Here is a 461,373-nt window from a genome sequence, read left to right as displayed (position 1 = left end):
GTCATGATGCTGCACAACCGCATTCATGACGTGCAGGTGGGCGAAGTGCTGCGAGTAATCGCAACCGACCCGTCAACCACCCGGGATATCCCTCGTTTCTGCCAGTTCCTGGGCCATGAGCTGCTTAGTCAGCAAGAGCTCGATGGCGAATACCATTATCTGATCCGTCGTTGTGAAAGCTAAACATGAAGCTCAGCTTTCCTGAGCGACCTTGCCGAGATGATCCAGAAACTGGCGCCGGTTCATTTCACCCAGAACTCTGGCCTCCTTAAGCTCTGCACCGTTATCCCGATAAAACAGAATGGCAGGCGGTCCGAACAATCCCAGATCATTCAAAAGCGCCTGCTGTGCCGGTGTGTTGTCGGTCATATCTATTTGCAGGAGAGTGTAGGGCCCAAGAGCTTGAATTACGTCCTGGTCGCTGAATACATTTCGCTCCATGATTTTACAGGAAATACACCAGTCTGCGTAGAAGTCGAGCATTACCGGCTGCTGACTGGCCTTAGCCTGAGCCAGCATGGCGCGAATCTGCTCGGGGTCTTTCACTTTCTGAAAATCTGCGTGGGCGGGGGCGCCGCCCTGTGTTGAGCTGGCCGAGGCAATAAAGGGTGCCAGCGGGCGCAGCGGATCGTTGGCACCACTGACGGCGCCGGCCAAAAGCGCCAGACCATAGGCGAACATTACCAGGCCCAGCCCCTTACGGGTTCGTTGCCAGCCGGCTTTGGCAACGTCAAACGCTCCGAGCTGAACACCGGCAATGGCGATCAGAAGCCCCCATAGGGTCAGCGCGACCCAGACCGGAATGATCCGCTCGAGTAGCCAGATAGCCACGGCTAGCAGCATCACCCCGTAGAAGTGTTTGACGGTGGTCATCCAGTGCCCTGAGGTCGGTAACAGTTTGCGGCCGCCCACGGCAACCAGCATCAACGGAACCCCCATGCCCAGACCCAGCGCCAGCAGGGCGACCCCGCCAATCACGGCATCCTGGGTGGTGGAAATGTACAGTAGGCTGCCTGCCAGAGGCGCCGACACGCACGGGGACACAATTAGCGCAGACAACGAGCCAATGCCGAAAATGCTGACAACACGGGTACCGGTCAGCTTCTGGCTGGCATCATTGAGGGATTCGCGGATGAACCGCGGCAACTGGATCTCGAACAGATCAAACATGGACAACGCGAACAGTACGAACAGGGTGGCGAAGACGCCCAGCACCCAGGGCGACTGAAGTTGCGCCTGAAGGTTGAAGCTAGCCCCAAGCAGGCCGGTCAGCACGCCCGCGGCGGCGTAGGTGAGCGCCATCCCCAGCACGTAGCTCCCGGAAAGTAGCAGTGCGTGCCCGGTAGAACGGGTGTTATGGCCGGATACCATGGTGGAAATGATCGGCACCATCGGTAACACGCAGGGGGTGAATGTCAATCCCAGGCCGAGCAGAAAGAACAGGCCAGCAATCATCCAGATCGATTGGCTGGACAGGAAGCCGGCCAATCCTGTGGCGGTCGACGTATTGGTTGACGACGCCGGTGTGCTGGCGCTTGTATTGCCGCTTTCCGTTGCGGGTGGTGAGGCGCTCTGACCCTGACCCTGACCGGGGTAATACAGTACGTTCTGGGTCTGGGGTGGGTAGCACAGGCCGGCGTTTGCGCAGCCCTGATAGCTGACTTGCAATTCCGCTTCCCGAACACCGTCGGGCAGATTGACGGCGACTCGGGCTTCGACGGGTTCAAAAAACACCATCATTTCACCGAAGAATTCGTCTTCGGTCAGCGTGCCCGGCAATGAGAACTCAGGGTCTCCGAGAGTAACGCCCTCGGTCACTGCAGAGACCTGTATCCGGCTTTTATAAAGATAGTGTTCTGGCGCAATATCCCAGGACAACACTACGGCACCGTTGTCTTCTGTGCGGTGGCTGAACGGCAGCGCTTCATCAACGGGCAGAAAATCGCTGTTCCCACTTCCGAAAAATGAGCTTCCAGAGCTGCCAAAAGCGGAGGCAGGGGCAGGTGTCATGGCAATCAGCAGCGCCATGAAGACCAGAGTATTGATGAACAGTCGACGGAATAAAACGGGGAAGTCCGGGAAAGCTGTCATGAATCCTTCGTTATCCTGAGTTGCAGAATTAAGACGGAGTCTCTGGTTAACTCCTGAGTGACTACGCTGCCTGTGGACACAGAAGCCGCAGCAAAGTTCCCTCTGGTATTGCCAGCCTTAAAGTCGCACAATAGCCAACCGATGAATCACAATCCAGACGATCTTATCATGCTGTTCAATGACCTGTTCCGGGAATCGTTTCGGACAATCCTGGTCAGGGGCAATAGCGAACCGGAATATCTGCCTGTCAGCGAGCCCGATGGCGTCGCCAAGATTGTTTTTGCCCACGGATTCTATGCCAGCGCCCTCCATGAAATAGCCCACTGGTGCATAGCGGGTGAGCAGCGGCGCACACTGCACGACTACGGATACTGGTATTGTCCGGATGGCCGAAGCCTTGAACAGCAGCACGCTTTTGAGCAAGTGGAAGTCAAACCTCAGGCGATTGAATGGCTTTTTTCCCTTGCCGCAGGCTCACGATTTCACATCAGTGTGGACAATCTCGCGGGCAGTGGGGCGGCCGATGAAGAGTCTTTCCGTCGCCAGGTTTGCGATCTGAGTGCCCGTTTTCTGGCCATAGGCCTGCCGCCCAGGGCCCAGCAATTTTTCGATTTACTGACAACTTTCTACGGAACCGCCGATCGCATTCGGGATGTCTGGTATCAAGACCGGACACGTGTATTGCAGGCGGATCCCGAATATGACCAATCAAGGATAACTGAACCTCTATGACATCTGACCCAAAGCACGCCGGCGATTTACGATTCAGTGATCTCAATCTGGACCAACGCCTGCTGGATGCCATCTCCAAAATCGGATTTGAATACTGTACGCCCATTCAGGCAGAAACTTTGCCCTGGACTCTGGCCTGCGAAGACCTGATCGGTCAGGCACAGACTGGTACGGGCAAAACTGCCGCCTTCCTGATCACGGCTATCCAGACATTACTGGAGACGCCAATCGATGAGAAAGATCGGTTTGCCTCCGAGCCCCGTGTACTGGCCCTGGCGCCGACCCGCGAGCTGGCCATGCAGATCGCCAAAGACGCGGAACAGCTTTGCCAATACACTGGCCATAACGTAGTGACGGTGGTGGGCGGTATGAATTACGACCAGCAGCGTGAGCAACTCCAGAACGAGGTTGTCGACATCCTGGTAGCAACGCCGGGCCGTCTGATTGATTTTCTGGGATCTCAGGACGTGTTCCTGGATCAGATCGACATCCTGATTCTTGATGAAGCTGATCGCATGCTCGACATGGGTTTCATTCCGGACGTCAAACGCATCATCCGCAAATGTACAGTGAAAGAAGAGCGCCAGACTCTGCTGTTCAGCGCCACTTTCAATCAGGACGTGCTGAATCTGGCGTCCATGTGGACCTGTAACGCCGAGTTTGTGGAAATTGAACCAGAGCAGAAAACCGCGGAGCGAGTCGAGCAAACCGTGTACCTGGTGTCAGACGATGCCAAGCTGCCGGTGCTGGTCAATTACCTCAAGCGCCCTGAGGTGGAAAAGGCGATTGTGTTTGCCAACCGGCGGGACCAATGCCGGGATCTGGAAGAAGATTTGAAAAACCAGGGCGTGAAAGTGTCTCTGATGTCTGGCGAAATCGCGCAGAACAAGCGTCTGAAAACTCTGGATCAATTCAAGAAAGGTGAGATTCAGGTGCTGGTGGCAACCGACGTCGCCGGTCGGGGTATCCACGTCAACGGTGTTACCCACGTGTTCAACTACAATTTGCCCGAGAACGCAGAAGACTACGTGCACCGGATCGGTCGAACCGGTCGGGCGGGCGAGACTGGCGTGTCGGTAAGCTTTGCCGGTGAGGACGATTCCTTTTTGTTGCCGGCAATCGAATCCTATATCAGCCAAAAGCTCAAGACGGGAATCCCGGAAGAAGAGCTGATGGCTCCGATGGATAATGCACCGATTACCCGCAAGCGCGGTGGTCGCCGGCCGCAAAGTGGCCGCAGCCCGGCTGGCCGTGGTCAACGCCCTAGGCGCAATTGATAGAGCGGCTGGAGAGCAGGTTATGTTGATCGTTGCAGATGAGAATATTCCCTTATTGGATGCCTTCTTCGGGGAGGTTGGCGAAATCCGTCGTGTCACCGGCAGAACGCTCACCCGTGAGCAGGTGGCCGATGCGGATATTCTGTTGGTTCGCTCGGTTACCCGGGTTAACCGTGAACTGCTTGAAGGTAGCCGTGTCCGTTTTGTCGGGACAGCGACCATCGGTACGGATCATATCGATCTTGCTTGGCTCAAGGCTCAGGGCATTCGCTTTGCCGCCGCGCCAGGCTGCAATGCCAGCAGCGTGACCGAATATGTGTTGTCGGTGATTTCGTTATTTGCCGAGCGCCGAGGCCTCGATGACTGGACGGCCCTGAGCGTTGGCATTGTCGGCGTTGGCAATGTCGGCGGCGAACTGGCCCAGGTGCTTGATCGTCTCGGCTTTAAAGTGCACCTGTGCGATCCGCCGCGGGAAGAGCGTGAGGCTGATCTGGATCAGACCTTTGTCAGCCTGGAAGATGCTCTGGACTGTGATGTGGTCACGTTGCACACGCCACTCACTCGGAATCAGCCCCACGCCACCCATCACCTGTTGTCAGAGCAACATCTGGCGACGATAGGCGCCGATCAGCTGTTGATCAATTCGGGTCGGGGTGAAGTAATTGATTCGACCGCGTTGCTGCACCGCCTGGAGCAGCCGGATGCGCCGCTGGTCGCGTTGGACGTTTGGGAGCAGGAGCCCGCTATCAATCCGGGACTGGTCGAGAAAACGTGGCTGGCGACACCGCACATTGCCGGGTATAGCCTGGAAGGCAAGATGCAGGGCACTGAGATGGTCTATCAGGCCATGTGTCAGTTTATGGGGCTGCCGGTGCGCAAGAAAGCCGGGCAGTTCCTGCCAGAGCCGGCGTTGAGTAAAATCTCCTTCACCAGCGCTGCCGAAGAAGATGTGGCAGTTCGTACCGCACTCCTTGCCTGCTACGATCCCAGGCGAGACGATGCACGGCTCCGGTTGACCCTGCAAGGTAACTCCACTGAGCGGGCGGCAGAATTCGATAGGCTTCGGCGTGATTACCCGGTGCGTAGAGAGTGTTCCAGCTTGAAGATTCAGCTCAAAGGCACCAGTAAGTCGCTTCAGGACAGCTTCCGGGCCATGGGCTTCAAGTTGAAGATCTGAGTGGGGCCGGGTTTTAAAACGAGAAAAGGGGCGCTGCGTGCGCCCCTTTTCAGTATTTGAACGTGATGAGTCGCGGCATCAGACCCTGGCGTTCTGCAAGGCTGCGATCCGGTCTTCCAGTGGCGGATGGGTCATAAACAATGCTGACAGACCCGAGCGGGCGCCGCGGTTGATGCCAAACGCCTGAAGCGTGTCAGGCATCTGGTCGGGCACCTCGCTTTCCTGCTTCAGACGCGCCAGAGCACTGATCATGGCGCCGGTACCCGCCAGCTGGGCGCCAGCAATGTCGGCCCGGAATTCACGGCGCCGAGAGAACCAGAACACAATAGTGCTGGCCAGAATGCCGAGCACTATTTCAGCGACGATACTGACCACGAAAAAAGCGATACCGTGGCCGCTTTCATTCTTGAATACCACCCGATCCACGAACGAGCCGATCACCCGTGATGCGAAAATCACAAAGGTGTTCACCACGCCCTGAATCAGCGCCAGAGTGATCATGTCGCCGTTTGCCACGTGGCCGATCTCGTGGCCGAGTACTGCCTTGATCTCATCCTTGTTGAAGCGGTGCAGCAGCCCCTCACTGACCGCAACCAGCGAGTTGTTCTTGTTCCAGCCGGTGGCAAACGCGTTGGACTGGGAGGCGGGAAAGATGGCCACTTCCGGCATACCGATCCCGGCCTGCTTTGCCAGTACGGCAACGGTATCAACCAGCCAGCGTTCGGCGGGCGTTCTTGGCGAATCAATTACTCGGGCTTTGGTGCTCCACTTGGCCATGGGTTTGGAGATCAGTAGAGAGATAATCGCGCCAGCAAAGCCAAACACCGCGGCGAAGGCGAGTAGCGACCCATAGTTAATGCCCTGTTGGGCCAAATAGCTATCGACGCCGAGCAAGCGCAAAGTAAAACTTGCGACCAGAATAACGGCCAGGTTGGTGGCCAGAAACAACAATATCCGCATAGTTTATTCCCGAGTTAACGTTCGCTTTTCAGACCGATAATGGTGGTGCGGGTTCACCGCTTCAAGAGATTTACTTTGATTTAATGAACGCTGCCAAAGCCGGTATCGGTGAAGAACGTGGACTGCACCGCAAGGCTGATTCTGCTCGAGCTGCCGCTCCTGAGAGCCGATCGTAGAAGATAGACGTAGGTGGACAGATCGTTCTGTACCGACAGCGGCAGGCCCGGCTCGGACAGCGGTTCACTCAACTCTCTGACCAGTGCCATCGGTGCGGGCGCGCTGAGCCGGACAAAGGCATCACGGGTCAGTACGGCCTGATCCAGCGCTTCCTGGCGGATGGTGTCGACATGACGCAGCAGACCTTCTTCGGACAGCCACAGCAGGGTGCCAAAACACGCCATGTGGCGCTTGCTGTGCAGGCCGAATTCGTCAGTCTCATCCGGCCCGGCTATGTCTTCGACAAACAGGTTGATCCGTCTCGGGAAGGCGGAATACAGCTGAATTAGTGCGATCGCAACGTCCTTGTAAAACTCTTCGACGTGGATATCGGCCATATCTGCTCCGGTTACTGGCGGTAATGCTCGAGGAAGTTGCCGAGACGGGTCATGGCGTCGGCGAGGGTATCTTCCCGGGGCAGGAACACCACCCGAAGATGCTGTTTGTCGTCAATGTTAAAGGCGGAACCCTGTACCAGCAGGATTTTTTCCTGCAACAACAGGTCCAGCACCAGTTTTTCGTCGTTGACCACGGGAAAGTGTTTCGGGTCGAGCCTTGGGAACAGATACAGGGCGCCCTGAGGTTTTACGCAACTGACCCCGGGAATGTCGTTGAGCATCCGCCAGGCGGTTTCTCGCTGCTCGAACAAACGGCCACCGGGCGCCACGAGGTCGTTAATGGACTGATAGCCACCAAGTGATGTCTGAATCGCCAGTTGCGCTGGTACGTTGGCGCACAGGCGCATGTTGGAGAGCATCTCGATGCCTTCGATCAGGTCTCTGGCACGGTGCTTGGCGCCACTGATAATCATCCAGCCTGAACGATAACCCGCCGCCCGGTAGTTTTTGGACAAGCCGTTGTAGGTAAAAAATAATACGTCATCAGCGAGCGAGGCCGTGGAGGTGTGCTGGGTGCCGTCGTACAGAATCTTGTCGTAGATTTCATCCGACAGGATCATCAGGTTATGTTGCCTGGCCAGCTCGATAACCTGGTGTAGAAGCTCTACTGAATAGACCGCCCCGGTCGGGTTGTTGGGGTTGATCAGTACAATGGCCCGGGTGCGACCGGTGATCTTCTTTTTGATGTCGTCGATGTCCGGGAACCAGTTCTGCTGCTCATCGCAGCGGTAATGCACCGGTTTACCGCTCGACAAGGTGACGGCAGCTGTCCACAGCGGGTAATCCGGCGCTGGAATGAGCACTTCGTCACCGGTGTTCAGCATCGCCTGCATAGACATCACGATCAGTTCGCTGACACCGTTGCCAAGGAAAATGTCGTCAATGTCGACTTTAGCGATGCCGCGTTGCTGGCAATAGTGCATCACTGCCTTACGGGCCGAGAACAGTCCCTTGGATTCAACGTAGCCCTGGGCCTGATGCATGTTATAGATGACGTCTTGCTGAATTTCCTCCGGAACGTCCAGTTCAAAGGCCGCCGGATTGCCGATGTTCAGTTTCAATACCCGATGGCCTTCTTCTTCCAGGCGACGGGCCTCACGCAGAACCACGCCACGAATTTCATAACATACGTTGTCGAGCTTGGCGGATTTGAAGTAGTTCTGCATGGGTTACTGGCGTCCTTAACAAACGGTCGGAAACGGGTTCCGGTGATCGGAAGCGTTCTATTCTAGCGGAGGGATGGCCCGGGGCAACAGGGGCAAATGTGTGGAATTGTGGCCAAAACCGGATAGTTTGCGGAGGTTTTTTGAAGTGAACTCTCGAGACTGGCCGGAAATGCGCCACAGACAGTCTGGTTTTGAGCAATTTAATTGTGCACAATGTGAATCCATTGATGAACATGAGAGGGAGTCTGTGTATGTCAGGTGAATCAATTTATGAATTCAGTGCCCGCGATATCAAGGGTAATGACACGCCTATGGCGGAGTATCAGGGCAAAGTCTTGTTGATCGTCAATACTGCGTCAAAATGCGGTTTCACACCCCAGTTTGAAGGTTTGCAGGCGCTTCGCGACCAGCTGGGCGACAAAGGTTTTGAGGTGCTGGGTTTTCCCTGCAACCAATTCATGAATCAGGACCCGGGTAACGACGATGCCATCAGTCAGTTCTGTTCACTCAACTACGGCGTCAACTTTCCGATGTTCGCCAAGGTTGAGGTTAACGGTGACGGCACTCATCCGTTATTTCGTTTCCTGAAAAAAGAAGCGAAAGGATTGATGGGGTCAGAGAAAGTGAAGTGGAATTTTACCAAGTTTCTGGTCAACCGTGATGGCCAGGTCGTTCGTCGTTACGCGCCAACGGCCAAACCAGCAGATATTCGCGCAGACATAGAGAAACTGCTCTGAGATGGTTCAGCAAGATCCTGCACTGGCCCTGGATAACCAGATCTGTTTTGCACTTTATGCGCTGAACCGGGCAGTCACCGCTCGCTATCGTCCTTTGCTGGCGGAACTGGAGCTGACTTACCCGCAGTACCTGGTCATGCTGGTGCTCTGGGAACACGGCGGTGATGGCGAGCCGGCCCGGGTATCGGATGTTGGTGCTCGTTTACGGCTGGATAGCGGCACTCTGACACCTCTATTGAAACGCCTGCAAGCACGAGGCTTGCTGACCCGGCAGCGGCAGGCCAATGATGAGAGAGTCGTGCGCCTGGTGTTGACCGAGGCGGGCTGGCAATTACGCACGTTGGCCCGTCAGGTGCCCGGTCGTCTGATCTGCGGCCTGGACGTGGAGCCGCAACGACTGATTGCCCTCAAGCAGGAGCTCAGGAGTTTGCTGGTGACTCTGGAGAACTCGGAGCCCAGCGCCTGATCACTGCCTTGAGCTCATCGCGTTTGTAGGGCTTGGTGATGTAATCGTTCATGCCCGAAGCCAGACAATCCTCACGATCTCCCTGCATGACGTTGGCGGTGACAGCAATCACCGGAATGTTTTGCCACTCTGGATTGAGCCGTATGGCCCGGGTCGCCTCGTAGCCGTCCATGACCGGCATCTGGCAGTCCATGAGAACCAGATCGTAGTGGCGCTTTTGCAGGGCTTCGAGAGCACGCTGACCGTTTTCGGCATGATCCACCCGGTGGCCCAGTTTTTTCAGCAGACTGCTGGCAACCAGTTGGTTGACCTGGTTGTCCTCTACCAGTAGGAGAGACAGCGGCTGAGGAGCGTCGGAGACGTCAACCGACTGATCCGGCAGCGCGATGTTGTCGTTGGTTTGCAATCCTGCCGCGGAGCATAGGCATTGGTACAGATCTGTTTGTCTGAGCGGCAGCGGCAAGACATATTGCCCGGGTTGATTGCTGGTGACGGTTGCCGAGGTGTCAGCCAGTACCACCCCCAGACCACTCCAGCCATCGGCAAAGGCTCTGGATTCAACGTCTCCCGGTTCGGCCGCCATTAGCAAAATGCCCTCTGGGTGTCGGCTGGCACTTCGTACCGGAATCGCCCAGGCCCGGAGTTGTGACTCCAGGGCCAGGCGGTGGGGGTGCTGCGCAGGTATCGCCATGGCCACGCCGGCCTTACGCAGTTTGGTGGCAGTTTTCTCTGGAAGCGCCGGGTTGGCGGGCTCCTTGACCGGAAGCGGCAAGGTAACAGTGAAGTGGGTACCTGAGCCTTCGCTGGAATCCACCAGGATCTGCCCGTGCATCCGCTCCACCAACTGACGGCAAAGCGTCAGCCCCAGGCCAGTACCGCCATAAAGCCGGGTGGTATCGGAATCGGCCTGGGAGAACGGGGAGAAAATCCGATGCAGGCCATTCTGCGACATGCCAATACCGGTATCGATGACCTCCAGGCGCAGGCTGCCGCCTGAGTAAGACGTGCGCACCAGAACACTGCCGTCATCGGTAAATTTGATGGCGTTGCTGAGCAGGTTGTTCAGAATCTGCCGGGTGCGTGTTGGGTCTCCGAGAAATTGCTCTGGCAACATCGGGTCGGTTTCATTAACCAGATGAATATGTTTGCGCCGAGCCTGCTGGGCATGAAGTGTGGCGCACACTTCAACCAGGCTGCGCATGCTGAATGGAATGTTCTCCAGGCTCAGCTTGCCTGCCTCGACTTTGGAGATGTCAAGAATGTCATTCAGCAGCTCCAGCAGGCTTTCACCGGCGTTCAGGGCAATCTCCAACTGATTTCGCTGAACAGCGTCGCGCTCGCTCTCAAGCGCCAGGCCCAGCATCCCCAGTACGCCATTAAGAGGGGTGCGGATTTCGTGGCTCATGCTGGCCAGGAAGTTTGCTCTGGCCCGGGCTCGGCGCACAGCATCTTCTTTGGCCCGCACCAGCGCCCGATTACCCCGTTGCAGCGCCAGGTTTTTATCGGAAATCTCCCGGGTCCGGTCTTCGACTTCCTGTTCCAGCTGGCCGGAATAGTTTTTCATGGCACTTTCGGCAGCTCTCAGCTGGGCCACGCTGCCTTCCATGCTTTCCAGGTGCTGGTTGATGATGCCTACCATGGTGCCGATCTCATCAAAGCGATGATTGGGCGGCACTGGCAGGCGTATCTTTTCAGGGGTGCTGGCCCTGACTTTGCTCAAGGCCTCGATGACATTAAGCATCGGACGGGTCAGCACAAAGTAGAAGATTGTCAGCAAAGCGACAGATAGAACCAGACTTTTGAGCAGTCCGATCAGGAGGGTGTTGGCGGCGCGCTGAATGAATTGCCAGCCGTAATGCCAGGTGTCTATGGTCACCACAAGCTGCCCCAGTGGCAGCTCCTGCAGTTGCGGTACCCGGAGTTCTGAGCTGAACACGCGGCTGGCGCCGAACAGCAGATCGCTGGTCCAGCGGTATGAAGAGATTGGGCTGCTCTCGCTGGCGGCCGACATGGTCTGGCCATCACTGTCCAGAATCCTGGCATCGACGGTAGCTGGGTGTTTGAGCAGGCCATCCAGCAGCTCATCCGCAAGTCGCACATCGATGTTGTAAGCGATCTGGGACGCCGGGCTGTTACTGATTTCAATCAACGCCAGAATGTCGCGCTCCATGGCGTTTCTGGCGGAAAAATAGTCGAGGGTAATCTGGATCATGTTCAAAGCCAGGCCAAGGACCATTGCCACCAGCACGGTATCGCGGGTCAGGCGGTAAGACAGTCGTTTGCCGAAACTCTTAAACACGGTGCATGGTCATCCCTGTGCCCGATTAGTTGGTAAAGGTGTGAACCTCAATCGTCGTAATCAGCTTTCTTCTTCCAGGAACCATCATCTTGCAGGAAGTTGTCCCACTCCCGGTCCAGTGTTTCGTGGCTTTCGGGATCGGTTTTGCCCTCGACAATGCTCGCTTCAAGCTCCTTGATGCGGGTCCGGAAGCTTTTGACCGCTTTCATGGCTAATGGATTGTCTTTCGACTTGCCCAGCTCCATGCTGGCCAGGTGGTAGGCATGGATGGCTTTGCGGATCTGGTTCTGTCGGATATGGTCGCGAGCTTGAAATACGTGCAGGTCGGCGTGGGTTTTATGGACCAGAAACAGCACGTATTTGAGGTTTTTCTTGGCAGTGTTCGTGTCAATTCGGCCGGCCTTGTGCAATGCCTCAATCATTTTGAACAGGTTTTGCAGCAGCTCTTTGATGTAGGTTGCTTTCTCGGGAGAGTCAATCTTGACCGGGGGGCGGTGGTCGGTATTGTCCAGCACCTGCTTTTTGGTCTGTTTGACCGCCTCGAGCCATTTGCTGACCGGTTGATCTGATTTCAGCATGATGAGCTCGTTGCAGGTGTCTTCCATGCGTTTGAGCAGCAACAACTTGAGGTCAGCGGTCAGGTACTGCCCGGGGATTTCCGTCAGCAGCCGATAGGCCCGGTTGTAGAGATCTTCCCGGGCGGTCATTTTGCGAACCCGTTCGATCCGGGCTTTTTCGCGCATCTGGCTGATAACAATGATGATCAGCGAGATGGTGACGATCGCCGCAAGCAGCAGCACGATGGTGGTTGCGTCCATGGTGTCGGTATTGGCTCCGGAATTCAGTGAACGGACGGCCTGCAGGCCCGTCTCGCATTGTTGATGTTAGGTGGTAACGCGCTGAAAGCCTAGCAGAATTCTGGCCATTCGTCCGTTTCTGCTTGTAAGTTGAACAAACAGGGCATTTATTTAATGAATTATCGGTTTGCTGTATATTATGGCAATGAATGAGTTGGTCGGGTAGCCCGTGGCCAAGTAACGATTTGAACGGAGCACCAAATGGATATTTCCCGGGTTGATCTCAATTTGCTGGTGTATCTTGACGTCTTGTTACGCGAGCGAAATGTGACCAAAGCGGCAAATCATCTCGGCATCACCCAGCCGGCTATGAGTAACGGTTTGCGCCGGTTACGGGATCTATTTGGTGACCCGATACTGGTGCGCACCAGTGAGGGTATGACCGCGACTGAACGAGCCCGTGAGCTGCAACCGTTGGTGCGAGGCATTCTCTCCGATATTGAACAGGCGGTGCAGGAAAAGACGCCGTTCGCAGCGCAGGAAAGCCAACGAGTGTTTCGTATCATGGCCAGCGATTATGCCGAATCTTGTCTGATGCCGCGGGTGCTCCGTCGTATTCGTCAGGAGGCGCCCCATGTCACGCTTGATGTGCTTACCCCCAGTGATGTGAGCTTTCTGGACGTGGAGCAGGGCAGGCTGGACATGGCCATCAACCGGTTTGACAAGATCCCACAGTCGTTCCATCAGAAAACCCTGTGGACCGAGTACTTCGCCTGCCTGATGAATGCCCGCAATCCTGTCCTGAGCGAGCCGTTTACTCTGGATACTTATCTGGATGCCAGTCATATCTGGGTCAGCAAAACCGGCTTTGGTGTGGGCGTGGGGGTGAATCCCAAGGATGTGCAGCGCCTGGGTTGGGTCGATGAGGCATTGGGTCGCATGGGTCGTAAACGCCAGATTTCCGTGTTTACCCGGCATTATCAGGTGGCCATGTTGTTGGCCGAACAGCATGACCTGATTGCCACCTTGCCCTCGAGAGCGGCCTGGCTTCAGAAGGAAAACGCCAATCTGGTGGTGAAAGTGCCGCCCTTTGAAATTCCGCCGTTTGAACTGAAAATGGCCTGGAGTCCCCTGTTACAACATAACTCGGACCATCAGTGGTTGAGGAAACTGATTGCGGAAGTGGCGGAAGAAGTCGATGAAGAATTTGCGCCCTTCGGCGCCCAGTTTGAATCACCCCAAGTGTCTCTGGGCCAGCAGTCAGATCGGTAGTTCCCGTAGTTCCAGTGAGGGCCGGGCAGCGTCCCACATACGCTGGAACGCTTCCGCCTTGACCCTTACTCGCCCGCCTGCCGAAAAATTGGCGAAGCCTTCGGGCTTGCTGAAATCGTGCCGACAGAGAATACCTTCCCGGTCTGTCAGCAAAAACGGCTGATCTTCTATCGGGTAGTCCCGGTTTACCAGCCTCAGTTCAATGCGACTGGTCAGCCGGCGCATCAGTTCAACCAGCTGGTGTCGTCTCTGCACCAGCGGCTTGTCATCGTGGATCAGCAATCTTACATCACTTAACCGGTGCCGGCGGGCCACTGCTGAAATCAGTTCTCGCAGTTGGTGGCGGTCATAGAGGTCATGATCTAAAAACCGGTCATACAGCCAGAGCCGCTGCCCGGCCTGGCCGACCAGTGAGTCCATCAGGCCGAGCATGGGTGCCTCGTGATCAAACAGCCAGCTTTCAGTGTCTGCACCAAGAATCAGTGGTTGTGACCGCTTGATGGTAGCCTGATTGGCCAATGCCGGTGCCAGACAGCGCATGTCCAGGTGAGGAATGCCGGCATCGTTGTAGGGGGCTGAACAGATGTGGAAACCGCAGCGTTGGTAGAAGCCTGTAGCGTGTTTCTGGGCCGATAGCCGTAGCTCCTGAAAACGCCCGGCGGATTCGGTCAGCAGGTGACGCAACAGTGCTTCGCCAATACCTTTGCCCCGGTACTCGGGAAGTACGGCCATCCGGCCGATGTAACCGGTTTCCTCCAGAGTTGAGAACAGGCGGGCGGTGGCAACGGGCGCATTGTGACGATCGACCACCAGGTAGTGGTCAGCGATTTCATCGGTATCATCCCACTCCAGTTCTGGCGGCACTTTCTGTTCATCAACGAACACCCGTTGGCGGATGTTACGGATCGAGTCGGGTGCCAGTTGCCAGCTGTATTTGCGGAATCTTGGTGTCATGGCTTACTCGAAGTAGACCGAGCCCTGGTTGTAAAAGGTGGTCAGCAGGCCGAGCAGGGCGCCATCACCGGCGAATTCGGCCAATGCTGCCATATCAATGCGGGCGCCGGCACACAGCAAGGGGGCCAGCGGTTGCGCATCGCCTTTGAGCAAATATTGCTCGCCGTCGACAAACAGGGCGGTTTCATTGTCCAGTTCGTGATAGGCAAAACGGGAGCCTTCATTCCAGCGCAGCTGCTCACCGGCACGGATGGCTTCGGCAAGATCTGCGGCCGCGGCCGGCTCATCGGCGGGTACCACGATGTCCAGACTCTTGGGCGCCGTCGCGAACTGGCCAAACCACAGGGCCAGGTTGCGGCGGTCGCCGAGTTGTTCTCGAATCACACTGTCGAGGCGATCAATCACGTGCGGTGCGATGGTGCCGGGATTGTCCTGAACTTTCAGGTCCGGGTCGTTCAAATGCTCGGCGGCTGTCGCCTGATGGCTCAGATAATCGGTGAAGCCGGTCAGCAGGTCATCCAGAGTGGGTGCCCGGAAGCCGACGGAGAGCGTGATGCAGTCATCTTCGGCAATGCCGTGGTGACCAATACCCGGGGGCAGGTACAACATGTCGCCAGGCGCCAGGGTTACGGTTTCTTCGCCGTCCCAGCTGCTGAGGATACGCAGGGGTGTGCCGTCTACCCGAGGCGAGGTGTGGTCACAATGGCCGCCGAAGGTCCAGCGCCGGTGGCCCTGGGCCTGCAGCAGAAAGACATCGTACATGTCGTAATGGGGGCCAACGCTGCCGCCTTTGGGCGCGTAACTGGCCATGATGTCGTCAAGGCGCCAGTTCGGGATAAAGCGGAATTGCTCCAGCAGGTCGGCAATTTCGGGTACCCAGTGGTCCAGGCCCTGCACCAGCAGGGTCCAGTCCTGTTCCGGCAGTTCGCTGAAGCGCTCCGGGGTAAACGGCCCATTGTGCAACTGCCAGGGTTTGCCGGCGTCATCTTCAATGACGATGCGGGATTCCACCGCTTCTTCGCAGGCCAGGCCTGCCAGTTCGTCCGGACTGACCGGGCATTGAAAGCCCGGAAATGCCTGGCGGATGACCAGAGGTTTCTTCTGCCAGTAGTCGCGCAGAAATTCAGACGCTGTCAGCCCGCCCAGCATATCCATGGTGTTGCTCCGGTTCAGATGTTGCCGGCCTGTTCGACGGCGTTGCCAATGTAGGTGTCTGGCGTCAGAGCACGCAGTTCGGCTTTTGCGTGTTCCGGAATCTCCAGAGTTTCCACGAAATTCTTGATGACTTCGGGTGTCATTGCCTTGCCGCGGGTCAAGTCCTTGAGTTTTTCATAGGGCTTTTCGATGTTGTAACGGCGCATCACGGTCTGGATTGGCTCGGCCAGTACTTCCCAGGCGTTGTTCAGGTCGTCATTCAGACGTGCCGGATTGATTTCCAGCTTGCTCAGACCTTTCAGGGTGGCCTCGTAGGCGATCAGGCTGTGGGCAAAGCCGACCCCGAGGTTGCGCAGTACGGTGGAGTCGGTCAGGTCACGTTGCCAGCGGGAGATCGGCAGCTTGGCAGACAGGTGGCCGAAGATGGCGTTGGCGATGCCCAGGTTGCCTTCGGAGTTTTCGAAGTCGATGGGATTGACCTTGTGGGGCATGGTGGAGGAGCCGATCTCGCCCGCCACGGTTTTCTGTTTGAAGTAGCCCAGTGAGATGTAGCCCCAGATATCCCGGTCAAGATCGATCAGGATGGTGTTGAAACGGGCCACGGCGTCGTACAGCTCGGCGATGTAGTCGTGCGGCTCAATCTGGGTGGTGTACGGGTTACAGTCCAGGCCCAGGCTTTCGATGAACTCTTTGGCGTTGAGCGCCCAATCGATCTGCGGGTAAGCCGACAGGTGGGCATTGTAGTTGCCAACCGCGCCGTTGATCTTGCCCATCAGCTCAACCGCTTTGATCTGCTTGATCTGGCGGCGCAGGCGGTAAACCACATTGGCCAGCTCTTTGCCCACGGTGGTCGGGGAGGCGGTCTGGCCGTGGGTGCGCGAGAGCATGGGTTGTTCGGCGTGGGTTTTGGCCAGCTCGGCCAGTTTGTCCACCACCTTGTCCATCCCCGGCAGCAGGCCGTGGTCCAGGCCTTCGCGAAGCATCAGGGCGTGGGACAGGTTGTTGATGTCTTCAGAGGTGCAGGCGAAGTGCACGAATTCGGTGACGGCGTGCAATTCCGGCACCTGGGCGATCTTCTCTTTGATCAGGTACTCAACCGCTTTGACGTCGTGGTTGGTGGTGCGTTCGATTTCTTTGATGCGCTCGGCGTCGGCCAGGCTGAACTCGCTGACCATCTTGTCGAGAAAGCCATTGGCTTCGGCGGAAAACGCCGGCACTTCGGAAATGGCCGGGTGCTGGGCCAGCTTCTGCAACCAGCGCACTTCGACGGTTACCCGATTACGGATCAGGCCATATTCACTGAAGATACTGCGAAATACGCTGACTTTGCTGCCGTAGCGTCCATCGACCGGGGAAATAGCGGTCAGGGCGGTGAGTTCCATCGAAAACCTCTCAGTTCATCAAAGAATCGGACAAAAATTAGGGGCTGTATGATACACCAGCGCGCTGTCTGAATCAGCGCAACAGCTCGCGGGCGTGGTGAATCACTTTCTTGCGGGAGAAAATCAGCTGCCAGCGGTGGCCGCCACTTTGTCGCCAGAGCACCGCCGAACGTATGCCGGCAAGCAGCAAAGCGCGGACTTTTGCGGCGTTTTCTTCCTGTTGCAGCACCTGCGGATTGCCACTGACCTGAATGCGCAGACGAAAGGTGCTGATGGTGTCGCCGTAGATCGACGCCAGATTGCTGATCAGATTACTGTGGATATAGCCAAAATGGCTGGCGGTGTGACGGGCCTGGTCGATGCGGCTGCCGATCACCTCCAGCATGTCCGAGTTGCGCTTGAGCTTGGATTCCAGTTGAATCAGGTTCAGCACGTAGCGCAGTATTTCGACGTCCTGGGGCCGGCTTTGTTGTGCCAGTGAGGTTGACAGGGCGTCCAGACCTTCCCGGATATCGGAAAGCTCACCACCGTAGACATCGAGCGTTGACGCCGGGTCGGTGGCGAATAGTGAGCGGATGCAGGTTTCCAGGCTTTCTTCGTTGCACGAGCCGTTATGGGCAATCTGTCGAACCAGGGACGCGGCCTGGAACAGGCCGGCCAGAGCGATGGTCTGGTCATGCAGTGAGCGGCTCATAACTCGGTTCCTGCGGTGTCGGGCTGGCAGAGACGCTCAGGCAGGGTCTCATCATCGCGCCAGGTCTGTTCTATGACGCCACCGCCGAGGCACACCTCGCCGGTGTAAAACACCACAGACTGGCCAGGTGTCACCGCCCGTTGAGCCTCGTCGAACACGACTTTCACGCCGCCATTAATGACGGTGACCTGGCAATCCTGGTCCGGCTGACGGTAGCGGGTTTTCGCTTTGCAGGGGAACTGTTGCGCCGGTGGCTCACCGGCAATCCAGTCGATGGGGCCAGACACCAGACCACGGGAGAGTAGCAACGGGTGATGCTTGCCCTGTACCGCAATCAATACGTTGCGGCTCAGGTCTTTCTCGGCCACGTACCAAGGCTCATCGCCAAATTCTGCGAGACCACCAATGCCTAGACCCTGGCGCTGGCCAATGGTGTGGTACATCAGGCCCTGATGTTTACCGATCACTTTGCCATCCGGGGTTTCAATGTTGCCGGGCTGGGCTGGCAGGTACTGTTTCAGAAAGTCGGTAAACTTGCGCTCGCCGATGAAACAGATGCCGGTGGAATCTTTTTTGTCGTGGGTAATGAAACCCTGGGCCTCGGCAATGCGACGCACCTCGGGTTTTTCCAATTCACCAACCGGAAACAAGGTGCGGGCGATGCGGTCACCGGAGACGGCGTGCAGGAAGTAGCTTTGATCCTTGTTTGGGTCTAGCCCTTTCAGCAGCTCGGCCTTGCCACTGCCGTCATTCAGCGGGCGCTGGCGGGTGTAGTGGCCGGTGGCGATGTAATCAGCGCCTAACGTAACGGCGTAATCCAGAAAGGCCCGGAACTTCACTTCCTTGTTGCACAAAATGTCTGGGTTGGGGGTGCGCCCGGCGCTGTACTCCGACAGAAAGTGCTCGAACACCCGGTCCCAGTACTCGGCGGCAAAGCTGGCGGTGTGCAGCCTGATGCCGATGGCATCGGCCACAGCCTGGGCATCGGCCAGGTCGGTCATGGCGGTGCAGTATTCGGTGCCGTCGTCCTCATCCCAGTTCTTCATGAACAGGCCTTCCACCTGGTAGCCCTGGTCTTTGAGCAACCAGGCGGCAACCGAGGAGTCCACACCGCCGGACATACCAACGATGACATGGGTGTTCTGATTAGCTTTTGTGTCAGGATTCTGGGTCATGTGCCTTCTGGTAACCGGTTAAAAACGGCGATTTTATCACCTTGCGCTGGTTACGTCTGTCCATCGATCACAACATCCAGAGGGAATTGCCGACCACTTCGGTAATCCTCGATACATTGCAGTACCAAGGGGCTGCGCAGTTTGCTGCCAAGATCGCGCACTTCATCCAGGGTCAGCCAGTGTGGGGCGATGATGCCAATATCCAGCTTTGAGGTAACTTGGCGCAGGGGTATGGCGGCGTAGCAGAAACGGTAATAGGTGGCACCGTTGGCAGGTGCCTGGTAGGTGTAGACGCCCAGAAAATAGGAAGGCTCTACTTCCCAGCCGGTTTCCTCCAGGGTTTCACGACGCACGGCATCGAGAATGGCTTCGTCTTCTTCGATGTGCCCGGCCGGTTGGTTGAACACCACCTTGCCATTACTGATTTCCTCCACCAGCAGGAACCGGCCCTGATCATCTTCGGCGATAACCGCCACAGTGGCGTGAGGTTTCCAGGTCATGGTTGCTTGGGTCTCCTGTTGGCTTTTCGGGAGTGGGTTTTGGTGCGACCGGACCTTGCAACCCCGGGTTGCGGACTGTCGGGCAGGTTCACCTGATTGAGCGTGAACTCACCAGGCAGGAGATTGTCCAGCGTCCAGCCGCCGACCCGGTAACGTATCAGTCTCAGGGTAGGGTAGCCCATGGCGGCTGTCATTCTGCGCACCTGACGATTACGGCCTTCGGTGATGGTGAGTTCCAGCCAGCTGGTGGGTATCGATTCCCGGTACCGCACTGGCGGGGTGCGTGGCCAGACGGTCGGCTGAGCCATTCGGTGCGCTTTGGCCGGTCGGGTGAGGCCGTCTTTCAGCTTCACGCCGTTGCAGAGTTGTTCGATAGCAGAGTCAGGAATCTCACCCTCAACCTGAACCCAGTAAGTTTTGGGTATTTTGTTTTGAGGTGAGGCAATTCTGTGTTGCAGAGACCCGCAATCCGTCAGCAGCAGCAACCCTTCCGAATCGTAATCCAGCCGTCCGGCCGGATAAAAACCAGGCTTGTTGATCCATTCGGCCAGGGTCACCCGGCGATTCTGGGGTCGGTCGTCAGTGAATTGGCTCAAAACCTGAAACGGTTTGTTGAAAAGTATCAGTTCCGCCATTCACGGGGTCCTGTCTGACGAGTTCTCGGGAGAAGCAAGCCTAGCGGATTCGATTCCGTGAAAAAAGCACAATAGAGCTGAATCTGCCGGCAGAGCCGGCAGAAAAGCCTGAGTTGTCAAAGCTATGTGTCAGCCGCTAACTGCCCGTGGCGGATAACCGTCGCGACAGGGCCTCTCTTCGTCGGCGTCTTTAGTAGTTCGCTGCGCGCCGATTTCTGAGGTCGGTTTTGTCACCGACTCGTCCGGGACGATGTTGACGGCGTGAACGCCTTTATCGCCGGGTTTTTTCTCAAAGGTGACTGCTTGGCCAGCCTTCAGTGTCTTGTAGCCTTCCATTTGCACCGAAGAAAAATGGGCAAACAGGTCATCACTGCAGCCTTCCTCGATGATGAAGCCGTATCCCTTGGCGTTATTGAACCACTTGACCTTGCCTTTTGGCATGATGAACTCCCCTGTTCCTTGTGTGTCACGCTTATTATTTGAGTCGCTACGTCCGGTCGCGGTTGTTTCGTGCCGGGCCCGGTGCGTCACGGCATGTAAATTTGTCGCTTTGCGTTACATACCGGTTGCATGGATTTACATTATTTTACAATGCCTGTTAACTGTCGACCAAACATGGGCTTGAGTCAAGAGTTACGGGTGGTCGAATGAGTGGTTCAACAAGGTCTGGAAGCGGTATCATGGTCGTATTGTTAAATAAAGCACGCTCGATTCGGTCTTTCTCTTGAAAACCGGGTGTCGGGCAACCACATTTAGTCAGGAAACCGAATAAAGCGGTAAACAGAATCATGCGGACAATTGAGAATTCTCTACTAGTATTCAATCAGGGGGAGGACGAACAGCCCGGGCGCCAGGACGGTGTCAGTGTTGCGCCCGAGAAGCCAGCTCTGCAGCGCCCGGCCCGATACCGGGTTGTGCTCCTGAATGACGATTACACCCCCATGGATTTCGTGGTGGATGTGTTGATGACGTTCTTCGCTATGAACGAAGAGAAGGCGACGCAGGTGATGCTGCTCGTCCATACGCAAGGAAAAGCCGTATGTGGGGTATATACCCGTGACATCGCGGAAACAAAGGCAGCCCAGGTGAATCAGTATTCTTCGGAATGTGAACACCCGCTCCTTTGCGAGATTGAACGTGCGGACTGATAGAAGGCGGGGTAGCCCATGCTGAGCAAAGATCTTGAAATTACGTTGAATACGGCCTTCAAAAATGCCCGGGACAAGCGTCATGAATTCATGACCGTTGAGCATTTATTGCTGGCTCTTCTCGACAACGAATCGGCAGTGGGCGTCCTGAAAGCCTGTGGCGCAGACCTGAAGCGGCTCGAAGATGAGCTGGTTGAGTTTGTGGATTCCACCACACCCTTGATCCCCAGTACCGACAGTGAACGTGAGACCCAGCCAACTCTGGGATTTCAACGTGTATTGCAGCGCGCTGTGTTTCACGTGCAATCCTCTGGCAAAAAAGAGGTGACCGGTGCCAATGTGCTGGTAGCCATTTTCAGCGAGCAGGAAAGCCAAGCGGTTTACGTTCTGAAAAAACAGAGCATTGCCCGGATCGACGTGGTCAACTTTGTCTCTCACGGCATCTCCCGTGTGCAGGGTGTTGAAGACCAGGACGGTGCTGATCACGCGGCTCATGAAGAAGCCGGTGAGGAGGGTTCTCCCTCTCGCCCACTGGAAAGCTATGCGACTAATCTCAACGAGCAGGCCCGGCAGGGCAGGATCGATCCGCTGATTGGTCGTGAACTCGAAGTGGAGCGCGTGGTGCAGATCCTGGTTCGCCGGCGCAAGAACAATCCGCTTCTGGTTGGTGAAGCCGGCGTGGGTAAAACCGCGATTGCCGAAGGTCTGGCCAAGCGTATCGTCGATGGCGTGGTGCCTGACATTATCTCGGATGCTGTGGTGTATTCGCTGGACATGGGTGCCTTGCTTGCTGGCACCAAGTACCGGGGGGACTTCGAGAAGCGGCTGAAAGGCCTGCTCAGTGATCTGAAAAAGCAGGATCATGCCATTCTGTTTATTGACGAGATTCACACCATTATCGGTGCCGGCTCGGCTTCCGGCGGAGTCATGGACGCCTCGAACCTGCTGAAGCCGATGCTGAGTTCCGGTGAGCTAAGGTGCATTGGCTCGACAACGTTCCAGGAATTCCGGGGCATTTTCGAAAAGGACAGCGCGCTGGCACGACGTTTCCAGAAGATTGATGTGAATGAGCCAAGCGTTGAGGACACCTATCAGATTCTGAAAGGTCTCAAACCGAGCTTCGAAAAACATCATGATCTGAAGTACACCGACCAGGCTTTGCGGGTGGCTGCCGAACTGGCGGACCGTTACATTACCGATCGGCACCTGCCGGACAAAGCAATTGATGTCATTGACGAAGCTGGCGCAAGGCAGCGTCTGCAGCCGGAAGACAAACGCAAGAAGATGGTCGACGTGACTGACATCGAAGATATTGTGGCCAGTATCGCCCGGATTCCGCCGAAAAACGTCTCCACCAGTGACAAAGATCTGCTTCGCAACCTGGAGCGGGACCTCAAGATGGTGGTGTTTGGCCAGGATCCGGCCATCGAGTCTTTGGCGACGGCCATCAAGCTGGCCCGAGCCGGCCTGAAAGCGCCAGAGAAGCCCGAAGGTGCCTTCCTGTTTGCCGGTCCTACCGGTGTCGGTAAAACCGAAGTGACCAAGCAGCTGGCGAAGGTGCTGGGCATAGAGTTGGTGCGCTTCGACATGTCAGAATACATGGAGCGACACACGGTATCCCGTCTGATTGGTGCGCCCCCGGGGTATGTGGGGTATGACCAGGGCGGTCTGCTGACCGAGTCCGTCAACAAGCATCCGCATTGCGTGTTGCTGCTGGACGAGATCGAGAAGGCGCATCCGGAAGTCTTTAACCTGCTGTTGCAGGTGATGGACCACGGAACCCTGACCGACAACAACGGCCGCAAGGCGGACTTCCGTCACGTGATCCTGGTGATGACTACCAACGCGGGTGCCGAGAGCATGGCGCGCCGGTCGATCGGTTTCAGTGAACAGGATCATAGCAGTGACGGCATGGAGGTGATCAGCAAAACCTTCACGCCGGAGTTCCGTAACCGTATCGATGGCATCATTCAGTTCGCTGATTTGCAGAAGTCCACCATTACCCACGTGGTGGACAAGTTCCTGACCGAACTGCAGGCGCAACTGGACGAGAAACATGTGGTACTGCACGTGGACGAGGCGGCGAAATCCTGGCTGGCCGAGAAGGGCTATGATGTGACCATGGGTGCCAGGCCGATGGCACGTCTGATTCAGGACAAGATCAAGCGGCCATTGGCTGAGCAAATTCTGTTCGGCAGGCTGGCAGAGAAAGGTGGTGATGTCTTTATCCAGCTGAAAGACGACGAGCTGGTGTTTGACTATGAGGACGAGCCCGCCGAAGCGGTGTGATCTGGCCGCTTGCCCGTGCTTCACAAAACCGCTGTCGGTCCCGACAGCGGTTTTTTTTGGCCTGTTGGCCGAATTTGGCTTGCCAATCAGGCCGCAGCGTCAATCCAATTCAGGAGTACTTCTGTCAGTTTTAGGCACTAAGTTCGCGGTGGTTGTCCGCGCTCGCCAAGAATAATGATAAGGAAGCAAACCTGATGAAGACGTTCGGTCAAATCCCGCTCACGCTAATATTTATTACAGGCCTGTTTTTTCTGACGTTGCGTCCAGCCCTGGCGGCGCCAGAGAGAAAACAGTTCTGTGTTTTTGATGTGGCCGGTGCCAATGGATTTGTCTATCAGTTGCTCCGGGATTATCAGCGCGGTGCGATCGGCGCGGGCGTGTCACTGGCGATGCAGCCATACAGTGATGAGGATCTGGCGGTCCGCGATTTCCGGCAGGGGCGTTGTGATCTGGTGGCATTGACCGATATGGGGGTGAGAAACTTCAATGATTTTACCGGCTCTATCAGTGCCATCGGGGCGGTGCCGTATTACGAAGATCTCCGGGTGTTGCTGTACGGTTTGGCAAGCCCCCGAATTGCGAGGCACCTGAGCCAGGATGGTTATGAGGTGCTTGGCGTTGCGCCCATGGGTGCAGCCTACCTGTTTGTGAATGACCGTGACATTAACCATGTTGCTGCACTCACAGATAAACGGATCACGGTTTTTGAGGGACACCACGATGCTCGTCACATGGTGGAGTTTGTCGGTGCTAAACCGGTGGCGGCAACCATTTCGAGCTTTGCCCGTCTGTTTAACTCAGGACAGGCGGATATCAGCTACGCGCCTGCCGCCGCCTGGGAAGTGCTTGAAATGTTTCGGGGTGCAGGTGATCGGGGCGGCATTATAAGGTACCCGGTTGGGCAGGTGACGGTTCAGTTGGTGGCACGGGAAGGAGAATTCAGCCCGGAATTTGTGCGCGATTCCCGAAAGCTGATGGCCCGGTTGTACCCGGATGCGATAAGGGTCATTCGGCAATTTGAGGATCGTATCCCCGCAGAGCGTTGGGTCGACATTGCGCCAGAGGCTATGCGGGAATATCAGGAGATGCTGAGGCAGGTACGCATTGATCTGCTGTCTGACAAAGGCCAGGAAACCCCGCTGGCGGCGGCGGTCTATCACGAAGACATGATGACCATATTGCGCAAGATCCGTTGCTACACCAACCCGGGTGCCGAAGAGTGTTCCGATCAGAACCGGGAGTGAGTCAAGGCGAAACAAAAAAGCCCTGCGATATGCAGGGCTTTTCAGATGTCACTTGGCATTAACGGGCGCGATAAACGATGCGGCCCTTGCTCAGGTCGTAAGGCGTCAATTCTACCTTGACCTTGTCGCCGGTCAGGATGCGGATGTAATTCTTACGCATTTTTCCTGAGATGTGCGCGGTCACAACGTGGCCGTTGGACAGCTCAACACGGAACATAGTGTTTGGAAGGGTGTCTAGAATAACGCCTTCCATTTCAATGACATCTGATTTCGCCATTCAGTAAAAACCTCGTTCGGAATACTTTTCGGTGATTTTAAATTGCGCAATTCTGCCTGATTTCTTAACGTTTGGCAAAATTCAGTCGATTTATAGCTCTCGCCAATGGCCGTCCCGCAATGCTTCGATGGGTTTGAATCGGGTTTTATAGTTCATTTTACGGCATTCCTTGATCCAGTAGCCCAGATAAAGATGGGGTAATTCCCGCCGCTTCGCTTCCTCAATTTGCCAGAGCACCGCGAAGGTGCCCAGGCTCCGGAGTTCAAGCTCCGGGGCAAAAATGGTGTAGATCGCAGATAAGCCGTCGTCCAGAAAATCCACTGCCGCCAGGGCCACCAGCTCGTCGTTCAGCGACATTTCCAGAAACCAGGACTCGGTTGAGCCCTCGACCAGAAACGACATGAACTGCTCCTTCGAGGGCGGATACATATCACCATCCTGGTGCCGCTCCTCGATATAGTGCGCATACAGTCGATAATAACGCTCACTGAACGACGCCGGCACCAGTTTACAGGTAATGTCCTCATTCTTGCGCAACACTCTGCGCTGGTTACGGTCCGGCTGAAACTGGTCCACTTTCAGCCGGACCGGAATGCAGGCATCGCATTGTTCGCAATGAGGGCGGTAATAGTGTGACCCGCTGCGGCGAAAGCCCAATGCTGTTAACTGGCTGTAGAGCTTTTTGTCGATGTGAGCCCTGGGATCCACAAACATGGTCGTCGCTTCCTGCTCTGGCAGATAGCTGCAGTCATGGGGAGGCGTGGCAAAGAAAACGAGTGTTCTGAGATTGCTCATTTACGCCTCCGGCCTGGGCCATTGCCAGGTGAATGTCCAGTCTGGCTGATCCGCCTTACGATCCACACATGCTCTGAGTATAGATAAAAATTCTGCGCGTGGAATTGTCCGGGCGCCCATGCTCATCAGATGACTGCTTTCCACCTGACAATCCATCAACTGGTAGCCCCAGTCGGCCAATTGGCGGGCCAGGTGTACCATCAAAACTTTGGATGCGTTGGTCTCCAGGGAAAACATGGATTCGCCAAAAAAACATCGCCCCAGCGCGACTCCGTACATGCCGCCGGCCAGTTCACCCTGCCGGTTCCAGACTTCGATAGAGTGAGCGTCAACCTGGCGATGCAGCCGGGTGTAGGCGGCCATCATCTCGTCGGTAATCCAGGTGCCCTCGGCCCGGGTGGTGGCGCACAGGCGGATGATCCGGCTGAAGCACTGATCGGCCGTGACCTGAAAACGTTGTTGATTCAGGGTGCGCCGAAGGCTGCGGGAGATGTGAATGTCGTCCGGCAACAGCACGCACCTGGGGTCGGGAGACCACCAAAGGATCGGCTGATCATCGCTGAACCAGGGGAAGATGCCGTTACGGTAAGCCAGCCGTAGGCGTTCTGACGACAAATCGCCACCCACGGCCAAAAGACCGTCCGGGTCCTCCAAAGCTTCGTCGGCAGGCGGGAACCAGAGCTGGTCCGGGTCCAGCCAGGGTAGCGAGGTCATTGTGCTCCTGTCCGGGTCAGTCTTGCTGATCCAGGAACTTTTCAGCGTCCAGGGCTGCCATGCAGCCAAAGCCGGCAGAGGTGACTGCCTGGCGATAGACGTGGTCGGCAACATCACCGGCGGCAAAGACGCCCGGAATGCTGGTTTGTGTGGCCATGCCCGTAAGGCCGGACTGAATGCGAATGTAGCCGTTGTCCATGTCGAGCTGGCCTTCAAACAGGCTGGTGTTTGGTTTATGGCCAATGGCGATGAACACGCCGGCGAGATTCATATCCCGGGTGCTGCCGTCTTCCGTGCTCTTGATGCGCATGCCGGTGACACCGGTGCCATCACCCAGAACCTCGTCCAGAGTGTGATTCCAGATAATGTTGACGTTGCCGTTCTTGGCTTTTTCGAACAGTTTGTCCTGCAGGATTTTTTCAGAGCGCAGTTTGTCGCGACGGTGAACCAGCGTTACTTCGTCGGCAATGTTAGACAGGTACAGCGCTTCCTCAACAGCGGTATTACCGCCACCAATCACCGCAACTTTCTGTTTACGGTAGAAGAAACCGTCACAGGTGGCACAGGCGGAGACGCCCTGGCCCTTGAACTTCTCTTCCGAGTCCAGCCCCAGATACATGGCCGAGGCACCGGTCGCGATGATCAGGGCATCGCAGGTGTACTCGCCGCTGTCACCCTTGAGACGGAACGGGCGGCTGCTCAGGTCAGTTTCGTTAATGGTGTCGTAAACAATCGAGGTCTCAAAGCGTTCCGCGTGCTTCTGCATACGCTGCATCAGTTCAGGGCCCTGAACGCCGTCGTTGTCACCTGGCCAGTTATCGACGTCGGTCGTGGTCGTGAGCTGTCCGCCGACCTCAATTCCGGTAATCAGTGTCGGGTTCAGGTTGGCGCGGGCTGCATACACCGCAGCAGTATAGCCAGCCGGGCCGGAGCCAAGAATGATCAGTCGGGAGTGTCGGGTTTCGCTCATGGAGTTCTCGCTGGTGTTTGAAAGATCTGGTGAGTTAAATGAGGCCGCCGCTGGATTATTCAAGTACCGAGACGGTGGCTAGCAGCTGTCGCACCCGTTCCTTGCTCTTGCCGGATTCACCCTGTTCCAGCCGGTGCTCGGCGACGGAGGGGAAAACTGCTTGTATGTCGTCTGGCAGTACGTGGTTGCGCCCGGCCATCAGCGCCCAGGCTTTTGAGGCCCTGAGCAGGCCAATACCGGCTCGAGGTGACAGGCCATAAAGCAGTCCGGGCATACGCCGGCTCTGCTCAAGCAGTCGTTGCAGATAATCCAGCAGGGCAGGGCTGGCGGAAATGTCGTCGACAGCGGCTTGCAGGGCGACCAGTTGGTCGTGAGGCAGAATAGCCTGCAGCCGATCCGTTAACGCCCGTCGGTCTTCGCCTTCGAGCAGTTCCCGCTCCGCTTTCGGGTCCGGATAGCCCAGGCGCAGGCGCATTAGAAACCGGTCGAGCTGGGATTCGGGCAGCGGAAAGGTGCCGCCCTGTTCGATCGGGTTCTGGGTGGCAATCACAAAGAACGGTGAGGGCAGTGGCCGGGTTTCGCCCTCAATGGACACCTGACGCTCTTCCATGGCCTCAAGCAGCGCACTTTGGGTGCGTGGTGAGGCGCGATTGATCTCGTCGGCCAGCACCACCTGAGCGAAGATTGGGCCCGGGTGAAATACCAGGCTGCCGGCCTGTTTATCGTACATGGAGTAGCCCAGGACGTCGGCCGGCAACAGATCGTTGGTAAATTGGATACGCTGATAGCTCAGACCCATAATCTTGGCAAGGGCGTGGGACAGGGTGGTTTTGCCCATGCCGGGGATGTCTTCAATCAGCAAGTGGCCACGAGCAAGCAGTCCACACAGCGCCAGTCGTACCTGGGTATCCTTGCCGAGCAAAATTTTATTGAGCTCGGTAACAACGCTGTCCATTTTCTGTTTCATACAGGCCTCAGTCCCGTACCCGTTTCAGGATGTCACCGTAAGCATCAATGCGGCGATCCCGGAGATACGGCCAGATGCGGCGAACGGATTCAGTACGGTTGCGGTCGAGCGTTGCGGTGAGGATGCATTCGCTGTGATCATCGGCTCGGGCCAGGAATTCACCTTGAGGGCCGCAGATGAAGCTGTTGCCCCAAAACCGAATGCCGTCGCTGTGGCCAGACGGGTCTGGCTCTGAGCCCACCCGGTTGGGTGCGATCACCGGCAAATTGTTGGCAATGGCATGGCCCCGCTGCACTGTTACCCAAGCTTCAAGCTGGCGGGCCTGCTCTTCAGGCTCATCGGTGATGTCCCAGCCGATGGCCGTAGGGTAGATCAGCAGTTCGGCTCCGGCTAAAGCCATCAGGCGAGCGGCTTCCGGATACCATTGGTCCCAGCAGACCAGCACGCCAAGCTTGCCGATGGACGTGTTGATGGGGGTAAAGCCGCTACGGCCATCGTTGAATCGGGCATCGCCGGGCGTAAAATAGAATTTTTCGTAAAAGCCGGGGTCATCCGGAATGTGCATCTTGCGGTAGATGCCGGCCAGGCTGCCGTCGCTGTCAAACACCACCGACGTGTTGTGATACACACCGTTCATCCGGCGCTCGAAAATCGAACCGACCAGCACAATGTTCAGTTCGTTCGCCAGTGCCGACAAGCGGTTACTGGTCGGGCCAGGGATGGGTTCGGCCAACTCGAACACGGCAGTATCTTCGGTCTGGCAGAAATACAGGGTGGCGTGTAACTCCTGGAGAACAATCAGCTGAGCGCCACCGGTTGCGGCTTCGCGAATGAGCATTTCCGAGGCGGCCAGACTGGCGGATTTATCTGCGCTGCATTTTTGCTGAATCGCGGCGATGTTGATCTGATGGGTTCGCGGTTTCTTGCTCATAGAGTGACGACTCCTGCGGGAATCTGCATGGTGACGCAATGGAGGCTGCCGTGCTGGTAGATCAGCGGCCGGCAGTTGATCGGTACGATTTCCCGGTCCGGGAAAATGTCAGCCATGATCCGAATGGCGTCCTGATCCTGTGGCACGTTGTACACAGGTAACAAAACGGCGCCGTTAATGATCAGAAAGTTGGCATAGGTGGCGGGCAGCCGTTCGCCGTCTTCATCGTAAATGGCGTCTGGCCACGGCAGGGCCGTGAGCTTGTAAGGGTTGCCGTTTTTCTGGCGGAATTCCTGAAGCTCCTCTTCCATGGCCGCCAGGGCGCTGTAATGTTCATCGGCAACCTCCGGGCAGGTGACGTAGCAGATGTGGTCATGGGCGCAGAATCGGGCCAGGGTGTCGATATGGCTGTCGGTGTCATCGCCGGCCAGGTAACCGTGGTTCAGCCAGAGAATGCGATCGGCACCGAGAATTTCCGAGAGCAGTTGTTCTATGGCAGCACGGTCGATGGAGGGATTGCGAGAGGGGGTCAGCATGCACTCGCTGGTGGTCAGGACGGTGCCGGCACCGTCAGACTCTATGGAGCCGCCCTCAAGCACGAAGTCGATTGATTGCAACGGGTGTTTACCGAATACCCCGGCGTTAGCCAAATGCTGATTCAGGGCGTTGTCCTTTTCCCAGGGAAACTTGCCGCCCCAGGCGTTGAAGCTGAAATCCAGCACGGCAAGGCCGTCATCGGTGTTCACCGTGATTGGGCCATGATCCCGTGCCCAGGTGTCGTTGGCCGGCGCCGGAACCGTGACGACCCGGCCCGGCAGGCCATTGGCCTCGGCGTAGTCATTCAACTCCCGCCCCAGATCCTGCAGACGGGCGACAAACTCACAGCTGATCAGCAGGTGCTCGAACCGAAGCACATGCCGGGCAATGGTCATAAACACCGGCTCGACATCGGCCATGATCCGGGCCCAGTCGGTACCGGGGTGTGGCCAGGTCAACATTACTGCGCTCTGGGGTGCCCACTCCGCAGGCAACACTCGCTTGGAAGTCACTGTATTCGTCACCTTAGTTCGCAAAAGTCGCCATTCTATCTGACCATTGCGATAACGTCAGGCCATGAATAGAGAAAATTGAGCCCTCCAAAGGGCTGTCAGCGGTTTCGTCTGACCACGGAGTGCAGTACCCGGTTGTGTTCGAAATAAACGATAAAGTCCGGATAGTGCCACTGGCTGATCGGCGGCTCACCAATCGGCCCTTTCATGTCTTGTGGCGCACCCCAGCGATTACGAACCGATTCCTGGGTCATGCCGGTGGCCGGCAGGCTGATCTGGCTGCGATCAGCCTGGGTGCCGACCGGAACCGTCAGCTGTTCAGCTTGAGCGTGGCTTATCACGCCGGCGGAAATCAGGGATGTCAGGGCAATCGCGGCGAGCAGTGTTCGCTTGTTCTTCATTGGGTTCTCCATTAATGCTGGTTCCCCGCGAGACGGCTCGCAGGATATGGATAAAACGTAATATCCCGAAAAAACGAGTAAAAGTCAGTGCTTTTTGCAAGTTTACTCTTTTTGTCGTTGCCGAATTTGCCAGCGCATCACATGGCGGGCTATTTGTTGGCGATCGTTGTTTTCCAGCTTCACAAACGCGGAGTGAACCCGCGCTCCGCCCCATTCGTCAGGCTCTGTGCCGAGGACTTCGGCAATCGCTTGTGGCTGGTAGAGTTCAGGTGGTAGTGTCATCCGCACCGCGATCCGGTCGCCTTTACGCCAGGCTGGAGTGTTACTGGTAAAAGACAGTCCGCCCTCGCTCAGGGTCACATCCTGCCAGTCTTCCGGTTGCAACGGATTTTGCTCAAAGGCGATAATGCGCGCCAGCGTGTCGAGCTTGCTGTTCATCGATTTGAACAGTCCGGTCAACAATCGGTCGCGTTCAGCAAGGCTGGCAAGGTGCGCTTTGACGTCCTGATCGAACCGGCGAAATTCGGCCTTGAGGCTTTCCAGCGGAGTACCATTGAATGGATCCTGATGGCCGTCTTCAGAATCTTGAGAGAGCCGGCGGATTTCAAGGCCAATATGGTCCTCAATCCGAAAATATTCTCTACGGTCGGCTTTGGATTCCGTGTTCGGGGGCATAGTGCGCGAGCCTGGCATTCTGTCTCCGCTGGGCTGAATTTTTATTGATAGTGAACAGTTTAGCAGTTTCCCGGGGGCGAGTAAGTGGCCCGGGGTATCAAACCACGACAGACCCGAAGGTAGCGACAGGCACCTCCTCATGTTCAGACCCTTATCGTTCTATATTGGCTTGCGATACACCGCAGCCAAGCGGCGTAATCACTTTATATCCTTTATATCCCTGACCTCCATGCTCGGGCTGATGCTCGGGGTGGCTGTGCTGATCATCGTGCTGTCGGTGATGAATGGTTTTGACCGGGAGTTGAAGCAGCGCATCCTCGGTATGGTGCCGCACGCCACCATTCAGAGTGCATCCGGTCCGCTGGAAGACTGGCAAGAAGTGGACCGCCGTGTGCAGGAGCATCCTCGTGTTCTGGCGGCGGCACCGTTTATTCAGGGTCAGGGCATGGTGACCGGCGGCGGCGATGTCCGGGGTGTGATGCTCAGTGGCATCCTTCCGGAGGAGGAAGCCACCGTGTCAATCATCGATAACCATTTTATCGAAGGCGGTCTCGATCAGCTGAAATCCGGTGAATTCGGCATCATTATTGGCCGGTTGATGGCGTCCAGTCTGCGTTTGCAGGTAGGGGACAAGCTGACCGTGGTCTTGCCGGAAGCCTCGGTGACCCCGGCGGGCGTGTTGCCCAGACTCAAGCGATTTACGGTAAAAGGCATCTTCAGTGTCGGCGCCGAACTGGACGGTAACTATGCCTTGATTCATATGGACGACGCCGCACGGCTGATGCGCACCGGTGGTAAGGCTGAAGGTGTCCGCCTGCTGGTGGATGACCTGTTTGCCGCACCCCGGGTGGTCAACCAGGTGGCGCAGGAACTGGGTGGGCGGTTTTATGTTTCTGACTGGACGCGTACCCACGGCAACCTGTTCCAGGCAATACGCATGGAGAAAACCATGATCGGGCTGCTACTGATGTTCATCGTGGCAGTGGCGGCGTTCAATATCGTATCCACTCTGGTGATGGTAGTGACTGATAAAACAGCAGACATTGCGATTCTCCGCACCATGGGCGCCACGCCGGGCCGGGTCATGCGAATTTTCATCATCCAGGGCGCGGTAATCGGGGTATTTGGTACCTTGATGGGAACAGCGTTGGGTATTCTCGGCGCGTTGAACATCAGCGCCTTCATCGCCTGGCTTGAGAATCTGATGGGGCATCAGTTCCTGAGTGCGGATGTCTATTTTATCAGCTACCTGCCGTCCCAGCTGCAATGGAGTGATGTGGCGGTGATCAGCAGTGCCGGACTGGTCCTGAGCTTGCTGGCGACCATCTACCCGGCGTGGCGGGCGTCAAGAATCGAACCGGCGGAGGCATTGCGTTATGAGTAACACAGAACTGAGCGCGGGCAAGCCACTGGTGATCGACTGCCGTCAGGTTACCCGAACCTATTCCGAAGGGCCGGAAGTCCTGACCATTTTCTCCGACATTTCCCTGGAAGTGACTGCCGGCGAAACCGTGGCCATTGTGGGTAGCAGTGGTGCAGGCAAGACTACGCTGCTGAATCTGTTGGGCGGTCTGGATCGACCGTCTTCTGGTCTGATCCACATTTGTGGCGAGGATATCCACCGGTTATCAGAGGCCGGTCGTGCCCGATTCCGTAACGGACACCTTGGATTCGTGTACCAGTTCCATCATCTTCTGCCGGAATTTTCAGCTCTTGAGAATGTGATGATGCCCTGTGCACTGGGTGGCCAGCCTCTGGCGATCGCCAAGGCCAAAGCTGAGTCGCTACTGGTGCGGGTCGGCCTTGGTGAACGTTTAAGGCACAAACCGTCGGAGCTGTCGGGCGGTGAGCGCCAGCGAGTCGCTATAGCCCGGGCCCTGGTTAACGAGCCCGATTGCGTGTTGATGGACGAACCCACTGGCAATCTGGATGAACACACGGGTGAGGGTATCAGGGCGCTGATCGAGGAACTCCGAGACCAGTCGGGCATTGCCTTTGTGATGGTTACCCACGATATGAAAATGGCCCGTAGCCTGGGCAGAGTACTTCGGCTTGAGCAGGGGCGGCTGGTTCAGGAAGCCTGATTGCGGGCTTGTCTGCGCGCTTTCTTGAGGGCCTTTCTGGCATGACGGCGAACTTGCCAGTCGGTGCGGATTTTGCGCCGCCAGAGAAACTGAATCACCAGGTAGGCGGTGCAGCCAGCCATGGTAGCGACCACGAGTGAACCAACGTAAAGCGGCACGCCAATGTCCACCAGGCGACCGCTCAACCAGGACCAGGATAACTGAAACTCAAAGGCCAGCACCGGCCGGTCGAGTATCCAGGCACCTACTTTATAGTTGAAATAAAACATCGGTGGCATGGTCAGCGGATTGCTGATCCAGACCAGAGCTACGGACAGTGGCAGGTTGGCATTGATCCAGATTGCCATGAAGGCCGCAGCGGCCATCTGGAACGGCATGGGAACAAAGCCGAGGAAAATGCCAATCAGGAAGGCGCGAGACACGCTGTGACGATTGATGTGCCAGAGGTTCGGTTCATGAAGGATATCGCCCAGAAAGTGCAACGATTCAATCGATCGCACTTTTTCCGGGGTTGGCAGATAACGCTTCATGAACTTCTTGGGCATCGGAAGTTCGGCCTGTTGCTTCGCAATGAATATTATCCGGCACAATAACGGTGCCAGGCTAACGCACTGGAGGACAAGGATTGTCCGATCTGCTTTGCAATGATCAAACGCCTGAAACTGGCGAGCGTGGCATTCCTTGCGTTATCGCGTTCTCGTGCGGCGTTATCTTACTGTATCAGCTAACAGTTTTACCACCGCATCCGTGGCTGTTTCTGGCGATGTTTGTGCTTGCCGGGACTGCAGTACTTCACAAGGTAACAATCTTAAGACGGCTATGCCAATGGGTGGCATTACTTATCCTGGGGTTGGCCTGGGCCAGCTGGCATGCAGATGCCAGGCTCTCTGAGCGCTTGCCGGGTGAGTTGGAAGGCGCGCGGCTGGTGGTGTCCGGCTATGTCTGTGATTTGCCCCAGACCGGCAGCTTTGACAGCCTGCGTTTCAGTTTCTGCGTGTCCCGCTGGCATGATCGCGATGAGCGAGCAAATGTCCAAAGCCTTCCTCGCAAAATCCGGCTGTCCTGGTATGGCCGCGATGGCAAAACCCTTCCTGGTCCTCTGCTTAAACTCGATGTGGTGCTGAAAAGGCCGCACGGAACCCTGAATAGCGAGGGCTTCCGCTATGAAAACTGGCTGTTTCGGCATGGCTACCGCGCAACAGGCACGGTTAGAGCGGTAACAAAAGATGCGACTGTCAATTGCGGATGGCATTGCCGTTACCATCGATGGCACCAGTGGGTGGCGGCGACTGCCCATCAGCGGTTCTCGCAAGCCCGACAATACCCTTTGATTGCCTCGCTATTGATAGGCAATCGTGGCGATTTGACGGACCAACACTGGCAGACGCTCAGAGCAACCGGAACCATTCATCTGGTCGCTATTTCCGGACTTCACCTTGGCCTGGTGGCCATCGGGGCAGGATTGATTGCACGCAGGCTGGCCTTGGCCGCCCCTGCCCGCTGGGGCGGGGAGAGGGCAAGACGCAGGGCAGGGTTTGTTCTGGTGTTGGCTGCCTGCCTGTTCTATGCCCTGGTCGCCGGATTTTCTGTGCCCACTCAGCGTGCTCTGATCATGGTGGTAGTCGGCGGCTGGTACCTCCTGCTGGCTCAAGAGGTAAGTGTCTGGCGTCCTTATGCTGTGGCTCTTTTTCTGGTGCTGGTACTGGACCCCTTTGCACCGCTGGACCAGGGGTTCTGGTTGTCTTTCGGTGCAGTAGCTGTGCTGATCATGGTCTTTTCCGGCCGGATGGGCAGTCCGGGTTGGCTGAAAGGACTGGTGCTTGCTCAATTGGCTGTGTTTGCCGGCCTATGGCCGTTGCTGGCAGGCTTGGGGCAATCGCAGCCGGTGGCTGGTTTGTTGGCCAACCTGCTCGCGATCCCTTGGGTATCATTTGTCTGCATGCCGGTGTTGTTTGTCGGTGCCTTTCTGGTGCTGCTTTCTGGCGGTGCGTTTACCGGTTGGGTGATCAGTGTTTTTGATTTGGTGCTAGGCCTGCTGATGGACTGGCTGGTATGGGTCGAGACGTTGGCAACCCCTGTTGCGGCATTGACTCCGACGGCTTCACCGGCCCTGTTGGCGATGTTGGCGGGCGTGGTTTTACTGTTGCTTCGCTACCCTGACCGACACTTTCGGTTGATGGCCGCAGGGTTGATCGGGGTGTGGATGCTGGTGTCAACAGGGGCTGACCAGTCACCGTCAAACCCGACGATTGATCGGCCTGAAATCCGGCTCTGGGATGTCGGGCAAGGACTGTCTGTTCTGGTGCGGGTTGGCAACAAGGTGCTGGTTTACGATACCGGCCCGGAACTACGAGGTGTATTTTCTGCGGTCGAATCCACGCTGATTCCCAATTTGCGGGCCTTGGCGGTGCGAAAAATTGACCATCTGGTACTCAGTCATGGCGATAGCGATCATGCCGGAGGGCTTGAGCAACTGACGACGACTCTTGCTGTCGGTTTGATCAGCGGTGGCGAGCCGGAGGTGGTTGCCGACAAGTTGGGTGGCAATTCAGTGTTTGGGGTTGCGGCGTGTCCCACTGAGAACGTCCGCTGGCAGGGTCTGTCTTTCGAATTCTGGCACTCGAATTCCGAGCAGTCAGGCAACGATGCGTCATGCGTGCTGCGTATCCATCACGCGGAGTCATCAACCGATGTATGGTTAACCGGGGATATCAGCCGCCGGGTCGAAGCCGAAATGCTCGGGTCGGGAGGGGTAGCCTGGTTCGATCAGGTCGTTGAGAATCGGGTGGTTTTGGCACCCCATCACGGCAGCAAAACGTCGTCATCTGCGGCTTGGGTGAACGCATTAAACGCCGATCGGGTGATTTACACCGCCGGTTACCGTCATCGTTTCGGACACCCGCATCCAGATGTTGTGGATCGTTACCGGGCTGCGGGGGTGCCGACACTGAATACCGCCTGCTCTGGCGAGATCGTCATTACTCTGGGCAGAGATGGTCCGGAAATCAGTGAACTACGGCATTCTGCGCCATTCTGGATAGGTGGCCGTGGGCTCACTCGTGACCAATGTAATAGTCCGTGACATTCCAGGTGTGGCCTGAACCGGCAGCTATGCTAAAGTAGCGCCGCTTGTAACTAATCAGGGAGATCAAGCGTGTTCGAGCTGTTGAAAGCCGGTGGCATCCTGATGGTGCCGATTGTTGCCTGTTCCATCCTGGCGCTTGCCATCGTTCTGGAGCGATTCTGGACTCTGCGGCCCTCCAGGGTAGCGCCAGTCCAGACGATCAACGAACTCTGGCGCTGGATCAAGAAAAAAGAACTCAATGGGCGCAAGCTCAAGGCGCTTCAGGGGTCTTCTCCTCTCGGGCGTATTCTCGCCGGCGGGCTGATTAACGCCAAGCATGGCCGGGATATCATGAAAGAAAGTATCGAGCATGAGGCCAGTCAGGTTATTCATGAGCTCGAACGCTTTCTGAATCCTTTGGGCACGATTGCCACGATTACGCCCTTGCTGGGCTTGCTTGGCACCGTAATTGGCATGATCAAAGTCTTCGCCGAAATCCAGTTGGCTGGAGTCGGCAATGCCGGCAACCTGGCTGGCGGTATTTCCGAAGCTCTGATCACTACGGCCTCGGGCTTGAGCGTTGCTATCCCGGCACTGATCTGCCATCGCTATTTCATCCGTCGCGTCGATGAACTGGTGGTCAACATGGAGCAGGAAGCCATCAAGCTGGTGGAAGTGGTTCATGGCGACCGTGAAATCGACGTGGAAGGAGCCTGAACACCGTGAAGTTCAAGCGCCAGAGAAGCCAGGAAGTTGGGGTCGACCTGACGCCACTGATCGATGTGGTGTTCCTGCTGCTGATTTTCTTTATGGTGTCCACTACCTTCACCCGGGAAAGTCACCTGCAGGTGGATCTGCCTGAGGCGAGTGGAGAGCCGGCGTCGCCGTCAGAGCTGCGCCAGATTGACGTCGTCATCAACGCCGAGGGCCAGTACATTCTTAATGAACGAACGCTGGTCAACAATCGTCGTGAAACCCTCGAGCGGGGTGTCAGGGAATTGGCTGAGGGAGACAGCAGCCTGCCGTTTATCATTACGGCAGATGCGCGAACCCCTCATGAGTTTGTTGTGCGTGCCATGGATGTGGCCGGCCGCCTGGGTTTTGCCAAACTGAGCATAACCACAGAGCGGGAGGCTGAGAATCCGTGATTGATCCAAATCCGGAGCCGCTCCAGGTACCACCAACCGGCAGCTGGGCCACCTACAAACGCCTGCTTGGCTATGTGAAACCGTTCTGGTTTGCATTTTCCCTCGCCGTGTTTGGCAACGTCATCTATGCCGCCGCGTCCACCGGGATGGCGGCTGCCATGGAGTACGTGATCACCGCCATTGAAAACCCGACCGACCAGAACCGTCTGATGCTGACCGGTTTGATCGTGGGTATTTTCGCGCTGCGTGGTGTGGGTACGTTCTTCAGCCAATACTTCATCAGCTACGTTGGCCGCCAGGTTATCAACGCGCTTCGGAACGACGTGTTTGACCGTCTGATGACGCTGCCGTCCCGTTATTTCGACGACAACGCTGCCGGGCGCCTGGTGTCCAAGCTCACCTTCAACGTAGAGCAGGTGGCCGAAGCGGCAACCAATGCCATTACCATCACCCTGCGAGAAGGCCTTACCATTCTCGGCCTGCTGGGTTTCATGCTCTACACCAACTGGAAGCTCACACTGGTCTTCCTGACCGTGGGCCCGGTTATCGGGCTGGTGGTGAATTACGCCAGCAAACGCTTTCGCAAGATTAGTCAACGGATTCAGGGCTCCATGGGCGACATTACCCACGTCGCCTCGGAGTCGATCTCCGGCTATCGAGTGGTCCGGACTTTTGGCGGTGAAGACTATGAGCGCGAGCGGTTTCGCGACGTCAGCAACCGGAACCTCAAACAGAGTCTGAAGATGGCCTCCACCCAGGCGATCAGCGTGCCGGTCATCCAGGTGCTGGTGGCCATTGCCATCGCGGCACTGGTCTGGACTATGCTGTCACCGGAAATCCGGGGTGAAATGAGCACCGGTCAATTGATTGCCTTTATTACCGCAGCAACCACCATGGCCAAGCCCATTCGCCAGGTGACCTCGGTGCATGCCAAGATTCAAAAAGGTGTCGCCGCCGCTTACGACGTTTTCGAGACAATGGACGAGCAACCAGAGGAAGACGTCGGCCAGTACTCGCCTGAGCGGGTGAACGGCGACATCGAGTTTGACCAGGTGTGCTTCCGCTATCGTGACCAGCTGGATAATGTGCTGGATGGTATATCGGTTAGCATTCCAGCCGGCCAGAGTGTCGCTCTGGTGGGTCGCTCCGGCAGCGGCAAGTCGTCCATGGTCAGTCTTTTGCCCCGGTTTTATGAGTATACCGGCGGTGATATCCGTATTGACGGGCACTCTCTGAAAGAGTTTTCCCTAAAGGGTCTGCGCTCCCAGATTGCCCTGGTCAACCAGAATGTGGTGCTGTTCAATGACACCGTTGCTGCCAACATTGCCTACGGCGCCTTGCGCCACTGTACCCGTGACGAAATCCGGGAAGCCGCAGCAAAAGCCCATGCTCTGGAGTTTATTGATCGCATGCCGGAAGGCCTTGATACGGTGATTGGCGACAACGGCGTGATGTTGTCTGGCGGCCAGCGTCAGCGACTGGCCATTGCTCGTGCGCTTTTGAAAAACGCGCCTGTTCTGATTCTGGATGAGGCCACCTCAGCCCTCGATACTGAATCCGAACGGCACATTCAGGAAGCCCTTGAAACAGTGATGGCGGGTCGGACCACGTTGGTCATCGCGCACCGGCTGTCCACGATAGAGAAGGCGGATCGGATTCTGGTGATGGACAAAGGCCACATTGTCGAGTCTGGCACCCATGAGGAGCTGTTGGCCACCGATGGTGCTTACGCCAAATTGCACCAGATCCAGTTCAGCGAGCATGCATGAGCGGCAGCCTGATTGACCGCTTTTGGTATGGTCAGGGCAAGCCTCTGGCGGTGCTGGCGCCGCTGGCTTGGCTGTACCGCACGATTGCGCAATCCAGGCGCCGCAAAGCCTTGCGCGCTCGCCATGAGGCCTTGCCGGTACCTGTGGTGGTGGTGGGCAATATTACCGCCGGTGGCACAGGCAAATCGCCGCTGACCGCGCGTCTGGTGCAGCGCATGCAGCAGGAGGGCTGGAGCCCGGTCATTCTCAGCCGTGGCTATGGTGGCAAAAGTGACCACTACCCCTTATTGGTACAAGACAGCACTCCGGCCTCGGTCTGCGGTGATGAGCCACTGATGCTGACCATTGCCACCGGTTGCCCGGTGGTGGTTGATCCCGATCGGTGCCGGGGGGCACATTGGGCCCTGCAGCAGAAGCTCGGTAATGTCCTGATCTGCGACGATGGCCTTCAGCATTATCGATTGCCCCGAGACATTGAGCTGGCGGTGTTTGATGCCCGGCGTGGTATTGGCAATGGCGCGCTGATACCGGTGGGACCACTGCGTGAGCCCACTTCGCGCCTGGCGAGCGTCGATTTTGTGATTTTGAACGGGGCAGAGTTTCCACAGCCCGGCCAGCAGATTGAGGAATTTGCCAACACCGAGCATCCGGACATTCACGCCATGACTCTGCAGCCATCCGCTCTGGTCAACCTGAATTCGGGCGAGATACTCGCTCCTCACTCGCTCAAAGGCCAGTCGGTGCGGGCCGTCGCCGGTATTGGTAATCCCGCGCGGTATTTTGACACGCTCAGGGCACTGGGGGCCCGGGTCCAAGAGGCGGCTTTTGCCGATCATCATCGTTTTCGCCCTGAAGATCTTGGCTCCAGTGCTGGCGAGTGGCTGGTGATGACGGCAAAAGATGCGGTCAAGTGCCGGGGCTTTGCGCCGGATAACGCCTGGGTATTGACGGTGGATGCCTGTTTGTCGGAACCTTTCGAACAACGTTTTTTGCAACGGCTCGGGGAATGTGCCGGGCTGTCGCATCAACAAAACACTGAGAGAACACACCATGGATAAGAAATTGTTGGCCATGCTGGCCTGCCCGGTTTGCAAGGGCGAACTCAAGCTCAATAACGATCGCAGCGAGCTGATTTGCTACCAGGATGCCATGGCCTTTCCGGTCCGCGAGGGCATTCCGGTAATGCTGGCGGTTGAGGCCCGCACTCTGAGTACCGACGAGCGGCTCGATAAACACTGATCAACCTGCCAGCAGGACGCACCCGCATGTCATTTACCGTTGTCATTCCCGCCCGCTACGCCTCCAGTCGATTGCCAGGTAAACCTCTGGCCATGATTGCCGGCAAGCCGATGATTCAGCATGTGTGTGAACGTGCCAGGGAAAGCCGGGCCAGCAGGGTCGTCGTGGCCACCGATGACGCGCGCATTCACGAAGCTTGCCAGAGCTTTGGTGCAGAAGTGGTCATGACGTCAGCTCATCACGCCAGTGGCACCGACCGGCTGGAAGAGGTGGCCAGAAAGCTGGGCCTGGATCCGGATCACCGGGTGGTTAACGTGCAGGGCGATGAGCCACTAATTCCCCCGGCGTTGATCAATCAGGTAGCGGAGAATCTCGATCACTACCCTGAGGCAGCCATTTCGACCCTCTGCGAGCGTCTTCACGATGCCCGACAGGTGTTTAATCCGAACGTGGTAAAAGTGGTGTTTGATGGGCGCGGGATGGCCCATTACTTCAGCCGTGCACCGATTCCCTGGGCTCGGGACTATTGGCCGGCCAACGCCTCGGTGGCCGATGTCGATCTGCCTGACGGTATTGGTTATTTCCGGCACATTGGCATCTATGGTTACCGCGCCAGTGTGCTTGGCCAGTTTGTCACTTGGGCGCCGGCACCAACCGAGCAGATAGAAGCGTTGGAGCAGTTGCGGGCTCTGTACAACGGCGCCTGCATTCATGTCGACATCGCCGATCGACCGCCCGCTCCGGGCGTGGATACCGAGGAAGATCTGGCCCGGGTCAGAGCTCTGTTAGAAGCGGGAGGACGTTATGCCTGAGCAAGTCAGCGTGTTGTTCGTGTGTCTGGGAAATATCTGCCGTTCACCAACGGCTGAAGGTGTATTCCAGCAACTGGCCAGCCAGCAAGGGATCGCCGATAACCTGCGCATTGATTCCTGTGGCACCGGTAACTGGCACATTGGCAAAGCGCCGGATGCCCGGTCTACGGAAGCGGCCGGGCGCAGAGGCATCGATATCAGTGGCCTCCGGGCACGACAAATCAACGTGGACGATCTCGACCGGTTTGATTATGTGCTGGTGATGGATCGCGAAAACCTGGCCGATGTCAGAGATCTGTGGCACCAGAACGGGGGTACCGAGCCCCGCCTGTTTCTGGAGTTTGGCGACTCCGGGCAGGCCGAAGTGCCTGACCCATACTATGGCGGTGAAGACGGCTTCGAGCGGGTCTTGGACCTGATCCACGATGCCAGTACAGGCTTGCTGGATGACATCCGGAGGCGACTGGCTTGAGCTCAGGCCTTGAGATCACAGAGCACGCCAGCCTGCGCGATCTGAACACCCTGGCAGTCGTCGCCAGCGCCCGCTATCTGGTGGCGGTGGGCGGTATCACGCAGTTGCGGGAAGCGCTGGGTTGGGCCGCGCAGCACAAGCTGGACACGCTGGTGCTCGGGGGTGGCAGCAACCTGGTGTTCGCGGGTGACTATGACGGCCTGGTGCTGCACATGGCCATCCGGGGGCGTCGCTGGGAGCAGGTCAATGGCGATGCCGCCGTGCTGGTATTGGGCGCGGGTGAAAACTGGCATGACGCGGTGCTGTACGCCGCCCGATCAGGCTATCGCGGCATTGAAAACCTGGCGCTTATTCCCGGTACCGCTGGCGCGGCCCCGGTACAAAATATTGGCGCTTATGGTGTTGAACTGGGTGATACGCTGAAGAGTGTTATGGCTCTCGATTGCACCACCATGGACGTTGTTACTCTGACCGCAGCGGATTGCGAATTCGGCTATCGGGACAGTCTGTTCAAGCGTTACCCCGGACGTTACATTATTCTGGAAATCAGGCTGGGATTATCCCGGTCACAGCCGCTCAAGCTCGGTTATCGTGACCTTCAGGAGTACCTGGGGAATACCAATGTCGCTTCACTGACGCCGTTGGAGGTCGCAGAAGCCGTTATGGCCGTGCGCCGGCGCAAGCTGCCGGACCCCTCTGTACTGCCCAACGTGGGCAGTTTTTTCAAGAATCCGGTGGTTGATGCAGCCCGCTTCGAGCAGTTGCAGCAACAGTTTCCCGGGGTGGTATCCTATCCGGCAGACAACGGTGTCAAGCTGGCGGCCGCCTGGCTGATTGATCAGGCCGGCTGGAAAGGCTTTCGTAATGCCCAGGTCGGCATCCACAACCGGCAAGCGCTGGTGTTGATTAATCACTCGGGTGGTTCTGGTGAGGATGTTCTGGGACTGGCAGAGGAGGTTCTCCAGTCTGTGCAGGCCAGGTTCGGGGTCGAGCTGGAGATGGAACCTGGCGTGGTAGGGCGCCGATAGCCCTGGTTCAGCCGCTCCGGGTGGTCGATGATTTCGACCACCCGGAGCGGCTGACAGGATCTTACAAGCCGCCTTTCGGAGACATTTTCACCAGAAACGGCAGGCTATCTTCCACTGCGATATCCTGTTTGTCTTCATCGCGACGGCCCTTGTATTCCAGGGTGCCGGCAGTGAGGCCGCGCTCGGAAACCACAAACCGGTGCGGAATACCGATCAGCTCCATATCGGCAAACTTCACGCCCGGGCGCTCGTTCCGGTCGTCCAGCAGCACGTCATAACCCGCCTGGCGCAGTTGCTCGTAGAGCTTCTCGCCGGCTTCTGCCACCACCGGTGATTTATGCGCGTTCAGGGTCACAATGGCGACCTCGAACGGGGCAATGGCGTCTGGCCAGATGATGCCCTTGTCGTCATGGTTCTGCTCGATGGAGGCAGCGACAATGCGAGATACGCCGATGCCGTAGCAGCCCATTTCCATGATCACGGTTTTGCCGTTTTCGTCCAGTACGGTCGCGTTCATCGCTGAACTATATTTATTGCCCAGCTTGAAAATGTGGCCCACTTCAATGCCACGACGAATTTCCAGGATACCCTTGCCATCCGGGCTGAGGTCACCTTCAACTACGTTGCGCAAGTCTTCAACGCGGCCCATCGGCACATCTCGTTGCCAGTTCACACCGGTCAGGTGGTAGTCGTCCTTGTTGGCACCGCACACAAAATCGGCCAGGTGGGCGGCGCTGCGATCGACAATCACTGGTATCGGCAGGTTTACCGGCCCAATAGAGCCGGGCTTGCAGCCGATGGCTTTTTCGATCTCTTCATCCGTCGCCATGGTCAGCGGCTCGGCAACGCCCGGCAAATTCTCAGCCTTGATCTCGTTCAGGTTATGGTCGCCACGCAGAATCAGCGCCACCAGACCCGAGTTGCCGTTTTCATCGGCTTCGCCTTTCACCAACAGTGTTTTCACGCTGCGCTCAGCCGGCAGATCCAGAAACTGAGACACAGCCTCAATGGTCTTCTGGCCCGGGGTGTGCACTTCGGCCAGGGGTTCGGTGGCCGCCGGGCGCTCACCTGCGGGGGCAACCGCTTCAGCTTTTTCCATGTTGGCGGCGTAGTCGCTCTCGGTGCTGAACACGATCGCATCTTCACCCGAGGACGCCAGTACGTGGAACTCATGGGAGGCACTGCCGCCGATGGCCCCGGAATCGGCCTGTACCGGACGGTAATCCAGGCCAAGGCGATCGAAGATGTTGCAGTAGGTCTGGTGCATGATCTGGTAAGTGTCGTCCAGGGATTGGGCGTTCACGTGGAAGGAATAGGCATCCTTCATGATGAATTCTCGCGCCCGCATGACCCCGAAGCGCGGGCGGCGCTCGTCGCGGAATTTGGTCTGGATCTGATAGAAATTGGACGGCAGCTCTTTGTAGCTTTTCAGTTCGTTGCGGATCAGATCGGTGATGACTTCCTCATGGGTGGGGCCAAAACAGAAGTCGCGGCCATGACGATCATGCATGCGCAGCAATTCGCCACCGTATTGCTCCCAGCGTCCGGACTCGTGCCAGAGCTCTGCCGGTTGAACCGCCGGCATCAGCACTTCCTGGGCGCCGCTTTTGTCCATCTCTTCACGAACAATCCGCTCTACCTTGCGTAAGGTGCGCAAGCCCATCGGCAGCCAGGTGTACAGGCCGGCGGCCAGTTTGCGGATCATTCCCGCACGCAGCATCAGCTGATGACTGATTATTTCGGCATCAGCAGGAGTCTCTTTTTGGGTGGCAATCAGATAACGGCTTGCTCGCATCGTGTCTTCCGCTTATATCAAACGTGGGAATGTAGACTGAATGGCAGTAGGGCTGGCCCGGGTCTGCCTGTCATTGTCGTAAAGTAACCATTATTGTACGGAGCCTGCTGCGCAAGGTACAGATGAGGGCGGATGAATCTGCTGACCCACGACCCCGTCAGGACAGGTAGCCCAGGGGCAGGGCGGTGCTGTCAATCACCCGCCGCAGCACGAAACTGGAATGCACACCGCTGACACCCTGAATACGGGTGATGCGATTGAGCAGGAAGTGGTGATAGTGGTCCATGTCGGGCACCACCACTTTCAGCATGTAATCGGCGCTCTGGCCGGTGATCAGGTAGCACTCCTGAACCTCCGGAAAGGCGGCGACCTGTTCCTCGAACGCGGCAAAGCGTTCAGGGGTGTGACGGTCCATGCCGATCAGAATGATCGCCGTCAGCGCCAGCCCCAGTTTTTTATGATCCAGAATCGTCACTGTCCGGACAATAACGCCGGCGTCTTCAAGTGCGCGCACCCTTCGCAGGCAGGGCGAGGCCGACAGGCCAACCTTTTCCGCCAGCTGCTGATTGGTCAGTGAGCCATCTTTCTGCAGTTGTTCGAGGATTTTCCGGTCGGTATTGTCGATTCTGACCAGGGTTTTATCATTTTCCGCAATCATGTTTCGAATCTCCGACAATTAAGGCAACTATATTGCCATAAATATCGTTTGGGCGCGCAAATAGCAACCAAATAGCGCTCGGCTGAGGTTACACTGGTATCCATTGTCACGATCAGCAGAAGGAACGTTCCGTTATGGCCTTTGATCATCGAAAATACTCCGCCTTCAAACCGGTAGCGAAGAAAGACCGTCGCTGGCCGGATCAGGTCATTGAAAAAGCGCCCACCTGGTGTGCGGTAGACCTGCGCGATGGCAACCAGGCTCTGGTCAAGCCCATGTCCGTCGCCCAGAAGCAGCGGCTGTTCGATCTGTTGGTCAAGCTTGGCTTCAAGGAAATCGAGATCGGGTTTCCTGCCGCCAGTCAGCCGGACTTTGATTTTTGTCGCAAGCTGATCGAAGAAAACCGAATTCCCGATGATGTGAAGATTCAAGTGCTCACCCAGGCAAGGCCAGAGCTTATTGAGCGCACCTACCAGGCACTGGAAGGTGCACAGAAGGCCGTTGTGCATGTGTACAACTCTACCTCTACCGTACAGCGTGAGCAGGTGTTTGGTCTGGACCAGGCAGGCATCCGTGCTATCGCCGTCAGGGGCGCCACCGTGGTCAAGGAGATCGCAAGTCGTTACCCGGATACCGACTGGACCTTTCAATATTCGCCGGAAAGCTTTACCGGCACCGAACTGGATTACGCGGCAGAAGTCATTAATGCGGTGACTGAGGTCTGGCGCCCGGACCAGGGCCAGCCGGTGATCATCAACCTGCCCGCCACGGTCGAGATGGCCACCCCCAATGTGTTTGCTGATCAGGTGGAGTGGATCTGTGAAAACATCCGTTACCGTGAGCACCTTAGTATCAGTGTGCATACCCACAACGACCGGGGCTGCGCGGTAGCGGCGGCCGAACTGGCGGTGATGGCGGGTGCAGACCGGGTTGAGGGTACCCTGATGGGTAACGGTGAGCGAACCGGTAACATGGACCTGGTCACCATGGCCATGAACCTCTATTCCCAGGGCATTGATCCGACGCTTGATCTTTCCGGCATGGCTGAGATTACCGATGTGGTTGAAGCCTGCACCGAAATCTCGACCCACCCACGCCATCCCTACGCCGGTGAACTGGTGTTTACTGCGTTTTCTGGCAGCCACCAGGACGCTATTCGCAAGTGCCTGTCGCTGCGCCAGGAAGGGCAGGCGTGGAATGTCGCCTATCTGCCGATTGATCCGTTTGATCTGGGCCGGCGCTATGAAGAGGTGGTGCGCATCAACAGTCAGTCTGGCAAAGGCGGAGTGGCTTATGTGCTGGAGCGTGACTACAAGATCAGTCTGCCGCGCTGGTTGCAGATCGAGTTCAGCAAGGTGGTACAGCAGGAGGCCGAAACCAACGGCGGTGAAATCGATTCCCTCACCATTCACCGGTTGTTTGATGATCGGTATCTGAAGGTCCATGCCGACTGGGCGTTGCGTTCTTATGATCTGCATCGCGACCAGGATGGCGTTCGGGCCGAGGTCGTGATGGGCCGGGATGTGTCCCCGGTGATGCTGGAGGGCCGTGGTCTGGGTGCGGTCGAGGCGGTGTCTGATGCGCTGGCAAAACGCTTCGGGGTGACGGTTGCGGTCGAGGCTTACGACGAGTTTGCGTTAGGTGAGGGTACCAACGCCAACGCGCTGGCCTGTATCCGCCTGACCGCCAATGGTCAGCACTGCAGCGCTGCTGCGCTGGCGGAAGACACAACCTCGGCTACCTTGCAGGCGTTGTTCTCGGCGGTAGCGCAGGCGGTGGCTGGTGAGGCTATGAGTACAGAGGCTGCGGGTGCAGTAGAGGCGGCTCAGGCCTGATGGCCTGGCCAAAACAGCCGCTCAGATCAAAACAGCAGATCAAAACAGCAGATCAAAACAACAACGGCCAGCAATATTGCTGGCCGTTGTTAATCCGTCTGCCCGTGAGGGGCATCCGGCAGTTAACATAACCGATTACATCGGGGTTACGTTTTCCGCCTGTGGGCCTTTCGGACCCTGAGTAACGGTGAACTGTACCTGCTGGCCTTCAGCCAGAGTACGGAATCCACCTGCATTGATTGCACTGTAGTGAACGAAAACGTCAGTGCCGCCTTCCTGAGCAATGAAGCCAAAGCCCTTGGATTCGTTGAACCACTTTACGTGGCCAGTCTTGGTATCGGACATCGATCTTTCCTGTCTTACTGAAATTTTGCCCTCACGGACGTTCTTTTCCGACACAAACTGAATGCCTGTGCGGACGAGGCTTCTGCCAGGGCGGAAGCCGTCGCTGGAAAATCCGGAGCGTACTGAGGAAGTGCAACGAAAAGCCTTGGGCAGGACGTTGAAACGCATTCGCCAAATACCGCTGCAGAGGATCACAGCAATTTTTAGTATAGACTGAGTTCAGGGGGCGTCAATTATTTTTTTAATGATTCATCTTAGGCATTAAGTGCTTAAAAAACAGATGGTTGTCATCATAATGAAACACAGCTCCGCCCAGGTTCAAGACGGAGTTGTGTTGATTTGTCGACGGTCAGTTCAGCGCCCGAACTTCTCGCTTATTTCTTCCAGGATTGCCGGGTCGTCAATGGTACTGGGAACGTTGTACGTCTCGCCGTCGGCAATCTGCCGAATGATCCGACGCAAAATCTTGCCGGAACGCGTTTTCGGCAGCCGGTCCACCACAATGGCGCGCCGGAAGCAGGCAATCGCACCAATCTTCTCCCGAACCATGTCGACCAGCTCTTCTTCAAGCTCGTCCTGGTCAATGGTGGCGCCGTCTTTGATTAATACCAGGCCAATGGGAATCTGGCCTTTCATATCGTCGTGAGCGCCGACCACGCAACACTCGGCGATGGCCGGGTGTGAGGCGACCACTTCTTCCATCTCGCCAGTGGACAGGCGGTGGCCGGCAACGTTGATCACGTCGTCCGTGCGACCCATGATAAAGACGTAGCCGTCGTCATCGATATAGCCGCCATCACCGGAGCTGTAAAAGCCGGGAATCGGATCCAGGTAGCTGCTCTGGAAGCGCTTGTCGTCGCCCCAAACGGTCATCAGGCAGCCGGGAGGGAGAGGAAGTTTGACCGCTATCTGGCCTTGCTCACCGGCCGGTATCTGACTGCCTGCCATATCGACGACCTGAACATTGAAGCCCGGCGAGGGTACTGTTGCCGAACCCGGCTTGGTGGCCATCATCTCGATGCCAACCGGGTTGCAGCAGATGGCCCAGCCGGTCTCGGTCTGCCACCAGTGGTCAAGAATCGGCAGGCCAGTATGCTCTTTTAGCCACTCGTAAGTGGGTGGATCCAGCCGTTCACCGGCCAGGAAAATACGTTTGAGCGACGACACGTCGTAGCGGTTCAGTTGATCCGCTTCCGGATCTTCCTTGCGAACCGCCCGGAACGCGGTCGGTGCAGTGAACAGCATGTTCACCTTGTGATCCTGAACCACCCGCCAAAAGGCGCCGGCGTCTGGTGTTCTTACCGGCTTGCCTTCATAGAGAATGGTGGTGCAGCCGCTAAACAGGGGCGCGTAAACGATGTAGCTGTGGCCAACTACCCAGCCGACGTCTGAGGCAGCCCAGAACACATCACCGGGCGTGGCGTCGTAAACCAGCTTCATGCTGTACTTGAGGGCCACTGCATGGCCGCCATTGTCGCGCACCACGCCTTTGGGTTTACCGGTGGTGCCGGAGGTGTACAAAACGTAGAGCGGGTCGGTTGATTTGACAGGTACCGGCTCCGCCGGCTCCGCGTTGGCGGTGATGGCATCCCAGTCATAGTCACGGCCATCCTGCAGGGTTGCCGTAACCTGTGGTCGTTGATAGACCACGCACAGCTCGGGCTTGTGGCTGGACTGTTCAATGGCTTTGTCTACCAGAGGCTTGTATTCAATGACCTTGGCCACTTCGATACCGCAGGACGCGGTAATCACCGCTTTCGGCTGGGCATCTTCGATTCGCACGGCCAACTCGTGTGCGGCAAAGCCTCCGAACACTACCGAGTGAACGGCGCCCAGGCGTGCGCAGGCCAGCATGGCAATGGCTGCCTGCGGGATCATCGGCATATAGAGAATAACCCGGTCGCCTTTTTCTACGCCGCGGGCGCGCAACGCACCGGCAAACCGGGCCACTTCATCGCGCAATTCGGTGTAGGTGAAGCGTTGCTGGGTATCGGTAACCGGAGAGTCGTAAATCAGCGCTGTCTGCTGACCGCGACCGGCACGAATATTGGCATCTAGCGCAACATCACTGGTGTTGAGCGTGCCGTCAGGGAACCACTGGCCATGACCGTTGTCGAGTGCCTGCCAGATGGTTTTCGGGAATTCGATCCAGTCGATATCCTGAGCTTGTTCGCGCCAGAAGTCATCCCGTTGATCGATCGACCGGCGGAACTCGGAGTGGTAGTTCATGCTTGCCACCTCAGTTGTGCTGTTTTTGTTCTGTGATTGATATGCACAACTGTAGGACCTTTAAAAACCGTGACTACTAGACCATAGGCGAAGTTACCTAGTATTGGCCGGTCAATCGGTATCTGAGTTGACCTCTGTCACCTGTGCCCGAACGGTGCCCCGGCCAAGCCGGGCGGTGATGGACTTGTCGGTACTGAGTTGGCTGGCGTCTCGAACGATCTGATTCTGGTCGTCCCTTACAATCGCGTAACCTCGTCCCAGGGTGGCCAGCGGACTGACAACATTCAGGGTCTGGGCCGTGTGCTGCAGGTATTCCTGCTGCTGCCTGAGCTGGTACTGAATGGCGGTTTCCAGTCGTTCATTGAGCCGGGTTATTTGCTCACGGGCCGTGATCAGGTTTTTGCGTGGCGATTGGGTGGCCAGTCGCTGGCTGAGGTGGTTGGTCTTGAGTTGAATCTGGGCGAGTTGTTGGCCGATGGCTTTGTTCAGGCGCACGTCCAGTTCGTCCATACGCTGAGCCTTATCCTGTAACTCCCTGCGCGGATCCCTCAGGCGCGCGGCAAGGTGGCCGAGCTGGGAGTCCAGGCGCTGGAACAATCGGCGCGCAGACTGACCAAGTCGTATTTCCTGTTCGCGAAGCCGGCGTAGCCACTGCAGCTGATCCGGAGAGATTTTTTCAGCCGCTGCAGAAGGCGTCGGTGCTCTGAGGTCTGCAACAAAATCGGCAATGGTCACGTCCACTTCATGGCCGACGGCACTGACGGTGGCAATTGAGCAGCTGGCGATCGCTCTGGCGACCGACTCTTCATTGAAACACCAGAGATCTTCCAGTGAGCCGCCACCGCGACCAATGATCAGAACGTCTGCGACACCATGACGCTGCGCCTGTTCGATGGCGCGGACAATGTTGGCAGTCGCTGGCTGGCCCTGAACGGCGGTGGGGTAAAGCGTCACCGGAATCGCGGGGCAGCGCCGGGCCAGCACGGTCAGAATGTCGTGTATGGCGGCCCCGGTAGGCGAAGTCACCACGCCAATATGGCGGGGTGTTGGCGGAATCGGTTTTTTCCGGGCGGGATCGAACAGTCCTTCGGATTGCAAATTCAGCTTCAGAGCTTCGAACGCCTGTTGCAAGGCGCCTAACCCGGCCGGCTCCATGTGCTCGACGATAATTTGAAAATCGCCGCGGTTTTCATAGAGCGTCACCTTGCCGCGAATCCGGATCTGGTCGCCTTCACGGGGCAGGGGGCGGATACGCTGGTTTGCGCCCCGGAACATGGCGCAGCGAATCTGGCATTTCTGGTCTTTTAAAGAAAAGTACCAGTGCCCGGACGACGGTTTGGAAAACCCGGACAGCTCACCTTCAACCCAAACCTGCATAAAACTGGATTCCAGCAAATGCCTGGCCTGATGATTCAGTTCGCTGACGGTGAGGGCTCTTGGGCGAGTATCCGGGTAAGGTTCAGTCAAAGAAAATACTCCGAGGTCATTCATACGCAATAGCCGAGAGGCTGGTAAAAATAACGGAAATTCAAAAAGATGCAATCAGTTGGCAAAAACCTCGCGGTTTACTGTCCGCAGCCACCACTTTATAATAGATCGATTAAGGATTTTGCTTTGTTGCACCGCCGCGGGTGCAGCGAAGAAACTCCCAACTTAGCATGTTCAAAAGGCGGATCCCAATGCTGCGTATTGCCGAAGAAGCCCTCACGTTTGACGACGTTCTGCTTGTGCCCGGATATTCCGAAGTTCTTCCCCATCAGGTCAATCTTCAAACCCGGCTGACCAAAGGCATCACCCTGAACATTCCGTTGGTGTCGTCGGCGATGGATACGGTCACTGAAGCCGACCTGGCCATCGCGATGGCCCAGGAAGGCGGCATCGGTATTATGCACAAGAATATGTCGGCAGAGCAGCAGGCTGCTGCTGTGCGTAAGGTCAAAAAATACGAGAGTGGTGTGGTGAAAGACCCCATCACGGTGACGCCAGACACTACCGTGCGTGAGCTGGTGGACATCACCATGGCTAACAACATTTCGGGCTTGCCCGTGGTCGATGGCCGCGATCTGGTCGGTATTGTGACCGGCCGTGATATCCGCTTTGAAAGCCGCATGGACACCCTGGTTCGGGATATCATGACCAAGAAGGACAGTCTGGTCACCGTCAAAGAAGGCGCCAGCCTGGAAGATGTAAAAGAGTTGCTGCACCGGCACCGAATCGAGAAAGTGCTGGTGGTTAACGATGACTTTGAGCTGCGCGGTCTGATTACCGTTAAAGATATTCAGAAAGCCAAGGATTACCCGTTGGCCTGTAAAGATGAGCAAGGTCGCTTGCGTGTGGGTGCTGCGGTCGGTACTGGTGGCGACACTGAAGCCCGTGTGGCGGCCTTGGCAGAGGCCGGCGTCGACGTCATCGTGGTTGATACTGCCCACGGCCATTCGAAAGGCGTTATCGATCGCGTTCGCTGGGTGAAAGAAAACTACCCGGATGTGCAGGTGATCGGCGGTAACATCGCCACCTCTGCGGCTGCCATTGCCCTGGCCGATGCCGGTGCAGACGCGGTAAAAGTAGGTATTGGCCCCGGGTCTATCTGCACCACCCGTATTGTGGCTGGTATCGGTGTACCCCAGATTTCAGCGGTTTCCAATGTGGCCGCTGCGCTGAATGATCGTGGTGTGCCGGTTATTGCCGATGGTGGCGTCCGCTTCTCTGGTGACATTGCCAAGGCCATCGCCGCCGGGGCTCACAGTGTAATGATCGGCAGCCTGCTGGCGGGTTCCGACGAGGCACCGGGGGAGATTGAGTTGTTCCAGGGCCGAAGCTATAAAGCATACCGTGGTATGGGATCAATCGGCGCCATGGGGCAAGGTTCCAGCGATCGTTACTTCCAGGATGCCAGTAAGGGTATTGAGAAACTGGTTCCGGAAGGTATCGAAGGCCGAGTGGCCTGCAAAGGTCCGATGCGCAACATCGTTCACCAGCTGATGGGTGGTCTGCGGGCCTCCATGGGTTACACCGGTAGCGCAACCATGGAAGAAATGCGCACCAAACCGGAATTTGTCCGGATTACCAATGCCGGTATGCGTGAGAGCCACGTCCACGACGTGACTATCACCAAAGAAGCTCCCAACTACCGAATCGGTTAATCTTTGCCTGAACTGACACGGCCCGGTTTCCGGGCCGTGTTGTTTCTTAACAGCCCGAGGACTCCATGGCTCAGAACATTCACGACCACCGTATCCTGATTCTCGATTTCGGTTCCCAGTACACTCAGCTGATTGCTCGCCGCGTGCGCGAAATTGGCGTGTATTGTGAAATCAAGGCCTTTGATATCACCGACGACGAACTGAAAGCGTTCAACCCCAAGGGCATTATTCTTGCCGGCGGCCCGGAATCGGTTACACAACTGGGTGGCCCGCGAGCTCCGGAAGGCTTGTTCGACAAGGGAATTCCGGTGCTGGGTATCTGCTACGGCATGCAGACCATGGCAGAACAGCTTGGTGGCCGGGTGGCCAGTTCCGACAAGCGTGAGTTCGGTTATGCTCAGGTCAAGGTGCGGGCCAAAGGGCCGCTGTTGCAGGACATTACCGATCACCTGACACCTGCGGGCGAATCTTTGCTGGATGTCTGGATGAGCCATGGTGACAAGGTCGTGGTGATGCCCGAGGGTTTCGAGCTGCTGGCCTCTACCGAAAGCGCACCAATTGCGGCAATGCAGGATCTCAGCCGAAACCTCTATGGCGTACAGTTCCATCCGGAAGTGACTCACACTCTGCAGGGTAAGCGGCTTCTTGAGCACTTCATCCTGAATATCAGTGGTTGTGAAGCGCTCTGGACTCCAGCCAAGATAGTCGATGATGCCGTTCGCCAGATTCGCGAGCAAGTGGGCAGCGACAAGGTGCTGCTGGGCCTGTCCGGGGGTGTTGACTCCTCGGTTACCGCGGCGCTGCTACACAAGGCTATCGGCGACCAGCTGACCTGTGTGTTCGTTGATAACGGCCTGTTGCGCCTGCACGAAGGCGATCAGGTCATGGATATGTTCGCCAGTAACATGGGCGTGAAAGTGATCCGGGCCGATGCTGAAGAGCTGTTCCTGTCCAAGCTCAAGGGTGTGAATGACCCGGAGCAGAAGCGGAAAGTGATCGGCAATACCTTTATTGATGTGTTTGATGAGCACGCTACCCAAATCCAGGATGTGAACTGGCTGGCCCAGGGCACCATTTATCCGGACGTGATCGAATCCGCGGCCTCCAAAACCGGTAAAGCGCATGTCATCAAGTCGCACCACAATGTGGGTGGCTTGCCGGAAACCATGAAGCTGAAGCTGGTTGAGCCGCTGCGCGAACTGTTTAAAGACGAAGTGCGCAAGATTGGCCTGGAGCTGGGGCTGCCGTACGATATGGTTTATCGTCATCCGTTCCCGGGCCCGGGTTTGGGCGTACGGATTCTGGGTGAGGTCAAGAAGGAGTACGCGGAGATCCTGCGCCGTGCCGACGCCATCTTCCTGGAGGAGCTGCACCGCGCCGATCTCTACCATAAGACCAGCCAGGCGTTTGCCGTGTTCCTGCCGGTCAAGTCGGTGGGTGTGGTGGGTGACGCCCGTCGTTACGAGTATGTGATTGCTATCCGCGCGGTGGAAACGGTGGACTTCATGACCGCACGCTGGGCGCGCCTGCCGTACGATCTGCTGGAGACCGTATCCAACCGGATTATCAACGAAATTTCGGGCGTGTCCCGAGTAACCTACGATATTTCGTCCAAGCCGCCCGCCACCATTGAGTGGGAATAAGCGGCCGGTAAGGTACCGGAGATAAGTGATTGTGAGCAGGGCCGCCGACGATCAGCACTGGATGGAGCGCGCGCTGGAACTGGCCAGCCAGGCCGCAAGGCTTGGCGAAGTGCCGGTAGGAGCGGTGGTGGTTCTTGACGGCAAGGAAATCGGCACAGGATTTAATGCCCCAATTTCTGGCTGCGATCCGACTGCCCATGCTGAGGTTCTTGCCATCCGGGACGCTTCGGCCCGGGTTGGCAACTACCGGCTGGCGGGCGCAACCTTGTACGTCACGCTTGAGCCCTGCACCATGTGTGTGGGGGCTATTGTTCACGGCCGTATCAGTCGGTTGGTTTACGGGGCTGCTGAGCCGAAAGCGGGTGCAGTAGAGTCCGCCCGCAGAACGCTGGAAGAGCCGCACCTGAACTGGCGGGTAGAGGTGGCATACGGTGTAATGGCCGAGCAATGCGGACAGGTTATATCCGAATTCTTCAGCCGGCGCCGTCGGGAAATCCGGGAGCGCCGCCAACAAAACTCAGGGAAGGGAAGCAATTGCCTATGAAAGTTCTCGTTACCGGCGGTGCCGGTTACATCGGTAGCCACGTTGTACGCCAGTTGGCACAGGCAGGCCACGATATCGTGGTGTTCGACAACCTCTCCACCGGCTATCGATGGGCTGTGACCGCCGGTGAGCTGGTGGTGGGTGATCTTGCGGATGAGGCCGCTCTCGAAGCCGTCTTTGCTGGCCATCAGTTCGAGGCGGTTCTGCATTTTGCCGCCAACATTGTGGTGCCCGAGTCCGTCGCCAACCCTCTCAAGTACTACAGCAACAACACTCGCAACACCCTGAACCTGCTCAAAGCCGTGGAGCGCCACAAGATACCGTCGATGGTGTTCTCCTCAACGGCGGCGGTGTACGGCATGCCCGAGCAGACCGTGTTGACCGAAGATTTGCCGTTGGCGCCGATCAATCCCTACGGCGCCTCGAAGATGATGAGCGAGCGCATGATCATGGATCTGGCGGCCGCATCAGACCTCAATTACGTTATCCTGCGCTACTTCAATGTCGCCGGGGCTAACCCGGAAGGGCTGTTGGGGCAGGCGACGCCGGAAGCCACCCATCTGATCAAGGTCGCGTGCGAATGCGTCACCGGCCAGCGTGAGGGTATGAGCGTGTTCGGGACGGATTACGACACCCGCGACGGCACCTGCATTCGCGACTACATCCATGTTGAAGACTTGGCCAAGGCGCACGTGATGGCCCTCGATTACATGGCCGGTGGCGGAGAGTCTCAGGTGTTGAACTGCGGCTACGGCCTTGGTTTTACCGTGCAGGAAGTCATTGACGTGGTGAAAACCGAATCGGGCGTGTCATTCCCGGTCGAGCAAACCGGCCGTCGGGCCGGAGACCCCGCCGCTTTGATGGCAGACAACACTCGGATCAAAGACGTTCTGGGCTGGCAGCCGGATTACGATGACCTCAACACCATCGTGCGTACCGCGCTTGCCTGGGAAACCATCTGGCAGAAGAAAAAGACTTCCCGGTAAGACTATTAACCAGCGAATTTCAGGAAGAATTTGATGAAGATTACGATTTTCGGAACCGGATACGTAGGCCTGGTCACCGGTGCCTGCCTGGCAGACGTGGGCCATAACGTGCTGTGCATGGACGTGGACCATGGCAAGATTGATAAGCTGAAAAATGGCCAGATTCCGATATATGAGCCCGGGCTCGATACCATTGTAAAACACACGGTTGAAGCTGGCCGTCTGTCGTTTACCACGGATGCCGAAGAAGCCGTCAGGCATGGCACCCTTCAGTTCATCGCGGTTGGCACGCCGCCCGATGAAGACGGCTCTGCTGACCTGCAATACGTGCTGGCGGTCGCCAAGTCCATTGGTCAATACATGGACGACTACAAGGTGGTGGTCGACAAGTCCACGGTGCCCGTGGGCACCGGCGACAAAGTCAAGGCAGCGGTCAGGGCGCAACTGGACCATCGCAGCCTGGAGCTGGATTTTGATGTGGTCTCCAATCCGGAATTTCTGAAGGAAGGGGCGGCGATCAACGACTTCATGAAGCCGGACCGTATCGTGATCGGGACTGATAGCGAGCAGGCGGCAGACGTGTTGAAGGAGGTTTACTACCCATTCAACCGCAACCACGACCGCATGATCTTCATGGACATTCGTTCGGCCGAGCTAACGAAATACGCGGCCAACTCCATGCTGGCCACGAAAATCAGTTTCATGAACGAAATGTCCAACCTGGCCGAGCGTCTGGGTGCCGATATCGAGGCGGTTCGTCGTGGCATTGGCTCCGACCCGCGCATTGGCTACCATTTTATTTACCCCGGCTGTGGTTACGGCGGCTCCTGCTTCCCGAAAGACGTCCAGGCCCTGGCCCGGACTGCCCGTGACTGTGGCTACGATGCCAAATTGCTGACCGCCGTAGAAGCGGTGAACTACGACCAGAAGCACGTGCTGTTTGATAAAATCAGCCATTACTTCCAGGGCGATCTGAACGGCAAAGTGGTTGCGCTATGGGGCTTGTCATTCAAGCCGAGCACCGATGACATGCGAGAGGCATCCTCCAGAACTCTGATGGAAGATCTCTGGAAAGCCGGAGCCACTGTACAGGCCTTTGATCCGGAAGCCATGGAAGAAACCCAGCGCATCTACGGCGATCACGATGGCCTGACTCTGTGTGGCACCAAAGAGCAAGCCCTGAAAGGCGCTGACGTACTGGCGATCTGCACCGAATGGAAAGAATTCCGCTCACCAGACTTCGACATGATTGCAGGCACATTGAAGCAGCCTGCGGTGTTTGATGGTCGTAACCTGTACGAGCCGGAAATGCTTGAGCGCTATGGTCTGATTTACTACGCCATCGGCCGGGGCCGTAACCAGTTCCACTCAGCAGGTTAACCGCACGGGGGCCAGGTGATGTTTCAGCTACACGAAAGGCTGGCAGAGGATACACATAGCTTGGGCTATTCCCGATTGTGTGAAATACGCCTGATGAACGACAGCACCTGGCCCTGGCTTATCCTGGTGCCGGCGGTGCCCGACATCCGGGAAATCTACCAGTTGGAGCATGGGCAACAGCTAAGGTTGATTGAGGAATCCTCGGCCCTGAGTAAGGGTATGATGGAGTTGTTCCGTGGCGACAAAATGAACGTGGCGGCCTTGGGCAACATGGTGCCGCAGCTGCACCTGCACCACATCGTTCGTTTTGACGATGATCCCGCCTGGCCCGGCCCGGTCTGGGGTAAGCAGGCACCGGTACCCTACAGTGAGCAGGAGCTGGCGGAGGTTATCGCCAGCCTCCATCCGGTATTGCACAAGCTGGCCTGACTCGCCGATTAATTACTCCCGGCCCTGCTGCCACTGCGCCAGGGTCTGGGAGCCTACCAGAATCATCCGCAATTCGGTTTTCAGTTTGGCTTTCAACTCTTCCCGTTCTTTGGGTGTCGCATCCAATGCTTCGGCGCCCTGGTTAAACACCAGTGTTACCATCGCCTCAGCAACGATACGGGCATCGGCTATGGGCTTGCTCTGCTCATCGGCAAACCGGTGCAGATCATCGGCCAGCTCGGTAACAAAATGATCAATCTCGGCTTTGACGGCAGTACGGAACGGCTTGGACACCCCGGTGCGTTCCCGCAGCATCAACCGGAACAGGTTCGAGTTGTTGCCCAGATACTCCATGAAGGTGTCAATCGACGTCGCAATGGCGCTGCCGTCCCGCGCAATCCGCTTGCGGGCCTGGCGCATCAGTTGACGCAGCGCCACGCCGCCTTCGTCTACCAGCGCGAGGCCCAGCTCATCCAGCTCCGAAAAGTGCCGGTAAAACGACGTCGGGGCAATGCCAGCTTCCCGGGCCACCTCCCGCAAACTCAGGCTGCCAAAGCCCCGGTCCGCGCTCAATTGCGCCAGGGCGGCATCCATCAGCGCCCGCCGGGTTTTCAGTTTCTGCTCTGCTCTGGTGGCCAATTGTTTTGCTCCGTTTACTGCTGAAACCCTGCATTCTAGCCGTCAGCTATCAAGGAGTCATCCGCACGTCTCAAATGCATCGGGTTACGCCTGATTTTCAGTGGCATTATGTTTATAATGGGCGGCTTTTCCGCGATGGGCGCAACACTTTTTTTGAGCGGCGATGAATAATGTAGCGCCGGGTGGGGCCGGCCCCACCTGGTGCGGTAGGTAACGCACAAATTTTGAATACATCAAACGTAACGGGAACCGATATGCGCAGTCATTATTGCGGTGGGATCAACGAATCTCACATTGATCAGGAAGTAACACTCTGTGGATGGGTACACCGCCGCCGTGACCATGGTGGGGTTATATTCCTGGATCTGCGGGATCGGGATGGCATCTCTCAGGTGGTTATTGACCCAGACACCCCAGAGAGCTTTAGTCTGGCCGAAAAAGTCCGTAGCGAATTTGTGGTCAAAATCACCGGTCGCGTGCGTCGTCGCCCCGCCGGTACTGAAAACAACAGCATGCCGACCGGCCAGGTAGAACTGCTGGGTAAAGAACTGGTTATCCTGAACGCTGCCGCCACCCCGCCGTTCCCGCTCGACGAACACGTAGATGTAGGTGAAGATGTTCGCCTGCGCTACCGCTTTATCGACCTGCGTCGCCCGGAAATGATCAACCGCCTGCGCTTCCGCTCCCGGGTAACCAGCTACATCCGTAACTTCCTGGACAGCCGCGGTTTCATGGATGTGGAAACTCCCATCCTGACCCGGGCCACGCCAGAAGGCGCCCGCGATTACCTGGTGCCGAGCCGGACCCACGAAGGCTCGTTCTTCGCGCTACCGCAGTCGCCGCAGCTGTTCAAGCAGATGCTGATGGTGTCTGGCGTTGACCGTTACTACCAGATCGCCAAATGTTTCCGCGACGAAGACCTGCGGGCAGACCGTCAGCCAGAGTTTACCCAGGTCGACATCGAGGCCTCCTTCATTGACGAAGAGACCCTGATGAGTTTGAACGAAGACATGATTCGTTCGCTGTTCAAAGACGTGCTGGATGTCGAGCTGCCGGACTTCCCGCGCATGCCGTATGCCGAAGCTATGCAGCGCTACGGCAGCGACAAGCCAGACCTGCGTATCCCGCTGGAACTGCTGGACGTCGGTGACCTGGTTGAGAGCGTAGACTTCAAAGTCTTCGCCGGTCCCGCCAAAGACCCGAAAGGCCGCGTTGCAGCCCTGCGCGTGCCCAAGGGTGGCGTGCTCAGTCGCAAGCAGATTGATGATTACACCAAGTTTGTCGGCATTTATGGCGCCAAAGGCCTGGCTTACATCAAGGTCAACGAACTGGCCAAAGGTGCCGAAGGCCTGCAGTCTCCCATTGTGAAGTTCCTGGGCAATGACGTTGCCCTGGCCATCATCGAACGCGTGGGAGCCGAAGATGGCGACATCGTGTTCTTCGGTGCCGATAAGGCTACCGTGGTGAACGAAGCGCTGGGCGCACTGCGCATCCGGGTAGGCCACGATCTGGACATGCTGACCTGCGAGTGGGCACCAATGTGGGTTGTCGATTTCCCGATGTTCGAGGAAACCTCCGACGGCGGCCTGACCGCGATTCACCACCCGTTCACCGCACCCTCGTGCAGCCCGGAACAATTGTCGGCAGACCCGGCCAACGCCCTGTCCCGCGCCTACGACATGGTGCTGAACGGCACCGAACTTGGCGGCGGCTCCATCCGTATCCATGATGGCAACATGCAGGAAACCGTCTTCCGCATTCTGGGCATTGAAGAAGACGAGGCCCGCGCCAAGTTTGGCTTCCTGCTGGACGCGCTCAAGTTCGGTTGCCCGCCGCACGGTGGTCTGGCCTTTGGTCTGGACCGTCTGGTGATGCTGATGACCGGTTCGTCGTCTATTCGTGACGTGATTGCCTTCCCGAAAACCCAGAGTGCCACCTGTCTGATGACCCAGGCGCCGGGTGCAGTGGACGAAAAACAGTTGAAAGAGCTGCACATTCGTCTGCGTCGTTCCGCCAAGCCTGTCGAAGGCAACAAGGCAGAAGACACCGAGTAAGTGCTCAAGGCCGGGAGTGGTGCATCTGCTCCCGGCCGAACGTACAGGTTTGACGAGTGCACCTCTGAGGGAAGACGGATGGCAATCATCCTGGGCGTAGATCCTGGTTCCCGAATCACCGGCTACGGCATCATCCGTATCGACGGCCGCCATATCGAATATATCGACAGCGGCTGCATTCGGGTGGGTGAGAAACCCATGGCCGAGCGCCTGCAAACCATTTTCCACAGTCTGGCCGTGCTGATCGGCGAATACCGCCCGGAAGAGTTTGCCATTGAGCAGGTGTTCATGGCGCGCAATCCGGATTCTGCACTCAAATTGGGGCAGGCTCGGGGCGCCGCCATTGTCGCGGCTGCCAATAGTGGGCTTGCGGTACATGAATACTCAGCCCGACAGGTCAAACAGGCAGTTGTCGGTACCGGTGGTGCTGATAAAGCCCAGGTTCAGCATATGGTGCAGACCCTGCTGGCCCTTTCACGAAAGCCTCAGGCGGACGCTGCCGATGCCTTGGCTATCGCTTTGTGCCACGCCCACATGAATCAGAGCATGCTCAAACTGGCCGGCGTCGGTGCCAAAGCCAGGGGCGGGCGTGTTCGGCGACAATAACTGGTTCACGACAGCCACAGGAGACCTGCTTTGATTGGTCGTATCCGAGGATTGCTTTTAGAAAAAACTCCGGGCCATGCACTGGTTGAGTGTGCCGGGCTGGGTTACGAAATTGATATTCCTTACACCACCTTCTTTCACTTGCCTGAAACCGGGCAGGAAGTCACCCTGCACACTCATTTTGCCGTCCGGGAAGATGCCCAGAGCCTGTTTGGCTTCGCTTCTCGTCTGGATCGGGACCTGTTTCGTCTGTTGATCAAGGTCAACGGTGTGGGGCCAAAGTTAGCGGTCGGGATTCTTTCAGGCCTCGACGCGCAACAGTTCATCCGGTGTGTCGAGGCTCGCGATATCAACTCGCTGGTCAAGCTGCCGGGCGTTGGCAAGAAAACCGCAGAGCGCCTGCTGATTGAAATGGCCGACCGGATTGGTCAGCTGGAAGGTCAGTTTATCCCCTCAGTGCCCGGAGTGACGGCATCTGGCACTCCTCAGGTTGTGCCGGTGGCGGGCCATGATCCGAGAGAAGAGGCCGAATCAGCGCTGATTTCACTCGGCTATAAGCCTCAGGAGGCGGCCAGAGCAATCGCCAAAGTGGCTGAGCCCGACATGACCAGCGAGGCGCTGATCCGTCTTGCCTTGCGCAATATGATACCGGTCGGGTAGTTTTTCACATTCCCGGCTTTTTCTGTCGCCTCATGACACCAATGTGTAGAGAGCGTAACGTGACTCCCACAATGCCCTTTGTACAATTGGTGCATCCCGAGCGTCAGGCTGAACAGGTGGGCACGTTGTTTATTCCCAGCAAGCGGATAATGCCATGATTGAATCCGACCGACTGATATCAGCAAAGAGCGGCGACTACGAAGAAGTGTACGACCGGGCCATTCGCCCCACCTTGCTGTCTGAGTATGTTGGTCAGCCAACGGTCCGGGAGCAGATGGAAATCTTTATTTCCGCTGCGCGCGCGCGGCAGGAAGCGCTGGATCATGTCCTGATTTTTGGCCCGCCGGGTCTTGGCAAAACCACGCTGGCGAATATCATTGCCAATGAGATGGGGGTGGCGATCAAAACCACCTCCGGGCCGGTACTCGAAAAAGCCGGTGATCTGGCCGCGATGCTGACCAACCTCGAGGAAGGCGATGTCCTGTTCATTGATGAAATTCATCGCCTGAGCGCCGCCGTTGAGGAAGTGCTGTATCCGGCCATGGAAGACTACCAGCTGGATATCATGATCGGCGAGGGTCCGGCCGCCCGCTCGATCAAGCTGGATCTGCCACCGTTTACGCTGGTTGGTGCGACCACTCGCGCCGGGCTGCTGACCTCTCCCTTGCGCGATCGCTTCGGCATTGTTCAACGGCTCGAGTTTTACAATACTGAGGATTTGACCCACATCATCACCCGTTCTGCGCGTTTGTCGTCAGTATCCATTGATAATGCCGGGGCCTTTGAGATTGCCCGTCGGTCTCGTGGCACGCCGCGGATCGCCAATCGCCTTCTCCGGCGGGTGAGGGATTACGCAGAAGTGCGGGCGGATGGCCGGATCACGGCCGACATTGCCGATCAGGCTCTGAACATGCTGAAAGTCGACAGCCAGGGCTTTGATCACATGGACCGACGGCTTTTGCTGGCGATGATCGAGAAATTTGACGGTGGCCCGGTTGGGGTCGAAAGCCTGGCTGCCGCCATCAGTGAGGAACGGGGCACCATCGAGGATGTTCTGGAGCCGTTTCTGATCCAGCAAGGCTATATGTTACGGACACCAAGAGGGCGGATGGTGACGTCCAGCGCCTATCAGCATTTTGGCGTGGTACCGCCAAAGACGGGCAGGGAGGAAAGCTCTTTTGACTGAAGGCGGGTCCAAAGATGTTTTTGAGCTGCCTATCCGGGTCTATATTGAAGATACCGACGCCGGTGGTATCGTCTTCCACGCCAAGTATCTTCATTACATGGAGCGGGCGCGGACCGAATGGGTACGAAGTCAGGGTGTTGGCTTGCGGGCCGGTTTGGAAGATAACATCAGTTATGTGGTGCAACGCATGAGTCTGCACTATCTGGTGCCGGCCAGGCTGGATGACCAGGTGTTGGTCAGCGCGCAGCCGATTGCGTCGTCGCGGGTGTGGATGAGTTTTCGGCAGCAGGTGTTCAGGGCGACTGACCGCCAGCTTTTGTGTGAGGCCGAGGTGCGGGTTGCCTGCATCGCCCTGGACACCGGGCGGCCACGGCGATTGCCTGAAAATATGCACAGCATTCTTAAGAATTCAATATAATTTATTGAAAAGCATACAAACTTAGTTGGGAGTACACAGTGGAAGCGGAACTTTCAGTCTGGTATCTGATTGCCAATGCCGGGATTCTGGTGCAATTGGTCATGCTGTTGCTGGCGCTGGCATCGGTGGTGTCCTGGGCGTTGATTTTTCAGCGTGTTCAGGTGTTCCGGAAGGCAAAGCAGTCGCAGTTGGCGTTTGAGGAGCGGTTCTGGTCCGGCATGGATTTGGGCCAGCTTTATAAAGAGGTCAATGCAGATCCCACGCCCTTTTCCGGTATGGAATCGGTGTTCCGTGCCGGTTTCAAGGAATTCTCCCGTTTGCGCCAGCAAAGCCGGGATGCCGATGCCGTTATGGAAGGCACTCAGCGGGCCATGCGGGTTGCGTTTTCACGCGAGCAGGAGCGGCTGGAAATGCATCTGCCGTTCCTGGCAACGGTGGGTTCAACCAGTCCCTACGTGGGCTTGTTTGGTACCGTCTGGGGCATCATGAACTCGTTTCGTGGTCTTGCTCAGGTCCAGCAGGCAACCCTGGCAACCGTGGCGCCCGGTATTTCGGAGGCCTTGATCGCTACCGCCATGGGTCTGTTTGCAGCGATTCCAGCTGTTATTGCCTATAACCGCTTTTCGGCGATGTCGGATGCCCTGTTGAAGAACTACGAAACCTTTGCCGAGGAGTTTTCCAGCATTCTGCACCGGCGTGTGCACAACAACGATCAGGCTGCCTGATGGCACTGATCGGTAGCGGGAGGTTAACGGAATGAGCGGCATGAAAGGCATGATGTCCCAGGACCGGCGCAAGCCGATGTCAGAGATCAACGTAGTGCCTTATATCGACGTTATGCTGGTGCTGTTGGTGATCTTTATGGTGACCGCGCCTATGCTGACCCAGGGCGTGAAAGTCGACTTGCCCCAGACCACATCGGATCCGATTCAGCAGGACAAGGATGTGGAATCCATTACGGTGTCGGTGGACAGCAATGGCGCTTATTACCTGGAGGTGGGTGATCGAAGTGGCGACCCTATGTCACTGGCGGAGGTCAGAGAGCAGGTTGCCAAGATCCTGTCGCAGCGCACCAATGGCGAAGTGCTGGTTCGGGGTGACGAATTCGTGGAGTACGGCGTTGTCGTCAGGCTGATGGCGGAACTCCAGGCCGCGGGCGCAACCGGTGTTGGTTTGATTACCGACACGCCCCGGGAACGGCCGTAACAGGGTGGCATTATTTTTGTGAAGGGTCATAAGCGGGAAATTATCAGTACCGAACCAGCACCGCTGAAATCACCGGTGGTGATGTCGGTTGCCTTGCACCTGTTGATTATGGGGGTAGCCCTTGCAGGCTGGTCCTGGACGTCGCCGGTGTCTGAACCCGAACCCACGTTGATTTCCGCGCGCTTGGTCAGCCCGGAACCGCGGCCCAGCCCGGTGGTGGACGAGCAGGATCAACGCGATCTTGAGCAGGAGCGGCGCCAGCAACAGGAGAGAGAGCGTCAGCAGGAAGAGGCCGAGCGCAGGCGTCGGGAAGAGCAAGCGCGCCTGGAAGCAGAGCGGCAAGCGCAAGCGGCATCTCAGGCCCAGGCGAAGCAGCGCGAAGAAGAACAGAAGCGGCAGGAAGCTCGGGCTCGTGAGCGTGCTGAACAGCAATCCCGGGAGCAGGAAGCGGCCCGGCAGCGGGCCGAAGCTGAGGCCAAGGAACGCGAGCGTCAGCGGGCAGAAGAAGAGCGCCGCCGCCAGGAAGAAGCACAGCGTAAGGCCGAAGCAGAGCAGCGGCGCCAGGAAGAACGGCGTAAGCAGGAAGAGGCAGAACGCAAGCGTCAGGAAGAAGTTGCCCGGCAAGAGGCGGAACGAAAGCGCCAGGAAGCCGAACGCCGTTTGAGAGAACAGCAGCTCGAGGCCCTGGCGGACGAGTCACAACGTACCCGTGAAGCGGAGGCGCGCCGTCAACAGGAGGCTGCCGCAGCTCGTGCCCGTGACGCGCAGATGCTTTCAGAAAGCGAAAAATATCAGTCGCTTATTCGGGAACGGCTGAGTCAGGCCTGGTACCCGCCGTCCTCCGCCACCGAGGATATGACGGCGCGAATCCAGATAACTCTGCTGCCGACCGGGGAACTGGTCAGCGCGAGGCTGGTCAGCACTAGCGGAAATACCGCGTTTGATAACTCGGCGCTGGGTGCAGTCCGATCATTGAGCCGGTATCCGGTGTCCTCAGACCGCAACACGTTTGAGCGCTACTTCCGCCAGTTCACCATTGAATTTAACCCGCAACGGTTGCGGTGAGGCCTATGACTTTGAATACACATAACGCTTATCGCCAGGGATTTCCTCTCGCCACTGCGCTGACGGCACTGGTCCTGTTCATGCTGGTTGCGGGCAGCGCAAGAGCAGAATTGCTGATCCGTATTACCGAAGGTGCCGACTCCGCCATTCCAATTGCGGTAGTGCCCTTCGCTGAGAGCGGGGCCATGCCTGCTGGTGATAAGGTCAGCAGTATTGTTCAGGCAAATCTCACCATGAGTGGCGAATTCCGCCCACTTGAGCCGTCCAGAATGCTCAGCTTGCCTGCGCAGCGTTCGGAGGTGTATTTCCGTGACTGGCGCATGCTCGGGCAACGCTATGTTCTGGTGGGCCAGTTGAACCGGTCAGGTGATCGCATTGAGGCGAGGTACGAGTTGTTCGACGTTAACCGGGAGCAGCGCATTCTTGGCGAAACCGCCGGCGCTTCGGTCAATAGCGTACGAACTCTGGCTCACCACATCAGTGACCGGGTATACGAAGCAATCACCGGCGATCCGGGCGTGTTTTCGACCAAGCTGGCTTACATCACCCTCAACAGAACCGGTAATGACACCCGCTACCGCCTGCAGGTGAGTGATCTGGACGGAAAACGTGCCAGGGTCCGCCTGGAAAGCCAGGAGCCGATTCTCTCTCCGGCCTGGTCGCCAGATGGCAAGCAATTGGCCTATGTCTCGTTCGAAACAGGTAAGCCAGTGGTGTTCACCCATGAACTGGCCACCGGTGAGCGTAAGAAAGCAGCAGATTTCCCCGGGCTGAATTCGGCACCCGCCTGGTCTCCGGATGGTAAGTCCCTGTTGTTGACTCTGTCGAAAGATGGCAACGCCGAGATTTATCGATTGGACATCGCGTCGGGCAATCTGACCCGGCTGACCAATCATTGGGCGATTGATACAGAAGGCGCCTGGGACCATACCGGCAAGGGTATCTTCTTTACCTCTGATCGTTCCGGTGGGCCGCAGATCTACCACATGGAGCGCCTGGGTGCTGAGCCAAAACGCATAACCTTCGGCAGTCGCTACAACGCCCGCGCCCGCCCGGATGCCAAAGGCGAGTACGTCTACTACGTTCATCAAAGAAACCGGGCGTTCCACATTGCCCGAATCAATCTGAAAAGCGGTGAGGAGTCGGTCATAACCCGAACCGAATCGGATGAGTCACCAAGCGTTTCGCCAAACGGACGCATGTTGATTTACGCCACCCAGCGAAACGGTACCAGCGTGCTTACCGTGGTGTCAGCGAACGGCGGAGCGGCATACAGCCTGCCAGCGGCAGACGGCGATGTGCGTGAGCCGGCCTGGGGTCCTATCGTTCGTTGATCCTGTTGTTGTTTAATAAATCCAAGTTGAAAAAAGGAAGTGCATACATGAAATTTTCAGTACAGTCCAAAGCGTTTGCAATGTTGTTGTCTGTTGGTCTGGTAGCCGGCTGTAGCTCTACAGGGGATACCATGGAGGACGGAACCTACGGTTCTGATGTTGCTGCCATTGATCAGGAAGGCGGTTCTACCGTTTATGGCGGCATGGATGGCGAGGGCGTTTCGTCTTCCGACCTGTCTGATGATCAGCGCCAGGCGGCTCAGCAGGAAGCCGAACAGGTGGCTCTGCGTAACATCACCGTCTTCTACTTCGATTTCGATACTTCAGAAATCAAACAGGAAGCTCGGGATGTGCTGATCGCTCACGCTCGTTTCCTGGCCGACAACCCGCGTCAAAACGTGCGCCTTGAAGGTCATACCGATGAGCGCGGCACCAAAGAATACAACCTGGCCCTGGGCGAGCGTCGCGCCAGTGCCATTCAGCGTTTCCTGATCGTAAACGGTGCTTCCCGCGGCCAGCTTGAAACCGTAAGCTATGGTGAAGAAAAGCCCGCGGTGCATGGCTCATCTGAAAGCGCATGGGCACAGAACCGTCGCGTAGAGCTGGTGTTCCAGTAATCGAAGATAACTACCGGAAGGTCCCATGAGAAAACTGCTCATGGCGACAGTGCTGTTCCCGCTGGGCCTTGGCCTGGCGGGAGTCAGTCTGGCACAGTCGTCCACACCCGCGTTCCAGAACAACAGCTCCGAGGCCCAGCGCAAGTCGGGTAATAACCAGGCCACGGCAGAATTGTTTTACATGATTCAACAACTCCAGGCTAATGTGCGCAGGTTGCAGGGCCAGGTGGAGGAGCAGCAGCATCAGATCGGCCAGTTGCAGCAGCAAAGTCGTGACCGATACGTGGATCTTGATCAGCGGATTCTGGAGCTCTCGAAAACCGTTGAAAGCAAACCTGCTGGTGGCTCAGCCACAACAGCGGAATCTGGTCAGTCCGCCGAAAGCGGGCGTTCAGCGCCGGCCAGAGTCTATCGTTCTCCGGGCGCGGAGGAACGGGAATCCTATAACGCCATTATCGATCTGATCCGCAACAAGAAAGAGTTCGATACCGCGATCAGCCAATTGTATGAATTCATCGACCAGTACCCCGAAGGTGACTTGACCGTTAACGCCTATTACTGGCTTGGTGAAGTGTATCTGGCAGAGCCCAAGCTGGAGCAGGCAAAGCAGGCATTTACCATTGTCGCGACCCGTTTCAATGATCATCGCAAAGCAGCAGACGCCGTTTATAAGCTGGGCGTAACGCTGGACCGGCTTGGTGAGAAAGAAGAAGCAAAGCGCAGGATGCAAAGTGTTGTCGATCGTTACCCGAATACCGGTGCCGCGGATCTTGCCCGCAAGTTTCTGGCGTCTGCCTGAATTTGGTCACCGATTGATCCAGTTGATGGTATCTTGATCAGATCCTTAAAAAAGTTAGTGAATCCCCAAGAAAGGGGTTGATCAGCGCCGAAATATCAGTACTATATGCGCCTCGTTTGGGTCGTTAGCTCAGTTGGTAGAGCAGTTGGCTTTTAACCAATTGGTCGAAGGTTCGAATCCTTCACGACCCACCAAACGCAGAATATCGGTCATATGTACCTCGGTTATATGTACCGTTGTTCGCCGGAAGCAAGGCCGGCATCCAGCTATGGGTCGTTAGCTCAGTTGGTAGAGCAGTTGGCTTTTAACCAATTGGTCGAAGGTTCGAATCCTTCACGACCCACCAATAAGTGAACCCGTTTTACGGGTCTGCGGAAAAAAGAGCCTCAGGGCTCTTTTTTTTTGGCTGTAAGAACCCATCGTAGCCATGAGGGCCTTGAAACTAAGTCGTGAACTAACACAGATATGTTTCATGGCCATGAATTCAGGTTGGTAAATGGTATACTTTCACGGTAAATGCAACTCAGAGATCCAGAGATGACACGAGCGCAAGACCGTATCCTTGTTCAGGAACATCTGGCCCACCAGGCAGAGCCCAAGGCTCTTAGTGCCAGCGAGAAATCTGAACTTGAGGCGCGCATCAAGGCTGCCCTCAAGGCCAAGAATGCCGTGCTCGTAGCCCACTATTACACCGATCCTGATATCCAACGCCTGGCCGAAGAAACCGGCGGCTGTGTATCGGATTCGCTTGAAATGGCGCGTTTTGGCAATCAGCATCCGGCCACAACTGTTGTTGTCGCGGGCGTCCGTTTTATGGGCGAAACCGCCAAAATCCTGAATCCCGAGAAGCGGGTGTTGATGCCGACACTTGAGGCAACCTGCTCTCTGGACGTCGGCTGCCCGGCCGATGAGTTCTCCGAGTTTTGTGACCAGCATCCGGATCGGACGGTGGTGGTGTACGCCAACACGTCGGCCGCTGTGAAGGCGAGGGCAGACTGGGTGGTAACGTCGAGCTGTGCTCAGGCCATTGTTGAGTATCTGGATGCGAAAGGTGAAAAGATCCTGTGGGCACCGGACAAGCACCTTGGCCATTACGTGCAGAAGACCACCGGCGCTGACGTGTTGCTGTGGGATGGCTCCTGCATCGTGCACGAGGAGTTCAAATACCGTGGGCTTGAAGATCTCAAGGCGCTGTATCCGGATGCGGCCGTTCTGGTCCACCCCGAGTCCCCTGATGAAGTGGTGCAGATGGCAGACGTGGTGGGTTCCACCTCGCAACTGATCCATGCGGTACAGACGTTGCCCAATCAGGAATTCATTGTGGCGACGGACAACGGCATCTTTTACAAGATGCAGCAGCTGGCCCCGGGCAAAACATTGATTGAAGCGCCCACCGCCGGGAATGGTGCAACCTGCCGCAGTTGTGCCCATTGCCCGTGGATGGCGATGAACGGCCTGGAGAATCTGTTGCATGTGCTGGAACATGGCGATCAGGAAGTGTTGGTGAGTGACGAGCTGCGTGAGGACGCGTTGAAGCCTTTACGCAGGATGCTCGACTTCACCGCCAACATGAATCTACAGGCCGCCGGCAACGCCTGACCGGCTGTGTCAGCCCCGGCGAGCCTGCAGGCGGTCGGCAATATCGTTCAGGCGTTCGTTGACCACCTGTCGTTCGGCCGAGCCGGCCGGCAGCTTTTCCTGAGCCTGGCGCAGTTGGCGCTGGGCTGACTGAAGATCTCCCACCATGGCGTAATATTCGGCCCGCGCCCGGTGCACGCCGACAATATTCCTTGCCATGCCTTCCGCCTCGGCCAGGCGTAACCAGATCTGTTCACGATCGGGCAGGCGACGCGCCAGATCTCTTAACAGACCGGCCGCGCTGGCACCGTTGCCGTCGGCGATTTCGATTTTCGCGAGAGTCCAGCTGATCGGGTAGTTTCCGGGATTCCTGGCAAGTGCCCGCTTCATCAGAGCTCTGGCTTCCTCATGGCGTTCCTGGTCAAGCAGCACGTCGGCCAGAGTCACCTGGTAGGTGATTCTGCCGGGGTTATTGTCCAGTAGCGTGCTGAGGATGCTCTCGGCTTTGTCGTATTGGCGGTTGTCTTGATAGGCAATGGCCAGGCCGTAGCGAATGGCATCGTTGCGTTTGGCGTCATCTCGGCTGAGGTAGTCCTCAAAGGTCTGCACGGCCAGCTCTGGCGACTGGGCGTAGCGCACCTGCAGGCGGCTGCGCACCAGATGATATTCCTGGCCATCCGGAATCCGCTCGTCAGGATATTGCTCGGCCCGGTTGCGGCTGTCTGCTACGCGGTTCTGGGTCAAGGGGTGGGTAGACAGGTACTCGGGCAGCTGATTGCCTTGCAGCCGGTTCTGTCTCATCATGATTTCGAACATTTCCGGCATGCCCCTGGGGTCCAGGCCGGCATTGGCGAGAATTTCCATGCCTACCCGGTCCGCTTCCTGCTCATGGGAGCGGCTGTAAGCCAGCATGTTCTGGATGGCCATTGCCTGAGTGCCGGCAATGGCGGCGATGCCGATGTCGGATTGGGTGACGGCTGACAACACGATCCCGGCGATCATTCCGGCCAGCGTTAACGGCGCACTGGTTTCCTGTTGTTCCATGCGTCGGGCAAAGTGGCGCTGACTGAGATGCGCCAGTTCGTGGGCCATAACAGAGGCGAACTGTTGTTCGGTTGCGGCATTCAGGAACAGGCCGCCGTTCACGCCGACAACGCCCCCGGGCACCGCAAACGCGTTCAGGGCCGGGCTATCGATCAGAACCAGCTTGAGGTCGCGGTTATCCAGCGGTGCTGAGGGTACCAGTCGGTAGGTGATGGTCTGCAGGTAGTCGTAAACCAATGGGTCCTGAATCTGCGGCGCAGAGCGGCGGATGGATGCCATTACCTGTTGGCCGATTTCGGCTTCCTGCTGGCCGGAGATCAGGCCGCCGCTGCCGCCGATGCTGGGCAAGCTGGCTTCCTGAGCGAAGGCGTGCCCAGCCGGTAAGAGCAGGGTGGCAGCCAGGCTCATGGTGGTCAGGATTCGGATAAGAAGGTTCTGGCGGTCAGTTCGGTTCATGGATATAGGTTGCGCCCGGTATCAGATGGCATTTTTGACAACAGCATAGCCAAGAAAGTTCTGGTCAGGATTACGAAGACATGAGATGCAATAGGGTAACACCCCCGGCATAATGCCCGCTCGTTTATTGGATAATAGTAATGGTGCTCGTTAACAATGACTGATCGATTTCTGGACGCGTCCGGGCTGCGTTGCCCAATGCCACTGCTAAAAACCAAACTTGAATTGAACTCCATGACCGAGGGGCAGGAACTGGAGGTTGTGGCTACCGATGCGGGTTCTGCCCGGGATATTCCGGCTTACCTCGGTATGTCTTCCCATTGTCTTATTAGCCAGTCTGAGCATCACGGTGAATATCGATTCGTGATAAAGTGCGGCGGTTAACCTCCCGGAGTTGTTCATGGTCAGGATTTTACGCGGTTTAGCCCATAAGTATTTTTCGGATGAAGAAGCGGTGATCCTCTTTCTGCTTCTCCTTACCGGTATCGTTTTTATTATCCTGTTTGGGGCCATGCTGGCGCCGGCGATCGCGTCTCTTATTATTGCTTTTATCCTTCAGGGCCTGGTTGCCAAGCTTCATAAAATGGGCGTGCCTGAGCTGGTGGCGATTCTGGGTGTGTTTGTGGTGTTCCTGGGGGTGTTGGTCGGGGTAATCTTCGGTCTGTTGCCGCTGATCTGGACCCAGGTCAGCAACCTTGCTGGCGAGACGCCACGGATCATTCGTGAGCTGCAGTCCTATCTGGAATTGTTACCTGATGAGTATCCACATCTGATCTCCGTTGAGGCGGTAGACGCCGTGTACCAACAAGTATCGAACGAAGTGGCACACATGACGCAGTGGCTGGTGTCATTTTCACTGTCCAGTATTCCAGATGTGGTGGCGCTCCTGATCTATATGGTGCTGGTGCCGATACTGGTGTTCTTCTTTTTGAAGGATCGCAAGGTACTGGTGAGATCTGTTGGCCGGATGCTGCCTCCCCAGCGCCCGATGATGATTCGCATCTGGCAAGAGGTGAACATGCAATGTGCCAACTACGTTCGGGGCAAGGCGGTTGAGATTCTTATCGTTGGCGGCGTCACCTATGTAGCATTCAAGTTCCTGGGTATGCCATACGCGGCACTGTTGTCGTTGCTGGTGGGCCTGAGCGTGGTGATTCCCTACATTGGTGCCGCGGTTGTCACCATTCCAGTGGCGATCATTGCGTTGTTTGCGTTTGGTTGGGGATCTCAGTTTATCTGGGTGATGGTGGCTTACGGTATTATCCAGGGCTTGGATGGTAACGTTCTGGTGCCCATCCTGTTCTCGGAAGTGAATAACCTGCACCCGGTAGCCATAATTGTTGCGGTGCTTTTCTTCGGCGGTATCTGGGGCTTGTGGGGTGTGTTCTTTGCGATCCCCTTGGCCACTGTGCTCAAGGCGATCTTTTCGGCCTGGCCGGTGAAGGAATCGCAGCCCGCACCGGCCGCCACGGAGTAGGTCAGAGGGCTTTGACTGCCTCCAGCACCTCAGCAACGTGGCCGGGTACTTTAACGCCGCGCCACTCCTGACGCAGAATACCGTCTTTGTCGATCAGGAAGGTGCTGCGCTCGATGCCCAGGTGCTCCTTGCCGTAGAGCTTTTTCAGTTTGATGACGTCGAACAGTTTGCACAGGGTTTCGTCTTTATCCGAGATCAGGTGAAACGGAAACTCATATTTGGCCCGGAAGTTGGCGTGTGCCTTCAGGCCATCGCGGGACACCCCGAAAATTTCCGTATCCAGCTCACTGAACTGAGCCATTCGGTCCCGAAAATCCTGGCCTTCAGTGGTGCAGCCGGGCGTGTTGTCTTTTGGGTAGAAGTAGATAACAACGTTTTTGCCCTTCAGGTCGGTCAGTTTGACGGTCTGATCGCCGGTAGCCTCGGCCTGAAAGTCGGGTACTGGTTGTCTCAATGCTACGGATGACATGACATCTCCTTTAATTTCCTTGTGTCAGTTCGAGCCCAACATTACCATAACGGTTTTATTCGGACGGAGTTTTTATGATTACGGGTAGCCTCGTCGCACTGGTCACGCCCATGCTTCCAAACGGTGATATTCACTGGGAAGATCTGGACAAACTGGTGGACTTTCATCTTGAAAACGGCACCCACGGCATTGTTGCTGTGGGCACCACCGGCGAATCCGCAACGCTGGACCCGAAGGAGCATTGTCGGGTTATCGGCCATATCATAAAACGGGTTGCCGGCCGGATTCCCGTGATCGCCGGCACCGGTGGTAACAGCACGCGCGAAGCCATCGAGCTGACCACCGAGGCCCATAAACTCGGTGCCGATGCCTGCCTTCTTGTTGTGCCTTACTACAACAAGCCGACCCAAGAGGGTCTTTACCAGCACTTCAAGGCCATTGCCGAGGCGGTGCCCGGCATGAGCCAGATTCTCTACAACGTGCCGGGCAGAACCGCCTGTGACATGTTAAATGAGACCGTCGAGCGACTGGCCGACATCCCCAATATCATTGGCATTAAAGATGCGACCGGCAACATCCCCCGTGGCACCGAACTGATCGCAGCTGTCAAAGGCCGTTTGACGGTGTACTCCGGTGATGATGCTACCGCCGCCGATCTGATGCTGGCGGGCGCCAAGGGTAACGTATCAGTTACCGCCAACGTGGCGCCAAAGGCCATGGCACAGCTTTGCGAAGCGGCGATTGCCAGTGACGAAGCTGAAACCCGCCGTTTGAACGAGCTGCTGATGCCGCTCAATCGCAAGCTGTTTCTTGAAGCCAACCCGATCCCGGTTAAATGGGCTCTGCATCGGATGGGAATGATCGGAGAAGGCATTCGTCTGCCGCTCACGCTGCTTAGTGAGAAGTTCCACGGCGAGGTGGAAGAAGCACTCAAGGCCTCAGGCGTACTCTGAGGCCAACCGATTCCCGTTTTACCGGAGTAACCCGATGCAGGTTCCTGGAAGAGCCCGTTGTACCAAGTCACCTCTGTTACGGCCATTGGCCGGATTCCTGTTAGCAGGTACCCTGGCCGGCTGCGGTGTCCTGGAAGATCGTTCCCAGCGCTACGTTGACGCTCCTGAGGGGCAGCCTATTCAGGCACCGGAAGGCGCGGATAGCTCACGTTTTAATGAAATCATGCCGATCCGCAGCATCAATGCGGATGATTCCCGGCGGATGTATCCGTCCTCGATTCCCCAGCCACCGGATATGACCTCTGAGATCCTTGATCAGAATTATGTGGTTGAAGAGTTTGATGGCCGGTTGTGGCTGCTGGTGAACGAAGTGCCTGGCAGGCTTTGGCCAGTGGCAGGCGCGTGGATGAACGCCACCGGTCTGGGGGTTGCCCATGACAGCCCGCAGTTGGGCATTCTGCAAAGTGAGCTGGCCAATTTCAGCAAGCGTAGCCGCGAACTGTTGGGTCTGGCGGACGAACCCACCGGCAGCGAAGCGCGCGTGGTGTTGCAGGCCCGCCTGGCGCCAGGAATCCGGCGCCGAACCACCGAAATTCAGGTGCGAATTGTTGAGTCGGATGAAACCCCGGAAGGCCTGATGGCCTGGGATGCTGAAGCCGAAGCAGGCAGCAGCGCTCGGGACAGACAACAATCTCTGTTGACCGATCTTGGCGAATTCATGAAACAGCGTGAGGACAACAAGTCGTTCTCCCGCGCAGCGTCCGGAATGGTCGCCCAGCCGCTGGTCCGGCTGATGTCTGAAGGAGAACAGGCGGTTGCGGTAAAGGTTGAGTTGGACTTTGGTCGGACCTGGGCAGAGGTGAATCGCTCCCTGGAAGATATTGACGCTCGAATTCAGGATCTTAACCGAAGCGAACGCTGGTTTCATGTTGATTTCCGTAGCGAAGACGAACGCACACCGGGCTGGTTCTCCTGGTTCAGCAGTAAAGATGAGCCTCGCCACACGCACACCGTCAATATTGAGCAACGCGAAGGCGCCATGTTCGTGACGGCAGAGACAGTGCAAAACTACACTGGTGAGTACAGCTCGGCGGACCTGCTCACTCAATTATTCGAACACCTGTATTAAGGCCGGGCGGTCAGCAAAGCCGCCTGCCGTTCTGGAGATTTCAATGGAAAAGCGCGAAGAGCTATACGCCGGCAAAGCCAAATCTGTTTACCGCACGGATGACCCCAACCGTTTTGTGTTGGAATTCCGGGATGACACCTCAGCCTTTGACGGCGAGAAGAAAGAACAGCTGAACCGGAAGGGCATGGTGAACAACAAGTTTAATGCCTTCATCATGGACAAGCTGGAGGCCGCTGGTGTCCCGACGCATTTTGAAGCCTTGTTGTCCGGCACAGAGTCTCTGGTCAAAAAACTGGATATGATTCCGGTGGAATGCGTGGTGCGTAACATCTCCGCTGGCAGTCTCTGTCGCCGGATTGGGGTAGAGGAAGGCCTGACGCTGAACCCGCCCACGTTTGAGCTGTTTCTGAAAAACGATGCCCTGCATGATCCGATGGTCAACGAATCTTTGGCGGTCAGCTTTGGCTGGGCGACAGAGCAGGAGCTGGCTCGGATGAAAGAGCTCACCTACCAGGTCAACGATGTGCTCAAGGCGCTGTTCGACGCCGCCGGCATGTTGTTGGTGGATTACAAACTGGAGTTTGGCCGTAGCGAAGGCGACATTGTTCTGGGTGACGAATTCAGCCCCGATGGCTGTCGCATCTGGGATAAGGAAACCCGTAAGAAAATGGACAAAGACCGCTTCCGCCAGGGCCTTGGCGATGTGATTGAAACCTACGAAGAAGTAGGTCAACGGCTGGGTATCCAGTTCGACTGAACATAACAACCGACAACAAACGGGTGTGATATGCGTAAACTGATGATGGCAATGGGCGCTTCCATGCTGGCGGCTGCTCCGGTGGTTTCTGCTGATATTCTTGGCGTGGGCGCCACCTTTGGCTACTGGGATGCCGATTATTCCGGTAGTGCATCCAAGGGCAATGACCGGGTGGATCTGGAACAGGATCTGAACCTGAGCAGCGACTCCAATGCCAACCTCACCGCTTACTTTGAGCACCCGGTGCCGGTGTTGCCGAACGTCCGGCTGGCCTATACCCGGACCAAGCAGAGTGGCAATGGTCAGTTGGACTCTGGTTACGATCTGCTTGTTCCCGGCTCTGTGAGATCAGAACTGGAGCTCGAGCAACTGGATTTAACGCTGTACTACGAGCTGCTGGATAACTGGGTTAACCTGGACCTGGGCTTGACGGTAAGGGATTTTTCAGGTGATCTGGTGATCATCGATACCTTGGGCCGTTCCAACCAGACCAAAGCCGACGCCGTGCTGCCATTGCTGTACCTAGCCGCGCGGTTTGACCTGCCGCTTACCGGTGTTTCTGTCGGCGGTGACGCCAACGCCGTCAGCTTCGACGGCGACTCGGTCTATGATTTCAATGTCTACGGCCAGTACGAGTTGTCATTGCTTCAGCTGCGGGCAGGCTATCGCCAGATCTCTCTGGATTACGACGATGGCGATGATAATCTGGACATCGAACTCAGCGGCCCGTTTGTCAGTGCCGGTTTGAGATTCTGAATAGCACGCCATTGAACGGGGAGACGGACTCTTGAAAATCCTGGTTACCGGTACCGCCGGTTTTATCGGTTCACACCTGGCTCACCGCCTGCTCGACCGTGGTGACGAAGTTATCGGTGTCGACAACGTTAACGACTACTACGACGTTAACCTGAAAGAGGCACGCCTGGCCCGGTTGTTGAGCAAGCCCGGCTTTACCGAAGTACGCAAGGATGTGGCCGACCGGGAGGTGATGGAGGCGCTGTTCCGCGAGCACAAGCCGGAGCGGGTGGTGCATCTGGCCGCGCAGGCCGGTGTCCGTTATTCCCTGGAAAACCCGCACGCCTACGTGGACGCCAACCTGGTCGGCTTCATGAACATTCTTGAGGGCTGCAGACACAACGACGTCAAACACCTGGTATACGCCTCCAGCAGCTCAGTATATGGCGCCAACGAATCCATGCCGTTCTCGGTGCATGACAACGTGGACCACCCTCTGAGCTTGTATGCGGCCTCCAAGAAAGCCAACGAGCTGATGGCGCACACCTACAGCCATCTGTACAACCTGCCAACCACCGGCTTGCGGTTTTTCACCGTGTATGGCCCCTGGGGTCGGCCGGATATGGCGCTGTTTATCTTCACCAAGAAGATTCTCGCGGGTGAGCCGATTGATGTGTTCAACCACGGCCATCACAAACGGGATTTCACCTACGTTGACGACATCGTAGAGGGCGTTATTCGCACCCTGGACAACGTGGCTCAGCCCAATGCGGACTGGAGCGGCGCTCAGCCAGACCCCAGTACCAGCAAAGGACCATACCGGCTCTACAACATCGGCAGTAACAATCCGGTGGAGTTGTCCCGCTTTATCGAGATTATCGAAGAGCGAGTGGGTAAAAAAGCGGAGAAAAACCTGCTGCCGCTCCAGCCCGGCGACGTGCCAGCGACCTACGCCAATGTCGATGATCTGATCAGCGATGTCGGCTACAAACCGTCTACGCCAGTAGAAGAAGGCATTGCCCGGTTTGTGGACTGGTATCGGGATTTCTACAACGTGTAATCAACGTGTGGATACGTGAATGAAAAAGGCCAGCTTGAAAGCTGGCCTTTTTGCTGGGGGCAGCCAAACGTCATTTCAGAGCGAATGACTGGGGGGTTTGGCTCAGGGGGCATGTGAACTCAAGCAGAACGGCCTCAAGCTGAAGTCCATCCGGATGACCGGAGCCATAAAGCCGGTCACCAACAATCGCATGGCCAATGCCGGCAAGATGACGCCGGATCTGATGCTTGCGCCCGGTTTCGATGACCACCTTTACCTGCGTCGTATTTGTGTCCTCGTTCAGTGTCAGGGTCGTTACCCTGCTGACCGATTCCTTACCATCCAGCGGCGCATCAATCACCCGGTCTGTTGCCTCCAGCTTACCGGTGACCGTCGCCTGATAGATCTTGGTTACTGTTCGGCCCGAAAACAGCTGAGACAGGGCGCCCGCTGCCTTGGCATCATGAGCGATCAGCATTAGCCCCGCCGCATCGGCGTCCAGACGGTGCACCAGAAAGCAGGGCGTGTTGAGCGCCACTTCCGCCAGCCTCAGCAAACTGCAGTGATCCCCCCACTGCGACCCCTGCGCCAGCAAGCCGTGCGGCTTGAACCACACGCTGTAGCGGCCGTTGTTGTTCAGCAGTGAGGGTTGCTCCGGTGTGCGAGAGAGCACCTGGTCGTCGTAGAACAGCTGAATCCGGCTGCCCGCCCTGAGTTCCCGTTTGGCCTTGCGCAACCGTACCACCTTACCTTTTTGGGTCCACCAGCAGGCGCCCTTGGCCATCGCATCCTTGATCCGTTGTTTGGGCAGGTCAGAAGCCTGTGCCAATGCATCCACGGCAGTTTGAGTTGAAGCAACGGTGATATCAATCTGTGTGCGCATCGGTGTCCTGGCTGGGAAGTAATCATCGGGCTTATCAAGGCGTGGGGCAATGGTACGAAGCAGCGAAGCCCGGGACAAGCCATTTCGACCGAGGTAGGGGAAAGGGCCACCGGCAGGAGTTGCCCGGTGGCCCCGAAACGGACAGCGCTGATCAGAAACTCAGGGTAGCCGACAGCCAGTAGTTTCTGGCTTTTGCTTTGACGTTGTAGTCGTCAATGTAATTCGGCTCGTAAGTCACGCCACCGTCTTCGGTGGTGTAGACGGTTTCATAGCTGGTGAAATCTTCATCCAGCAGGTTGTTTACCCTGGCTGTCAGCGTCAGGAACTCATTGACGGCATACTGCGCGCCCAAGTGCAGGATGGTGTAGTCCTTGTAGAATTCCGGGTAGTCAATGCTGTTGTCCCAGCCCCGGGGCGTGCTGGTGTTGCGTTTTGAGCGGAATTCGGAGGTCAGATAGGTATTGAAGGCCGGTGTTACCTGCCAATCCAGGGTGGCGTTGGCCATGTGTTTGGCGGTGCCAGCCAATGGTGCGCCTTTGTTGTCGCCACTTTTTATCTCGGCATCGGTGTAGGTGTAGTTGGCCCGGATAGAAAGTGAGTCGAGTATCCAGTACCGGCCGGCGAATTCCAGGCCATTGATCTCCGCTTTGTCGACATTGACCAGCTGGCTGAAGGTTTGGCCATCGCCCAGCAGCTGGTTCCATTCCGGCGCCAGGTTGGCGCAGTCGCCCGGTGTTGCGTTGGCATCGTCACAATGCAGAATGCTTCCGCCGCTTTCTATTTTGTCTCTGAACTGATTTGAGAACACCGTCAGGTTGGCGTTGTGCCCTTCGGGGTGACGATAGTAAACCGCGATTTCACTGTTTACGCTGGTTTCGGGTTCAAGATCCGGCGTACCCACAAATGGCAATGTGCCCTGGCGGCCAAATCCTGTAATGCCCGGGTAGAGGTCGCTGGCTTTGGGGGCTTTGTAGCCAGTGCTTACACCACCCTTAACCGACCATTCCGGGGTCACGTCCCAGTTACCGTAGAGTCTCGGGCTGACATGGCCATCGAAGATGTTGTGGTGGTCGTAACGAACGCCGCCGGTCAGCGTGAACTGCCGGGTGATTTCCCAGTTATCTTCCATGAACGCTGCCCACTGCCGGTGCGGTTGGGTCTTGCCATCACTGAAGCCGCTGCCGGTCATGCCGAACGCGCCGTCTTCCATCTCGGCATCGACATATTCGGCACCGTACACCAGAAGATGGTCACCGACGAGGGAGTCGAACTTGGCGTTCAGCGTGGTCTGGCGGGTTTCCAGTACGCGTTCAGGTCGGGGCAGGAACGCCGCTTCGATATCTGCATCGCTGGCGCCGTCATTATCTAGCTGCTGGTACTGCAGGCGCTCAAGTGCGGTCAGTGGCAGCGTGCGGCCGTCGTTGCTGGTGGTGATGTGATGCAGGAAAATATCGCTATTGGCGAAGCCCCACTGGCCGTGGTGGCGAATTGACGCCTGCTTTCGGGTGAACTCCTGTTCAAGCGCATAGCCGGCGTACGGCAGTCGACTGACACTGTCGGTCGTGCCGAGAGGGTTGTTGCCGTCGGCGGGTTCGTTGTCATAGGTTTGTCTGGAGGTCTCGTAATCCAGCGTCAGATCCTGATTATCGGTCATGCGATAGTCGAGTTTAATGCCAAGATTGACGTTTTCGTTATCGACCGTCCGGCCTCCGCTGCCGAAACCAAGCTCCCGCGGAACCGGGTTGCCATTGGGATCAATACCCGGTTCGTACTGTGGCTGGGAGGCATCGCGATTATACAGGCTGCCGCGCACGCCAAGGCCTAGGCGGTTTTTGATCAACGGACCGGTTACCGTGAACTCGGTGGTGTCATCGTTGCCGAAGTCGTCATTGGATTCGTGAGTGCGGCTGTGAGACAACGACCCGGCCCAGGTGTCACCGATTTTTTTGGTGATGATGTTGATGACACCACCCAGTGCGTCGGCCCCGTAAAGGGTAGATGCAGGGCCCCGGATGATTTCGATGCGCTCAATCATCTCCTTTGGCGGGATGTGGTTGAACTGGTTGCCGCCGAAGTTGTTCGGATAGATATCGCCAATGTTGTTTTGGCGCTTGCCATCAATCAGAATCAGCGTGTAGTCCGCACCCATACCGCGAATACTGATTCCGCCCTGGCCAGTTTTGTCAGTGGTTTCGCCAACATCCACACCCTCAACATCCCGAACCGCGTCGAGCAGGGTGGCATAGGGCTTCTTGTCCAGATCCTCTTTGCGGATGACCGTAATGGACGCTGGCGCATCGGTCAGCTTTTGCTCCACCCCGGACGCACTGACAACGAGTTCCTCAAGTTCATGCACGGTCTGCGCCTGGCCAGATAGCGCAAAGCCTGAAAGCGCCAGGACGAGTGAGGTTTTTGAAAGTCTGGTCACGTAGTTCTTCCTTTTGAAACATGGGTCTTTGTGTATTTCCTGCAGGTTGGGCGGTCAAAGCCTAAGTGAAATTAACGTAATACACAACAAGAATGATTCGCATTCGCTATGAAAAGTGTAAGTAACTGCAATTGAAGGAGGGCTTGTTTATGGCTAGTCTTGCCCAGCTCAACGATTTGAAAGCTGAGCAACCATCGGCCATGCCGGATAGCTTTCGAAGCTGGCTGGCGCTGGAACGCGGGGTGTACCACGGCGCCGGCGGCGGCGAAGTAGAGTGGAGTGAGGCGGAACTTTATGTGGCGTTGCCCAGGCCATGCGGAAAGGCCTGGTGTTCTGCCTGACCGGGCTGATCCGGCCAGCGTGAGTTACTGGTATCGGCAACTGGGTGTACACTGAAACTGCACTCAGAAAAGGAGCCTCGATATGCCGTTAATTGGATGGCTGTTTATTTTTGCCGCGTTTGCCCTGGTGATTGGCAGTCTCTTGTTTCTGAGAGACAGCGCCGATATGAAAATTCCCAAAGACAAGCTGGAAAAGATCCGGAAACGAAAGGCCGAGCTTGAGAAAGAAGAGAAAGAAAACAAAGAAGATTGGTAGCCAGCACAGCGGATTTTTGGGCGCAAGAAAGTATCGAGGCATAAAAAAAGCCAGTCTTACGCATGCTGTAAGTAACTGACTTTCTTTACGAGAGTGGTAGGACCAGGCAGATTTGAACTGCCGACCTCTGCCATGTCAAAGTAGAAAAATGCCTTTTCGTATGTACCTGAAAGTAATGGCAAATACCGCTTAAACCACTGTTTTAATGTACTTTTACCCCTTGCCTGTTCGTTTCAGTCTGTCCTTTACGTTCCAGCTTATTTCCGTATACTTGCTGTAAATGCGTGCTGTAAATGCGTGCTGTAAATTTGATTCGCCTGCTGTAAATCGACTTTCAGCCTGCTGTAAATTTGAAATAGGGAGTCTTGAGCATGGCCGGGAAAATAACCCAAACGTCGATTACTGACGCGCGCATGAAATCGCATTTAACGGATGATCGCGTGCCGCTCCGATCGGAGTTGTCGTGCGAAAAAATACACGGCCTGTTTCTGATGAAGGGTAAAACCGGCGGGACCTGGTATTTCCGATACTGGGATTCCAGCGGTAAAAAGCAGGTCTATAAGATCGGCAATATCAAAACGGCCAAGCTGTCGCAGGCTGGTGACGATCCGCGCAATTTAGCCAGACTCGAAGCTGTCAGTCGTGCCATAAAAATTCGCGCGCAGATTGAAGATGGAATTTATCCGCACACAGTCAAAGAGGAAAAGAAGCAGGCGGCCAGACGCAAGGATGAAGAATTAAAGCAGTCTGCCGAGTCTACTCTCGGCAAGTATCTGGACGGTCCATTTACAGCCGCTCAGAAGCGCAAGAAAGGCGAGGGTAGAGGAACCATAAACATCATACGCTCTAACTTTGAAAAGCTACTGGATCGCCCTCTGGACAGCATAAAGGCGGGTGACATTCGAGAGTGGCAGAACAGCCGTGAAGAAGAGGGCCGCGCGTATTCGACCATAAAACGAGCCTTTGGCGCGCTCCGCACTTTGATGAACTGTGCAGTGGCCGATGGTGTGATTGATGCGCCGCCTTTTGATGCCAAGGCACTGCAACACCAGCGCGCAGAGGACAAGGCCGCAGAGATTGCGCGTCGAGACGAGGATGCCAGGAAAAAGCGCCGTATGCTTACAGAGGGCGAAACCGAAGCCCTATGGCGCGGGCTGACCATGTATGACAAGGACCGCCGCATAAAACGAGAGAACAGCCGCAATCATGGCAAGGGCTATTTATCCACCTTCGACGGTGTGCGGTTTGTAGACTGGTTTGAGCCTGCTGTCCTGCTGGCGTACTACACCGGCATGAGGCCAGGTGATCTATATGCACTCCGGTGGCCAAACGTGATTTTTGCGGACGTTGGTGATTCACGGCTCCGGTTTTTGCCAGAAAAAACCCAGCACCACCCCGACCCGGCACAAGTTGATATCATGCTGCACCCCGACGCAGAGGAAACCTTGCGCGCATGGTGGGAGCAACAGGGCAAGCCAGACTCCGGTTATGTGTTTACAGAAAGGGCAGGGCAGCGGCTCGGCAGACAGGCCCATGACGGGAAGTGGACAAAGGTTAAGACGTTTGGCGGTATGCCGGACGAGCTAGAGTTTTACTGTTTTCGGCACAACTTTATCAGCACACTGTTAGACCGTGGGCAGTCTATGAAATTGATCGCTGAGGCCGTTGGTCATAAGTCGACCGCTATGATTGAGCGCAACTATGGCCACGTTCTGCCCGCGCGAAAAGACGAAGCGATTATGCTGATGGGTAGCAGGAAAAAATCAGTAGAAAAAGATAGCGATAGAAAATCACTATAACTAGAGTCGCAGTGATAAATTTAAAGTTATGATCCGGGCCTGAGGCTCTATGTAACCCTGCGGTATACTAACGTTGTTCCTGAAATGAATAAGGAATAGCACCGGGCGACAAGGTGTACCACCACCCTGAAACCCGGATTTTTTAGACTACGCCGGGGCTAACCGTACATAGACTGTTGCAGGTTCCATGTTACGGATAGCGGATGAGAAACTGAAAGAATTTCGAGTTATGAAAAATCAGTTTCTTATAGCCAACCCGGCGACACTCTTTGGAGTTATCGCCATGACCGCACAAACCGCAACGGCTAAGAGCCGCCCTGTAGTTCAATCTGATCTAGTGACCCGCAAAGTTGGGGCTGAATACTTGGGCGTATCAGAGACAACCTTCTGGCGTCTTGCTGAGTTCGACCCTACTTTCCCACCGAAGATACGCCTATCTCCGCGCCGTGTCGCGTGGCGCCTAAAAAATCTGGAAAGTTGGCTCTCCAGCAGGGAGGGCGCATAACATGAACCGCACTCCCGGAAACTTCAACGACCATAGCACCGGACGCGCGTATATCGCCCTATCCGAAGCCGCCCGCCGCCTAGACCGGCACCACTTGAGCCTGTACGACGAGATAAAACTCTGCGGAATACCCTTAATCACTATATCCGGCTGCCAATGTATTGCCGTTGATGATCTGCTCAGGCTGAAAAGCGAGGTGGCACAATGAAAGATGCCCCGACCGTTTCCAGCCAGAGCACAAAAAATAATCAACTTGAGCAAGTGCATTATAACACCGAAGGCACCAACGTGTTGCCCTTATCCGCAGCCGCGCAACGCGCCCGGATTCTGGATTACCTGCAAAACCATCGTGCGCTGACAACGTTGCAAGCGCGTCACTTGCTGAATGTTATGCACCCTGCCGCCCGTGTCATGGAACTGCGTGATGGTGGGTACAAGATCATCACCAAGTGGCGCAAAGATGCCGACTCAGAGGGCCGGTTACATCGTGTCGCTGAATACGTGCTGTTTGCAGGGGGTGAGGTATGACCCAGGCATTCAATGCAGATATTGAACTGGCGGAACACTTCTTGACTCTGTTGGATGAGGAAGCGGAAGCCTTCACGTTCCAGACTTTTGCCGATAGCCCAGAAGCCAAAGAGAATCAGGGCAACTACGCCCGCGTTTTTAACGGCACCCTAGAGGCTCATGCTGATGAGCTGGCGCGCCTGAATGCCATGGGCGCGGGTGTGTTCGTGACGATCAACAGAACGGATCTGAAAGGCCGCAAGGAGGGCAACATTCAGGCCGTGCGGTCTGTGTTTGCAGATACCGATGGTGCGCCACTTGATCCTATAACTAAGTGCGTACTTGAGCCGCACTTTATTGTGGAAAGCAGCCCCGGCAACTGGCACACGTACTGGCTGACCGATGACCTGCCCCTGATGGATTTTGAAGGCGTGCAGCGCCGGATAGCGGACAACTTCAACACCGATGGCAGTGTTAACGATCTGTCCCGCGTGTTGCGCCTGCCTGGTTTCTATCATCGGAAAGCAGAGCCGTTCATGGTGAAAATTATCCACGAGAACGGCGGTTTGCCATACTCGGCTGAAAAGATCGTCAACACCTTTCCGCCCTTGGTTAAGGAAGGCACCAACCGCAGTCAACGCCAGCTCGAAATTGCCAGAGATGACAAGATCCTGACGGCGCTTAACGAGGTCAAGTTGATACGCAGCAAGCGCCAGGACGGCGGCTTTAATATCGCCTGCCCGTTTGAGGACGAGCACACCGGCGGCTCCAACGAAACCGAAGCAGTTTATTGGCCTGCCTTCACCGGCGGATTCAAAACGCCTTCAATCAAGTGTATGCACTCGCATTGTGCCGACCGGCGGTTAGTCGATTACGTGGAAAAGCTGGATCTGTGCTCGGATATTGCACCACTGACGTTTGACGATTTGTTGCAGAGCGCCCGCGAGATGACCCCAGAGACGCCACCGGATCAAATAGAGTCATTGGCACGGCAGACCGCCCCGCTCGGAAATATCGAGTGTGAGAAGGTTCTGAAAGCCTTGCGAAAGAGCACCGACACTAACATTACGAACCTTCGGGATCTGGTCAAACAGGAGAACCGCCAAAAACGAAAGCAGATGGTAATTGGATCATCCACCGGCCCGCAGCCGATGATGCCAGAGCTGTTCCCTGACATTGCCTTCAATGACGAAACCGGCGCTTTGAAGGTGGTGGCCACCCTGCCTAATATCGCGGCCCTGCTGGATCACTACGGGATCAAGGTTAGCTACGACGTTATCAGCAAGAAAACGCAGGTGGTCGTGCCTGGCATGAAAGGATCACCCGATAATGCCGACAATTCAGCTCTTACACGGGCAATCAGCCTGGCCAAGCTGAACGAGATCCCTTCTGAGATGGTGCCCGCCTATGTGGAAGCCATAGCCGATGAGCGGCAGGTAAACCCCGTGGCGGATTGGATATTCAGCCGCCCGTGGGATGGCGTAGACCGCCTGCCTGCACTGTGCCAGACCCTTGAGCTTGCGCCGGACTACCCCGAACAGCTCAGGGACACCCTTGTAACCCGGTGGCTGATTAGCGCCGTGGCTGCTGCTCTCAAGCCTATTGGCTTCAAGGCCCGTGGCGTATTGACGATGCAAGGCCCGCAGTCCATCGGCAAAACAAGTTGGTTGCAGTCGTTAGTGCCTGATCTGCACTTGCGGGAACGCTTGGTTAAAACGGATCACCTGCTAGACCCCAACAACAAGGACAGTGTATTGGGCGCGGTATCGCACTGGCTGGTGGAGCTGGGAGAGCTTGACGGCAGTTTCCGAAAGGCTGACGTATCGCGGATAAAGGGCTTTATCACGGCGGATATGGACAAGATCAGACGACCATACGCCCGCCTTGAGGCTGAATATCAGCGCCGCACAGTGTTTTTTGCCAGCGTGAACGATGCGCAGTTTTTGGTGGATGAAACCGGCAACACTCGGTTCTGGACTGTGGCGGTTAAGCGCGTCAACTACAGTCACAACATTGATATGCAACAGCTATGGGCACAACTAGCCGTCGCTTATCAGACTGGTGAACAGTGGTGGCTGACCCCAGACGAGGAAGCCCAGGTTGAACGGATCAACAAAGGGCATCGTGTGGCCAGTCCGGTCAGGGAGTTGATCGTTACGCGCCTTAACTTTGAGGCACCTCAACAGCGGTGGCAGAAGATGAGCGCCACGGATCTGCTGATTTCCCTTGGCTTTGATCGACCAACGCAAGCGCAAACGAGGGAGGCGGGAGGTGCATTACGGGATCTGTTCGGGGAACCGGTTAGCAGACCCAAAAACGTAAGACACTGGTTAGTGCCCCCTAAAACGATGTTAGGTGAAGGCTGTGATGATGGCGAGGGTTATGCAGTGGACTGGGTAACCCCGTAACTAACCCGTTGGGTAACCCGTGCTCAGGCCATGGGGCGCAAGGGATTGCGCTTAATGGGTTACCATGGGTTACCCTATTTCTACACAAAAAGGAAAGGGTATAAATGTATGGTTAAGAGATGAAGCCTTTACGTGTATATGTTTTTACGCGGGGGGTATATGTTCGAAAACTGGGTAACCCTGGGTAACCTACTAACCCTTTTCGCTGCTTCCGCCCACCTCAACGGCTAAAACCATTCTCCTTACATGCACCTCGACAGATAGCCGCGAATCCCTGCACTCAAAACCCCAGTACCCTCTGAAAGCACGCCAGAACTAAAGCGATCTACCCTAACAGGGCAGAACTAGCGGCCTGTAAGCCAATGTTTTTTAGGGTTTGCGTTTCAGGCCGTTGCTGTAGATTGCCAATTTTACAGCAATAACCCGTAAAATAGAGGCCATATACAAGCCAGTTACAGGCCATATATGCGCATCTCTGACCATAAATATCTAGCTCCCATATCGTGTGTAAGATTCCGAGCTTTTTCAGCCTGACCCGGCCAGCAAATAACCGCCATAAATGCGCCATGAACAACCCTGCTGGCGTCCTGACAAAATTTCCCGTCTATAAAACTGAAAAGAGGCAAACAGACCATGACCGAACTTGAAAAACTGAAAGCAGAGATTGGGCAGTTATCGCCCATGAGCGACGAGGCGATTCAGGAGCTTGTCGACAATGGCGAAGATGCCGAGCGGCTAATTGAAAAGGAAGAGCAAAACGCCGCCCGTCGCCGCGTTCTGCAATTCAAGGCAAACGCGCTTGAGAAAAAACTGGCGGAAGAAAACCGGAAAGCCGCCGGTAAAGAGCTAAAGGCCATTGATGCAAAGCTGGACGCCACAACAGACGAAGCCCGCGCCGCAATGGCGGATGCTTGGCAGGCTGTGAAAGCTTTTCAGGGAGCTATGCAGCGTTTTCAGACATTGGGCGACACCTACACCGCACACGCCAACGAGGCCGCCTTAATGGGGCAACAGGCAGGGATAGCGAGGGGCGATAGCCCGCGTGGTTTGTTCGCTTCCGTGAACAGCATGGAGCGTTCGATAGTCGAAAGCCTGGAAGCCTACAGGCGCCCAAAACCATTTAACCATCTGATGATCGAAAGCGAGGAATAAGCAATGAAACAGAATCTTCAGGAGTTCGTCAGGCAAGTCGTGGAGCCGTTGACAGGGCGGGATCAGGCCAAGCGGCAAAGAGAGGAACACGAGGAAGAAATCAGGAAGGCCAAGGAAGCGGCAGACAAATCAGACCCCGCTCAGGCGTAACCATTTCGCACCCTTGGGGCGGTTGTCAGATCAACCGGCTGCCCCTTGTGGGGCGGATCTATTCGCGGGGGATTGGATGGAAGCAGACCAGCTAGACGCCATTGAATACGGCAGTGATGCAGGACTGGCAGAGCGCCGCCTATGGGGGGCTGTTTTGGCTCTTTTGATTCAAGACGGCCAACGCTATTGGCAAGGCAAGCAACAAGACACCGAAGCGGAACAGGCTTTTGATGACATTTGCCGATGCGGGCCAATGCTTAGGCACTGCTGCCGGTGGCTGGACACTGACCCGGAGATTTTGAGTAGAGGCTTTATTCGGTGGTGCGAGGATATGGCCTGAACCTGGCGGACTCTTATGACTTTCAGTTGCCGCCCGGAACGTAGCAAAGAGCAAAGTATATATTGTTCGCTTTTGCTTTCACCCGCCATGTTGGCACGCGTTCAAGAAGGACGTGATTGGTGCTGGCAATGATTTGTGACGAGTGGTCGTAATAGTCACAGTTCACCCAGTATTTAAGGGGGACACTATTGTGAACTCGAAGTGTAACGTAAGTGTCTCGTTTATTGCTGGCCGCTTCCACACGGATGATGTCAGTAGATCGAATTTTGTGCATCGAATCACCAGCGAGGGCATTACCACCAGCGCCGCAGATCGCAAGAAATCCAATAATAAACCAACGACTCATCCCGTTTTCCCTTTCGCATTAGTTTCAGAAAGAATAGCACCTATCTAGGCTGGCTACATTCCGATCAATCTATCGAGGCGGGGGGAGGGTCTCGGCTGATGTGGTGTCAGTCTCTCCTGACAGTCCCACCATTTCCGGCAGGTGGCGCAACCGCTTGGCAGTCCTTGCGAGCGGCTCTGACTGCTGTAAACCTGCTGTAAAATCTTCAATTCTATTTTCGGGCATAAAAAAAGCCACTTGCGAGGCCGCTAAGTGACTGTTTTGGTTGCAAAAATGGTAGGACCAGGCAGATTTGAACTGCCGACCTCTGCCATGTCAAGGCAGCGCTCTAACCAACTGAGCTATGGTCCTGTCTCGCAACGGGGTCGAAATATACGGATTTCAGCCCCGGCGGTCAACCTCTTTCAAACAGATTTTCTCGTTTTCATAAAGCCTTTGATGGCGCGGGTCAGCGCGTTCCAGCGGTTAACCAGCAGTGCAGTGAAAATCAGGCCGCAACCGGCCAGCTGCAGGGCCGACATGGTTTCGCCAAACCAACCGACAGCAAACAGCGCCACCCAGACCGGCTCAAGCACCAGAATCACCACGCCATGGCTTTGCGCCGACAGACTCTGGGCGTAGGTCTGCAACAGAAATCGCCCGGCGGTGCCGATTACGGCGCTGGCCAGAATCCACACGAACAGGATGGGTGGTGGATTACTGAGTGTCTGGGCCCAGGATTCACTGATTGCGGATTCGGCCAGTGTCACCATGCCAACGGTAAGCAAGGCAAGCGCTGTCAGTGGCAAGGCCGGTACCTTCTTTTTCTCAAAGATTTCCCCCTGTTTACTGGTCACAGTCCGTTGATTGGCGGCCCGGGTGTTCAGGGTGAAGTACAGGGCAAAAATAAAGGCGGCAGCGACAAAGTAGAGTTGCCCCGGGTCTGGACGAAAGCCGTTTTCCAGTGATAGCAAGGCAAGACCCGCCACCGCAATGGGGATCGCCAGCCAGGTACTTAGTGGCTGAGCTTCACCAAACACCAGCCGGGCAATAATGGGTACGATGACGACACCCAGGCTGGTCAGAAAAGCACCTTCGCCCATGCTGTCACCGTGGTACAACCCTAGTATCCAGCAGCTCATGGCAATGCCGAACACCAGGCCGACACCGACACTTCTTTTGATCTGGTCACGATTCAACCGGCGCAGTGCGGGCAGGGCAATCAGTGCCAGTAAGCCCCCGGCAACCAGGAACCGCGCGGCCATGAACATCAGCGGCGGCATCAACAGCACGGCTTCTTTTGAGAACATCCAACTGATGGCGGCCAGCAAGGTAACCACCACAAGCAGCAGATCGGATTTATGAGCGTCAGACATCAGTGAACCGGCCCCGGTAAGGCAGAGTGATTGGCAATGATGGGTCAATCTATAGTTTGCGAACTAAAAAAGAAAGCAGCGAAAACCGAGAGGACAAGGCAAGAGCTGAAAGCAGTGGTGGGCTCATCCCTGAGCCAGTCAAATAACCGGACTCAGTTGTTGAACGTGGTGTAGATAAGGTTTGACATGCTGGTCTGGTTAGATCCAGGCACCTCGACATACTGGGCACCAGAACCCCACAGCTGCCACCAGGCCCGCTGATTGTAGGTGCGGCTGGCAAAGTTGACTTGAAGCCCGTTGAGTACGGTGTTGTTCACCACAGGCACGGACGTGTTGCCGGTCTGGGTATCTTTGACGGCAAAGTGGTTGGCGCCTTCACTCATCAGCACCGGGTAGTGGTTGTAGTAGAGGCCGGAAGGACCGCTCTGACCGGTGACTTTACCGTCCAGGCCGATGGTGCCTGAGCAGGAGTCGATGCCATTGGCGGTGGTTGCGCCACAGGCTGAGTGCGTAGGCACAACACCGTCATCGGTGCCGGCAATGAATGGCTTGGTAATGCCACCGAAGGAGGAGCCGCCACCAACAAAGCGCAGCCGCGGGACCGCGTTCGGGCCAGTGGACAGGTTCCGCGCATTATTGGTTTGCAGGTCGTTGACCACGCCCAGATTGTCTGGCTGCGGATCAATACCGGTGAAGGCACGAACCGCCTGTTTGACAGGCCAGTTATACCAGCTGTTGTTGTAGGCAATACTGACTGCCAGGTTGGCCAGTTCAGTACCGCCGCCAGCACCGGCCAGGTCCATGACCGCCAGGATTTTCAGCGGTTGCAGACCTTCAGACTGCAGCCAGCGGGCCTGGTTTTCAAGCAGGTGCCGAGTGACCAGGTCACCGGTTGAGTGAGCGACCACGATACAGTAATCGTTACACAGGCCTTGCTGGCTGATTTGCCGTACTTGTTGGTACGCCTGCTGGGCAATCTGGCCTTCAACGCGGCCGTCGCTGCCCCAATCTATGCGCGCTTCGGCCCGATTCAGCCAGTAGTCACGCCAGTAATCCTCACCAGCCTGCTTGACTGCCTGCAGGTTGGCGGGGGCTTCTGACAGGTTTTCCATCATAAACCCGTGCACCAGTATCACGTTGTGTCCGGCCAGCTGCGCTTGCGCGCTTGTGGCGAAAAAGCTTCCGGCCAGCGCTAGTGAGAGTGCCGTTCTATTCAGGCTTCTCTTGTTATTGTTGATCATCGTTTGCTCCGTTCTTCTGATTTTATTGTTGTCTATCAGAACTTGTCAGCCAGGCGCCGTAACAGCACTGCCCGTTGCTCTGATTCTGGATTCACGGCCGGCTCATCACGGAGTCTGTCGAGGCTCGGCGGTGAAAATTCATAGCCCTCTTCAGGGCCGAAAGCGTAGTAAGTGCGGTCACCCGGACCGGCAGGCATCTGGCGAATCTGCAGATGCCTCAGTTGCAACTGGCCTTCAATGTTGCGATTGGCCAGCACGCTGCCGTGAGCGCGGAGTTGCAATGTGCCGCTGCTGCCACTGAGGGATGCTTCGGCGCTCAGTTGAGCTATGGCTTGTTGGCCGTTGTACAGCTGGGCGGTTAACGCGTAATAGCCGGCATTCTCCGGATCAAATTTCACCGGAATTACCAGGTCATTACCGGAAAGATAAGGTGAATCAATGCCGCTGAAATCGCCAAGATCCGGCTCGATGGACAGGGACGACACATGCCGAACCGGCTGGCCATCCACCCGTGCCTCGACAATCAGCCGGTATTCTCCTGGTTCATGATCAGAGCTCAGGCTGCCTTGGTAATAACCTGTGTCTTCAGTGGCATCCAGCTGTGCTGAATCCGTCTGATCTCGTTCAGTCGCGGTTTCGAGGGTTGCCGACAGGGAGTCACCAAATACCTGGCGACCGCTGAGCGAGGCCACCACCAGAATGGGCTCGCCCTGGGTGAAACGGAATTTGTCGAGGGTGACCACAAAGTTGCCGTTATCACCCAGCGGCAGTTCAACGGGATGATAAAGGTTGCCCTGATAGGCTTGTGCCTGGGCGGCTGACAGCGGCACGGAGTAATCGGGGTAGCGGATGGACTGCTGGTATTCGTCGGCGACGCTGGCCAGCATGAACCCGAGCGCATCATCCGAGGGCTCTGAAGGTGTCTCTTCGTCGTCATTCGACCCGGGGGCGCGTGGGTCACTGATCATGCCGCTCACCGGTTGCTGAGGTGACGGGCCAGCTGGCACGAACCAGTCAAACTGGCCCTTATTGTCTGCAGATAGAAACCAGGTCGTGCCTGAAACACCGGCCATCAGTGCCGCTGTCGCCAACAGTGCCTTGTAAGGCATTCTGTATCACCCTGTTCTTGTTGTTGGGTTGTTTTTGGTTAATGAACAACCATAGCCGGAATTTGTCTAAACCGGCAAAATAGTTGTCCAACAATGCACCAGTTGTCTGCATTCGTGTGACTCGCGTCACACTTCTAGAGCCAGCCGGTGTCCTTGATGGCCTCAAAGCCGAAACGCAGTTTAACCTCGTCACCGACCAGATTCTGATCCAGTCCGTAGGTCATGCCCCAGTCACTGCGATTGATCACGGCAGACGCGCTGATGCCCAGAGTGTAGTTCTTATGGCCGATCGGGTAGTCTGCCGCCTTGTTGAGTACGACATCCACGTCGACGGGGTTAGTCTGCCCGAGCAGGGTCAGGTCACCGGTCACAATGCCAGTGTTATCGCCTGTGCGTTCAAAGCCGGTGACTACGAAGGTAATGTCTTTGTACTTGCCAGTGTCGAGGAAGTCCTTGTTTCTGAGGTGATCGTCTCGCTTATCGTGATTGCTGAATATGCTGTTGGCTTTGAACGCCAGCTGGCCGGCCGACAGGGCTCCGGTCTCTTCGTCATAGACGAATTCACCTTCAACTTCACGGAACATGCCCATCACCGGCGCGTAGCCAATGTGCATGATCTCAAAGCTCATGGAAAAGTGCTCATCGTCCACCTCAAAGGTGGCGGGTTCGGCCAGTAGCAACGGCGAGGTCGCGAGCAACATGGCGGCGGCCGTGGTCTTGATGAAATCAGTGTTCATGATGCATTCTCCTAATGAAGAGCCAGCGGACATCCAGATGAAATGACCAGGCCAGAAGCAGCAGCGCAATGGCCAGAGTAACGCTGGCAAAAACGGGGGGGATCGGGGGCACAACGGCCACCATCAGGGTAACCACCTGCCACACGCAAACGGTCTTGCGCCGGAAACTCTCTGGCAGTGCCTGGTTAAGCCATTCGAAATAGCAGCTGGCGGCCACATACAGATAACGCATCAGCCCCAGCACCAGCACCCACACACCGGCCTTGTCGAGCGCAAACACCGCCAGGCAAAGGCCGAGAATAAACAGTGCGTCCAGTTCCATATCGAAACGGGCACCAAAATCACTGTGGCTGTTGGTGGCTCGGGCTACCTTGCCATCGGCTCCGTCGAGGATCAGTGCGAGCAGGCAGGCGACTGCGTAGAACCACAAGCCAGCGGGGCCTGACAACGACAGAAAAGGCGCCCAGGCCACCAGAGGAAGAACCAATACCGAACGCAGAAGCGTGGTGCGATTGGCCCAGCCAAAGGACTGCTTTGCAGGCCATCGCGCCAGGATGAAGCCACTCTGAAGCAGAAACAGTAACCCGGTTGCGATCAGAAAAGTGCCCGGCAGATTGAACCAGTGATCCATGGTCAGCAGGGTGAAAGCCAGCAAGATTCCGGCCCAGCCAAGCTCCTTGGCGGTTGAGGGAATCTGATTTGAAGCCGGCTGAATCGAATCCATATCTTAGCGCTTCCGTATAGCCTGTTTGATGCGTCATTGTTGCCCCATTATGCAACTATAGTTTGGGGAAAGTGTTTTTGCTTACGGAGCCAATCAGCGAATGGACTGTTTATGACTTTATCAGCCAATCGGGCATTCTGGATGACCGGCCCCGGCCAGTGCGAACTCAGGCCTGCGACCTTGGGCACGGACATGGATGGGCCAACGGTCACGGTGCGCTCTTTGTATTCCGGTGTCAGCCGCGGTACCGAGTCACTGGTGTTTAATAACCGGGTGCCGCCCGGCGAATTTCAACGCATGCGGGCACCCTGGCAGGAAGGCAGCTTTCCGTATCCGGTCAAGTACGGTTACGCCAACGTTGGCGAGGTAACCGATGGCCCCGGGCATTTGCTGGGGCAACGGGTGTTCTGCCTGTATCCCCATCAGCAGCAGTATCGGGTACCCGCCGGCGCGGTGACGGTGTTGCCAGAGCTGGTGCCGCCTGAGCGTGCCATTCTTGCGGCCAATATGGAAACTGCGATTAACGGGTTGTGGGATGCTCAGCCGGCGATCGGGGACCGTGTTGCCGTCGTCGGTCTGGGGGTGGTCGGACTTCTGGTTGCCTGGCTGGTGCGCCAGATTCCGGGTGTGGAATTGCGGGCGATTGATACCAACCCGGCCCGGCAACCGGTCGCCGAATCGTTGGGATTGGCGTTTTCGACAGAGGCGGATGCCAAAGACTGTGACCTGGTGATTCATGCCTCTGGCCACAGCGATGGCCTCGCATCTGCCCTGGCCATGGCCGGGCAGGAAGCCCGCATCGTTGAGCTCAGCTGGTATGGAGACACCCCCGTGAGTGTGCCGTTGGGACACGCTTTCCACCCCAATCGCCTCGAGCTGAAATCCAGCCAGGTGGGGCAGATCCCCCCGGCCAGGCAGCCGCGTTGGAGCTACCAAAGGCGTCTGGCTCTGGCGTTGTCGTTATTGAGCGCTCCGGAACTTGATGGGTTGATCAGCGGTGAATGCCGGTTCGACCAGCTCCCGGAATATGCCAGCGGCTTGTTTTCACCGGGTGCCGACGCGCTCTGCCACCGAATCATTTACTGACAAAGGAACACCTATGTACAGCCTGACCGTTCGTGATCACATGATGATTGCCCACAGCTTCAACGGCGAACTTTTTGGCCCGGCTCAAGGGCTCCACGGGGCCACCTATGTGGTGGATGTGACCTTCGAGCGTCCTGTTCTTGATGCTGACGATCTGATTGTCGATATCGGCCTGGCCTCTGACGTGCTCAAAGCCGTGCTGGCCGAATTCAATATGAAAAACCTGGACGATCTGCCCCAGTTCAAGGGCCACAACACCACCACCGAATTCATGGCCAAGGCGGTTTTCGATCGTATGGCTGCGGCGGTTAAGGACGGCCGCCTGGGTGAAGAGGGTAGAGGTATCGCCAGCCTGAAAGTAACCTTGGGCGAATCGCATGTGGCCTGGGCCAGTTACCATGCCGGAATCTGAACTCTGGTTTGCGGTGCCCGGTGATCCGGAGCAGAACACCGGTGGCTATCGCTACGTTCGCCGCTTGGTGCAGGCCCTGAGGAACATCGGGGTTGAGGCCCGGGTTGAGGGGCTGGCCGGGCGCTACCCCAGGCCTGACCGGGCGGCCGAAAACGCCATGCACGGCTTTCTTGCCGGCTTGCCGGATGGCGCGCCTGTTATTCTGGATGGGCTGGCGATGGGCGCAATGCCAGAAGTGTTGCAGCGCCATCGGAAGCGCCTGCAGTTGATGGCGCTGGTGCACCACCCACTGGCCGATGAGAGCGGGTTGGATGAAGGTCAGCAAGCCTGGTTCAGACAAACCGAAACCCGGGCTCTTGCCCAGGTGGGCCAGGTGTTCACCACCAGTGCCTACACTGCAGCTCGCGTTCAGCAGCTTTATAACGTGTCGGCCTCCCGAATTGTGACGGCGGAACCGGCCGTGGATGACGTGTTCTTCTCGGCAAGCCAAGCGGCCCTTGTTGAGGATGACCGGCAGCCGCCAAAGCTGTTGTGTGTAGGCCATCTATCCGCTCGCAAGGCCCAGCATCAGTTGGTAGAGGCTTTGCAGACGCTGGCGGACCTGCCTTGGCAGTGCACGTTGGTGGGCTCATGCGATCGCGACCCGGGGTATGCTGAAACGGTGAGCAAAGCAATCTCGGAAAGGGGACTGGCAGAGCGGATTGAGTTGCGCGGCGAGCTTGATGAACAGAGCCTCGCGGTGGCCTACGGCAATGCCGATCTGTTTGTGTTTCCCTCCCTCTATGAAGGTTACGGCATGGTGATTGACGAGTCGCTGGCAGCGGGTTTGCCGGTACTGTCGTCAGATGGCGGGGCGCTGGCACTTACTACTCGAAAGCCGGGGGCTTGCACGTACCGGGCCGGGCAGGTTCCCGAACTGGCTGACCGACTTCGGTCACTTCTGACCAATGCTGAAGAGCTGGGACGGTTGACGGGGCAAGCCAGAGACTCCCGGAATGCTATTCGTAGATGGTCCGACACAGCCCGGGATTTTCTGAAGGGCCTGGCGCGAGACGATCATAACGATCCTGCCCGCTTTTCTGGGCAATGGCTTGAGGCCCGGGAGCCGGCTGACCATGTCGCCAGAAGCGAAGCGCTGACCGACGCACTTGCACAGTGGCTGATGAGCCGGTATGACAACAGGTCTTTAAAGGAGGGCTCTGCGCCGCCCATGCAGCTTGTCGATATCGGTACGGGCCGTGGGTCGAATCCGGCGTTTCTGGTTCCGCGTTTGCCGGTGCCTCAGCAATGGACGCTGGTGGAGCCGGATCAGGGGCTTTTAAAGGCGGCCGTTGGCCGGGTAGAAGCGCTGGATGCGCCCGCAGAGTCATTTGATATTGAGCTGACGGAGGGCAATCTTGATTCGGTGCTGCCGGTCAATGCCGACCTGGTGACCGCCTCTGCGCTGATTGACCTGGTCTCCGAGCCCTGGCTGACGGCATTTGCTTCGGCCGTTGCCCGCCGGCGCGCAGCGGTATTAATAGTTCTCAGCTACAGCGGCCGGTTTGAGCTTACGCCGCGACACCCTTTGGATGCGCGGGTGCAGGCTCTGGTAAACCGACATCAACATGGCGATAAAGGCAGCGGCAGCGCCCTGGGGCCGGAGGCGACCGGGTTGCTGGGGCAGCGTCTGCAAGCGGCCGGGTATCAGGTCCAGCTGGCGAACAGCCCCTGGCGCCTCGGCGAAGACAGCCGAGATGCCGTATTGATCAATAGTTTGATGGCTGGCTGGGCACAAGCCGCCAGCGAGCAGGATGCCAGTGCCGCTGAGTTGATTGATTGCTGGCTGCAAGACAGGCAAGCTCAGCTGGCCAGGCAGGAGCTGACGGTTAAGGTGAATCATCTGGACCTGCTGGCACTGCCTGCAGCAGAGCGCAATTGATCATCCATCACCGGGCCTGGCCAAAGCTGCTGCTGCGTTGGCTGGCGACTTTTATCGTTCTGGGGTTGGTGTTCGCGTTTATCGATCTTTCCGCATTGGTGTCCAGGCTGGCCATCGTGCCGGTGTACTTCGTGGTGTTGGCGCTGGGCATCACGGTTGTGCAGGTCATTTTATCGGCCTGGCGCTGGCGATATACCGCCAGCCGACTGGGGGTCGGGATACCAATGCCGTTTGCGATTCGGGAATACTATCTGGCCAGCTTCCTGAACCAGGTGTTGCCCGGCGGGGTGATGGGCGATGTGAACCGCGCCTGGCGCCACAGCAAGATTCACACTGCGGGCAAGTCAGAACCCTCGGCGCGTCTGGCGGCGATTCATGCGGTGGCGCTCGAGCGATTGTCCGGGCAGCTGGTGCTCATTCTGGTGGTGTTGCTGGTGATGGCAGGCCTTTGGACAAGCGGCCAGTTTAACGTCCATGGCATGCCAGCGGAGCTTTCTCTCAGCGCCGGATACTGGCTGCTGGCGCCCTTGTTGTTGGGAAGTATCGGGTGGCTGCTGTTTGTTCGTGGCAAAGTTGCAACCATGGTGCGTTATGTCCGTCACTTGAGGGCGGACCTGTATCGGGCCTTTGCCGGCTGGAAGATTGCCGGGGTGCAGCTGGCAACGTCGCTTTCGGTTCTTGTCAGCTATCTATTTGTGTTCATGGTGATTGCTGCCGGTATGGGTTTGGCTGTGGATGTTGTATCGCTGGCACTGATCACGGCTCTGTGCCTGGTGCTGCTGCTGGCCATGGTGGTGCCCGTTACGGTGTCTGGCTGGGGGGTTCGCGAAGGGACAGCCGCGCTGCTGTGGCCGGCCGCCGGGTTACCGGCGGAGCAGGGCGTTGCCCTTAGTATCGGCTACGGCGCGCTGATTTTCCTGGGGAGTTTGCCCGGCGCGCTAATGTTGCTCCGAAAGTCCTGACCCCGGCACGGTTTCGTCGAATGCCAGATCAAACAGCATGTCACTGCCCAGGTTAATCAGTTGGGCGCGGGGGCGAAGGGCTTCGTCCAGTTGATCAATCTCAGGCAGTGAAAAGGCCGGGCGGCCACTGCCGATGATTATCGGCGCGACCATCACATGCAGGCGGTCCAGCAAACCGGCGTTCAGGAAGGACGACACAGTGACCCCGCCGCCTTCAATGAAAATCTTGTGTAGGCCGGCATCCCGTAACACTTGCAGAATAAGCTCTGGAGGCACTGGGGTGGGGCTGTCCGCCGCATCGCCAAGGCAGGGGATGATCGTGACCAGTCCGCGTTGCTCAGGCTTGTGTGCCGGATCATAGTCTCCGGCAACGAGGTGTATGGTTCTTGCCTCACCGTCGGTAAATAAATGATGGCTGGGGGGTACCCGCTGTTTGCGGTCGATCACTACCCGCACCGGATTGGCACCACTGGCCCGGCGCACCGTCAGGCGCGGGTTATCCGTTACTGCGGTACCTGCACCGACGACCACGGCATCACACAGAGCGCGAATGCGATGCAGGTGAGTAATGCCGTCGTCGCCATTGATAAAGCGGGAGCAGCCGGTAACGGTCGCAATCCGGCCATCAAGACTTTGACCAAGTTGGCCGATCACCCGGGTGCCAGAGGCGTTCTGAACGGGCTGACAAAGTGGCAGAAACAGCGAGAGCAAATTCCTGACCTCATCGGTTGCCTGATCAACCAGTTCCCAGCTTTGCCCATTGAGCCGGAGTGCAGGGTGGTCGCTGCCGGGCACCGGCAGCGTCACATTGCTTTGATTGATGGCACTGAGGATCAGTTGCCAGGTGTTGTCTGCGTTCAGAGTGGCCATAGCGGTCCTTAACCCTTACTTACCTTTCTTGTAGACATTCTCGTAAACGTAGTTGGTGGCTTCCACAAAGCCATCGATGCTGCCGCAATCAAAACGCCGGCCCTTGAATTTGTAAGCCAGTACGCACCCGTTCTTCGCCTGTTCCAGCAGCGCATCGGTAATCTGCACTTCGCCGTTCTTGCCAGGAGGCGTGCGCTCGATGATGTCGAAAATGTCTGGCGTCAGGATGTAACGGCCGATGATGGCCAGGTTGCTGGGCGCATCTTCCGGAGCCGGTTTTTCCACCATGTCGGTAATTCGGTAGAGGCCGTCTTTCATGGATTCACCCGCAATCACACCGTACTTGTGGGTCTCATCCTGGGGTACTTCTTCAATCGCTACAATCGAGCAGCGGAACTGGTTGTACAGCTTCACCATCTGGGCGAGCACCCCGTCGCCATCTTCCGGCCCAACGCAGAAGTCGTCCGCCAGTACCACCGCAAACGGGTTGTCACCCACCAGGTTGCGGCCGGTCAGGATGGCGTGGCCCAGGCCTTTCATTTCGTTTTGACGGGTAAAGGCAAAGGTATTGTTCATGATCAGATCACGAATAGACGTCAGCAGCCCTTCTTTTCCCGTGCCGGCAATCTGGTGCTCCAGTTCATAGCTGATGTCAAAGTGATCCTCGATCGCCCGCTTGCCCCGGCCCGTTACGAAACCGAATTCGTGAATGCCGGCATCGGCGGCTTCCTCGACACCGTACTGAACCAGTGGTTTGTTAACGATCGGCAAAATTTCTTTGGGCATGGCCTTGGTGGCCGGGAGAAAACGGGTGCCGTAGCCGGCAACAGGGAAGAGGCATTTCTTGATCATAACGCTTGTCCTTATATTCGCTTTGGCCACGGCCTGTTGTAAATCAGTCATCCTTGAGGGCTGACTCACGAAATATGCCAAGTGTAACCAAGTTGTTGGTCTAAATGGAGGCCTCGGTACTGAAATGTAGAGATTGGTAAAACACGGAACTATGTCACCTGCAACGTGGCCCGTTGATTTTTATCGAAAAAGCATTCAAACAGCTACTTAATCTATTGTAAAATATGTACATTCTGTATGTAACATTTGGCAACGACCACTGGATTTCTCGGTCCCGGTGCAATACATTCCTATCCTGTGAAATTTTCTTAAGAAACACCGGTTCTCTGTTCGCTTTGTTGCCGGCTTTAGCCTGTAGGACCCTGACCATTGAAATCGCCATTGTTTATCGCACTGTTGTTGTGCACGGCCAGTCAGCTGCTTTATGCCGGAGAGAATGGCTCATGGCTGCGCAATGGCTGGCAACCTTATTCCGACAGTGTTGCCGGCACTGCAGACTCGTTCAAAGAAGAGCGTGAACACTGGTTGCGCTCACGGCTGAAATTCTCCGGGAAAACGGCACAGAATAGCGACGGTCTTGATGGCGCCGTCGGTGTCGCTACCGACAAACTGGTTAGCCAGAGCGACGCCATTGGGTTTGACTACCGCGATGCCCAGTCTTACAAGAACGATACCAGCTCTAATAACCTCTCCTTGCGCTATCGTTTCCCGGCCGGCGCCAATCGGTTGCGGATTGAGGCAGCAAGATCCCGTTACAACCGAGCCGTAAGCGATGGCACCCGCCGCTATGAAGCCAGTGGTGAGGCCCGCGAACTGAACCTGGAGGCAAACCGGCCGTTGTTCTCCAGATTCGGGATGGCTTTCGGTGGTATTGCCCGGCACCGGGGACGAGACAGTGCATCTTTCAAGGAAGACAGCCTGATATCAGAATCGCGTTATCAGGTTTCGTCCCTTGGCCTGGAGGCTCGCGGAGGGCATGAACTGCCAGCCGGCCTGATTGCCAATACCTGGATCCAGGCGCTGAGTGGCCGGGAATTCCATTCAACCGACTACCCGTTGCAGGACGGCATGGTCGATGAACGGGGATTCTATAAGGTGGCCGTGTCTGCCTCGATTGAACAGGAGGTGTTCCGGTGGAACTGGCGGATGAATGGCCGCTATCAGTTTGCCGATGAAGATCTCCCGTCATCGGAATACCTGATGGTTGCCGGGCCGTCTATGCTCGCCGGCTTCAATGGTCAGTCGGTTGCCGTGGTCAGGGGTGGCTGGCTTCGGGTGGGTACGGCCAGCCCCACCTGGCACATGCCGTTCGTCCGTGGCGTATTGTCCAGCATTAACTTAGCCGTGTTGCACGGCTGGGCTCCCGATGTCGGGGCCCAGGCGAACCGTCATGGCAAGGCCAGCGCCGGCCAGGTTGCGTTAAAAATGCAGGGCCGGGCGTTCACCGCCAACGTCAGCCTGGGCAGGATGATCAGTGCCTCCACCGCCGCCCTGACCATGCCCGACCATCCGGACGTGCGCTTCTCGCTGTTCATGGATATCTGACCCGCACCCTTACAAAGTTGTCATCTGGGTAATTCTTGATCACAGCTGCTACATTAATACTCTCAGAGATACATTGAGGGTCAGGGAATGATGCGCTCAGGGATACGACTGCTCACGCTGCTTCTGTTGCAGTGCTTTCTATACACTGCTCCGGTTCAGGCTTTTGAGTTTCAGGAGGTAGTCGATAGGGCCAGGGTCCTGGCCGGCGGGAAATACGAACCGCCGCCAGAGGTGCCGGGTTTTCTCAAGGATCTGGGTTACCAGGATTATCAGGCTATTCGATTTAATCCCGAGGCCAGCCTCTGGCGGGAAGGTGGTTCCCGTTTTCAGGTCATGATGGTGCCACCCGGAAATTTCCATACCCACACCGTGCAACTCAATGAGATTGACGCCAGCGGCGTGCGCCCCATACCTTTTGACAAGTCTGCCTTCAGTTTTCCCAACAGTGAGCTTGCCAAACGAATTCCCGCCAATCTCGGTCATGCCGGCTTTAAACTGACCTATCCGCTGGGTGAGGGAACGGAACAGAATCAGTTTCTGGTATTTGCAGGGGCCAGTTATTTCCGTGGAGTAGCCGAGGGCAACCGGTTCGGGCTTTCGGCAAGAGGCATTGCCATCAACACGGGCCTGCCCTCTGGTGAAGAGTTTCCCTCCTTCGTTGAATTCTGGCTTGAGCGGCCCGGCGCGGGCAGCGATCAGATGAGCGTTTTCGGGTTGTTGGGCGGGCCCAGTGTGTCTGGCGCCTACCGTTTTGATATACAACCCGGACCCACGACTCGTATTGACGTTACCGCTGAGCTATTTTTCCGAACGACAGTTCAACAGCCGGGAATTGCGCCACTAACCTCCATGTTCTATTACGGTGAGAACACCAGGCGCCCGGTCGGAGAATGGCGCCCCCAGGTTCATGACTCCGATGGATTGCTGATCCACGATCAGGGCACCGGTGAATGGTTATGGCGCCCACTGGTTAATCCCTCCCGCCTCAGCCTCAGCTATCTGCAAGTGAATCGCCTGGGTGGATTTGGTCTCATCCAGAGAGATACGGCTTTTCACGAGTTCGAGGATGCCGAGGCCCGCTATGAACTGCGCCCGAGCGTCTGGATATCACCTCAACAGGGTTGGTCTGAGGGTGAGGTCGTGCTGGTGGAGATACCGACGAACTCTGAAACCAACGACAACATTGTCGCTTTCTGGCAGCCAGGAGAGGGCTCGAGTGCCGGGGCTCACCACCAATTTGCCTACACGCTCAGCATTGGTGGTCGTGACGTGGCTGATCAGCCGCTCGGGCGGACGGTGAAAACGTTCGTGGGCGATGGCGACCGTATAGGCGGAGGCGATGCAGAAAACGCCTACCGAATCATAGTTGATTTTGCCGGCGGCCCGCTGGACAGCCTGAAACCGGATGCCGCGGTGATCAGCAACCTCACTGAAGGTAGCGGTAGCAGCGGCGTTGAGATCATCTCGCATTATGTCGAATTCATTGAGGCGGGCAATAAGTGGCGTCTGTCGACGCTGGTTCGCCCGGGCAAAGGAGAGAATCCGGTACTTCGGGGCCAGTTGCTGCTGGATGACGAGCCCCTCACGGAAGTCTGGACCTATCCGTCGTCCGAAGCTGCCAGGGCCGCGCAAAATTGATCACGAAGGGAGTTCTGGTCATGCCGGAAATACCTTGTCAGCAGGCGCTGGAGCGTGTGCTGACCTACCTGGGTGACGAGGGCACCGTGCTGACAGCAGACATCTGCAGGCAGGCTCTTCGCCTCGTGGAAGCCTCCATAGCTGAGGGCGCCGGCCAGGATCTGCCCGCCCGCTGTGTCGCAAAAATCCCCGATTATTTTGAGCGCCCTGATGAAAGCATTCCGGATTGCAACCCACCGCTGAAACGTGGATGCATCGGATATGACTGACATCGATGTGGCAGCCGATACACTGGCCCGGAGACGATCCGGCAGCTGGCGCAGAGTCGCAACGTTCAGGCGCCTGCTCCTGACTGTCTTCGTGGTTGGGCAAACCCTGGTAGCCTGCTACTTCCTGCTCTGGGTGTTGCCTTATCACGGTGGTACCCTGGTCGAGCTGGGGCTGTTGGCGCTGTTTGCGCTGCTGTACCTGTGGATTGCGGTTGGCTTCTGGACGGCCCTGTTCGGTTTTGTGCTCAGGCTGGTGGGTGGAGATCGCCACAGCCCTCTGAAGCGTCATGCCGGGGCGGCACTGGAGGTAACACCACTGGCCAGAACCGCGATCATCATGCCGGTCTATCACGAGCCGGTGCACTGGACCCTCAGTGGGCTCAAGGCGGTGTATCAGGACCTGGAACGCTCCGGCCACCTCGATCAGTTTGAGTTCTATATTCTCTCCGACAGCCGGGACCCGAACATCTGGCTCGAAGAGCAGGTCGTCTGGTACCGGCTGTGCCTGGAGCTTGGCGCCGAAGGGCGGCTGTTCTATCGTCGCCGGAAGGTGAACCTCAATTTTAAGAGCGGCAATGTGGCGGATTTCCTGCGCCGCTGGGGTCGCCGTTATCGCTACATGGTCGTGCTCGATGCCGACAGTCTGCTCAGTGCCGACACCATCGTGCGCATGGTCCAGCTGATGGAACGAGAGCCAAAGGTTGGCATATTGCAGACGGCGCCGTCCATCATCAACGGCGAATCGCTGTTTGCCAGGGTGCAGCAGTTTTCCAACCGTCTCTATTCAACCCTGTTTGCCACTGGCCTGGCCGCCATCCAGATGGGCGACGCCGCGTTCTGGGGGCACAATGCGATTATCCGGATCAAACCGTTTATGGACCACTGCGGCTTGCGCAAGTTGCGAGGATTCGGCTTGTTCCGGGGGCCGATCATGAGCCATGACTTTGTGGAGGCCGCCTATATGGGCCGGGCCGGTTATGAAGTCTGGCTGGAACCTGGCCTTGGCAACAGTTTTGAGGAGTCGCCGCCAACGTTGTCAGACGAACTGTCTCGAGACAACCGCTGGTCTCGCGGCAACCTCCAGCATCTATCGATCCTGCTGTTTGGTCGCAGGCTTCGTCTGGCGCACCGGATGGCGTTGTTGAACGGGGTCATGGCTTATCTGGCGTCGCCTCTCTGGCTGGGATTTCTGATACTGACTACGGTGGCGGCGGTACAGATGACCGACGCCAGAATTGACTATTTCCCGGAGGGGCATCAGGGCTTGTTCCCTCTGTGGCCGGAATGGCGACCGGAATGGGCGCTGGGCCTTGCCTTAAGCACCCTTTCACTGCTGTTTATACCGAAATTTCTGGCCATCCTGGACGCGGTTATTCACCGCACAGCCAGGCAATTTGGCGGCGTATTGCGGCTGTTTGTCAGTGTGTTGGTCGAGATTGTGGCTTCCGTATTGCTGGCTCCGATCAGGATGATGGCTCACAGCCGTTATGTGCTTGGCGCGTTGTTGAACCTGTCGCTGACCTGGGCCGGGCAGAACCGCACCCAGGAGACCTCCTGGCGGGACGCCTTTTTGACTCAGCTTCCCGGCATGGTGATCGCGGTGGGCTGGTCTGCCTTTGCCTGGAGTCTGGACCCTCTGTTCTTCCTCTGGTCACTGCCGGTCGCGCTGCCACTGGTGCTGGCGGCCCCTACTTCGGTTTGGCTGAGCAAGGTCGGCGCAGGCCAGACCCTGCGTAAATGGGGCATGCTGGTGATTCCGGAGGAGCGAGTACCCGTGCAGGTGCTGGAAAGCGCCCGTGCAGCCAGGCTCGACAGCGGGCACGATTCCGGGCTGACCGCGGTGGAAGAAGCCGTGATCCGGCCAAGTCTTAACCGGCTTCATCAGGCACTGGCTCGAAACCTCCGGCTGGCCAAGAGGGAAGAGCTGCTGGAGCCACTGGTGGAACGCTGCGGCTCAGAGGGGCCTGGCTCATTGTCCCGCAACGAGCTCAGCCAGATATTTCGTGATCAACAGGCGCTGGTGGAGCTGCACCAGCTTGCCTGGCAGGCACCGCTCGACAGTTTCTGGGGCCGGCGCATCAGCATGCTAAGCAGAAAAGGCAGAAAACGGAGCGCATCATGGACAGACGCCAACTGATCAGGGCCTTCATCGCCCTTGCAGGTATCCAGGCACTGCCCCTGTCTACCCTGATGTTCAGCCGGCAGGCGCAGGCAGAAACGCTCGGTGTCACCGGTGCACATACACGAGGTGGAGAACGGGCAGGCCCCGGGCCGTCATCAACTGGTGGTGTACGCATTACTGGTTTTCCCCAGCACCACGGGCGCGTATGCCTTCACCATGATCCCCGGAACGAACATGGTGATCACCGCCAGCCGAGGCCGGGTGGAAATCACCTCAGCTCGTCCCCTGGCGTCTATCGACGGTTACCGGGCCATGTTTGATCTGGTACCCAATGACGCCCTGGAACCCATCGACCTCCGGCTGCAATTGAGGCTTGGCGACCAGATACTGACGGAAACCTGGCTGTACCAGTACACACCACCACCACCGCAGCAAGAAAGAGCGTAGCTATGGATAAGCGGGAATTAGAGCCAGAGGGTGTGTCTGAACGCAGCCTGATACAGAGGGTGGATGTTCGCAATACCGCAATGATCGTGCTCACCTCGGTCGCGGCGCTGTATTTCATTTCCTGGGCGCAGGCCGTATTGGTGCCCCTGGTCGGAGCCATTCTCATCAGTTACGCCCTGGACCCAATGGTGTCCGGGATGGAGCGATTCCGGATTCCCCGCCCCCTTGGCGCCGCGTTGATGCTGATCATTATGGTGGCCACCATTGTCGGCGCGAGTATCCCGCTGAAGCGGGAAACCATAGCCATACTGGATAAGGCGCCCTGGGCAATCGAGCAGTTCCAGCGTGCCGAAGCGCGCTCGATACCAGACGAAGCAGGTGTCGTAGAAAAGGCTCAGGATGTGGCCAAGAAAATCGAAGACAGTGCGGAGGATGAAGAGGAGGCCGTGGAGTCTGACGTGATGCGAGTCAGGGTGGTCAGCGAGAAATTCAATATCTGGAAATACCTGATGGAAGGGTCATCAACGATCCTGGTGCTGGTGTCCCAGGTATTTTCCGCACTGTTGCTGGTGTATTTCATGCTGGCAGCGGGAAGGCTCTATAAACGCAAAGTCGTCAGATTGTCCGGCCCCTCATTTCAAAGCATGCGCAAGGCTACGCGGATCATGAATGAATTCCATAGCCAGGTGCGTCGCTTCCTGTTTGTCATGCTGCTGGGCGCGCTGTTTGTGGGTTTTTTCACCTGGCTGGCGTTTTTTCTCCTGGGAATGGAACAGGCCGTTTTCTGGGGCGTGGTCGCGGGAGTGGCAAGTGTCGCGCCGTATCTGGGGCCCTTCCTGGTCATGGTAGGTGCCGGTGTGGCTGCATTTATTCAGTTTGGCACCATCGATATGGGCATACTCGTCGCCATAGTGTCGCTTGTAATAACGAGCATTCAGGGTAACTTGCTGCTCCCAATGCTCACCAGCCGCGTCTCCAGCCTTAACGAAATTGCTATTTTCATTGGCCTGTTGTTCTGGGGTTGGCTCTGGGGGCCGGTGGGGCTCATCATAGCCACGCCAGTGCTGATGATCATCAAAACCCTGTGTGACCATGTCAGCAATTTACGCGCACTGGGGGAGTTGTTAGGGAAGTGAGGGTGTGATGTCAACAATTGAATAATCTTTAGTCTATAGATTGTTGACAATGCACGTGCTTGGGCGTAAATTTTGAGCCATTCCAGTCACTATTGTTGACAAAAATATGTCCGAAGCCGCAATTCAGACCTACACTCGCGCCGATGAAGCCTTTGATTGTCTGCAAACGGCGATCGTGAAAGGCGATCTGGTTCCCGGCGAGAAAATCGGTGAAGTGGAACTTTGCTCCCGCTTTAATCTTACCCGCGGCCCCCTGAGAGAGGCCCTCGGCCGCCTCGAATCCCGCGGACTACTGGTTCGCCGGCCCCATGCCGGAGTGAAAGTGGTGTCTGTGAGTGCCGAGGAACTCCTCGAGCTTTACCGCATTCGCGAGACTATGGAAGGGCTGGCCGCGAGACAGGCCGCCGAGCGCATGACAGACCACGAAATTGCCGACCTCCAGGCCACCCTCGATACCCACGAAAAGATGATCGAGCAGGCCCAGGGCCAGGCGTATTATCAGGCGGAAGGCGATTACGACTTTCATCACCGCATCGCGACCGGCAGCCGCAACGCAAAACTCGCGCAAATGCTGCTGGGTGATCTTTACTATATGGTCCGGATGTACCGTTATCGCTTGAGCACCTCTTCCGGCCGGCCCCACCTGGCCCTGGGAGAGCACCGAAGAATTGCAGAAGCCATCGCCCAGCGCGATGGCGAGCTTGCTGAATTTCTTATGAAAAGACACATCAATGCCGCACGCCGGAATATTGAACAAAAGATCCAGGAAGGCGTGTTAACAATCTGATCAGAGAGGTAATCGACCATGGCTAACAAGCTCTCCCCCGGCGCCCGTTTTCGCAAGGCCCTGAAAGAAAACCAGCCGCTGCAAATCGTTGGCACTATCAATGCCTACACCGCCATGATGGCGGAGCGGGTAGGGCACCAGGCCATTTACCTGTCTGGTGGTGGCGTGGCTAACGCGTCTTACGGCCTGCCGGATCTGGGCATGACCACCATGAACGACGTGGTCGAAGATGTGCGTCGTATCACCGCCGCGACCGATGTGCCGCTGCTGGTCGACATCGACACCGGCTGGGGCGGCGCCTTCAACATTGGCCGCACCATTCGCGAGATGGAACGTGCCGGCGCTGCAGCGGTCCACATCGAAGACCAGATCGCCCAGAAGCGCTGCGGCCACCGCCCGAACAAAGAAATCGTGTCCAAAGAAGAAATGGTTGATCGCATCAAGGCCGCTGTCGATGCCCGCGAGAACGACGACTTCTTCATCATGGCCCGCACCGATGCGTTCCAGAAAGAAGGCCTCGAAGCCGCCATCGATCGTGCCAAAGCCTGCATCGAAGCCGGCGCTGATGCCATCTTCGCCGAAGCCGTACACGAACTGTCTGACTACAAAGCCTTCGCGGACGCCATCGATGCGCCGATCCTGGCCAACATCACCGAGTTTGGCGCCACACCGTTGTATAACCGCTCCGAACTGGCCGACGCCGGGGCCGCCATGGTGTTGTACCCCTTAAGCGCCTTCCGCGCCATGAACAAAGCCGCGCTGGCGGTTTACCAGAACATCCTGGACAAAGGCGACCAGAAAGACGTGGTAGATATCATGCAGACCCGCATGGAGCTGTACGATTTCCTGAACTACCACGACTTCGAACAAAAGCTGGACCAGCTGTTCGTTCAGAAAAAAGACTAATCGACGGCAAGATCGGTTGCCAGGGGGTCTGACCCCGAACGGGATCAGACCCCCTCATTGATCACCAAAATTTGAACATCAAAAAAACAGAAAATCATGGGAGACCAACATGGCTGAAGCAAAGAAACTAGGCGGAGCAGGCCTGCGCGGCCAGGTAGCTGGTGAAACAGCGCTGTGCACCGTTGGCAAAACCGGCGCCGGCCTGACCTACCGCGGCTACGACGTCACCGACCTGGCCGACAACGCCCAGTTCGAAGAAGTCGCCTACCTGCTGCTGCGCGGCAAGCTGCCCAACCAGCAAGAGCTGGACGCCTACAAAACCAAGCTGAAAAGCCTGCGCAACTTACCAGACGCCTTGAAACTGGTGCTGGAACAGATCCCAAGCAACGCCCACCCGATGGACGTCATGCGCACTGGCTGCTCCATGTTGGGTAACCTGGAAACCGAAAACGATTTCACCGAGCAGGACGATAAGATCGACCGCATGCTGGCCACCTTTCCGGCCATCATCACTTACTGGTACCGCTTTGCCCACGAAGGCGTGCGCATCGACACCGCTGACAGCGAGAGCGACTCCATAGGCGGCCTGTTTCTGGAGCTGTTGCACGGCAAGAAACCAAGCGAGCTGCACGAACGTGTGATGAACGTATCGCTGATCCTGTACGCCGAGCACGAGTTCAATGCCTCCACCTTTACTGCCCGCGTGTGCGCCTCCACGTTGTCTGATATCCACAGCTGCGTCACCGGCGCCATCGGTACCCTGCGTGGGCCGCTGCACGGCGGTGCCAACGAAGCCGCCATGGAACTGATCCAGCGCTTCCAGACCCCGGAAGAAGCCGAAACCGGCCTGATGGGTATGCTCGAGCGCAAAGAAAAAATCATGGGCTTCGGACACGCCATCTACAAAGACTCCGACCCGCGCAACGGCATCATCAAGCAGTGGTCAGAAAAACTGGCGCAGGAAGTGGGCGACACCGTGTTGTACCCGGTCTCCGTGCGCTGTGAAGAGGTTATGTGGCGCGAAAAGAAACTGTTTTGCAACGCCGACTTCTTCCACGCGTCCGCCTACCACTTCATGGGCATCCCGACCGAGCTGTTCACCCCCATCTTCGTGATGTCCCGGGTATCCGGCTGGACCGCCCACGTAAAAGAACAACGCGCCAACAACAGAATCATCCGCCCCAGCGCGGACTACACCGGCCCAGAACACCAGGAGTGGCTGCCGATAGAGAAGCGCAGCTAACGGCAAGTTTTGACCACGGGAAAGCCTCTAATCCCCGCAGGGGTCTGACCCCTCGGGGTCAGACCCCAACCCTCTTGCCGAGCCAATCTCCAAAGACCGAGAGAATAGAGCCATGAACACCCAATACAGAAAACCTCTGCCAGGCACCAGCCTGGAATACTACGACACCCGCCAGGCCATCGAAGCCATCCAGCCCGGCGCTTACGCGAAACTCCCGTACACCTCCAAGATCCTGGCCGAACAACTGGTCCGCCGCTGCGACCCCGAATCCCTCACCGATTCCCTCAAGCAGCTGATCGAACGCAAAAGCGACCTGGATTTTCCCTGGTACCCGGCCCGGGTCGTCTGCCACGACATTCTCGGCCAAACCGCCCTGGTCGACCTGGCCGGCCTGCGCGATGCCATCGCCGAGAAGGGCGGTGACCCCGCCAAAGTAAACCCGGTGGTCCCGACCCAGCTGATCGTCGATCACTCCCTGTCGGTCGAATCCGCAGGTTTTGACCCAGACGCCTTCGACAAGAACCGCGCCATCGAAGACCGCCGCAATGAAGACCGGTTCCACTTCATCAACTGGACCCGTACCGCGTTCCGTAACGTCGACGTGATTCCGGCCGGTAACGGCATCATGCACCAGATCAACCTGGAGAAAATGTCTCCGGTGATCCAGAACCGTGCCGATGAAGACGGTCGCCAGATTGCCTACCCGGACACCTGCGTGGGCACCGATAGCCACACCCCACACATTGATGCCCTGGGGGTTATTGCCGTCGGCGTGGGCGGCCTCGAAGCCGAAACCGTCATGCTTGGCCAGCCGTCCATGATGCGGCTGCCGGATATCGTGGGTGTGAAGCTCACCGGCAAGCGCCAGCCCGGCATCACCGCCACCGACATCGTCCTGGCCATCACCGAATTCCTGCGTAAGGAACGGGTGGTAGGCGCGTACCTGGAATTCTTTGGTGAAGGCGCTTCCAGCCTGACCATCGGCGACCGCGCTACGATATCTAACATGACCCCGGAATACGGTGCCACCGCCGCGATGTTCTACATCGACGAGCAAACCATCGAATACCTGACGCTGACCGGCCGTGAGCCGGAGCAGGTCAAGCTGGTTGAGACCTTCGCCAAGGAAACCGGCCTCTGGGCTACCGAAATGGCTGATGTCCAGTACGAACGGGTACTGGAATTTGATCTGTCGACCGTGGTCCGCAACGTCGCTGGCCCGTCCAATCCGCATCGCCGCGTTGCCACGGCCGACCTGCACGAGCGCGGCATTGCCGTGAACCTGGACAAGGCGCTGGAAGAAGAGAAGAAAGGCCTGATGCCGGATGGTGCCGTGATCATTGCGGCGATTACCTCCTGCACCAACACCTCCAACCCCCGCAACGTGGTGGCGGCTGGCCTGGTGGCCAAGAAAGCGAACGAGCTCGGCCTGGTTCGCAAGCCGTGGGTAAAATCTTCCTTCGCACCGGGCTCCAAAGTGGCCCGCCTGTATCTGGAAGAAGCCGGCCTGTTGTCGGAAATGGAAAAGCTCGGCTTCGGCATCGTGGCCTATGCCTGCACCACCTGTAACGGCATGTCGGGCGCACTGGACCCGAAAATCCAGAAAGAAATCATCGATCGCGACCTGTATTCAACGGCCGTGCTGTCAGGCAACCGTAACTTTGATGGCCGGATTCACCCTTACGCCAAGCAGGCTTTCCTGGCCTCGCCGCCGTTGGTCGTAGCCTACGCCATTGCCGGTACCGTGCGTTTTGATATTGAAAGAGACGCCCTGGGCTATGATAAGGACGGCAAGCCCGTCACCTTGAAAGACCTGTGGCCGGCGGATGAAGAAATAGATCGCATCGTCGGTGAATGCGTCAAGCCTGAGCAGTTCCGGGAGGTGTACATACCCATGTTCAACCTGGATGCTGTCGAGCAGGCAAAGAGCCCGCTGTATGACTGGCGCCCGAAGTCTACCTACATTCGTCGCCCGCCTTACTGGGAAGGTGCCCTGGCCGCAGAACGCACCATGACCGGTATGCGCCCGCTGGCGGTGCTGGGTGACAACATCACCACCGACCACCTGTCGCCGTCCAACGCCATCATGATGGACTCGGCCGCCGGTGAATACCTGCACAAAATGGGTGTGCCGGAAGAAGACTTCAACTCCTACGCGACTCACCGTGGCGATCACCTGACCGCTCTGCGCGCGACCTTCGCCAATCCGAAGCTGCTCAACGAAATGGTCCGGGACGAGAAAGGCGAAGTGAAGCAGGGCTCTCTGGCCCGTATCGAGCCGGAAGGCCAGGTCACCCGCATGTGGGAAGCCATCGAAGCCTACATGGAACGTAAACAGCCGCTGATCATCGTGGCCGGTGCCGACTATGGTCAGGGTTCCTCCCGCGACTGGGCCGCCAAAGGCGTGCGCCTGGCCGGTGTTGAAGCCATCGTTGCCGAAGGCTTTGAGCGCATCCACCGCACCAACCTGGTCGGCATGGGCGTACTGCCCCTGCAGTTCCGCGAAGGCGACACCCGCCACACCTACAACATCGACGGCACCGAAACCTTCGACGTTAAAGGCGACATCGCCCCAGGCGCGGAACTCACCCTGGTGATTAACCGCAAAAACGGCGAAACCGTAGACGTCCCGGTCAAATGCCGCCTGGACACCGCCGCAGAGCTGAGAATCTACACCGCCGGTGGTGTACTCCAGCGCTTCGCCCAAGACTTCCTGGCCGCCGAAGGCGCCGCTTAACTCAAACGGCCCCGCAAGGGGTCTGACCCCCTGGGGTCAGACCCCAACCTTCTCAATCGGCCCATCTCCATAGCGAGGCGCAGTGATGAACCACCCCCCCCAAATCAGAGTCCCCGCCACCTACATGCGTGGCGGCACCAGCAAAGGCGCGTTCTTCCGCCTGCAAGACCTGCCAGAACGCTGCCAGGTCCCCGGCGCAGCCCGCGACAAACTCCTGCTACGAGTCATCGGCAGCCCAGACCCCTACGAAAAACAGATCGACGGCCTCGGCAACGCCACCTCCAGCACCAGCAAAACCGTCATCCTGGCCGCACCGACGCAGCCAGACCATGACGTCGACTATCTCTTCGGCCAGGTCTCCATCGACAAGCCCTTCGTGGACTGGAGCGGCAACTGCGGCAACCTCACCGCCGCCGTCGGTGCCTTCGCCATCAACGGTGGTTTTGTCGCCAAAGACCGCGTCCCCGAAAACGGCACCTGCGTGGTCCGGATCTGGCAGGCCAATATCCAGAAAACCATCGTCGCCCACGTACCTATCACCCACGGTGAAGTGCAGGAAACCGGCGATTTTGAACTGGATGGTGTTACCTTCCCGGCCGCCGAAGTAAAGGTCGAATTCATGGACCCCGCCGACGGTGAAGGCTCTATGTTCCCGACCGGCAATCTGGTCGACGACCTGGAAGTGCCGGGTGTAGGCACCCTGAAAGCCACCATGATCAATGCCGGCATTCCCACCATCTTCATCAACGCCGAAGACATCGGGTATCAAGGCACCGAACTGCAGAACGACATCAACAGCGACCCCAAAGCGCTGGCCATGTTCGAAACCATCCGCGCGCACGGTGCCGTGAAAATGGGACTGATCAAGGATCTGAGCGAAGCCGCCAGTCGCCAGCACACCCCGAAAGTGGCGTTTGTGGCCAAGCCGGTGGGTTACGTGTCATCCAGTGGCAAACAAATCAATGCAGCCGATATCGACGTACTGGTGCGCGCGCTGTCCATGGGCAAGCTGCACCACGCTATGATGGGTACCGCCGCTGTTGCCATCGCCACGGCCTCTGCCATTCCCGGAACCCTGGTAAACCTGGCTGTCGGCGGCGGAGACCGTACTGAAGTCACCTTCGGCCATCCCTCCGGAACGCTGCGCGTTGGCGCGGAAGCCAAAGAAGTGCAAGGCCAGTGGACAGCCACCAAAGCCATCATGAGCCGAAGTGCGAGGATTATTATGGAAGGTTGGGTGAGGGTGCCCGGGGATTGTTTCTAACCCGGCCTGACCAAAACAGGAGCGTCGAATGGCTTTACACTATCCTGAGACGCTCCATGTTTTCAATCCATTGTTCTTCGTTATCTCCCTGATATTTATAACTATAAATATAATTGGATAGCAATTTGCTTTTTGCTCGACTTGGTCAAGAAACCAGGCCAAGTGAGATAATTACTATCTAAAGGGAGATTAGACATTGAATAACACATCAGGATCACTGCGAAAGCCGGCTTTGTGGGCAGGTTGTGCCGCGTTGGCGGTTGCCATCTCAGCCCCGGCCATGGCAGCACCGATCATCATGGAAGGTGACTTCGTTCGCACGGCCATCAGCGATGACGGCACTCTGGGTTTCGGCGGCACAACCTCTCCGGGCCTCCTGCACGACCCCAGCGGCACCAGAACCTGGGGCCTGGAAGATTACCTGACGCCGGGCAGCCCTTGGGAAATGTTCGGTGTTAAAGCCGATCAATTCGGTAATGTGAGCAACAACAATAGCAATGTGGGATCGTCCAGCATCATGGCAACCAGTGGCCTGAGCGATCTCAGCGCGGGTTCTGCGTTCGATAACCACGTGCTCTGGGGCGGCACCTACGGCGGTCTGTTCAATATCACCCACGAATATATCTTCAACGACTCCTACGAACGCATTGATATCCTGACGTCTATCGAAGCGCTGACCGATCTTACCGGTCTGAAATTTCTGCGCGCGATTGACCCGGATCCAGACGTAAATACCTTTGGAAGCTTCGATACCATCAATACCCGGGGCGGCGCAGGCATTGCGGAAGAGGATTTCGTTAACTCGCAGGGCGCACAAACCGGCCTGACGCTGGGCTTGTATACAAATTCCGCGATCGAGCACAACACGGGCATTACTTCTTCCTGGAGCAACGATCCCGATACCTATCTGGCTGGCTGGAATGACGGTAACGGCGACAACGTTATCGGTCTGGCTTTCAACATCGGCGACCTGTTCCAGGGTGAGCTGGTAAAACTGAGCTACTCCTACGTCATGGGCGAAACGCTGGAGAACGTCGACATTCCTGACGATCCCGTTACCAGTGTGCCTGAGCCTGGCACTCTGACTCTGTTTGGTCTTGGCCTTGCCGGACTGGTCGGTCTCCGACGTCGGACCAAGTAAAGACGTTAATCAGAGCTCCCGGTTGGGGGCTCTGATTTTGTAAAGTTGCCTTCGCGTCTCCCTGTCAGCATTTGTCACTTGCGTGTCAGTTGGCAAGCCTTAGAATTGTAAGGTTTGTGAAGCTCTTCTTACACAACCTGACAAGGAGCGAGTTGGGAATGATTCCCCCACTCATACAGATTTACGACGTGTTCAATGGCGACGCTGATGGCATCTGCGCGCTGATCCAATTACGCTTGGCGGAGCCTTGTGACTCCACTCTCATAACCGGTGTAAAACGCGACATCACCCTCGCGCAACAAGTGCCGCTTGGGACACCTGCTCACGTAAACATTCTCGACATCAGTCTTGATAAAAACCGTGCGGCAGTTGATAAGCTGCTAGCCGCGGGCTGTTCGGTATTTTATGTGGATCACCACTTCCCCGGGGAAACCCTTCCGGATGCGCCGGGCTTTACCGCGTTGATTGATACCCAGCCCACCACCTGTACCAGCTTGTTGGTGGATCAGTATTTGGCTGGCCGTTTTCATAACTGGGCCATTGCCGCGGCATTTGGCGATAACCTGAATGCAGTGGGTGAAGCGCTGGCTGAGAAGGCCGGCCTGAGCGCAGAGCAAACCCAGGCGCTGAAAATGCTGGGTGTGTGCATTAACTACAACGGCTATGGTTCCGAACTGGAAGATTTGCACTTCCACCCGACCGATCTGTACCGGGAGTTTGTGAATTTTGCAGACCCGTTGGATTTGATTGCCTCGGAACCTGCCGCGTGGCAGCATTTGAGGGATGGTTACGAAGCGGATATGGCTTATGGGCTGACGGCGCCGGTGTTGGCCGAAACCGGAAAATCCTTAGTGGTAAAGCTGCCACATGAAGCTTGGGCACGCCGGGTGAGTGGTGTGCTGGGCAATGAGCTGGCTAACCGGCACCCGGACAAAGCCTGTGCGATTGTGACGGAGACGGCAGGTGACAGTTACCTGGTCAGCATCCGTGCGCCTTTGAATAATCGTACTGGGGCCGATGAGGTGGCTCGGCGGTTTCCCAGCGGTGGTGGGCGTAAAGCCGCCGCGGGGATTAACGATTTGCCGGCGGAGCATCTGGAAGAATTTATTGGCGTGATGTCGGAGTATTGGCGATAGGCGCGAGAGAAGGGTGGGGTCTGATCCGTAGGGTCAGACCCCTTTGTAGCCTTTGAGAATTTGACTCATTGAACGGATGCAGAAATGACGTTAACCCCTCCCAAGAAAACCCACCTCAAGCAGCTGGAAGCGGAATCCATCCACATCATCCGCGAAGTGGCCGCCGAGTTCGACAACCCGGTAATGCTCTACTCCATCGGCAAAGACTCCGCGGTCATGTTGCACCTGGCCATGAAGGCCTTTGCCCCGGGCAAGCCGCCGTTCCCTTTGATGCACATAGATACCACCTGGAAGTTCCGGGAGATGATCACGTTTCGGGACGCGATGGCGGAAAGGGTGGGCATGAAGCTACTGGTGCATACCAATCAGGAAGGCGTGGCGCAGGGCATTGGCCCGTTCACTCACGGCAGCGCCAAACACACCGATGTGATGAAAACCCAGGCGCTCAAGCAGGCGCTGGATCAGTACGGCTTTGATGCCGCCTTCGGCGGTGCCCGTCGGGATGAGGAAAAATCCCGGGCCAAGGAGCGGGTGTATTCCTTCCGTGACAAGTTCCACCGCTGGGACCCGAAAAACCAGCGCCCGGAGTTGTGGAACCTCTATAACGGCAAGGTCAACAAGGGCGAGAGTATTCGCGTGTTCCCGCTGTCTAACTGGACCGAGCTGGATATCTGGCAATACATCTATCTGGAAAACATCGACATCGTGCCGCTGTACTACGCCGCCGAGCGCCCGGTGGTGGAGCGCGACGGTACGCTGATTATGGTAGACGACGACCGTATGCCGATGGAGCCGGGAGAGACGCCGGAACTGAAAATGGTGCGTTTTCGAACCCTGGGTTGCTATCCGCTGACCGGCGCGGTGGAATCGACCGCGACCACGCTGCCGGAGATTATCCAGGAAATGCTGCTCACCAAGACCTCTGAGCGCCAGGGCCGGGTGATTGACCACGATGGCGCGGCGTCTATGGAACAGAAAAAACGTGAGGGGTATTTTTAATGTCACACGCATCGGTTTTGATTGAAGACGATATCCTCGCGTATCTGGACCAGCACGAGAACAAAGACCTGCTGCGCTTTCTGACCTGCGGCAGCGTCGACGACGGCAAATCGACCCTGATTGGCCGGCTGCTGTTCGACTCCAAGCTGATTTTTGAAGACCATCTGGCGACCCTGCACAAGGACAACGAGCGCCAGGGCAACGCCGGTGAGTCGTTGGATCTGGCGTTGCTGGTCGACGGCCTGGCTTCCGAGCGGGAGCAGGGCATTACGATTGATGTGGCTTATCGTTACTTCAGCACCGACAAGCGCAAATTCATCATCGCTGACTGCCCGGGCCACGAGCAGTACACCCGCAACATGGCCACCGGGGCTTCGACCTGTGACCTGGCGGTGGTGATGATCGACGCCCGTAAAGGCGTGCTCACCCAATCCCGCCGGCACAGCTTTATTGTCAGCCTGCTGGGCCTGAAGCACATCGTGGTGGCCATCAACAAGATGGATCTGGTGGAATTCAGTGAAGCGCGCTTCAACGAGATTCGCACGGAATACGAAAAGCTGGCGGCGCAGCTGGGGCTGAAGGATGTGTATTACGTGCCCATCTCGGCCCTGAACGGCGATAACGTGGTCAACCGCAGCGAAAGCATGCCCTGGTACCACGGCGAAACCTTGATGACCATTCTGGAGCAGGTGGAGCTGCGGGACGACCAGAACGTCACCGACTTGCGCTTCCCGGTGCAGTATGTGAATCGTCCGAATCTGGATTTCCGCGGTTATTGCGGCACCGTGGCCAGCGGTGTGGTGCACAAGGGCGACGAACTGGCGGCGATGCCGTCGGGCAAGGTGTCGAAAGTGAAGGGCATTCACACCTACGAGGGCGAAATCGACCGCGCCTGGCCGGGGGATGCGGTCACCATCACCCTGGAAGACGAAATCGATGTGTCCCGGGGTGATTTGCTGGTGCACGCCAACCAGCAGCCCGAGATGGGCCAGCGTTTCGCCGCCCATCTGGTGTGGATGAGCGAAAAGCCATTGGTGCCGGGCCGGGAATACGGCATCAAAATGGGCACCAAGGTGACCAGCTGCTTTGTGAACCAGGTGCTGGAAGAAATCGACGTCAACAGCCTGGAGCGCACCACCCAGACCGCCAGCGGCCTGGAGCTGAATGCCATTGGCCTGTGCGATGTGGAGTTGTCGGAAGCCGTGGTTTTGGAAAGCTACCAGAGCCACCCCGGAACGGGGGCGTTTATTCTGATTGACCGCCTGACCAACGTAACCGTGGCGGCGGGAATGGTGGCGCGCTCTTTGGATGATTCTGGGGAGCTGCCTGGGCGGGAGTACTCCGAGGCAGAGCGGAATTTAAACAAGTTTATCCGCGAAAATTATCCGGAGTGGGGCTGTAAAACAATCTAACAGGCTACAAAGGGGTCTGACCCCTTGGGGTCAGACCCCACCCTTCTGCCAGCGGCAAACACCAAAGTTAAAGGAATCCGAAGTTGAACAACATCGTCTGGCACGACCACAAAATCACCCGCGCTGAGCGCTCCAGCAACAAAAACCAGAAGCCCTGCTTACTCTGGTTCACTGGCCTGAGCGGCAGCGGCAAATCCACCATCGCCAACGCCCTGGACGTCGCCCTGCACGAGCGGGGCTACCACACCTTCCTGCTGGACGGCGACAACGTGCGCCACGGCCTTTGTAACGACCTGGGTTTTTCTGACAACGACCGGGTAGAAAACATCCGCCGGGTAGGCGAAGTGTGCAAACTGTTCGCCGACGCCGGTCTCATCGTAATGAGCGCCTTCATATCGCCGTTTACCAGCGACCGGCGCATGGTTCGCAAGCTGTTCCCGGCCGGTGAATTCATAGAAGTGTTTATGGACGCCCCCCTGGAAACCTGTGAATCCCGAGACCCCAAAGGCCTCTACAAAAAAGCCCGCGCCGGCGAAATCAAACACTTCACCGGCATAGACTCACCCTACGAAGTTCCCTCCCACCCCGAGATCCGTCTGGATACCTCCCAGAACACGGTGGAGGAGTGCATTGACTCCCTGATCGCCTACTTGATAGACCGTAAACTGATCGCAAGCAAATAATGGGGTCAGACCCCCGGACATTTGATACCTCGAAATGTCTTGGGGTCTGACCCCAATTTGGAGTTGTTGAACGCATGGAATGGCAGGCTGTTTTTACCCTGATGACGCTGGCCGGGGTGCTGGGCACTTTGGCGATGACGCGGATTTCCGCGGATCTGGTGCTGATGGCGGCGCTGGCGTTGTTATTGGTGTTTGGCGTGCTAGGGCCGGTGGATGCGCTGTCGGGCTTTGCAAACCCCGGGGTGATTACTATCGCCACACTCTACGTAGTGGCTGCCGGGCTGAAAGAAACCGGGGCGGTGCAGTGGATAGCCCGGTTGCTGTTGGGCCATCCAAAGACTCAGCAAGGCGCGCAGCTGCGGATGATTGTGCCGACCGGTGTGTTAAGTGGCTTTATGAATAACACAGCCGTGGTGGCCATGTTCATTCCCGCCATTCAGGGGTGGGCGCAACGTTTGGGCATTCCAGCCTCTAAGCTACTTTTGCCACTGAGTTACGCCGCCATTCTGGGCGGTACCTGCACGCTGATTGGCACCAGCACCAACCTGGTGGTGGATGGAATGCTCCAAAGCCGGCTGGGTATTAATCTTGGGCTGTTTGAATTGGCCTGGGTAGGCGTTCCACTGTTAGTGATTGGCGGTGCATTTCTGGTTTTGCTTGGCCATCGGCTGCTGCCCGACCGTGGCAGCTTGAGTGAAGAGTTGGATCTGGTTCGGGAATACGGCGTAGAGGTAGAAGTGGAGAGCTCCGGCCCTTTGGTGGGCAAAACCATTGCCCAGGCCGGACTACGCGCGTTGACCTACGGCTATCTGACCGAGATTGATCGTGACGGCCGCCTGATTACGGCGGTAGAGCCGGACCGCACGTTGCAGGCTGGTGACAAACTCTACTTTGTCGGCGCGCCGGAATGTGCCAGTGAGCTACGCCGCATTCAGGGGTTGAAACCGGCCAATGGCAGTGTGCATAAACTTGAAGTGGAGAACCATCAGCGCTGTCTGGTTGAAGTGGTTCTGGGCCCGGAATTCCCCGCGTTGAATAAAACCATCCGGGACAGCCGCTTTCGCACCCGCTTTAATGCGGTGATTTTGTCGGTCTCACGTGAGGGTAAGCGGGTGCCGGGCAAACTCGGTGACATTACCTTCCGCATGGGTGACACCCTTCTGCTCGAAGCCAGCCACCAGTTTGTTGAGCAGTACCGGTTTCGGCGGGACTTTTTGTTGGTCAGTGCGCTCAACGATTCGACGCCGCCAGATTTCCGCAAGGCGCCGCGGGCCCTGGCGATTCTGGCAGTGATGGTGCTGATGAGTGCCTCCGGCCTGCTGTCGATCCTGGAAGCGGCCTTTCTGGCCTCTGGCGCGATGATTGTTTCTGGCTGTCTCACCGCCAGCCGCGCCCGCCGCAGTGTGGACTTGCCGGTGCTGGTGGTGATTGCTTCGTCGTTTGCGCTAGGCAATGCCATGACAGAAACTGGCGCTGCGCAATGGGTGTCGGGTGGTTTGTTGGGTTTGGGACCATTAACACCCTGGCTGGCTTTGGCGATGGTGTATGTATTGACGGCCGTGTTTACTGAGGTGATTACCAATAACGCGGCGGCGGTCTTGATGTTCCCGATTGCTTTGGCTGTGTCTGAACAGCTGGGGGTGAACTTTTTGCCGTTTGCTATTGCGGTGATGTTTGCTGCTTCTGCCTCCTTCATTACGCCACTTGGCTATCAGACCAACCTGATGGTCTACGGCCCCGGCCGCTACCGCTTCACCGATTACGTGCGCATAGGCGCACCCCTGAGCTTGCTGGTGGGTAGTGTGGCTATTGGATTGATTCCGTTAGTATGGGAATTTTAGTCTTTAAAGTGCTTCGCCAAGTCCTATTTCTTATAAAGGGGGCGAAGCGCGTTCGGTAGTCGTTTCAGCATTACCTCTCCCTGTCAGCATATTTTACGTATCTTAAAGTCGATCTCCTGTCTTTGATTCAAATAGCATGTGGTTTTTAATTCCTGAAAAAGTCTAAGTGGAAAAGGTTAAATGTATTTTATTGTTTTTGTATTTAAATACATCGTAAAAAAACATATAGCGTATAAGGCGATGTATTTTTTAAATTCCAATGTCGATATTGCTTACACTTGAACTTATGGGGAAATTTTAAATGCGTTTTAGTCTGTTGAAAAATAATAATTTTATATATTTGGTACGGATGGTGCAGCATAGTTGATTACCGCTGACGTGTTTTACTTGGATTCAAGAGGCCAGCGTCCATAATCAAGGAGGAATACACTATGAACACTGCATTCAAAAAAACACTTTTAGCTTCTCTTGTTGTACCTTTTGCACTCGGCGTGTCATCTGCCAGCGCGGCGATGATTACCGAATGGGGCTTTGATGTCACCAGCGAGTTTAGCAATGCGCAAGAAACCTTTGGGGAAATACCCACCCTTCAACAGCCTGACGCCCGCACCTTGGAGTGGGGCCTTAGTAGCAACAAGTCATCCCTCACTATTACAGATGTGAATAGTGCAGGAGGCGGTCTTTTTACTAACGTCAATATTGTTGATGGTGGGGTTTTTACCCATAACAACTTTACTCAGCCCGCGTCAGGCGCTGCGCTCGAAAGTTTCGACCTGAAGTCTTCACTGACCCTATACCAGATTGCTCCAACCGGCGACGCAGAGCAAACAGTAAGCCGTACCATTTCGTCCTTCTTCGATGAAACGCTGGATGCAGGGGTGTGTTTCCCGGAATCATCAGTGCCAAAATGCGATGACATTTTCACCATTGGCAACATCGATGATATCGGTTTTACGGATCTTGGTGGTGGAGTCTACCGGCTCGTTTCAGATGCCTTCATCATTGATGATTACAGCTACACGGTGTTCCTTGAGTTGGAGGGCCTTGGTCTCCTGAGTAACGAGGCTTGTGGGTTAGCCGGGGCTGTAAACGGATGTGTTGGTCTCGTTACAGCAGAGAATAAGTCTAGTGAGTTTAAAACCCGCTTTAGCATCAACGCTGTAGAAGTGCCTGAACCCGGCACTCTGGCACTTCTGGGCATGGGGCTTGCCGGACTTGGCCTGTCACGCAGGAAAAAAGCAGCGAAGGCATAACGTTAGTTCAGTTATAACGTCTAATCTTTGATGCGTATTGAAGAAGCCTCCGCCAAACGGCGGAGGCTTCTTTGTTTTCATAATGACCTTGCTTTGGGCTCAGGCAACTTCTCTTTCGTTTACCTCGTAGCCGATATCCGGTTTCGCCGGCAAGTATCGCCCAGCGTCCGTAATCAGCGACCAGACATCCGGACGACGCTTTCTTATGCCTTCAATCAGTGACGCAGCCTCGGTGAAAGCAGGGCGGCGACGACCGTGATACTCCATCACGGGCCCGACATGATCAAATTCCACACCAAACCGCTTTAACAGGCGCAGCTGTGCAGGCTCCATGACCGCCATCCAGTGGGTTATGCCGTGTCTGACTGACATCTGGAGAATAGCGGAGAACAGTCCCAGGCTAATGTAGGGCATGGCGCGTTTGCCATTTTCCGAGTCGCTGTAGCAGACAAAGTCACTGGAACCAGAAGACGATTGGTCCTCGTTGAGACGTCGCCGGAACTCCCGGCTGACTGCCATCCGGGATATTTCCGCCACCTGCTCGCGGCGTGCAGCTGCAAATGCGCTCTGTGCCCGTTGATCCATTCGATGTATGCAGGGGCCTTCCATGGGAAACTCGGCCTGCTCAGGGTGATCGCCCGCCATAACGAGACGAACAGCAGCGACGCTGTCTCTCGTTATTCGGTGTCGAATCAGAGCGTGGGCGGATCGCGGGTCGAACGCATCGTGCTCGCGTTTATCAACGAAGCAATCCGGGTCTTCGAAAGGCCGGTCGATGCAATACACTTGATACCGAACCTCAAAGACCTCGTTAATCGCCTCTGGTGATGTCGCTAACTCGACATTGAACACCGAGTTAAAAATGATGCTGACGTCTTCGTGAATTGGCTGGCTATTTCCGTGTTCTGTCTTGTCCTGAAGTGCAAACCCTGTGTTCATTTTTTAGGCCCTCATTTTCCCGTTCAGGAAGCTGATATAGCGATAGTCGCAGTGAGAAAAAGCGCCGTACTGAATCCATTTGACGGCGTACTACGGGTGTATCGAGGTTACAGCTCGTCAGGCCTCGTAACGCTCAATCCTGGGCACGTAACGTCCCGGCGCCAGGATATAATTAGGATCGACCGCTGCTTTTAATTGACTGGCCAGTCTTGTAAAAGCAGAGTCGCCGCTGTTCAGAATGCCCATTGCGTCGACGTTCAGGCGGTAAGGCAGAAAGCCCTCTTTTCGCCCTGCGTCGCACAGTGCGCGATAACAGTCGTTGGCCCGCGCTGTCGCATCGGTGTCTCTGCGATCAAAGAGCAGAGGAACGGTGGAGTCGAAGCAGCGATCGTTTATCGTCGTAAGGGTAATAAGTGGATTGACGCCGTACTGCGGGCAAATCCGCTCGATCATATTGATATAGCGGCGTACGTCTTTTCCCCGTATCGGAACCAGCGGCGCGAACCAGATCAGTCCACAGCCGTCTCGTGCGGGGTTTTTCGGTTGTCCGGCTGCGGGCAGGGTGCCTGAGCGCCAGTAGGCCAGCGCCAACGCGACATCATTCGGGGTGCCATGCATGATATCCAGCGCGCCGGAAAGCGTATCCGCCATCCCCAAGACCTTCGTCGCGAATCTGCCAGGCAGAACACGCGCAATAGTTCGGGCTGTATTGATTCTTCGCCGATTGATAAAGACAAGACGGTCGGTGACCGGGCCGAGAAGCCGCCGCAGTGTGCGCCTGGCCGCTTGGGCGACTTCCTTTGAAGCGTAAATTGCGCCAACCCCACTCCAGGCCGGAACGCCATGGCTGTTGGCAAGACGTTCAACCTCGTGAGCCGGTAGCACGCCGTCTACAGCCTTGTCTTCGGGAAAGGGCGTCATCATTGAGAGCATGCGCTGATTGTTGAGCAGGTTAATCGCCACAACCGGGCCGCCGAGTGTCCGCAACACAGCCCTGACCGCAGGCACCAGGGCTTCCAGTCTGGCGTCGTCTTTTGTGGAAAAGAAAAAGGCAGTCACGGTGTCGGGAACTGGTGCAAGCGCGATGGTAATGCTCACAACCACGCCGAAATTCCCCTGGCTGAAAAGCCCATCGAGATAGGGGCCAATACCCCATTTGAACAGCCCGTCGACTTCCTCACCGCCAAGTTCGCTAAGTGGTGTCCGGTAAACGGAGCCGTCGGGCAGAATCGCTTCTATTTTTGTCACCGCCGAAAAATGGTCAGTAATCGGCGTTATGCCGTAACCTCGCTCAAGCGCGTTTCCAAGAATGCTGCAGGTGGGGCCCGCGCCGGTCACAGGAACGAGGTAATTGCCCTCATGGTTATCAAGGAAGTGTCTCAGAGCGCCTTGGGTGACGCCGGGTTCAACGGTGACAACTCCCAATTCGGGATCAAAATCTCTGATGCGGTCAAGCCGGCTGAGATCAAGAATAACGCAGCCGTCTTCCACCGGATTGGCACTGCCGTAGCCCCAGTTATTACCCGTGCTTACGGGGTATATGGCGACCTGCCAACGTTGCGCAACCTGCAGAATCGCTGATACCTGTTCCTGGTTTTCCGGGCGGAGCACCGCCGGTATAGAGCGCCGGGCTCCTATTGTCGAGGCGCCAAAATCTTCTGCGCTAGCCGCCACGACTCCCGGTTCACCCAGGATGGTGACCCACTCGGCAATTGCAGATTCGATACAGGTGCTGTTCAATGTTGATTTCACGGTCGATCGCCGACTTATATAAATGATTGATTGATGTTCGCTAACAGACTGTTCTTCGTTAGCGGAACGAGTATAAGGGAGATGAGACTGGCAAAACTATATTGTGGCATTACGGCTTTGAAAACGGTTCATGCTAAAGATCTGAATTACAAACAAACAGTTGAAGTGAAATAAGAGGAATGTAATCGCCGAATTTTATTAAAAATATTTTAAACTTTTTTTGTTATAAGTTGTCAGCGAAAGTAATGAAGTGGTTTTCATTCACAGTATCATTATTTAAGCTCATGAAAAGTATAGGTTTGCTATTTAACGCATTGTTTTTTGATGTAAGTATTTCCGACATATATATAAATGCGATAGCATTGATTTGTGTCCATACATATTGTTTGGCACGGGACTAAGGAGAACCGTTCGATGTCTGCAACATTCGATCTCAATGAACGCCCCGACTACGACGATCTCATTCAAACAATTGCCGATTACACTCTAAGCTATCGAATTAAAAACAAAGAAGCCTGGAGCACGGCCCGCAATTGCCTGATGGATACCTTAGGCTGCGGCCTGCTGGCCCTGCGATTTCCGGAATGCACAAAGCACCTGGGCCCGATCGTTGAAGGCACAGTCGTGCCCCACGGCGCCCGTGTTCCTGGTACCTCATTCCGCCTGGACCCGGTAAAAGCCGCTTGGGACATCGGCTGCATCATCCGCTGGCTGGACTACAACGACACTTGGTTGGCTGCAGAGTGGGGCCATCCGTCCGACAACCTGGGAGGCATTTTGGCGGTGGCTGACCATCTGTCCCAAAAGCGACTCGCGGATGGTAAGGCGCCGCTGACCATGAAAGATGTGCTGGAAGCCATGATCATGGCCCATGAAATCCAGGGTGTGCTGGCACTGGAAAACTCTTTTAACCGGGTTGGGTTGGACCATGTGGTGCTGGTCAAGGTGGCATCCACAGCGGTTACCGCAAAACTGATGGGAGCCAATCGCGAGCAACTTTTGTCGGCCTTGTCTCACGCCTGGGTAGATGGCCAGTCTTTACGCACCTACCGCCACGCGCCTAACGCAGGCTCACGCAAGTCCTGGGCTGCTGGCGATGCAACATCTCGCGCCGTACGCCTGGCAGATATCGCCATGAGAGGGGAAATGGGCGTTCCGAGCGCGCTGACAGCGCCCCAGTGGGGCTTTTACGACGTGCTGTTCAGCAAAACCAATAAAGACCAGAAACTCAAGCCGGAGGGGAAGCGTCAGTTTTCTTTACCACAGGCATTCGGCTCCTACGTGATTGAAAACACTCTGTTTAAAATCTCCTTCCCGGCGGAGTTTCATGCCCAGACCGCGGCGGAAGCGGCGGTAACCCTGCACCCGCTGATCAAAGATCGGCTCGACGAAATTGATCGCATTGTCATCACCACCCATGAGTCCGCCATCCGTATCATCTCCAAACAGGGCAAGCTGGCCAACGCCGCGGACAGGGACCACTGCCTGCAATACATGGTGGCCGTACCGTTGATTTTCGGCAACCTGACGGCTGAGCACTATGAAGACAGCTTCCACCAAGCCAACCCGATCATCGACAGGATCCGTGAAAAAATGGACGTGGTGGAGGATGAAAGCTACACCCGCGAATATCTGGAGGAAGACAAGCGCTCTATTGCCAATGCCATCCAGGTGTTCTTCAAAGATGGTAGCAGTACAAACAAAGTCGCCGTTGAGTACCCCATCGGGCACCGGCGCCGCAGAAAAGAGGGGATCCCGCTGTTGGAAGACAAATTCCGTAACAATCTTGCCACCCGGTTCCCGGGCCAACGTTGCGATCAGATTTTTGAGCTCTGCACAGACCAGAAAACGCTGGAAGGCACATCGGTGAATGAGTTCGTTGCTCTGTTCGTCATTTGAATGTAACAGGTGCAGGTTACAGATGTGTCAATTTAATCTACTCTCAAAATGATCGGTTTCTTCGCTGGCGATTGCAGTTACATAAAATTACAGTACACTGCTACTCGTACAACGCCGTATGTAAACGCACTGGATGCGTTGTTTCTTTGTTGTAAGCAGCAAAAGGAGTTGGCGTGGCCCACGTCAGATTGTTCAGACACTACATCCATCTTCCGTATGTCATCCTCGGCCTGATTGATTTTTTGGTGCTGGCGTTTGCCTTCGCCTTAGCCGTATTTTTTCGCTTTTTCGGTGATCTTTCCTTCTTCCTTGAAAACCTCAACTTCCTGTTGCCGTCAGCGGTGTTGTTTTCGGCCACAAACTTGTTGGTGATGGTGGCGATCGGCGTTCACCAGTCGCACCTGGAAGAAGGCATGTCCGGGATGATGCTCCGCACCATCATGGCGCTGTTTGTCAGCGTTCCGTTGTGCGGTTTTGCCTACCTGCTGGCAAACGAATGGCTGTGGTATCTGGGCGCCAGCAGTGTGCTGACCACCGGGTCCGTGTTTGGTTTTTTCCTGCTTGGCATCGTTCGCTTGCTCTTTTTCGCCACGGTTGGTAAGGAAACCTTTAAACGAAAAGTCCTGGTGTTGGGGGCCGGTTTTCGTGCCAGGCAAATTCATGAGGATCTCAGAACACCGTTCAACCGGAAGGGCTTTATATTGACTGGTTTCGTGCCCCTGCCGGACGAGCCCGTTGAAATCAGTGAACAGTACCTGCTGAATATCCCGACCACCTTGCAACAGTACATTGTCGAGCACCCGGTCAATGAAATCGTGGTTGCCGTGGACGACCGCCGCAAGGGAATGCCCATGGAAGATCTTCTGGAATGTAAAATGGAAGGTATCCGGATTGTCGACGGCGCTACCTTCTACGAAAGAGAATCCAGGAAAGTGGCGCTGGAAATGGTTACCCGCGGCTGGCTGGTATTTTCCGATGGGTTTACCGTTTCCTCCGTGTTCGGTTTCGGCAAACGCTCCCTGGACATACTCTCAGCCACCACCTTGCTGCTGGCAGGCCTGCCGTTAATGCTGCTGACTGCCATCGCCATCAAGATCGAGGATGGCCTGAAGGCACCGGTGTTCTACAGTCAGGAACGGGTGGGGCTGAATGGCAGCGTATTTCAGGTGCACAAGTTTCGCTCAATGATTACAGACGCTGAGAAAAACGGTGCGGTTTGGGCCAGTAAGAACGACGCAAGGGTTACCCGGGTCGGAGAATTTATCCGCAAAGTGCGGATTGACGAATTGCCGCAAATCTTCAATGTACTGAACGGCACCATGGCCTTTGTGGGCCCGCGCCCGGAACGTCCGGTGTTCGTGGAAAAGCTGTCAGAATCGATACCGTTTTACAGCGAGCGCCACCGCGTCAAGCCGGGTTTGACCGGCTGGGCCCAGCTCTGCTTTGCTTATGCGGATAATGAAGAGGACACCCGGGAAAAACTCCGTTACGACCTTTACTACATCAAAAATCAAAGTCTGTTGCTCGATCTGTTGATTATAATTCAGACAGTAGAAGTGGTATTGTTCAAAAAAGGATCAAGGTAGTTTCGGGACCAGCTCTCCCCGAGACATGGAATCAGAAACGGAACCAGAGAGGAATCATAATGTCATCGAAGTATTCATTGCAGGGGCTGCTGATGTCCTTGTCCGCAGTAGTGTTTGTTGCCGGCTGTGCCGGGGGGCCCGGCGCCTCATCACCGGAGCAGATCCAGAAAGCTTTAGCCGTTGATACAACCAACAGTGTAGATCAGTACATTCTGGGTGCGACTGACGTCGTTCGGGTGTCAGTCTGGCGCAACGACGACCTCAGTATTTCCGTACCGGTCAGGCCAGATGGAAAGATTTCCGTCCCCCTTGCTGGTGACGTTCAGGCCAGTGGCAAAGCCCCCGAAGCCCTGGCAGCCGACATCGAGCACCGCCTCGCGTCGTTTATTCGCGAACCACAAGTCAGTGTGGTGGTCACCAGTATGGGGAGCCACGAATTCAGTGATCGTGTCCGGGTGACCGGTGCCGTTCGGCAACCAACCTCCGTTCCACACCGTTCAGGTATGACCGTGCTGGATATGGTGTTGACCTCCGGTGGCCTGTCACCTTTTGCAGCTGCAAACAACTCAATGCTGTACCGCATGATTGGCGAAGAGATTGTAGCTATCCCGATCAAACTGGATGAAATACTGACCCGAGGTGATATTTCAACCAATTACCGGCTGCGCCCGGGAGACATTCTGACGGTACCAGAGAGGCGTATTTGATGAATTCAGGAATGAAGCAATAGATGGCGTCTTCAGGTAACAGGTAATAACCATGGCACTTCCATTAAGTCGGTTACCGACAGAAATCTTACGCGAGATACGGACCCGCAAATGGCTTGCGTTGTTTGTGTTCGCTGCTGTCAGTTTTATTGTGCTGGCCGTCGGATTTTTGTGGCCCTATAAGTACCAATCTCAGGTTATTATTTTTGTCGACGATAGGAATATCATCCAGCCGTTAATGGAAGGGCGGGCCGTCACAACCAAGATTAGCGAAAAGGCGTCTGCGGCGAGGGAGCTGCTTTGGTCCCGTACTGTGATGGAGAAAATTGCAAAGGATACTGATGTTTTTGGTGATAATGCCGAAAACCTCAGCCAGGAAGCGCTGGCAGGTCGCGTCAGCGGTATCCGGAGTGGTATGTCGGTGGCTACAAGAGGCGACAATTACTTCAGCATCGGCTTTTCGGCGTCTTCGCCACTCAGAGCCTTTCAGGTTGCGCAAAAACTGGGCCAGTCGTTTATCGAAGAAAACAGTAATCGCAAAAGGGCTGAAAGTCGTTCGGCTTATGAGTTTATCGATAAACAAGTCAAAAGTTATGAGCGCCAGATTGCCGGTGTAGAGGCACGCCTGCAGCAGTTCCTGTCAGAGAATGTTGAAGGAACCGAAGCCAATGCCAATGCCCGGATGGCTAACCTTCAAAGTCGTCTCGAACTGGCTGAGCTTGAGAGGGAAGAGCTTCAAACCCGGGCCAATGCGCTTGACCGACAAATGGCTGAAATCGATCCGAGAATCAGGCAAGGGCAGACCTTGGATGCGTATCAGGTGCGTATCAACTCCATGGAAGAGCAGTTGGACGCATTGCGTTTGCGCTATCATGACACCTACCCCGACATAATCATTCTCCGGGAGCAGATTGCAGAACTTCGCAATCAGCAGCAAAGAGCTCTTGCGACCCAAGAGGAATCTCCCAGATCGTTTGGTGATATGAACATTGCCAATCCGGTCTATCAGGACATTCGCTCGACCCTGGTAACCACAAATACAGATATTGAAACCGTGGAAACACGCATTCAGTCAATCCAAAGGCTGATTGCCGAACAGACAATGCGCATGGAGCGTATTCAGGAAAACAAAACCCAATACTCGGACCTGACCCGAGACCTCGAAGTTAACCGGGAAATCTATGACGATCTTCTGAAGCGACGGGAAAAAGCGAGGGTTTCCATGCACCTCGATATTGAGGGGCAGGGGCTCAATTACAGGATCAATGAAACGGCACAGTATCCCAACAACCCGTCCGGGCCGAAGTTTTCAATGTTTGCTCTTGCGGGGCTATTTGTCGGTTTTGTCGCGCCTTTTGGTGCGGTTGCGGCTTTGTTGCAGGTAGACCCAAGGATACGCTCTCGGGAACAGATTGAGGATGTGCTTGAATTGTCGATACTGGAGCAGCTTCCCGAGGTACGAACGCCCTTTGAAAAACGACGGGACCGCAGGATCACGCTGGCAGTTTCAATAATGGCGGTCGTCGTTGCCGGAGCCTATATCGCCGTCGCTCTGGCCGCAGTTTTGGGAGTATTTTGATGAATGATTCCAGAACCGACCAGGAAAACGAAATCCTGGATAAGAAGAAATTAAACGTTGAGCAAAACAGCTCAGAGGGTAGTGGCGATTACCAGCTTGGTTCCGGAGGTCGAGGTAACGGTAACGGCGGAGAGCTCACAGGCGGTGTACCTTTCTCCGACTCGGATGATTCACGAATGTTGGTGCCCAGCTCTCTTGAGCTGGGCCCTGGAACCCTGGACAGGTACGTTATAAGCAAACAGATTGTCCGCATGCAAGAGCCACGCAGGCTGACACCGGACGATCTGGATGAACGGCGCATCATTTATCCTGAATCCAGAAACAGAAAGCTGGTTAACCACTTCAGGAACCTTCGAACCAAATTATTGGAGAAATCCGGAGGTAACAATTTCACCCTGGTTGTGAGTGGCGCCAGTTCTGGTGCCGGGGCCTCATTTGTAGCGCTGAATCTGGCTGCGGCTTTTGCATTCGACCAGTCTAAGACAGCTTTGATTATTGATTGTAATCTGCGAGAACCCGCACTGCATTCGACTCTGGATATTATTCCCGACGCCGGGCTAACGGATTTTCTGGACGATTCGGACTTCGACATTGGAAGAATACTCTATCCCACCGGCATCCCGCGGTTGCGTCTGATCCCGGCAGGCAGTCGGCGTGAAAATCCGGCAGAATTTTTTACCTCGTTTCGCATGAAGCAGTTTCTGCAGGCAGTTCGCAGGCGCTATCCCGACCGTTTTATCGTGCTGGATACGGCGCCAATCTCGGAATCACCTGACGCCCGCATTCTCGCTGACCTGTGCGACTATGCAATGCTGGTTGTTCCTCATGGCCGCATAACGGTCAGTGGGGTTGAACAAGCAGCTTCTGCATTCAACACGGAAAAATTCGTTGGAGCTGTCATAAATGGCTAAATCAAGCGGTTCACGGAAGAGCCCGGAGTATCTCAGGTTTTTCGTTATTTTCGCTGCCCTGGGGCCGATGAGTGTTGTGCAAGCCGAGCCACTGACCTTGTCAGGTGGATTGACCAGTCGGTTCAGCGACAACGCAGCACGCACTTCGGTGAACGAAACCAGTGATACAGAAACAAGAATCAACCTGACGCTGGCGCATCAGACTGACCCCGGAAAATGTCAGGCGCGCACTGCAGCTGATGTTGGTTACGGGGTCTGGCGCAACGATACCTTTGAACCCAAGAATTACGTAGGTCTGGATTTTGTCGGGAATTGCGAACTGGTGAGGGGGCTTTCCTGGCAGGTGTCAGACAACCTGCGCGACGTTACACAGAACCCAAGAGCCAGCGACACGCCCGACAACCGCACACGCAAGAACGTCTTCCGCACCGGGCCGGTTTACTCCCTGATGCTGGGCAAGCTGGACGTATTAACCTTTTCCGCACAATACGAGAACACTGAGTACAGCGAGCCGGAAAACACTGACAGCGAACGCTACATCGGCACAGCCAGCTGGAACCACACCCTCAGCGAGACCTTATCAGGTGGTCTTCGGTTCAGTAGCAATCAGGCGGAACTGGATAGCGGTGCAGAGATAGACACCGATGTGGCCAGCGTAATGTTTGCAAAGTCCTGGCAGGCGACAAAACTCTCGGGAAGTATCGGTGTCAGTGAAATAGAGAGCCGCTTCGGAGGCAACACCCAGTCGAGCGAAGCTGTGGTGTGGGATGCTTCCCTGGAGCGAGAGGTTAACCCGGTAACCGAATTCTATATCAGAGCCAGTCGGGAGCTGACGGACCAGACATCGGATTTCGACATCAGATTTGGCGAAGTCGTCTTCAACCTACGTGAAACCAGTGCAGTAGAAGTATCCGCGCTGGATGCGGGTCTGGTCAGACAATTCAGTGATGCGTCCCGGGTTTCTGTCGGCGTATTCGCCAACCGTGCAGATTACACCAGAACAGATGAAGTAGAGGACAGGGTCGGTTTATCGGTCAACTTCAGCCGTTCCATCGCAACACGGCTTTCCTTGCAGACGCAGGCCAGATATCAGTATCGAACCTTTGATGTGGACAATTTGAATGACAGCACCTATGGCGCAGACATCGGCCTGAGTTACCAACTAACCCAGAATCTAGATATCAAAGGCCGCGTGGGCCATGCAGCCAGGGACAGTGATCTGAATTCCAGCGACTACCGTGAGAACTGGATATCACTGGCCCTTGACTACCAGTTTTTCTGATTCGTAGTAGAAGCAGAACGTCTATTTTTCCGGAGCAAAGTCGAAGTGACGAAGAACGCGCTGACCGTTGATGTTGAAGATTACTTCCAGGTAGCAGCACTTGCGGAAGCTGTGGACCGCAAAGACTGGCACTCCATGGAGTATCGGGTCGAGGCGAATACTGACCGGCTACTGGAGCTGTTCTCGCAAAAGGCTGTTAAAGCAACGTTCTTTACGCTCGGCTGGGTTGCGGAGCGATCCCCCGAGCTGGTTCGGCGTATCCAGAAGGCCGGGCATGAGATTGCGAGCCACGGTTACAGCCATCAGCTGGTCTACAATCAGGCGCCAGATGTGTTCCGGGATGAAACCAGAAAGTCAAAACAGATACTGGAAGACATTACCGGAGAGCCCATTACCGGTTACAGGGCCGCCAGTTACTCAATAACCGCACAGTCTCGCTGGGCTCTGGATATCCTCTGCGAGGAAGGGTTTACCTGGGACTCATCCATTTTTCCCGTACATCATGACCGCTACGGAATGCCAGGAACGCCCCACGAGCCCTATCGCCTGGAAGCGCCCGGCGGTGGCACCCTGATTGAATTCCCACTCTCCACCTGCCCGTTGGGAAGCTACCGGCTACCGATAGCGGGAGGGGGATACTTCCGCCTGTATCCGTATTGGCTGAGCCGGTGGGGGCTAGGGAAAATCAACAGGGCAGGGCAGCCCTTTATCTTCTATCTTCACCCGTGGGAGATTGATACCGGGCAGCCCCGGTTAGACGTCAAAGCACTTTCGCGATTCAGGCACTATAACAACCTGAACAAGTGTATGGGCCGGCTGGAGCGATTGCTCGGGGACTTCCGTTTCGGCTCGGTTTCGGATGTACTGTCGGAGACAAAGATACCCGCTGGTGCTGTTGTCGTCTAAGAGCTTTTTAAGGATAGCGCAATGGGAATGGAGATACCTGAGCCCCGGCTTGGCGCATCAAAAGAGCGCCTTGATGAACTTAAAAACACCAAAGGCCGCCTAAGTCGCCTGATAGGCGAGGCCCGGCAATCCGGGCACAATGCCGACGAGCTGATCGAAGAGCTCAAACAGGTTTCCTGTGAGACCAAGCAGCTTCAAAAGCAACTCAAACAGAACCTCAATGATGCCCACCACGTAAAAAAATGGTCGCCGGGTATTATCGACATACCCCCGGCTATTGCCCAAAAACCTTCCTGTGGTGCGATCCGGATTGAGCGATGCGTCAGTGACAACCTTTCCGCGGTCGAAGCCTACCTGGCCGAGCATCCGGCAGCATCAATATGGCACCGCCCGGCGGTTTCCAACTTTATCGAACACACCTATGGACATAACACCAGATATCTCTGTGCACTCGATACCGGCAGAAACGTGGTTGGGGTCTTGCCACTGGTCCAACTCAACAGTCGTCTGTTCGGCAACTTTCTGGTAGCCATGCCCTATTTCAACTACGGCGGTGTATTGGCGGATAACCGGGAAATTGCACTGAACCTGATAGCTCAGGCAGGTCAGTGGCGGCAGGAGATTAGGGCTAAACATCTGGAGCTCCGCTTTTGCCAGGATAACGAACTGGGCCTGCCCCAAAAGACAGATAAAGTGGGCTTCTGGCTGTCTTTGCCAGATAAAATCGACGATCTTTGGCACAGTTTTCAGCCCAAAGTCCGCGCTCAGATACGTCGGGGCCAGCGGGAAATGACCGAGCTCACAATTGGTGGGCCGGAATTGCTTGACGAGTTTTATCGGGTTTTCTCGGTAAACATGCGCGACCTGGGCACCCCTGTCTACGGTAAGGACTTCTTTTCTAACCTGTTAAAAGCACTCGAAGGTCAGGCCTGGCTGGTGGTGGCACGGATAGATGGGCGCGCCGTTGGCTGCGCTTTTCTTACGGGTTATTGCGAAAGAATGGAGATTCCCTGGGCGTCGACTCTGCGCAAGTTTAACCACACCAGTATCAACATGAGTATGTATTGGAAGATTCTGGAGTTTGCCGTTGCTCAACGCTATTCAGTATTCGATTTTGGCCGTTGCAGCCTTGACGCCGGTACTTACCGTTTTAAACAGCAGTGGGGAGCACAGCCGGTAAAACTGTATTGGGATTACGTGCTGCCAAAAGGTAGCAAGCTCCCGGCTCTCAATCCTGACAATCCGAAATTCCGGCTCATGATCGCCATATGGCAACGATTGCCGGTAAGACTAACAAATCTACTGGGGCCTCATATTGTCAAGGGGCTACCGTAATGAGCTTGTTTCAGACCAAAGCCTGGCAAAGTGCCTGGTGGGAAACCTGGGGCAGCCAAAAAGGCTTCAGACTGGTCAGACCGTGGGATGGTCAGGTTTCCGGGTTGTATGAGTCCAAATACCGGCTTAAGGGTGTGCTTCCGGTACGCTCGTTCCAGTTTGTTGGCACAAGTTATCGGGAGTTGAGAACACCGAGAACAGAATACAACCAGTTTTGCGACGATAACCTGAGTGGGCAGTTATTACTGCGGGGCATGGAGGAGATTCTTCAGGGCCAGCCGTGGACAGAGGCCGTTTTTAACGATTTGCGGACGGGATCTGAAGAGTTGTCTGCACTGGTCACCATCGCGGCTACCCATAACTGGGCCTTCAGGATTACCGCTTCAGACAACGGTTACGCCGTTTCAACGACTGGCCGGTTCGATGAGTATATTGCTGCCCTTGGCGCTAACAGCCGCTTACGCCTCTATAACCGCAGGAAAATACTGGAGTCACTGGGCAGTATTTACGAAGAAAACCTCTGGCCATCCAGGGTTGATGACTTCTTTCAGCACCTTAACCGCTTCCACCTGGCAAGGTGGAAGAAAAACTGTGTAACGCCCACCAGCCTGGAGTTTCACAAAAAATTCCTGTCCAGAGTGGAGGAAGAAGGCGGTAGGCCTTTGCTGTCTGCCCTGTATTGTGACGGCAACGTGGTTTCAGTGCTGTATAACGTATGGTACCAAGGCGTTGTCTACAACATTCAGGCGGGATTTGACGAGCACTTCCACGTAAAATTATCCCTTGGTTCACTTCATCTGGGGTATGCCATCGAAAACGCGTTTAACGCAGTGAACACTCATCGGTTTGACATGCTGGCGGGCCAAGGTAAACATGAAGATTACAAGTCCCGCTTTGCAACTGACCGTTATCAGTTTATATCCATTATGCTTGTGAAAAGCGTTATGTTTCGCGCCCTCTATTGGATGAGGGGGTAAAACAGCACCATGGCAGGGAGCCCGATGACTACCATTCTGCACCTCATAGATACAACCGGCCCCGGCGGCGCCGAGACGGTCTTCACCAACCTGCTGAAAGAACTTGAGCAGACAGAATTCCGTAACGTTGTGGTACTGCGTGGCGAGGGATGGGTGGCGGAAAAGGTTCGCAGCCTTGGCATCACCCCACACATGATCGATTCGAAGGGGAGCTTCAATCTTGGCTACGTCAAGGCGCTGCGACAGCTGATCATCGGTGAGAGGGTGGACCTGATTCACGCTCATCTGCTTGGCTCAAACGTTTATGGTGCGCTTTTGGCTCTAATTTGCGGAAAACCAATGATCGCAACTTTTCATGGTGCGGTGGATGTTGCCTCAGGGGAGCGATTTTTAAGAGCGAAGTTTTTCCTCATAGGCCGCGGTGCTTCCACAATTGTGTGTGTTTCAAAGCGCCTGCAACAAGAGCTGGCCGAACGCAGCCCTTTACCGGCTCATAAGCTGCAACTGATCTATAACGGAGTCGATCCGGAGGCTTTCAGTGGCGCTCGCGCTTCTGGACTCAAAGAAGAGCTGGGGTTGCCGCAAGATGCGACTGTGGTGATCTCCATAGGCAACATACGTCCGGCGAAAGGGTATGAGTATCTTGTCGACGCCGCGGTCACCATGGCCGCCCAAGACCCGAAAGTTCACTTTGTGGTGGTGGGGCACCAAAAAGCACAACTCTTCAACAAACTGATGGATCAGATCGCCCGGGCCACGACGCAGCCCAATATTCACTGGCTGGGGTTTCGGCAGGACGTTGCCAGTATCCTCCGGCAGGCGGATATTTTCCTGCTACCATCCGTGTCTGAAGGGTTTTCCATTTCGACGGTGGAAGCCATGATGGCGGGGGTACCGATTATTGCCACCCGAAGCGGCGGGCCTGAAGAAATCATTATTGATGGCGCGTCAGGTAGATTAGTACCAGTCAGGGACGCTGAAGCAATCGTAACGGCCATTTCTGGCATGATGGAGCCGGAGATGCGCAAAGGAATGATCGTTGAGGCCGAGCGAACGGCCAAAGATCGCTTCTCGCTGCAATCGATGTTAGCGAATTATAAAGAGATCTATTGCCAGTTGGTCAATTAGAAAAGGGAAGGGATAAAGGATGTCCAAATTCCTGATTTATGTGAGTAAAGACAAGGATGCGACTCGTGTGGGCGGCACCGATTCGGTGCGGGCTGCCATGCAAGAGTCGGCGCCGCTTGAGATGGGGATGAAGACGTTTTCATACGACGGCATACAGGTTGCCTGCTCAGGCAAGGTGAGCGTTCATCTGGATGAGTCTCAGGGCCTGTTATTTATCCTGACCGGCTACTTCCGTCGCGCGGGTGCATCGGTGACCTATTCCGACGACGCAAAAAACTTACAACCACTGTTCGACGAGCTCAACGAACCGTTGAAAAGCGATTTTGAGGGTTGTTTTTCTCTGGTCGTTTGTCACCTGCCTTCTCTGACGGTCTCCTTGGTGACAGACAGGTTTGGAACTCACCCACTTTATTACAGCCTTGACCAACGGCATGTTGCGGTCTCATCTGGAAAATATCTTCTCTTCCCCTGGCTGGACGAGCTCTCGGTTCCGTCAAGGGCATTGACTGACACCTTCTGGCTTGGCTTTACTCGCGCACCCGAAAGCATGATTTCGGGGATCGCAAAAGTGAAGGACAATTGCCTCCTAAAAATAACGGGAGACGGCGCTGAGGAAACCTGCCTGAAGCGCTGTCCTCTGGTGATGAAACCCGAAGAAGACCTGGATTTTGATTCGACCGTCAGCAGCATTGAGGCGGCGCTTGAAGATGAATTTGTCACCCTCGGTAAGAAGGTCGAGAGAGTTGCCGTGCTGCTCAGCGGTGGTGTGGATTCGTCGATATTGGCAGCCTACGCTAGTAAACATTTTGCTGACTGTGTGGCATTTTCCTGCGAAATAGAGGGCTTTGATAACCCCGAACTGAAAAGGGCTCAATACGTCGCAGAAAAGTTGGGTCTGAAACATCATGTTGTGAGACTAAACCTTGATGACCTGGGGGGGATTTTTTCCGAGGTCGTTGTAATGCTTGAAGGCCCTTCACGACACATTAACAATATCGTTGTACGCAGGATTTTTCAGGAAATCAGAGGCTTTGACGCAATCATTGGCGGTGACGGCGCCGATGCGTTGTTCGGAACAAGAACCAACAGAACCATCGTTAATATTGAGAAAAAAATAAAACGGATTGACCGGATCCCGGCCTTGTTAAAGTCCTGTATTGCTATGCTTCTCAGAGGCGTTGGTTTTCGAAAGCATAAACACCTTGAAAAAATACTGACCAACGACATCGAATATCTGATCTCCAATCTGTTTACCATCGACTACACAGAGCAGGAAATCGCTGTCGCGAGGAAGCTGGGCGCATCAACGTTTTCTGACATTCCATTGGGTACTTACCAATCTTCCGGCCTGGTGGGCAAAAGCATCGAAGCAAATTTTTCGTTGTTCTTGAGGGCCATGTTGGAGCGCAACACCAGGCTGTCTTATGACACTGATATACCGATTTATTATCCTTTCCTGACGGAAAGTATGTTCGAGGTATCAAGGCGACTCCCGTATACACATCGCTTTGACAAAGCCGAAAATGCCAAGCCGGCGTTGCGGGAGATTTGCCGTCGGATGATCGATTCTTCCGTTATTGAATGGCCCAAAATTGGTTTTGAAACGCCCGAAAAAACGTGGATGACTCATCAACTCAAATCCTATCTGGATAGGGTTCTCATGAACGAGGGAGAAATTGCCAAGGTTCTGGATTGCCAGCTGAGTAGCGACGATGTTGCTGTTGTTGAAGCTTCAAACCGCATAATCTGGTGGCTGATAACACTGGATGCAAGTTTGCGTGACGCGGTGACTCAGGCGGGCAAATGGAAACACCACCGAGCGCTGGCAGGGTCTGGTAAAGGCCAACGATTGCAGGAGCAAATTGTTGAGTAATTGGGCGATTAAATGTGCAAACCTCGTCGGCGAGACGGGCCTTTACCGGCTGCTGTGTCCCGGTTGCTTGCCCGTGTTTATGATTCACCGAATAAAGGAGGTTGATCAACCTCGAGAGGGCGTAACCGCAATCCAATTGCGTTGTTACCTTCAATACCTGGCCAAGCAGGGGTTCAAAGTTCTCTCGATGGATGAGCTTTGGCAGCACCTCAGTGAAGGGCGGAAGATCCCGTCAAAAGCCGTAATGTTCACAATTGATGACGGTTTTTTTCACTATCAGAATGTGGCGGCCAGGATTTTTGATGAGTTCGGCTTTCCGCTTAACTTTTTCGTGATTACCGGCATGCTGGACCAGAAAATCTGGCCCTGGGACCACCAGGTTACTTATGCATTCGAGCACTCTGCGGCCTCGCATGCCGAAATTCACTTTCCATCGGGAGTTGTTTATTCGGTCAACCTGGACAAACGGGACGCGGTAACAACTATGCGGGCCGTTCGAAGTGCGCTTAAAACCGAGCCTCAGGGGGGTATATACGGGTGGATGAAGGCGGAGCTCTACCCAAAGCTTGAGGTGGATTTCCCATCTGATATCCCCGAGGAATATCGCCCCATGTCTTGGGACGATGCTAGATCCTTGCGTACCCGGGGCCATGGGGTTTATCCGCACACCCAGTCACATAGAATCCTCTCCATGTTGAGCCTTGCAGAAAAACGGGAGGAAATCAGGGGTTCCCTCAAGCGAGTTGTGGACGAATTAGCGTACATACCACAAGTCTTTGCTTATCCCACCGGTCGCCTTGGGGATTACGATGGTCGTGACATTGAAGAGCTCAAGCAGACCGGGTTCAGCATGGCCTTTAACACAGTTGCGGCCTATGTGATGCAGGGGCAGGATCACTACCAGCTCCCGCGGTTTTCGTTGCCTGAAGATTCAGAGGACTTCCTGCAGATAATTAACCGGTTTGAGGCGCTGAAACAAACGCTACGACGCTAGGCGGATTTGCCGAAAAGCCTCCGTTTTACCCGTGTAAAAATATCCTTAACCGACGCACGGGAGTACACAAACGCGGGATGAGGGTCTTTCCAGTAAAACAGTGCCGCTACCTGGCGGTAGCGAAGCAGCCCGATGTAACGATATAGCACCGCGCATACATTCTCGCGGTCTTCCAGCCGGGCCACCAGATCCCCGAAGAAATTCCAGTACACACGGTTATTTTTCTGGGGCGCAAAGGCTACCGTGTTGCCATAAGCTACCTGGGTGCAGGCGAGGATATTATTAATCCCGCAACGGGTATCAAACCAGTTGCACATGCCGAGGCGTGGATTGGTCTCTATATAGTAGTAAATCCCGGTGTTCTGATCTTTCTTGAATTCGATCATCGCTGGCCCGGAATAATTCAGGGCCATGCCAATTTTTGCGCATTCATCACGCAGTACCTGGTTTTGCCGACTGATGGCCAGTGACGTTACCCCATAGTGGGAGGGCATGGTGCCCAGGCGGTTGAACACGAAGCAGGCAACCAGCTCTCTATTCAGACCGAAGGTAACGTTACACACCCATAGGTTGTCGTCATCACCCTCAATCACCTCCTGAGCAATAAAGCAGTCCAGTTGGCCATGGAAACGTTCGCAAAACTCATCCAGTTCCTCCCGGGCGTTCACAATGACATTTTTTGCACCCAACACCGAATACTCACGGAATGTTCTGGGTTTGATAATCAGTGGGAACGACTCGGGTACATTGTTGCCTAAATCGTAGTAGGTTTTGGGGAGAGTGATGCCGCCTTCCTCCATGGACAGGCATTCCAGTTTTTTGTCATTGAGGAGCTCCGTTGTCTCAGAGGAGGGGACGATCAAGTGGTGATTGGAATACCCCTCTGTCTTCAGCCTGCCAAGCAGTTCGGCGGAGAGATCCGAACAGGCAATTAATACGCCCGGCCCATTCTCATTATGGTATAGATGGTCCAGAACCGGTTTTATATCGTGCAACCCCGGATTCTCAGGCAACAGAAAACGGTACTGGCCATATCGGCTGTAGGCACTCAGGTCAGTCTGGCTTGTTAGTAAAGTGTAGGTGCGCAAGCCCGCCTGTGCGGCTGAGCGCACTGCACCGAGCCCGTTAAGGCCGTTAGCGAGAATGATGACGTAGGGTTGGTTCATCAACATCGTTAACCTTTGAGTGCACGTAGATATTGTTTCACCTCGAACCAGAAGGGGCGAAGATCTTGCCAGCGGTTAACCTCGTGCCGGGTTCGCAATCCTGGCTTAATAAACCGCAAAATTTCTATTAGTTTCTGGCCGAACGAGTAGGTGTCAGGGGAGGATTTCAACACCAGGTAAAGCCGGTCAAGGTCTCCCAGTAGCCATCTTACCCGCCGTCGTTGCCAGCCTGCCTGAGGTACGGTTTGCCCGGTGCTGGCTAGATACAGCCACCAGGGAAAATCAATGCCGGAATCTACGGCTAGCTGCAGCGACCCCCAGAACCGGGGGTTAACTTCCATCAGGTAACCGGTGCCATCCTCGGCGACCCGGAATTCCACCATGGCAACGCCATGCCAGCCAGCCTTACGAAGCAGTTTTTCGGCATGGCTTTTAAGCTGGTCGTTCACCGGGGCGGACTCACAAAGAACGCTGACCCCCCCGCCCGGTGGTTTTTCCCGAAGCCTGCGATGGGCGAAAAAACACACCGGTTCGCCATGATCAAACAGGGCAAAGATGCCCTGGCCGGAACCCTTGACGAAAGATTGGAGGGTGAACGGGAAACGGAAAAACTCATGGTTGCGCAACGCCTCTGACGCTTCTTGAGTCGAGTGCGCAATAACAACCTGTGTCGAAACAATGGACGCAGGCTGAAGAATCTTTGACTTGAACGGCTTCAGCACCACCGGAAAGTGTTCGATGGTCTCCAGAGCCTTGAGGCCCTCATCCGCATTTTCACAGAAGAGTGTATCCGGCACCGGCACGCCGAGCTGCAGTGCGAGTTGGAACAGGTTATTTTTATTGGCAAGCCGCTCAACCGACTCCGTTTCGGGGAAGGGAAGTGTCACTCGCGCAGGCAGCTCATCCCGGTAGGCGAGAATAACGTAAGTGCTGGCTTCTGTGATGGGGAGCAGAAATGTAATGTTCAGCTCATCAATTTGATTAAGGAGGTCTTCAAAAAACTGCCGGGGCGAGGTAAAAGGATCAGCATAGGTGATGCTGCGGCGACAATACCGCGAAACGCCTGTCATGGACGGAGAGCAACTTTCACCGACCGCCACCCATAACCCTTTTGCGCCCAGTGAGCGCACGGCTGCAAGTGCTGCCCGCTGATTTCCGTCCAGCACCAGAATTCTGGCTTCCATAGGTAGCAACGTCCTGTGTTTTTACCAAGTATTCAACTGTTGGCCGATTATCCTGCATAATGAGGCTGATTTCTATCGAAGCCACACAGAACGGTAGGAAAAGCCCGAGGTGGGTGCCAGTGGCAACCTGACTTGTGGCATGATGGGCAGCAAAAGGGAAGTCAGTCAGCGTTCGGGTTGAACTATAGGGAGATTATGCATTGAGCCGGTGGATGTACGAGCGGTATGGCTCGAAAAAAGGATTTCTCAGATTCTATTATCACCGGGTTCTGGCGCTTGCTGGCGTATATCGGAGGTATTCCCGGAACGCTGACTTCCCGGCCACTCGACGGGTAGTTTTCATCTGTAGCGGAAACATTTGCCGCAGCCCGCTGGCCGAGGTGTATGCTCGCAGTCTCGGAATGGAAGCGGCTTCCTGCGGCCTGAACTGTGGTGACGATTATCCCGCAGACCCCCGGGCGCGGGAATTTGCCAGGGAGCAAGGGCTAAGCCTTGAGCACCATAAGACGGTCAATGTCCGGGATTTCAGGTTTGAGGACTCGGATCTTGTTGTCGTTATGGAGCCTTCCCACCTAGGCCAGTTCGAAAAGAAGGTAGGCAGGAACTACACATTGGTACTCGCAGGAAATTACTGCGAAAAGCCCACACCCTACATCCACGACCCCTTCAATTGTTGCCCGGCGTTCTTCACGCGGTGCGAAGCAACCGTCATGGAATCGGTGCGGGGTCTCTATGCGTAAGAAGGTCGCAGAAATTACCGATGAGGATTTCTACTCTCTCAAAGCAGGTGTGATCTGGCGATATTTCAAAGGCGAAAGCTTTGCTTTCTGGATGATATGCGCCTATCTGTTTTTTGAGTACGTGCGGCCTCAATCTATCTTCCCCATGATAGATTTTCTTCCTTGGACAAAGTTAGTTGTCATCGGTGCTATCTTGGGGTGCTTTGCTGACAGAACAGTCCGGTGGGTGTCCTCATCTATAAACGTTTTGCTGATACTGTTTCTCATCTTAATTCTCTTGTCCAGTGTCTTTGCCTACTTTCCGTCGGTTTCTTATGCAAAACTGGACAGCTATTACCTTTGGGTAATCATCTATTTTCTTATTATCAATATCGTAAATACCAGGAAACGATTCTTTATTTTTCTGTGTATCTTTCTGGTGGCGTCCTTCAAAATTTCATTTTCCCTTGCCATCACTTGGGCAAAGCGGGGTTTTGCCTTCACCGACTGGGGTTTAATGGGGCCGCCTGGATTTTTCCAGAACTCAGGTGAACTGGCCATCCAGATGCTGGTGTTCTGGCCCATTGCCTGGGCTTTTGCCCACTCTGTGAAGCCTTACGTAAGCAAAAACTGGTACTGGTTGCTGATGCTGATGCCTATTACAGCGATCATGGTGATTCTTGGTGCCAGCTCTCGTGGGGGACAGCTTGCGTTGGTGGTGCAACTTGTTGTGATGAATTACAGAACTGTTTTCAAACCCAAAGTGCTTATCTCTTGTGGTGTGGCGTTTTTCCTGCTGTGGACATTTTTGCCGGAGGCGCAAAAGGAGCGTTTTCAATCGATGGGGGAGGATAAAACGTCTCAACAACGTATTTTGTACTTTGAAAACGGTATTGAAATGATAAAGGATAACCCCTTGCTCGGGGTCGGCTACTTTAATTTTCCTTCCTATTTTGCAAGATATTATCCAGATGATGTGCTCCTCGGTAGAGCGGAACTCCCACACAACATCTTTATTCAGATAGGAACGGACGTAGGCCTGTTAGGGTTAGCGGTATTTTCAGGGTTTTTGTTGGTTTCCTACCGGATTGGTAGGCGCTTTAAGGTCGAGGGCTGTGAAGATCGGCAAGCATTAATTGGCCGCTGCGCCAATTTATCCCTACTTGGCTTTGTGGTTGCAGGCCAGTTTGTCACCGTCGCGTATTACCCATTCCTCTGGATTCATCTTGCGCTCGCAGTGGCGATGAACAACAGCTTCACAGTCAGCAGAAAGAAAAACCAAGGACGATCATGAAGTTACTCTGGGTGTCTCATCTCATACCGTATCCTCCCAAAGGAGGAGTGCTGCAACGAACCTACAATATGATCAGGGAGGTCAGTAAGTATCACGAAATTACTCTCGTTGCTTTCAACCAGGCAAGCTTTCTTTCAGCGAGCCTCCCTGATCAGGAAGATCCGCTCGAATTTGCCAAGCGGGAACTGCTCAAAAGTATTGAATCCATACACGTACTTACAATCCCGGAGGATGCTATTCCCGGGGGGCGATATTCAACGGCATTGAAGGCATTGGTTAGTGGGCGAGCCTACAATATGGAATGGCTTAGATCAGCAGAGGCCAGGAAAGTGATCCTTAACCTGATCTCCGAAAAGTCCTTTGATGCGGTGCATCTCGATACCGTCAGTCTCTGCGTCTATTCTGATCTTTTTGAGGGGCTACCCGTTGTTCTCAACCACCATAATTTCGAATCCGCCATGCTCAAATCACGTTCAAAAACCGAACGCAATCTGATCAAAGGCTTCTACTACAGATTCGAGGCGGCGCGGCTATTGAAAAGTGAGATCCAGCATTGCCGTGCATCACACCTCAATATTACTTGTTCTGACGAAGACGCGGATGCAATGGCTGCTGTCATTGGTGGCGGCAAATTCACGTCAGTTCCAAACGGAGTTGATGTTTCCTATTTTTACCCTAACCCTTCAATCGCGGTGAAAGAGAAAAGTATTGTGATCGTGGGGGGGCTTTCCTGGTACCCGAACCGGGAGGCGGTAGAGTATTTTATCCGAGAAATATGGCCTTTGATCAAAATGCGGATTCCGGATATGAGCGTAGATATCATTGGCCGTGGGCCAACTCAGGAGATGTTGAAGGTTGCCGAAAACGATGAATCGTTCCGTGTTCACGGCTTTGTCGATGATGTGCGAGACTACCTCTGGCGCGCCCAGTTCTATCTTTGTCCGATTCGTACCGGGGGGGGGACAAAACTCAAGATACTCGATGCATTAGCGAGTGGTTGTTGCATCATCGCTGACCCATTTGCTTGCAAGGGCATCAAGGTAAAGGGCGGGGTCGATGTGGTATATGCGGAAAAACCCGAAAGGTACGTGGAGGCGATGCTGGAAATTCTGGATCACCCCGAGCGAGAGGCGCGACTGCGTGAATCAGGTCCCGAGTTGATCCAGACTCGATATAGTTATACCAGCATAGGGAAAAACTACGCGGAAGCATTAGAGGAACTTGTGATGCAATCTGGTCTTCGGGATAGGAGTGCCTGATAAATCATCAGAATGGGCTCTACAGAAATGGGTCGAACAGGTACAGTTTGAGAGCGCTCAATGAAATGCTCAGGAAAGAGAAAAATTATACGATTTAGTAATCTACAGGCGAAGACAAGGAAATAGTTATGGCTGTATTTACCATTGAAGATGTTTCCGAAACCGTAACTAAGGTGGCGGCAGAATGCGCGGAGCGCACGCACTTTACGGTCAACTCGCAGTGGGGCATTCGTTTCGAAGGCACTATGGCAACACGCACAGATCTGGAGAAATGGATTTTCATCTGGTACGGAGAGTCAAATGTCGAGCCCGATTTCAAGCGCGTAGTGGATTTGATCGAATCGGGGCACTTCGCTGAGTTGTGGGGCTTCCGCGGGGTGCTGATCGCCATCAGTAAGGTTGATGGCTGTATCTATGTATTCAATGATGCCTACGGCTCGTTTCCGGTATACGTGAATAGCTCACGCCGGGAAGGAGAGCCGATCGTTTCAGACTCCATGCGTTGTTTTGCCGGTCATAATGTTGACTGGGTGTCGTTTTACCAGTTTCTCAGCCTCGGATATATTTTTGGTGGCAATTCCCTATTTGATGGCGTCTCACGCTTAAAAGCCAATTGCGGTCTTAAACTTGCCTATGTAAATGAAAAGCCTGTGATTTCACGGTTCCCGCTGAAAAATTTCTGGAATGGCTCTGGTACAGCGAGCACTGATGACCTCATTGATATCTTCCGCGCAGAGGCGGAGGGCTTCGAAGATACACAGATCATGATGTCGGGCGGTTGGGACTCAAGGTTGCTTCTAACCGTCTTAGAGCATAAGAAACCTTTGCTGTACACCCATGGCAATCTTCAGAGCCGGGAGACCGCGATAGTCAGGGATATCGCTTCAGTCTGCGGCTTACCCCTTGTGGAGCGTGGCTTCGACCCGGTTGATTTTGGCGTAGAGATTTTTTCTAGTTACCTACGCAAAAATGAGTCGGCGATGTTTACCCATTGGAATCCCGCCGGCTTACAAGCTGCGCAAAAGAAATTGCTGATGACGGCTGGCACCTTTGGTGAGGTCCTCGGAGGGCATTATGGCACTCTGAATACACTCCCTGGAAAGAAGAAATATGCGTCTCTATTGATGCATATGGTTGGTGCCGGAGCGCTCCTAGACAGCGTTCTTCACCTGCATGACCGGCAAACAATTTTGAGTTATCTCAGGATGTCCAATTACCGGGTGTTGTGGTTTGTCGAAAGTCAGCTAGCTGAAAACCTCCGCTCCCGAGATCTCGTTGAGCAATCGAATCAGCGCGTGAGAGCATTGTTTGAGTCGTACGAGGAGCAAGGGATGGAGGATGCCCAAGCGATGTTCGAAAGATTCTATACTGAACATCGGGGAGGGCAATATATTAATCGGCAGCTGACAAATGCCGCGCAAGGTAACCGATTCCGTAATATTTTTACGAATAGGGAGTTGCTGGCAGCCGCTTCCTCGATACCTTTCTCACAACGCGCGCATAACAAGATCAATAAGGAAATAATTAAAAAGCTGAATCCGAAGTTGCTCGATTTTCCGCTTGCAGCAACCTTGGCCAATGCCCGTAGGCCGTTATTAGTGCAGGAAAGCTCCAGGGCTTTCAGAAAACTAGTTGAGAAAAATACGGTTATGCTACCTCTGTACCAAAAATTTTCGCGTTATGGTGATCGAAGTTTTGGCTGGAATAGCTTTCGTGACATTGTTAGTCAAGAATTAATGGAAAAGGTTTCTCCCTTACTGTCAGATAAGATTTGGAACCACCAAAAACTTAACGAGGCAGTTAAGTCAGATAACTCATCAAACATGTACCCACTTTTCGATATGATATCGAAGGCAATTACTATTGATTATATTATTCGAGAATAATCCCGCCGTTTTGACGGGATTCGAAAGCAGGGCCATCATGGTTGTTAATGAATGATCAGGCTAATACGGAAAAGCCGGGCGCTTAAAGCTAAAATTCCGGATCCCGGCTCCCAACTAGTTTGCTATGGTCAGGACGGGAGGTTTCGGTGCATTTCCCGATGCCTCTACCTTAAGGCCGGTTGAATCCAGGAGCGATTCTTCAGAAATCGTTATATGATCTATCAGCCATTCGGTATCTTGTGAATATGGGCCGTTGGCCCAACCCATGAAATATCCTTCTTTCCAGCCCTGTATTCCTGAGCTGGGCTTTGAAAGCAATGCATCAGTAATTTTATGGAATTGCTTTCTTTCGCTTGCGGGTTCGTTTTCCCATCGATGCCACATCTCTATCACGCCGTCACGTGTGTCGTTATTTGAAGAGGCCTTGAGGTGTATGGTTATTTCCATCCATCTCCCTTGGTCTGCAGGAGAAACGAAAGCATGATGTTGCTGGTGCCCCTTTGATACTCCTGCGGCCCCCTCGTTGTAGTGCACTGCAAGTCGACTTGAACCATCGGAACTGCCCCAGAATTCCCAAATAACAGTAGCGCCCTCACCATTCTGAGAGTACCCATCCATCCATATTGAGAGGAATTTATGATTATTGGGAAACTTTTGCCCATGATAATAGTTGATTGGAACTTTAACCCAGTATTGCATCCACAGCTCTTCATGTGCAGTTCCTAGGTCAAATCTTTGTTCCGATAAGCTTTGGCCTGCAGGATAACGGAAGCGTAAACTGTGGTCTTCATGCTTGGCGCCCCAATCTCGACCACTCGGAATAGCAATGTTTCTCTCGCCATTGTTATAGACAACAGCATCAGACGTGACAATAGAAGTTCTATTGTTTCGAGCCCAGCTAAAGCCATTATCGTTTGTGGCTGACATGTCTCCGGATTCGAAGGAGTCTACGATTAGAGGCTCTCCATTGGCTGCGCCAGCCAAAAGTGAAAAAAGGGCCAATGCTGTGAGGTGCTTGAGCTGTCTGGGACGTGCCATTTGGATTCTACTCCCGTGCTAATTTGTTTTGCGACTATAACGCATTTTACAAAATTTTGCGTTTTATAAGGTTGTCATTCGGTTACTGCCTGTGAACATTGGAGGTGCGATTCGCGCGACCTGCCGCATGTTTTTCTACTGGTTTCAAACCCTAGAAAACGCTGGTTAAGGTTGAATGCCGAGGCTTTTACGGTATTATTCTCCGCGCAAGCGAACGAAAAGGATTTCAAATGACACTGAATGTCGAAAACAAGCAGAACGTTCTCATTTTCAGGGCGAAGCGACGAGGGCGGCATTACTTGAAGCTGCTTCGCCAGCGTCTCACCCCTTCCCGCGAAACTCGGCCTGTATTCATTTTGGGCAGTGGTCGGTCTGGTACCGATATTGTGTCTCATTGCCTCAGCAAAGCCTGGGACGTGGAGCTCATAAACGAAGATAATCCAACAGCCTTTGAAAATTGGCGTCTGAAAAGCCTTGATGTTGTCGCAAGCGCGGTCGACGCAAGCAAGGCGAGTCTGGTGTTGTTCAAGCCCATTGTCGAAACGCTCAGGGCAAATGAATTTCTGGCAGAGTTCCAGTCAGCCACGGTCGTCTATGTTGTCCGAAATCCCGACGATGCGATTAACTCAATGGCACGCTTTTTTGGCGAGGCTCAGGTTCGGGCGGTAAAGAGCTGGGTTGAGACAGACTTTGACCGGCAGCCGCTTGCGCCCCCTGAGATCAGGGAGTTCATTGCAAGCCACTGTCATGCTGACCTTTCGGTAGCGGATGCCGCGGGCCTGTACTGGCTCCTGTATAACAGCGCTTATCTATTTCTTGGCCTGCAATCGAACGCCCGAGTCACCATGATCCGGTATGAGGACCTGGTCCAGAAGCCTGAAGAGACGATGCGGGAGATCTGTGACTTTCTTGGCATAAAATGGTCCCCCTCCATGACGGATGAAGTTTACGCGGGTTCCGTTGGCAAGAACCGAAAACCCGATTTGTCGCCCGCTATCGAGACGGAGTGTCTTGACGTCTGGGGCCGGTTAATCGGAGAGCAGCGCCAGAACAACACCTCCGGATCAGTTAATAAATCGCTTTAAGGTACCAATCATGTCATCGCTAAAGATCGGGCACGCCGGCAGGCAGTATCCTGAAGTGCGTAATATCATCGGCTGTGTCGAGGGCGCCAATTATCAACTCTGTCGGGATTACTACTCCCTGTTACGAAGATTCGGGCCGCTACTGGGCGCGGACCCGTCGTCAAATCGATTTTTTGACCAGCAGTTCCGGTTCCGTGATTTTGGCTTCAACAGAGTAGACTGCTTGCACCTTTTCAATGGCATCAACTATTCCCGAACACCGTGGGTAACGACATACGAGACGCTGATCCCTCGTTTTCGTCACGTGTTGACGAATCATACAACTGATACCGAGCGTGTTCGTTCATCTGAAAAAGCAAAGCGTGCACTGTCATTACTCGCTTCTGAGCAGTGTAGGGGATTGATTGCGCTGTCGGGCAGTGCAAGGCAGATCCAGGGCCAGTTTCTTGGCCATTTTCCTGAATTTAAAGATCAGATAGAGAACAAGACCGTCGTGCTGCATCCGCCCCAGAAGCCGTTAGCTGATCCCGAGATGGAGTTGACCTTTCCCTATGAGAACAGTGGAATAGTGAGTTTCATGCTTGTTGGCCATCACTTTTTCCGAAAGGGGGGAGAAGAGGTTATTGAGGCGCTGGCAGAGTTTCGGCGGCGAGGTGATACCGATTTCCGGCTGGTAATTGTGAGCCGCCTTCAGACAGACTCCTACGCGTCCTCGGCAGATGCTGACGATGTAATACGTGTCAGGGCTCTGATTAACGAAAATAGCGAGTGGATAGAGCATTATGAAGCGCTCAGCCCGGAAGATGTTCTAGAGAAAATGCGATTGTGCGATATCGGCTTGCTACCCTCTTACGCCGAAACCTATGGCTATTCAGTTCTGGAATTCCAAGCGTGTGGCAGGCCGGTAATTACAACCAATGTTCGAGCTTTTCCGGAAATTAACAGTGATGATCGGGGCTGGCTTATTCCCGTTAGCAAGCGGGAGATTGGCGGAGAGGCCTACTTTAAGACTGACCAGGATCGAGCAGCCCTTTCTAATGCGATCAAGACAGGATTGACTGGGGTGGTTGAGGGTATCCTGGCAAACCCACAACAGATCAGGACCAAAGGGACTCTCGCCCTGGCCCACATTCTGTCAAACCATAATCACAAGAGTTTTGGTCAATCACTCGAGGCTTTGTATCGCCGGGCCTAGTCGTCTGGTTAATTAATCTCGCGCCACAGGAAGTGCATTATGTCGTTTAAACTGGCTGTTGTTGTCAATAAGGATGGAAGCGAGTTCGGCCCGTCGGAAACCTTTCTTCACGCCCATATCAACGGCATGCCTTGTTCCGTCATGTCTCTGGTCGGGAATCCTGGCTACCGGATGTTGCGCACGGGCAGTTCTGGCCCCGGGGCCTATCTGGCGTCCCGGTCGGTCCTTCCACTGGGACTGCGCTGGCTGCAACGGAAAATGTCGGGCTGTACCGTCGCCACCCAGGATACCGCAGCATTGAAGCGTTTTCTGGTAAGCAATGGGATCAGCGCGGTGCTGGCGGAATACGGGCCAACAGCGGTATCGGTGATGGAGGCCTGCAAGCAGGCAAAGGTGCCCCTGGTGGCTCAGTTTCATGGCTATGACGCGTATCGGGAGTCCTTGCTGACGGAGCTGGAGGGCTCATACCGGCAGCTTTTTGAAAACGCTACGGCCATTGTTGGTGTATCAACCCACATGTGTGAACAGTTATCAAAACTGGGCGCGCCTGCAGATAAACTGTTCCACAACGCCTGTGGTGCAGAAGTGTCTGCCGAAGCAGCAGAGTTGCCAGAGCAAGCGCCGACATTCCTGATGGTGGGCCGCCTGGTTGAGAAAAAGGCACCTTTCGTCTCGATACTGGCGTTCGCGGATCTCTTGAAGCATGTTCCCGATGCGCGTCTTGAGGTGATCGGTGACGGGCCGCTGAAGTCGCCTTGCCTTCAAATGGCAAAGGCCTTGTCTGTGGACGACCGCATCACATTTTCAGGTGCCCAGCCCCATGACTATGTGCTTAAGGCCATGAAACAGGCTAGCGGGTTTATTCAGCACTCCGTGCGCGCCCCTGACGGCGATATGGAGGGAACCCCGGTGGGTGTACTGGAAGCTATGGGTATGGGCCTTCCAGTTGTCTCCACCCGTCATGGTGGTATTCGCGATATTATCGATGAGGGCGAGACCGGATTGCTGGTTGACGAATACGATGCGAACGGAATGGCGGCGGCATTGATTCAGGTGGCGACCAAGCCGGATGTCGCAAAACGGATGGGGGAACAGGCGCGCGCCAAAGTTCTGGAAAACTGGACGTCCGAAAAGAGCGTTGAACGGCTCTGGCAGATAATTCAGAACAGCGTCTGACAGGCTCTTCGAAACTCTTGGGCGCAGTTTTCCAGGCTATATTGTGAGTTGGCTTTCGTCTTGGCGGCTAGCCCCATTGCTTGCCGTCGGTTCTCATCGTTGAGAAGGGCGGCAATGTACGACGCGGCGCTGACAACATTGTTTTTCTCATAGACAAAGCCATTGTCCTCATGATCAATCGCCTGTTTTACTGAGGCGATATCGGGCACGAGCACCGGTAGACCCGCGCTCATATATTCCGCAATGGAAAGCGAAAACCCCTCGCCAAGAGCCGCATGCATGGCCATGTCGGCGGCGCTCAGGAACTCTTTAGCATCGGTTCGGAATCCGGGCAGGCGCACGTGCTCCTGAAGATTCAGCGTATGGACCAGCTGTTGCAAACGGTTAAAGTCAGGGCCATCGCCAATGAGTACGAACACAAGGTTGTTATCCGGCAGGATCTTTTGAAGCTCTGCGGCGGTGTTGATAATAAAATCAAAACGCTTGTAGGGATGCGCCCGACCGGTGGTGATACAGACGCGTCGATCGCCAGGAATGTCCAGGCTCTTCAGCAGCAACTCTCGCGAAGCCGTGGCCGGTGGCACTGGCGGTATACCATTCTGCACGACGTGACAGTGTTGGCTGGGGATCCGGCCATTGGAAATACTTCGTTGGCGCATCAGCGGTGAAACACAGAGCTGACTGTCTGCGCAGACAAGCGGCAGTCGGTGGCGTATGGCCTTTATCAGTCCCTTTAGTCCGCCAATAGCGGGCCGGTCGCCGGGCGTGTGATCATGCACGACGATGTTACGCACACCTGCTCGACGTAACGCCGCATAGATGGGGTTGAACCAGGCGCGATCTGTGAGATATATGTGGCGGATATTGTTGGTCTTGATGAAGGTTTTGAGCTCCGATGTCAACGTACCGGATTTCGGGATATCAAGCTCGACGGGGGTAATGCAGCTGTCTTTTATCGTGTCTGGAAGCTGGGTGATGCTCGGGTAGGCAAGGAATGCTTTTGCTCCTCGAGACGTGAAGTCGTTCGCCAGGAGAACCCAGAACTGTTCCATCAGCCACCAAGCGTACCCCACATCGGATGGATAGTTGGAGACCAGCAATATATTTCCATTATCGTGCTGCTTCATTGAAGATTCCGTTCAAATTTCGCGTATCCGGGGTTGCAGACAAGAGCACCTTTCGGTGGTAGCATCCCTGCGTTAATTGGCGTCGTAATGATGCCAGAAAGCGCAGTTCCCGACCAGACTGCTGCGCTTGTACCAGTGATAAGGAGATTGCCGGGTGAAAATTGGTTATATGTACAAGATGCACGCCTACCCCCCCAAAGGTGGCAACCATGTCCATGCATTGGAGTTGGTGCAGGGATTTCTTAAAGCAGGCCATCAAGTCTGTGTTCTCGACGACCCCACCATGCCGGGTGCAAGCAACTTTTCCGGTAATTCGACCGACGATCTCCAGGCCTTCATCGCCAACATCGACGTTCTTTATATTAGAATTGATGCCCGTTATCTTGGGGAATGGTCGGAGGTTGGCGCCTGCATGGAAATGGCGGGTAATCGGCCGATAGTATGGGAGATCAATGCACCTGCCAACGAAACCCTTGCCTTCTCCTGGCTCGGTGGTCGCCGACTTAACGTATCAGAGTCCTGGCTCAAGCGCCTGAAACGCTGGGTTCACGCAACTCGAAAAATGCCCGGTATAAAAAAAGAAGAATCGTTACGGCGAAATCTTGCGAAACGAGTTGATTCAGCGATCTGTGTCTCTACAGCGCTCAAAGAGTATGCCGTTAATACCCTTGGAATCGCGAATGCGACTGTTTTGCCGAACGGTGGCCCGCTGATTTCCGAAGAAGAAATAAATCTTCGCCGACAGAAGCGGACCAACGATCGCTTCACCGTGTTTTACAGCGGCAGTGCGATTTACCCGTGGCAAGGCCTTGATTACCTCTCTGCTGCAATTCGCCTGGCTGAGGATCAAGCCCCTGACATCAGGTTTTTGTTGGCCGTAAATCAGCATTCCGACTCTGTTCCAACTGGGCGTAACGTAAAAGTTGTTCAGGGACTGAACAGAGAACAGATTCTGGATGCCATCTGTTCGGCAGATGCCTGTGTTGCCCTTCATCCGGAATACTTCTGGTCTCCCTACCGTTTTCACGGCTCTCCAATGAAGTTGTTTGAGTACACGGCCTGTGGGACGGCGATAGTGACATCGGACCGGGGCCAAATGGCGGAACTGATCGAGCATGGCACTAACGGGCTTCTTTGCACTGATGCGCCCGAGAATATCCTGGCCCAATTAATGACTCTTCGGGACGACCCGGAACTTGCGCGTAGGCTTGGGTTTGCTGGGTGGCAGATGATTCAGAACGGCCGAAGCTGGGCAGACAACGTATCCACAACACTTGATACTTTCACACGTCTGCTTGAAGCGAAGGAGCGATAAAGCCGATGGCATTGACCAACCTGAGAAGTCGTCTGGCGGGCGCCCTGCCCATGAACAAGGGCAAAGGTAAAGTAATTGTTGCCGGAATGCCCAAGTCCGGCACAACTGCGATTGCCAGCTTGCTGGCTGAAGCCGCCGGTGTTGAGGTTTGTAGTGATCCTTTTCATCAGCTGGATTCGAAAGGGGTCTGCTTCAGGGACGCTCTGTTTTCAGGTGCATTGTCGTTAGAAAGCCTGTGGCGCCAGCACCGAAGCGTGTTTAGTGGGACGGTTGTAAAGGATCCCAACTTCCCGCTTTTTTTAGGTGAGCTAAAACAGCTTTTGCCTGACGCACACATCGTCTTTATTGTGCGTGAGCCGAGGGACAATATACGCAGTATTCTCAGTCGATTGAATATTCCGGGTAACCCGACGGATGGAAAACTGCTTTTGACTAGTGTGAAGGGGACGTGGGGCAGGGTGCTTAATGGCACGTCGCCTGAAATGCCGGGTAGTGACTATCTTGAAAAATTGGCCTGGCGTTGGCGTATTTCCGCAGAGCGTTACCTTGAAAGCCAGGAGCGAATCCATCTGATTCGCTATGAAGATTTCCGTAAGGACAAGAAGGTCCAGATCGACAAAATGGCTGGCGAACTTGGGTTTTCGGACCTGAAAGACATCTCTTCGCTTGTTGATATTCAGTTCCAGCCAAAAGGGACAAGGCCTGCAAGCCTGGAGGATTACTTTGGTAAAGAGAACCTGAAGAGAATAAACGCAATTGTTGGCCCAGTGGCCAAGAGATTTGGTTATGAATAAGCCCTGCGGGCCAAAGCAGATAGTTATTACAAACATTGTTTCTCTTAACACTGGTGATGCCGCAATCCTGTGGGGTATGTTTCAGATTTTGCGTGCCCGGTATGGTGAAGATACCCGCTTCATCGTGTTTGACAAGTCTGCAAAAGCGGCAGGCAAATACTATCCGTGGGCAACTTTCCGCCAGTCGTTGTTTGGCAATCGTCCGCGCACAGGTCTTGCCAGAAAACTCGAAGTTAAGGGCTATGGCCATTGGAATGAGCGATTTCGCTTCATGTCACTGTCGCTTGTCGCGCGGTTGTGCCGATGGAAGCTGGGTGCTCTGGGGCAATTGTTTGCCAGCCGAGAGGATTGCCAATCGGTCGCTGAATATGTAAACGCAGATCTTGTGGTAAGCACCGGTGGCACCTACCTGACTGAAAACTATGGTTTGTGGACCAATATCCGAGACTACCGGTTAACCTTGGCGACGGGCTCTCCACTGGTGTTTTTTACTCAGACGCTTGGGCCTTTTACCCGCCCAGAGTATCGAAAGGCATTTACAGAAATCTTCAATAAGGCATCTTTAATCTGCCTGCGCGATGAGCGATCGCGCCAGCATGTTCTGGAGCTCGGCGTTCAGGCAGAAAAAATCGTTTTGGGAAAGGATCCCGCGTTTGTGATTGCGGCGGAACCGGCGGGTTCGCCGCCTGGCCCGTTACGAATTGCCGTCTCCGTCAGGACTATGCACTTCTTCAACGACGGTGATCGTTCCCTCGCAGAGCAGTATCAAGCTTCCATGGCAGCGATGGTTACCCGTGCGGTGCGGGATCATGGTGCGGAAGTGGTGTTTCTCTCGACCTGCCAGGGTATTCCAGAATACTGGACCGACGATACCAGGCTGGCAGATGAGATTGTGTCCGCCCTGCCACAAGACGTCGTACGGAGCGTCACCATCGACCGCCAGTTCCGACAACCTACAGAGATCGTGAGTGCCTACCAGAGTTTTCACCTGGTCATCGCCACGCGGATGCACGCCGCCATTCTCAGTCTGGTGGCCGGTACACCGGTATTGGGCATCGCATACGAATTCAAACTGGAGGAATTGTTTCATCAGCTGGGGATGGATGAGGCAAGGTTGTCGACAAAGGATATGAGCGTTTCAGGTTCTGAAATTGCACTCGGGTATATGCTCGATAACCTTGAACTCTGGCGAGAAAAGGTACTAGCAGTGCAAGCTGAGTGCAGCCGGCAAGCGGCATCGGTGATGGATAAACTGCCGGATGTCTGAGTTCCAGTCCAGAGTTGTTAAAGCCCTCAGCTGGACGGCCGGCGGAAGGATTGTCAGTCAGGTCATTTCGATGGGCTTCGGCATTGCCCTTGCAAGAATGCTGACACCGGATGACTTTGGACTGATTGCCATGATGATGGTGTTTACTGGCTTTGCGGGGCTATTGACGGATGTGGGCCTGGGGTCTGCCCTGGTTCAACGAAAAGATATTACCGAGCTGCACTACAACACGGTTTTCTGGACAAACCTGGGGTTAGGCGCAGGCCTGACAGGCCTGATTCTGTTTTTTTCCCCTTCAATCGCCGCATTTTATGGGAGGGAAGAGCTTGCTGTCGTTGGGTACATTCTGTCGATAAATTTTTTACTGGGTGCAGCGGCCTTGGTGCCTCGGCAACGGTTGGTGAAAGACCTTACCTTCAAAGTCATCGCATTAGCGGATCTTTTAGGGATGATTGTTGCCGGCATATCCGCGATCGTGATGGTAAAAGCCGGTTACGGGTTCTGGGCATTGGCATGGCAAGCGGTGATTCTAAGGGCGGTCGCAACCCTTTATATCTGGGGTGTTGCGCGTTGGGTTCCGGCGCTGGTGTTCAGTAAGCGAGCACTCGGCGAACTTTTTGGCTTCAGCTTCTACGTGTTTGCAACTCGAATGATCCGGTACGCCACACAGCGTGCCGACAAATTGCTGGCAGGTCGGTTTTTGGGTGGGGATGCCGTGGGCCTTCTTGATAAGGCTCAGTCAATGATGTTGTTTCCCCTACAGAACGTGTCGCATGTTATGGGAAGCGTGATGTTTCCCGCGTTGAGCCTTATCCAGAATGACAGGGATCACGTTCGAAGTGTCTACATGAGATGTACGCAGGCCATTGCATTGCTGACTTTCCCCATGATGGCTGGAATGTTTGCCGTCGCTGAGAGTTTTGTATTTGGAGTTCTGGGGGATCAATGGGGCGATTTGGTCGGCGTGCTCCGAATATTGTGTATTGCAGGGATAGCAACCTCTATCGTTACAGTGACGGGCTCTGTCTACCTGTCTCAGGGAAAGGCCAAGCTGCAATTCAAGGTCAACCTGCTGACCCGCCCGATTGCTCTCCTGGGAGTAGCAGCTGGTATTCCATGGGGAATTGAGGGCATTGCAGTCGGTGCCACCGCTGCGACCCTTATTAATAGTGCGATAACACTGTCGGTGGCAGGAAGCCTCATCGGGTTGCCATTAAGAGACCTGTTGGGTTCGTTGGTTAAAACTCTGGTCGCCGCTCTTCTCATGGGCTTTGTTATTGTTGCTACCGAGCCAATGTTGTCAGATTTGCACGCTCTGTTACGTTTTTTTGTGCAGATATTTGAGGGCGTGCTTGTGTATATCATACTCGCTGTTGTACTCAGAATTCGTGCTATGAAGGACGTATGGCAGTTGCTCAAAGACAGGCGAGCAGCGGCGTAAGGTTCTTCCATCTTTGTCGTTACTCAGGAAGCCGACGTATTGTCCGTACTCGATTGGCAGTCTGGTGAGTTGGCATTTAGATCGGGCCGCGTATTTCGTCCGTTAGGTTAAGGTATATATCACTATAACGTTTGGTGTTCTTGTCGATATTGAATTTTCTGAATAGTACGTCATGTGGATTGGAGCTAGTTTGATCGGCGAGTAATCTGGAAGACTCTGAACATCGCGTGATGCTCTCAGCATAACCTCGAGGAGTGTGGTCCGTTACCAGAATTCCGGCTGCTCCACTATCCAGAACTTCGGGGATGCCACCAACGTGATGCGCGATGATTTTGATGCCCAACGACATGGCTTCAAGCAGGGTCATGGGCAAGCCTTCATGGTCTGACGTCATCAGCAGGATATCCAGCTTTCTCAATTCCTCCAGGGAGGGGTCCACAAACCCTTTAAATTCTATGTGGTTCCTTATATTAAGGTCGTCTGCAAGTTCTTTAAGTTCTTTGTCTAATGGGCCTGAGCCAATCACCACTCCGGTGCATTCAAATCCCTGCTGGTTGAGCAGTGCGATCGTTTGAATGAAGATGTCGACCCGCTTTACGGGCACAAGTCGACCTACTATCCCTATTAGTGGTTTCTCGAGAGGATCGCGAGCTTTGACGGGCCATTGCCGCCTAATCTCCTCGACATCCACGAAGTTGAATATTTTGTGCACTTGTCCGGGAAACATCCGGTTCAAACTTTCTTGTAGTTGCGTAGAGACCGCGATAACCGCTTGCTGGCGAGTGCGACCGAGGAATGTATCCATTTTTTCGATCAACCATTTATGTGGTCGTCTGATCGAAAAGACGTTTTCCGGGTTGCCGTGCACTGTGCGAACGGAGATTTTCACCCCAGCAAACTCCTTGCCCAGTACGCCTAGTACGTTTTCCTTGAATCCGTGAGTGTGGACGATTTTGCTGCCTTGTTCCCGGCAGTGGGCTGCAATCGACCGGGCTATCGCGAGTGGCCCCAGTTTCTTTTCATCCGCCAGTGAGACCGGAATAGCCAGTTCTTTGAGTTTGTTGTAAAGAATACCTTCATTGAACGTGACGACTGTCGGTGCAACCTGATCAGAGGCTTTCAGGGCCCGGCAAAGGTTATAAACCTGAACCTCGGCGCCTGCCCACAAGTCACCAGAAATAACATGTGTCACTACTAACGTTTTGCTATCTGCCGTCATAGCAGGCCGCGCCCTAAGGTTGCCAGCAGGGTTCGACTGCTGTAACTGTTGCCATCATGAAGGTTGAATCGGTGCAGGTCATAGGGGTCACAGCCCGCAAGGTTCCAGCCTGTTTTGGTGGTGCAGGCGGCCTGATAATGTTCTGATACCAGCGTTTCCCCTTTGTCTGTTATATCTCCGTTGGGATAGCAAAAAATAGGCACGCTGTTGATCTCCATTTCCTCAAGGTCTACCTGGCAACCGGCGATTTGTTCCTCCAGCGAATCTACTCTGTTCAGTCGGTTAAGGCGGAAGTGGTTTTTGGTGTGAGCGCCATATTTGATCAGGTTGGCCCCAGACATTTCCTTTAGCTCCCGGGCTTGCAGTATTGCTGGCGCCTGCTCAACCGAGAAAATTACAGTGGTGAGCCGCGAAGTGGTGTCTTTTAAGTGCTGGATGATAGTTGCATCATCCAGGGATTTGAGGCGATTGATTACTTCATCCGCTTCCAGGAGAGAGAGTGGCTTGGAACTGTTTCTGAGACTACCGAGGTAAGGCTCAATCCAGTCGAGCGCTGGATCGTTTAACTGGATACCCGGCCTACGAAGCAATTCTATGACTTGCTCAGGCCAGAAGGTTTCAGCTTTACCGATCATGCCGGTGACCAGAAATATAGTTGCAGGTATCTGTTGTTGGCGGAGCACGGGATAGGCATGGAGATAATTGTCCCTCCAGCCGTCATCAAAGGTGAAAGCTACTGATAGCGCCGGCAGGGGCTCGCCGGTCTCGTTCTTAAGGAGCCATTCATCAAGATGGACAGGGACTGCACCCAATGATCGAATAAATTCTATGTGGTGCTGTAAGTTCCTGGGTGAAATAATCATACCGGGTTGTTCCTGCTCCCGCTCGACGGAACATTCCGGTAGGACCCGGTGGTAGGTGAGGATGATCAGTGCAGGGCTGCGGTTCAGCTTCAGGCGTAGCCACCCGTAGACAGCAAATGTGCTGAGGGCACAAAATTTGATAACAGATCGAATGGTAGTCACACCCAGTGCCTCCTTCAGCCAAGCCAGTGGTTTTGGCCAAAACGTCCATGTATAGTCTGACAGCGGTCAGAGTGTGCCATTCACCGACCGAAAAGTCATCCGGAAGTCAAGCACAGGGAAGGATAGGCGCGTGCATAAGAATTTGTCCAAATTGTTATTCTATTACCCTGCGACAATGCTAAAAGGAGAGCCGATTGCTTTCCTTTTGAATGACTACAGGCGTAATCAGTGGGTGGGGCAGGAGGAGCTAGGTAAACTGCAGTTATCCCGGTTTAAGGCGATACTGTCATACGCCTATAGATACTCTGACTTTTACCGAAAGTTGTATGATGGTGCCGGTATTGTGCCGGAAGCTATAAAAAGCCTTGACGATCTGCGGAATATTCCAACGGTTTCGAAACTTGATCTCATAAACAGCTTAGGTGAAATGTCCGTCGATCGTGGTCGCTTTATTCGGTCGAGCAAAACAACCGGCGGATCCACGGGGCAACCTGTAACGCTTTATAAAAACCCTATGGCCCTTGCTCGCGAAAGGTGCGCTACGGCCCGAGCGTATGAATGGGCTGGGCTAAGTGTAGGTGAGCCGCAATTGAGATTCTGGGGTGTGCCTCATTCAGTCTCGGGTAAAGCGAGTGCTTCGATCACTGACTTAATTGCAAACAGAAAGCGAGTCTCAGCATTTGACCTGACACCCGAGTCACTGAATCAGTATTACCATGAGGCTCTATTGTTTAAGCCTGGTTTCATATATGGGTACGTCAGTGTTATTGAGATATTCGCACGGCATATTTTAGATAATGGCCTGCCGCCAATTTCGTCAGTTAAATCTGTAATTACTACTTCTGAAATTCTAACTAACAAGTCAAGAAAAGTGATATCCAAGGCTTTTGGTGTTTCCGTTTATAATGAATATGGCTGTGGTGAAGTAGGTTCCATCGCACATGAATGTGAACAGGGTGGGATGCATGTGATGTCTGACAACGTACTCCTTGAGATTGAAAAAGATGATTCTGGTGCCGGTGAAATTATCGTTACCGATTTCTACAATCATTCAACGCCTTTGATTCGATATCGGTTGGGTGACTATGCCTCGCTATCAGATGCCCGCTGCGGTTGTGGTAGAGGTTTTCCACTCTTGGAATCTATTCACGGACGAGCATATGATGTTCTCCAGATGCCTTCAGGGAAGCGTGTACACCCAGAAGCTGTTATCTATGTTTTTGAAGGCATTCAATCAAAGACTAGCGCCTTTGAGCAATTTCAAGTGGTTCAGAAGTCTCAGGATCAAATATTGGTAAGGATTATTCCTAATAAAAATTGGTCTGAGGATATACTTGATATGCTGATTTTAGGGTTAAAAAGAGATTTATCGAGTGATATAAGTTACAAGGTTGATATTGTGGATGAGATATATAGAGAGAAGTCAGGAAAGCTCCGACTTGTGAAATGTGAAATGTGAAATGTGAAATGTGAAATGTGAAATGTGAGCTTTTTCTGTTTAACGGCTTGATAGCAAGCGAATAGGGATGTGGGGTTATGCTGAAGCTGATTTTCTGGTTTTCTATTACAGGTACGTTGTTTAGTTATTTTATTTATCCCGTATTGCTTAAATTTCTTCCTCGTCGTCCGGGCGCACAGCGCCAACACATTTGCTCTCAGGCCGAACCAAATGTTTCGTTGATCGTCACAGCCCATAATGAAGCCGGTCGTATTCTAGAAAAGCTTGAGAACTGTTTGAAGCTGTCCTATCCCAATCTTGAGGTCATTGTCGCTTCTGATGCATCCACTGACGAAACGGATCAGGTGGTGGCAGAGTTTTCCGGCCAGGGGGTACGTCTTGTTAGAGCGAATGAGCGTAAGGGTAAGGAATATGCTCAGTTAAAGGCGATTAAGGCATCCAGTGGGGAGATTCTTGTTTTCTCGGATGTGGCAACCTCCATCCCGGAGGGCGCGATTGAGCGGATGATTCGGTACTTTGATGATCCTTCAGTTGGTGCGGTGTCCAGCGAGGATCGATTTGTTAGCCGTGATGGCTCAGTGGCTGGGGAAGGTGCGTATGTTCGTTATGAAATGTGGCTGAGGGGGCTGGAGTCCCAAAGGGCTGGCCTGGTGGGGCTTAGCGGGTCTTTCTTTGCCGCCCGGCGTGAAGTTTGTGATGAAAATTGGGATATTAACTCCCCAAGTGATTTCAATACCGCCCTTAATTGCGCCCGTCAGGGCCTGGTGGCCGTAACGGCACCTGATGTACTTGGCTACTATCAGGACGTAGCGGATGCATCGAAGGAGTATCAACGCAAAATCCGCACGATTATCCGGGGCCTTACAGCGCTTAGTCGCCATATGGAAGTTCTCAACCCGTTCCGGTTTGGCTGGTTTGCCTTTCAGGTATTCGGTCATAAACTGATGCGTTGGGCGGTGCCCTGGTTTCAGGTGTTGTTGTTCATCACCTCGGTATTATTAGCGGGCAGGGGCGGTATCTATGCACTCGCCCTGCTTGTCCAGCTCTTGTTCTACGGTGTCGTGATGGCCGGACATATCAAGCCAGAGTTTCGGGAGCGCACGGTCGTCAAGATTCCTTACTTTTTTGTTCAGGTAAACCTGGCCATCGCCCGTGCCACCGTCGAGTTTCTCAAAGGCCGGCGCATGACCGTCTGGACGCCGTCCAAGCGATGAAGGGGATGTTGAGACCTGTCGGAAGCCGCGTGCCTGCCCCTGATTCAGGAACAGGAGTGAGTTTGCCCTGGGATACCAACTACCACACGTGGACTATGGGCTCTGGCACACAAGCGCTATCGGCAGCGGTGCTGTTGGCGATCAGCCGGTCCAAGGTGAAGAATTCAACGCCAGAGGTCGTTCTGCCTGCCTACGGCTGCCCTGACCTCGTGACGGCAGTAGTGGCGCAGGGCGCAAGACCGGTGCTGGTAGATCTTCTACCCGACTCGCCTTTCATGAGTTATGAATTATTGTCTCGGGCCTTGTCTGACGCCACCGTCGCGGTCATCGCCGCGGGCTTTCTGGGTATGCCTGAGCAGCTTTCCTTGTTGGCGAGCCTGTGCCGGGAGCGTGATGTCTGGCTGATCGAGGATGCCGCACAGTGTTTCCCGCCGGATTGTGCCCGTGAGCCAATCGCGGATTGCGCCGTGCTGAGTTTCGGCCGTGGTAAGCCGATCAACCTGATGGGTGGTGGGGCACTGTTGGTTCGCGCTGACCATAGTGCGAGCGCGGCTGACGTACTGTTCGGTCTGCCAGAAGAGACGTTGAATATTGGCTGGAAATGGAAGGCCAAGCGTTTGGTTTTCAATTTTCTTCTTGGGAGATTCGGCTATGGTCTCCTGAGGAGGCTTCCGTTTCTCGGGCTCGGTACTACGGTTTATAAGCCTCTTCTTGACCTGCACCGGTTACAACTGCCGGGGGGGCTTCTGTTGGCGGGTATTCGAGGCGCCAGTGAACGCTCTGACATTGCTGCAGATTACGTCAGGGAGCTTGGGTTTCTTGCACAGCGCGGCTGGAGGGCGTTCATGGCGGAAGAGCTTTCCGGTGGCAGAAGGGCAGGGCAGGTGACCTTACGGTATGCCTTGTTGGCACCAGACCGGGGGATCAGAGACAAAGCCGTTGACGCGCTGAATGATGTGAGTATTGGTGCCAATGCTTTCTATGGCGCCCCCTTGCCTGAGATAGAGGGGGTATTCGACATTCTGGCCGGCTCAGCCGGGGAGTGTCCGAATGCAAAATCCTTTGCTGATCGACTGGTCACCCTGCCAAGTCATGAAGACGTTACCGGTGCGGACGCCTCCTTGATCGCAGCAACGCTTGACAAGATTACCGTTCAGCATAAAAAATGACCACTGCTGGCTGGCGATAGACATGCCAACCAGTCCTTCCCGCTGTTTTAGTCTTTTTTTTCGTGCTGTATTGACTTCAGGAAGAGGTTTTCGCCGTTTGGTCCGGCGGTTCCGTTACCTATGGATAGGGATGTGCGGTATGAAACATTTAATCTTAGCTGTGTTTTTGCTTTCGGTGGCGTGTGGCGTACACGCGAAACCTTTCTATTCCTATGATTTGCATGGAATGGTTACCGGGGATATCGGCGGTGTTGCCTCCCTATCAGGTGTGCATATGGGAGATGAGTTTACTATCCGCTTGAATATTTGGACGCATAATTCGGGGCAGCACAAGGTTTCTTTTCAGGGGGTAATCGGCGATTGGGCTTTTCTCGAGCAACAGACGGTGGCTAGTTACCATTGGGGTGACTGGTCGCCGGAGCGTTTCTACACATTCGGTAGTTATTCGCCGTTAACCCCCCCTGAAGGAAACGGCTCGACGGTTTATCCATACGCTCTATATCTGGGGTTTCTGGGTTTGGAGCAAACCGGAACAGTCACGATTCCCGAAGAAAACCGACTAATCCGGGACACGGGTGAAATCAACCTGAATCAGTTTCACTCGGGGGGCTTTCACTTCTGGTTCTTCAATCAGGAAATTGGCAGCCCCTTTGGTACTGAAGAGGATCTCTATGGCTCGATAACTCGCATCGTTGCGGTTCCGGAGCCTAGTACACTGCTGCTGTCGGCGCTTTGGTTTGCTTTTTTGTGTATTAAAAGACATCTACGATAAAAAACAGGGCTATATCGCAAAACGAACTATAGCTGAACCTGTGCGTGCCTGAATATGTGCCATCCTCCTTGTAGTGATACGTGCAACAGCGGAGGGGTGGTGATGAGCAAGGCAAATATACTGGTTTTGGTGGTTGCCTCGGGAAGCGTGGTGACAGGTTGTAGCAGCTTTAAACCGAAGTTTGATTTTGACGAGCTACCAGCACCCGGAGCTGGCATTGAGGCCGAGTACATTATTGATAACACCAACTCCGGATTTTATACCGACGGCGAATGGACTGAATCCAGTTCTGTAAGAGGTTACATTGGGGAAGGTTACCTGGCTGTTGCGGCTGGCACCGGCGAAAAGTCCGCTACCTGGAACCTGAACGTCGTGAAACGGCTTGATGTATATTCGAGGTGGACAGCTCATGGAAACCGCGGCTCCAATGTGAAGTATGTTGTGCATCACCTGAACGATCAGGATCTTCTGACCACTACGACGATTGAGGTTGATCAACGTGATTTCGGTGGCGAATGGTTCAAACTGGGCACCTTCCGCATGTCAACGCTTACCGGCCGGGTTACCGTTTCCAACGATTCAGACGGCTACGTCATTGCCGATGCGATACTTTTTAAAGAGGCGGCCGAACTGACTTCTTTGGATGCTGACAATGACGGTATGCCGGATTCCTGGGAGCTTGAGCATGGGCTGGACCCCACCAATCCATTGGATGCTGACGAAGACCCTGATGGCGATGGGTTGACGAATCTAGAGGAGTTTCTGGGGATGACCGACCCGTTTAACGCCGACACCGATGGCGATGGCATGCCCGATGGCTATGAAACTTTTACAGGCTTAGATCCGACAGTGGCAGATGGTCATCTGAACAGAGACGGCGATGGTTATACTAATTACGAGGAATATCTGGCGGGCACAGACCCAAATGATCCCACAAGCGTATTAGCGGCGAATGCGGTGTTGCTCACCTGGGAAGCGCCGGTCGCACGAACTGACGGCAGTGCTCTTTCTCCTGAGGAAATTGATTATTATGAGTTGAAATACACCATTGCAAATGATTCCGCTAAGGTAATTGTTGTGGATAATGGGCAAAGCGGTTTCGTCGCGTATGGGCCTGACGTGAGTAGGTCGACTTCTACTGCCGGTTTTATTGGGGAGGATTACGTGGCGATGCCTGCTGGAACAGGAGAGAACAGTGCAACCTGGTCGTTTTATGATCTTTCTCCGGGAATTGAGCACAGGTTATCAGCGAACTGGACTTCCCATCCTAACCGAGCCACCAATGCTATCTATTTCATTCGATATCAAACTCAAGATGGCAAGTCCGACGAGAAACGGTATACCGTGGATCAGACATCAGGAGGTGGGGAGTGGCAGGAGTTAGGGGTTTTTACACCCGGCTCCAGTCAATTAACTGTTTCATTGTTAAACGAAGCCAATGGTTACGTTATTGCGGACGCTTTAAAGATAGAAGGGGCTTCAGAGAGGGTCGATATAGTTAAAATCGAATCTGACCAAAATCGCTCTTATGTTATTCGCGATCTTGCGCCTGGATCATGGCAGTTTCAAGTCAGAGCTGTGGATACTGCTGGGCAGCCGAGCGATTATTCCGAAGTACAAAGTACATTGATCGAAAATTTTTGATTTTACTTTAACCCCAACACATATGTTGGATGATTTAATTTATGATTGTTCCAGGTTAATATATGGCTATTTATTTCCACCAATCCTATAGCAAGAATCGTGGGATAAGGAATTTCGGGGATGATATCAATCCATGCTTGCTCGGTAAGATATTTCACAAATCTATTATTGAAAGTGATGAAATATGCTTAATTGGTATAGGTACTATACTTAACGACCGCGAACTAACTCGTGTCGACCACTATAAGAAAAAGATTGTTTTTTCTAGCGGTGTGGGATACGGAAGTCTAAATCTGTCCCGATTTGACTCCAGTTGGGACTTTGCATGTGTTCGGGGGCCTCGCTCCGCGACTGCCCTGAACCTCGAGCCCGAGAAAGCAATTGCAGATGGCGCAATTTTATTGTCAGATTTTCAAAGTAACTCTGCAGGCGGACCTGAAAAGAAGTATGCCACTACGTTTATTCCACACGTAGAATCTGATCTCGCGTCAGGATTTGGCCTGAAAAAACTTTGTGATGAACTAGGCATTCATTATTTAAGCCCAAGTGTAGGTTCGCGAGCCTTTATGCTTGATGTGGAAAGGTCTGAAAAGGTGTTAACTGAAGCGATGCATGGCGCTATTGTGGCTGATGCTTTACGGGTTCCCTGGGTACCAATGAAGTTTCATGTTCATGAGCGTTTCAAATGGGAAGATTGGTGTGAGTCGATGAATCTCCCATACTCATTAGCCGAGCTTGGCCCGGCGTTCTGGGATACGAAACAAGGCTCGTTTTCTCGTATCAAGCAGGGCTGGCAGTTCTTAAAGGCGCGAAAATGCAAAAAAAATCTGCGCCGGATTCTATTCTCATGTGCCCCAATGTTAAGCGAAAGCGCGATATTTGAAGATCGAAAAAAAGCCCTGCTAACCCGCGTTCAAAACATAAATGACCGGTACGCCGGTCAAAAAAAATAGTGAAGGAGGCTGTCGGATAACTTTACACCTTTTCATTTAATCTACTCTTAACGTACAGCAAGCGGCTGAAAAATAAGATCTAAATCTTCATGGCATGGATTTGGCTTACATAGTGCTGAGTTTCGAAGTAATCATTGGACGAGAAGGATCTACCATGAACAAGATGTTGGTTTTAGGTGGCGTACTCGCCGCTTCGTTGTCAGCACCATTGTTAGCAATGCCGGTTATTTCTGTTGATAGTGTGTCTGGCGTCTGGTCAGATGCCATTGGAGGCAGTCAGGTTGTCTACAGTGTAGACGGCCACGAAGTACGTTGGGGTGGTGGCCAGCCAACAAAAAGCGGCTATCGTTTTGATGGCTCTGCACCCTCTGCGTTTCCGGTGAATATAAACGAAGAATTTGATCTGGGTGATTTTACCCATTTCAACTTCCAGATTGACCCAAACACCGGCGTAGACAGTGTTTTGCTGAGCATTTCAATGTCTATCTCCGTTGAAGGAGCTCCATACGCGACGCCTCTGTCTTTCCGGTTCCTGCACGAAGAAACCCGTAACACGGGCAACGGTTGCTGTGATGACATCGTGTCTTTTGAGAGTTTAGCCTCTTCCGATTCGTTCGAAATTGATGGAGCACTGTATACGCTCGACCTGAGAGGGTTCAGTCAGGATGGTGGGCCGACGATGGAAGAGTTGATCACGACTGAACAATTCGCCAACGTAGCACAACTCAGAGGTGTGTTCACCAAGGTTCCTGAGCCAGGCACTCTTGCGCTGCTGGGTCTTGGCCTTGCCGGCCTGGGGCTTTCGCGTCGCCGCAAGTCCTGATTCGGATAAAGCCTGTCTACAAAGACGGTAGCGGTCTTTAAAAAGAAAACCCGGTACTCGCCTGAGTGCCGGGTTTTTTGTTGATGGGTTTGAACGTCAACCCTGAATGCCCTGCAGAAACCGGTCGAATGTGGCCCTCTGATCCGAACAGTCAGGTTTCTTTACGCCTTCGCTTTCTGCGGCTTCACACCGCCCCGCAAGAGCCCATAGCGCACCGCGGGCATCGCCTTGGAGCTTGTTAAAAGCCCCTTTGATCTTCACCTCGATTCTGGAGCTGGTGCGCTGGTCGCCTACCTGGTACCAGGACCACAAGATAACGTAGGATCCATCCGCGTTATTCTGAATGACCGTCTCGTTGACGGTGGGCGCGCTTACTGTCTGGTTGCTCTCCGGTGTTCGGGAGGTTGTGGACACGAGCTTCCATTGCTTGCGATCGAATAGCCGGTTGGCGTAGGCGATCAGTTCTCTGTTCTGGGCTTGTCGGCGATACCCGGTCAGCTGCAATTGCACCTGCTTCAGGTCGTCGGAGACGTACATTCCGCCGAGATCGATGTCTGGTTTTACGTAATCGGGCTGCCAGAGGTTGGCGTGGCGAAGAGGCCCGCTCCAGTCAGCGCCAGGCAGAGGCAGTTCCGGCGTCCATGCGCCAGCCATGCGCTCTGTTCTGGCGTCAAGCGCCGCCGATACCATGGCTGGAGATAAGATAAGCAGAGAGGCAATCAGTAGCCATTTGGGTGACAGGTGCTTGGCCCGATCTTGATCAGTCATGTGGTCAGGATCGGGGAGTATGTCGTCATTGCCGGACGTCGAAGGTTCCAGCTTGCCTGAAATAAAGAAAAGCGGCACCAGTGTCAGAATAATGAAAACAACCCATCCAAACAGCTCATGATCTTCGATAAGGGAGGTTTCCATATCGGTGTAGTGGCCCGCTGCGATAATGCCAAAGACCCGTATCCAGTTTGCCAGCATGGATAACAGGCCGGCAATGACGATTAGGAGTGCAATGCGAGTGGTTGAACGGTAGTAAAGCTGGCCGTAAAAGGCCGCCAGAAAAAGCGCGACCATCAGGTAACGTACACCGCTGCAGCCATCCTCCACCAGGAAGGTGCCAACCTCGAGGATAATGAAAAATTCGTGGATGGTGGCCGGGATATCCGCCGTCTGCAGCAAGATGGTGTTGAAGAATACGGTGATGTGCTGAAGAAGAGGGGAGAAGTCGTCCCAGACGGGTACCGCAAAAACCAGCAGCAGGATTGGCCCCCCGGCGGCAGTGACAAATGGCTTTCCCCATATCGACCAGCCCCAGAACAGGATAATCAGAGGTGCCAGTATCAGGCGGAAGAGCCTAATATCCGCGGCCTGGGACAGGATCAGTGCAGCAACCGATCCGGTGAGTAGAAACAACCCCAGTGCAGAGCCGTTCACTGAAAGTGCTCTGAGAGCCTGCCTTCTCTGGTACAGAAGAAAGAAGATGCCACCTAGTACCAGAAACCCGTGGTTGTATATGATTGAGCCGTACCACAGGTGGAAAAAAGACAGCCATTCAGGCCAGAGCGCCACCGCCAGCAGCGGAATGGAGGCCAGCCAGAGATACCGTGATTTCAATGCTTGATCCATCAGCCTTGATCACCGAATTTTTCCAGAATTCGTTGGGCCTCTGCGTTTTTACCAACAGCTCGGTAAGCCTCGGCCAGATGCAGGGCGATTTCCTGAGACTCGGGTTGCAGCTCGTGGGCCTTTTCAAGGATAGGCAGGCTTTCCTCAAGGTTGCCGGCTTTCAGCAGGATCCAGCCATAAGTGTCTACGACAGCTGCGTTCTCTGGGGCAAGATCGTAGGCTTTACGGGCCAGGGGCACGGCCCGTTCATCGCCGGTTTCAAAATAAAGCCAGGCCAGATTGTTCAGTACCATCGGGTTCTCGGGCATGGAGTTCAATATTTTCTCGTAATTGCCTTTGGCCTTCTCATTGTCTCCTTCAGACTGCTGCAGCAGAGCAAGCCTCAGTCGTAACGCTAAGTTGTCACGAAAGGTGTCCATGCCGGATTCGAGGAGTGACAGAGCTTCGTCTTCACGACCAGCAGCCTGTAAGGCTCCAGCGTGGGCATTCATGACACTTGCAGCGGGCTGTTTGTCCATCGCCAGTTGATAGAATTCGGCCGCTTGTTGGTGTTCTTGCTGGCTTTCAAAATAACGCGCTTCGAGCAGGTAAGGCCTGGGGGAATCCGGGTGTTGTTTTTTCGCGTCTTGAAGGATGCTTCGGGCCTGGTCGTTGTTTCCGGCTATAAAGGCTTGTTGGGCGGCCTGGAGTGCAATTTCCTCATGGTCAGGGAAAAGTACTCTGGCCCGGTTGAGGACAGCCGAAGCGCGGTCAGTCTCTCCGCTTGCTCTGAGCCTCGTCGCTACATTGTGGTAAATGTTGGCGACAAGAGGTGCTGCCCGTGACGGGGTGCTTTCCTCGTCTCGTTCGAGCAACGCAGCGGTCAGGTCGTCGGCTTCCTGGGTGTTTTCCTCTCGTAACGCCAGCTCCAGGAGTATGAGGCGTGGGCCAGTTGTGTCTGGATTATTCTCAAGAACATCGCGCATGAAACGTTCGGTTTCGTCTGGATCCAGTACGGAGGTCAGTCCCTGTAGCGCCTGACGGCTGTCCGGGGCGAGTTCGACGGCCCTGCGGAACTGTTTTTGTGCCTCGGCCTGGTTGTTCTGGCTCAGCGCCAGGCTGCCCAGTGCGATAACGGGCCCCAGGGCATTGGCATCTTTATTAAGCGCTTGTGTAAAGTATCCTTTCGCTTCCTCGGGTTTATCTTCGCTTGCTGACAGGTTTCCGCGAATAATCAGCGCGCCGACGTTGTCTGGTTCATCCTTGATCCACTCTGACGCGGTTTTAATGGCGGCGGCCCGATCACCGGAGCTTGCCTGAGCCTGAATCAGGAGGCTTCGGGCCGGATCCATGTCAGGTGCCTTGTTTAGCACCTGGGTAATCTGATCGATTGCTCGTGCATGGGAGCCCTGCTGATTCAGGTAGTTGGCATACCGCAAGCGTAACTGATGATTATCGGGTCGGAGTTCCAGAGCCTTTTCCATAAGCGCCTCACCGGTCTCGGTATCGCCACTGGCAAGCGATGCTATTGCCACCAAAGCCAGCGTTTCGGGATCGGAGTCTTTATTTTCCAGCGTGTTGAGTATGTCTTGGGCGCCCTGGGGGTTTCTCATGTGCAGCCGTGTGGCGGCCAGCAATTTGCTGGCACTTTCGGAGTCGCCAAGAGCTGCCACAGGGGCGAGCAGCTTCTCGGCTTCTTCAACGCGGCCTTGTCTGAAGCGAACAAGGCCAAGCATCAAGGCAGTTTGCTCATGGTTTGGAGCTTGTTTGAGCACTTCTTCCAGATAGCGACCAGCGTCGTTCAGGTTGCCTTGTTCCAGTGCATCCTGTGCCGCAGTCAGGTTGCTCTTTATCGTGCCGGGTGCAGACTTGGCAAGTATTTCCTCATAGACGAACGCTTCGGCCTGTTTTCCTTGTGCTCGTAACACGCGGATAAGAGCAGAAATGGTGGCGTATTTTCGCTGAGTCATGACGTCATACTGGCCAATGTCCTCAAGAGCTCTGATGTAGGCGTCTTCCGCTTCCGACCACTGTTCGGCCGAGTGCGCCATTTGAGCTTTCCAGAGCCACAGCTCGGTATTCTCTCCGTCAATCTGTTCTGCTTCTGTTACTAATTCACGCGCCCTATCTACGTCGCTGCTGACGAATGCCGTTTTTGATAGGCCAATAACCGGCTCGATCGCCCCTGAATCTATGCCTCCGGCTTTTTCGAATGCGGCTTTGGCTTGATCAAGGCGATCTGAAGCCAGGAAGATCTCGCCTTCGAGGAGTGCAGCCTTGGTTTCTACTGATCGATCGGGTGAAGTAATGTTGTTCAGTGCGGCCAGTGCCAGTTCATATTGCCTCTGCATCAGATTCGCTTCTGCAAAAATGAGGCTGGCACGATTTTTTACCGCGCTGCTGATTTCCTCTTCCGGGATCAGACCCATGACCAGGCTGAGCTGCCTTTCGGCGTTGGTCGCATCGCCAGCTTTTATAAGGTTGTCGATGATCAGGAAGTAAGGTTCGATTTTCTCCGGCTGCATTTCAATCGCACTGCGTGCCTCCAGCGTACTGGCCTTGAGCTCACCCTGGCGCTGGAAAAAGCGCGACTGGTCCAGGTGGCTGAGATACTGGATGTCCTCCTGGCTCATTTCTTCATTATTGTCGCCGGTGCAACCGGCAAGGGTAAGCGAAATGGCAATTGAAAGAAGGGTCGCTCGCACGGCTCGTACTGGTTTCATGGCCCTGTTCCTTTCCTTTTTGGATGTTGTTATGGATTCCCTGCCTGCTACTCAGGCACTCGGCGATTCAGCGGATGTTTCTATCCGGTACTTGTCGGTCAGGTTGTAAAGCGTTGGCCGGGTGATGCCCAGCAGTCGCGAGGCCTGTGCCATATTGAAGCTGCAGGACTGCAGTGCCTGTAAAATGACCGCCCGTTCTGCATTTTCACGCACCTGGCGCAGGTTCAGCTGGCTCTCGGGGCCCGCCATATCGCAGTTCAGTTCCAGGTCAGCCGCGGTAACGCGTTTGCCATCTGCCATGATGGTGGCCCGCTTCACCTTGTTGATCATTTCCCGGACGTTGCCGGGCCAGGGGTGGTTCTTGATGGCTTTGATGGCATCTTCGGTAAAGGTGAGGTTGGGGCGGTCCATCTGTTTGCCGAGTGATTGCAGCAACGATTGCGCCACTACCAGGGCATCTCCGTCCCGGTCGCGCAGCGCGGGCACATCCAGGGTAATTTCACTGATGCGGTAATAGAGGTCTTCGCGGAAGGTGCCCTGGGTGATGAGTTCCTGGACGTCACGGTGGGTTGCACACACCACGCGTACGTCTACGGGTACAGGTTTCACCGAACCTACCCGATCGACCACTCGTTCCTGCAGGAACCGCAGCAGCTTGGCCTGGAGCGCCATGGGCATGTCGCCGATTTCGTCCAGGAACAGGGTGCCGCCGTTGGCGTTTTCGATCTTGCCTTTTTTGCTCTGGGTGGCGCCGGTGAAGGAGCCTTTCTCGAACCCAAACAGTTCGCTTTCTAGCAGGTTCTCAGGGATGGCGGCACAGTTAATGGCGGCAAAAGGTTTGTCGGCCCGGGAGCTCAGATCATGCAGGGCGCGGGCAAGCAATTCTTTGCCGGTGCCGGTTTCGCCGGTGATCAGGGTGGTTACATCTGTGGGTGCGACTTTTTCGATGGTCCGGCAGATGGCGAGCATTTCCGGGCTGGCAGCGACGATACCTTTGATTCTGGTGCCGTTGCTTTGGCTGGCCAGCTCCCGGTTTTCCAGTTCCAGTTCAGCCAGGCGAAAGGCCCGGTTGACCACAAAGGTCAGGATGTCCGCATCCAGCGGCTTCTGATAGAAGTCCGAAGCGCCCATGCCGATGGCCTTGACGGCGTTTTCTTTATCTTCCCGGCCGGTAACCACGATGACTTTCGTCATGGGTGCCAGGCGCAGAATATCTTCGAGCAGAGCAAAGCCCTCGGATGCGCCGCCAGGGTCTGGTGGCAACCCGAGGTCCAGAGTCACTACCTGGGGCTCCATCCGCCGCAGCGCGGTCAGGGCAGACTCACGGTCGGATGCGACTGAGACTTCAATGGCGTCTGTGAAGCACCATCTCATCTGGCTTTGAAGGCCCGGGTCATCCTCTACAATCAGTAATTGCTTCACAACAAAAATCAGTCCTTTGGTCCGCATGCTACTCGGTTGCCGGATTGGCTGAACCGGCATTTCCATAGTTACGATTCTTAACTTAACATTGGCACTTTGCAATGCCGAATCAAACAAATTCCTTTGGCCGACGGTTAATTGACGGATTTCTCCGTCGGGGCTATCTCGCTGATTGGCATTAACGGGCTAGTGACCGGTTTGTCATCGCTGGCCTTGTACATCGGAATTCTCACTGAAAAGCAGGAGCCGACGCCGGGTTCGCTGGTCACGTCGATGCTGCCATCGAGTTCCCGGATGTATTCCCGGGCCTGATAGGCGCCTATGCCCATGCCGGTGAGCCCTTTGGTGCTTTCAAAAGGCTTGAATAACTGGCTGCGGATGAAGTCTTCGGTCATGCCGGTGCCGGTGTCCTGGATGAAAATCACCACATTACCTTTCGCGGTTTTCAGGTTGATGGATATTTCACCATTTGCCGGTGTGGCGTCCTGGGCGTTCTGGATCAAATGGCCCAGAACGCTGCGCAGCTGTTCTTTATCGGCGCATACGTCAATCTCGTCAGGTTCTCCTTTCAACAGCGGGGCCGGATGTCGGTGGCCGTGGTGATCAATCAGTTCACGAACCACTTGGGTAAGGTTTACCGGGCTTCGATGTTCCTCCGCCGGGCTGGAGGGTTTGCGGATATGATCCATCAGGTTGGCCATTTTACGGACGGCGTGATCGGTGGTGGCAATCATGTCGTCGATAAAGGCGGGATTAGCGCGATGTTTGGGGGCGTTTTTGACCAGCAGAGAGAGTTGGGCAATCAACGTTTTCAGGTCATGAACCATGAAGGCGGAGGCCTTGCTTACGGCCTCGAATTGCATGGCGCGAGATAGCCGGTTCTGGGCGTCGGTCTGGGCCAGCAGGTTACAGGTTTGGCGCGCAACAACTTTGATCAGGTCGAAGTTTTCCCAGTTAAGGTCTACCCGGGAGTAGGGCGCGCCCACCATGGCAATGCCGTACAGTTCGTTGCCAAGATACAGGGGGATGATCAGCCAGGCGTCTGGCGTGTCGGTGATCGGGTCTGGAATCTCCAGCAGGTTGTAGCGGACGGGGTCTGAGCGATATTCGTTTAAATCGATGATCCATTCCCGGTCCTGGAAGAATCGAACAATTTCGGCATCGCCATCGATGACGGTATATTTTGGTATCGCCACGTTAACGCTGGCTTTCAGCAGGTAGTCCTTTTGTTCGCCCTGAAGCCAAATGGCGCCGGTGTTGCTCTCCACCAGGCCGGCGAGAATGCGCACAACCCGCTCTGGCAAGGGTGGATCGTCGCTCAGGTTGGCCAGCTCCCGGGTCATTTTCAGCCACTCTTCGCGGTAATCGTATTTGTAATCGAAGAAGTTCTGGCTGATGAACACCATCAGCTTTCCCCGGATACGCCTGGACAGGAGCAGAGCGACGAGAAATGCCAGCGAGATGGAGATGAATAGAACTTGCAGTGCCTCGCCCCAGGCCCCACCTAAACCCCGAACGTAGTAACCGCCAATGGCCAGGAACAGCAAGTAGGCACCGGCAAACAAAAAGGTGCCTACATGAAAGACAGCTGATCGCGAGAGCTGGAAATCCACCGGTTGTTTGCGGGTGTTGATGACGTTAATGGCAAACAGTGGCATTAGTGCCGCATTGACGAATCCCCGGGCATTCCAGAAGGAATCCGCTACCTGGCCGAACAACAGTGCGTCTGCATACATGAAAAAATCAAACATGAAGATGGTGGCGATGCCAATGCACAGGTATTTCATTGAGGAGCGGCCAAACCCGGGCGCGTTTCGCCAGATTTGCTCAATCAACGACAGCCCGAGCAATGCCAGGGCAATCTGGCCGATGACTTTGGTTTTGCCATCCAGCAGGTTCAGGCCGAAGATGAACTCCAGGCTGCCGAGTGTCAGCAGCACGATCACCAGTCCAAATATGGAGATACCGAGGATTTTTTTGAGTTGGTTGGTCAGCTTGCCCTGGCGGAACGAGTCCCGAAGCATGGCGAACAGCAGCAGGATCCAGGCGGTGTCTCGCAGCAGTTCCAGCAAATAGCGAACAAAGAACCCGGGTTGTCCCCAGATGCTCTGGGCCACCAGGGTGGCCGCCCACAGGGTAGTGACGACAGAGGCCAGGAACAGGGCGCGATCAATATCCCGCCGCAGATAACGTGTGGCGATAAGTACAGACAACACGGCAAACATGGCCGCTGCTGCGCTGTGGCTGATCACGCTGAGATCCCAGAGCATTCGGTCTTTCCTTAAACCTTAATCCTGTATTAATTTTGTACAGGGTAGCTGTGAATTACCGACGGCGTCTATTGGTATCGGCAAATGGTATCGGCAATTTCCGGGCGCCGATCACACCGGCTTTTTGTTGTTCTTGTAATAGTAAAAGATCTCTTTCAGCGGACGCTTTGGCATGAACTCGAATTCATTGGCAAAGGCTCGGCCATCTATGATCACCGGGTACTTGAAGAAACCCAGTAAGTAGGGTGGAAAGCTGCGAAGGTTTAATACCCTGGAGATCATTTTTGGAACCACTGGCGGTATCGACGGTAGCGGGATTCGTTTGCAGCCACATAGCTTCAAGGCATGCTGATAGGCTACCCAATCCTGGGGTGCTACGTTGAACACGCCTTTTGTGGGTTTGTGCCAGGCCAGAACGATGGCGTCTGCCATGTCGTCGATGTGGATAAACTGCATCATTGGCGAGAAGCCGGCCAGCACGGGAGCCCGTTCACTGCCCAGCAGCGAACTCATGGAGTTGCGAACGCCCGGGCCAACGATGTTGCAGGGCCGCAGGATGGTGATGTTGAGTTCCGGATAGCGCCATAGATAGATATTGGCGAGGTTCTCGAGTTCTACCGAATCCACCAGGTCAGCACTTAGCCCGACGCTTTTGAGCGGGGCCGATTCGTCGATCAGTGCGGGGTTGTAGGCCACGGCTCCGTATACGTGGTAGGTGGAGAGCACAATGATTCTGCGGATGCCATATTTCTGGGACAGGTCGAGGAGTTTCTGGGTGCCCAGCACATTGGCGTTATAGCGCCGCATGCGGGTGAGCTGGCTCGACAGGATCCGGCCCAGGTGAATCACGCCGTCAAACTCATAGCGCCGGAACAGGTCTTCGAAAACCCGTTTGTTGAAATCGATGCAGTAGCTCGGGATGTCGTCGCCCAGGTACACCTGCTCCCGGAAATCCACGGCGACCAGGTCACAGGTTTTTCTGAGGCGATTGATCACTTGTTGGGCCAGAGCGCCAGCCGCGCCGGTGACCAGAATATGCGGTCTGCGTTTGGTGGTCATCAGAACAGTCTTTTCCTTTCGCTGAGTCCTTTGTCGATCAGCCGGCTGATCTCTGCTTTTACCGCTTCCACGCGTTCGGTCACGCGTTCTTCCGGTATTTCGGTGTTGTCAAAGTGCATAGGTGGGCCAAAGTTCAGGTGCACTTTGGCCGGGAAAATAACGGGTAATGCGACGGGTACGTAGGGTACACCCAGAACGTTGGCCAGTGGTTTGATGTTGGCGATGGCGGGAATGGTCTCCTCGCAGCCGACCACGCCCACCGGCACAATGGTCGCGTTGTACTGCATGGCCAGGTGCATGAAGCCGTTGCCGAATCGTTTTAACTGGTAGCGATCCCGGTACAGTTTGCCGGAGCCCCGAATGCCTTCCGGAAAGACGATCACGGCTTCGTCGTTTTCCAGCATCTTGGCACAATTGACGGGGTCGCCCAGCACCGCGCCCATTTCATTGAGCAGGTTGCCCAGCCAGGGCACGGTCGGGAAAAAACGCTCAATCATGGCCCGTGGCATGCGTGGCTTGTCTTTGCGGGAGGCCAGCGCGTAGCCGATCAGCAGCCCGTCCAACGGTAATTGCCCGGAGTGGTTGGCGATGATCAGCACCGGGCCTTCTGCAGGAACGTTGTCTACGCCATCAGCCTGCACACGAAAGTATTTTTCATAGATCTGGCGGGTGAACGAGAAACCGTACTTGACGGCTTCGTTGTTGTATCCCCAGGGGTCGTAGCCGAGGCTGCCGATGGGCTTGCGAATTCGGTCTATCTGGGCAGCCAGCTCTGCCGGTACCAGTCTGGATTTAAGCAATGATGCCAGGCTCATGCCCGCTCCCTGAGTCAATGGTTAATTAGGTGGCTGCTATGCCCGGCCGATAAAGACACCCATGGTGTGGCTCTGGCCTTCATTTAAAACCCGGTAATCGGCGGCTGCATTGGCTGTTTCGACGCACAGCATTTTTTGCCAGGCGTTGTCGGGAAAATCCGAAAGCCGTTTGGCTTTCTCAGGCCCTGGATTCCAGACCACGGTGGAATCGCTGCCCACTGCGGTGAGTTTGCACTTGCCTGTGGGGGTGACCATGGTCAGCGGTTCGCCGGATTCATAAATTCGATCGATTTCGCCGTCAATGTAGATAGGGCCTTCCTGGCTGAAATAATCCCAATTTTTCAAGGTATCCACGTATTGGCTGTTGCCCAGCCCAAGTAACCGGGTGCGGCTGATATCGGTGGTTGGCAGGTAGGTGTGCAGGGCCTGGCTGAACGCCAGTGGTTGTCTGGACAGGTTGGTGGTGGTCAGGGCGATCTGACAACCACGCACCGAGAAGCTGAACGTGATCAATGCCAGCGCATGGCCATCCCACTGCTCGGCAAAATCTTCGTTGGCTTTGAGTGACAGGCTGATCTCCACCTCGTGGGCGCTTTCCCGGACATCTTCGAAGTGCCATACGGCGGTTCGGGCAAAGCCGTGCGCGCAGGGGCTCAGAGTGCGTTTGCGAATCTCTGGCGGATTTTTGGCCGGGTCGCCAAACCAGGGCCAGCACACAGGGACGCCCCCTCTGATCGCGCGGCCCGGTTGAAATTTGGCCAGCTCGCTTAACCAGAGCCAGTTGTTCTGGTCTCTCGGGGAGAAGTGGCTCAGGTGCGCGCCTTGCAGGAAGACGGTGGCCTGGAACAAAGGGTGATATACCTCCAGTGCTTCAAGCTGCCCCACGGTTCGCCAACGGGTGAAAGACCATTGCCCGGGGGTTACGGAAACCGGAGGTTTGTTCCTGCTTTCAGACATGGTGAGGTACGTCTTCCTTAAGTGTATCTGCTTAGCCAGAGAGTAAATTAAAACCGCGCTGTCGGCGAGTTTGATCATACAATAGCCGAAAACTTGAGGGGCGCGTTGATGGAGTTTCAAAACCGTGGAGCGGTGATCATTCCGATGCCAGAGACGCTTTTGGCGCGTGCTGATGGCATTATCAATTCGGCTGTCGGCGATGCGCTGGTTACCGGCTTTGACCTGAGCGAGAAGGTACACCCGGTTGATGAGCAATGGCTTGATGAGCTGGCAAAGGGTTTGGCTGAGCAAGCCTGGCTGTCGCTGGATCTGTCGGCCCGATTGCCGGCGGGCTTGTTGGCGGCTTTGCGCAATGAAGTGACCATATTGCACAAATCTGAAGCGATGAGCCGGGCCGGTATCGGCCGGGGGGCGGATTTGGTGAAAGACTCCAGCGTACGCCGCGATAAGATTGCCTGGCTGGAAGGGTTCAGTGAACCCCAGGCGTGCTTGTTCAGTTTTTTGGACCAGCTCAGGAAAGGCTTGAATCAACGACTGTTTCTGGGCTTGAAACGATTTGAGGCCCACTACGCAACCTATCAGAGTGGCGATTTTTACAGACGCCACGTCGACAGTTTTCGGGGCCGGGCCTCACGCATGATCAGTCTGGTGCTGTACCTGAATGAGGACTGGGGTCTGGAAGACGGTGGCGAGTTGCAGCTGTTCAGTTCAGGCAATGAGTGTTCGCCGGCAGGTCTGGTGCGCCCGGAGGCAGGTCGCGCGGTGCTGTTCCTGAGTGAGGAAGTGCCCCATGAGGTATTGCCTGCCAACCGCACCCGCTACAGTATTGCCTGCTGGTTTCGGCAGGACGAAGTGCCCTTACCGTTATAGGGCGTTGTAGTCGGTAAACCCTTCTGCTACTATTCGCGCCGCTTTCGGGTAAACGTCCCGAAACGCCGTTATGGTGGCCCCATTGGTGCCTCCGCAACACGATACCGTCAACCCGGTCAGGCCCGGAAGGGAGCAGCCGAAGCGGTGGATGTGTGTGCCGGAGGATCGCTGATGGGGTCACCCCCAGATTTTCCCCTCGCGTTCGTCTTTTCCTGAAACAGCTTTGCTTCTTCTGAATGCCGGTCCATGCTATTGTTAGCCCCGGATTTTTCATCAGTTGACGGATCATGAGCTACCAGGTTTTAGCCCGAAAATGGCGCCCCCGTACCTTCCAGGACATGGTAGGGCAAGAGCATGTGTTGCAGGCGTTGATACACGCACTGGAACACCAGCGTTTGCACCATGCCTATCTGTTTACCGGCACTCGCGGAGTGGGCAAGACCACCATCGGGCGATTGCTGGCCCGCTGTCTCAACTGTGAAACCGGTATTACGCCCAATCCCTGTGGCGAATGTGACAGCTGCAAGGAAATACTCGACGGCCGCTTTGTTGACTTGATCGAAATTGATGCGGCCTCCCGCACCGGTGTCGACGACATGCGTGAGCTGACTGACAACGTGCAGTACTCGCCCAGCCGTGGCCGCTTCAAGGTGTACCTCATCGACGAGGTGCATATGCTGACCAATCAGTCGTTCAACGCTTTCCTGAAAACCCTCGAAGAGCCGCCTGAGCACGTCAAATTCCTGCTGGCCACCACCGATCCCCAGAAGTTGCCGGTTACGGTATTGTCCCGTTGTTTGCAGTTCAATCTGAAACGGATGACGCCCGAACACATTGTCGGCCACCTGAAACATGTACTGACCGAAGAGCAGATCCCGTTTGAAGACCCGGCCTTGTGGCTGCTGGCCCGGGCCGCAGACGGCAGTATGCGAGACGCCCTGAGCCTGACCGATCAGGCCATTTCCTTCGGCAATCAGAATCTGGCCGCCAGCGATGTCAGCACCATGCTTGGCACCATTGACCAGCGTGATATCGAACGCATTGTTGCCACTCTGGTTGAGCGGGACGGCCCGGGCCTGCTGGCGGAAATCAGCCGTATCGCGGATTTTGCGCCGGATTACGCGGTGATTCTTGCCGATCTGCTCTCCCTGTTTCATCGGGTTACTATGGAACAGGTGGTGCCGGGCAGTGCCGATAATGCTCTGGGCGACGCTGCCCAGGTGCAGGCTCTGGCCCGCAAGCTGAGCGCAGAAGATGCCCAGTTGTTCTACCAGACCGCTCTGATGGGCCGAAAAGATCTGGCTGTTACGCCAGATGCCCGCATGGGCTTTGAGATGACCCTGTTAAGAATGCTGGCGTTCCGGCCGGGTGCGGATCGCCGGGAACCACCGGCGGTTTCTTCAGGCACCGGCGACAGCGCAGGGCATGCTGAACCAGAACCCGAGCCTGCGGCGCCCCAACAAGCGCCAACTCCGGCCTCTGCACCAGCTGAGCCCGCACCTGCGCCAGCAACTGTCCCTCATTCCAGGGCTGCAGAGCCCTTGGGGCAGATGCCAGAGCCGCCCGCCATGGATGCTCCGCCATGGGAGCCAGAACCGGGCGACCAGCCGGTCGAAACAGGCACTGCGCCTGCCGAACCGGCGCCACTGCCGGTTGAAGACGCGCCGGCCACGATGGATGGGTTTGTTTGGGAGCGAGATTTCCGACAGCTGGATATTAACGGCATGCCGGGCAACCTGGCCAGTTACAGCGCCATGGTGATGGATAACCAGACCGTGGTGCTGACCCTGGACGAAGGCCATTCAAGGCTATTGAATGCGCGCCACGAAGAAAAGATTCTGGCGGCCTTGAGATCCCGCTTTGGCGACGCCACTGAGTTAAGAATAGTGCAGGGCGAGCCGGGCCCTCATACCCCGGCCGCCTGGGAAGAGCGCCAGCGAGTCGCCAGGCAGCAGTTTGCGGAAACCTCGATACGGCAAGATCCGTTGGTGAAAAGTATTGTTGAACGATTTGAAGGGCGGGTGGTTGAAGAAAGTATCCGCCCCATCGAAACAGGCAGGAGATAGACGCATGATGAACAATATGGGCGATCTGATGAAAAAGGCCCAGCAGATGCAAGAGCAGATGCAAAAGGCCCAGGAAGAAGCCGCCAAAGCCGAAGTGACTGGCGAGTCCGGTGCTGGCCTGGTCAAGGTGACCATGAATGGTCGCCACGACGTACGTAAGGTTGAGATTGATCCTTCATTGCTGTCGGAAGAGAAGGAAATTCTTGAAGACTTGATGGCGGCCGCCGTTAACGATGCGGTGCGTCGGGTTGAGGCAAACCAGAAAGACCAAATGTCTGGCATGATGTCTGGTATGGGCATGCCGCCCGGCTTCAAGATGCCGTTCTAGATTCTAGCCGTCGTCTGCCATAGTCTTTGAGGAGTGTTCATGGCATTCAGCCCCCTGGTTGATGAATTGGTTGAGTCCCTCCGGTGTTTGCCGGGGGTCGGCCAGAAAACCGCACAGCGCATGGCGTTTCATCTGCTGGAGCGTGGCCGTTCCGGTGGCACCCGGCTGTCGTCGGCGCTGAGCCAGGCGATGGACGGCGTGCGCCGTTGCGACAGTTGCCAGAACTTCTCCGACACTGAAATCTGCCAGATCTGCGACAAGCCCGCGCGCCGCACCGGCACCTTGTGCGTGGTCGAAAGCCCGTCTGACCTGTTGGCCATCGAACAGGCCGGTGATTACCGGGGCAGCTACTTTGTGTTGATGGGCCATCTTTCGCCCATCGATGGCGTCGGTCCTCAAGAAATCGGCATTGAGCGCTTGCTCCGGCGGGTTCGCGAAGAGGGCGTGACCGAGCTGATACTGGCGACCAACCCGACCGTAGAGGGTGAGGCAACGGCCCACTACATTGCAGATCGTCTGGATGGTCAGAACATTCTGATCACGCGCCTGGCTCACGGTATTCCGGTGGGTGGTGAGCTTGGCTATGTTGACGGCTTCACCCTTACCCACGCATTCCGGGGCCGCAAGCCCTTGTCTGACTAACGTTTCAGGTTTCCCCATGACTCATACCGCATCGGCCGTTACCGTTCCTCCGGCCCCGGATACTGTTCGCTGGATTCGCGAACCAGAAGCCCTGGATCAGTGGCTGAACGGCTTGCCTGCCGGCGCACCCGTGGTGCTGGATACCGAGTTTGAGCGAGTGTCGACCTTCTATCCGATTCCAGGACTAGTGCAGTTGGGCGCCGAAGGTGACTTCTGGCTGCTGGACCCGGAGGTTGCGGAAGCCTCCGAACAATTCCGGCAGATGCTGGCCGACCCGGAACGCCCTAAACTGCTGTATGCCATGAGCGAGGACTTGGAGCTGTTCCGACACTGGCTGGGTGTGGCACCGCAGGGCTTGCTGGACTTGCAGATTGGCGCGGCGTTGGCAGGTGCCGGCTTCTCGGTTGGCTACGCTCGGCTGGTCGAATCGTTGTTTGGTGAAACGCTGGACAAGTCAGTTACCCGATCTGACTGGCTGGCACGGCCGTTGAGCCCAGAGCAAGAACGCTACGCTATTGATGATATCCGGTTTCTGCAGCCACTCCACACCTGGGTGTGTGAACAGCTTCGGGCGCGGGGCCTGGAGCAGGCGATGGCGGATGAATCCCGTCGCTTTGCGGACGAGGCAGCCCAGCAGGAAGAACCGGAACAGCATTATTTGAAGCTGCGCGGTGGCTGGGTTCTGACACCCGCCCAGCAAGCGATTCTCCAGGCGCTGGTTATCTGGCGCGAGGCCGAATGCCGACGCCTGGACCGGCCCCGCAACCGGGTGCTGAACGACGCGCTGTTGATTGCCATCGCCGAACGTTGCCCGAATTCTCTCCGGGAGCTTAACGATGTCCAGGGCGTGCCGGGTGGTATCGTAAAGCGTTACGGCGAGCACTTGCTGGAACTTATCCGTAACGCCAAAGAGGCGGACCATTCTGGCCTGGAACTGATACCAAGGCCACTGACCCGGGATGAGCAGGCGTTCTATAAGCAGGTCAAGCGATGCTTTAAGAAAGTTTCAGAAGATACTGATATACCAATTGAATTGCTTGCACCGAGAAAGCGTTTAGAAACCGTGGTTCAGGGTCGAACCCTGACTGGTAACCGATTTTTTGAGGGCTGGCGAAAAGACGTCATTGCGCCGGCTCTACCCGAACTCGAGGAATTACTCAGACAATGAAAGACCGTGAATTTGTGTCGGTATTTCGCAGCAGTAAAAAAAGCGACACCTATCTGTATGTTCGCCGGGGCCAGAAGTGGGAAGATTTGCCTGAGGCATTGCGTTCCATTTTTGGTAAGCCGGTCCATGCCATGGACCTGCTGTTGAGCCCGGATAAACAACTGGCCAGAACGTCCGGGCAAGAAGTACTGGCAGCGCTGGCAGATAAAGATTTCTTTCTGCAAATGCCTGAAGAAACCGAAACCTACATCGTTGATTTCCGTCATAAAGCTGAGCAGCGTAGCGAATGATTGCACAGATTCCCTTCTGGCAGCGCAAACGCCTGCATGAGATGACGCAGCCGGAGTGGGAATCGCTGTGTGATGGTTGTGGGCAGTGTTGTCTGCAAAAGCTTGAAGATGAGGATACCGGCGAGGTTTACCATACTGAGCTGGTGTGCCGGTACATGGACAGCCAGACCTGCCGTTGTACGGTCTATGCCGAACGGCTGACGAAGGTACCCGGCTGCACGGTGCTGACACCAGATTCGGTAAGTCAGTACCATTGGCTACCGTATACCTGTGCCTATCGCACACTGGCGGAAGGGCGGCCGCTGGCAGACTGGCACCCGCTGCGCACCGGCGACCCGCAATCCGTACACCGGGAGGGCGCGTCTGTGCAGGGAAAAGTGATGTCTGAAGACCGCGTTCCGGAAGAAGACTGGGAAGACCACATAATTCACTGGGTTCTGTAATGATTGATACTGATGCTTCGTTAGCTTACGGAATATTCTGGGCGGCCTATGCGCTGGCCTTTGTTGTGTTCTTTTACATGATGAAATCGCTGTTCCGGCTTCTGCCTTTTTACGGACTGCGCACCTTGTTGCTGTCGGCGTTGGTGGTGTTGCTGCTGACCCCGGTGGAATCCGCTGAAATTGCTGACTGGTGGATACCGGCCTGGCTGTTTGCCGGTTATGAGCTGATTCTGGGTGAAGCCGATGCTGCGGGCAGGGCGATCTTCAACTTCACCCTTGCGGCGGTCGCTATGTTGCTGGTGTGGATTCTGGATCTCGTGCGGTACCGTCTGGTGCGGAAATAATCAGATATTCCAAAACAATAAATAGGCAACAGTGGCTATGAAGCGAATTCAGGAAATCCTGCTGGTAGTGATGTTCATTCTGCTACCAGTACAGGTGACAGCACAGGACCCCGCACTGACGCTGCCGCAAAAGGCTGATGTGCGCATTATTGTCGACATGTCCGGGTCGATGAGAGAAACCGACCCGGAAAATCTGCGCCGGCCCGCAGTGCGGTTACTGGCCCGTATGCTTCCGGCTGGCTCTGAAGCCGGGCTCTGGACCTTCGGGCAGTACGTCAACATGCTGGTGCCTCATGGTCCTGTTGACGACGCCTGGCGCGATACCATGGTTGAGCGCTCTGCCCGGATCAATTCCGTGGCCCTGTATACCAACCTCGGGCTGGCCCTGGAAAAAGCGAGTGACGACTGGCTCTCCGACGGCACCCTCGAAAACACCCATATCATTCTGTTGAGCGACGGCAAGGTCGATGTGCCCGGAGGTGATGCCGCCAGCCGGGTGGAGGAACAGCGCATTCTCGGGGCGCTGTTACCGTCGCTGATCGCCAAAGGCGCAACCATTCATACCGTCGGCTTGTCTGAACGGGCAGACATCACCTTCCTGCGTCGGTTGGCCAGGGAAACTGACGGCAGTTTCCGGCTCGCACAGACCGCGGAGGCGCTCAATCTGGCCTTTGCCGATGCACTGAACACCGCCGTGCCTCAGGAACAGATTCCAATCGAGGGCGATGGCTTTGCGGTGGACGAGGGCGTTAACGAATTTACCGCCCTGATCTTTTCCGGTCGGGCGTCGGGAGAAACCCGTGAACTGGCGCTGGCAGCACCGGATGGCGAACCCTTCACCGTGGAGAGCGTTCCGGGCAACGTGCGCTGGGCCGCGGAGCCGGGCTACGACCTGATTACGGTCACTGAACCGGCGCCGGGCCGCTGGCGTATTGTTGGTGATCTTGGTCAGGGCAGTCGGGTAACCGTGGTCAGTGACCTGCGCATGGCCGTGAGCCAGATACCGCCGGAGTTTTCTGAGGAAAGCCCGTTCAACCTTGAAGTTGCCTTCTTTGAAGAATCGGAGCCACTTAAGAACGCGGATTTTCTGGGTGTGATGCAGGTAAGCCTGTCGATCACCGCCAATGACGGTCGCCAGGGCACCAAGGTGCTGTCTGGTGAACAACCGCCGGAAGACGGCGTCTATCGGGATAGTGTGACCCGACTGCCGGCACCGGGCCGATACCAGATTGATGTTGTTGCCGATGGTGGCACTTTTTCTCGGAAATTCAGTGCTATGACGACCTTTACTGTGCCTGGCGAAGAGCCGGCGCTGGAAGTGGTGTCGGAGCCGATGGTGCCGGATCTCAGCGAGCAGGTGGAGTTGCCGATGCAACCGGAGCCAGCCCCTGAACCCGCGACTGAGCCTGAGGTAACAGCGCCGGAGCCGGATGTTGTGCCGACGGAGCCTGAACCGGAAGCAGAGCCGGTTATTGATACCGACAGCATTCAGGAGCCTGAAAAGGGCATGCTGTGGGGCATTCCGGTTTGGCTATGGGGTACCGTGGCAGCGCTAGTGGTTGCGCTGATCGGTTTCGGCCTGTTTGCCTATCGGCAGAAGAAGGCCCGAATCGAAGCAGAGCAAGCCGCTGCTGCCAGCCGAGAGACCCTGGATGATCTTCTCGAGGATGAGTCGGTGCCGGTTGTGGCAGCTGCGGTTACGGAAGAAGAACTGGAACCTGAAGCCGAGCCGGAAATTGAAGACGAGCCGGAAATTGAAGACGAGCCGGAGATTCCGGAGGTTACCGAGGCGGTTGAGCCGGAGGACACGGACGCGTTGAAAACAGAGCCGGAAGATGACGATATCCCGGTCGCTGACGATGCGGTGTTTGATGAGCCTGAGGACGAAGCTGTTCCAGAGCCAGAGCCAGAGCCAGAGCCAGAGCCAGAGCCAGAAGATGACGAAGACGAGTTCGGGCTGGAAGATTTCGATCTGTCCGAATTCGACGATCTGCCGGATTTTGAAGACGAGGACAACAAGTCGGAGGCCGATGATTCGGTGCCTGACAAGTCTGAGGCTGACAAATCCGACAAAGACGACAAAGATCAGAAAAAGTAACCAACAGGAAACAGACACATGAAGTTTACCGGTACCGAAAGATACGTAGCCACCGATGACCTGCAGATGGCGGTTAACGCCGCGATTGCACTCCAGCGCCCGTTACTGATCAAAGGCGAGCCCGGCACCGGAAAAACCCTGCTGGCGGAAGAAATGGCTGAATCGCTGGGCCTGCGATTGATCCCCTGGCATATCAAGTCCACCACCAAGGCTCAGCAGGGCTTGTACGAGTACGATGCGGTCTCGCGGCTGCGGGATTCGCAGTTGGGGGATGAAAAGGTCAACGATATTCGCAATTACATCGTCAAGGGCAAACTCTGGGAGGCCTTCGATGCGGACGACCAGGTGGTGTTGTTGATTGATGAAATCGACAAGGCCGACATCGAGTTTCCGAACGATCTCCTGCTGGAACTGGATCGCATGGAGTTCTATGTATACGAGACTCAGGAGTTCGTCAAAGCCCGTAAGCGGCCGATTGTGGTGATCACCAGTAACAATGAGAAAGAATTGCCGGATGCCTTCCTGCGTCGCTGTTTTTTCCATTACATCAGTTTCCCTGACCGCGATACCATGAAAGAGATCGTGGATGTGCATTTCCCGGGCCTGCAGCAACAGGTGGTTCGCGATGCCCTGGAAGTGTTCTTTGATGTGCGCAAGGTGCCGGGGCTGAAAAAGAAGCCTTCAACTTCCGAGCTGATCGACTGGCTGAAGCTGCTGATGGCTGATGAGCTGTCTGCCAAGGCCCTGCAGGAAAAAGACAGCAGTTCGGCGCTGCCGCCGCTGTACGGTGCGCTGGTGAAGAACGAACAGGATGTTCATCTGCTGCAGAAGCTGGCGTTTATGGCACGTCGCCGCAACTGATCACTGGCAAGAGTTCTGCAATATGTTGATCGATTTTTTCCTCGAAGTGCGCCGGGCCAGGGTTCCGGCCAGCCTGCGAGAGTTTCTGGACCTGCTGGAAGCAATCCAGCAGCGCCTGGCCTTTGCGGATATGGAAGAGTTCTATTACCTGGCACGTGTGTGCCTGGTGAAAGACGAACGGCACTTCGACAAGTTTGACCGGGCCTTTCAGGCGTATTTTGAAGGCATCGAGAACCTCGACGATCTGCTGGAAGCATTGATTCCGGACGACTGGCTGCGGGCCGAGTTCGAGAAGCATCTGTCGGATGAAGAGAAGGCCAAGATCGAGTCGCTTGGTGGCCTCGAAGAGCTGATCGACACCTTCAAAAAACGCATGGAAGAGCAGAACGAGCGCCATGCCGGTGGTAATAAATGGATTGGTACCGGCGGCACCTCACCGTTTGGCGCCAACGGCTACAATCCGGAAGGTTTTCGCATCGGCCAGAAAAATGGCCGCCACGGCCGGGCAGTCAAGGTCTGGGAAAAGCGCGAATTCAAGGATCTGGACGACAGCATCACGCTGGGGCTGCGGAACACCAAGGTAGCCCTGCGGCGATTACGTAAATTTGCCCGCCAGGGCGCAGCCGACCAATTGGACATGGACGACACCATTCGTTCAACCGCCCGTAACGCCGGCTACCTGGACCTGAAAATGGTGCCGGAGCGGCACAACGCGGTAAAGGTGCTCATTTTTTTCGACGTGGGCGGCTCGATGGACCCCCACGTGCGGGTGTGCGAGGAGCTGTTTTCGGCGGCCCGGCTGGAGTTCAAGCACATGGAATATTTCTACTTCCATAACTTTGTCTATGAAAGCCTCTGGAAGAACAATATCCGCCGCATGAATGAAACCATGAGCACCTGGGACATCCTGCACAAGTATTCACCCGACTATAAGGTGATCTTTGTCGGCGACGCCACCATGGCGCCCTACGAGATCACCCATCCGGGCGGATCGATTGAGCACTGGAACGATGAGGCGGGCGCCACTTGGTTTCAGCGGATCTCAGAGCACTTCCGTAAGGTGGTCTGGCTGAATCCGTTGCCAGAGAGTTACTGGGGTACCGGTGGCTCACTGGGCATAACCAAACAGTTGGTCAATAATCATATGTATCCCCTCACCATCGAGGGGCTCGAATCCGCCATGAAGCAGCTGAGCAAATAGCCCGGCTGCCGGGTGATCCGTCAAAAAAAAGCCGACGCGGTTGAGGGCATCGGCAAAGCTCGGCATTTCAAGCGGGGGTTGCCCAAAAGGCGCTCCCGCCGCTTTCTTTTTAGCAAGCCTCAGGCCATCGTAATTTAATGGCTATCTATCAACGACATGGCTTCAATTTCCGGCCTCGTTTCCTGCTTATTCCTGAACTTCACGCCCTTTTTGTTAAATAACTCGACGCTTTTTCTGCCTCAACGATCGTGAAATCCCCATTTGGTGAAATGGATACCGTTCTTGGCTGTTAACGGGTGTTACTCTTTATTTCGAATTGTTACGGCGAGTTATTTCGAATGGTTACTGCGCGTCGTGAATTCTATGCACGCGCTCGCACGGCAGGAAAATTATGTTCGGCACACAAAAATCAAAACACTGCCGGATTTCCCCATGGAACAGGGGCATTCAGGTATCCGGAATGGTTGCAGCGTTGGTCGTCACTTCGGCGGCCGGGGCATCACTCGATGAAGAAATCGACCGTCTTACGGCGGAAGTCAGTCGCCACTCGGCATCGGTCCACTCGCTGGAACAACAGCTGTTGCACCCCGTGAATACTCGCGTTGCGGTGTTTCTGACACTGCAAAATCACCAGGCTCTTGATCTCGACTCCGTTGAACTGTTCGTTAATGATCAGCCGGTGGCATCCCATCTCTACAGTGCCACCGAGCGCGCCTCGCTGGAGCAGGGTGGGGTGCAACAACTGTTTGTCGGCAACATGGCCGATGGCAGCCACCAGTTAAAAACCGTGATCAATGCGCGCGCCGCTAACAGACGGTTTGTCCGACGGGAACTGGTCCACCGGTTCCAGAAACGCCCCGGTACCCTGCGCTTGCAGATGACTCTGGATGCCCGGGCGCCGGACTACGAGCCGGAAGTGACCTTCGTGGAATGGAACTAGCCAGGCATGAACCGTTCAAGTCGGCAAATCACCCGGTCGCTTTTCGCTCTGTTGATGGCAATGCCTTCAGGTTTTTTGCCTGTCCATGCCAGCGAATTGGTGCCGACAGAGCTTGCCACAGGGGTCACTCGTTTTGCCCTGGACACCGGCAGTCTGGCACCGATTATCGATCTGGTGCCCCAGCTCAAAGGCGATTCGGCCGACTATCTCAGAGCGCGGACTCTGCTGAGCATTGGCCAGCGCCAGAAAGCCAAGGCCCTGTTTGAGAGAGTGTTTGCCGGCGAGGTTCATCGGGCTGAGGCGGCACTTGAGCTGGCTCGGTTAGCCGAGGCCAGCGATGAACGGAAATCCGCCGTGGATTGGTATCAGGAAGCCAGTCGCGTCGGCTTCGGTGAGCTTCGCCAGCAAGCCATGCTTGGCCTTGCCGACCTGGAGCGTGAGCAAAGTAGAGCTGACCGTGCCGGTCAGTATCTGGCCAGCATGGAGGACGGTTACTGGGCGGCGGTAGGGTACATGAACCTGGCCGCCAATTTTGCCAGCGAAGACCTCAATCCGTCTCGAGCCTTGGTGGCTCTAAGAGTTGCCATGGCCATGGCGGGGCAAGATCAGGACCAAAGCCGCAGTCGCGATCTGCTTGACCAACTCTATCTGCGTGCGGGCTATCTTTCGGTGCGTAACGAGGAGTACGACAAGGCGATCGACTTCCTCGAAAAAGTCTCTCTGGAAAGCTATTACACCCCCCAGGCGCTCTATCTTCATGGCCTGGCCCTGGCTGAAAAAGGCAATCACCGGGCCGCCATGCAAAGCTGGCATCGGGCCAAGAAATTCCCCCTGGCATTTCCGGGGGTAACCGATGCCTGGCTGGGTATGGGCCGTGGTTATGACCTTGCCGGCTATCCCGGTCAGGCCGGTGAGGCCTGGCTGGCGGCCAACGCAGCCTACGAAGGCGAGCGGGTTACCCTGGACAAGCTGGCGCAAAGAGTTCACCAGGAAGGTGCCTATAAGGCGCTGGTTGAGGATGCACGCGGAGCTGATACCCAATGGTTTCTGGCCGACAGTCGAACGCTGACACAGCCACGCCTGGCCTATCTGCTGCGGTTTCTCGAGGGCGCCGGCGCTCAGCTCGCCGTGCGTCGGGTGGCGCGGCTCGATGATCTCACCCGCACCCTCAGCGCCCACCAGCACGATCTGGACGTGTTCATTCAGGCGCTGTCAGCGAATTTGGCATCCGCTGGCCAGGCAGGTGGCCCGGGCCCGGGGGCACTGGCTGATCAGCACAGTCAGCTGAAGAGCGCGCTGGCTCAACTAAGAAGTCAGGTCGCGAGCCCGGAACAGGCGGGCAAGCTCGGCAATCTTGAACAGTTGCTTCAGGCAAGTAATAAAAGACTCACCTCATTGGACCAAAAGGTTGCTGCCCTGCCTGACGTTCTTAATGCGCAGCTGGCTGAAGCCCGGGAGCTGCGGGCGGGCGTTGCCCGCTTGCAAACGCAGGTCAGCCAGGCCCGTGTCTTAGCGTCTACGATGCTTGATAAGCAGGTGTTGGCGTTTGTTGTGACGGAGCAGCAGCGCATGGTGCATGCTCTCGACAAAACCGAACAGCAGATTGCACACCTGTATGAGTATCTGGCCCTCGAAACCATCGGGGAGGGTGCGCGATGAGAGGGCTGGCCATTTCCAGAAAATTTGCTGGCTCGGTGATGATCTCGGCGATTCTGGTCGGCAACGCCTTCGCCCAGGAGTCGTTCCGGGTTGAACTGGGCCAGGATGGCGAAACCCTGGGCGATATGCGCCCGGTGTTCCTCAAGTTCGAGAGCCGCCCGCTACCGGCCATCTCGCCGGAAGAGGTGGCGCGCCGATATCAGAAGCTGTTTGAGCACTCCGATGAGCCAGAGGTGCGCATTGATGCGCTGAACCGGTTGAACAATATCCGGAATCAGTCCGGTAGCGACATCGGCTTTTCATACGAGGAGCAAGCGGTCGTCTATGAAGAGGTTCTCGGGAGCTACGAGGACATTCTGGCTCGGGGCTCGTTTTCTGGTCGGTTGGATGAGTTGCTGTATCAGATGGCAAAAGCCCACGCTCACACCGGGCAGCATGAAGAGTCGATCCAGCGTCTTAAGCAGCTTGTGGGCCTGTACCCGCGCTCGGCGCTTGTGCCGGAGGCCCGCTTCCGGATTGCCGAGGCCGCTTATGCCAGCGGTGATTATCCGTCGGCAGAAACCGGATATCGACAGCTGATCGACAGCAATGTCAGCCAGGAATTGTCGACGAAAGCGCGGTACATGCTGGGTTGGAGTCAGTTCAAGCAGGGCGCCCAGGCATGGCCGCGGGCCGCTGACACCTTCATGACGCTGCTTGACCAGCAACTGCCAGACCAGGCTCGGCTGGCGAACCCGCCGGTATCCGGCCTCGACATGATTGAGGACAGCTTTCGGGTGATGGCGCTGATGGCATCCAGATCCGGTGATGCCCGTACATTGGTGTCCTGGTTTTCGGGCCGGAGCGATGCCGCCTGGCATCACCTGGTGTATGACCGGCTGGCGGACTTGCATGCGCTGGAGGGGCATTACGCCCGAGCAGTCGCTATTAATGCGGCGTTTGCGACGCGGTACCCGGATCATCCGGCCAGCGCCGAATTTCTGGCCCAGAGCGTCGCCTTCTGGCAGAAGGCCGGTGACGGCGAGCGCGCCCGGGAAGCAAGGGCCGGCTATGTTGCTCGTTACGACTCTGAGTCTGAATATCGAGCCCTGGATCTACCCCAGCAAGCGACCTGGCGGGACTACGCCCGGTTCCTGGGTGATTACTATTACGCGACTGCGACCGAGCTGTATGCCGCCGGCCGTTCGGCAAACGCGGCGGACGCCTGGAGCAACGCCGCGGGCTACTACGAAGTGCTTGCGGATCATTCAGGTTCCGCTGGTGAGTTGTTGCATCTGGCCGGCGACGCTCGTCTGCAGGCGGGAAACCCGGCCCAAGCGATCTTGAATTTTCGCCGCGCCGCTTATGGTGCTGACTATGAGCGGGCGGCCGACGCGGGTTGGGCGGCCGTGAGAGTGCTGGAATCAAGGCTTGATCCGCAGGCAGAGCGCTCAGCACTGACGGCGCTCAGCGAAGAAGAGCGGCGGTTTGGCGCGGCTTTTTCCGGGGATGAACGCCTCGCTGGCTTGCGGGCCGATCTGGCGAATCGGTGGTATGAGCTTGGTGATTACGATCAGGCACTGAATTACGCCAGAGCGACTCTGACGCTGGAGGGGGCGGCGCCAGACCAGCGCTATGCCGCCTGGCTGGTGACCGCGCGGGTCCGGCAGCGCAGTGGTGAATTCGGCCTTGAGGAACGAGCCTGGCGCCAGGCACTGACTCTGGTCGAACAGGTGCCGTCCCTTGAGGGCGCACCAGGCGAATCTGAACGTATCAGGGGGCAGCTGGCAACAGCTATCTATCGGCAGGGCGAAAAAGCTGCAGCCAATGGCGATGCCACGGTCGCGGTTGCTCACTTCCAGCGCGTGAGCTCGGTACTGCCGGGTTCGGAGGTGGCCATCAAGGCGCGCTTTGACGCCGCCAATACTCTGCTTAAAGCTGCCCAGTGGCAGACGGCGATCAACGAGCTGACCCGGTTCAGAACCGATTTTCCGGACGAGCCACTTGCCCGGGAGGTCAGTGAAAAGCTGGTGTACGCCTACCGGGAGTCCCGGCAACCGCTGAGAGCTGCGGATGAGCTGTTGCGCGGGGCAGAACAGGCGCCAGATCCCTGGTCACTGAAGTTGCGCGCGGCCGAGCTCTATCACCAGGCCGGGGCGACGCAAGACCGAAATGCCCTTTACCGGGGCTGGCTGGCCATCGCGCCTGGCCCGCAGAACGGGGCCGATCATCTGCAACAACAAACCCTGCGTCAGCGCCTGATTGAGTCAGAGTCAGGCCCAGACCTGGGCCAGCTTCGCCAGGCCCTGGTGGCCCGAGAGGCTGACAGCCGCTGGCACTCGGATCAGACCTTGCTCTGGGCCGGCGAAGCGGCGCTGGTACTGGGTGCCGAAGCGGCCGAGAGCTTTGCCCGGATTGCCCTGGTGCATCCGCTGGCAACGTCCCTGACCCGCAAGCAGCGCGCACTGGAGCAGGCTCAGGGCTATTTTCTCGAGGCGGAATCGTTCGCCGGGGAGGCGGTGCAGTCCGAGGTGTTGTACCGCCGCGCCGAGCTCTACCGCATCCTCGCCAAAGATCTGATGGCGTCGGAAGTTCCGCAGGAGCTCAATGAACTGGAAACCATGCAATACCAGATGTTGCTGGAAGAAGAAGCCTATCCCCTGGAGGAGCGGGCCATGGAATTGCATTCCCGCAACCACGGACGAATCGCCAGTCACGGTTTTGATGCCTGGATCGAGCGCAGTCTGGAGGCTCTGGCCGATATGCACCCGGGTCGTTACGACCGGGAACTGCGCTGGATGAGCTGGAACATGGAGGGTAGCGATGATGTTTAAACCATTAATGCATCACCTGCGCTGCACACTGCTGGTGGCTGCCTTGGCCGGCCTGACGGCCTGCGCCTCGGCGCCGTCCGGGCCGACACTTGCCGAGAAATCGTTGCAACCGGTGTACGCCCCCGAACAGGCGCGGGCATGGTGGCAAACCGGCCTGCAGGCGCATCAGCAAGGGGATGTGCACGCCGCCATTAAGGCCTGGCAACGGTCGGTGGCGCTGGACCCGACCCACGCCACCACCGTTAACAATCTTGCCCTGTTGCTGAAAAAGCAGAATCGCTTTGTTGAAGCGGCCAGCCTGTTAGAGCAGGGCCTGGACGCTGCGCCGGCCGTCGCGGAACTGCATTACAACCTGGCGGTGATTTCGGAGCTGTACCTGCTCGATCTCGAAAAAGCGCTCACCCACTACCAACACTATCGGGCTCTGGCAGGCGAAGACGACAAACTGGTCGCCGGCTGGATTGCCGATCTTGAGCGGAGATTGCAATGAACTACGTTCGCTTATCCATCGGGTTACTGGGCCTGTTTTGCTTGCTGTGCCAGCCGGTAATGGCTGACCAGGCTGAAACTGACGAATCATCCCGTCCTTCGCTGCACGTAGCAGGCATTTCCGCCAGTGTCGGCGAAGATGATCCGCGGGTGCTGTACATCTTGCCCTGGCAAAACCCAAGCCTGCCAAGGCGGCCCAGGGCCGAGCTCAATCAACAGGCGGCCAACCTTGTTCAACCTTCTTCGCCCCGGGTACTGGAGAGCCATCGCCAGTTCCGGGATTCCCTGAACCCACTGGTACTGGCGCCAACACCGATTGGCGCCAACCGGGGCCAACCGTGACCCAGCAGTAGACGGAGACAAGCACATGCTCGATACCACCATTCGTTTTTTTCAGGAAGGCGGCCCCTTCATGTATCCCATTGCTCTGGTACTGGCCCTGGGCCTGGCCATCACCCTGGAACGTTTTCTATACCTGGGAACGGTGCGCCGGCGCAACCGGTTGGCGTTTGAGCGGGGCATTCTTCCGGCTCTGCAAAAGCGGGATTATCAGCGCGCGATGAAAGCCGCCGCCAGTTCCGACAGTGCCATTGCCTCGGTACTGGGCGCCGGCATTTCGCGCCTGCTCAATAACAGTGGTCGCGAAGACATCGAATACGCCATGGAAGAGGGTTTGATGGAAGTGCTGCCCCGGCTCGAAAAACGCACACAGTACCTGGCGACGCTGGCCAATGTGGCAACTCTGCTGGGGCTGCTCGGAACAATTATTGGCCTGATTGCTGCCTTTACTGCGGTCGCTGCAGCCGATCCCGCACAAAAGGCGACTCTGTTGTCTGAGAGTATTTCGGTGGCGATGAACACCACGGCGTTTGGCCTGATGTCGGCCATTCCGTTGTTGCTGTTTCATGCCCTGTTGCAGACCCGTACCAATGAAATTGTCGACAGCTTTGAAATGGCCGGCGTCAAACTCCTGAACATGGTGTCGGATCCAGACGCCGCTAAGGTGGCCGCCTGATGACCTCCGTCTTCCAGCCAGCGTAAACAGGAGTGTGGCGATATGAGACGCAGACATCGCAGGTTGACCACTCAGGCCGACCTGGACATCACCGCGTTCCTGAACCTGATGATTGTTCTGGTGCCGGTGCTGTTGCTGGGCATGGTGTTCAGCCAGATTCGTATGATCGAGTTGAATTTCCCCGGGATGGAAGCCGGGCAGGCCCCGGATGCCGAGAACTTTCGGCTGGTGGTTACGGTGATTCCCGGAGGGCTGGAGATTGCAGACAGCGAACGGGGCCTGATTGAGGTGTTACCGGTAAAAGAGGGGATTCAGGATTATCAAGGCCTGAGCGCAGTGCTTCAGCAAATCAAGGCCCGTATGCCGGACAAGACGGATGTGACACTCGAAGTGGGCCCTGATGTGGATTATCAGACACTGGTGTCGGTGATGGATGCGGTGCGCGCCTATCCGGCGGTGGTGGCCGCCAGTGTGGTGAGCGCGGAACTGTTCCCGGATGTATCTCTGATGGATGCGGATGAAGACCGGGTGCTTGCGGAGCGGGCGCAATCGGGCAAAGGGGAGGGCGCATGAAAACATCACGCCGGGCCCGTTTGCGCCTGCGTCATTATGGCCGCATGCACAAGGCCGGGGGCCTTAATCTGGTTTCATTGATGGATATCTTCACCATTCTGGTGTTCTTTCTGATGGTGAATTCCTCCGACGTCAAAGTGATGCAGAATACCGCCGATGTGCCCTTGCCAACCTCGACCGCAGAGAAAGATGCGATCGAAAACCTGACGGTTCAGGTCAGTGGTCAGTCCATTCTGGTGCAGGGCCGGGAGGTGGCGCGGCTGGACGGCATCGAAGCCACCGACACCCACATCGCAGGCTTGTCGGAAGAGCTGGCCTATCGCCGCAGCTGGTGGAGCGAAGTGCCGGATCAGGGCCTGGAAGTGACCATCATGGCGGGCAAAGATACCGACTACCGCCTGCTGCGTAAAATCATGCAAATCTGCGTCGATGAACAGTTCAGGCAGGTTCGCCTGGCGGTTGAGACGGAGGTGCGCAGTGGTTGAACGTACGGCGCGCTCTATTGGCTCTATCAACTCGCGGCTGCCCTGGAGTAAGGACGGGGCAGAGCGTATTCGTTTCGGAGCGATACTGGCGCTGGTGCTGGCGGTGTTCCTGGTGCCGGCCATTGTCATTCCGTACTTGCAGGTCGCCGAACCGGATCGGGCCGAAGTTGAACGCATGCCGCCCAGGCTGGCGCAACTGGTTGAAGCTCCGAAGCCCGTTGAAATCGAACAACCGGAAGCGCAGCCGGAACCGGAACCAGAACCGGAACCAGAACCAGCAGTCTCTGAGCCAACACCGATCGTGGCTGAGCCCGAACCTCGGCCCGTCCCGGAGCCTGCCGCTGCCGAGACCCGCGAACAAACCACCGAACAGGCTCGTGAGACCGCTGCCCGCTCCGGCCTGTTTGCCATGAAGGATCAGTTGGCGGCATTGCGGGCGCCAGAATCAGTGGCCCGGCCGGACAATCGATCGGCAAACATCAGTCATGGACGTGTTGATTCCGAGGCGGATTTCGCCGATCGAACGCTGGCGGGCAGCGGTGGTGTTCAAACTCGGGAAGGGCCGGTCCGAGCGGTTGAGCTGGCGCAGCATGACGTCAGCAGGGTGTCTGCACCTCAGGAAGCTGAGCCTGCGGTTGCGCAAAGCGCGCCGGCTCGACCTTCCCTCGGTGAAAGGGCGATGAGCAATATCCGGCAGGTATTTGACGGTCAGAAGAGCGTGCTTTATGCCTTATATCAGCGTGAGCTGCGCCAGGATCCGACACTGGAGGGCAAGGTCACTCTGGAGCTGGTGATTGAACCCGACGGGTCGGTGTCGGCCTGTCAGGTGGTCAGTTCCGAGCTTGGCAATCCGGCCCTGGAGCAGCGGATTGCCATGCGAGTACAGATGTTCAACTTTGGTGCGGCCAGCGTGGAAGCCCGGAGGGTGCGATTCCCAATCGATTTTCTTCCGGGGTGATTGGTGGGCCTGGCTCAGCTCTCGATGGTGATTTTGGGCAGGCGTGGCTTCTTAAGCGAGACCTTTTCAGTGGGAGCAATCACCTTGGCCTCGCCAGTCACGACTTTTTCATCGTTCTGGTTGCGGACATCACAATCAAAGACCACCCGGTTCTTTGGCTCTTTTCGCAGCACTTTCAATGTAACTGTCAGGGCGTCATCCAGCCGGACCGGGCGCTTGAAGGCCAGGCTCTGTTCCAGGTAGATGGTTCCGGGGCCAGGCATAACCGTTGCCAGCGCCGCTGAAATCAGCGAACCGCTCCACATGCCATGGGCGATACGCTCCTTGAACATGGATTCTGCGGCAAATTCCGAGTCGAGATGCACCGGATTTACGTCGCCGGATACCGCGGCAAACAGGACCAGCTCGTCTTCAGTAAGCGTTCGGGTGAAAGTGGCGGAGTCGCCCTCGTTCAGTTCTTCGTAGGTGATATTTTCCAGGGTGTCCAGGGTATCGCTCATCACGGGCTCCGGTGTATGAAGGGAAGGTACAGTTGTACCGTTCAATGCTTTGAAAACTACCTCATCGTTAACAAAACTGCTATTCTCTCCCGACTTTTTTAAGGCTGAGACTTTAGTCGGGTTGATTTTATGACCAGATCAGCCTTGGCAAAACATTACAATCAGGGAGCTTCTGAACCCCATCCGGTTGCTCCCAATAGCGCCAATCAGACAGGAGATGGTGATGGATTTTGAGCAGTTCTATCAAGACAAATACCCCGCTGGTATTCCACGTGAGGTAGATCTCAAGAAATACAAAAGCATGGTGGATGTTTTTGAACAGGCGGTGAAGAAATACGCAGACAAACCTGCCTTCTCCGCCGTTGGCGCAACCCTCACATACCGGGATCTTGATACTCTGAGCCGCAATTTTGCGGCCTGGCTGCAGAACAAAACCGACCTGAAACCGGGTGATCGCATTGCGGTGCAGATGCCCAACGTCGCCCAGTATCCGGTGATTGTCTTCGGTGCCATGCGCGCCGGTATGATTGTGGTGAATACCAACCCGCTGTACACCACCCGCGAGATGGAACACCAGTTCAATGACTCCGGCGCCAAGGCGCTGGTGGTTCTGGCGAACATGGCCGATAACGCTGAAAAAGTGCTGCCGAATACCAGCATTGAGCACGTGATCGTAACTGAAATCGCCGACATGCATTCAACCCTTAAGCGCACATTGATGAACGCGGTGGTTAAGCACGTCAAAAAGATGGTGCCGGCGTTCAACATTCCGGGTGCCCACAAACTGCCCGCGGTTCTCAGCGCCGGTGCCCGTGAGAAATTTACGCCGGTTGAAACCAACCTGGACGATCTGGCGGTACTTCAGTACACCGGGGGCACCACAGGCGTTGCCAAGGGCGCGATGCTGACTCACGCTAACCTGGTGGCCAACCTGACTCAGGTGCGCCCGATGATGGAAGACCAGGTGGAAGAGGGTAAGGAAGTGGTGATTGCACCGCTGCCGCTTTACCACATTTACTCTTTCACCCTGAACTGCGGCATCATGCTTGAAGCTGGCGCCCACAACGTTCTGATCCCTAACCCGCGGGATATCCCGGGCTTTGTGAAGGAAATGCAGAAGCAGAAGTTTTCAGCATTTATTGGTCTGAACACTCTGTTTGTGGCGCTGTGCAACAACGAAGAATTCCAGGACCTGGATTTCTCCGGTCTCAAACTGACCGCCTCCGGTGGTATGGCGTTGACGTCGGATACCGCCAAAATGTGGGAGCGGGTTACCGGCTGCGAGATCAGCGAAGGTTATGGCATGACCGAAACCTCTCCGGTGGTCACCTTCAACCCGCGCAGCGCTATTCAGATTGGCACCATCGGTTTGCCGATCCCGTCCACCATCATTAAAACCATTGATGATGACGGCCATGAAACGCCGGTTGGTGAGCCTGGCGAGTTGTGCGTAAAAGGGCCCCAGGTAATGCGTGGCTACTGGCAACGTCCGGAAGATACCCAGAAGTCTTTTACTGACGATGGTTACCTGAAGACCGGTGACGTGGCGTTGATCCAGGAAGATGGCTACATCCGGATTGTTGACCGCAAAAAAGACATGATCATCGTCTCCGGCTTTAACGTGTTCCCGAATGAAATCGAAGAAGTGATCACCAGCCATCCGAAAGTGGTTGAATGCGCTGCCGTTGGCATTCCGGACGCCAAGAGTGGCGAAGCTGTGAAAGTCTACGTGGTCGCCACTAAAGAAGGCGTGACCGCCAACGAGATCAAGGAATTCTGCCGCGAACGCCTGACTGCGTACAAAGTGCCCAAGCATTTCGAGTTCCGGGATGACCTGCCCAAGAGTAACGTGGGCAAGATTCTTCGTCGTGAACTGCGGGACGAAGCCAACGCCAAGTAACCGGCTCTGGTGCAACCTCCAGGTTGCCTCGTACCATCACAAAGACCCTGCTCCGGCGGGGTCTTTGTGTTTCTACCGCTTCGTTTTCCCGCTAGACTGTGGCGCCTTACGATGTACCGATCAATCAATGGACTCATTGCCGTTCAATGCCTGAAAAAACACCGATTAATACGCCTGAACACCAGGACGCCGATCCCCGGGCCGCTGTGAAAGCGTTTATGAGCCAGCTGGATGCCTGTAACCAGCAGGAGGCGGCGCGCATCATCCGCCGGGTCAGCCAGACCAAAGGCAAGCCAGGCCAGAAAGATCTGGAAAATATGGCGTCCTGGCTCGACCGTGGGTTGGAGAAGGTGCGGTTACGCCAGGCCTCGCACAAGCCTGCGCTTTTTCCGGACGGATTGCCGGTCAGTGCCCGGGTTGATGACATCAGCAAGGCCATTGAACAACATCAGGTGGTGATCGTTGCAGGTGAAACCGGCTCCGGGAAAACCACCCAGATTCCCAAGATCTGCTTGAATCTGGGTCGGGGCGTTCGCGGCCTGATTGGCCATACCCAGCCCCGCCGCATCGCTGCCCGCAGTGTAGCCGGCCGGATTGCGGAGGAGTTGGGCGAACAGGTGGGGCAGCAGATTGGCTATCAGGTGCGCTTTACCGACAACACGTCGGAGGCGTCGCGGGTCAAGGTAATGACCGACGGTATCTTGCTGGCGGAAGTTCAGCACGACCGGTTTCTGGATCGTTACGACACTCTGATTATCGATGAAGCCCATGAGCGCAGCCTGAACATCGATTTCCTGCTGGGTTATCTGCGGCAACTGTTGCCGAAGCGGCCGGACCTGAAAGTGATCATCACCTCGGCCACCATTGAGGTGGATCGGTTCAGTGAGTTTTTTGATCAGGCCCCGGTGATTGAAGTGAGTGGCCGGACCTTCCCGGTGGATGTCCGATACCGGCCCCTGACCGGTGATGAAGATGACCGCGACCAGGGCTGGACCGACGGTGTGCTGTCGGCACTGGATGAAATTGAGCAACACGAACGCAAAGAAAAGCAGCCGCCTGGCGATGTGCTGGTGTTCCTGCCCGGCGAGCGGGAAATCCGCGCCTTGAGCAAGGTTCTGCGCCACGCCGAGCTGCGCCACACCGAGGTCTTGCCGCTGTATTCCCGGCTTAGCAATCAAGAGCAGAACCGGGTATTTCAGGCTCATAAAGGTCGGCGCCTGGTGTTGTCGACCAACGTGGCGGAAACCTCGCTGACGGTGCCGGGCATTCGCTACGTCATCGACACCGGTGTGGCGCGCCTCAGCCGTTACAGCGTTCGTTCCAAAATTCAGCGCCTGCCCATCGAGCCCATCTCCCAGGCCAGTGCCAACCAGCGGGCCGGCCGTTGTGGGCGAGTGGCGCCGGGTATCTGCTTCCGGCTTTACGATGAAACCGACTTCATCAATCGGCCGGAATATACCGATCCAGAAGTGCTGCGCACCAATCTGGCCTCGGTCATTCTGCAGATGTCGACTTCGGGTCTGGGTGAGATCCAGAATTTCCCGTTTCTGGAAGCCCCGGACAGCCGACAGATCAATGATGGCTATAAACTGCTGGAAGAACTCAGCGCCGTTGATGGTAAACGCCGGGTGACCAAGCTTGGCCGTATCATGGCGCGCCTGCCGCTGGACCCGAGGCTTGCCAGAATGCTGGTAACTGCGGCTGATCACGGCAGCCTGGCCGAAGTACTGGTGGTGATTGCCGGGCTCAGTGTGCAGGATCCACGGGAGCGCCCACAGGATAAACAGCAGGCAGCCGATCAGGCCCACGCGCCGTTCAATGACAAAGAGTCGGATTTCGCGACGCTGCTCAATATCTGGAACTGGTTTGAGGAGCAACGCCAGGAGCTATCCCAGAATCAGCTCAAGAAGGTGTGCCAGAAGTCTTTTTTAAGCTGGATGCGGATGCGCGAATGGCGGGATATCCACCGGCAACTGACGTTGATCTGTCGCGAACAAAAACTGGCCCCTAATAAACAGGTGGCAAACTACGACGCCATTCACAAGGCGATCCTGGCCGGCCTGCTGGGTCATGTCGCGGTGAAAGTCGAGAACCGTGAGTACCTGGCGACCCGAAATCGCAAGGTACTGATTTTCCCGGGCTCGAAAGTGGCAAAGGCCGGTCCCAAGTGGATTGTGGCGGCTGAGATTGTCGAAACCAGCAAGGTCTTTGCTCGTATGGTGGCGGCCATTCAGCCGGAGTGGGTGGAGCCATTGGCCAGTCATGTGGTGAAGCATCATTTCTTTGAGCCGCACTGGGAGCAAAAGCGGGCCCAGGTGATGGGCTACGAGAACGTGACCTTGTATGGACTGGATGTTGTGTCCAAACGGCGTATTCCCTATGCCAAGGTTGATCCGCAGGAGTGCCGGAACCTGTTTATCCGGCGCGCCCTGGTGGAAGGCGACTTCCACTCGAAAGCCCCTTTTATCGCCCGCAACCGGGACATGCTGGACACCGTCGAGAACCTGGAAAAGAAAACCCGCCGCCGGGATCTGCTGGTGGATGACGAAGTGTTGGTTGCCTTTTATGACCAACGCCTGCCCAAAGAGATTGTCAGCGGGCAACACTTTGAGACTTGGTGGAAAGGCCTGTCAGCCGAGGCGTTGCAGGCGCTGGAGCTGACCGAAGCGGATGTGTTGCAGCGCCCGCTGGACCAGGGGGCGGCTGCGCAATACCCGGATTTTCTGGAGTGGGAGGGTGTGAAGTACCCCCTCAGCTACGAGTTCGAGCCCACCAGTGAGCGCGACGGCGTCACCCTGAATGTGCCGTTGATGGCGCTTAAACAGATACCAGCCCGCAGGTTGGAATGGCTGGTGCCTGGGTTGCTCCGGGAAAAGTGCATTGCGTTGGTCAAAGGCCTGCCGAAATCCCTACGCCGGAACTTTGTGCCGGTACCGACCTTTATCGATGCTGCCCTTGAGAACCTGCAGCCAAGTAACGAGCCTCTGGCACTGAAGCTGGGGGAGCAATTACGCCGGATGACCGGCGTTCAGATTGATCCGGAAGCCTGGCCTCAAGATGAGTTGCCCAGACATCTGCGGATGAATCTGCGGGTAACCGGCGATAAAGGCAAAGTCGTTGCCGAAAGCCGGGATACCAACGATCTTCAGGGAACGCTGCAGGGCCGGGCAGAAGAGGCACTGGCCTCCGTCACCAGGAATGACGACAGTCAGCAGGCGGCTGGCGAGTATACGGATTGGCAGTTTGGTGACTTGCCGGAGCAGGTACAGACCGAGAAAGGCGGCATGCAAGTCACGGTATATCCGGCCCTGGAAGATCTCGGCAAGCAGGTGCGGACCATCCGCTGCCTGGATCGCCTGACCGCGGAAAACAGTCTGCGCCGCGGCATTGCCCGGCTGATCATCAACCGGTTCGGCAACACGCTGACGGACCTTGAGCGCAAGCTGCCAAAATTCAAGCAGTCCGCGTTGATGTTTGCGCCAGTCGGGCAGGCCAGGGTGCTACTGGACGACCTGTTGTTATCGGCGGTGATGCAGCATTTCCTTTCCGGTCGTTTGCCCAGAGACGCTGACCAGTTTGTGGCCGTGTACGATCACCATCGTGGCGACTTTATTTCAGCGCTTGAGCAGGCCGATGAGCGCCTGTTTCAGGCCATGACCGGCTATCAAAAAGTGGCCAAACAGCTCAAAGGCAAGATCAATCTTGCCCAGGCCAACAGTATGGCCGACCTGAAGTTTCAGCTTCAACATCTTGTCTATCCGGGGTTTTTGGTTGATACGCCATCGCAATGGCTGGAACGTTTTGGGGTCTATTTTGAAGCAGCACTGATCAGGCTTGAAAAAATGCCCCGAGAGATGGGCCGGGAACGAGAATTCCTGCACACCATTGATGCTCTCTGGGCCCGTTATGCGACCAAGCAGGCGCAGCAAACGCGCCAGGGTGTTCGCGACCCTGAGCTGGAGCTATACCGCTGGATGCTGGAGGAGTACCGGGTGTCATTTTTTGCCCAGCAATTGGGCACGAGCATGACGGTATCGATTAAACGCCTGGACAAACAGTGGCAGAGCACCCGGGTGTAACGGGCCAGCCTGGCCTGGTGTAGCCACAACGTGATGCACCAGGCTGGTGCCACTGGACTTTCGTCAGGCGGGCAATTCCCGCTGTGTGTGTTAGTATTTCTGACAACATCGTGTCTTATTACAACCATGACGTGGGGTAATTGTGATTAAAGCCGTCATCAGCGGAACCGGCCTGTATACGCCGCCCGCCATCATTGAAAACGATCAACTGGTTGAAGCGTTCAATCAGTACGTTGAGCTGCACAACAACGAACACGCGGAAGAGATAGCCCGCGGTGAGTTGACAGCTCTGCAACCCTCGTCTTCGGCTTTCATCGAGAAAGCCTCAGGAATCAAGCGCCGGCATGTGATTGACCGGGACGGGATTCTGGATCCGACGCGGATGGCGCCTTATATTCCCGAGCGCGACAACGAAGCCCCGTCGGTGCAGTGCGACATGGCTGTGGTGGCCTGCAAGGAAGCGCTGGCGCAGGCGGGTAAGACCGCCGCGGATGTGGATGCGGTCATTGTTGCGTGTTCCAACCTGCAGCGGGCCTATCCGGCAGTTTCCATTGAAGTGCAGGAGGCCATGGGCATTGACGGCTTCGCCTACGACATGAACGTGGCCTGCAGTTCGGCCACCTTTGGTCTGCAGGCCGCGGTCAACTCAGTCGAGAATGGCGCTGCCAGAGCGGTGCTGGTGGTCAGCCCGGAGATTTGCTCCGGCCATCTGAATTTCCGTGACCGGGACAGCCACTTTATTTTTGGTGATGCCTGCACGGCGATTCTGGTCGAGCGCGAGCAAGATACCAAGCCAGGCCAAGGCTTTGAGATTCTGGGCACTCGTCTGAAAACCAAGTTCTCCAACAATATCCGGAACAACTTCGGCTTTCTGAATCGGGCAGATGAAGCGGGGATTGGTGCGCCAGACAAGCTGTTCATTCAGCAGGGGCGCAAAGTCTTCAAAGAGGTATCACCGCTGGTCGCTGAGACTATTCAGAGTCATCTCGAATCGCTCGGGCTGGCGCCGGACAACCTCACCAGGATGTGGTTGCACCAGGCCAACCTGAACATGAACCAACTGATAGCTCGCAAGGTTCTGGGCCGGGATGCAACGGTCGAGGAAGCGCCAGTGATTCTCGATGAGTATGCCAACACCAGTTCTGCCGGCTCCATCATTGCGTTTCATATGCACAAAGATGATCTGAAAACCGGCGACCTGGGCGTGATCTGCTCATTTGGTGCCGGCTATTCCATCGGCAGTGTGATTGTACGCCACCGTTGAGTCCGCTCAGCTTGCTGCCAGCACCCTCAGGGTGTCTGGCAGTGAGGTAGACTTCCGGGTTGCCCGGTTCATCCAGACGATCTTCGCGTAACCTTCCGCATACACCGCCCCGGTTTCTGAATCCTTGAGCAAGTGGTAAGTTTCCAGACTGGTATTTCCTGCTTTGTCCGCGTATGTTTCAACCACAACATTGGCGGGGTGGGTTAGTTCTTTCAGGAAAGTGGCACTGGTCTTTATAATGACGGGGCCGGTCGGTTCGTCGGTGCCGCCAAGTTCTAGCGATGCGAGCCAGATAATCCGCGCCTCTTCAAAGAAACGAAAGTAAACCGTGTTATTGGCGTGGCCGTAGGCGTCCATATCGCCCCATCGCAGGGCCATTGTCAGAGAATTGACGAGATTACCCGGTACTGACATCTGATTTCCTCCGGAAGACGGTTATAAAAATAACAAAGCGCCGGTATTGTCGACGAACTGAAACAGGTTAAACAACCCAAGAGCGCAAAATGAAAAACCTATTATCCCGGCGCCGGTCCATGCTGGCCACATCATTTTTGCTGGTGCTGACGTTCGCTGGCGCGCAGGTTCATGCGCAGACCGTGCAAGAGCCAAGTCCGGATAGCTCAACGCCGGTGAATACCAGCGATCCCTATGAGAGCTGGAACCGTAGAGTATTCTCTTTCAATGACGCTATCGACCGTTGGTTTCTGCGCCCGGTAGCGCAAGCTTATCGCACGGTCACGCCGGATATTGTCGACCGCGGTGTCACCAATTTCTTTAATAATCTGACCGAAATCCGTAACTTCAGCAACAGTTTGCTGCAGTTGAAAGGCGAGTCGGCCGTGGTGGCTGCCGGTCGCTTCACCTATAACACGGTGTTCGGGCTTGGCGGCATCTTTGATGTCGCAACCGCCTTTGAGCTGCCCGAACGCCCGGAAGATTTTGGTCAGACCCTCGGGTATTGGGGGCTCGGCTCTGGTCCCTACCTGATGTTGCCTTTACTGGGCCCGGCAACGCCCCGTTACGTTACCGGCATGGCCACCGACGGTTTCTTGCTGCCGTCTGCCTGGGACGAAGTCGACAGCCCGGAAACCTATTATCTGCGCGGTCTCCAGCTTGTCGACAGGCGAGCGGACTTTATTCCCGCAGAGCAGTTTATTTCTGGCGACCGGTATACGTTTGTGCGTAATGCGTTCCTTCAGCGCCGTGAATTTCTGATTAACGATGGTAAGATCATGAAAGATCCATTCGCTGATGACGACGATTTCATGCTCGACGATTTCTGAGCAGTCACGCCGGGAGGCCGCAGGTGATCAAGGACCCCAGGATAGCCCGATTCCGCAAGTTGCTGGCGGAAGCTCCCAATTACGAACAGTGGAAAGCGGCTGCTCTGGAGCTCGATTTTCTGGAGGGCAATGCCGAATGGAAAGAGGATTTTGCTTCCGATCTCTACCATTATGAGCTGATCTATGATCGGCTCAGTAATCTCAAGCAATACCGACAGCAGAACGATGTTGAGCGCCTCAAGCGGGCGCTCAGAGAGGGCTTGCATCATGATCTGGGCAATATGGGCAGCCCGGCGTTGTACACTCGCTCCCGCGTGGGCACCAAGCACCTGATTGAGGAATATATTACCCAGGTCTGCGAGTCTCTTGATTACTTGTGTGACCATCCGGTGCCCGGGTTCCCGGTACATGACAAGTTCCAGTTTTTCCGCGATACCCTCACCAGTTTTGGCCGCCCGTCGCTGCTGCTCAGCGGTGGAGCCAGTTTGGGCATGTTCCATTTTGGCGTGATCAAGGCGCTCTGGGAGAAGGGCCTGTTGCCCCAGGTGATCGCCGGTTCCAGTATCGGTGCCGTTATTGCCGGGATACTTGGGGTGCATACCGATGCCGAGGTGCCGGAAATGCTGGTGCCCGAGAATCATAACCTGAAGGCGTGGAAGTGGCGGGGCCTATTGAGCGCAATGCGCGGTGACGGGTTGATGGACCAGGAAACTCTGAAGAATTGTCTCCGCGCCAACATCGGTGACGATACTTTTGAAGAGGCTTATCAGCGTACCGGTCGTAGTATTAATATCAGCGTATCGCCGATACAGGCGCACCAGAAAGCACGGCTGCTGTGTGGTTACACATCTCCCTATATTCAGGTGTGGAGCGCCGCGCTGGCCAGTGCTGCGGTACCCGGTATTTTCCCGCCGGTGACGCTGATGAAAAAGGATCTTTACGGCAACTCGTTACCCTATATGCCCCGCCTGAAGTTTGTGGATGGCTCGGTGGTCAGCGACCTGCCGATTGAACGACTGATGCATCTTTATGATGTGAATTTCACCATTGTCAGTCAGACCAACCCCCATGTGGTACCCTTCCTGAATCAACGTGGGCAAGACGAGAAGCTGTCACTGGCAAACCTTCCCCTGCATCTGATGAAAGCGGAAATGCAGTTCCACGGTCAGGGCGTGTTTGATTATCTGAGAAAGCGGGTTCGACCGGAGCTGTTACGGCAGGTCGCCGGGCAGATGCACACGATCATGGCCCAGCGCTATTCCGGTGATGTGACCATCGCTCCTACCTATTCATTCCGCGACTTCCGTCGTATGCTGTCGAACCCCAGCCCGGAATACGTGCGGGAAATGATTCTGGCGGGTGAACGGGCAACCTGGTCAAAAATCTCGATGATTCGCTCTCACGCAAGGATCTCGAAAACCCTTGAGCGTTGCGTTCGTCGCCTGAAACAACAGAATCGCAAGGCCGCTGAGTTACGACTGGTCAGCGGTGCGGACAAGGCTACACCCTGATCCTGAGGAACCATGTACTACGATTTTTTCGGCTTTAGGGAACCGCCATTTTCCATTGCACCGGACCCCCGCTACCTGTACCTGAGTGACCGCCACAAAGAAGCCTTGGCGCACCTGATGTATGGCGTGCAGGGGCAGGGTGGCTTTATTGTTATCACCGGCGAGGTCGGCACCGGCAAAACTACCGTGTGCCGGTGTTTTATCGAGAATGCGCCCGAGCATGTCGATATTGCCCTGATTCTGAACCCGCGCTTGTCTGCCCGCGAGCTGCTGTCGTCTATTTGCGACGAGCTGGAAATCGCCCATGCGCCAGAGGCGACCATCAAGCAACTGGTAGATGGTATCAATCAAGATCTGCTCAAGGCCCATGGCGCGGGCCGTCATAAAGTCCTGATTATCGACGAGGCCCAGAACCTCTCTGCAGAGGTTCTGGAGCAATTGCGGTTGCTGACCAACCTGGAAACCGCTGAGAAGAAACTGCTACAGATCGTACTGCTGGGCCAACCTGAGCTGCAGGATATGCTGGCGTTGCCCGAGTTACGCCAGTTGAACCAGCGCGTGACGGCTCGTTACCACCTGGATGCCATCGACGATTCAGACTTGCCGGCCTACCTCCGTTACCGGTTGAGCGTGGCCGGCTTGCGCGGTGATATTTTTACCCCTGGCGCGATTCGCAAGTTGTACAAGGCAAGCCATGGCATTCCGCGCCTGATCAATCTGATCAGCGATCGTGCCTTGCTGGGCGCCTACGCTGAGGGCGAACACCAGATAACCTCTGCGCACATACGCCAGGCTGCCCGGGAGGTTCACGGTAATCGACGCCCGGCGAAAGCCGGCGGAGGGCGTAATGCTTCCCGTGCCGGCCATATCGCGCTGCTGGCGGTATCGGTTCTGATCGCCGTTACCGGAGCTCTCTGGTTGTTCTATATGCCCACCAACGATCCGTTGTTGGCGGATGAAGGTGATTGGCCTGTGGTGTCTGGTGTGATCGAACGGGTGGCTGGTGCCCATGATGAAGATCCGGCTGAGCCTGAGCTGCCGGCGACTTCACCTGATGACACTGGCACCGAACCTGAAGCTCCGTCCTTTGATTTCCAGCAGCACGTAATGGCTTTGCCTGATGCCTTCGGAGAGCTGTTCGATATCTGGGGCGAAGTTTATAACCCGAGTCAGTTCCCTGTGGCTTGTGAATTTGCCAGAACGGCTGGGCTCGGGTGCCTGGCGCGACAAGGCAGTCGCCGAAGTCTGGAATTTGTGAACCGTCCGGCGATCTTGCAGCTCCGTAACCCACAAGGCGACACCGGCTATGTGGTCATACGTTCGCTGAGTGATGACAAGGTGGTGATCGAGTTGTCCGGAGAAACCCGCGAAATGCCGTTCGGACAGTTAGAGCCGTATTGGTTCGGTGAGTTTCGGGTACTCTGGCGCACTCCCGAATACACAACGGGCGATGGTTTTTTTGCCGGGTCCTCTGGCGAGCAGCTATGGATGGATGCACGCATGATGCAGCTGGCTGACCGGATGGCGGAATCCGCGGCAGAGAGTGCCCGGGTAAAGCGGCTGACGACTACAGAGCAGGTGCGCTGGTATCAGGAAGTCCGCGGCCTGACCGTCGATGGCATTGCCGGGCCCATGACCATCATTCAGATCAATAACGACCTGGGTACCGATGTTCCCCGGCTGGTAGCGGCCCGCGAGGCCAGTAACGGGTAAGTTATGTCCTATATTCTTGATGCTTTGAGAAGATCAGAAACTGAGCGCCGGCAGGGAAAGGCGCCAGATCTCGGCCAACAGGTTCAGATGGTTTGGCGCCCCAAGAAAAAGCCGGTGTTGCCAGTGGTATGGCTGGTTATCGCTTTGTTGGTGAACGCCGGTGTGATGGCCTATTTGTTCTGGCCTGTGTCATTCAGTGAACCCCCGGTGCCAGAGCTTGCGCCGGGTGCCGTGTCTGAGCCGGTCGTCAGTCCACCGCCGGTAGTGGTGATAGAAGAGCCGACGCCGACAATTGATGATGAGTCGTTTGATCAGCCGTTGGCGGCGACGGGCAATGAAGCTCCTCTGGTGATCGTGCCGGATCAGTCGGTGCGGGAAACCCTGTTGACGCCAGCCGATTCTCAGGGCAGGGTGCCACACCTTGTGGAGTTACCGCTTTCGTTTCAAAAGAGTGTTCCCGATTTGACCTTCAACAGCCATATCTACTCGTCTGATCCTACGGCCAGCCGCGTCATGATCAATAATCACTATCTTCGCCCGGGTGATGCTTTCGGCGACCTGACCGTTGAGCGCGTCACCGACGACGGCGTGATAATGAGCCGCGGCAGTCAGCGCTTCCGGGTCGGAACGGTGCGTGACTGGGTGAGCCCACGATAATGGCGCTGACAGACGAGGTTAAACAGCAGATTCAGCAAGGCTATCGTGATGTGCTGGCGGGTAAAGACATTCGGGCCCGCTATGGTCAGCGCCTGATGATTGCGGAAATTGCCCGCTACATGGCGGACATTACCGACAATGACGGTCAGCGTACCTCGCCGCCGGCCACGTGCGTGGTGGAAGCGGGTACCGGTACCGGTAAAACGCTGGCTTACCTGATTGCGGCGATTCCGGTAGCGAAAGCGCTAGGCAAAACCCTGGTCATTTCGACCGCGACCGTGGCGCTGCAGGATCAGATTGTCCTCAAAGACCTGCCCGATCTGCGCAAACACAGCAAGTTGGACTTCAGCTGGACGCTGGCCAAAGGCCGCGGTCGATACCTGTGTATGTCGCGCCTGGAATCCAAATTGCATGACGAAGGTCACGGCGACAACGAAAGCATGTCGCTGTTCTTGCTCGATCAACCCGTGGATGACGAAGCTGCCAGCCGGGTGACGTTCGAGAAAATGCTGGCCACCTATGGCTCCCGGGAGTGGGATGGTGATCGTGATCACTGGCCAGAGCAGATTCCTGATGATATCTGGCGCCAGGTCACCACCGATCACCGTCAGTGCACCAATCGCCACTGCGCCTACTTTGACAGCTGCGCGTTCTTTGATGCCCGCAAGGATCTGGACGAGGCCGATGTGGTGGTGGCAAATCACGATCTGGTGCTGGCCGACCTGGCGTTGGGGGGCGGGGCGATTCTGCCCGAGCCGGAAAACGCATTGTTCATCTTTGATGAAGCCCACCACTTACCGGAGAAAGCACTTAATCATTTCGCCGCTTCTGTGCCATTGAATTCTACCCGTCAATGGCTGAAACAGCTGTCTCAGGCACTGGTAAAGATGCAGCCCTGGTTACCGGGTGGTTCCCAGGCAGTAAAAGCGGTCGAAAAAATCAGTACCTCTGGCCGGGATCTGGATATTGCACTGGGCAGAGTGTACGAAGAAGTCGAGCAAAACACTGGCTGGGACTTCAATGAGGAACGCCGCAGCGCCCAGTGGCGTTACCCGGATGGCGAGTTACCCGATGCGCTGGCGGAACTGGCGGCGGAAACGCGCATTGTGACCGCCGGTTTGGTCAGGCACCTGGGTACGCTGGCGGACGAACTGCAAAGTGCCTTTGACGAACGCAAAGACCCCGAGCTGGACCGCGATACAGCAGACGCCTGGTACCCGGTAATTGGTTCTTTCCACAGTCGTGCAGAGGAGCAGTTACGGCTCTGGGCAGCCTGGTGTGAACCGTCGGCGGCGACCCCTGCCGATACCGAGAAAAAAGCCGCGCCGGCGGTCCGCAAAGGCCCGCCTCCGGCGCGCTGGGCCGTGCGTCAGCGTTGGGATCATGCCGAAGACATTGCCTTGTTCAGCTCGCCGGTACTGGCCGACAACCTTTTGTATTCCCGGCTCTGGTCTCGCGCCTATGGCGCGGTGCTGACCAGTGCCACGCTGACGGCGTTAGGGCGTTTTGATCGGTTGCGCTCCCGGGCCGGACTGCCGGAGGCCAGCCGCTATCTGGTGGTGCCCAGTTCTTTCCGTTACGCCGAAATGGCCACGGTGGAAGTGCCCGCGATGCCGGCCTTGCCCACTGATGATGGCTTTGGTGAGGCGCTGATCAAACGCTTGCCGGACTTGTGGGCCGGTGAGAAGGCCACCCTGGTGCTGTTCACCTCCCGCCGCCAGATGCAGCTGGTCAGGGATGCCTTGGCGCCGGATTATCCGGAGCTGATCCTGACCCAGGACGACATGGCCAAAAACGAAGTGTTGCGCCAGCACTGTAGCCGCGTTGACGCAGGCAAGCCCAGCGTATTGTTCGGCGTAGCCAGCTTTGCCGAGGGCATCGATCTGCCCGGCAAATATCTTCATCACGTGGTGATCACCCGCCTGCCGTTCTCGGTGCCGGACGATCCCATCGAAGCCAGTCTGGCCGAGTGGGTCACCCAGCGCGGCGGCAACCCGTTTATGGAAATCACCGTGCCCGATGCCTCGATCAAGTTGGTGCAGGCCGTGGGCCGTTTGTTGCGCACCGAGCAGGATACCGGGCGGGTAACCATTCTTGATCGCCGCATTGTGGCCCGTCGTTACGGTCAGTTGCTGCTGGATGCGCTGCCACCGTTTCGCCGAATTATTGAATACTGACCGGATTGTTTTCAGGCCATAAAAAAAGAGCCAGCCCCGGAGGGTTGGCTCTTGTCGAAGGGGTTCTGAACGAACCCGGGCGTCGAAACAACGCGGAACAAGAAGTCTGAAGGCCTGAAGTTCAGAATTCCCGGTAAGGGGTTAACCTCACCATGGTTAAATCATAGGGCTTAAGGGGGCGTAAGCGGATCGTCCAAAGGGCGTAGTGGTAAGGCTTAATTGAGGCGAAGTGTGCGGCGCATCACAGTTTCGGTCAGTCTTCCAGCAACCCGAGTTCTCTGGCCTTGGCCAGCGCTTCTGTGCGGCGACTGGCGCCAAGCTTGCCATAGAGGTTCCGGATATGAGCCTTTACGGTGGCAGGGGCCACGTTGATGTTGGCGGCAATGTCCTTGTTGGCGAGCCCCTGGTTGATTAGCCCCAGTACTTCCTGCTCCCTCTGGCTGAGAGGCTCTGCGAGGACCCCGCCGGCGGCGTTAGCTGACGAGTTTAACTGCAGGGGCCGCGGCTGTGCCGATTTGCGGATCTGCTGATCTTTCAGCATGGACAGCAGTTCCCGGTTCCAGCGACCCGGCGTTCGTAATCTTGGGCAATCCAGCAGCAACTGCCGCAAAGTCGGGCTTTCTTCAGAAAACAACCTCAAAAATCCCGAGTTTTCGGCTCGATCCAGGGCAGCTTCAAGCTTGTCACTGGCTTCTTCGGCCCGGTGTTCCTGGGCCAGGGCATCCGCGTAAACCAGAAGGATTTCCACAAGATGGCGGTTATGGGCATTGCGTTCGGCCACGGGAATCAGGGCTGAAAGGGTTTCCTGGGCCTGTTGAAGATCGCCCTGAGCAACCTGGACCCGCGCCAGAGCAATCTGATTCTGCTCCCGGTTCAAGGGATTGGTTGCCGGTGTCTTCAGCGTCGCTTGCAGGCTGCTCATGGCCTTTTCCGGGTGGCCGGCGGCCAGATAGCAGCGGGCCAGCAGAGCCGACGCGGCGGGTGGTTCAAACAGAATGTGTTCGCGGCGCTTGTTGCCTATGACGACGGCGTCTTCGAGTAACTCGATGGCTAGCTCGATCTGACCTTCGCTGAACGCCAGGTGGCCCCGAACGTACTGGATGACCACGTGCTGACCCGGCTCGGTGCCTTTTTCGACATGCTCAAGTAGAGGCGACAGATAGCTGGCCGCCAGCTCCGGTTCATTGCGCTCACGGTAGATTTCCGTCAGGGCACTGTTTTGCCAGCAGGAAATCAGCCGGGGCTGGGCCGGGTCGGCGTAGTGTTCATCTACCCAGTTGCGCACACGGCTGGTGGTGGTCAGGGCCAGGTCGGTATCGCCGCGGTGGTATTGGATCCACGCCAACAGCCCGCCAGATGACAGCACCGTGCTGGCTTTGCGCTCAATCTGACCGTAATGCACGGCCGATGCCAGAGCCTCTTCGGCGTCGTTCAGTTCGCCCTGGCCAAAGTAATCCAGGCCAAGGCCGTAGTAGGTCACGGATTTGAGCGGAATCTGGATCTGATCGATGTCTTTGAGCACCTGGCGGGTGAGGTCAGAGGCATTTTTCTCGTCATTACGGCTGCGGGCCAGATACGAGCGCACTAATGAAATTTCGCTGTGAATCGCCAGCGCGCCTTCCGCATCCGGATGCGAATCGGCGACGCGCCGGTCCAGCAGGTCTTCGACTTCGGTCAGCAACGGCTCCAGCCCCTCGACCCGATTCGCAAAAAACAGACTCCAGATTCGCAGCATCTGCAACTGCGGGCTATCGATCAGCTGGCTGTAAGGGATGGCGTCAAGCCACTGCAGGACAGGCAGATGATAGCCACCATGGATCAGGTTGTTGCCATGCTCGGCCAGCACCCGGGCCAGGCGTTCGGTATCTTTTCGGCTGACGATCTGGGCGATCGCATCCTGCACATGACCATGGTCCAGTAACCAGTCAATGGTCAGGGCTTGCAGTTTCGATGCCCGGCCCGGATCGATCTGCTGAAGTCGTTGCAACAAGGCTTCCCGGAACAGGTCGTGATAACGAAACCATTCGTTATGGTTATCCAGCGGGATCAGGAACAGGTTCTGTGTGAGCAAACGGTGCAGCATGGCCTGGCTGTCGTCGCGATCCCGCAGGGCGTTGCACAATGAGCTGCAAAGACGAGGACAACAGGCGGTATCCAGCAAAAAACCGGTGACATCATCCGGGAGCTGTTGGAGTACTTCCGTCAGCACGTAATCACTGATCAGCTTGCCATCCGGGGCCACGATCCGGGCGTGTTGCGATTGACCCGGCAGCAGGGCGGCGGCTCTCCCCGACAGGGCCGAAAGCTGCATGGCCGCAACCCAACCTTCGGTGCGGCGGCAGATGGTGCGGATTTCCTGCTCCGACAGCGTCATCGCCATGGTGTCCTGGAAAAACGCGCGGCATTCGTCTTCGGAGAACGCCATCAATCCTGGATGAACATCCTGCACCTGGCGCCTGACCCGCCACCTGGCCAGTGGCAGAGGGGGTTCTGTGCGCGACGCAAGGGTAATCAGAATGCCCGGCGGCAGATAATCGGTGAACCAGGCCAGTTGCCGGTGAATGGCGTCTGTGCCAATCACGTGGTAGTCGTCCAGCACCAGGTGCCAGGGGTTGCGATCCTCACTGAGGGCATTGATCAGGCCAGTGATGGCTGCTGTCAGGTCGCCATCCTGTTGCCGTGCCAGGTGTTTCTCAGTGTTTTCAAGCCCCATCAGTCCCGCGTGTTTGAAGGCGCCGATAAGGTACTGCCAGAACTGCCCGGGCTGGTCATCAAATTCATCCAGTGACAGCCAGGCGGTGCTTGTGCTGTTGCGGGTACACCATTGGCTGACCAGGGTGGTTTTGCCAAATCCGGCAGGTGCCACAATAAGATTCAAGCGCTTGCCTTGCCCGGGTTCCAGCAGGGCATCCAGGCGGTGTCTGCGCACGGCTCGCGGATCCGGTGTTGGCCTGAGAAATTTCGTGGTAAGCAGCATGGTTTCCTGAGTTCAGGGCAGTGTTTGTACTGGATTGTGTGCTTTGTCACACGCAAGTCAAGGGCTGCACTGACGCAAGGCGTTGGCAAAGCAGCGAAACCCGGGATTTGGTCTACACTGAATACAGATTGAATTGTATATCCAAAAAGAATGAAAAAAACCTTTCTTATGCGTACTATCTGGTAAAAGACTTATCCAGGGAGCGACAGTCTCAATGAAATTACAACAGCTGCGTTATATCTGGGAAGTGGCACATCACGATCTTAATGTGTCTGCCACTGCTCAGGCGCTTTTCACTTCTCAGCCGGGGATTTCCAAGCAGATTCGCTTGCTGGAAGATGAACTGGGCCTGGAAGTTTTTGCCAGAAGCGGTAAGCACCTCACCCGTATTACCCCGGGTGGTGAGATTATTATTCGCGAGGCCGGCGAGATTCTGCGCCGGGTCGAGGGTATCAAGAAGATTGCCCAAGAATTCAGTAATCAGCGCAGAGGCGACCTGAGCATTGCGACCACTCATACCCAGGCTCGTTACGCACTGCCTCCGGTGATCGGTGGTTTTATCGAAGAGTATCCGGATGTCTCCCTGCATATGCATCAGGGAACGCCGATGCAGATTTCCGAAATGGCAGCCAATGGCGCGGTGGATTTTGCCATCGCCACCGAGGGCATGGATCTGTTCAATGACCTGATCATGATGCCGTGCTACAAGTGGAACCGATGCGTAATCGTACCCAGGGATCATCCGTTGGCTAAGGGCCAGGAATTGACGCTCGAAGAGCTGGCCGAGTATTCGCTGGTTACCTATGTGTTCGGCTTTACCGGCCGATCAAAACTGGACGAAGCCTTCCAGTCCCGTGGGTTGACGCCGAAGGTGGTGTTTACCGCAGCCGATGCTGACGTGATTAAAACTTACGTGCGACTGGGCCTCGGCGTCGGGATTATCGCCAGTATGGCGTTTGATCCGAAGGTGGATACCGATCTGGTCGCCCTGGATGCCAGCAAGCTGTTCCGGGCCTCGATTACCCGCCTCGGCTTCCGGAAGGGCACTTTCCTGCGCGGCTACATGTATGACTTCATGCAGAGATTTGCACCGCATCTGACCAAGGAGATGGTCGACCGAGTGGTGGCTCATCAGGGCAGCCGCACGGAAATCCAGGATCTGTTCAAGGATATCGAACTGCCGACGTATTGAGCGCCTAGCCATAAGAAAGCCCGCCGTCAGTGCTGACGAGCGGGCTTTTTTGTGGCGAAGGACGCGCTGAACAGGGTCAGTCGGATTTGCCAATCAAATTGCCGGCGTGCAAACCGCACTCTTTATGGGTGGCTTCTTCCCACCACCAGCGGCCTTCACGCTCGTGCTGACCCGGCAAGACGGGGCGCGTGCAGGGTTGGCAACCAATGCTGATAAACCCCCTCTCATGCAGCGTGTTGTAGGGGGCTTCTGACATGCGGATATAGTCCCAGACCTCTTTCGAGCTCCAGTTCGCCAGCGGATTGAATTTCACCAGGGTGTTGCCGTCGCTGGAGAAAGCGTCGTCGACCTGGACCACCGGCACGTCATTGCGAGTGCCCGGGCTCTGGTCCCTGCGCTGGCCGGTGATCCAGGCGTCGACCGTGGCAAGTTTGCGTCGCAATGGCTGCACCTTACGAATGCCGCAGCACTCGGAGTGACCATCCTCGAAGAAGCTGAACAGGCCTTTACGGTTGACCAGGTTCTGCACCTTGGTTGCGTCCGGGAACAGCACTTCAATGTCGATGCCGTAGTGTTTACGTACCCGCTCAATGAATTCGTAGGTTTCCGGGTGTAGCCGACCGGTATCCAGAGTGAAGACCTTGAGGTTATCGGTCAGCTTGTGGGCCATTTCAATCAGCACCACGTCTTCGGCGCCGCTGAACGAGATGGCGATATTGTCGAAGCGAGCCAGGGCCGCTTTCAGAATGGCCCGGGGGCTTTGGCCGTCCAGCTCAGCGCGTAGGGATTCGAGATCAGTCATATGGCTCCGGAGTTGTTTTCCTCTGATCGCGCAAGGCTACCACCAAACCCCTGATAGCTTGAAGGAATGAGCGTCTATATCTATATGCCCCGGGAAATCACGATGCATTCCGGCCGACTTTTTCATATCATAGCCCTCAGACCATTCGGGCGGCGATGCTGCCCGGCCACTTTTCATTTGTTCAGGAGACCGTTGTGGAACTCGCATGTCTTGACCTTGAGGGCGTACTGATCCCGGAAATCTGGATCGCATTTGCAGAAAAAACCGGTATTGAAGAGCTCAAGGCAACCACCCGGGATATTCCTGACTACGACGTGTTGATGAGGCAGCGTCTGCGCATTCTGGATGAGCACGGCTACGGTCTGCCGGAGATTCAGGAAGTGATCGGCACACTGGACCCGCTGCCCGGTGCCCGTGAATTTCTGGACTGGCTGCGCGAGCGTTTCCAGGTGGTGATCTTGTCTGACACCTTCTACGAATTCGCCATGCCGCTGATGAAGAAGCTGGGCTACCCGGCACTGCTGTGTCACAAGCTGGAAGTCGCCGATAATGGCCAGATCACCAACTACCTGCTGCGCCAGCGCGACCCCAAGCGCCAGTCGGTGCGTGCCTTCCAGCTGCTGAACTACCGGGTGATCGCCGCCGGTGATTCCTACAACGACACCACCATGCTGGGCCAGGCGGAAGCAGGCATTCTGTTCCACGCGCCGCAGAACGTTATTGATGAGTTCCCGCAGTTCCCCGCGGTTCATGAGTTTGAAGATCTGAAGCAGCAGTTCCTGCAAGCCAGCGCGGTTCATAGCGCCTGATGGCTTAACGTTCCGGCCGGTGCTGCCCATCGTTGGCAGCACCGGTCAGATCTTAAAGTCTTCCAGAAACCGCATCAGCGGTTGCACCTTGGCCAGGGTTTCCTGGTACTCCGCCTCCGGATCGGAATCCGCTACGATTCCACCGCCCCCCCAGCATCGTATGGCTCCGTCGGCCTCGCACAGCAAAGTGCGAATGGCAATGCTGCTGTCCAACCGGCCGTCCAGCCCGTAATAGAACACCGACCCGCAGTAAGGCCCGCGCCAATGAGGCTCCAGCTGGCGAATGATTTCCATGGCCCGGATTTTCGGTGCCCCGGTGATGGAGCCGCCTGGAAAAGCATCGAATAGCGCTTGTACCGGGCTGACACCCGGTTTCAGGGTGGCTCGGATGTGGCTCACCAGATGATGCACGTTGCGGTAGGACTCCAGCGCAAACAGCTTGTCGACTTTGACAGAGCCCGGTGTGGCGTTGACGCTGAGATCGTTGCGCAGTAAATCCACAATCATCAGATTCTCGGCCCGGTCCTTCTCGGAGGCCAGCAGCTCCTGAGCCAATGCGTCATCCTGTTGCGGCGTCTTACCTCTGGCGCGGGTGCCCTTGATGGGACTGGTTTCGATCACATGATCCTGGATCGCTAAAAAGCGTTCAGGGGATACCGATACCAACGCGGTGCCCTGGTGGCGGATAAACGCGGCGTACGGGGTTGGGTTGGCGTGGCTGAGCGCGGAAAAGGCGGCCCAGGGATCGCCCTGAAAGCGCCCTTCAAAGGATTGGGACAGGTTGGCCTGATAGCAATCGCCGGCCTGAATGTATTCGCGTACCCGTCCCACACGCTCTCGAAAGGCGTCCGGGTTTTGTGTGGGTTGAAAATCCTGGGTGATGGCCCAGCCGCTGCCTGCTGGCTGTTTCGCATCCGGGGACTGCAGCCAGTCGGTGAGTTGAACCTGTTGCGCTGCAGGTAATTGCGGGTGAACCCAGAGGTAGTGTTGTCCGTCCTCAAGATCCTCGCTGGCGACCCACAGGTACAGCCCGGCAAAAAACAGCGGGAAGCGTTGTTCTGACATCAGCGGGTTCAGCCGCGGCTCCCGTGCATAGCCGAACTCATAAGCAATGTTGCCGAGCCAGCCGCCAATCAAAGGGCAGGGCGATGGCTCGGTGTGGGTAGGCTCCAACCGGTAGGGATCCGCCAGTATTTCCATTTTCCGGGCCAGCGCGACGGTATCGACAAAGGTTTCCGGAGCGCTCTCCACAATAATCTGCTCAACCGCCTGGCAGCTGAAACCCCTGGCAGCGCCGCGGCCACCGGTGGCGGCCTGACTGCCGAGATACACGAAGTCCGATTGAGCCGAGGCATGCTGGCACAGTTGCTTGTATTGATCTCGGGTGATGGGCTGGCAGAGGGGAAAGGCCAAGCTAACTCCGTTAAAAATTGGAAGAATGATACGCGATGCACAAAACGGCCGTTGTCCGATCGGGACGGCCGCTGATCTAATAGTACGATCAGGTAAACAGGCTGAATGGTATTTTACCGATTTTTTTAGCCTGTGGACTGAAAATCCATAAAACAAGAATGGAAGTTGCTTTATGAGCAGATTCAGAAAACTCGCCCTTGCCACATCCTTTACGGTTATGGCCGTTGGCGCCCCGATGGCACAGGCACAGGAAAGCGCTGGTAAAGAAACGCTCACGGAAGAGGATGTCGCGATGATTATTGTGGGGGCTCAGCAGCAGTTGATTCGCTTGTCAGAGCAGGCGACCGAGGAATACCAGGATACACTGCGGGCAGACAGTCCAAGCATGCCGGCAGCCTGGATGATGATGAAGGATGGAGAAACCGTTAAGCGTCTTAATATTTCCGGACAGGCGGACAATATGCCTGCGGCGGCAAAAATAAAAATGTATCGGGCTGCCATTAAATCCATTGCCCAGCGTGGGCAGATTAACGCTGCGGCCATTCTCTATACTGGCCGGGTGAATGAGCAAAGTAGCGAACAGGTGATGGTTATCGAGCATGAGCACCGGCTTGGCGTTTCTTCTAACAAGGTGATTGGCTATCGCTTGCAGGATGGCAAGGTGTCCTGGGCAGAGCCAGTGACTCAGGAAAAGCCCTTCGAATGGTTTTACGACGGCAGTAAGGAAGATTCCTGAGCGTAATGTGAACTCTCCGATATTTGTTTCTGATTGTACGAAGAACGTAAAAGAGTGTGAATGGAGTCACGGACTCGGACTGTAAAACAATCTTAAATGAGCTCGTGGGGTAAGAGACCCCACGTTAAAAACTCACATAAGAACAAAACGAGTTTCTCAAGGAGAATATAATGAAAGGCCTGAAGAAAATTGCTCTGGCAACTGTCATTGCCGCTGCTCCGTTCGCTTCCCACGCTGGCATGAAAGCCCTTGACGATACCTCAATGGGTAACGTTACCGGACAGGCAGGTGTGACCATCGAACTGGAAACCCAGGTTAGCATCGGTACCTTCACCTACACCGACGAAGGCTCATTCAATGTGAATGACATCGTGCTTGGTGGTTCTGGTGTTGCTGGTGGTCCTGGTACCAACCTGTTGGATGATCTGTACATCGACATCGACGTAGAGGCCGATGGTGATGCGTTCATCTCAGTCCACTCAATCTCTGGTCAGCCGATCGACTGGGGTATGACTGCAAGCTCCATGGAGCTGGTGGCCGCTGATGGCAGCGAAAGCACCACGCTGATCTCTGGCCTGAGTGGTTGGGGTCAACTGGCTCAGCTGGACATCCGTGTTGATACCGCGACCGACGAGCTGCAGCTGGACGTTCTGTTCAGCGTGAATGACATGAACTTCGACGTTGAGTTCCTGGGTGTTGGCATCCGTAACATGGCCATCCACGGCGCTGGTTATATCGGTGATCCGAATCCGGGCAATGCCTTTGCCTACGCTGACGTTCACGTCTACAAAGGCAACGGTCTGGGCGACTCTACCGCAACCGACGTGCTGCGTGTTGACATCAATGACATCAGCATGGACGTGTCCATCGGTGCCATCGAGATCGGCGGTACTTCTATCGGTTCTATCGCCATGCAGAACCTGACTATCTCCGACACCAAGCTGGCTGTTTACGGTCACTAACCTGACCTGAACACCCAAGTTGGAGAGGCGCCCCGCACTGCGGGGCGTTTTTTTATGGGTCAGAAATTACCAAACCAGACAAAAAACGGCGACCTTTCAAAGTCGCCGTTTTGCGTTAATAAAAGAGGCGTGGTTTATCGGTCAGGCACCTGAATGGACAGGTCAAAACCGCCGCCGGGTCTTGGGGTCAGGCTGATCGGGCCTTCGTTGATGGCCTGTGGAATGTTGATGCGGTCAATGCCGGGCGGATTGCCGATGGTAAAGTTCAGGTTCTGGCCGTCAAAACCGATGCCAAGCTGATCGTTCAGGAAGGTCTGGGTGAACGGCTCATCCGGTATTTGCGGTTGCTGGCCGAAAATCAGCTGGGGAAGCCTGGGGGTAAAGTCTGCCGGCGGTTGCGCGCGGGCGAGTTCGTCTGTGGGTAGCAGCAGGGCCCGGCGCAGGAATTCGTCCTCGGCGTTGGCCAGGGCTTCGGATTTACCTTCGTCCGAATAGCGCTGCAAGGCCTCACGGTAGGCTTCTTCCTCGGCTTCGCTCAGTACCGGCTCACCGGGCGATATGGTCAGTGCCCGTAAGATGCGCTGGCGGTCGGCTTCGGATTTCTGCTGGTCTCTGGGTACCACGATAACCGCCGAATCCTGGACGTAGGTATCGACCATCTCATCCGATGTCATGGTCTGCACACCGGCAGTGACCGGGCCAGAAAGGATGACGGCGATGGCTGTTGCAAGCAATGTAGGGCGTGTCATGGTAAAGCCTCTTGCGCTACCGGTTCGGTTCAGACGCGCGGCTGAAACTGCAAAAATCAGACGGTACGCTTCCTGTTAGCAGTATTCGGTTTGTCAGACAGTTTTTCAACCGGAAAGTGCCGGGTCTGTGATCAGAATCCGCCGTTCGGCAGTAAAGCTTTATGGGCAACCGAAGAGTGTGTTTTGATGCGTTTCGGTAACCGATGAACTTTTCAGGGGAAAGTTGGCCTGATGGGCATGATCAAGAAAATTGTAAAACGTCGTTGGCACCGCTGGATTGGTCGCCGTATTCCAAGAGCGGACATGCAGGCGTTCAGTCAGAAGAACATCTTTATTTTGCCCACCGGGGCGGGAGTGGTGTTCGGCGTGCTGTTGTTGATCATGCTGATTACTGGGATTAACTACCAGAACAGTCTCATTTATCTGCTCACGTTTGCTCTCGGCGCTTTGTTTGTGGGTGCCATGCACCAGACCCACCGCAACCTGTCTGGCCTTACCTTGTCATTGGTGCGGGCTGGTGAAAGTGAGGCCGGAGATGATGTGCCTTTCAGTTTGCGGGTCAGTGCCGGTAAGGATGCTGGTCTGGCGATGATCCTGTCCGTGGAAGACTCCAGACTTGAGGGCGTGCACGTGCCATCCGGGCAATCTCTGGATGTGGTATTGCCGGTGCCTTCTGCCCATCGAGGCTATCTTCGCCCGGACCGGATCCGGATTGAAACCCGTTTTCCGTTTGGTTTGCTCAAGGCGTGGTCCTGGTTGCGTCCGGTCTCGGCTGGAATTGCTTACCCTCGGCCCGTGCCAGCACCGGACGTGCTCAGCCAGGTCGATGACGGCAGTGAGGCCAAATCTGAGGCTAAGGTGATGGGTCAGGATAATGCGGATCTGCGGCCGTGGCGTGAGGGTGATATGAGTCAGCGGGTAATGTGGAAGCGGTTTGCTCGCTCCGGCCAGATGGTGGTGGCTGATTGGGAAGGTGAGCAGGGCAGTCCTCACTGGCTGGATTTCAGCGCCTTCCCGGGTGCGGATACCGAACTCCGGCTCAGCTATCTGGCCTGGCTGATTGCAGATCGTGTTCAGCAAGGTGTCCGTTTCGGCTTGAATCTGCCGGGTGAAGTCATCGAGCCAGACACCGGGCCGGTTCACGGCGAACGTTGTCTCAGGGCGCTGGCAGTCTGGGGTGAGAAACCGCCAAGAGAGCAGGATGCGTTGGCCTTTGGCACCCGTAAGGCCGTTGATGGCGCCCCTGCGGGAGGTTCAGCGTGAGCCGAATGGCGGGCATTTTCAGAGGCCGGACCCCAGCCGGTGCTGCCTCGACCGATTCGATTCCTGGTGCAGCCTTGCTCTGGTTGATCGGTAGTTTTGGGCTGTTACTGTTGCCGCAGTGGAACCGGCTGCCCTGGTGGCTGATCGCGGCCTGTGTGGTGCTGGCGGGCTGGCGCTGGCTGGCTCAGACCGGACGAGTGCGCCTGCCGGGCCGCTGGCTGCGAACCGGTATTATGCTGGTGCTGACCGGGGTTTATATAGGCACGGTTGAAGGCCGGTTCACCGTGGATACCGCGGCTTCATTCTTTGTGCTGGCGGTTGGTCTCAAATGGCTGGAAACCCGCTCGGCCCGGGATTTCTATGTGTTATTTTTTATTCTGGTGTACCTGTCTGCTGTCAACTTCCTGTTCAAGCAGGATATATTCTGGGCATTGCTAACCTTCGGAGCTATCGGTTGCCTGTTGATCGGCTTGCAAATTCTGAATGCGCCGGATCTCCCAGGCTCCCTGAAGTCGGGTTGGAAACGACTCGGGTTACTACTGGTGAAGACTTTGCCAGTGGTGCTACTGCTGTTCATGTTCTTTCCACGCATGGCACCGTTATGGAGTGTGCCCCTGGTCTCGGGGGAGGCCCGCAGTGGTATTTCCGACAGCATGCGCCCGGGCGATATCTCGAATCTTGCCCAGAGCAGTGAGCGCGCCTTTCGGGTGACCTTTGGCGGCCCGGCACCAGAGTATCGTGACCGCTACTGGCGAGGCTTGATCCTCGACTATCTGGATGGAGAAACCTGGCGTCAGCGGGATGCCGAACCTTTTCAGCGGCCCGGACGGGTTGCCGTAGACGGTGGCGTTGGGCCTTTAGCCAGCAATCAATACGATGTGTTGATGGAGCCCACAGATCAGCGCTGGGCGTTTTCTCTGGAAAATTCCGTCGCGGCCTCTGACAACGTCTTTGATGCCGGTGAAGACCTGTTCCGCTTTCGGCGGCCAGCCGACAGCGCGGTGCGCTACCGCCTGGCGTTAGAGCCCGGGCCGGTTCAGGCCCGTCAGGAACTGTCGCCGGCGATGCGCCAGCGCTATCTGCAATTGCCTGGCGAAGCCAATCCCCAAGCGCGGGCACTGGCCAGTGAGCTGGCTGGGGCTCACGCTCCCGTTCAGCTGGTTAATGCTCTGATGACCCGCTTCCGGGAGCAGGAGTACTACTACACGCTTCGGCCACCGGTGATGCCCCGGGATGGTATTGATGCCTTGCTGTTTGATGAAAAGCGAGGATTCTGTGCTCACTACGCCGGCGCTGCGACCTTTGTGTTTCGGGCGGCCGGAATTCCGTCCCGGGTGGTGATTGGCTATCAGGGTGGCGATGCCGGTGCCGGCGATGACTATCTGATCGTACGCCAATATGATGCCCACGCCTGGGTTGAGGTCTGGCTGGATGGCCGGGGTTGGGTGCGGGTAGATCCCACCGCCGCCATTGCCCCTAGCCGGATTGAATTCGGGCTGCGGGAGGCAATGGAGGAGGAAGGGTCGTTCCTGGAAAACAACCTGACGTCGCCCCAAAGGTATGGCGATTTTGCGATGCTGCAATGGGCCTCGCTGCAGATGGACCGGATCAATTATCACTGGCAGCGCTGGGTAGTGGGTTATCAGGGGCAGAGTCAGATGGATCTGATGTCCCGGTTGCCCGGCGGCATCGGTTTGCGGGAGTTAGGCTATATCACAGCCGGGCTGGTCGGTTTTGCCTTGCTGGTGGCTGGCCTGGTTTCAGCCCTTTCAATGCGCAGGGGAACTCGTCAGGATGGCTTCCGGCAGGTGGTGGGGGCCTGGCACCGATTGTGTGAGCAGGTCGGTGTGCCTGTGCGCAACGGCGAAACCCCTGGAGCCCTGGCGGAGCGCATGGCGCGGGCACGGCCGGCCATCTCCGAAACTGTGCGTATTTTTGCCCGCACGGTGAACAGCCATTACTATAGTGCACCAACCGCAACTCAGGCTGATGAAGATGCTCAGCGGCTCAGGAGACTACTGAAGACGATGAAGCGCCAGTTGCGGCGTGGCCATGAAACTGAATCCGCTCCACGGACACCACAACATGACTGATATCGCACAACAAATGCCCTGGTTGGCCGGCGCCTGGTCCGCTGTACAACAGCGTCTGGCTCAGGATCGTTTGCCCCATGCGTTATTGATTGTTGGTGAACGCGGTGTCGGTAAGCGTGACTGGGCTCAGGCGGTGGCCGGGCTACTGCTTTGTGCATCGCCAGTTCATCGCGAGACCGGGGTCAGGGTTGCCTGTGGCCACTGCAAGCAGTGCGAGTTGGTGGCCGCCGATAGTCATCCGGATTTGAGAGTGTATGCACCGGTAAAATCGCGGATGGTCAAGGTGGATCAGATTCGTGCGCTGTCGTCGTTTGCGGTTGCCTCGCCTCAGGTTGCCCATCATAAAGTGATCATTGTTGATCGGGCCGACCAGCTCAATATCAATGCCGCCAATGCTTTGTTGAAAACCCTCGAAGAGCCGCTGGCGGATGTTACCTTATTGTTGCTGCAGGAGAGCGGGCGCCCAGTGTTGCCGACCATTCGCTCACGGTGCCAGGCATTGACCATTGCTTTGCCCTCGGCGGAACAGGCCGAGCAATGGCTGGCGACCCGGGTGTCGGAGCTGGAAGAGGGCAGCCAGCCGGGCACGGATGTGCTGGTGAAAAGTCTGATGCTTGCCGGTAATGCACCAAGACTGGCACTGGATTACGCGTTGGGTGATTTTCTGGCGCAGCGTAATAGCGCGTTTGATGCCTTTCGACAGTTTATGAAGGGGCAGATCCCGGTAGGCGAGGCTGCCAAAGCGTTCAAGGCGTTGGGCCTGGAAGATACGCTCTGGTTGTTTGAGAGTTGGGCTGCCGACCTGGCGCGAGTCAGTGCCGGTGGCGAGGCTTCGGATCCGGATGCGGCCGACATGCTCGGGTATCTTGCCCGGACCAATCCTCCGTGGCGGGCCCACGAATTGCTGGAGCGGGTAAAAGAAAGCCGAAGTGCCTCGGTCTACAACGCCAGCCCCGAACTGGAGGCCAGCCAGCTTTTGATTGCCTGGCGTGATTTGATGCCCCGGAAGCGGCACGCAAGCTGAGCTTTCTTCAAATTCAGCTGCTATGATTGTGAAATGTCAGGACATTCCTGAAACATCGCGGCATTCGTTAACGACACAAGAACTCTTAGCGTAAAAGGTGTGTGATATGGGCCCCGGATTCGGCGCGCGCAGCGGCATTCTAACCCTGACCATCAAAGACAAAGCGGTGCTCTATGCTGCCTACATGCCGTACATTCGGCAGGGTGGTATGTTTATTCCCACTCAAAAGCAGTACCAGCTTGGCGATGAGGTGTTTTTGTTGCTCAACCTGATGGATGAGCCGGAAAAGATACCGGTGGCCGGCAAAGTGGTCTGGATCACTCCGAAAGGTGCCCAGGGAAACCGGGCGGCAGGCATCGGGGTTCAATTCAACGGCGATGATGAAAACGCCCGCACCAAAATTGAGTCTTATCTGGCTGGTTCCCTGAGCTCTGATCGCCCCACTCACACCATGTAGGATCTGACTTGCATGACTGACACTGTGTTACCCGGTAGTGGGCACGATATTCCGGCCGGCTGCCGGGAAGCGCATTGGCCCCTCGAACACATCACACTGGCTGGCTTGAGCTGGCATACCCCTGTAGAAAATGAAGTCCGCCCCCCGGTTCTGATGATCCATGGCTGGCTTGATAACGCCATGAGCTTCACAAAACTGGCACCGGAACTGGCACAACATGCTGGCGTATACGCGATTGATATGGCCGGTCATGGCCATTCCGGGCATCGCCCTTCCGGTTACGGGTATTGGCTGATGGACTATGTGGCGGATCTCAGTGAGCTGATCGACCACCATTTTCCCGAAAGTGAGCGTTTCCCGCTGGACCTGGTGGGTCATTCCCTCGGTGGCATCGTATGTGCCCTGTATGCGGCAGCGTTTCCCGAACGGGTACGTCGTCTGGTGATGATCGACAGCCTGGGAGCCCTTAGCCGGTCAGCGAAAGAAACCATTCCGCAACTTCGACGGGCATTACAGAAAAAAAGGAACGGATCGGCACCTGCGGCGGTCTATCCCGACGTTGATGCCGCGGCGAAGATCCGTGAGGGTGGGCTTAGCCCCCTGAGTTCAGAGGCGGCCGGTTTGTTGGTGCCCAGAAACATGCGCAGTGCCGGTGCTGGTTTTGTCTGGCGGACAGATGCCCGGCTCAGGCACCCGACGTCGCTGATGATGACGGAAGAGCAGGTGCAGGCTTCTCTTGAGGCCATTCAAACCCCCACCTTGTTTGTGAGGGCTGCGCAGGGGTTGCTGGCCAACCATAAGGGCCTGGATACACGGGCTGAGCTGATTCCGGGTCTCACTACGGTGGACGTGCCCGGTGGGCACCATTGTCATCTCGACGGCGATACTGCGCCGATAGCCAAAGCCATAAAAAGGTTTCTGTTCAATGATTGATCGTGTGCTTTTTATTAATTTAAGGTTTCTGACCGCGCTGGCACTGTTTGCCGTTGCGCCACTGTCGATGGCGTCCGAGTTGGCGGAGCCGCTCAGTGCATTTCCTCAATCCAGACTTCAGTCGACGGAATCCGTCCGGTCGTCCGGGCATTTGGTGCTGTTCAGCCCGGTCCGGGAAATACGCGGTGAAATCCGCTCGGAAACCATGGCTCGGCTGCCGGTTTCGGGACAGGGGCAGCTGTTCGAAATCAATCGTGATGCCAGTCGTGAGGCGGCGCGTGAACATTACCGCCGGGAGTTGCAGGCAAGAGGCGGACAGCTGTTGTTTGAGTGTTCGGGGATGTCGTGTGGCCGCAGTAACGTCTGGGCTAATCAGATTCTGCAGCAATCCGGATTACTAGGCCGGGATACCTCACAGGACTATTTCGTGGGTGCCACGGCAGATGATGAGGGTCGGCGCTGGCTGACGCTGGTTTACACGGTGACGCGCGGCAACATGCGGGAGTATGTATGGGTCGAGCATCTGGAAGTCGAAGTGGGTGCAGACATTCCGGGCTTTCAGTTGGTGGCAGCGCGGGTGCTGGGCCCCGTTGTGGTGCCCTGGCAGGGCGGTGTGACCTTTCGTTTTGACCTGTCTACTGCTGACCGCCGTGGTCTGGTCGACTGGGCTTCCGAGGAAGGCTCGGAAGTGGTGTTGGCGGCTTTCTCTGTGTTGGGCACTGATGAAAGTCTGGATGCGGCCATTGACCGGGCAGTCAAGGCTGCAGATTCGCTAACGGAGGTGTTGAGCAAGTCCGGGATTTCCCGCAGTCAGATTCGCACCCTGGCCATCGGGCCTGGTGTTCAGGTGACAGGCCCGAACCGCCGGGGCGATCGCATTGAAGTACTGGTAATCAAGAGGTAGGTGCTATGGCGGGTAACGATAAGCCGCAGGGCGACGGAACCGAACTGAACCCTCCCAGCGATGGCGCCAGTGCCGTTGTTCAGAGTTCGCAAATATCGCCGGCCAGTGCTCATCAGAGTATCGAAAAGAACATGGCACAAACCGGAAAGGGCAAAACTGTTGCCCTGACGCTGGGCAGTGGCGGTGCACGGGGCTATGCCCATATCGGTGCCATTGAGGTGTTGCAGGAGCGTGGTTACAACATTATAGCGATTTCCGGGTGCTCCATGGGGGCGCTGATCGGCGGTATGTTTGCGGCCGGCAAAATGCAGGACTACAAAGACTGGGTCACCGGCCTGGGTCAGTTTGATGTGCTCAAGTTGCTCGATGTGACCTTTACCTCGGTCGGTGCCATTCGTGGTGAGAAGGTGTTTTCGATTGTTCGGGAAATTCTTGGCGACACTCGTATTGAGGATTTGCCGATCGCCTATACGGCCGTTGCTACCGATTTGCTGGCACACAAGGAAATCTGGTTTCAGGAGGGCCCTCTTGATCGCGCGATCCGCGCATCCATTGCCATTCCCAGTGTGGTTACGCCATTGGTGCTGGATGGTCGGGTGCTGGTCGACGGCGCATTGCTCAACCCGCTGCCTATTATTCCCACCATTTCGGCGCATGCCGATCTGGTTGTGGCGGTCAACCTCAGCGGTGAGGATGAGCAGCGACGGCGCATTCCGGACGCGGCATTTGCCCCGGATGATGTCGTTGCCAGTGATATGGATGAGTGGGTAGACGCTATTCGCGATAAGGCTTCTCGCTGGTTTGACTGGGATACGCTGAAGTCGTTGACGTCGCGTAAGATAGATAGCAACGAGTCTCCGGAAGAAAAAATCAACCGGGAAATGACCAAGAAGGCCCAGGAAAAAGAAAAGAAGGCCAAGCGGGATGAGGCGGTCAGAGTTGAACAAGAAAGCCGGGCCAGCAAAAAAGACGATCACGAAACCATCGACTGGGACAAGCTGGGTATTGGCAAGTTCGATGTGATGAACCTGACCATTGAAACCATGCAGAGCGCGCTGGTGCAGTACAAGATTGCCGGTTATCCGCCCGACCTGCTGGTAAATATCCCTAAAAACGCGTCCCGCAGTTACGATTACCACAAGGCGCCCGAGCTTATCCAAATGGGCCGGCAGCGAATGGCGGCTGCGCTGGATCGGTTTGAGGCCAGTCGCAGCAGTTCCGGGCCGTTAGCGCTTTAATCAGCGCACAGGCTGCAGCCCCGGGCCTAATAGGCGTATAATGCCGGTCTTCTTTATCCTGATCAGGGAAACGTTTTTGTGACCAGTCCAGTTGACGATTTGCACACCATCCGCGATTTTCTGAGATATACCTCTTCCCGGTTCGCGGCGTCGCCTCTGTATTTCGGCCACGGCACCGACAATGTCTGGGACGAGGCCGTGCAGCTGGTGTTGCGAAGTGTTCATCTGCCGCTGGAGAACAACAATGTGTTCCTGGATGCCCGGCTGATACGGTCAGAGCGGGAACTGATTATTGAGCGTATCGATCGCCGGATTTCCGAACGTGTGCCGATTGCTTACTTGCTGGGTGAAGGCTGGTTCATGGGGATGCCGTTCAACATCGACGAGCGGGTACTGGTACCCCGGTCACCGATTGGCGAGCTGCTGGAGAACGGCCTACAGCCGTGGCTGGGTATGCAGCCGGTTCAAAGGATACTTGACCTGTGCACCGGCAGCGGCTGCATCGGTATCGGCGCTGCCAGCGTATTTGACGAAGCCGAGGTCGATCTCTCGGATATCTCGGAAGACGCCCTGGAAGTGGCGGAGTCCAACATTGAATTACACGGATTGGAGGGGCGAGTCCGAACCGTCCGGTCCGATGTGTTTGCCAATATTGAGGGGCAGTATGATGTCATCCTCAGTAACCCTCCGTATGTGGATACTGAAGACCTGGCAGACATGCCAGCAGAGTTCCATCACGAACCGGCGCTGGGATTGGCGGCTGGTGACGATGGCCTGGATATTGCCCACCGGATCATTGCTGGAGCTGCCGGGCATCTGACCGAAAACGGTCTGCTGATTGTGGAAGTGGGCAATTCCTGGGGTGCGATGGACGACGCCTACCCGGATTTGCCGCTGACCTGGCTGGAATTCGAAAACGGCGGCGACGGCGTTTTCCTGGTGACAGCCCGCGATCTGCGTGCATGGCAGGCCAGCAAGCGCTAATTCTGTTTATTATAAAACCTTTACAAAGTGCTGAAATATGTCGGGAAATACATTTGGAAAACTGTTCACGGTAACCTCGTTTGGTGAAAGCCACGGGGCTGCATTAGGGTGCATCATTGACGGCTGCCCTCCCGGTCTTGAATTGTCGGAAGCCGACATGCAGAAAGATCTGGACCGGCGCAAGCCCGGAACCTCACGGCATACCACGCAGCGGCGCGAAGCGGATGAAGTGCGTATCCTTTCGGGTGTGTTTGAAGGCAAAACCACGGGCACGCCCATTGGTCTGATCATCGAGAACACCGACCAGCGATCCAAAGACTACTCCAAAATCTCGGAACAGTTCCGGCCTGCGCACGCAGATTACACTTATACCCACAAGTACGGGGTGCGCGATTACCGGGGCGGCGGTCGTTCTTCTGCCCGCGAAACCGCCATGCGCGTCGCGGCAGGGGCGGTAGCCCGCAAATTCCTTGAGCAGCGCCTGGGCATCCGTATTCGCGGGTATCTGTCGCAGCTCGGGCCGATCAAGGCCGAGAAGCTGGACTGGGATCAGGTACACCAGAATCCGTTTTTCTGTCCGGATGCCGACAAGGTGCCCGAGATGGAAGCCTACATGGACGCCCTGCGCAAAGAGGGTGACTCCATCGGCGCCCGTATCAACGTGGTCGCGGACGGCGTACCACCGGGGCTGGGCGAACCGATTTTTGATCGTCTGGATGCGGATCTGGCCCATGCCCTGATGAGCATCAACGCGGTCAAGGGTGTGGAAATTGGTGCCGGTTTTGGCTGTATCGATCAAAAGGGTACCGAGCACCGTGATGAAATGACCCCTGAAGGCTTCCTGTCCAATCACGCCGGCGGGGTGTTAGGTGGCATCTCCTCGGGTCAGCCGATTGTCGCCAGCCTGGCACTGAAACCGACCTCGAGCCTGCGCCTTCCCGGTCGCAGCATTGACGTCAACGGTAATCCGGTTGAGGTCATCACCACCGGTCGCCACGACCCCTGTGTCGGCATTCGTGCCACGCCGATCGCCGAAGCCATGATGGCGATTGTGTTGATGGATCATTACCTGCGCCACCGTGGTCAGAACGGTGATGTGGAGGTAACGACGCCGATCCTCGGCCAGCTTTGATCAAGGGAGGGGGTCACCATCTACTGGCGGCTGTCTAACCTTTACTTCTGGTTCTTCGCCCTCCTTGGAGGGCTGTTGCCTTACTGGTCTCTCTATCTGGAGGGACAGGGCTTTTCCTATCTGCAAATTGCCACCCTGATGGCAACCATTCAGCTCACCAAAGTGGTCGCGCCCAGCGTCTGGGGATGGCTTGGTGATCGTTCCGGCCAGCGGGTGCGGCTGGTTCGCTTCGGCGCTATCACCGGATCGCTCTTTTTTGCCGGCGTGTTTGTGGAGCCAGGCTTCTGGGGCTTGTTGCTGGTGATGCTGGCCTTCACGTTTTTCTGGAACGCGATCCTGCCGTTGTACGAGGTAATCACTCTCAGAGCCCTGGGCGCAAAAAAAGAACACTACGGCAAGATTCGTCTATGGGGTTCGGTCGGTTTTATTGGTGCGGTCGCGGCAGTGGGCGGCATTCTGGAATGGGTGCCGGTTGATCGCTTGCCGTGGCTGTTGCTGCCGGTGTTCGTCGGCATCGTGGTGTCGGCGTTTCTGGTGCCGGCAGAGCGAGGGGAGCGAAAACCATCCGCCCCCAAAGGCAGCCTTAAAGCCATCATGACCCACCCGGCGGTGATCACCTTTTTCCTGATGAATTTCCTGCTTCAGGTTTCCCACGGTGCCTATTACACCTTTTTCAGTATTCACCTGGCTCAACACGGTTACGGCAAGCTGTCCATCGGTTTGCTGTGGTCGCTGGGCGTGCTCGCGGAGATTGGCCTGTTCCTGGTGATGCACCGATTAACGCTGAGGTTCAGCGTGCGCCAGATCGTGATCGGCGCGCTGTTGCTGACCATGATCCGCTGGATGCTGATTGCCGAACTTACCACGGTTGTGCCAGTACTGATCTTTGCGCAGTTGTTGCACGCGGCCTCTTACGGCGCACTGCACGCCATTTCTGTACAGTACATTCAGGGCTTCTTTGGCAAGCATCATCATGGCCAGGGGCAGGCGCTCTACAGCGGTCTGACCTTCGGCGCCGGCGGCGCGATCGGTGCCTGGATGTCCGGCTTCCTGGTTGAGGGTATCAGTACGTCTGCGGCGTTCTGGGGTGGAGCCGTTGCCATGGCGGTGGCCATTGTGATCAGCTGGCGCGGCCTGCAACCCTTGCCGGCTGATGACCACACCGCCGAGCACTGATCAGGCCTCGGTTTCCTCGGTTTCAACAATCTTAAGCAGCGCTTTGGCGCCGTTGCTGAGCTGGCGTCCTGACAGCGCAACGGCGCCCAGCACCCGAGTGAGCGAATAACCAACCTCAAGCACCCGCAAGCTGCTGTCCAGCATGCTCACCGGCAGCACGCTCCATCCCAGCCCGACGCTGGTCATCATCTTAATGGTTTCCAGGTAGTTGGTCGGCATCAGGGGATTCAGGGGCAGGTTGGCTTCGAGAAACAGTCGGCTGACCACGCGGTAGGTGGCGGTGCTGGTATCCGGCAGCAGGGCAGGGTGTTGGGCCAGATCCTGCAGGGTCGGGGTGCTCAGTTGCGCGAGCGGGTGATCGGCGCCGATCACAAAGGCCATGGGGTCTGGCCATTGCACCAGTATCCGGAACTGCGGGTTCATGCTGTCGCTGAGGGTGACGAAGGCGAGTTCGGCGTTACGCTTGTTCATCTGATGGTAGGCGGCATCGGATTCCATGAACTGCAGATCGAGGGTGACCTGGGGATATTCCTTGCGGAACCGTCTGAGCCAGTTGGGCAGGTGGTGCAGGCCGATGTGGTGGCTGGCGATGACTTGCAGTTCGCCCTCGATGGTGTCGGCGTCTGGCGACAGCGCCAGTCTGGCGTTGTGGATTTCGTCGAGTATCTTGCGGGCATGGGGCAGTAGTCGGGCGCCGGCTTCGGTGACGCGGATGTCGCGGTTGCTACGGTCAATTAGTCGGGTACCGAGCTGGGTTTCCAGGGCGGCCAGGCGTTTGCTGATCGCCGGCTGTGTCAGATGCAGCGTTTCGGCGGCTTCTGAAAAGGAGCCCTGGTCGACTATGGTCAGGAAGGCTTTCAGTGCGTTTGAGTCCATGATTTGTGTTCGCCGTCATTCTTGCTGCTGAGTTCGGTGCAAGGCGCCGCTTCACTGACCCCCTCCCAAAAAACGCTACGAGCACATCCATGTGCGCTTCGCTCCGGCCATCCATGGCCTCCGAGATTTTTGGGAGGGGGTCAGTGAAGCAGCTCCGCTCACATTGGAGTGTGCCGTCTGGAAAACGCCTTGCTGAATCCCCGGCCAATGTCCGGGCGTGCTTGGCACTGATGATGAAGCCTGCACCCATAACAACGATCTTAGATGGATAACCAATAGGAATGCAACGAATGCCAAACATGAATTGAGGTTATTCGTGGCAACGGAGTAAGATGATGCTACTGAGAGCACTAACAGAAACCCCCGGAGTGAGAGAGCAACCATGGCGGGCAAGACTTTATACGACAAATTGTGGGACGACCATTTGGTCAAACAGCGGGACGATGGTTCGGCGTTGATCTACATTGATCGTCAATTGCTGCACGAAGTGACATCGCCCCAGGCCTTTGAAGGTCTGCGGCTGGCGAATCGTAAGCCGTGGCGCATTGATGCCAATGTTGCCACGCCGGATCATAACGTACCGACGACTGATCGCGCTAAAGGCATCGATGGCATTGTTGATCCGGTGTCCCGGATCCAGGTTGAGACGCTCGACAATAACTGCGATGAGTTTGGCATTCTTGAGTTCAAGATCAAGGATCAGCGCCAGGGTATTGTGCATGTGATCGGGCCTGAGCAGGGCGTCACTTTGCCGGGTATGAGTATTGTTTGTGGTGACTCCCACACCTCGACCCACGGCGCGTTTGGATGTCTGGCGCACGGTATTGGCACTTCCGAGGTTGAACACGTGCTGGCGACCCAGTGCCTGGTGCAGAAGAAGATGAAGAACATGCTGGTCAGAGTTGACGGCAAGCTGGGTGCGGGCGTGACCGGCAAAGACGTGGTGCTGGCCATCATTGGCAAGATAGGCACCGCGGGCGGCACCGGCTACGCCATCGAGTTTGGTGGTGACGCCATTCGTGGTCTAAGCATGGAAGGCCGGATGACCATCTGTAATATGGCCATCGAGGGCGGCGCCCGAGTCGGTATGGTGGCGGTGGATGACACCACCATCGATTACGTCAAAGGTCGCCCGTTCTCTCCGACAGGCGAAACCTGGGGCAAGGCCGTTGCCTACTGGCGCACCTTGCGCAGTGACGACGATGCGGTGTTCGACAAGGTGGTGGAGCTGGACGGTTCGGCCATTCAGCCGCAGGTCAGCTGGGGTACGTCGCCGGAGATGGTCACCGGTGTTGAGGGCAGTGTGCCGGACCCGGCCAAAGAACAAGACCCCATCAAGCGCGAAGGCATCGAGCGGGCGTTGAAGTACATGGGGCTCGCCGCGAACCAGAAGATTACCGATATCCAGCTGGACCGGGTGTTTATTGGCTCCTGCACCAACAGTCGCATCGAAGATCTGCGCGAGGCGGCGGCCGTGGTTAAAGGCCGTAAGGTGGCGTTGAGCCTGAAGCAGGCGATGGTGGTGCCGGGCTCTGGCCTGGTGAAAGCTCAGGCCGAGCAGGAAGGTCTGGACAAGATCTTTATTGAAGCCGGTCTGGAATGGCGAGATCCGGGATGTTCCATGTGTCTGGCCATGAACGCCGACAAGCTGGGGCAGGGTGAGCATTGCGCGTCGACCTCGAACCGCAACTTTGAGGGTCGTCAGGGCTTTGGTGGGCGTACCCATCTGGTGAGCCCGGCCATGGCGGCGGCTGCGGCCGTCACCGGCCATTTTGTTGATGTCCGTGAGCTGATGAACTGATCCACAGGAGAGAGACCATGCGCGCATTTACGCAACACCAGGGCCTTGTTGCCCCCATGGACCGTGCCAATGTGGATACGGACATGATTATTCCCAAGCAATTTCTGAAGTCGATCAAACGCACCGGCTTTGGTCCGAATCTGTTTGATGAACTGCGTTATCTTGACGAAGGCCAGCCCGATCAGGATTCCTCAAAGCGTTCGTTGAATCCGGATTTCGTGCTGAACCAGGCGCGTTACAAAAACGCCAGTGTTCTGCTGGCTCGCCGGAACTTCGGTTGTGGCTCCAGCCGTGAACACGCGCCCTGGGCGCTGGACGATTTCGGCTTCCGGGTTATTATTGCTCCGAGTTTTGCTGATATCTTCTACAATAATTGCTTTAAGAACGGCTTATTGCCCATTGTTCTTGATGAAAAAATTGTTGATAGGCTTTTTCAGGAATCTGAGGGGACCGAAGGCTATCAACTGATGGTCGACCTGACCGCGCAGACGGTGACTACGCCGTCCGGCGAGTCTTATAGCTTCGACGTGGATAACTTCCGTCGTCATTGCTTGCTCAATGGTTTGGATGATATTGGCGTTACGCTGGAAGACGCGGAGGCGATTCGTGTCTATGAAGATGCTCGCCGCCAGACTGCCCCATGGCTGTTCAACGCTGGAAACTGATTAACAAGGAAATTGATATGTCCCGTAGTGTTTTGCTGTTGCCGGGTGACGGCATTGGCCCCGAGATCGTGGCCGAGGCAGAAAAGGTTCTGCACAAGATTAATGACAAGTTCAGCCTGGATCTGACCTTCGACTCGGCGCTGGTCGGTGGTGCTGCCATTGATGAGACCGACGTGCCGTTGCCGGATGAAACCCTGGAAAAGGCCCGCAAGGCAGACGCTATTCTGCTTGGTGCTGTGGGCGGTCCTCAATGGGACAGCTTGCCGATGGCCGTGCGTCCGGAGAAGGGGCTGCTCGGCCTGCGTTCCAATCTGGAGTTGTTTGCCAACTTGCGGCCGGCGATTCTGTACCCGCAACTGGCGTCGGCATCTTCGCTCAAGCCAGAGGTGGTCTCCGGTCTGGATATCCTGATTGTGCGTGAGCTGACCGGCGGCATCTATTTCGGCCAGCCGCGCGGCGTGCGTCAGCTGGAAAGCGGTGAGCGCCAGGGCTATAACACTTACGCCTACACTGAATCCGAAATTCGTCGAATAGGCCGGGTCGCCTTTGAAGCGGCGCAGCAGCGGGGCAAGAAACTGTGTTCGGTCGACAAGGCCAACGTGCTGGAAGTGACTGTGCTCTGGCGTGAAGTGATGGAAGATCTGAAGCGTGAATATCCAGACGTCGAACTGTCACACATGTACGTGGATAATGCCGCCATGCAGCTGGTTCGGGCACCCAAGCAGTTTGACGTGATTGTGACTGGCAACATGTTTGGTGATATTCTTTCCGACGAAGCGGCGATGCTTACGGGCTCCATCGGCATGTTACCGTCGGCGTCACTGAACTCGGAAAAGCAGGGTATGTACGAGCCTTGTCACGGTTCAGCACCCGACATTGCCGGCCAGGGCATCGCCAATCCGCTGGCTACCATCCTCAGCGTGGCGATGATGCTGCGTTACAGTCTGAACGAGGATGCCGCCGCAGACGCGATTGAAGCGGCAGTCAGCAAGGTGCTGGATCAGGGCCTGCGTACGGGCGATATTATGTCCGAAGGCGCCCGGAAGGTGTCCACCCGCGAAATGGGTGAGGCGGTTCTGAACGCGCTCTAAACGCATACTGATCTGATTTACACAGACCCGACGGCGGCGCGATGCTGTCGCCGCGGGATCATCCATCCTGTCCCTGTCAGCGATAACGGCAGTGGACGGGCACAAAGCGAGGTTCAAAGGTCGCACATGAAGCGAGTTGGACTTATAGGTTGGCGTGGCATGGTGGGCTCGGTCCTCATGCAACGCATGCGTGAAGAAAACGATTTTGCAGAGATCGATCCGGTGTTTTTTACCACTTCCCAGGCAGGAAAGCCGGCCCCGGACGTTGGTAAAGAGGGCGTTCCGCCACTGCAAGATGCGTTTGATATCGACATTCTGAAAACCCTGGACGTGGTTTTGACCTGCCAGGGTGGCGATTACACCACGGAGGTTTACCAGAAACTGCGTGATGCAGGCTGGCAAGGCTACTGGATTGATGCGGCGTCGACGCTGCGGATGGTTGATCATTCCGTCATCGTGCTGGACCCGGTCAACCGCAACGTGATCGATGCGGCACTGGACAGTGGAGTCAAGGACTACGTTGGCGGTAACTGCACCGTCAGCCTTATGATGTTGGCGCTGGGTGGCCTGCTGGAGCAAGACCTGATCGAATGGGTATCTCCGATGACTTACCAGGCGGCCTCCGGTTCCGGCGCCCAGAATATGCGTGAACTGCTGAGTCAGATGGGTGCGCTGAACAACAGCGTTAAATCCGAGCTGGAAGATCCGTCGTCCGCCATTCTGGAAATTGACCGCAAGGTCACCGAAACCATGCGTTCCGGGGAATTTCCCACCGAGCATTTTGGTGTGCCTTTGGCGGGCAGCCTGATTCCGTTTATCGACAAACAGCTCGATAACGGGATGAGTAAGGAAGAATGGAAGGCCGGTGTTGAGACCAACAAGATTTTGGGTCGCAGCGACAATCCTATTCCCATTGATGGCCTTTGTGTCCGGATCGGGGCCATGCGTTCTCACAGTCAGGCACTGACCATCAAACTGAAGAAAGATCTGTCGGTTGCCGAGATCGAAGGCATCCTGGCCAAGGCCAATGACTGGGTTAAAGTGATTCCGAACGATCGCGATGCCACCATGCAGGAACTCACACCGGCAAAAGTGACCGGTACCCTGAGCATTCCGATTGGTCGTATTCGTAAACTGGCCATGGGTCCGGAGTATATCTCTGCGTTTACTGTGGGCGATCAGCTGCTCTGGGGTGCGGCCGAACCGCTTCGTCGCATGCTGCGTATCCTGCAGGAACGTTAAGAAATGTTACACAGGGGTAATTAATGCCAACTGTGTCCGGTTTTTGGTAAACCGGTCAGGGGCGGAGGCTGATTTCAGCGTCCGCCCCTGTTATTTTCAAGGGCACTAAGGAGTTCCGCCCGATTGATCAAAAAACGGTGCAGGGATTGCAGCTGATTGATTGATAAAAGAGGCTTTATCAACAATACTTGCGAAGCCGAACGGTATAATTGCGATATAACAACGAGAACTATAAAGACGTAAGTCATCCAACCTCGTCCGATTCTGTTGAAATACAGCAGTAAAGAATAACGGAGACTGGAAAGGAATAAGCATGAAGGTACGCAAGCTTGCGGTTGCCATGGCGCTGGCGGGAGGGCTCGGTTCAGGCGTTGCTCAGGCCCTGGGCCTGGGTGAAATTGAACTACAGTCCTGGCTGAATGAGCCTCTGGATGCGGAAATATCTCTCCGTGAAAGTCGTGGTGTAGATCCCGGTGATGTATTTGTTAATGTTGCACCGGAAGCTGCCTACGAACGGGTTGGTATTAATCGCCACCAGTTTCTCAGCAGACTGAGGTTTGAGGTTGTTACCGGTACAGACGGAAACCTCGTTGTTAATGTGTCTTCCCGGGAGCCACTCCGGGAGCCCTATCTTAACTTCCTGTTGGAGTTGACTTGGCCGAGCGGTCGCTTGATGCGGGAATACGCTGTGCTTGTCGATCCTCCGGTTTATGCTGAGGACTCGGGTGTCAGGGAGCCGGTCAGTGCACCTTCCGCTGCCGCGACAGCAAGCCCACGGCAGGCTGCTACCCGCAGTCAGGAATCGGTTCGCCGCCAGATCCAGGCCGAGGGCTCACTTGCCCGCAGTTATCAGGGTGGCAGCTTTGGTCCCACCGGACCTTCCGACACTCTCTGGACGATTGCCCAGCAGGTCCGCCCGGATGACTCTCTCTCTACACAACAAGTCATGTTGGCCCTGCAGGACCTGAATCCGAACGCATTTATCGGCGGTAACATCAATCGCCTGAAGCGCGGTGAAGTGTTGCGTGTTCCGACCCTGGGCCAGATTCAAAGCCGGACCCGGGCGCAAGCCAATAGTGCCGTCGCTCAACAAAATCAGGAGTTCCAGTCTCGTACCGTTGATGCTACCCGCACGGCGGAAGCAGATGCCGCGCGGGCGCCTGCTCAGCCGGCTGCAGGGAGTGATGAATTGCGTTTGCTGGTCGCTGATGGCGAGAGCCGGGATACCGAACAAGGCGGGTCTGCAGGCGGTGATGGCGATCTTCCTGGCGGCACCGATGCCGGCTCTGCGGTCGCGATGGAAGAACTTGAAGCAACGCGACGCGAAAATGAAGAGCTGAACAGCCGATTGTCGGATCTCCAGGATCAGGTATCCACGCTCCAGCGCCTGATTGAGCTGAAGAATACCCAGCTTGCCGATATGCAGGGTATGACCTCTGAAGAGGTAACCGCGGCTGACGAGAGTGCTGAGCTGGCAGAATCGATGCCGGAACCGGACGAGGTTTCTGCCGATCAAGTTGCCGAGCGTGATCAAGGTGCTGAGAGTGATCAAGGTGTTGAGAGTGATCAGGCCGCAGATGAAGCGCTGCTGGCTGATTCCGCTGCCACGCAAGAGGAAGAAGATGAGCCTGCCGATGAAACAACGGCGGACGCTGCTGAAGAAGTAAGTGCAACTGATCAGACCGAGCAGGGCGCAGAAGATGCTGAAGTGGCTGTTGCACCACCGCCGGCAGCAGAGCAACCAAGAGAGCGGCCACAGCCGGTTGCACCACCGGTGGCTGACAAAGGGTTCCCGGCTAACGTCATTCAGGCAATAACCAACAACCCGATGTATCAGATTGCTCTGGGTGGCGGGCTGGTGCTGCTGTTGCTGCTGCTGTTGCTGGTGGCGCGTCGCAACGCCAACCGCGAAAAAGCTTTCTACGACCAGCTGAACAGTGAAGAAGGTGATGCAAACGATTCCTTCGATCTGAACCTGGAAGAAGAGTTTGTGGGCCATGAAGAAACCGGTGATGCGCTGGCAGAGGCCGACACCTACATTGCCTATGGTCGTCATGACCAGGCGGCACAGGCACTCGAAACCGCGATCTCTCGAGAGCCAAGTCGTGCGGACCTCCGCCTGAAACTCCTGGCCGTCTATGCAGACAGTCAGGACCGTGACTCGTTCGAAAAGCAGTTCGGTGAGATTCAGGCGCTGGACGATGACGTCGCCCTTGCCGAAGCCAATGCCCTTCGCGAGCGACTGGCAGAAGCGGAATCCATGCCAAGCATCGATGATCTCGAAACGCAGCTACGCTCGGACTCGTTTAGCAGTCGTGACAACGTGGAAGAGAGTTCGCTCGAGGATGACTGGGAATTATCGGATGGCATGAAGTCTGACAAGTTTGAGGCCAGCGCAGAGCCGGAAATCGAGAACGAATTCGGTGAGTTGGAATCGGACGTGGCGGAAGAAACAGACTCGGCTGACGACTTGATCGAGTACGATCTCTCCGGGTTGGAAAAAGCTGATGACCTTGAGTCTGACGAAACGAAAAGATCTGAAGACACCGATTTCTCTTCCCTTGAAATCGATCTTGAGGATTCGAAGCCTGCTGAGCCGGATGAAGATGATTTCAGTTTTGATTTCGAGACGATTCTTGAAGACGATGAGTCAACCCCGCCGGCTGAAACCAAGGTCGATGCCGAGGGTGTGACAGGCGTTGAAGCGGGCGCTGACATTGAAACTGAATCTGATGACGTTCTCGATGAGTCGTTCCTTGATGAGCTTGACGCAGAACTGGACAAAGTGGCCGGTGAAGACGATGGCCCAGAGGAACTGGATCTCAGCGAATCGACTCTGGACGATCTGGAACTGGACGTTTCCGATGAAGACCTCGCGTTGATGGAAGAGTTTTCGGAGAACGAGTTGCCTTCTGACCTTGAGCGGAATGAAACGGCTCTTGATGAGGAGCTCGGGCTCGAGGACACTCTGAGCGAGGCGGTTCAGGATGATGCCGATCGTCCCGGTCAGGACAGCCCGGAAGATCTGGTGTCCAGGTCTGAAGTAGAGCCGGTGGCCGATGTCGATGAAGATGACTCGTTTGTACCACTGGCATCTGAAGCACTCGATAAAAAGCCTGAGCAGGGCTCAGCGTTTGATATCGACGAGGACGACCTGGGCGAGGAAGACGATTTCGACTTCCTTGCGGGTACCGATGAAGCTTCGACCAAGCTGGATCTAGCGCGAGCCTACATTGAGATGGGGGACAGTGATGGCGCTCGGGATATTCTCGAGGAGGTCGCACTGGAAGGAGACGATGAGCAAAAAACAGAAGCGCAGGAGCTCCTTAAAAATCTCTCCTGATTCGTTATAATCTTGTGATAACGGCAACAGCGCCGGCCATCAGGTCGGCGCTTTGTTTTTAAGTGGACACCTTCAGCGGATTGACTCTTGTTTCTCAACCCTCAGCCTTTAACCACAGATAATGCGATCGGCAATGGTCGGGTCGTGATCATTTTTGAATACGACGGTCGTCGCTTTCACGGTTGGCAGTATCAGAAGAGTGGAGTTCGCTCTGTACAGGGTGAGTTAACCAACGCGGTGGCGAAAGTGGCGGACCACCCGGTCGATCTTGTTTGTGCTGGCCGAACCGACGCCGGAGTGCATGCCAGTTTTCAGATTGCTCATTTTGATACCTCTTCCGTGAGAAATCTGCGTTCATGGGTGATGGGCATCAATACGGCGCTTCCAGACGACATTGCTGTGCACTGGGCAGGTAATGGTGTCGGCGATTTTCATGCTCGCTTCTCCGCCGTTTACCGTCGATATCGCTATGTCATCTATAATAAGCCGGTCAGGCCCGGAATCCAGCGCGGACAGGTAAGCTGGACGTATCGACCGCTTGATGTGGATAAGATGGACGCCGCCGCCCAAGTGTTGGTTGGAGAGCACGATTTCTCGTCCTTCAGGGCCGCAGGTTGTCAATCCAGAACACCGATTCGTTTTCTCGAGCGGATTACGGTAACCCGTTGTGGTGACTTTGTCGTATTAGATGTGCAGGCGAACGCGTTTCTGCATCATATGGTGCGGAACATAGCCGGTGCGCTGATGACAGTGGGTAGCGGAAAGGAGTCCGGGGACTGGGTTGCTGAGGTGCTGGCACGTAAGGACCGTAAACTCGCTGGCGCTACGGCACCGCCTCATGGGCTTTATCTGGTCGATGTCGGGTATCCTGAACGTTACGGAGTTCCTCAGGCCCTGTGTGGACCAGGGTTCGTCAGCCCCTGGTTTGAAAGGAATGGCAATCTTCCCATCGAACCATCACACATCCACCCCAAACAACCGGCGACGAAATGATAAGCACCCGCGTCAAAATTTGTGGTCTTACCCGGCCCGAAGACATCGATGCGGCGGTGGCGTCTGGAACGGATGCCATTGGCCTAGTCTTTTACGAGCCCAGCCCGAGGTCTGTGTCGCTTGCTCAGGCAAAAGCACTGGCCTCAAGAATACCGGCCTTCGTGACCGTCACCGGCCTGTTCGTGAATCCTGAACCCAGCTTTGTTGAGAGCGTTCTGCGAACCGTACCCTTGGATCTGCTGCAGTTTCATGGCGATGAAACGCCTGAATTCTGTGATGCCTTCCATCGTCGTTGGATCAAAGCCGTGAGGGTCCGCGAGCCCGGTCAGATTGAGCAGGCGTTCAAGGATTATCACGCCGCCGTCGGCCTGCTGGTCGATGCCTGGGATCCCAAACGCTATGGCGGAACTGGTCAGTCTTTTAACTGGTCTTTGATTCCGAGCGATCGGCCATTGCCGCTTATATTGGCCGGCGGGTTGTCTTCTGCTAACGTAGCCCGCGCCATTGAAGAAGTCAGGCCCTGGGCTGTAGACGTAAGCGGAGGGGTGGAGCAGAGTAAGGGCAAGAAAGACGCCACCAAACTATCCGACTTTATGAAAGAGGTTCACCGTGTCTGTAAAACTGACTGAAGAAATGTTGAAGGCGCTTCCGGATGCGAGGGGTCACTTCGGTGCCTTCGGTGGCCGATTTGTATCGGAAACGCTGATGGACTCCCTGATGACCCTGGAAAGGGAATACCTTCGGCTAAAAGACGATGCCGAATTCCAGGCCACATTCGACAAAGATCTGGCGGATTACGTCGGCCGGCCGAGCCCGCTGTATTTTGCTGAGCGGTTAACCAAGAAAGCCGGTGGCGCGCAGATCTGGCTCAAGCGCGAAGACCTCAACCACACCGGCGCTCACAAGGTGAACAACACCATCGGTCAGGCTCTACTGGCCAGCTTTCTGGGCAAAAAACGTATTATTGCCGAAACCGGAGCCGGTCAGCATGGTGTTGCCACAGCCACGGTGTGCGCGCGTCTGGGTCTTGAATGCCATGTCTTTATGGGTGCTGAGGACGTCAAGCGACAGTCCCTGAACGTGTATCGGATGAAGTTGCTGGGTGCCACTGTGCATGCCGTACAGAGTGGCACCAAAACACTCAAAGACGCCATGAACGATGCCATGCGGGACTGGGTAGCCAATGTTGACGATACTTTCTACATAATCGGCACGGTGGCAGGTCCGCATCCGTATCCGTTGTTGGTGAGGGATTTCCAGTCAGTGATTGGTCGTGAAACTCGTCGTCAGGCGCTGGCGCAGGCTGGCAAGTTACCCGATGCACTGGTTGCCTGCGTTGGCGGTGGATCTAATGCCATTGGCATGTTCCATCCGTTCCTGGCCGATGAGACGGTTGAGATGTATGGCGTTGAAGCGGGCGGTCTCGGCATCGAAACCGGTCAGCATGCGGCGCCACTTTGTGCGGGTCGCCCTGGCGTATTGCATGGTAACCGAACTTACCTGATGGAAGACGAGAACGGCCAGATTGCTGCAACGCATTCGGTCAGCGCCGGCCTAGATTACCCTGGCGTGGGCCCGGAGCACTCCTGGTTGAAAGACATTGGTCGCGCCCACTATGTGTCCGTCACCGATGACGAAGCACTGGACGGATTCCGCATGTTAACGCAGATAGAAGGTATCATGCCGGCGCTGGAGACGGCCCATGCGGTTGCCTATGCCGTCAAACTGGCCGCAACCATGGATAAAGACAAGATGATTGTTATCAATATATCCGGTCGCGGTGACAAGGATATCCATACCATTGCCCAGCTCGATGGCATTGAAATCTGAAGGTAGCAGGACTAGGCATGAGCCGAATTGAAGGTGTAATGAAAACGTTGAAAGATCAGGGCCGTAAAGCCCTGATTCCCTATATTACCGCGGGGGATCCTCATCCTGATCAGAGTGTTGGCCTTATGCATACACTGGTCAAGGCGGGTGCCGATATTATTGAGCTTGGTGTGCCTTTCTCAGACCCCATGGCTGATGGCCCGGTTATCCAGCTTGCCTGTGAGCGGGCATTGGTCCACGGCACCACGCTGCGCCAGGTGATTGCCATGGTCAAAGAATTCCGTAAGACGGACGACACAACACCCATCGTATTGATGGGCTACCTAAACCCGATGGTTGCTATGGGTTACGAGGCCTTTGCCGATGCAGCAGCCGATGCGGGTGTGGATGGTGTACTGACCGTTGATTTGCCACATGAAGAAGCGGACGAAGTAGCACCTCTGTTTGCTGCGAGGAATCTGGATCCGATTTTTTTGATGGCACCTACGACAACGGATGAGCGCATTAAAGCGATCAGCGAACACTCTTCCGGTTATGTGTACTATGTTTCTATCAAGGGTGTGACCGGTTCGGCAACGATCAACGTGGATGAAGTGGCTGAAAAAGTAGCTCATATCCGCGAGATTATGGCGTTGCCGGTGGGTGTTGGCTTTGGTATTCGGGATGCGGACACCGCCGCTGCGATTAGCAGAGTATCCGATGGTGTAATTGTTGGAAGTGTACTGGTCGATACAATAGCCCGACATCAAGCAGATCCCGATGCCCTGAACAAGGCGCTAACGGATCTGTTGCACCCGATGCGTGTAGCCATGGATAGCCCGGCGTCCTGAGCGGCGCGCATCCAGGTATCAAAGGACAGGATAAGAGCATGAGTAACTGGCTGGATAAGATCATGCCGAGCAAGATTCGCTCGGAATCACGGCAACGTACCGGTGTACCGGAAGGGTTGTGGAAGAAATGTCCGAAGTGTGGGGCGTTTCTTTATAAGCCGGAGCTTGAGAAAAACCTGGATGTCTGCCCGAAGTGTAACCATCATCTTCGGGTGAATGCCCGTCGTCGCCTGGATATCTTTCTCGACAAGGACGGCCGGGAAGAGATAGCCGCTGAGCTGGAGCCTTGGGATCGACTCAAGTTCAAAGACAGCAAACGCTACAAGGACAGGCTTGCTGCTGCCCAGAAAGCCACCGGTGAGAAAGACGCGTTGGTTGTCATGAAAGGCACCACCATGGGTGTGCCACTGGTCGCGTGCGCCTTTGAATTCAATTTCCTGGGTGGCTCTATGGGGCAGGTCGTGGGCGAGAAATTCGTTCAGGCGGCCAATGTCTCGCTGGAGCACCGTATTCCGTTGGTATGCTTTTCTGCCAGCGGCGGTGCGCGCATGCAGGAGGCCATTCTGTCGCTGATGCAGATGGCCAAAACAGCGGCTGTGTTGGAGCGGCTGAAGCAGGAAGGTATTCCGTATATCTCCATTATGACGGACCCGGTTTTCGGTGGCGTATCGGCCAGCTTGGCCATGCTTGGCGATCTGAATATTGCCGAACCTTATGCCTTGATCGGTTTTGCCGGCCCCCGCGTTATCGAGCAGACCGTACGTGAAAAGCTTCCTGAAGGCTTCCAGCGCAGTGAATTCCTGCTGGAGCACGGTGCTATTGATATGATTCTGCACCGGCATCAGATGCGTGAGCGAGTGGCTCATGTACTGGCCAAATTTACCGGTCAGGAGAAGCCCGGTACTGAGGCGCCCATTGAGTTTGAAATCACGGAAAAGCCTGATATTGATGAAGCCCCCCAGCACTGAGAATAAACCGGCCTCTCCGGAGGCCGGAGCTTCTGTCGATCAGTGGCTTCAGTGGCTTGAAGCCATCCATCCCACCGAAATTGACCTTGGCCTTGACCGTGTCCTGGTTGTGTTGCGGCGCCTGTTTCCCCGAAAGCCGGCGGCTCGGATCATCACGATTGCAGGTACCAATGGCAAAGGCACCGCGGTCGCAACCGTTGACAGGCTACTGAGAACCGCCGGGCGCAGTACCGGCGCTTATACGTCACCGCATTTGCAGCGTTACAATGAACGGGTCCGGGTGAACGGACAAGAGATCACGGATGCAGCTCTGGTTTCCGCTTTTGAGCAAGTGGAAGCCGCCCGGGGCAAGGTGTCGTTGACCTATTTCGAGTTTGGAACCTTGGCCGCGTTTGTCGCCTTTGCTCACGCAGGGGTGGAAGACTGGATTCTTGAAGTCGGGTTGGGCGGGCGCCTCGATGCGGTCAACGTTCTGGATGCCGACTTCGCCGTGATTACCTCCATTGATATCGACCATGTCGGATTCCTCGGTGACAATCGAGAAGTCATTGGCTTTGAGAAAGCCGGTATCCTGAGACGCGGCATTTTCGCCGTTTGTGCCGATCCGGAACCACCGTCTTCGGTGTTGCAGCAAGCTGCAGCGCAGAAGGTGGACCTGAAAGTGACCGGCAGGGACTATCAGATAGTACCCGGCATGGCGGGTTCATCGACGGTGGATTTGATTCTCGAAAGCGAACAAATATCGTTGCCCGCCGGGCCACTGCCGATTGAGAGTGTTGCTGCGGGTGTTGTCCTTGCCCGGGTTTTGGAGCCGCAACTGTCTGCGGATCGTGTCAGTGATGCAGTCAGGTTGCTCACCGTGCCGGGACGTTTCGAACAGCTGCGCAGCGATCCCGATGTGATCCTGGATGTCGGGCATAACCCGCACGCCGCTCGCTGGCTTGCAGCCAAATTGACAGCGCGAACGTCATCGTCGGGGCGCATCTTTGGTGTTTACGCCGCGCTGGCCGACAAAGACATTGTCGGCGTGTTGTCGGCTATGGTGCCGGTGGTGGATCAATGGTGGTTTGCCGGGCTCGACGTCCATCGCGGATTGGATTCAGGTGCTCTGGTTGAGCACGCGCGAGCATGTGGAATTGATCGATACCTTACGTTCGCCTCGGTCAACGAAGCGCTCCTGGCGGCTATGGCAGAGGCCAATAGCACAGACACCATCGCGGTGTTCGGATCTTTCTATACCGTGGCTCAGGCCCGCGAACTGTTGCAAGGCGAGGTCTCTTAAACTTTGTCCATGGCGCGCGACCGGGCTTTGTGTTCATGGGGGCGGGCGGTTAGTATCGAGGTCAAATTGACGTTAATAGGGAGCCGTTGCTCGTGAATGGATTGAAACAAAGGATCATTGGCGCACTGGTTCTGGTCTCGCTGGCTGTGATCTTTGTACCGATGATATTTGATGAGCCGCACTCCGAGCGGGAGTCACGGCCGGTGACCATTCCTGAAGAACCCCCATTTCCTGAAGTGGATGTGCCCGCAGAGCCGGCATCGGATGTTCCGGATTACGGGATCGCAGCGGAGCCTGAACCTGCTGTTTCGTCCGAACCCGCGCCAGGTTTCCGGCTGATCGAAGGCGCCGATCGTGACGTTTCGCCTGAGCCCGATGTTCAGCAGGCCGAGCCGCGAATATCAGAGCCTCAACCTGTTCAGAAAGCTGAGCCTGAGCCCGTCGAAGAAACGGCTGAGTACACTCGTTCGCTTGAAGGTGCCTGGGTCGTCCAGTTGGGCAGTTTTGGTAATGCCGACAATGCCCGACGACTGCGTGACAATGCACGGGATATGGGTTTCGGGGCGCATCTTCAGCAAGTTGAACGTGGCGACACGACCCTTACGCGGGTGTTTAGTGGCCCGTTTGCCAACAAATCAGATGCTGAAGCTGCTAAAAGGGCGCTGGATCAGGCGTTCTCGCTCAACAGTCTGGTTACGTCAGGCGGAAAGTAAGCTGACGTTGGAATTTATGACTGTCTGGCGGTTTGGTGGCGCCGGGTTTCCTGTTAGAATTCGCGCTTCCTTTTCTCCATCGGGTTTTACATGGAAGCGCTGATCTGGATCGACTGGGTCATCATTGCCCTGATAGCCGTATCCACGCTTATCAGTCTCAAGCGAGGCTTTGTCCGCGAAGCACTGTCCCTGGTAACCTGGGTTGGTGCTTTTATTATTGCGCGCACCTTTCACCCGCAAATGCAATCGCTGCTGGAATCCACTGTTGAAACACCGCTGGTGCGGTTGATCGCGGCCTTCGCGATTCTGTTCTTCGGCACCCTTATTGTTGGTGCCATTATAAATAATATGATCGGTCATCTAGTACGTGCCACCGGGTTATCCGCTACCGATCGGGTTCTGGGTATGGGCTTCGGGCTGCTGCGCGGCGTGGTGGTGGTGATTGTTGGCATCGCCTTCACCCGATACACGCCTCTGGCCGAGGACACCTGGTGGAAGGAATCCGTTATGATCGACCGCCTTGCGGTGGTCGAAGACTGGTCCCGCCGAACGTTCGGCGACGAATTTGCCCGTTTTTTGGGCCCCTCTGAAGGCGCCGGAACAAGCCCCGGCGGATTAGACGAGCAGGAAGGCGTGGATCCCGCGTCTGCATCCCGTTAACATTCAGATCTAACACTCGGAGAATTTTCCAGCCATGTGCGGCATTGTCGGTATTGTCAGTACTTCTAACGTCAATCAGCTTCTTTATGATGCACTGACCGTTCTTCAGCACCGTGGCCAGGATGCGGCGGGTATTGTGACCTTTCAGGATGACCGGTTCTTTCTCCGCAAGGACAATGGGCTGGTCAGGGACGTATTTCACACCCGACATATGCGCAGGCTAGTGGGTAATGTCGGTATCGGTCATGTCCGTTACCCGACCGCCGGCAGTTCCAGCTCTGCAGAGGCGCAGCCGTTTTATGTGAACAGTCCTTACGGCATCACATTGGCTCACAACGGTAACCTGACCAACGCTGACGACCTCAGCAGCGATCTGTTCCGGACAGACCTTCGTCATATCAATACGAATTCAGATTCCGAAGTCTTGCTGAATGTGTTTGCCCACGAGCTTCAGAAACTTGGCAAGCTGAACCCCAGCAAAGATGAAATCTTTTCGGCGGTTCGGGCTGTTCACAAACGCTGTCGCGGTGCCTATGCCGTCATTGCCATGATTACCGGTTACGGCATCGTCGGTTTTCGGGACCCCAACGGCATTCGTCCGGTCTGTTATGGTGTTCGCGAGAGCGAGAGTGGCCAGAAGGAATACATGATTGCTTCGGAGAGTGTCGCTCTCGATGCCGGTGGTTTCAGTATCGTGCGGGACATTGCCCCCGGAGAAGCGGTCTATATCGAAACCGATGGCACACTCTATACCGAGCAGTGCGCAGAATCACCGAAACTGTATCCGTGTATCTTCGAGCATGTGTATTTTGCTCGCCCGGATTCGATTATGGATCGGGTGTCGGTCTACAAAGCGCGTCTGCGCATGGGTGAGACTCTGGCTGATAAAGTACTGAAGGAGCGCCCGGAGCACGATATTGATGTAGTGATTCCCATTCCAGACACCAGCCGAACCTCTGCCATGCAGATGGCATTTCAGTTGGGGGTGAAGTATCGGGAAGGGTTTATCAAGAACCGCTACATCGGCCGTACCTTCATCATGCCCGGGCAAAAGATGCGCAAGAAATCTGTGCGCCAGAAGTTGAATCCGATCGATCTGGAGTTTCGGGGCAAGAACGTCATGCTGGTGGATGACTCCATTGTTCGGGGCACAACCTGCAAAGAAATTGTCCAGATGGCCAGAGACGCCGGCGCCCGTAAAGTTTACTTTGCCTCGGCGGCGCCCCCGGTTCGTTACCCGAACGTGTATGGCATCGATATGCCCTCCGCCAGTGAGTTGATTGCGCACGAGTGCACGGTGGAAGAAATCAGAGACCAGATTGGTGCCGACTGGCTGGTTTACCAGGATCTTGAAGATCTGATTGCCTCCGTCAGTGACGTTAACGACAACATCGACGGTTGGGAATGTTCCGTGTTTACCGGTAATTACGTGACGGGTGATGTCGACGAAGCGTATTTGAACCGTCTGGACAGCCTGCGTAAAGACGAGAGTCGTTCCGGTGAGATGATCACCGATGACGATAACGCCATCATCGATCTGCATAATGACGAAGACTGACCCTCAGACGCCAACGCCAGGAGAGCACCATGACATTCGGCCGTGAAGAACATCTCTGGATCCCGGAATCGGATCTGGACGGTATGTCGGTTGATACCCTGGCGGTAAGGGCAGGGCAGATCCGGACCGGACAACTGGAACACAGCGACGCGATCTTCCCGACCTCGAGCTTTGTTTATGGCAGTGCCGCTCAGGCGGCTGCCCGGTTTGGTGGTGAAGAACCTGGCAATATCTATTCCCGGTTTACCAACCCGACAGTACAAGCGTTTGAAGCGAGAATAGCGGCTATGGAAGGCGGCGAGAAAGCCGTCGCCACCGCATCTGGCATGGCCGCGATTCTGAGCACTTGTATGGCGCTGTTGCAGTCTGGTGATCATGTGATCTGCTCTCGGGGCGTGTTCGGCACCACCAACGTGCTGTTCCAGAAGTACATGGCGAGATTCGGGGTTGAAACGTCTTTCGTGAGCCTGACCGATCTGGGCGCCTGGGGCGCAGCGGTGCGGCCACAAACGCGGATGATGTTTATCGAAACGCCGTCCAATCCGCTTTGTGAGGTGGCGGATCTTGCGGCGCTGTCATCTCTTGCCAAGGCCAACGACGCGTTGTTTGTGGTCGACAACTGCTTCTGTACTCCGGTCCTGCAAAGGCCACTCGAGCAAGGTGCGGATCTGATCATCCACTCCGCCACCAAGTACCTGGATGGTCAGGGCCGATGCGTGGGCGGCGTCGTGGTAGGCCCTGCGAAGTATCTTGACGAAATTTATGGTTTCTTGCGTTCAGCTGGACCAACCATGAGTCCTTTCAATGCCTGGGTGTTCCAGAAGGGCCTCGAAACCTTACCGATTCGTATGCGAGCCCACTGTGACAATGCGTTAGAGTTGGCAACGTGGCTGGAAGGCCAGCCAGCGGTGTCCAAAGTATTCTACGCCGGCCTTGAAAGTCATCCGCAGCATGAGCTTGCGAAAAAGCAACAAGATGGCTTCGGCGGGGTTCTGTCTTTTCAGGTCAAAGGCGAACGCGAAGAGGCCTGGCGCTTCATTGACGCCACCCGGATGATTTCCATTACCGCCAACCTGGGGGATGTGAAAACAACGATCACCCATCCGGCCACGACCACCCATGGTCGCTTGTCACCGGAAGACAAAGAAAGGGCAGGTATCACTGAGAACCTGATCCGGCTGTCTGTTGGTATTGAAGCCATTAATGACCTGAAAACCGATCTGACACGGGGTTTTCAGGCACTGAAAGACTAAACTCACTGACGGTTTGAGTATTCATGGCGGAATCCGCTAAAGCGAAGAAAGCAGCACCCACGGAATTGACGAAAAAACAACAACGCTTTCGCCGCCTGGTGGCCCAAGGGGCAAGAGAAGGCGCGGTCATTGGCATGATTGTGCTGTGCATCTATCTTGTCATGGCCCTGTTCACCTTCGGTGCTTCTGATCCCGGTTGGGCGAGCATCGGCCATGATACCCGGGTGGATAATGCCGCAGGCCGTTCCGGTGCCTGGCTTGCCAGTTTGCTGGTGGATTTTTTCGGTCACGTCTCCTGGCTGTTCCCGGCCATGATTGCCGGCTACGCCGTTATGCTCATTCGGCTTCGTCACGAGTCTCTCGACCTGCACTGGCCCTTGTTTATGGTGCGCTTCGGCGGATTCTTGCTGATCTTGTTGTCAGCCACCAGCCTGCTGTCACTGTATTCGGTGTTCGGTCTGGGTGCGTCTTCCGGTGGCGTGCTCGGTGTAGCCGTTTCCGAAGCGATGATTCGTTTCTTCAACCTGCCTGCCACCACGCTGCTGTTGATTGCCATTTTCCTGTTTGCGCTGACGGTAACCATCGGGCTGTCCTGGTTCCGGTTAATGGACCACCTGGGCGGATTGACCCTTAAAATCGCTCAATGGGTTTCCTCTTTGTTCAAGTCTGACGGCAAGACGGTCAAACGGGTTCCCGAGCCCCGGCCAGTCGCTGAACCGCCGGTCGTCAAGGATCGGGTGGCCCGGGCTGAAGCGAAAGCCAAAACTGAATCTGGCCAAAAGAAAATGCCTTGGTGGCGCCGGTTGGTCACTCGCAAGGCCAAACCAGCCAGTCAGGGTAGTGAGTCAGCCAGGGCGCCGGCTCGCAAAGAGCCTGCTTTTGAGGGATTGGCAGCGGCCGAACAGGAACCTGCACTGCTGGAGAGTTTCAGTTCCAGAGACGGTGAGGCTGAACAGGATCGGCAGCCGGTGCAGAAGCCCGGCGCGGACAAGCCAATAAACCGTGCTCTTAAAATTGCCCCGTTCAAAAAAGATACTCAGGAAACCGCGGGCAAAACACTGACGAGTAAACAGGGTTCTTTGCTGGAGGATGTTGAAAGTCCGATCCCGCCTATCTCGCTTCTCGACCCACCTGAGGAGCACAAGGAAAAGGGTTACTCGGAAGAAGCCCTGGAACACATGTCACGCCTGCTCGAGGAAAAACTGGCCGACTTTGGCGTGACCGCTGAAGTGGTAGAGGTCAACCCCGGTCCGGTCATTACCCGTTTTGAAATCAAGCCGGCAGCCGGCGTAAAAGTCAGCAAGATTTCCAATCTGGCCAAGGACCTGGCGAGGTCCTTGGCGGTGTTGAGTGTGCGAGTGGTTGAGGTAATTCCCGGAAAATCGGTGGTTGGTATCGAGATCCCCAACGAACAAAGGGAAATTGTTCGCCTGAGTGAGGTACTGAGCGCGAGGGTCTTTACTGAGTCTACCTCCGCGTTGACGCTGGCGCTGGGCAACGACATTGGTGGTAACCCGATGGTGGCCAACCTGGCCAAGATGCCCCACTTGCTGGTGGCCGGTACCACCGGTTCGGGTAAATCGGTGGGTGTTAACGCGATGTTGCTGAGCATGCTGCTCAAGGCAACGCCGGAGGAAGTCCGCTTTATCATGGTTGACCCGAAGATGCTGGAACTGAGCATCTACGACGGCATTCCCCATTTGCTGGCACCGGTGGTCACCGATATGAAAGAGGCGGCCAATGCGCTGCGCTGGTGTGTCGCCGAGATGGAGCGGCGTTATCGGCTGATGGCGAGCCTTGGGGTACGAAATATTGCTGGTTATAACAAGAAGGTGAAGGATGCCAGGGCAGCCGGCGAGCCCTTGATGGATCCGTTCTGGAAACCTGACGACTACCTGGCAAACGATGAGCAGGAACGCCCGGAGCTGGAAACCTTACCGTTTATTGTGGTGGTGATCGACGAATTTGCTGACATGATGATGATTGTCGGCAAGAAAGTGGAAGAGCTGATTGCCCGAATTGCCCAGAAAGCCCGTGCCGCGGGTATTCACTTGATTCTGGCTACTCAGCGGCCGTCGGTGGATGTGATCACCGGTCTGATCAAGGCCAACATTCCGACCCGGATGTCGTTCCAGGTGTCATCCAAAATTGACTCTCGTACGGTACTGGATCAGGGCGGTGCCGAGCAGCTGCTGGGCCATGGTGACATGCTGTACCTGCCCCCAGGTTCAGGCTTGCCGGTGCGGGTGCACGGCGCCTTTGTCGATGATGATGAAGTGCATCGTGTGGTCAGCGCCTGGAAGGCCCGTGGCGAGCCGAAATACATTGACGATGTGCTGAATGGCGCGGAAGGCGAGCATTTGCCGGGCGTGCCGAGCCTGAGTGAAGGCGGCGGCGGTGAAGACGGTGATGCGCTTTTTGACGAAGCCGTCGCGTTTGTTACTGAAAACCGTCGGGTGTCGATCTCCTCGGTGCAACGTAAATTCAAGATTGGTTACAACCGTGCTGCCAACCTGGTGGACGCTATGGAAGCCTCGGGGGTAGTCAGTTCGGCGGGTCACAACGGTGCCAGGGAAGTGCTGGCGCCCCCGCCTCCAAGAGACTAGGAGCAGTTCAGTTATGATCAGATCAGCCTTTACAACCATCATGTGTATGCTAATGCTATCAGCCACCGGTGCTGTCTGGGCTGGCCAGGAGGCGGAGTCTCGCAAAGCCGCAAAGGAACTGGCGTCGGTATTGCGCAGCTATGAAACCTATCAGGCCAGCTTTATTCAGATTGTAGTGAATGGTAACGGTAGCCGGGTTCAGGAAACCCGAGGCGTATTGAAGGCCAAGCGCCCGGGATTGTTTTATTGGGAAACGGCTGCGCCGCTGTCCCAGTTCATTGTAAGTGATGGCAATACCGTTGAAGTGTATGACCCGGATCTGGAGCAGGTCACCATTCACACTCTGGACGATCGGGTGCAGAGTACGCCCGCGCTGTTGCTCAGTGGTGAGGTGGGCAACCTGGACGAATCCTACGAAGTCAGTGGGCGCCAGATTGGTGACGACACCCGTGAGTACACCTTGATTCCCCGGGGTTCGGACTCACTCTTTACTTCCTTGCGCCTGAGCTTTTATCGCGGTGAACTGCAGGAAATGCGTATGGAAGATTCTTTGTCCCAGCTGAGCATTCTGAGCTTTGACAAGGTGACGCTGAACCAGAATATTGAAAGCAGCGCTTTCCGCCTTGAGTACCCGGAGGAGGTGGACGTCATTCGGGACGGTGCCTGATGCAGGACAACCTGTTTCAGCCTGAAACCGGTTTTCAGCCTTTGGCTGCCCGGATGCGGCCAGTTACTTTGCAAGACTACGTCGGTCAGGCTCATCTGGTTGGCTCGGGCAAACCCCTTCGGCGGGCGGTAGAGCAGGGTCAGCTGCACTCCATGATTCTCTGGGGTCCACCGGGAGTAGGCAAGACCACGTTTGCCCGGTTGCTGGCCAACGTCGGTGACCTGTCCTTTGAAACCCTTTCAGCGGTACTGAGCGGTGTTAAAGAGATCCGCGAAGTCGTTGAACGTGCTCGCAATCGCAAGCAGTCCCAAGGGCGCGACACGCTGCTGTTTGTGGACGAAGTCCACCGGTTTAATAAAAGCCAGCAAGATGCGTTTCTCCCGCATATTGAAGACGGCACATTCATCTTCGTTGGCGCCACCACGGAAAACCCCTCGTTTGAGCTGAACAGTGCCTTGCTGTCGCGAACCCGGGTCTACGTGCTGAAAAATCTCGAGAATGAAGACATTCTTCGGCTGCTGAACCGTGCGCTGTCCAGTGAATCAGGCTTTGCCGGCAGGCTTCAGGTTGCCCCGGAAGTGCTGGCCACCATGGCGGATGCCTGTGGTGGCGATGCCCGGCGGGCCCTGAACATTCTGGAAGTGGCCGCCGATCTGGCGGAGCCGGATGACAAGGGTGATAACCGGATCAGTTCGCAGACCCTGGAACAGGTGCTGCAAACCAGCTTGCGGCGATTTGATAAGGGCGGAGATGTGTTTTATGACCAGATCTCGGCACTGCACAAATCAGTGCGTGGCTCCAGTCCGGATGGCTCATTGTACTGGCTGTGCCGTATGTTGGACGGTGGCTGTGATCCTCTCTACGTTGCCCGCCGCCTGGTCCGCATTGCCAGTGAGGACATCGGCAATGCGGATCCCAGAGCGCTCCAGCTCACCTTGCAGGCCTGGGATGCCCAGGAGCGTCTCGGCTCTCCCGAAGGCGAACTGGCATTGGCCCAAGCGGTGACCTATCTGGCGCTGGCGCCCAAAAGTAATGCGGTTTACAAAGCGTTCAACGAGTGCATGGCGGACATCCGCAAAGATCCGGATTACCAGGTGCCCGTCCACTTGCGCAATGCCCCCACCAAACTGCTGAAAACCATGGGTCACGGCGCCGAATACCGTTACGCCCATGACGAGCCGGATGGCTACGCCGCGGGTGAATGCTACCTTCCCGAAGCCATCCATCAACGGCGCTACTACCAGCCGGTCATGCGTGGCCTTGAAATCAAGTTGGCCGAAAAGCGTCAACGACTGGATACGCTGGATGCCGACAGCCCTGCCAAACGCTATTGATGCGACCGGTGTACTGATTTTAGCCGGTACCGTGTGGGGCAGATGGTGGTCAGCAGGTTTACGGCAGGTATAATGCCGTCATATTCATTCATTCGTTAACCGGAAAATTCAGGAAGATCATGCTCGATCCGAAACGTGTCCGTACTCAGACTGAAGATATTGCCCGCCGGCTGGCCATTAAAAACTATGAGTTTGACGTAGCCGCCTTTGAGCAGTTAGAGGAGCGCCGCCGAGCCATTCAGGTTCGTACGGAAACACTGCAGGGCGAGCAGAACAAGCGGTCGAAATCCATTGGTAAGGCCAAGGCGGCCGGAGAAGACATCAAGCCGCTGCTGGATGAAGTGGATAATCTCAAACAGCAAAAGGCAGAGGCCGAGGACGAACTGCGTTCTGTGCAGGAATCCCTGAATGCGTTTCTCGCCGGTATTCCCAATCTGCCCGATGACGATGTGCCGCCCGGCGCGAATGAAGATGACAATGTGGAAACCCGGGTATGGGGTACGCCGCGAACGTTTGGTTTTGAGCCTAAGGATCACGTTGCTCTGGGCGAGGACATGAAAGGCCTGGATTTCGAGACCGCCACCCGCCTTGCCCATTCCCGCTTTGCGGTGATGCGGGGCCACCTGGCCAGACTGCATCGAGCCCTCGCTCAGTTCATGCTTGATCTGCATACCGAGCAACATGGCTACACTGAGGCTTACGTGCCGTATCTGGTCAACGCCAATGCGCTGTTCGGTACGGGTCAGTTGCCGAAGTTCGAGGAAGATCTGTTCCGGACCGTGGGCGATAACCCTCTGTACCTGATTCCCACCGCAGAAGTGCCGGCTACTAACCTGGTCTCCGACACCATTCTTGACGCGACTGAAATGCCGGTGCGTCTGGTTTGTCATACCCCCTGTTTCCGCAGTGAGGCAGGATCCTACGGGCGTGATGTCCGGGGCATGATCAGGCAGCACCAGTTCGACAAGGTAGAGTTGGTGCAGATTGTGCGCCCGGAAGACTCGACCGAGGCGTTGGAGCAGTTGACCGGCCATGCCGAAAAGGTACTTCAGTTGCTGGAATTGCCGTATCGGGTCGTGACTCTGTGTGGAGGTGATATGGGCTTCGCGGCGGCGAAAACCTACGATCTGGAGGTGTGGTTACCCGGGCAGGGCAAATACCGCGAGATTTCCTCTTGTTCCAATACCCGTGATTTTCAGGCACGGCGTATGCAGGCACGTTGGCGCAACCCGGAAACCGGAAAGCCCGAGCCTGTGCATACCCTCAATGGTTCAGGCCTGGCAGTTGGCCGAGCGATGATCGCGGTGATGGAGAACTACCAGCAGGAAGACGGCAGTATTCTGGTTCCGGAGGTTCTCAAACCCTACATGAGAGGCATTGATCGCATCCAATGACCAAGCAACAGTACGATGCACCAGGGCAGGGCATCAAGGCGGGGTCTGCACCGATTCGGTATAGGCCCAACCCCATTACTGATAATCCGAACAATTCCTCGGGCGAAGTGGCGCTGGTGGGTGCCGGGCCTGGTGACCCTGAATTGCTCACCCTCAAAGCATGGCGTCTGATCAATTCCGCTGAGGTAGTGCTGTACGACCGCCTGGTGTCACCGGAAATCCTTGCACTTATTCCAGAATCCGCGGAACGGATTCATGTGGGCAAGCAGCGCTCCAATCACTCGCTGCCTCAGGAACAGATCAATCAGCGCCTGGTGGATCTGGCCCGGGAAGGTCATAAAGTGGTTCGACTGAAGGGTGGCGACCCGTTCATTTTTGGTCGTGGCGGCGAGGAAATTGAAACCCTGGCAGCGGCCGGCGTGCGCTTTCAGGTGGTTCCCGGCATCACGGCCGCTTCAGGCTGTGCGGCTTACGCCGGAATACCGCTGACACATCGCGATTACGCCCAGTCGGTCCGGTTTGTTACCGGGCACCTCAAGAACGATACCTGCAATTTACCTTGGTCGGATTTTGTTCAGAATAACCAGACGTTGGTGTTCTATATGGGCCTGGTTGGCCTGCCGATCATCTGTCGAGAGCTGATTGCCCATGGCATGAAGCGCGATATGTCGGTGGCCCTGGTGTCCAGAGGCACCACCCCGGATCAGCGTGTGATTGTGGGCAACCTTACCAGTATCGTCGACATGGTGGAGAGCAGCGGAGTTCAACCCCCGACGCTGGTGATAGTGGGGGACGTAGTGAGTCTTCGAAGCCGGCTGGACTGGCTAGGTGCAGTAACAGAGATTTGAGAGATTGTGCCTGGGGAGACCAGGAGGAGGGTGGCACCAGTTTATGGCAGATGCCGCCCCTCCTCTTTGATCGAGTTCTATTTGCCGCGCTTGGGCAGAACGTCTTTCAGCTTCTCGCGCATGTCGCGAATGGCTTTTTCGGTGGTTTCCCAGTCGATGCAGGCATCGGTCACTGAGACGCCGTATTTCAGTTCGTCAAGATTCTCGGGAATGGACTGGTTACCCCAGTTGATGTGACTTTCGACCATCAGGCTCTGGATGGTCGTGTTGCCCTCAAGAATTTGGTGGGTAACGTCCTGCATGACTAATGGCTGAATGGCCGGATCTTTGCTGGAGTTGGCGTGACTGCAATCGACCATGATCGATTTGCGCAGTTTGGCTTTGTCCAGTGCCTGCTCGCACAGGGCGACGCTCACCGAATCGTAATTGGGCTTGCCGCCACCACCGCGCAGCACCACGTGACCGTAGTTGTTGCCCTTGGTGCGAATGACGGCCACGGTGCCTTGTTGATCAATGCCCAGGAAGCTGTGAGGGTGAGAGACCGAGTTCATGGCGTTTACGGCCACATCCAGGCTGCCATCGGTGCCGTTCTTGAAGCCAATGGCCATGGACAAACCGCTGCTCATTTCACGATGGGTCTGGGATTCGGTGGTTCTGGCACCAATGGCGGACCAGGCGATGGTGTCCTGGAGGTACTGGGGCGAGATCGGATCCAGAGCTTCGGTTGCCGCGGGCAGGCCCATTTCGTTGATGTCCAGCAGCAAACGGCGACCGATATGCAGGCCCTGTTCGATATCAAAGGTATCGTTCAGGTGCGGGTCGTTGATCAGCCCTTTCCAGCCAACGGTGGTGCGGGGCTTCTCAAAATAGACGCGCATCACCAGGAACAGGGTGTCGCTGACTTCATCCGCGAGTGTCTTCAGGCGAGCGGCGTACTCTCTGGCGGCTTCCACGTCGTGAATAGAGCAGGGGCCGAGCACCACAAACAACCGATGATCCTTGCCATCCATGATGTCGTAAATGGCCTGCCGGCCTGAGGCCACGGTATCTGCCGCTTTATCGCTCAGTGGCAGTTCCTGCTTCAGTGCTTCAGGAGTGATCAGTGGTTCCTGGCTGGCCACGTTCAGGTTTTCCAGTTTCTTGCCCGACATCTTGTTGTGCTTCCCCGAATCAGATCGTTGCATCACCGGTTAACGCTGTCATTATTCGCCCGGTGTTAGATGATTAATGCGAATGGCGCCGGCATGCAGTTGCGGTAAACCCCGGCGAGTTAGTTATACTGCGTTATTTGAAGGCCCTTTTCAACGCTTCCAGACAACAGGTAACGGATGTCGGCCACTCCCAGAAAACCACAAGCTGTCTCTTCCTCCAGAAAGGTGGTTTCAGAGAGGATCAATCAGGTTCTAGCCGGTATTCGGGTGCCGGATTTGCCGTATCCGGTCGGCAAACCAGCGCCCGACTCCGTGCCGGACTGGCGGCCTCTGCTTTTTTCGTGCTGGACCGAACAGCGCGATGAGCGTGTCACCCAGGTTTTGCGCTCTGTAGAGATCGAATGGTCCGTGCGTCAGGTCAATGCGGCGTATCTCTCAGACCGGATCATGGACGTGTTCTTGAAAACCAGTGGACTGCATACCACCCTGGTTAGCCGCATTGCCCGGCTCCGTTTCTGGCTTGCGTGGCAACTGGATGCCAACGGGGCAGAAGCGTTCAGCAACGCCCTGCTGGATTGGCTCGACAACCTTCAGGAGTGGCGTGGCTGGAGCGATACCGGTGGGCGTTCGGCCCGAGTTCTGCTGGATCAGCTCGACAGCCTGGTGATTGCGGTGTCTGCTAGCTTCGAGTCAGGCAGTGTCGACTCGGTCGAGGATTATTGCCATCAATGGCTGATCGATAGAGAGAAGAGGGAAACTCAGGTCGGCCGGTTACGAGAGCGGTTACTGGAGACCGAGCAGGGCGCCTCTCGTCAGCGGTTTGCTGATCAGGTTGCCAGAGCGCTGATTGGCCGTGCGCTGACCGGTCGCAACCTGCCCACCGCGATCAGCCGGTTCATCCTTAATGACTGGTATAAGGTGCTCAAGCAGAGTGTCTGGGCTGAAGGTTCTGAAAGCGAGCTGTACCGACATGCCAATAAACTGCTGGAATGGCTGGTGTGGCTGGGCGATCCCGCGCTCTCTGATCGTGACCGCAACCGGCTGTACCACGTCGGCGAACAGATTGGTGATCGAGTACAGGATGTCTGGTCGCGGGCACTCGACCAGGGTTTGCCTCAGACTGCCCTGGACGATATCCAGGCGGTTATCGTTGCCAGAATCCGAGGAGAGGTACCCGAGTTGAAACCGGCGTTATCAGGAGAGGGCAATTTCACCTGGGAATCCCAGTGGCTGTCCGTGACGCCGGTACCCACTGAGGACGCCGCATCGTATTGTGGTCGCTGGTTTGTTGAAGGTGAGGACGCCCGCGAACAGCGCCGGTTCTTCTTTGCGCTGTTAGAGGATAGCAGTGAAGTGCTCTGGACCAATGGCGCCGGCGTTAAGCTCGGACTGCAGGCCTGGCCGTTGTTTATGGCTGATATCGAGTCCGGGTCTGTTCGTTCGCTGCCGTCTCCGACGCCTTTTGGCGATGTGTTGTCTGAGGCGGTAGATCTGCTGTCGAAGGTCTGTGCCAAGCAGCTGAAACAGCGCGAGCAAGCCGCCCGGGAGGCGCGAGCCCGGGCCGAAGTATTGCGACGAGAGAAGGAAGAGGCGGAGCGGGCCAGAATGGCGCACGAGGCTGCCAGGCAGGCCGAAATTGAACAGCAGCAAGCGGAGGCTGAGCAGCAACGGCTGGAAGACGAAATGGCAGAACAGGCAAGGCTGCACAGGGAGCTTGAGATTGTGGCGACCAAACAGGTTGAGGGCATTGGCTTGGGGGGCTGGATTGTCCTGACCCCAGAAACCGAAGGTGAGGACCCGATCCGATTGAAGCTTGCCGTCAAGATTTCAGCATCGCGAAAGTTTGTCTTTGTTGACCGGTTGGGTCTAAACCGGAAGGAGCTGCTGCACGACGAGCTGGTTGCAGGCATCGTCGATGGCCGTATTCGTGTACTTGGCAGTGCCGCGGCATTTGATGACACCCTGAGCCGGGTGGTTGGTCGAATCCGGGTTGGTCGTAATTAAGGGCAAAAGATGACAGATGACAATTATCAATTTGGCACCTCTCAGGTGTTGCCGTCTGGCAAAGATAAACGAGAAGACTACAGGCTAACGGCCAGAGCCAGGGCCTGGATTCAGCGTGAGTCGCCAGAGCCGGGAGCGAATCAGGATGAGCTGGCTGGTAAGGTCACGTTGGAATGCCAGATCAGGGACATTTCCGCCCGGGGGTTGAGCCTTGTGATTGCAGAGCCTTTGAGCGTGAATTCATTGCTGATGGCGGAAGTGAGTCTCGGGCTTCAGCCGAAGGGGTTCGAGCTCATGGTTGAAGTCATGTGGTGCCGGGAAGCTGACGAGGGCTACCTGGTCGGGATCCGGGTTCTGGAATCCGACGACACCGATTACCTGGACTGGATGGAAGCTGTTGCAGCCGCGTTATCTGAGGGCTGAAGACAAAGAACCGGCGCAAGGCCGGCTCTTTGTGACAACGGGCATCCAGAATCTGGTCAGTCTTCCAGCTCACCCATGCCGGTGATGTTGAAACCGCCGTCAACGTACAGAATTTCGCCGGTGATGCCGGAAGCCATATCTGAAGACAGGAACGCGGCTGCGTTGCCGACCTCACCGGTGGTGACATTGCGACGCAGAGGGGCCCGCTTGGCGTTCTCGGCCAGCATACGGCGGAAGCTTTTGATGCCAGATGCCGCGAGAGTCTTGATCGGGCCGGCAGAAATGCCATTTACCCGGATACCTTCTTTACCCAGGGCTGCAGCCATGTAGCGAACGTTGGCTTCCAGAGAGGCCTTGGCCAGCCCCATTACGTTGTAGTTCTGCAATACCTTTTCAGCGCCCAGATAGCTCAGTGTGAGCAGACTGCTGCCTTCGTGCATCATGGAGCGGGCACCCTTGGCCAGGGCAACAAAGCTGTAAGAGCTGATGTCGTGGGCAATGCGGAAACCGTCCCGGCTGGTGACGTCGACAAAGTTGCCATCGAGCTCATGGGCCGGCGCAAAGCCAACCGCGTGAATGATGATGTCAATGTGATCCCAGTGCTTGTTGAGCTCCGTGAAGACGTTTTCGATTTCCTCGTCACTGGCGACATCGCACGGGAACGTCAGCTGGCTGCCCCACTGGTCCGCGAACTTGACCACGCGGGATTGCAGCTTCTCGTTCTGGTAGGTGAAGGCCAGTTCGGCACCTTCACGGGCGAAAGCCTCGGCAATGCCGTAGGCGATGGAATGTTTGCTGGCAACGCCAACAATCAGTGCTTTCTTGCCACTGAGAATTCCCATGGGTATCTGCTCCCTGTGTTCCTTGGTTTTGACGCATTATCCCCGACATATTCCCGCCGGGGTAACACTCAATTGGTCGTAGTCTGGTAAAAGAATGCTGCGTTCAGCAACTCCCGGGTGTAGTCCTGTTGCGGATCCCGGAAGATGGCCTCGGCGGCACCATACTCCACAATCTTGCCGTCTCTGAGCACCAGCAGCTTATGGCTGAGTGCCCGAACAACCGCGAGATCATGACTGATAAAAATGTAGCTTAGCTTATATCGGGCCTGGATTTCCCGTAAAAGCTCAATCACTTGCTTCTGGACTGTGCGGTCCAGGGCGGACGTTGGTTCATCAAGAATAATCAATTCGGGTTGCAGAACAAGCGCACGGGCAATGGCAATGCGCTGCCGCTGTCCGCCGGAAAATTCGTGGGGGTACCGGTGGCGGGCGTCAGGGTCAAGGCCAACATCCGTCAGCGCCCGAATCACCATGGCCTCATGCTGCTCGGCGCGCCCGTTATCGTGGATCTCCAGCCCCTCACGGACAATTTCTTCAACCGACATGCGCGGGCTCAGGCTGCCAAACGGATCCTGAAATACGATCTGAATCCGTTTGCGCCAGGGTCGGAACTGCTTTTGGGATAGAGGGCCGAGATCGGTACCTGTTAAACGAATGGTGCCGGTACTGGCCGTCAGTTTCAGCAGCGCGTGGCCAATGGTAGTTTTGCCGCTGCCGCTCTCACCAACAATGCCAAGGGTTTCTCCGGCCTGAAGCTGAAAACCGACATTCTGAACGGCATGGAAGCTCTCGGTAACCCTGCCCAGCAGATTCTTGCGGATGGTGAAACGGACGTTAAGGTTGTCCACCTCCATCAGCGTGTCGGTGATTCCTGCCAGCGGATTCGGGTGATCCGGTGGCTCTGCGTCAATCAATTTGCGGGTGTAGGGATGCTCCGGGTTGGTAAACAGGCGCTCGGTCTGAGCCTCCTCAACCTGTTTGCCATGCTCCATTACCACCACCCGGTCGGCATAGCGACGTACGATGCTGAGGTCGTGAGTAATCAGAAGAATCGCCATGCCGAGCTTCTTCTGCAGCGATTTGAGCAGTTCGAGAACCTGCTTCTGAACGGTGACATCGAGTGCGGTGGTCGGCTCATCGGCAATCAGTAATTCGGGCTCGTTGGCAAGGGCCATGGCGATCATCACGCGCTGTTTCTGCCCGCCGGAAAGCTGGTGGGGATAGCTTTTCAGCCGACGTTCCGGATCGGGTATGCCGACCAGCTCCAATAACTCGAGACAGCGCTTTCGGGCCTGTGGTCCGCGCATACCCATGTGCAGTTCCAGAGTTTCAGTGACCTGCTTCTCTACCGTATGCAGCGGGTTGAGAGACGTCATGGGCTCCTGGAAAATCATGCTGATTTCCCGTCCACGGATCTGGCGCAGTCTCTTGTCTGAGACGGTTAACAGGTTTTCACCCCGGTACAGGATCTGACCGGAAGGGTAGCTCGCATGGCGCGCATCCAGCAGCTGCAGGACAGACAGCGCAGAAATTGATTTGCCGGAACCGCTTTCACCGACCAGGGCCAGGGTTTCACCGGCTCCGATCTGGAGTGAAAGTTTGTCTACCACTCGTGGGCCATGATCAAAACAAATGGACAGCTCCGAGATGTTCAGAAGTTCACTCATGTTAGTTCTTTCTCGGGTCAAAGGCATCGCGCACGGCTTCGCCGACAAACACCAGCAAGGTCAGCATCACCGACAGCGAAACAAACGCGGAAATACCGAGCCAGGGCGCGTGCAGGTTGGACTTGCCCTGGGCAATCAGTTCGCCCAACGACGGTGATCCGGACGGCAGGCCGAAGCCGAGAAAATCCAGTGAGGTCAGCCCGGTAATGGCGCCTGTCAGAATAAAGGGCAGAAAGGTAAGGGTGGCAACCATGGCGTTTGGCAAAATGTGCCGGAACATGATGTGCCGGTTATCCAGCCCCAGGGCTCTGGCGGCTTTGACATATTCAAAATTGCGGGCCCGCAGAAACTCGGCGCGCACCACGTCGACCAGCCCCATCCAGCTGAACAGCAGCATAATGCCCAGCAACCACCAGAAGTTTGGCTGCACCAGTGCTGACAGAATGATCAGCAGGTACAGCATCGGCAATCCCGACCAGATCTCGATGAAGCGTTGTCCGAACAGATCGATCTTGCCACCATAGAAGCCCTGAATCGCGCCAATGATCACGCCGACGATGCAGCTCGCTATAGTGAGCGTCAGACCGAACACCACCGAAATACGAAAACCGTAAATCACCCGGGCGGCGACGTCGCGGCCCTGATCGTCCGTGCCCAGCCAGTTTTCTGAACTTGGCGGGGCCGGTGAGGGTACCTCCAGCTCATAATTAATGGTGTCATAGCTGAATCGGATGGGCGGCCAGATCGCCCAGCCATTGGCGGTGATTTCATCGCGAATAAAGTGATCACGATAGTTCGCCTCGGTCGGCAGAAAACCGCCGAAGGTTTCCTCCGGCACCGTCTGCACTACCGGGAAGTAGAGATCCCCCTGATAGGACACCACCAGAGGTTTGTCGTTAGAGATAAGCTCGGCCACCAGAGACAAACCGAACAGGGCAAGGAACAGCCAGAGCGACCAGAAGCCGCGACGGTTGTTGCGAAAGTTCCGGAGGCGACGGCGCTGGATAGGAGTCAACCGGGCCACGATTACGCGCCCTCCCGGCTTTCAAAATCGATGCGGGGATCCACCAGCACATAGGTGATGTCGCTAACCAGCTTCAGCACCAGCCCCATCAGGGTAAAAATAAAGAGAGTGCCGAAGATCACCGGGTAATCACGGTTGAGCGCGGCTTCAAATCCCAGCAGTCCCAGCCCGTCCAGCGAGAAAATAACCTCGATCAACAGAGACCCGGTAAAGAACAGCGACACCAGCACGCCGGGCATACTGGCGATCACGATCAGCATGGCATTTCGGAAGACGTGGCCGTAGAGCACCTGCTTTTCTTCAAGGCCTTTGGCCCTTGCGGTCACGACGTACTGTTTGCCGATTTCGTCCAGAAACGAGTTCTTGGTGAGCAGGGTCAGCGTGGCAAAACCACCGATCACGTTGGCGGTCACCGGCAGAGCCAGGTGCCAGAAATAATCGCCAATCTTCTGAAGCCAGGTCATCTCGTCGAAATTCGGTGAAGTCAGGCCTCGCAGCGGAAACCAGTCAAAATAGCTTCCCCCCGCGAACAATACGATCAGCAGGATCGCAAACAGAAACCCGGGAATCGCATAACCCACGACAATGGCGGAACTGGTCCAGACATCAAACCGGGAGCCGTCACTGATGCCTTTGCGGATCCCCAGCGGAATCGAAATCAGGTAGATGATCAGGGTAGACCAGAGCCCGAGCGAGATGGATACCGGCATCTTGTCGATGATCAGCTCAACCACCGTGCGGTCACGGAAGAACGACTCACCAAAGTCAAAGGTGGCGTAGTCCTTGAGCATTTTCAGGAAGCGTTCATGGGCGGGTTTGTCGAAGCCGTACATCACCTCGATTTCTTTCAGCAGTTCCGGCGGTAAACCGCGGGAACCCCGGCTATCACCGGAACTGGTAACCACTTCGCCACCCATATCGCCGCCACCGGCCCGGGCCAGGGCACTGCTGCCATGGCCTTCCATTTGGGCGATAAACTGCTCAACTGGCCCACCGGGTGCCGCCTGAACAATTACGAAGTTGAGCAACATGATCCCCACCAGCGTGGGGATGATCAGTGCAAGCCGCCTGAGAATGTAGATGCCCATTTACCGGAAGAGTCCTTTCATGACAGCGTTGGGGTTAGATCGACTGATCAGGGTTTGACCCACCAGTTATTGAGGTCGATGCCATTCTTCGGTGTGACCTCCGGTCGCTGCAGATGGTTCCAATAGGCAACCCGGTCTTTGGTCAGGTGCCAGTGTGGGATCACGTAATGGTTGTGCAGCAGCACCCGATCCAGTGCCCGAACCCGGTGCACCAGTTGGTCCCGATCCGGCGCTTGAATCACCATCTCCACTAATTGATCCACCACCGGATGGCGAACCCCCATAAAGTTCCTGGAGCCGGCAATCTCTGCGGTGCTGGAATGCCAGTATTCGCGTTGCTCATTGCCGGGTGAATCAGACTGCGGCAGCACCTGAGTGATCATGTCGAAATCGAAACTGCGTACACGCTGGATATACTGATTACTGTCAACAAGACGAACGGTGACATCAATGCCCAGGCGCTCAAGGTTTCTGGCGAAGGGCAGGACTACCCGTTCAAAACTTTTCTGAAACAGCAGAACTTCAAAAGCGAGTGGCGCACCGGTCTCGTCATTCACCATTTTGCCGTTGCGGATGCTGTAGCCGGCAGCTTTGAGCAGCGCCATGGCGTCACGAAGGTTGTCGCGCATGGTGCGTTCGCCCGCGGTGTCGGGGGGTGCGTATTCGGTGGTGAAAACGTCTGGATCGAGCTGGTTCCTGAAAGGCTCAAGGATTTTCAGTTCGGCGCCTTGAGGCAAGCCAGACGATGCCAGCTCGCTGTTCTCAAAGTAACTGTTGGTCCGGGTGTACTGATCGAAGAACAGGTTGCGGTTGGCCCACTGGAAATCAAAACCATAGGCCAGGGCTTGCCGAACCTTGGGATCACTGAAGACGGCCTTGCGGGTATTGAACACAAAACCCTGCATTCCACTCGGGCGTTGATGTGCGATGGCCTCACGCTCAATGCTTCCGTCTTCGAAGCGTCGACCGGTGTAGGCCGTTGCCCAGTTCTTGGCAGAGGTTTCCTGGCGGAAATCGAAATTTCCCGCTTTGAAGGCTTCCAGCGCCACGGTGTCGTCGTTGTAGTACTCGTACTGGATGCGGTCGAAGTTGAAGCGGCCTTTGCGAACGGGAAGGTCTTTTGCCCAGTAATCGGCAACGCGTTCATAGTTGACCGAGCGGCCGGCGTCATAGTCGGCGATTCGATAAGGGCCGCTGCCGACCGGGGTGTCCAGACCGCTGCGGTCAAACTCTTTGTCCTGCCAGTAGTGAGCCGGAAGGATCGGCATCTGCCCGAGAATCAGCGGCAGTTCGCGATTGTCGGTGTCGCCGAAATCGAAGCGGATTCGGTGGCTGTTCTCAATGGTGACGTTACTGATGTCTGCGTAGTAATTACGGTAAAACGGGTGGCCTTCGGTAGTCAGAATACGGTAGGAAAACTCTACGTCTTCGGCGGTAATCGGGGTGCCGTCCTGAAACTGCGCCTGTTTCCGAAGATTGAAAATCACCGAGCGCCGGTCATCCGGAATTTCGGCGCTTTCAGCGATCAGCCCGTACTCTGAGAAAGGCTCATCAGCGGAAGATTCCATCAGCGTGTCGTAGACATAGGCACTGACACCCGCAGCTGCGACGCCCCGGATCACGAAGGGGTTGAAGCTGTCAAAGCCGTTGGAAACCACCGATAGCTTTAACGTGCCTCCCTTGGGAGCCTCCGGGTTGACGTAATCGAAATGGCTGAAATTCTGAGGGTATTTCAGCTCGCCGTGCATGGCGATCCCATGGACGGGCTGGAGCCCGTCGCTCTGGTGATCGTCTGCAACACTCAATGGGGTAGCCAGCAAGGCCAGGGACGTAATCAGTCCAGACAGAGCCAGGCGCGGTGCTTTCCGTGTTTTTGTCATGGTTCTCGCACGTTATGGGCTGTTTCTTATGTCCACGTAGAGTACCAGACTTTGGCCGGGTTGCAGATAACGGCTGGTATTAAGATCGTTCCATGATGCGATGTCCCGCACATTCACTGCAAACCGGTTGGCAATGGCAGACAGTGAGTCGCCCTGGCGAACGCGGTAACCCACTTTGCGCACCATCGCGTTATTACGTTGATTGCTCGCCACCATGGTGGGCTGGGCGGTTTTGGACCAGATTACCAGTTGTTTGCCGGGAATCAGTGGATCGCCCGGCGCCATGCCGTTCCAGCCGGCGACTTCGCGCACAGACACTCGGTGTTCACGGGCGATGTCCCAGAAGGTGTCTCCCCGGCGAACGGTGTAGTCGACCTTGTTGCCGTCGCGCTTCCGCTCCTGAGTGCGTTGCAGCCGTTGGGACTGGCTCAGCGCATACGCATTCGAGCCTTTGGTCGCTGACGGGATCAATAACTGTTGCCCGATCCGGATCAGATCCGTGTTGAGTTTGTTGACCTGCTGAATTACCGACGGGGTGGTGGAGAATTTACGGGCAATAGTGTTCAGGCTATCGCCACCCTGTACCCGGTAATTTTGCCAGGACACTCGTTGATCGGCAGGGAAATCCGCCAGTGCCGTGCGGAAAGCGTCAGCTTTCTCGATCGGAACCAATAAACGGTGCGGGCCATCCGGGTTGGTGGCCCATCGGTTGTAGGAAGGATTCAGCAGATAAATGTCATTGATCTCGATGTCGGCCAACGCTGCGGCTTGAGCCAGGTCGAGCTGGGACCCGGTGTCGACCACCGCAAAGAACGGTTCGTTTTTCAATGCTGGAAGCTCAATGCCATAAGCGTCTGGGTCGTCGAAAATTTTCGCCAGTGCAATCAGTTTGGGCACGTAGTGCCGGGTTTCTGTAGGCAGGCTGAGTGACCAGAAATCGGTTGGCTTCCCGGCGTTGCGGTTCCGGCGCATGGAACTGGACACGGTGCCGCCGCCGGCGTTGTAAGCAGCCAGTGCCAAGGTGTAATCACCATCAAAACGGTTGGCGAGGCGGTCGAGGTAGGTCAGGGCTGCATCGGTTGCAGCGATTACGTCTCGGCGATCATCGTGCCACCAGCTTTGGGTCAGACCGAAATATTTGCCAGTTGAGGGAATGAACTGCCATAAGCCGGCGGCGCGGCCATGGGAATAGGCAAATGGATCAAAGGCGCTTTCAACGATGGGCAGCAGAGCCAATTCGTTGGGCAGACCGCGCTTTTCCGTTTCTTCAAGAATATAGTGGAGGTAACGCGAGCCCCGCTCCACCACTCGGTCTATGTAGCGGGGATTACGGGCATACCAGTCGAGCTGGGCTTGCACCCTTGCGTTGCTGACCGAATGATCCAACTCGAAGCCGGCTCTTAACCGGTGCCAAAGATCATCGCCGGATTCTGCCAGGTTCTGTCCGTCGCGAGGGCTGTCGAGTGTTTCACGAGCTTCCCGAGCCTGTTTGCGAAGCTCTGGTGCTATGGCGTCATCCAGGGGTGCTTCGCCGGCCTTTTTGCCGTTACCTGCCGCAACCGATTTTTTCAGATCTTCATCACCCCGGGCGACCACCACCTCATCAGAATTTAGAGGATTGCGTTCAGTATTGTTCTGGTCATCGCCGAACCACGCCGACGGCGAGTGCCAGTTTTCCAGGACCTGGCTGGTGCTGCAGCCTGCGAGTAAAGTGCTGGCAACCAGCGCGTAAGACAATCGTTTGACCGACATAAAGGGAGCTTCCGGGTAAGGGCCGAGTGTGACTAAAAATCCGGCACATTTAACAGTTTACGGTCGATATCAGAATCGGATTCTATGAGAGCCCTTTTCCGGGGGTCAATACAGCTGATGTTACGGCTGTGACAAGAAATGTTAATAAGACACCTATTGCCGCTCAGAAGTGGTCCTTACCATGGCGAATGGCGGCAAAGACTGAGCTTTCCGAATCGCAGGGTAAACCGATTTCCGTCGCGTAGCGTTTGGCGGCCTCGATCACGGCGGGATCGTCCCATCTCAGGAAAGGGTTCAGGGCGTTTTCTGCAGCAATGGTGGAGGGTACGGTGGCTTCGCCACGGTCACGCCTGGCGATGCAGTCCTGTTCAAACCGCGCCAGTTCAGCGTCGTTTGGGAGCCAGCTCCGGGCAAATCGCAAATTGGCGAGGGTGTACTCATGTGCGCAATAAACGGCGGTCTGATCCGGCAGGGCGCGCAACGACGCCAACGATTGGCGCATTTGCTCCGGCTTTCCTTCGAACAGGCGACCGCAGCCACACACAAACAATGTGTCGCCACAAAACAGTACCGGGCGGTCGTTTACAGGCGTGTTGCAGTAGTAGGCAACGTGATCCAGCGTATGGCCGGGCACAGCCATGACCTCAAAAGTCAGGCCTTGCCAGACGACCTCATCGCCGGGGTGGGTCTGATTGGTCACGCCCTTGAAAGGAGAGTCGGCAGGACCGGTTACCCGGGCTTGCGGGAAGGCTTTCAAGAGCGCAGCGACACCACCGGTGTGATCGGGGTGGTGATGGGTGACCAGGATGGTGTCGAGCGATAACTGATGTTGCTCAAGGTGATCCTGAACGGGTTGGGCCTGGCCAGGGTCGACGATCAGTGCTTTTCCGGATTCCTGGTCTGCCAGACACCAGATGTAGTTGTCGGAAAACGCGGGAATGGCTCTGATATTGAACATGATGACACCATGTGTTCAATGAATGTGCCTGTTATGATAAAGCAACGCCGTGTCTATCCCAAGGTTCGTTCGGAGCCAGGAGCTGGCGGTGGCTCAGGGAACATTTAGATGATGGAGGTTAATAAGGTGAAAGCCTCAGTACCTGTTGACTATTCACGGCGGCATGAAAGCTTTGAACGCTGGTTTCAAACCCCGCTGGGGCGGTCTTTGTTGGCGAGTCAGCGCCGGGTTCTGGATCATTCGTTTGAAGGGCTGGCCGGGGCCCGTCAATTGCAGGTGGGGCTCAGTCACCGGCTACCATTGGCGAGTGGCGCGGATTTCGTGCAAAAGATCATCACCTCACCGTGCTGGCAGCCGAACATGCCAGACGGCGTCGCGGTGTGTGATGCTGACGAGTTGCCATTTCCCGGTGAATGCATGGATCTGGTGATCCTGCATCACGCAGCGGATTTTTCTCCCGACCCGCACCAGGTGTTGCGGGAATCTGCCCGGGTGCTTCGCGGGGAGGGGCGAATTGCCCTGATTGGTTTTAATCCGTTGAGTCTTTGGGGAATCCGGCGCCTGGTGTCGCGCCATCAGCAAGGCCCCTGGGGCGGTCGATTCCTGATGCGGTCCCGGATGGAAGACTGGCTGCGGCTATTAGGTTTCCATCTGGAAAGTTCATGCACGCACTTCTGCACACTGCCTGTTCAGAGGGCAGAAGGCTACACCACCAGAAACCATCGGTTACTCAACCAGAATGGGCACTTCGTCCCGGTCGGCGCTTATTACTGTATCCTTGCGCGCAAGAAAACGTATTCGCCAATTCGCACGAGAGCATCTTGGCGCAAGACCAAGGTCATGCATTTTCCGGGTGCAGTAGGCGCCTCCAGAGGTTGCACGAACAAGGCGCCCGACAACATTGATAAGCATTGAAAACAGCAGGAGAACGGATGGCTGACAAAGTAGTGATCTACACAGATGGTGCCTGCAAAGGCAATCCGGGACGGGGCGGCTGGGGCGTGGTGATGCGATATGGCGGCGCTTGCAGGAAGTTGCATGGCGGAGAGCAACAGACCACGAATAACCGCATGGAATTGATGGCGGCTATCCGGGGGTTAAGGGCGCTCACCCGGCCTTGTGAGGTTGAGCTGTACACGGACTCCCAGTATGTCCGCAAAGGCATCACCGAGTGGCTGGCGGGCTGGAAGCGAAATGGTTGGAAGAATTCGGCGAAAAAGCCAGTCAAGAATGCGGATTTATGGCAAGAGCTGGACACCGAAACTGCACGCCACACGGTGAGCTGGCACTGGGTGAAAGGGCATTCCGGAAACCCGGATAATGATCTCGCCGATGAGCTGGCAAACCAGGGTGTTGCGGAACTGTCCTGAGCCTGATTGCGAGAGCGGTTACACGTTACGGCTAACACAGAGAGCACGAGGTCATGAGACAGATTGTACTGGATACTGAAACCACGGGTATCGATCCGAGAGACGGCCACCGGATCATCGAAATTGGTTGTGTTGAGGTGATTGAGCGGGAGCTGACGGGGCGTAATTACCACGTCTATATCAACCCTGAGCGCGAAGTCGAAGCTGAGGCCATCACCATTCATGGGATCACTAATGAGTTCCTGACCGACAAACCGCGATTTGCACAGGTCGCTGATGAATTCTTTGAATTTATCAAAGGGGCAGAGCTGGTTATCCATAATGCAGCATTCGACGTGGGCTTTATGGATTCAGAGTTTGCGCGCCTGAAGCCGGCCCGTAAAACCGCGGAGCACTGTGGCATTGTCGATACTTTGGCGATCGCCCGGGCCAAGCACCCCGGCCAGAAAAATAATCTCGATGCGCTGTGTAAACGTTATGGCGTAGACAACAGCAACCGGGACCTGCACGGCGCACTGCTGGATGCGGAGATTCTGGCCGATGTCTATTTGCTGATGACCGGTGGCCAGACGGCGTTATCGCTGGATGCGAACGCTGGTGAAGACGGTAGTGCGGGCGGAATCCGGCGGATCAGCCGGGAGCGATCACCGCTGACGGTGATTCGGGCCAGCGAAGCAGAGATCAGTGCCCACGATGAGCTAATGGCCAGGATGCAGAAGCAGGCTGGTGAAACCGTGTGGAGTAAATTGCAGTAACCGGAATGAGAACCACGTCAGGCTGTACCATTTGTTACAGTCTGGCTTTCTTGAGGTACTTGAGTTTTATGTTATAAGTAATGATTAGTTCGCCAGTTTTACGCGATCAGCAACTAGGCCGGTTAGGGTGCATGGCCCTTGAAAAAACAGCTGGCCAGCGATATTCCGGTCACCGTTCATGAACAGGATGCGGTAGTTTCCGCAATGTAACAGGAAGCGTTTATGGTTCAGTCGTCTCTTGCGACGAAATCGCAGTCGTTTGATCTGGTCAAAAGTGAGATCGAGCAGACCATCAAACAGGCAGAATCCAGCCTTGAACGCTTTCAGGAAAACCGTGAGAGTGGGGAAGACCTGCAGAACTGCGTTGATTACATCAACCAGCTGCGGGGCATCTTTATTCTGGTCGAGTTGCGCGGTGGCACACTGTTGTGTCAGGAGGCCGTTAGCCTTGCCAACGATGTGCCGGTCGGTGCCAACGACGACAAGAACATCCTCCTGACCACGCTGAACAGCGCCCTGTTTATCTTGCGTCGCTACGTCGAGTACTACCATCAGCAAAGAGAGGATCATCCGGAGCTGTTACTGCCGGTGATCAACGATCTGCGGGAGGCTCGCCGGGAAAAACCCTACCCTGAGTCCTGTTTTTTTGAAGTCGACGTTAAGGAACGTCCCGACTTCTGCTCTGGCTTGTCTCTGAAGCCACTTGAGGACGGTGATACCGAATATGAAATTCTTGCCCGTCGCATGCGCCTGACGTTCCAGGTTGCCTTGCTCGGGATACTCCGTGAACGCAACGAAATTGTCAGCAAGAAGCTGGTGGCAAGAGCGTCTCGTGGTTTTGCCCGATTGTGTCAGGGTGCTCCGATGGGGCAGATGTGGTGTTTGCTGGCCATCGCCGCAGATACCATGCAGGATCGGACCATGGGCTTTAACAAAGCTCGCAAACGTCTGTTGATGCGAGTTGAAAAGTACGCCCGTGAACTGGTTTACGTCGGCAAGGTTGCGACCACCAAGGATGCCCCCGATTCGCTGATCAAAGACCTGATTCATCTTCTTTACTGCAGCGGTTCCGGCAATCCGGAAGTGACAAAGGTGTTGTCTGCGTACCGTCTGGCACCGTCTGAATTTCCGGATGCGCTGTTGGAAGCACATTCCCGCCGTTTGTATGGCCCCGGAACGGATGTTCTGAAATCCCTGTCGGAAGCACTTCAGGAAGAGCTGAATCAACTCAAGGACAAACTCGATATTATCGAGCGTGGCATTGAGCCTGATCTTGCTGAACTGGCGTCCATTGCCGACGCGCTGGAGCGTTTAGCGAACACGCTGGTTATGCTGGACCTGAACCGTCTGGCGGGGATTGCCCGGGAAGAAGCGACAAAACTGCGCCAATGGGAAGAGGAAAAACGTCTGCCCGCGGAAGAGGAGCTGTTTCGTCTGGCCGACTCGGTATTGGGTGTTGAAGATGCCGTTATGCAGATTGTTACCCGGGGCATTACTTCCGAAACCGATGCGTTGGCGGGCACTGAGCGTAATCGCAGCGAATCGATCTATCTGCAGGAAGCCATCTGGGTAGTGGCCGACGAAGCACGGAGTGCGTTGACGCTGGCCAAGCGTGCCATTACCGCGTTTATAGAATCAGACTTCGACAAGCTGCACCTGGCTAACCTGCCTACTACCCTGAGAAGTATTTGGGGCGGGCTGCAAATGGTAGACGATCCCCAGGCTGCGAATGTCATTGCCCGTGTAGCTTCATCCATTCAGGTTAAGCTGCTGGATGCCAGAGAGGCGCCAGCATCACAGGTGCTTGAGGCGTTGGCCGACGCGTTGACCTCGCTGGAATACTACATCGAGAGCATCGGTCGTCGGGAAGATCGTAACACGGATCTTCTTAATCTGGCTGAGTCGTCTCTGGATGATGTCGGGCTTTAACCTTTCGCATTCAGTGTTGATCGCCTCATAAAAAAACCTGCGACGATGCGCAGGTTTTTTTATGACCGGTTCAGAGTGGGGGTTAGCCCATCTTGAACAGTTCACCCAGCTTGGTCGCCAGCATCATGTCACCTTCGGCGCGCAGCTGACCAGCCATGAACGCCTGCATGCCGTCGGTTTCGCCGGATACAATGCCCTGCAATGTTTCAGAGTTCATGATCAGGGTAACAGAAGGATCGTCGTTAGGGCCTTCGTGCAGCTTGCAAGTGCCATCGTTGATCACGAGGTGGTAGGTTTTGTCGTCTTCGATATCGAACTGAAAAACCAGATCCAGGCCTTGAGCGGCGTCTGCGTTGAAATTCTGTTCGAGTTTTTCAAATACCTGAGCTACAGCCATTGTCTTACCCTTTTGATGGTTGTCTTGTCATGGTGACGATTTAAATCCCGAGCCTGAAAAGACTGTATAACAGCCCGGGCAGCGCCAACCTCGCCATTCGACTTTATGGTCAGAACCGGGCTCTGTCAAGCTTGATCGAACGCTTGTTTTAATTCTTTTTGTACTTATCACACCCTCTGCTAGGGGGTACACTCATTGCTTTGCAAAGACGTCTGGAGACTGCATTTTGGAATTTCTTATCGAATACGGACTTTTCCTCGCCAAAGTAGTGACCTTCGCGGTGGCTGCCATCATTCTGGTCTCAATAATCTTCTCGGTAACCCAGCGCGATCGGGAAGATCACGATGGCGACGGTGAACTGAAAATCCGAAAACTCAATGATCAGTACCGGAGACTGAAAGAGTCCATTCAGTCCACGCTGATGTCTGATGCTGAGCACAAGGCCTGGCTGAAGCACAAGAAAAAAGAAGCAAAAGCCGAGAAGAAGGCCGCCAAAAACGAGAAGCACAGCGAGCCTGATAAAGAAGCAAAGCCCCGGATCTATGTCCTCGACTTTGATGGCGATATCAAGGCCAGCGATACAGATACCCTGCGCCGGGCCGTATCGGCCGTGCTCAGTGTTGCCAACCCGGGCAAAGACGAAGTGGTGGTTCGTCTGGAAAGCGGCGGTGGCCTCGTACACGCCTATGGCCTGGCCTCCGCGCAACTCGACCGTATTCGCAGCAAAGGCGTGTCGTTGACCGCCTGCGTCGACAAGGTTGCCGCCAGTGGTGGTTACATGATGGCCTGCGTCGCTGACAAAATCATCGCGTCGCCTTTTGCCGTGCTGGGCTCCATTGGTGTTGTCGCCCAACTTCCCAATTTCCACCGGTTGCTTCAGAAAAACAGTGTCGACTTTGAAGTGCTCACCGCAGGCGAACACAAGCGTACCCTGACGGTGTTTGGTGAAAACACCGAAAAAGGTCGCCAGAAATTCCTGGAAGACCTTGAAGATACACACGTCCTGTTCAAAGAATACGTCAGCGAACGCCGCCCCAGCCTCGACATACAGGCCATCGCCACGGGTGACATCTGGTTCGGCACGCGGGCACTTGAGGTTAACTTGATTGACGAGATTAAAACCTCCGACGAATATCTCATTGAAGCCTGCGAGCGCGGCGACGTAATCTCGGTAACGTTCCAGCGCAAGAGGACCCTGCCGGAAAAACTCGGGCTCGCTACCAGTGCAGCGCTTGAGCATACTGTCTGGAAAGTGCTCAGCACGTTCCGTAATCAGAAAATCCAGTAGGCCTGACCTGCGGCTTGGCTTGAACCCAATAAAAAATGGAGTGCAGCATGACCAAGAATACCGACTACATGGCATGGCAAGTTGACGAACAAAATGGCGAGTACGAAGGTTGCGAAACTCTTCTGAGCACCAAAGATTTGCCAGAAGGCGAGGTGTTGGTCTGGGTGAGCCATTCCTCTCTCAACTATAAAGACGCTCTGTCTGCCTCCGGTAACAAAGGCGTTACTCGCGCTTTTCCGCACACGCCCGGCATTGATGCTGCGGGCGTGGTCAGTGAGTCGGCCACAGGTCAGCCTGCCGTTGGCAGCAAAGTGATCGTTACTGGCTATGACCTCGGCATGAACACCCCGGGTGGTTTTGGCGAATACATCCGCGTACCGGCGACCTGGTGTGTGCCCATGCCCGAAGGTTGGGACAGCCGCACAGCCATGATTTACGGCACTGCCGGCCTCACCGCCGGCTTGTGCGTCCAGAAACTGCTGACCATGGGCGCCAAGCCAGAGCAGGGCAAAGTCGCCGTCACCGGCGCCAGTGGCGCTGTCGGCAGTGTTGCCGTCGAAATCCTCGCGAACCTGGGCTTTGACGTCGTCGCCATAAGCGGCAAAGCTGACCACGCCGACGCCCTGAAAGCACTGGGTGCCAAGGAAGTCCTCGGCCGCGAAGCCCTGAGCGAAGACAAAAAGCCCATGCTCAAACCGGTTTTTGCCAACGCCGTCGACACCGTAGGTGGCATACCCCTGGCCGAACTCCTCAAACAGGTACTTCCCGGCGGCTCCGTCTCCATCTGCGGCCTGGTCGCCGGCGTACCACTGAACACCACGGTACTGCCGTTCATCCTGCGTGGCGTCAACCTGCTGGGCGTCGACTCGGTCGAAATCCCGCTGGCGGACAAAAAGAGGGTCTGGGAAAAGCTGTCAGGTGACTGGAAGTGCCCGAACACAGAAGCGTCAGCAAAAGATATCAGTCGCAGCGAACTGGACAGTGCCCTGAAGGCGTTTTTGAAAGGGGAGTCGTCAGGAAAAATCGTGCTGGATCACGCCAAATCCTGAACACTGAAGGCAATTTAGAATCCAGCCGGAAAGTCTGACTAGAAGGGTGAGGGCGAGCTTTCCAAAACCTTGCGAAGCCATGGATGGCGAAGCAGAGCGTACAGGGACGTATCCACAGCGTGTTTTGGAAGGCTCGCCCTCGCCCTTCGTACTCCGGACGTAAACTCTTTAAAATCTACGCCCGGAGCAAAGATCGAGCTTAAGAAGCCCGACGACGAAACAAAGGCTGATCCGTATCCGAAGCCGCCTGATAACCCTGACTGAAAAAGTTCAGACACCGGGCCGCCTTGGAGATATCCTTGTCAGCACGCAACACATAAGAATCAAACCCGCAGCGCTTCATAAACTGCAGCTGATCCAACAGCACATCGCCCACCGCCCGAAGCTCACCGGCATAACCAAACCGCTCCCGCAACAGCCGAGCAATACTGTAACCGCGACCATCCACAAAGCGCGGAAAATTCACCGCAATCAACGGCAGCTCATCCACCTTGCCCGCCAGTAATTCAGGCTCATCATGGCTATCAAACCAGACCCCGATATCGTCCCGGCCGGCGTAATGCTCGTGACCAGCCAGCCACAAATCCGCCGGAATCAACGCTGGCTGATCTGCCGGAATAGCCAGAGATTCTCCTTCAGCCGGGCGTGCAACCAGCACCCAGTTATCGTTACGAACAGTGCCGTCAGCGGCAATAACGTCAGGCATAAACCCGCTCCTTGAATGGCTCAAGACCAACCCGGCGATAAGTGTCCAGGAATGTCTCTTCTTCAGTACGTTTATCGACGTAGACATCAATCAGCTTGGCAATCACTTCCGGCATCTGGTCCCGGGCGAACGACGGCCCAAGAATCTTGCCAATGGTGGCATTGTGGTGTGAGTCGCCGCCCAGGCTGACTTGATAGAACTCCTCACCCTTCTTGTCGACACCCAATACTCCGATCGTGCCGACGTGGTGATGACCGCAGGCGTTCATGCAGCCAGAAATGTTCAGATCAATCGGGCCGAGATCGTACAAGTAATCCAGGTCGTCAAAACGACGCTGAATAGCTTCCGCCACAGGAATCGACTTGGCATTGGCCAGGGCACAGAAATCACCGCCCGGGCAGCAGATCACGTCGGTCAGAGTGCCCAGATTGGCGGTGGCAAAACCCAGCGGAATAAGACGCTGCCAAAGCTCGAATAACTGGTCCTGGCGCACATCGGCCAGTACCACGTTTTGCTCGTGAGTGGCGCGAACCTCACCAAAACTGTACTGATCAGCCAGGTCGGCAATCTGCTCAAGCTGGTGGTCGGTCACATCGCCCGGGGGAGTGCCGGTTTTCTTGAGGGTAAGCGTGACACCGGCGTAGCCGGGTTTCTTGTGTTCACTGACGTTTTGGGTCAGCCACTTGTCGAACTCACGATTCTCGAACCGTTGTTTGCCCAGTACGTCTGTGGCGTCATTCAGCGCCTGGTAAGCAGGCTCGGTGAAATAGCCCTGGAACTTCCTCACCGCGTCTGGCGTCAGGCGGGTCGGGGAGGTGCGAATGTGTTCCCACTCGGCTTCTACCTTCTCCGCAAAACCCTCAGGCGTCAGCGCCTTCACCAGAATCTTGATGCGTGCCTTGAACTTGTTGTCACGGCGACCATAGCGGTTATAGACCCGCAAAACCGCTTCAAGGTAGGTGAGCAGGTCCAGTTCCGGCAGAAACTCCCGGATAACCGGCGCCACCATCGGCGTTCGGCCGAGGCCGCCGCCGACATGAACCCGAAAGCCCAACTCGCCCTGATCATTGCGAACCAGTTGCAGACCGATGTCATGCACCTGAATTGCTGCCCGGTCAGTTTTTTCCGAAGCGTTAACCGCGACCTTGAATTTGCGCGGCAAAAAGGCAAACTCCGGATGGAAGGTCGACCACTGGCGGATGATTTCGCAGTAGGGGCGCGGATCGGCTATTTCATCTGCCTGGACCCCGGAGAACTGGTCTGTGGTGGTGTTACGGATGCAGTTACCGCTGGTCTGGTTCGCGTGCATTTCAACTTCCGCCAGTTCCGCCAGGATATCCGGTACATCCTCCAGGTTGGGCCAGTTCAGCTGGATGTTGGTGCGGGTGGTAAAGTGGGCATAGCCCTTGTCGTAATCACGGGTGATTCGTGCCAGCCTGCGAAGCTGATCCGAGCGCAACATGCCGTAAGGCACGCAGATTCGCAGCATGGGAGCAAGGCGCTGGACATAGAGCCCGTTCTGCAGGCGGAGCGGAAGAAACTCTTCTTCCGCCAACTCGCCGGCGAGCGCGCGCTCGGTTTGATCACGAAACTGGTCAACACGTTCTGCGGCGATTTGCCGGTCGTGTTCATCATAAACGTACATAGGGTGACGTCCTGCCTGCTTACTTCAGAAGTGCTTGTTGATGGATGGCGCCTCAAAAAAATGAGGGCCTTATTCCTGTAGGGCAGGATAACATTGGGTTTTTATTCTTAAAATGATTATTTCAAGATATCATTATCGATTCAGGTGATAAGCAGAGGCGGAGCGAGCAGGGCACAGAGATTGGACGAACCGTAATTTCCTGCTTTAATGAGAGCGTAAGTATTGATAACAAAAAATATAATCTATCGAGGAGTAAGCTATGAAAAAGTCCGCCAGATCAGACAGCAGTGCCGATGCCGTAGCCGCCGTATTGCTTGTTATGCTTGCAGTTGTCTTTGCCGTGGTCTGGGTGTCCGGCCAGTAGGTTACTGGCTGGCCAGTACCAGATTCACGACCAGGATCAGCCCGCCAACGAAGACGGCACCGAATAACAGTCCCGCCACTATATAAGGTACCGGGCTGTGGCCCGCGAAATCTTCCTGCCGACGCTTCTCGGACTGAACGCCCAAAGCGCCGGCGAAGACAGTTTGCATGATTTTGAGAACGCCTGGCGAGCCAGGTTGTTTCTTCTCTTTGTTGTCCTTGTTGTCTGCAAGGTCATTCATCTATATCGCCTTTTCTATTCTGCGGGGTCGTAAGCCAGGCTTGGCATCAGCCACCGCTCTGCTTCGGTTTTGGATATACCCTTGCGCTCAGCATAGTCCTCAACCTGATCAACGCCAATCATGCCGACCGCGAAATATTTGGATTCCGGATGAGCGAAATACCAACCTGACACCGCCGCTGTCGGGTACATGGCAAAGTGCTCGGTCAGCTCAAGGCCGATGTTGTCAGTAGCTTCCAGCAACTTGAACAATGTCGCTTTTTCCGTGTGATCCGGGCAGGCAGGGTAGCCGGGTGCCGGACGGATGCCCTGATAGCGCTCCTTGATCAGGTCTTCGCTGGCCATTTGTTCTTCCGTGGCGTAACCCCAGAATTCTTTGCGGACCCGCTCATGCATGCGCTCGGCAAAGGCTTCGGCCAAGCGGTCTGCGAGGGCTTTGACCATGATGGCGTTATAGTCGTCGTGCTTTTCCTTGAACTCCAGCGAGAACTCCTCGGCACCAATGCCGGTAGTTACCGCAAAACCGCCCACGTAATCGATCTGATGTGAGCTCTCAGGCGCGACAAAATCAGACAGGGACATCATCGGTTTGCCGGGCGCTTTCTCATCTTGCTGGCGCAGGCTGTACAGCGTCGTCAGTTCTGCTGTGCGGGTGTCATCGGTGTAAACCACAATGTCATCACCACGACGGTTTGCTGGCCAAAAACCAATCACACCACGAGCCGTTATCCGTTTTTCATCAATCATTTGTCTGAGGATCTTCTGACCATCTTCGAATAGATTGCGTGCCGCTTCGCCCCGCTTGGGGTCGTCAAAAATGGCCGGGTATTTGCCTGAAATATCCCAGGAGATGAAGAACGGCGTCCAGTCGATGTAGTCAACCAGTTCGTTCAGATCATACTCCTCAAATACCCGAACACCGGTGAACTGGGGGCGAGGTGGTTGATAGCCTTCAAAACTGATTTCGGGGGCTCGATCACGTGCTTCTTTCAGCGACACCAGTTTGGTTCGAACGCCACGATTTTTGCGGCGCTCGCGGATTTCATCGTATTCCGTGCGGGCAGCTTCGACCAATGCCGGCTTGGCGGTTTTGCTGAGCAGTTGAGAGGCCACGTTCACGCAACGGGACGCATCCGACACATACAGCGCCATGTCATTCTTGTAATGCGGCTCGATCTTCACCGCAGTATGAGCCTTGGAGGTGGTGGCGCCACCGATCATCAACGGAATCTTGAAGTCCAGTCTCTGCATTTCCCGGGCGACATGTACCATTTCGTCCAGGGACGGGGTTATCAATCCACTCAGACCGATAATGTCGACGTTTTCTCTCTTCGCGGTTTCCAGGATCTTGTCGCAGGGCACCATCACGCCGAGATCGATCACCTCGTAGTTGTTGCACTGCAGAACCACGCCAACGATGTTTTTGCCGATGTCATGCACATCGCCCTTCACGGTGGCCATCAGGATTTTGCCCTTGGCCTGCTGCTGCCCGGATTTTTCCGCCTCAATGTAGGGGATCAGGTGCGCGACGGCCTGTTTCATTACCCGGGCGCTTTTGACCACCTGGGGTAAGAACATCTTGCCGTCACCGAACAGGTCGCCAACCACGTTCATCCCGTCCATCAACGGACCTTCGATCACCTCGATGGGGTGGCTGGCGTTCTGGCGGCAGGCTTCGGTGTCGTCAATGATGTAGTTGGTGATGCCTTTAACCAACGCATGTTGCAGGCGTTTTTCAACCGGCCATTCGCGCCACGCCAGGTCTTCTTCCTGGGTCTTGCCGCCTTTGCCTTTGAATTTTTCAGCGACGACGAGCAAGCGGTCGGTGGCATCGTCCCGGCGGTTGAGCACGACATCTTCAACCAGAGCTTTGAGATCCGGCTCGATTTCATCGTAAATCACCAGTTGCCCGGGATTCACGATGCCCATGTTCATGCCGGCCTTGATGGCGTGATACAGGAATACCGAGTGGATGGCTTCGCGCACGGCGTCGTTGCCACGGAACGAGAAGGAGACGTTGCTGACGCCCCCGGAAATGGACGCGTAAGGCAGGTTTTTCTTGATCCAGCGGGTGGCATTGATGAAATCCACCGCGTAATTGTTGTGCTCTTCAATGCCGGTGGCGATCGCAAAGATATTGGGATCGAAAATAATGTCGCCGGGGTTGAAGCCGATGCCGACAAGCACGTCGTAGGAGCGTTTGCAGATTTCCGTCTTGCGCTCGTAGGTGTCTGCCTGGCCGTCTTCGTCAAAGGCCATGACCACCACGGCGGCGCCGTAGCGCATACAGGATCTGGCCCGCTTGATAAACTCCTCTTCGCCTTCTTTCAGACTGATGGAGTTCACCACGGCTTTGCCCTGAATGCAGCGCAAGCCGGCTTCAATGACGTCCCATTTGGATGAGTCGATCATGAGCGGTACGCGGGAGATGTCCGGCTCCGAGCCCACCAGATTGAGGAAAGTCACCATGACCTCCTTCGAATCCAGCATGCCCTCATCCATGTTGATATCGATGATCTGAGCGCCGTTTTCGACCTGATCCCGAGCCACGCTCAGGGCCTCTTCGTACTGCTCTTCCTTGATCAGGCGCAGGAAGCGCTTGGAGCCGGTCACGTTGGTGCGCTCACCAACGTTGATGAACAGCATATTCTCGTCGCCGGTAAATGGCTCCAGGCCAGACAGGCGCAAGGCCTGAGGGCGCTCAGGAATCTGCCGGGGCGGGTACTTGGCAACGGCTTTGGCGACGGCTTCGATGTGATCGGGGCGAGAGCCGCAACAGCCGCCAATGATGTTCAGAAAACCGTCTTTGGCGAAGCCCTCGATGATCTCCGCCATCTCTTCCGGGGTCTGGTCGTATTCGCCGAACTCATTCGGAAGACCCGCGTTCGGGTGGGCAGAGACGTAGGTCTCGGCTTTGTTCGACAGTTCTTCGACATAGGGTCGCAGTGCGTCGGCACCCAGGGCGCAGTTCAGGCCGACTGAGATGGGCCGGGCGTGGGCTATGGAATTATAAAAAGCTTCGGTGGTCTGGCCAGACAGTGTTCGCCCGGAAGCGTCGGTAATGGTGCCGGAAATCATGATCGGCAACTCGATACCGCTGTCTTCAAAGAACTGCTGGGTGGCGTAGATGGCCGCCTTGGCGTTCAGGGTATCGAAAATGGTTTCGATCAGAATGAGGTCAGAGCCGCCCTCGACCAGGCCGGAGACCGCCTCGTAATAGTTATCCACCAGAGTCTGAAAATCGACGTTCCGGTAACCGGGGTTGTTCACGTCCGGGGAGATCGATGCAGTTCGGGAAGTAGGGCCGACCGCACCCGCCACAAAACGGGGTTTGTCCGGATTTTTGGCGGTAAATTCGTCCGCGATTTCCCGGGCCAGGCGGGCCGCCGCAATGTTCAGCTCCCGAGCCAGCTCCTCCAGGCCATAGTCCGCCTGTGACACCCGGGTGGAGTTGAAGGTGTTGGTTTCGATGATGTCCGCACCCGCGTCCAGATAATCCGCATGAATATTGCGGAGCAGGGCGGGTTGGGTAAGGTTGAGCAGGTCGTTGTTGCCCTGAACTTCCCGATCATAGTCTTTGAACCGATCGCCCCGGAAAGCGGTTTCGTCCAGTTTCTGATTCTGAATCATGGTGCCCATGCCGCCATCAAGAATAATGATGCGTTCTTTGAGGGCTTTATGCAGCTGTTCCAGACGGGTAGTGCGATCGGTCATAGGGTCTTCTTCCGGGTGTCTTTAATTACGTCGTGTTTTTTGTGGCGGCGCGGGATCATAGCAAAATTGTACGAACACGTCTTAATACGGATGATCATTAGTAGGCGCCGGATAGTGCGGCCCCTGCAGACCGTTCATACGTGGAATTCATTATCCTATTAATGCCCGACTATTTTACTTGGTCTTTCAACTTCTCGCGAACTCTCCTAAAATAGGTTACACATTCGATAACAGGTAGGAAGCATGGCCTTGGTAACTGTCACTGATTCCGCAAGGGACTATCTTGCTCAACTTATTGAAAAGCAGGATGTCGAAGGTATGGGCGTCCGCGTTTTCGTGACCCAGCCCGGCACGCGTAACGCAGAAACCTGTCTGGCATACTGCCCACCCAACGAAGTGGTTCCTACGGATGAGCAGGTGGATCTTGAGAAGTTCACGCTGTTTCTCGACCACAATTCGGTGCCGTTTCTCGAAGACGCCTATGTTGATTACTCCAAGGACCAGATGGGTGGCCAGCTCACCATCAAGGCGCCGAACGCCAAAGTGCCTCAGGTCTCCGACGATGCGCCTCTGCCTGAGCGGGTTAATTACGTGTTGGCATCGGAAATAAACCCTAACCTGGCGTCACACGGTGGCGATGTTTCTCTGGTCGAGATTGTCGAGGAATCGGTAGCAGTGCTGAGGTTTGGCGGTGGCTGCCAAGGTTGTTCGGCGGTTAGCCTGACTCTCAAGCAGGGTGTAGAGAAAACGCTCAAAGAACGCGTGCCGGAAATCACCGCCGTCCGTGACGTTACAGACCACTCGAATACCGAAAACGCGTACTACCAGTAAGGCAACTTCTGGGCCGTTTGCGAGGTCGTTGTCGCCAATTCCGGCAGGCAGCGGCTGCCGCAGATGCCCTTTCCCCTTGGCTGCACGGCCAATGTCCCGGTATCCAGAATCCCCCATTATTCATCGCATTAGCCTGGCCACCGCACGACCCGTTTGTCGTGCCATAATAACAGTAACATCAGCGGCGCTGGCGTCGTCTGGATTGATCTCGGGGTAACTCTTGCTGGATTTTACTCTCTTGTCTGTGCCCGTCATGGCCGCCGTTGTCGGCTGGTTTACCAATTGGCTGGCGATACAGATGTCATTTCACCCGGTGCGATTTATCGGTGTTGGCGTTATCGGCTGGCAGGGTGTTATTCCCCGTAAAGCGGAAAAGATGGCGCATATCTGTATTGACCGGACTCTGCAGAAGTTTGGCGATCTCAACTCGGTCTATCAGAAACTTGAACCACAACGCATTGTTGAACAGGTAATCGCCCAGGTTTCGCCCCGTATGGACGAATACATTGATGAAGTAATGTACGAGGTTCAGCCAGTGCTCTGGGATAACTTGCCGCTGTTCGTCAGGGCTCGTATCTATCAGTGGGCAAGGCAGCAGTTGCCGTCACGGATCGAAGAACTGGTCGAAGACTTCGCGGACGATCTTGATGAGTTGGTGGACCTCAAGGCGTTGTTGAGCCGGGAACTCCAGAGCCACCCGGATCTGATGAACCGGATCTTCCAGGAAGCCGGTGCGGTGGAGCTGCAGTCGGTGATCAATCGTGGCGCCATTGTCGGCGGCCTGCTGGGCGCGCTCCTGGCGCCGATCTGGCTGGTCTATCCGCAGCCCTGGGTGCTGCCGGTCGGCGGCTTTTCCATCGGTTTTATCACCAACTGGGTGGCTATTAACCTGATCTTTTCGCCCCTGCGGCCACGCAGGATCCTGTTCTGGCGTATTCAGGGTCTGTTTTTGCGTCGGCAGGAGCAGATCAGTGATACCTGGGCCCGGTTGGTGGCCGACGAATTGATCACCGTTGAAAAGGTGGCCGATGCCATGATCAACGGCCAGCAAGGGGCCAGAACCCGTGCCATCATTCAGAAACACCTGCGTCCGATGCTGGACAACTCCATGGTCATGAAGCTGGCGGCTCAGGTTACCGTTGGTATGAGCGGCTATACTGATTTGAAGCGAGTGATGAACCAGAAAGCGGTGCTTGCTACCCAGGATGTCTTCAGTGACCCGGAATTTAATCGCGAGCGGGCGCCGGTGGTGGCCGGTGTGCTGGCGGGGCAAATGAAAGCGCTACGTCCGGAAGAGTTCCAAGACATTCTCAGGCCGGCGTTTCGTGAAGAAGAGCTGCAGCTGATGTTTGTCGGAGGGCTGTTTGGTGCCGTTGCCGGTCTGATTCAGTTTATTGCCATGAATCAACTGGCACTGCCGCTGACAGGCGGTTAACAAGGGAGGGGTAACGATGCCGGGTTGGGGTTCGATGATTATTCAGGTTGTGTTGACAGTCACCTCGGTTGCAGCCGTCTTGTTCGCGTTCTGGTATCTGGTGGTGCGCCCCTGGCTGTCGGCCAAGGTGCAAGAGTTGATCGAAGCTACTGACCAGGTGGAGCCCAAGGTCGCACAGGGCGTTCAGGAAGGGGTGGCGGAGGCGCTACGAAACCTGCCTCAAAGCGCTTGGGACGGCGCCACCAAGGAATCCACAAAGCAGTTTATGAAATTCGGGTCCAACCTGTTCGAGAACGGCCTGAGCAGTTTTCTGGGCTCAGCGGCCGAGTTCCAGAACTCCAGGTCTGACACCGATACCCCAAATGCCCCCAGGGGTCGTGGCCCCGGTTGATCAGAGGCAGTTGGTTGGTCGGGGTAGGCCCGCAATCCGACACGCTGTTTTTGCCGGCGTACCGGGGAACAGCTGCATCAGGTAAATGCTGTTGCCTTTCTCCTCGCCCAAAGCCTCTTTAACCGCCTTCACAAACAGCCGGTTGGAGGGCGGCGACATTTCATGTGCTGCATAAAACTCCCGCAGAAACCTGATGATTTCCCAGTGGTTTTCCGATAACGAAATATCATCTTCACCGGCAATAATCCGGGCAACATCCGGGCTCCAGGTGCCAGCGTCTTCCAGATAGCCTTCATTATTCCGCGCGGGCGATTCCGTCATAGTCTTACCAACTGATGATGCGAGAATGGTGTTCGGTCAGCTCAACCAGTTGTGCATGGCTGATTTGTTGTGCTCCGGTGACGGTGGCTGAGAGCCCTCTGGCCTCTGTGTCTGCCTCGAGGGCGACAGTGTGCCGAGGCAGAGCTGTATCGGCGTCAGAGAGTGCCAGAACAGCGTTCTCGATCAGCACGAGCGTGTCCTGATCGGACAGGCTGCTCAGGCAGGTCATAAATCTTGGGTGATCGGGTGCTTTGTTGAGAATATGCAGCGTGCCGATGTCTTGTGCTTGCTTCATAAGGTTGGTGGTCCTAACCAGCGAAAAAGACGTGGTCATGCTGATCGAGCAGTTGTTTGACGGACGGGGCCAGCTCCACCCCGTTAACCCTCTGCCCGGCGTCTGGCAGGAAGCGGTCACAGGCGGCCTGCTCGGCATAGATTCTGTCAACGCCAAACAGCGGCGCCGCGGACAGATTTTTCTCGACGGTCTTTTGACCGATGCCCGAGGCATTCTGGGACCTGCGCAACCAGTTGACGCCTGCACCGATAAATAATAAAGCCGCAGGCTGATCAAAGGCCGCCAGCGAAAACAGCATGTCCATTGCTTCGCGCCCGGTCCAGCTACCATAAGGCGGCTGGTCGATCACAATCAGGGTTGTCATCTCAGGCGCTCCCATGAAAGTACATGACCCGGTCTGACGTCAGGGTGCCGTCCACCCATTCACCAAGACCCGCAATCTGGAACGGCGCTCGCAGATTGTGGGCTGACAGCTCATAGCGTGCCTGCTCCCGCTCGTCGACCAGCCCGCGCCGCAGCGCGGAGGCAATGCAGGCCACGCCGGCAATCCGATGCTCGGTGAGAAACGCCGACCACTCTTGTGGCCAGTGCGGTTCGTCTGAGGGCGGTGCGCTCAGAGCCGAGGCCAGGTGTACACCCTCGCCATACAGAAACAGCCGATCGAGCCGGTGACCGGCATCAATCAGGGCGCGTGCGAAGGTCAGGGCCGTCTGGGGTGCCTGGGATGACCAGGGCGCGCCGGTGATAACAAGTGTGTAAGACAGCAGTGTCGGCATGATTTCCGGGTCAGGTGAGCGAGTCGAGTGAATTACGGAGTGTACCTAAAGCAGAAACCCCGACCAAGGCCGGGGTTTCTGCAAACATATTAGCCGAAATTATCAATCGTTGCCGCTAAAGGCACCGATCAGATGCATCAGGCTGACAAACAGGTTGTAGATGCTCAGATACAGGCCGGTGGTTGCCATGATGTAGTTGGTTTCACCGCCATTCACGATACGGCTGGTATCGTAAAGGATGAAGCCAGACATCAGGAACACAACCGCAGCGCTGAGCGCCAGGCTAAAGGCAGTGACTTCGACGCCGAACAGGCTGGCAACCAGGGCGCCGACCATGCCGACGATGACGACCATCATGCCTGCGACCAGCATGCCACGCATGAAGCTGAAGTCTTTCTTGGTGGTCAGTACGTAGCCGGACAGGCCCAGGAACACAACAGCTGTTCCGCCCAGAGCCTGGGTAACGATCTGGCCACCGTTCGAGAACTGCAGGTAATGCATCATGATCGGGCCGAGCGACAGCCCCAGAAGGCCGGTGAAGGCGAAGACCACCGCGATTCCGGCACTGCTGTTTGCGGTGCGTGGCAACACAAACCAAACCAGAGCCAGAGCACCAAGACTGCATACAAGGCTTGCGCCGCGGCTCAGGCCTATGCTCATGGATACAGCGGCCATAACAGCACTGAATAGCAGTGTCATCGCCAGGAGCGTGTAGGTGTTTCTCAGAACCTTGGTTGCCTCTGCGCTGATGGCACCCGTAGCCGAGCCTTTGGCTATCTGTATGCCACTTCGATTTTGCTGGACGTTATACTGTCTGTTTTGCATTCTCATCTCCGGAGTTAGTCGAACGTCTGGGCCAAGAAACACCTAAGGATAAGCGCTTCTTGCATTCCCTTTAAAACCTGAAGTCCATAATAGTGTTGTGTACGCAACTTTCAATCAATTACGACAGTAAATCACGCTTTCGATTCCATTAAACCCCTGTAATCTTGCTCGCACCGCTACCAGAACCATAGGAATCTACGATGTTTTTTCTTCAAGGCGTTGACAGCATAAGCAAATCCGGTATGATTTCCCCCGCTGTCGCAACGGCAGCAGTGGATAGACACTATCGCAGTTTCTATCACCAGACGGTGGGCTGGCAGAGTGGCTTAATGCAGCGGTCTTGAAAACCGCCGACGGTTAATAGCCGTCCCGGGGTTCGAATCCCTGGCCCACCGCCATTTTTTTATTGTATTCCTGATTGCCGCTTTCTCTACGTACCTTCCTGCGTAGCACTTTCCTATTTACATCCCGTACACTCAGAGTTGAACTGACTCGCTATGCGCAGGTGTGCTTATGGACCAGAATCAAACGCCAGAAACCGATCTCGATCGGGAAAGCCGTCGCTTTGCGGTGTCCGCCAACCGGGACAAGGCCAGCCATCGGGTGCGTTACGTGGAAACCGGCGGTGCCAATGTGGACAACGAGGAGTGTACTTTTTGCCAGGCGGTACCGGATCTTTCCGATCATCATAAAGTCAAAGCCACGCGAGTGAGCGGCCGTTCTGACACCAGCGAGTCTGATGGTAGTGGTGCTCAAACAAGCGGCGCTCGTTCTGCACCGTAGCCAGGTCGGTCAGCTCAAAACGAATGTTGGCGCCAGGTAGTTGTTGGGCCAGCGCGCCGCAATCAAGGCTCGGAACTACACCGGGTTTGGGATAGCCACCGATGGTCTGGCAGTCATTGAGCAGTACAATCGGAAGCCCGTCTCCTGGAATCTGCATCGCGCCTTGCGCAATTCCCTCTGAAATGATGCCGGCCGGTGGCGACGCCAGGGCCGGCCCCTGCAGTCGAAACCCCATCCGGTCGGATTGCTCACTGACGGTGTAAACGCTGGTTGTCAGCCTGAGAATATCGGTGCGCTTAAAAAGTGAGTATTGGTAGCCCGGAACCAGTCGTAAGGTAACGTCTGGTTGCATCCCGGGGCGGCACGATATCGGCACAAAGCGTGAGGGCAGTTCGTGACCGGGTTGCAAGGCGGTCAGTTTATCGTCGGGCTTGACCGGGGCAAGGCCGGCGACGTGCTCCCGAACCACCACAGACCGACTGTCAAAACACAACGGCGTGTCCAATCCCCCGGCCACCGCGAGATAAATTAACCGGTGAGTTGTTGAGTGGCCGATCGTCAGTTCGTCACCATCGTTCAGGTTGAGAGTTTGCCAGAGCTGCACTGGGTTGCCATTGATGGCAACGGGCGCCTCGGCGCCGGTCAGTGCGATCTGCAGTTGGCCCCTTGCTACGCCGTGAAATCCGCCCAGGATGATTTCCAGGCAGGCGGCGTTACGCGGGTTATCCAGTAGCTTGTTTGCCCAGGTATAGCTGCGAATATCCAGGGCGCCGCCACCGGCCAATCCATGATGGCGGTAGCCCTGGCGACCTGCGTCCTGGACGGTGCTCTGAACGCCGGGGCTGATGACGTCAAGCCAGCTCAAGGTTCACAGATCTCCGTCAATTCACCGCCGGCGGCCAGAAAATCCTCTCGGCTGATGGCCCGGAACCGCACTCGGTCTCCGGCCTTGAGCCGTGACAAATGTTGCGGGTCAAACAGCCGAACCGGGCAGCGGCCAATGATCTGCCATCCGCCTGGAGAGGCTTGTGGATAGACCGCCGTTTGACGGTTGGCAATGCCGACACTGCCGGCGGGCACCCGTTTGCGGGGTGTCGGTTTGCGTGGCTGCGCGATCGTGGGGTCAACCTCGCCCATAAAGGCAAATCCTGGCGCGAAGCCCAGGGCGTGTACGCGGTATTCTAAGGCGGAATGCCGGGCAATCACCTCCGCCGTACTCAGGCCGGTTTCAGCCGCCAATGCTGCCAGATCCGGGCCGGATTCGACGCTGTAGTAGACCGGCAGTTCCACGAGATCGCCAGTGGCTTGTACCGTGCGCTCCGTCTGCGTGTTGTCGGCCTTGACGATGGCTCTCAGCCGGGACGTCACCTCTCGAAAATCCACCCGTACCGGATCATAAACCACGAGCAAGGTGGTGTAGGACGGCACCAGGTCGCGTAGCCAGGGAAGGTTCGCGTCATGAAGGGATTGGGTAAGGCGGGTAATGCGCGCGGGCAGGGCGTCGTCGATGGCCTCGGCCAGGGTAATAAGCACCGCATCTTCCGAAACCGGCTCAAGCATCAGCCGGGTTTACCCAACGTCTGGCGGATAGCCCGAATGGCGGACAGCGCGGCTGCGTTGTCGCCATGCACACAAAGGCTGTCTGCCGGCAACTCCAGCCAGGTGCCGGTTGCGCTGAACACACCGCCCTTATCAGCAAACGAAACTGCCTGGCGGACGATCAGATCAGGGCTTTCATGCACTGCACCAGCCTGACGTCGCGAAACCAGCTGTCCGTCATCATCGTAAGCGCGGTCGGCAAAGGCTTCCAGCAGCAAGGGGATGCCAATCTGTGAGGCCATTTGCTGGTGTTCCCGGTAGTTCAGGGTGACGGGAATCATCAAAGCCAGGTCCTGGCGGAACAGGCGGGTTGCCCGCATCACCGCCTCCAGAGTACTCCGGTCCCGCATCATGTCGTTATTGAGGGCGCCGTGTGGTTTAACGTACGTAAGGGCAAGGCCCTCTCTACGGCACATACCCTCGAGCGCGCCGAGCTGATACAGCAGCAAGGCTTCGATCTCCTCGGGGGTGTGCTTGATGGAGCGACGGCCAAAGCCGGGAAGGTCGTGATAGGAGGGGTGGGCGCCAATATCGACTTGGTAGCGGGCGGCCAAGGCCAGAGTCTCACGGATAACCATGGGGTCTGCGGCATGGAAGCCGCAGGCCACGTTTGCCATGTCGATCAGTGGCATCACCTGATCGTCCTGACCCATTTGCCAGGCACCGTAACTTTCGCCCAGATCGCAGTTCAGTTTCATGCCGTATCAAAGCTCTCAGATGTCGTTTCGACCCGGAAAGGTTGCCTGCTTGCGGGCCTCGGCACAAGCGGCTCTTGCGGCCAGCGTGTCAACGTCGTTCTGCGGTACCGCCCAGCCTTTCAAGTTTTCCTCAACCAATTGCACCAGCGCCTCGATATGGCCAGGCGTGGCGTTAAGGCACGGAATATAGCCAAAGCCCTGGCCGCCAGATTCCATAAAGTATTCCCGGTTTTCTTCGTTGATTTCCTCGATGGTCTCAAGGCAATCCGAGGAAAAGCCGGGGCAGAATACGTCTATGGATTTTACGCCATTTGCGGGCAAGGATTTAAGTGTTTCATCGGTGTAGGGCTGCAGCCACTCCTCCCGGCCAAAACGCGATTGGAAGGTGGTCATGTACTCATCCGGCCCCAGTCCCAGGCGCTCAGCCAGCAGCCTGGAGGTTTTATGGCACTCGCAATGGTAAGGGTCACCCCGTTGCAGGTACTTCAGGGGCACGCCGTGATAAGAAAGCATGAGTTTTTGATGACGGCCGTGTTCTGACCAGTGGGCCTCGATGTGTTGGGCCATGGCCTCGATGTAGGCAGGGTAATCGTGGTAGTGGGAAATAAACCGGAAATCCGGCAACCAGCGGCGCCCGGCAAAGTCGTTGGCAATGGCATCAAAGGTGGAGGCAGTAGTAGATGCGGAATACTGCGGGTAAAGCGGCAACACTAACAGTTTGCGTACACCCTGATCCTGCATCTCATCAAGCACTCGTGCAATCGACGGGTTGCCGTAGCGCATGGCGAAACCGACGATCACGTTGCTACCGTATTTCGCTTTCAGAGCCTCGCGGATGCCTTCAGCCTGTTTGGCGGTATGAATAAGCAGGGGCGAGCCCTCAGGCTTCCAGACACTGGCATAGGCCTGTGCACTTTTCCTGGGGCGAATGCGCAGAATAATGCCATGCAGGATCAGCCACCAGATTGGGCGGGGCACTTCCACCACACGCGGGTCCCATAGAAATTCAGCCAGATATCGGCGCAACGCCGGGGTGGTCGGTGCATCCGGGGTGCCAAGGTTGGTGACCAATATGCCTAGGCGCTCGGGTTGGTTGTGGCTGAAGTTATCGGTTCCTTTGTAGGGCATGAAAGCTATCCGGTGGTTGGGGTTTCAGCGTTTGCTGGCGTGTTGCAACAGGCGGGGAATCAGCCCGGTCATGTCGTAGCCTGCCTGTTGAGCTTTTGACAGGATGTCCTGTGGCTCAAGCTCGCGGGCGTTGCTCAGGGACCATAGCACGGTGCAACGGGTGCCCGAACGACAGAAAGCGAATACGGGCGTGTCGGCGTCGCGGATCATTGTTGCAAACTGGTCAACGTCGGCGTCGGTGATGTTGCCAGACTCCACCGGCATGTAGACCCACTTCAGGCCATGCTCTGCAGCGGCAGCTTCGATATCTGCCATGGCAGGCTGTCCTGGCTCTTCGCGGTCGGGACGGTTGGCGACGAGCGTTTTGAATCCCAGGCGCGCGATCTCTGATACATCAGTAATCGCGATCTGTGGGGCGACTGAAATGCTGTCATCAATCTTTCTGATATCCACTGCGTGACTCCGATTGGTTCAGATGTCCGGGCCTTCAGGCCCGGACGAAGTTTAACCGAGGCGTATTCCAGATTTACAGCACTAACGGCTCAGGTCGCTGAAGTTGCGCGTTTACGCTCAACGTATTCAAACAGGATCATACCGGCAACCATGGAGCCGACAAAGACAACGGCTTTGATTTCGCCCGCACCCAACGCAACCAGCCCTGGTCCTGGGCAAAATCCGGCAACTCCCCAGCCGATGCCAAACATCATGCTGCCTATCACCAGACGTTTTTCGATCCGGGTGTTGGTGGGCAGCGTCATGTTGAAACCCAGGAACGACAAGGTACGTTTACGAGCCAGAGCAAATGCCACCAGGCCGACCAGGATGGCGCCGCCCATGACAAAGGCCAGGGATGGATCCCACAGGCCGGCGATATCCAGAAATCCGAGTACTTTCTCAGGATTTGCCATGCCGGAAACAATCAGGCCAAGACCAAACAGCAAACCGGCAAATACGGATGCGAGAGAATACTTCATGGTATCAGGCTCCGATCAGGTGGCGGATAACAAAGACGGTGATAAAACCGGTCGCCATAAAGCTCAGCGTCGCAGCCAGTGATCTGAAAGAAAGCCGGGACAACCCGCAAACCCCGTGGCCGCTGGTGCAGCCAGAGCCATAACGTGTGCCAATACCGACTAACAAGCCGGCAATGATCAGGGTGGGGTAGCCAGCGTTGATTTCAATCGGTGGCAGTTCTGCCACCAGCATCCACAACATGGGTGCTCCGATCAATCCCGCCAAAAAAGCGATGCGCCAGATGGTGTCGTATTTTGTGGGTGGCAGCAGACCGCCAAGAATGCCACTGATACCGGCGATACGACCGTTCAGTAGCAGAAAGCTGGCCGCCGCCAGACCTATCAGGATGCCTCCAGCGAGGGCGGTACCGGGGGTGAACTGACTCCATGCAATATCAATCATTGACTATCTCCACAAAATTAAGACTCAGGAATAAGCTTATAAGTGTGGGCGATAATACCAAAAAAAAGCCCGGCAAGGGATGCCGGGCAGAGGCGTGCGAGTAGTATCCATGAAAGACTTCCAGACAAACCGACATCAACTGGGACATCGGTATTAAGAAGTATTGACCATAATGTGAACAGTTCAAGCGGGGGCGGCTTTCGTTTGAAAACATTTTTTCATATGCCATCGGTGTTTATATTGCGCCCTTTCGCTGCGCGGGTTTCAGCGGGGCCCTCAGGATCGCTGAAATCCCGGATTGGCTGTAATACAATGGCGGATATTCTTCCTGTTGTATGGCCAAGAGGTGTTCATGTCTGATCACGACGATAAGCAACCAGAGAATGACCCGCAACTGGCGGACAAAATCAAAGATTCCGCTCGTCAGATCTGGTTGGCAGGTCTTGGTGCTTTTACCAAGGCCGAAGAAGACACCGGTAAACTTTTCGATCGGTTGGTTCAGGAAGGCGAGCAACTGGAAACCCGCACCCGCGGTGCCGTTGAGAAGCAGATTCGCACCGTTGAAGACCGGGTTGGGGAAGTCCGGGAACGGGCCACTGGCACCTGGGACCGGCTGGAGCATATGTTCGATCAGCGAGTGTCGGGCGCATTGCGGCGCCTGGGGATTCATCGCCGGGAAGAGATCGAATCCCTTGAGCACCGAATTGAAGCGTTGGAAAGCGAACTGGCCCGATTGCGTGGAGACGCTGAGGCGAATGACGAAGAAGAATAACGCTTATAGCCTATAACTATAAATAGCGGCGACTGGTGAGACGGATCTCTTGCTGCTCTTGGTCGGCCAGATAGGGGAGGATCAGATGCAGCATCTGATAAACCCCTTTGCCCGGGTCAACGGAATCCCGGTCATCCAGGTGGGATAAGGTGTCAAAACTGCTCCAATAGCAGGCGGTCAGGGTGAGTTGCTCGCACAGGGACAGCAGCTCGGCTTCGTCGATGATCATCATGTCCTGGCGTCGAAAGCTTTCACACAAGGCCATGAACCCCGCTTTCTTCTTCTTGAGTATGCGCCGAAAGCGCACTTGCAGCTGGCTGTGCCGGGACAGCACGTTCACCAGATCCTGGTACATGAAGCGATAACGGGCGACGGCTTCAAACAGCAGATGCAGGAAAAAACTGAACTCGTCCAGTGAAATGTCGGCATCCTCAGGCACTGCCAGCAAATCCAGCAACTCGGCCTCAAAGCTGTCAAACAGTTCGTCTACAATGTCGCCTTTGCATTTGAAATGGTAATAGAGATTGCCCGGACTGATGTCCAGTTCGTCGGATATCAGCAAGGTGGTCACATTGGGCTCGCCCAGACTATTGAACAGCTGAAGGCTGGTGCCGAGAATCCTGTCCCTGGTTTTAATTTTTTTCATCATCGGGCAATCAGTTGCTTAAAGATCAAATCGTGCCCAGACCGGGCAATGGTCTGACGGCCGCTCCATGGCGCGGATGTCGTAACTGACGCCCGCGGCTTCGGCTTTCGGAAGCAAACTTTCACTCGCCATAATCAAATCGATCCGCAGTCCGCGCCTGGGCTCGCGCTCAAACCCTTTGCTGCGGTAATCAAACCAGCTGAAGGTATTGCTTTCGCCCGGATTCAGGTGGCGGAAGACATCTGTGAAGCCGCGTTGCTCGACCTGGCCCAGCCACTCCCGTTCTTCCGGCAAAAAACTGCATTTTCCGCTGCGCAGCCAGCGTTTGGCATTGTCGGCGCCGATGCCAATGTCCTTGTCGGTGGGGGAGATGTTCATATCCCCCATCACAACCACGTGTCCTGGCTGGCTGGACAGTTCGTCCAGATAGCTCATCAGGTCCTGATAGAATTTTTCTTTGGCAGGAAACTTGATCGGGTGATCACGGCTTTCGCCCTGGGGAAAGTACCCGTTGATCACCGTCAGTGGCTCACCGTTCACCGTGAAACGACCGGTAATCAGGCGTCTCTGGGCATCTTCGTTATTTGTTGCGTAGCCTTTGAACACGTCCTCCGGCTCGGCCCTGGACAGCAGAGCAACGCCGTAGTGGGTTTTCTGACCATGGAAATGAACGTGGTAACCCAGTGCTCGAATCGCGTCTACCGGGAATTCTTCGTCGGTGACCTTGGTTTCCTGCAGTCCGATCACATCCGGGTTCAGTTGCTTGATAACGGCCTCAAGCTGGTGCAGGCGGGTGCGGATACTATTGACGTTAAACGACACGAACATCATGGGTGTGAGGTCTCCGGGACAATTTGCTCCGAAGTTTAGCACACAGTGGCAGAGGTTCCGTTTGGCTGGGCCGCCGATTTCAGGGGGTCAGCTCACAATCCGGGTAGTTGGAGACTTGATAACGGATGTGGGCGGTGTAATTTTCGTCTGAATTCCGGCGAATGTTGGTCAGGCCCAGATAATCGGTAAGGGCGCCTTCCCGGTTGTAGCCAAGCACAATCGGATCGACAAGTAGCCTCAATACCAGACTGGTTGGGCGAATTCGAACCACCACATCGGCACTGATCTGGCTGCTCGACGTCGATTCCAGCACAAAACCGTAGTGCTCACCCCGAGTCGGCGCAAGGAACCGGAACTCTATCGCTTCACCCCTGGCGACTCTGTCCCAGTTTGCTCTGACCAGGTGATCAAAGCCAGCGTCGACGACCAGGCTTTGATCAAATGTGACGCTGTAGACCTCTGTGTTACCGGAAGGCTGTTGCCACTGAATCTCGAGTTCGTCGGGTTCCATATGGCGAATGTTCAGCTGTTCGTTGTAATCCGGCTGGCTGAATTCCACGGTCGGGCGCAAGGAGCCGTTGTCAAAGCTCAGCGCTTTAACGGCAAAGGGCTCGTCCCGGCGGGTTTCGCGGTACTGAACCGAGTGCATCACTGGCTGGAACACACCTTCGGCGCAGTGACCCTCCACCCGATGCGACTCCACGTAGATCAGATTGTCTCGGTCATCGGTTGCGGTGCCGGTAAATTCAAAAGGGCTACCAAGGGCAGTTGGTGCTGAAAATAGAAGTGCACTCAGGATGAGGGTTGAACGAATCATGACTGCAACTCCGAATACAGGCTGTTGCGGATGAATAGCAACAACGGGAATAGCACTAGCCAGCCTATCGCCATGGCGGCTAATGATAAGTTCAGGTCTGGCAGGGTAACTACACCCAGCTTGCTGGCGGACCAGTATGCAAACGGCCCGGCTATCGGAGCAAACATATACGGCAGCCATTTACGCTGGCCCATCCAGCCCAGCGAGTGACAAATCGTGGTCATGAACATGGCCCAGATGGCCACCAGCCAGGGCGGCGCAACCAGCACTTCCTCAGCGCCGGCAATACCAAGCACGCCGGTCTGGAACCAGAGCGTGTCCATCAGACTGCCCAGCACCACACCAAAGCCGATGAACTGCAGCTCGACAAAGCGTCTCTGACTGACCAGCGCGAAGTGAACAGCCAGAAAAATCAGCACCAGTCCGGCCGCGGCCAGACCTGGAAACATCACGCAGGTCAGCCAGCCGATCTGAAACAGAACAAAGTTGATGACGTTGCGGGCGGGTTCTGAGGCGATCATAGGCTGAGAATGTTCGCGCGTTTGTTGGCAGGTTTGGCCATCACCAGGTGAGCAACCCCAATCGCCCGTTCGCTGAAGCCCGCTTCGCAGTAGGCAAAGTAGAAATGCCACAAGCGCTGGAAAGCCTCGTCGTAACCTTGATTGCTCAGGGTGTCACGGTTGAGCATGAACCGTTCGCACCAGTCCCGGAGTGTGCGAGCGTAATGAAAACCAAAGTCTTCGGCGTGGGTCAGCACCAGATCGGAATCGCGGCGCATGGACGCCAGGATCGCCCCGAAGGAGGGAATAAAGCTGCCCGGGAAAATAAAGCGCTGGATAAAATCGACGTTTTTCAGGGCCCGGTGGTAGCGCTGTTCCGGCATGTTGATGGCCTGCACCAGCGCCAGTCCATCGGGTTTGAGCAGCTTGCTGATCTGCGACAGGTAACTGTCGAGAAACTGTGGGCCGACGGCTTCGATCATTTCGATGGAAACCAGTTTGTCGAATTGGCCTTCAAGATCGCGGTAGTCATCGAACAGCAGGGAAATGCGGTCTTCCAGGCCTTCGGCTTGCACCCGCTCTCTGGCCAGTTCCAACTGTTCTCTGGAAATGGTGGTGGTGGTCACGTGACAGCCGTAATGTTTCGCGGCATGGATGGCAAAGCCACCCCAGCCGGTACCAATTTCCACCACACGGTCGCCCGGCTTCAGATCCAGTTTTTTGCAGATGGTGTCCAGTTTGTGCACCGCAGCCTCTTCTAACGTGGCGTCCTGCCGCGGGTAGATGGCCGAGGAATACATCATAGTCGGGTCGAGAAACAGTTTGAACAGATCGTTGCCAAGGTCGTAGTGGGCGCTGATGTTTTTGCGAGAACCTTCCGGGGTGTTCCGGTTGAGCCAGTGCAGCGCCTTCAGTGCCGGCTTACTGACCCAGCTGAACTTGTCTTCAAAGGCGTTCATGGTGTCGATGTTGCGGGAAAAGAACCGTAGTAACGCAGTCAGGTCGGGTGAGCTCCAATCCCCGGCGACATAAGCCTCGGCGGCACCCACGCTGCCCCCGGTGACCAGGTCGCGCCAGGTGGTGTGGTCATGAATGACCAGCTCGGCAGCCGGGTAATCCGCATTGCCATCACCGAAAACCCGATCCTCAAACCCTTCTTCCCGGACCACCAGTGTGCCCTGGCCAAGCAGGGACAGTTGATGGCAGACCAGTTGCCGGGACACCCGACTCACCACCGGCAACGGCGAACCGTTGGCGGCCTGGCGATCGGCTGACGTGTTCAGGTTCTCCATGAGCTTACCCTTCCTGCAGGTTCAAAATCTTTGGTCGTGGTTGCCGGCGTTGTGGTGATGTCTGCTCCCCGGTCATCAGCGCCTTTGCGGTACTCACTGGAGCCTTGTTCCAGCTTGTCCGGGTTGGTGTAGAAAGGTGCACCTTTGAGCTTCAATCTGAGAGCATTCCAGTAGATTCCGGCAGTGCCCTTGATGGTTTCCAGCGGAAACCGTCGCAGGCCTCTGTGCAGACTTTTACGATCAAACGGCGTGCGTTGGACTACCAGAGTGGCATCGAAATGTTTCGTTTGACCCTGTTCAACATTCATGTGAATCCGCAACTGCGGCCCACGAAAGCTGAACAACCATTGATAATGCTGATCCATGCCGTTGAACGGGGAAACGTGAAAGCGCTTGCTGAAGGCGAAGCGTTCGGTGTGCCAGTCTGATGGATCCACTGGTCCCGGCTGGCGGCTCTCCAAACAGTACGCGTGCTTCTGTTTCCAGGGAGTATTGGTGATCTGCGCGAGGATGACCCGGGGAACATCTCCGTTCTGAGGGCTTTCGCCTTGCTCGTAACACAGATAGAAACTGACCGGATTGAACACATAACCCAGGTAGCGGGGGTGGGTAATCAGCTCGATCGGACCCACCGGTGCCCAGCCAGTCGCACTTTTTACCCGGTTGTATACTGCCTGACGAAGACTGGGTATTTCGGGGTCGAGATAGTCCTTCCGGTACAGCGACAGCCAGTTGAAGCGTTCCAACGAGAAAAACGGACTACTTCGGGTAACGCTGGACCATTCGTCCAGGTCCAACGCCAACATGCCAATATTGTAGTTGAATTCGTGAAAAACCGGCACCTTACGGCGATGTCTTATAGTACCTTCTAGCCATTCAGTGGCCATGATCAGAGCTCCACGCCAAACGCCCGGGTAACCCGCAGGGCACTGCGTACACCGTCTTCATGAAACCCGTTGAACCAGTAAGCACCGCAAAAATGGGTACGGTTCCGGTTCCCGATTTCGTCATAGCGACCCTGCGCCGCGACGGCAGCCAGCGTGAATACCGGGTGGTCGTATTCAAAGCGTTTGATGACTTTTTCCGGGGCGATGTCGTGGCTCCGGTTCAGCGTGACGCAGAAGGTCTCGGGTGCGTCGTCGAAGTTCTGCAGGATATTCATATTATAGGTGACCGACACCGGTTGCGTGCTGTGCTCCGGAATCATGTAATTCCAGGCGGCCCAGGCCAGTTTGTTTGAGGGCAACACGCGGGCATCGGTGTGCAGCACCACGTCGTTCTTTTGATAGGGGATAGCACCCAGAATTTGACTTTCCTGGTCTGTGGGGTCGCTCAGCATCGCCAGAGCCTGATCGCTGTGGCAGGCCAGAATCACCTGATCAAACGGGTGACGCTGTTCATTTACCACGACAGTAACGCCGTCGTCATCCCGCTCGATCGAACTGACCGGACTGTTCAGGTGCGTTCGGTCACCGAGGCGCTGCATCATTCTGGTGACGTAGGTTGCAGAGCCGCCAGAAATCACCCGCCAGGTTGGTCGGTCATCCACGGACAACATGCCGTGGTTATTGAAAAACTGTAGAAAGAATCGTATCGGGAACTGCTCCAGCACGATTTCAGGGGCAGACCAGATCGCGGCACCCATCGGGACTATGTAATTGTTCCGGAAGTAGCGGCTGTAGCGATTGCGATTCAGGTACTCGCCCAAGGTTTCGCCTTCCGGAATCTGGCCATTCGCCAGATCCGCCCGACTTTCTTTGTTGAATCGCAGAATTTCGCGGATCATTTTCAGAAAGTTGAGATTGAACACGTTTTTACGCTGGGCGAACAGGGTATTCAGGCTGGTGCCGTTGTATTGTAGGCCCGACGAATGGCAATCGACGCTGAAGCTCATTTCACTCACTTCCGACGGAACGCCGAGCCGGTCCATCAACTTGATGAAATTCGGATAGGTCCAGTCGTTATAGACAATAAACCCGGTATTTACCGGCCAGATGCGGCCGCCAGCCTCTACTCGCTCGGTGTTGGTGTGGCCGCCCGCGTAGTCGCCTGCTTCAAACACCTGTACATCGTGGTGCTCACTCAGCAGCCAGGCTGCGGTCAAGCCGGAAACGCCGGCGCCAATCACAGCAATACGCTGACGATTCGGGTTCATGCAATTCGTTCCTGTGTCTAGAGAATTCAAGAATTGTTTTTGCGGGCCATGGAGGCTGCCATGCGATCAACAAAACCCTGAGGTAATGCTCCCAAGGCTTTCAGCGTCCAGGTGAAACGACGGGGAAAGGCAATTTCGGATTTGCCTTTTTCGAGGCCTATACGAATCCTTGTCGCGGCGTCTTCCGAGCTGATAATAAATGGCATGGGGAAGTCGTTGCGGTCGGTCAACGGGGTTTTGACGAAGCCCGGGGACACCACCACCACATCAATACCTTCCGCCGCCAGATCGGCTCTCAACGCATGAGCAAAATAAGTAAGGGCGGCCTTGGAGGCGCCGTAACCTTCCGCACGCGCAAACGGAAACCACCAGGCCGAAGAGCTGACGATCACCAGAGTCGCCGGCTTGCCTTTGGCCCGGGTGGCGCGAAGTGCCGGCAAGGCAATGTCCAGGCTACGGGCAGTGCCGACCACATTGGTCATGATGTTGGCTTCGATGACCTTGCTGTTGTAGTTGGCGACGTCCACGTATTCACAGGTACCGGCATTGAGAATGGCCATATCAAGATCGCCGAAGTGGCCGAGTGTATCTTCGATGCCGGAGAGATCTGCTGCGCTGGTGGTATCGGCTGCGGCCGACACCACGTGCCCGGGGTAGTGTGAGGCCAATGCTTCTAATGCCTCTAACCGGCGGCCCGTCACAATCAGATTGTGACTGTGCCTCGCCAATTCGTGGGCAACGGCTTCGCCGATTCCAGATGATGCTCCGGTCAGCCAGACGTTACTGGGGCTGGTAAGTCGCTTGCTCATCCAGCTTGCTCCTTGAGCCAACGGATTACGCCGCCAACAACGGGCAGGTTTTCGTACAACAATTGGCCAGCATCAAAATAATCGCGGTGGTAACGAACACGGCCATCCCGAATTTCAAGATGGCTTATACCTTCCACCTCCACGGGTTTGCCGCCTTTGATTCGTTTGTGCTGCAGCTCCATTACCCACGGAATAGTGCACCAGCCGCGCTGAATCACGGGTGTCTCGAATCGGAACCGGCAGCGAATCACGTTGGCATAGGCGCCAGCGAAGTAGCTGGTCAATTCGTCAAGGCCACTCGCTTCACCAAAGGGGTCTCGAAACAGGATGTCCTCACCGTAAACATCCTGGAGTTTGTGCAGGTTGCCCTTGTCCAGCTCATTGAACAGGCTGCAAAACCGTTCCATTACCTTGGGCAATGCTGTATCACGGGTGCCAAACTCAATTACAGAGGCGGTCGTCATTTTCGCTTCCTCCTTAAATTGTCCAATTCTCGGGTTTCTTCCTGAATATGGGCGGGAATCGGATTCAGATCCCAAATAATGCCCAGTTTGGACAACAGCCAAAGCCCGTACCAGGTAACGTCAATTTCATACCACCGAAATCCCTGACGGACGGACCGCGGCCAGCGATGATGGTTGTTGTGCCAACCTTCACCGAGAGTGACCAACGCCAACCAGAAATTATTACGGCTGTCGTCGTCGGTCGCGAAACGCCGCTTGCCCCAGACGTGAGAAAGCGAATTGATCGATACTGTGGCATGGAACAAGAACACAGTTGAGACGAAGAAGCCCCAAACCAGCAGCTGAAAACCGTTAGTACCTAATCCTGGTGCCCATACGGCCAGCGCTTCACCCAGCAGGTAAATCAGCACCGCGAACGCAGCCGGGATAAGCGAGTCAAACCGGTTGATGAAGCGTAGTTCCGGGAACCTGAGCCAATCGCGTATCCTGCGCTGGTCCATGGCAAAGCCTGCGTCGCAGGTAAACCAACCAGCATGAGACCACCAGAAACCGCCTTGATGCGGCGAATGAAGGTCCTCAGGGTCATCCGAATGTTGATGATGGTGGCGATGATGCGCTGCCCACCAAAGGGGCCCACGCTGAGCTGCGCTGGCGCCGAGGATGGCAAACACGAACTGCGCTTTACGACTGGTCTTGAATGTCTTGTGAGAGAAGTACCGGTGATAGAAGCCGGTAATAGCAAACATGCGGACGACAAAAAAACCAATTGCGAACATCACGGCAAATGTGCTGACACTGGTGAAAAAAGCGAGCAGGCAAGCAAGGTGAAGAGCGATGAAAGGCAGCACCCGCACCATGTTAAAAGATCTGGAGCTGGTATCCAGGTGATCTGAACCTGCTTCAGAGTCGAACCATCTCAGAATGTTTGTTAACCAGTAATTCAATCGGGCCATATGAAACCATGCTTCAAGTTACATCAGATACCACAACAATACGCACCATCGCCGTTATCGGTTCAGGTGTGGCAGGCCTCACTGCGGCGATTTATCTTGGCACTTTGGGCCATCATGTCAGGGTGTTCGAAAAAAGTCGCGGGCCTGGAGGCCGGATGTCTTCAAAACGGGTGAGCGGCAGCTCTGCGGACATCGGAGCCCAGTATTTCACCGCCCGTGATCCGGATTTTTTGGCGTTCCTGGAATTGCATGGAAAAAGCGAGGCGTTTGGTGTCTGGCCGGCCCGGTTCGGGTTTCAGGATACCGACAACAGCTGGCAACCTTTTCCGGACGAGAACCGGTATGTGGGCATTCCGCGGATGACGGCCATCACAAGGGCGCTTTCCGCCGATCTTGATGTTCAGGCCGAAGTAAGGATCGCGCGCCTTATTCCACAAGGCGTACAGTGGCAACTGGAGTGCACTGACGGGCACAACCAGGGCGTTTTTGATCGGGTGATCATCACCGCGCCACCGGCACAGGCCCGGGATATTCTGGAGGCAAGCGGGCTCGATGGCCTGGCCGCAAAGCTGGCAAAGCCGGTTGAACAGATTTTGCCCTGCTGGGCGGTAGCCGCGCATTTTGCCCAACCACCAACCGATCGTTTTGATGCGATGCGACCGAACGCCAAGCGGCTGTATTGGGTGGCAAACAATTCCTCCAAGCCTGGCCGTGACGATTCAGGCCAGTGGTGGGTGCTGCATGCAACTCCTGAGTGGACAACTGCCAACGTTGACGCAACTCCTGATGAAGTATGCACCGAGCTTCTGGCCGAGTTTGCCGTCCTTACCGGTCACAATGCTGAGCCCACCGAGATGGTTGCTCATCGCTGGTTATACGCGCGGTCGGCGGATGGCGACAAGCCCGGCTACCTGCTGGATCAGGACAAGGGTATTGGCCTTGCTGGCGATTGGCTTGCCGGTGGCCGGGTTGAAGGTGCCTGGGACAGTGCCCGGAAGCTGGTAGCCGCTATGGAGTAAGCCCGCGGCCTATTCTTGAAGGTCGGAAGGCGCCGGTTTGGTGGCTTCTGGCCGGCTGTAGAAGTGGGTGATGGTGCCGTCGCCGAATTTCGAGAAAAAGGCACTGACGTCGGTAATCTTGCGCAGTGAGCGCTCCCGGCTCACCGGATTTCGGACCAGCACTTTGATGCCGTTGAAATTATCCTGAATGTTTGAAAACCGGGCGCGCATCGAGCAGGTAACGACATTCTCCGGGTCCAGTTTCAGTTGTTCGGCGAGCCAGCGGCTGTGGCCGTCAATGCTGCTGAGGTTCAGATTTTCCCTGGTGTCGAGGTGGTCGAGCTTGATCCGGTTAACGATGCAGAATGAATAGCTTTGCGGTTGGCGGCGCGCCACTTTCCGGAAAGCCTCCCAGAAAAAGTTGTCGGTCAGCTCGGCAAAGAATTTCATGTTACTAAGGCAGGTGTCGATCCATTCGAAGCTTTCCGGATCTTCCAGCACCTCGTTAATGGCTTCCCGTAGCAGCCAGTCAAAACCCAGCGCGGTTTTGTGGGCATAGACCTTCCGGTACATCTGGTAGCGGCTGTAGACAAAGTCTTCCAGCGCGCCGAGCCCTTTCTGGGTAATGGCCAGCCCCATCCAGGGCTCGGATACTTCCCAGCCAAAACGAAGATTACTCAGTAGGTGATCCAGGTTGAAGCCGCCAATGGTGACCGAGCTGTGGAACCCGTCCCTCAACATGTAATCGGCGCGGTCTGCGTCTATCTCGCCGGATACGATGGAGGCGAGCAACCCCATGACCAGTCCGGGCACATCCTGAGCGGCGATGGTGCCGGCAATGGCGTCATCTCCGGCAATGAATTCCCAGAAGGTGCGGGCGTGGCGACAAAAGGTCTCGCTGGGCGCGACTCTCGTGGTTTCCATAATGCCGATCACATCAACGGGATTCAGGCCAGCACTGTCCAGGTCGACCGAGGCCAATACCTCGTGGGCAACCCGCACTGAATAATGCTCATGTTCCAGTTCCTCTGGCTCTTCCGGGTGGTAACGGCCGTAATCGACACCGTCCCACAGGTCGCGAAAACGTCCGGGCCGTGACATCAGCTCCCGAATGCGACGGGCCTGAGTGAACTGATGGGAAAAACTGGAATGACCACTGTCATGCAAAAGACAGCTGAGCCGGATGGTTTTCGACAGGTAATCAATGGCATCCAGCTGACTCAGGCTCAAGTCGGTGTGTTCGCTGAGTTGCCGCTCGCGCAGATAGGCGTCAATCATGGAGCGGAACATTCGGGTGCCAACGTGCATCACGCCGATGCTGTGCAGAAAACGCGAATGGGTCGCACCGGGGAACACCAGGCTGAGAATATCGTTCTGACAGATGTTCCGGAGGCGCTGAAACAAAGGGTGATCAATTACTTGAATTTCATGGCGATACAGGGGAATGCCGCCGTGCACGGGGTCCATGATAAGCTTGTCATAAGCACCGAGCAGATCGTTGACGGCACGTCGCATAGTTATAAATCTCCCAAATTGGCCATACTGGCCTTGTTATATCACAGCGGCGTGCCAGAATAGGCCTTATGAAGCCAATTTCTCTTTTATCGCTGGTAGTTTAAGGCAATCAACATGACCTCGCGCACCGAGCGCATACTGATTATCGATGCCAACGAACAGGCTCGTGCCGACTTGTCTCGCTACCTCGAAGCGAGGGGCTTTTATGCGACCGGTTTTCCGGATGTAAACTCCGCCCGGGGACTGTTTGACGATAACATTCCTGATGTGATCTTTGCAGACCTCCCGCCAGAAGCCATCAGCGATCTCTCCAAGCGATTGGATGAAACCGGAAACTTCACCCCGATTGTTGCCTGCACCAGCAGTGAATCCAGCTCGGACATTATTCAGACCCTTAGGGCCGGCGCCGCCGATGTTGTGCTCAAACCCTGTAATGATGACAAAGGCGCGCTCGACGATGTCATCGGTAAATTGTTTGACCGGGTTCGGGTCAATCGGCTCAACCAGCTCTACCGACAAGAACTGGAAGAAGCCAACCGGGATCTTCGCGCCGGTATTTCAGAGCTCAGAGCCGATCAGAATGCGGGCCGTAAAGTGCAGTTGAAAATGCTGCCGGATCACGAGCTGCGCCTGTCCGGCCTACAGGTAGACCACCTGATCAAACCTTCCTTATATCTCAGCGGTGACTTTCTCGATTACTTCCGTATCACCGAAGACAAAGTCCTTGTTTACATCGCTGATGTGTCGGGGCACGGGGCGAGCTCCGCCTTTGTCACCGTGTTGCTGAAAAACCTGACCAATCGTCTGCAGCGCAACATGCGGCGCCAGTCCAGTGACGACATCCTGCACCCGGAGCGGTTTCTGGAGCGAATCAACTCGGAACTGCTGGATACCGGTCTGGGCAAGCACGTCACCGTATTTGTGGGCATTTTTTCGATTTCGACGCGGGTCTTGACCTACGCTGTCGGCGCGCATTTTCCGATGCCGATTCTGTCTTTTGAGGGCGGAGAAACGCGCTTTCTGGAGGGCAGCGGGCTGCCCGTGGGTCTTTTTGAAGATCCGAAATGGGAGCTTTATCAAGTCACCCTGGACCGGCCCTTCCGGTTGATTCTGTTTTCTGATGGCATTCTTGAAGTGATTCCGGCCAAATCTCTGGATGAAAAGGAGAAGAGACTACTTGAACTCGTTTCGGGAGGTAGTCACACTATCGCATCGCTGAGTGACGCTCTGGGTCTGGATAAGATCACGGAGCTGCCGGACGATATCGCGATAGTATCGGTAACTGATACCATAAATGGTTCAGACAACACGTCGTCGACTTAGTGGCACGGTGAAAATGGCTGGTTATAAAATCCTGCAAGCTGATCAGCAGGGGATCTATGTCCTGAAGTTTATTGGAGAAATCCGGCTGAACTTATGTTCGACGCTGGACAATCTGGTTGAGTCAATTACCCAGGACCCTCAGTTCAAAACGGTGGTTATTGACCTGACTGAAACGGACATCATTGACAGTACTACTCTGGGATTGTTGGCCAAAATCGCTCTTGCAGCGGAAAAACAGAGCAAGTTTCTGCCTACGCTGATTTCCACCAATCCTGATGTCACCCGCATTATTTCGTCTATGGGCTTTGACAAGATTTTCATCATTGTCCGGGAGCCCGCTTCCCGAATTGAAGAGCTCGAAGAGATTCCTGTTTTGAAGGCCAGCGAACAGCAGGTCAGAGACAAAGTGCTGGACGCCCACAAAGTGCTGATGGGTATGAACAGCAGAAACAGGGAAGAATTCAAGAACCTGGTGCGCGCTCTGGAGTGCGAAGAGCCCGGCTAACACCCCGGCCTTCCCCTTTCCGGGCAATGCCCCAAGCAACAAAACGGAATGGATATGCCTGATAACGCAACGCCCGGCAAAGACGGGGCGACTTCTAGGGATGTGGCCGTACTGGGTGGCGGCAGCTTTGGTACCGCCATGGCCAAGGTGCTCGGCGAGAATGGTCACACCGTCCATTTCTGGATGCGCGACCAAGATCAAGCCGAAGAGATTCGCCAGACCCGTATCAACAAGCGGTATATGCCCAACATCACCCTCGAAGGTGATATTCAACCGACCACAGATCTTGCCGAAGCCGTCCGGAAAGCCGAAGTGGTGTTGGTGGCCATTCCCTCCAAAGCGTTCCGCGCCGTTATCCGCGACAACAGCCAGGTGTTCCGTGACGGTCAAATCGTCGTCAGCCTGACCAAAGGTATTGAGGAGCACGGCTTCAAGCTGATGAGCGAAATCCTCCAGGAAGAAATTCCCAAGTGCCGCTCGGGGGTGCTCAGTGGTCCAAACCTTGCGGGTGAAATCGTCAATCGGGAATTGACCGCAACGGTCATTGCCGCCAAAGATCCAGAGGTGCGTCGAGCCATACAGGAATTGCTGGGTTGCGAGTATTTTCGGGTCTATGCAAACGTGGATGTGTACGGGGTGGAGCTGGCTGGCGCACTCAAGAATATCTATGCCATCGTCGCCGGGTTGGCTTCTGCGCTTGATTTGGGTGAGAACGCGAAAGCGATGCTGATTACCCGCGGCCTGGCCGAAATGAGCCGCTTTGCCGTGAGTATGGGGGCCAATCCGATGACGTTTATGGGCCTGGCAGGAGTAGGCGATCTAATCGCAACCTGTACCTCCAACAAGAGCCGGAACTTCCGTGTGGGCTATGCCGTCGGTAAAGGCAAGAAGCTGGACGAAGCGGCCAAAGAGCTGGGCCAGGTTGCGGAGGGCATCTACACCCTGAAGCTAGTTAAAGAGAAGTCGGAGTCTATCGGCATCTATATGCCACTGGTTCGTGGCTTGTATGAGATTCTGTACAAAGACGCTTCGATTAACGCCGTCATAAGCAGCTTAATGATGGCGGTTCAGAATTCTGACGTCGAATTCATTCTTCCGCGTACCATTACTCAGTGACAATGGGCTGGGAGGGAGCGTTTTGCATCTGATCATCATGCGCCACGGCGAAGCCGGCTGGCACACGCTCGATCAGGAGCGGGAACTGACTGAAGCCGGCCGCGCCGGTGTTGCGACCGTGGCAGCGCAGATCGCCAAGTCGCCCTGGCGACCGGAGCGTATCTGGTCCAGCCCCTACGTTCGTGCCCGCCAGACCGCGGCTATCGTTTCTGAAGTTCTCAATTGCCCGATCCTGGAGTGTGATTTCATTACCCCTGATGACGATCCCGGCCGATGCCTGGATGCACTTCTGGAAACCAGGGCATCGCCACTGATGCTGGTGTCCCATATGCCGTTTGTCGGCAGCCTGTCGACATTACTGGTGGATGGCCATCGCAGGGGCATACCATTCATGACCTCGCAAGCGGTGCTGCTGGACATGCCGGTAGTTGGTCCCGGTTGCGCGGACTTGAAAGCTCAGTTTTTGCCCTGATCTAGTCTATATTCCACTCATTGATATCCATCCCGAGACGCTATGCACAGCTTTCCCATTGACTATGTCGAACCGGTTTTCCGGCCGCCCAGTGAAGCAAAATCGCTGATTTTGCCGGTCACCAACGGCTGCTCGTGGAATAATTGCACTTTCTGCGAAATGTATACGCAACCCCAGAAAAAATTCCGGGCCCGAAAGCCCGAGGATGTGCGCCGGGACATTGCGCGGGCGGCTGAAGCGTTTGAAAGCGTTCCCAGAGTATTTCTGGCTGATGGCGATGCCATGGTACTGCCGACGCGCAGATTGCTGGAAATTCTGGCGGATCTGAAACAGGCATTTCCGGAGTTGCGCCGAGTCTCGAGCTATTGCCTGCCGCGCAACCTGGCGAAAAAATCCGTTGAAGAATTGGCCGAGTTAAAAGAGGCCGGCCTCGGCATTCTATACGTAGGGATGGAGTCCGGTGACGACGAGGTGTTGCGCCGTATCAACAAAGGCGAAACCTGGGAGTCCACACGCTCAGCGCTGACCAAGATCCGGCAGGCTGGTTTGACCAGCTCGGTGATGGTGCTCAATGGCCTGGGTGGAGAAAGCCTGTCCCGACAGCATGCTATCAACACCGCCACCCTGTGTAACGAAACACAGCCCGATTACCTGTCTACCCTGGTGGTTAGCTTTCCCCAAGGTGAAGAGCGCTTTCGTGAGGGTTTTGGTGGGGATTTCGTGCCATTGAGCCAGCAAGGCCTGTTTGAAGAAATTCGCGTGTTCCTGGAACATCTGGAACTTGAGCAGACCATTTTCCGCAGTGACCATGCGTCAAACTACCTGGTGCTCAAGGGCACTCTGGGGCGCGATAAACAGCGATTGCTGGATCAGGTTAATCTCGCTATCGACAAACCCGGGGCGGTTCCTTTGCGAGCCGAGTGGATGCGCGGCCTCTAATCAGGGAGATTTCATCTGTGAGCAGAAAACCCGACGACATCGCTAAATCCGTTGAGCAGGCAACCACTCCGAGAGGGCTGCCGCCGCTGGAAGCCTGGCATCCGGAATTGTCTGGTGACATGGACCTGATCATCACCCGGGACGGCCAGTGGCTCTACCAGGGGGCGCCGATTGCCAGAGAAGCGACGGTCAAGCTATTCGCGACCATTCTGCGCCGGGAAGACGACGGAGAATACTATCTGGTGACCCCGGTGGAGAAATGGCGCATCAAGGTTGAGGATACGCCTCTGTTGGCGCATTCCCTGGTAAGTTCGGGTGGTGGTGAACAACAGGTACTGTCTGTTACCACCAATGTCGGTGAAATCCTGGAGATTGGCGCAGACCACCCTCTGGTCGTTGGCAGCTACCCGGGTACTGAAGAGCCAAGACCGATTGTGCAGGTTCGCCATGGTGTTGAAGCCCGGCTGGTAACGGCTGCGTTCTATGATCTGGCCGAACGGGTAGAAGAGCGCGACGTTCAGGGTGAAGCTCAGCTGGGTGTGCTTAGTCACGGAAAATTCTGGAAAATCGGGCAGGGCGGTTGAAAACTCTGCATTTGACTCAATAAACAAGGTAGAAAACACAGTCTGTCAGTTGTTAAACTGTGCTTTCTGACTTGTTACCGAGCCTGGCTCTCTAACGAGGCCCGGTGGTCGTTAGTTCCTCTGTGCAGTCTGGCTGTTCACGATCACTTTCGATTGCCTACATTTTAAATACACAGTCATTGCGACACGCAAGGAGATCACATGGCCCAACCTCGTGTTGTCACCATCCATTACACGCTCACTAACGACCAGGGAGAACAGCTCGATTCCTCCCGTGTAGAAGGCCGTGAGCCTTTGGCGTATTTGGAAGGTGCTCAGAACATCATCGGCGGACTGGAAAGCGCGCTGAACGAAAAGAACGCAGGCGATCAGGTGAAGGTATCTGTTGATCCCGCTGAAGGCTATGGCGAAGTGAACGAAGAGCTGATTCAGCCAGTTCCACGCTCAGCCTTCGAAGGTGTAGACGCCATCGAGCCAGGCATGCAGTTCCAGGCCCAGACTCCGGGCGGCCCTCAGGTGGTTCGCGTAGTCGAAGTCAGTGACGAGACTGTCACCATTGATGCCAACCATCCGTTGGCAGGCCAGACTCTGCACTTCGATGTAGAAGTGGTAGAAGCTCGCGAAGCAACTGACGAAGAGCAAGAGCACGGCCACGTGCACTGATCTCTTCGGAACGGTTGATCGAAAACGGCTCCCTCGGGAGCCGTTTTTTTTTGGTCTTAAGAAAAGCTGGGGTAGGTAGGCCACAAAAAAGGGCCAGATCGAAATCTGGCCCTTTTTAACTAACGCGACACCCTTACATATTCGGGTAGTTCGGGCCGCCGCCACCTTCCGGTGTTACCCAGGTGATGTTCTGCGAAGGGTCCTTGATGTCACAGGTCTTGCAGTGAACACAGTTCTGAGCGTTGATCTGGAACTTCTTGCCGCTGCCGTCTTCGGCTTCGATTACTTCGTATACGCCTGCCGGGCAATAACGCTGCGCGGGTTCATTATACTTTGGCAGATTTTCCTTGAGCGGAATGTCCGGATCGGTCAGTTTCAGGTGAACTGGCTGATCTTCTTCGTGGTTGGTGTTGGAAATAAACACCGAAGACAGGCGGTCGAACGTCAGTTTGTTATCCGGCTTTGGATAAGTGACCTTCTTGCACTCAGACGCCGGCTTCATGGTGGCGTAGTCAGGCGTGGTGTCGTGGAAGGTGAAGGGTAGGCTGCCGCGCAGAATGTTCTGCTCGAAGAACGCAATCGCTCCACCCACAATATTACCGAACTTGTGCATGGCCGGACCAAAATTACGCTCGGCGTAGAGCTCTTTGTACAGCCAGCTGTCTTCAAAACGCTTCGCAAAACCGGTGATCTCTTCGCCAGTCTTGCCTTCCTTCAATGCATCGAACACTGCTTCGGCGCCCAGGAGGCCTGACTTCATCGCGGTGTGGGAGCCTTTGATTTTGGAGCTGTTCAGCGTACCGGCGTCACAGCCCAGCAGCAGGCCACCCGGGAAACTCATTTTGGGCAGCGTGTTGTAACCGCCCTTGGTGATTGCGCGGGCACCGTAGGCGACACGCTTGCCGCCTTCCAGATACTTTTTGACTTCCGGGTGGTGCTTGAGGCGCTGGAATTCTTCGAACGGGCTCAAGTGAGGGTTGCTGTAAGACAGATCGGTGATCAGCCCAACATACACCTGACCACCTTCCAGGTGATACAGGAAAGAGCCGCCGGTAGAGCCGGATTCGTTCAGGGGCCAGCCGGTGGTGTGCACAACCAGGCCGGGCTCGTGTTTGGCCGGATCAATGTCCCACAGTTCCTTGATGCCGATACCATAGTGCTGGGGGTCTTTGCCTTCGTCCAACTTGAAATCGTTGATCAGGCGTTTGCCCAAATGACCACGGCAGCCCTCGGTGAACAGCGTGTATTTGGCGCGCAGTTCCATGCCCGGCATGTAGCCATCTTTTTCGGAACCGTCACGGGCTACGCCCATATCCCCGGTGATGATGCCTTTGACCTGGCCATCCTCAACGATGGTTTCAGAGGCTGCAAAACCTGGATAAACCTCAACACCGAGACCTTCAGCCTGCTCAGCCAGCCAGCGGCACAGGTTGCCAAGGCTGATGATGTAGTTGCCATGGTTGTGCATGTTCTTGGGCACAAAGGCGTTAGGGATTTTGGTCGATTTTTCCTGGTTTTTCAGCAGGAAAATGTCGTCACGGGTAACCGGGGTGTTCAGCGGCGCGCCTTTCTCTTTCCAGTCCGGGAAGAGTTCATTCAGGGCGGTGGGCTCGAACACGGTGCCGGCGAGGATATGTGCACCGACCTCGGAGCCTTTCTCAACGACACATACAGTCAATTCTTCGCCAGCTTCCTGCGCCAGTTGCATGACGCGGCAGGCAGCCGACAGGCCAGCAGGGCCGCCGCCGACGATCAGAACATCAAATTCCATCGATTCGCGTTCCACGTTGGTCTCCTCAAACAGCTTCTTTTAGTGGATGTTGTTTGCCCGCAGGCCTATCTGTCTAACTGATCAGGGGCGACATCATACCGGTAAAAATGCCTATAGACGACAGCCCCGAGCCCTCTGAGCAGGCCCTTTGTCCCGAAAGGATAACGCATTTGAGAAATCAAACAAACGTTTGTTTGAAATTTGCGCTCGCCTTTGGCATTGTACGTGTACACCGAAATTTCGTGTGTTTTGAGTCGATTTTTAGTATCGTCTCATTGCCAGGCCGGGTCAACCCGGTCTATTGGCTGTGAAGGCAGTCCCGACGCGTCGGATGGGGTCATTGACCCGGTAAAACATAGCCTGCAGTATTGTTTTGCATTATCTAGCAGGCATTCCGTCAGGGATTGCGAGTCATTAAACCCATTTGTAGAAGAACGAGGAATCTATGAAGGTTCTGGTCGCTGTAAAACGAGTTATCGACTACAACGTAAAGGTGCGCGTCAAGCCGGACAATACTGGTGTAGACCTCGCCAACGTCAAGATGGCAATGAACCCGTTCTGCGAAATCGCTGTTGAAGAAGCGGTTCGTCTGAAAGAGAAGGGCGTTGCCAGTGAAATCGTTGTTGTATCCATTGGCCCGAAGGCTGCTCAGGAGCAAATTCGTACTGCTCTGGCACTGGGTGCTGACCGTGGTATCCACATCGAGACTGACGAAGAAGTTCAGTCCCTCGAAGCGGCCAAGCTGCTGAAGGCTGTTGTTGAGAAAGAAGAGCCCAAGCTGGTTATTCTTGGCAAGCAGTCCATCGATTCCGACAACAACCAGACTGGCCAGATGCTGGCGGCACTGACCGGTATGGGCCAGGGCACCTTTGCTTCTGAAGTGGTTGTTGATGGTGAAAAAGTTAACGTAACCCGCGAGGTAGATGGCGGTCTGATGACCGTTGCGCTGAACCTGCCTGCGGTGGTTACCACTGACCTGCGTCTGAACGAGCCGCGTTACGCTTCTTTGCCGAACATTATGAAGGCCAAGAAGAAACCGCTGGACGCCATGAGCCCCGCCGATCTGGGTGTTGAAATCACCCCGCGCCTGTCCACCCTGAAAGTAGAGGCTCCGGCCTCTCGCCAGGCTGGTGTCAAGGTGGCTGACGTTGCTGAGCTGGTGGATAAACTGAAGAACGAAGCGAAGGTGATCTAAATGAGCATCCTGGTAATTGCTGAACACGACAACAGCAGCCTGAAGCAGGCTACTCTGAACGTTGTAGCGGCAGCCAAGGCCATCGGTGGTGACATCGATGTGCTGGTTGCAGGCGAAAACGTAGGCGCCATCGCGGAAGCCGCTGCCAAGGCAGAAGGCGTAACCAAGGTTCTGGTTGCAGACAACGCGGTTTACGGTCATTTCCTGGCCGAAAACCTGGGTGAGCTGGTTGCTGAAATTGGCAAAGGCTACAGCCACATCCTGACTTCTGCCGGTACCACGGGTAAAGACTTCATGCCGCGCGTTGCTGCGCTGCTGGACGTTGCTCAGGTGTCTGACATTATCCGCGTTGAATCTGCCGACACCTTTGTGCGTCCGATCTACGCCGGTAACGCTATCGCTACGGTGAAGGCCAGCGACAGCATCAAGGTGATCACGGTGCGCCCGACTGGTTTTGATCCGGTTGCCGCTGAAGGTGGTTCTGCCTCCGTTGAGCAGCTCGACGTTGTCAAAGATGCTGGTTTGTCTTCTTTTGTAGGCGAAGAGAAAGCCGTTTCTGACCGCCCGGATCTTGCCTCTGCCGGTATCGTGATTTCCGGTGGTCGTGGTATGCAGAACGGCGACAACTTCAAGATGTTGGAGCAGGTTGCTGATCTGATGGGTGCCGCTGTTGGCGCATCGCGTGCCGCGGTGGACGCTGGTTTCGTACCGAACGACATGCAGGTCGGTCAGACCGGTAAGATCGTCGCTCCGCAGCTGTACGTTGCGGTCGGCATCTCCGGTGCCATCCAGCACCTGGCCGGTATGTCTGACTCCAAAGTGATCGTTGCGATCAACAAGGACGAAGAAGCACCGATCTTCCAGGTTGCTGATTATGGCCTGGTTGCGGATCTATTCGAAGCGGTTCCGCAGTTCGAAGAAGAGCTGAAGAAAGTTCTGTAACTTTCTGAACTCTCTAACAAAAAAGGCACCTTAGGGTGCCTTTTTTGTTTTTGAAACAATACGTTTTTCGGCTTTGCCCATAATCAGACTGTCGGCCAGTATGTGCAGAGCCCGGTTGGTTGTCCGCACTGCTTTGTATACCTGTTCGGTTTTCTGTTCATGGCTTTGGCGGGCTTTACGGGCGTTATCCCGGAAGTCCTCGTCTCTCGAGAACATGTCGATAAGGCCAAACGTGGTATTGGCAATCGCTTTATGAACTTTTTCGACAGCGGATGCGCCGCCAGACACCGTATCCTCCAGCAAGCGAGCTCGGTTACGCACTTCCGCCAGATCTAGTCGGCTTTTCTGTATGGCGCTGCGGGCGGCAATGCGATGCGCGTTCAGTATGCGCAGCTGCCGTCGGGATTGTTCGGAAACCCGATAGCCCACAAACAAAAGATAGCCAGTGCCGGCAAGACACAGCGTTGTCAGTAACAGCGCGATCATAGGATGGCCCCTTCAGCGATACTCAATGTGCATGTTGACATCTATATCCCTTTCCAACAGCTCCGTTTCCAATTCTTTCATCACTTCCTGGTAAACCATTTTGCGCGTCATGATCGGGAGCCGGTCGGCCAGAATCCTTCCGGTTCGGGAGTGGCGTTTTGCCAGGGCAATCGGATTGAGAACTCTTAACGTAAGCACCAGCTCCGGATCCTGATGGGTGTCACCGATACCCTCGTTTTCCAGCATCTGACAGATCATCTTGCGTTGTTCAAATAGTTGCCATAATAGTAGGCTGCTGAGTAGCAGCAGAAACAGGCTTGTCAGGGTCAGGAAAGTGATCAAGGTGTGCCTCCACGGTCTGTTTACGCTCTGGTACAGTGTGCAACAGGCCGTGTGGCAAACGATTGGCCGACTGGACGCGGATGCAGATGCATCGAGGAAAGTCGGCCCGGAGATTAAACCTGTTACCATCGGCGTAGAGCTCAACAAGACGCCGTTAATCCCAGAAACACAACAAGGATATTGAACTATGGTCTGGCTGAAGGCGTTTATAGCAGGATTGCTGGCAACGTTGGTTTTTCATCAGGGGCTATTCGCCGTTTTTTACCTGCTCGGCGCTGTACCCGTTGCGCCATATAACCTTACCCCGGTACCCCCGCTTGGTGTTCCTTCGGTGCTGTCTCTTGCCTTTTTTGGGGGTTTATGGGGCATTGCGTTATGGACTGTTGCCGGTCGTCTGACCGGTGCAGGGTATTGGCTGGTTCATATCACGCTCGGCGCCATTGCGCCCACTGCCGTGGCGATGCTCGTGGTGTTCCCGATGAAGGACCTGGCGGTGTCAGTCCAGACCTGGGTCGGCGGCCTGATATTGAATGGTTTCTGGGGGCTGGGAGTTGCCGTGTTTATGGTGCTTATGATTGCAAAAGCCAAGCGCTGACCGTGATTGAAGCCCAATATATTTTTACACTTTCTAATTAAGGATGAACAATGACCCATTCCAAACAGGCAGATTTTGACCTGGTTGTCTTCGGTGCCACCAGTTTTGTTGGACAGATTCTCACCCGGTATCTCGCGGAAAATTACGGCGCCGGTGGCGACGTCAAATGGGCGATTGCGGGTCGGTCCGAAGGTAAACTCAAAGCCCTGAAAGACGGTTTAGGTGCTTCTGCCGCAGATCTGCCGGTGCTTCTGGCAGATGCCACTGATAACGATGCCCTGGCCGCCATGTGCCGTCAAACCCGAGTGGTGATCTCGACCGTTGGACCTTATGCCTTATTTGGTGAGCCCCTGGTCAAAGCCTGCGTCGCAACGGGCACGGATTACTGTGATCTGACCGGTGAGGTACAGTGGATTCGCCGGATGGTTGAGCGTTATGAAGCGCAGGCCAAAGAGACCGGTGCCCGTATCGTCCATTGTTGCGGGTTTGATTCGATTCCCTCAGACATGGGGGTATGGTACCTGCAACAGCAGGCTGAACAGACCTTTGGCCAGACCTGTCAGGACGTCCGTATGCGGGTCAAGGTCGCCAAGGGCGGATTGTCCGGCGGTACCGTGGCCTCGATGATCAACGTCGCCAAAGAGGCCGGTGCGGACCCGAAACTGCGCAAAGAACTGGCAAACCCGTTTTCGATTTGCCCCGAAGGACACCGCTCGAAAGCACGCCAGCCGAGCCTGAAAACCGCGGAATACGATAAAGATTTCGGTGTCTGGCTCGCACCGTTTGTCATGGGTGCTATCAACACGCGGGTAGTGCATCGTTCCAACGCCATGCAAAACGCCCGGTATGGTATGGAGTTCACCTACGACGAAGCCATGATGACCGGTAAAGGACCTAAAGGGCGCTTGACCGCATACGGCATCACCGCGGCGCTTGGTGCCTTCTTTACGGCATCGGCGATTAAGCCGACCCGGTGGGTGGTTGAAAAACTGGTGCCCAAGCCCGGCGATGGCCCCAGCCCGGAAGACCAGGAAAAGGGCTTCTATGACCTGCGCTTTATTGGCCGCACCCAGGATGGTAAGACCATCATCACCAAGGTGACCGGTGACCGTGATCCCGGCTATGGCTCGACCTCCAAGATGCTTGGTGAGGCAGGGCTGTGTCTGGCCTTTGATACCGATGAAACCACCAAGGGTGGTTTCTGGACGCCGGCCTCGGCGCTGGATGGCAAGCTGCTGGATCGCCTGACCAGCAAAGCGGGCCTGACCTTCGAGGTACTGGAAACCCGCTGAGCGTCAGTTCAGGTGCAAGGTGTGACCGGAAGGCAGTAAAGCTTCCGGCCCATGCCCCAGGCTAATGACTGCGCGCCCCTCCAGCCATTGGTTGATCCGGGGCGACAGACGTTCCCGAGTGTCTGCATCGACACCGGTAAACGGTTCATCCAGAATCACCAGCGCAGCCGGGTTCAGTAACACTCGCGCCAGTACTAGCCGACGTGCTTCGCCACCGGATAACCGGTTGCCCGCGCTGCCCAACCAGGTATTCAGACCGTCCGGTTCACGGACAAACCTTTCTGCCAGGTCAACCAGCTCCAGAACCCGCCAGACATCGCCATCCGTCGCAGTGGGATTGCCCAACAGCAAATTCGCTTTTACCGTATCTTCAAATATCACAGTCTTTTGAGTGAGATAAGCGCAGGGCAGGGCCGTGATGGTGCCGGCTTTCAGGTCGATCAAGCCAGCAATGGTGTCTGCCAGAGTGGATTTTCCAGCCCCTGAAGCGCCCACGATACCCAGCCGCTCGCCTAGAACTATGCTCAGTGTGAAGTGGCTGAGAACCGGCGCATGGCCCGGATGACCCACGGATACATCCCGGGCAATCAGGGCCATACCGTCTTTGAGCTGTTGATCAACAGGCTTTTGCCCGGCCTGTTGCGAACCTGGCGTAACCTCATCATTCAAACGTCTGGCAGCGGATAGGGTCGCACCCAGTTTGGCAAAGGCGTCTGGCAGCGTGGCATAGACTTCGATCAGGCCCAACAAGGCAATGGGCAGCAGGACCAGCACCGGGCCATTCAACTGTCCTTGTTGAAACAGCGCTGCGCCTGACCAAAGCGTGATCACAACCGTCAGGTTGACCAATAGATGCGATGCCGCCTGATGCCAACCGGCCTGGCTGTCGACCCGCGCCTGAATGCGCGACACCGACCGGGCCTGGCGCATCAGCCGGCCGGCGTGTTTGCCGGTGCGGCCGGCCGCTGTCAGTTCGGCGTAGCCCTCCAGATGTTCAATCACGTCGCCTCTGAGGGCCTCCTGCTGATCGCTCAGCTGACCGGACAAACTCTGGGTGTGGGCAAACACACGGCGGCTCGCGACATAGATTGCCAACGTCAGCACTGCCAAAATAAACACCGCCAGAGTGCCGGTGAAGAATAGCCAGGCAGCCACCACCAGGATCAGGCTGACGACAGCCGCCAGCACGGTCGGGGCAATCACCCGGAGATACAACGTATCCAGGGCATCCACATCGGCCGTGAGCCGGGACAACCACTGAGCGCCACTTTTCTCGCCCCGGTCGCGCTGACTGGCGGTCGCCATCTGGTTAAACAGCGCCACCCGGATATCGGTCAGCAACTGCAACACCGTATTGTGGTTGTATAACCGCTCCAGATACCGGGACACGGTGCGAGACACCGCGAAAAAGCGAATCCCGCCGCCCGGCACATACAGGTTGATGTAGGCTTGAGTCCCGGCTGCCAGCAGCAGACCCACCAACGCGGTTTCAGTCAGGAACCAGCCAGACAGGGCCAGCAGGCTGATGCCGGACAGCAACGTCGCCAACAACAGCAGGGCACCAATAGTCAGCCGGCCGCGCCGGCGGAAAATCAGCCTCAACCAAGGGCGCAGCTCATGCATCGTGAACCTCCCCGTCATTGACGATCAGTATTCGGTCGGCGAGGGCCAGCAGCGCATGATGGTGGGTCGAGAAAATCAGGGTTTTGCCGGATTCCGCCAACTTGTGTAGCGCCTCCAGAACCAGAATTTCGCTGGTGGCATCAAGCCCGGCCGTAGGTTCATCAAGAAGGATCAGGTCGTAGTTCGCGAGAAAAATCCGGGCCAGACTCAATCGGCGGGCCTGACCGCCGGATAATCCCTGGCCGTCTTCGCCAATCTCGCTGTGAATGCCCTGAGCGCGGCTTTCCAGTACACTGCCGAGGCCTACCTGTCGCAAAGCCGTTTCGATGGCTATGTCCGAGGCATCCGGGCAGGTCAGGCGCAGGTTGTCGGCCCAGGAGCCCTGAATCCAGAATCCTCGCTGGCCCAGCCAGCCGAAGGGTTCGCTGCCGGGAGCGCTACCAAACACCCTCACAGTCCCTTGGTCCGGTTGTATGAACCCCGCCAGAAGGTGCAGTAGGGATGACTTGCCGCCGCCAGAAGGGCCGGTCAGCGCCATCGACTGACCGCGCTGGGCCGACAGGTTCAGCTCAGACAGAACCGGTTTGCCACCCGGGTAACTCAAGGTAATGCTTGTCAGGGCGACGATGTCATCGGTTTGAGTTTCTGTGGGGTGAGTGGTTTTGGCCAGGCCGGCTACGGGTTGATTGAGCCGGGCAAGAATCTCTGACCCCGCACCCAGGGCCGCCGCGCGGTCATGATAATGTTGCGACAGAATTCGTAAGGGCTGGAAGAACTCGGGCGCCAACAACAGAATCAGCAACCCGGAAAACAGCGTGAGCTCCGGGCTGGGGCCGTAGGTGATGTACCCCAACAAACCAAAGCCGATGTAGATCGCAATGACGGCAATCGCCACCGAGGCGAAGAATTCGAGCACCGCCGAGGATAGAAACGCCACTTTCAGCGTTTTCAGGGTGATCCGTCGATACTGGTCGGAGCGCTGATGCAAGGTCTCGCTGGCGCTGCGGGTTTGCCCGAACAGTTGCAACGTGGTCAGCCCACGAACCTTGTCCAGAAACTGGCCAGATAGCCGGCCGATGATTTCGAAATGCTGCTGGTTGACCTTTTCCGCGCCCATACCCACCAACGCCATAAACAAAGGAATCAACGGGGCGGACAACAACAGAAAGATCCCGGCCAGCCAGTCAAGCCAGAACACCAGTATCAGAATTGCAATGGGGATGATCACCGCCAGGGACATCTGCGGCATAAAGCGGGCAAAGTAGCCATGCAAGGCTTCGACATGGTCCAGCCATTCGCGGGTCAAGGTGCCCGCAGAATCGTCTGCAAGCGCCACCGGACCAGAATCCTGCCAGTGACGGTGCAGCTGGCGCCGGGCATCCCGGCGCACCTGCTCACTGCACCTTGCGGCAAAGTGTGACTGCAAACCCTGACCGGCCGCCCGTAGTAGAAGTACACCGATCAGCGCGGCAAATCCGGCGGTTAGCCCGGCAGCCGGCTGGCCGTCAATCACAATCTGATGCACCAGCCAGGCCAGCAGCACCATCTGGAGAATGGTCGCCAGCCCGGCCAAGGCGCCCGCCAACACTGTTATCCGAATCCAGCGCTGACTATTCCGGGCAAGCCCGGAAAGCCATTGGCGGATGTCGGCCTGGGCGGGTTCAGACACTCAGTGATACCCCTCGCCAGCGCGCACCTTGCCCCGGAACACCCAGTATGTCCAGGCGGTGTACGCCAGTACAATCGGGATGACAAAGAGCAGGCCAATTAACAGGAACAGCTGCGACTCATAGGCTGAAGACGCATCCCACAGGGTGTAATTGGGCGGCACAACATAGGGCCAGCGGCTGACGATCAGGCCCAGGTAAGTGGTAATGAACAAGCCCATGGTTGCGACGAAGGGCATGCCCTCGAAACGATATCGGACAGACCGCCAGATCTGGAAAGCGCACAGTAACGTCAGCGCGGGCAGGATCCAGATCACGGTCAGGTTCGAGAACCAGCGCTCGCGAACCATGTCGTCAACGAACGGCGTCCACACACTGATGATGGCAAAGATCACCAACACGGCCGCAAGCAACGGCGTGGTTATCCGGTACGCCCAGTCCTGCAGCCGACCTTCGGTTTTCATGATCAGCCAGGTTGAGCCGAGCAGGGCGTAGCCGGCCAATAAGCCAAAGCCGGTGAGCACGGTGAATGGCGTCAGCCAGTCCAGTGCGCCGCCAACGTAGGCGCCGTTCGCAGTCTCGAAGCCCTGGATATAGGCGCCAACCACTGCGCCCTGTGCGAAAGCCGCAACAGTGGAGCCGCCAGCAAACGACCAGTTCCACAGGTAACGGGACGTTCGGGCCTTGAACCGGAATTCAAAGGCCACGCCCCGGAAGATCAGACCGGCCAACAACAGAAACACACCGATGTACAACGCCGGCAGAATGATGGAATACACCAGGGGAAAGGCCGCCAACAGCCCGGCGCCACCCAGCACCAGCCAGGTTTCATTACCATCCCATACCGGTGCCACCGAATTCATCATGGTGTCCCGATCCTGCTCAGACGGGGCGAACGGGAACAGAATCCCAACGCCCAGATCAAAGCCATCCATCAGCACATACATAATGATGCCAAAACCAATAATAAACGCCCAGATGAGGGCCAGATCAAACAGTTCCATAATCAGTGACCTCCCTGGTTGAGCGGTTTCGCGTGGTTGACAGAGCCTTCGCCAGGTTCAATCTCGAACGGCACATGGGCGGCAGACAACGGCCTGGCTGGCCGATCGGCCCCATGTTCTTCGTCTTTTTCATCGTCTTCCAGGCCGACGTAAAGAACCCGCATCAGATAGTAGACGCCGGCAGAGAAAACGAGAGCGTACACTACGATATAGCCGATCAACGTAAACAAAGCCATGGCCCCGGTCAGCGACGGTGTTACTGACTCGGCATGGGTCATCATGCCGTAGACCAGCCAGGGCGAACGACCCACCTCCGTCACAAACCATCCGGTGAGAACCGCAATAAACGGCGCAATGCTCATGAACCTCAAGCCCTGCAGGTACCAGCGGGCCTGGTAATAGCGACCCTTGGCACGCAGCAGCAGGCCGGTCAGGGCAAACAGAATCATCAACATGCCCAGCCCCACCATGATTCTGAACGACCAGAACACAATGGCCACAGGCGGTTGCTCTTCTACCGCCACCTCATTCAGGCCCGGTACCTCGCCATCCCAGTCGTGGGTGAGAACAAAGCTGGCCAGGCTGGGAATGCCGATCTCGAAATGGTTGGTCTGATTGGCCTGGTCCGGGATGGCAAACAGCAACAGCGGCACATTGCGGGACGTTTCCCAGTTGCCCTCCATTGCCGCGACCTTCATCGGCTGATGCTCCAGCGTGTTAAGGCCGTGGAAGTCGCCAACCACCAGTTGAGCCGGGGCAATGAACAGCAGCAGCCACAGGCACATGGACAAGGCCTTGCGATTGGCTTCCACTTCGCGGCCACGGAGCAGATACCAGGCGCTGACGCCCGCCACCACAAAGCCGCCGGTCAGGAAAGACGCCAACGCCATGTGCAGGAACCGGTAAGGGAAGGACGGATTGAACAGCGCCTGGCTCCAGGACACCACGTGGAAAACGCCGTCACGCAGTTCAATGCCGGCCGGAGTCTGCATCCAGCTGTTAGCGGCGAGAATCCAGAACGACGAAATAAAGGTACCGGTGGCCACCATGATCGCGGCGAACAGGTGAACCCCGGGCGGCACCTTGTTACGACCAAACAACAGTACCCCGAGAAACGCCGCTTCCAGAAAGAACGCCGTGATCACCTCATAACTCAGTACCGGGCCGAGGAAGTTCGCCGTGGCCTGGGAAAAGTTGCTCCAGTTGGTGCCGAACTGAAACGACATCACAATGCCGGAGACCACCCCCATACCGAACACCACGGCAAAGACCTTGGTCCAGAAACTCGACAGCTTTACCCAGACCGGGTTGCGTGTTTTGAAGGCCAGGCCCTCAAGCACAGCAATATAGGAAGCGAGACCGATGGTGAACACCGGAAAAATGGCGTGAAATGACACCACGAACGCGAACTGGATTCGCGATAGGATGAGAGGGTCGAGTTCCATGAATACCTCCGGTAACTCAAACAAGTCATAACAAACGGGCCAGCGAACCCGTTCAGCCGCTGCCTTAGGTCATTTTGTTATGTTGTTATTGCCGGCAGATGTTGCAATGCTACTCAAATCGTAGCAAAACACGATAGGGCAGTTTGTCGCACCCCTTGATCTATAACAATTATGGTGAGCCCAATGAGCTTTTACGAGGACCGAATTCTTCCCCACATCATAGACAAGGCCTGCTCCATGGGCCAGGTCATGAAGCTGCGCAGCCAGATTGTGCCCCGAGCCAAAGGGCGGGTGCTTGAAGTAGGCATGGGTTCCGGCATCAACCTGGAATTTTACGATCAGAACCAGGTCGAGATGGTGTACGGGCTGGAGCCCTCCGCCGGCATGCGGCGCAAGGCGCTGCCCAACCTGAACCGGTCACCGATAAACGTGGAATGGCTGGACCTGCCAGGGGAGAAGATTCCGCTTGCGGACGATTCGGTGGATACCGTCTTGCTCACCTTCACCCTGTGCACCATACCCGACTGGCATGCGGCCTTGTTGCAGATGAAACGGGTGCTGAAACCCGGTGGCGACCTGCTGTTCCTCGAGCACGGCGAAGCCCCGCACGACAGCACCCGAAAATGGCAACACCGGATAACGCCGGGCTGGAAGATGCTCGCCGGCGGCTGCCACCTGAACCGGCACATTGCCGATCTGATCCTGCAGGCAGGCTTTGAAGTCCAGGAGCTAGAAAACCTGTACATGCCCAACGCGCCAAAAATTGCCGGTTACATCTACAAAGGCCGCGCCACCAAGCCGATTTAGCTTGTCAGAAAAGAAATTTCGGCGACTTTGAAACACTCTAGCCGGAACGGAATTGCGTTACGCCATCGGGCCTTATACAATTCCGCCCTCCACGCAGTTCCCTCCGATGCCCGGATGGTGAAATTGGTAGACACAAGAGACTTAAAATCTCTCGACCGTTAGGTCGTGCCGGTTCGATTCCGGCTCCGGGCACCATTTCAATTGATGAAGCTCCAGCGCATCCCACAAGCGTAGTTTCTAAAGTCAACGCTGCTCTTCGTCGTCGATTTCATCTGTATCTTCCTCAGGCCGCTGATTATCGGATTCCTGAGCAGGCATGACCGGCTGTATCCGGTTTATATCGCCGGTGGGCACTTGTGGGTCGTCTTTGATCAGCACCATGGTGGCACCGCCGATAATCAGGACAAATGCCACTATTTTGATTAACAGGGAGCGATTCATAGATTCTCCTTTTAACGTTACCTGCTTCTACTCTGAGGGCGCTGATCGGGAATACAACCAGGCTCCGGCTACTCTCCGAAGGTCGGTTCGACAGACACCGGAGGTTTGGTGATACTGCTCTTAACAGAACGACGGAGAACAGCACGATGACACAAACAACTAATACCCTGGTGCAAAAACACACCGAAGGCGGAATAACCACGTTAACACTGAGTCAGCCGGAGCAGCGAAACAGCTTGTCGATGGCCATGCTGGATGCATTGTCGGAAGTGTTTACCGCTCTCGAGAGCGACGACGAGACTCGGGTAGTGGTGTTGGCGGCGGAAGGCAAGGTGTTTTGCGCGGGGCATGATCTCAGGGAGATTCGTTCACAGTTCGACAGCCATGAATTTCAGCTGGCGCTGTTCCGCCAGTGCAGCAAGGTGATGCAGCAGATAGTGAACTTGCCGAAGCCGGTCATTGCCCGGGTGGCGGGCGTAGCCACGGCTGCGGGCTGCCAACTGGTGGCGAGTTGTGACCTTGCGGTTGCCGAGAGCGGCGCCCGGTTTGCCACGCCCGGTGTCAACATCGGGTTGTTTTGCTCTACGCCCATGGTGGCGTTGTCTCGTAACGTACCCCGTAAACACGCGATGGAGATGCTGCTGACCGGTGAGATGATCGATGCGGGCAGGGCGGAGCGGCTTGGTCTGGTGAATCGTGTGGTGGCAGCGGAAGAGCTGGACGGCACTGTTTACCAGATGGCAGCCACCATTGCCGGCAAATCCGGCCACGCTCTGAAAGTTGGTAAAGCCGCATTTTATCGCCAGTTGGAAATGCCTTTGTCCGAGGCCTACGAGTATACCGCTGAGGTCATGGCGGGCAATATGAAGGCGGTGGATGCGCAAGAGGGGATCTCGGCGTTCCTCGACAAGCGGGATCCGCAGTGGCAGGACAAGTAACCGTCAGTTCGTACAGGTGTGGTCGGCAGGCCAGAGAAGGCGGTCGCCGACGCTGATACCTTGAGCCTCGAAATAGCCGGCGTTCATTTCAACCGCGTTCCAGAACGGCTGCCCGGACGGGTAGTTCGGGCAGTCCCGGCCCCGGGGTGAGGGGCAGGGCGCCATGGTGCGTATGCTGACGATCACCCCGTTGTCATCCAGGTAGGCGATGTCCAGTGGAATCAGGGTCTGAAACATCCAGAACCCGTGCCGGGCGGATCGTTCGCCTCGGTAGGTAAATAACATGCCGGTATCGTCACCAAGTTCTGTGCGGCCCATCAGCCCCCGTTGCCGCTCGCGATCCTCACTGGCCACTTCAAGTACGACGCTGTAGTTGTCGTCATTGGCGGTCACAAAGCAGGCCTCGAAAACGGGTAGGATCGCCTGTTCGCTGGCGTCGGTGGCCCCACAGCCAGGCAGCGCAGCGACGAGACCAACGGCCAGTAACCAAGGGGTTGCCCAGGGCTTCATGAGCGCAGTCGATAGCCGGTTTTGAAGATCCACCACACCGCCGTCATGCAGAGTGAGAGAAACACCAGGGTCATGCCGACACTGATACCGACATGCACGTCAGACACCCCATAGAAGGCCCAGCGGAACCCGCTGATCAGATACACCACCGGGTTGAACAGGCTGATGGTTTGCCAGACTTCCGGCAGCATATCGATGGAATAGAAGGTGCCGCCCAGGAACACCAGGGGCGTAACGATCATCATCGGGACGATTTGCAGCTTCTCGAAACCGTCGGCCCAGATGCCGATGATGAAACCGAACAGGCTGAAGGTGAGTGCGGTAAGGATCAGGAACGACAACATCCAGAACGGGTGCATTACCGAGTAATCGACAAACAGGCGTGCCGTCAACAGAATGATTAGGCCCAGAATGACCGCCTTGGTGGTCGCCGCCCCCACGTAGCCAAGGACAATCTCGAAATACGACACGGGGGCCGACAACACCTCGTAGATGGTGCCGGAGAATTTGGGCATATAGATGCCAAAGGAGGCGTTGGAGATGCTCTGCATGAGGAGTGACAGCATCACCAGGCCAGGGATAATGTAGGCGGCGTAGTCAATGCCCCCGATGTCACCCATGCGGGAGCCAATGGCGGAACCGAACACCACAAAATACAGACAGGTGGAGATAACCGGCGACAACACGCTTTGCATGAGCGTCCGTTTCATGCGTGCCATTTCGAAGTTGTAAATTGCTTTTACACCGTAAAGATTCATTGAACTCTCCGTTCGTGCCGGCGGTTATTCATGGACCAGGCCAACAAATATCTCTTCCAGTGAACTTTCCCGGGTCTGTAAATCGCGATAGTCGATGCCGAGATCGCTCAATGTGCGTAACAGGCGAGCAACGCCGGCCTGTTGCTGCTGGGAATCAAAGGTGTAAATCAGCTCATAGCCGTCATCGGACAATTCGACGGGTTCGAGCGTGAGTTCACCAGGCACCTTGTCCAGCTTGTGCTGCAGGTGCAAACGAAGCTCTTTCTTGCCAAGTTTGGACATCAGCCGGGCTTTGTCTTCCACCAGGATGATCTCGCCATTGCGGATCACGCCGATGCGATCCGCCATTTCTTCGGCTTCTTCAATGTAGTGCGTGGTCAGAATGACGGTGGTGCCGTTTTTGCGCAGCTTGCGCACCATTTCCCACATGTCCCGACGCAACTCCACATCGACGCCCGCCGTGGGCTCATCCAGAAACAGGATACGCGGTTCGTGCGACAGCGCTTTGGCGATCATCACCCGGCGCTTCATGCCGCCAGACAGCGACATAATGCGGTTGTTGCGCTTGTCCCAGAGCGAGAGGTCTTTGAGCACCGTTTCTATATGATCGGGATTGGCGGGTTTACCAAACAGCCCGCGACTGAACGACACCGCATTCCAGACGGTTTCAAAGGAGTCTGTGTTCAGCTCCTGGGGCACCAGGCCAATGGATTCACGGGCCTTGCGATAATCCTTGATGATGTCGTAGCCGGCGGCCTTCACATCGCCGTTACTTTTGTTGACGATACCGCAGATAATCGAGATCAGAGTGGTCTTGCCGGCGCCGTTGGGGCCGAGCAGGGCAAAAATTTCACCCGGGTAGATTTCCAGGTTGATGTCTTTCAACGCTTGAAAGCCATCTTCGTAAGTCTTGTTCAGGTGCTTTACGGAAATGTCCGGTTGCACGGGCGTGTCCTGTTTTGTGGGTGACTCAAACCAGAAAGCCCGACATTTTCTCATGCTGGCAGCCGTTTAGAAACCTTTGCTATGTCGGGATTTATCCCCATAATGCCCACATCGGCAATGTCGGGGATCTGTATGGTACGAGCCATCGTGGTTGTAAGTTTAGTTATCGGTGCGATTGCTCTGGTTGTTTTTGGTCCACGTTTTCTGGACACCACCGCTGACGTTGCAGAACGGCCGCCGTGCGACCTGTTGAAAGCCCCCTGCGAGTGGACGACAAAAGACGGCGACTGGCGGATTACGCTTGTCAGTACGGAGCCGGGCACTCAGGGTATGGAGTACCGGTTGTCAGTTACCGTACCGAAAGCGCCAGACCGGTTTCTGGCGGTTCTGCGTGGGCAATCCATGTACATGGGTGAGTATCCGGTGCCGCTGGTAAGAGAGCAGCCCCTGGAGTATCAAGCCCGGTTTACCGCACCGTTCTGCACAACAGGCGCAGACATGATCTGGCGCATCGATCTGCAGGACGGGCAGGAAAAGTTGCAAAATGTGCCCTGGGCGCTGGTTTTTCAGGCACAAAAATAGTTAAATCCTGCAAAATTCAAGTCTTATCCAGGGAAAAGAGATGGATTACGGGGACAGTGTTCAGAAGGTTCTTCTACGCAAGATTGGTAAAGCTGAACAGGATCTTCTGCAGCTCAAACTGGATTATTGCCGGTTTGTTTTTGGCCTGACTCACCGTGCCCGGGTGACGGCAAACGGTCAAACCTGGCTGGTTCGGTCGGTTGACGTTGAATCCATGACCTACACCGAAGACGGCGACTTTACCAAGCCGGTCGTGACCGGGATACCAGAAGGCGATGATGCCAGCAGTGAGACTGTTACGCTCGGGGCCAGCTGGCAACTCGAACCGGCTAGATAAAAGCGTTACTGGTCACCACCTCGTACAAACTGGAACTGGCAGGCACATACTGGTGATCCTGCCAGAACTCCGCTCCCTCCAAACCCGCCCGATAACACGCCAATAACAGATTGCTGGTGGTCAGCGTCGAAATTGCCTGGACAGCCTCGGGCTGACCGCTACCGGTTTTACGGCTGATAATTCTGGCTACGATGCCGGCAAGCGCCTCGGTGTGTCTTTGGTGGCGTGGGGTGAACGCGCAGGCAGCACCGTACAGCCACGCTGCGGCACAGCTGCGGACCGTTTCCGGGGCACCCGAGAGCATCAAGCCTTTGACACGGCAATCTCGCTCCTGAAGTCCGGCCAGGATGTGCAAACGAGTATACAGCTCGGTTTTGTCGGAGGATGCGTAATCAGGTGTCTGTTGCTTGCGGCGAATCGGTCGCTGTTGAACCTTCGGCTGCGGTGGACTAACAGGGTCGCCACTTGCCATCACACCAACCTGGTGTGTGGATTCTTGCCGAATCAGCGAAAACATGCGTAGGCCAAGCATGCCGAGTAGGAGAATCAACCCTGCCTGGGTAACTGCAACCAATCCGTTGACCATCATAGGTGTATCTGCCTTGAAACGACCAGTTAAATGCGACAGAACAAAGTGTAACAGCGTGTAACGTGAAAGAGGCGGCAACTGCCATGCAGAACCGGTAAAATTCTCAGAAAGACGGTAGAAATGTGATGGCTATCCCAGCGGTTCAGCAGGTCGGCATAGTTTGCAGAGCCAGTTTGCGGCGAATGTAGCGGCCAAGTATGTCGACGCCGATGTTCAGGGAGGCGGTAATCAAAATGAGGATCATCGCCCGGTCAAACTGGATGTTCTGAATGGCGCTATCGACGTAGAACCCCAGGGTGTAGATACCCAGAATCCCGAGAATGGCGGTTTCCCGCATGATGATTTCCCAGCGGTAAAACAAAAACGCCAGGAACGACCGATACACGCGCGGCACCAGCTCCCAGCTGTAACGGGTAAACCCGGTTGGTGCATCGGGGCGCAACTCGATGGTGTTGGTCTGGCGACCGATCAGGTGGCCGATAATGCCACCGTTATGGAGCGCTAGCGCCACCACCGCAGGCAGCATGGATGGCCCCCAGAGCTGCAGCAGAATGTACGCCAGAATGTATTCCGGGGTAGAGCGGGCGATCACCAGAAAGACATGGCCCGAAGTGCGCCGAACCGGCCCGCCAAAGTGCTTTGAGATCAGGGGGAAGGCTAACAGCGACAATATTCCCGTGGCCACCAGCGCGATTTGGGTCAGTACGATTGTGTTCCAGATGCCGGGCAGGGCTTCTGTCACCATCAGGTCGCCCAGCCAGGTGGAAAGTCCTGCCAGCCCTTCACCATTCCTCAGGGGCGAAGGCACGATATCTTCGGTAAAGAAACGCTCGACGTTGCCCCAGACGATGGGGAAGCCCTCGCCCAGAAAGAAAGGCGCCGCCAGTATGTAAAACGGCAGCAGTTTGGGCTTCACCCAGAGCGGCATGGTAGCGATCAGCACGTAAAACAGGATCAGCATTGCACCGGCGTCAGAATACAGGCCCTGGGAAAAAGACGATTCAAGGTAAAACCCGAGGGTAGGCAGCCCGACAAACCCCAGAATCGCTGATGAACGCAGGCCACATTCCAGGCGGTAAGCCGTGTAAGTGCGAAGCTGTACCCAGCAATCGGGAATGCGGGCATAAAGGAATGCTGCGATCGCGCCAGTGCCGGGCGGCAGCAGGCGTGAAGGTTCCGGATCGGATTCGTCGAGAATTTCAGAATACACTTTGGCGAAGATGCCGGCGTACGGAATCGCAATGGCAAGCACCCCGGTCAGCGGGTGGAAGCCGAAAAACTGCAGAAAGATGAGCGCCCAGAACAGCTCATGTATGGCTCGGATAAAGGCACAAAAAATCCGCACCGGCATGAAGCGATACACCAGCGCCAGCAAGAATCCACAAAGGCTGCCCAGCGTTACCCCGACAAAACCAAAAGCAACGGTGCGCAACAACGCGGTCATCAGACCTTCGGTGCTGAAAAAGTTGGGGGTGGCAACGCCAATAAAGAACTGCCCGAGGTCTCGCCATGGGTTGGCAGTAGTGATGGCAATGTCGGCAATGAACAAGCCGGCCACGGCAATGGCAAAAAATAACAAGCTGACTCGGACGGTTGGATAAGAAAGCATAGTCTGCCGGGTTAGCCTGTCAGTAGAGGGTCATGATGTCAGACGTCCGCAACCTGCTGGCCGGCTGATCCAAGGCCACCTGGCCATCCTGAATACCAACAATCCGGTTGCAGTAGGTCAGCGCCATGTCGACATCATGCAGTGCGATCACGCTGGTGCTGAATCTGTCAGTCAAGGCCTGCATAACCAGGTGCGCCATCGGGCCGTCAAGGGCTGAGATAGGTTCGTCGGCCAGTAGCAAAGGAGCCTGGCGATACAGTGCCCGTGCGATGGCCACCCGCTGACGCTCGCCGCCTGACAAGGTCGCCGCCGGCGTCCACTGTTTGTCGGGAATACCCAGGTCATCCAGCAAGCCACGAATAACGTCACGGTCTTTGCGGAACGGCCGAATCAGCGTTAACGTGTTGTACCACAGAGGGTGCTTGTCGAGTTGGCCCATGAATACGTTATGAAACACGGGCAGGGCATTTACCAGTCCCAGGCCTTGCGGAACCAGCGATGCCTCACGGGTGAGGCGCTCGTAAAGCAGTTTGATCAGGGTCGACTTGCCGGCACCACTTTTGCCGACCAGCGCTACATGCTCGCCCTGCTTTACTGCGAGAGAGAGCGGGCCGATAACCCGCTGTCCTCCAAAGCTTGCGCTCAGACCATCAAAAGCGAAATCTCGCATCAATCGATAATTCCGAGTTCGGAGGCCACACTTCGGATGGGTTCGTAATCGTCGTTTGAGGCAGGAATAAAGCCTTCACGTGGAAAACTTTCCAGCAGTGCCGGATCGTCAAGATTCAACAGCGCCTCGCGGACTTTCTCTTTGAAGCCTTCGCCAAAGCGATCGTCAACGTCACCGCGGATGGTCCACTGGTAATTCGGGAAACCGGGTGTTTTCCAGATGATTTTAACGTCGTTGGTGTTGATGTTGCCGTCTTCCAGTTCCTTTTCCCAGACTTTGTAATTGAGGGCGCCAACGTCATAAGTGCCAGACTCGACCAGTCGCAGGGTACGAGTGTGATTGCCACTGAAACCAACACGACTGAACACTGTCTCGGGCGCCTCGTTAAAACGCTCCCGGATGTGGTATTCCGGAATCAGTCGCCCAGACGTGGAGCCTTTGGAGCCGAAGGTGAAGGTTTTGCCTCGAATGCCTTCAGGCAGTTCGTCAGCGCGGTCCAGTCCGGTGCTTTTGTGAGCAATAAAGTAATTATAAAACGCCTGGTCTTCCACACCTTGGGCCAGGGCTTCAGAGCCGGGCACCAGTGCACGTGCCTGAACGCCGGACAGCCCACCAAACCACGCCAGCTGAACCTGGTTGTTGCGGAATGCGGTGATTGCTGCCGCATAGGATTTTACCGGGATGTAGCGCACGTCTACCTCTAACTGCTCGGAAAGATAATCGGCTATACCCCGGAAACGTTCAACCAGTCGGGTTTCGTCTTCGTCCGGGATAGCGGTAAAGACAAACGTTTGAGCAGTTGCCGTGCTGGTGGCTACCAGCGCGAGAAACCCGGAAACAAGCCATTTCCGTATTTGCTTGATGTTCATGGTGTGTCCTTTTTATACAGTTGCTGAGATAGATGTGTACTGGCGGCCAACTGAATTGACGACGATAAGTTTGGCGCCACAAAGGATAACGCGAATCGCGCCAACTCTGAACCGATATACGGATGAATGCTTTACCCGGAGCACGGCGACATGCAGAATTTCCTAAACTTTTTCTGGCCAGTCTCATGAATATTACAATCGTCACTCCCGCAGGACCTGATTCAAAAGCGGGCAACAGGGCCACCGCCGTGCGCTGGCAACAGTTGCTTGAAGCCAGCGGCCACGAGGTCGCCGTTCGTACCGATTACCACGATGAGCCCTGCGATCTTATGATCGCACTGCATGCCTGGCGAAGTGCCGACACTATCCGCGAGTTCAGCGAGCGTTGGCCAGACAAGCCATTGATTGTGGTCCTGACCGGTACCGATATCTATCACCATCAATTCGAATACCCAGAGCCTACACTTGCGTCCATGGCGTCAGCTCAGGTGTTGATCGGCCTGCACGATCTGGTTGCCTGGGATATCCCCGAACGGTTTCGCAGTAAGCTGGTGACGCTCAGGCAATCTGCTCCGCAACCGACTGTGTATGGTGGTTCAAAGGTTGAGCCCGGGCAACTCAATGTTTGTGTGATTGGTCATCTCAGAGATGAAAAAGACTCCCTGAGAGCCGCCTGGGCCAGCCGGCTGGTTCCGGAAGATTCCCGGATCATTGTTTCCTGTGCCGGCAAACCGCACAACGGCGAATGGCGACAAAAAGCACTTCAGGAAAGCAAAGACAACCCGCGTTTTCACTGGCTCGGTGAGTTAGACAAACCGCAGCTTGAAAACCTGATGGCGGTCAGCAGCCTGATGGTGATCAGCTCAGTGATGGAGGGCGGCGCCAACGTGGTTTCCGAAGCCTGCAGGGCCGGTTTGCCGATATTGGCCTCTGACATTCCCGGTAACCGGGGCTTGCTGGGTAAGGAATATCCCGGATATTTTCCGGTCAAAGACGAAGCGTCTCTGGCGAATCTTATGTATCGGGTGGAAACGAACCCAGAATTTCTCGCGGAGCTGCGGGCCAGGGTGAACGAGCTTGCCGCAAGCTTCACCCCGGAGCAGGAACGCCAGAGCCTGGAAAAGGCCCTGGCGTTGGCGATGGACGCTGTCAGTCCCGAAGTGTGATGGGCTCGATCGCGCCACCGTTATCCTGTGCAGACACGCGGCCGATGATGGCGGTGTGTGGATAGCCCAGTGATTTGAGTTCTCGCACACAGGCCTCGGCAACGGCTTCCGGCACACTGGCCAGCAAGCCACCGGCCGTCTGCGGATCAAAGATCAACGGATAACGTGGGTGATCGACCCAGTCGGCCTGATTACGAATACCCCGGCGCAACCGCACATTGGCCGGTTGTAGGGAGCTGAGTATGCCAGCGGCCACTGTTTCCTCGGCGCCTGGCAGAATCGGTATGGCGGTGAGATCCAGTTCGGCATCGACACCGGACGGCCGGGTCATTTCCACCAGGTGTCCGAGCAAACCAAACCCGGTGACGTCGGTACAGGCCCGCGCACCGTAACGCACCAGGCAATCTGCCGCCGGCTTATTGGACTGCACCATCGATGCAAGCGCCGAATCGATCCAGCGGCCCTTTGCCTCCAGGCGAGCATGGGCGGCAAACAAAGTGCCGGTGCCAATCGGTTTGGTCAGTAGCAACACATCACCCGCGCGAAGGCCGCCTTTGCTCATCACCTTGTCGGGATCAATCAAACCGTTGACCGCAAACCCGAGCGCCAACTCCTTGCCTTCGCCGGTGTGGCCACCCACCAACGCACAGCCAGCTTCGTTAAGCACCTCGACCGCGCCTGACATCATCTGGAACACCGTATCTTCCACTTTCGACTCAATGCCGTAAGGCACAGTGGCGACTGCGGTGGCGCTCTGGGCTTCTGCGCCCATGGCAAAGACGTCGCCTAAGGCGTGATTGGCGGCCACTTTGCCGAACACGTAGGGGTCATCAATAAAGGCGCGGAAGAAATCGACCGTGTGAACCACGGCTAATCCCGGCGGCACCCTCAGCACGGCCGCATCATCCGGTGCGTGCAGACCGATGATGATGTCATCGCGTTCAATCGGGCGCAGTTCACCGAGGGCTCTGGAGAGCACTGTGCTGCCAACTTTGGCACCACATCCACCACAACGCATGGCTACGGCTGAAATTGCCTGAGAGGCTTCCTCCGGATTCTGGGCGGCTGAGGTGTCCGGCAATCGGCCGGTCTCCTCCATGGCCGGAAGGTCGCTGAATTTCTGCATGAACCGGCGATCAATCCAGTCCTTCCAGCGCCATACCCAGGCACCGGAAAAACTATGGTTGCCCCGGGAGGCGACGGCGAACTGATCCCCGGTACTGATCAGTGCCAGCCAGCTTTTTTGGGGGCTGAAGGCCTTGGGCGGTTTACCGAGCGCCATGCGCCTGAGGTTTTCCGCCAGGGGTGGGCCCTGACGGACCGCAAACACCCCGGCTTTCTCACGCGGGTGGTTGACCACGTTGGCAATGTCACCGGCGACAAAAATGTTATCGTCATTTTCCGTCTGAAGGGTATCGCGAGCCCGGATAAACAGGCCGTCGTCCAGTGCCAGTCCGGTGTCGCCAAGCCAGGCCGGCCCACCGGCACGGGTAACCCAGAGCACTTCGTCGGTTTGCAGTGTATGGCCGCCCTCGGTGGTGAGTAATCCTTGCTCAACTTTTGAAACCGCTGCGCCCAAGTGCAGTTTTACTCCGCGCTTGACCAGCTTGTCGCGGAACACAGCTCGAACCTTGGCGTTGTGAGTAGGCAGTATTTCACTGGCGGCGTCAAACAGGTGAAAGTGAATTTGATCCGGATCTTTGCCGCGCCGGGCCAGTTCGTTGCGCAACCGGAACTGCATGGCCAGAGTCAGCTCGACACCGCCGGCACCCGCACCCACCACGGCAATGGTCAGTGGGCCATCGTGGTTTTCTACCCGTGACAACAAGGCCAGCCAACGGGTATTGAATCCGGTGATGGGTTTGACCGGCACTGCGAATTCGGCCGCCCCGGCCACCTCGGCCACGCGCGGTGACGAGCCGATATTGATCGAGAGCAGATCGTAGGGAACCTTTGGTCGACCTTTGCAGATCACTCGCTGTGCAGATCGATCCAGACCGATGACTTCTGTTCGATAGAAGCGGGCACCAGCAAACTCTGCCAGGCGACTCAGATCGATATGAACGTCATCGTAACTGTAATGGCCTGCAACATAGCCGGGCAACATTCCAGAATAGGGGGTATGGGTATCGCGGCAGATCAGGGTTAGCCTTACGCCGGGGACCGGATTCATGGCGAATCGCTTGAGGACCCCGACGTGGCTGTGCCCGCCACCTACCAGGACAATGTCCCGTAATACAGGTTGTTCGGGCGTTTGCATCAGAGTACTTTCTTGGCTTCAGCTGATAGTTCGTTAAACCCTTTGATGCTCTTGAACGCCTCGAGTTTTTGCTTGTCGGCATCACTCGGATTGGCAATCTGTTCAATCGAGGTCAAGCCAGCTTCTTTCATTTTCTTCGCCGTTGCCGGGCCCACACCTTTGATCCGGGTAAGGTCAGTTTTGTCTGCAGGCTTGGCGACTTTGGCGGCTGCGGGTTTCTTGGCCGGGGCCTTTTTGGCCGCAGGCTTGGCAGTTTCAACTTTTTTGGCCGCAGTACCGGCCTTTTTACTGGCTGTGTCGGCCACTTTCTTCACATCTTTGCCGGCTTCTTTGGTCGCAATGCCAAGCTTTTCCAGCAGCGACGTCTGCAGCTCATGGAACTCATTCATCCGGCGTTCGAATTCGTCGTTAAAGCGTTTCATTTCACGCTCACGAAGCTCGTCCATATCTTTAAGCAGTTTGCGAACCGGGTCCTGCACCTGGTGCTGCAGGTGGTCGAACTGCTTCAGGGCATCATTGATCAGGCCTTCGATCTGGGTAGATGTCTTCTCAAATTCCTTGTTCACTTTCTTGACGATCTTATCAACGCTTGGTTTGGCTTTCTTCGCCATCGGATGTCTCCTTACGGATGGGGTGATTAATGGTGGAACAGTATCAGGCTAATTGCTTCATACCCGTTGTAGAGTTTGAACTTCTTCGGGACTTGAGGCTTTGTTTCTTTAGAAGTACTTCGCGAATGCGACGAACTTTGTCGGCCAGAGGTGAATCATCACTGGATTCAAATTGAACGAAATCAATAGAATAGAAGAAATTGCTACAGTGCTTTCTCTTCTCAGTAACCAGGCCAGAGAGACCTTCTGCGCGGATTTCCTCGAAGGGCATGTCCATGATCAGATCAAGGATGATGGTATCACCGGGGTTGAAAAGCTTGTCGGTTTTCATCACGCAGCCATAACTATCCAACTCATAGAGGCGAGCCTCGACTGTTTCTTTGCGAAACAGGCCATGGCGGATGCGAAAACGAGCAACAATATCCGGTAGTTCTTCGTTCATGAAACGATTTCTCTGCCTCTGAGACCAGTCAGATGACTTGAACATTAATTAAACAATAGACGGGCTACGCATTTTTGGCAATCCCATCAGTCAGCTACCGTAACCGTTTCATGGAGCAGGTCAATGTCTGGCCCCGGCTATCGAGGCCAAATCGAACATGGTTACAGAGTTTTCAACTCATAAAGATCGACACGGCGATCTTTCAGATTGGTGACGGAGCCTTCGTTCCGAACCAAAGTGAGTTTCTCAAGATCCATGTCAGAAAACATGATCATTTCCGTATTCGGTGTAGTCTCTGCCATCACAGCATCGTGCGGGAAGGCAAAATCAGACGGCGAGAATACAGAAGACTGAGCATACTGCACGTCAAGATTTTCCACTTTCGGCAGGTTACCAACACTGCCGGTAATGACTACGTAGCACTCGTTTTCGATGGCTCGAGCCTGGGCACAGTGGCGCACACGCAGGTAACCATTTTTGGTGTCGGTCCAAAAGGGCACACAAATGATATCCACGTTCTGGCTCGCAGCAAGTCTGCCAAGTTCCGGAAACTCGATGTCATAACAGATCAGTATGGCGACCCGGCCGGCATCAGTTTCGAACACTTCGAATTTACTGCCACCCTCGATTACCCAGTCTCTACGTTCGTGAGGGGTGATGTGGATCTTTCGCTGCTCGTCTACCCGGCCATCCCGGTGGCAAAGGTAAGAGACGTTGTAAACGCGGTCGTTCTCAATCAGCGGCATGGAGCCGGTAATGATGTTGATGTTGTAACTGACGGCCATATCCGACATTTCGTTGCGGAACTGCTCGGTAAAGCCAGCCAGAAAACGGATCGCGCGGGTTTGATCCATCTGATCGGTCAGGCCCATCAGGGGCGCGTTGAAGAACTCTGGGAACAGCGCAAAGTCGCTTTTATAGTCTGATAAAGCATCAACAAAATACTCAACCTGCTTAAGTACCTCTTCAACCGAGGCAAATTCCCGCATCTGCCACTGCACGGCGCCAAGCCGAACCTGAGTCTTTTTGGTGTTGAGTACAGAAGACGGCGGGGTGTACAGGATATTCCGCCATTCCAGAAGGGTGGCGTAACCGAGTGATTTCTTGTCCTCCGGAAGATACTTGTGCATCAGCCGGGTAACCTGGAAATCGTTGGACAGCTGGAAGCTCAGGATCGGGTCGTAGATTTCTTTACGGTCGACCCGATGGATATATTCTTCCGGTGTGTACTGCTCGGAGTATTTGAAATAGTTGGGTATGCGCCCACCCGCCAGAATCGCTCGAAGGTTCATCGAGCGGCACAGTTCCTTGCGGGCTTCATAGAGCCTGCGACCCAAACGGTAACCCCGGTATTCCGGGTGAATGAACACGTCCAGTCCGTACAACGAGTCGCCATTCTGGTTGTGCCAGAGCTTTTCGTTACGCAGGATTAGGTCGTCATAGGCATGGGGGTTACTGAACCGCTCATACTTTACGCTGACCGTTAATGCGACGGCCACCAGTTGCCCGCTGTCTTCGATACAGATCTGGCCATCCGGGAACTGCTCGACCAACGCTTTAATGGTTTCACTAGGCCAGGCGCCACCGATGTCGTCGTAGACCTCATCCATCAACTCCTGTAGCTGGCTATAGTCGTCAACAGTCAGGTTACGCAGGTTCAGGTGTAGTTCTTCATGGGCCATTCAGGTGCGCCTCCATTACGTGAGCAAGTTGTTGCTTAGGGTGTCAGTCTAACAAACTCTACTAAAGACTTCGCTGCAATTGCCGTTAGCCAATTAGTTTGTGATTACAATCTATGAGAAAGTAACCTAGTTGTTCAGAGCTTGCCGGAGGTAATTCGCTTGAAACCATCTTTTGCCCAAAAGTTGCTCATCGCCGTTGGAGCTCTCATCGTGTTGCTGATGATGGCGTTAACGTTCGCAACCGATGTCCGGCTGAAGTCGACAACAGACCGTTATGTTGATGCGCTGATGCAAGATGCCGTAGCGCAAAGCACGTCGAGTATCTCAGACTGGCTTAACACCCGGCTTGACCTGGCCGAAGCGACCGCTACGGCACTGGAAGACATTCGCACCGACAACACGGCCCGCCTGTTGATGCAGGCCATGACCAGCGGAGGAAACATCAAGGATGTGTATGCCGGAACGGAAAATGGTCGAATGCTGATGAGAAGCCTCGAGGTAGAATCGACGCTGCCCTCAGATTATGACCCGAGGGCTCGCCCTTGGTATCAGGGGGCTCAGCGCCAGGGCAGGGCCTCGTATACCGACCCATACAGAGACGCCAGCAGTAACGAAACCATTATCTCCGCCATGGCACCGATTAACTCAGGTATGTTCAGAGGCGCGGTCGGCATGGATATCGGCCTGGGAACCATCGAGGCAATGCTGTCCACCATTACTCTGGCGGACACGGGTTTCGCGGCCTTGGTAAATCAATCCGGCACTGTGCTTTTTCACCCAGAGCCGACCGTTGTTGGAAAAAATATTTCAGAGGTTATCGGGCTGCAACCTTCTCTTGACGGCAGCGTTTACCAGTTTCGTATGAATGATACTCAGTGGAGTGCGGCCTTACATGCGATCTCGGATGCCCGTGCGGTAGATTGGTATCTCGTTACGTTTGTGAATGAGGACTTGATCAATGCACCGATTGTTGAAGCCAGAGTAGGCGGCTTAACGATCGCCGGCGTTGGCCTGATTATCGCCCTGGTCGCGCTCTATTTCGGCATTCGTGTTCTGATGGCACCTGTGCGTCGGTTGAATGGTGCCATGTCGAGTATCGCTTCAGGTGAAGCTGACCTGACCAGACGTCTGGATGACTCTGCCTCGGATGAATTCGGCAAGCTTGCAGAGAACTTCAACCGATTTGTTGCCAATATTCAACAGGTGGTTCATGAGGTCAAAGAGGGCTGTGATGAACTGGCCGGCAATGTCTCGTCCCTCAGGGAAACCTCCAGTTCCAGTCGGTCCAGCGTAGAGAGCCAGCAAAGCGAGATTGACATGATTGCCACAGCAATCAATGAAATGTCTGCGGCTGCCGGTGAGATAGCCCAGAACGCCCAGCAAACGGCTGAAGCTGCCGAGAATGCCGATCAGGAAAGCCGTGAATCGCTGCAAACTGTAGGAGCCTCACGAGATGCGGTTGCGACGCTCTCAAAAGAGATTGTTGCAGCTGCAGAGGTCATCGATACGCTCGGCAAGGACGTGTCTTCCATCAACACGGTACTTGAAGTGATTCAGGGTATTGCGGAACAAACCAACCTGCTGGCGCTGAACGCCGCCATCGAAGCGGCAAGAGCAGGGGAAGCCGGTCGCGGTTTTGCCGTGGTGGCAGACGAGGTGCGTAATCTGGCCCAGAGAACTCAGGCGTCAACGGGTGAGATCAACGACATGATCGAGCGCCTCAAGAAGGGTGCTAACAATGCCGTTGAGGTGATGAAAGCCTCGACGGCGGTATCCAACGTCAGTATGGAGAAAGCCCAGGATGCCATGGAATCCCTGAGCCGGATCGCCGATGCCATCACCGCCATCAGTCAGATGACCACGCAGATTGCGACGGCGTCTGAGGAACAAACCTCGGTCACTGAAGAACTGAATGCTTCCATTACCCGAATCGCAGACCAGGGCCAGGACGCGGCCAAGGCGGCGAGCGAGAATGATGTCTACAGCGGGCATATTGAAACGATTGGCCACACCCTGAACGAGAAAGTCTCGCGCTTCCGAGTGTAGCGGACGATACGGCCAGGGATGGCCGGTCAGCATTACTGGCCCAGGAACTCCAGTCGGCGCCGAAGATTTTCAAGGGTATGCCTGCCGACATACATGGATTCTTCACTCAGGTAGGGGTTTTCGAGGGTGAGCACCTTGCGGCGCTCCAGACCCAATTCCACCACCGCGCGGCCAAACCAGGTTTTCAGGTAGACCGCAAAGCTGCCATCCTGAATAGCCCGCTCCAATCCCAACTGTAACCGGTGAGCCGCCTCCTGATCGTTGGGTGCCACAAACAGGTAGGATGGCATCGGGTACGCGAGTAACAGGTCAGGCTCAATAACCAGATCATCCGCCTGATTGAGCTCCAGGTCGAACATCACTTCGCTGATGCCCCGGGCAAAGCACTCAAAGCGCTCGTTGCGCAGCATCCCGAACAGAATTTCATAGCGAGTGTGAGTGATCACGTTGATACCGTTGGCTTCGAGTATCGGGGTGTCTGGCCAATGGGCGCCCTGGCCAATCCGGATATTACTATTTTGCAAATCTTCAATGGTATTAATGTCTTGAAACAACGACAGGTTCTTGGGTAACACCAGACACACCCGGAATCCGAGCAGTCCGCCGTCGACGGGCAGGGGCACCGGGTTGAGATACGCTTCACGCTCAGAACTGGTCGCGACATTGGCAATGTCGACCAGGCTACTATTGTTATTCGCCAATTCTCTCAACACTCGGCCCTGACTGAGCTCTACGCTGCGGATCAAATCGTAACTGCCATACTCCGAGGTTTTGCTTAATGCCAGCTCGACCAGTGACCGTATGGCGGGGTTGTCGTAGTTGCGGTACCAAAGAATAAAGCTGCGATGGCCCTCAGATACTTCCGTTACCATTTCTGGTGCGGCCGACACAGTTGCCGGCGCGATTAGTGTTAAAGACACCGCCAGCAGGCAGACACCTAGCGCTGATTTTCCTTTCTGGTAACGTGAAACCACGCGGTAGTCCTTTAATGACGCAGGAAAAGAAGAACCTTGCCTGCAGATCGGAATGCCCCTTCACTTTAGAACACTTTTTGATATTCGAACGATACAACTATCAAAAAAACTGAAAAAGCTTCTTGAAGCGGCGGTGCTGCGCTGCAATTATCGCTCTCAAATCAAAAGGAACCTGTGTATGGCAATCATCGATACGCTCATCGGCACTGCTGGCCAGTGGGTCACCACAAGCAATCCTAAAGCGACCCTGTTACAGCCTCTGGACTGGCTCAAGAAAACCGGAAGTTATGCGGCGGTAAACCGGCTGATCGGTTTGGCCATTCCGTTCGCCCCCCGCAATGGCTTCAGCGTTGAAGAGATGCGGCCGGGTTATGTCCGGGCAAAAATAAAATTGAAGGGCAATAAGAACCACTTTGGCAGCTTGTACGCGGGCGCCTATTTTCTGGTTGCAGAGATTCCGGGTGGCGTGATGGCGTTGTTTGATTTGGGCGCTGCCTACACACCCATTCTGAAGGAAATGACACTGGAGTTTTTGCTGCCAGCCAACTCAGACGTGACTGTTGAGTTTGCCCTGCCGCCGGAGGCCGTAGCGGCCATTCTGGCGGATGCGGACGCCACCGGGCGGGCCAAATTTACGTTGGAGGGCATTCTTCGGGATGAGAAAGGCAACCACGTGGCTACCTCTCTGGCCCAATACCGGGTTCGCAAGAAAGGCTTTCAGGCTCAGGCCTGAGCAATCTCACGCAGCGTTTGCAAAAACACTTCGCCGTATTTTTCCAGCTTCGCTGCCCCTACGCCACTGACCTCCGCCAACTGTTCCAGACTGTCGGGGCGGCGTTCAAGCATGTCGAACAGGGTGGTGTCGTGAAAAATCACGTAAGGCGGCACCCCCTGTTTGTCGGCCAGTGCCTTGCGGCAAGCTCGCAGGGCTTCCCAGCCGTTATGATCGGTAATCTGATCACGCACATCTGAGCCGGCGCGCTTGCCAGACGATTTCGACGACGCGGTCTTTTTGACGACCGGGTCTTTACGCAACTCGATGGTCTGACTGCCCTTCAGCAGGGGGCGGCACAGTTCCGTCAGCTGTAAGGCGCCATAGCCTTCCGGGTCGGCTCTGAGGTAACCGTTCGCCACCAGCTGGCGGTAGACCGATTTCCAGTCGTTGGCGGACAGATCGGTGCCGATGCCATAGGTCGAAATAGCCTGATGGCCCGATTGCAGAATTCGTTCGTTTTCTGAGCCCCGCAACACATCAATCAGATAGTTCACGCCAAATCGCTGGCCGGTACGATAGACACAAGACAGGGCTTTCTGCACCGCCACTGTGCCATCCCAGGTTTCCGGCGGGTTCAGGCAGGTATCACAGTTGCCGCAGGGGTGCTCCATGGCATCATCAAAATAGCGCAGCAGCACCTGCCGGCGGCACTGGGTGACTTCGCACAGGCCAAGCATGGCATCCAGTTTCTGGCGCTCGACCCTCTTGAACTGATCATTGCCCTGAGACGCTTCGAGCATTTGGCGCAGTTTGATCACATCCTGCAGGCCATAGACCATCCAGGCGGTCGACGGTTTGCCGTCACGGCCGGCACGGCCGGTTTCCTGATAATAGGCTTCCAGGCTTTTGGGCAGATCCAGATGGGCAACAAACCGCACATCGGGCTTGTCGATACCCATGCCAAAGGCAATAGTGGCGACAATAATGATGCCGTCTTCCCGCAGAAAACGGTCCTGATGCCTGGCTCGCAACTGGGCGTCAAGACCGGCGTGGTAGGGCAGGGCTGTGTAGCCTTTGCTCGCCAGTAATTTCGCGGTGGCATCTACCTTGTTGCGGGACAGGCAATAAACAATGCCGCAGTCATCCTGATGTTCAGCCTTAATAAAGTCCAATAACTGTTTGTTTGCATTAGTTTTTGGGGTGATTCGATATTGAATGTTGGGGCGATCAAAGCCGCTGATGAAGTGCTTGGCCTGAGTCAGCGACAAACGTTCAGCGATTTCTTTCCGGGTACGGTCGTCGGCTGTTGCCGTCAATGCAATGCGCGGAATTCCCGGGAACTCAGCAGCCAGCATACTCAGCTGCAGGTAATCCGAGCGGAAGTCGTGGCCCCACTGGGACACACAATGGGCCTCATCGATGGCAAACAAGGACAGCGAGGCGTTGTGCAGAAGTTCGATGGTGCGCGGCTGAATCAGTCGCTCGGGCGCGCAGTAGAGTAGGTCGAGCTCGCCGGTCATCAAGGCGTATTCGGTTGCCCGGGCTTGTTCATAGTCCATGGTGGAGTTCAAAAACGCAGCGTTTACGCCAAGCTCCCGAAGTGCCGTCACCTGATCTTGCATCAACGCGATCAGGGGCGAGACGACGATCGCCGTGCCCGGGCGTACCAATGCCGGAACCTGATAGCAAAGCGATTTACCGCCACCCGTGGGCATCAGGACCAGAGCATCACCACCGTTAACCACCTCGCGAACAATATCGCCCTGCAAGGGCCGAAAACTCTCGTAGCCAAAGACTTCGTGCAGCACCTGGTCCGCGTTCCGATTGGTGGCGGAGGGTGGCTCGCGGGTCAGCCGGTCGAAATCCTGGTCCGGATACATGGTTGTCTTCAGCCTTTGAGAGGGGGTGAAATTCGGGTTCGAATGATAGCAGATCCTGCCCGGGGATTGGTCAACAGGCCATTTCGGTGGAGGCAAAACGTTAAAAGACAGGATACAATGTCGCCGCTTCAGAGACTTAGATTAATCGCTTCGAACAAAAACAGGGCTTGCATGCAGGAATTTGACACGATCCGACCCTACTCGGATCAAGAAACCGCCCCCGCAATTCATCGACTGGTCAATGATCCGGATTTTCTGGACATGGTCGGCCGGTTCAAATCGCCTTTGGCCGCAAAGTGGGCACCTGCCGTATTGCGGGTTTTCGTTCGGCGTTGGCTGGTTCGCCACTTTGGGCATTTTCGTCGAGTGGATGATTTGCAGGCCGGGTTATCCGGCTACGTAGGCGATTTGGTCGAAAACACTACCTCCCGAGTGACTCACAGCGGACTGGAAAATCTTAGCAAGCACACCGCACACCTGTTCATCTCCAATCACCGGGACATCGTGTTTGACCCGATGGTAGTGAATTACCTGTTGTTTCAGAATGGATTTCACACCACGCGTATTGCCATTGGCGACAACCTGCTCGCAAACCGGGTGTTCGCTGAAATGATGCGGCTCAACAAAAGCTTTGTTGTGCGCCGAAACATGACCAGTCCACGAGAAATGCGTGACGCCTATCTGACGCTGTCTGGCTTTATCAATCACAGTATTGATCACAATGACAGCATCTGGATCGCCCAGCGCGAAGGCCGGGCCAAAGACGGTATTGATCTGACCGACCCGGCCATTATCAAAATGTTTTACATGAGCCGGAAAAAATCCGGGCTCAGCTTTGCCGAGGCAATCAATCGGCTGCACATTGTGCCGGTCTCCATCGCGTACGAGTACGATCCCTGTGACGCTGACAAAGCCCGGGAGCTTGAAGTGAGGGCCCGCACTGGTAGCTACCAGAAAGCGGAGGGCGAAGACACCAATCAGATTATGAGAGGGCTGACCGGCTACAAAGGCCACGTACACGTGCACTTTGGCGCGCCTATTTTGAATGCACCGGACGATCCGAAAGCGCTTGCGACACGCATTGACCACGAAATGCACGCCAACTATCACCTGCATGCCTCCAACCTGGTGGCATACCAGATGCGCGGTGTTCACCCGGATGCCCACGAAACGCCAGGCAACGTCAGCGAGAGCGTTGTTACGGCTGAAACCTGGTCCCCGGCCGACCTGGAAGCCGCGAAAGCCGAAATGGAGCGCCGACTGGAAAACTGTGACGCCGCCATTCGACCTTATTTGCTCGACATGTACGCCAATCCGGTAGTGAATGCCCTCGCGGCCAACAATATTGGCGAGAGCCTTCTGTCAGCGGCAGACTGAGTCAGGCCCAGAGCATCGCTCCCATCTCCAGCGGGTGTGTCAGCGCCTTGTGATACGGGTAGATTCGCAGCCGAAGGGTTTGCAGGCCTGGGTAGGGCGGGTTCACTTCCGTTTCATAAATCGTATGGCCATCTTCTTCATCGGTGGGCGCAAGGATGAATCGATCTGTTCCGGGCTCTGCATGAGTGCCTGTGCAGTCCGGGGTGACCAGGCATTCCACCCGGATATCCTCGGGGGCAAGACCGTTTAACGCGACCGAAAGCTTGAGTTCGACCGACTCATCCCAGGCACAGCGATCCTGCACGCACCCTTTGACTGTCACTGAAACACCCTCCCAGGCAGCTCGCACGCGGGCTTTCCAGTCAGCAAGTTCCTTGGCGACTGTCGAATCGTTTGCGGTCATCAATCGGCCTTGGTGAGTCGCGGGCTGGTAGTAGTTACGGACATAATCCATCACCATTCGCTGGGCATTGAACCTGGGTGTAATGGTTTTCATGGAAGCTTTCGAGCGGGTGACCCAGCCTTTCGAATAGCCCTGCGACGCGCGATTGTAATACAGCGGAACGATTTCCAGCTCCAGCAGATCCAGCAGATCTCTGGCTTCTTCGCGGTTCCGAAATTCCTGATCAAGCTCGGTATCCCTTGGTGTGATTGCCCACCCGTTGGTTTTGTCATAGCCCTCACCCCACCAACCGTCCAGTACGCTGAGATTGAGAGCGCCGTTCACCGCAGCCTTCTCACCCGAGGTACCGCTGGCTTCTTTCGGGTATTCCGGTGTGTTCAGCCACACATCCACACCGCTGAGCAAGCGGCGAGCCATTGCCTGATCATAATCCTCCAGCAGGATGATGTGCCCCATCAACGCGGGTTGCATCGATAATCCGTGAATCACTTTGATCAGTTGCTGGCCTGGGTGATCCTGGGGATGGGCTTTACCCGCAAACACCAGCACCACTGGATAGTCCGGATTTGTGAGCAGTCGTTCCAGCCGGGGCAGGTCTGAGAAAATCAAGGTGGCACGCTTGTAGGTGGCAAAGCGTCGTGCAAAGCCGATCACCAGCGCGTCTTTATCGGGAGAAATCAGTTGTCGGGTCATTCTTTCAGTGACCGAATGGCCAGTACCATTGCGTTTGTGCTGGCGCTTGAGTCGGCGGACTGTGAACTCCGCCATTTGCTGCTTCAGGGCCTTGTGAACACTCCAGTAGTGATAGTCCGGAATCTGATCGACAAAGTTCCAGAACGCCGGGTTGAGCAGCTCACTCTTCCAGGTAGGCGCCTGTATATCAAACAGGCTGGCCCATTCCGGGGCCAGAAACGTAGGAACGTGCACGCCATTGGTGATGTACTCGATGGGGTTTTCCTGAGGCGGAATCTGCGGCCAGATATCTCCCTCCATTTCTGAGGCTATCCGGCCATGGATCCGGCTCACGCCATTGTGGAACCGTGAGCCACGCAAACCCAGACAAGTCATGTTGAAGCTATCATCACCGTTCTTGGCACCCAGGGCGAAAATCCGGTCAAACTCGAGGCCGGACTGCTCCAGGTAAGAGCCGAGGTTATGTGCGACCAAATCTCTCGGGAAAATATCGTGGCCAGCCGCAACCGGTGTATGGGTGGTAAACAGTGTGGCGGCGGCAACGGCTTCCAGTGCGGTGTCAAAATTCAGCCCGTTCGTCATGGCTACCCGGCACCGTTCCAGAATCTGGAAGGCAGCATGGCCCTCATTAATATGCCAGGCGGTCGGTTCAATCCCCAGTTCCGCCAGCACCCGGGTGCCGCCGATGCCCAGCAACATTTCCTGGGAGATGCGGGTGCTCGAATCACCGCCATAAAGTTGCAGGGTCAAATCCTGATCATCGGGGCTGTTGGCCTGGGTATTCGAATCCAGCAGGTACAGCCGAATGTGGCCGACTCGAGCTTGCCAGACCCGGGCATGAACGTCACGTCCGGGGAAGGGCACGGATACCGTCAGTTGCTTGCCGTCTTTCTCGACCGGGGTGATCGGCAGTTCATCACTGGAATGGCATTCATACCGAGCAACTTGTTGCCCTTGTGCGTCAATGGTTTGAATGAAGTAGCCCTGCTGGTAGAGCAATCCCACGGCGACAAACGGTATGCCTAGATCGCTGGCCGCCTTGCAGTGGTCACCGGCCAGAATACCCAGGCCGCCGGAATAGATGGGAAAGCTCTCGTGAAAGCCGAATTCGGCGCAGAAATAGGCCACCAGGCTGGTGTTGGGATCAAGCGCCTCAACTACGCCTTCGCCAGGATCGGATTCCAGGTAGGCGTCGTAACTGGAGAGTACGCGCCGGTATTCCGCCAGAAACGCACGATCTTCTGCTGCCTCGTTCAGGCGGGTTTGTGAGGCCCTGCGCAGGAACAGCTTGGGGTTATGCTCTACCTTTTGCCAAAGCCGTAAATCGATCCGGGCAAACAGGCTGCGAACGCCGTGATCCCAGCTGTAGAACAGATCGTTGGCGAGAACATCGAGCCGTTCGATGGCCTCCGGAATGTGGGGGCGAGCTTCCAGCCGGAATTCGGTTGCCTTGTTCATAATAGTGGCCTCCTTGCGGCCATGGGCACTCTATCAATCTTCATGAAGCCGGCCATCGCCGGTTATCAGGTTCTGGTAAAGAGTTGCGTATTCCTTTGCCCGGTGTTTCCAGGAATAGTCTGCCGCCATGGCATTGTCCTGCAATCGGCGCCAGGTCTTTGCGCTGGCTTTGGCAGTCAGCGCTCGCTGAATGGCGGTCAGAAAGGCGTCTGCCGTTGGCTCCCGAAAGACAAAGCCATTGGCTTTGCCTGTGACTTCTTCCGATGGGTCGAACACGGTGTCATTCAACCCACCAACACCGTGGACCACGGGAATGGTGCCGTAACGCAGGCTGTACATCTGGTTAAGACCGCAGGGCTCAAACTGGGACGGCATCAGGAACATATCGCAGCCGGCGGTGATTTTGTGGGCCAGGCCCTCGTGATACCCCAGGGTCAGAGACAGTTGCTGTTGCCATTCCCTGGCTAGCTCCTGCAGGCGGTCCTGGTAGTGGCTTTGGCCGGCACCAAGGACGGCAAACTGACACCCCTGATTGAGCAACGGCAGCATCACGGCCAGTAACCAATCCAGCCCTTTTTGTTCCACCAGCCGGCCGACAAACCCGAGCAACGGGGCACCACCGGGTTCAAGCCCGAGTTCCTGCTTGAGTTTGGCCTTGCACTGGGCCTTGTTTTTCAGGTGTCCCGGGCCGTAATGGACATCCAGCCAGGGATCCTGCTCCGGATTCCAGGCTCGGGTGTCAATGCCGTTGAGGATGCCGTGCAGATGGCCCGAACGATGCCGTAACAGGCCGTCCAGGCCGTTACCAAACCACGGAGTCTGTATCTCGTCGGCGTAGGATGGGCTGACGGTGGTAATGGCGTCGCTGAATACCAGGCCGCCTTTCAGGAAAGACAGCTGTTCGTGGAACTCAAGAAACTCGAATCGCCAGAGATAGTCGGGTAGGCCAAGCGCCCTGAAGGTTTCCTGGGAAAACAGCCCCTGGTAAGCCAGGTTGTGGATGGTGAAGACGGTTTTCGGTGCATGTTGATGTTGGGTGTTATCGAGAAACACCGGGATTAACCCGGTCTGCCAGTCGTTGCAGTGCACAATGTCGGGTTGCCAGGGCAGGCCCAGTTGGCCAAGCGCCATCATGGCTCCGATCCGGGCAAACAGATGAAACCGGTGCGCGTTGTCCCACCAGTCTTCGCCTTTCTCATTCTGATAAGGGCTGTCACTGGAACGATCGAACAAAGCCGGGCAATCAATCAGCCACAAAGTAACCGCGGTATCAGGCAAACGGGTTTGCCATAGCGCTACATCGTACTGGCCAAAACGAAACCGGGTTTTCCGGCGAGAGCCGGCCGCTCTGGCGGCTTTCAAGGCAGCAGGATAACCAGGGAGAAGGATCTGGCAGTCCATTCCGAGCTTGCACAGTGCCTCTGGCAGGCTGGATGACACATCCGCCAGGCCGCCGGTCTTCACCAGTGGAAACACCTCACTGGTGACAAACAGAATACGGGTCATGGCGCCGCTCTCAGAATGATCAGGCCCAGAGGTGGCACGGTGATGTCTACCGCGAATGGCCGGGCCATCCAGGGCTTGTCGGCTGCCTGCAAAGGCAGGGGGTTGCCCAGGTTGCTGCCGCCGTAGTACTGAGAATCGGAGTTGAAGATCTCGTGCCAGAAGCCCCCCTGGGGTAGACCAATCCGGTAGTGGTGCCTTGGGATCGGGGTGAAATTAATGACAATCACCAGGGCCTGAACATCGCTACCGCCTCGGCGCAGGTAGCTAATCACGGATTGCGGCGAGTCGTGACAATCGATCCACTCAAAGCCTTCGCTGCTGAAATTGCGACCATGGAGTGCGGGTTCACGACGGTATAGCCCGTTGAGATCCTGCACCAGTTTGTGGATGCCCCGATGGCCCTCGTGTTCCAGTAAGTGCCAATCCAGTTCCCGCTTCTCGCTCCACTCTCGGCGTTGACCGAATTCACCGCCCATAAACAGGAGTTTGGCGCCCGGGTAGGTGTACATGTAACTGAACAACAATCGAAGCGACGCTCTCTGCTGCCATTCGTCTCCCGGCATTTTCTGGATCAGACTGGACTTGCCGTGGACCACTTCGTCATGGGACAGCGGCAACAGGAAGTTTTCGGAATAGGCATAAATCAGACCGAAGGTGAGCTTGTCGTGGTGGTATTGCCGGTACACCGGGTCCTGTTGCAGGTAATCCAGGCTGTCGTGCATCCAGCCCATGTTCCACTTGAGGTTAAATCCCAGCCCGCCAATTTCCTGTGGTCGGGTCACCCGCGGCCAGGAGGTGGATTCCTCGGCCATCATCAGGGCACCGGGAAACCGGCTCTGGCAAACCCGGTTCAGATCTTTGAGGAACTCAACAGCCTCCAGATTTTCATTGCCGCCGTATTGGTTGGGCAGCCATTCGCCCTCTTCTCGGGAGTAATTCAGATAGAGCATGGAGGCGACGGCATCCACTCGCAGGCCATCCATGTGGAAAGTGTCCAGCCAGAACAGCGCACTGCCGATCAGAAAGTTTCGCACCTCATGCCGGCCGTAGTTATAGATCAGCGTGCCCCAATCCTGATGGCGTCCACGGCGGGGATCTTCGTGCTCATACAGGGCGGTGCCATCGAAGCGGCCGAGGGCCGAGTCGTCGTCGGGGAAGTGGCCGGGGACCCAGTCCAGAATCACACCGATGTTGTTCTGGTGGCACTGATCGATCAGGTAACGGAGATCATCGGGGCTGCCGTAGCGACGGGTCGGTGCGTAATAGCCGGTGGTTTGATAACCCCAGGACTCATCGAGAGGATGCTCGGTGATGGGCAGCAGTTCGATGTGGGTAAACCCGGTGTCTACCACGTAGGGGATCAACTGTTCCGCCAGCTCACGGTAGGTCAGCCAACGGCCAGAACCATGATGACGCCAGGAGCCCGGATGAACCTCATAGATACAGATCGGGCGATGCTGCCAATCGAAACGGCTGCGCCGTTCCAGCCAGTCGCCGTCACCCCAGGCATAACGCCCACGCTCGGTCACCACGGCGGCGGTGTCTGGCCTGAGCTCGAAGGCCTGACCGTAAGGGTCCGATTTGAGGATCTGCCCCTGGGCGGTGGTGATGGCGAATTTGTACACAGCGCCTGGCCCGAGGTTTGGCACAAACAGGCTCCAGACCCCATAGCCCTCATTGGCTAACATGGTGTGTCGGGTCGGGTCCCAGTCGTTAAAATCACCAACCACGCTGACCGAACGGGCATTGGGCGCCCAGACCGCAAAACGCACGCCTTCGGCGCCCCGGTAGTTAAGTGGGTGAGCACCCAACACGTTGTAGATGTGCCAGTGGCGACCTTCGGCGAACAGGTGGAGATCAAACTCGCTCAAGGCAGGGCTTTCCATAGACCTTTAATTCCCGATCAGAATGATGGTGCGGCTGACACCATTGGACGCCTTGGCGCCTGTTCAAAAAATGACCTCAGACAATTTTACGTCACAATCTCATGGTAGTGTTCTAATATTAGTACCGATGTCAAATTGGTGTCGATTCCCTCTTCGTCGACAAAGAGGAGGGCAGAAGACCACTTCGGTTTTCAGGGAAGCTTCTATGCATACATCACAGCGTTTTGTCAGCCGCCTGACTCGGCAAACCCTTGCGTTAGTCCTTGCCGGCGGGCGCGGATCCCGTCTTCACGATCTCACCAAATGGCGCGCCAAACCCGCGGTGCCGTTTGGGGGTAAATTCAGAATTATCGATTTTCCGCTGTCCAACTGCATCAATTCGGGTATCGGCCGGGTTGGTGTGATTACCCAGTACAAGTCCCATTCTCTGATTCGCCATATTCAGCGTGGCTGGGGATTCATGCGAGCTGAACTCGACGAATTTGTCGAGCTGCTACCTGCCCAACAACGGATTGAAACGTCCTGGTATGAGGGCACCGCCGATGCGGTTATGCAGAACCTGGACATCATCAGAAGCCATAATCCTGAGTATGTGCTGATTCTGGCTGGCGACCACGTTTATAAAATGGACTATGGCACCATGCTGGCCGCCCATGTTGAAACAGATGCCGACATTACCGTGGGCTGCATTGAAGTGCCGATTGAAGATGCCGCAGCGTTTGGCGTTATGTCTGTTGATGATGAGTTCAGGATTACTCAGTTCGAGGAAAAACCCGACCAACCCAAGGCGATGCCGGGCCAGCCAGGCAGGGCCCTCGCTTCTATGGGCATCTACGTGTTCAGTACCAAAGTGCTGTTCGATGAACTGCTTCGGGACCATCAACTGAACAGTGAGTCTTCCCATGATTTTGGTAAGGACATCATACCGTCGGTGATTCGCCGCCTGCGAGTGTCCGCTTTCCCGTTCCGTGATCCGGTAAATAATAAAGTGGCCTACTGGCGCGATGTGGGCACCATCGATTCGCTCTGGCAGGCCAATCTTGAGCTGATCGACATCAGCCCGGAACTGAACCTGTACGATTCCGACTGGCCGATCTGGACCTATCAGGAGCAACTCCCGCCGGCGAAGTTTATCTTCGATGATGATAACCGGCGGGGCACTGCGGTGGATTCCATGGTGGCCGGGGGCTGCATTGTTTCCGGGGCAAGAATTCGGCACTCGCTGCTGTTCTCACAGGTGCGGGTGCATTCGTTTACCTCGGTTGAGGATTCGGTGATCTTTCCGGATGTCGACATCGGCCGTCATTGCCGTATTCGCAAGGCAGTCATTGACCGCGGCTGCCGTATCCCCGAGGGCACCCGGATTGGCTATGACCGCGACTCAGACGAGCGTCGTTTTCATGTTTCGCCAAAAGGCATTGTGCTGGTCACCCCTGAAATGCTTGGGCAGGATTATCCCCATGGTCTCTGACAGCCGCACGCCTGTTGTCCTATGCTGGCACATGCATCAACCGGTCTACCAGGATCAGAGCTCCGGTGAGTTTCTGTTCCCCTGGGTATATCTGCACTGCATAAAGGACTATGTGGACATGGCCGCCCACCTGGAGGCGCACCCCGACGCCCGCGCCGTCGTCAACTTTGCGCCGGTGTTACTGGAGCAAATTGAAGAGTACCTGGTACAGATTGAGCGCTGGCGACACGACGGCTCGCCCATGGGTGACCCGCTACTGGCCGCTCTGGTCAGTGATTGTTTGCCTGAGCCCGGATCACCGGGTTTTCTTGAGCTGATGGAGAAGTGCCTGAGGGCCAACGCTAATCGAATCATCAAGCGATTTTCGCCCTACAAGCGCTTGTCTGAGCTGGCAGGATTTTATCGTACCCGACCCGACATTCAGCGCTACATCTCGTGGCAGTTTTTAGCCGATTTGCTGGTCTGGTACCACCTGGGCTGGATGGGAGAAACCGTCCGCCGGAATCACCCGGTAATACAAAGCCTGCAGGAAAAGAGCCACCAGTTTTCGATGGAAGACCGGCGGGCGCTGCTGGATGTCATTGCTGAGTTGATGGCCAGTCTTGGGCCAAGATACCGGCACTTGGCGCAGTCCGGGCAAGTGGAGCTGGCGATGAGTCCATGGGCCCACCCGATTGTGCCGCTGTTGCTGGATCTTGAATCAGCCAGTGAAGCGATCCCTGATATCAAGATGCCGGAACACACCGATTACGCGGGTGGAACGGAGCGGGCAGTCTGGCATCTGAAACAGGGCCGGCAGGTGTTTCACCGGTTTTTCGGAGAAGAACCAGCCGGATGTTGGGCTTCCGAAGGCGCGTTAAGCCAGCAGACGCTGTCGCTGTTGCATCAGCAGGGTTTTCGATGGAGCGCCAGTGGTGATTCGGTGGCCCATAACAGCATCAGGCTGGCGCAGGAGCAGTTCGGGTTAAAAAAGAGTCCGGATATCCATCAGCCCTTTGTATTTGCCGACGAACCGTTAACGGTGTTTTTTCGTGACGATGGGCTATCTGATCTGATTGGCTTTACCTACGCTGACTGGCACGCCGAAGATGCCGTTGGTGACCTGGTGCATCACATTGAGAACATTGCCAGCGAAAACAGAGACGGGGACATGCCGGTCATCTCAGTGATCCTGGACGGCGAGAATGCCTGGGAATACTATCCCGAGAACGGCTACTACTTTCTGGACGAACTGTACCGCGTGCTGGAAAACCACTCCAGCCTGCGCCTGACCACCTACAAAGAGCTGCTTCAGAAGCCGGTTTGTAGCGCCGCCCAACTGCCACATTTGGTCGCCGGCAGCTGGATTTACGGCACCTTTTCGACCTGGATCGGCGATCCCGACAAAAATCGGGCCTGGGATCTTCTTTGCGAGGCCAAGCAGCATTATGACCGGGCCATGGATAGTGGAGCCCTGTCAGCTGAGCAAAAAGAACAAGCCAGCCGACAACTCGGAATTTGCGAGGGCTCAGACTGGTTCTGGTGGTTCGGGGATTACAATCCCGCGGCCGTCGTCCGGGACTTTGAGCACCTGTATCGTCGGCATTTGACCAGTCTTTATGAAATCATTGGTAATCCGGCGCCGGCCAGTCTGTTTCAGCCGCTCAGCCAGGGCGGGGGCGAGCCTGCCCGCGGCGGCGCCATGCGTCCCGGGCATGATGCTGGGGCCACGGAATGAGTCATCAGTTACCCCCGGCGCCGATGTTCTCGGCGCGCCGGGCCGGCGTATTGTTGCACCCGACGGCATTGCCGGGGCACCAAGGTAAGCTTGGGCAACAGTCTCGGCGCTTTATCGACTTTCTGGCCAGCGCCGGTATGACGGTCTGGCAAACGCTGCCGACCGGCCCCACGCATCCCGACCTGTCGCCCTATCAATCGCTGTCAGCTCATGCCGGAAACCCGGATTTTATCGATCTGGCGGAGCTGGTGTCGTCCGGTTTGCTGACATCGCAGGAGCTGGAACAAGACCACCGGGCAACCTGTCTGATCAACGCAGCCAGACGTTTTTGGGCAGGAGCGTACCGGCCCAGTGCCAGCATAAATCACGAGGCGTGGGAACACTTTGCCGGTAACCATGCCAGCTGGCTGAATGATTTCACCCTGTTTGTGGCCATTCGGGACTCGCTTGGTGGCAGTGCCTGGTATAACTGGCCCGAACCGCTTCGCCAGCGGCAAGCTTCGGCCCTGGCGACCTTCCGAGAACAGCACCAGGCAGCGGTTAATCAGATTCACTTTGAGCAGTTTCTGTTTCATGTGCAGTGGCAGGCCATGCGTCACTATGCTCGTGACCGGGGAGTTTTGTTGTTCGGCGACATTCCCATTTTCGTGGCCCACGACAGCGCCGATGTTTGGGCCAACCCCGAAGTGTTCAGGCTCGATGGCCATGGCCACCCGGTAGTGGTGGCGGGCGTGCCCCCGGACTATTTCTCGCCCGACGGCCAACATTGGGGAAACCCTCTTTACGACTGGAACACCATGGCCAAACAGAACTATCGATGGTGGATTGAACGTCTTGCCAGTCAACGAGAGAAGTTTGACCTGCTGCGAATTGACCACTTCCGGGGATTACAGGCGTTCTGGGAAATACCGGCAACAGACCCAAGACCGATTAACGGCCATTGGGTGACCGGGCCCGGAGACGCTTTCTTATCAGCCTGCTTCGATCAGTTGCCGGAGCTGCCGCTGGTTGCAGAGAACCTGGGGGTTATCGGGGAAGATGTTGAAGCTTTAAGGCACCGATTTGGTTTGCCCGGGATGACGGTCATGCAATTCGGGTTTGATGGCAGTCCGGGCAATCCTCACTTGCTGCACAATCACAAAGAAGGTGATCTGGTGTATACCGGCACTCACGATAACGACACCACTCTGGGCTGGTACCGGAGCCTGGACGACAACACCCGAAACTACGTTAACCGGTATCTGAGAATTACCGATGATCATCAGCCTTGGCCAATCATTCAAGCCGCCCTGGGGTCGGTTTCAAAACTGGTGATCATACCGATGCAGGATCTTCTCAGCCTGGACTCGCAGGCCCGGTTCAACACGCCGGGCACAACGTTAAACAACTGGATTTGGCAACTTCCCGACAACTTTTTGGAACTCACAGACGTTGAAATGATCAGGAAGATGGTGGGCCTGTATGGGCGATAGTTGTGCCAACTGATTATTATTTGATCAGGGTCAATCTGCCCAAATAATAATCAACTATAACTACAAATATAGAGTGTGAAGTCACCAAAAAATACTGAGCGAACAAGAACAGGGGGGCAGAACAATGGAACACCGACTGAGTCAGCGAGTTGAAGGGGAGTTGTCTATACTGGTTTATAAAAGAGGGCTTCCAGTGGCCACCGGCGAGATACAGGATGCGTCACGGCGTGGTTTATTTGTCGCCACCGACTACAATGATATCCGTTTAAATCAGACTATTCAGCTGGCATTTCGGTACCCGGAGCAGCAAGGCCACAGGCACCGTTTACTCACGGCCCACGTCGTGCGTAGATCCACCAAGGGGCTGGGGCTTGATTTTGACGGGGTGGATAACGATGCCCTGGCTGTGACAGAACTCGTCGACTGGCTGCAAACCCAGGGTGTATACAGCGTTAGCAAGATCAATCGAAGAAATAGTCATTAGTCAACAGACAGGGAAGGGTATAACGACATGGCAAGATTGAAAGGAAAAGTGGCAGTGGTCACCGGTGGCGCATTGGGTATTGGTAAAGCTGCTGTCGAAAGGATGCTGGAAGAGGGCGCGGCCGTCGGCATTCTTGACGTCCTCGATAAAGACGGCGAAGCGGTAGCCAAAGCGCTCACCGATAAAGGCTATCAGGTAGGTTACTGGCATTGCGATGTGTCTGATGAAAGCCAGGTTAAGGCGGCTATTGACGGAGTTGCCGAACGTTTTGGCAAACTGGATGTGTTGGTCAACAACGCCGGTATCGCTGGCCCTAACAAACCTACCCACGAATTGACCGAAGAGGAGTGGGACAAGGTTCAGGCCGTGAATGTGAAGGGCGTTTTCTTTTGCACCAAACACGCCATTCCGCATATGAAGAAAGCCGGCAGCGGCAGCCTGATTAACTTGTCATCAATTTACGGCCTGGTGAGTGCTCCAGATATCCCTCCGTACCATGCCTCCAAAGGGGCCGTACGATTGATGACCAAAACAGATGCACTGCTCTATGCGCCGGACCGGATACGGGCGAACTCCATCCACCCGGGCTTTATCTGGACCCCTTTGGTTGAGCATCATTTGCAGTCAAGTGACGACCCGGAAGCTGCCAGGCAGGCGACCGCCTCGCTGCATCCGCTGGGCCACATGGGCGAGCCGGATGATATCGCCTGGGGTGTCGTATATCTGGCGTCTGAAGAGTCCAAGTTTGTCACCGGCAGTGAGCTGGTCATCGATGGCGGTTATACAGCGCGCTGATACTGAGCCAGCCCGATGACACTTGCCGCTTACACTATGCGCGCCTTGCCAGCTCAGCTGTCAGGCCTTATTCCGCTGGCGCTTGATCTGCGCTGGAGCTGGCACCATGGCAGTGACCAGCTCTGGCTCGCGCTGGATGAAGATGCCTGGCAAGCTACCCATAACGCCTGGCTGGTGCTCAACAGTGCCTCAACGGAACGCCTGCAGGCGCTTGCCGAAGATCCCGACTTTCTTGCGGTTTACCAAAGCCAGATGGCTTCCCATGAGAGGTTTAGTGAAGCCGCTACATGGTACTCCGAAAACTGCGATGGGCAACTTGGTGATGGCGTAGCCTGGTTCTGTATGGAATACGGTGTGTCAGAGTCGCTCCCGCTATACAGCGGTGGTCTGGGCGTATTGGCCGGGGACTTCCTGAAAGCCGCGAGTGATCTTGGCGTTCCCGTGATGGCCATCGGCCTTCTGTTTCAACAGGGGTATTTCCGCCAGGCACTGAACGCCGATGGTGAGCAGATTGAATTCCATCCCTACAACGATCCCACCATGCTGCCGGTGGCGCCACTCAGAGACAGTAACGGCGAATGGGCGAGGGTGACCGTACCCTTTCCTGGTCGCGAGGTGCGGTTACGGGCGTGGAAAGGACAAGTGGGACGATGTGAACTGCTGTTACTGGACAGCAACGACCCCCGTAATGAGCCCGGTGACCGCGGTATCACCAGTGAACTCTACAGTGGCGACCCGGAGAAGCGCTTGCAGCAAGAGATGGTGCTCGGCATCGGCGGCTGGCGCCTGCTGGAGCTGTTGCAGCGCAACCCTTCTGCCTGCCATATCAATGAGGGTCACAGCGCGTTGGCACTGATTGAACGTGCTCACTGGTGGCAACGCCGCCATCAGGGGGATTTCGCGACCGCCCGAATGGCCACCAGAGCGACCAACCTGTTTACCACCCACACCTCGGTTGCCGCCGGTTTCGACCGTTTTTCCCGGAAGCTGGCGGATCTTTATCTGGCGCCCTGGCTCAACGAAAATGACAACACGCTGGACACGCTGCTTACCATTGCCAACGGTGGTGAACAGCAACTGAACATGGCCGGCATTGCCTTGGGTATGAGCGGCCGGTTTAACGGGGTAAGCCAGATTCATCAGCAAGTGACCCAAACCATCTTTCAACCCTGGTTTGGCCGGTGGCCGACGGCCGATATTCCGGCGGATTTTGTTACCAATGGGGTACACACGCCAAGCTGGGACTCCCCGGAATCGGATGCGCTCTGGACCAAAGCCTGCGGTCAGGATCGCTGGCGCCGGCCAATGACCGAGTCTTGCCCGCTCAAAAACACTACCGATGCAGACCTCTGGCAAATGCGCCGTGCCCAACGTAAACGGTTGATCAGTTACCTGAGAGGCCGGCTCAGAAGCCAGCACTGTGAGCATAATTTCGGTAACACAGCCGAAGCCGCTTGCGGACTGTTGTTGGACCCGGAAACCCTGACCCTCGGCTTTGCCCGGCGTTTCACCAGTTACAAGCGGCCCGATCTGTTGCTGAAAGATCCGGACCGCCTGATCGCGATGCTCACGTGCAGAGACCGCCCGTTACAGATCGTGCTTGCAGGCAAGGCACACCCGAAAGACGAAGAAGGCAAGGCACTGATCAAACGCTGGAAGACCTTTTCCCGGTTGCCGGAAGTCGAAGGTAAGGTGGTGTTCATCGAGGACTACGATCTCGCCGTGGCCAACCAGTTAATTCAGGGCGTGGATGTATGGCTGAATTGCCCGAGGCACCCCTGGGAGGCCTGCGGCACCAGTGGTATGAAAGTGCTGGTGAATGGTGGGCTCAACCTGTCCCAGTTTGATGGCTGGTGGGCCGAGGCCTGGAATGAGAACGTGGGCTGGGCTATTCGCCCCAACGCCAGCTTCGCCCAGCTCAGCCAAAGCGACCAGCACGACGAAGCCGATGCTCTGGAGCTTTACGAACTGCTCGAACAGCAGGTTATTCCTGAATTTTATAAACTGAATGATCAGGGGCTGCCTTCCCTGTGGTTAGATCGTGTGCGCGCAAGCATGAACCAGCTGACCGCGCGTTATTCTGCGAACCGGATGGTGCGGGAGTATGTGAACGAGTTCTATCGGCCGATGATTGTCAAAGGGTCAAGGCGCAATCCGGAACAAGCGAGGGAGTTGGTGGAGCTGCTGGATCACATTGCCTGCCATTGGCCAGCGTTACGCTTTGGGAGTCTTCATAGTGAAGGGCAGGGTGGCCATAGGTTATTCGTACTGGACGTTTACCTGGATGGGCTTAGCAAAGACCAGGTTTGCGTTGAACTGGTGGCAGAAGCATCGGAGTTCGGCCCGCGGGTGGTTCAGGCCATGGAGCTGAATCATGGGCTTCCGGGCGCGGAAGACAGCTACCAGTACCAGTGTTCCGTACCGACCCGCCCGGCAGAACATTTTACCCCGCGTATCCGGGTCCGCGATGAGCGCTTGAACTTGCCGCTGGAGGACCGACACATCCTCTGGTACCGCTAAGCTCTAGCCGCGCCAGAAAGCCGGAGACAATACAATCACTACACTCAGTATTTCCAGCCGACCCATCAGCATTCCGACCGAGAGAATCCATTTGGCGGCGTCCGGTAATGGCGCAAAGTTTCCGGCCGGCCCGATGATGTCACCCAGGCCGGGGCCGACGTTGGTCAGAGAGGTCAGGGCGCCGGACAGCGCCGTTACAAAGTCCAGCTGAAGTGATGCCAGCAGGACGGTGATTACCAGCAGAGACAACAGAAAAATAAACGTATAGGCGATCATCGAAGAAATGATTTCATCGCTGACCGGTCGACCGTTGTAATTACGGGTAAACACAGCGCGGGGGTGCAGCAATCGCATCAGCTGCTCCCGCAGAATAATCAGAGACAATTGAAAACGGAAAATCTTCATGCCCCCGGCGGTTGAACCAGAGCAGCCACCCACAAACATCAGGAAGAAAAACACCACAAATGCCAGGGGCCCCCAGGATGAATAGTCTTCAGAGGCGTAACCGGTTGTAGTGACCACCGAGGTTACGTTGAACAGCGTCGCCACGTAATTGTGGGCGGGATCAAACGGTACGGGTGACACCCACCAGCGATAAAGCGTCAGCAGTGCAGGGATGATCAGTAGAATGGCCAGAAACACCCGGACCTGCTGATCCTTGAACAGCACAAATCGCTGGCCGTGCATCTCCCGGACAAACAGGAAGAATGGCAAACTGCCCAGCATCATGAAAAAGCTTGCCTCGAGCAGGATGATATCGCTGAACTTGCCCATCGACAGGTCTGACGTTGAGAAACCGCCAGTGGCAATACTGGTCAAGCCATGGTTGAAAGCATCGAATACAGTCATGCCAGACAGCCAGTAAGTGACGACTGCGAGCACAGTAAAGAACCCATACACCCACAGCAGGCCCCGGCTAAGGCTTTTCATCCGGGGGAGCGCCTTGTCGGTCCACTCAGACGATTCGGTCGCAAACAAACGCATGCCGCCAACGCGCAAGAAAGGCAGTACCGCAACGAACATGCCGATGATGCCGATGCCGCCGAGCCACTGCAAAATCGAGCGCCAGAGCAGGAGGTCCTGATCGAAATCATCCAGTCCGCTAAGCACCGTCGCCCCGGTTGTGGTTATGCCTGAGGTGCCCTCAAAGAACGCATCGGCAGCGGAAATACTGTTATCGCTCAGATAGAACGGCAAGGAAGAGAGCATGGCGATGATAAACCAGCTGGAAACCGTGAGAACGAACATATAGCGGGGTTTGAGTTCTCTTGGCTGGCGATAGGTGGACACAACCCCAAGAACTCCCAACGCAAACACAATAGCCGCCGACTCGGCAAACGCTATCGCATTCGGCGCGCCAGAGCCGAAAACTGTAAGAAGAAGTACCGGTAACGTCATGAAAACACTAAGAAGTATAAAAATGACACTAACGATGAAGATGACGGGGTAAAGGTTTCTCAAGTTGCGCCCAGGCCAGCTGACAAAGAGACGGCGTCAGGATACCCGCGGCGCCTTGCTTCCGCAAGGAATCAAGGCACCGGCGGCTGACCTTTCAGCTCACCCGGGCACTTTTAAGCAGAGGGCTCTAAACGTAAAAGTCCAGGTCCTCTTGGGCTTTCAGCAGATCGCGCATCTTGATCGGATCGTCACCGAAGAAGAAGATCAGCCCCCAGTGTGTGCCGAAGGCTGAGCGGTCAGGCACGGTTTCTTCCGTGGGTGCCACCAATTCGTGCGACACGAAATAAGGATGCTCAGTGGTTTCCTCGGGCATTTCCAGCTTGCTGACAACACGGCGCCTTGGATAGACACCAAAGCAGCCAGCGTAGCCTTTGGCATCAACCACTTCGCGGGGGAAGAAACTGTCCACTTCCTCTTGCGTGCTCTTTGGATCGAACACCAGCATTGACGCCTGGTATGCATTGAATCCGTAGGCCATCTCGATAAGCTCAAAAGCCTTGAACCCGGGCGGACGATAAGCCACTTCACCAAAGTACATTTCACCGTCGGCGGTGACGAAGTACTCAGGGTGAATCAAGCCAAACTGGATATCGAAGGTCTTGATCAACAATTCGATCTGCTTGGTGATCGCGTTGCGCCAGCTCTCGAGTTGGGCGGTGGCCGGTACGAACACGGAATAGCCCAGGGTTACGTATTCAGAAATGTTGAGAAACTTGATCTTACCGTTGTGAATCCAGGCTTCAACGGCAAATTCCCAGCCATCAAGGTGACTTTCCATAAGCAGGGGGTATTCTTCCGCCGGAATCGTGTCGATTTCATCCACCGTCCGGATCATTCGATGGCCCAGACAACCGGCCTTATCGAAGGCCTTAACGTGAATCGGGTCATCGGGATCACCGTCCAGCTTGAGCAGGGTCTGATTGACCCGTTTCATGAAACGGATAATGTCTTCTTTTTCATGAGCCTCTTCGAAAATTCCGACACGAATGCCACCAAGCTGAGCGCGGCGTTTCATCAGAGCCTTGTCGCGAAACAGAATAGACTGCCCGTACATACGCGGGTTGTTGAAGAGGACGGAGTTAATGGCACCGGACCACTCGACGGTTTCTTCGAAAAGCGGTATGGCAACATCTACACCTTCTGCCTTAAGCCTTTCGGCAATCTCGATGGACCTGTCATTCAGACGAATAAAATCCCACGGGATAAACGGAATGTTGTTGGCAGTACAGAAGTCCGCAGCCCAATCCGGGGCCACGACTACATAGCGACGATCAAATTTTTGCGCGGCCTTGATGGCGTTAACGCTCCACCCAAGCAGGGCAATGTAGCCCTTGTTCGGGTCTTTTGGAGTCTCGGTTCCACGAACCGAGTCCATGGTCGGATCGCGCCAAGATAGCACTTCTTGCGACATTTCAGTTTCGGGCGTAATCGACATTCAAAATTCTCCTGATTGGTTATCTCTGACAACCCCACGAAAGTTAAGCAAACTAAGCTACAGATGTTATTCAGGGGGGCGGGCGCAAATCCGGCGCCTGGCGAAATGCAGTCATTCATGATGAATTTCATCAGACAGGTTAAGGGGTATTGCATCCCAGTCGTCTACTTCAATGTAGTTGATATAGGTGTAAATGGAAACTTTATCCCGAATTCTTACTGATCGACCAGGCAGATAAAGTCGGGGAACGAGCTTGTTACCAACGAATTAATTCCTCGTAAACCCGATGTAAATGTGCGTATCTGCTATGGCAAAGCGAGGAAACCTCGTGCACCTTGATGACCGTAGCAAACATTGCTTCATGCAGTATCAAGGAGAATCGGTTATGAACATCAAAAACAACGTATTTCTTGCAACCGTAGCCACCGCTGGACTGGCATTCGCCGGCTCGGCCACTGCTCAGGATATGTACAAATCCGGTATGGGCGGTCTTTACGCAGGTGTGAATTACACCTTTATGGACGTCGATTTCGATGGCTACGCCAATGCTGACGTAGGAACACTGTCAGGTAAGGTCGGTGTGATGGCGACAGATTTCCTGGGTGTTGAGGCGCGTGCCGGCTTCGGGGTGGATGATGATCGAGTTCTGGGCCAAAAGGTCAAGCTTGATAATTTCTTCGGCGGTTACGCTACGATCAACATGGTGAATCAGAGCCCGGTGACACCGTACGCCGTTCTTGGTTTTACTCGCATTGAAGCGGAGTTTGGTGGCCGTTCTGATGATGAGCTCGATTTCTCTTATGGCGCAGGCCTGAACGTCAAGCTAGCGCAAAACCTGTCCGGTAACCTTGAGTACATGCGTTACTACGATGACAGCGACATTACCGTGGACGGTATCGGCCTGGGTTTGCAGATGAACTTCTGAAGCTGACCAAATAGATAATACAGGCATAGGCAATAGAGCCCGCGGGATTGAACACCTCGTGGGCTTTGTCATTCATGGAGCGTCTGTTGGCCAGCGCACAGACCCGATCTTCACATGAAAATAGACTACTTGGTGCATACAGTTTCTCTCACTTCCCTCAGAATTCCGCGATCGGATGGTGCTGGATGCATGATGAGTAGGTCAGGGAGATATCGTAGTGATTTCCAGTTCTGATGCAGTAACAAACCCTTCTGTTGCAAGCTTTGACAAGGCTCTGGAACAACTTGGCCTTGACCTTCTGAACAGTCCCACCGCGTACAATACAGCGGTGCTGGATGCAGCACTTCAGGTAATGAAAACTCCCGAAGGACTGGACGCCTTGTATGCCAGAGTGCCGGCGATGGAGGCCAAGGGCGTATTTACCAACAGCGACTGGGACCAGCCTGCCATTCTACGGCCGGCTCTGGCCGTGCGAACGTTACGTCAGGGCGCTGCGCCCTACACGGCCATCGAAGCCCTGAGTGAGCTTCGTCTATTGGCCGTCGCCATGGGTGATTATCTCCACCCCGGAATTTCAGCGGAGCATGCCAGAAATTTTCTGACCCAGGTGACCGCACTGAATCTGGACCTGCTTTCCGGCCAGATGAGCGAAGCTGACAGAGAGCGGCCACAAGGGCTGGGGCAGATCGTCAATTCGCTATATCAGTACCTGCTCAGCAAGCTCGGCTATGAGAGCATTCTCGACAGTCTGGTGGATGAGGTGCAACGCCTGCTGGCGCAACGCCCGATACAAACAGACAGCATCAAGCAGATGGTCAGTCAGATTGCCAAATGCCTGTTTGATCCGGAAATTGAAACATCGGGAATGGACAAAGCGGCGCGGCTTGTCAGTGCTTTGTTTGGTCCAACCAAAGGGTGTCGCGACGACCCGGGTTTTGCAGTCTACGGCGAACGTCTGGCCACCATGGACGAAGTCGCACTCTCTGAAGAGGCGCAAGGTTTTGCCAGTGCAATGCATGAGACGGGCATGGTTTCCCCTTACCATCCCATGTTGTTACGGCACCTGCGGGGTCACCGGGATGACTTGATACCGCTGGCTTTGGGCCTGAGCATCACCGGCAACGATGTGCTCCAGTGTTACCGCCAAATCGTGCTCGAACTCATTGATCAAGTGGTTCATCCGGAAACAAGTCAGGCGGTTTATGGACTGACCATGTTTCTTGAACGCGGATCTCTGTTCACACCGCCAGTCGCGGCAGGTCTGTGGCGGCAACTCGAACTGACATTGTGCCAGGCGGCATCTGACAGATTGAAGGCGGTGTTCGGAGAGGCGCACCCTCCGCGGGTGTATTTGCTGGCCGGTGTGCTAAGCCTTCTAGGGCAGCCGTTGGGTGTTGGCCAGGGTAATAACCCGACGTGTCAGTCGGTCATCGGTCTTTCCATGTGGTCTTTCAACGATGCCGACTTTCTGTTGCAGCTGGTGGCCTGGGCAGCCCGCGATGACGACGTCGTCATGCGTTTCGAGGGCCAGCACATTAACTCGCAGCACCTGGAAGCAGGCCTCGCGAAGGAACCCCCAACCGATGTCGATCCGGTTTCATTGGTTCTGATACCGCACCTTGACCGCATTTATGGCGAGATGGGGCGCTTGTGCGGTGTGCGCGACGATGACCTGCACCGCTGGATTAACCCGGAAATGTACGGCTGGTGGGTAGGGCATGGCTTCCTGAGTGTCATTAGCCGGGAAACAGGGAAAATCCATGATTATGAAGATTTTATCCGCCACTTTTATGCCTCCTACCACCCTTATTACAACGGCAACATACCGGTCATCCACCCACAACCCGCAGGCATTGCCGTTACCGACAGCGGTGGGCGCCTCGTTGGACGCCACGCCATAACGATTATCCGGGTCAATCTCGATCGCGATGGCCAGATGCGAATCTATTTCTTCAATCCCAATAATGACAGTGGCCAGGATTGGGGGCAGGGTATTAACTGCTCCACCCAGAGTAATGGAGAGCGTCACGGCGAAGCCTCGCTGCCGTTCGCTGAGTTCGCGTCGCGCTTGTGCGTATTTCATTACGACCCGAGGGAAATTGGGGACACGTCAGTGATTCCTGAAACCGAAGTCACACGCGCCACAGAGCTCGGCCGTACCAGTTGGGCGATGAGTTATGAGGTGATCCTGACTTAGCGGAGGCAAGGTGAGCACTCAATGGCTGGTTGTGCCTGGGATCATCGTTCTCGTTACCGTAATGGTTGACGTCGCATGGACCACTTTGACCACGCAAGGTAGCGGACCACTTACCAGACTGATTACCATCGCCGTCGAGTCGGCGTCTTCAAAGGCCCATGCGTTGTCTGGGCGTCGTGCCGTATTGGTAACCGCGGGGCCAATCGCAATTGCTGTTATAGGCTCTGTGTGGCTGCTGTCCTTATGGGCCGGATGGCTGCTTATTTTCAGTGCCTTCCCGAGCGGAGTGATTGAGGCACAAACCGGGAAAACCGCGGGTTTAGCGGAACGTGTGTATTTCGTTGGCTTCACCTTGTCCTCTCTGGGCATGGGTGATTTCAAGCCAGGCGAAGAGGTTACGCGCCTTTTGACGGCATTTGCAGCATTTAATGGGCTGATCCTGGTCACCTTGATGATTACTTATGCGGTGCCTTTGGTTCAGGGTGCTATTACGCGGAGAAAGCTGGCGTTCTCGATTTCTTTATTGGGCAGCAGCCCTCAGGAAATGGTTTGGCGAGCCTGGCAGATCAATAATGCCCAGGGGTTTGAAAACGCGCTTGGGCAGGTTTCCTCGGATTTGATTCAGTGTTCTGAACAGCGGTTAGCTTACCCGCTGCTTGATCTGTTCTATTGCACGGGCAGCCGCTTCTCCCTTGGTGTTCAGCTGGGGCGTCTGGACGAAGCGCTCAGCCTGCTGACAAAGGGGTTGCAGACAAATTACCGGTGGACTTCGTTTACGGTGGAAAATACTCGAAAAGTAATCTCCCATTATCTTTACAGATCGGAGAAAAGGAGCAATATCGGTCACGTAGGCGTGCCCCCGTTGCCCGCCATTGGCCTCCTCAAAAGCAAGAATGTACCGCTGTTGGACCATCAGGAGGATGCATTCGAACAGCTTAAAAACCGCCGGGTTCGGATGCACAGGCTGGTTCGCCGGGAAGGCTGGGAATGGTCTGCAGTTGAAGATGAAGACAGGGAAACCCTATAGTCTTGGAGGAGTCGCGTGATTCACCCCGGCGCTTGATCCTGGGTTCCAAATCCGTATGTACTGCAACAGATCGCCAAGTGCTAAATCTAATCTGGATTTCTCGTTAGCACTTTCTGTGGTCGTCCAGAATGTGGATGAATAGACTCGGTCGTGGATATCCTATTTAACATAATATACATTACACGCAGTCTGATAGGATCGTTAAATTAACATTATTGCGGATTTCACTTTAGCCTCACGACGAGCAGCTATAGTGTGACGACCCACCAACCTCAAAAAGCTCGGGCGGCTTCAGTCTGTAGTATTTCTTCTCTACGTCCTCCGACTGCTCAGCGTATGGCTTCGTCATCACGTCCTGCAGTTCTCGCAGCAGTGCGTAGTTACCCGCTGCTGCTTGCTGATAAGCAGGCACAACGAACCATTCCCTCAAACTGAACTTCGGGTTGATAAGCTTCATCTGACTGGAAAGCTCCTCACGCGTGCCAGGTCGCGTGAGCGATTGCCAATGTGTGAGCCACGCTGACCAGCGCTTGTCCATCTCTTCGGGATCTGCAGCATAGGTCGCGCTCTTGTAGAAGCTCTTCTTGAGTGGCTCAATGTCATCTGGCAACGACGAGAGTTCCCGGAAGAACATGGTGTAATCCACAGGCGTTTGCATCATCAGCGTTGCCAGCTCGCGGAACAAAGCCGGCTCAAAAGTATCAAGTCCAAGCTTGGCAGCCCACATCTTCTCCATTTGCGCTTGCATCACCTTTGGGAAATCACTTTGAATCTCTTCCAGCTGCCGCAGACAGTCTGGATGCCCCGCCAGCAAAGGCCGAACCGCCGAACAAAACGAGTGGAAGTTGCGTTCGGCGGCTACCGGTTGGTTGAGGAACGCAAAGTGATGCCCGCCCCCCGTCCAGGGTTGGTACTGCGGATCGAACACATCGCAGAATCCAAAGGGGCCATAGTCGAGCGTGAAGCCGCCCGCCGCACAGTTGTCGCTGTTGAAGTTACCCTGGCAGTAGCCAACACGGATCCAGTTCGCCACCAGTGACGTCAGTCGGCTGCGGAACTCACGTGCCAGCACCACCACCTTTTCAGCGGTGGTCAGTGACTGGTCGATTACGTCACCGTACTCACGATCGATCAGGTGCAAAACGATCTTCTCGAGCTCCTCCATCGCCTGCGGGTGTTCCTGCTTGCGGGCGCGACGGCTAAAGAGCTCGAGCTGCCCTACCCGAATGAACGACGGTGCAACACGCGTGGAGATGGCAACGGGCTCGGATATAAGGATGTCGGGATCTAATAAGCGTGAGCCCTCCGAATACCACGGGCGCCTGACCTGCTCGGTCTTGGATACGTACAGACTCAGAGACCGTGACGTCGGTACCCCGAGTGCGTGCATATGTTCCTGGGCCAGGAACTCCCGCACACTGGATCTCAGAACGGCCCGGCCATCCCCGCCGCGGCAGTAGGGTGTGCGCCCTGCCCCTTTCAACTGCATTTCCCAGCGCTGCCCGTTGATGACAGCCTCGAGCACCGAGATAGCGCGACCGTCGCCGTAGCCATTGCCGGTCTGAAACGGGCATTGCTGATAGAACTCGGTGCCGTAGATGGACAGTGCATAGCCACACGCCCAGCCGACGTTGCGCATAGGCTCCGGAGCCCGGGACAAGTCGCCGGAGAACATGCGGACGAAGTCGCTGGACTGGGCGAGGCTGTCGGCGAAGCCCAGTTCGCGAAACAGGCTTTGGCTGTGCGCAACGTACTCGGGGTTATCGATTGGCGTGGGATTGACCGGAACATAGTGGCCAGAGAAGACTTGTCTTGGCGCGTGGTCGGCTCCGTCGACTTTCCCCTCAGGATCGGAGTTGAGCGTGTCCATCAGTGAATAGTCTGCCACTGCTACGAGATCGTTGAGAGTCGCAACAGTTGTGGGCGTTACCCGGTGTTGTCGCTCCATTACAGAGACTCCTCTTGGTTTGCAACCGTCGTTTAATTCGATATGGCAAGTCAATTTTGTAATATTAAAATTAATTTATAAAAATCTATTAAGTTAGTGTGAACACCCTAATTATAACTGTTCTAATTTTATCGGATTTGGGTCTGGCGATTAAATTAAACAATAATATTCTATTATGCCTGCATTATAGACAGGTGTTTAAATTAAACGCAGAGGATTTTATTATGAAAACCGAAACTATTTTTAGAGAGATCGATTCTTTGATATCTGTTACTGAAGCGATGCAACATGAATTGTCCGGTTACACGTTCGACACACTGAAAATCATTGAACACGAACTGCCGTACTTTTGCTTAAATCGCATTCAGAACTGGGTGTTGGTCAAAAGCGATTCTTTATTTCAGTTTGCTCGAAACATCAACATAAAAGCAGAGCGTTTTTCTGAAAACTATATTGAACTCATCAAGCCGGCGCCTCGTGGGTCCTATATGCCCGTGGGTATAGACATCGATGATATCTGATTTTTGAATAGAAATGGATCCCTCAGGAGGCTGTGTGAAAACACCATTTACACTGTCTCCGATCTAATAAACAAAACTCCCCTTGAATACCCTGCCGATTAGACGAAGGGATTTTGCGAGTAATTTCTCATTTTTGTTGGATACCGAACAGAGTCCGAACGTTTGCGAGCTTGATAATGGGCGCGACAAAACGGGGCCACCGTTTAAACTCCGGCCTAATGATAACGGGACTTATCTGTTGGGGGTGCGCTCTATGTGCTGGAAGGTTTCGCCCAAGGCGATCGGCTTAAAGCCAGACATCTGGCTCACACATTGGGTGTCAATGAGGAATCTGGAGCCAGCTTCTCCCCGGATGCTGTTGCCCGCAAGAGGCGCCTATGAAAGTGAGCCAGATTCACAAGCTGACCACACCTATCGACCACACCTATTCCGAGATGTTTTCAGGCCGGGTGTACCGGATTGGCAAAGGCGCGGCATCCGTCCGCAACCACAGTGGTGAAGCTGTTCATACCGTTATCTGCGTGCATGGGTTTCTGGCCAATCACTGCTATTTCACAAATGCGTACGAAGCGCCCACAACTGAACTGATCCTTCTTACCTGCAGCAACTACCACATTCCAGTCAATGGTGTGACCCCGGAAGATGCGCCCTGGGATATTGAGATCGAACCGACCGAAGGCACCGTGGAATACGATGCCTGCGTTCTCAACCAGGCTCTGGTAAATCTGCCCAGCACCAGCAATATCCGGATTCATAGGCATTCGCGCGGAGCTGCGGTCATACTGGAAGCCATCTTTCAGCAGCCGGAGCTGTATCGCGATATAGAGCTTGTGCTGGAAGCTCCAGCCCTGCCCCAGGGTCGCCTACACCCGATGGTTACCGCAATTCTGAAGCGCATTGATCATGGCATGTGGCCTTACCTCATCCGGTTGATCAACAATACTCCCTCGTCTGTTTATAGTCAGACTTTTTTCGGCAGGATGAACCCACGTAAAAAGGTGTTACTGAACAACGTGTTCTCCGCAACATTGGACCCACTCACACCATAGTGCGCAATATCGAAAATATCGTCGAGTGGATGGAGCAACGGGACACCAGTGTTTTTAGACACATCAGGAAGGGCTATATCCTGATTCCCGGCGCTGACCGCATCCTTGATCAAAACGCATTGAAAGCCAGCGCAAACCAGTCTCAGACCAGTGTCAGCATTGTGCAAACCACCTCCGCCAGCCATTTTATATCTCTCAACCCCGCCCCTTGCCGTTAATAGACCCTCAGTGCGTGGTGTGCCGAACAGACTCGTGCGTTGTTGCGGTGCACTATAAACCTTCAGAGGTGATTGCGTTATCTCTCCTCGCGCGTGTGTGAGGGTCAGATGAGAAGGAGGACATGAATTTTGATGTATTCAGTACCAGGTAAGTTTCAGCCGGCGACGCCCCCCTATTTGGTGCGACAGCGAGAGAGTAGCAAGCAGCTCTACTTCGCGATGTTAGACGAACGCGGCGGCAGCGCCGGCCAGATTGACGAATTGGCGAACGCCAAATCGCGATCCCTCCTGCTGGAACAACTGGTCGTGGCCGCAGAGATTGACACAGACTTCCCCACCGACATGCGCTCTTTGCCAAGTGTGTTACACAACGCCCATGATCAGGCGGCACAGGCTTACCGCCGCTACCTGGACGGGCGGCACGCCGGTTCGCCACGGCGCTATTTCAGCTGCCGTGCCCATGCGCTGTATTTTCTTCGGGCGGTTGCACCCACCAAACTTGTGGACGGCGCCTGGCTCTATGGCGTGCTGGCGCGATGGCAGGATTCCCGGCTCGCGCCGCTAATCCAAACTTATCTGGAAGAGCTCGGCTGCGGCAATCCTGCGCAAAACCACGTGTTGCTCTACAGGCAATTGCTCGCCCGGTATGGTTGCGATAATTGGCAAGACGGTCCCGACGGGCACTTCACTCAGGGTGCCGTCCAGCTAGCACTGGCACACCACGCCCGGGAATTCTTGCCGGAACTGATCGGTTTCAATCTCGGCTACGAGCAGTTGCCGCTGCACCTGCTCATCACCGCCTACGAACTGAACGAGCTCGACATAGATCCGTACTACTTCAGCCTGCACGTGACGATTGACAATGCCTCAACCGGGCACGCGCGCAAGGCCTTGCAAACCGTGCTGGATAACTCGCCGAGAACCGGCGATGTCTCAGAGTTTCAGCGACGCGTCGGTAACGGCTTTCGTCTGAACCTCGTCGGCATGGGCACGCCTCAGGCGATTGAGTCTTTCGATATTGAGCAGGAACTGCAGCGAGTGTTCGCGGACAAGGCCTTGATCGGCGCACAATTGCATTCGGACTATTGTCTGGTCGGGGGCCGGTCGGTAAGCGACTGGCTTTCATCGCCGGGCGAGATTGTCGATCTACTCAGCGCTTTGCAATCCGCCGGATGGATCCGGCGCGGCGAGAGCCCGGAGCAAAGCCGCTTCTGGCGCCTGTTAACCGATGAGCAGGCGCCCATGTTCGGCGTCTTCGACGGCTACGAGCAGCAACTCTTGAAGGACTGGATTCTGGCCGATTCCGGCGAGAATCCGACCGCACGCACGACAAACCGGTTCCGCAACCGCCAGATCCCAGGACCTGTCGACGAGGCACCCGCAGGGCTGCAAAGCGGTACGTCGGTCGCACAGATCATCGCACGCCACGCCAGCGGGAATCCGAAACTCGGCAGAGGCGCAGACGTTGATGCGCTTTTCCAGAAGTTGGTCAGGATCGACACCAAGGCGGAGGCGTTCGCCGTGTTAACGGGCCTGCTCTCACCAGCGAACCACCCTACCCCTGCGGGGCTGGTGGCAACACGGCTCTATGCCGATCTCTTTCAGCACGTAACGTCTCCGTGAAAAACGATGAACTGCTGCATCTCGCGATGGTGCTCAAAGCGACCGGATACTCATTCACCACCGTAACACCGGCGACCCATGCTCGCGTCAATGCACGATTGCAGAATGCCTGGGCGCGCAACGCAACAGACGTCTTCGGTTGGAGTCGACCGTTCCGGGAGGGCGTTATAACGCCCGAGCTTTTCGAGGCAATGCGCAAGGCAGAAGTGCTGGATCCCCATGATGACGGTTGGATCTCGCGAGTGCGGGCGTCGACGCTGCGGGGCCAACTTTTTCTACACTCGGCTTTTCCGACGACGGCCTCTGACGCGATCTTTTTCGGACCCGACACCTACCGCTTCGCGAATGCAATCACTCGATACCTGGCCGGAGATGTGCGCCTCGAGCGGGCCGCCGACATCGGCTGCGGCGCCGGGCCGGGTGCGGTGGTCGTTGCTCTGGAGCGGCCACAAGCCGACGTGTTTGCTGTCGACATCAACGACACGGCGCTACGGTACACTTCCGTCAACGCCCGCGTTGCCGGCGCCACGCGAGTCGTGGCCCAACACTCCAATCTGCTTGACGGCGTAAACGGAGACTTTGATTTAATCGTCGCCAACCCTCCTTACCTGCTCGATGCGCAGGAGCGCACTTACCGGCACGGTGGCGGCAGCTTCGGCGAAGGACTTTCCCTGGCGATTGCCAGCCTGGCGAAAACGAGGCTGGCCCCAGGCGGCACGCTGCTGCTCTACACGGGTACGGCCATCATCGACGGAACGGACCGGTTCCGCGCTTTGGTCGCGCCAATACTCAACGATGGCTCCGTTGAGTGGGACTACCAGGAACTTGACCCGGACGTGTTCGGCGAAGAACTGAACCAGCCGGCCTATGCAGAAACTGATAGGATCGCGGCGGTGTTACTCACCGCTCACAGGGCAAGGTGTTGAAGCTAATCAATAGCTGGTTCCTGCGAAGCACCTGCTCTCGAAACAGCAGCATGGACAACTGAACGCGAAAAATCTTCACCCTACCAGGGTTAATTCTGAGCGAGCACGTATATTGCTCTTGTTACAACTAGGGCTGCTTTATCCCCAAACGTTCGTTGACCGCGTCACGAATCTCCCGGTAACGATCAGGCTGTCCGATTAACGTATTCAAATCATCCTCGGGGAAGATCTCCTTACGCTTTTTCCTGACGTCCTCGTTGTTAAAAATGGACGGCATCAGTTGCTCCAGGCTGCGTAACATCACCTCGGGTGACACCGACGCTCCGGGCGAAGCTCCCAGCAAGGTCCCGTAGGTCTTGTCTTTGGACACGATGATTTCTGTGCCCATTTGCAAATCCCGGTCTTTGATAATTTGCACGCGTTGGCCGGCCTCCACCGGTTTCCAGTCAAACTTCTTACTCAAACCAGGCGCAAAGCTGTCCAGCTCGTCGAACATGCTCTTTTCGCCCTTGAAGGTCTCGGAAACCAGATATTTAACCAGCGGAAAATGCTCCAGGGCGACGTTAAGCAAACCCGGAATATCATGCAGACGCATGGAACTGAGGTAATCGAAAAAGCCACGACCGCGCTCGAGCACCGGTTTAAATGACGCGAAAGGCCCGAAAAGCAGATAGTGTTTGCCATCCACCACCCGCAAATCCAGGTGCGGTACGGACATGGGCGGCGCGCCAACTTTCGCTTTGCCATAGGTTTTGGCCCGGTAATGCCCGGCCTGCTCTTCGCTGATGGAGGTCTGCAAGAATCGCCCGCCCACGGGAAAACCGGCAAACCGGCTTCGAAACGGCAGTTGGCTTTTTTTCAACAAGGGGAATGCGCCTCCGCCGGCGCCTACGAACAGCACATCTGCCTTGTACTGAACCTTGGCGCCTCTGCTTTCGGCTTCAACAAGCCAGCGGCCGGTGGGGCTTCTGTGCACACGTTTAACGTGAGTGTCATAGTCAATCTTAACGTTCAGGTCTTGCACTGCATGCGCAGCCATCTGCTCCGTTAAAGCACCAAAGTTTACGTCTGTACCCGTTTCAATGACGGTAGCCGCCATTTTTTCATGGCGAGGACGCTCTTCCATGGTGTAGGGAATCCAGCTCTTTATTTCATCAAAGTCTTCTGAGTAACGCATGTGTTCGAAAAAATGATGAGCCGACATTTCCTTGAATCGCAACCGCAGTTCTTCAATGGCTGGCTCAGACACGATGGTGCAGTGCTTGGTTTGATTGATGAAGGTTGTCGGATCTTTGATGGCGCCCTGCTCCATCAGGTAAGCCCAGAACTGCTTGGCCACATTGAACTGGGCATGAATCTTCAATGCTTTCTCAACTGAAATGACCTCTTCATCCACCGGGGTGTAGTTCAGCTCACAGTTGGCTTCGTGCCCGGTACCGGCGTTATTGAACGCCCATGAGTTGCCCGACCCGGCGCTATTCAGACGTTCCAGAATGGTGATGTCCAACTCGGGTGCCAGCTCTTTCGCCAAGGTGGCAAACGTGGTTCCCATAATGCCCGCGCCGATGATGATTACGTTCATAAAGTCTGTCCGCCAGTGCTAGGTTTTCTGATGTAAGTCACCAGGATTCTCCTGTTAGAAAATAACATGATTCCGGGAAGGGTTGAAAACCGGCTGCATTATTGCTCCAGGCTTCAGCCACAAAAGTTTCACACCACTGAAACAGTCCTCCCCGACAGTTAAGTAACGTATGAATTGTGGACAACATCACCTTGAGATCCCAACGCGTTCAAAGACCGGAACGACCCAGGAGCTGAATCATGGAAGAGGTACTGAAAACAACGCTTTCCCCCTCGGAAATTGAGGGCGTTGGCGGCTTACTGGAAGACTTGAAGAAACTGCGAGAATCCCTGATTCGGGACACCAAAGAACACCGGCTTAAGGTGAATGCATTCAATCCGGCCTATGAGCTCAGTGCTGAAAACCTGCTCTATTATATGTCTCTTCGGCGGCACGATATCCGGCCAATCCAGCAGCGCCTTGCCGCGTTGGGGCTGTCTTCACTGGGCCGATCTGAATCCTGCGTGCTTTCAACGCTGGATGCGGTAATTCGCACGTTAGCCGCCCTACTCGGCCAAAGTCTCCCTGAGTCAGAGCCCGGAACAGGTTCAACGATTGATATTCAGGAGGGGCCGAGAGTTCTGACAAGACATACTGACCAGTTACTTGGCCCCGCAGCTAACGAGCGAAGCGTTCGTATTATGGTCACCATGCCAACGGAGGCCGCCCATGATGGCAGCATCATTCACAACCTCCTGGCCAAGGGCATGAACTGCATGCGGGTCAACTGTGCCCACGATAGCCCCGAAATCTGGAGGGCGATGATCCGCAATTTGCGCCAGGCGGAACAAACCCTTGGCGCAGATTGCCGTGTGTTCATGGATCTGGGTGGACCCAAGATACGAACTGGCGAGATTAAACCGGAGCCGGCCGTGGTGCACGTTCGGCCGAAGCGGAATGCATATGGCATTACCGTGACACCCGCCCGGATCTGGCTTACTCCAAACGAATTGCCGTCCTGTGCTCCCGATGACTGCGAGGCCCAGTTCCAGGTTCCAGCGCGCTTCCTCAATGGCCTGAGGCAGTGTGATGAAATTGCTCTGGTAGATGCCAGAAGAAAGTCGCGACAATGGGCTGTATCGGAAAGAACCGATGAGGGCTGCTGGCTGGAAAGTACCAAAGCGTGCTACGTGGTGCCTGGCACGAAGTTACATCTCCAACGTCAAACGCCTGGAATGGCATGTTGTGATATTGGCGAGTTTCCGTTACGCCCCGGCTTCATTCTTCTGAAGAAAGAAGACGCACTGATCGTTACCGCGCAACCTGTGCTGGGGCACGCCGAGAGTCGTGATGGCCTGGGAAATGTTCTTTCGCCAGCGACAGTCAGCTGCACCATGCCTGAAGTTGTCTTCCAGGTCCGGCCCGGAGACTCCATCTGGTTCGACGATGGCAAGATTGGCGGTGTCATCGAAAAAGTAGAGGATGGCCACTTCTCGGTAAAGATCACGCATGCCCGCCCAGGGGGGACCAAGCTCCGCGGTGGTAAAGGGATTAACCTCCCTGACAGCCGACTGAATATCGAGGCAGTCACCCAGGAAGACATCAACAATCTGGCTTTTATAGCCGAACACGCTGACGCTGTTGAGATGTCCTTCGCAAACTCAGCGCAAGATGTTCTGATGCTAGAAACAAGTCTTGAGACTATTAACGTAAACAAACCCGCCATCGTACTGAAAATAGAAACGCAAAAAGGCTTCGAAAACCTCCCCTCAATGCTGCTGGCCGCCATGCGGTGGCCCAACTGTGGTGTGATGATCGCCCGAGGTGACCTGGCGGTTGAATGCGGTTATGAACGTCTGGCAGAAGTTCAGGAAGAAATACTTTCGGTTTGTGAAGCGGCCCATGTTCCTGTGATCTGGGCGACCCAGGTGCTTGAGAATCTCGCTCAAAAGGGCCTGCCATCAAGAGCGGAAATCTCTGATGTCGTGATGGCGCATCGAGCGGAATGCGTCATGCTCAACAAGGGCCCGCACATCCTTGAGGCGGTGGAAGCCCTGGACAATATTCTGAAACGAATGCAAAACCACCAACGGAAAAAACGCGCCATGCTGAGAGAACTTAAATTGGCCCACATGAAGCCTTGAGCGGGTAAGTTTCGCCAGTAAAAGCTTGTGCGGTGAGCCCCTCGATAACTGCAACAGAGTGCGCTATCATGGGGCTGTATATTTATACAGTCATCCATAAAACAGCGAGGAATCTTCTAAATGGCTGTTCAATCTTTGTTCTATTCAGACCGCGACGGACTCGAAATGGCACTCAAGACCCCCGATTCGATGCTCTTCACGACTAAAGCTGACGCCGATGCCCGGGATAAAATGCTCGAGCTTTCTGAAAACATCCAGCTGTGGCTGGAGAAAAAGATCCCGGCGATGCCGGAGGAATACGCAGAGCAGTGTGCCCTGCTGATTGCGGAGAACAAGGATCTGTTCCAGAAGGCCCTGAAAAAGCCCGAAGTATTGAGTGAGCAGGCGGACACTGACTCTGAGTGATGGGGTATCACGCAACATCGGATTGTACCTGGTATGGTCTATATGACATCGTTTACGTATCTTGCACGGAATTCAGCAAGCTAATTAATCAAGGAGTCTTTAATGGCTAACACTCGCGCATACGCAGCTACCAGTCCAACTTCCGGCCTGGCGCCCTACTCCTTTGACCGGCGAGCATTGCGCACCGATGACGTCGCCATCGAAATCGACTACTGCGGCGTTTGCCACAGCGACCTGCATACCGTCGAAAATGACTGGGGCGGCTCCCAGTACCCTGTGGTACCGGGCCATGAAATTGTTGGCCGGGTAACGGCGGTTGGCCCTGAAGTCGCCGCCTACAAGCCTGGTGATCTGGTGGGTGTGGGTTGCATGGTAGACAGCTGTCGCAGCTGCTCTGCCTGCGATTCCGGGCTTGAGCAATACTGCCTTGAAGGCTCCACCATGACCTACGGCAGTCTGGATCGGCACGACGGCACGGTCACCCACGGCGGCTATTCCGACAAGATCGTGGTCAGTGAACGCTTCGTGGTTCGCATGCCCGATAAGCTGGACCCGGCCAGTGCAGCACCGCTTCTGTGTGCCGGCATTACCACCTACTCGCCCCTCAAGCATTTCAACGTCGGTAAAGGCCATAAAGTGGGCGTGCTCGGCATGGGCGGTCTGGGCCATATGGGCGTGAAGCTCGCCAAGGCGCTCGGTGCCGAAGTCACCATTTTCACCCGTTCCGAAGCCAAGGTGGCCGAAGCGAAAAAGCAGGGCGCAGATCACGTGATTATTTCCACGGACAAGGCCCAGATGAAAGCCGCGGCGGAGTCATTCGATTTTCTGCTCGACACCATTCCCGTCGCCCACGACTTCAACCCATACCTGAAGTGTCTGAAGTACGACGGCACCCATATTCTGGTGGGACTGCTGACCCCGGTGGAGCCGGCTTTACAGGCTGGGCTGCTGGTCACCAAGCGTCGTACGGTTGCGGGCTCGCTGATCGGCGGCATGCCGGAAACACAGGAGATGCTGGATTTCTGCGCCGAGCACGACATTACCTGTGATGTCGAAATGCTCGATATCCATAACATTAACGAAGCTTATGAGCGCATGAAAAAAGGCGACGTGAAGTACCGCTTCGTGATTGACATGAAATCCCTCAAAGACAGCTGATCACCCAGCGTCGACTCCCCGGGCCCCTAACCAGGTAACCCGGGGAGACTATGACAATCCGCTAATAACCAATCCGGTTGCAAAGGGTTAGCATGGGTCTATGTTTATCGTATATGGCCCTGGATACAACGCATGACTTTTGCACGCATTGCCGGAACCGGTTCTTACCTGCCGGACAACATTGTTACCAATCGCGATCTGGAAAAGCGGGTAAACACCTCCGACCAGTGGATTCGTGATCGCACCGGTATTGAACAGCGCCATATCGCCCTGCCCGGTCAAACCACCGTTGATCTTGCGGAACAGGCTGCGCTTCGTGCAATCGAAGCTGCGGGTATCGCCAATAGTGATATCGACCTGATCATTTTTGCCACCACCACGCCGGACAAAGTATTCCCCAGCTGCGCCTGTATTCTTCAGGCACGTCTGGGCATTCATGGCTGCCCTGCTTTTGACATTCAGGCAGTATGCAGTGGCTTTGTTTACGCCCTGGCGATGGCTGAAAAATTCATCAGTACCGGCACCAGCAAAAAGGCTCTGGTCATTGGTGCCGAAGTATTTTCAAGAATTTTGAACTGGGATGACCGCACTACCTGCGTGCTGTTCGGTGACGGTGCCGGCGCGGTCATTCTGGAAGCCAATGAGGAAACCGGCATTCTGTCTACCCACCTGCATGCCGATGGCCGCTACGAAGAACTGCTGCACGTGCCCTGCGGTGTAGCCACAAACTTCGATGCCGTCAAGGCGGGGCAGGCCTTCGTTGAGATGAAAGGTAACGAGGTGTTCAAGGTAGCGGTTAACACCCTTGGCCAGATTGTTGATGAAACGCTCGAAGCCAATAAGATGCAGAAATCAGATATTGACTGGCTGGTGCCTCACCAGGCTAACCTGCGCATCATCACCGCGACGGCTCGCAAACTCAACATGTCGATGGACCAGGTTGTGATGACAGTAAACCGCCATGGCAACACCTCGGCCGCCTCAATCCCTCTCGCGTTGGATGAAGCCGTCAGGGATGGTCGAATCAAACGCGGCCAGGTTGTGCTGCTTGAAGCCTTTGGCGGCGGTTTTACCTGGGGCTCAGCTTTATTAAAGTATTGATGACCCGTCATGTATATTCCATAAAGCGATTTCAATATTTATTTTTAATATTTTTAGTTCTTAGAAACCTTTGATAGATTACTTCTCAGATTCATCTTTTTGGTTCTGAGGAGCTCACCATGAAACAACTGTTCAAAGGATTTGCACTGGGCGCTGCCCTGCTCTCCGCCCAACCGGCACTCGCGGCCGACCGGGAGCTTCTCAACACGTCTTACGACATCGCCCGGGAACTCTTCGCCGCTTACAACGTAGAATTCGGCAAACACTGGCAGGAAAAGACCGGTGAGACGCTCGAGGTCAAGCAGTCTCATGCGGGTTCTTCGCGTCAGGCCCAAGCCATTATTCAAGGACTTAGAGCAGACGTCGCGACCTTTAATCAGGTTACCGACATCGACATCCTGCATGCCCGCGGCGGCCTGATTCCGGAAAACTGGGCGGAACGTCTGCCAAACAACAGCTCCCCCTACTATTCAACCATGGCGTTCCTGGTCAGAAAGGATAACCCGAAGAACATCCAGAACTGGGATGATCTGGTTCGTGAGGATGTTGCCTTGGTGATGCCGAACCCGAAAACCTCCGGTAACGGTCGTTATACCTATCTGGCGGCTCTTGGATACGCTCAGGATGAATTCGGAGATGATCAGGCAAGCATTGACGAGTTTCTGTCCGCGTTTCTTGGTCAGGTGCGGGTGTTCGACAGCGGCGGTCGCGGCGCAACCACCACCTTCATCGAGCGCGGTATTGGCGATGCCCTGCTGACCTTCGAGTCTGAAGTGTTGAACCTTGCCGATCGCTTTGAAGATGGCGAGTACCTGGTCATCACCCCGAGTGTCAGCTTTCTCGCTGAGTTCCCGGTCACCTGGATCGACGATTACGTTAAACAGAACGACACCGAAGCGCTGGCAAAAGAATACCTGACACACCTGTATTCTGAAGACTCCCAGCGGTTACTGGCGGGCTTCAATTACCGCGTTCACAACGAAACGGTGAAACAGGAAAACAAGGATCGCTTCCGGGATCTGAAGCTCAAGTCCATCGATGACATCGCCGGCGGCTGGGAGAAGGCCATGGCAGACCACTTTGCCAGCGGCGGCAAGCTGGACCAGCTGCAACGGCGTCGATAAGGGGCTGCCATGTCTGCATCCGCCAACCCCAGCGTCGCCCCCGTGCGGCGCTTTTCAGGTCGCAGTAAACGAGTCTTGCCGGGGTTTGGTCTCAGCCTCGGCATTTCGTTGTTTTTTGTCAGCCTGGTTCTGCTCCTGCCCATCACCGGCCTGGTAATTGAAACCTCGGGCATGACCTGGGACCAGTTTGTGTTCACCATTACCGACCCTCGAGTGGTGGAATCCTACAAGGTGACACTGTGGACCGCGCTGGCCGCCTCACTCTTCAACGGCTTTTTTGGCCTGCTGCTGGCGTGGATACTGGTACGCTACGAATTCCCCGGCAAACGCATCGTGGATGCCTTTGTCGATTTGCCGTTTGCGCTCCCCACCGCCGTCGCTGGCATCACTCTGGCCACGCTGTTCGCTCAGAACGGCTGGTACGGGCAGTGGTTGGCGAAACTGGGCATCGAGGTCGCGTTTACCCCCCTGGGCATTGTCGTCGCCATGGCGTTTACCAGCATTCCGTTTGTGGTGCGCACCGTTCAGCCGGTGCTGGAAGAGCTGTCACCGGCAGATGAAGAAGCCGCTGTGAGTCTGGGTGCAAGCGATGGCCGGGTTTTCCGCAAGGTCATCTTTCCATCGCTGTGGCCGGCGTTAGTGACCGGGATCGCGCTGTCCTTTACCCGCAGTCTGGGCGAGTTCGGCGCCATTATTTTTATCGCCGGCAATACCCCTTACGTCAGTGAAGTGACCAGTCTGATGGTGTTTATCCGTCTGCAGGAATACGACTACGCCGCCGCCAGTGCCATAGCCTCCGTCGTGTTGCTGGCGTCCCTGGTACTGCTGTTTGCCATTAACCTGTGGCAGGGCCGCTACCTGCGCCGCCTGGAGGGTCGCTAGATGGCCAATGCTCACCGCCGCGTTGGTGACCAGCCCTGGGTTCGCCGCTCGCTGATCGGCACGGCTCTGCTGCTGGCCATGTTCATGCTGGTCATTCCGGTTGTGGTGATCTTTGCCCAGGCCTTGAGCGCAGGCTGGTCGACCTTTGCTGACAACGTCACTGACCAGTACACCCTGCACGCCATTGGTTTGACCCTGTTTGTCGCAGCACTGACGGTACCGCTGAATCTGGTGTTCGGAACCGCCCTGGCCTGGTCGGTTACCCGGTTCCACTTTCCGGGTCGTAAGCTGCTGATCACGCTGATCGATATTCCGTTTGCCGTGTCGCCGGTCATCGCTGGTCTGTTGTACCTTCTGCTCTATGGCCGTAACGGTTGGCTTGGTGGCTGGCTGGCCAACTACGATGTGCAACTGATGTTTTCCTGGCCAGGTATCGTGATGGTCACAGTGTTTGTCACCTGCCCGTTTGTGGCTCGCGAACTGATTCCGCTCATGCAGCAACAAGGCAGTGAAGAAGAAGAGGCCGGTGTGGTTCTTGGCGCCTCAGGCTGGCGAATTTTCCGCAAGATCACCCTGCCGAACATCAAGTGGGCGTTGATCTACGGGGTGGTTCTGACCAACGCCCGCGCAGTTGGTGAGTTCGGCGCGGTGTCGGTTGTTTCAGGTAACGTTCGCGGTGAAACCAATACGTTACCGCTGCATGTTGAACTACTTTATCAGGATTATAACGTTGTCGGTGCCTTTGCCAGTGCGTCCTTGTTGGCGGCCATTGCCATGCTGACTCTGGTGGTCAAAGCCTTTGTCGAATGGCGGCAATCCCGACCTATCGTATCGACGCCCGAAAAGGAGGTGTCCTAGATGAGCATCACCATAGACCGGATTTCTAAAACCTTTGGTCGTTTCCAGGCCTTGCGGGATGTTGCCCTTGAGATTCCCGAGGGAAAACTGACCGCCCTGCTCGGCCCGTCCGGCTCGGGCAAGACCACGCTCTTGAGAATCATCGCCGGTCTGGAGTCGTCCGACTCTGGCCGCATCCTGTTTGGCGGTGAAGACGTTAGCAGCCTGCATGTGCGGAATCGTAATATCGGCTTCGTCTTTCAGCACTACGCGCTGTTCCGCCACCTCACCGTGGCCGAGAACATAGCCTTTGGCCTGGAATCCCTGCCTCGCCGGCAACGGCCGTCCAAACCGGAAATTCGGCAACGAGTGGCCAAATTACTGGAAATGATCCAGCTGCCACAGCTGGCAGACCGATACCCCGCCCAGCTGTCTGGTGGTCAGAAGCAACGAGTTGCGCTGGCAAGAGCCCTGGCCACCCAACCGCGGATTCTGCTGTTGGACGAGCCGTTTGGTGCGCTTGATGCCAAGGTTCGCAAGGATCTCCGGCGCTGGCTTCGGGCGCTGCATGACGAATTCCATTTCACCAGCATCTTTGTGACCCACGACCAGGAGGAAGCGCTGGAGCTTTCCGATCAGGTGGTGGTCATGAGCCAGGGCCAGGTAGAACAGGTCAACACGCCGACAGAGCTTTACGCCAAGCCAGAAAGCCGATTTGTCTTCGATTTTCTGGGCCACGTCAATGTGCTGTCCGGCGTGGTCAGAGGGCAAAAACTGGTGCAAGGCGATGCCTGGGTATCACTACCGGGCAACCGGTCTGAGCAGGAAGCCCAGCTGTACCTGCGGCCCCATGAGGTGCATCTGGCGCGGGCCCCCGACGCCCATGCGCGGCTTCCACTGCGGATTGACGCGGTCAGCCTGATCGGTTCGGAAGTTCGCATCGAGCTGGTACCCGAAGGCTGGCAGAGCAATGAAATCTGGGAAGTGGGCATGAGTCACAACGAGTTTGCCCGCCAGAACCCGAGCCGCGGTGAGCTCTGGTATGGCGTCCCGGACATCGGCCACCTGTTCTCGGGCGACAATGGCCAGCCCAAAACCGTGGACTGGCATTGTCGGGACGTGGCAAAAGCCTGCAACATTTAGCAGCTATATCGGCAACCAATCTCCGTCTCGGTATTGCACGACGCCCTTGTCGCCCGCCCGCCAGAGCCAGAGCCACTGGTTATCAACCAGGGCTTTGACGTCCGGCTGCGCGCAAAGGACCTGTTCGATGCGTTCAGCCGGGGCATGAATCAGGACCGTTAACCGCATTGGCTCATGGCGCCAACGCTCGCCATCGTGCACAGATTGCCATGGCAGGCCAATGCGCAGGTCCGCGCCGTTGCCCTCGATCACCCCCAGGTTACCGCCCACCACCGAATGCAGCAGTTTGTTGCCAGCCCCATACACCGAAGGTTGGGTGACGGACGCAAAGTACTGAAGGTTAATCCAATTGGCTACCACCATCGGTGCCGACATCAGTGCTGCCAGCACCGAGCCGTCTTGATCCAGGTCCGGGTTGTAGTCATGAAGAAAGCAGCGGCCACCCAAATCGAGCCCCCGGGTCATGTGCCTGGAGCCAATAATCATGGCGGCGTTGTTCGCAAGACCCCATTCGGGGCGTACCTCTGCCCAATTGCGTGTGCGAAGCTTCATGGCCGCATGCAGTTGCTGATCGGTGTGGCCGTTAAGCTGCAGCGCCGTGGCCCGTTCCCGGCGACTGCTATTAGCTGCCACCTGCAGCTGATTCACCAGATCTGTATAGATCCGCTGATGACTTTCCGGAATACCAGAGCCTGCCAAAATCCTCACTTCATCCGTGACTGTGCAATGCTCGGCGGCAAGCACCAGAGAGCTGTCAGGCAGAACAATACCCCTTTCAGCAAGACCCGCACGAACGCTACGATCATTCAGCAAACCCGCCGCAATACTGGCGTTGAGCCCACCATTTTTACCGCCACAGGCACCGCAGGCCAAGCCCGCTTCATTCGGGTTATTGTCGGTATGAGCGCCGTGGCCTACCAGCAACAACAAACTGGCAAATCTGCGAGTCAGTGACATTGCTCTGAGCAGCCCTTCGGCCAGGTCGACTCGTTCACGATCTGACAGCGGGTCGCCGCCATAACAATGAAACAGCCGTCCCTCGGAAGATTTCGGTTGTTTTGACGGGTTATGGTGAAGGCTGTCGCGGATGAGCTTCCAGGCCCAGGCCAGACCAGTGGTTTCCACCAGAGTAAAAGTGGAGAGGCTGGAATACTTTGCGCCCCTGACGGATTCACGCACCTGTTCGCGACCATCCAGCTTTAGGTTCAGGACTCGGTCAGCGGCCGCACTCCCCAGGGTTTCACCGAAACGGTAAACCGGGGCCAACAATCCCGGCAAATGCGCCTCGCCACCCGACGGGCCCAGTGCCTGGTGTACCACCGGCATACCGAAGAAGCCGGCAACACCCAGGGTTTCGGCTTTCGGATAGCAGGCCTCCAGGTGGCGACGAAGCACTTCCGATCTGACATCAATACAGAACGCCGCCTGTACCTCCGGTGTCGCAACGAGCTGTTTTTCAGTGCTATTGACGGAACACAGCCGTTCGAGAAATTGCCGCTGCCAGGTCATTTCATAGGCACGGTGCCAGACCCACAGAATTTGCGCAGACTCATCACCCTGTGTCAGCCACCGCAGGCTTGACCATTGGTCCAGCCAGGCACCGCGATCTCTCACCGAAAGCTCGCTGGCTGCCAGCCACTCATGCACGAGTAAAATGGTAGCGAGTTGCGGGCACAGGTTTAGTGACCGACCTTCAAGGCAGGCTCGCCAATCTTCACCCCTGCACCATGACGACCAGCCAAGTAACTGCAGCAACAGCTGATGCACCACAGCTTCAAGCCGGGCATCGGCACTGGGCAATTCGGCCACAACAAAGGCTGCGGCTTGTTGCCAGTTGTTCGGTAAGCGGGCCAGTTGGCTTGCAAGGTGACCGTTGCCCGAGCCGACGCTCTGGGTTTGCTGATCAAACCACAGATCATAAAGATCACGACCCTCCGTTGCAGCCCGCCATCGCCCTTGCCGGCTATCGAAATAACGGGCACATAGGCCGCCTAGCTGCTGTCTTATCTTTTCAAGGCGACCAGAGCAGGCCAGCGACATTTGTTCGCCATTGCGCTGATGCCGAGCGGCTTTTAAACGGGTTACCAAGCTTTCTGCAGTTCCCTGTAATTGCCGTTCCCCGGCTGCCCTGATCAGATCTTCGCTGCGAACGCGACTGCCCTGCCAGGCATTCAGGTAGAAGTCTGGCGGCATCAGCAAGCCGGTGTTGGCGCGCGTACGGAGCTCCGCGTCGGCATTTTCTATTTTCTGCTGTCGATGTCCCCACCAGGGATTCACTGCTATCCACCGGTCCAGTGGCCAGATGGGCGCTATCCGCTCGCAGGCCGAGGCAATGGTCATAACAATATCTTGATTCTGAACAACGTTGCTGTTGCCGGAACCTTGAGAAATTACAGGAGCATTCATGGGCGTTCTCCGGAGGACAACAGATAGTGGTCAGGCTTGCCTTGCGTGGCGTCAGTGGCGAGCCAACGTTTTGCCCAACGCCGAGTCGCTTGTTCAAACGGTTGGTCCAGATAAAATCCCTGGCTCACCGGATGATGAAAGCGCTGCAGCGAGGGGGTGTTAGGCCAGAGCTGGGTAACCAACGACAATGTTGCAAGACTGATGATCAGGGCCCAGGCAAACACTTCGGCAGCTAACGGTAATACAGAGGTGCCGCTGCTTTGAAGTGTGGGGCCGAGCATGCTGTTGAGTAGGCCATACAGTGGCACCAGAGCTATCGCCATGAAAAAAACCGTCACTTTGGCTTTCGAAGAGCTCTCGCTGGGCATACCAAATACGGCGGCGGCGACAGCCATTACCAGTAAAACGGCCAAAATACGCTTGTTCTCGACCAGTCCTGGTGCCAGCCACAGCATTGCCCCTGAAATAATGGCCGCCACTAAGGCAAAGCCTGCATTGGACAGACCGGGACGACCGGTAAAATGCACCACTGACGCTCTCACCGTGCGCCCGGACGCAAGGAATGAGTGGGCCTTGTAGAGGGAATGTGCGAGCAGGTGCAGCAACGCCAGAGTGTAAGCCCCCACTGCAATTTCAAAGAGCATGAAGCCCATCTGCGCATTGGTAGACCAGACCAGAGCATGCTTGACCGAGGTTTGCGCCATCATGGTAAACACCGCCACCAGTGCGGTGGACCCGCCCACCACCAGTAATATCAGGTGCCCCGCAGTGAAGCCTTCAAAGACCGGAAACAACCGGAGCCAGAGAAAACCGCCCAGGTTGATCACACCCGCGTGGAGCAGTGCCGATACCGGCGTTGGTGCCTCCATTACCCGGATCAGCCAGCCGTGGAACGGTATCTGGGCGCATTTGAGGGCTGCCGCAATGGCCAACAGCACCGAGGCCACAGTCAGTTCTGTCGACGATGCACCAACCTGAGTTGATAACGCATGAATCTCCGGTATCTGAAAGCTACCGTAATGACGCCAGATCAACAGCACGGCGCCAACAACAGCCAGATCGCCGAGGCGGCTGGTAATAAACTTCTGTGCGGCCGCAAGCCGCGCTTCCGTCCTTTCGGGATAGAGCGTCAGCAAATGATGCAGCGCCAGACTTACCGCAACCCAGGCTCCCGCCAAAACCAGCAAGTGGTTTGTAAAAACCAGAACCAGAACACTGGTTACGGTGACCAGGAACCACGGTAGAAAGGCCCGGAATGCCAGATCGCCATTTAGATAATCCCGGGCGTAACGCAGGATAATCCAGGCAACAAAGCTCACCATCAAGGCCATCCAAACCGCCAAGCCGTCCGGGTAAAGCCCCAGTGCCGAGCCAAGTTCAGGTAGACCTGTGTCGATAACCCGACCATCGACGATAAGCAACAGCCCGACAAGGGCAGTCGCCAGTATCAGAGCTCTAAGAATTCGATCTGCAATGCGCCAGCAGTGATTGAGTTTGCTTGGCGTTGTCGTCCAGTTGGCAAATCCGGCAATCGCCAAGAGCGTAACCGGCAAAGCGAGCCAGCAAGCGAGCACAAACATTGAGAAAGAAGTGATGATAACGACCATAGAAGACTCCTGTATCTACAGGCGTACTTTGCCGCTGATGCAATCATAGATAAAATGGTTTATAAAGATCATACCGTTCTTTAAAAAAGAATGAATTACGGAAAAGGTACAGCGGCATGCGCTTGAACTACCATCATCTCTACTATTTTTGGGCGGTTGCTCGCAGCGGGCACCTGACTCGCGCGGCAGAATCTCTGCACATTTCACAATCTGCTTTGTCCGGACAGATCCGTAAACTGGAAGAGAGCCTGGGACACGATCTGTTCGTGCGGGAAGGCCGGCGCTTGAAGCTGTCTGAAGCCGGCCGGGTAGCCTTTACTTATGCCGAGGACATATTCCGGCAGGGCGCAGAACTGCAGGCCCTGTTCAGCACCGGCCATCAAGCCAACCGGGAAGTGCTCAAGGTAGGCGCTGTAGCAACGTTGTCACGGAACTTTCAGGAGGGGTTTATTCGCCCCCTACTTGGCCGTCAAGACCTGGAGCTCAAGCTCCAAAGCGGCAGCCTGGAAGATCTGTTGCGCAGACTTTCCGCGCACCGCCTGGACCTGATCCTCTCCAACCAACCCGTACAAGGTGACGACGAGAATCCCTGGCGCTGCAGACGAATAGCCCGCCAGCCTGTCAGTATTATCGGACCACCAGACATCGGAGAACCCGGCGCCTTCCCCGACATGCTGCGCGGCCGTCCGCTGATATTGCCGGGACCAGATAACAACATTCGTCAGGCCTTTGATCAGTTGTGCGATCACCATCAGATTCACCCCATTGTTCTGGCAGAGGTGGATGATATGGCGATGATGCGACTGCTGACTCGAGATAGCGGGCATGTGGCGGTGCTTCCTCCGGTGGTGGTCCGGGATGAGCTAAAGAACGGAAGTTTGAAGGATTACGGTGCCTTACCGGGGGTTTTTGAAGAGTTTTACGCTATTCGCATCCGCCGACAATTCGAGTCGCCTGCGCTCAAGGAGCTGATGACCCAGCCGGCTGAACAGCTGTTGACCTTTCCGGACAATTAATCTGGTGGAAACGGTCTTTTGGTTGGGTACTCAGCCCGCTATAGTCATGCACTAAAACACAAAGATCAGGATAGATGCATGACCAAACCCAGGCTCACGCCCCAAAAGCCCTCTGTTGTCATTATCGGTACCGGTTTTGGCGGGATCGGGATGGCTATCCAGCTCAAACTTGCCGGCTACGCCCGGATCACGCTGCTGGAAAAGGCCGGTGCGGTGGGCGGAACCTGGCGCGACAACACCTACCCTGGTGCCGCCTGCGATGTTCAGTCACACCTTTATTCCTACTCATTCGAGCCAAAACACGATTGGAGTCGAAAATTCGGCGGGCAGCCGGAGATACTCGGCTACATCGAACACTGTGTTCGCAAATACGGTCTTGACCGGCACATAGAGTTCAACAGGTCTGTGGAGTCTGCCAGCTTTGACAGCCGGACCAATCAATGGAAGATAACCACAGAATCAGGGCAATCCTACACCGCCGATGTGCTGATCACTGCCGCCGGACAACTGAATCGGCCAGCCATGCCCAACATACCGGGCCTGGACCGTTTTCAAGGCAACTGGTTTCATTCCGCACGCTGGAATCATCAGGCTGACCTCACGGGTAAACGGGTGGCCGTTATCGGTACCGGCGCCAGCGCTATTCAGTTCGTGCCCGAAATTACCCGTACCGTCGCCCGACTTGACCTCTACCAACGGTCGGCCGCCTGGGTATTACCCAAGCCCGATCGACCGTTTACGCCGGTTGAACAAACGTTGTTCCGCAAGCTGCCATTCTGGGACCGGGCTTACCGCGCCCTGATCTATTGGAAAAACGAATCTCGCGCCCTCGCCTTCACCCGATTTTCCTGGATACTCAACCTGTTTGCCCGACAGGCAAACAAAGAGGCCAACAAATGGGTGACAGATCCCGAAAAGCTCAAAAACATCATCCCTGACTACCGGATTGGCTGTAAGCGGATCCTGATCTCCAATGACTGGTATCCGGCAATCAATCAACCCCATTTGGATCTGATCACGGAAGGTGTTTCACACATCGATGAAACCGGCGTGGTCAGCACCAGCGGCAGCCACCGGCCGGTGGATGCCATTATTTTTGGCACTGGATTCAAAGCCACTGAATTTTTATCGCCCATGCGCGTTACCGGGCGCAACGGGCAATCGCTGAACGATGCCTGGGCAAGTGGCAGTAAAGCTTTCAAAGGCATCAGCGTGAACGGCTTCCCCAATCTTTTCATGCTGTATGGCCCAAACACCAACCTTGCTCACAACTCGATTCTTTACATGCTGGAGTCCCAGTTCCGCTTCGTGATCAGTGCTCTGAATGCCTTGTCACGATACCCGGGTGAAGCTATGGATGTTCGCGAAGAGGCACAGACACGCTACTGTCAGGTGGTGCAGGACGGGCTTTCTGGCAGCGTCTGGGATTCCGGATGTACGTCCTGGTATCTGGATGAGCACGGTCGCAATACGGTGAACTGGCCCGGTTTTACCTTCAGCTATCGCTTTGCAACGCGCTCTGCCGACACCACAGATTACCAATTCCTGCCGCCAGAGCCGGGCCGCTAGGTCGGCCCCAGGCTCAGGGGTGCTAAAGTATGTTGAACATCGGTTAAATTCATAGGATGATTGGATCATCATTAGACTGGATGATAAGCAATGCTCAAGCCAATCAAAAAAGGCTCCCTGGTGGAAACGGCCATTGAGAGCCTGCGGACGGCCATAGAAAGCGACCAATGGCCGGTCGGCACTCGCCTACCCGTTGAGTCCGAACTCTCTGATGCACTTGGCATCAGCCGTAACACCATTCGTGAGGCCGTGCGCGTTCTGGTGCATGTGGGAATGCTGGAAACCCGACAAGGCGACGGCACTTATGTTCGTTCCAACCGAGACGCGGGGGAAACACTGCGCCGTATCGACCGGAGCAAACTGGCGGAACAGCTGGAAGTGCGCATTATGCTCGAAACCGAAGCTGCCCGATTGGCCGCGTTCAGGCGAACCGACGCAGACCTCAAATCTATGAGCGATGCGTTGGATGCGCGAGCTGCCGCTGGCAACAACCTTAATGACCGGATCTGCCACGATGAGTGGTTTCATCACGCGCTGGTGCAGGCCTCACACAATGCCGCACTGACGGAGCTTTACGATTACTTTTCCCACGCGGTAAGCCAGACCATCGAGCGAACAGAGCGGGACGACGATCTTCCCGAACCCTCGCAGGAGGACCACGAACTGCTGCTGGCGGCTATCCGGCGCAAGGATGCCGACAAGGCCGAAGCGCTGTCCCGGGCTTTGCTCAAGCCGAGCCTCAGCGCACTGATGTCCGGAAAAGTGATATGAAGTTTCGTGTCGATGCCTTCACCCTCCTGCTACTGGGCGCCATTGTGCTCGCCTCTTTTTTGCCGGTCACCGGACAAGCTGCGGATGCTCTGACCACCATCGGCACCGTCGCGGTCGCCCTGCTGTTCTTTTTCCACGGCGCAGCCCTGTCGCGGCAGCAGATTATTGATGGTGCAACCCATTGGCGCCTGCACATACTGATCACTGCCCTCACCTTCGTGTTTTTTCCGCTCGCAGTGATGCCAATCAACGGTCTGACCAACATCATCCCGGAGTGGATGCCAAAAGATCTGGGGCTTGGATTTCTGTATTTGGGCGTGTTGCCGTCTGCGGTGTCGTCTTCGATTGCCTATACCGCCATGGCCAGAGGCAATGTACCTGCGGCTATTTGCAGTGCAGCGGCATCAAACGTGTTCGGAATGATGCTCACGCCGTTTCTGCTGTTGCTCCTGGTGTCCACCTCGGGTGCCGCTGACTTCGCAATTGCCGACGCTCTGAAGGACATCATTGTGCAGCTGTTGTTGCCATTTGCAGTTGGGCATGCCATGCGCCCCTGGCTCGGAGGCTTTCTGTCCCGAAACGAATCGCTGATGACCCGATATGATCAGTGCGTAATCTGGATCATCGTGTATTCGGCGTTTTCACATTCGGTGGTCAGCGGGCTTTGGCAGAACCTGCCGATTCAGGCAGTCATACTGGCAATAATGCTGTGCTTTGGTTTGCTGGGACTGTTCATGCTGATTGCGCAGCTAATGGTGCGGAAGCTGGGCTTTAGTCTGGAAGACGAAGCTGCGGTGGTATTCTGTGGCTCTAAAAAGAGCCTGGCCTCGGGATTGCCGATGGCCAAGGTGCTGTTTTCCGGCCACCCGGGTTTCGGCATGATCGTGTTGCCGATCATGTGCTACAACCAGATTCAGGTCATCGTGGGGGCCATCCTGGCCCAGAAATACCGTGAAAAGATCGAGCAGGCGTCAGCCACCCATGCCCCCGAAAATAGTCGCTAGAATGACCAGGCCCACAATCCAGCCGATCACCGCTGGCCAGAAGTTGGTCATGGGTGGCTGCTCCGGAGCCATGTCGGATTCCGGGTCGTTATGCAGATCAGAGTTGCGAAGATCAGAGTTACGGGGATCGACGTGTTCAGAGTCAGGATTGCCCGAGTCAGCCACCGGGCTTGCGCTCCGAACACTGGACCAGTCAAACCAGTCCCCCAGAAACCGGGTGACGGCAACAGAAAAGGCTCCGTTTTCAGCCATCGGGCGAACCCGGGGTTCGAGCTGTCGTCCGATTTCACGTCGCATGGCAAGCTCATCGGCCGGAGGTTCGCATAAGATCGCCTTCCAGATACCCGCATCCTGCTGGCGATGATCATCGTTCATCAGCGCTTTGATTTGAATAACTACCTCGCGGGCGATCTGCGCTTCGGTTGCGTCCAGCTCATATTCCTCATCCGGTGCAACGGCTTCGGCATGGTTCGGCGCCGAATTTAGGTCCTCCACGCGACTTTGCGCAGACTCTCGCACCGGCGGCACGTCGCCCATTGCTTCCTGGAGTGCATGCTCAAGCGCACGGGCCTCGTCTTCAGAGGCAAATTTGGTTTGGCGCTCGTAGGCCTGGCGAATGCGCTCCAGGTCGTCGGTTGGTTCAATGCCCAGAATGTCCCAGCACGTCATAAAAAAGTAACTCCGGAAATGTAAAATCTGTAATCTTTATAGAGACAAACCGTTTCATCTCCCCTAGGATTCAGGAAGAATCATAATAAAGCTGTCGCCCGGCAAATTATAGAACGACACCTATGTCTATTACGAATTACCTGCCTGAAAACCAATCACGTCAGCCTCGCACGGGGCTTGTCTTTCGCCTATCGTTGCTGGCTTCGGCCATCATTGGCATAACCGCAACAACGGCCAGTGCAGCCCCGGCTGACCAAGACTTCAACGCCGGCTTTATTTCGTTTGGCGATGACATTCCGGAAGTGTTGACCACCACACGGCTCCGTCAGCCCAAAACCCGGGTGCCGGGCAGTACCACGGTTATCACTGGTGACATGATACGCGACCTAGGCATCATGAATCTGTACGAGGTTTTTCGCCTGGTTCCCGGCATGGTGGTCAATTTTGTCGGAAGTCATCAGCCGGTCACGACCTATCATGGCACGGTGCATTACGAGCAGCGGCGCATGCAGGTACTGGTCGACGGTCGCACGTCCCACAAAGCGACCTTGTCGGATATGGACTGGGAAACCATGCCGGTTCCGCTGGAGATGATTGAGCGTATTGAGGTTGCCCGAGGCCCCAATTCCGCAGCCTACGGCATCAATGCCTTTCTGGGCACCATTAACATCATAACTCGCGATCCGGCCGACACCGCGGGTGTCGAGACTCGCGTGGTCAGTGGCTCCCGTGGTTATTTGCGAACCTTCGGCTCAGTCGGCGATGCCGGCCCAGACGTTGACTGGCGACTGACCTATGAGAAACGCAAATTTGATGGCTTCGACTATCAGGTAGACGGTGGTGAACGTTTCCCGTTCCGCAATGGTCATGACATCAACTCGTTCACTTACGATTCCCGCCTCAAATTCCATGATCAAGTGGATCTTGAATTACGCACCGGGGTCGTCGACGGCACCAAGTATAACGACAAAGACAAAACCGCAGAGCTTAACCCGTTTGACGACCCTGACATTGACGTTCGTGACTACTATCTCCAGTCCAAACTGAATGTCAGAACGTCCGACCGTCACTTTTTTCATGTCATGGCGAGTGTTGAGAATTTCAATCGAAGACAACCCTACACTATTTCCTTTCCAGACGAGGCAGTGACATGCCTGGAAAATGGCACACCTTTATTCAGAAGGGATAGCAATCGCGATTTCCCGTGTTATCCGGATGATGCTCCTATCGCTGGTTTCGCAGAGGTTGATGCAGATTCAGAGGACACTCGTCTGGAGTTCGAGTTGCAGGACACGCTGATCATCAACAATGACCTGAAAGTCGCCTCTGGTGCCGGCTTCCGTAAAGACACCTTCCGCTCGGAGACCTACTTCAATGGCCGGGGCAGCAATTACCAGTCACGGTTTTTCGGCAACCTTGAGTATACCCCTCTGTCCTGGCTGACACTGAATGCTGGTGGTAACTGGGAAAGAACCAGCACCACAGACAATAGTTATTTCTCACCGAGGCTGGCGGCCAACTTTACGTTCAACAATCGCCATGCCTTGCGGTTTGTATACTCAGAAGCGGTGCGCACGCCAGATGGATTCGAGCAAAACCCCGATTGGGGCTATACCCTGAGGAATGTCAGCCCTGCAATCTACTCAGACCTTGAAGGTCGCCGCATAACTACCCAGGAAGCGTATGAAGTACAGGGGTGGTTGACGCTTGGCAGAGATCTTCAAGAAGAGCACATCATCTCACGAGAAATCAGCTACTTCGGGCAGTTTCCTCTAGAACAAGGGATGCTGTCCATTGAGGTTCGGGGCTTCAACGACGAGCTCCGGGATATGATCAGCGGTGTTATTCAGCTCAAGGACTGGAGCGTCGACAACAACGTTGCCATAGACCAGAAAGGTTTTGAAGTTGAGGCCATGCTTGAGTATCCAGGGACCACCTTAAGAGCCAGCTACGGCTATCTGGATCAGGACACCTGGTATACTGGCGAGCCAATTTTCAACGACGACGGTGATGTCGACACCGTCAAACAACAGCGGACAACAGATCTGCTTACCCGGATGTCTGTACGGCATTCGGGAAGTCTGGCAGTGATACAGGACTTACCCTGGGGGCTCAAAGCCTCGTCGGCGTTCTACTGGGCAGACGAGTTTGGCCGCAGCCAGTTCGAGCGGTTTGATGCCAGAATCGCCAAGCGCATCTATCAATCTCGCTACACCGCCGAACTGGCTTTTACGATGCAGCATTATTTGAATCGAGACCCGGAACTGAGTTCAGATAACAATATCAAAGATCATAATCAGTTCTTCGTGGAGGCAGGCGTCCGGTTCTGACACTATGACAAAGGGACTTAACATCAGGGTTGCTCACCAATCGGGACGGTATGACCTCATCCAGACCAACTGAATCCGTTCAGCCACACAATTTGCAGGCACTGCGATCGTTCACGACGGCGCTGGTCTGCTTTCTGTTCTGGCTTTGGCCCTCAGCGAGCATTGCACAGAGTCATCAGACCGCCAGCCCCGTTATTTACATTGTTGGATCCGGCAACGACGCCCTTGACCGTCACGTCACTGGCCTGCTCGCTGATCAACTGGGTGACGAAGCAACGTTGATGCCCATTCGGGACGACCAAAGCATGATCGGCACAGACAGCCCGGTCGTCACCATCGGGCCAGTCGCGTTTTCGAAGATCCGGCAAATGAACCGGGATGCACCAATTCTGGCACTGATGGTGGAAAAGACCTTCATCCAGGGTTACGCCAACCGATCGCCCGGCCAGGTGTCCGCGATTTATTACGACGTGCCACTGGTAAGACAGGCTCTGACCGGGAAAGCGATTTTGCCTCAGTCGAGACAGATTGCCCTGCTGGCATCTACCGAATCGGTTGAAATCTACGAAGACCTGATTGATCAGCTGTCAGCTTATAACCTGCAAGCGCGCGTATTTATCACTGACAGTGACGACCAACTGATCCCCACTCTGGTGAGAGCCCTCACCTATGGCGATTTTGTGCTGGCCGGCTCGGACGATGCCATTTACAACCCCCGAAATATCAAGCATATCCTGCTCACAGCCTACAGGCGTAACAAAATTGTGATTGGCCCCAGTCAAGCCTATGTCAAAGCCGGTGTTCTGGCTTCCAGCTACGCACCCTTCCCCGTCATGGCTGAAATGGCAGGCACTTACCTGCAAGGATACCTCGCGGAAGGTCATTTTCCTGAACCGGATTATCCGGGGGAGTATCGAGTAGAAGCTAATAAACAGGTTGCCCGCTCATTGAACATTCCTCTGCCTGAACGCGACTGGATCGCGGAGCAGGTGGATGAACTGCTTCAGTCCGGCCAGGGGGGGGCAGAATGAAGACTCCTACCCCACACCAAGGAGCATCGCTGTCGAAAAAGCTTCTATTATTGGGCGCCCTGCCCGCAGTGGTTATGTTCGTCGCGCTTATGGCGTTCTTTACGTCAGCTCGACTGGACGATGCCCGCACCGATCTTGCTCAGAGCACTCAGATGCTGGCCGACAGCCTGGCTCCGGCGTTGGAATACGCGGTGGTTTCCGGCAACATTCTGGCTTTGGAACAGGTGTTGAAGCAATCCCTGCGTCGCAGTAAAGCCGAATGGATTCGCGTCACCGATGTGGTCGATCAGGAATTGGGGTTCGTTAGCAACAGCCTGGCCGATTCGACCTTGAGGAGTCAGGGCTTTAATTTGTATCAGGCCGAAATTCTTCAAGAACCACTGGAGCTGGGCAGCGGCACAGACTGGTTCAATCCGGGCTACGGTTTCAGCACCGGGGCGTTACGGGTGGGCACGGTGGAAGTGGGCGTTGATCCCCGTGTACTGGCAGAACGCCAACAGGACATATTGTTGTCATCCATCGCCGTGGGCGTGGCCATGCTGATATTTACCATTCTTATGGTCAAACACTTTCTCAATAACATTCTTCAGCCGATCCGCAAACTCGCCAGCCAGGTCAGTATGCTCATTGATGGCGATTATGTGGAACAGCCGGTAGTAACTCGGGGCAATTCGAAAGAAATCGTAGCGATCCAGAATCAGTTGAATGAACTCGCACAACACCTTGCAAAGCTGCAGGCTTCCAGAAATCAAACTCTGGCAATGTCGGAAACCGCCCGTGAAAAGGCTGAACTGGCAAGCCACGCCAAATCCGAATTTCTGGCCACCATGAGCCACGAACTGCGTACACCACTGAACGGCGTACTCGGCATGGTCGAACTGATTCAGGAGGAACCTCTGACCAAACGCCAGAGGGATTACCTGGGCACTGCACGGCAGGCAACTGAAGATCTGCTAACGGTCATTTCTGACATTCTCGATTACGCTCGAATGGACAGTGGTAATCTTGAGCTTGAAAATCAGGAATTTGACCTCCGCACTCTCATTTCCAACTGCGCCGCATCTTACCGGCACGCGGCAGAACAACAGGGCCTTGCTCTGGATGTGAACTTCCTGAGTGATTGGCCAGAAAATCCCATGGTTATCGGTGACGCACCAAGGGTGCGGCAGATTCTCGCGGGTCTTCTTGGTAACTCTCTGAAATTTACCAATAACGGTTTCGTGAGTGTTCGCGCAAGCTGGATACCGCTGGAGTCCAATTGCATGATGTTCACCTGCTCAGTCAGCGATACCGGTACCGGTATCCCCGGTGACAGATTGACGAACATTTTCCATAGCTTTGAACAGATAGACAACAGCAGCAGCCGTGCTCACACAGGCACCGGGCTCGGCCTGTCCCTCGTTCAACGTCTCGTTGAATTGATGGGCGGCCATATTCAGGTGGAATCTGATGTTGGGGAGGGGTCCTCGTTCCGGTTCGAAGTTCCCTTTGAGCTGCCTGAACAGCCAGGCACGTGTCAAGCTGCCCTGCCCGATGCGCCTCGGGAACAACTCGGAAGCACGGCTTGGGCTCTGGTGGTAGAAGACAATGCTGTTAACCTGAAGGTCTCAACCACCCTGCTCAGTAAACTCGGTTTCCAGGTTGAGTCTGCTCACAATGGCCAGGAAGCCATTGATAAAGTGAAAAACAAGCACGAAGGCTACGATGTCATTCTGATGGATTGCCAGATGCCCGTGATGGATGGCTATCAAGCTACCCGCGTAATCCGGGAGTGGGAGCAGAGCAACGGCCAGTCGGGTGCCCCCATCATTGCCTTGACCGCGGATGTCTCCCGTGAAACCGAAGAGCTGTGCCTGACGAGTGGTATGAACGACTACGTTGCGAAGCCGGTGAGGCGGGACACCCTTCGCGAAGTGCTCAGCCGCTGGATTCGTCTGTAGGACGGTAAGGAATTGCAGCCCGCCGCCATGAAGGCTGCGGGCTGTAAGCCATCGTCCGGTCAGGTCACAGGCTCCCGCATGGTCACGAATTCTTCTGCAGACGTCGGGTGAATGCCCATGGTTGAATCAAACTGGGCCTTGGTGGCACCCGCTTTGATCGCCACCGCCAGCCCTTGTGTGATTTCGCCGGCGTCTGGCCCCACCATATGGGCGCCCAAAACTTTGTCCGACGGGTCATCGACAACCAACTTCATCAGGCAACGCTCATCGCGACCACTGAGGGTATATTTCATCGGCCTGAACTCAGATCGGTAAATTCTGAGGGTATGGCCTGCCGCTCTTGCTGCTTCTTCGGTCAACCCCACCGTGCCGATGTTCGGCTGACAGAACACAGCCGTTGGTATCGCGCTGTAATCCATCTCACCCTGACCATCCCCGAATAGCCTGCGCGAGAGTACCATCGCCTGGGCGAGCGCAACCGGTGTAAGTTGAGGCGTGCCGATGACATCGCCCAAGGCTGTTATTGACGGCACCGAGGTCTGGAAGTGGTCATCAACCACAACATGCCCGGAGGCATTCAGTTCAATACCGAGCTCGGTCAGGCCAAGGCCATCTACCATCGCTCTGCGCCCGGTTGCAGCCATGACCAGTCCGGTTTCAAGACGCTCCCCGTTGGACAGATTTACCTGATAGTGCGCGTTTTGCGTATCAATTGACTCGATGGTCACGTTGAACATCAAGTCTATCCCTTTTTTGCGCATCTCCTGCTCGGTAAAACGACGAACGTCGTCATCGAAGCCTCTCAGGAATAGGTCACCCCGATACAAAAGTGTGGTTTCAACCCCAAGCCCCGCCAGAATGCCGGCAAACTCCACCGCGATATAGCCGCCACCCCATACCACAGCATGACGAGGCAACTGCGGCAGATAGAACATTTCGTTAGACGTGAGAATACATTCTTTACCCGGCACATCCGGCACCACCGGCCAGCTGCCTGTGGCCACGGTAATGTGCTTGGCCGAGTAGCTCCGGTCACCTACCACCACCGTATTGGTATCCCGGAAACTGGCGGTGCCGCGAATAATTTGTACTCCGGCATTCGCAAGCAGCCGGCCGTAGATGCCGTTCAAACGCTCAATTTCAGTGTTTTTGTTGGCAACCAGGGTTGGCCAGTCAAAGCTGACGTCGTCCATGGGAATGTGCCAACCGTACCCCGCTGCATCCTCCAGATCATCGTGGACGTGGGCGCCGTAGACAAAGAGCTTTTTGGGAACGCAGCCAACATTGACACACGTGCCTCCCAGATACCGTGACTCCACCACGGCAACCCGCGCACCCCGCTGGGCAGACATTCTTGCCAGGCGCACGCCGCCGGAGCCGGCACCAATTACAATCAGATCAAAATCATGGCTGTCAGTCACATTCTCTCCTGTTCACGGATACTGCATTAATGCGGTGTTGCCTCGTTCCGACGTTCTTCGGAACCGGCCTTGATCTCGCGATACATCACATGATCTTCAAACTCACCCAAACGGATCTTGCCCAGGCTCTGGAATCCTTCAGACTCGTAAAATGGCAGATAACGGCTGTTCCCGGTATCCAGAACAAGCCCGCTGCCACGGGGGTTCTCTTCACAGAGTTTTTCTACCGCTTTGAGCAGTACCCTGCCGTACCCCTGATTCTGATATTGTGGATTAACACCCATCAAAGGCAACTGGTGGGCCTGTGGGTGTGGCAATAAGTCGCGGATTTTCTTGTGATAATCCAGGTAACGCCGGGTGGAGGCAAACCCGGCAGTCAATACCATACGGATCCGCCAGCTAAATTGATCAGCCAGATTCATGCGCAGTTCCGGGTCACCGATAAACGCCACCGCGATCAGGCTATCCCCCTTCATCACGCCGACGGCGTCCTGGTTCAGGTCCAGGTACAGGTCAATCAACTCTCTGACTGTCGCCCTCACCCGTTGATCATAGCCCGCCCGGTGGTGGTCGAAAAGATACTGGAAAGTCGGGTCTTCCCGGTATGCACTGCACAGAATGGACTGGGCTTCATTACGTGCAGTCTCATCAAGACGAACCACGACAGCATCGGCATTATTATTGTTTTCGTGCGTATCACGCATCTTCTTGCGCTCCTCCGGGAATACCGGTCAGCTTTGGGAAAATCCCGTTCAGATCATTAAAGTAAGCCGGACGGACACCCGGCCAGGTTGATTGCCCCGGTCTATGGCCGCCTGGTCAATAATAACGCCATTCCGGGAGTCGAGTTGCTCGAGCCAGGCTGCGACATCGGCAAATGGCACACCTTCAAGCCATACCCGAATGGCGTTTTCGCCACTGGGCTCAAAGCGCTGCAATGACAGCCCTGCCTCGCCGGCGGACCGGGTGACCAGTGCCATCAAGGCGCGACCATCTGCCGGTTTGTCCACGGCTGCCCCTGCCGAAGCCGTTGAGCCAGCCCCGCCAAGTCGGCGGATACTGGCTTCATTCGCCTGCATCCAGGCCAGCAGCTGCTCGGCATTTTCCCGGCTGGCTTCCGCCTGTTCACGGAAATCCGAAACCGGACGCCAGATGGCAAAATACAATACCGCCACCAGTAAGGCGACAGCCAGTGCGCCCAGAGCCTGACGGTCTCTGACCGGCAGCTGATCGTACTGGGCGATCAGCTTTCCGATAGCAGGTTGGTCTTTGATTCGTGTCCACATAGTATCAGCCTCCGGAAACCGTCAGGCGGCCACGGGAGCCGGAACTTTCATTCACCACAGAACCTATCTGAGCCTGCAGGCCCTGATTGGTGAGGCCATTTCGTAAACTGCTCATACGCTCATAACTGTCTGCTCGTACATCAACCACTAGCTCACCACGATTCCGACTGTAATTGATTGAATTAAACGTAACCGATCCGGCTCCGGAAAGCCGGCTGTACTGATCTCCCGTGTACTTTAGCAAAGTAACAAAATCCATTTCTTGTTGCCCGGAACCGGCCACCCTTAGCTGGCCTTCAATCACTCGACGAACATTGCCTGCATGAGTACGACGATCTCCTGGGAAAGCAGACTGGTAAACGTTCATGGCCTGATGCTGTACCTTCTCAGCGTGCTGATTGTGATAGACGCCCATGCCGGCGTTCAGGGCCAACTGCACTACAAACCAGACCGCGGCAACCGCCATCAACGGCTTCCACGGCCTCAGCGGGCTGCTGCCACTCACATTGACGGTATAGAGCCCCTGGCAAAGGTTCACCGGATTGCACAGATGTTGATGGTAAGCCCAGGCCAGCAATTCCAGGGTGGAAAACTCAAGCGGCTCTTGATTCAGGCGCACCCGCCCGTCACCACCGCGCAATTCCCCGATGGCCGTTTGATAGGTTTCAAGGTCCGAGTCTGTGCCGTAAACCGTTACCGGAATTTCAGTAACCACCTCCTCCGATGGCGGTGTCGCCAGGGTGACGCCCATCATGCCAAGATTGGTGGTCTGCATACGCAGCCACTCGCCCTTCTGGCTAAGCAGCATAACGCCGTCACCATCGAGACACGCAGTCCAGCCACCCGCGGTGGCCGGCAACAACGCGGCGTCGGGGTAAATCGCCTCAAGGCGAGCGTGTTCCCAGCCTGAGAACAACGCCAGCCAGCGCCCCATCTGCTCCTGGTCAATGGCCGCCACCTGGTAGCCCTCGGGCGTGTGGCGCCCGAGGGCCAGGTGTATAGACTCGATGTCCTGAGCGATTTGCTCTTCCACCGCAAAAGGCAGCGCCTGCAGCACAAACCGGCTCTGTTTTGCCGGGATGTCTGCAACGCAGAATAACGCCTCATCTCCTGGAATCAAGCCAATCAACAATACTTTGTCCAGCGCATTTTGAGCCAGAGTCTGCTCTATGCTTGCCCTGGTATCGGCTGCGCCCCTGGCCTGAGCGTCGCCACTGGCATCCTGCAGCATCCAGCTGAACAGCTGTAACTCGGGGTTCTGCTCCGGGTCCGCAAAGGGCGGAACGGGCCGAACAAAAAGACGATAAGACATGGCTATCCTTCCGAGATTGAATAGGGTTCTTTGGTGATGCGATTTTTTTGTCCGGAATCCCTGTGAACCGTCCGGACCTCTCCCTCCGGATTACGAAAAACGGTGCTGACCATGGTGACAACACGATTATCGTAGGTAATCCGCGATACCACTTCAAAAAAGCGTGTTTGCAAGGAAAGCCCGGTGGTTTTAAGGCCCATACCCGCGAATTCTGGCAGTGCCAGAAAGTCCTGTAGGTTCTCGAACCGCTCTTCTTCTCTTTTGGCCAGAACAGACTCGGCCTGAGCTTCGGTCATATCGTCATGTAACGACATGAGCACAGGCCCGGTTGCGGTGTTCACGTTGATACCAACGCCGCTGACTGGCAGTGCAATAACGTGGGGCTTGAGCGCAACGTAGATTTCTTCAGTCATGCCATCAATCAGGCGCAGTTCGGTGATTGAAACAAACGGCTGATTTGCCGCCCGGTAAGGCGGATCTGCCATCAGGTATTGACCATCTTCGGCACCATAGGCGCTGATGGTCTGGTCATCTGCATCAATCCAGTCAACCAGAGCATCCGCGGAAACCGCCGTTATGCCTAGCGCTCTTAATAAACGCGTCAAGCGGTCCTTGGCCAGGCTATCCACCTGACCGTTAGCGCTGACCAGATCGTTAAGGTTGATCCGGCCACTCAGATCGTCGATCTGAACCTCTGCCACGCCGTCTGAGTCGAGAGGCAGAATGGCGGCGTACATAGCCCAAAATTCATCCGGGCTGTCTACCATCAGCCCGTCTTCCCGATCCTGTTCAAAATCGCGAACCAGAATCCGGCGAGCAAACTCTTCCGCCCCCAATGCAATACTGTGGCCTTGCTGTTGTGCCAGATAATGCCCGGCTTTAAATATCCGAATACTTTGTTGATGGCTCATTCCGGTTGCCAGCATGACCACCAACGCCATCGCCATCAGAACCATAATCAGCGCTACACCGCTCTGCTTCATACAACCTGTTTGCCCTACCGGTTTTATCATGTGCCGGTATCCTGCTGTTCCTGACCTTCCTCGTTATCCGTGTCCGATTCGCTGGAAGCTTCTATTTGCCGATTCACCGTTGCCTGAGCTTCGGCAACATCAAAATCTGCCAGTGCAAACGTTCTCACCAGTTCACCAAATTTCTCGTGTTCGAGAGTGACCTCGATACCTCTGGGCATCGGCAGTATCGGTCGTGCTCCCGGTAACAAGTTGGCCAAGTCCTGATCGGCCGGCCACTGGTCCTGCCAGGTGAACTCGCTGGTCAGAAACCGGATCTCAAAAGACAAGACACCATCCAGCATGAGCAGGTCGCGGCTGTTATCGTCCTGGCCCTGATCGACCGTCGGCCAGTATCGCCGCCTCAGTTCGGTACCGGTGTATTCCCAAGCCACTCGCTGCAAACCGCTGCGGCGAAGGCCAAGGGGGTTTCGCCAGCCCTGGCGGGTCAATGCCAGCACAAAAGCGTCTTCGCGGCTGTTCAGGGCTGGCTGGAAATCCCCGTACAGGTCACGCACCGGGCGGTTGATCAGCTGGGTCAGATCCCGTTCAAGAAACAGCATGGTTTTTTGCAGGTTTTCAAACTCTCCGGCCACCTGATTCACTCGGTCTTTGGAATTAACCACACTGTTGATAACCTGCCACACTCCCAGCCCGATAAAGGCGGTGATGGTAACGGCAATCAGCACTTCCATCAGCGTAAAACCGGAGCACTTCACAGAGGGGTAGTCAGCGGCAGGCACCCTCACTTTTCACCCAAAAAAGCAGACATGGTGTGAACAGGCACTGGTTCTGTCTGACCATCAATATAGCGGGCGACTGTGACCTCGACGCGGCGCATTGAGGGTTCGGCGGTACCCTGCACAACGGTTGTCACCTGCCAGCGGTATGTGCCGTAGTCCCGGTCATCTGAATTTTCAGATATACCCGGCAGGTCTTCCAGCAAACGTAGCTCGTTGACACGATTGTCTGACAGCCAACCAGCAAGAGTTTTATCGCGCACCCGCTCATAGCTGGAGATATATTGACTACCCACCTCGGCGGCTGCGGTGGCGATCAGGCCAAACACCAACAGGGCAATCATTACTTCCAGCAGAGTGAAGCCCCGGGTGGTCTTTATCATGCGTCACCTTCACTGCCGGGCTTACGCCATTCCAGTGGCGCTACACCGTCAGAAGCGAGCGTGTGCATAATTTCTGTATTACGGCCGATGGTGAATTCAATGATAAAAGGCGTGGTTTCACCGCTGGAAAAAAACACTACGTCTGGTCGCAGCCGGTCTTCAGATGACGTCAGTCGGGGTGCATCGTTCTCGATATAATTGGTAAGAACCAGCCATTCAGGTAATGACCGGGAACGAAACAGCCGTTCGCCCGACATCGTCCATTCACCGGTGTCGTCCTGAAACGCCACAAACTGGTAGCTGCTGTCTTCCAAAATCAGCCCAAGTTCTGCATTGTTGAGCACCGCCTGTTCTGAGGCTGTTTGCATCAGAAGGTACAAATCGCGAACCGTGTTTTCGAGTTCGCGTTGCTGTGAGCTACCGGCCATGTTGAACACAGCCAGCGACGCCAGTAGCCCGACAATAATCAGGACAACCAGGATTTCGATCAGCGTAAAACCGCTTTGGTCCTCCTTGTACGCCACGATCGCTTAGTTCCCGATATTCCAGACGCTGAGGTCAGCCGCGTCACCTTCGCCGCCCTCCTGGCCATCAGATCCAAAAGAATACAGATCATAGGGGCCTTCGGTTCCCGGGCTTATGTACTGGTACTCGTTACCCCACGGGTCTTGGGGCACACTGTTCATGTAAGAGTCGCTCCAGCTACGTGGTTCAGGCGTGCCACTCGGGCGGTTTACCAGCGCGTCAAGGCCCTGCTGAGTAGACGGGTAGTGACTGTTATCCATCCGGTAGAAATCCAGTGCGCTTGCGATATTGTTGAGCTGTGTTTCTGCCACAGTCACTTTCGCCTGATCACCGCGGCCCATGATATTTGGCCCCACGATGGCCACCAGCAAACCAAGAATGACCATCACAACCATGATTTCAATCAGGGTGAAGCCTTTGCTCCGGGCTGGGGTGCAGTTCTGTTTCATGTTCATAGTTCCACTCATCATTAATCTGGGTCTCGGGATTAAATGAATTGCCAGCAGGCGCATCAGCCCACCAGGTTACTCATATTCAGAATCGGCAACATGATGGCCATGACAATAATCAGAACCACCACGCCCATCACCAGCAACATCAGCGGCTCAAACAGGCCCACGATGGCGGCAATTTTCGACTGCAAACTGTTTTCCTGCATTCGAGCAGTTCGCTCCAGCATGCTGTCCAACTCTCCGCTGGCCTCTCCGCTGGCAATCATGTGCAGCATCATGGGAGGAAAATAGCCGGACTGATCCAGTGACCGGTGCAGCGAGCCGCCCTCACTGACTTTACGGGCAGCATTTTTCAGTTCTTTTCGTAAGTAGTCATTTGATAACACTTCGCCGGCAATCTTCATCGCTTCCACCAACGGCACACCGCTGGTGGTCAGAATGCTCAAGGTACTGGCATATCTGGCGGTGTTGACACCACGCACCATGCCCGAGAACAGCGGCAGATGTAACAGTTGTTTATGGAATTTCATCCGGAATGCGGGCTTGGTCAGGGCGTACCGGAAACCCACCAGCGCCAATACCGACAAGATAAAGAGATAGACACCGTAAGCGCCCAGAAATTCCGACACGGCCAGCATCGCCATCGTAAGGCCTGGAAGATCCTGGCCCTGACGCACAAAAACCTCAATGATGTCAGGCACAACGTAAGTCAGCAGAAATACCACAATCGAAATGGCGACAATACTGAGAATCAAAGGGTAGATCGCCGCCAGCTGAATTTTCTGGCGGGCCTCCTGGCGGTTCTCTGTGTAATCTGCCAGGCGATTGAGCACCAGGTCCAGGTGCCCGGCATGCTCGCCGGCGGCAACGGTGGACCGATACAGTCTTGGAAAGGCCCTGGGAAATTCTCCAAAGCTGTCCGCCAAGCTATACCCTTCCATCACCTTGGCCCGGATAGCGATCAGCATACTGCGAATGCGCGGCTTACTGGATTGTTGCGCTGCGGCACTGAGCGACTGCTCTATCGGGATGCCGGACTGGATAAGCGTCGCCAGTTGCCGGGTTACCAGGGCCAGGTCAGCGGCGTTGAGTGAACCACGGTTGCTGAACGGACTGGTCTCAGCCTGTTTATCGACGGCGGCCTCAACCGTCAGCGGGGTTAGACCTTTTTCCCGTAATTGCTGGCGTACCGCGCGCGGAGCGTCGGCTTCTACCACCCCCTGCTTCTGCTTTCCCTTCTGGTCCAGCGCTTTATAAACATAGGCTGGCATGGATTACTGGCTCCGATGGGTGACGCGCAGAACTTCTTCCACGGTGGTGGTGCCTTCCAGGATTTTTTTGACCCCGTCAGCGTGAATACTCGGGCTGCGTTGCCGGGCCGTTTTTTCGAGATCCAGCTCTCCAGCCCGTTTGTGGATCAGGGTGCTGAGTTCCTCGGTAATCTCCACCGTTTCATAAATACCGATTCGGCCTCGATAACCCAGGTTATTGCAGTGCTCGCACCCTTTCGCCCGGTAAATGGTCGGTGGATTATCTGCGCTTTGCTGCAAAAACTCGCAGTGTTCTTCGGTGGGCGAGTAGGGTTCACGGCAATGCGTGCACAGCACCCGGACCAGACGCTGGGCCACAATGCCCACCAGGCTTGAGGATATCAGGAAAGGTTCGATGCCCATGTCCATCAACCGGGTAATGGCGCCCACCGCGGTGTTGGTGTGCAGTGTTGAAAGTACCAGGTGACCAGTCAAACTGGCCTGAACGGCGATTTCAGCCGTTTCCAGATCCCGGATTTCACCAATCATCACCACGTCCGGGTCCTGCCGAAGAATCGCTCGCAGGCCTCGGGCAAAGGTCATATCCACCTTCGCGTTAACCTGGGTCTGGCCGATTCCGGGCAGGTTGTATTCGATAGGGTCTTCGACAGTCAGGATATTACGGGTGCGGTCGTTGATTTCCTGTAAAGAGGCATACAGCGTGGTCGACTTACCGGAACCGGTCGGGCCGGTTACCAACAGAATGCCGTAGGGCCGGAAAATCAGCTTGCGCAGGGTTTTCAGGTCGTTGCCGGCCATGCCAAGGGATTCCAGCCGGATGGTACCGGCTTGCTTGTCGAGCAGCCGTAGCACCACTCGTTCGCCACTGGACGAGGGCATGGTAGACACGCGGATATCCACTTCCCGCCCGGCTACCCGCAGGGCAATTCGGCCATCTTGCGGCACCCGCTTTTCGGCAATATCCAGCTTGGCCATAACCTTAATGCGTGAGACCAGTAAAGGCGCTAGCGCGCGCTTGGGCTGCACCACTTCGCGCAGCACACCGTCAATGCGAAAACGCACCACCAGCTGCTTCTCATAGGTTTCAATGTGAACGTCGGAGGCATTGGTTTTGACCGCTTCCGTCAGAATGGCGTTAATCAGGCGAATAATGGGAGCATCGTCTTCCTGCTCCAGCAGGTCCTCGGTCTCCGGAACTGAATCCGCCAGCGAGGCCAGGTCCATATCATCACCAATGCCCTCGACCATCTGCATGGCTTCCGCGGAATCGTTCTGATAAGCCGCGTTGAGGGCCTGATCAAAACGGCTTGCCTCGATAGTGGTGAACCGGGCACGGCCGCCGCTAATGCGGTTCGCCTCGGCAAGTGCCGAATGCGACGCACCCGGGCGCACCAGGATGACTGGCTCTCCGCTTTCGTTGCGGGTAAGGATTACCCCGTTGCGCTTGGCAAAGGTAAAAGGAAGCCGGCCCAGCGGCGCATCCTGCGGCTGAATTTCGGTATCGATGGTCAAAGTCTTCCTCGTTGTTTCCGTCAGATCGCTCATTATTCTTCTGGGGCTTGGATGATTCCCGAAAACCCTTTAAATCGTGGGCCATACGAAAGCTTCGAAAAAGGCTACCACAGGAATGGGAACCACTGAACAACTCTATACACTATACTGCCACTAATTCATTTCAGTCTGATAACCTGTGGGCTTTTTACGCTCACGATCATTCATTCAGGATCCTCAATGCTCGCTTTCGACAAAAGGGTACCATTGCTGTTTGCACTGGCCGCTGTTATCGCCATGTTCGCGGTAACCGGATGGCAGGGTTATCAGTTTTGGCAAACCGAATCCCGGCGCACTCTGCCTCAGGTTCAGATAGCGGGCATTAACGCGGACAGCGCTATGCAAAACGTGCCAAACGTGCAGCTGGCAAGCCTGACCGTGTTCGGAACCGCCGCTGAAAACAACGGCAGCCCGGAACTGGACACCGAGAACCTTCCTGAAACCAACCTCCGGTTGGCACTGCGCGGCGTGCTGGCGGCCGAGGGCGAATTCCCGGGCAGTGCGCTGATTGAGGATGACAAGGGCAAAACCGAAGCGTATCTGGTCGGCAACGAGCTGCCCGGCAATGCCAAGCTGCGAACGGTATTTCCCAACCGCGTGATTATTGAGCGGGCTGGCAAGCTCGAGAACCTCTACTTCCCCGAGCTGGATGATCGTTCCGGCGTATCGCTTGCGAGCAGTAATGAGCCGCCGGCACAGTCTATGCGGCAACCCGATCAGCGCACCCCGACCAGCGCTACGTCCTCCTCGGCAGGTGAACAGCAAAGACGAGAAGAAATTCGCCAGCGACTCGAGCAATTACGTCAACGGCTACAGAACAGCAACTGAGGCTTGCCATGGCATCGGCAACTACTATTTCACGTCGCCGTTCCCTGCTCTTACCCCTTCTGCTGGTGGTCTCCCTGGCAGGTGCCATCGAACTCAGTGATCGCCTGATGGATTATGTGCTTCGAGACTTCGGTCCGGAAGCACACCAGCGACTGCAGGATTGGCAGCGCCTGCACCAGATCGCCCGCAATGCCCCTATCGATCGCCAGCTGCGGCTGGTTAACTCGTTTTTCAATCGGTCTCGATTTATCAGTGACATCAAGCACTGGGGCCAGGAGGACTATTGGGCAACCCCGGTGGAGTTGCTGACCACCAATGGCGGCGATTGCGAGGATTTCTCCATTGCCAAATACCTTACCCTTAGAGCCATGGGCGTCCCGGATGATGAGCTGCGCATCATCTACGTCAAAGCGCTCGAGTTGAATCAGGCGCACATGGTGTTGGCCTGGTACGCAACGCCCAATGCCGACCCTATGATCCTGGATAACTTGATAAATGACATAAAGCCAGCATCCCAACGCACTGATTTAGAACCGGTATACAGCTTTAATGGTGAAGGGTTGTGGCTCAACCGTTCATCCGGTGACCGGTCACGGATTGGCGACGCACAAAATCTGGAGCGCTGGCGGGATCTCAACGAGCGATTGACCGAATCGCTCAGACCCTGACAGGTGGTAGCTATAAAAGCACCTCATGAACGCACCTGGCGCCATATGACACCCGCGCTGTCGTACTCGGACAGTGCAATCAGGAGCCAACCTTCTAAAATGCCTGCACATTCAGTTTATTATGGAGCGGTAGCTAATGCGACGCTGGAACGGTTGGGGCGATGATCAGTTTTCCCTTGAGTTGCCCGAAGAGGGCCAAGCCTTTCTGGGCCGGCGAATTGGCCGTGCCACGCCACTGCAGGACGTCACGCTCAAACAGGTCTGCAGCGGTCTGCCCGTTTCCCGCCTGCCGTCTGATCCCGCCGTTGCCGACCAGATTGATACCGGCAACGAAACCCGTGTGCGGCATGCCCGAGGCCAGAGCCTGGTTGATTGGCTAGCCCTGCACAGCGGCGATATTGGCACCTTTCCGGACGGCGTTGCTTTTCCCGCCAGCAATTCCGATGTGCGCGCGTTGTTACGCTACGTCCACGACAACGATCTGCACCTGATTGCCTATGGCGGCGGCACCAGTGTTGCCGGCCACATCAATCCGGTCGATCAGGGCAAGCCCATTCTCACGGTCAGCCTGGCCAAAATGAACCGCCTGCTCGACCTGGATCGCGAAAGCCAGTTGGCGACCTTTGGTGCCGGCACGCCCGGGCCGCTGGTCGAAGCCCAACTGCGCGCTCACGGCTACACGCTGGGGCATTTCCCCCAGTCCTTTGAACTGTCCACCATCGGCGGCTGGGTGGCATCGCGTTCCAGCGGGCAGCAATCCTTGCGCTATGGCCGAATTGAACAGCTTTTTGCCGGCGGGCGCATCGAGACTCTGCAAGGTACGTTAGATATACCAACCATTCCCGCCTCCAGTGCAGGGCCGGACATCCGGGAGATGATCCTCGGTTCCGAAGGTCGGCTGGGTTTGATTACCGAGGTTCAGGCCCGCGTTAGCCGGTTGCCCGAGCAGGAAAATTTCTACGTGGTGTTCTTCCCTTCCTGGGACCTCGCCCGGACCGCTGCCCGACAACTGGCTCAGGATCGCATCCAGCTGTCGATGCTGAGGCTCAGCAACGCCATTGAAACCGAGACCCAGCTGGCACTGGCCGGCCACCCGGGTTTGATTGGTATGCTGGAGAAGATTTTGTCGTTACGCGGTGCCCGTGACGGCAAATGCATGATGACCTTCGGGGTGACCGGCAGTATAAGCCAGTGTCGCGCCGCCCTGAAAGAGGCTCGCCAGGTATGCTCGACGCATCAGGGCGTGTATACAGGCACGCGCCTGGGAGTCAAGTGGGCGGAGAAGCGCTTTACCATGCCTTACCTGCGGGAAGCGTTATGGCATATGGGCTATGCCGTCGATACCCTGGAAACCGCAACCAACTGGGACAACGTCGACAATCTGCTCAACAAGATCGAAGACAACCTTCGGAACGGGCTCGCCAGTCAGAACGAAAACACTCATGTGTTTACCCACCTCTCGCACTTTTATGGCCAGGGCTGCTCTATCTACACCACCTACGTGTTCCGCGTTGCCGACAGCTATCCGGAAACCCTCGCACGCTGGCAACACCTGAAAGACACTACCTCGGAGCTGATCGTGCGCAACCGGGGCACCATCAGCCACCAGCACGGGGTTGGCAAGGATCACGCGCCTTACCTTCCGCTGGAAAAGGGGGAACTTGGCATGCGCGCCATCCGGGCGCTCACCACGAGCTTCGATCCGGACAGCCGGTTGAACCCGAAAACCCTTCTGGACTGAGGTGGCTATGACAAGGCAACAGATTCTCGCCGACTTGCGCAGTGGCAACAGCCAGTTTGATGTGGTGGTCATTGGCGGCGGCATTACCGGCGCCGGCGCAGCCAGAGAAGCCGCCGGCAGCGGCCTGAAAACCCTGCTGGTCGAGCAGAAGGATTTTGCCTGGGGCACCTCCAGCCGCTCCTCCAAAATGGTTCACGGTGGTTTGCGCTATCTCGGCAGCGGCCACCTTGGCCTGACCCGAGCAGCGGTGCGCGAGCGCCAGCGACTGATGACGGAAGCGCCCGGATTGATCGAACCGCTGCGCTTTGTGATGCCCCATTACCAGGGCCAATTCCCCAGTCCGCGCATGTTCCAGACCTTGCTGGCGGTCTATGACTGTCTGGCCGGTGTGCGTTCGCGGCAACGACTGAGCCCGTCACAGGCCCTGCAGTGGGCGCCCGGCCTTGCCCAATCCGGTCTGCTGGGAGCCAGTTTGTTCACCGATGCCCTAACCGACGACGCCCGCCTGGTCCAGCGGCTGATTTCTGAAGCCCGTCGCGATGGCGCGGTTTGCCTGAATTATGTTGCGGCCAAACAGGTGATCAGAGATGACAACGGTTGGGTGAACGGCCTGACGATTTGCGAAGACGGCGAGCCAGCGGAATCCACCATCACGCTATCCACGACGCGAATCATCAACGCGACCGGCGCCTGGGCTGATCAGCTGCAAAACCAGGGGCCGTCGGCCAACTCTCTGACTATCCGGCCCTTGCGCGGTAGTCACCTGGTGGTGCCCTGGCAGCGGCTACCGGTAACCTGTGCGGTGTCTTTGTTCCACCCAGAGGATAAACGGCCGGTGTTTGCCTTCCCCTGGGCCGGCACCACGGTTCTGGGCACCACCGACCTGGACCACGGCGACGACCTCAATCGCGAACCTGCGATCAACGCAAGCGAAGTGCAGTACCTTCTCAAAGTCGCGACGACCCTGTTCCCTGGCGCCCAGCTATCGGCAGACGATGTGGTGTCGACCTGGGCCGGTGTCCGGCCCGTGGTTACCGGCGGGCAAGGTAAGGCGCCGTCTAAAGAGAATCGCGAGCACGCCTTGCGGCTCGATAAAGGCTTGATCAGTATCGCCGGCGGCAAGCTGACCACCTTCCGCTGCATTGCCAGAGAAGCACTGCAAGCCGCATTGGGCGAACCATCGCCGTTCACCGTCCAGCCCGATGGTCAGCCTGTATTCAGCCAAGGCCAGGCACCAGCCCGACCAGATGCCGTCCGGCACGCGACCTGGCGACGACTGACAGGCTATTACGGCCCTGCCCTGGCTCAGCTTTGCGTCGATGCAGATCTGACAGAAGTGCCCGGAACTGACGTACTTTGGGCCGAACTGGCCTGGGCCTGCCGGTACGAGCAGGTCTTCCACCTGGACGATCTGTTACTGCGCAGAACTCGCCTTGGTCTGATTCTGCCGAACGCCGCCGAAGCCCTGCTGCCAGAGGTCCGCAACCACTGCCAGGATTGGCTGGAGTGGGATGATCAGCGTTGGCAGCAAGAAGTCGAACGTTATCTGGCGCTGCATCAACAAGCCTATGCGTTACCACCTGGCGAGGCCCGGTGAGATGACCCAAGAGCCTCTGATTCTGGCCATCGACAACGGTACCCAGAGCGTTCGCGCGCTGCTGTTCGACAAACACGGCAATCTGCACGGCAAAGGCAAACAGGAAATCGTACCGTATTTCTCGGAACAACCCGGCTGGGCCGAGCAACACCCGGATTATTTCTGGGACAATCTAGGCCTTGCCTGCCAGTCGCTCTGGCAAAGCACAGACGCCAGACCAGAACAGGTGGCGGGTGTCACCGTGACCACTCAGCGTGGCACGGTGGTTAACCTGGATGAGCATGGCAAGCCCTTACGGCCGGCGATTATCTGGCTGGACCAGCGCCACGCCCGAGTGGACGGCCCAGTTAAAGGGCCCTGGGGGCTCTTGTTCAAGATAGCCCGACTGGAAGACACCATCCACCGCTTTCGGGAGAAAACCCAGGCCAACTGGATCGCCCAGAACCAGCCGGAGATCTGGGCCAGAACCCACAAATACCTGCTGCTGTCCGGCTACCTGAACTTTCGGCTGACCGGCGAGTACACCGATTCCACCGGTAGTCAGGTCGGGTATTTGCCGTTCGATTATAAAAAACAGCAATGGGCAGGCCCGCGAGATTTCAAATGGCAAACCATGCCCATTACCCGGGAGATGCTGCCCGATCTGGTCAGGCCCGGTGAGCGCCTGGGACAACTCATTCCGGAAGCCGCCTACCAACTTGGCCTGTCCGCCGGCTTGCCGGTGTTTGCGGCGGCCTCAGACAAGGCCTGTGAAATCCTGGGCTGTGGTGGTCTGAGCCCGGATACCGGCTGCATGAGCTACGGCACCACCGCCACCATCAATACCACCAACCACCGCTATGTCGAACCAACCCGGTTCATGCCGCCCTACCCTTCAGCACTGCCCGGCCATTACTCCACGGAAGTCATGATTTACCGCGGCTTCTGGATGGTCAGCTGGTTCAAGAAAGAATTCGGCCTGCGGGAACAGACCATCGCCGAGCGCAAAGGCATAGAGCCGGAAGCGCTGTTCGACGAACTGGTCAACTCGGTTCCACCCGGTTCCATGGGGCTGATGCTGCAACCTTACTGGAGCCCGGGAGTGCGTCAGCCCGGCCCGGAAGCGAAAGGCTCGATCATCGGCTTTGGTGATGTGCACACCCGGGCCCACATTTATCGTGCCATTCTGGAAGGCCTCGCCTACGCCCTGCGCGAAGGCAAAGATCGGATCGAGAAACGCAGTGGCCAGGCCATAAAGCGTCTCAGAGTCGCCGGCGGCGGCTCCCAGAGCGATGCCGCCATGCAGCTGACCGCAGATATTTTCGCCCTGCCCGCAGAGCGCCCCCACACCTATGAGACCTCCGGGCTGGGCGCCGCCATAGACGCCGCCGTCGGTCTGGGCCTGCATCCGGACTTTGACAGCGCGGTTCGGGCCATGACCCGGGTTGGCGACGTGTTTGAACCTGCACCGGAAGCACAGGCGATGTACCAGCGCCTGTATAAGGAGGTCTATCTCGACATGTATCCCCGCCTGCAGCCGCTCTATCGCAAGATCAGGAACATCACCGGCTACCCGAAATAACGGGTGTCGCATTTTCATCGAAAACGTCTATAATGATGAAAAGTCACACCGGAGTACCTGCCATGACAGAATCCGCAGCACTGGCCCCACAAACCAGCGACAAGGCACTGCTTGCCAAAGCCCTGCTGAACGCCGCCAAAGCCTTCGGTTTGCCCCAGGCGGAAGCCGCGGCCATTGTTGGCCGAAACCGCAGCGGGCTGACCCGTGACGGCATAGACCCGGCCAGCAAATCCGGCGAACTGGCGCTGTTGTTTGTCCGGATTTACCGAAGCATCTATGCCCTGACCGGCGGGGATAGTGAAGCCATGACGCACTGGCTGAACACACCCAACCATTATTTTCACGCCATCCCCAGAGAACTGATCCAGACCACCGAAGGACTGGTGCGGGTGGTGCACTACCTTGATGCGATGCGAGGGCGGATTTGAATTACAAGGAGCGTATTTCAGGCGCCATCGGCAGCCTTCAGGGCATGCTTTACCGGGTAGTTGAAAGTCAGGAAGAGATTGCCACCTCCCGGATCGTCGACAACATGCAGGAACAGGCGCGCCTGGAGCAATTGCTGGATGGTAGCAAGCCTGCCGTTCCCAGAACCGCCGATAAACGGCATTATTTGCTGTCCACCCCGTTTCGGTACCCGCCCCTGAAGCATGGCTCCCGGTTTGGCCGCAGTTTTGAGCCCAGCCTGTTCTACGGTGCCATGAGCATTCCAACCGTGCTTGCCGAAACTGCGTTCTACCGCCTGGTATTTACCGGTCATCTTTCTGTCCCGTTCCGGCGGCCGCTGACCACGCTGCACACCGTTTTCTCTGCCCGCTTTCGCTCGGAACAGGCGGTGCGGCTGCAGGCCATAGAATGGCAGGATCTGCACGAAACTCTGACCGACCCCGTAAGCTATCGGGAATCCCAGGCGCTTGGCACGGATATGCGTAACAGCGGTGTGGATATGTTTCAGTTTCTGTCGGCCCGGGCGCTGCAGGCACAGCTTTATCAGCTGCCCTGGAGTGCTGAGAACGGAATGGCCGGGCTGAACGTCGCCCTGTTTTCAGCCACGGCGTTCCGGGATCGTGCGCCGAAGTCTTATCAGAAACTGATCGTTGCCACCTCTGGCGACCAGGTGTCCATGAGCCTCGCTCTTGAGGATGGCAGCAAGCAAGTTCACAACTTTAGCAAGTCTGACTTTCTGGTGAATGGGGTTATTCCCGAGCCTGCGCTATAACCAGCGTTTCACTCTCACTATCGCGGTCCCAACCGCCACCCAGCGCCTTGTAAAGATCCACGGCAGCAATCAGTCGGTTGAGGCGGGCCTGGCTGAGCTGCTGGCGTACATCAAACACATTGCGCTGACTTTCCAGCAAGGTCAGCAATTCATCAGCACCTTCACGGTAACGGACCTCGGTGAGCCGGAGGGTTTCTTCGGCCCGCGTCAGGATCTCCTGTAACCGACCTTCCTGCTCCTGATAGAGTGCCTCGCGGTCCAGGGCATCGCCTACTTCCTGGAAAGCCGCCAGCAGACTGCCCCGGTAATTTTCCAGCAGGGCGACCTGACGGGACTCCGAGATGGCCACGGTGTTACGGCGTTGGCCACCGTCAAACAACACCTGGCTCAAACTTAACAGACCGCTTACGCTGCGGACTGGATCGGCAAGGCTCAGAAAGCCGTCGGCAGAAAGCCGCGCTGCCGCACTCAGCGATACCGAAGGCAGCAACGCCGCCCTCGCCTGCTCAATATCTGCGCTGGCCGCTATCAGCCGGGCTTCATGGGCAGCAAGGTCGGGCCGTCGTGTGACCAGATCCGCCGGCGCTTCGGGGTTGATTTGCGGAATACTGACCGCCGTAATATCGGCTACCGGCTGCTCGCCCGCAAAAGGCAGTTCACCCGTCAACACCTGCAACACCGCCAATCGCTGCCGGGCCTGGTATTCCAGTGGCGGCACCGCATTGCGCAGGCTCAGCACCGACGTTTGCTGGCGTGCAAGCTCGGCCCGGCTGGCTACACCATTGCGATAGCGGGCATCCACCAGAGCCAGGGTTCGCTCGCCCAGCTTCAGATTTTTGTTGGCGACGTCTACCCGCTGCTGTAGCTCCAGCCATTCAAACCAGGTACTGGCGACTGAGGCCACCAGCGTTATCCGGGCGGTATCATAATCAAACCGGGTCGCCTGGAAGTTTGCCAGGGCGGCGCCTTCACTGGCCGACAAACGCCCCCATAAGTCCAGCTCATAATCTACCGACAAGCCGGCACTGGTGGAGCCTCCGGTGGCCATGTTCTCGCCCGACGCCCGTGAAGCCTGCCGTCCGCTGCTCACTGACGCGGCAATCGACGGCAGCAGGGCCGCGCCGGCACTGCGCAATTGCAGATCGGCCTGAATCACCGCTTCCGCGGTGGCCGCCAGGCTCGGGTTGGCCTTGAGGGCTCGGTCGATCAATCGGTTCAGTTCGGCATCATTGAACGCCTGCCACCAGTGGGCGTCCACCGCGGTCCCGGGTTGCGCTGCCTGTTGCCAGTGCTCGGCCGGGGTCACCGGCAAGCTGACCGGATCCGGCGTAAAGGTTGCGCAACCTGCCATCAGCAGGACCGGCACCAGAGTGAATAATCGACTCGTCATGGGGTTACTCCGAAGCCAGGGCGTGAACAGGATCAAGATGAGCGGCTTTGCGGGCCGGCAGAAAGCCAAACACCAGACCGGTGGCAAAGGCACAACTGAAAGCCAGCACCATCGGCAATACCGTCATATACACCGGGGTGCCGAGTGAGCCAATCAACTGAGTAGCGGCTATGCCCAGGGCCACCCCAATCAACCCGCCAATTGCTGACACCAGCCAGGCCTCGGTCAGAAATTGCTGCAGGATGTTCCAGGCGCGGGCACCGGTGGCCATGCGGATACCGATTTCCCGGGTGCGCTCGGTGACACTGACCAACATGATGTTCATCACCCCGATCCCGCCCACCAGCAAGGAGATCGCGGCAATCGAGCCCAATAACCAGGTCAGCGTATTCTGGGTTTCAGAAATGGTGTCGATTAACGAGGCCATGTTGCGGATGGTGAAATCCTCAGTGCCATGGCGGGCCAGCAGGGTTTCATGAATGACCGCTTCGATGTCCGACATTCGGTCGATATCCGCCACCGCGACGGTGATGTTGCGCAGGTGGGTCTGGCCGAAGATGCGCAGGCTGCCGGTGGTGTAAGGCACGAAGACGACATCGTCCTGATCCTGGCCCATGGGTGATGCGCCTTTCTCGGCCATCACGCCAATCACCTGAAACAGCACATTGTTTACCATCAGGTGCTGGCCCAGCGGGCTTCCATCCGGAAACAGGGCATCGGCGGTGGTTTTGCCCAGCACTGCGACGGCTGCGTAATTGGCCTCGTCCTGCTCGCCAAAAAACACACCCTCAACCACCGGCCATTGCCTTGCCACCGGAAACCGGGATGAGGTGGCGTTGATCTCAGCCTGATGATCGCGGTTGGAATACCGCAAAGTCTGGCCACCCGTAAGCTCAGGTATTGCAACAAGAACACCCGGTACTTCATTGATTGCTTTGAAGTCGTCGGGCACCAACGTGGTCACGCTCCAGCGCCCGCCGCGTTGGTCCGGTCCGCCTGGGCGAACCAGCAACAGGTCGCTACCCATGGTGCTGATGCGATCAACCACATCCTTTTTGGCACCTTCGCCAATAGCGAGCATGGTAATCACCGAGGCCACCCCGATCACGATGCCCAGCAGCGTGAGCGCGGTGCGGAACAGGTTGCTGCGCAATGACCGAAGCGCACTTGTGAACGCTTCCTGCCAGTCGCTGAACGTCGCTCCGTTGCGGTTTTTTTGGCCTGGTTTGGTGGCCGTATTCCGGGCGCGGTCTTCACCGGTATCTTTGATGACTTCGCCATCGGCGATGTGAATCTGCCGGCGCGCGACATTGGCCACATCCTGATCGTGGGTGATCAGAATAACGGTGTGGCCCTGTTCGGATAATTGCGTCAGCAAGCGGATGACCTCTCGGCTGCTGGTGCTGTCCAGGGCTCCGGTGGGTTCGTCCGCAAAAATCACCTGACCGCCATTCATCAGCGCCCGGGCAATGGACACACGCTGCTGCTGGCCACCGGATAACTGAGAGGGGCGATGCAACAAGCGCTCGCCCAGGCCTAGTTCCGTCAGCAGTTGCTCCGCCCGCGCACGCCGATGGGCGAGCGGGATGCCGGCATAGATCGCCGGGATCTCGACATTCTCCCGGGCGGTCATGCCAGGTAGCAGGTTATAACTCTGGAACACAAACCCGAACGCCTCCCGCCGCAGCAGAGCCAGCTCATCCCGGTCAAGGGATGATACGTCACGGCCATCAAACCAGTAGTGCCCCAAACTGGCCTGGTCCAGGCAGCCGAGGATGTTCATCAGAGTCGACTTGCCAGAACCGGACGGCCCCATGATGGCAACAAACTCACCAGGGTAAATGGTCAGGTTAATGCCTTTGAGGACCGGCACGGCCAGGTCGCCCTCACCAAACGACCGGCCAATTCCCCGCAGCTCGATGACCGGAGCCGGTGCGGTCATCTCAACACACCCCGAAAGTTGGGTGTGCCATTTCCGCCGGTCGCCCGTGGATCGCGCGTTAACAGCGCTACCCGATCTCCTTCCTCAAGACCAGACCGCACCTCATAGTGCACTCTGTTGCTTATTCCGGTGTCGACACCCCGGGCTGATGTTTGGCCGGCGCCATTCACAACCTGTACCTGACCGTTCTTCACAGCACCAACCGGCACTCGCAGCACGTTTAGCGCTTCTCGCTGGATAAAGAAGACCTGGGCCGTCATATTGGGCAGCAAACGGCCTTGTTCGTTCTCCGCATCAAACAGCGCGTTATATAACACCACGTTGTTGGTGACTTCCGGGGTCGGCTCCACGTAGTTCAGGGTGCCGTAGAGCTTTTTGTCGGGATCACCCAGGGTGGTGAAATACACTTTCATTCCTGCATCGATTTTGCCTACATCTGCTTCGGACACTTGGGCGCGAACCCGCATGGTGGCCAGATCCGCGATGCGCATCAGTAGAGGGGCTGTCTGGGCAGCGTTCAGTGTCTGGCCCTGGCGGGCTTCAATCGACACCACAGTACCGTCCATGGGTGCGTAAATATGAGCGTAACCGAGGTTGGCTTCTTCAGCCCGAAGGGCGGAGGACGTTTGCTCTATCTGGGCTTGCAGCATGGCCAGCTGGGCCTTGGCCGAGGCCAGTGACGCTTCGGCCATTTGCAGGGATTCCCGGGTGGTGGCCTCTTCCCGAAACAGGTTCTGCTGACGCTGGAACTGGATCTCTGCCAGCCGTAACTGAGCGTTGCGGTCCTGAATCTGCGCCTGCTGGTTTTTCAGTTGGGCCCGGGTGGCGTCCACTTTCGCCACGTACACGGTGGGGTCGATTTCCGCCAGCAAATCACCTTCGCTAACGGTTTGCCCTACCCGCACATGAATGGTTTCAAGCTGGCCCGACACCTGAGCACCCACATCTACGTAATTGCTGGGTTCAAGGACACCGGTCGCGCTGACCAGTTGTTGAATGTCGCCACGAGTGACGTCAACGGTATTGACCGTCGGGGTAGTACCGGTTCCATTCTGGAAATACCCCCAGCCCGAACCAGCAGCAACCGCAAGAAGAACTACCAGGCCAAACCGTTTCGGCCATCTCCGGTGAGCAGGTGCCATTCAGAAAATCTCCATGTGCTCGAATCAGAGCCAACCATAGAGAAGCCAGGGGCGGAAAAAAAGAGTGAAGTCAGGCTTTTGCCAAACCTTTACACGACACTCATGACCTACGTTGATTCGGGCAAAAACCGTGGCTGTTCTCCGGTTGGTAAGGCGGCCAAAGGCACCGGCCGTGAAAACAGAAAGCCTTGCAGCAAATCGCAGCCCCGGCCGTCCAGGTCTTCGGCCTGAGCTGCGGTTTCCACACCTTCGCCAACCACTACCAGGTCAAGGTGGTGGGCCATGGTAATCACGCCTTGCACGATGGCGGCGTTGTGGGAGTTTTCGATGATGTCACTGATAAAGCTGCGGTCAAGCTTCACCTTGTTGATGGGGAGTTGCCGCAGATAACGGAGGCTGGAATATCCGGTGCCGAAGTCATCAACCGACACTTTGACACCCAGCGTGCGAATTTCTTCGAGCGTTTCAATGGCCCTTTCGGTGCCAGACATAAGGACATTTTCGGTTACCTCCAGCTCCAGAAGCTGCGGGTCAAGACCGCTGATAGCCAGCGCCTTTTTCAATTCTTCGACGAAACCGAAGCGACGGAACTGCAGGGGTGATATGTTTACAGACACTGGCACCCGTGTCTGCCGACCCAGATTCCAGCGAGCAAAATCAAAACAGGCCTGCTGCAGAACCCACTGCCCGATGGCCACAATCTGACCGGTCTGTTCCGCCAACGGGATAAACACACCTGGTGGCACCAGTCCCTTTTCGGGATGCTGCCAGCGGATCAGTGCTTCAACACCTTTCAGCTCAGCCGTGCTGGACGCGACGATCGGCTGGTAGTGTAAAACGAATTGTTGTTGCTCAATGGCTTCCATCAGTTCGTGGCGCAGAATGACCGATTTATCCGGAGCGTTTGCACTCGAGCCTTCGTACCAGTGCCAGGTGTTACGACCCTGGGTTTTTGCATCCTGGACGGCGGCATCAGCATAGCCCAGTAATTCCTCTGCCCGAAGCGATCCATTTGTTTGAGAGGCGATACCAATACTGGCACTGATGTGCAGGCGCTGGCCGCCAAATTCGTAAGGGCGGGATAACGCGCTCAAAATGTCACGAGCGCAATTAATTACTTCGGCCTCTGATTCGAAACGCTCCAGCAACACCGCAAACTCATCGCCACCGAGACGAGCTACCACGGTCTTATCATTCACCGATTTTTTCAATCGTGCTGCCACCACGATCAAAAGCTGATCGCCCTGGGCGTGGCCAAGGCTGGTGTTCACTGGCTTGAAATCATCCAGATCAACCAATAGAACCGCCGGGGACTGCCCGGTCTTTTTGATACCCCTGCAGGCCCTGGCCAGGTGCGCTTCAAACAGAGTGCGGTTGGGCAAGCCAGTCAACAAATCGTGCGTTGAGTATTGATCAAGCATCAATTCGTTTTCACGTTCCCGAGTCACGTCCTGCTGCACACCGACAAAATGCGTGCACTCACCAGTGTCATTCAGTACCGGTTCGATCAACATTTTGTTCCAGAAAGGTGTGCCGTCTTTGCGGTAGTTGAGCAGAGTGACCTCAACTCTTTCTCGTTTCTGCAACCCACGTTTGATAGCCGCTACCGCTTGCGGGTCGGTTTCATTGCCCTGAAGAAACCGACAATTCCTGCCCAGCACCTGCTCGTGACGATAGCCGGTCATCGCCAGAAATGCCTTGTTGGCATAAACAATGGGCATGCCCGGCTCCAGAGCGTCTGCCATCACCACCCCATTGGCACTGGATTCAATACCGCGCTCCAGCAGTCTGAGCTGGGCTTCGGTACTCTCTCGCAGATCGACTTCTCTCTGGTGACTAATCGCCAGCACGACAAGTCCAGCCGCGCGTCGAATCAATTTGATGTCGTGATCGGTTGGCGCGTGGGGTTTTCGGTAATAGGTGGCAAAAGTGCCCAGCAGATTTCCGGAAACATCAACCAATGGCGTCGACCAACAGGCGGCAAGCCTCTCACGGGCGGCCGTCTCGTGGTAGCCATCCCATCGCTGATCATCAGCGATGTTATCGCAAATGGTCAGCTCCCGGTTGTAAGCAGCGGACCCGCAAGCACCCACGTTTGGCGCTACCGGGATGCCCTGCATGGCGGCACGATAGGATTCAGAAAAACTGCTGCCAGCAATCAGATCAAGACTGTCGGACTCGGGCGCATAGAGCATCACCGATATCAGCGCTTCTGGCAGCTGAGTCTCCATAACGGAGGTGATGGCGCTGAGCACCACATCCAAGCTGGCCCGCTGAACAATCAGGTCGTAAATGGATTGTGTAAAGCCCGTAAACTGCTCGCTAAAGGCCACTCAGGCTACCACCTTGTAAGTCAAACTATTGAGTCAGGGTTACTCGCGGGCCAGGCAAACGCTTTTGCCCACGTCAGGGCGTCATTAAACCTCATCGGCCGGGCGTAATAAAAGCCTTGGCCCAGATTGCAACCCAAAGCAACCAGGCGCTCATGCATGCCTTGTGTCTCAATGCCCTCTGCCACTACCCGCCGGCGAAAGCTGTTCGATAAACCGAGAATCGCGTTAACCACGCTCTCGGCATCACTATCTTCCAGCATATCGCTGACAAACGACCGGTCAATTTTTATTTCCTGAACCGGCAGCTTGCGAAAGTAATCCAGGGACGAATAGCCCGTACCAAAGTCATCCAACGAAAGTTCCACCTCGAGATTACGGCAGTCTCTGAGCGTTTTCATTACAACTTGCGTGTCGTCCATGGCTGTTGTCTCCAACAGTTCGAGGATGAGCCGATGCCGTATCGAGACCGGTAATCGTTCCACCGCGTCGGTCAGATCCTGCAGAAAGAATTGACTGAGGAAATGCGACGGACTCAGGTTAACGCTGACCGAATAGTTGAGATTCTCGCCTGCAAATGCCAGAAGCCGGTCTACCCCTTCGTTTATAACCATATTACCCACCGCGCGCGCATATTCGGTGTATTCAATGTGGTCAAGAAAACTACCCGGGCCAAGCACGCCATCTTCCGGGTGGTTCCACCGAATCAAGGCTTCAAAACCTTCAACAACGCGCCGCTTGAAGTCAATCTTGGGTTGGTAGTAGAGCTCAAGCTCTTTGTTGCTGACTGCGCGACCAATCTGCTCAAGCACCCTCACCCGCTCTTTACGGTTGAAATGAGACTTCAAGTCAAAAATGGTGTAGGCATTTTTGCCAGCCTCCTTGGCAGCATACATTGCCTGGTCTGCATGTCGAAGCAACATGTCAGAGTCTACGTCGTCATCCGGGTATACCGTTACGCCCATGCTGCCGGACAGGTGCAAGACAAAATGCCGATAGCTGATCGGCTGGCGGATAGCCTCGAGCAGGCGGGAATACACACGCTCATTGTCTACATCGCGCAGAATAGCCACGAATTCGTCACCGCCGATCCGTGCAATGACGTCATGGGCACGAACCGTCGCCTTCAAACGTTCTGCTATTGATTTAAGAACCGCATCGCCTACGGAATGGCCGTGTTCATCATTGACTTCTTTAAAGCCATCAAGATCAATAAAGCATACGGCAACGCTGCCTTTACGCTGGCGAGCCTCGTTAAGCTCCTGGTCAAACAGCTCTGTTAGACGCCTTCGGTTGGGCAGGCCGGTCAGAGAGTCAAAATTGGCCGCCTGTTCCAGACTCACCTGGTGTTCACGCTTTTCCTCGTACAGTCGTCTACGCTCAAGCAACGTGCCAACGGTCTGCAGCAGAGGGGCCAGTTCGTCGGCAATTTTCGGTTGGTAGCCGCCCGCCCGGTTTGCCAGACCAACCAGGCCGATCAACTCATCGCCTGAATAGACCGGCAGCCCGATGTAACAGGCAATTGGCGGATGCCCGGGCGGCAAACCACCGCGCCTGGAGTCCGTGTCATAGCTATTCGCCAGCACAACCTCGCCGGTTACCAGCGCCACACCCAATAGATTATCCAGCCGCTCAAACAACATGCCCCGGCGCTCAACCTGCTGGAACAGCGCCTGGGTTTCCGGGCTCCAGGCGATGTTGGTAATGGCGCCGACTTTGAGATAAGGCGTACCGTTCTCCCTGCGCATCACTTCGCCAATAAACCCGAACTGGCTTCCGGTCAGGGATAACAGATCTGATAGCATCAATTCAAAGGCGGCCCGCTCATTGTCACTGGTGAGAAAGACATTCTGAGCGCGCTGAATCGCCCGGCTGAGGTGAGACACCACCACCCCGCCGTCTTCGCTACCCGCCAGATAGGCACTCTCCAGTTCATCCTCGATAACGCTGGCCAGTGTCCGCAGTACATCCAGGTCTATTTCACTGATACGGCGCGGGTGATCATCGATGATGCACAGCGTGCCTAACTTGAAGCCACTTGGTTCACGCACCGGTATCCCCGCATAAAACCGGATATTTGGATGCCCGGTGACCAACGGGTTGGATTTGAAACGATGATCGAGAGTGGCATCTTCAACAATGAAGGCTTTGTCCTGGCGGATGGCATAGTCACAAAAGGCGACAGAGCGTGGGGTTTCGGTGGCATCAAGGCCATCTTTGGATTTAAACCACTGACGCTCGTCGTCCAGAATGGAGAACAATGCCGTCTTGACCCCGTAGAATTGACGGGCGATGCGAACCAGCCTGTCGAACCGCTCTTCCGGTGGCGTATCCAGAATCCCTAGTTTCTCGAGTGCGGCAAGTCGTCGTCTTTCAATAGGGGCCAGAGGCATTCAGATTGCTCCGTCGCTGAGCCCATTTGGACTCATTACATGTCTATAAACAGTGTAGGTTAAGATATCACTCATGCGTATCGGCAATTAGCATGCACTTTTTAAGCTTCATTGGGCAGTGTTCCGCCGCTTTCGCAGGGATTAATTCAGCCTCAGGGTTAACTCTTATAAGAAAGTGCTATCTATTCCGGTCCGGCAGGAGTAAAGTGGCCCTCGTTGGAAAGATTTAGCAATGCATTCATCAATAAGACGCATCTCAGTAGTAATATGTAGCTTTCGTCCTGTTTTTGATCACGCAAGTTTTTTGTTTCCGCATACCGTTGATCTGACGTCACAACGATGTTCAGACGGCACATTAAAAGATTGATTTCAGGATAGTAAAATATGTCTACTGTTACCGGTACTGTTAAGTTTTTCAACGAATCCAAAGGTTTTGGTTTTATCACTCGTGAAGGCGGCCCGGACGTTTTTGTTCACTACAGCTCCATTCAGGGCGGCGGCTTCAAGACTCTGGCTGAAGGCCAGCAAGTAGAATTTACCGTATCCCAGGGCCAGAAAGGTCCTCAGGCGGAAAACGTAGTCGGCCTGTAAATACAGCCCGAATACGATAAAAAAAGGCAGCCTCGGCTGCCTTTTTTCGTATGTCATTTAAAATATTCAACCACCACGAAGCCATTCTGCACTGCCCCGCTTCAGGTTATCACTGCTTTGCTGTTGCTGATTACCCACCCCTCACGCCGACGAACACACCCTGACTGACCAGACAGCCGTTTCGGTGCATTCGCAGGCGGCGGATAACCCATTGATTCAGGCCTTGCGAATGAACTTCTTAAGTTCTGGAGCGATCTCCTCGCGCCAGCGGCGACCGTTGAACGTACCGTAATGGCCAACGCCTGCCTGCAAATGATGTACCCGGCGGTTATCAGGAATGTTAGTACAGAGGTCGTGAGCAGCGCGGGTTTGGCCAGGGCTGGAAATGTCGTCTTTCTCACCCTCAATGGTCATTAGCGCCGTGTCGCGGATGGCGCCCGGGTCTACCAACCTGCCCCGGTGTTCGAAACAGCCCCGGGCCAGGTGAAACTCCTGAAAGACACGCTCGATCGTCTCCAGGTAGTAGGCATCCGGCAGATCCATCACCGCCAGGTATTCGTCATAAAACTCTCGGTGGCGAGCAACCTCTTGCGTCTCATCATCACGAATTGCCCTGAACAGATCCTGGTAAGCATTCTTGTGACGGTCGAAGTTCATGTTGATGAACCCGGTCAGCTGCAAAAAGCCGGGATAGACCTTGCGCATCGCCCCGGGATAAGGCGCCGGTACGGCGTGAACCAGGTTTTGTCTGAACCACGAAAGAGGGTGCCTTTTAGCCAATTGGCAGGGCTCTGTCGGATCAACGCGGGCATCCACCGGGCCACTCATCAGCGTCAAGGACCGTGGCGCCGACGGATGCTCGTCTTGAGCCATCAACGCTGTGGCCGCCAATACGGTAACCACCGGCTGGCAGACCGCCAATACGTGAGTATCGGGGCCTATGTGATCAATAAAATCGATAATGTAATCAATGTACTCGTCGAGCCCGAAATTGCCTTCTGACAGGGGCACCATGCTCGCATCGCGCCAGTCCGTGATGTAAACGTCATGGTCCGGCAGCATGGTTTCCACTGTGCCTTTGAGCAGAGAAGCAAAATGCCCCGACAATGGCGCCACGATAAGCAATTTGGGATCGTCAGGCCGGTCAACGCTGCGCTGAAAGTGCTTAAGCTGGCAGAAAGGATTGCGTTTAACGATGGTCTCATTAACCAGAACGGTTTCCCCGTCGCATACCGTCGTTGTCAGGTTGAAGGCCGGCTTTGGATAACGCTTGGTGAGGTCGCCGAACACGTCCAGCGCTGAGGCAACGCTGCGGGTTCCCGGAATCATGGACCAGGGGCTCATCGGATGACGAAGCCATTGGCTCTGACTGCTTGCCAGCAAACGGGCTGGCGTAAGCGCCAGACGGCTGAGTTCATGGGTGAAATACATCATGACGCGCATTATCCTGATTGAATTGAGTTAGTCCGTATCTATATTGCTACTCCGTTCCATTGAGTGCGCCGTCCCGGATTCGCCGGGCCAGGCTAGCTGAGCACTCACTCAGCATACGCCTTTTTTTTATCAGCGCGAAAGTACCGAATGGCTTTCTTCACTCGCTCCATCGGACGGCTTTGCCGGCTGTTCTTCCACTTCGACATTGAGCGATCCGCGAATTAACGCCTATACTGCTCTAAACAACTGAAAGATATAGCGGTTGTTTTTCTGGTTCCTGAAAAGATATTCGGAGGCACGTCAAATGCCCTATAAACACGGCTTAAAATCACCTCTTATACCCGGTGATGCTGATGGAGAATCGCCTTCGAGTACCAATAAAAGTGAACAGAATTTCTATGAATTAATTGAAAGCCTGCCGATGGTCGCGGTTCAGGGCTATAACAGGAAACGCCAGGTAATCTATTGGAACGACGCCAGCAGGCGTCTGTATGGCTATACCCGGGAAGAAGCAGAGGGCCAGTTACTGGAAGACCTGATAATCCCTGACGATATTCGCGAGGGCGTGATAAACGCGCACCAGAACTGGTTAGATAGCAACATCAGCATTCCCGCAGAAGAAATTGAGCTAAAACACAAAAACGGTCATCTCGTGCCCGTCTACTCCAGTCATGTGATGATCAAGCAGGATACCGGCGACTGCGAAATGTTCTGCATTGATATCAGCTTGCAGGAGCAGAAAAAGGCCAAGGAAAGACTGCACTGGTTGGCTAGTTTCGACGATCTGACCCAATTGCCCAACAGGCGGTTAATGGAAGTTGAGCTATCGGCACGACTTGCCGAAGCACAGCGGCGACCAAACGGTGAACTGGCGGTGGTGTTCATTGACCTGGACAATTTCAAGCTGATTAACGACACCCTTGGGCACCACTATGGCGATCAGCTTTTGCGGGCGGTCGCTGAGGGCCTGAAAACAGTAACTCGCAGTTGTGACCTGCTCAGCCGGTTTGGCGGTGATGAGTTTGTGCTGCTGCTGTTTGATTTTGATGGCCCTGAAGGCATTCATGAACTGCTTCGGCGTTTAACCACAGTGCTAGACCAGGGGTTTGTGCTGGATGAAGTCTGTTATCAGGTGACTGCCAGCTTTGGTGTCAGCTTGTTTCCGAACGATGGAGCAACGGTAGCGGAGCTGATGGGAAATGCCGACGCCGCCATGTATCAGGCCAAAGATAAGGGTAAAAACAGTATCTGTTTTTACACTTCAGACATTAACGATCGATTGCTTCATTATCAGAGAATAACAGCTCTCCTGCGAAGCGCCGTCGCTTCCGGTAGCCTGCAACTGCATTTTCAACCGCAAATTGATCTGAACGACGGGGAAATGCGCTCATGTGAGGCGTTGCTGCGGTGCTTTGATGAAAATTCTCAGGCCGTTCCCCCGGATGTCTTTATTCCGGTGGCGGAAAAATCAGGGCTGATCAATCGAATTGGAGATTGGGTGATCGAAGCGGCCTGCAAGCAGCTTGTGGCCTGGAAGGGCACCGCACTTGAAGGCGTGCGGGTGGATATCAATTTATCGGGCAAACAACTGACAAACCAGCACCTGGCGGATCAAATTCTGCAGACTCTGCATAATCACGACCTGCCCCCCTCGCAATTCGGCGTGGAACTGACAGAAAATGAAGTGATCGGTGGCGATGAAGAGCAGATAGGCCAACTGGAAAGGTTGAAAAACGCTGGCGTGCATATTTCCATTGACGATTTTGGTACCGGTTACTCGTCTCTGGTCTATTTACGAAAGTTACCGGTATGCAGTCTGAAGATTGATCGAAGTTTCCTGCACCATGCAATGGAAAACGACAGCGATATGGCAATTATGCAGGCTATCATCACTGTCGGGCATAGCCTTGGTTTAAGCGTTGTCGTTGAGGGCGTGGAAACCACTGAACAGGATAAACTGGTCAAAATGTTAGGCTGTGATCTGGCCCAGGGATTTCTGTACGCCAGACCGATGCCAGCAGATTTGATGCCGTCATATCTGACTGACATGGTCCGGATTACTAAGCCCTAAGAACTATTTGAAGCGAGAGGTCGCCGACTTGATAGAGTTGGAAACCGAATCCCAGGCATTTTCGACGCCGGCTTTTAAATCTTCCCAGGCATCGTCACCAGCATCACTTAATTCGTCGAGTTTTTTCCTGGCGTCTTCGCGCATCGCCTTCAGTTCGTCAATTTGCTTATAGTATTCCTGCTGAGCGCCCGCTTCTTTGTAGTCCGCCTTAGCTTTCAGCTTGTCAATTTCCGCGTTCCATTCGTCCAGCTTGGCTCTAAGCTTTTTCACGTAAGTATCTTTCATGCTCATTTCAGAAATTCCTTATCTTCAGATTATTCAAGAATACCGAGCGGTTGCACCCAAGTTATTCAATAGCTGGTGTTTTTGGCCACCCCATACCCAAGCCTACCCCAATTCCCGGTAGGTCGGTAGGTTTGCTCGCGTGTAATTGGTTTTCCTCAGCCAAAGGGTATACGTTGGCCCTTTAATCATTCTTTTTTTGGCATACTGCGGTTCGCAAGGAGCGCCCAAACTATGTTGGCATTTTCAAATCCGGTCGGCTCCGGAACTCTCTGGTTTCACAATCTGACCACTGCCGATGGCACACCGGTAGGCTACGACCCTCAAGCGAGAGCCTTTCTGCCGATGCCCCCATTTTGTGCAAATCGCGACATCATAGGTTGCAACTGGATTGCCCCAGAGCAAGGTGCCTTTTGTCGATCGTGCGCCATGACGGCATTGGCGCCGGACCCGGAGATTCCTGACGCCATACCCAATTGGGCAGAGACCGAAGCTGCAAAGCGATGGGTATTGGATAACCTTGGTCGCTGGCACTGGTTCCGGCCGGAAGATCCCGGCACCCGCCCCATTTTCCATATGCTGGCCGAAGGTCACACGCCGGTTGCCATGGGGCATGGCTACGGCGTGGTGACCATCAGTGTGGCAGAGGCGGACCCCGTAATACGAGCGACCCGGCGTAAGGCGCTGGATGAGCCCTATCGAACCATGATTGGCCACATGCGCCATGAAATTGCGCACATGATCTGGTGGCGCCTGAGTTTGCGCGAAGACTTTCTGGCAGCCTTCAGGCAAATGTTCGGTGATGAGCGCGCAGACTATCCTGCCGCCCTGCAGCAGCACTACCATCAGGGGCCGCCACAGGACTGGAAGCTGTTTTACCTGACGAGTTACGCGTCAGCGCACCCACACGAAGACTGGGCTGAGACCGCCGCGCACCTGTTGCACCTGACGGACATTACCGACAGTTTTGTCGCCACTGGCCTGAGCTCGCCAGAAGTGCCTAGGCAAGGCTGGGATCCTTACTCAGAGCCCGATTCTGCCTTGCTTATCAATGTAGCAGCGTCGCTCGCGGTAAGGGTCAATCACATTAACCGCTCCATGGGGTTGTCGGACATCTATCCCTTTGTGCTGTCAGAAACGGCCCAACGCAAACTGGCTTTCGTGCACGATTGGTTGCGCCGGGGTGCTCAGGGACGCTGAGTACCAGAGTATGGGTGGCAAGCGTCATAGCCTGTTGGTTACCTCGCATCTGCACCAAAGGTTTGTCCGGCTGATCGCTTCGTTCTTCATAAAGTCCCTTCTCTGTCAGACTCCGAACCAAGTTATACAACCTAGCCATACGACCAAAAGCGTTACCGCTCTGACCAGGCAACAACGCTCTGGCACCAATTTAAGGTAGTATAGCCCCAGACATGCCGGCCAAAGCGATTTGCCGGCCAGACGAACCAGGCAAACGAACGATTTATGAAGATACCAAAACGATTACAGCCCCTTGTCGACGACGGCATGGTGGACGAAGTGTTATACCAGTTAATGAGTGGCAAAGAAGCCCAGGTATTCGTTGTACGCTGCGGTGACAGTGTGCGCTGTGCCAAAGTGTATAAAGAGGCACAAAAGCGCAGCTTCAAGCAGGCCGTGCAATACCAGGAGGGCCGCAAGGTTCGCAATAGCCGCAACGCCCGCGCCATGGGCAAGAAAACTCGTCACGGCCAGAAGGAGCAGGAAGAAGCCTGGCTGAACGCCGAAGTCGACGCACTGTACCGGCTAGCCGAGGCGGAGGTACGCGTGCCGCAACCTTTCGGTTTCGTGGACGGCGTGCTGCTGATGGAAATGATCACCGATGAAGAAGGCGGAGCCGCGCCAAGGTTAGACGATGTCACACTAACCCCTGAGCAGGCACGGGCATACCATGCCAAGGTAATGGCCGATGTGGTCCGAATGCTCAGCGCCGGACTTATCCACGGTGACCTTTCCGAATTCAATGTGCTGGTGGACACCAGTGGTCCGGTCATTATTGATCTGCCTCAGGCTGTTAATGCGTCAGGTAACAACAGTGCCGAGCAAATGCTGGAACGCGACGTGGACAACATGCGCCGCTATTTCGGCCGTTTCGCCCCGGAGCTCCTGATCACCGATTATGGCAAAGAAATCTGGGCACTTTACGAGTCAGGCGATCTGCACCCCGATAGCGAGCTGACCGGCTGCTTCGAGCACGACACCGAAAGCGCCAACGTCGACGAACTCATGGAAGTGATTGAAGCGGCCAAAGAAGAGGAATGGGAACGCCAGGAGCGCCTGAGGGATGCCGAGCAAGACGAAGATTAGTACCATAGTCGGGCTCCCGTTGAGGCTGAAGAAAGACGTAGAATACAGTTCAGGATCAGTTAACCACCAAGTCGCACACTTCCCGCTGCGATCCGGAAAAGGCTAACCATGTTGTTAGATCGTTTTTACTCAGTCCGGGACGGACGCATCTTTATTACCGAGCTCCAGGCCAGTCATTTTGCCAAGGAAGTGGCCGGAGACTTCAACCCGATCCACGATCCGGAAGCCCGCCGATTCTGTGTTCCCGGTGACCTGCTGTTTGCCATTGTGGTGTCGCGTTTCGGGCTATCGGAAAACATGACATTCCGGTTTCGCCACCTGCTGGGCGCGGAGGTACCGCTGGAATTCCGTGAGGGCACCGACGGAACTCTGAGCGTCTGTGACCAGGCGGGCAAGGTGTACCTCGAGGTCAGCCGCAACGGACAGCGCAACCTGGATGAACAAATCGTTGAGGATTTTACCCGCTGCTACGTTGCAGCCTCCGGTAAGAACTTTCCCTACACACTCAAGCCACTGATGGAATCCCATGGTGTGATGTTCAACCCGGATCGCCCGATGGTGATGTATGAGAGCATGAGCCTGGCGCTCGGCCACCTGGACAATCCGCAGCCGGAACTCGAGCTGAACAAAGCCGAGCTGGAAGCAGCCGGCAAGCGCGGCAACGTCACCCTCGAGTACCACCTGATGTCAGCCGGCAACGTTGTTGGTGCGGTCTCAAAACGCCTGATGCTGGGTGGACTTCGGGAGTATTGCCCAGACGCCATGGCTGGCATCGTCGAAGAGTTCTACCGGCTCAAGGCCCGGGGCACCCGGCTTGGCATGGATACCCCCGATTGATCTGCTTGAGTTAACTACAACGCTCAAAGGTTTGCAGGCAAACGTCGACAGTGACTGACAAGGTCTCAAGGGCGGCAGCCCGTGCCCTGCCCTCCGAGCTGGCACGGTAAAGGTGAGGAGTCATGGCCAGCAGATCAGCAATCGGCTCGGCGCCCGCCAGATGCAGCGAAAACCGCACGTCTTCAGTTCCGGCGCGGCGGAATCCTTCCGGAGCCTGAGTGATCTTCGCCGATTCCGCTCTGACTTCAGGATAGATAATCTCCCGCAACTCCCGAAGATGATCTTGCCCGGCATCCACCTGCAGCAATTTTCCGCCTGGCCGGAGTACTCGGGCAAACTCCGGATACACGGGAAAACCAAAGAGGCATAAAATCCGGTCGAGAGACGCTGGTAACACAGGCAGATTGGCATTGCTACCCACCACCCAGCTCGGCCGCGGATCCTGACGGGCCGCCGCTAACACCGCCCACTTCGAAATATCGAGACCAAGAACAGCCAGCGTATGCGCATCACCAGCGGCCAAGGCCAGCTGGCGCAAATAGTAGCCCTCACCGCTACCGGCATCCAGGCAACCGGGCGTGGTGCCTGCCGGCACACCGTCCAGCGTCGCCCGGCAAACGGCATCGGCAATCGGCTGATAGAACCCGGCCTCAAGGAACCGCCGACGCGCGGCTACCATCGCCTTACTGTCGCCGGGATCTTTTGAGCGCTTGTTCTGCACCGGCAGCAAATGCACATAGCCCTGGCGGGCAACGTCAAAATTATGACCGCTGGCACACTGCCACGCCGCAGCTTCGCGGTATAAGGCAGTGCCATCCAGCGGACAGGCTAGCGCGTCAAACGGTACGATACTCATGAGCGTTTTCCTGACATCGGGTGTAGCAGCACAGGGCGGCCAACTTCATAAAAAATAATAGGCGACGATTTGTAAAACGATGGCCAGTGCCAACAATGGGAAGATGAACCGGCTCAACTTGTCGTAGCCTTGCGGCTCACCTTTGGGAGAAAATTTCTCAATCAGCGGAATCAGCACGACCAAAGCGGCAAACAGCACCACCAGAATAATCAATAACGTCTGCATCATACCCTCCCGGTAAACTTCGCTGAATCAATCCTCGCCTTCTGCCCGACGAACAGCCCCGAGGTTTCCACATGCTGCCACACACCTTCCACAATCAGCCAGAACAATACGGTATCCGTTAACATAATGAGCTGCGCCATAACAGTGCCCGAGCCCGCGAATAACGCATAACGTAAGACTCAGGTAATTCCTCGACAACCGGCTGAACTTTGATGATCAGATCACCATGGGGGGAGTGTCATCCGGCCTTGGCCTGTTCCCGATAGAGAGCCGCGCCCAGTGCCGCAAAGTAGTTTTGAAACGCGTCGTTGATCTGCTCGCGCTGCGCGCCCTGCGGATAAAGCCCTGCCTTAGCCTCATCGGAATGGACACTCCCGCGCACCAAAAAGCTGTTGCGGGGCTGGCTGTCTTCGACAAAGGCTTCAAAAGCCCTCGCACAGAGTTCTTCCGGTTTTGCGTAATACACCACCTTAAGCCGTTGGTCGGCTTCCTGTGATGCTTGAAACAAGGAGCTGGGCGCCGTGCCATCCTCGGTTAGCAGAATCGACTGAAAACAGGCAGTAAGGCGGTCATTCAAAGGGTGGGCCTTGGGGTTGCGGCTATTCAGCCAGGCACTGGAGGCAAAGCCGAACTTGCCGGCATCCCGGTAGGCTTTGCCGCCCATGTAATGATCAAAGGCATGAAACCATTCATGGGCCAGGCTGCCAGCCCCCGCGTTCTTGGCCAGCGCCAGTTGCCGGGTCGCGGGAATGTAGTGGGCCGCAACCCCTAACTGACCACCGATACCGTATTGCAGGCCGAGCGAGCTTCGCAACGAAATCAGGTGCTCCGGCCCGCGCAGGATTGTCATCAGATCGCACAGTGCCTGATAGAAACGACCGGCGGCCCGGTCCCGCTCGCTCGGTGTGACCCAACGGCCGACTTCGATACTACGAAAATCAAACCGCCGTCGTACCGTGACGAAAGAAACCGCTTGCTCTGTAGTCATCACTACCCTCACCGCTTGTGCGACGGAACGCTAGCCGAAACCCGCTCCAGAGACATCAGAATGTTCAGACGTGAACAAGATTTGTCGTCACCAGGCAGGACATGCTTTACAATAAACTGTTTATATATACAGTATTCTGAACAGCAAATGTCGCCGGGTCAACCCAGGACTGAACAAGATCAACTATCCTCAAGGCAATGCAGGCTGCCGGGTATGGCAGAAGGAGGCTGTATGAAAAGCGTTATACTGATGTTCTTTGGCGGGCTGCTTGGCGGAATGCTAGGCCCAACCTTAGCGCTGGCAGGCGTTGCGGCAAGCTTTATTGCAGGTAGGCTGATGTTTAGCGCATTGGAGTAAAATCCCTGCAGACGATTAAAGCCCGGGAAGCTGGAGAACAGCTTTCTAAATGCAGCTTTGAGCGGAAAATTTGTTCACCTGATGGTCACACATTTCCAGCATTATCATCTTACGTTAAACACTGAACATCAGGTGATGGAAATGGATGAGGTAGACCCGGGTCTCAAAGCACTTTACCTGCAACGGCGACTGCTCCCCCACGAAGCGGTCCAGACGATTGCCGGTTGCAAGAATCTGATTCTCGGCATGAGCGCAGCACAACCGCCGGCACTCATGGCAGCAACCGCAGACGCCTTGAAAGACAGACTTATTGGCCCTCTAGCAATCTATTACCTGCATGGCACAGAGAGCCTGCGGCGAAGCCTGCTGGTTCCGGAACTGTCTGACCGCGTTATTCCTCGCCCTCTGTTTCTGAGCCATTCCGACAGGGCTGCCATTGCTCAATCCGGTTCCCAAAGCTGGATAGAGTTTGTACCCGCTATGTTGCACCAGGCCGGCCGCCTGCTAACCGAGCACATTGACCCTGAGTGCTTTTTCGTGACGGTGTCACCCATGGATCGCCATGGCTACTTCAGCCTCGGCACCAATGCCGACTATGGCGCGTCCGTTATCCGGAAAGCAAAAAAGGTCATCGTTGAAGTCAATCGTTACATGCCCAGGACGTTCGGCGAATGCTCCGTTCACATCTCCGAAATCGATCACCTGGTGGAACATGACGAGCCGCTGATCGAGGCCATCCCTAACCCGCCTACCGCAGTGGACATGAAGATTGCCGAGCAGATTGTCCAACGAATTAATGATGGCGATACACTGCAAATAGGTGTTGGCGGTGTTCCCAACGCGGTACTTGCTGGGCTGACAAACCACCAGAATCTCGGCTTGCACAGCGAGCTGTTTTCTCCGGCCATGATGCCGCTGATCCAGTCCGGAGTAATGAACGGCCGACGCAAGACCTGGATGCAGCACAAGCACGTGTTCACCTTTGCTCTCGGAGACCGGGCGCTCTACGATTTCCTGGACGATAACCCCTCGATTGTCGGCTACCCCGCCTCCTGGGTGAACAATCCCGACATCATTCGACTCAATGACAACATGGTCTCAGTGAACTCGGCACTGGAGATAGACCTGACGGGCCAGATCAACTCCGAGCAGTTGGGCGATCGGCCGTTTTCAGGGAGTGGCGGCCAACTGGATTTCGTGCGAGGAGCCTATTCTGCCCGGAACGGTCGATCGTTTGTGGCTCTTCGGTCGACGGCCCAGTCTGACAAAGTCAGTCGAATCGTGCCCCGGCTTCTGGGCGGAACAGTGACGGACCCCAGAAATGATGTGCATTTTGTCGTGACTGAGCACGGCTGCGTGAATCTCAAAGGGCTTTCGATTCCCCAGCGAGCCCGGGCACTGATCGATATCGCCGCCCCGGAATTCAGGGAGGCGTTAGAGCGCGAAGCAATCTCAATGGGACTTGTTTGATCGGCGAGTTGTTTTTGAAAAATATGGTAGCATCAGGCCGTACAAAGCTCATGAAGGTCAATGCATGGATACAGCTAATACTCCCAAGCGTTTTGGCCAAGACCACTCCCAGCCACTGGTCGTGTTCGGTCGCAATAGCCACGAGTTAAGGTGGGAATCCATTGGTGATAACGTGATGGGCGGGCAATCTGACGGAACGGTTGTCGGCTCCGAGGAGGGTTACGGTCAATTTTACGGCACGGTGCGACTCGATAACGGGGGCGGCTTTGCCTCTGCCAAAGCAGATCTGCCGAAACCCCTCGATGCATCCCGCTGGAAAGGTATTGAGCTACTCGCGCTTAGTGATGGTAAAACCTACAAGATCGGACTTCGAAACAGCACCGACCGGCGCAGCGTCGTATACCAGCACAGCTTTACACCGGGTACAGAACAATGGAGCCGGATACAGCTTCCCTTCAGCAATTTCATCCCCACCTGGCGGGGCCAAACAGTGACGGACGCGGAACCACTGGACATCCGGCATTTGGTGTCAGTGAGCCTGTTTGTGTCTGGGCGTCAGGCTGGTAAGTTTCTTCTCAGAATGCAGAATTGGGTTCTCTTTTAAAGCAATCCAACTGCGCCGGGCTAAGTGCTGTGACTCCACCACTGAGGTGGCCATGAGTATGTCCTGGGCACATTTTTCCAGATTCAAACACGGCGGATGTACCTGCGGTCGAATTTGCCTCACCTCACCTTAGGCGCGCTCGGTCCCGAGGCAAAAATCTTATTGTTGATGGCGGTTTGGTGAGAAGTTGATAAGAACCATAGGTCTTTTTGCTCGTACAACCTTCCAACAGATCAACGCGCAGTGGAAGGTGCCTGAATTGCAGATCGATTCGATACACAAAGACCAACTAACGCTAGCCGGAGTGAGCAAGCAGTTCGAGCAAGAATTGCGGTGCAGCCATGCTGGAGAGACCGGCGCAGTCTGGATTTATCGGGGCATTCTGGCAACACGCCCCACAGGTGAGCTGCTTACCTTTGCCCGGGAGCACTTGGCTGCGGAACGCCAGCACCTTCGCTTCTTCGAGGAGCTCCAGTGCTGCTACCGACCCAGCTTTATGTTGCCACTTTGGCGAATCGCGGGCTTTCTGACTGGTTTCTTGCCGGCGATCTCAGGAAGGCAGGCGGTTTTTGCCACCATTGAAGCCGTAGAGACCTTTGTAGACCAGCATTACCAAGAACAAATTCAGACGCTGGCGACCCACGTTCTGCGTGATTCTGAGAAGGCGATATTGGCAGGCTTTGAACAATGCCGGCTTGATGAGGTTCACCATCGCGATGAAGCGAGACAAAGGCGGTCAAACGAACTCAGTACACCACTGCGGCTATGGGCGACACTCGTCGGCGCTGGGTCCCGAGCGGCTGTTCGAATTGCCAGACTACTTTAAGAGCCGCCACATGAGCCTGATATACAAACCCTTCGATGACAGTGGCGTAGACATGGTGGATGACATCGCTCGCTACGGCACATCAATTTCGAAACGGATAGAACAATTTCGCCAGAGAGGTCGTCTGCAGGGTGCCGCTTCAGAACCATACTCTGGTTTTGCCGTTGCCCTGGCCCTTTGCGATACGTTAAGCGAGATCATCGACAGCTCGTCTCACGAGCCCTATCGAGTAGAGTGTGCTCGTGCAGTCGACACGCTTTGCTTTGAGTCCATGACCTCAGGCCACCTCTCTGGCTGTGAAGAACCACCGAAAAATCACCGACACTCACAGGAACTTATTCAGGCAATTAGCGCTATATTGGCGGATGATCAGATACTACCCGCCGACGGTAGCATTCCACTTCAAACCGTGCTGCTAGCATTGGTCTGGTCTGCATTGACCTTTGCGCTGGAGTCGCTACCTCCCGATCAGGCTCGACTCCAGGTTCAAAAACGTATCCGTAACTCAAAGTCTGCGCTTTCAGTCCATTAATCTCTGGTCTGGCTACTTTTCAAATGGCGGACCAGTATGACCTGGGTCAGATACTTCATTACCCGATCCGGGTTGAAGTGTATAGCTGGGATTCCAGACATCCCCTGCACTGGGTCAGCTATAACGATGAGGGCCGGATTGCCGAAGGGCTATTTCTGGAGCCGCCGGCATTACCTCTGTTTACACTAGAAGATGATGCAGGTCGGCGTCTCTGCGATGCGCTGCCGGAGTCTGTCTCAGCAGTGGCCGCTTTAATGCCCGCCAGCAAATCCCTCGTTCGATTGGTACGCCGCCTCGCCTTGTCCTCGCTATTACCCTGGGAGCTGGAGGATATTCATACCGCCCTTCAGAACCAGGAATACTTAGCCCTGATGCGGCACCACCCTTATCTTCATCTGAACCACATTCGGCTACTTAACCGCATCCGCGGGCCACTGTGGCCTGGGCTATTAAACCTGGTAGACGAGCACACCTCGGCAGTGGAGATGTCCTGGCTGTGCCGGATGATTCGGGACACCTTGGCCATGGCCGGCCGGAATGAGCAGGTTCTTGCAGGCATCCATTCCAGAGAAGCTCTTCAGGCCCAGCATGACCGTCTGGTTGAACGGTTCAACAGGGCGAACAGCCGAAACTCTGAAGAGAAGCGCCAAGACCTGGCGAAGGAGCTTTCTGAGGAACACGGCGACTATCCAAAGCCGCCCCTCGTCCCAATCGACGGTCTCGAGCCTTTGTGCTCCTGGCTGGAGCTGTTGGAAGAAGGCGCAACCATGCGCCATTGCGTAGGCAGCTATGATGTTCCGGTTGCGCTCGGGGAAGTGTTCATTTACCGGATGATCCACCCGGAGCGTTTAACGATCTCGCTTGAGTGTCATAACAAGACGTGGGTGCTTGGCGAGGTTCGTGGGGTGTGTAATTCCAGCCCTTCGGAAGGTGCTTTGGATTGGATTCGGCGGTGGGTGAATACTGATCGCAGAAGTTAGATGCTTGCACCTTTCGAGCCTTCACCACCGTCTCGGGCAACGTTAGTCCGATCATTGCTCGTTCAAAAGGTCCGAGCTATTCTGGCGACCAAGCGGCGGAACTATCTTCTCCACCTAGAATCGGTCAATAAAACATTATGCGAGATAACAGACATGCCCCATCGAAGCCATCTGGCTTTACATTGATTGAGCTCGTCGTGGTTATCGTGCTTCTAGGAATTCTTGCTGCTTTTTCCCTGCCAAGGTATGCGAACCTGACAACCGCAGCCAACATATCGGTGCTTGAGTCAATTGGGGCAGCCGTATTATCAGCTGCCAACATAGTTCATACCAAAGCGCTAGTGCTGGGAGTTCAAGGTGAGCCAAACTCAACGATTGATCTGGATGGAGATGGCGTTGACGATATAGAGCTTCGATATGGTTATCCGGCAGCCAGCCGGGCGCCAAGCGGCTTTCGTGATCCGAACAACGTTTTTAAAGCCATGGATAGTAATTCTACTATCGATCTTGCATGGGGTACAAACGCACCTCCTGCATCCTTCGTTGTGATTACTACTGCATCAATTCAGGGTTCATCAGGAGGTAAGGTCAACCGCAATGCGATAGAAGACACCAATTGTTATCTTCGTTACGACCACGCGGCTTCTCCAGGCGCACCTCCGACAGTCACCTATGTCACCAACGACTGTTAACCTGATACCGTCATCGCATCTCTGGTATGCGTCTGCTGGTGTTTCCTACGGTCGCAAAGCGGACATTCAGAGCCAACCTCCGTTTGAGGCTGGGGTGTGTCATGCGTATCGGAGGAAGTCCAGTCCAGCCGTTGTGGGATTATTGATCAAACTCCATCAAGCACTAAATGCACAACAAGAAGTAGAACTCCAACAAAGGAAGCCGTGAACAGGAGCCCTCCCAGAATATAGGGAAGCGGGCTACTGCTATTAAAATCCTCCTCATGGCGGCGGCTGGACTGGACACCCAACGCTGCTCCAAGGATGCTTTGCATAAGGTTCAGAAATCTTACGCTTTTGCTTGACCCATGATTCTTGTCAGTCATCGTATTGTCCCCGTGAACTTACTGTTTTCGACAAGTTTCATTGCAGGATCTTCCACTGATTGGAGATGGAAGTTGAGTGTACTGACCTCACTCCCAAGGGATTCAGGTGGAACGGATACGGAAACTGGCAGCTCGACCCTCTCTCCTGCCCCCACAGTTCCTGTAGCTGCAGAGCTCAGGTGCAAGCCGTCCACTCCAGACACACCAATTTCATAACTCTGACTTTGTTGGCTCTTGTTGAGAATCTTCAATACATAACTGTTTTCAATATGGCCTTCCGCGTTGTATCGAAACAAGCCACGGTCTTTCTCGATATCAAGAGTCAGCATTGGTCTGGAGACGATAGCCCAGGAAAAAGTTGCAAACATAGCGAACAGAACGACGGCATAACCGAGCATTCTCGGCCTGACAATACGCAGATCACGGCCCTCCAACGCCCTTTCACTGGTGTAGCGAATCAGTCCTGTGCTGTAGCCCATTTTGTCCATGACAGAGTCACAGGCATCGATACAGGCCGCACACCCGATGCACTCCATTTGCAGACCGTCACGAATATCGATACCTGTAGGGCACACCTGAACGCACATCTGGCAGTCGATACAGTCACCCAGCCCGTCGGACTTATAATCCGCACCTTTCTTTCGAGGCCCCCTGGACTCGCCCCGCGCTGCATCATAAGTAATGACCAATGAGTCCTGATCCAGCATGGACGACTGGAAACGGCCATAGGGGCACATATGCAGGCACACCTTTTCACGGAGCCATCCTGCGTTGATGTAGGTTGCCGCCGTAAAGAAAAAAACCCAGAAAAGCGCCATCTTTCCCACTTCCAGGGTAACCAGGTTGGAGACCAGTTCTCGGATGGGCGTAAAGTAACCAACGAAAGTGACCGCCGTTGCCAGGCTGATCAGCAACCACAGGGTATGCTTCTGGGTGCGCTTGAGAAACTTGCCGGCAGTCATCGGAGCCCGGTCGAGCTTTATGCGCTGATTACGGTCACCCTCGGTAACCTTCTCGGCCCACATGAAAATCCAAGTCCACACACTCTGGGGACAGGTATATCCGCACCAGACCCGCCCGGCCAGCACGGTTAAAAAGAACAACCCGAATGCACAGATGATCAGGATTGCGGACAGGAGAACCAGATCCTGAGGCCAGAAGGTACTGCCAAATATATGGAATTGCTTTTCAGAAAGGTCCCAGAAGACCGCCTGGCGGTCGCCCCAGGTCAGCCAGACGGTTCCAAAATACAGTGTAAATAGAAGTGCTCCGCCAAGAATTCTCAAGCGCCTGAAATAGCCCTTGAAACTGCGTGTATGAATTTTATCCATGAGCCGGGAGCTTTCAGGATTAGTATCGATATTGCGAAGCGGTATATTCTGGCTCATCACTCACCCACACTCGTTCTGTTTAAAAGTGAGGTTATCCAGTTCCGCCGGATCGGTGCAGGCTCAAATTTTTAATTTTAAATAGGGACAGATGGGCAGTCAGGTAAGATTCAGTAATTCTGGCAGCTGGTTCAGGGCGCGGATACGCCGCTCGTCCCAAGGATGAGAAAAACTGATCCTCAGGCAGTTGGCGTACTCGCCTGAAGCAGAAAAAAGCGGGCCAGGGGTGATCACAACCCCTGCATCAAGCGCCTTACGGTAGGCCGCCAGGGTATCGACCGTTGCAGGAAGTTCCAGCCAGACCGCCAGGCCGCCCTGGGGCGCCGTCACTCTTACCGGGACCGGCCAGGCCTGCAGGGAGGCCAGCAACCGATCACGCTGCGCCCTCAGCAATTTCCGTTGCCGGCGCAAGTGCGCGGACAGCTCCCCGTCTTTCATATACTCGGCAACGCCTTGCTGCAAATAACGACTGCTCGCCAGCTGAGTTACCATCTTCAGGTGCAGTATCCTTTGATGCCAGCGCCCCCCTGAAATCCAGCCCAGGCGCAGATCCCTGGACAACACCTTGGAAAACGAGCTGCAGTGAATGACCCGATCCGTGTCATCCAGGGCCTTGAGCGTGTCGGGTACCTGTGAAAATCCTGATTCCGCGTATATATCGTCCTCGATAACGGCCAGATCATATTCTTCCGCCAATACCATTAGCCGCCGCCGAGAAGCATCGGACATCAACGCACCACCAGGTGTCGCGAACGCCGGTGACACGATGCAAGCCTGAATATCCCAGCGTCCCAGCGCTTCTTCTAGGGCCTCCATGTCCATTCCGGTTGCCGTGGAGGTTGGTATTTCCATGACCTGCAAACCGAGTTGTTCCAGCAACTGCAACACGCCGTAAAAACCCGGTGATTCCACAGCGACGACGTCCCCCCGCTGACAGCAGGCCATGAGCGCCAGGAAAAGGGCATGCTGACAGCCAGAGGTTATGCATAACCCGTCGGTTGTGGCCGGCCACCCTCTTTTGGCCAAAAGAAGCCCAAGCTGCTCCCGCAACGCAAAGTCGCCGGCTGGCTTGTCGTAATACTGGAAGTCGGCACCACGCTGCCGTCGGAGCGCTCTTCCAATAGACCGGTTAAGAGCAATAATGCCAGGTGGCAGATCGCCGGCATGCAACTCCGGCAGAAGATCAAAGGCGGCGCTTCGGCCCATAATATCCAACAACAAATCACTGACGTTGACGGGGCGCGGCACATCGATTTGGGATGTCACCCGGGGTGGTTCAGTGGCTGTGGGCACCAGAGTGACAAAATGTCCAGCCTTGGGCCGGACTTCCAGCAGCCCCTGGGCCTCAAGTCGCTGAAGGGCATGCTGAACCGTCGCCTTTGACAGGCCCTGCTGAGCACAGATCTCGCGAATGGATGGCAGGCGGTCGCCTACCTTCCACCTCCCATCAGAGATGCCCTGCTGTAGCCACTGTTCCAGCTGCTGATAGCGGTACGTTTCTTCAGCCAACGAAAGTCTCCCCCAGAACTTAATCTGTACCATGCCATCATCGGCGTCATAGATACCAGAGTTACCAAACTGAACATCACTTGGGCACTGCCCCGTTTCCACAGACGACTGAGTTGATGACGGGATTACCACTTACGTTGGTTGCTGGAACCATTGAACCACTACAGATGCATCACCACCCATTAACGTGACCTTTGCACGGTTTTCAGCCCACCATCTCTGTGGCACAGCCGCTCTACGATATTTAAGCCGACAAATTCGCTGGTAATCTTAACTTGGTCGCAAAGCGAACATTCAGATGGTGCGATAACGCCTTGGCTTTGCGGTGCACCGAAGCGCCAGCGTTGCTGCGTCCGACAACAGCCACTGGTTATATGGCACGTAAACGATCCCGCCGAGCTACTCTGCGTGACTCCGCGTAAAGTCGTCAACTTCATCGTATACGGTCACGGAAATCCGCTGAGCTATCTCCCGCATCCCCTTCATCTCGGACGGATTATCCGCCACCCAGAATGTCTTCCAGTTCTCTACTGAATCCCACTTTGCCACTGTCAGAATTTCAGTCGGATCTTCTGGGCTACGAAGCATAAAGCTTCCCAACGCTCCCGCCACAGTCTCATGTATGTGATTCGTGGTGCGGCTCCACACCTCTTGGAAGTTTGCGAAGTCATCTTCCTCTATTTGCCAGCGGTAAATTACCCGAATCACCTTACCCCGTTCTCAAATAAGAGCAATTAGGCAGCGCGCTTTATCATTGCAGAAATTTGACTGCGTCACTTTTACTTTGCTGGCATTGCCCGATCACTGTCCCGTCCAACACATTGAGTGCGGCAAACAAAGTGGTTGTGCCATGACGCTTGTAATCATGAGTCATGGTTTGTACTCGTCCCTTCGTCAGGGGGAGGCCCGGCTGAGTCAGGTCCAACGCTTGTACCTGACTCTTTTCGTCACACGAGAGTACCAACGCATGCAGCCATGCCTGGTGCTGGATCAAGGTTACACCATTCCCCAGGCCAGAATGTCATTAGGTGTGACTGAGAGCGCCATTGTCCGTTGGCTTAATCAACTCGTCCGATGAGCAACACGTAGGCTCCCTGCAGCGGGTGGCCGTAGCGGTAGTATCCATGTCGGTGTGTCTCAAGGTGTGTCATGAAGTGATCATGAAGTCGTCATACAACGGTAACGGGCCTGTCATGTTTGTTCGCTAGATTAGTGTTCTGGCAGGTTGTTGGCCTGGTTACATATTAGGGAAAATAAGTTATGACAGCCTGTCGCCGCCCCATGGTCCTGATTGTCGCCATCCTGCTAAGTACAATGGTGAAGGCCAACCCCGATGTCATTTCCCGCGAGTACAAGATGATGCTGGATGCCAGCCAGTTTACCTACCAGAACGAAGCGGTGTCGGTAGGGCAGCTGCTGGCACTGGCCGAGACCGAAATCGAGTTGGCTATTGCCCGTGATGTCTCTGGCGGTGCCTACCTGGCCAAGCAGCGGGACGTGCGCTTCTTTGACGTTCAGGGCTCCTGTCAGCTCCGCCAAATGGGCTATTCCTTCCGCGATCGGGTGGAAAGCGGCCAGTCGGAAGTCACCCTCAAGTTCCGCAGTCGTGACCGCTATATTTCAGACTTTGAAGACGTATCGTCGTCCACCTCCGGTGCCGAGACCAAGCTAGAATCCGATATAGGGGCCACCTCCACCGAGCCTTTCAAGGTGGTGTACAGCCACTCCACCAAGGCTCCCAATTCGCGGAACCTGAACGAGATAAAGGACATTAATCATCATTTTCCCGGCTTTGAGGATGATTATGGACTCCCGGATGGCCAGGCCCTTTCACTGGTAGGCAACCTGGTGATTCGTGAACATGTCTACCGTGGAGTGGAGATCGACTTGGGCCAGCACGATGCCGAGATCAGCGTGACCCTCTGGTATCAGGGGGTGCCGTTGGGCGCCCAGTCGCCGCTGGTTGCCGAACTGTCATTCCGTTATGAGGATGGATCCGCTGATTACACGCGCAAGGTGGTTAATCGGGCGGCCCGGTCCTTTGAGGTGCTCAAATCCTTGTCCCCATGGGTCGCCCCCGATTCTCAGACCAAGACGGCCTTCGTCTACGGCTTTAATCCTGCATTCTGCCAGTGATACACGGTCCCGGGGGGGCTGGGCACTGTGTTGTAATCTTTACGCGATAAAGGAAATAGATAATGAAGTCGATGAATAAACATAAACTGCTTCTGGCATCTCTGGTGGCATCTTCCATGCTGGTAGGTTGCAGCGACAGCGACGATGACACCGACAACGCCAGCAGTTCCGTGTTTGACAGTTATCCGGCGGAAGGTGTGTCCCTGCCCTATAACGTGTTGAGGAATGACCTAATTGACGGCAAGTCCCAGCAGATTTTTGAGATTCGTAATGGCGGTTTCGGTTCGGCGATGACAGCCCACCCTTCGGACTCGAACCGTTTTTATGCCCTGACCGATCGGGGCCCCAATGCCAAGTTCACAGGCGACCATGGTAAAGGCAAAATATTCCCGACACCGGACTACACCCCACGCATTGCGCTGTTCGAGGTACAGGCGGACGGTATAATTGAGCAAGTTGATACGATCCTGCTGAAGCGCCCCGATGGGTCCCCGATCACCGGCCTGCCCAACAGTTCCGCCCTGGGTGGAACCGGTGAAACGCCGTACCACGCCGACGGCCAGCCCATTCTTGAGAATGACAGCCAGCCCTACGATGAAACCACCAATCCGTTTGCGCTTGACGACTATGGTCTGGACGGGGAGGGTCTGGTGGCCCTGTCGGACGGTACCTTCTGGGTCAGCGATGAGTATGGCCCCCATATTGTTCATTTTGATGCCGAGGGCCGGGAGATCGGTCGCATTAACGCCTTTACCAACGATGATCGGGTTGACCTGACTCTGCCGGCCGAATTCGGCAACCGTCGCGCCAATCGGGGAATGGAGGGACTGGCCGTTACGCCGGATGAGAAAACCCTGGTGGGCATCATGCAGTCCACCATGTATAACCCCAGCAGTGCCGTGAAGGACCTGGACATTACCCGCATCGTGACCGTTAACCTGAAGTCCGGCGACATCGGGCAGTACCTCTACCGCCAGGAAAAGACCCAGAACTCCAACTCCGAGATTGTCGCCCTGAGCGCCACTCAGTTTCTGGTGATCGAACGCGATGGCAGCTTTCTCTATGGCGGCCCCAATGGTGCTGAAGCAGCAGCGCCGGATGCGCAAAAGCAGGTCTACCGCATTGATCTTGCCTCCGGGACCAATCTGGAAACCATTGCAGCCAGTGGCGACGTTGAACAGGATGCGGAGCTCGGCCTGACATTGTCTGGGAAGACCCTGGAGGAGGTCGTTCTGGAGCAGGGTTGGAGTGCCCTGGCCAGCGCCGGGATCGCGCCGGTCAGCAAGTCCCTTGTGGTAGATATGGTCGCCGAAGTAGACTACCCGCACGATAAGATGGAAGGCTTGTGGGTGATTGACGACCAGCACCTGGGGGTGCTGAATGACGATGACTTCGCCACCTGGGCCACCAGTGGTGAACTGGAGCAGAAGATGCTGGACCCCAATACCGTAGATGGTAATCGACTGTTCATTGTCGAGGCCGACCTGAGCACCGACTGACCCGCACCGATGTATCCGTCGCCCGGAAGCCGGGCGGCGCCCCTATCCAAGAAGCCTGAACGGCCAAAACCTGGTCACTGCACAGGTGTCTCTGTTGGCATGTTGCAAGGGAGCTGTAGGATAATAATAAAGTTGGTACCAAATCATCTTTTGAAGCGTTACTTTTTGGTACCACGCAATCGTTAGAAATAAATAAAGTTGGTAACTTTTGAGGCGATCGCCGAGAATAAAGCCCACATCCATCACAATATAGTTGGTAACTTATTGTGGCAAGCTCGCAGTAAAAGATTCAGGCTTCCCAAAATGAGGTTCGAAAGGGGTACAAAGGTCGCAAATCGGACGTTCAGATCGACCACGAAAGCGAACGTTCAGGCGGATAGTCCAACACTTCCCCCGGGAGAAATTCCGCCTCTTTTTAGAAAGATCCTCATTAACGCGGCAGAACCCGACTACCGTCCGCTTGTCTGTGAGAGTTCGACTGCTTCCAGACATTGTTCAAAAGGCAGCCAAAGAGCTAAAGCGTCACCCTCAACGGCATCAATAGCGACGAACCCGAACTTTTCGTAGAATCTTTTTGAGTCGTCGTCTTTGGCATCTACCGCACAGCCTATACCACCAACTGAAATCGACGCATCAACAACCCGTCTCAGGCACTCGACCAGCAAGTACGCTCCTAATCCATACCCTTTCACAGAGTTATCAACCGCAAGCCGTGCCAGCCGGTAAACCGGCGGACCCGACGGAAACCGCTTTTGCAGGGGATGCCCCTGGGGGAAGACAACGGTGCTTGGAAGAAGAGTGTAATAACCCAGGATCTCCGTCGGGTCGCCCTCATCTTCAATCAGTACATAAGTCCGTGTCGCCATCTTCTGGCTACTTTGCCGGGCAATTTTCTTTAAGAACTCGTTGAGTGCAGGCTTACCACAGTCAAATTTTCGCCGATTGTGCTTTTTACTGATTTCTTCGGTTCTTAAAGTCACCAGCCAACTTCCTGTGGTTGAGTGCAGCTTCCCGAAGCTTTGGGTTAATCGGCTCAGGGTTATCCAGCAGCTCCAGCATAAGATCAGCACTTTGCCGGGAAACCTGAATTTGTAGCGCCTGACGCTCGGCCTCTTGTGCTTCTTTCTTTGCAGCGTAGATCAGGAACTGACTCAAGCTGCGGCCCGTTAACTCTGCTGCATGAGCAATAAGTCTCTGCGTTTCTTCATCGACACGGGCCACCAGGCGAGTGTCTTTACCTTGTGTGTTCATCATATTCTTCACCGATGGTGGGATAGGCTCGACTGGAACCCAAGAAAACCCTCTTCCTTGATAAAAAGTGATTCGACGGACTCAATCTACGTATGCCATGTTGGCATACTTAATTGCCTCAATCAACTTTGTATGCCAGTTTGGCACATGAAATATATAAGATTCTCAGCTGCACAAGGTCGCAAAGCGGACATTCAGGCGGATAGACAACTGCTTTACCTTTGAGGAATCCAGCCTTTTCAGAAATATCCGCGGTAACGGGGTAAACCCCAAAAAGAACGTTCAGATTCGAGTCCCAAAGCCCACGTTTGAGAATTAAAAGAGAGATGGTTGATCGACGAGAGAGCCAGTTTTAGGAACTGCCTCCTTTGCGGGTTCCCCGGACTGGATTCGCTTGATACGATCTTTGGCGTACCTCGCGCTCGCTTTGGCATCAACGATGGGCGATGGATAGGGCTCGTAGCCTCCAGACAATGCTTCCTGGGAAAGGTGCGAACTGGTCAACTCTGGCTGTAAAGCAGCTCCGCCTTCCAGATCGGACAACTCCGGTAGCCATTGGCGTACGAAGTCACCCTTCGGATCGTGGTCAAATCCAGCCTTTATCGGGTTATAGACCATCATGCGCTCGAAAGGCGTTGTCCCACTTATTAACTGCAAAATGGGGAAATGAACGGCAGGTTCCCAATCGATAAATTGCCGAGCCAAAAACCGCGCGACGCCGTCCTGATCACCAGAAAAGACCGGCAGAAAGAGATTCATCGTAGCAAAGCTGGCCAGTGTCGCTCTGCCACGCATGTGGACATGGCCGGTCGCCCTTAAACAACGCATCAACGCATCAACAAATGGAAAACCGGTCTTTCCCGCTACAAAGCGCGCCATCAGCTCTGGGTCGTATGTCTGCGGCCTCAAACCATCACACGCTGGCAGCATACATTTGTATTCAAGGTCAGGCTGATCTTCAAACGTTTGCATGTAGTCCCTCCGCCAGGCCAACCGATCTAGGTAGAACCGAGCGGCTGATTCGAAACGATGAAACGCTGCCTTGGGCATCGACCCGTTGGCGTCCGTCACTGCCCTGTCGACCGCCTGAAAAATCTCTACGTCGCTGATGACGCCATACGCCAAATAGGGACTCAGGCGGGAACATCCATCGAACGCAGAGTTGGGGCTTGATAAGCGCTTCGGGTATGCAAATATGGTGTTGGCCTGGAAAAATCGCTGCATCAGGGCCTCGGCAGCTTTCCTGCCTCCGCGTGCCCGGTAGGTTTTATCCGCTCCGCCCGCCAGGGGAATTTCAGCAGGATCGACTGAATGGAAAGGGGGTGTTGCAAACCGTGCTGTAAGATCGACTCCCCTAGGATCGCGAACAGTGTGATTGCGAACGGTCTCAGCAAAGTAGTCTGGAAAAGACTGCCGGACTTCGGCTCCGCGAGCAATTCCGTTTTGGGGCGTCTCATCGAAAGGAATGTCCTGCCCGGAGAAAAAGCCCCGTACAGCGACATCGCGGGTAAAACCGGCCTGGTTTGTCGTTTCTCGGTGGGACCAAACCTTTGCGATTTTATGCTGGGCGTGGATTCGCTTGAAGACTTCAAGAGCTTCTCCACACAGTTCGACGAGTCTACCCCCTATGGCTTCAAGATCTTCCGCCAGCTCATCCAAGGTTTCCCGAACAAACATTTGATGTTGCCGGGACACATCCGGGTGCGCAATCTGGCTTGGCTCGTGAATGTAAATTGGCAAGACTACGCCGAAACGCTCAATGTTGCAGCGTTTGAGCGATTCAAAGAGGGGCCGTGAATCTTGCAACCGAAGGTCGCGCTTAAACCAGACAATTTGCATGAGGGAATATACGATAAAATATGGTCATGGACGTACTGATATGCCTTAGGTTGAATAAAACCACAGCCACCATGAAATGGCTGCAAACGGTCGCAAAGCGAACATTCAGATTCGGGCGTAACGCCTGCGCTTTCTTCTCAAAGCGGACCTTTTGCTGCGCCGAGAAAGCTAGTGCAAGGATTCTGGACCGGGTAAGTCCAATGATAGGCCAGGAGTGTCTAGTGGATCGGCGCAAGTCTAAACTCTAATTACCCATGCACCGATTTTAGGGGATGGTTACAAATCCCAATATGCAGGTCAGATATCCATTCCTGGCAAAATCAGGAACGTCTATGCTGGAGCGCTCCCGAGCCCAGGTCAGCATATCCGTGTTGAGTTTACCTTGTGTCAATGGCCATTTATTTTGACTCGTCTTACCTACTGATCGTGATGACTTTCTGGTCTGCCTTTGGGCGAAGTTTAGCAGTGGGGGGAGTCTTGCAGCAGCTTCAAGCGACCGAATCGACAGACCGACTGACGAAGTGAGCATCCGGAACCGCTTGTCCTAGCAAAGTTTTACTTCTGTTTTTCGCTGTTTCTTTCATCGCGGCTTTTCGAATGTCACGAAAAACGATGTCAAAGGCTTTCCATTTGCTGCGTTGTATGGAATCTCCGGGGATCCTAAAGTCCATACATGTTTTGAGGATCATCAGGGATCGCCAAAAATCTTCAATCGACTCTGCAGAAGTGGCTTTGTAAAGCCATTCATCTGCCCAAGCCGCTTTTTCCGCTTCAAGGGACGCACGTTTGGCGGCATCACCTGTGATTCCGGCATCGTTTACGTATTTATGCATGAGTTCAGTAAACTCGGCGTGATTTCGTGACAGTCCCGCGATCGTTAATGCGTAAGCTTGATCAAGAGTCGAATTTGATGAAACCAATTTCTCAACGCACTCTGTAACAAAATCAAAACGACCAAAACGTTCGGCAGCCAAGATCTCTTGAGCTAGCTCATTGTCATCCTTGGACATTAATAGACGTTTGGCCCAGATTGCCCTCAATTCCTCAGAGCTATTACTCGACCAGATAGCTTCGTGTTCGAATGTGAGGTTATCTCCAATGGCATATGACAAGAATGTTTGACTTTGAAGTATTTTCTTAAAAAGATTTGCAGCTCGTTGTGGCACCTTGTATGACAACAGATTAGCCAAGCCCAGGGCGATGTTACGGATTAACCCAATTTTTTCGACTTCCTGTTTTTCAAGTCGTTCAACTATCTCCAACACCATGTCAGGGGCATACAGTTCCAAAGATTTTAGATCGTCAATAGTCACATATTGAGTCAATAGATGGTTTCCTGAAGCATTTGCTTCGCGGATAAAGTTTTTCGCAACAGCGTGGAGCCGATCCTGTTTATCTTCAAACTTTTCGTCATCTTTGAATATCTCTTCAGGCGACTTCGGGAGAGGGAATCGGCGATCGTCCCTGTTCGTCTCATCGACGGACAGGATCGGGAACGCGGCGCGCTGACCGGCTGATAAGGACAAATCGACTGGAGGAATAGGGAGATCGAAAGTATCAGTTAAAGCTTTCCAAATGGATTGTAAAAGCTGAGGCGCCGTAATCGCTGTTACGTCTCCACCAATTTCCTTATTGGCTATGAACCATGTTTCTGGACAGATTCGCCTGATCAAACTATCTGGGGTGAGTTCCTCCATTTGGCAGGCTTTGATTAGAAGAAGTGAGCCATACCAGTTCTCTAATGACCTCGTATATTTTTGTTCATAGACCCAGCTACTCGTGACATGAGCCTGTCGAATTTCTTTAAGTTCCTGGTCGAGTGCTATTTCAAAAGCCATGGTTCGGATGGAGCTAGACTCTGACGATGCACATCGAAAAATGTGAGCGCGAAGCTCCTCTGAAATAAAGTTCTGCCCAAATTTAATAGCAATCAAGGTACCGTAAATGGCGTCCGTATCCTGTGACTCCAAGGCGGCTTTGAGGCATTCGGTGGTGTACTGTTCGGCTTGAGGTTTGAGCAAGGGAATCGTGCTGAGGAGGCAGTCCCTGCCAAAAGCATGGCTAGCCAGGCATTCAACCTGCTCTTCTGCTGTTAACCAGTGTGCCGAAGATTGGAAAGCACTCATCCTCAGAACTTCTATATCGTGCTTATCGTTCAAGTAAAAAGGATCGGAACTCTCTATCCGATTGATCAGTGAGACCGATAATTCCCTGGTCATCAAGGGCAGGTGTTCATTGGTATTTAGTAGTAGTTGGCGTAAAGGAAGACCGGAGCGGAGAAGCGACTCTGACAAAAGCTCTCTGGTTTTTTGAACAGCCAAATCGGGCTTAAAGCGACAAGCAATCGGTAGAAACTCGCGAAAACGAAAGTCCTCTGGCGTCAGGCCCATCGTTAATAAAAGTTGGCCGCTTTCTATGGAGCTGAAACTCTCAATACCCTCATCAAGGTCATCAGGCCTCGGTGATTTAGGGTCGGCTGGATTGGACCCGCGCCACTTGTCCGGGGAGGTGGGACCCAACCAACCTGCATTGGGCCTTATTTTTTGGGCAAGTTGTCGCGCCTCCTCGGCGGATGCGGTATCACCGGTTGCATGAAGCATCCTCACCAGTGTCCATTGTCCGGCAGTTGATGTGTTTTCAGCTTTAAGTGGCTTTGAAGCCTCTGTGAATGAGGCTGCTGCCTGTTCACGATCAATACGATTAAAAGTAGTTAGTTGCTGAAAAGCTTTTCTGGCGGAAAACACATCCTTATTGAGTCCGAATGCCAGGCCCAATTTAACAAACGATTCCGCAAATCCTGCCAATGGCTGGCCAGCCAGCAACTCTAGAGCAAGGGTGTAAAGTGTGTCTGGGTCGCCGGAAACCCTGTCCATTTGATCAAGTAGGTTCTGCTCAAATTTCGACAGCGAACTTCGGGTCTCCTCAATTTCCTGTTTCCGTTTCTCCAACTGCTTCAAGTATTCAGATTCATCTCTTTTCCAATACTTCTTAGTCTGTTCGATAGGGTCATCGTTGTAGCATTGAAGCCACTCTTTGATGGTGTTTTCCGTTGTTTTCCAGCCTATGTCGGTTTGTGAAAAAGCAAACAACGCTTGGATGAACCAGTCATGATTGATGCGTCGACCTGGTTCGAGACTGATGTTGCGAATTACCTTGAACAGTAAATCAGGCTTTTCTCTTACAATTCCGAAAAACTCTTCAAAGCGCTGATCATTGACATTCTGTAGGCTGGAGAATGAATCAAGCAATGTTTCAAAAATGCTGTCGTTGAACCGAACGTCATCAAAAGCACAGATTGTGAGTGCTGCGAAGAGGACATCTGCAGTTCTGTCCATGGCATGGATTGGATCGATCAGGCGCGACGCACGGTCGCTTAGGCTGCCCCCGGAATATTCTGTCTGCCATAATTGGTCAACTAAAGCGTAACCCATTGCCAGTGTTAACCCTTCTTCCCGGAGTTCATACCTGCTTGATGGACCGGGAAGTGACTGGAAGAATCTACTCTCGATGACGGCCCCTGAGTCATTTTTGAACTGGTGGCTCATACTGCCTTTCGAAACTGCATGTTCCAGAACCTCTGTTGCGTGCTCACTGAGGCGCAGAGTCAAGTCGAGTAAATTTTCTTGCTCAAAATTTTCCCGTTGGGAGCTTCTTAGGTGCTCGAACAGTAATCGGTCTGTAGTGAGTCCTTTCCAGCTAGTGGAGTCCTCATGAGGCAGTGTCTTAACAGCAACACCTAGAAGTCTTGGATTTCTGAGCGTTTTTAATGTCGCTGTGTCGAGCCAGCTACTCTGGATGCCATGATGCTCCAGTAGCTTGTCCCGCTCTTCTGGAAGCCATTCAGGTACAGGTATGACCTTGTGATCCCGGTACAACCCTGGTGCCACTATTTTTGACCAGAATTGGGGCCGAACGGTGATGAGGACGCAGCCACCAATTTCTGAAAGTCTTGCATGCAGAGCACTGATCAGCTTTGCCCACTCAAGGCTTGCTCTTTGATTTATGCCGTCAACAATCAGGAGTATGGAGCACTTGGGAGGCTGTTGTTTCCAAGAGGCTAATCGGCGTCTCCAACGTTCTTTTACCTTCTCGCTCGGCCTGTCCCCAGTTTGTTCGATCAGGAGCCCAATAAGTAATTCATCGAGTTCTCTGGTAGAAACATCATCAAACCTTTCCGCACTGGCGAACAGAGCAATTCCGTCATAATCGCTACAAACTTGTGCTGCCAGCCATGATTTTCCGTGGCCTTCGTCGCCAGACAATACTGTTACTTGGCTGGGCTTGAGGTATGTTTGCAGTTCCTGTCTGAGTTGTGAGCGTATGGGAAATAGTTCACTTTGATCTAGGACGGCTAGTGTTTGTCCAAGGTGTTCCCTGCTTGACTGCTCTGAGTTGAATACACCCGCTCTCCATTCTTTATGGAGTTCTTCTGAGCGTTGGACGGCTAGCATGGAGACATTTAGGTTAGTCTTCAGCTTGCTTAGAAGAGGTTCGAAAGCGCTATGTGCTGAGATATGCTCGAACGCGTCCCTCAGAACATCAAGCTCAATATTTTTAGCATTTTTCGATAGAAATTCGATTGAAGGCCTTGCGGCAGCGACTATTGCAATGGCCAACAGAGGTAAGGGGTTATCACCCCAATCTAATATGAGGGTTGAGATGGCGTGTTGGTTACCGTCGTCTCGTATGTCGTTTGCAAGCTGGGTCGCAATGGATATCGTGGCACCGAGTACCCAAAGCCTGTCTGCGGCCATGTTTTTCCGAGCAAGGTCGGCAATTTTTGTAAGAACTTCGCCGCGCTGGATTTTGCCTGAGTAGAGCTTTGCCTCGAAACAAACTGCGTCCTCTTTGAACACAGCGTCACCATCTACGCCCCCTTGAAGTCCACTTGCGGCCAAGCGGAAAGGTATACCAGTGAGCTCGCCCAAAATAGCCTGGAGAAATCCCTCGAAACCGGTTGAGCCTGTTGCCTCTAGCTCTAAGAGGGCATTCTTTACATTGGTGAGGGCTTCTTCGGTTTTGTCTTGCTGCATAGTCCATCTTCAGTGTTTCAGTCCCAATTCTGCCAGCCGTCTTCCGCCACATCATTTCACAAAGGTACATGTACATGTGAAGTGATGCCATAAACTGCCCACCGCAATGGTTGGATGGCGATAGCTGTTGGGTTATTTGAGGTATCTTCTAAACATCCAGCGGTGCCAGAAATAATAGGCAGGACTATTCACCCTGAAGGTAAAACCAACGAAATTCCGAACAATGAAAACCCATTGGCGACGATAGATATCTCGGTATTTAATTGTCACAGTCATCGGTTTGAGCTTATCACCGAAAGCTTTGTCGCCCAGCTTGAGGAGTTCGGGCTTTACAATAAAACCGGCCAAAGGGATCACCTCGTCCACACCAATTGCATGCCCTCTTTCACCGGTTGCAACTCGATAGCACCTCTCAAGATAATCACCGAAGGCGTCCTCAATTGCCATTTCGACGCTTTTAAATTGAAAACCTTCTTTTCTTCGGCCGTCGTAGTAGACCAGGGTGTCTTCAATGATGGCAGGGCCGAACCCTTTATTGGCCAGTCGAATTTCACATTTTCGGTTGGCATCTCTCGGATAATCTGCCCACGCTGAGAATGCCGGCAACACTGAGAGAGCGGAGTGTCGCGAGGATTGACGACCGCTCCAGACTGCCAGGAGTATGGCGACCATGCTTAGCGCGAACTCAGGTCCTTGCGTGCTGATAAAAGACCAGAGACCGGCCACTGCCCACGTTATGGGCCCAGATACACTTTCCACTCCACACACTCCGTCTCGTTGGCTCGCTATGAGCTTACAGGTTTAACTGAGGGCGGGCACGAATGGTTTATGGTCCGGATTTTGATGGGATGGTTGGGTAATCCCCCCGAAAAACAACGGTGATCAAAAGTAGAATTTTCCGTAAGCTACACGCAGGGAGATTCTGCATGAAGAAGTCACGTTTTTCCGACAGCCAGATCTTGTCGATCCTGAAACAAGCCGAGAATGGTGTACCGGTGCCGGAGCTGTGTCGTGAGCATGGCATGAGCAGTGCGTCGTTTTACAAATGGCGGGCTAAATTCGGTGGCATGGATGCGTCCATGATGGCCCGCTTGAAAGAGCTGGAGGATGAAAACCGCCGGCTCAAGAAGATGTATGCCGAGGAACGGTTGAAGGCTGACATCCTCAAGGAAGCCATCGAAAAAAAGTGGTAAAGCCGTCTCGTCGCCGTGAGATGGCGCAAAAAGCCGTTAATGAAAAGCGCGTCAGCATTCGGCTGGCGTGTTGGATGTTCAGCATCAGCGAGACCTGCTACCGCTACCAGCCCAAGCTGAGCAGCGAAAACGCCGAGATCGCGGACTGGCTGATCAGATTGACCCACAACCAACGTAACTGGGGGTTTGGTCTGTGCTTCCTGCACCTGCGCAATGTGAAGGGCTTCGCCTGGAACCACAAACGGGTCTATCGGATTTACCGTGAGCTGGAACTGAATCTGCGCATCAAGCCCAAGAAACGCCTGGTTCGTGAAAAGCCGGAGCCACTGGCTGTGCCGGAAATGATCAACGACAGTTGGTCGATGGACTTCATGCACGACCAGCTCAACGACGGACGCAGTTACCGGCTGCTGAATGTGATCGATGACTTTAACCGCGAGGGGCTTGGCATCGAAGTGGACTTCTCGCTTCCGGCAGAGCGGGTTATCCGGTCACTGGAGCAGATCATTGAATGGCGGGGTAAACCGCGTTCTATCCGCTGTGACAACGGACCTGAGTACATCAGCGGCAAGCTGGCAGCGTGGGCCGAACAACGAGAGATCAAACTGGCGTTTATCCAGCCGGGCAAGCCGCAGCAGAACGCCTACATCGAACGCTACAACCGAACGGTCCGTTACGATTGGCTGGCACAGTATCTGTTCGACAGCACCGAAGAAGTTCAGGACTATGCCACCCGCTGGCTCTGGCACTACAATCACGAACGACCCAATATGGGACTCGGAGGAATTACTCCTCAACAGAAGTTGGCCATGCTGGCCTGAGGTCTACTTTTGAACCCCGTTAAAAATGGGGGGATTACCG

Annotated in this window: 409 protein-coding genes, 5 tRNA genes, 1 other RNA gene and 4 pseudogenes (1 of these 419 only partly in view); 256 read left to right on the top strand and 163 right to left on the bottom strand. The window is 55.7% G+C overall.

Features of this window, described 5'->3' with window-relative positions:
* A protein-coding gene (tusA, locus tag C7H08_RS16020; protein ID WP_106673228.1) for a sulfurtransferase TusA crosses the window boundary here: on the top strand, positions 1 to 183 show its 3' portion. Its footprint begins 60 nt before the window's first position; only the last 183 of its 243 coding nucleotides appear in the window; its start codon lies beyond the left edge, outside the window; the stop codon is at positions 181 to 183.
* A gap of 9 nt (positions 184 to 192) precedes the next feature.
* Here tusA and dsbD read toward each other — a convergent pair whose 3' ends face one another.
* A complete protein-coding gene (gene dsbD / locus C7H08_RS16015) occupies positions 193 to 2,028 on the bottom strand; it encodes a protein-disulfide reductase DsbD (protein ID WP_373284930.1) in 1,836 nt (611 codons plus the stop codon).
* Positions 2,029 to 2,232: 204 nt separating this feature from the next.
* On the opposite strand from dsbD, the gene C7H08_RS16010 reads away from it, so the two are divergent.
* The 3 genes from C7H08_RS16010 to pdxB are packed head-to-tail and all read left to right on the top strand — an operon-like array spanning position 2,233 to position 5,277.
* A complete protein-coding gene (locus tag C7H08_RS16010) occupies positions 2,233 to 2,823 on the top strand; it encodes an elongation factor P hydroxylase (RefSeq protein ID WP_165793984.1) in 591 nt (196 codons plus the stop codon).
* Positions 2,820 to 4,100: a DEAD/DEAH box helicase gene (locus C7H08_RS16005; RefSeq protein WP_106673226.1), complete on the top strand. Its 1,281-nt coding sequence runs from the start codon at positions 2,820 to 2,822 to the stop codon at positions 4,098 to 4,100. The genes C7H08_RS16010 and C7H08_RS16005 overlap by 4 nt, the downstream gene beginning before the upstream one ends.
* 22 nt (positions 4,101 to 4,122) lie before the next feature.
* Entirely contained in the window at positions 4,123 to 5,277 is a 1,155-nt protein-coding gene (gene pdxB / locus C7H08_RS16000) for a 4-phosphoerythronate dehydrogenase PdxB (protein WP_106673225.1), read from the top strand.
* A 78-nt stretch (positions 5,278 to 5,355) separates the two neighbouring features.
* Here the strand turns inward: pdxB and htpX are convergent, their stop codons facing one another.
* From htpX to C7H08_RS15985, 3 genes are all read right to left on the bottom strand, one after another.
* Positions 5,356 to 6,237: a protease HtpX gene (gene htpX / locus C7H08_RS15995; protein WP_106673224.1), complete on the bottom strand. Its 882-nt coding sequence runs from the start codon at positions 6,235 to 6,237 to the stop codon at positions 5,356 to 5,358.
* 80 nt (positions 6,238 to 6,317) lie between these two features.
* Positions 6,318 to 6,791, bottom strand: a complete 474-nt coding sequence (locus tag C7H08_RS15990; protein ID WP_106673223.1) for a hypothetical protein — start codon at positions 6,789 to 6,791, stop codon at positions 6,318 to 6,320.
* Between the two features lie 11 nt (positions 6,792 to 6,802).
* Entirely contained in the window at positions 6,803 to 8,017 is a 1,215-nt protein-coding gene (locus C7H08_RS15985; protein ID WP_106673222.1) for a pyridoxal phosphate-dependent aminotransferase, read from the bottom strand.
* Positions 8,018 to 8,268: 251 nt separating this feature from the next.
* On the opposite strand from C7H08_RS15985, the gene C7H08_RS15980 reads away from it, so the two are divergent.
* Together C7H08_RS15980 and C7H08_RS15975 are read left to right on the top strand one after the other, a co-directional pair.
* Positions 8,269 to 8,754: a glutathione peroxidase gene (locus C7H08_RS15980; RefSeq protein WP_106673221.1), complete on the top strand. Its 486-nt coding sequence runs from the start codon at positions 8,269 to 8,271 to the stop codon at positions 8,752 to 8,754.
* Between the two features lies 1 nt (position 8,755).
* The gene (locus C7H08_RS15975) at positions 8,756 to 9,220 is read left to right on the top strand and encodes a MarR family winged helix-turn-helix transcriptional regulator (RefSeq protein ID WP_106673220.1); all 465 of its coding nucleotides are present in this window, start codon (positions 8,756 to 8,758) and stop codon (positions 9,218 to 9,220) included.
* Here C7H08_RS15975 and C7H08_RS15970 read toward each other — a convergent pair.
* Both C7H08_RS15970 and C7H08_RS15965 read right to left on the bottom strand, forming a co-directional pair.
* Positions 9,174 to 11,456: a hybrid sensor histidine kinase/response regulator gene (locus C7H08_RS15970; RefSeq protein ID WP_106673625.1), complete on the bottom strand. Its 2,283-nt coding sequence runs from the start codon at positions 11,454 to 11,456 to the stop codon at positions 9,174 to 9,176. The two genes, C7H08_RS15975 and C7H08_RS15970, sit on opposite strands and share 47 nt — an antisense overlap.
* A gap of 110 nt (positions 11,457 to 11,566) precedes the next feature.
* Complete coding sequence (locus C7H08_RS15965; RefSeq protein WP_106673219.1) at positions 11,567 to 12,337, bottom strand: hypothetical protein; 771 nt, start codon at positions 12,335 to 12,337, stop codon at positions 11,567 to 11,569.
* Between the two features lie 240 nt (positions 12,338 to 12,577).
* Here C7H08_RS15965 and C7H08_RS15960 point away from each other — a divergent pair, with 240 nt between their 5' ends.
* On the top strand, positions 12,578 to 13,588 hold the full coding sequence (locus tag C7H08_RS15960; protein WP_106673218.1) for a LysR family transcriptional regulator: 1,011 nt from the start codon (positions 12,578 to 12,580) through the stop codon (positions 13,586 to 13,588).
* Here C7H08_RS15960 and C7H08_RS15955 read toward each other — a convergent pair.
* The 8 genes from C7H08_RS15955 to C7H08_RS18500 all read right to left on the bottom strand — a co-directional run bounded on the left by C7H08_RS15955 (position 13,577) and on the right by C7H08_RS18500 (position 20,524).
* Complete coding sequence (locus C7H08_RS15955; protein ID WP_106673217.1) at positions 13,577 to 14,542, bottom strand: GNAT family N-acetyltransferase; 966 nt, start codon at positions 14,540 to 14,542, stop codon at positions 13,577 to 13,579. The two genes, C7H08_RS15960 and C7H08_RS15955, sit on opposite strands and share 12 nt — an antisense overlap.
* A gap of 3 nt (positions 14,543 to 14,545) precedes the next feature.
* Positions 14,546 to 15,697, bottom strand: a complete 1,152-nt coding sequence (locus tag C7H08_RS15950) for a cupin domain-containing protein (RefSeq protein WP_106673216.1) — start codon at positions 15,695 to 15,697, stop codon at positions 14,546 to 14,548.
* A gap of 14 nt (positions 15,698 to 15,711) precedes the next feature.
* The gene (gene purB / locus C7H08_RS15945) at positions 15,712 to 17,079 is read right to left on the bottom strand and encodes an adenylosuccinate lyase (protein WP_106673215.1); all 1,368 of its coding nucleotides are present in this window, start codon (positions 17,077 to 17,079) and stop codon (positions 15,712 to 15,714) included.
* A gap of 73 nt (positions 17,080 to 17,152) precedes the next feature.
* The gene (gene hflD / locus C7H08_RS15940) at positions 17,153 to 17,773 is read right to left on the bottom strand and encodes a high frequency lysogenization protein HflD (protein WP_106673214.1); all 621 of its coding nucleotides are present in this window, start codon (positions 17,771 to 17,773) and stop codon (positions 17,153 to 17,155) included.
* Positions 17,770 to 18,948 carry a tRNA 2-thiouridine(34) synthase MnmA gene (mnmA, locus tag C7H08_RS15935; RefSeq protein ID WP_106673213.1) on the bottom strand — a complete coding sequence of 393 codons (1,179 nt, stop codon included), beginning with the start codon at positions 18,946 to 18,948 and terminating at the stop codon, positions 17,770 to 17,772. The genes hflD and mnmA overlap by 4 nt, the downstream gene beginning before the upstream one ends.
* A gap of 50 nt (positions 18,949 to 18,998) precedes the next feature.
* A complete protein-coding gene (locus C7H08_RS15930; RefSeq protein WP_106673212.1) occupies positions 18,999 to 19,448 on the bottom strand; it encodes an NUDIX hydrolase in 450 nt (149 codons plus the stop codon).
* A complete protein-coding gene (locus tag C7H08_RS15925) occupies positions 19,445 to 20,083 on the bottom strand; it encodes a pseudouridine synthase (RefSeq protein ID WP_106673211.1) in 639 nt (212 codons plus the stop codon). Before C7H08_RS15925 ends, C7H08_RS15930 begins: the two co-directional genes overlap by 4 nt.
* A 129-nt stretch (positions 20,084 to 20,212) precedes the next feature.
* Positions 20,213 to 20,524, bottom strand: a complete 312-nt coding sequence (locus C7H08_RS18500; protein ID WP_106673210.1) for a cold shock domain-containing protein — start codon at positions 20,522 to 20,524, stop codon at positions 20,213 to 20,215.
* 347 nt (positions 20,525 to 20,871) lie between these two features.
* Here C7H08_RS18500 and clpS point away from each other — a divergent pair, with 347 nt between their 5' ends.
* From clpS to C7H08_RS15905, 3 genes are all read left to right on the top strand, one after another.
* Positions 20,872 to 21,231: an ATP-dependent Clp protease adapter ClpS gene (clpS, locus tag C7H08_RS15915; protein WP_106673209.1), complete on the top strand. Its 360-nt coding sequence runs from the start codon at positions 20,872 to 20,874 to the stop codon at positions 21,229 to 21,231.
* Positions 21,232 to 21,249: 18 nt separating this feature from the next.
* The gene (clpA, locus tag C7H08_RS15910) at positions 21,250 to 23,520 is read left to right on the top strand and encodes an ATP-dependent Clp protease ATP-binding subunit ClpA (RefSeq protein WP_106673208.1); all 2,271 of its coding nucleotides are present in this window, start codon (positions 21,250 to 21,252) and stop codon (positions 23,518 to 23,520) included.
* 194 nt (positions 23,521 to 23,714) lie between these two features.
* Positions 23,715 to 24,764 carry a putative solute-binding protein gene (locus C7H08_RS15905; RefSeq protein WP_227663307.1) on the top strand — a complete coding sequence of 350 codons (1,050 nt, stop codon included), beginning with the start codon at positions 23,715 to 23,717 and terminating at the stop codon, positions 24,762 to 24,764.
* Positions 24,765 to 24,822: 58 nt separating this feature from the next.
* Here C7H08_RS15905 and infA read toward each other — a convergent pair whose 3' ends face one another.
* The 9 genes from infA to C7H08_RS15860 form a co-directional block, all read right to left on the bottom strand.
* Positions 24,823 to 25,041 (bottom strand): translation initiation factor IF-1, encoded by a 219-nt coding sequence (gene infA, locus C7H08_RS15900; RefSeq protein WP_044386042.1) that lies wholly within the window; start codon positions 25,039 to 25,041, stop codon positions 24,823 to 24,825.
* A gap of 90 nt (positions 25,042 to 25,131) precedes the next feature.
* Positions 25,132 to 25,836 carry an arginyltransferase gene (locus C7H08_RS15895; protein ID WP_106673207.1) on the bottom strand — a complete coding sequence of 235 codons (705 nt, stop codon included), beginning with the start codon at positions 25,834 to 25,836 and terminating at the stop codon, positions 25,132 to 25,134.
* Positions 25,837 to 26,550 (bottom strand): leucyl/phenylalanyl-tRNA--protein transferase, encoded by a 714-nt coding sequence (aat, locus tag C7H08_RS15890; RefSeq protein WP_106673206.1) that lies wholly within the window; start codon positions 26,548 to 26,550, stop codon positions 25,837 to 25,839.
* A 16-nt stretch (positions 26,551 to 26,566) separates the two neighbouring features.
* Complete coding sequence (trxB, locus tag C7H08_RS15885) at positions 26,567 to 27,520, bottom strand: thioredoxin-disulfide reductase (protein ID WP_106673205.1); 954 nt, start codon at positions 27,518 to 27,520, stop codon at positions 26,567 to 26,569.
* 55 nt (positions 27,521 to 27,575) lie between these two features.
* On the bottom strand, positions 27,576 to 28,487 hold the full coding sequence (locus C7H08_RS15880; protein WP_106673204.1) for an AAA family ATPase: 912 nt from the start codon (positions 28,485 to 28,487) through the stop codon (positions 27,576 to 27,578).
* A gap of 7 nt (positions 28,488 to 28,494) precedes the next feature.
* On the bottom strand, positions 28,495 to 29,418 hold the full coding sequence (locus C7H08_RS15875) for a carbon-nitrogen hydrolase (protein ID WP_106673203.1): 924 nt from the start codon (positions 29,416 to 29,418) through the stop codon (positions 28,495 to 28,497).
* Positions 29,415 to 30,467: an agmatine deiminase family protein gene (locus C7H08_RS15870; protein WP_106673202.1), complete on the bottom strand. Its 1,053-nt coding sequence runs from the start codon at positions 30,465 to 30,467 to the stop codon at positions 29,415 to 29,417. Before C7H08_RS15870 ends, C7H08_RS15875 begins: the two co-directional genes overlap by 4 nt.
* A gap of 98 nt (positions 30,468 to 30,565) precedes the next feature.
* On the bottom strand, positions 30,566 to 30,868 hold the full coding sequence (locus C7H08_RS15865) for a hypothetical protein (RefSeq protein WP_106673201.1): 303 nt from the start codon (positions 30,866 to 30,868) through the stop codon (positions 30,566 to 30,568).
* A gap of 102 nt (positions 30,869 to 30,970) precedes the next feature.
* Positions 30,971 to 31,543: a PilZ domain-containing protein gene (locus tag C7H08_RS15860; protein ID WP_227663306.1), complete on the bottom strand. Its 573-nt coding sequence runs from the start codon at positions 31,541 to 31,543 to the stop codon at positions 30,971 to 30,973.
* 139 nt (positions 31,544 to 31,682) lie between these two features.
* On the opposite strand from C7H08_RS15860, the gene C7H08_RS15855 reads away from it, so the two are divergent.
* Both C7H08_RS15855 and C7H08_RS15850 read left to right on the top strand, forming a co-directional pair.
* Positions 31,683 to 32,927, top strand: a complete 1,245-nt coding sequence (locus tag C7H08_RS15855; protein ID WP_106673199.1) for a lipoprotein-releasing ABC transporter permease subunit — start codon at positions 31,683 to 31,685, stop codon at positions 32,925 to 32,927.
* Positions 32,920 to 33,627 (top strand): ABC transporter ATP-binding protein, encoded by a 708-nt coding sequence (locus C7H08_RS15850; protein ID WP_106673198.1) that lies wholly within the window; start codon positions 32,920 to 32,922, stop codon positions 33,625 to 33,627. The genes C7H08_RS15855 and C7H08_RS15850 overlap by 8 nt, the downstream gene beginning before the upstream one ends.
* Here the strand turns inward: C7H08_RS15850 and C7H08_RS15845 are convergent.
* On the bottom strand, positions 33,615 to 34,172 hold the full coding sequence (locus tag C7H08_RS15845) for a DUF2062 domain-containing protein (protein WP_106673197.1): 558 nt from the start codon (positions 34,170 to 34,172) through the stop codon (positions 33,615 to 33,617). The two genes, C7H08_RS15850 and C7H08_RS15845, sit on opposite strands and share 13 nt — an antisense overlap.
* A gap of 80 nt (positions 34,173 to 34,252) precedes the next feature.
* On the opposite strand from C7H08_RS15845, the gene C7H08_RS15840 reads away from it, so the two are divergent.
* From C7H08_RS15840 to murB, 9 genes are all read left to right on the top strand, one after another.
* Positions 34,253 to 36,709, top strand: coding sequence for a DNA internalization-related competence protein ComEC/Rec2 (locus C7H08_RS15840; RefSeq protein ID WP_165793976.1), 2,457 nt, complete (start codon positions 34,253 to 34,255; stop codon positions 36,707 to 36,709).
* Positions 36,710 to 36,781: 72 nt separating this feature from the next.
* Positions 36,782 to 37,408 carry a MotA/TolQ/ExbB proton channel family protein gene (locus C7H08_RS15835; protein WP_106673196.1) on the top strand — a complete coding sequence of 209 codons (627 nt, stop codon included), beginning with the start codon at positions 36,782 to 36,784 and terminating at the stop codon, positions 37,406 to 37,408.
* 5 nt (positions 37,409 to 37,413) lie between these two features.
* Positions 37,414 to 37,839, top strand: coding sequence for an ExbD/TolR family protein (locus tag C7H08_RS15830; RefSeq protein WP_106673195.1), 426 nt, complete (start codon positions 37,414 to 37,416; stop codon positions 37,837 to 37,839).
* Entirely contained in the window at positions 37,836 to 39,608 is a 1,773-nt protein-coding gene (gene msbA / locus C7H08_RS15825) for a lipid A export permease/ATP-binding protein MsbA (protein ID WP_106673194.1), read from the top strand. The genes C7H08_RS15830 and msbA overlap by 4 nt, the downstream gene beginning before the upstream one ends.
* Entirely contained in the window at positions 39,605 to 40,666 is a 1,062-nt protein-coding gene (gene lpxK, locus C7H08_RS15820; RefSeq protein WP_106673193.1) for a tetraacyldisaccharide 4'-kinase, read from the top strand. Before msbA ends, lpxK begins: the two co-directional genes overlap by 4 nt.
* Positions 40,659 to 40,847, top strand: a complete 189-nt coding sequence (locus C7H08_RS15815) for a Trm112 family protein (RefSeq protein WP_106673192.1) — start codon at positions 40,659 to 40,661, stop codon at positions 40,845 to 40,847. The genes lpxK and C7H08_RS15815 overlap by 8 nt, the downstream gene beginning before the upstream one ends.
* A gap of 26 nt (positions 40,848 to 40,873) precedes the next feature.
* On the top strand, positions 40,874 to 41,659 hold the full coding sequence (kdsB, locus tag C7H08_RS15810) for a 3-deoxy-manno-octulosonate cytidylyltransferase (RefSeq protein WP_106673191.1): 786 nt from the start codon (positions 40,874 to 40,876) through the stop codon (positions 41,657 to 41,659).
* The gene (locus C7H08_RS15805; RefSeq protein WP_106673190.1) at positions 41,652 to 42,131 is read left to right on the top strand and encodes a low molecular weight protein-tyrosine-phosphatase; all 480 of its coding nucleotides are present in this window, start codon (positions 41,652 to 41,654) and stop codon (positions 42,129 to 42,131) included. The genes kdsB and C7H08_RS15805 overlap by 8 nt, the downstream gene beginning before the upstream one ends.
* Positions 42,128 to 43,159, top strand: a complete 1,032-nt coding sequence (gene murB / locus C7H08_RS15800) for a UDP-N-acetylmuramate dehydrogenase (RefSeq protein WP_106673189.1) — start codon at positions 42,128 to 42,130, stop codon at positions 43,157 to 43,159. Before C7H08_RS15805 ends, murB begins: the two co-directional genes overlap by 4 nt.
* A 61-nt stretch (positions 43,160 to 43,220) precedes the next feature.
* Here the strand turns inward: murB and C7H08_RS15795 are convergent, their stop codons facing one another.
* On the bottom strand, positions 43,221 to 44,954 hold the full coding sequence (locus tag C7H08_RS15795) for a proline--tRNA ligase (protein ID WP_106673188.1): 1,734 nt from the start codon (positions 44,952 to 44,954) through the stop codon (positions 43,221 to 43,223).
* Between the two features lie 157 nt (positions 44,955 to 45,111).
* The gene (locus tag C7H08_RS15790; protein WP_188445263.1) at positions 45,112 to 45,612 is read right to left on the bottom strand and encodes an Lrp/AsnC family transcriptional regulator; all 501 of its coding nucleotides are present in this window, start codon (positions 45,610 to 45,612) and stop codon (positions 45,112 to 45,114) included.
* Between the two features lie 134 nt (positions 45,613 to 45,746).
* Between C7H08_RS15790 and leuA the strand changes: the two genes are divergently transcribed.
* Positions 45,747 to 47,447 carry a 2-isopropylmalate synthase gene (gene leuA, locus C7H08_RS15785; protein WP_106673187.1) on the top strand — a complete coding sequence of 567 codons (1,701 nt, stop codon included), beginning with the start codon at positions 45,747 to 45,749 and terminating at the stop codon, positions 47,445 to 47,447.
* Positions 47,448 to 47,582: 135 nt separating this feature from the next.
* On the opposite strand, the gene C7H08_RS15780 is transcribed toward leuA, so the two are convergent.
* The 3 genes and pseudogenes from C7H08_RS15780 to xseA form a co-directional block, all read right to left on the bottom strand.
* The gene (locus tag C7H08_RS15780) at positions 47,583 to 47,792 is read right to left on the bottom strand and encodes a cold-shock protein (RefSeq protein ID WP_106673186.1); all 210 of its coding nucleotides are present in this window, start codon (positions 47,790 to 47,792) and stop codon (positions 47,583 to 47,585) included.
* A gap of 354 nt (positions 47,793 to 48,146) precedes the next feature.
* A pseudogene (locus C7H08_RS15775) lies at positions 48,147 to 50,042 on the bottom strand (propionyl-CoA synthetase); the annotation flags it as partial.
* Between the two features lie 90 nt (positions 50,043 to 50,132).
* Positions 50,133 to 51,512 carry an exodeoxyribonuclease VII large subunit gene (xseA, locus tag C7H08_RS15770; RefSeq protein WP_106673184.1) on the bottom strand — a complete coding sequence of 460 codons (1,380 nt, stop codon included), beginning with the start codon at positions 51,510 to 51,512 and terminating at the stop codon, positions 50,133 to 50,135.
* Between the two features lie 188 nt (positions 51,513 to 51,700).
* Between xseA and guaB the strand changes: the two genes are divergently transcribed.
* The 6 genes from guaB (at position 51,701) to C7H08_RS15740 (ending at position 58,146) form a co-directional block, all read left to right on the top strand.
* Positions 51,701 to 53,164 (top strand): IMP dehydrogenase, encoded by a 1,464-nt coding sequence (gene guaB, locus C7H08_RS15765; RefSeq protein ID WP_106673183.1) that lies wholly within the window; start codon positions 51,701 to 51,703, stop codon positions 53,162 to 53,164.
* Positions 53,165 to 53,229: 65 nt separating this feature from the next.
* Positions 53,230 to 54,807 carry a glutamine-hydrolyzing GMP synthase gene (gene guaA, locus C7H08_RS15760; protein ID WP_106673182.1) on the top strand — a complete coding sequence of 526 codons (1,578 nt, stop codon included), beginning with the start codon at positions 53,230 to 53,232 and terminating at the stop codon, positions 54,805 to 54,807.
* 31 nt (positions 54,808 to 54,838) lie between these two features.
* The gene (gene tadA, locus C7H08_RS15755; RefSeq protein ID WP_106673621.1) at positions 54,839 to 55,351 is read left to right on the top strand and encodes a tRNA adenosine(34) deaminase TadA; all 513 of its coding nucleotides are present in this window, start codon (positions 54,839 to 54,841) and stop codon (positions 55,349 to 55,351) included.
* Positions 55,348 to 56,337, top strand: a complete 990-nt coding sequence (gene galE / locus C7H08_RS15750) for a UDP-glucose 4-epimerase GalE (protein WP_106673181.1) — start codon at positions 55,348 to 55,350, stop codon at positions 56,335 to 56,337. Before tadA ends, galE begins: the two co-directional genes overlap by 4 nt.
* Positions 56,338 to 56,370: 33 nt before the next feature.
* Complete coding sequence (locus C7H08_RS15745; protein WP_106673180.1) at positions 56,371 to 57,717, top strand: UDP-glucose dehydrogenase family protein; 1,347 nt, start codon at positions 56,371 to 56,373, stop codon at positions 57,715 to 57,717.
* 18 nt (positions 57,718 to 57,735) lie between these two features.
* On the top strand, positions 57,736 to 58,146 hold the full coding sequence (locus tag C7H08_RS15740; RefSeq protein WP_106673179.1) for an HIT domain-containing protein: 411 nt from the start codon (positions 57,736 to 57,738) through the stop codon (positions 58,144 to 58,146).
* 12 nt (positions 58,147 to 58,158) lie between these two features.
* On the opposite strand, the gene fabR is transcribed toward C7H08_RS15740, so the two are convergent.
* Complete coding sequence (gene fabR / locus C7H08_RS15735) at positions 58,159 to 58,785, bottom strand: HTH-type transcriptional repressor FabR (RefSeq protein WP_106673178.1); 627 nt, start codon at positions 58,783 to 58,785, stop codon at positions 58,159 to 58,161.
* A gap of 254 nt (positions 58,786 to 59,039) precedes the next feature.
* Between fabR and aspS the strand changes: the two genes are divergently transcribed.
* The 14 genes from aspS (at position 59,040) to nadA (ending at position 70,329) form a co-directional block, all read left to right on the top strand.
* Positions 59,040 to 60,839: an aspartate--tRNA ligase gene (aspS, locus tag C7H08_RS15730; RefSeq protein ID WP_106673177.1), complete on the top strand. Its 1,800-nt coding sequence runs from the start codon at positions 59,040 to 59,042 to the stop codon at positions 60,837 to 60,839.
* A 78-nt stretch (positions 60,840 to 60,917) separates the two neighbouring features.
* A complete protein-coding gene (gene ruvC, locus C7H08_RS15725; protein WP_106673176.1) occupies positions 60,918 to 61,445 on the top strand; it encodes a crossover junction endodeoxyribonuclease RuvC in 528 nt (175 codons plus the stop codon).
* Between the two features lie 30 nt (positions 61,446 to 61,475).
* A complete protein-coding gene (gene ruvA, locus C7H08_RS15720; RefSeq protein WP_106673175.1) occupies positions 61,476 to 62,105 on the top strand; it encodes a Holliday junction branch migration protein RuvA in 630 nt (209 codons plus the stop codon).
* A 154-nt stretch (positions 62,106 to 62,259) separates the two neighbouring features.
* Complete coding sequence (gene ruvB / locus C7H08_RS15715; protein WP_106673174.1) at positions 62,260 to 63,291, top strand: Holliday junction branch migration DNA helicase RuvB; 1,032 nt, start codon at positions 62,260 to 62,262, stop codon at positions 63,289 to 63,291.
* Positions 63,284 to 63,709, top strand: coding sequence for a tol-pal system-associated acyl-CoA thioesterase (gene ybgC / locus C7H08_RS15710; RefSeq protein WP_106673173.1), 426 nt, complete (start codon positions 63,284 to 63,286; stop codon positions 63,707 to 63,709). Before ruvB ends, ybgC begins: the two co-directional genes overlap by 8 nt.
* 38 nt (positions 63,710 to 63,747) lie before the next feature.
* Positions 63,748 to 64,434 carry a protein TolQ gene (gene tolQ, locus C7H08_RS15705; protein WP_106673172.1) on the top strand — a complete coding sequence of 229 codons (687 nt, stop codon included), beginning with the start codon at positions 63,748 to 63,750 and terminating at the stop codon, positions 64,432 to 64,434.
* A gap of 31 nt (positions 64,435 to 64,465) precedes the next feature.
* Entirely contained in the window at positions 64,466 to 64,915 is a 450-nt protein-coding gene (gene tolR, locus C7H08_RS15700; RefSeq protein ID WP_106673171.1) for a protein TolR, read from the top strand.
* Between the two features lie 75 nt (positions 64,916 to 64,990).
* Complete coding sequence (gene tolA, locus C7H08_RS15695) at positions 64,991 to 65,980, top strand: cell envelope integrity protein TolA (RefSeq protein WP_106673620.1); 990 nt, start codon at positions 64,991 to 64,993, stop codon at positions 65,978 to 65,980.
* An 80-nt stretch (positions 65,981 to 66,060) separates the two neighbouring features.
* Positions 66,061 to 67,314 (top strand): Tol-Pal system beta propeller repeat protein TolB, encoded by a 1,254-nt coding sequence (gene tolB, locus C7H08_RS15690; RefSeq protein ID WP_243411451.1) that lies wholly within the window; start codon positions 66,061 to 66,063, stop codon positions 67,312 to 67,314.
* A gap of 47 nt (positions 67,315 to 67,361) precedes the next feature.
* Entirely contained in the window at positions 67,362 to 67,931 is a 570-nt protein-coding gene (gene pal / locus C7H08_RS15685; RefSeq protein WP_106673169.1) for a peptidoglycan-associated lipoprotein Pal, read from the top strand.
* Positions 67,932 to 67,956: 25 nt separating this feature from the next.
* Positions 67,957 to 68,730, top strand: a complete 774-nt coding sequence (gene ybgF / locus C7H08_RS15680) for a tol-pal system protein YbgF (protein ID WP_106673168.1) — start codon at positions 67,957 to 67,959, stop codon at positions 68,728 to 68,730.
* 118 nt (positions 68,731 to 68,848) lie between these two features.
* A tRNA-Lys gene (locus C7H08_RS15675) sits at positions 68,849 to 68,924 on the top strand.
* Between the two features lie 76 nt (positions 68,925 to 69,000).
* Positions 69,001 to 69,076 (top strand) — tRNA-Lys (locus C7H08_RS15670).
* Between the two features lie 191 nt (positions 69,077 to 69,267).
* On the top strand, positions 69,268 to 70,329 hold the full coding sequence (gene nadA / locus C7H08_RS15665) for a quinolinate synthase NadA (RefSeq protein ID WP_106673167.1): 1,062 nt from the start codon (positions 69,268 to 69,270) through the stop codon (positions 70,327 to 70,329).
* Between the two features lie 9 nt (positions 70,330 to 70,338).
* Here the strand turns inward: nadA and C7H08_RS15660 are convergent, their stop codons facing one another.
* Positions 70,339 to 71,808, bottom strand: a complete 1,470-nt coding sequence (locus C7H08_RS15660; protein ID WP_106673166.1) for a M48 family metalloprotease — start codon at positions 71,806 to 71,808, stop codon at positions 70,339 to 70,341.
* A gap of 156 nt (positions 71,809 to 71,964) precedes the next feature.
* Here C7H08_RS15660 and C7H08_RS15655 point away from each other — a divergent pair, with 156 nt between their 5' ends.
* Together C7H08_RS15655 and C7H08_RS15650 are read left to right on the top strand one after the other, a co-directional pair.
* Positions 71,965 to 72,192 (top strand): sulfurtransferase TusA family protein, encoded by a 228-nt coding sequence (locus tag C7H08_RS15655; RefSeq protein WP_106673165.1) that lies wholly within the window; start codon positions 71,965 to 71,967, stop codon positions 72,190 to 72,192.
* 16 nt (positions 72,193 to 72,208) lie between these two features.
* Positions 72,209 to 73,285, top strand: a complete 1,077-nt coding sequence (locus C7H08_RS15650) for an AI-2E family transporter (RefSeq protein ID WP_106673164.1) — start codon at positions 72,209 to 72,211, stop codon at positions 73,283 to 73,285.
* Between the two features lies 1 nt (position 73,286).
* Here the strand turns inward: C7H08_RS15650 and C7H08_RS15645 are convergent, their stop codons facing one another.
* Positions 73,287 to 73,754 carry a peroxiredoxin gene (locus C7H08_RS15645; protein ID WP_106673163.1) on the bottom strand — a complete coding sequence of 156 codons (468 nt, stop codon included), beginning with the start codon at positions 73,752 to 73,754 and terminating at the stop codon, positions 73,287 to 73,289.
* A gap of 74 nt (positions 73,755 to 73,828) precedes the next feature.
* On the opposite strand from C7H08_RS15645, the gene dapA reads away from it, so the two are divergent.
* From dapA to C7H08_RS15620, 5 genes are read left to right on the top strand one after another with little or no spacing between them, the layout of a single operon-like run.
* Positions 73,829 to 74,707, top strand: a complete 879-nt coding sequence (gene dapA, locus C7H08_RS15640) for a 4-hydroxy-tetrahydrodipicolinate synthase (protein WP_106673162.1) — start codon at positions 73,829 to 73,831, stop codon at positions 74,705 to 74,707.
* A 34-nt stretch (positions 74,708 to 74,741) separates the two neighbouring features.
* On the top strand, positions 74,742 to 75,836 hold the full coding sequence (gene bamC, locus C7H08_RS15635) for an outer membrane protein assembly factor BamC (RefSeq protein WP_106673161.1): 1,095 nt from the start codon (positions 74,742 to 74,744) through the stop codon (positions 75,834 to 75,836).
* A 43-nt stretch (positions 75,837 to 75,879) separates the two neighbouring features.
* Positions 75,880 to 76,593 (top strand): phosphoribosylaminoimidazolesuccinocarboxamide synthase, encoded by a 714-nt coding sequence (purC, locus tag C7H08_RS15630; RefSeq protein ID WP_106673160.1) that lies wholly within the window; start codon positions 75,880 to 75,882, stop codon positions 76,591 to 76,593.
* Between the two features lie 30 nt (positions 76,594 to 76,623).
* Positions 76,624 to 77,349 carry a TIGR04219 family outer membrane beta-barrel protein gene (locus C7H08_RS15625; protein WP_106673159.1) on the top strand — a complete coding sequence of 242 codons (726 nt, stop codon included), beginning with the start codon at positions 76,624 to 76,626 and terminating at the stop codon, positions 77,347 to 77,349.
* Positions 77,350 to 77,380: 31 nt separating this feature from the next.
* Entirely contained in the window at positions 77,381 to 78,388 is a 1,008-nt protein-coding gene (locus tag C7H08_RS15620) for an NAD-dependent epimerase (protein WP_106673158.1), read from the top strand.
* A 70-nt stretch (positions 78,389 to 78,458) separates the two neighbouring features.
* Here the strand turns inward: C7H08_RS15620 and C7H08_RS15615 are convergent, their stop codons facing one another.
* The gene (locus C7H08_RS15615) at positions 78,459 to 79,250 is read right to left on the bottom strand and encodes an RluA family pseudouridine synthase (RefSeq protein WP_106673157.1); all 792 of its coding nucleotides are present in this window, start codon (positions 79,248 to 79,250) and stop codon (positions 78,459 to 78,461) included.
* A gap of 151 nt (positions 79,251 to 79,401) precedes the next feature.
* Complete coding sequence (locus tag C7H08_RS15610; protein ID WP_106673156.1) at positions 79,402 to 81,678, bottom strand: TonB-dependent receptor domain-containing protein; 2,277 nt, start codon at positions 81,676 to 81,678, stop codon at positions 79,402 to 79,404.
* Positions 81,679 to 81,827: 149 nt separating this feature from the next.
* On the opposite strand from C7H08_RS15610, the gene C7H08_RS15605 reads away from it, so the two are divergent.
* From C7H08_RS15605 to C7H08_RS18205, 9 genes are all read left to right on the top strand, one after another.
* Entirely contained in the window at positions 81,828 to 82,019 is a 192-nt protein-coding gene (locus tag C7H08_RS15605; protein WP_106673155.1) for a hypothetical protein, read from the top strand.
* A gap of 82 nt (positions 82,020 to 82,101) precedes the next feature.
* Positions 82,102 to 82,275, top strand: a complete 174-nt coding sequence (locus C7H08_RS15600; RefSeq protein ID WP_106673154.1) for a DUF2897 family protein — start codon at positions 82,102 to 82,104, stop codon at positions 82,273 to 82,275.
* A gap of 371 nt (positions 82,276 to 82,646) precedes the next feature.
* Positions 82,647 to 84,074, top strand: coding sequence for an integrase family protein (locus C7H08_RS15590; protein WP_106673153.1), 1,428 nt, complete (start codon positions 82,647 to 82,649; stop codon positions 84,072 to 84,074).
* Between the two features lie 187 nt (positions 84,075 to 84,261).
* Positions 84,262 to 84,579, top strand: coding sequence for a helix-turn-helix transcriptional regulator (locus C7H08_RS18570; RefSeq protein ID WP_373284923.1), 318 nt, complete (start codon positions 84,262 to 84,264; stop codon positions 84,577 to 84,579).
* A 1-nt stretch (position 84,580) separates the two neighbouring features.
* Entirely contained in the window at positions 84,581 to 84,787 is a 207-nt protein-coding gene (locus tag C7H08_RS15580) for a hypothetical protein (RefSeq protein WP_106673152.1), read from the top strand.
* Positions 84,784 to 85,107 (top strand): helix-turn-helix domain-containing protein, encoded by a 324-nt coding sequence (locus C7H08_RS15575; protein WP_106673151.1) that lies wholly within the window; start codon positions 84,784 to 84,786, stop codon positions 85,105 to 85,107. The genes C7H08_RS15580 and C7H08_RS15575 overlap by 4 nt, the downstream gene beginning before the upstream one ends.
* Positions 85,104 to 87,494, top strand: coding sequence for a VapE domain-containing protein (locus tag C7H08_RS15570; protein ID WP_106673150.1), 2,391 nt, complete (start codon positions 85,104 to 85,106; stop codon positions 87,492 to 87,494). The genes C7H08_RS15575 and C7H08_RS15570 overlap by 4 nt, the downstream gene beginning before the upstream one ends.
* A 633-nt stretch (positions 87,495 to 88,127) precedes the next feature.
* Positions 88,128 to 88,646 (top strand): hypothetical protein, encoded by a 519-nt coding sequence (locus C7H08_RS15565; RefSeq protein WP_106673149.1) that lies wholly within the window; start codon positions 88,128 to 88,130, stop codon positions 88,644 to 88,646.
* Positions 88,647 to 88,649: 3 nt separating this feature from the next.
* Positions 88,650 to 88,796 carry a hypothetical protein gene (locus C7H08_RS18205; RefSeq protein ID WP_165793974.1) on the top strand — a complete coding sequence of 49 codons (147 nt, stop codon included), beginning with the start codon at positions 88,650 to 88,652 and terminating at the stop codon, positions 88,794 to 88,796.
* Positions 88,797 to 89,158: 362 nt separating this feature from the next.
* Here the strand turns inward: C7H08_RS18205 and C7H08_RS15555 are convergent, their stop codons facing one another.
* The 7 genes from C7H08_RS15555 to C7H08_RS15525 all read right to left on the bottom strand — a co-directional run bounded on the left by C7H08_RS15555 (position 89,159) and on the right by C7H08_RS15525 (position 94,648).
* A complete protein-coding gene (locus tag C7H08_RS15555; protein ID WP_106673147.1) occupies positions 89,159 to 89,482 on the bottom strand; it encodes a hypothetical protein in 324 nt (107 codons plus the stop codon).
* Positions 89,483 to 89,756: 274 nt separating this feature from the next.
* Positions 89,757 to 89,833, bottom strand: a tRNA-Val gene (locus C7H08_RS15550).
* 53 nt (positions 89,834 to 89,886) lie between these two features.
* Positions 89,887 to 90,837 (bottom strand): DMT family transporter, encoded by a 951-nt coding sequence (locus C7H08_RS15545; protein ID WP_106673146.1) that lies wholly within the window; start codon positions 90,835 to 90,837, stop codon positions 89,887 to 89,889.
* Between the two features lie 152 nt (positions 90,838 to 90,989).
* Positions 90,990 to 92,078 carry a hypothetical protein gene (locus C7H08_RS15540; protein WP_106673145.1) on the bottom strand — a complete coding sequence of 363 codons (1,089 nt, stop codon included), beginning with the start codon at positions 92,076 to 92,078 and terminating at the stop codon, positions 90,990 to 90,992.
* 35 nt (positions 92,079 to 92,113) lie between these two features.
* Positions 92,114 to 93,187 carry a hypothetical protein gene (locus C7H08_RS15535; RefSeq protein WP_106673144.1) on the bottom strand — a complete coding sequence of 358 codons (1,074 nt, stop codon included), beginning with the start codon at positions 93,185 to 93,187 and terminating at the stop codon, positions 92,114 to 92,116.
* Between the two features lie 134 nt (positions 93,188 to 93,321).
* A complete protein-coding gene (locus tag C7H08_RS15530) occupies positions 93,322 to 93,924 on the bottom strand; it encodes a YceI family protein (protein WP_106673143.1) in 603 nt (200 codons plus the stop codon).
* A complete protein-coding gene (locus C7H08_RS15525; protein WP_106673142.1) occupies positions 93,914 to 94,648 on the bottom strand; it encodes a CDP-alcohol phosphatidyltransferase family protein in 735 nt (244 codons plus the stop codon). The genes C7H08_RS15530 and C7H08_RS15525 overlap by 11 nt, the downstream gene beginning before the upstream one ends.
* 111 nt (positions 94,649 to 94,759) lie before the next feature.
* Between C7H08_RS15525 and C7H08_RS15520 the strand changes: the two genes are divergently transcribed.
* The 4 genes from C7H08_RS15520 to C7H08_RS15505 are packed head-to-tail and all read left to right on the top strand — an operon-like array spanning position 94,760 to position 99,029.
* Complete coding sequence (locus C7H08_RS15520) at positions 94,760 to 95,734, top strand: zinc-dependent alcohol dehydrogenase (RefSeq protein WP_106673141.1); 975 nt, start codon at positions 94,760 to 94,762, stop codon at positions 95,732 to 95,734.
* Between the two features lie 13 nt (positions 95,735 to 95,747).
* Positions 95,748 to 96,146, top strand: coding sequence for a 6-pyruvoyl trahydropterin synthase family protein (locus tag C7H08_RS15515; protein WP_106673140.1), 399 nt, complete (start codon positions 95,748 to 95,750; stop codon positions 96,144 to 96,146).
* Complete coding sequence (locus tag C7H08_RS15510; protein ID WP_106673139.1) at positions 96,133 to 98,067, top strand: glycosyltransferase family 4 protein; 1,935 nt, start codon at positions 96,133 to 96,135, stop codon at positions 98,065 to 98,067. Before C7H08_RS15515 ends, C7H08_RS15510 begins: the two co-directional genes overlap by 14 nt.
* Positions 98,064 to 99,029: a lysylphosphatidylglycerol synthase transmembrane domain-containing protein gene (locus C7H08_RS15505; protein ID WP_165793973.1), complete on the top strand. Its 966-nt coding sequence runs from the start codon at positions 98,064 to 98,066 to the stop codon at positions 99,027 to 99,029. Before C7H08_RS15510 ends, C7H08_RS15505 begins: the two co-directional genes overlap by 4 nt.
* On the opposite strand, the gene C7H08_RS15500 is transcribed toward C7H08_RS15505, so the two are convergent.
* Complete coding sequence (locus tag C7H08_RS15500; RefSeq protein ID WP_106673138.1) at positions 99,006 to 99,899, bottom strand: RibD family protein; 894 nt, start codon at positions 99,897 to 99,899, stop codon at positions 99,006 to 99,008. The genes C7H08_RS15505 and C7H08_RS15500 overlap by 24 nt on opposite strands.
* A 15-nt stretch (positions 99,900 to 99,914) precedes the next feature.
* Entirely contained in the window at positions 99,915 to 100,751 is an 837-nt protein-coding gene (gene galU, locus C7H08_RS15495; RefSeq protein WP_106673137.1) for a UTP--glucose-1-phosphate uridylyltransferase GalU, read from the bottom strand.
* A 369-nt stretch (positions 100,752 to 101,120) separates the two neighbouring features.
* Here galU and C7H08_RS15490 point away from each other — a divergent pair, with 369 nt between their 5' ends.
* The 18 genes from C7H08_RS15490 (at position 101,121) to C7H08_RS15405 (ending at position 123,310) form a co-directional block, all read left to right on the top strand.
* Positions 101,121 to 102,296 carry a ShlB/FhaC/HecB family hemolysin secretion/activation protein gene (locus tag C7H08_RS15490; RefSeq protein WP_133169839.1) on the top strand — a complete coding sequence of 392 codons (1,176 nt, stop codon included), beginning with the start codon at positions 101,121 to 101,123 and terminating at the stop codon, positions 102,294 to 102,296.
* Positions 102,297 to 102,383: 87 nt separating this feature from the next.
* Positions 102,384 to 103,934 (top strand): glucan biosynthesis protein G, encoded by a 1,551-nt coding sequence (locus tag C7H08_RS15485; protein ID WP_227663301.1) that lies wholly within the window; start codon positions 102,384 to 102,386, stop codon positions 103,932 to 103,934.
* Positions 103,935 to 103,954: 20 nt separating this feature from the next.
* Positions 103,955 to 104,203 carry a hypothetical protein gene (locus C7H08_RS15480; RefSeq protein WP_106673135.1) on the top strand — a complete coding sequence of 83 codons (249 nt, stop codon included), beginning with the start codon at positions 103,955 to 103,957 and terminating at the stop codon, positions 104,201 to 104,203.
* Entirely contained in the window at positions 104,196 to 106,340 is a 2,145-nt protein-coding gene (gene mdoH, locus C7H08_RS15475; protein WP_106673134.1) for a glucans biosynthesis glucosyltransferase MdoH, read from the top strand. The genes C7H08_RS15480 and mdoH overlap by 8 nt, the downstream gene beginning before the upstream one ends.
* A gap of 96 nt (positions 106,341 to 106,436) precedes the next feature.
* Positions 106,437 to 106,772: a glucan biosynthesis protein gene (locus C7H08_RS18435; RefSeq protein ID WP_227663300.1), complete on the top strand. Its 336-nt coding sequence runs from the start codon at positions 106,437 to 106,439 to the stop codon at positions 106,770 to 106,772.
* 2 nt (positions 106,773 to 106,774) lie between these two features.
* Positions 106,775 to 107,908 (top strand): AI-2E family transporter, encoded by a 1,134-nt coding sequence (locus C7H08_RS15465; RefSeq protein WP_106673133.1) that lies wholly within the window; start codon positions 106,775 to 106,777, stop codon positions 107,906 to 107,908.
* Between the two features lie 106 nt (positions 107,909 to 108,014).
* Positions 108,015 to 108,695, top strand: coding sequence for a GntR family transcriptional regulator (locus tag C7H08_RS15460; RefSeq protein ID WP_106673132.1), 681 nt, complete (start codon positions 108,015 to 108,017; stop codon positions 108,693 to 108,695).
* Between the two features lie 18 nt (positions 108,696 to 108,713).
* Positions 108,714 to 109,601, top strand: a complete 888-nt coding sequence (prpB, locus tag C7H08_RS15455; protein WP_106673131.1) for a methylisocitrate lyase — start codon at positions 108,714 to 108,716, stop codon at positions 109,599 to 109,601.
* 109 nt (positions 109,602 to 109,710) lie between these two features.
* Positions 109,711 to 110,844, top strand: a complete 1,134-nt coding sequence (gene prpC, locus C7H08_RS15450; protein ID WP_106673130.1) for a bifunctional 2-methylcitrate synthase/citrate synthase — start codon at positions 109,711 to 109,713, stop codon at positions 110,842 to 110,844.
* A gap of 112 nt (positions 110,845 to 110,956) precedes the next feature.
* Positions 110,957 to 113,581, top strand: coding sequence for a Fe/S-dependent 2-methylisocitrate dehydratase AcnD (acnD, locus tag C7H08_RS15445; protein WP_106673129.1), 2,625 nt, complete (start codon positions 110,957 to 110,959; stop codon positions 113,579 to 113,581).
* Positions 113,582 to 113,666: 85 nt separating this feature from the next.
* Positions 113,667 to 114,845, top strand: coding sequence for a 2-methylaconitate cis-trans isomerase PrpF (gene prpF / locus C7H08_RS15440; RefSeq protein WP_106673128.1), 1,179 nt, complete (start codon positions 113,667 to 113,669; stop codon positions 114,843 to 114,845).
* Between the two features lie 196 nt (positions 114,846 to 115,041).
* Positions 115,042 to 115,986 (top strand): PEP-CTERM sorting domain-containing protein, encoded by a 945-nt coding sequence (locus C7H08_RS15435; protein ID WP_133169838.1) that lies wholly within the window; start codon positions 115,042 to 115,044, stop codon positions 115,984 to 115,986.
* A 158-nt stretch (positions 115,987 to 116,144) separates the two neighbouring features.
* Positions 116,145 to 117,122, top strand: a complete 978-nt coding sequence (locus C7H08_RS15430; protein WP_227663299.1) for a DHH family phosphoesterase — start codon at positions 116,145 to 116,147, stop codon at positions 117,120 to 117,122.
* An 84-nt stretch (positions 117,123 to 117,206) separates the two neighbouring features.
* Entirely contained in the window at positions 117,207 to 118,121 is a 915-nt protein-coding gene (gene cysD, locus C7H08_RS15425) for a sulfate adenylyltransferase subunit CysD (RefSeq protein ID WP_106673126.1), read from the top strand.
* Complete coding sequence (cysN, locus tag C7H08_RS15420; protein WP_106673125.1) at positions 118,121 to 119,533, top strand: sulfate adenylyltransferase subunit CysN; 1,413 nt, start codon at positions 118,121 to 118,123, stop codon at positions 119,531 to 119,533. Before cysD ends, cysN begins: the two co-directional genes overlap by 1 nt.
* A gap of 83 nt (positions 119,534 to 119,616) precedes the next feature.
* Positions 119,617 to 120,216: an adenylyl-sulfate kinase gene (cysC, locus tag C7H08_RS15415; protein ID WP_106673124.1), complete on the top strand. Its 600-nt coding sequence runs from the start codon at positions 119,617 to 119,619 to the stop codon at positions 120,214 to 120,216.
* A 74-nt stretch (positions 120,217 to 120,290) separates the two neighbouring features.
* Positions 120,291 to 122,057, top strand: a complete 1,767-nt coding sequence (locus tag C7H08_RS15410; RefSeq protein WP_106673123.1) for an SLC13 family permease — start codon at positions 120,291 to 120,293, stop codon at positions 122,055 to 122,057.
* Between the two features lie 431 nt (positions 122,058 to 122,488).
* Positions 122,489 to 123,310 carry a THxN family PEP-CTERM protein gene (locus C7H08_RS15405; RefSeq protein WP_106673122.1) on the top strand — a complete coding sequence of 274 codons (822 nt, stop codon included), beginning with the start codon at positions 122,489 to 122,491 and terminating at the stop codon, positions 123,308 to 123,310.
* Between the two features lie 99 nt (positions 123,311 to 123,409).
* On the opposite strand, the gene C7H08_RS15400 is transcribed toward C7H08_RS15405, so the two are convergent.
* Both C7H08_RS15400 and C7H08_RS15395 read right to left on the bottom strand, forming a co-directional pair.
* Positions 123,410 to 124,249 (bottom strand): PEP-CTERM/exosortase system-associated acyltransferase, encoded by an 840-nt coding sequence (locus C7H08_RS15400; RefSeq protein ID WP_106673121.1) that lies wholly within the window; start codon positions 124,247 to 124,249, stop codon positions 123,410 to 123,412.
* 117 nt (positions 124,250 to 124,366) lie between these two features.
* On the bottom strand, positions 124,367 to 126,001 hold the full coding sequence (locus C7H08_RS15395) for an FAD-binding oxidoreductase (protein WP_227663298.1): 1,635 nt from the start codon (positions 125,999 to 126,001) through the stop codon (positions 124,367 to 124,369).
* A 414-nt stretch (positions 126,002 to 126,415) separates the two neighbouring features.
* Between C7H08_RS15395 and prpD the strand changes: the two genes are divergently transcribed.
* The 12 genes from prpD to C7H08_RS15335 all read left to right on the top strand — a co-directional run bounded on the left by prpD (position 126,416) and on the right by C7H08_RS15335 (position 141,178).
* Positions 126,416 to 127,900, top strand: a complete 1,485-nt coding sequence (gene prpD, locus C7H08_RS15390) for a 2-methylcitrate dehydratase (protein WP_106673119.1) — start codon at positions 126,416 to 126,418, stop codon at positions 127,898 to 127,900.
* 173 nt (positions 127,901 to 128,073) lie between these two features.
* Positions 128,074 to 129,486, top strand: coding sequence for a TIGR03013 family XrtA/PEP-CTERM system glycosyltransferase (locus C7H08_RS15385; protein ID WP_106673118.1), 1,413 nt, complete (start codon positions 128,074 to 128,076; stop codon positions 129,484 to 129,486).
* A 59-nt stretch (positions 129,487 to 129,545) separates the two neighbouring features.
* Positions 129,546 to 130,193, top strand: coding sequence for an XrtA/PEP-CTERM system exopolysaccharide export protein (locus C7H08_RS15380; protein WP_106673117.1), 648 nt, complete (start codon positions 129,546 to 129,548; stop codon positions 130,191 to 130,193).
* Between the two features lie 52 nt (positions 130,194 to 130,245).
* On the top strand, positions 130,246 to 131,772 hold the full coding sequence (locus C7H08_RS15375) for an XrtA system polysaccharide chain length determinant (protein WP_106673116.1): 1,527 nt from the start codon (positions 130,246 to 130,248) through the stop codon (positions 131,770 to 131,772).
* Positions 131,772 to 132,683: a P-loop NTPase family protein gene (locus C7H08_RS15370; RefSeq protein ID WP_243411449.1), complete on the top strand. Its 912-nt coding sequence runs from the start codon at positions 131,772 to 131,774 to the stop codon at positions 132,681 to 132,683. Before C7H08_RS15375 ends, C7H08_RS15370 begins: the two co-directional genes overlap by 1 nt.
* Entirely contained in the window at positions 132,676 to 133,965 is a 1,290-nt protein-coding gene (locus tag C7H08_RS15365) for an outer membrane beta-barrel protein (RefSeq protein WP_227663296.1), read from the top strand. Before C7H08_RS15370 ends, C7H08_RS15365 begins: the two co-directional genes overlap by 8 nt.
* A 45-nt stretch (positions 133,966 to 134,010) precedes the next feature.
* A complete protein-coding gene (locus C7H08_RS15360; protein WP_106673115.1) occupies positions 134,011 to 134,871 on the top strand; it encodes an XrtA system polysaccharide deacetylase in 861 nt (286 codons plus the stop codon).
* Between the two features lie 21 nt (positions 134,872 to 134,892).
* On the top strand, positions 134,893 to 136,206 hold the full coding sequence (locus C7H08_RS15355; RefSeq protein WP_106673114.1) for a FemAB family XrtA/PEP-CTERM system-associated protein: 1,314 nt from the start codon (positions 134,893 to 134,895) through the stop codon (positions 136,204 to 136,206).
* Entirely contained in the window at positions 136,206 to 137,183 is a 978-nt protein-coding gene (locus tag C7H08_RS15350) for a GNAT family N-acetyltransferase (RefSeq protein ID WP_106673113.1), read from the top strand. The genes C7H08_RS15355 and C7H08_RS15350 overlap by 1 nt, the downstream gene beginning before the upstream one ends.
* Positions 137,184 to 137,207: 24 nt before the next feature.
* Entirely contained in the window at positions 137,208 to 138,311 is a 1,104-nt protein-coding gene (locus C7H08_RS15345) for a glycosyltransferase (RefSeq protein ID WP_106673112.1), read from the top strand.
* 19 nt (positions 138,312 to 138,330) lie between these two features.
* Positions 138,331 to 140,184, top strand: a complete 1,854-nt coding sequence (locus tag C7H08_RS15340; RefSeq protein ID WP_106673111.1) for an asparagine synthase-related protein — start codon at positions 138,331 to 138,333, stop codon at positions 140,182 to 140,184.
* Positions 140,177 to 141,178 carry a polysaccharide deacetylase family protein gene (locus tag C7H08_RS15335; RefSeq protein ID WP_106673110.1) on the top strand — a complete coding sequence of 334 codons (1,002 nt, stop codon included), beginning with the start codon at positions 140,177 to 140,179 and terminating at the stop codon, positions 141,176 to 141,178. Before C7H08_RS15340 ends, C7H08_RS15335 begins: the two co-directional genes overlap by 8 nt.
* On the opposite strand, the gene C7H08_RS15330 is transcribed toward C7H08_RS15335, so the two are convergent.
* On the bottom strand, positions 141,175 to 142,344 hold the full coding sequence (locus tag C7H08_RS15330; protein ID WP_165793972.1) for a carboxylate--amine ligase: 1,170 nt from the start codon (positions 142,342 to 142,344) through the stop codon (positions 141,175 to 141,177). The genes C7H08_RS15335 and C7H08_RS15330 overlap by 4 nt on opposite strands.
* 8 nt (positions 142,345 to 142,352) lie before the next feature.
* Positions 142,353 to 143,528 (bottom strand): carboxylate--amine ligase, encoded by a 1,176-nt coding sequence (locus C7H08_RS15325; protein WP_106673108.1) that lies wholly within the window; start codon positions 143,526 to 143,528, stop codon positions 142,353 to 142,355.
* Between the two features lie 200 nt (positions 143,529 to 143,728).
* On the opposite strand from C7H08_RS15325, the gene C7H08_RS15320 reads away from it, so the two are divergent.
* From C7H08_RS15320 to C7H08_RS15305, 4 genes are all read left to right on the top strand, one after another.
* Positions 143,729 to 144,268, top strand: coding sequence for an arsenate-mycothiol transferase ArsC (locus C7H08_RS15320; RefSeq protein ID WP_133169837.1), 540 nt, complete (start codon positions 143,729 to 143,731; stop codon positions 144,266 to 144,268).
* Positions 144,261 to 145,541 carry an O-antigen ligase family protein gene (locus C7H08_RS15315; RefSeq protein WP_106673106.1) on the top strand — a complete coding sequence of 427 codons (1,281 nt, stop codon included), beginning with the start codon at positions 144,261 to 144,263 and terminating at the stop codon, positions 145,539 to 145,541. Before C7H08_RS15320 ends, C7H08_RS15315 begins: the two co-directional genes overlap by 8 nt.
* Positions 145,538 to 146,800: a glycosyltransferase family 4 protein gene (locus C7H08_RS15310; RefSeq protein ID WP_106673105.1), complete on the top strand. Its 1,263-nt coding sequence runs from the start codon at positions 145,538 to 145,540 to the stop codon at positions 146,798 to 146,800. The genes C7H08_RS15315 and C7H08_RS15310 overlap by 4 nt, the downstream gene beginning before the upstream one ends.
* 128 nt (positions 146,801 to 146,928) lie before the next feature.
* On the top strand, positions 146,929 to 148,686 hold the full coding sequence (locus C7H08_RS15305) for a hypothetical protein (protein ID WP_106673104.1): 1,758 nt from the start codon (positions 146,929 to 146,931) through the stop codon (positions 148,684 to 148,686).
* 114 nt (positions 148,687 to 148,800) lie between these two features.
* On the opposite strand, the gene C7H08_RS18115 is transcribed toward C7H08_RS15305, so the two are convergent.
* Entirely contained in the window at positions 148,801 to 149,724 is a 924-nt protein-coding gene (locus tag C7H08_RS18115) for a hypothetical protein (RefSeq protein ID WP_133169836.1), read from the bottom strand.
* Positions 149,725 to 149,954: 230 nt separating this feature from the next.
* Here C7H08_RS18115 and C7H08_RS15285 point away from each other — a divergent pair, with 230 nt between their 5' ends.
* Genes C7H08_RS15285 through C7H08_RS15275 form a run of 3 tightly spaced genes read left to right on the top strand, consistent with a single transcriptional unit; the run spans position 149,955 to position 153,180 of the window.
* Positions 149,955 to 150,809, top strand: a complete 855-nt coding sequence (locus C7H08_RS15285; protein ID WP_106673100.1) for a sulfotransferase family protein — start codon at positions 149,955 to 149,957, stop codon at positions 150,807 to 150,809.
* Between the two features lie 10 nt (positions 150,810 to 150,819).
* A complete protein-coding gene (locus C7H08_RS15280) occupies positions 150,820 to 152,004 on the top strand; it encodes a glycosyltransferase family 4 protein (protein WP_106673099.1) in 1,185 nt (394 codons plus the stop codon).
* A 39-nt stretch (positions 152,005 to 152,043) separates the two neighbouring features.
* On the top strand, positions 152,044 to 153,180 hold the full coding sequence (locus C7H08_RS15275) for a glycosyltransferase (protein WP_106673098.1): 1,137 nt from the start codon (positions 152,044 to 152,046) through the stop codon (positions 153,178 to 153,180).
* Here the strand turns inward: C7H08_RS15275 and C7H08_RS15270 are convergent.
* Complete coding sequence (locus C7H08_RS15270; RefSeq protein ID WP_106673097.1) at positions 153,165 to 154,307, bottom strand: glycosyltransferase family 4 protein; 1,143 nt, start codon at positions 154,305 to 154,307, stop codon at positions 153,165 to 153,167. The two genes, C7H08_RS15275 and C7H08_RS15270, sit on opposite strands and share 16 nt — an antisense overlap.
* A 154-nt stretch (positions 154,308 to 154,461) precedes the next feature.
* Here C7H08_RS15270 and C7H08_RS15265 point away from each other — a divergent pair, with 154 nt between their 5' ends.
* From C7H08_RS15265 to C7H08_RS15250, 4 genes are read left to right on the top strand one after another with little or no spacing between them, the layout of a single operon-like run.
* Positions 154,462 to 155,622: a glycosyltransferase family 4 protein gene (locus C7H08_RS15265; protein WP_106673096.1), complete on the top strand. Its 1,161-nt coding sequence runs from the start codon at positions 154,462 to 154,464 to the stop codon at positions 155,620 to 155,622.
* 5 nt (positions 155,623 to 155,627) lie between these two features.
* Positions 155,628 to 156,416, top strand: coding sequence for a sulfotransferase family protein (locus tag C7H08_RS15260; protein WP_106673095.1), 789 nt, complete (start codon positions 155,628 to 155,630; stop codon positions 156,414 to 156,416).
* The gene (locus C7H08_RS15255) at positions 156,409 to 157,683 is read left to right on the top strand and encodes a polysaccharide pyruvyl transferase family protein (RefSeq protein WP_106673094.1); all 1,275 of its coding nucleotides are present in this window, start codon (positions 156,409 to 156,411) and stop codon (positions 157,681 to 157,683) included. Before C7H08_RS15260 ends, C7H08_RS15255 begins: the two co-directional genes overlap by 8 nt.
* The gene (locus C7H08_RS15250) at positions 157,676 to 159,124 is read left to right on the top strand and encodes a lipopolysaccharide biosynthesis protein (protein WP_106673093.1); all 1,449 of its coding nucleotides are present in this window, start codon (positions 157,676 to 157,678) and stop codon (positions 159,122 to 159,124) included. Before C7H08_RS15255 ends, C7H08_RS15250 begins: the two co-directional genes overlap by 8 nt.
* A gap of 76 nt (positions 159,125 to 159,200) precedes the next feature.
* Here the strand turns inward: C7H08_RS15250 and C7H08_RS15245 are convergent, their stop codons facing one another.
* Both C7H08_RS15245 and C7H08_RS15240 read right to left on the bottom strand, forming a co-directional pair.
* On the bottom strand, positions 159,201 to 160,343 hold the full coding sequence (locus C7H08_RS15245) for a glycosyltransferase family 4 protein (protein WP_106673092.1): 1,143 nt from the start codon (positions 160,341 to 160,343) through the stop codon (positions 159,201 to 159,203).
* Positions 160,340 to 161,368: a polysaccharide deacetylase family protein gene (locus tag C7H08_RS15240; protein ID WP_227663295.1), complete on the bottom strand. Its 1,029-nt coding sequence runs from the start codon at positions 161,366 to 161,368 to the stop codon at positions 160,340 to 160,342. Before C7H08_RS15240 ends, C7H08_RS15245 begins: the two co-directional genes overlap by 4 nt.
* Before the next feature lie 130 nt (positions 161,369 to 161,498).
* Between C7H08_RS15240 and C7H08_RS15235 the strand changes: the two genes are divergently transcribed.
* The 7 genes from C7H08_RS15235 to C7H08_RS18265 all read left to right on the top strand — a co-directional run bounded on the left by C7H08_RS15235 (position 161,499) and on the right by C7H08_RS18265 (position 169,402).
* Positions 161,499 to 162,827: a phenylacetate--CoA ligase family protein gene (locus tag C7H08_RS15235; protein ID WP_106673091.1), complete on the top strand. Its 1,329-nt coding sequence runs from the start codon at positions 161,499 to 161,501 to the stop codon at positions 162,825 to 162,827.
* Between the two features lie 77 nt (positions 162,828 to 162,904).
* A complete protein-coding gene (locus C7H08_RS15230) occupies positions 162,905 to 164,041 on the top strand; it encodes a glycosyltransferase family 2 protein (protein WP_106673090.1) in 1,137 nt (378 codons plus the stop codon).
* Positions 164,042 to 164,103: 62 nt separating this feature from the next.
* Positions 164,104 to 165,210, top strand: a complete 1,107-nt coding sequence (locus C7H08_RS15225; RefSeq protein WP_165793971.1) for a DegT/DnrJ/EryC1/StrS family aminotransferase — start codon at positions 164,104 to 164,106, stop codon at positions 165,208 to 165,210.
* A 139-nt stretch (positions 165,211 to 165,349) separates the two neighbouring features.
* A complete protein-coding gene (locus tag C7H08_RS15220; protein ID WP_106673088.1) occupies positions 165,350 to 165,982 on the top strand; it encodes a hypothetical protein in 633 nt (210 codons plus the stop codon).
* Positions 165,983 to 166,084: 102 nt separating this feature from the next.
* On the top strand, positions 166,085 to 167,626 hold the full coding sequence (locus C7H08_RS15215; RefSeq protein ID WP_106673087.1) for a golvesin C-terminal-like domain-containing protein: 1,542 nt from the start codon (positions 166,085 to 166,087) through the stop codon (positions 167,624 to 167,626).
* A 62-nt stretch (positions 167,627 to 167,688) separates the two neighbouring features.
* Positions 167,689 to 168,579, top strand: a complete 891-nt coding sequence (locus C7H08_RS15210) for a polysaccharide pyruvyl transferase family protein (RefSeq protein ID WP_106673086.1) — start codon at positions 167,689 to 167,691, stop codon at positions 168,577 to 168,579.
* 154 nt (positions 168,580 to 168,733) lie between these two features.
* Positions 168,734 to 169,402 carry a THxN family PEP-CTERM protein gene (locus C7H08_RS18265; protein ID WP_188445261.1) on the top strand — a complete coding sequence of 223 codons (669 nt, stop codon included), beginning with the start codon at positions 168,734 to 168,736 and terminating at the stop codon, positions 169,400 to 169,402.
* Between the two features lie 96 nt (positions 169,403 to 169,498).
* Here the strand turns inward: C7H08_RS18265 and xrtA are convergent, their stop codons facing one another.
* The 7 genes from xrtA to C7H08_RS15170 all read right to left on the bottom strand — a co-directional run bounded on the left by xrtA (position 169,499) and on the right by C7H08_RS15170 (position 180,244).
* Complete coding sequence (gene xrtA / locus C7H08_RS15200; protein WP_106673085.1) at positions 169,499 to 171,019, bottom strand: exosortase A; 1,521 nt, start codon at positions 171,017 to 171,019, stop codon at positions 169,499 to 169,501.
* Positions 171,019 to 173,721: a tetratricopeptide repeat protein gene (locus tag C7H08_RS15195; protein ID WP_106673084.1), complete on the bottom strand. Its 2,703-nt coding sequence runs from the start codon at positions 173,719 to 173,721 to the stop codon at positions 171,019 to 171,021. Before C7H08_RS15195 ends, xrtA begins: the two co-directional genes overlap by 1 nt.
* A 51-nt stretch (positions 173,722 to 173,772) precedes the next feature.
* A complete protein-coding gene (prsR, locus tag C7H08_RS15190; protein WP_106673612.1) occupies positions 173,773 to 175,143 on the bottom strand; it encodes a PEP-CTERM-box response regulator transcription factor in 1,371 nt (456 codons plus the stop codon).
* Between the two features lie 134 nt (positions 175,144 to 175,277).
* Positions 175,278 to 177,413, bottom strand: a complete 2,136-nt coding sequence (gene prsK / locus C7H08_RS15185) for an XrtA/PEP-CTERM system histidine kinase PrsK (RefSeq protein WP_106673083.1) — start codon at positions 177,411 to 177,413, stop codon at positions 175,278 to 175,280.
* Positions 177,414 to 177,524: 111 nt separating this feature from the next.
* On the bottom strand, positions 177,525 to 178,472 hold the full coding sequence (locus C7H08_RS15180; RefSeq protein ID WP_106673082.1) for an SDR family oxidoreductase: 948 nt from the start codon (positions 178,470 to 178,472) through the stop codon (positions 177,525 to 177,527).
* On the bottom strand, positions 178,472 to 179,287 hold the full coding sequence (locus tag C7H08_RS15175; protein WP_106673081.1) for a lysophospholipid acyltransferase family protein: 816 nt from the start codon (positions 179,285 to 179,287) through the stop codon (positions 178,472 to 178,474). The genes C7H08_RS15180 and C7H08_RS15175 overlap by 1 nt, the downstream gene beginning before the upstream one ends.
* Positions 179,288 to 179,323: 36 nt before the next feature.
* A complete protein-coding gene (locus tag C7H08_RS15170) occupies positions 179,324 to 180,244 on the bottom strand; it encodes a D-hexose-6-phosphate mutarotase (protein ID WP_106673080.1) in 921 nt (306 codons plus the stop codon).
* 108 nt (positions 180,245 to 180,352) lie between these two features.
* Between C7H08_RS15170 and C7H08_RS15165 the strand changes: the two genes are divergently transcribed.
* The 21 genes from C7H08_RS15165 (at position 180,353) to C7H08_RS15065 (ending at position 199,487) form a co-directional block, all read left to right on the top strand.
* Positions 180,353 to 181,114 carry a 2OG-Fe(II) oxygenase gene (locus tag C7H08_RS15165; protein ID WP_227663294.1) on the top strand — a complete coding sequence of 254 codons (762 nt, stop codon included), beginning with the start codon at positions 180,353 to 180,355 and terminating at the stop codon, positions 181,112 to 181,114.
* A gap of 80 nt (positions 181,115 to 181,194) precedes the next feature.
* Positions 181,195 to 181,291: signal recognition particle sRNA small type (gene ffs, locus C7H08_RS15160), an RNA gene on the top strand.
* A gap of 110 nt (positions 181,292 to 181,401) precedes the next feature.
* Entirely contained in the window at positions 181,402 to 183,180 is a 1,779-nt protein-coding gene (gene dnaX / locus C7H08_RS15155; RefSeq protein ID WP_106673079.1) for a DNA polymerase III subunit gamma/tau, read from the top strand.
* Between the two features lie 4 nt (positions 183,181 to 183,184).
* Positions 183,185 to 183,508: a YbaB/EbfC family nucleoid-associated protein gene (locus tag C7H08_RS15150; RefSeq protein ID WP_106673078.1), complete on the top strand. Its 324-nt coding sequence runs from the start codon at positions 183,185 to 183,187 to the stop codon at positions 183,506 to 183,508.
* Between the two features lie 39 nt (positions 183,509 to 183,547).
* The gene (gene recR / locus C7H08_RS15145) at positions 183,548 to 184,150 is read left to right on the top strand and encodes a recombination mediator RecR (RefSeq protein ID WP_106673077.1); all 603 of its coding nucleotides are present in this window, start codon (positions 183,548 to 183,550) and stop codon (positions 184,148 to 184,150) included.
* A 16-nt stretch (positions 184,151 to 184,166) separates the two neighbouring features.
* Positions 184,167 to 185,318, top strand: coding sequence for a ribonuclease D (locus C7H08_RS15140; protein WP_106673076.1), 1,152 nt, complete (start codon positions 184,167 to 184,169; stop codon positions 185,316 to 185,318).
* Positions 185,315 to 185,608, top strand: a complete 294-nt coding sequence (locus C7H08_RS15135; RefSeq protein WP_106673075.1) for a YcgL domain-containing protein — start codon at positions 185,315 to 185,317, stop codon at positions 185,606 to 185,608. The genes C7H08_RS15140 and C7H08_RS15135 overlap by 4 nt, the downstream gene beginning before the upstream one ends.
* The gene (locus C7H08_RS15130) at positions 185,605 to 186,051 is read left to right on the top strand and encodes a YcgN family cysteine cluster protein (RefSeq protein ID WP_106673074.1); all 447 of its coding nucleotides are present in this window, start codon (positions 185,605 to 185,607) and stop codon (positions 186,049 to 186,051) included. The genes C7H08_RS15135 and C7H08_RS15130 overlap by 4 nt, the downstream gene beginning before the upstream one ends.
* Entirely contained in the window at positions 186,051 to 186,395 is a 345-nt protein-coding gene (locus C7H08_RS15125) for a hypothetical protein (RefSeq protein ID WP_106673073.1), read from the top strand. The genes C7H08_RS15130 and C7H08_RS15125 overlap by 1 nt, the downstream gene beginning before the upstream one ends.
* 37 nt (positions 186,396 to 186,432) lie before the next feature.
* Positions 186,433 to 188,493 carry a VWA domain-containing protein gene (locus C7H08_RS15120; RefSeq protein ID WP_106673072.1) on the top strand — a complete coding sequence of 687 codons (2,061 nt, stop codon included), beginning with the start codon at positions 186,433 to 186,435 and terminating at the stop codon, positions 188,491 to 188,493.
* An 18-nt stretch (positions 188,494 to 188,511) separates the two neighbouring features.
* Positions 188,512 to 189,354, top strand: coding sequence for an AAA family ATPase (locus C7H08_RS15115; protein WP_106673071.1), 843 nt, complete (start codon positions 188,512 to 188,514; stop codon positions 189,352 to 189,354).
* Positions 189,355 to 189,376: 22 nt separating this feature from the next.
* Entirely contained in the window at positions 189,377 to 190,555 is a 1,179-nt protein-coding gene (locus C7H08_RS15110) for a vWA domain-containing protein (RefSeq protein WP_106673070.1), read from the top strand.
* Between the two features lie 460 nt (positions 190,556 to 191,015).
* Entirely contained in the window at positions 191,016 to 191,495 is a 480-nt protein-coding gene (locus C7H08_RS15105; protein WP_106673069.1) for an AraC family transcriptional regulator, read from the top strand.
* A gap of 6 nt (positions 191,496 to 191,501) precedes the next feature.
* A complete protein-coding gene (locus tag C7H08_RS15100) occupies positions 191,502 to 193,154 on the top strand; it encodes a tetratricopeptide repeat protein (protein ID WP_106673068.1) in 1,653 nt (550 codons plus the stop codon).
* Positions 193,151 to 195,967 (top strand): outer membrane protein assembly factor BamD, encoded by a 2,817-nt coding sequence (gene bamD / locus C7H08_RS15095; RefSeq protein WP_106673067.1) that lies wholly within the window; start codon positions 193,151 to 193,153, stop codon positions 195,965 to 195,967. The genes C7H08_RS15100 and bamD overlap by 4 nt, the downstream gene beginning before the upstream one ends.
* Entirely contained in the window at positions 195,957 to 196,457 is a 501-nt protein-coding gene (locus C7H08_RS15090; protein ID WP_106673066.1) for a tetratricopeptide repeat protein, read from the top strand. The genes bamD and C7H08_RS15090 overlap by 11 nt, the downstream gene beginning before the upstream one ends.
* A complete protein-coding gene (locus C7H08_RS15085; RefSeq protein ID WP_106673065.1) occupies positions 196,454 to 196,798 on the top strand; it encodes a hypothetical protein in 345 nt (114 codons plus the stop codon). Before C7H08_RS15090 ends, C7H08_RS15085 begins: the two co-directional genes overlap by 4 nt.
* A 25-nt stretch (positions 196,799 to 196,823) precedes the next feature.
* Positions 196,824 to 197,471, top strand: coding sequence for a MotA/TolQ/ExbB proton channel family protein (locus tag C7H08_RS15080; RefSeq protein WP_106673064.1), 648 nt, complete (start codon positions 196,824 to 196,826; stop codon positions 197,469 to 197,471).
* Positions 197,472 to 197,513: 42 nt separating this feature from the next.
* Complete coding sequence (locus C7H08_RS15075) at positions 197,514 to 198,044, top strand: ExbD/TolR family protein (protein ID WP_106673063.1); 531 nt, start codon at positions 197,514 to 197,516, stop codon at positions 198,042 to 198,044.
* A complete protein-coding gene (locus tag C7H08_RS15070; RefSeq protein WP_106673062.1) occupies positions 198,041 to 198,529 on the top strand; it encodes an ExbD/TolR family protein in 489 nt (162 codons plus the stop codon). The genes C7H08_RS15075 and C7H08_RS15070 overlap by 4 nt, the downstream gene beginning before the upstream one ends.
* A complete protein-coding gene (locus C7H08_RS15065; RefSeq protein ID WP_227663293.1) occupies positions 198,522 to 199,487 on the top strand; it encodes a TonB family protein in 966 nt (321 codons plus the stop codon). Before C7H08_RS15070 ends, C7H08_RS15065 begins: the two co-directional genes overlap by 8 nt.
* A gap of 14 nt (positions 199,488 to 199,501) precedes the next feature.
* Here the strand turns inward: C7H08_RS15065 and C7H08_RS15060 are convergent, their stop codons facing one another.
* Positions 199,502 to 199,987 (bottom strand): MaoC/PaaZ C-terminal domain-containing protein, encoded by a 486-nt coding sequence (locus C7H08_RS15060; protein ID WP_106673061.1) that lies wholly within the window; start codon positions 199,985 to 199,987, stop codon positions 199,502 to 199,504.
* A gap of 223 nt (positions 199,988 to 200,210) precedes the next feature.
* Here C7H08_RS15060 and C7H08_RS15055 point away from each other — a divergent pair, with 223 nt between their 5' ends.
* The 3 genes from C7H08_RS15055 (at position 200,211) to C7H08_RS15045 (ending at position 207,230) form a co-directional block, all read left to right on the top strand.
* Positions 200,211 to 201,887, top strand: a complete 1,677-nt coding sequence (locus C7H08_RS15055; protein ID WP_106673060.1) for a long-chain fatty acid--CoA ligase — start codon at positions 200,211 to 200,213, stop codon at positions 201,885 to 201,887.
* 146 nt (positions 201,888 to 202,033) lie between these two features.
* Complete coding sequence (hrpA, locus tag C7H08_RS15050) at positions 202,034 to 205,966, top strand: ATP-dependent RNA helicase HrpA (RefSeq protein ID WP_188445257.1); 3,933 nt, start codon at positions 202,034 to 202,036, stop codon at positions 205,964 to 205,966.
* 142 nt (positions 205,967 to 206,108) lie between these two features.
* Entirely contained in the window at positions 206,109 to 207,230 is a 1,122-nt protein-coding gene (locus C7H08_RS15045; protein ID WP_106673059.1) for a beta-ketoacyl-ACP synthase III, read from the top strand.
* Positions 207,231 to 207,236: 6 nt separating this feature from the next.
* Here C7H08_RS15045 and C7H08_RS15040 read toward each other — a convergent pair whose 3' ends face one another.
* On the bottom strand, positions 207,237 to 207,644 hold the full coding sequence (locus C7H08_RS15040; RefSeq protein WP_106673058.1) for an acyl-CoA thioesterase: 408 nt from the start codon (positions 207,642 to 207,644) through the stop codon (positions 207,237 to 207,239).
* A gap of 89 nt (positions 207,645 to 207,733) precedes the next feature.
* On the opposite strand from C7H08_RS15040, the gene C7H08_RS15035 reads away from it, so the two are divergent.
* Genes C7H08_RS15035 through dinG form a run of 5 tightly spaced genes read left to right on the top strand, consistent with a single transcriptional unit; the run spans position 207,734 to position 214,571 of the window.
* The gene (locus C7H08_RS15035; RefSeq protein ID WP_106673057.1) at positions 207,734 to 208,513 is read left to right on the top strand and encodes an MlaA family lipoprotein; all 780 of its coding nucleotides are present in this window, start codon (positions 207,734 to 207,736) and stop codon (positions 208,511 to 208,513) included.
* A 23-nt stretch (positions 208,514 to 208,536) separates the two neighbouring features.
* Positions 208,537 to 210,024: a DUF3336 domain-containing protein gene (locus C7H08_RS15030; RefSeq protein WP_106673056.1), complete on the top strand. Its 1,488-nt coding sequence runs from the start codon at positions 208,537 to 208,539 to the stop codon at positions 210,022 to 210,024.
* Between the two features lie 12 nt (positions 210,025 to 210,036).
* Positions 210,037 to 211,737 (top strand): ExeA family protein, encoded by a 1,701-nt coding sequence (locus C7H08_RS15025; protein WP_106673055.1) that lies wholly within the window; start codon positions 210,037 to 210,039, stop codon positions 211,735 to 211,737.
* A gap of 3 nt (positions 211,738 to 211,740) precedes the next feature.
* Complete coding sequence (locus tag C7H08_RS15020) at positions 211,741 to 212,394, top strand: general secretion pathway protein GspB (RefSeq protein WP_106673054.1); 654 nt, start codon at positions 211,741 to 211,743, stop codon at positions 212,392 to 212,394.
* Positions 212,394 to 214,571, top strand: a complete 2,178-nt coding sequence (dinG, locus tag C7H08_RS15015) for an ATP-dependent DNA helicase DinG (RefSeq protein ID WP_106673053.1) — start codon at positions 212,394 to 212,396, stop codon at positions 214,569 to 214,571. Before C7H08_RS15020 ends, dinG begins: the two co-directional genes overlap by 1 nt.
* A gap of 253 nt (positions 214,572 to 214,824) precedes the next feature.
* Here dinG and C7H08_RS15010 read toward each other — a convergent pair whose 3' ends face one another.
* Complete coding sequence (locus C7H08_RS15010; protein ID WP_106673052.1) at positions 214,825 to 217,548, bottom strand: winged helix-turn-helix domain-containing protein; 2,724 nt, start codon at positions 217,546 to 217,548, stop codon at positions 214,825 to 214,827.
* A 214-nt stretch (positions 217,549 to 217,762) separates the two neighbouring features.
* Here C7H08_RS15010 and cysB point away from each other — a divergent pair, with 214 nt between their 5' ends.
* A complete protein-coding gene (gene cysB, locus C7H08_RS15005; RefSeq protein WP_106673051.1) occupies positions 217,763 to 218,740 on the top strand; it encodes an HTH-type transcriptional regulator CysB in 978 nt (325 codons plus the stop codon).
* 76 nt (positions 218,741 to 218,816) lie between these two features.
* On the opposite strand, the gene C7H08_RS15000 is transcribed toward cysB, so the two are convergent.
* Positions 218,817 to 219,542, bottom strand: a complete 726-nt coding sequence (locus tag C7H08_RS15000; protein ID WP_106673050.1) for a phosphoadenylyl-sulfate reductase — start codon at positions 219,540 to 219,542, stop codon at positions 218,817 to 218,819.
* Between the two features lie 194 nt (positions 219,543 to 219,736).
* Between C7H08_RS15000 and thrH the strand changes: the two genes are divergently transcribed.
* Positions 219,737 to 220,351, top strand: a complete 615-nt coding sequence (thrH, locus tag C7H08_RS14995; protein ID WP_106673049.1) for a bifunctional phosphoserine phosphatase/homoserine phosphotransferase ThrH — start codon at positions 219,737 to 219,739, stop codon at positions 220,349 to 220,351.
* 45 nt (positions 220,352 to 220,396) lie between these two features.
* Here the strand turns inward: thrH and pabB are convergent, their stop codons facing one another.
* Positions 220,397 to 221,764: an aminodeoxychorismate synthase component I gene (gene pabB, locus C7H08_RS14990; protein ID WP_106673048.1), complete on the bottom strand. Its 1,368-nt coding sequence runs from the start codon at positions 221,762 to 221,764 to the stop codon at positions 220,397 to 220,399.
* A gap of 172 nt (positions 221,765 to 221,936) precedes the next feature.
* Between pabB and C7H08_RS14985 the strand changes: the two genes are divergently transcribed.
* Together C7H08_RS14985 and C7H08_RS14980 are read left to right on the top strand one after the other, a co-directional pair.
* On the top strand, positions 221,937 to 222,500 hold the full coding sequence (locus C7H08_RS14985; protein ID WP_106673047.1) for a hypothetical protein: 564 nt from the start codon (positions 221,937 to 221,939) through the stop codon (positions 222,498 to 222,500).
* A gap of 170 nt (positions 222,501 to 222,670) precedes the next feature.
* Positions 222,671 to 223,462 carry a DUF6160 family protein gene (locus tag C7H08_RS14980; protein WP_106673046.1) on the top strand — a complete coding sequence of 264 codons (792 nt, stop codon included), beginning with the start codon at positions 222,671 to 222,673 and terminating at the stop codon, positions 223,460 to 223,462.
* 134 nt (positions 223,463 to 223,596) lie between these two features.
* On the opposite strand, the gene C7H08_RS14975 is transcribed toward C7H08_RS14980, so the two are convergent.
* The gene (locus C7H08_RS14975) at positions 223,597 to 224,211 is read right to left on the bottom strand and encodes a hypothetical protein (protein ID WP_106673045.1); all 615 of its coding nucleotides are present in this window, start codon (positions 224,209 to 224,211) and stop codon (positions 223,597 to 223,599) included.
* A 237-nt stretch (positions 224,212 to 224,448) separates the two neighbouring features.
* Here C7H08_RS14975 and C7H08_RS14970 point away from each other — a divergent pair, with 237 nt between their 5' ends.
* The 10 genes from C7H08_RS14970 to C7H08_RS14925 all read left to right on the top strand — a co-directional run bounded on the left by C7H08_RS14970 (position 224,449) and on the right by C7H08_RS14925 (position 235,415).
* Positions 224,449 to 225,474 (top strand): DUF58 domain-containing protein, encoded by a 1,026-nt coding sequence (locus tag C7H08_RS14970; RefSeq protein ID WP_106673608.1) that lies wholly within the window; start codon positions 224,449 to 224,451, stop codon positions 225,472 to 225,474.
* A gap of 5 nt (positions 225,475 to 225,479) precedes the next feature.
* The gene (locus C7H08_RS14965; RefSeq protein WP_106673607.1) at positions 225,480 to 227,567 is read left to right on the top strand and encodes a transglutaminase TgpA family protein; all 2,088 of its coding nucleotides are present in this window, start codon (positions 225,480 to 225,482) and stop codon (positions 227,565 to 227,567) included.
* On the top strand, positions 227,560 to 228,591 hold the full coding sequence (gene holB, locus C7H08_RS14960; RefSeq protein ID WP_106673044.1) for a DNA polymerase III subunit delta': 1,032 nt from the start codon (positions 227,560 to 227,562) through the stop codon (positions 228,589 to 228,591). Before C7H08_RS14965 ends, holB begins: the two co-directional genes overlap by 8 nt.
* A 106-nt stretch (positions 228,592 to 228,697) precedes the next feature.
* Complete coding sequence (locus C7H08_RS14955) at positions 228,698 to 229,048, top strand: PilZ domain-containing protein (RefSeq protein ID WP_106673043.1); 351 nt, start codon at positions 228,698 to 228,700, stop codon at positions 229,046 to 229,048.
* A 12-nt stretch (positions 229,049 to 229,060) separates the two neighbouring features.
* Positions 229,061 to 229,981 carry an alpha/beta fold hydrolase gene (locus tag C7H08_RS14950; protein WP_106673042.1) on the top strand — a complete coding sequence of 307 codons (921 nt, stop codon included), beginning with the start codon at positions 229,061 to 229,063 and terminating at the stop codon, positions 229,979 to 229,981.
* Entirely contained in the window at positions 229,974 to 230,885 is a 912-nt protein-coding gene (locus C7H08_RS14945) for a DUF4892 domain-containing protein (protein ID WP_106673041.1), read from the top strand. Before C7H08_RS14950 ends, C7H08_RS14945 begins: the two co-directional genes overlap by 8 nt.
* Positions 230,886 to 231,016: 131 nt before the next feature.
* Positions 231,017 to 232,123, top strand: coding sequence for a patatin-like phospholipase family protein (locus C7H08_RS14940; RefSeq protein WP_373284929.1), 1,107 nt, complete (start codon positions 231,017 to 231,019; stop codon positions 232,121 to 232,123).
* Between the two features lie 78 nt (positions 232,124 to 232,201).
* Positions 232,202 to 233,107 (top strand): 50S ribosomal protein L3 N(5)-glutamine methyltransferase, encoded by a 906-nt coding sequence (gene prmB, locus C7H08_RS14935; protein ID WP_106673039.1) that lies wholly within the window; start codon positions 232,202 to 232,204, stop codon positions 233,105 to 233,107.
* 37 nt (positions 233,108 to 233,144) lie between these two features.
* Positions 233,145 to 234,239, top strand: a complete 1,095-nt coding sequence (gene aroC / locus C7H08_RS14930) for a chorismate synthase (protein ID WP_106673038.1) — start codon at positions 233,145 to 233,147, stop codon at positions 234,237 to 234,239.
* 18 nt (positions 234,240 to 234,257) lie between these two features.
* Positions 234,258 to 235,415 (top strand): MFS transporter, encoded by a 1,158-nt coding sequence (locus C7H08_RS14925; RefSeq protein ID WP_106673037.1) that lies wholly within the window; start codon positions 234,258 to 234,260, stop codon positions 235,413 to 235,415.
* Here the strand turns inward: C7H08_RS14925 and C7H08_RS14920 are convergent, their stop codons facing one another.
* On the bottom strand, positions 235,416 to 236,291 hold the full coding sequence (locus C7H08_RS14920; RefSeq protein ID WP_106673036.1) for a LysR family transcriptional regulator: 876 nt from the start codon (positions 236,289 to 236,291) through the stop codon (positions 235,416 to 235,418). It abuts the gene before it with no gap.
* Between the two features lie 382 nt (positions 236,292 to 236,673).
* Between C7H08_RS14920 and leuC the strand changes: the two genes are divergently transcribed.
* The 20 genes and pseudogenes from leuC to cobA form a co-directional block, all read left to right on the top strand.
* Complete coding sequence (leuC, locus tag C7H08_RS14915) at positions 236,674 to 238,092, top strand: 3-isopropylmalate dehydratase large subunit (protein WP_106673035.1); 1,419 nt, start codon at positions 236,674 to 236,676, stop codon at positions 238,090 to 238,092.
* Positions 238,093 to 238,109: 17 nt separating this feature from the next.
* Positions 238,110 to 238,757: a 3-isopropylmalate dehydratase small subunit gene (gene leuD / locus C7H08_RS14910; protein WP_106673034.1), complete on the top strand. Its 648-nt coding sequence runs from the start codon at positions 238,110 to 238,112 to the stop codon at positions 238,755 to 238,757.
* 17 nt (positions 238,758 to 238,774) lie between these two features.
* Positions 238,775 to 239,848 (top strand): 3-isopropylmalate dehydrogenase, encoded by a 1,074-nt coding sequence (gene leuB, locus C7H08_RS14905; RefSeq protein ID WP_106673606.1) that lies wholly within the window; start codon positions 238,775 to 238,777, stop codon positions 239,846 to 239,848.
* 126 nt (positions 239,849 to 239,974) lie between these two features.
* A complete protein-coding gene (gene asd / locus C7H08_RS14900) occupies positions 239,975 to 241,090 on the top strand; it encodes an aspartate-semialdehyde dehydrogenase (RefSeq protein WP_106673033.1) in 1,116 nt (371 codons plus the stop codon).
* 313 nt (positions 241,091 to 241,403) lie between these two features.
* Positions 241,404 to 244,433: a FimV/HubP family polar landmark protein gene (locus tag C7H08_RS14895; RefSeq protein WP_106673032.1), complete on the top strand. Its 3,030-nt coding sequence runs from the start codon at positions 241,404 to 241,406 to the stop codon at positions 244,431 to 244,433.
* Positions 244,434 to 244,520: 87 nt separating this feature from the next.
* Positions 244,521 to 245,426, top strand: coding sequence for a tRNA pseudouridine(38-40) synthase TruA (gene truA / locus C7H08_RS14890; RefSeq protein ID WP_106673031.1), 906 nt, complete (start codon positions 244,521 to 244,523; stop codon positions 245,424 to 245,426).
* The gene (locus tag C7H08_RS14885; RefSeq protein ID WP_106673605.1) at positions 245,426 to 246,055 is read left to right on the top strand and encodes a phosphoribosylanthranilate isomerase; all 630 of its coding nucleotides are present in this window, start codon (positions 245,426 to 245,428) and stop codon (positions 246,053 to 246,055) included. The genes truA and C7H08_RS14885 overlap by 1 nt, the downstream gene beginning before the upstream one ends.
* The gene (trpB, locus tag C7H08_RS14880; protein WP_207768334.1) at positions 246,048 to 247,256 is read left to right on the top strand and encodes a tryptophan synthase subunit beta; all 1,209 of its coding nucleotides are present in this window, start codon (positions 246,048 to 246,050) and stop codon (positions 247,254 to 247,256) included. The genes C7H08_RS14885 and trpB overlap by 8 nt, the downstream gene beginning before the upstream one ends.
* A 17-nt stretch (positions 247,257 to 247,273) precedes the next feature.
* A complete protein-coding gene (gene trpA / locus C7H08_RS14875; RefSeq protein ID WP_106673029.1) occupies positions 247,274 to 248,086 on the top strand; it encodes a tryptophan synthase subunit alpha in 813 nt (270 codons plus the stop codon).
* Between the two features lie 38 nt (positions 248,087 to 248,124).
* Positions 248,125 to 249,054 (top strand): acetyl-CoA carboxylase, carboxyltransferase subunit beta, encoded by a 930-nt coding sequence (gene accD / locus C7H08_RS14870; RefSeq protein WP_106673028.1) that lies wholly within the window; start codon positions 248,125 to 248,127, stop codon positions 249,052 to 249,054.
* Entirely contained in the window at positions 249,035 to 250,336 is a 1,302-nt protein-coding gene (folC, locus tag C7H08_RS14865; protein ID WP_106673027.1) for a bifunctional tetrahydrofolate synthase/dihydrofolate synthase, read from the top strand. Before accD ends, folC begins: the two co-directional genes overlap by 20 nt.
* A gap of 92 nt (positions 250,337 to 250,428) precedes the next feature.
* Positions 250,429 to 251,049 (top strand): SPOR domain-containing protein, encoded by a 621-nt coding sequence (locus C7H08_RS14860; protein ID WP_106673026.1) that lies wholly within the window; start codon positions 250,429 to 250,431, stop codon positions 251,047 to 251,049.
* A 90-nt stretch (positions 251,050 to 251,139) separates the two neighbouring features.
* A complete protein-coding gene (locus C7H08_RS14855; protein WP_106673025.1) occupies positions 251,140 to 251,709 on the top strand; it encodes a CvpA family protein in 570 nt (189 codons plus the stop codon).
* A gap of 34 nt (positions 251,710 to 251,743) precedes the next feature.
* Entirely contained in the window at positions 251,744 to 253,267 is a 1,524-nt protein-coding gene (gene purF, locus C7H08_RS14850) for an amidophosphoribosyltransferase (protein ID WP_106673024.1), read from the top strand.
* Between the two features lie 29 nt (positions 253,268 to 253,296).
* Positions 253,297 to 254,520, top strand: a complete 1,224-nt coding sequence (locus C7H08_RS14845; protein WP_106673023.1) for an O-succinylhomoserine sulfhydrylase — start codon at positions 253,297 to 253,299, stop codon at positions 254,518 to 254,520.
* Between the two features lie 23 nt (positions 254,521 to 254,543).
* The gene (locus C7H08_RS14840) at positions 254,544 to 257,126 is read left to right on the top strand and encodes a DNA translocase FtsK (RefSeq protein ID WP_106673022.1); all 2,583 of its coding nucleotides are present in this window, start codon (positions 254,544 to 254,546) and stop codon (positions 257,124 to 257,126) included.
* 13 nt (positions 257,127 to 257,139) lie between these two features.
* Positions 257,140 to 257,793, top strand: coding sequence for an outer membrane lipoprotein periplasmic chaperone LolA (gene lolA / locus C7H08_RS14835; protein WP_227663291.1), 654 nt, complete (start codon positions 257,140 to 257,142; stop codon positions 257,791 to 257,793).
* Positions 257,793 to 259,127: a replication-associated recombination protein A gene (locus C7H08_RS14830; protein ID WP_106673021.1), complete on the top strand. Its 1,335-nt coding sequence runs from the start codon at positions 257,793 to 257,795 to the stop codon at positions 259,125 to 259,127. The genes lolA and C7H08_RS14830 overlap by 1 nt, the downstream gene beginning before the upstream one ends.
* Positions 259,128 to 259,246: 119 nt before the next feature.
* A complete protein-coding gene (serS, locus tag C7H08_RS14825; RefSeq protein WP_106673020.1) occupies positions 259,247 to 260,521 on the top strand; it encodes a serine--tRNA ligase in 1,275 nt (424 codons plus the stop codon).
* 95 nt (positions 260,522 to 260,616) lie between these two features.
* Positions 260,617 to 261,369: pseudogene (cobA, locus tag C7H08_RS14820) on the top strand (uroporphyrinogen-III C-methyltransferase); the annotation flags it as partial.
* 77 nt (positions 261,370 to 261,446) lie between these two features.
* Here cobA and C7H08_RS14815 read toward each other — a convergent pair.
* Positions 261,447 to 262,520, bottom strand: a complete 1,074-nt coding sequence (locus C7H08_RS14815; RefSeq protein ID WP_106673018.1) for a 3-deoxy-7-phosphoheptulonate synthase — start codon at positions 262,518 to 262,520, stop codon at positions 261,447 to 261,449.
* A gap of 177 nt (positions 262,521 to 262,697) precedes the next feature.
* Here C7H08_RS14815 and C7H08_RS14810 point away from each other — a divergent pair, with 177 nt between their 5' ends.
* Together C7H08_RS14810 and C7H08_RS14805 are read left to right on the top strand one after the other, a co-directional pair.
* Complete coding sequence (locus C7H08_RS14810) at positions 262,698 to 264,524, top strand: DUF1631 family protein (protein ID WP_106673017.1); 1,827 nt, start codon at positions 262,698 to 262,700, stop codon at positions 264,522 to 264,524.
* A 9-nt stretch (positions 264,525 to 264,533) separates the two neighbouring features.
* Entirely contained in the window at positions 264,534 to 264,947 is a 414-nt protein-coding gene (locus C7H08_RS14805) for a PilZ domain-containing protein (protein WP_106673016.1), read from the top strand.
* Positions 264,948 to 265,003: 56 nt separating this feature from the next.
* Here the strand turns inward: C7H08_RS14805 and C7H08_RS14800 are convergent, their stop codons facing one another.
* The 7 genes from C7H08_RS14800 to gloB all read right to left on the bottom strand — a co-directional run bounded on the left by C7H08_RS14800 (position 265,004) and on the right by gloB (position 274,158).
* Positions 265,004 to 265,789: an enoyl-ACP reductase FabI gene (locus C7H08_RS14800; RefSeq protein WP_106673015.1), complete on the bottom strand. Its 786-nt coding sequence runs from the start codon at positions 265,787 to 265,789 to the stop codon at positions 265,004 to 265,006.
* 68 nt (positions 265,790 to 265,857) lie between these two features.
* Complete coding sequence (locus C7H08_RS14795; RefSeq protein ID WP_106673014.1) at positions 265,858 to 267,456, bottom strand: ABC transporter ATP-binding protein; 1,599 nt, start codon at positions 267,454 to 267,456, stop codon at positions 265,858 to 265,860.
* A 1-nt stretch (position 267,457) separates the two neighbouring features.
* The gene (locus tag C7H08_RS14790) at positions 267,458 to 268,480 is read right to left on the bottom strand and encodes an ABC transporter permease (RefSeq protein WP_106673013.1); all 1,023 of its coding nucleotides are present in this window, start codon (positions 268,478 to 268,480) and stop codon (positions 267,458 to 267,460) included.
* Between the two features lie 2 nt (positions 268,481 to 268,482).
* Positions 268,483 to 269,568: a microcin C ABC transporter permease YejB gene (locus tag C7H08_RS14785; protein ID WP_106673012.1), complete on the bottom strand. Its 1,086-nt coding sequence runs from the start codon at positions 269,566 to 269,568 to the stop codon at positions 268,483 to 268,485.
* Between the two features lie 47 nt (positions 269,569 to 269,615).
* A complete protein-coding gene (locus tag C7H08_RS14780) occupies positions 269,616 to 271,448 on the bottom strand; it encodes an extracellular solute-binding protein (RefSeq protein WP_106673011.1) in 1,833 nt (610 codons plus the stop codon).
* 12 nt (positions 271,449 to 271,460) lie between these two features.
* Positions 271,461 to 273,200 (bottom strand): LysM peptidoglycan-binding domain-containing protein, encoded by a 1,740-nt coding sequence (locus C7H08_RS14775; RefSeq protein ID WP_106673010.1) that lies wholly within the window; start codon positions 273,198 to 273,200, stop codon positions 271,461 to 271,463.
* Positions 273,201 to 273,363: 163 nt separating this feature from the next.
* The gene (gloB, locus tag C7H08_RS14770) at positions 273,364 to 274,158 is read right to left on the bottom strand and encodes a hydroxyacylglutathione hydrolase (protein ID WP_106673009.1); all 795 of its coding nucleotides are present in this window, start codon (positions 274,156 to 274,158) and stop codon (positions 273,364 to 273,366) included.
* A gap of 126 nt (positions 274,159 to 274,284) precedes the next feature.
* Between gloB and C7H08_RS14765 the strand changes: the two genes are divergently transcribed.
* The 4 genes and pseudogenes from C7H08_RS14765 (at position 274,285) to C7H08_RS14750 (ending at position 278,212) form a co-directional block, all read left to right on the top strand.
* On the top strand, positions 274,285 to 275,073 hold the full coding sequence (locus C7H08_RS14765; RefSeq protein WP_373284928.1) for a class I SAM-dependent methyltransferase: 789 nt from the start codon (positions 274,285 to 274,287) through the stop codon (positions 275,071 to 275,073).
* Positions 275,074 to 275,090: 17 nt separating this feature from the next.
* The gene (rnhA, locus tag C7H08_RS14760; RefSeq protein ID WP_106673008.1) at positions 275,091 to 275,528 is read left to right on the top strand and encodes a ribonuclease HI; all 438 of its coding nucleotides are present in this window, start codon (positions 275,091 to 275,093) and stop codon (positions 275,526 to 275,528) included.
* Between the two features lie 47 nt (positions 275,529 to 275,575).
* A pseudogene (dnaQ, locus tag C7H08_RS14755) lies at positions 275,576 to 276,283 on the top strand (DNA polymerase III subunit epsilon); the annotation flags it as partial.
* 222 nt (positions 276,284 to 276,505) lie between these two features.
* Positions 276,506 to 278,212 carry a FimL-related protein gene (locus tag C7H08_RS14750; RefSeq protein WP_106673006.1) on the top strand — a complete coding sequence of 569 codons (1,707 nt, stop codon included), beginning with the start codon at positions 276,506 to 276,508 and terminating at the stop codon, positions 278,210 to 278,212.
* 82 nt (positions 278,213 to 278,294) lie between these two features.
* On the opposite strand, the gene C7H08_RS14745 is transcribed toward C7H08_RS14750, so the two are convergent.
* Complete coding sequence (locus C7H08_RS14745; RefSeq protein ID WP_106673005.1) at positions 278,295 to 278,609, bottom strand: SCP2 sterol-binding domain-containing protein; 315 nt, start codon at positions 278,607 to 278,609, stop codon at positions 278,295 to 278,297.
* 226 nt (positions 278,610 to 278,835) lie between these two features.
* Between C7H08_RS14745 and sohB the strand changes: the two genes are divergently transcribed.
* Entirely contained in the window at positions 278,836 to 279,897 is a 1,062-nt protein-coding gene (sohB, locus tag C7H08_RS14740) for a protease SohB (protein ID WP_106673004.1), read from the top strand.
* Positions 279,898 to 279,944: 47 nt separating this feature from the next.
* Positions 279,945 to 280,946, top strand: coding sequence for a YhdH/YhfP family quinone oxidoreductase (locus C7H08_RS14735; protein ID WP_106673003.1), 1,002 nt, complete (start codon positions 279,945 to 279,947; stop codon positions 280,944 to 280,946).
* A gap of 199 nt (positions 280,947 to 281,145) precedes the next feature.
* Here the strand turns inward: C7H08_RS14735 and C7H08_RS14730 are convergent, their stop codons facing one another.
* The 4 genes from C7H08_RS14730 to metH form a co-directional block, all read right to left on the bottom strand.
* Positions 281,146 to 281,652, bottom strand: a complete 507-nt coding sequence (locus C7H08_RS14730) for a DUF934 domain-containing protein (protein WP_106673002.1) — start codon at positions 281,650 to 281,652, stop codon at positions 281,146 to 281,148.
* Complete coding sequence (locus C7H08_RS14725; RefSeq protein WP_106673001.1) at positions 281,645 to 283,297, bottom strand: nitrite/sulfite reductase; 1,653 nt, start codon at positions 283,295 to 283,297, stop codon at positions 281,645 to 281,647. Before C7H08_RS14725 ends, C7H08_RS14730 begins: the two co-directional genes overlap by 8 nt.
* Before the next feature lie 365 nt (positions 283,298 to 283,662).
* The gene (locus C7H08_RS14720) at positions 283,663 to 283,902 is read right to left on the bottom strand and encodes a DUF2970 domain-containing protein (protein WP_106673000.1); all 240 of its coding nucleotides are present in this window, start codon (positions 283,900 to 283,902) and stop codon (positions 283,663 to 283,665) included.
* A 14-nt stretch (positions 283,903 to 283,916) separates the two neighbouring features.
* Positions 283,917 to 287,615 carry a methionine synthase gene (gene metH / locus C7H08_RS14715; RefSeq protein ID WP_106672999.1) on the bottom strand — a complete coding sequence of 1,233 codons (3,699 nt, stop codon included), beginning with the start codon at positions 287,613 to 287,615 and terminating at the stop codon, positions 283,917 to 283,919.
* 243 nt (positions 287,616 to 287,858) lie between these two features.
* Between metH and nfuA the strand changes: the two genes are divergently transcribed.
* From nfuA to C7H08_RS14700, 3 genes are all read left to right on the top strand, one after another.
* Positions 287,859 to 288,446, top strand: coding sequence for a Fe-S biogenesis protein NfuA (nfuA, locus tag C7H08_RS14710; RefSeq protein ID WP_106672998.1), 588 nt, complete (start codon positions 287,859 to 287,861; stop codon positions 288,444 to 288,446).
* A 244-nt stretch (positions 288,447 to 288,690) separates the two neighbouring features.
* Positions 288,691 to 289,881, top strand: coding sequence for a DUF445 domain-containing protein (locus C7H08_RS14705; RefSeq protein WP_243411446.1), 1,191 nt, complete (start codon positions 288,691 to 288,693; stop codon positions 289,879 to 289,881).
* Positions 289,882 to 289,897: 16 nt separating this feature from the next.
* Entirely contained in the window at positions 289,898 to 290,272 is a 375-nt protein-coding gene (locus C7H08_RS14700; protein WP_106672996.1) for a hypothetical protein, read from the top strand.
* Here the strand turns inward: C7H08_RS14700 and C7H08_RS14695 are convergent, their stop codons facing one another.
* The 5 genes from C7H08_RS14695 to C7H08_RS14675 all read right to left on the bottom strand — a co-directional run bounded on the left by C7H08_RS14695 (position 290,273) and on the right by C7H08_RS14675 (position 292,489).
* Positions 290,273 to 290,593 carry a TusE/DsrC/DsvC family sulfur relay protein gene (locus C7H08_RS14695; RefSeq protein WP_106672995.1) on the bottom strand — a complete coding sequence of 107 codons (321 nt, stop codon included), beginning with the start codon at positions 290,591 to 290,593 and terminating at the stop codon, positions 290,273 to 290,275.
* Between the two features lie 4 nt (positions 290,594 to 290,597).
* Entirely contained in the window at positions 290,598 to 290,888 is a 291-nt protein-coding gene (gene tusB / locus C7H08_RS14690; RefSeq protein ID WP_106672994.1) for a sulfurtransferase complex subunit TusB, read from the bottom strand.
* A gap of 13 nt (positions 290,889 to 290,901) precedes the next feature.
* Complete coding sequence (locus tag C7H08_RS14685; protein ID WP_106672993.1) at positions 290,902 to 291,252, bottom strand: DsrE family protein; 351 nt, start codon at positions 291,250 to 291,252, stop codon at positions 290,902 to 290,904.
* Between the two features lies 1 nt (position 291,253).
* Complete coding sequence (tusD, locus tag C7H08_RS14680; protein WP_106672992.1) at positions 291,254 to 291,664, bottom strand: sulfurtransferase complex subunit TusD; 411 nt, start codon at positions 291,662 to 291,664, stop codon at positions 291,254 to 291,256.
* Positions 291,665 to 291,766: 102 nt separating this feature from the next.
* A complete protein-coding gene (locus C7H08_RS14675) occupies positions 291,767 to 292,489 on the bottom strand; it encodes a Bax inhibitor-1/YccA family protein (RefSeq protein ID WP_106672991.1) in 723 nt (240 codons plus the stop codon).
* 307 nt (positions 292,490 to 292,796) lie between these two features.
* Between C7H08_RS14675 and C7H08_RS14670 the strand changes: the two genes are divergently transcribed.
* Positions 292,797 to 292,887: transfer RNA gene (locus tag C7H08_RS14670), tRNA-Ser, on the top strand.
* 296 nt (positions 292,888 to 293,183) lie between these two features.
* On the opposite strand, the gene C7H08_RS14660 is transcribed toward C7H08_RS14670, so the two are convergent.
* The 7 genes from C7H08_RS14660 to C7H08_RS14630 form a co-directional block, all read right to left on the bottom strand.
* On the bottom strand, positions 293,184 to 294,137 hold the full coding sequence (locus tag C7H08_RS14660) for a 5-oxoprolinase subunit C family protein (RefSeq protein WP_106672989.1): 954 nt from the start codon (positions 294,135 to 294,137) through the stop codon (positions 293,184 to 293,186).
* A complete protein-coding gene (gene pxpB, locus C7H08_RS14655) occupies positions 294,134 to 294,832 on the bottom strand; it encodes a 5-oxoprolinase subunit PxpB (RefSeq protein WP_106672988.1) in 699 nt (232 codons plus the stop codon). Before pxpB ends, C7H08_RS14660 begins: the two co-directional genes overlap by 4 nt.
* Positions 294,832 to 295,569, bottom strand: a complete 738-nt coding sequence (locus tag C7H08_RS14650) for a 5-oxoprolinase subunit PxpA (protein ID WP_106672987.1) — start codon at positions 295,567 to 295,569, stop codon at positions 294,832 to 294,834. Before C7H08_RS14650 ends, pxpB begins: the two co-directional genes overlap by 1 nt.
* A gap of 15 nt (positions 295,570 to 295,584) precedes the next feature.
* Positions 295,585 to 296,697: a ferrochelatase gene (gene hemH / locus C7H08_RS14645; protein ID WP_106672986.1), complete on the bottom strand. Its 1,113-nt coding sequence runs from the start codon at positions 296,695 to 296,697 to the stop codon at positions 295,585 to 295,587.
* Positions 296,698 to 296,721: 24 nt separating this feature from the next.
* Positions 296,722 to 297,150, bottom strand: coding sequence for a protein tyrosine phosphatase family protein (locus C7H08_RS14640; protein WP_106672985.1), 429 nt, complete (start codon positions 297,148 to 297,150; stop codon positions 296,722 to 296,724).
* 89 nt (positions 297,151 to 297,239) lie between these two features.
* A complete protein-coding gene (locus C7H08_RS14635; RefSeq protein WP_106672984.1) occupies positions 297,240 to 297,671 on the bottom strand; it encodes a YeeE/YedE family protein in 432 nt (143 codons plus the stop codon).
* Positions 297,672 to 297,675: 4 nt separating this feature from the next.
* Positions 297,676 to 298,113: a YeeE/YedE family protein gene (locus tag C7H08_RS14630; RefSeq protein ID WP_106672983.1), complete on the bottom strand. Its 438-nt coding sequence runs from the start codon at positions 298,111 to 298,113 to the stop codon at positions 297,676 to 297,678.
* A gap of 352 nt (positions 298,114 to 298,465) precedes the next feature.
* Between C7H08_RS14630 and C7H08_RS14625 the strand changes: the two genes are divergently transcribed.
* On the top strand, positions 298,466 to 298,885 hold the full coding sequence (locus C7H08_RS14625; protein WP_106672982.1) for a phasin family protein: 420 nt from the start codon (positions 298,466 to 298,468) through the stop codon (positions 298,883 to 298,885).
* 16 nt (positions 298,886 to 298,901) lie between these two features.
* Here the strand turns inward: C7H08_RS14625 and C7H08_RS14620 are convergent, their stop codons facing one another.
* From C7H08_RS14620 to C7H08_RS14575, 10 genes are all read right to left on the bottom strand, one after another.
* Positions 298,902 to 299,531: a TetR/AcrR family transcriptional regulator gene (locus C7H08_RS14620; RefSeq protein ID WP_106673602.1), complete on the bottom strand. Its 630-nt coding sequence runs from the start codon at positions 299,529 to 299,531 to the stop codon at positions 298,902 to 298,904.
* 18 nt (positions 299,532 to 299,549) lie between these two features.
* Positions 299,550 to 300,362, bottom strand: coding sequence for an exodeoxyribonuclease III (gene xthA, locus C7H08_RS14615; RefSeq protein ID WP_106672981.1), 813 nt, complete (start codon positions 300,360 to 300,362; stop codon positions 299,550 to 299,552).
* 79 nt (positions 300,363 to 300,441) lie between these two features.
* Entirely contained in the window at positions 300,442 to 301,179 is a 738-nt protein-coding gene (locus tag C7H08_RS14610) for a hypothetical protein (protein ID WP_106672980.1), read from the bottom strand.
* Positions 301,176 to 301,700 carry a DUF2878 domain-containing protein gene (locus C7H08_RS14605; protein WP_106672979.1) on the bottom strand — a complete coding sequence of 175 codons (525 nt, stop codon included), beginning with the start codon at positions 301,698 to 301,700 and terminating at the stop codon, positions 301,176 to 301,178. Before C7H08_RS14605 ends, C7H08_RS14610 begins: the two co-directional genes overlap by 4 nt.
* Positions 301,697 to 302,971, bottom strand: a complete 1,275-nt coding sequence (locus C7H08_RS14600; RefSeq protein WP_106672978.1) for an SAM-dependent methyltransferase — start codon at positions 302,969 to 302,971, stop codon at positions 301,697 to 301,699. Before C7H08_RS14600 ends, C7H08_RS14605 begins: the two co-directional genes overlap by 4 nt.
* Positions 302,959 to 303,858, bottom strand: coding sequence for a DUF1365 domain-containing protein (locus tag C7H08_RS14595; protein ID WP_106672977.1), 900 nt, complete (start codon positions 303,856 to 303,858; stop codon positions 302,959 to 302,961). The genes C7H08_RS14600 and C7H08_RS14595 overlap by 13 nt, the downstream gene beginning before the upstream one ends.
* Before the next feature lie 2 nt (positions 303,859 to 303,860).
* Complete coding sequence (locus C7H08_RS14590; RefSeq protein WP_106672976.1) at positions 303,861 to 305,126, bottom strand: NAD(P)/FAD-dependent oxidoreductase; 1,266 nt, start codon at positions 305,124 to 305,126, stop codon at positions 303,861 to 303,863.
* Positions 305,127 to 305,152: 26 nt separating this feature from the next.
* Positions 305,153 to 305,935, bottom strand: coding sequence for an SDR family NAD(P)-dependent oxidoreductase (locus C7H08_RS14585; RefSeq protein WP_106672975.1), 783 nt, complete (start codon positions 305,933 to 305,935; stop codon positions 305,153 to 305,155).
* Positions 305,932 to 306,399, bottom strand: coding sequence for a nuclear transport factor 2 family protein (locus C7H08_RS14580; protein ID WP_106672974.1), 468 nt, complete (start codon positions 306,397 to 306,399; stop codon positions 305,932 to 305,934). Before C7H08_RS14580 ends, C7H08_RS14585 begins: the two co-directional genes overlap by 4 nt.
* Positions 306,396 to 307,352: an acyl-CoA desaturase gene (locus tag C7H08_RS14575; RefSeq protein ID WP_106672973.1), complete on the bottom strand. Its 957-nt coding sequence runs from the start codon at positions 307,350 to 307,352 to the stop codon at positions 306,396 to 306,398. Before C7H08_RS14575 ends, C7H08_RS14580 begins: the two co-directional genes overlap by 4 nt.
* Positions 307,353 to 307,360: 8 nt before the next feature.
* Between C7H08_RS14575 and C7H08_RS14570 the strand changes: the two genes are divergently transcribed.
* A complete protein-coding gene (locus C7H08_RS14570) occupies positions 307,361 to 308,371 on the top strand; it encodes an NAD(P)/FAD-dependent oxidoreductase (protein ID WP_106672972.1) in 1,011 nt (336 codons plus the stop codon).
* Positions 308,372 to 308,380: 9 nt separating this feature from the next.
* On the opposite strand, the gene C7H08_RS14565 is transcribed toward C7H08_RS14570, so the two are convergent.
* Positions 308,381 to 309,865 (bottom strand): HD domain-containing protein, encoded by a 1,485-nt coding sequence (locus C7H08_RS14565; RefSeq protein WP_106672971.1) that lies wholly within the window; start codon positions 309,863 to 309,865, stop codon positions 308,381 to 308,383.
* A 114-nt stretch (positions 309,866 to 309,979) separates the two neighbouring features.
* Between C7H08_RS14565 and C7H08_RS14560 the strand changes: the two genes are divergently transcribed.
* The 7 genes from C7H08_RS14560 (at position 309,980) to C7H08_RS14530 (ending at position 315,467) form a co-directional block, all read left to right on the top strand.
* The gene (locus tag C7H08_RS14560) at positions 309,980 to 311,188 is read left to right on the top strand and encodes a PP2C family protein-serine/threonine phosphatase (protein WP_106672970.1); all 1,209 of its coding nucleotides are present in this window, start codon (positions 309,980 to 309,982) and stop codon (positions 311,186 to 311,188) included.
* 13 nt (positions 311,189 to 311,201) lie between these two features.
* On the top strand, positions 311,202 to 311,693 hold the full coding sequence (locus C7H08_RS14555) for an STAS domain-containing protein (protein ID WP_106672969.1): 492 nt from the start codon (positions 311,202 to 311,204) through the stop codon (positions 311,691 to 311,693).
* A gap of 54 nt (positions 311,694 to 311,747) precedes the next feature.
* A complete protein-coding gene (locus tag C7H08_RS14550; RefSeq protein ID WP_106672968.1) occupies positions 311,748 to 312,809 on the top strand; it encodes an NAD(P)H-dependent glycerol-3-phosphate dehydrogenase in 1,062 nt (353 codons plus the stop codon).
* 22 nt (positions 312,810 to 312,831) lie between these two features.
* On the top strand, positions 312,832 to 313,281 hold the full coding sequence (locus C7H08_RS14545; RefSeq protein WP_106672967.1) for a SixA phosphatase family protein: 450 nt from the start codon (positions 312,832 to 312,834) through the stop codon (positions 313,279 to 313,281).
* A 42-nt stretch (positions 313,282 to 313,323) separates the two neighbouring features.
* Positions 313,324 to 314,220, top strand: a complete 897-nt coding sequence (locus C7H08_RS14540) for a radical SAM protein (protein WP_106672966.1) — start codon at positions 313,324 to 313,326, stop codon at positions 314,218 to 314,220.
* A gap of 17 nt (positions 314,221 to 314,237) precedes the next feature.
* On the top strand, positions 314,238 to 314,804 hold the full coding sequence (locus C7H08_RS14535) for a DUF1285 domain-containing protein (RefSeq protein WP_106672965.1): 567 nt from the start codon (positions 314,238 to 314,240) through the stop codon (positions 314,802 to 314,804).
* A 201-nt stretch (positions 314,805 to 315,005) separates the two neighbouring features.
* A complete protein-coding gene (locus tag C7H08_RS14530; RefSeq protein ID WP_106672964.1) occupies positions 315,006 to 315,467 on the top strand; it encodes an FKBP-type peptidyl-prolyl cis-trans isomerase in 462 nt (153 codons plus the stop codon).
* 133 nt (positions 315,468 to 315,600) lie between these two features.
* On the opposite strand, the gene C7H08_RS14525 is transcribed toward C7H08_RS14530, so the two are convergent.
* On the bottom strand, positions 315,601 to 317,253 hold the full coding sequence (locus C7H08_RS14525; RefSeq protein ID WP_106672963.1) for an electron transfer flavoprotein-ubiquinone oxidoreductase: 1,653 nt from the start codon (positions 317,251 to 317,253) through the stop codon (positions 315,601 to 315,603).
* Between the two features lie 430 nt (positions 317,254 to 317,683).
* On the opposite strand from C7H08_RS14525, the gene C7H08_RS14520 reads away from it, so the two are divergent.
* Positions 317,684 to 318,433, top strand: coding sequence for an electron transfer flavoprotein subunit beta/FixA family protein (locus C7H08_RS14520; protein ID WP_106672962.1), 750 nt, complete (start codon positions 317,684 to 317,686; stop codon positions 318,431 to 318,433).
* Positions 318,434 to 319,375 (top strand): electron transfer flavoprotein subunit alpha/FixB family protein, encoded by a 942-nt coding sequence (locus C7H08_RS14515; RefSeq protein ID WP_106672961.1) that lies wholly within the window; start codon positions 318,434 to 318,436, stop codon positions 319,373 to 319,375.
* 30 nt (positions 319,376 to 319,405) lie between these two features.
* On the opposite strand, the gene C7H08_RS14510 is transcribed toward C7H08_RS14515, so the two are convergent.
* Complete coding sequence (locus C7H08_RS14510) at positions 319,406 to 319,861, bottom strand: hypothetical protein (RefSeq protein ID WP_106672960.1); 456 nt, start codon at positions 319,859 to 319,861, stop codon at positions 319,406 to 319,408.
* Between the two features lie 12 nt (positions 319,862 to 319,873).
* The gene (locus tag C7H08_RS14505) at positions 319,874 to 320,203 is read right to left on the bottom strand and encodes a hypothetical protein (protein WP_106672959.1); all 330 of its coding nucleotides are present in this window, start codon (positions 320,201 to 320,203) and stop codon (positions 319,874 to 319,876) included.
* Between the two features lie 187 nt (positions 320,204 to 320,390).
* On the opposite strand from C7H08_RS14505, the gene C7H08_RS14495 reads away from it, so the two are divergent.
* Together C7H08_RS14495 and C7H08_RS14490 are read left to right on the top strand one after the other, a co-directional pair.
* Positions 320,391 to 320,798, top strand: coding sequence for a hypothetical protein (locus C7H08_RS14495; RefSeq protein WP_106672957.1), 408 nt, complete (start codon positions 320,391 to 320,393; stop codon positions 320,796 to 320,798).
* 50 nt (positions 320,799 to 320,848) lie between these two features.
* Positions 320,849 to 322,090 carry a saccharopine dehydrogenase family protein gene (locus C7H08_RS14490; RefSeq protein WP_106672956.1) on the top strand — a complete coding sequence of 414 codons (1,242 nt, stop codon included), beginning with the start codon at positions 320,849 to 320,851 and terminating at the stop codon, positions 322,088 to 322,090.
* Positions 322,091 to 322,093: 3 nt separating this feature from the next.
* Here C7H08_RS14490 and cydC read toward each other — a convergent pair whose 3' ends face one another.
* From cydC to C7H08_RS14470, 4 genes are read right to left on the bottom strand one after another with little or no spacing between them, the layout of a single operon-like run.
* Positions 322,094 to 323,713: a thiol reductant ABC exporter subunit CydC gene (gene cydC / locus C7H08_RS14485; protein WP_106672955.1), complete on the bottom strand. Its 1,620-nt coding sequence runs from the start codon at positions 323,711 to 323,713 to the stop codon at positions 322,094 to 322,096.
* Complete coding sequence (cydD, locus tag C7H08_RS14480) at positions 323,706 to 325,382, bottom strand: thiol reductant ABC exporter subunit CydD (RefSeq protein WP_106672954.1); 1,677 nt, start codon at positions 325,380 to 325,382, stop codon at positions 323,706 to 323,708. Before cydD ends, cydC begins: the two co-directional genes overlap by 8 nt.
* Positions 325,383 to 326,384 carry a cytochrome d ubiquinol oxidase subunit II gene (cydB, locus tag C7H08_RS14475; RefSeq protein ID WP_106672953.1) on the bottom strand — a complete coding sequence of 334 codons (1,002 nt, stop codon included), beginning with the start codon at positions 326,382 to 326,384 and terminating at the stop codon, positions 325,383 to 325,385.
* A 2-nt stretch (positions 326,385 to 326,386) separates the two neighbouring features.
* Positions 326,387 to 327,829 carry a cytochrome ubiquinol oxidase subunit I gene (locus tag C7H08_RS14470; protein WP_106672952.1) on the bottom strand — a complete coding sequence of 481 codons (1,443 nt, stop codon included), beginning with the start codon at positions 327,827 to 327,829 and terminating at the stop codon, positions 326,387 to 326,389.
* A gap of 183 nt (positions 327,830 to 328,012) precedes the next feature.
* On the opposite strand from C7H08_RS14470, the gene C7H08_RS14465 reads away from it, so the two are divergent.
* Both C7H08_RS14465 and C7H08_RS14460 read left to right on the top strand, forming a co-directional pair.
* Positions 328,013 to 328,636, top strand: coding sequence for a class I SAM-dependent methyltransferase (locus tag C7H08_RS14465; RefSeq protein ID WP_106672951.1), 624 nt, complete (start codon positions 328,013 to 328,015; stop codon positions 328,634 to 328,636).
* Between the two features lie 108 nt (positions 328,637 to 328,744).
* Positions 328,745 to 328,831, top strand: a tRNA-Leu gene (locus C7H08_RS14460).
* 48 nt (positions 328,832 to 328,879) lie between these two features.
* On the opposite strand, the gene C7H08_RS14455 is transcribed toward C7H08_RS14460, so the two are convergent.
* Positions 328,880 to 329,077, bottom strand: a complete 198-nt coding sequence (locus C7H08_RS14455) for a hypothetical protein (protein ID WP_106672950.1) — start codon at positions 329,075 to 329,077, stop codon at positions 328,880 to 328,882.
* A gap of 146 nt (positions 329,078 to 329,223) precedes the next feature.
* Here C7H08_RS14455 and C7H08_RS14450 point away from each other — a divergent pair, with 146 nt between their 5' ends.
* Positions 329,224 to 330,015, top strand: a complete 792-nt coding sequence (locus tag C7H08_RS14450; protein WP_106672949.1) for an enoyl-CoA hydratase — start codon at positions 329,224 to 329,226, stop codon at positions 330,013 to 330,015.
* Positions 330,016 to 330,018: 3 nt separating this feature from the next.
* Here the strand turns inward: C7H08_RS14450 and C7H08_RS14445 are convergent, their stop codons facing one another.
* Genes C7H08_RS14445 through C7H08_RS14435 form a run of 3 tightly spaced genes read right to left on the bottom strand, consistent with a single transcriptional unit; the run spans position 330,019 to position 332,228 of the window.
* Positions 330,019 to 330,525 carry a DUF192 domain-containing protein gene (locus C7H08_RS14445; protein ID WP_106672948.1) on the bottom strand — a complete coding sequence of 169 codons (507 nt, stop codon included), beginning with the start codon at positions 330,523 to 330,525 and terminating at the stop codon, positions 330,019 to 330,021.
* Positions 330,522 to 331,283, bottom strand: a complete 762-nt coding sequence (locus C7H08_RS14440) for an ABC transporter permease (protein ID WP_106672947.1) — start codon at positions 331,281 to 331,283, stop codon at positions 330,522 to 330,524. Before C7H08_RS14440 ends, C7H08_RS14445 begins: the two co-directional genes overlap by 4 nt.
* Before the next feature lie 24 nt (positions 331,284 to 331,307).
* Entirely contained in the window at positions 331,308 to 332,228 is a 921-nt protein-coding gene (locus tag C7H08_RS14435; RefSeq protein WP_106672946.1) for an ABC transporter ATP-binding protein, read from the bottom strand.
* Between the two features lie 147 nt (positions 332,229 to 332,375).
* On the opposite strand from C7H08_RS14435, the gene C7H08_RS14430 reads away from it, so the two are divergent.
* Together C7H08_RS14430 and C7H08_RS14425 are read left to right on the top strand one after the other, a co-directional pair.
* Positions 332,376 to 332,810 carry a hypothetical protein gene (locus C7H08_RS14430; RefSeq protein ID WP_227663286.1) on the top strand — a complete coding sequence of 145 codons (435 nt, stop codon included), beginning with the start codon at positions 332,376 to 332,378 and terminating at the stop codon, positions 332,808 to 332,810.
* A gap of 40 nt (positions 332,811 to 332,850) precedes the next feature.
* Positions 332,851 to 333,147 (top strand): hypothetical protein, encoded by a 297-nt coding sequence (locus tag C7H08_RS14425; protein ID WP_106672944.1) that lies wholly within the window; start codon positions 332,851 to 332,853, stop codon positions 333,145 to 333,147.
* Here C7H08_RS14425 and C7H08_RS14420 read toward each other — a convergent pair.
* From C7H08_RS14420 to C7H08_RS14405, 4 genes are all read right to left on the bottom strand, one after another.
* Positions 333,140 to 333,736, bottom strand: coding sequence for a hypothetical protein (locus C7H08_RS14420; protein ID WP_106672943.1), 597 nt, complete (start codon positions 333,734 to 333,736; stop codon positions 333,140 to 333,142). The genes C7H08_RS14425 and C7H08_RS14420 overlap by 8 nt on opposite strands.
* Before the next feature lie 142 nt (positions 333,737 to 333,878).
* Positions 333,879 to 335,345, bottom strand: coding sequence for a PhnE/PtxC family ABC transporter permease (locus tag C7H08_RS14415; protein WP_106672942.1), 1,467 nt, complete (start codon positions 335,343 to 335,345; stop codon positions 333,879 to 333,881).
* A 19-nt stretch (positions 335,346 to 335,364) separates the two neighbouring features.
* Positions 335,365 to 336,015, bottom strand: coding sequence for an ATP-binding cassette domain-containing protein (locus tag C7H08_RS14410; RefSeq protein WP_106672941.1), 651 nt, complete (start codon positions 336,013 to 336,015; stop codon positions 335,365 to 335,367).
* Positions 336,015 to 336,884 (bottom strand): putative selenate ABC transporter substrate-binding protein, encoded by an 870-nt coding sequence (locus C7H08_RS14405; RefSeq protein ID WP_106672940.1) that lies wholly within the window; start codon positions 336,882 to 336,884, stop codon positions 336,015 to 336,017. The genes C7H08_RS14410 and C7H08_RS14405 overlap by 1 nt, the downstream gene beginning before the upstream one ends.
* 185 nt (positions 336,885 to 337,069) lie before the next feature.
* Between C7H08_RS14405 and senB the strand changes: the two genes are divergently transcribed.
* Entirely contained in the window at positions 337,070 to 338,050 is a 981-nt protein-coding gene (gene senB / locus C7H08_RS14400) for a selenoneine biosynthesis selenosugar synthase SenB (protein ID WP_106672939.1), read from the top strand.
* Here senB and selD read toward each other — a convergent pair.
* From selD to C7H08_RS14380, 4 genes are all read right to left on the bottom strand, one after another.
* Complete coding sequence (selD, locus tag C7H08_RS14395; protein ID WP_106672938.1) at positions 338,034 to 340,310, bottom strand: selenide, water dikinase SelD; 2,277 nt, start codon at positions 340,308 to 340,310, stop codon at positions 338,034 to 338,036. The genes senB and selD overlap by 17 nt on opposite strands.
* Positions 340,310 to 340,921, bottom strand: coding sequence for a helix-hairpin-helix domain-containing protein (locus C7H08_RS14390; protein WP_106672937.1), 612 nt, complete (start codon positions 340,919 to 340,921; stop codon positions 340,310 to 340,312). The genes selD and C7H08_RS14390 overlap by 1 nt, the downstream gene beginning before the upstream one ends.
* Before the next feature lie 43 nt (positions 340,922 to 340,964).
* On the bottom strand, positions 340,965 to 341,363 hold the full coding sequence (locus C7H08_RS14385; RefSeq protein WP_106672936.1) for a hypothetical protein: 399 nt from the start codon (positions 341,361 to 341,363) through the stop codon (positions 340,965 to 340,967).
* Positions 341,364 to 341,524: 161 nt separating this feature from the next.
* Positions 341,525 to 343,045, bottom strand: coding sequence for a bifunctional GNAT family N-acetyltransferase/carbon-nitrogen hydrolase family protein (locus C7H08_RS14380; protein WP_106672935.1), 1,521 nt, complete (start codon positions 343,043 to 343,045; stop codon positions 341,525 to 341,527).
* Between the two features lie 159 nt (positions 343,046 to 343,204).
* Here C7H08_RS14380 and C7H08_RS14375 point away from each other — a divergent pair, with 159 nt between their 5' ends.
* Positions 343,205 to 345,091, top strand: coding sequence for a methyl-accepting chemotaxis protein (locus tag C7H08_RS14375; RefSeq protein WP_106672934.1), 1,887 nt, complete (start codon positions 343,205 to 343,207; stop codon positions 345,089 to 345,091).
* A 32-nt stretch (positions 345,092 to 345,123) separates the two neighbouring features.
* On the opposite strand, the gene C7H08_RS14370 is transcribed toward C7H08_RS14375, so the two are convergent.
* A complete protein-coding gene (locus C7H08_RS14370) occupies positions 345,124 to 346,065 on the bottom strand; it encodes a hypothetical protein (RefSeq protein ID WP_227663285.1) in 942 nt (313 codons plus the stop codon).
* 178 nt (positions 346,066 to 346,243) lie between these two features.
* Between C7H08_RS14370 and C7H08_RS14365 the strand changes: the two genes are divergently transcribed.
* Entirely contained in the window at positions 346,244 to 346,798 is a 555-nt protein-coding gene (locus C7H08_RS14365; protein WP_106672933.1) for a YiiD C-terminal domain-containing protein, read from the top strand.
* On the opposite strand, the gene recQ is transcribed toward C7H08_RS14365, so the two are convergent.
* Entirely contained in the window at positions 346,789 to 348,660 is a 1,872-nt protein-coding gene (recQ, locus tag C7H08_RS14360) for a DNA helicase RecQ (protein WP_106672932.1), read from the bottom strand. The two genes, C7H08_RS14365 and recQ, sit on opposite strands and share 10 nt — an antisense overlap.
* A 171-nt stretch (positions 348,661 to 348,831) precedes the next feature.
* Between recQ and C7H08_RS14355 the strand changes: the two genes are divergently transcribed.
* Entirely contained in the window at positions 348,832 to 350,037 is a 1,206-nt protein-coding gene (locus tag C7H08_RS14355) for a 1-acyl-sn-glycerol-3-phosphate acyltransferase (protein ID WP_106672931.1), read from the top strand.
* Position 350,038: 1 nt separating this feature from the next.
* Here the strand turns inward: C7H08_RS14355 and glgP (C7H08_RS14350) are convergent, their stop codons facing one another.
* The 3 genes from glgP (C7H08_RS14350) to glgB are packed head-to-tail and all read right to left on the bottom strand — an operon-like array spanning position 350,039 to position 355,983.
* Positions 350,039 to 352,591 (bottom strand): alpha-glucan family phosphorylase, encoded by a 2,553-nt coding sequence (glgP, locus tag C7H08_RS14350; RefSeq protein WP_106672930.1) that lies wholly within the window; start codon positions 352,589 to 352,591, stop codon positions 350,039 to 350,041.
* A 33-nt stretch (positions 352,592 to 352,624) separates the two neighbouring features.
* A complete protein-coding gene (glgA, locus tag C7H08_RS14345; protein ID WP_106672929.1) occupies positions 352,625 to 354,097 on the bottom strand; it encodes a glycogen synthase GlgA in 1,473 nt (490 codons plus the stop codon).
* Positions 354,094 to 355,983 (bottom strand): 1,4-alpha-glucan branching protein GlgB, encoded by a 1,890-nt coding sequence (gene glgB, locus C7H08_RS14340; RefSeq protein WP_106672928.1) that lies wholly within the window; start codon positions 355,981 to 355,983, stop codon positions 354,094 to 354,096. Before glgB ends, glgA begins: the two co-directional genes overlap by 4 nt.
* A 205-nt stretch (positions 355,984 to 356,188) precedes the next feature.
* On the opposite strand from glgB, the gene glgC reads away from it, so the two are divergent.
* The 6 genes from glgC (at position 356,189) to glgP (C7H08_RS14310) (ending at position 364,442) form a co-directional block, all read left to right on the top strand.
* On the top strand, positions 356,189 to 357,454 hold the full coding sequence (glgC, locus tag C7H08_RS14335) for a glucose-1-phosphate adenylyltransferase (protein ID WP_106672927.1): 1,266 nt from the start codon (positions 356,189 to 356,191) through the stop codon (positions 357,452 to 357,454).
* Positions 357,444 to 359,171, top strand: coding sequence for a glycoside hydrolase family 57 protein (locus C7H08_RS14330; RefSeq protein ID WP_106672926.1), 1,728 nt, complete (start codon positions 357,444 to 357,446; stop codon positions 359,169 to 359,171). The genes glgC and C7H08_RS14330 overlap by 11 nt, the downstream gene beginning before the upstream one ends.
* Positions 359,168 to 360,643 (top strand): 4-alpha-glucanotransferase, encoded by a 1,476-nt coding sequence (gene malQ, locus C7H08_RS14325; protein WP_106672925.1) that lies wholly within the window; start codon positions 359,168 to 359,170, stop codon positions 360,641 to 360,643. Before C7H08_RS14330 ends, malQ begins: the two co-directional genes overlap by 4 nt.
* Before the next feature lie 124 nt (positions 360,644 to 360,767).
* Positions 360,768 to 361,127 carry a PilZ domain-containing protein gene (locus tag C7H08_RS14320; protein ID WP_106672924.1) on the top strand — a complete coding sequence of 120 codons (360 nt, stop codon included), beginning with the start codon at positions 360,768 to 360,770 and terminating at the stop codon, positions 361,125 to 361,127.
* 27 nt (positions 361,128 to 361,154) lie between these two features.
* Positions 361,155 to 361,922, top strand: a complete 768-nt coding sequence (locus C7H08_RS14315; RefSeq protein ID WP_106672923.1) for an SDR family NAD(P)-dependent oxidoreductase — start codon at positions 361,155 to 361,157, stop codon at positions 361,920 to 361,922.
* A 15-nt stretch (positions 361,923 to 361,937) separates the two neighbouring features.
* Positions 361,938 to 364,442, top strand: coding sequence for an alpha-glucan family phosphorylase (glgP, locus tag C7H08_RS14310; protein WP_106672922.1), 2,505 nt, complete (start codon positions 361,938 to 361,940; stop codon positions 364,440 to 364,442).
* Between the two features lie 3 nt (positions 364,443 to 364,445).
* On the opposite strand, the gene C7H08_RS14305 is transcribed toward glgP (C7H08_RS14310), so the two are convergent.
* Positions 364,446 to 365,864 carry a TrkH family potassium uptake protein gene (locus tag C7H08_RS14305; protein ID WP_106673600.1) on the bottom strand — a complete coding sequence of 473 codons (1,419 nt, stop codon included), beginning with the start codon at positions 365,862 to 365,864 and terminating at the stop codon, positions 364,446 to 364,448.
* 163 nt (positions 365,865 to 366,027) lie between these two features.
* On the bottom strand, positions 366,028 to 367,335 hold the full coding sequence (locus C7H08_RS14300; RefSeq protein WP_106672921.1) for a carboxylate--amine ligase: 1,308 nt from the start codon (positions 367,333 to 367,335) through the stop codon (positions 366,028 to 366,030).
* 385 nt (positions 367,336 to 367,720) lie between these two features.
* On the opposite strand from C7H08_RS14300, the gene C7H08_RS14295 reads away from it, so the two are divergent.
* The 3 genes from C7H08_RS14295 (at position 367,721) to C7H08_RS14285 (ending at position 371,484) form a co-directional block, all read left to right on the top strand.
* Complete coding sequence (locus tag C7H08_RS14295) at positions 367,721 to 368,260, top strand: porin family protein (RefSeq protein ID WP_106672920.1); 540 nt, start codon at positions 367,721 to 367,723, stop codon at positions 368,258 to 368,260.
* A 217-nt stretch (positions 368,261 to 368,477) separates the two neighbouring features.
* Entirely contained in the window at positions 368,478 to 370,457 is a 1,980-nt protein-coding gene (locus C7H08_RS14290) for a hypothetical protein (RefSeq protein ID WP_106672919.1), read from the top strand.
* Positions 370,458 to 370,467: 10 nt separating this feature from the next.
* Complete coding sequence (locus C7H08_RS14285) at positions 370,468 to 371,484, top strand: ion channel (protein WP_106672918.1); 1,017 nt, start codon at positions 370,468 to 370,470, stop codon at positions 371,482 to 371,484.
* A gap of 235 nt (positions 371,485 to 371,719) precedes the next feature.
* Here C7H08_RS14285 and C7H08_RS14280 read toward each other — a convergent pair whose 3' ends face one another.
* A complete protein-coding gene (locus C7H08_RS14280; RefSeq protein WP_106672917.1) occupies positions 371,720 to 373,432 on the bottom strand; it encodes a protein adenylyltransferase SelO in 1,713 nt (570 codons plus the stop codon).
* A 224-nt stretch (positions 373,433 to 373,656) separates the two neighbouring features.
* Here C7H08_RS14280 and C7H08_RS14275 point away from each other — a divergent pair, with 224 nt between their 5' ends.
* The 4 genes from C7H08_RS14275 (at position 373,657) to C7H08_RS14260 (ending at position 377,769) form a co-directional block, all read left to right on the top strand.
* The gene (locus C7H08_RS14275; RefSeq protein WP_106672916.1) at positions 373,657 to 373,953 is read left to right on the top strand and encodes a protein-tyrosine phosphatase family protein; all 297 of its coding nucleotides are present in this window, start codon (positions 373,657 to 373,659) and stop codon (positions 373,951 to 373,953) included.
* 377 nt (positions 373,954 to 374,330) lie between these two features.
* Positions 374,331 to 375,002 (top strand): hypothetical protein, encoded by a 672-nt coding sequence (locus C7H08_RS14270; RefSeq protein ID WP_227663284.1) that lies wholly within the window; start codon positions 374,331 to 374,333, stop codon positions 375,000 to 375,002.
* Between the two features lie 350 nt (positions 375,003 to 375,352).
* On the top strand, positions 375,353 to 376,843 hold the full coding sequence (locus tag C7H08_RS14265) for an iron-containing redox enzyme family protein (RefSeq protein WP_207768327.1): 1,491 nt from the start codon (positions 375,353 to 375,355) through the stop codon (positions 376,841 to 376,843).
* Between the two features lie 26 nt (positions 376,844 to 376,869).
* Positions 376,870 to 377,769, top strand: a complete 900-nt coding sequence (locus C7H08_RS14260; RefSeq protein ID WP_106673599.1) for a methyltransferase — start codon at positions 376,870 to 376,872, stop codon at positions 377,767 to 377,769.
* 127 nt (positions 377,770 to 377,896) lie between these two features.
* Here C7H08_RS14260 and C7H08_RS14255 read toward each other — a convergent pair whose 3' ends face one another.
* A complete protein-coding gene (locus tag C7H08_RS14255) occupies positions 377,897 to 379,351 on the bottom strand; it encodes a malate:quinone oxidoreductase (protein ID WP_106672914.1) in 1,455 nt (484 codons plus the stop codon).
* A gap of 239 nt (positions 379,352 to 379,590) precedes the next feature.
* On the opposite strand from C7H08_RS14255, the gene C7H08_RS14250 reads away from it, so the two are divergent.
* From C7H08_RS14250 to C7H08_RS14215, 8 genes are all read left to right on the top strand, one after another.
* A complete protein-coding gene (locus tag C7H08_RS14250; RefSeq protein ID WP_106672913.1) occupies positions 379,591 to 381,474 on the top strand; it encodes a pyruvate kinase in 1,884 nt (627 codons plus the stop codon).
* A 120-nt stretch (positions 381,475 to 381,594) separates the two neighbouring features.
* A complete protein-coding gene (locus C7H08_RS14245; protein WP_106672912.1) occupies positions 381,595 to 381,879 on the top strand; it encodes a YebG family protein in 285 nt (94 codons plus the stop codon).
* Between the two features lie 102 nt (positions 381,880 to 381,981).
* Positions 381,982 to 383,037 carry an NAD(P)-dependent alcohol dehydrogenase gene (locus C7H08_RS14240; protein WP_106672911.1) on the top strand — a complete coding sequence of 352 codons (1,056 nt, stop codon included), beginning with the start codon at positions 381,982 to 381,984 and terminating at the stop codon, positions 383,035 to 383,037.
* 132 nt (positions 383,038 to 383,169) lie between these two features.
* On the top strand, positions 383,170 to 384,138 hold the full coding sequence (locus C7H08_RS14235) for a beta-ketoacyl-ACP synthase III (RefSeq protein ID WP_106672910.1): 969 nt from the start codon (positions 383,170 to 383,172) through the stop codon (positions 384,136 to 384,138).
* A gap of 119 nt (positions 384,139 to 384,257) precedes the next feature.
* Entirely contained in the window at positions 384,258 to 385,262 is a 1,005-nt protein-coding gene (gene cysP, locus C7H08_RS14230; protein WP_106672909.1) for a thiosulfate ABC transporter substrate-binding protein CysP, read from the top strand.
* A 9-nt stretch (positions 385,263 to 385,271) separates the two neighbouring features.
* A complete protein-coding gene (gene cysT / locus C7H08_RS14225; protein WP_106672908.1) occupies positions 385,272 to 386,144 on the top strand; it encodes a sulfate/thiosulfate ABC transporter permease CysT in 873 nt (290 codons plus the stop codon).
* A complete protein-coding gene (gene cysW, locus C7H08_RS14220) occupies positions 386,145 to 387,002 on the top strand; it encodes a sulfate ABC transporter permease subunit CysW (RefSeq protein WP_106672907.1) in 858 nt (285 codons plus the stop codon).
* Complete coding sequence (locus C7H08_RS14215) at positions 387,003 to 388,124, top strand: sulfate/molybdate ABC transporter ATP-binding protein (RefSeq protein WP_106672906.1); 1,122 nt, start codon at positions 387,003 to 387,005, stop codon at positions 388,122 to 388,124.
* A gap of 3 nt (positions 388,125 to 388,127) precedes the next feature.
* On the opposite strand, the gene C7H08_RS14210 is transcribed toward C7H08_RS14215, so the two are convergent.
* Complete coding sequence (locus C7H08_RS14210; RefSeq protein WP_227663283.1) at positions 388,128 to 390,530, bottom strand: YbcC family protein; 2,403 nt, start codon at positions 390,528 to 390,530, stop codon at positions 388,128 to 388,130.
* On the bottom strand, positions 390,527 to 392,137 hold the full coding sequence (locus C7H08_RS14205; RefSeq protein ID WP_106672905.1) for an NADH-quinone oxidoreductase subunit L: 1,611 nt from the start codon (positions 392,135 to 392,137) through the stop codon (positions 390,527 to 390,529). Before C7H08_RS14205 ends, C7H08_RS14210 begins: the two co-directional genes overlap by 4 nt.
* 116 nt (positions 392,138 to 392,253) lie before the next feature.
* On the opposite strand from C7H08_RS14205, the gene C7H08_RS14200 reads away from it, so the two are divergent.
* The 4 genes from C7H08_RS14200 (at position 392,254) to C7H08_RS14185 (ending at position 396,497) form a co-directional block, all read left to right on the top strand.
* Positions 392,254 to 393,153 carry a LysR family transcriptional regulator gene (locus C7H08_RS14200; protein WP_106672904.1) on the top strand — a complete coding sequence of 300 codons (900 nt, stop codon included), beginning with the start codon at positions 392,254 to 392,256 and terminating at the stop codon, positions 393,151 to 393,153.
* A gap of 78 nt (positions 393,154 to 393,231) precedes the next feature.
* On the top strand, positions 393,232 to 394,722 hold the full coding sequence (locus tag C7H08_RS14195) for a flavin-containing monooxygenase (protein WP_106672903.1): 1,491 nt from the start codon (positions 393,232 to 393,234) through the stop codon (positions 394,720 to 394,722).
* Between the two features lie 90 nt (positions 394,723 to 394,812).
* Positions 394,813 to 395,493, top strand: a complete 681-nt coding sequence (locus tag C7H08_RS14190; RefSeq protein WP_106672902.1) for a FadR/GntR family transcriptional regulator — start codon at positions 394,813 to 394,815, stop codon at positions 395,491 to 395,493.
* The gene (locus tag C7H08_RS14185) at positions 395,490 to 396,497 is read left to right on the top strand and encodes a bile acid:sodium symporter family protein (RefSeq protein WP_106672901.1); all 1,008 of its coding nucleotides are present in this window, start codon (positions 395,490 to 395,492) and stop codon (positions 396,495 to 396,497) included. The genes C7H08_RS14190 and C7H08_RS14185 overlap by 4 nt, the downstream gene beginning before the upstream one ends.
* Here C7H08_RS14185 and C7H08_RS14180 read toward each other — a convergent pair.
* Positions 396,465 to 397,166 (bottom strand): J domain-containing protein, encoded by a 702-nt coding sequence (locus C7H08_RS14180; protein ID WP_106672900.1) that lies wholly within the window; start codon positions 397,164 to 397,166, stop codon positions 396,465 to 396,467. The two genes, C7H08_RS14185 and C7H08_RS14180, sit on opposite strands and share 33 nt — an antisense overlap.
* 122 nt (positions 397,167 to 397,288) lie before the next feature.
* Here C7H08_RS14180 and C7H08_RS14175 point away from each other — a divergent pair, with 122 nt between their 5' ends.
* The 3 genes from C7H08_RS14175 to C7H08_RS14165 are packed head-to-tail and all read left to right on the top strand — an operon-like array spanning position 397,289 to position 402,467.
* Entirely contained in the window at positions 397,289 to 399,496 is a 2,208-nt protein-coding gene (locus tag C7H08_RS14175; protein WP_106672899.1) for a TonB-dependent receptor plug domain-containing protein, read from the top strand.
* Between the two features lie 50 nt (positions 399,497 to 399,546).
* Positions 399,547 to 400,527: a hypothetical protein gene (locus tag C7H08_RS14170; protein WP_227663282.1), complete on the top strand. Its 981-nt coding sequence runs from the start codon at positions 399,547 to 399,549 to the stop codon at positions 400,525 to 400,527.
* On the top strand, positions 400,524 to 402,467 hold the full coding sequence (locus C7H08_RS14165) for an ATP-binding protein (protein WP_106672898.1): 1,944 nt from the start codon (positions 400,524 to 400,526) through the stop codon (positions 402,465 to 402,467). Before C7H08_RS14170 ends, C7H08_RS14165 begins: the two co-directional genes overlap by 4 nt.
* Before the next feature lie 59 nt (positions 402,468 to 402,526).
* On the opposite strand, the gene gorA is transcribed toward C7H08_RS14165, so the two are convergent.
* From gorA to gspE, 11 genes are read right to left on the bottom strand one after another with little or no spacing between them, the layout of a single operon-like run.
* Complete coding sequence (gene gorA / locus C7H08_RS14160) at positions 402,527 to 403,888, bottom strand: glutathione-disulfide reductase (protein WP_106672897.1); 1,362 nt, start codon at positions 403,886 to 403,888, stop codon at positions 402,527 to 402,529.
* A gap of 26 nt (positions 403,889 to 403,914) precedes the next feature.
* Entirely contained in the window at positions 403,915 to 404,592 is a 678-nt protein-coding gene (locus C7H08_RS14155; protein WP_106672896.1) for a GNAT family N-acetyltransferase, read from the bottom strand.
* Between the two features lie 48 nt (positions 404,593 to 404,640).
* Positions 404,641 to 405,174 (bottom strand): type II secretion system protein GspM, encoded by a 534-nt coding sequence (gene gspM / locus C7H08_RS14150; RefSeq protein ID WP_106672895.1) that lies wholly within the window; start codon positions 405,172 to 405,174, stop codon positions 404,641 to 404,643.
* A gap of 4 nt (positions 405,175 to 405,178) precedes the next feature.
* Positions 405,179 to 406,486, bottom strand: a complete 1,308-nt coding sequence (gspL, locus tag C7H08_RS14145; RefSeq protein ID WP_106672894.1) for a type II secretion system protein GspL — start codon at positions 406,484 to 406,486, stop codon at positions 405,179 to 405,181.
* Positions 406,487 to 406,488: 2 nt separating this feature from the next.
* A complete protein-coding gene (gene gspK, locus C7H08_RS14140) occupies positions 406,489 to 407,499 on the bottom strand; it encodes a type II secretion system minor pseudopilin GspK (RefSeq protein ID WP_106672893.1) in 1,011 nt (336 codons plus the stop codon).
* A complete protein-coding gene (gene gspJ / locus C7H08_RS14135) occupies positions 407,496 to 408,215 on the bottom strand; it encodes a type II secretion system minor pseudopilin GspJ (RefSeq protein WP_227663281.1) in 720 nt (239 codons plus the stop codon). Before gspJ ends, gspK begins: the two co-directional genes overlap by 4 nt.
* Positions 408,216 to 408,241: 26 nt before the next feature.
* The gene (gene gspI / locus C7H08_RS14130; RefSeq protein WP_106673596.1) at positions 408,242 to 408,616 is read right to left on the bottom strand and encodes a type II secretion system minor pseudopilin GspI; all 375 of its coding nucleotides are present in this window, start codon (positions 408,614 to 408,616) and stop codon (positions 408,242 to 408,244) included.
* Positions 408,616 to 409,143, bottom strand: a complete 528-nt coding sequence (gspH, locus tag C7H08_RS14125) for a type II secretion system minor pseudopilin GspH (protein ID WP_106672891.1) — start codon at positions 409,141 to 409,143, stop codon at positions 408,616 to 408,618. Before gspH ends, gspI begins: the two co-directional genes overlap by 1 nt.
* A 6-nt stretch (positions 409,144 to 409,149) precedes the next feature.
* Positions 409,150 to 409,599: a type II secretion system major pseudopilin GspG gene (gene gspG, locus C7H08_RS14120; RefSeq protein ID WP_227663279.1), complete on the bottom strand. Its 450-nt coding sequence runs from the start codon at positions 409,597 to 409,599 to the stop codon at positions 409,150 to 409,152.
* 56 nt (positions 409,600 to 409,655) lie between these two features.
* Positions 409,656 to 410,867, bottom strand: coding sequence for a type II secretion system inner membrane protein GspF (gene gspF / locus C7H08_RS14115; RefSeq protein WP_106672890.1), 1,212 nt, complete (start codon positions 410,865 to 410,867; stop codon positions 409,656 to 409,658).
* Positions 410,868 to 410,870: 3 nt separating this feature from the next.
* Positions 410,871 to 412,412: a type II secretion system ATPase GspE gene (gene gspE / locus C7H08_RS14110; protein ID WP_106672889.1), complete on the bottom strand. Its 1,542-nt coding sequence runs from the start codon at positions 412,410 to 412,412 to the stop codon at positions 410,871 to 410,873.
* Positions 412,413 to 412,598: 186 nt separating this feature from the next.
* Here gspE and C7H08_RS14105 point away from each other — a divergent pair, with 186 nt between their 5' ends.
* The 7 genes from C7H08_RS14105 (at position 412,599) to C7H08_RS14075 (ending at position 420,032) form a co-directional block, all read left to right on the top strand.
* Positions 412,599 to 413,246 (top strand): type II secretion system protein N, encoded by a 648-nt coding sequence (locus C7H08_RS14105; RefSeq protein WP_106672888.1) that lies wholly within the window; start codon positions 412,599 to 412,601, stop codon positions 413,244 to 413,246.
* 8 nt (positions 413,247 to 413,254) lie between these two features.
* Entirely contained in the window at positions 413,255 to 413,914 is a 660-nt protein-coding gene (locus C7H08_RS14100; RefSeq protein WP_106672887.1) for a transglutaminase-like cysteine peptidase, read from the top strand.
* A 136-nt stretch (positions 413,915 to 414,050) separates the two neighbouring features.
* Positions 414,051 to 415,655, top strand: coding sequence for an FAD-binding oxidoreductase (locus C7H08_RS14095; protein ID WP_106672886.1), 1,605 nt, complete (start codon positions 414,051 to 414,053; stop codon positions 415,653 to 415,655).
* 7 nt (positions 415,656 to 415,662) lie between these two features.
* Entirely contained in the window at positions 415,663 to 417,252 is a 1,590-nt protein-coding gene (locus tag C7H08_RS14090) for a glycerol-3-phosphate dehydrogenase/oxidase (RefSeq protein ID WP_106672885.1), read from the top strand.
* A gap of 1 nt (position 417,253) precedes the next feature.
* Positions 417,254 to 418,813: an FGGY-family carbohydrate kinase gene (locus C7H08_RS14085; protein ID WP_106673594.1), complete on the top strand. Its 1,560-nt coding sequence runs from the start codon at positions 417,254 to 417,256 to the stop codon at positions 418,811 to 418,813.
* A 62-nt stretch (positions 418,814 to 418,875) separates the two neighbouring features.
* Positions 418,876 to 419,241 carry an MbcA/ParS/Xre antitoxin family protein gene (locus C7H08_RS14080; protein ID WP_106672884.1) on the top strand — a complete coding sequence of 122 codons (366 nt, stop codon included), beginning with the start codon at positions 418,876 to 418,878 and terminating at the stop codon, positions 419,239 to 419,241.
* Positions 419,238 to 420,032 carry an RES family NAD+ phosphorylase gene (locus tag C7H08_RS14075; RefSeq protein WP_106672883.1) on the top strand — a complete coding sequence of 265 codons (795 nt, stop codon included), beginning with the start codon at positions 419,238 to 419,240 and terminating at the stop codon, positions 420,030 to 420,032. The genes C7H08_RS14080 and C7H08_RS14075 overlap by 4 nt, the downstream gene beginning before the upstream one ends.
* Here C7H08_RS14075 and C7H08_RS14070 read toward each other — a convergent pair.
* The 5 genes from C7H08_RS14070 to C7H08_RS14050 form a co-directional block, all read right to left on the bottom strand.
* A complete protein-coding gene (locus C7H08_RS14070; RefSeq protein WP_106672882.1) occupies positions 420,010 to 421,422 on the bottom strand; it encodes an efflux transporter outer membrane subunit in 1,413 nt (470 codons plus the stop codon). The genes C7H08_RS14075 and C7H08_RS14070 overlap by 23 nt on opposite strands.
* Positions 421,423 to 421,426: 4 nt before the next feature.
* A complete protein-coding gene (locus C7H08_RS14065; RefSeq protein ID WP_106672881.1) occupies positions 421,427 to 423,364 on the bottom strand; it encodes a MacB family efflux pump subunit in 1,938 nt (645 codons plus the stop codon).
* Positions 423,361 to 424,506 (bottom strand): efflux RND transporter periplasmic adaptor subunit, encoded by a 1,146-nt coding sequence (locus C7H08_RS14060; RefSeq protein WP_106672880.1) that lies wholly within the window; start codon positions 424,504 to 424,506, stop codon positions 423,361 to 423,363. The genes C7H08_RS14065 and C7H08_RS14060 overlap by 4 nt, the downstream gene beginning before the upstream one ends.
* A gap of 107 nt (positions 424,507 to 424,613) precedes the next feature.
* Positions 424,614 to 426,839 carry a putative bifunctional diguanylate cyclase/phosphodiesterase gene (locus C7H08_RS14055; RefSeq protein ID WP_227663278.1) on the bottom strand — a complete coding sequence of 742 codons (2,226 nt, stop codon included), beginning with the start codon at positions 426,837 to 426,839 and terminating at the stop codon, positions 424,614 to 424,616.
* 20 nt (positions 426,840 to 426,859) lie between these two features.
* Positions 426,860 to 429,229 (bottom strand): sensor domain-containing phosphodiesterase, encoded by a 2,370-nt coding sequence (locus C7H08_RS14050; RefSeq protein ID WP_106672879.1) that lies wholly within the window; start codon positions 429,227 to 429,229, stop codon positions 426,860 to 426,862.
* A gap of 384 nt (positions 429,230 to 429,613) precedes the next feature.
* Between C7H08_RS14050 and C7H08_RS14045 the strand changes: the two genes are divergently transcribed.
* Positions 429,614 to 429,820: a cold-shock protein gene (locus tag C7H08_RS14045; RefSeq protein WP_106672878.1), complete on the top strand. Its 207-nt coding sequence runs from the start codon at positions 429,614 to 429,616 to the stop codon at positions 429,818 to 429,820.
* 216 nt (positions 429,821 to 430,036) lie between these two features.
* Here the strand turns inward: C7H08_RS14045 and C7H08_RS14040 are convergent, their stop codons facing one another.
* Positions 430,037 to 431,254: a polyhydroxyalkanoate depolymerase gene (locus C7H08_RS14040; protein ID WP_106672877.1), complete on the bottom strand. Its 1,218-nt coding sequence runs from the start codon at positions 431,252 to 431,254 to the stop codon at positions 430,037 to 430,039.
* 304 nt (positions 431,255 to 431,558) lie between these two features.
* On the opposite strand from C7H08_RS14040, the gene C7H08_RS14035 reads away from it, so the two are divergent.
* On the top strand, positions 431,559 to 433,325 hold the full coding sequence (locus C7H08_RS14035) for a putative bifunctional diguanylate cyclase/phosphodiesterase (protein ID WP_106672876.1): 1,767 nt from the start codon (positions 431,559 to 431,561) through the stop codon (positions 433,323 to 433,325).
* A 3-nt stretch (positions 433,326 to 433,328) separates the two neighbouring features.
* On the opposite strand, the gene C7H08_RS14030 is transcribed toward C7H08_RS14035, so the two are convergent.
* Complete coding sequence (locus tag C7H08_RS14030; protein ID WP_106672875.1) at positions 433,329 to 433,616, bottom strand: sll1863 family stress response protein; 288 nt, start codon at positions 433,614 to 433,616, stop codon at positions 433,329 to 433,331.
* 225 nt (positions 433,617 to 433,841) lie between these two features.
* On the opposite strand from C7H08_RS14030, the gene C7H08_RS14025 reads away from it, so the two are divergent.
* The 3 genes from C7H08_RS14025 to C7H08_RS14015 all read left to right on the top strand — a co-directional run bounded on the left by C7H08_RS14025 (position 433,842) and on the right by C7H08_RS14015 (position 436,769).
* Positions 433,842 to 434,807, top strand: coding sequence for a zinc-binding metallopeptidase family protein (locus tag C7H08_RS14025; protein ID WP_106672874.1), 966 nt, complete (start codon positions 433,842 to 433,844; stop codon positions 434,805 to 434,807).
* A gap of 264 nt (positions 434,808 to 435,071) precedes the next feature.
* Positions 435,072 to 435,932: a PA4780 family RIO1-like protein kinase gene (locus tag C7H08_RS14020; protein WP_106672873.1), complete on the top strand. Its 861-nt coding sequence runs from the start codon at positions 435,072 to 435,074 to the stop codon at positions 435,930 to 435,932.
* Positions 435,933 to 436,040: 108 nt separating this feature from the next.
* Complete coding sequence (locus C7H08_RS14015) at positions 436,041 to 436,769, top strand: DUF3581 family protein (RefSeq protein WP_106672872.1); 729 nt, start codon at positions 436,041 to 436,043, stop codon at positions 436,767 to 436,769.
* Between the two features lie 10 nt (positions 436,770 to 436,779).
* On the opposite strand, the gene C7H08_RS14010 is transcribed toward C7H08_RS14015, so the two are convergent.
* The 3 genes from C7H08_RS14010 to C7H08_RS14000 form a co-directional block, all read right to left on the bottom strand.
* A complete protein-coding gene (locus C7H08_RS14010) occupies positions 436,780 to 437,625 on the bottom strand; it encodes a putative RNA methyltransferase (protein WP_106672871.1) in 846 nt (281 codons plus the stop codon).
* Positions 437,626 to 437,670: 45 nt separating this feature from the next.
* The gene (locus C7H08_RS14005; RefSeq protein ID WP_227663277.1) at positions 437,671 to 437,853 is read right to left on the bottom strand and encodes a hypothetical protein; all 183 of its coding nucleotides are present in this window, start codon (positions 437,851 to 437,853) and stop codon (positions 437,671 to 437,673) included.
* Between the two features lie 235 nt (positions 437,854 to 438,088).
* Positions 438,089 to 438,838: a CLCA_X family protein gene (locus tag C7H08_RS14000; protein ID WP_106672869.1), complete on the bottom strand. Its 750-nt coding sequence runs from the start codon at positions 438,836 to 438,838 to the stop codon at positions 438,089 to 438,091.
* Between the two features lie 498 nt (positions 438,839 to 439,336).
* Between C7H08_RS14000 and C7H08_RS13995 the strand changes: the two genes are divergently transcribed.
* The 6 genes from C7H08_RS13995 (at position 439,337) to C7H08_RS18495 (ending at position 444,299) form a co-directional block, all read left to right on the top strand.
* The gene (locus C7H08_RS13995; protein WP_106673592.1) at positions 439,337 to 440,665 is read left to right on the top strand and encodes an acetyl-CoA hydrolase/transferase family protein; all 1,329 of its coding nucleotides are present in this window, start codon (positions 439,337 to 439,339) and stop codon (positions 440,663 to 440,665) included.
* Between the two features lie 64 nt (positions 440,666 to 440,729).
* On the top strand, positions 440,730 to 441,269 hold the full coding sequence (locus C7H08_RS13990; protein WP_106672868.1) for a CIA30 family protein: 540 nt from the start codon (positions 440,730 to 440,732) through the stop codon (positions 441,267 to 441,269).
* A 304-nt stretch (positions 441,270 to 441,573) separates the two neighbouring features.
* Positions 441,574 to 442,095, top strand: coding sequence for a demethoxyubiquinone hydroxylase family protein (locus C7H08_RS13985; RefSeq protein WP_227663276.1), 522 nt, complete (start codon positions 441,574 to 441,576; stop codon positions 442,093 to 442,095).
* A gap of 10 nt (positions 442,096 to 442,105) precedes the next feature.
* On the top strand, positions 442,106 to 442,627 hold the full coding sequence (locus C7H08_RS13980; protein ID WP_106672867.1) for a hypothetical protein: 522 nt from the start codon (positions 442,106 to 442,108) through the stop codon (positions 442,625 to 442,627).
* A 23-nt stretch (positions 442,628 to 442,650) separates the two neighbouring features.
* Entirely contained in the window at positions 442,651 to 443,607 is a 957-nt protein-coding gene (locus C7H08_RS13975) for a PcfJ domain-containing protein (RefSeq protein ID WP_106672866.1), read from the top strand.
* A 182-nt stretch (positions 443,608 to 443,789) separates the two neighbouring features.
* Positions 443,790 to 444,299, top strand: a complete 510-nt coding sequence (locus tag C7H08_RS18495; RefSeq protein WP_165793970.1) for a type II secretion system protein — start codon at positions 443,790 to 443,792, stop codon at positions 444,297 to 444,299.
* A 146-nt stretch (positions 444,300 to 444,445) separates the two neighbouring features.
* On the opposite strand, the gene C7H08_RS13965 is transcribed toward C7H08_RS18495, so the two are convergent.
* The 5 genes and pseudogenes from C7H08_RS13965 to C7H08_RS13945 all read right to left on the bottom strand — a co-directional run.
* Positions 444,446 to 444,613, bottom strand: coding sequence for a DUF2970 domain-containing protein (locus C7H08_RS13965; protein ID WP_227663335.1), 168 nt, complete (start codon positions 444,611 to 444,613; stop codon positions 444,446 to 444,448).
* A gap of 47 nt (positions 444,614 to 444,660) precedes the next feature.
* Positions 444,661 to 446,052 (bottom strand): cytochrome c oxidase accessory protein CcoG, encoded by a 1,392-nt coding sequence (gene ccoG / locus C7H08_RS13960; RefSeq protein ID WP_106672863.1) that lies wholly within the window; start codon positions 446,050 to 446,052, stop codon positions 444,661 to 444,663.
* Positions 446,053 to 446,151: 99 nt separating this feature from the next.
* A complete protein-coding gene (locus C7H08_RS13955; RefSeq protein ID WP_227663275.1) occupies positions 446,152 to 447,561 on the bottom strand; it encodes an aminotransferase-like domain-containing protein in 1,410 nt (469 codons plus the stop codon).
* Positions 447,562 to 447,960: 399 nt separating this feature from the next.
* Complete coding sequence (locus C7H08_RS13950) at positions 447,961 to 448,269, bottom strand: antibiotic biosynthesis monooxygenase family protein (RefSeq protein WP_106672862.1); 309 nt, start codon at positions 448,267 to 448,269, stop codon at positions 447,961 to 447,963.
* A gap of 76 nt (positions 448,270 to 448,345) precedes the next feature.
* Positions 448,346 to 448,531 (bottom strand): annotated as a pseudogene (locus tag C7H08_RS13945) (IS630 family transposase); the annotation flags it as partial.
* 290 nt (positions 448,532 to 448,821) lie between these two features.
* Between C7H08_RS13945 and C7H08_RS13940 the strand changes: the two are divergent.
* Both C7H08_RS13940 and C7H08_RS13935 read left to right on the top strand, forming a co-directional pair.
* Complete coding sequence (locus C7H08_RS13940; RefSeq protein ID WP_207768325.1) at positions 448,822 to 449,697, top strand: hypothetical protein; 876 nt, start codon at positions 448,822 to 448,824, stop codon at positions 449,695 to 449,697.
* A gap of 62 nt (positions 449,698 to 449,759) precedes the next feature.
* Complete coding sequence (locus C7H08_RS13935; RefSeq protein ID WP_207768324.1) at positions 449,760 to 451,196, top strand: esterase-like activity of phytase family protein; 1,437 nt, start codon at positions 449,760 to 449,762, stop codon at positions 451,194 to 451,196.
* Positions 451,197 to 451,645: 449 nt separating this feature from the next.
* On the opposite strand, the gene C7H08_RS13930 is transcribed toward C7H08_RS13935, so the two are convergent.
* From C7H08_RS13930 to C7H08_RS13910, 5 genes are all read right to left on the bottom strand, one after another.
* The gene (locus C7H08_RS13930; RefSeq protein WP_106672861.1) at positions 451,646 to 452,176 is read right to left on the bottom strand and encodes a GNAT family N-acetyltransferase; all 531 of its coding nucleotides are present in this window, start codon (positions 452,174 to 452,176) and stop codon (positions 451,646 to 451,648) included.
* Positions 452,148 to 452,450, bottom strand: a complete 303-nt coding sequence (locus C7H08_RS13925; RefSeq protein WP_106672860.1) for a type II toxin-antitoxin system TacA family antitoxin — start codon at positions 452,448 to 452,450, stop codon at positions 452,148 to 452,150. Before C7H08_RS13925 ends, C7H08_RS13930 begins: the two co-directional genes overlap by 29 nt.
* A 312-nt stretch (positions 452,451 to 452,762) precedes the next feature.
* A complete protein-coding gene (locus tag C7H08_RS13920; protein WP_106672859.1) occupies positions 452,763 to 454,286 on the bottom strand; it encodes an FAD-binding domain-containing protein in 1,524 nt (507 codons plus the stop codon).
* 488 nt (positions 454,287 to 454,774) lie between these two features.
* Entirely contained in the window at positions 454,775 to 459,319 is a 4,545-nt protein-coding gene (locus tag C7H08_RS13915; protein ID WP_106672858.1) for a hypothetical protein, read from the bottom strand.
* 132 nt (positions 459,320 to 459,451) lie between these two features.
* Positions 459,452 to 460,078, bottom strand: a complete 627-nt coding sequence (locus tag C7H08_RS13910) for a hypothetical protein (protein WP_133169835.1) — start codon at positions 460,076 to 460,078, stop codon at positions 459,452 to 459,454.
* Positions 460,079 to 460,245: 167 nt separating this feature from the next.
* Here C7H08_RS13910 and C7H08_RS13905 point away from each other — a divergent pair.
* Positions 460,246 to 461,333, top strand: a protein-coding gene (locus C7H08_RS13905; protein WP_106672347.1) for an IS3 family transposase whose coding sequence is annotated in 2 segments (ribosomal slippage) — positions 460,246 to 460,498 and positions 460,498 to 461,333 — 1,089 coding nt in all. Because the reading frame shifts where the segments join, the coding sequence is not laid out codon by codon here.
* Positions 461,334 to 461,373 lie beyond the last annotated feature (40 nt).

Origin of the sequence: Marinobacter halophilus, assembly GCF_003007685.1 — a bacterium.
In the GTDB taxonomy this organism is placed as follows: domain Bacteria; phylum Pseudomonadota; class Gammaproteobacteria; order Pseudomonadales; family Oleiphilaceae; genus Marinobacter; species Marinobacter halophilus.
Note: the sequence above shows the minus strand (reverse complement) of the source record. Positions and strands in the feature narration are given on the sequence as shown.

Bases quoted from the DNA above. Each gene is read 5' to 3' on its own strand.
- dsbD (WP_373284930.1), bottom strand. From the start codon at position 2,028: ATGGCGCTGCTGATTGCCATGACACCTGCCCCTGCCTCCGCTTTTGGC.
- C7H08_RS16010 (WP_165793984.1), top strand. From the start codon at position 2,233: ATGAATCACAATCCAGACGATCTTATCATGCTGTTCAATGACCTGTTC.
- C7H08_RS16005 (WP_106673226.1), top strand. From the start codon at position 2,820: ATGACATCTGACCCAAAGCACGCCGGCGATTTACGATTCAGTGATCTC.
- pdxB (WP_106673225.1), top strand. From the start codon at position 4,123: ATGTTGATCGTTGCAGATGAGAATATTCCCTTATTGGATGCCTTCTTC.
- htpX (WP_106673224.1), bottom strand. From the start codon at position 6,237: ATGCGGATATTGTTGTTTCTGGCCACCAACCTGGCCGTTATTCTGGTC.
- C7H08_RS15990 (WP_106673223.1), bottom strand. From the start codon at position 6,791: ATGGCCGATATCCACGTCGAAGAGTTTTACAAGGACGTTGCGATCGCA.
- C7H08_RS15985 (WP_106673222.1), bottom strand. From the start codon at position 8,017: ATGCAGAACTACTTCAAATCCGCCAAGCTCGACAACGTATGTTATGAA.
- C7H08_RS15980 (WP_106673221.1), top strand. From the start codon at position 8,269: ATGTCAGGTGAATCAATTTATGAATTCAGTGCCCGCGATATCAAGGGT.
- C7H08_RS15975 (WP_106673220.1), top strand. From the start codon at position 8,756: ATGGTTCAGCAAGATCCTGCACTGGCCCTGGATAACCAGATCTGTTTT.
- C7H08_RS15970 (WP_106673625.1), bottom strand. From the start codon at position 11,456: ATGGTCCTTGGCCTGGCTTTGAACATGATCCAGATTACCCTCGACTAT.
- C7H08_RS15965 (WP_106673219.1), bottom strand. From the start codon at position 12,337: ATGGACGCAACCACCATCGTGCTGCTGCTTGCGGCGATCGTCACCATC.
- C7H08_RS15960 (WP_106673218.1), top strand. From the start codon at position 12,578: ATGGATATTTCCCGGGTTGATCTCAATTTGCTGGTGTATCTTGACGTC.
- C7H08_RS15955 (WP_106673217.1), bottom strand. From the start codon at position 14,542: ATGACACCAAGATTCCGCAAATACAGCTGGCAACTGGCACCCGACTCG.
- C7H08_RS15950 (WP_106673216.1), bottom strand. From the start codon at position 15,697: ATGGATATGCTGGGCGGGCTGACAGCGTCTGAATTTCTGCGCGACTAC.
- purB (WP_106673215.1), bottom strand. From the start codon at position 17,079: ATGGAACTCACCGCCCTGACCGCTATTTCCCCGGTCGATGGACGCTAC.
- hflD (WP_106673214.1), bottom strand. From the start codon at position 17,773: ATGAGCCGCTCACTGCATGACCAGACCATCGCTCTGGCCGGCCTGTTC.
- mnmA (WP_106673213.1), bottom strand. From the start codon at position 18,948: ATGACCCAGAATCCTGACACAAAAGCTAATCAGAACACCCATGTCATC.
- C7H08_RS15930 (WP_106673212.1), bottom strand. From the start codon at position 19,448: ATGACCTGGAAACCTCACGCCACTGTGGCGGTTATCGCCGAAGATGAT.
- C7H08_RS15925 (WP_106673211.1), bottom strand. From the start codon at position 20,083: ATGGCGGAACTGATACTTTTCAACAAACCGTTTCAGGTTTTGAGCCAA.
- C7H08_RS18500 (WP_106673210.1), bottom strand. From the start codon at position 20,524: ATGCCAAAAGGCAAGGTCAAGTGGTTCAATAACGCCAAGGGATACGGC.
- clpS (WP_106673209.1), top strand. From the start codon at position 20,872: ATGCGGACAATTGAGAATTCTCTACTAGTATTCAATCAGGGGGAGGAC.
- clpA (WP_106673208.1), top strand. From the start codon at position 21,250: ATGCTGAGCAAAGATCTTGAAATTACGTTGAATACGGCCTTCAAAAAT.
- C7H08_RS15905 (WP_227663307.1), top strand. From the start codon at position 23,715: ATGAAGACGTTCGGTCAAATCCCGCTCACGCTAATATTTATTACAGGC.
- infA (WP_044386042.1), bottom strand. From the start codon at position 25,041: ATGGCGAAATCAGATGTCATTGAAATGGAAGGCGTTATTCTAGACACC.
- C7H08_RS15895 (WP_106673207.1), bottom strand. From the start codon at position 25,836: ATGAGCAATCTCAGAACACTCGTTTTCTTTGCCACGCCTCCCCATGAC.
- aat (WP_106673206.1), bottom strand. From the start codon at position 26,550: ATGACCTCGCTACCCTGGCTGGACCCGGACCAGCTCTGGTTCCCGCCT.
- trxB (WP_106673205.1), bottom strand. From the start codon at position 27,520: ATGAGCGAAACCCGACACTCCCGACTGATCATTCTTGGCTCCGGCCCG.
- C7H08_RS15880 (WP_106673204.1), bottom strand. From the start codon at position 28,487: ATGAAACAGAAAATGGACAGCGTTGTTACCGAGCTCAATAAAATTTTG.
- C7H08_RS15875 (WP_106673203.1), bottom strand. From the start codon at position 29,418: ATGAGCAAGAAACCGCGAACCCATCAGATCAACATCGCCGCGATTCAG.
- C7H08_RS15865 (WP_106673201.1), bottom strand. From the start codon at position 30,868: ATGAAGAACAAGCGAACACTGCTCGCCGCGATTGCCCTGACATCCCTG.
- C7H08_RS15860 (WP_227663306.1), bottom strand. From the start codon at position 31,543: ATGCCCCCGAACACGGAATCCAAAGCCGACCGTAGAGAATATTTTCGG.
- C7H08_RS15855 (WP_106673199.1), top strand. From the start codon at position 31,683: ATGTTCAGACCCTTATCGTTCTATATTGGCTTGCGATACACCGCAGCC.
- C7H08_RS15850 (WP_106673198.1), top strand. From the start codon at position 32,920: ATGAGTAACACAGAACTGAGCGCGGGCAAGCCACTGGTGATCGACTGC.
- C7H08_RS15845 (WP_106673197.1), bottom strand. From the start codon at position 34,172: ATGCCCAAGAAGTTCATGAAGCGTTATCTGCCAACCCCGGAAAAAGTG.
- lpxK (WP_106673193.1), top strand. From the start codon at position 39,605: ATGAGCGGCAGCCTGATTGACCGCTTTTGGTATGGTCAGGGCAAGCCT.
- C7H08_RS15815 (WP_106673192.1), top strand. From the start codon at position 40,659: ATGGATAAGAAATTGTTGGCCATGCTGGCCTGCCCGGTTTGCAAGGGC.
- kdsB (WP_106673191.1), top strand. From the start codon at position 40,874: ATGTCATTTACCGTTGTCATTCCCGCCCGCTACGCCTCCAGTCGATTG.
- C7H08_RS15805 (WP_106673190.1), top strand. From the start codon at position 41,652: ATGCCTGAGCAAGTCAGCGTGTTGTTCGTGTGTCTGGGAAATATCTGC.
- C7H08_RS15795 (WP_106673188.1), bottom strand. From the start codon at position 44,954: ATGCGAGCAAGCCGTTATCTGATTGCCACCCAAAAAGAGACTCCTGCT.
- C7H08_RS15790 (WP_188445263.1), bottom strand. From the start codon at position 45,612: ATGATTGCGGAAAATGATAAAACCCTGGTCAGAATCGACAATACCGAC.
- leuA (WP_106673187.1), top strand. From the start codon at position 45,747: ATGGCCTTTGATCATCGAAAATACTCCGCCTTCAAACCGGTAGCGAAG.
- C7H08_RS15780 (WP_106673186.1), bottom strand. From the start codon at position 47,792: ATGTCCGATACCAAGACTGGCCACGTAAAGTGGTTCAACGAATCCAAG.
- xseA (WP_106673184.1), bottom strand. From the start codon at position 51,512: ATGAATGACCTCGGAGTATTTTCTTTGACTGAACCTTACCCGGATACT.
- guaB (WP_106673183.1), top strand. From the start codon at position 51,701: ATGCTGCGTATTGCCGAAGAAGCCCTCACGTTTGACGACGTTCTGCTT.
- guaA (WP_106673182.1), top strand. From the start codon at position 53,230: ATGGCTCAGAACATTCACGACCACCGTATCCTGATTCTCGATTTCGGT.
- galE (WP_106673181.1), top strand. From the start codon at position 55,348: ATGAAAGTTCTCGTTACCGGCGGTGCCGGTTACATCGGTAGCCACGTT.
- C7H08_RS15745 (WP_106673180.1), top strand. From the start codon at position 56,371: ATGAAGATTACGATTTTCGGAACCGGATACGTAGGCCTGGTCACCGGT.
- C7H08_RS15740 (WP_106673179.1), top strand. From the start codon at position 57,736: ATGTTTCAGCTACACGAAAGGCTGGCAGAGGATACACATAGCTTGGGC.
- aspS (WP_106673177.1), top strand. From the start codon at position 59,040: ATGCGCAGTCATTATTGCGGTGGGATCAACGAATCTCACATTGATCAG.
- ruvC (WP_106673176.1), top strand. From the start codon at position 60,918: ATGGCAATCATCCTGGGCGTAGATCCTGGTTCCCGAATCACCGGCTAC.
- ruvB (WP_106673174.1), top strand. From the start codon at position 62,260: ATGATTGAATCCGACCGACTGATATCAGCAAAGAGCGGCGACTACGAA.
- tolR (WP_106673171.1), top strand. From the start codon at position 64,466: ATGAGCGGCATGAAAGGCATGATGTCCCAGGACCGGCGCAAGCCGATG.
- tolB (WP_243411451.1), top strand. From the start codon at position 66,061: ATGCTGGTTGCGGGCAGCGCAAGAGCAGAATTGCTGATCCGTATTACC.
- pal (WP_106673169.1), top strand. From the start codon at position 67,362: ATGAAATTTTCAGTACAGTCCAAAGCGTTTGCAATGTTGTTGTCTGTT.
- ybgF (WP_106673168.1), top strand. From the start codon at position 67,957: ATGAGAAAACTGCTCATGGCGACAGTGCTGTTCCCGCTGGGCCTTGGC.
- nadA (WP_106673167.1), top strand. From the start codon at position 69,268: ATGACACGAGCGCAAGACCGTATCCTTGTTCAGGAACATCTGGCCCAC.
- C7H08_RS15660 (WP_106673166.1), bottom strand. From the start codon at position 71,808: ATGAACCGAACTGACCGCCAGAACCTTCTTATCCGAATCCTGACCACC.
- C7H08_RS15655 (WP_106673165.1), top strand. From the start codon at position 71,965: ATGACTGATCGATTTCTGGACGCGTCCGGGCTGCGTTGCCCAATGCCA.
- C7H08_RS15650 (WP_106673164.1), top strand. From the start codon at position 72,209: ATGGTCAGGATTTTACGCGGTTTAGCCCATAAGTATTTTTCGGATGAA.
- C7H08_RS15645 (WP_106673163.1), bottom strand. From the start codon at position 73,754: ATGTCATCCGTAGCATTGAGACAACCAGTACCCGACTTTCAGGCCGAG.
- dapA (WP_106673162.1), top strand. From the start codon at position 73,829: ATGATTACGGGTAGCCTCGTCGCACTGGTCACGCCCATGCTTCCAAAC.
- bamC (WP_106673161.1), top strand. From the start codon at position 74,742: ATGCAGGTTCCTGGAAGAGCCCGTTGTACCAAGTCACCTCTGTTACGG.
- purC (WP_106673160.1), top strand. From the start codon at position 75,880: ATGGAAAAGCGCGAAGAGCTATACGCCGGCAAAGCCAAATCTGTTTAC.
- C7H08_RS15625 (WP_106673159.1), top strand. From the start codon at position 76,624: ATGCGTAAACTGATGATGGCAATGGGCGCTTCCATGCTGGCGGCTGCT.
- C7H08_RS15615 (WP_106673157.1), bottom strand. From the start codon at position 79,250: ATGCGCACACAGATTGATATCACCGTTGCTTCAACTCAAACTGCCGTG.
- C7H08_RS15605 (WP_106673155.1), top strand. From the start codon at position 81,828: ATGGCTAGTCTTGCCCAGCTCAACGATTTGAAAGCTGAGCAACCATCG.
- C7H08_RS15600 (WP_106673154.1), top strand. From the start codon at position 82,102: ATGCCGTTAATTGGATGGCTGTTTATTTTTGCCGCGTTTGCCCTGGTG.
- C7H08_RS15590 (WP_106673153.1), top strand. From the start codon at position 82,647: ATGGCCGGGAAAATAACCCAAACGTCGATTACTGACGCGCGCATGAAA.
- C7H08_RS18570 (WP_373284923.1), top strand. From the start codon at position 84,262: ATGTTACGGATAGCGGATGAGAAACTGAAAGAATTTCGAGTTATGAAA.
- C7H08_RS15580 (WP_106673152.1), top strand. From the start codon at position 84,581: ATGAACCGCACTCCCGGAAACTTCAACGACCATAGCACCGGACGCGCG.
- C7H08_RS15575 (WP_106673151.1), top strand. From the start codon at position 84,784: ATGAAAGATGCCCCGACCGTTTCCAGCCAGAGCACAAAAAATAATCAA.
- C7H08_RS15570 (WP_106673150.1), top strand. From the start codon at position 85,104: ATGACCCAGGCATTCAATGCAGATATTGAACTGGCGGAACACTTCTTG.
- C7H08_RS15565 (WP_106673149.1), top strand. From the start codon at position 88,128: ATGACCGAACTTGAAAAACTGAAAGCAGAGATTGGGCAGTTATCGCCC.
- C7H08_RS18205 (WP_165793974.1), top strand. From the start codon at position 88,650: ATGAAACAGAATCTTCAGGAGTTCGTCAGGCAAGTCGTGGAGCCGTTG.
- C7H08_RS15555 (WP_106673147.1), bottom strand. From the start codon at position 89,482: ATGAGTCGTTGGTTTATTATTGGATTTCTTGCGATCTGCGGCGCTGGT.
- C7H08_RS15545 (WP_106673146.1), bottom strand. From the start codon at position 90,837: ATGTCTGACGCTCATAAATCCGATCTGCTGCTTGTGGTGGTTACCTTG.
- C7H08_RS15540 (WP_106673145.1), bottom strand. From the start codon at position 92,078: ATGATCAACAATAACAAGAGAAGCCTGAATAGAACGGCACTCTCACTA.
- C7H08_RS15535 (WP_106673144.1), bottom strand. From the start codon at position 93,187: ATGCCTTACAAGGCACTGTTGGCGACAGCGGCACTGATGGCCGGTGTT.
- C7H08_RS15530 (WP_106673143.1), bottom strand. From the start codon at position 93,924: ATGAACACTGATTTCATCAAGACCACGGCCGCCGCCATGTTGCTCGCG.
- C7H08_RS15525 (WP_106673142.1), bottom strand. From the start codon at position 94,648: ATGGATTCGATTCAGCCGGCTTCAAATCAGATTCCCTCAACCGCCAAG.
- C7H08_RS15520 (WP_106673141.1), top strand. From the start codon at position 94,760: ATGACTTTATCAGCCAATCGGGCATTCTGGATGACCGGCCCCGGCCAG.
- C7H08_RS15515 (WP_106673140.1), top strand. From the start codon at position 95,748: ATGTACAGCCTGACCGTTCGTGATCACATGATGATTGCCCACAGCTTC.
- C7H08_RS15510 (WP_106673139.1), top strand. From the start codon at position 96,133: ATGCCGGAATCTGAACTCTGGTTTGCGGTGCCCGGTGATCCGGAGCAG.
- C7H08_RS15500 (WP_106673138.1), bottom strand. From the start codon at position 99,899: ATGGCCACTCTGAACGCAGACAACACCTGGCAACTGATCCTCAGTGCC.
- galU (WP_106673137.1), bottom strand. From the start codon at position 100,751: ATGATCAAGAAATGCCTCTTCCCTGTTGCCGGCTACGGCACCCGTTTT.
- C7H08_RS15485 (WP_227663301.1), top strand. From the start codon at position 102,384: ATGATGCGCTCAGGGATACGACTGCTCACGCTGCTTCTGTTGCAGTGC.
- C7H08_RS15480 (WP_106673135.1), top strand. From the start codon at position 103,955: ATGCCGGAAATACCTTGTCAGCAGGCGCTGGAGCGTGTGCTGACCTAC.
- mdoH (WP_106673134.1), top strand. From the start codon at position 104,196: ATGACTGACATCGATGTGGCAGCCGATACACTGGCCCGGAGACGATCC.
- C7H08_RS15465 (WP_106673133.1), top strand. From the start codon at position 106,775: ATGGATAAGCGGGAATTAGAGCCAGAGGGTGTGTCTGAACGCAGCCTG.
- C7H08_RS15460 (WP_106673132.1), top strand. From the start codon at position 108,015: ATGTCCGAAGCCGCAATTCAGACCTACACTCGCGCCGATGAAGCCTTT.
- prpB (WP_106673131.1), top strand. From the start codon at position 108,714: ATGGCTAACAAGCTCTCCCCCGGCGCCCGTTTTCGCAAGGCCCTGAAA.
- prpC (WP_106673130.1), top strand. From the start codon at position 109,711: ATGGCTGAAGCAAAGAAACTAGGCGGAGCAGGCCTGCGCGGCCAGGTA.
- acnD (WP_106673129.1), top strand. From the start codon at position 110,957: ATGAACACCCAATACAGAAAACCTCTGCCAGGCACCAGCCTGGAATAC.
- prpF (WP_106673128.1), top strand. From the start codon at position 113,667: ATGAACCACCCCCCCCAAATCAGAGTCCCCGCCACCTACATGCGTGGC.
- C7H08_RS15430 (WP_227663299.1), top strand. From the start codon at position 116,145: ATGATTCCCCCACTCATACAGATTTACGACGTGTTCAATGGCGACGCT.
- cysD (WP_106673126.1), top strand. From the start codon at position 117,207: ATGACGTTAACCCCTCCCAAGAAAACCCACCTCAAGCAGCTGGAAGCG.
- cysN (WP_106673125.1), top strand. From the start codon at position 118,121: ATGTCACACGCATCGGTTTTGATTGAAGACGATATCCTCGCGTATCTG.
- C7H08_RS15410 (WP_106673123.1), top strand. From the start codon at position 120,291: ATGGAATGGCAGGCTGTTTTTACCCTGATGACGCTGGCCGGGGTGCTG.
- C7H08_RS15405 (WP_106673122.1), top strand. From the start codon at position 122,489: ATGAACACTGCATTCAAAAAAACACTTTTAGCTTCTCTTGTTGTACCT.
- C7H08_RS15400 (WP_106673121.1), bottom strand. From the start codon at position 124,249: ATGAACACAGGGTTTGCACTTCAGGACAAGACAGAACACGGAAATAGC.
- prpD (WP_106673119.1), top strand. From the start codon at position 126,416: ATGTCTGCAACATTCGATCTCAATGAACGCCCCGACTACGACGATCTC.
- C7H08_RS15380 (WP_106673117.1), top strand. From the start codon at position 129,546: ATGTCATCGAAGTATTCATTGCAGGGGCTGCTGATGTCCTTGTCCGCA.
- C7H08_RS15375 (WP_106673116.1), top strand. From the start codon at position 130,246: ATGGCACTTCCATTAAGTCGGTTACCGACAGAAATCTTACGCGAGATA.
- C7H08_RS15370 (WP_243411449.1), top strand. From the start codon at position 131,772: ATGAATGATTCCAGAACCGACCAGGAAAACGAAATCCTGGATAAGAAG.
- C7H08_RS15365 (WP_227663296.1), top strand. From the start codon at position 132,676: ATGGCTAAATCAAGCGGTTCACGGAAGAGCCCGGAGTATCTCAGGTTT.
- C7H08_RS15355 (WP_106673114.1), top strand. From the start codon at position 134,893: ATGGGAATGGAGATACCTGAGCCCCGGCTTGGCGCATCAAAAGAGCGC.
- C7H08_RS15350 (WP_106673113.1), top strand. From the start codon at position 136,206: ATGAGCTTGTTTCAGACCAAAGCCTGGCAAAGTGCCTGGTGGGAAACC.
- C7H08_RS15345 (WP_106673112.1), top strand. From the start codon at position 137,208: ATGACTACCATTCTGCACCTCATAGATACAACCGGCCCCGGCGGCGCC.
- C7H08_RS15340 (WP_106673111.1), top strand. From the start codon at position 138,331: ATGTCCAAATTCCTGATTTATGTGAGTAAAGACAAGGATGCGACTCGT.
- C7H08_RS15330 (WP_165793972.1), bottom strand. From the start codon at position 142,344: ATGAACCAACCCTACGTCATCATTCTCGCTAACGGCCTTAACGGGCTC.
- C7H08_RS15325 (WP_106673108.1), bottom strand. From the start codon at position 143,528: ATGGAAGCCAGAATTCTGGTGCTGGACGGAAATCAGCGGGCAGCACTT.
- C7H08_RS15315 (WP_106673106.1), top strand. From the start codon at position 144,261: ATGCGTAAGAAGGTCGCAGAAATTACCGATGAGGATTTCTACTCTCTC.
- C7H08_RS15310 (WP_106673105.1), top strand. From the start codon at position 145,538: ATGAAGTTACTCTGGGTGTCTCATCTCATACCGTATCCTCCCAAAGGA.
- C7H08_RS15305 (WP_106673104.1), top strand. From the start codon at position 146,929: ATGGCTGTATTTACCATTGAAGATGTTTCCGAAACCGTAACTAAGGTG.
- C7H08_RS18115 (WP_133169836.1), bottom strand. From the start codon at position 149,724: ATGGCACGTCCCAGACAGCTCAAGCACCTCACAGCATTGGCCCTTTTT.
- C7H08_RS15285 (WP_106673100.1), top strand. From the start codon at position 149,955: ATGACACTGAATGTCGAAAACAAGCAGAACGTTCTCATTTTCAGGGCG.
- C7H08_RS15280 (WP_106673099.1), top strand. From the start codon at position 150,820: ATGTCATCGCTAAAGATCGGGCACGCCGGCAGGCAGTATCCTGAAGTG.
- C7H08_RS15275 (WP_106673098.1), top strand. From the start codon at position 152,044: ATGTCGTTTAAACTGGCTGTTGTTGTCAATAAGGATGGAAGCGAGTTC.
- C7H08_RS15270 (WP_106673097.1), bottom strand. From the start codon at position 154,307: ATGAAGCAGCACGATAATGGAAATATATTGCTGGTCTCCAACTATCCA.
- C7H08_RS15260 (WP_106673095.1), top strand. From the start codon at position 155,628: ATGGCATTGACCAACCTGAGAAGTCGTCTGGCGGGCGCCCTGCCCATG.
- C7H08_RS15255 (WP_106673094.1), top strand. From the start codon at position 156,409: ATGAATAAGCCCTGCGGGCCAAAGCAGATAGTTATTACAAACATTGTT.
- C7H08_RS15250 (WP_106673093.1), top strand. From the start codon at position 157,676: ATGTCTGAGTTCCAGTCCAGAGTTGTTAAAGCCCTCAGCTGGACGGCC.
- C7H08_RS15245 (WP_106673092.1), bottom strand. From the start codon at position 160,343: ATGACGGCAGATAGCAAAACGTTAGTAGTGACACATGTTATTTCTGGT.
- C7H08_RS15230 (WP_106673090.1), top strand. From the start codon at position 162,905: ATGCTGAAGCTGATTTTCTGGTTTTCTATTACAGGTACGTTGTTTAGT.
- C7H08_RS15220 (WP_106673088.1), top strand. From the start codon at position 165,350: ATGAAACATTTAATCTTAGCTGTGTTTTTGCTTTCGGTGGCGTGTGGC.
- C7H08_RS15215 (WP_106673087.1), top strand. From the start codon at position 166,085: ATGAGCAAGGCAAATATACTGGTTTTGGTGGTTGCCTCGGGAAGCGTG.
- C7H08_RS15210 (WP_106673086.1), top strand. From the start codon at position 167,689: ATGGCTATTTATTTCCACCAATCCTATAGCAAGAATCGTGGGATAAGG.
- C7H08_RS18265 (WP_188445261.1), top strand. From the start codon at position 168,734: ATGAACAAGATGTTGGTTTTAGGTGGCGTACTCGCCGCTTCGTTGTCA.
- xrtA (WP_106673085.1), bottom strand. From the start codon at position 171,019: ATGGATCAAGCATTGAAATCACGGTATCTCTGGCTGGCCTCCATTCCG.
- C7H08_RS15195 (WP_106673084.1), bottom strand. From the start codon at position 173,721: ATGAAACCAGTACGAGCCGTGCGAGCGACCCTTCTTTCAATTGCCATT.
- prsK (WP_106673083.1), bottom strand. From the start codon at position 177,413: ATGCTCTGGGATCTCAGCGTGATCAGCCACAGCGCAGCAGCGGCCATG.
- C7H08_RS15180 (WP_106673082.1), bottom strand. From the start codon at position 178,472: ATGACCACCAAACGCAGACCGCATATTCTGGTCACCGGCGCGGCTGGC.
- C7H08_RS15175 (WP_106673081.1), bottom strand. From the start codon at position 179,287: ATGAGCCTGGCATCATTGCTTAAATCCAGACTGGTACCGGCAGAGCTG.
- C7H08_RS15170 (WP_106673080.1), bottom strand. From the start codon at position 180,244: ATGTCTGAAAGCAGGAACAAACCTCCGGTTTCCGTAACCCCCGGGCAA.
- C7H08_RS15165 (WP_227663294.1), top strand. From the start codon at position 180,353: ATGGAGTTTCAAAACCGTGGAGCGGTGATCATTCCGATGCCAGAGACG.
- dnaX (WP_106673079.1), top strand. From the start codon at position 181,402: ATGAGCTACCAGGTTTTAGCCCGAAAATGGCGCCCCCGTACCTTCCAG.
- C7H08_RS15150 (WP_106673078.1), top strand. From the start codon at position 183,185: ATGATGAACAATATGGGCGATCTGATGAAAAAGGCCCAGCAGATGCAA.
- recR (WP_106673077.1), top strand. From the start codon at position 183,548: ATGGCATTCAGCCCCCTGGTTGATGAATTGGTTGAGTCCCTCCGGTGT.
- C7H08_RS15140 (WP_106673076.1), top strand. From the start codon at position 184,167: ATGACTCATACCGCATCGGCCGTTACCGTTCCTCCGGCCCCGGATACT.
- C7H08_RS15135 (WP_106673075.1), top strand. From the start codon at position 185,315: ATGAAAGACCGTGAATTTGTGTCGGTATTTCGCAGCAGTAAAAAAAGC.
- C7H08_RS15130 (WP_106673074.1), top strand. From the start codon at position 185,605: ATGATTGCACAGATTCCCTTCTGGCAGCGCAAACGCCTGCATGAGATG.
- C7H08_RS15125 (WP_106673073.1), top strand. From the start codon at position 186,051: ATGATTGATACTGATGCTTCGTTAGCTTACGGAATATTCTGGGCGGCC.
- C7H08_RS15120 (WP_106673072.1), top strand. From the start codon at position 186,433: ATGAAGCGAATTCAGGAAATCCTGCTGGTAGTGATGTTCATTCTGCTA.
- C7H08_RS15115 (WP_106673071.1), top strand. From the start codon at position 188,512: ATGAAGTTTACCGGTACCGAAAGATACGTAGCCACCGATGACCTGCAG.
- C7H08_RS15110 (WP_106673070.1), top strand. From the start codon at position 189,377: ATGTTGATCGATTTTTTCCTCGAAGTGCGCCGGGCCAGGGTTCCGGCC.
- C7H08_RS15105 (WP_106673069.1), top strand. From the start codon at position 191,016: ATGGTTGCAGCGTTGGTCGTCACTTCGGCGGCCGGGGCATCACTCGAT.
- C7H08_RS15100 (WP_106673068.1), top strand. From the start codon at position 191,502: ATGAACCGTTCAAGTCGGCAAATCACCCGGTCGCTTTTCGCTCTGTTG.
- bamD (WP_106673067.1), top strand. From the start codon at position 193,151: ATGAGAGGGCTGGCCATTTCCAGAAAATTTGCTGGCTCGGTGATGATC.
- C7H08_RS15090 (WP_106673066.1), top strand. From the start codon at position 195,957: ATGATGTTTAAACCATTAATGCATCACCTGCGCTGCACACTGCTGGTG.
- C7H08_RS15085 (WP_106673065.1), top strand. From the start codon at position 196,454: ATGAACTACGTTCGCTTATCCATCGGGTTACTGGGCCTGTTTTGCTTG.
- C7H08_RS15080 (WP_106673064.1), top strand. From the start codon at position 196,824: ATGCTCGATACCACCATTCGTTTTTTTCAGGAAGGCGGCCCCTTCATG.
- C7H08_RS15075 (WP_106673063.1), top strand. From the start codon at position 197,514: ATGAGACGCAGACATCGCAGGTTGACCACTCAGGCCGACCTGGACATC.
- C7H08_RS15070 (WP_106673062.1), top strand. From the start codon at position 198,041: ATGAAAACATCACGCCGGGCCCGTTTGCGCCTGCGTCATTATGGCCGC.
- C7H08_RS15060 (WP_106673061.1), bottom strand. From the start codon at position 199,987: ATGAGCGATACCCTGGACACCCTGGAAAATATCACCTACGAAGAACTG.
- C7H08_RS15055 (WP_106673060.1), top strand. From the start codon at position 200,211: ATGGATTTTGAGCAGTTCTATCAAGACAAATACCCCGCTGGTATTCCA.
- hrpA (WP_188445257.1), top strand. From the start codon at position 202,034: ATGCCTGAAAAAACACCGATTAATACGCCTGAACACCAGGACGCCGAT.
- C7H08_RS15040 (WP_106673058.1), bottom strand. From the start codon at position 207,644: ATGTCAGTACCGGGTAATCTCGTCAATTCTCTGACAATGGCCCTGCGA.
- C7H08_RS15035 (WP_106673057.1), top strand. From the start codon at position 207,734: ATGAAAAACCTATTATCCCGGCGCCGGTCCATGCTGGCCACATCATTT.
- C7H08_RS15025 (WP_106673055.1), top strand. From the start codon at position 210,037: ATGTACTACGATTTTTTCGGCTTTAGGGAACCGCCATTTTCCATTGCA.
- C7H08_RS15020 (WP_106673054.1), top strand. From the start codon at position 211,741: ATGTCCTATATTCTTGATGCTTTGAGAAGATCAGAAACTGAGCGCCGG.
- dinG (WP_106673053.1), top strand. From the start codon at position 212,394: ATGGCGCTGACAGACGAGGTTAAACAGCAGATTCAGCAAGGCTATCGT.
- C7H08_RS15010 (WP_106673052.1), bottom strand. From the start codon at position 217,548: ATGCTGCTTACCACGAAATTTCTCAGGCCAACACCGGATCCGCGAGCC.
- cysB (WP_106673051.1), top strand. From the start codon at position 217,763: ATGAAATTACAACAGCTGCGTTATATCTGGGAAGTGGCACATCACGAT.
- C7H08_RS15000 (WP_106673050.1), bottom strand. From the start codon at position 219,542: ATGACTGATCTCGAATCCCTACGCGCTGAGCTGGACGGCCAAAGCCCC.
- C7H08_RS14985 (WP_106673047.1), top strand. From the start codon at position 221,937: ATGAGCAGATTCAGAAAACTCGCCCTTGCCACATCCTTTACGGTTATG.
- C7H08_RS14980 (WP_106673046.1), top strand. From the start codon at position 222,671: ATGAAAGGCCTGAAGAAAATTGCTCTGGCAACTGTCATTGCCGCTGCT.
- C7H08_RS14975 (WP_106673045.1), bottom strand. From the start codon at position 224,211: ATGACACGCCCTACATTGCTTGCAACAGCCATCGCCGTCATCCTTTCT.
- C7H08_RS14970 (WP_106673608.1), top strand. From the start codon at position 224,449: ATGATCAAGAAAATTGTAAAACGTCGTTGGCACCGCTGGATTGGTCGC.
- C7H08_RS14965 (WP_106673607.1), top strand. From the start codon at position 225,480: ATGGCGGGCATTTTCAGAGGCCGGACCCCAGCCGGTGCTGCCTCGACC.
- holB (WP_106673044.1), top strand. From the start codon at position 227,560: ATGACTGATATCGCACAACAAATGCCCTGGTTGGCCGGCGCCTGGTCC.
- C7H08_RS14955 (WP_106673043.1), top strand. From the start codon at position 228,698: ATGGGCCCCGGATTCGGCGCGCGCAGCGGCATTCTAACCCTGACCATC.
- C7H08_RS14950 (WP_106673042.1), top strand. From the start codon at position 229,061: ATGACTGACACTGTGTTACCCGGTAGTGGGCACGATATTCCGGCCGGC.
- C7H08_RS14945 (WP_106673041.1), top strand. From the start codon at position 229,974: ATGATTGATCGTGTGCTTTTTATTAATTTAAGGTTTCTGACCGCGCTG.
- C7H08_RS14940 (WP_373284929.1), top strand. From the start codon at position 231,017: ATGGCACAAACCGGAAAGGGCAAAACTGTTGCCCTGACGCTGGGCAGT.
- aroC (WP_106673038.1), top strand. From the start codon at position 233,145: ATGTCGGGAAATACATTTGGAAAACTGTTCACGGTAACCTCGTTTGGT.
- C7H08_RS14920 (WP_106673036.1), bottom strand. From the start codon at position 236,291: ATGGACTCAAACGCACTGAAAGCCTTCCTGACCATAGTCGACCAGGGC.
- leuC (WP_106673035.1), top strand. From the start codon at position 236,674: ATGGCGGGCAAGACTTTATACGACAAATTGTGGGACGACCATTTGGTC.
- leuD (WP_106673034.1), top strand. From the start codon at position 238,110: ATGCGCGCATTTACGCAACACCAGGGCCTTGTTGCCCCCATGGACCGT.
- leuB (WP_106673606.1), top strand. From the start codon at position 238,775: ATGTCCCGTAGTGTTTTGCTGTTGCCGGGTGACGGCATTGGCCCCGAG.
- asd (WP_106673033.1), top strand. From the start codon at position 239,975: ATGAAGCGAGTTGGACTTATAGGTTGGCGTGGCATGGTGGGCTCGGTC.
- C7H08_RS14895 (WP_106673032.1), top strand. From the start codon at position 241,404: ATGAAGGTACGCAAGCTTGCGGTTGCCATGGCGCTGGCGGGAGGGCTC.
- trpA (WP_106673029.1), top strand. From the start codon at position 247,274: ATGAGCCGAATTGAAGGTGTAATGAAAACGTTGAAAGATCAGGGCCGT.
- accD (WP_106673028.1), top strand. From the start codon at position 248,125: ATGAGTAACTGGCTGGATAAGATCATGCCGAGCAAGATTCGCTCGGAA.
- folC (WP_106673027.1), top strand. From the start codon at position 249,035: ATGAAGCCCCCCAGCACTGAGAATAAACCGGCCTCTCCGGAGGCCGGA.
- C7H08_RS14855 (WP_106673025.1), top strand. From the start codon at position 251,140: ATGGAAGCGCTGATCTGGATCGACTGGGTCATCATTGCCCTGATAGCC.
- purF (WP_106673024.1), top strand. From the start codon at position 251,744: ATGTGCGGCATTGTCGGTATTGTCAGTACTTCTAACGTCAATCAGCTT.
- C7H08_RS14845 (WP_106673023.1), top strand. From the start codon at position 253,297: ATGACATTCGGCCGTGAAGAACATCTCTGGATCCCGGAATCGGATCTG.
- C7H08_RS14840 (WP_106673022.1), top strand. From the start codon at position 254,544: ATGGCGGAATCCGCTAAAGCGAAGAAAGCAGCACCCACGGAATTGACG.
- lolA (WP_227663291.1), top strand. From the start codon at position 257,140: ATGATCAGATCAGCCTTTACAACCATCATGTGTATGCTAATGCTATCA.
- C7H08_RS14830 (WP_106673021.1), top strand. From the start codon at position 257,793: ATGCAGGACAACCTGTTTCAGCCTGAAACCGGTTTTCAGCCTTTGGCT.
- serS (WP_106673020.1), top strand. From the start codon at position 259,247: ATGCTCGATCCGAAACGTGTCCGTACTCAGACTGAAGATATTGCCCGC.
- C7H08_RS14815 (WP_106673018.1), bottom strand. From the start codon at position 262,520: ATGTCGGGCAAGAAACTGGAAAACCTGAACGTGGCCAGCCAGGAACCA.
- C7H08_RS14810 (WP_106673017.1), top strand. From the start codon at position 262,698: ATGTCGGCCACTCCCAGAAAACCACAAGCTGTCTCTTCCTCCAGAAAG.
- C7H08_RS14805 (WP_106673016.1), top strand. From the start codon at position 264,534: ATGACAGATGACAATTATCAATTTGGCACCTCTCAGGTGTTGCCGTCT.
- C7H08_RS14800 (WP_106673015.1), bottom strand. From the start codon at position 265,789: ATGGGAATTCTCAGTGGCAAGAAAGCACTGATTGTTGGCGTTGCCAGC.
- C7H08_RS14795 (WP_106673014.1), bottom strand. From the start codon at position 267,456: ATGAGTGAACTTCTGAACATCTCGGAGCTGTCCATTTGTTTTGATCAT.
- C7H08_RS14785 (WP_106673012.1), bottom strand. From the start codon at position 269,568: ATGGGCATCTACATTCTCAGGCGGCTTGCACTGATCATCCCCACGCTG.
- C7H08_RS14780 (WP_106673011.1), bottom strand. From the start codon at position 271,448: ATGACAAAAACACGGAAAGCACCGCGCCTGGCTCTGTCTGGACTGATT.
- C7H08_RS14775 (WP_106673010.1), bottom strand. From the start codon at position 273,200: ATGTCGGTCAAACGATTGTCTTACGCGCTGGTTGCCAGCACTTTACTC.
- gloB (WP_106673009.1), bottom strand. From the start codon at position 274,158: ATGTTCAATATCAGAGCCATTCCCGCGTTTTCCGACAACTACATCTGG.
- rnhA (WP_106673008.1), top strand. From the start codon at position 275,091: ATGGCTGACAAAGTAGTGATCTACACAGATGGTGCCTGCAAAGGCAAT.
- C7H08_RS14750 (WP_106673006.1), top strand. From the start codon at position 276,506: ATGGTTCAGTCGTCTCTTGCGACGAAATCGCAGTCGTTTGATCTGGTC.
- C7H08_RS14745 (WP_106673005.1), bottom strand. From the start codon at position 278,609: ATGGCTGTAGCTCAGGTATTTGAAAAACTCGAACAGAATTTCAACGCA.
- C7H08_RS14735 (WP_106673003.1), top strand. From the start codon at position 279,945: ATGACCAAGAATACCGACTACATGGCATGGCAAGTTGACGAACAAAAT.
- C7H08_RS14730 (WP_106673002.1), bottom strand. From the start codon at position 281,652: ATGCCTGACGTTATTGCCGCTGACGGCACTGTTCGTAACGATAACTGG.
- C7H08_RS14725 (WP_106673001.1), bottom strand. From the start codon at position 283,297: ATGTACGTTTATGATGAACACGACCGGCAAATCGCCGCAGAACGTGTT.
- C7H08_RS14720 (WP_106673000.1), bottom strand. From the start codon at position 283,902: ATGAATGACCTTGCAGACAACAAGGACAACAAAGAGAAGAAACAACCT.
- metH (WP_106672999.1), bottom strand. From the start codon at position 287,615: ATGACCGATCGCACTACCCGTCTGGAACAGCTGCATAAAGCCCTCAAA.
- nfuA (WP_106672998.1), top strand. From the start codon at position 287,859: ATGGCCTTGGTAACTGTCACTGATTCCGCAAGGGACTATCTTGCTCAA.
- C7H08_RS14700 (WP_106672996.1), top strand. From the start codon at position 289,898: ATGCCGGGTTGGGGTTCGATGATTATTCAGGTTGTGTTGACAGTCACC.
- C7H08_RS14695 (WP_106672995.1), bottom strand. From the start codon at position 290,593: ATGACGGAATCGCCCGCGCGGAATAATGAAGGCTATCTGGAAGACGCT.
- tusB (WP_106672994.1), bottom strand. From the start codon at position 290,888: ATGAAGCAAGCACAAGACATCGGCACGCTGCATATTCTCAACAAAGCA.
- C7H08_RS14685 (WP_106672993.1), bottom strand. From the start codon at position 291,252: ATGACAACCCTGATTGTGATCGACCAGCCGCCTTATGGTAGCTGGACC.
- tusD (WP_106672992.1), bottom strand. From the start codon at position 291,664: ATGCCGACACTGCTGTCTTACACACTTGTTATCACCGGCGCGCCCTGG.
- C7H08_RS14675 (WP_106672991.1), bottom strand. From the start codon at position 292,489: ATGCAAAACAGACAGTATAACGTCCAGCAAAATCGAAGTGGCATACAG.
- pxpB (WP_106672988.1), bottom strand. From the start codon at position 294,832: ATGCTTGAGCCGGTTTCGGAAGATGCGGTGCTTATTACCCTGGCCGAG.
- C7H08_RS14650 (WP_106672987.1), bottom strand. From the start codon at position 295,569: ATGAAACTGAACTGCGATCTGGGCGAAAGTTACGGTGCCTGGCAAATG.
- hemH (WP_106672986.1), bottom strand. From the start codon at position 296,697: ATGCCCTACAAAGGAACCGATAACTTCAGCCACAACCAACCCGAGCGC.
- C7H08_RS14635 (WP_106672984.1), bottom strand. From the start codon at position 297,671: ATGAAGTATTCTCTCGCATCCGTATTTGCCGGTTTGCTGTTTGGTCTT.
- C7H08_RS14630 (WP_106672983.1), bottom strand. From the start codon at position 298,113: ATGATTGATATTGCATGGAGTCAGTTCACCCCCGGTACCGCCCTCGCT.
- C7H08_RS14625 (WP_106672982.1), top strand. From the start codon at position 298,466: ATGTCTGATCACGACGATAAGCAACCAGAGAATGACCCGCAACTGGCG.
- C7H08_RS14620 (WP_106673602.1), bottom strand. From the start codon at position 299,531: ATGAAAAAAATTAAAACCAGGGACAGGATTCTCGGCACCAGCCTTCAG.
- xthA (WP_106672981.1), bottom strand. From the start codon at position 300,362: ATGATGTTCGTGTCGTTTAACGTCAATAGTATCCGCACCCGCCTGCAC.
- C7H08_RS14610 (WP_106672980.1), bottom strand. From the start codon at position 301,179: ATGATTCGTTCAACCCTCATCCTGAGTGCACTTCTATTTTCAGCACCA.
- C7H08_RS14605 (WP_106672979.1), bottom strand. From the start codon at position 301,700: ATGATCGCCTCAGAACCCGCCCGCAACGTCATCAACTTTGTTCTGTTT.
- C7H08_RS14600 (WP_106672978.1), bottom strand. From the start codon at position 302,971: ATGGAGAACCTGAACACGTCAGCCGATCGCCAGGCCGCCAACGGTTCG.
- C7H08_RS14595 (WP_106672977.1), bottom strand. From the start codon at position 303,858: ATGGCCACTGAATGGCTAGAAGGTACTATAAGACATCGCCGTAAGGTG.
- C7H08_RS14590 (WP_106672976.1), bottom strand. From the start codon at position 305,126: ATGAACCCGAATCGTCAGCGTATTGCTGTGATTGGCGCCGGCGTTTCC.
- C7H08_RS14585 (WP_106672975.1), bottom strand. From the start codon at position 305,935: ATGAGCAAGCGACTTACCAGCCCCAGTAACGTCTGGCTGACCGGAGCA.
- C7H08_RS14580 (WP_106672974.1), bottom strand. From the start codon at position 306,399: ATGACGACCGCCTCTGTAATTGAGTTTGGCACCCGTGATACAGCATTG.
- C7H08_RS14575 (WP_106672973.1), bottom strand. From the start codon at position 307,352: ATGGCCCGATTGAATTACTGGTTAACAAACATTCTGAGATGGTTCGAC.
- C7H08_RS14570 (WP_106672972.1), top strand. From the start codon at position 307,361: ATGCTTCAAGTTACATCAGATACCACAACAATACGCACCATCGCCGTT.
- C7H08_RS14565 (WP_106672971.1), bottom strand. From the start codon at position 309,865: ATGCGACGTGCCGTCAACGATCTGCTCGGTGCTTATGACAAGCTTATC.
- C7H08_RS14560 (WP_106672970.1), top strand. From the start codon at position 309,980: ATGACCTCGCGCACCGAGCGCATACTGATTATCGATGCCAACGAACAG.
- C7H08_RS14555 (WP_106672969.1), top strand. From the start codon at position 311,202: ATGGCTGGTTATAAAATCCTGCAAGCTGATCAGCAGGGGATCTATGTC.
- C7H08_RS14550 (WP_106672968.1), top strand. From the start codon at position 311,748: ATGCCTGATAACGCAACGCCCGGCAAAGACGGGGCGACTTCTAGGGAT.
- C7H08_RS14540 (WP_106672966.1), top strand. From the start codon at position 313,324: ATGCACAGCTTTCCCATTGACTATGTCGAACCGGTTTTCCGGCCGCCC.
- C7H08_RS14530 (WP_106672964.1), top strand. From the start codon at position 315,006: ATGGCCCAACCTCGTGTTGTCACCATCCATTACACGCTCACTAACGAC.
- C7H08_RS14520 (WP_106672962.1), top strand. From the start codon at position 317,684: ATGAAGGTTCTGGTCGCTGTAAAACGAGTTATCGACTACAACGTAAAG.
- C7H08_RS14515 (WP_106672961.1), top strand. From the start codon at position 318,434: ATGAGCATCCTGGTAATTGCTGAACACGACAACAGCAGCCTGAAGCAG.
- C7H08_RS14510 (WP_106672960.1), bottom strand. From the start codon at position 319,861: ATGATCGCGCTGTTACTGACAACGCTGTGTCTTGCCGGCACTGGCTAT.
- C7H08_RS14495 (WP_106672957.1), top strand. From the start codon at position 320,391: ATGGTCTGGCTGAAGGCGTTTATAGCAGGATTGCTGGCAACGTTGGTT.
- C7H08_RS14490 (WP_106672956.1), top strand. From the start codon at position 320,849: ATGACCCATTCCAAACAGGCAGATTTTGACCTGGTTGTCTTCGGTGCC.
- cydC (WP_106672955.1), bottom strand. From the start codon at position 323,713: ATGCATGAGCTGCGCCCTTGGTTGAGGCTGATTTTCCGCCGGCGCGGC.
- cydB (WP_106672953.1), bottom strand. From the start codon at position 326,384: ATGGAACTGTTTGATCTGGCCCTCATCTGGGCGTTTATTATTGGTTTT.
- C7H08_RS14470 (WP_106672952.1), bottom strand. From the start codon at position 327,829: ATGGAACTCGACCCTCTCATCCTATCGCGAATCCAGTTCGCGTTCGTG.
- C7H08_RS14465 (WP_106672951.1), top strand. From the start codon at position 328,013: ATGAGCTTTTACGAGGACCGAATTCTTCCCCACATCATAGACAAGGCC.
- C7H08_RS14455 (WP_106672950.1), bottom strand. From the start codon at position 329,077: ATGAATCGCTCCCTGTTAATCAAAATAGTGGCATTTGTCCTGATTATC.
- C7H08_RS14450 (WP_106672949.1), top strand. From the start codon at position 329,224: ATGACACAAACAACTAATACCCTGGTGCAAAAACACACCGAAGGCGGA.
- C7H08_RS14445 (WP_106672948.1), bottom strand. From the start codon at position 330,525: ATGAAGCCCTGGGCAACCCCTTGGTTACTGGCCGTTGGTCTCGTCGCT.
- C7H08_RS14440 (WP_106672947.1), bottom strand. From the start codon at position 331,283: ATGAATCTTTACGGTGTAAAAGCAATTTACAACTTCGAAATGGCACGC.
- C7H08_RS14425 (WP_106672944.1), top strand. From the start codon at position 332,851: ATGGATTACGGGGACAGTGTTCAGAAGGTTCTTCTACGCAAGATTGGT.
- C7H08_RS14420 (WP_106672943.1), bottom strand. From the start codon at position 333,736: ATGATGGTCAACGGATTGGTTGCAGTTACCCAGGCAGGGTTGATTCTC.
- C7H08_RS14415 (WP_106672942.1), bottom strand. From the start codon at position 335,345: ATGCTTTCTTATCCAACCGTCCGAGTCAGCTTGTTATTTTTTGCCATT.
- C7H08_RS14410 (WP_106672941.1), bottom strand. From the start codon at position 336,015: ATGCGAGATTTCGCTTTTGATGGTCTGAGCGCAAGCTTTGGAGGACAG.
- C7H08_RS14405 (WP_106672940.1), bottom strand. From the start codon at position 336,884: ATGAACATCAAGCAAATACGGAAATGGCTTGTTTCCGGGTTTCTCGCG.
- senB (WP_106672939.1), top strand. From the start codon at position 337,070: ATGAATATTACAATCGTCACTCCCGCAGGACCTGATTCAAAAGCGGGC.
- selD (WP_106672938.1), bottom strand. From the start codon at position 340,310: ATGCAAACGCCCGAACAACCTGTATTACGGGACATTGTCCTGGTAGGT.
- C7H08_RS14390 (WP_106672937.1), bottom strand. From the start codon at position 340,921: ATGGCGAAGAAAGCCAAACCAAGCGTTGATAAGATCGTCAAGAAAGTG.
- C7H08_RS14385 (WP_106672936.1), bottom strand. From the start codon at position 341,363: ATGAACGAAGAACTACCGGATATTGTTGCTCGTTTTCGCATCCGCCAT.
- C7H08_RS14380 (WP_106672935.1), bottom strand. From the start codon at position 343,045: ATGGCCCATGAAGAACTACACCTGAACCTGCGTAACCTGACTGTTGAC.
- C7H08_RS14365 (WP_106672933.1), top strand. From the start codon at position 346,244: ATGGCAATCATCGATACGCTCATCGGCACTGCTGGCCAGTGGGTCACC.
- recQ (WP_106672932.1), bottom strand. From the start codon at position 348,660: ATGTATCCGGACCAGGATTTCGACCGGCTGACCCGCGAGCCACCCTCC.
- C7H08_RS14355 (WP_106672931.1), top strand. From the start codon at position 348,832: ATGCAGGAATTTGACACGATCCGACCCTACTCGGATCAAGAAACCGCC.
- glgP (WP_106672930.1), bottom strand. From the start codon at position 352,591: ATGAACAAGGCAACCGAATTCCGGCTGGAAGCTCGCCCCCACATTCCG.
- glgA (WP_106672929.1), bottom strand. From the start codon at position 354,097: ATGACCCGTATTCTGTTTGTCACCAGTGAGGTGTTTCCACTGGTGAAG.
- glgB (WP_106672928.1), bottom strand. From the start codon at position 355,983: ATGGAAAGCCCTGCCTTGAGCGAGTTTGATCTCCACCTGTTCGCCGAA.
- glgC (WP_106672927.1), top strand. From the start codon at position 356,189: ATGCATACATCACAGCGTTTTGTCAGCCGCCTGACTCGGCAAACCCTT.
- C7H08_RS14330 (WP_106672926.1), top strand. From the start codon at position 357,444: ATGGTCTCTGACAGCCGCACGCCTGTTGTCCTATGCTGGCACATGCAT.
- malQ (WP_106672925.1), top strand. From the start codon at position 359,168: ATGAGTCATCAGTTACCCCCGGCGCCGATGTTCTCGGCGCGCCGGGCC.
- C7H08_RS14320 (WP_106672924.1), top strand. From the start codon at position 360,768: ATGGAACACCGACTGAGTCAGCGAGTTGAAGGGGAGTTGTCTATACTG.
- C7H08_RS14315 (WP_106672923.1), top strand. From the start codon at position 361,155: ATGGCAAGATTGAAAGGAAAAGTGGCAGTGGTCACCGGTGGCGCATTG.
- glgP (WP_106672922.1), top strand. From the start codon at position 361,938: ATGACACTTGCCGCTTACACTATGCGCGCCTTGCCAGCTCAGCTGTCA.
- C7H08_RS14300 (WP_106672921.1), bottom strand. From the start codon at position 367,335: ATGTCGATTACGCCCGAAACTGAAATGTCGCAAGAAGTGCTATCTTGG.
- C7H08_RS14295 (WP_106672920.1), top strand. From the start codon at position 367,721: ATGAACATCAAAAACAACGTATTTCTTGCAACCGTAGCCACCGCTGGA.
- C7H08_RS14280 (WP_106672917.1), bottom strand. From the start codon at position 373,432: ATGGAGCGACAACACCGGGTAACGCCCACAACTGTTGCGACTCTCAAC.
- C7H08_RS14275 (WP_106672916.1), top strand. From the start codon at position 373,657: ATGAAAACCGAAACTATTTTTAGAGAGATCGATTCTTTGATATCTGTT.
- C7H08_RS14270 (WP_227663284.1), top strand. From the start codon at position 374,331: ATGAAAGTGAGCCAGATTCACAAGCTGACCACACCTATCGACCACACC.
- C7H08_RS14265 (WP_207768327.1), top strand. From the start codon at position 375,353: ATGTATTCAGTACCAGGTAAGTTTCAGCCGGCGACGCCCCCCTATTTG.
- C7H08_RS14260 (WP_106673599.1), top strand. From the start codon at position 376,870: ATGGTGCTCAAAGCGACCGGATACTCATTCACCACCGTAACACCGGCG.
- C7H08_RS14255 (WP_106672914.1), bottom strand. From the start codon at position 379,351: ATGAACGTAATCATCATCGGCGCGGGCATTATGGGAACCACGTTTGCC.
- C7H08_RS14250 (WP_106672913.1), top strand. From the start codon at position 379,591: ATGGAAGAGGTACTGAAAACAACGCTTTCCCCCTCGGAAATTGAGGGC.
- C7H08_RS14245 (WP_106672912.1), top strand. From the start codon at position 381,595: ATGGCTGTTCAATCTTTGTTCTATTCAGACCGCGACGGACTCGAAATG.
- C7H08_RS14240 (WP_106672911.1), top strand. From the start codon at position 381,982: ATGGCTAACACTCGCGCATACGCAGCTACCAGTCCAACTTCCGGCCTG.
- C7H08_RS14235 (WP_106672910.1), top strand. From the start codon at position 383,170: ATGACTTTTGCACGCATTGCCGGAACCGGTTCTTACCTGCCGGACAAC.
- cysP (WP_106672909.1), top strand. From the start codon at position 384,258: ATGAAACAACTGTTCAAAGGATTTGCACTGGGCGCTGCCCTGCTCTCC.
- cysT (WP_106672908.1), top strand. From the start codon at position 385,272: ATGTCTGCATCCGCCAACCCCAGCGTCGCCCCCGTGCGGCGCTTTTCA.
- cysW (WP_106672907.1), top strand. From the start codon at position 386,145: ATGGCCAATGCTCACCGCCGCGTTGGTGACCAGCCCTGGGTTCGCCGC.
- C7H08_RS14215 (WP_106672906.1), top strand. From the start codon at position 387,003: ATGAGCATCACCATAGACCGGATTTCTAAAACCTTTGGTCGTTTCCAG.
- C7H08_RS14210 (WP_227663283.1), bottom strand. From the start codon at position 390,530: ATGAATGCTCCTGTAATTTCTCAAGGTTCCGGCAACAGCAACGTTGTT.
- C7H08_RS14205 (WP_106672905.1), bottom strand. From the start codon at position 392,137: ATGGTCGTTATCATCACTTCTTTCTCAATGTTTGTGCTCGCTTGCTGG.
- C7H08_RS14200 (WP_106672904.1), top strand. From the start codon at position 392,254: ATGCGCTTGAACTACCATCATCTCTACTATTTTTGGGCGGTTGCTCGC.
- C7H08_RS14195 (WP_106672903.1), top strand. From the start codon at position 393,232: ATGACCAAACCCAGGCTCACGCCCCAAAAGCCCTCTGTTGTCATTATC.
- C7H08_RS14190 (WP_106672902.1), top strand. From the start codon at position 394,813: ATGCTCAAGCCAATCAAAAAAGGCTCCCTGGTGGAAACGGCCATTGAG.
- C7H08_RS14185 (WP_106672901.1), top strand. From the start codon at position 395,490: ATGAAGTTTCGTGTCGATGCCTTCACCCTCCTGCTACTGGGCGCCATT.
- C7H08_RS14180 (WP_106672900.1), bottom strand. From the start codon at position 397,166: ATGACGTGCTGGGACATTCTGGGCATTGAACCAACCGACGACCTGGAG.
- C7H08_RS14175 (WP_106672899.1), top strand. From the start codon at position 397,289: ATGTCTATTACGAATTACCTGCCTGAAAACCAATCACGTCAGCCTCGC.
- C7H08_RS14170 (WP_227663282.1), top strand. From the start codon at position 399,547: ATGACCTCATCCAGACCAACTGAATCCGTTCAGCCACACAATTTGCAG.
- C7H08_RS14165 (WP_106672898.1), top strand. From the start codon at position 400,524: ATGAAGACTCCTACCCCACACCAAGGAGCATCGCTGTCGAAAAAGCTT.
- C7H08_RS14155 (WP_106672896.1), bottom strand. From the start codon at position 404,592: ATGCGTGATACGCACGAAAACAATAATAATGCCGATGCTGTCGTGGTT.
- gspM (WP_106672895.1), bottom strand. From the start codon at position 405,174: ATGTGGACACGAATCAAAGACCAACCTGCTATCGGAAAGCTGATCGCC.
- gspL (WP_106672894.1), bottom strand. From the start codon at position 406,486: ATGTCTTATCGTCTTTTTGTTCGGCCCGTTCCGCCCTTTGCGGACCCG.
- gspK (WP_106672893.1), bottom strand. From the start codon at position 407,499: ATGATAAAACCGGTAGGGCAAACAGGTTGTATGAAGCAGAGCGGTGTA.
- gspG (WP_227663279.1), bottom strand. From the start codon at position 409,599: ATGAACATGAAACAGAACTGCACCCCAGCCCGGAGCAAAGGCTTCACC.
- gspF (WP_106672890.1), bottom strand. From the start codon at position 410,867: ATGCCAGCCTATGTTTATAAAGCGCTGGACCAGAAGGGAAAGCAGAAG.
- gspE (WP_106672889.1), bottom strand. From the start codon at position 412,412: ATGAGCGATCTGACGGAAACAACGAGGAAGACTTTGACCATCGATACC.
- C7H08_RS14105 (WP_106672888.1), top strand. From the start codon at position 412,599: ATGCTCGCTTTCGACAAAAGGGTACCATTGCTGTTTGCACTGGCCGCT.
- C7H08_RS14100 (WP_106672887.1), top strand. From the start codon at position 413,255: ATGGCATCGGCAACTACTATTTCACGTCGCCGTTCCCTGCTCTTACCC.
- C7H08_RS14095 (WP_106672886.1), top strand. From the start codon at position 414,051: ATGCGACGCTGGAACGGTTGGGGCGATGATCAGTTTTCCCTTGAGTTG.
- C7H08_RS14090 (WP_106672885.1), top strand. From the start codon at position 415,663: ATGACAAGGCAACAGATTCTCGCCGACTTGCGCAGTGGCAACAGCCAG.
- C7H08_RS14085 (WP_106673594.1), top strand. From the start codon at position 417,254: ATGACCCAAGAGCCTCTGATTCTGGCCATCGACAACGGTACCCAGAGC.
- C7H08_RS14080 (WP_106672884.1), top strand. From the start codon at position 418,876: ATGACAGAATCCGCAGCACTGGCCCCACAAACCAGCGACAAGGCACTG.
- C7H08_RS14070 (WP_106672882.1), bottom strand. From the start codon at position 421,422: ATGACGAGTCGATTATTCACTCTGGTGCCGGTCCTGCTGATGGCAGGT.
- C7H08_RS14065 (WP_106672881.1), bottom strand. From the start codon at position 423,364: ATGACCGCACCGGCTCCGGTCATCGAGCTGCGGGGAATTGGCCGGTCG.
- C7H08_RS14060 (WP_106672880.1), bottom strand. From the start codon at position 424,506: ATGGCACCTGCTCACCGGAGATGGCCGAAACGGTTTGGCCTGGTAGTT.
- C7H08_RS14050 (WP_106672879.1), bottom strand. From the start codon at position 429,229: ATGCCTCTGGCCCCTATTGAAAGACGACGACTTGCCGCACTCGAGAAA.
- C7H08_RS14045 (WP_106672878.1), top strand. From the start codon at position 429,614: ATGTCTACTGTTACCGGTACTGTTAAGTTTTTCAACGAATCCAAAGGT.
- C7H08_RS14040 (WP_106672877.1), bottom strand. From the start codon at position 431,254: ATGATGTATTTCACCCATGAACTCAGCCGTCTGGCGCTTACGCCAGCC.
- C7H08_RS14035 (WP_106672876.1), top strand. From the start codon at position 431,559: ATGCCCTATAAACACGGCTTAAAATCACCTCTTATACCCGGTGATGCT.
- C7H08_RS14030 (WP_106672875.1), bottom strand. From the start codon at position 433,616: ATGAGCATGAAAGATACTTACGTGAAAAAGCTTAGAGCCAAGCTGGAC.
- C7H08_RS14025 (WP_106672874.1), top strand. From the start codon at position 433,842: ATGTTGGCATTTTCAAATCCGGTCGGCTCCGGAACTCTCTGGTTTCAC.
- C7H08_RS14020 (WP_106672873.1), top strand. From the start codon at position 435,072: ATGAAGATACCAAAACGATTACAGCCCCTTGTCGACGACGGCATGGTG.
- C7H08_RS14015 (WP_106672872.1), top strand. From the start codon at position 436,041: ATGTTGTTAGATCGTTTTTACTCAGTCCGGGACGGACGCATCTTTATT.
- C7H08_RS14010 (WP_106672871.1), bottom strand. From the start codon at position 437,625: ATGAGTATCGTACCGTTTGACGCGCTAGCCTGTCCGCTGGATGGCACT.
- C7H08_RS14005 (WP_227663277.1), bottom strand. From the start codon at position 437,853: ATGATGCAGACGTTATTGATTATTCTGGTGGTGCTGTTTGCCGCTTTG.
- C7H08_RS14000 (WP_106672869.1), bottom strand. From the start codon at position 438,838: ATGACTACAGAGCAAGCGGTTTCTTTCGTCACGGTACGACGGCGGTTT.
- C7H08_RS13995 (WP_106673592.1), top strand. From the start codon at position 439,337: ATGGATGAGGTAGACCCGGGTCTCAAAGCACTTTACCTGCAACGGCGA.
- C7H08_RS13990 (WP_106672868.1), top strand. From the start codon at position 440,730: ATGGATACAGCTAATACTCCCAAGCGTTTTGGCCAAGACCACTCCCAG.
- C7H08_RS13980 (WP_106672867.1), top strand. From the start codon at position 442,106: ATGAGCCTGATATACAAACCCTTCGATGACAGTGGCGTAGACATGGTG.
- C7H08_RS13975 (WP_106672866.1), top strand. From the start codon at position 442,651: ATGGCGGACCAGTATGACCTGGGTCAGATACTTCATTACCCGATCCGG.
- C7H08_RS13965 (WP_227663335.1), bottom strand. From the start codon at position 444,613: ATGCAAAGCATCCTTGGAGCAGCGTTGGGTGTCCAGTCCAGCCGCCGC.
- ccoG (WP_106672863.1), bottom strand. From the start codon at position 446,052: ATGAGCCAGAATATACCGCTTCGCAATATCGATACTAATCCTGAAAGC.
- C7H08_RS13940 (WP_207768325.1), top strand. From the start codon at position 448,822: ATGACAGCCTGTCGCCGCCCCATGGTCCTGATTGTCGCCATCCTGCTA.
- C7H08_RS13935 (WP_207768324.1), top strand. From the start codon at position 449,760: ATGAAGTCGATGAATAAACATAAACTGCTTCTGGCATCTCTGGTGGCA.
- C7H08_RS13925 (WP_106672860.1), bottom strand. From the start codon at position 452,450: ATGATGAACACACAAGGTAAAGACACTCGCCTGGTGGCCCGTGTCGAT.
- C7H08_RS13920 (WP_106672859.1), bottom strand. From the start codon at position 454,286: ATGCAAATTGTCTGGTTTAAGCGCGACCTTCGGTTGCAAGATTCACGG.
- C7H08_RS13915 (WP_106672858.1), bottom strand. From the start codon at position 459,319: ATGCAGCAAGACAAAACCGAAGAAGCCCTCACCAATGTAAAGAATGCC.